Genomic DNA, 446,299 nt, shown 5'->3' on the forward strand with positions numbered 1-446,299 from the left:
GGCAGCTTTGGCAAGGTTGTGGTCACCCCACAGGTGCGGATCTCCCCATCGAGGGCCTGGGCCTGTCAGGACCGGCTCAGGTCCGGCGGGATCGCGGGGCTGTCGATGGTGGCCCGCCATTGGCTTTATCGCGCTTGGCGTAGGCCTCCACCACCCGTTGCACGAGGGGGTGGCGCACCACATCGGCCGAGGTGAGCTTGCAGACCGCTACACCTTCCACACCCTCCAGCACCTGGGCAGCCTCCACCAATCCGCTCAGTTGACCGGCCGGTAGATCCACCTGGGTGATGTCGCCTGTCACCACCATGCGAGAGCGCTCGCCCAGGCGGGTGAGCACCATGCGCATCTGCGCTGGAGTGGTGTTCACCCCAAAGCCATCGATGCACTCAAGCGGCTGAATCGCCCTTACATGGTTGCCCTGCCCCTGGTGTTCCAAACCACCCAGGAATGGGAGGACAGTGATCTGGGCTTGCACCCTGTTCAGGTGGCTCTGCAGATCGCCATTCCTGAGCTGGATGGCGCCATCGAACCCATCGTGCTGTCTGGTCGCGACGATGCCACCGGCAAAGCCCACACCCTGCAGGACCGGGTGGATGCCATTGCTGAGCGTGCAATCCGCTGGTCGTCGCTGCGCATTAAACCCCGGAAAGACAAAAAGCTCGCCATAACGGTGTTCAGCTTCCCCCCCGACAAAGGCAATGTCGGTACCGCTGCCTACCTCGATGTTTTTGGCTCCATCCACCGTGTTTTGGAAGAGATGAAGGCCAAGGGGTACGACGTGCAGAACCTGCCGCGTGACCCCAAAACCTTGATGGAAGCGGTGATCAACGATCCCGAAGCCATGCAGGGAGCACCCGAGCTCTCAATTGCTCACCGGATGAGTGTCGAAGAGTACGAGCGCCTGACCCCTTACTCCGAGCGGCTCGAAGAGAACTGGGGCAAGCCCCCCGGCAACCTCAACAGCGACGGGCAGAATCTGCTGGTTTATGGCCGCCACTTCGGCAACGTGTTCGTCGGCGTACAGCCCACCTTTGGCTACGAAGGTGATCCCATGCGTCTGCTCTATTCCCGCAGCGCCAGCCCTCACCACGGATTCGCTGCTTACTACACCTATCTCGAGAAGATCTGGAAAGCTGACGCGGTGCTCCACTTCGGAACCCACGGCTCTCTTGAGTTCATGCCTGGTAAGCAGATGGGCATGAGCGAAACCTGCTACCCCGATTCACTGATCGGTGCGCTTCCCAACCTCTATTACTACGCAGCCAACAACCCCTCTGAGGCCACCATCGCCAAGCGCCGCGGATATGCCTCAACCATCAGCTATCTCACGCCTCCTGCTGAAAATGCTGGCCTCTACAAGGGCCTCAAAGAGCTCGGGGAGCTTGTTGGTTCGTACCAACAACTACGCGAGGGCGGCCGTGGCGTTCAGATCGTCAACACGATTGTTGAGACAGCCCGTCAGTGCAACCTCGATAAAGACGTCGACCTGCCTGATGACGATTCCTCCAGCCTTGATCTGGAAGGACGTGATGCCCTGGTGGGTGCGGTTTATCGCCAACTGATGGAGATCGAAAGCCGGCTCCTCCCTTGTGGCCTGCACACCATTGGCAAACCTCCCACTGCCGAGGAAGCGATTGCCACGTTGGTGAATATTGCCGCGCTTGAGCGTGAAGAAGATGGTCTGCGCTCCCTCCCCGGTCTGCTGGCTGAAGCCATGGGCCGCACGATCGAAGACATCTACAAAGGCAACGACGAAGGCGTCCTCGCCGATGTCGAACTGAATCGCACGATTACCGAAACCAGCCGTGCCGCGATCGGCTCGATGGTGCGTTCCCTCACTGGCCTGGATGGCCGGGTCAACCTTCGCGGGAATTTCGGTTGGCTGATGGATCTGCTCACCAAGTTCGGCTTCAAGCTGCCCACACCCTGGTTGCGCGCTTGTTGCAACGCTGGTTTCACCAGCATCGACTCCGTTGAGCTGGACAAACTCTTTGCCTATCTGCGGTTCTGCCTCGAGCAGGTCTGCGCCGACATGGAGATGGAAAGCCTGCTTCGGGCTTTGGATGGTGAGTATGTGCTTCCTGGCCCCGGTGGTGATCCCATCCGTAACCCTGGCGTGTTGCCCAGTGGGAAAAACATTCACGCCCTTGATCCTCAGGCCATCCCGACACGGGCAGCTGTGGCCGCCGCCAAGGGTGTGGTCGACAAATTGATTGAGCGCCAGAAGGAAGAGCAAGGCACTTGGCCTGAAACCATTGCCTGCGTTCTGTGGGGCACCGACAACATCAAGACCTACGGCGAATCACTGGCGCAGATTCTGTGGTTTATAGGAGTGCGCCCTGTGCCCGATTCCCTGGGCCGAGTCAACAAGCTCGAACTGATTCCCCTTGCGGAACTGGGTCGCCCCCGCATCGACGTGGTTGTGAACTGCTCCGGTGTGTTCCGTGATCTGTTCATCAATCAGATGGCCCTGATCGACCAAGGCGTGAAAATGGCCGCCGAAGCTGAGGAACCGCTCGAACAGAACTTCGTACGCAAGCACTCCCTTGAGCAGGCCGAGAAGGACGGCACCAGCCTTCGCGATGCTGCCTGCCGTGTGTTCTCCAACGCCAGTGGGAGCTACAGCTCGAACGTGAACCTTGCGGTAGAGAACAGCACCTGGGAAGAGGAAGGTGAGCTGCAGGAGATGTATCTCTCCCGCAAGACCTTCGCCTTCAATGCCGACAACCCCGGCGAAATGAATCAGAAGCGCGAAGTGTTCGAGTCGGCGATGAAGACCGCCGATGTCACCTTCCAGAACCTCGACTCAGCGGAAATCTCCCTGACCGATGTGAGTCACTACTTCGATAGTGATCCCACCAACCTGATCAAAGGCCTCAGAGATGACGGCAAAGCTCCGACGAGCTACATCGCTGACACCACCACTGCCAATGCTCAGGTTCGTTCGTTGAGTGAGACGATCCGCCTCGACTCCCGCACCAAGCTGCTCAATCCCAAGTGGTACGAGGGCATGCTGGATTCTGGATATGAAGGTGTGCGCGAGGTTGCCAAGCGACTCAACTTCACCTTGGGCTGGAGTGCCACCAGTGGCGCCGTTGACAACTTCGTCTACGAAGAAGCCAACGAGACGTTCATCAACGACCCAGAGATGCGCAAGCGTCTCCTGGAACTTAATCCCCACAGCTTCCGCCGCATCGTTGGCACTCTGCTGGAAGTCAACGGTCGTGGGTACTGGGAAACCTCCGACGAAAACATCCAACAGCTGCAGGAGCTCTATCAAGAGGTGGAAGACAAGATCGAAGGCGTCGCCTGAGTTCAACCCTGGCAACGGATACGTTGACCAGGGTTCCAATGCTTGTCTCGCTTGAGGCCTGCTCCCCTTGGAGCAGGCTTTTTTATTCGGAGCCGAGCTGGCACCGATCGCTGCAGAGGGTGTCGAGATCAGCGCGGCCAGTCCATTGCAAACGCTTGGCAGCCCAAAGGACGTAAAGACGATTCACCAGGGGCCGCACGACAGGCCATGTGGTGGGGAGGTACAGCCAACCAAGACCGATCAGCCGATACGCCTCTCGAAACACGGCCACGTTGATCAACACAGTTCCATCTCGGCGGATGGCATGAATGCGAGCCATCGCCTGGCGATAACTGATGCCGGCCCAAGCCTCAGGCTCGTAGTCGGCGGCATCGACATCGACAAACGCGAGACGTTTGTCTTGATCTCGACGACGCAGAAAGGAGACTTCGCGAAGGCAGAGCGGGCAGCCCCCGTCGTAAAGCACGGTCAATTCCGCCTGAGAAGTGGTCACAGCAGACCAAAAAACGATTGAACGGTTCTAGCCAATGGGCCAGAGCGCCGAGGCCATCTGGGTGATCTGAACAATCGGAGCCACATCGTGCACACGCAGCACAGCCACGCCTGCACCCACAGCCCGCGTACAAACCGCCGCTGTTCCCCACAAGCGCGCCTTCGCACGGGGTTCATCCAGCACCGCTCCGATAAATCGCTTGCGAGAAGGGCCCAACAGCAGGGGGACTCCTGGTTGCAGCAACCGCTCCAACTCCTGCAGCAGCTGCAAATTCTGCTCGGTGGTTTTGGCGAACCCAAGCCCTGGATCCCAGATCAGTTGATCGCGCTGGACACCAGCAAGTTCCGCACAATCACTGGCCTCTTCCAAGGCCTGCAACACCGACTTCACCACATCCGTCCCGTAGTCCGTCAGGCCATCCATGGTCTTGCTGTTGCCACGGCTGTGCATCAACACGAAAGGGCAACCAGCTTCCGCGATCAAAGGAAGCATTGCGGGATCACGGCGACCTCCGCTCACATCGTTGATCCAATTGGCTCCAGCCTCCAAAGCGGCCTCCGCCACTGGAGCCAAAAAAGTGTCAACTGAGAGCACTGCCTGAGGATGGGCAGCACGAATCTGTTGCAAGGCAGGGATTAAGCGACGGATCTCTTCGGCCGCCCCTACTTCCTCCGCTCCAGGGCGGGTGCTCTGAGCACCGAGATCGAGCACAGTGGCTCCTGCCTTGAGCTGCTTTGAAGCCTGGCGCAGTGCCCGCTCAGGCGTGTTGAACAACCCACCATCGCTGAAGGAATCGGGAGTGAGATTGATCACCCCCATCACCGCCGTTGTCTTACCCCATCCTTGTGGCCAGGCACTCAACGGCGGAACAGTCACAACCTTCAGCCGGCCTGATAGTTGGCAATACGAGCAAAGCTCTCAGCCTCGAGAGACGCACCACCGACTAGCACACCATCGATGTCGCTCATCGACATCAGCTCATCAATGTTGCCGGGTTTGACCGACCCGCCGTACTGAATGATCAGGTCAGGCGAACCCACCCAGCTGCGGATCAGACCACAAATGCGATTCGCTTCACTGCTCTCGCAGGTTTTACCCGTCCCGATCGCCCAGATGGGCTCATAAGCCACGATCAGCTTGGCGGGATCAAGTCCTTCCAGCCCCTGCTCAACCTGACGCCGGATCACCCGTTCTGCCTCTCCGCGGGTGCGCTGCTCATCGCTTTCGCCCACACAAACAATCGGAATCAAGCCGTTGGTCTGCGCTGAACGGGCCCGGTGATTGATTTGCTCGTCGCTCTCGCTGAAGTATTTACGGGGCTCGCTGTGACCAACAATGGCGTAGCCAACCCCATGTTCAAGCAGCATGGAGGGGGCGATTTCGGCGGTGTAGGCACCGTGCCCCTCCCAGTGAACGTTCTGGCTTGAGAGCTCGACGCTGGAGCCTTTGGCGAGCTCAGCCATGGTGGAGATGGCTGTGAACGGTGGAGCCACCACCAGATGACGGTCGTTTGGGGTGGCGCTGATCAGAGGCAGAAACGCGGCCATCCATTCCCTGGCCTGGGCACAGGTCATGTGCATCTTCCAGTTGCCAGCGATCACCGGTTTGCGCACGCTTGAGACCTCGCACAGTCAGCAGCAGCCAACTTACGTTCTGGCGCGTGTGGTTTGGCGTTAAAGCTCTGTGACCTCGGCCTGATCGCTGCCCAACGTCACACGATCGGCCAGTTGCAACTGGCGGCCACGGCGGGTTTCCACTGAACCGTTGACCTCCACTTCACCTGCTTGGATCCGCATCTTGGCTTCACCTCCAGTGGCCACCCAGCCTTGCCACTTCAGGAATTGATCAAGCCGCATGGGCGACAAAGCGTGAGAAAGACCATTGATAGTGTGACGCCATGCTGAAACAGTCCGAAGCAGGCTTCCGCAGACTGCTGCCGCTGCTGCGTCCCCATCTGCGCCAGTTGAGCCTGGGGCTTGTCTGCATGCTGGTTTATGTGGGCAGCTTCCTACTGCTGCTCAATCTTGCGGGTGATCTGTTTCCCGCCCTGGGATCGAAAGACCTCAGCCGCGTCCTTGCCCTGATCGGCCAAGGCGTCTTGATTTTTGCTGTGCAGAAACTGGCCCAATTTGGGCAGGATTCCCTCCTGGCTGGACCAGCGCTGCAAGTGAGCAAAACGCTGCGAAGCGATTTGTTCAGCCGTCTCCAAACCGTGGAACTGGGAGCCCTGGAAAAACTGTCGGCCGGTGACCTCACCTACCGACTGACGGAAGACGCGGATCGTGTCAGCGAAGTTCTCTACAAGTCCGTTCATGACACCCTTCCCAGTGTTCTTCAGCTGATCGCCGTCCTCGGCTACATGCTTTGGCTCGATTGGAAGCTGACAGCGTCGATCTTGCTGTTGGCACCGCTGATCATCTGGCTGATCAGCCTGTTCGGAGCCAAGGTGATGGCCGCCACCGAACGCAGCCAGACAAAGGTGAGCGAATTGGCAGGCCTACTTGGAGAAGCAATCGAAGGATTGCCTCTGGTGCGTGCCTTTGCCGCTGAACCCTGGCTGCAAGGTCGATTTGAAGACGAAATCGATCAACACCGCAAGGCGCGCCACCGCACTTACAGCCTCGTCGCCCTGCAGCATCCCGTGGTCGGGATGATTGAGGTGGTCGGCCTTTTTTCAGTGCTTGGACTTGCCGCATGGCGGATCCAAAGCAATGACCTCAGCATCGCTGGCCTCAGCAGCTACCTCACAGGCCTGGTGGTGCTGATCGACCCCATTGCCCACGTCACCAACAATTTCAACGAGTTTCAACAGGGACAAGCGTCCCTGCGCAGATTGCGGCAGATCGAGAGGGAGCCCCAAGAAGCCTCTGATCCATCGCCATCGATCCCCATTGGCCGTCCCCAAGGACACCTTCAGCTGCAACAAGTCAATTTCGCCTACGACAACGGCAAGCCTGTTCTCCACAACATCGATCTCTCCATCGCTGCAGGACAAGTGGTGGCTCTGGTGGGTCCATCCGGTGCAGGCAAAAGCACCTTGTTCTCCTTGCTACTGCGCTTCAACACCGCCCAATCCGGCGAAATTCTTCTCGATGGAAACAATCTGTCTCAGGTGAAGGCCAGGGAACTACGCCAACAAATGGCGCTCGTTCCCCAACGCACCACTGTTTTTTCAGGCAGCATCGCCGAGGCCATCCGCTTTGGACGACCCGCCAGTCAAAGCCAGCTGATGGAGGCCGCCCGTCTGGCCAATGCCCATGACTTCATCATGGGGCTGCCAAAGGGGTATGACACCCAGCTGGAGGAACGCGGCACCAACGTGTCCGGCGGTCAGCTCCAACGCATCGCCATCGCCCGCGCTGTGTTGGGAAATCCTGCGGTGCTTCTTCTCGATGAAGCGACCAGCGCCCTCGATGCTGAGGCCGAGGCTGCAGTCCAGGTCGGCCTAAGACAAGCCATGCAAGGACGCACGGTATTGGTGATTGCCCATCGTCTTGCGACTGTGCAGGAAGCCGATCTGATTGTGGTGCTCGATAAGGGCAGGATCAGCGAACAGGGCAGCCACGATCAACTGATGACCAGCAATGGGCGCTACCGCGAACTGTGTGAGCGACAACTGATCCGCATGAATGCTCCAACGAACGTCTAATGGAGACTCCAAACGAGCTCAACCCCGTTGCGGCGAAAACGCCATCAACCACGCCTCAACAGCGCTGGGAATACAGGGTGGTGCACATCAACATCAACAACGATTCGCCACCTCAACCATCGACACCGGAGGCAGCCAGCAAAAAGCTGCAAGGGTCTCTCAGTCCGGAATTCATTAAGCGTGAATTTCCGCAGATGTATCAGAAACAATCAGCGCAGCAGAAGCACCCTGCCGCACAACTGCAGCATTTTCTCAATCTGCTGGGCAACGAAGGTTGGGAACTGGTGGAGACCAGTCAGGTGGGCGGGTTGTTGATGTTCTTCTTCAAACGACTACTGGTTGTTCAACCCGACTCCTCAACCGACCAGCCCAACGCTGACGATGGAGATAACGCCGGTAAGATCTCCCAGTCAGACAAGGAATCATGACCAGCTCCGTGCCTTCCCAGGAACAGAACCCTGTGCTCACCTTTGAGGGCAAGCGCTATGACCTCAATGCATTGCCTGAGGAGCTCAAGGAGTTAGTGCGGGGCATGCAAGTGGCTGATGCCCAGCTGCGCATGCACGAAGACACCCTCAAGGTGCTGGCTGTTGGTCGTCAGTCGATGGCGATGCAGCTGAACGAACGGCTTAAGGATGTCACACCTCTGGGTGATGCCGCCTGAGATCTAACCCCCTGAGCAAGCAAAAGCCCCCTGCAATGCAGGGGGCTTTTTGATGGGGCAGTGCTCTGAACGTTGGTCACTTGTGATCAAGTTGAACAAAATTGAGGCGAATTACATGCGTTATCGGGCCATCTCAAGGTTCCTGCACGCTCTGACGCGCTGCTGAGAAATCGTAGGAACGGGTCAACTGGAAGACCACGGGAGAGAGCATCAGCACGCCAATCAAGTTAGGGAGCACCATTAGGGCATTGAGAATCTCTGCAATAGTCCAAACGATTCCGCCTGAGGCAACAGCACCGAACACCACCACAGCAACCCAAACAAGCCGGAAGGGTCGAATCGCTTTCACGCCGGCGAGGTACTCAAGGCAACGTTCGCTGTAGTAGCCCCATCCAAGAATGGTCGTCAGCGTGAAGAAAACGGTACCGAACACAACCACCCAGTTGAAACCAGGGATCCCAGCTCCAAAAGCATCAACAGTCAAAGAAACTGTTTTTGCACCAGCCACATACTCCGGCTGAGAATACAAGCCACTGATGAGAATCACCAGGGCGGTCATCGAACATATGATGATCGTATCGATGAAGGTACCAATCATGGCAACAGAACCCTGCAGCACAGGGTCACCCGGCTTAGCCGCAGCTTGAGCAATGGGTGCAGTGCCCAAACCTGATTCATTCGAAAACACACCCCGGGCTATACCGCGCTGAATAACCGCTCCGAGAGTGCCGCCAGCAGCAGCCTGACCGGTGAACGCATTGGAAAAAATCAACCCAAATGCGCCTGGAACCTGATCGATATGAGCGATCAAGATCACCAACGCCCCAATCACATAGACCAGAGCCATCACAGGCACCACCACCTGGGTGACGCGGCCGATCCTCTCAATACCACCGATCAACACCGCAAACGTGATCACTGCAACGACCACGCCTGTGACGAGGGGAGGAACACCAAAGGAGCTCTGAAGCGCTTCGGCCATGGCATTCGCTTGCACACCATTACCGATACCGAAGCCGGCTAACGCTCCAAAAAACGCAAAAACGCCACCCAACCATGCCCAGTTGGAGCCAAGACCATTGCGAATGAAATACATGGGGCCGCCAACGTGCTCACCCAGCTCATCCACTTCGCGGTAATGAACGGCTAACAACGACTCCGCGTATTTGGTCGCCATGCCCACGAGGGCAATCAACCACATCCAAAAAATCGATCCAGGACCACCGACGGCAATTGCCCCGGCCACACCGGCAACATTGCCGGTGCCGATGGTGGCCGCCAAGGCAGTCGTGAGGCTCTTGAAAGCACTCACATCACCTTCACCCCGACTGTCGCGGATCGAGGCGAACGCTTGACGAAAACCAAAACCAATTCTGAGTAGGGGCTGAAACTTCAGCCCCACCATCAGATAAACACCCGTTAATCCAATCAGCCAAAGAGTGGGTTGTCCCCACAGGAAGTCATTGACATCAGTGAGCAGTTTGTCCAACGGAGTTCCAACACTTCGGAAAGTATGCCGAAAGCGCTCAGGGGATTAACCCAGGGGCTGTAAGTCTTCAAACAGAAACGTCTGCTCGGAAGCTTCAGAACCAGCGGAAGCTTCGGTCCTTACGCGCCGAGACGACAACACCCAAGGACCACCCTCACCCAGCGGGGAGAATTGATCCTCAAAGGAGCTGGCACCACCCTTGGCCTCACCTGAGGCGGGATCGGAATACTGACTGGAGTAGGTCTTGCTGAGGTAGCCGGCTCCGGTATCGGTGGTGGAACCAGTGTGAATGGTCACCACTGTGCCGTGGATATGACGGTGAACCATCGTGACCACATCGTTCTTGATGCGGTAGCGGTCACCTGCGCCTTTACCGCCAATGATCACCTCGAGACCTTCGTCCGTGGTTTCGCCGGCCGTAAAGGTGTTCTCGCCGTGGACCTGATCAAAACTGCGACGCACGCGATGAATGGCGACCTCCCAAAGCTGAGAGGCAATGGCTTTCTCCACCTCGGGGTCATCAATACCGGCGACTGAAGCCTTCAGATCCGAGCCCACGGTGAAGGTGCCTTCGACGCGACGGTCGCCCTGGATCCAGACACAGCGCCCCTGGTAACCACTGAAGCCGGGATCCCAGGTGTAGCGGTTTTCGTAAGCAGCTCGGAATGCGGCACGACAATCGGTACCGGGAGCAGTTGCGGTGCTGAGGGCCTGGGTCACAACAAAAGCGAACAGATGTTCCTGTCGACCTTAATGGCTAACGCCATGCCGATGAACGTCCTGCAACGCGTGGATGGTGAGACTTTCGGCCTGAAGCGCCGCGATTGCCTCGACTGCAGCACAGGCACCGGCCAGGGTCGTGACCGTCGGAACGGAGTAATCGAGGGCAGCGCGCCGGATGTAGCGATCGTCGTGAGCGGCTTGACGCCCGATCGGGGTGTTAATCGCCAACTGGATCCCTCCAGAGCGAATTAAATCCTCGATGTTTGGACGTCCTTCATGCACCTTCAGCACAGAACTGACCTCCAGACCTGCCTCAGTCAGCACTGCTGCGGTGCCGGACGTGGCCGTGAGTTCAAATCCCAGTTCGATTAAACGGCGCGCAACCGGCACGAGGGCCTGCTTGTCGCGGTCATGGGTGGACAGGAACACCCGTCCGGAGGTGGGTAGTGCATCGCCCGCAGCCAACTCGGCTTTGGCGTAAGCCATGCCGAAATCTTGGGCAGATCCCATCACCTCCCCGGTCGATCGCATCTCGGGGCCGAGCACGGAGTCAGCACCAGGGAAGCGGCGGAACGGAAGCACCGCCTCTTTCACCGCTTGAAGTGGAGGCTTGGGCTCGTCGGTGAGGCCAACCTCCGCCAGGGTTTCTCCTGTCATCAAACGTGTGGCGATGCGCGCCAGGGGAACTCCGGTCGCCTTGGCCACAAACGGCACCGTGCGAGACGCACGGGGGTTCGCTTCGATGATGTAGACGATCTCTTCTCCAGAAGCATCGCGCTGAACAGCGAACTGGAGGTTGATCAAACCCTGCACTTTCAAGGCCACCGCCAGGGCCTCAGTCCAACGACGGATCAGCCCGAGAGCTTGCTCGCCCAGAGACACGGCAGGCAAACAACAGGCCGAATCACCCGAATGGATACCGGCAGGTTCGATGTGTTCCATCAAACCGCCCACAAGAACTGTGTTTTCGCGATCACACAGGGCATCAACATCAACCTCGACGGCGTTCTCGAGATATTGATCAATCAGCACCGGATGATCGGGTTCCACTTGAACCGCTTCAACCATGTAGCGATTCAATTCCTGTTCGTCGAACACCACTTCCATCGCGCGTCCACCGAGCACATAGGAGGGACGCACCACGACCGGATAGCCCACGCGTTCGGCCACTGATCGCGCTTCTTCCTCGCTACGGGCTAAGCCGTTGCGCGGTTGACGAATCTCGAGTTCCCGCAGGATCGCCTCAAACTGCTCGCGGTCTTCAGCCCGGTCGATGGATTCCGGAGAGGTGCCCAGAATCCGCGTTCCGGTGCTGCGCCCTGCATCGCTGCTGAGCCAATCCAACAAGGGCAAGGCAAGCTTCAGCGGGGTTTGCCCACCGAACTGCACGATCACCCCTTCCGGACGCTCCGCTTCAATCACATTGAGCACATCCTCGAGCGTGAGGGGTTCGAAATAGAGACGATCGCTGGTGTCGTAGTCAGTCGAGACCGTTTCTGGATTGCTGTTGACCATCACGGTGGCGTAACCGCCGTCCTGAGCCGAGAACGAGGCATGGCAACAGCAATAGTCGAACTCGATACCCTGACCGATACGGTTGGGCCCACCTCCCAAAATCATCACCTTGCGGCGATCTTCCGGCTGCACTTCGGACGCCATAGGGAGAGCCTCCAGAGCGCCTGCGCCAGTGAGCCTGCGGACCGGACGCTCATAGGTCGAATAGTGATAGGGCGTGGTGGAAGCAAACTCCGCAGCACAGGTGTCGACGGTTTTGAACACCGGTGCAATTCCCTGCTGCTGGCGATGCTGCCGCACGCTCAGCTCATCACTGCCAGTCGCCCAGGCGATCTGACGGTCGGAATAGCCCAGCTGCTTGAGCTGCAGCAAGACATCGGCATCAAGCTGCTCCAGGCTGCGGCCCTTCAGCAGCGAAGCCTCGGCGTTGATCAAGGTGCGGAGCTTGGCGAGGAACCAGGGGTCGATGCGACTGAGGGCATGAATCTCCGCATCGGTACGGCCTTCGACCATGGCGGCCCGCACCGCCAGGATCCGGTCAGGGGAAGGAGTGCGAAGACTGCGCTCCAACTCAGCTGCTGGCATTGAAACGTCAGGCCGATCGCAGCCCCATCCGGACAGACCGGTTTCAAGAGAGCGCAACGCCTTTTGGAATGACTCTTCAAAGCAACGACCAATGGCCATCGCTTCACCCACCGATTTCATGGCGGTGGTCAGCACAGCCGGGGATCCCCGGAACTTTTCAAAGGCGAAGCGAGGAATCTTCGTGACCACGTAATCGATCGTGGGCTCGAAGCAGGCCGGAGTCTTGCCTGTGATGTCGTTGAGAATTTCGTCGAGGGTATAGCCAACGGCAAGCCTTGCGGCGATTTTGGCGATTGGAAAACCGGTGGCTTTACTGGCCAGGGCCGATGAGCGGCTGACCCGGGGATTCATTTCGATCACCACCACATCGCCATCGTCCGGATTGATGGCGAATTGGATGTTGCTGCCGCCCGTCGCCACGCCGATCTCACGGATGATGGCGATCGATTGATCACGCAGGCGCTGATATTCCCTGTCTGTGAGGGTCTGAGCAGGGGCCACGGTGATCGAATCACCGGTGTGGACACCCATCGGGTCAAGGTTCTCGATGCTGCAGACGATCACGACGTTGTCGACCTGATCGCGCATCACCTCCAGTTCAAATTCCTTCCAGCCCAGTAACGACTGTTCGATCAGAATCTGGGAGACGGGGCTGGCCTCGAGCCCGCTTTTGCAGATCGCCGCGTATTCCTCAGGGTTGTAAGCGATACCACCCCCGCTCCCGCCAAGGGTGAAGGCAGGTCGAATGATGCGAGGGAAGGTGCCAATCGCGGCACCAACGGCTTCCGCTTCTTCCATGCTGGAGGCGATTCCGGAAGGGCAGACCTTGACCCCGATCCGCTCCATCGCCTGTTTAAACAGCTGGCGGTCTTCCGCCTTCTGAATCGCCGGCAGATCAGCACCGATCAGCTCAACGCCGTACCGTTCGAGCGTGCCGTTTTCCGCAAGCGCCACAGCCAAGTTCAGCGCTGTCTGCCCCCCCATCGTCGGCAACAGCGCGTCGGGGCGCTCCTGTTCGATCACCCGCGTCACAACCTCTGGGGTGAGGGGCTCGATGTAGGTGCGATCCGCCAATTCCGGATCCGTCATGATCGAAGCCGGGTTGGAATTCACCAACACAACCTCGAAACCATCGGCACGAAGCGCTTTGCAGGCCTGCGTTCCCGAATAATCAAATTCGCAGGCCTGACCAATCACGATCGGACCTGAACCCAGCAGAAGGATGCGACGAAGATCAGACCGCCGGGGCATGGGCTTCGAGATTCAGCCAAACCTGACCAGCCTCCCATGCGGCAGGCCTCTCACCGTTCTCTCCGGGGCCGTCACTCGCTAGCTTTAGGCGATCTGGAAGCAAGTCAGAGGACTATGAGCGAGCTCCAGCGCCTAAAGGGGCTGCTGCCACCGGAAATGCAGAGCTGGGTGTTCGTGGAGGCTGCAGCTGCGGTGGAACCACCTCTGATCACCCTGGAAGAGATTGGCCGAGATGAGGTGGAGATTCAGGTGGATCTCGACCAATGGGACAGCCTCGCGCTTGATCACCGCAACCTGCTCTTCTGGCACGAGGTGGGCCGGGTCCAGAACGACACCATTCCCCGCGATGGCTGGGAAATGGCAGCCCTGGCCATTGGCCTCGGAGGCGCCATCGGCGAACTCTGGGTTCAAGACGGCTTGCTGCTGATGATGGCCCTTGGTTTGTCAGGCTTCGCCGGTTATCGGCTGTACCTCAAAAACAACTCCGAGAAACGGTTGCAGGACGCCATCGCCGCTGACGAGCGGGCCATTGATCTGGCTTGTCGCTTCGGCTACAGCGTTCCCAACGCTTACAAAAGCCTGGGTGGTGCCTTGAAGGAGCTGGTCGAACAGACCCGAAAGAAGAAGAAACGGAGCTTCTACGAAGATCGTTTGGAAGCGCTGCGCAAGAGCGCCAACAAAGCCAGGGCTGAAATGGCCCAACAGCAGGGATCACGAGAGTCCGTCACCAGCGAGAACGTTTATGGCTGAGGCCCAGTTTCAAGATCTCGACAGTCAGAAGCTGGCGGAACTCGCCGCAGACGCCTGCGACGACCGCAAAGCCACCGGCATTGAGCTGATTCGCGTCGACGAAGTCTCGAGCCTGGCGGATTGGATGGTGATTGCCGGCGGTCACACCGACGTTCAGGTGCGTGCCATCGCCCGTTCCGTCGAAGATCGACTCGAGGAGGTCACAGGCCGTCTTCCTCTGCGCAAGGAGGGTGTTAACGAAGGATGCTGGGCCCTGCTGGATTACGGCGAGGTCATCGTGCACATCCTTCAGCCCAGCGAACGCAGCTACTACGACCTCGAGGCGTTCTGGGGTCACGGTGAACGTCGAACCTTCGTAGCGTCGGAGCTTGATCAGGGACTCTGAACTGCGTTGATGGCCAGCATGAGCCCCTGCCCCGTCCCTCCTGAACAACGTCCTCAGGAGGAATTTCAGCAGCTCTGTACGTCGTGGTTTTTCACCTGGCCCACTGAATCCCAACAGGGCCTGGATAAAGCCCTCCTGATCAGCTGGTTCGGCATTCTTCCTCTCACCGTGCTAGTCGCCAGTGGGAGCTGGACGTTGCGCAACGATCCGCCGCGACTTCTTGCGGCAGGAGCAGTGGCGGCTTTTGTGCTCCCCATGTTGTTGCTGGTGCGCCAGTGGTTGGGGTGGAGTTACGTGCACAAGCGCTTGTTGGCCGAACAAGTGGAATACGAGGAATCCGGTTGGTACGACGGCCAGGTGTGGGAAAAGCCCTTGGCATGGCGTGAGCGAGACATGTTGATGGCCCGCCACGAGGTGCGTCCGATCCTTGGCCGACTCGCGCGGGCGATGGCCTGGACCGCCGGCCTGATGCTGGTGGGGGGCAGCCTCTGTCAGGCTCTTTGAGCATCACAGCGGATCCCGACCCATGGCCCTCCCCTCCAGCCTCGGTGGTGGTTCCTCAACAGCCCTTCCCCCGTTAGAGGTCCGGCTCAAACGCAGTGGATGCGTCGAATCAGTCCATCGCGTGCATGCGGTCGTCTGTGACCAGCGCGGACGCATCCTGATGCGGGCCGGTCAGGCCAACTACGAGACCTTCATTCGTTCAGCGCTGAAGCCCTTTCAAGCGCTTCCCTTTCTCAGCAGTGGGGCGGCAGCCAAGGTTGATTGCGGCGATCGTGGCATCGCCATCAGCTGTGCCTCCCATGCAGGCACCCCTGGCCATGCCCGCGAGGCCTTCAAGATCCTCTGGAACGCCGAACTGGAGGCGGATCAACTGCAATGCCCAGTACCAGCAGGCGCCAGCAGCCCTCTGGAGCACAACTGCTCGGGAAAGCACGCCGCCTTCCTTGCCACCTGCAAAAAAATGGCCTGGCCAACGGACACCTACCTGCAGGGGGATCACCCCGTTCAGCAGGAAGTGAATCGCCGGGTTGCCGAACTGCTGGGCCTGCCTGCCGACGAACTCATTGCCGCACGCGATGACTGCGGTGCGCCAACCCTGCGTCTTCAGTTGGCCCAGATGGCTTTGCTCTATGCCCATCTCGGGGCCTCGACCCAGGCCGAACTCGAGCAGATCAGTCGGGCCATGCTGGCTCACCCCCACCTGGTCGCAGGCGAAGGAAAATTCGACACCGAGCTGATGCGACGAGCCCATGGCCAGGTGCTCAGCAAAGGCGGCGCGGAAGGCATTCAATGCCTCAGCAGGATCGGAGATGGCTTGGGGGTCGCGATCAAGGTTGAGGACGGCTCCCGCCGTGCCAAACAGGCCGTGGCTCTGCACCTGCTCCGTCAACTCGACTGGCTCACCCCATCTGGCCTCGAAGAATTGGAGGAACAGGTGCTCCTGCTCAACCCGGGCGTGCAGCTGGAGGTGCATGGAGCGCTGCGCGATTGAAGCTCTGTAATCAGGGACACCGCTGTGTATGATTTGGGGGTCGCAAGCGCGGCGTCACGCCGCGGGGTAGAGCAGTCTGGTAGCTCGTCGGGCTCATAACCCGAAGGTCGGGAGTTCAAATCTCCCCCCCGCCACCACTTCAAAAGCCCCTGGAGCCATCGCTCTAGGGGCTTTTTGATTGGAGCATCTCCAGTCGCCCCCGGAGGGCGCGGGATGCATGCCACGCACAATGGCCTTCAACAGCAGCATCAGCGTGAACCAACGTCCCTTCGAGGCGATCGTGGTTGGGTCGGGGGCCACCGGAGGGACTGCCGCTCTGACCCTCGCAGAAGCGGGCATCCGAGTGCTGGTGCTGGAGGCTGGACCACAACTGAGCGTTGGTCAAGCCCTAGGAAACGAGCCGGGCAACACGATCCGCAGACTGCAAGGTCTGATCGCTGGCACCCATCGTCAACAGGCGCAACACCCCGGCTACTGGAAGCAAAATCCAGCGCTCTACATCAATGAACAACAGCATCCCTACAGCCACCCACCCAGTCGGCCGTTTCTTTGGACCAGGGGCCATCAAGTTGGGGGACGAAGTCTGACCTGGGGGGGCATCACTCTGCGTCTGTCGGATCGGGACTTCAAGGCCGCTGAATCCGACGGCCATGGACCGGTTTGGCCCATCGCCCACCAGGATCTCGATCCCCACTACACAGTCCTCGAACAACAGCTAGCGGTGCATGGCCAGCGAGACGGGCTGCTCCAGGTGCCTGACGGATGGGCTACCAAGGCGCTCGCATCAACGCCTGAGGAACTGCACTTCGCCACAGCGGTTCAACAGAAGCTGAACCACCCCTGGATGCCATCGCGGGGATTTGAACTTCCCGCCGTTTCCCCGGATAGTCCCTGGCCCCGATCCAGCAGTCCGGGAAGCACACTCCACGGTGCGTTGGCGACCGGACGCGTTGAACTGTGCAGCGGACAGATGGTCGAACGGCTGCTGCTGGATCCGGGCCAGGAGCAAGCCACCGGTTTAATCAGCGTCAACCTCAGGGATGGAAGCCGCACCAGGTTTGAAGCGCCCCTGATCGTGCTCTGCGCCTCCACCATTCAAAGCCTGCGCATCCTGCTGAATTCGGAGGAACAAACCAGCGCAGGGGGATTCAAAGACCCCTCCGGACAACTGGGTCATCGCTTGATGGACCATGTATCAAGCTGCCGGTTCTTCTGCGTGCCAGAGCGATCGACGCAGGCCAACCCCGCCCCCCTCTCCGGTGCAGGCAGCTTTTTTCTTCCCTTTGGATCCTGTCTGGAGACGGCTGAACCCGTCAATTTCATGCGCGGATACGGTCTCTGGGGAGGCATCAACCGCTTTGATCCTCCGGCAGCAATGCAGCGCCAGTCGGGATGTCGCCTCGGCTTTCTGATCGGCCATGGCGAAGTGTTGGCCAACGACCGTAACCACGTCAGCCTCTCCGACCGCACCGATGCCTGGGACGTGCCGATTCCCCACATTGATTGCCAATGGGGACCCAATGAATTGGCCATGGTGAAGCACATGCAATCCACCATGGAAACTGCCATCACCGCCGCTGGCGGCCTGGTCAAACCACTGCAAGACCTACTGCACATGCCCCTGGTGGAGCCGTTTGTGGCGTCCAGCGCAGCGGTTGGCGATCAAGCTCCGCCTCCTGGTTACTACATCCACGAAGTCGGGGGTGCAGCCATGGGAGAAAGCGAAACCACAAGCGTTGTCGACAGCTGGAATCGTCTCTGGCGCTGTCGCAACGTCTTAGTGACAGATGGGGCCTGTTGGCCCACCTCTGCCTGGCAGAGCCCAACGCTGACCATGATGGCGATCACCCGCAGAGCCTGCCTGAAGGCGGTCAGGCGCTCGGGCGACTGAACAGGTCGTTGAGATAGCGCTCGGTCACGGCACGGTCACTGGAACCGTTCTGAAACAGAAAATTGGCGAGAGCCGAACTCATCACCCTGTACTGATCCCAGGCGGGATGCGTACCGATGAACTCCTTCATGCCGCGATAGAGGACCTCGGGGATCTCGGCCTCGAGGCTCACGTAGGACGTGGCAGGGCTGGATTCCCCACAAACCTCTTCGGCTTCAGGGGCATCAACACAACTTTCGAGGTGATTTCGGTCCACGCAGCGCCTCGGGCGATCGGTCGTCTTCCCCTCAAATATCCACATCAGAGGGGCCTGAGTCAAAGGGTGAGTCGCACCGCCCAACCGAATCAATCGCAAACGAGACTCATTGCCCTGCAAACAGTCTCTGAATCAACGCCCTCCAACCAGCAGAGGAAGGAAGCAGCGCAGAGTCCTGTCAAGTACCGATCGCTACTAAGCCGGACCAACGACACATTCCCCACATCCCAGCCTTGTCGGAGAGAACCCGTGGAAAAAAGCTGAAGTCCTGTGGAAAACACCTGGATTCAGACCGGCGAAGCGAACTTGATAAGCCCTGCTTATCATGACCAGTCTCGCTGGACCAGGTCGAGACTGAGACTTTTGAGGTGTTCATAACCCCAGGTTTCCTTCAGCTTTCTGTGTCATTAGCTTCACGTTGTTTCGTGGTTTTGCGAAGCGTGTCTGGCCCCAACGGGTGATCCGCATGCGGATAGGGGTGATGGCCATGGTCGTGGCTGTGGTCATGGGTATGGCCATGGTCATGACCATGCGAGTGGTCGTGGGAGGAACCGTGATGGTGTCCGCCCCCGAGAGGAATGGGGATGCCATCCGGCTGACAAGCACCGGTGCACTCGCGCTCGCACAGGTCACAACCATCCGTCAGGCCCTCCACATGGTGATGGTGGCTTTCCTGCGCAAGCCCAACCTCATCCTCAAAGCCGAGCACCTGGGCTCTGTACTTACAGAGGGAGCAATTCATGGCCGTTTCACCGCCCAGCACCTCTTCAACGCGCTCGACAAAGGTGTCGAGTACCAGGGGGTGATCGCCGAGATAGGAGGCCGACACGAAATCCACATCGGGATGATCGGCAGCCACCAAATCCGTGTGCTGGCGGATGCGACTCACCAACACACCTGAAAAAAGGAAGTAGGGGAACACCACGATCCGGCGGAATCCAAGGCGCACCACATGACGAAGCCCCGGCTCGACCAACGGAAAAGTCACACCGGAATAAACGGTTTCACCCCAACCGAACCCAAAGCCTTCGACGAGCATGCGGGTGACCTTGGCCACATTGGAGTTGGCGTCCGGATCCGACGAACCGCGCCCCACCACGACAAGCAGGGTTTCCTCCAAGGGCACATCGCTTGGCGACTGATCCAAGGCTTCACGAATCCGAGCACCAGCCGCGCCGATCATCAGCCGATCAACGCCCAGCTCGCGGCCGTAGTCGATGGTTAGCCCCGTTTCAGCGCTGTAGGTGTTCAGCACTGAAGGAATGTCGTTTTTGGCATGCCCTGCCGCAAAGAGCATGGCGGGCACAGCCAGAACCCGTTTTACTCCTTCCTCACGAAGACGATCGAGCGAGTCCCGCAGGATCGGCTTGGCGAATTCCAGGTAACCGTGTTCCACCGGCAAGCCCCCCATTCGAGGCCTCAGCCCTTCAGCGAGTCGAGCGAATTCTTCAACAGCAAGGCGGTTGCGACTGCCATGACCGCAAATCAGGACGCCCACCTCAGCGGGATTGAGTTCAGAGAGGTCCGCGGCCACGGCTTGATCACATGTCAAGCGACCCTATCGCCAGCGCTGACGCCATGATTGGAGGGTTCCTGCCCTTGGCCGGTGGCCCCCGTTCGCAATCCCCAGGCCGCTGCCGCCACACCGTCCGGAATTCTCACCCCCTCGTCCTCTGAGGTCGCATCGCTGCTCAACAGCAACTCCCACCACAGACCCCTGAAGATCTGTGGTGGAGGGACCACCAGTCGTTGTGCGGCAGAGGCCCACTGGACCGTGGATCTGAGTCCAAAGCTGCGGCAATTGACGGTCGATCAGCAAACCCATCGTGTGCGCTTCGGAAGCGGCTGGACCATGGGAGAGCTGCAAGGTGAGCTCGCCCAATGGGGCTGCATGGTGACCACGGGCCTATCGGGATTGCCTGGGGTTGGATTTGTGCTCACTGGCGGCATGGGTCCCCTCAGCCGCAGCCTCGGACTGGCCATTGATCACGTCCAATCGCTCTCTGGCATTTGGGGTAACGGACAACCCTTTGCACTGAAGCGAGCCGAACTCAGCGAAGCCTCGGCCAAGCACTCCATTCAGCAATGGACCGCTTTGCTCGGCGCGGCCCCATTCCTTGGGGTTGTGCAGGAGATCGAACTGCGAACCCTGCACCTACTGCCTCTGACTGTGGTTCAGGGCTGTGTCGATCCCAACCGCCTGGCTGAGCTGATCACCGCGGCAGAGCACTTTCCGCGTGGACTCAGCCTTCAATGGTGCTGGGGCGAAGCCATTGAAGTGATGTTGGTGGCGCGCTGCGATGACCCCAAGGCCGTGGAGACGTTGTCGGACCTGACCAGAACGATCCCGCTCAACGATCAACGACAGACCACTGCGGCTGGCCTGCATCAACTTCCAGCCTTCGGCAGCCGTGCCTTCCCGTCAACCCAAGACCTCGTCGTTCACCAGGAGGTGATTGGATTGCTCGGACCAGGCTGGGGCAAGGCGACTCCCGCACTGCTGCAGGCCTTGAACGCGGCGATGGCCAATCGCCCACATCCGCGCTGCAGTCTGTCGAACCAGCAACTGGGCGGAGCGGTGGCCGATTGCAGCAGCCAGGTCACTGCCTTTCGCCATCGCGACGCAGAATGGAAACCTTGGATCACCGCCAGCTGGCCGCCAGATGATCACAACGCACGGCAGGCAGCCCTGAACTGGTTGGTACGGGTCTGGGAGGAACTGAGTCCCTATTGCCCTGGAATCCATCTGGCCCAGCTGCATGACCACCTGCCCTGGCATGGCCGCGAGCTCGAAGCAGCCTTCGGTCCCTGGCTGACGCCATTGCGCCAGCTCAAACAACAGCTGGATCCGGAAGCTGTGCTGCCCCCGCTCTAGGGAAAAGACCCTGTGAGATACGGTCGGCCGATGACGACCCTTGGTCCCATGCGGCAGTGGTTCAGCAATCCAGCCAGGGAAATGCTCTCCGGGCTGGTGGTTGCATTCGCAATGATCCCGGAGGCCATTGCCTTCTCCGGCATCGCAGGGGTGGACCCTCAGGTGGGTCTGTTCGGAGCGTTTTGTCTCTCCATCACGATTGCCTTCGTGGGTGGACGCACGGCGATGATCACGTCGGCCACAGGCTCCACGGCCCTGCTGATGACCAGCCTGGTGGCCAGTGGGAATGCCCGCGGCCTTGAGCTTGGTGTGCAAGGCCTTGGCCTGCAATATCTACTTGTGGCAGGCATTCTCACCGGTGTGCTCCAAATTCTCTGGGGCTATCTGCGCCTGGCCCACCAGATGCGTTTTGTCCCCCAGGGTGTGCTCAGTGGCTTCGTGAATGCCCTAGCCCTGCTGATTTTTCAGGCACAGCTTCCTCAGCTGGGAATCAATCTGCAATTCGGAGAGCACGGAGACCATGGTGGTCAGTCAGTGCTGGCTGCAGCACAAATTCCGACGGTTGGATTGCTGGTGGTCCTGGGCTTAGTGATCATCTACGGACTCCCCAGGCTGACCCGGCTTATCCCCTCCCAGCTGGTGGCAATCGTTGCGCTGACCTTTATCAGCATCAACCTCCAGAGGATCTTCCCTGAAGCCCAGAATCTGGATATCCCCACGGTCAAAAGCTTGGGGCAACTACCTGGCAATCTGCCGATTCCCAGTCTTCCTTTCGGGGCCTTATCGGATGGCAAGGTTCCCTTCAGTCTGGCGACATTTAGCATCGTCTTGCCCACAGCCCTGTCGATCTCTCTCGTCGGCCTGATGGAGACCTTCCTGACCCAGGACATTCTCGACGACAAAACCGACAGCAACTCCAACAAAAACACCGAAGCCCGCGGACAAGGCATTGCCAACCTGGTGTCATCACTGTTCGGCGGCATGGCCGGCTGTGCCCTGGTCGGCCAGTCGGTGATGAACATCGACAACGGTGGCCGCGCTCGCCTGTCGACCCTCTTCTCGGGCGTGAGCCTGATGGCGATGATTCTGCTGGCTCGGGGCTGGGTGCAACAGATCCCGATGGCTGCTCTGGTGGCCGTGATGATCAGCATCGCTGTCAGCACAGCCGATATTGCCGGACTTCGCGCCATCCGTCGCATCCCGAAGAGCGATACCGCTGTGATGCTGATGACCTTCGCGGTCACGATGCTCACCACTCCGCACAACCTGGCCCTGGGGGTGCTGGCCGGTGTGGCCCTTGCCGCCTTGTTGTTCAGCCGCAAAGTGGCCAAGGTGATTCGCGTTGAGGCTGAAGACATCGCTGCAGATCACCGCCGTTATCGCGTCACCGGTCAGCTGTTTTTCGTGAGCAAGGTCTATTTCCTCCAAGGGTTCGACGTGCATGACCACCCCGCTCAGATCACCATTGATCTGAGTGCAGTGCACATCTGGGACCAGACCGGTGTCTCCGCCCTGAATCAACTCACGCGAAAACTGGAGCGGGGTGGTTCCAAGGTGACGGTTGAAGGACTCAACACCGAGAGCCTGAATCTTTTGGAGCGCATCGGCACGCAACCCGAAGGGGCTCACGGTTGAGCGTCGCGCAGCAGCCACTCAGTTGCTGCTCTTCGTTCCCTGCTGACAGGTGTTGAGATCGGCCTGCATGCGTTGACGCCGCTGGCGCAATCCTCCGGCGTCAGCGGCCTGATCCAGATATCGGTCGGTGACATCCAAACCGATGCCCAGGATCAGACAAAGCGTCTGCAGATCTCCAACCTGCACAGCCCGTTGGCGCGCTCCTTCTCGTAGCACCCCGATCAGGGTCATCTTGTTGTTGTAGGTGCTCCGGGCCTCATCCTCTGTCGCCAACGTCAATGGCATCGATCCGAAGCTGATGGCAACGGTGATGAGAACGGCCTGCCAGCTGCGAGTCGCCATGAACAGGTCCCCGAGGCCCTTAAGTCCAGCCTCAAGATGAACGCCATTCAGCATCAACGCCAGGCCTAACAACAGATCTGAGACACTTGGGGTTGAGGTCAAATTGAGCATGCATTTCCGCACCCTCTCAGGACTGCTGGCGGGTGTTCTGATGCTTCAAGGATGCGCGACCCTCGGAGAGGGAGGGGCATCCCGTCTGGGTCTGATTCAGCAACGCAAAAGCTTGCGCTGTGGTGTCAGCGGGAAAATTCCTGGATTCAGTTTTCTGCGGCCCAATGGCAGTTACTCCGGCCTTGACGTGGATCTCTGCAAAGCCTTTGCCGCTGCCTTCGTTGGCGATGCCACCGCAGTGGAGTACCGGCCTCTGACAGCCCCCGAACGATTTACGGCATTGCGAACCGGTGAGATCGATCTGCTCTCCCGCAACACCACCTTCAACCTCAGCCGTGACGCCGCAGGGGGCAATGGCGTCAGCTTTGCTCCCGTGGTCTTTCACGACGGCCAGGGGTTGATCGTCAAAAAGACAAGCGGAATCCGTCAACTCACTGACCTACGCAACCAGAGCATCTGCGTGGGCTCAGGGACCACAACCGAGCAAAACCTCAACGACGCCTTGGAAGCACAGGGCATCGCTTACACACCGATCAAATATCAGGACCTCAATCAGGTGGTGGCTGGTTACCTCCAGGACCGCTGCAGTGCCATGACCTCCGACCGATCCCAGCTAGCAGCGGCCCGTTCCGGCTTCGCCAACCCCCAAGAGCACGTCATCCTCAACGCGGTGCTCAGCAAAGAGCCCTTGGCCCCGCTCTCGGTGGGCGGAGACCAGAGGCTCGGAGATGCCATGCGCTGGGTGGTCTACGCCCTGATCACCGCCGAAGAGCTGGGCCTCACGCAGGCGAATGTGCAGGAACGTCTGGCCAAGGCGCAAAACAACCCACAGATGACCCAACTGCGTCGCTTCCTTGGCGTGGATGGTGAACTTGGAACGAAACTGGGCCTCGCTCCTGACTTTGTGGTGCGGGTGATCGAAGCCACCGGCAATTACGGCGAGATCTACAACCGCCACCTCGGCCCCGACAGTGCGGTGCCCATTCCCCGTGGCCTCAACCAGCTGCATCGCGATGGCGGTGCCATGACCGCTCCACCGTTCCAGTGATGCTCAAACGCTCGCATCGATGGTTGCTGCAGCTGGGCATCGTGGTGGTGCTGCTCACCCTCACCGGTGTGCTGATCAACAACCTCGCAGTGAACTTGATTCGCACGGGCTTGGGATTGAGCTTTGAGTGGCTCAGCCGCCCCGCCGGTTTTGCACTTGCCGAACACCCTCTGCCCTATCGGTCCTCGGACCCCTACGCATGGGCTTTGCTGGTGGGTTGGCTGAACAGCCTCAAGGTGATCCTGGCTGGGTTGGTGACTGCCACCGTTCTCGGGGTTCTGGCAGGCGCCGCGCGCCGCAGCATTAACCCTCTGCTGCGGCAGCTTGCCGCGCTGTACGTGGGATTGATTCGCCAGGTCCCTCTGCTGCTGCAGTTGTTGTTCTGGTATTTCGTTGCCCTGCTCGGACTGCCCCGCACCAATCCTTCACCTCTGGGATCCCTTCTGACGCTTACCAATCAGGGCATTTCTGTGCTGGGGGTGCACCTGAGTGTGGAATTCACCGCAGTGCTTCTGGGACTGAGCGTGTTCACCGGTGCATCGATTGCTGAGGTGGTCCGTGGTGGACTCGATTCAGTGCCTCGTGGGCAATGGGAAGCCTTCCGAAGCCTTGGCCTTTCTGAAGCGATGGGGTTGCGCAGGGTGGTGCTCCCCCAAGCATTGCCAGCCATCCTTCCAGGCCTCACCAGCCAGTACCTGAATCTCGCCAAGAACAGCACGCTGGCTATCGCTGTCGGCTATGCCGATCTCTACGCAGTCAGCGACACCACCATCACTCAGACCGGTCGAGCAATCGAAGGATTTCTGCTGCTGCTATTCAGTTTTCTGCTGCTCAATCTGATCATCAACGCCGCCATGCAGCTCTTGAACCGAGCGGTGATCAGCCGTAGGCAGCACTCCTAAGCTGCGCCCGAACCCGTCAGCATCCGATGCTCTCGAAGCCGAAAGTCGCAGCGATCCTGCTCACCGTTGCGGCCGTCGCAGCGATGCTGCTTCCGTTTGTGTCTGCAACCCTGCTCACAGTTGGGCTCGGTGGCATTGCTTTCGCTGCAGGACTTGGCCAGTTTCTACGCCTCAACGACGCCGAAGGGACTGCTGCAAAGCTGTTCCTAGCCCTTTCAGGCCTGCTGTATTGCGGCGCTGCCATCTGGGTGCTGATTGACCCGATCGACAGTGAAATCAGCCTCACCTTGTTCGCTGGCGTTTTGCTGCTGGTGAATGGAGTCATGGAACTCGCCGCAGGTGCCAGTGGAGCCGGCCCAGCGAAAGGATTGGTGGTGATCGACGGACTGATCACATCCCTGCTTGGCCTCTTTCTGGTGCTCGAGTGGCCCAGCGACAGCCTTTGGGCCCTGGGAACCCTCTTCAGCGTGGGGTTGTTCATGACTGCACTCAATCTGTTCCGTGCCGAGCAGGCAACACCTCCGGCAGCCTGATGCAGGACTGGAAAGCCCTCTGGCGTCACGGACGCCGCCATCCGATCGAGACAGTGATCAGCCTGCTGGTGATTGCCTTGATCTCTTGGGCGATCTGGGCCAGTGGCAGTTGGGTTGTTCAAGCCGCCGACTGGAGCGTGGTGGGCAGCAACCTGCCCCTGTATCTGAGCGGCAGCTATCCGGAGAGTGAGCGCTGGCGGCCATGGCTATGGGTTTCTCTGCTGACGGTGCTCACCCTGGTCACGTTGTTGCGACCCACCAAAGGCGGCAGGCTCCGCTGGCTTGAGCTTGCTCTCCCTTGGTGCTGGATTGGCATGATTCCCCTCGGCTTGGGGTTGCTGGGAGGAGGAATCGCCCTGAGCGCCGTGCCGAGCCGAGACTGGGGAGGCCTCAGCCTCACCCTTCTCTTGACGGCCTGCAGTGCAGCATTGGCCCTCCCCATCGGTGTGCTGCTCGCGCTTGGGCGCAACAGTGATCTTCCAGTTCTACGGCTCAGCAGTCGCCTTTACATCGATCTGATGCGCGCTGTGCCATTGATCGCAGTGCTGTTTTTCGGGCAGCTGTTAATCCCTCTCTTTCTGCCCATGCAACTGGAGATCAACCGCGTGTTGAGAGCCGTCGTGGCGTTCGCCTTATTCGCGGCTGCCTATGTCGCTGAAGACGTGCGCGGCGGCCTCCAGTCCATCCCCTCCACCCAGACCGAAGCGGCTGCGGCCCTTGGCCTCTCACCGATCCAATCGCTTCGGCTTGTGGTTCTGCCCCAGGCTCTGCGCATTGCCATTCCGGCGCTGACCAATCAAGCCATCGGCCTGCTTCAGAACACCAGCTTGATGGCGCTGCTTGGACTGGTGGAATTGTTAGGCATTGGCCGGAGCCTGCTGGCCAACCCCGCCTTCATCGGCCGACATCTCGAGGTCTATGTGTGGCTGGGCGGCCTCTATTGGATGTTTTGCACCGCCATGGCACTCCTGGCCCGGAGAATCGAACGCGACAGCCCACCTCTCGGCGGCCACACCGCCTGAACTCCTTCTTCGTTGATGACGCCCACCATGACGGCTGCGATCACGGCGCACTCAATCTGCAAAAGCTTTGGCACAGGTCATCGCGCCCTTGATGACGTGAGCCTCGAGGTGGCCCGAGGAGAGGTGTTGGTGGTGATGGGTCCGTCCGGATCGGGGAAAAGCACCCTGATTCGCACCTTCAATGGCCTGGAATCCATCGATGACGGTGAGATCGACGTACTGGGGCTACGCCTCAACAGCGACAGCGATCCCCGTCAAATCCAGCGAATCCGCAAACGGGTGGGAATGGTGTTTCAGCAGTTCAATCTGTTCCCCCATCTCACCATCCTCGACAACATCACCCTGGCCCCGATGCGGGTGCAGAAGCAGGCCCGCGCTGCCGCCCAAGAAAAGGCGATGCTGCTGCTGGAGCAGATGGGCATTGCAGAACAAGCCAGCAAATATCCAGCTCAACTGAGCGGCGGACAACAGCAGCGTGTGGCCATTGCCCGAGCCCTGGCCTTGCAACCAGAGGTGATGCTGTTCGATGAACCCACCAGCGCCCTCGATCCTGAGCGCGTCAAGGAGGTGCTCGATGCCATGCGCTTACTGGCCGACCAGGGGATGACCATGGTGGTCGTGACCCATGAGATTGGGTTTGCACGCGAAGTGGCCGATCGCGTGCTGTTTATGGATGCCGGTCGGGTGGTGGAAAGCTCCGATCCAGAACGCTTTTTCACCCAGGCGAAAGAGGAACGCACCCGCCGCTTCCTTCGCCAGATTCACTGATAAAAAAAGGGCAGGAGACCTGCCCGAGAAACGGAATCAAAAGCGAGGTGACGCTCAGTCTTCACCTTCAACAGCACCTTCGGGGATCAAGCGAATCACTTTGCGGCCCAGCTTGATCTCAAAGTTGTCACCAGGCTTGAGGTCGAGCATCGCTGTATAGGCCTTGCCGATCAACAGGTTGCCATTGCCCTGCACTTTGGCGATGTAGGAAAGCTTGCGACCACCTTTACCAATACCCGCAGTCCCGGTTCCCAACTCAATCCCTTTGGCATTGAGAAGAGCCTCGTAGAAAGCGGTGAAATTCACTCGATCAGAGCCATCCTTTTTCTTGGAGACATATCCGCAGGCCGTCGCGAGCTCAGTCTTGGAGACATCACCCAGATCTTTGACTTTTGCGAGCAATTCGGCGCCGGTCAGCATTGAAGATTGATGCAACCGGCTGGTTATAGCGCCGGGCCACCCTTGTGCAAGAGGTTGTTGTCAATCAAGGGGCAATCTGCGCCTTCAACGCTACGGAGAGGCCAAAATGCCAAAATTCAGCGTTCACCAGCACCAAGGGTCTGCAGGGCATGCTCAGCAGCCACAAGTTCGCGCTCAGTGTGGATCCAGGCCTCATTCCCCAGCGGCAACGTTTCGATCTGATGCGCCAACTTGTGGCGCAGTTGTTCAAGGCGCCGCCGCAGTGATGCGCGGAGATGAACGATCCGCAAAGGGATCGAACAACAAGGTCCTGGTGCGCAAGCCAAGCCGAACCCCTGTCAATGGACAGTAGCCACTTTGGCACAAGCGTCAAGGTGGACTCACTAGGGTTTTTTCAAGTCGCACGGGATGGCCATCGTCAGCCTGTTTGTCGAACTGATCCCCAGCCTGGGGCTTGGTCTATGGATCGGTTGGCTGAAGCCTGGATGGACAAGGCCCGTGGCCATGCCTCTGGTGCGTTTCGGCGTGCCCATCAGCTTGATGGGACTCCTGCTCAAGGGCGGCATCCACTGGTCGATGGCCATGAATGCCCTGATCGCCGCATTGGCGATTGGCCTTTGGATGCTGGGGCTGCAAGGACTGCCGAGTGAGGCCAAACCAGTTGATAGCCCAGCCCTGCAGATCGGCTCCGCGGTGGGCAACACCGCCTATTTCGGCATCCCCGTCGCCCTCGCTTTGCTGCCGAGTCAAGCCCTGCCGATCAGCATCGGCTACGACCTCGGCGCCACCCTTCTTGCCTGGAGCCTGGGCCCCTTCTGGCTGAAGCAGGAGGCAGGGGGATGGCGCGAACTGATGCGCCACGTGATGAGCAGCCCAGCCACTCGGGGATTGCTGGCGGCCTTAATCGTGAAGGCGACTCCCTGGAGCAACGCCATTGCCTCCGCACTGTGGCTGCCCTCCCGCATGGTGATTGTGCTGGCCTTGGTGGTCGTGGGAATGCGGCTCGGATCGATTCAATCTGCTCGTGCCAACGCACCTCATCCGGCAACCCAGCTGGCAAGCCGGTCAGGCAACCAACAACTCCATGCGGCCCTGGCCTGCAAGCTGCTGCTGTTCCCCGCCTGGATGTGGCTTCTGTGCAGCCTCCTGTCCCTGGAGCCACTGACCTGTCAAGCCCTGGTCCTCCAGGGAGCCGCACCGGCCTCCATTTCCATGTTGTTGATGGCGGAGCAAGCCGGTCGGGATGCCGAGCAGGCAGCGTCGCTGCTCCTGCGCAGCACGCTTCTCGCCCTGGTCAGCGTCCCCCTTTGGTGGCTGGTGCTGATGCAGACCCTTGGAACACCCGGAAGGTGAGATTGATCCGAGCGGTCTGCACCCGCTTGCGCACGGGCAAGGAATGCACCCAATGCTCTTGGCATGGCGGCTTCATCACCAACAGATCACCATCGGCCAGATCAAAGGCATGGCGCTCGGTGCCCTGCCTTCGCCGCAACTGAAAATTTCGTGTCGCCCCCAACGACAGCGAAGCGATCGGCTGGGAAGGATCAATCTCCGGTTCATCGTCGGCATGCCAGCCCATGCGGTCATGACCGTCGCGATAGCAATTGAACAGACAACCGTTGAAACGGGTGCCGCAGTGTTCATTCACCCTTTGCAAGAGCGGCAGAAACCATTGGGGCCATCCCTGGCCGTGATGGATCACACCGCTGTAGCGGTATGACACGCCAAAGTCCGCCAAAAAAGCAGCGAGCCGAGGGGTGGAGTGGCGCTTGCCGTACACAAGCACCTTTGGTTGATCCCAATGCAGCCGCTGCTCCAGCAGAGTCTGCCAATGCCGTGCATCACCGGCAGACAACCAACCGCTGTGCAACGTCCAAGGCAGGCCCGTCATCGGGGAAGCGCAGAACAACAGCCACCACGCACAACAACAGTCACCATGCTGAAGCCAGACGCGTGCACCCTGTGGCCCCTGCCAGCGAGCAGCACCCCGCCATGATCGAGGCTCTGCTGAAACCGGAGGCCTACCCCCATCCGGTGAGCAGGGTGCAACTGATCGAAACCCACATTTCCTGGGTTCTGCTCACCGGCCGCTTCGCCTACAAAATCAAAAAGCCGGTTGAGCTGGGGTTTGTACAAACCGGCACGCTTAAACAACGTCTGCATTGCTGCCACGAAGAACTGCGCCTCAACCGTCGGATGGCGGCGGATCTTTACTGCGCTGTCGTTCCGGTGCTTGGTCCGGCCCGTCGAGCCCGCATCGGCATCACACCGCTTGACCCCACAGCCACACCCAACGAATCACTGCTGGATGCCGCTGTGCAGATGGTTCAGTTCGAACCCCAGGCTCTGCTGAGCCGCGCGCTGACGAACGGATCCGTCACTCGAGCCATGCTCACAGATCTGGCATGGACGCTTGGTCTGTTCCATCTGAGAGCCGAAATGGCAGACCCGGACAGTTCCTTCGGGACTCCCGCAGCGGTCTGTGAACCGGTCATCACGAATCTGAGCGTGCTGGCGCCACTGACGACCCAAGCGGATCAACACGCCGTGCTCTCCCAGCATCGCCAGTGGATCGACCAACAACAGCAACGACTCCTCCCCCGCTTCACCCAGCGAAAAGAACGCGGAGCAATTCGTGAATGCCATGGCGATCTGCACTGCGCCAACATCCGGCGAGACCGCAACGGACGCCTGGAGGTGTTCGATGCCATCGATTTCAATGCCGGCCTGCGCTGGATCGACCCGATCAGCGAAATGGCATTTCTGGTGATGGATCTCAAGATGCGAGGAGATCCCGGCCGAGGGCTGGAGGTGCTGAACACCTGGCTGGAATGCACCGGGGCCTACGACGGACTCGATCTCTGGCCCTGGTATTCGGCCTATCGCGCCATGGTGCGAGCCAAGGTCAGCGCGCTGCAAGCCAAAGCCTGCAGGGAACCCGAGCAGCGCCAACAGCTGCTGGGTGAGCTCGACAGCTATCTGCACACTGCATCCTGCTGGGAACAACCTCCACAGGCTGGATTGGTGCTGATGCATGGTCTCAGCGGCAGCGGCAAATCGAGCCTGAGTGGTCAGCTGATTCGTCCGCTCCAAGCCGTGCGCATCCGCTCGGATCGCGAGCGCTTAAGGGCCTTCAGCGCCTCTGAGGGACAACCAGCCCGATTCAGCGGTGATCGATACGCGGCAGAGGTGACCCGGTGGTTGTTCCACGATCAGATCCCCTTCTTGGTGAAGCGTTCTTTGCAGAGCGGATATGCCGTGATCGTGGATGCCACATTCCTGCGCCGCCAGGAGCGCCGCCTGATGACGGACCTCGCCGAAGCGATGGGACGTGCCTGGGCAATCGTGCATTGCAGGTGCACGGACACCACAGCACGCCAGCGGCTTGAACAACGGCAACGTGAAGGGCTTGATCCATCAGAAGCAGATCAGATCGTGCGCGACCGCCAGCGGCAGTGGCTCGAACCACTGGATGACCGGGAACAACGCAGAACCGTGGTAGCTGATGAATTCAGCACGCTGGCAACGGTGCGTGCCGCACTGGCAACCCTGCTCAATCCGCCAGATCGCCGGTAACAAGCCATAACGCCACTGCCTCGAATGCGCAGAACAACCCATAGATTTCGCTTATGGGAGCGCGTATCACCAAAGAGCTGTTTCTCGAACGTGCCCTTCAGCGGTTTGGGGATCGATTCGATTACACCGGCATTCATTACCGCAGCTACAAGAGCCCGATCAAGATCCGCTGCCGTAAACACCCGGTGCAGCTGATCTGCATCACGCCTGAAAAGCATCTCCAAACCACCGGTGGATGCCGGCATTGCCTGAGAGAAAAACGGATCGAATCGCTCGAGCGCGAGCTCAACCGTGACGTCGCCAAAGACCACCCGACAAACGAGAACGTCGTAGCTACCAAAAAGTCAGAATCCATCCGGATCCGGACGTGAGTCTCTTCTCCAACTTCAACGCCAAGATCCTGCTCAGTGTGGGGGCTTTGGTGAGTGGCGCAATCGTCTTGAGCCCCGTGCAGGCGCAGGCGGGAAGCGTCACCTCAGAGTCGATCTGGGACGAAAACAACGCGCTTCAAAGAGCCCAGAGTCAGGTGCCGACAGGGCACAGGATCACCAGCGAACGCTGCACTGAAATTGAGGTGCGGGAGAGTTCCCGCTATCGCTGCACAGTCACCTACGAATGACAGGGCAGCCCATCCTGTTCAGCAGTTCAAGCTGACGCGCTGATAGCAGAACCACACCCACTGCTGGAACAGCAGGTTGCGATGTGAACGCCAGAGGGTCTGGGGATGATCTGCATCGAAGTTTTCCGGCGGGGGCACATCACCACGGGCTTTGTCGCGCTCCATCTCCGCCAGGATCCGACCGGCGTTGTACTCGGGATGGCCCAAGTGCATCAGCTGACGCTGATCGGTGGTTTCAAAAATGGTGTAGCCCACCTGCTCCCCATGGGCGAGTAAACGCAAACGCCCTTGGCGCTGCGCGGCCTCCATCGCGGCATCGTCGAGGCCAGCGTGGCGACTCTGGGGGCAGAGGAAAACGTCGTCCTGCGTGCCCATCAAGGCATGACCGGGCACCAGGCTGCGCAACGGATAAACCCCAAACAGCTTCTGCTCAAAGGCGACCTTGTCGACACCAGCCAGATAGGCCAACGCAAACCCAGCCCAACAGAGTCCGAGAGTGCTGGCGCAGTTGCGCCGTGCATCGGCGATCAGTTCAACCAGTTCCGGCCAGTAGTTGACCTGTTCAAACCGCAAATGCTCAACCGGAGCGCCGGTGATGATCAAGCCATCGAGGGGGGCATCCGCTGTGGCCTCCTCCCAGGTCACATACAGCTGATCGAGATGGCTGTTGTCCCAGGTTTTGTAGGAGTGGGTGGTTAAGCGGATCCAAATCGGCTCGATTTGAAGCGGGGACAACCCAAGGGGATGCAGCAGGTTGAACTCGTACTGCTTCCCCAACGGCATGATGTTGAGGATGCCAATCCGCAACGGCCGGATGTCCTGGCGTTTCGCCAGCTCAGGTTCGATCCAGGAAATCCGGTTGCGTTCAACCGCGGCGATCTTGTGATAGCTGCGCGGAAGGATCAGAGCCATAGGAAATCAGTCTCAGCCAATCCCTGCCAAGGCCTGATCGAAATCTGCCTTGATGTCGTCAATGTGCTCAAGCCCAACGGACACCCGCACCATGGTGGGGGTGACACCCGCGGATGCCTGCTCATCAGCGGAAAGCTGCTGATGGGTGGTCGATGCCGGATGAATCACCAAAGTCTTGGCGTCGCCCACATTGGCCAGATGGCTCGCCAACTTAAGGCTGTCGATGAAACGCACGGCATCGTCGTATCCGCCCTTGAGTGACAACATCAACATGCAGCCCATGCCCCGGCCTGTGAGGTATTTCTTGGCAGCCGCGTGATGCGGATCGCCAGGCAGACCTGGATAACGCACCGACTCCACGGCCGGATGCTGTTGCAGCCACGTGGCGAGAGCCATGGCGTTTTCGGTGTGGCGCTCGACCCGCAGGCTGAGGGTCTCGAGACCCTGCAGCAACAGGAAGCTGTTGAAGGGGCTGACAGCAGGGCCCCAGTCCCGCAAGCCTTCCACCCTGGCGCGCAGGGCAAAGGCGATATTGCGGTCGTCCGGCAACCCAAGCATCTTGCAGATGTCACTGCCGAAACCGAAGGCATCCCAGTGCACAAGCCCGTGATAGGCAGCACTGGGCTGACTCATCAACGGAAACTTGCCGTTGCCCCAATCAAAAGTGCCGGCGTCCACGATCACGCCGCCCAAACTGGTGCCATGGCCACCGATCCACTTGGTGGCACTTTCGACCACCACGTCGGCGCCATGCTCGATGGGTCGCAGCAAAGCACCACAGGCACCCAGGGTGTTGTCCACGATCAGGGGAATCTGGTGCTGCTTGGCGAGCGCAGAGAGGGCTTCAAAATCGGGAATATTGAAGCGGGGATTGCCCATCGCTTCGACATAGATCGCCTTGGTGTTGGCATCGATCTGAGCGGCGAAGCTCTCCACCGCATCGCCCTCAGCGAATTTCACCTGAATGCCCAGGCGAGGGAACTGCACCTTGAACTGGTTGTAGGTGCCTCCGTAGAGATACGACGTCGAGACAAAGTTGTCTCCCGCCTGCATGCAATTGGTGATCGCCAGGAACTGGGCTGACTGACCGGACGCCGTGGCCAGGGCAGCCACACCACCTTCGAGGGCGGCAACCCGCTTCTCGAACACGTCCGTCGTGGGATTCATCAGACGGGTGTAGATGTTGCCGAATTCCTTGAGGCCAAACAGGTTGGCCCCATGCTCCGCATCGTTGAAGACGTAAGAGCTGGTTTGGTAAATCGGCACCGCCCGAGCGTTCGTGGCGGGGTCAGGGGACTGACCGGCGTGCAGCTGCAGCGTCTCGAAACGGTGCGTAGTCAAGGCTGATCGAGCAATCTTGATCCAGTTCTAGCTGTCAGCCACCGCAGGGCGACTCCAATCATCGGAGGGTTCTGGCTTGTCGGTATCAGCGAGAGAGGGCATGGTTTCACGCACCAGGGGAGTAAAGCGCGCACGCACCTGGGCCCGGAATGTTGATGCGGTCGCCGACTCGAGCACGGGATAGGGCTGCGCGCCTTCCTGCTCGAGCAAATGGCGCCAACGGTTGTTGTCCTGGGCTTTGCGCTCGGTCAACGCTGCCTTGAAGTCGTAGTTGTGCATCGAGCCACCATCGGCAGCCAGTGACACGGCATCAGCCGCAAGCTCTGCACGAACGGCATCAAAACCCTTGGCTTTGAGGGTGTCGGGAAGCCCCAGCACAGGTTGGTAATAGTCGAGCAGACGCAATTCCTCTTCCAACAGGATGGGCCAAGCTCCGCGTGCCCCCTGCGTCAGGGCAAAACCCTGCTCAGCAGCAGTCATCGCATCCAGATGGAACTGAAGCCAGAGGTAATACGACTTCTCGTTGATGCTCTTCTTTGCCGCAGCCTTACCGGTCACAATCGCGGGAAGCGCCGCTTCAGCCTTGCGCAGGAACAGACGATCCTCACGCTCAAGGTTCATCGCGCCCCAGCGCTGGCGGTAATCCCAGAGCTCGGCGTAACGGGCCACATCTTCTGCCGACCAACCAAGGGCCTGCAGTTCATCGGCGCGATGGGTCAGTTCCTTGGCCACTCAGCTCTGTGTGTTTGTGCTCATGGCAGCGTAGATGGCGGTTTGCTGTGGGGAAACTCACGCGTGTGCTGATGGGCTGATTCCGGTTTGGTGCGGGCATAGCCCTCCTCCAGCCACAGGTCACCAGCGGCAGAGGCGTAGTGGATCTGCCAGTGATACAAACCGCGATACGCCAACGGATCACGGTCCAGCAGGGCCGCATAGCGCAGCACAGCTTCGCCGTAATGGTCGCTGTTGTTGTAACCCCAGAGCCCGCGGCGGATGTCCTTCAAACCACCGCGACGCACCAGATAGCGACCCGCCGCATGGATGGCATCCCAAGGATTGCGGATATCGCCCCCCTGACCAATCCCCGGCTCTGCCCAAGTGGACGGAAGAAATTGCATGGGCCCCTGAGCGTTCGCGACAGAGACCCCATCGATGCGACCCATGCCCGTTTCCACCAGATTGACCGCCGCCAGGACAGTCCAGGGAATGCCAGTGGCCTTGGCTGAACTGCGGTAAGCACGCAACAGCTGCTCCTGCGGTGCCGGCTGTTGGATGCGCCAGGCTGGCACCCGAGACGTTGCTGGCCCCCGATGCATGGCCAGAAACTCCCGACGCGCCGCAATGTGTTGGTCAAACACCCAGCGCCAACGGGGCGCCAACGCGGTTCGCACTGCAGCAGCGCGCTGAGGATCACGGGATAGAACCCGATAAATCACTTGCTGCTGGTGAGCGAGGGGAGGAATGCGATCCACCGGTACAGCAGGGTCACGAATTGCCGCCTCGAGGGCACCGAGCAGTGCCGCGGTGGCCTGGGGATCTTTCTGCAGCAGGGGGTAATGACGCCCTTGGGCCGTACGAGGCAGGGACGGATGACTGGGCAGCTGGGGAACCGCAACAACAACGTCAGCCGGCTCCTGTTCGGCCTGCAAAGCAATTCGGTGATGCACCACCAACAGCAGAGGGAGAGCCCCAACCGCGGCCAACACAACACACCAACGGCGCACAGCAGTCATGGCACAAGCACGCGTTAAAGGGTCAGGAAACTGCGGCGATCATGAAAATCGGCCTGTTCACCAGGATGGGACAACGCCCAGTAGCTCAAAGGTCCATCGCGTTGCTCCAAAACCGTGGTCAAAGCAATCTCCGGAACCAGTGATGAAGGCCAGAACCCACTCGGGTCCAGTTCAATCGTGCACCGCAATCCACGGGCCACACGCTGAAGCGAGACCGATGGTGCTACTGCATTGGGCTCAGGCTCTCCCCCCTGGCGGTAGCCACTGAAGCGATACAGATTCCAGTCTCCGGATGGGGACACATTCAGTTCCCAATAGACCTGCTGACCAGGAAGCGCCAAAAAGGCCTCGAAGCAGGTGTGCTGCCAGAGCTGATCACGGCGAGACCCAACGTTGCGTGGCTGATCCCAGGGCCCAGACAGCTGATCACTCAGGGAACGACGATCGAACGATGGATCAGGCAATAGGCCGTAGCTGAGGATGAAAGGTCCTTGTTCGCGCCAAATCAGTTCCGCACTGATGAACAGAGAGGGACCGGTCGCACCGGGGAAGGGCCGTAAACGGCAGACCTGGCAGACCAGCGTGGAGTGGCGTGCCATCGAGGGGTTCTGTCAGAGGTGGTCAGGTGAGCTGCTGCACGAGGGATTCAATGGCCTCGTACTGGTCCTCAATGGACCGCATCAGAGAGAACTGCACAAGGGCACGATCGAGATTCTGACCACGCGCCTCAACTTTGAAATAACGATCCCCATCGAGATGGTCGGTGAGAAAGCGGAGACCCAGCTCAAACGGAATCAACCGGATGCAGGCCGGTAGGTAAGCCACATCGGCAGGGGAGAGAAAGGAACTTGCAACGGAGAGATATCCCTCGAGAATCGACCGACAGAGATCAAGATCAAAGCGAACCTTCGTGAGATCGGTGACGTCCTCCCCCACAGGATTGCAGCAGGATCGCAGGCAATCCCCGATGTCGTAGTGCACCAAACCAGGCTTAACGGTATCGAGGTCAATCAGCCCCACTGCTTGACCACTGCCTGCATCGATCATCACGTTGTTGATCTTGGGGTCACCATGAATCGGCCGGCGCTGAAGCTCACCGCGCTGACAAGCCGCCTCGAGCACATCAGCCCCATCACGCCCATCGGCCACGAACGCCAAAGCTGAAACCAAGCGCGATTCAGTGACTTCACGGGGCTCAGCGCGGTCCAACCAACGATCAAGCACGCAATCGTAACGGTCTAGATACGCAGGCGTAACGTGGAAGTCCTCAAGCGTGTCAGCGAGCTGGGAAACCGGCAGATCACTGATCAAGTGATGGAACATCCCAAGCCCATAACCGACCTCTCGCGCATGCTCTGCATCGCAAACGACGTCATGGGCAATCGCGGCATCGATGTAGGAAATCGAACGCCAGAACTGGCCCTCGTGCTCCACCCAATGCCCTTGATCGCTATGCGCAGGGATCACACGAGGTACCTCCCAGCGGCGACCCTGCAGCTCAGGCAGGCCTGTCGCAATCCGCGCCTCAACATGACTGCCAAGAGCCATCAAATTGCCCATAACAAGGTCTGGGCGGCTGAACACATCGGTGTTCAGCCGCTGCATCACAAACGCTTCCGATCCTTCTGCGGTTGCGACCGCGAGCCGCACCAAAAACGTGTCATTGACGTTGCCGGAGCCGATCGGGTGAATCGCGTCGATTTGCTCAGGCGGATGAAAGCGACCCGCAATGACCTCAAGGTTGCGTCCGGTGCTGGAGGCGGCCAGGGTCACAACGAATCGCATGCGTCTCAGAACGCAACACTGCCGCGGTTGCTACGCGGCTGGGCTGATCAGTGTGCAGATCGTCAGCCGCTCCGCGTCATTCCTTGGCCCAGCGCTGGTTGCAGCGGCTGCTGCATTTCATCTCGCCATCGGGATAGTCGAAGCCGGCACGGCGAGCATTCTTCTCAACCTCAGCGGGGTTGGAACCGCTGAAAGTGCGCGTCGTTCTGGCCTCAACTGGGACCAGCAGCACGGAACTCGCGACTGAAGCCAAGGCAAAGGCTTGGACTCCACGGGACAAGACAGATCGCATCGCCATGGCATCACCTTTCAAAAGACCAAACCCATCATCACCCTGATTCGCCAGGTCCGTTCGCACAAGGCACCATGGAACGACCCTTGACGCCCTGACGACCGCCGTGCCTCGTCTGCTCCACACCGCTGACTGGCAAATCGGTAAGCCCTATCGCTGGATCGACGACCCCGAACGGCGCAGTCGACTGCAGCGAGCACGCATGGAGGCCGTCGAACGCATCATCGAGCTTGTTGACGAACGCGCGATTGATGCGGTGCTCGTGGCTGGAGACTTATTCGACAGCAGCACCGTGGATGGTGCCCTGGTGATGGAAATTCTGGAGCTGCTCGGCTCCATCGACACCCCTGTACTGGTGATTCCTGGCAATCACGACCATGGCGGTGCTGGCGGTGTCTGGCGCCGTGCGGATGTGCAACAGGAGATGCACCAAAGAGCCAACAATCTCCAGTTGCTGCTCAAGCCTGAACCCGTTGGGATCGCCGGGATCACGGTGCTGCCCTGTCCACTCAGGCGTCAACACGAGACGTTGAGTCCTGGCGCCTGGCTGGACAATCTTGACTGGGACACCCTTGCGCCTGATCAGGCCCGGGTGGTGCTGGCCCATGGCTCCATTCAGGGCTTTTCCGCCATTGACTACGACACCGACACACGCGCAGGAACCAATCAATTGCAACCATCCCGCTGGGACAGCGGGGCCTACGACTACCTCGCCTTAGGCGACTGGCATGCCCTCAAGGCCGTGCCACCGAAGGGTTGGTACCCCGGCACCCCTGAACCAGACCGGTTCCCCTCGAGTGCTGACGATCAGCGCGGCCAAGTGCTGATCGCTGAAGTGGAGCGGGGCCAAACACCCGAAGTCGAAGTGGTCAGCACCGCAAGCATGCAGTGGCACAACGAACGAATCCAGTTGCGGGGACGCAACGACCTCGAGCGCTTGCAGCAGCAGATCACAACACTCACCAAACGACGGGTGGGACGTGACCTGCTGCGGCTCGAAATCGACGGACAGCTTGGGCTGGACGATCACCAACAACTCGAACAAACCCTCAGCCAATTGCGCACCCGCCTGCTTCACCTGCGCGTTCGAGGCCAATGCCACAGGCGACCGGAAGCCGCTGAACTCAGCACACTTCTGGATCGCTCCGATGCCCCATTGATGGGCAGCATTGCCCGGCAACTGCAGCAAACCCTCGATCAGACGTCCCAAGACCAACGCGACCAAGTCGCGCTGCTGGAGACAGCGTTATGTGAACTGCATCGCCTCACCGTTGATGCCCAGACGCCTTGTGACAAGGAGATAGCGGCGTGAAACTACTCAGCTGCAGCCTCAACAGCGTTCGCCGCCATGCCGCGCTGAAGCTGGACTTCCATCCAGGTCTGACCCTGATCACAGGCGCCAACGAAAGCGGCAAAAGCTCTTTGGTGGAGGCCCTGCACCGGACCCTCTTTCTGCGCGGTAACGCCACGGGAGCTCCCTTGCAGCAGCTGCGTTCTCTGCAACACAGTGGGCATCCCCAGGTGACCCTCACCTTCGAGGCCAAAGGCCGCAGCTGGGTGCTTCAAAAACGGTTCAGCGGCCAGAGCGGTACGACGAGCTTGAGCGGTGCGGGCGAGCCGGCCCGTCTGGGCAGTGAAGCCGAAGAACAGCTGGCATCGTTATTGGGTGTCGACGAAATCATCGGCAGTCGCCAGGCGGGACGGGTGCTGCCCACCCGCTGGGCCCACCTCTGGGTGATGCAGGGAGAAGGAGGTCGCGATCTGCTCAAGCTCGGTGGCGAGCACTACGACCTGCGCAGCCTGATCGACCAACTCGAGCAAGGAGCCGATGCCGCTCTGCAATCTCCTCTGGATCAACAGCTGCACGACCAGCTGGAGCAATTGGTGTCGGCAAGCCTGACCACGCGAGGGACTCGCCATCAGAGCATTCTTTGGCAACGCGAACAGGCTTTAAAAGCCAGTGAGGAGCGCCTTGCCTCCGCCATGGCTGAGCTGCACGACTACGAGCAAGCAAGCACCAGCCTCGATGCCCTCGACGATGAACAGCGCCAGCTGGAGCAAACGTGCAAACCGCAGCTGGAGCACGAACAAAACCAGCTCATGGAGGAGCAGCGGCAAGTGGCTCAGGCCAAGGCCGCACGCCAGTCACTCGAACAGCAGCTCACGCCTCTCAACCAGCGACAACAGCAACTGCACCTGCAACTGCGCCGGCTCCAGGAGACCGAAACGACGTTGGCGAACCAACAGCAGCAGAACGTGCGCGTCACCGCAGAACTGGAGCTCCTGCAACGCCTGCTGGTGGAGCAAAGCGAAACCGTGAAGCGGTTGATGCTTGATCGCGATCAACTCGAGCAGAAGCGCAGCGGCCTGGAACGACGTGGTCAGCAGCTGCGTCGCCTGGAGGAGCGCTTGCAGCTGGAACAACGCCTCACGCAGCTGGCACGCCAGCAGCAACAGTTGCTGAGCTGGAAACGCCAGCAGAAGGAGATCAGCGAGGCTCTCAGCAGCCTCCGCGCTCCAGAGCCTGAGGCCCTCGTCAAGCTGCAAAAGCAGACACGCCAACTCGAAGCCCTGGCAATCCGAAGTGATGCCATGGCCTCGGTGGTCACGCTCGAGTGCAGTGATCAACAGGTACGCCTCGATGACGCCCCGATGGAGCCAGGAGAGTCGCAGCGACGCATTAGCACCTTCTCCCTGAGCGTGGGGAAAGGCGTCAAACTGCGGATCGCCCCTGGGGGCGGAGACGGACTGGAGACGATCCATCGCGAGCATCAGACGCTCACACAAACCATCCAAGCGAGCCTCAGCCACTGGCAGGCCACCAGCGTTGCCGAACTGGAGACCCGTGGCCGGCAACGCATGGAGCTAATGACCCGTCAATCACTGCTCCAGCAGCAAACGCCTGAAATCGATGATCCCAAGATCATCCAAGCCGAAGAGGCATCGGCACGCGAACGCCTCGAAAACCTGGAGCAGGAGCTCAAGGATGGCGCTCAGGCAGCGCGTGAAGGGCTTTCGATTCAGGATGCAGAGGCCATCCAACAAGCCCTGATCACCTGCCGTCAGCACTACCGCACGACGAACGAACAAAGCCAATCCCTCCACAAGCAACTTGAACAACAGGAGACGTTGCTCAAGGGGCAACAACAGCAGCAACAGACTCTGCAATTGCAACGCGAAGCTCTGACGGCAGAAATTCGCAGCCTTGATCAACAGCGCCTCGCGTTAATTCGCGATCACGGCGATTCGGAACGGATCGCCGCCGACCTCCGTCAGTTGGAGGAACAGATCAGCAACTTGCAGACGCAACTCAACGCGTTGCCCAAGGCTGATCGCGCCAACAATGGGCCAGAAGCTGCGATCGAACGCCGGCTGAAAGCTGCGCAACAACAGCTCCAGCAACTGCAGGAACGCCTGCAGAGCCTGAGTTCGGAACGGGGCGCCCTGCGCGAGCGTTGCAACAGCCTGGGTCGCCGGGATCCCTACGCCCATGCAGAGGAAGCTCGCACCCAGCTGGAGCAGGCACGACAGGCCCACAGCACCGAAGCGCTGCAGGTGAAGGCACACCAACATCTCCTGCACTTGTTCAACACCGCACGAAGCGACTTGTCGCAGCGCTACACCGCGCCACTCAGCCGCAGCATTGCCCACTACCTCAGGCCACTGCTAACCCAGCCCGATGCCCTGTGCAGCCTCAGTTATGACGCCAAGAACGGGCTAGGGGACTTACGTCTCCAACGGGATGGACTCACCCTGCCCTTTGCCAACCTCAGCGGGGGGATGAGGGAGCAACTGAACGCGGCGCTGCGCCTGGCCCTGGCCGACACGTTGCGCACGGGCCACGACGGTTGTCTACCGGTGCTGTTCGACGATGCATTCAGCAATACCGACCCAGCCCGTTTACAAGCGGTGTTGTCGATGTTGCGCCAGGCCGCAGACGACGGACTGCAGGTGGTCGTGCTCAGCTGCGATGGAACCCCTTATCGCGCTGTTGCCGATGCCGTGGTCGAACTGAGCTGACTCAGTCGAGGGCGGTTTCAATCACATTCATGGCACGCAAATAAGCCGGTGGTTGCGCACTGTCTTGGCTATCGTCGAGTGCGAGATCGTCGCGGATCGACTTGCGGGCGTTATCGGCGATGACGGCATTGATCAAAAGATCCATCGCCTCCGGCTGATGCAAATTCTGAAGCGCTTCGGCATAACGACGGCTGTGGGTCGGACGCACTGATTCCTGGCAATAGGCCGACAGTTCGCGGCTGTCGGTCATCACAGCAAAGGCCACGTCCTTTGTGGATGGCTTGCCGTAGATCGCCATGTAAAGGAGGTTGACCATCGAGGCGTCATGCACCGGGATCGCATATTTGCGCACGATCTGAGGCCAGTAGCGCAAGGCCTTAAGACCCTCCAATCCCCCTTTACGCAAGCCCTCAGCTTCGCACCACTCCTCCAGTTCCTCCATCGACACCGGACAGCGCTGGAGCGCGAGCATGCGTGACGCCAACACCTGACCGGCCTGGAAATTGCGGGTTGGCTTTCCGGACACCGGCAGCATCATGCTGCCCCGAACATCAGCCACCATCGCCGTGAGCTGGGCGAAGGTGTGATCACGAACCTTCTCCATGTCACCACCGCGCACCAGTGCAGCTTCAATCCGCTGCACGCCATAGCCCAGTTCGGTCAAGGGAAAGGGCTGACGGTTGTAGAGCCGTTGACGATCGCGGCGAGCCATCGACACCGTGGCCGCTTGGTCGAGGCACTGGTCAAGAAGAAGAGTCAGAAGCGTGGGTAAAACCCCTGGATTGTCTTGGTGGTAGGCGTACCCGAACCCTGCAAACACCGACGACATGTTTTTGGCCGCCTTGATGTACTGCCCCTCAACGTTGTGAACTCCTGGCGAGACCTGGATATTGGGAGACAGACGATCCAACAGGCGCGCCCCCAACAGCGCAGTGAGTGCATTGGGGTGGCAGAAATTAGCCGTGAAGCTGTCGAGAGGATTGCGCAGGGCCCCATGACGGTGGAAGCCGGAGAAGAAGGCCAGATTCGGCTCCCGCTCGCACAGCACATACGAGTCGTTGCTGATCGGGTCATGGGTGAATGAACCGGCCAGACAGGCCAGCACCACATGGTCACGGCCCAAGTCGCGCCGCAGCTGGCAAGCGAGCTGTAGATCCTCCTCAATGTGATTGCTGTTGGCCGCCAAGACCACCAGCTCGCAATCACGGATGAGGTCGCTCAGGGTGTTTGGGACCCGCTGGCCAGCCTCGCTGTGAGAGGCCATCTGCTCCAAAACAGCCACATGGTCAGCATCCATACCTTCGCGAGCGGCATCCGGGAAAGCTCCGAGCAGAGCCCGCCCCGGTCGAGGCGCCAGCATCAGGATGTCGACTGACGCCTGCTGCATCGCGCAGTTGTAGGCGAGGGATGCCGGATACAGGCCCACGCTGTAAAAGCCGACGCGCCCATGTTCCAAATCCAGGATGCGCTGCTTGATGCAATCGGCATCGAGGCTGCGGGAAAAAAACGCATTGCTGTGGAGCCCGTCCTCAAGCGACATCCGTCCGCTGCACGCCCTGGCGCGATGATCCTTTCCACACCCTAGTCAGCGGGTCCGATGAGCCTCACCCTCTACGGCGGTCAACGCACCAGAGCATCAATGCCCCGTTGGTTTCTGGAGGAGAAAGGCATCACGTACAACCTGGTGGAACTCGACCTCCAGGCCAAGCAACACCGGGAACCTGACTATCTAGCCATCAACCCCTTCGGCAAGCTGCCCGCGTTGGTGGACGACAGCCTGGTGGGCCCGGATGGAGGCCCACTCACCCTGTTCGAAAGCGGCGCAATTCTCCAGCACCTCGCGGATTGCCACAGCGATGACATCCAAACGGCCAGTGAACGGGCGCTGACATCGCAATGGCTGCTTTTCGCCAATGCCACCCTGGCCATTGCCCTGTTCGTTCCCAGCAATCGCGAACGGGAATTCCCTCGGCTGATGGCCGAACTCAATCAACAGCTGGACCCTGCCAAGCCCTTGGTGGGCAGGTCATGGGGTGCCGCCGATTGCGCCGTACAGGCCTATCTGGCCTATTTACCAATCTTCTTTCCGGATCTGGACCTCAGCCCATACCCGACGATCCAAGCGGTGATTGCTTCAGTGCAGCAGAGACCGGCTTACCGCAAAGCAATGGGCATGCAGAGCTGATCCAAACGCGACGCAAGATCAACTAGGCCACTTTGCTTATGGCACACCCGATAGCAGGGCTCTATGACGTAATGACCAGCAGCAACGTCTCAGCTTTATCGTCATTGATCACGCAACGTCTATGCAGAGTTCGTCCTCATCCAGCCGATCCTCGGCCACCAGCCCGCAGTTCTGGTCTATCGACCGATCTGGCCGCAGTGCCGAGGCCTTCAGTCGCGGGTGTCAGACAAGGTCACTGCAGCAATTGATGTTGAACCAGGATGCTCGCCTGCTCCATCGCTGCAGCAATGTGGCCAGCTGAGATCACTCGACGGCCTCTCCTTCGACAGTGATTTCAAACTCAATGCCAAAGCGGTGCGCTGTTGCCCTGAAACGACGCGCCAGCTCCACAAAGAGCTTCTTCACCAAGGCATCGTCGAACTCATAGATCTCGAGATTGGCTGTTTTGGCCACCGCTTGAAGATCTTCGATCAGTTTCTCCACCCGCGGTGCAAACACCTTGCCGAAGCGGGCCCGTTTCTCTTCCGAACTGTTGAAATCAGGCAGGCCAGCCATCGTCGTGCGGTGAAGACCTCCAGTGTGCCAGCGGTCTGCAGAAGAAATAGAGGAGACTGACCCAACCCTGCTGGTCGCCAGGGTTGATCGAACCCTGTCTTCAACGTTGTGTCGCCCCTTACCCCTGAGCAGCTGCTGGCCGAAATTCAAGGTGCCGCCAACCCCCTGATCGTTCAAGACCTGGATGGGGTGTGCATGGATCTGGTGAAGGACCCCCTCACCAGATCCCTGGATCGCCGTTATGTGGAGGCAGCGGCGCAGATGCACGGTCGTTTTGTCGTGCTGACCAATGGCGAACACGAAGGCAAACGGGGGGTGAATCGACTGGTGGAAGCCGCCCTAGGCGACGTTGACCAAGCAAAGCGTGAAGGCCTCTATCTTCCCGGTCTCGCGGCGGGTGGCGTCCAACTGCAGGATCACCATGGAGCCCTGTCCCACCCAGGGGTCAGCGATGCGGAAATGGACTTCCTGGCAGCGCTGCCGGCTCGCATGGAAGCAGAACTTGAGGCCCGCCTTCCAGCCCTGATGCCGCAGCTCAGCCCAGCGCAATTGCAAAGCGAGATTCAACAGGCAGTGCTCGACACCCAGGTCTCACCCACCATCAATCTCAACGGCCTGTTTGGCTGTTGCGGCGATGACGTACAACTACAACGTCAGCTGCAGCTGATGCTGCAGGAGCTGATGGATGCCCTGCTGAACCTGGCCGAGCAGGCTGGCCTCGGCAGCTCCTTTTTTCTCCACGTTGCCCCCAATCTGGGCCGGGATGCGGAGGGCCGCGAGCGGCTCAAACCGGCAGAGCCTGGTGATGTGGGCTCGACCGATATCCAGTTCATGCTCCGAGGCGCGATTAAAGAAGCGGGATTACTGGTGTTGATCAACCAACACATCGCTGCACGCTCGGGGCATGCGCCCTTGGGTGACGATTTCAACGTGCGCAACGCCCCCCGAGACCACCAAGCATTGCTGAACCTCTGCATTGACGCGATCCCAGCCGACCAGATGCCGGCGCTGATCGGCGTTGGCGACACCGTTACCTCAACCGCCAGTGCAGATGGTCGAGGTTGGCTCCGGGGAGGGAGCGATCGGGGATTTCTCACCTTGCTCCAGGAGCTCGGAGAGCGCTACGGCACATCCAACCGGGTGGTTCTGATCGACAGCAGTGGAGGTGAAGTGGATCGTCCAAGCATGGCGGATGGCAGCTTGACAGGGATCACTGACCCTGAGGATCCCCTGCGCTTCGACGTGGTGATGCCAGGAGGACCGAAGCAATACGTCGCGTGGTTCCAACAGCTGGCCAAGACAGCCAACTAAAGCTGGGAACGGGCCACGACCCGCAACATGAAGGGCAATGCGGTGATCGACGGTTTGCCGCCGCTCACCCAAACCGCCTGATCCTCACTCCAAAGACGCTGGCCGGGAACGATCAGACGGGACTTGGACGCATGGTCGGGAAGGAAAGCAGCGACAAATCCCTTGGCCTCAACGAAGCGACGAAGATCTGGAAAGAACACCCCGTCGGCCGTTTCCAGCACCTCAAGGCGACCATCGTCCCGAAGTCCATACACAATCCTCACATCGGCCATGGTCATCGGCCCATAGACGCCCTTGTACCCGGGAGGCGTGCTGTCGAGAGGAAGCACAAACGCGTGCAAACCACCGATGAACAGGCGGTAGTCCTGATCGGCTTGCTCGGTTAAGGATCCAAAACCGAAATCCAAAACGCCGTCATGGCGAATCGCAATAAAGGCACGCCCTTCCGCTGCCGCGCGGTTGCCAGCCCGAACTGTTTGGTCACTCAGTTTGAGATCACCATGGATCACCATGCCCAGGGGTTCCTGAGGGTGGCCCTTCTCAAAGGTGGGGCCGGTGAAAAACAGCAAAGCCTCGCCATCCTCATTGGCTTCAAACTCCCGGCTCCACCCCCCGAAGAACTGCAGATCGATCCATCGAGGGTCAAGGATGACGCTGGAATAAGCGATGGTGCGCGTCGTGCCGTTGTCCTCCTCGAGCACCACCGACTGGTCAGACACAAACACCGCAATTTCAGCTCGCGGAGGGGGCAGCACCGGTGCGGGTGATTCCTTCCTGGGGCCCAGGCCCGGAAAGGATGCTGACGTCGAGTCCAACCTCGAAGTGGCAACAAGAGCCGCCAGCACGCCGAAAGCACCGGAGGTCACTGCGATCAGAACCCAGCGAACCCGCGACACCGACAGCACGACGCCCATCCCATTGGAGTCAATGTCGAACTTGGCTTTCGCGCTGTCAACAGCCAATAGGTCTTCATCACCCAGAATGGCGACAGCCCCGGACTGTGACCTGAGCCCATCTCACGCCAGCTCCACCAGTCAACGCAAGCAAGGATTTCCTGCGCTGTTCCGAAGTCAGCTGCAGACCTTGCAGGTCAACCTTGGCTACCGCTGCAATCAGAGCTGCAGCCATTGCCACGTGGATGCAGGGCCATGGCGCACCGAAATGATGGCAGCGGATCAGGTGGCTCTGATTCCCCAAGTTCTCCAGCACCTGAAGCTCAAGGTGCTGGACTTGACTGGTGGAGCTCCGGAACTGCATCCACAATTCCGTGACTTGGTCGCCGCGGCTCGCACCATGGGCGTCGAGGTCATTGATCGCTGCAACCTCACGATCCTGAACGAACCCGAACAGGAGGACTTAGCTGACTTTCTTGCCCAGCAGAAGGTGCGGGTGGTGGCCTCGCTTCCTTGCACCGAAGAAGCTCGCGTTGACCGCCAACGGGGACGTGGCGTTTTTGAACGCAGCATCGAAGGACTCAAGCAGCTCAATGCTCTTGGCTACGGGGATCCAGACGGTGATCTTTGTCTGGATCTGGTTTACAACCCCGCTGGTGCCAACCTTCCGCCAGCCCAAGCCCAACTTGAGCAGCACTACCGCCACGCACTTCTCAACGATCACGGCCTTCGCTTCAACCATCTGCTCACGATCACCAACATGGCGATCGAGCGCTTTGCCAAGGATCTAGAGCGCCAGGGGCAATTGGAGAGCTACCAACAACTGCTGCGGGACGCCTTTCGCAACGAGAACGTGTCGGCGGTGATGTGCAGGTCATTGATCAGTGTCAACTGGCTTGGTCAGCTGTTCGATTGCGACTTCAACCAGCAGTTGGGACTGGGCTGCCCAGGCAGCGTGAAAACCCTTCAAGATTTGCTTCAGGCCACGCCTGACGGACTGGCGGGGCAAACCATTGCGATCGGTGAGCACTGCTTTGGTTGCACCGCAGGAAACGGTTCGAGCTGCAGTGGAGCCCTCAACTAGGGTCAGGCGGATGCGCAGCCAGGTTGGATGAGCACTCCCACAGAGTCAGGACCCGCCCACTGCGGCAGCAAACCCAAGCGCTTCGCTGTTGGCATTGCACCTCTCGGCACGATCTCGATCGGCATCGTGCCAATGGGAGTTATCTGCATTGGTGTCGTGCCCATGGGGGTGGTGTCCATCGGCGTCGTGGCGATGGGCTTGATCAACTTTTGCGTCGTGGGCATGGGGGTTTTAGCCGTCGGGGTCAACACCATGGGGGTATGGACCGCTGGGCCCGTCAGCATGGGATTGGTGCAGCTCGGTGGCCGCTCGTCATCAGGTGGTCATGACCACCACGGTCACCATGGATCACCTGGAGAGCAGGCACGTGAAGAACTCATGGCCTACCCAACAAGAGAAGAGGCTGAGGAAGCAGCCAAACGCGTTGGGTGCGAGGGCGTTCATGCCATGGGCAAGCTCTGGATGCCTTGCGAGCATCACCCCGAAACGCATTGAAGCTGAAGAATCAACGACAGGCAGGGCAAATCCCACGCACGTTGAGCGTTGACTCGATCAGCTGGAAACCGTACTGATTGGCAGCCGTCTCGCCGGCATGGATCACCGGCGCACTCTCAAATTCCTCGGTACGACCGCAGCGAATGCAGACCAGGTGATGGTGATCGCGGTGGTCACCGGAGAGAAGCTCAAAACGCCGGCCGGCCTCGCTCAACTCCAGCTCTTGGAGAAACCCCATCTCCACCAGCAGGCGCAGGGTGCGGTAGATGGTGGCGAGGGAAACCTTCGACTCCTCATCGAGAAGCTGCTGATGCACGTCTTCAGCACTGAGATGGCGCCCTGCACCCATCCGCTCGAACAGTTCCAGGATGCGCAGCCGCTGTGGAGTCAGCCGACGACCGTCCTGATGAAGGCCGCGTTGCAAAGGTTCTTGTGCCGGTGTCGAAGACGCCCCAGTTGCCATCGACAGCAAATTCGACCTTCTCAATAGTAATCACTAATGAGAGCCGATGCCCGAATTCGACACTCCTTCACCCTTGACCGAACCACGGGAGGACACCCTATGGTGCTGTGTCTTTTTTGATTAGCCCTTGCTGAAAAGTCTGAGCGGATCATGGGACGTACTGATGCGCTGCTTGGCCAGTGCGTTGTTTTTGCTAGCCCATGGACTGCTCGTACTGGAGCATGTGGCCATGGGGACAGCCCTGCATGGCGTGGCTGAACTGTTTCTTGCGCCTTGGGCCCTGCGGCACCGCGCTTGGGACATCATCGTAATTGGCGTGATCTTCTGCGTGTTTGACCTTTGGGGCACGGTGCGGCTCACTGCACTCTTTGGCTGATCAGGACACATCACTCCGAAACAGACAGGGTCTCCACCCACCAGCGCTTCACCACGCCTCCCAACTGATTGGAGTTCTGCGATCGATCGATCGATGGGGTCGTCACCACCGACAGCTGACGACCATTGCGGTGGTAATCGAAGCGGCAATAACCCTGGCCCGTGCCTGAACATGCCGAAAGGCTGGTCAGTGGGACGCCTGCACGCTGCTGATCCAAATCAAGGGGATGGTGCTGCGGGGATGGGCGCCAACCTGATCCAAGCAACACCGCATCAGCTTCCAGGATCGGCTGACCAGCACTGAGGGGAACAGCACCACGAGGTTGGGCAACGACGGCACCACCACCGATCACACCGAGCAGTGCCAGCGAAAGCGCGAAAAATTTTGAGGCCATATCAGTGCCGGCAGGTGCCAACCACTCAATAGCTATGGCCTCGACAAGGTGACCACGGCGAGAATCAGCCCTTAACGGCAGAGATCCTGGTGAAGAACGCGTAACACACGTGTTGCTAAACCCCGGGAGAGCCGACGCGAGACAAGCAGGGAACAGACCCACTCGAACAGGGGTGGATTGGCAGGATCCTTCGCCAACTGGTCCCTGAGGTGCAGAAACTGCTGCGTTTCCTCACACCCCCGCAGAACATCGATCAGCTTGTCCTCCGAAACGGGGGACGGTGAGGGAGCAGCGACGGTCATGGCAGAAGACCTCTTGAGTTTCAAGCTATGCCAACAAGCACCTGAAAAACCAGTGCCGATGACCAGAAACCATGGTCATCATCGGCCTCCTTAGGGCAGGTAAAGGATGTCGTCCCGGCAGCGCTGCAAGGCCTCAAGGACGACAACAACATCCTGAGGAGTGCCCGCGTAGGCCAGTCCTTCAGGGGTGACGAGTTGACCAACAGCACTGAGGTGAATGTTGGCTCCAAACCAGGATCCACCTGAGGGGATGAATGCACGGCATTGCGGCTGACCGGAGGCCGAGATCTTGCGCTCGATCACCCAGCTGCCAACTTGGTCCAACTTGGTGAAGGTCTCCAGGCCAGCCAGGCATGGGGACGGAAACACCATGCCAGCGAACATCAGCGAAAAAAGACGGAGCATCCACGTCCCTGCAGACACGTGCAGTCAATCTTCGGCACAGTGCCTTCCAAAGAGAATGGGTCGAAGCGCAATTCTGTGACCTAGCCCCACGGCCCTCCACAGCGATGTGGGGCATGAGTCACGAGAAGAAATTATCGAAAAAAAATCCCAGACGGGACCAACCGCCCAGGAGAAACGACTTCGATGTGGGTAAGTTAAACCTTCGCAAAGCTCCTTAACAATGAGTAAATCTGCTTAGGGCTCCAAGTCACAAAGGCAAAAGAGGCAGGGGAGCTCATGCGACTACAGCCCTCCGTAGGCAGGTCGAGACGCCGGAGGTATTGCCGAAGCGAGCAAAGCCTCAGCCAGCTAAGTATTTATGCTTATCTCGGGACAAATCGGCTTGCGGCTCGCGCTGGGCACATCGGGCTCCCTAGAAGCGATCCGGAAGGCTTCCGTCTTCCTTGCGTCGAGCGGGAGGTAGGCCGAGAGGCCTAGCTCCTTTTTTTGGAATCAACCTCAAACAGACAATCCACTTCTCTGCCCGGCCCTGACGAGAGAGTCCACTCGGGTCCCATTTCTAGAGACACATTGATTGCTGGAGATCGCAGAGGTCGACAGACGCGAGCAAGCATCAATCCCTCAGCCTGCCTGGAGGTTTAGCAATCAGAGTTTCTCGGGCTACCCGTCTATCCATGCTGTCCTAACCGCTGGAGCAGCAATGACGAGCAACGCTGGATGCCCAACTTTTAAGGGGGAACTCATCTGAAGATTCCACCGAGACTGAAGCATTCATGCACATCGCCTGTGCAGGAGCACCATGATGAAGATCAGCCGCAATAAATTGAGCCCACATTCGCTCCTCCTCACCGTCAAATCGGGCCAGCATCGGGGTTGAGTTCAGAAGCGAAACCGTCAGCAGTGATGCGAAAGCCCCCGCTGCTGCTGCTTGCAGATTCATTGCGCCTTAGACACCTGCATTGATCATTGCCTGAGCACCTTGCATCTCACCACGTGACCAACAGGTGGATCGACTGAGAGTCTGCTGAGCCGGAAAGGAAGGATTGAAACCCAGTCAGTTAAAGTCAATTAGTGGACAATCTCGTGAAAGCCAGATGAGTAGGGGTAGCCAAACCCCAGCTCAATCGTTCTCACGACCTCTTCAGCTTGATAGAGACTGTGCACATGATGGCACTGATGATCAGGATCACAAACCTGATATCCACCACTGGGCAGCCTATAAATCGAGGACCCTCTTGGGGTTAAAGCAATGAGTTCGTGTTGCAAAGCCATCGTTCTAGACAAGACCCTCTACTTCATGGCCTCGGTCAAGCCAAAGATGAGGTATCGGTCATTACGAAAACAGACATTCATTCCTCATTTCCCCAGAACTCAGGACATGAATTGAAATCCATCTATCGAGCAAGAGACAACTAGCGGAACAAAAGGCCAATGCCAGTAAGCATTAATACCTGCTTCACGATGTCCAAAATTCAGATCTGAGCATTAATACCTTTTGAAAGTTTTGTGTGCCTGATGGCACAAAACCGCTGAATCACCCTATTAAGGTTAAGCAAACACGGAGATTAGGCATGAAGCTCACTCTTCCGGCAGTCCTAATAGGAGCAGCTCTGTACACCTGTTTTCACTTTTTACTAGACGGATTATTCGGCTAAGACGGGTTCAATCCTTGTCTAGTCGTGCCCAGCTCGTCTCCCTGAACGTTCTTCTTGAGTCAGATAATCTGTGATCAATGGAGATTGATCACCACGTTCAACAGCTAAGATTTCACGCTCAATATTGTCGATGAAAAGTGTGTTGCCATTACGCTTGGCAACCTCTAGCACTCTTTTGAGGCGCTCAAGCTCTGCGGCAGCAGGGTTTGATTCGCTTTCGTTCAGCATCGGGCAAGACGGAAGTGGATGGTGTTCTAGCGAATGAACCAGTTGGCAGTCAAAATGACCACGACAAGACTTCACGCAAAATTTGGCTAACGATCGATTGACCACGACAACAGAAGATCCGAGCTCAAGTTCGACCCTGTTGACATGGGCTTCGTCGTTTAGCCGCCGCACTCCAAGCCTGTCGCTCACGCGATCTCCATAGTTCGCTCTTTCGCACAGAAGGCCTCAGACTCGCCAACCCGTTTCCTGTGCGATCAGCGCCTCAAGCTCTTGAAACAGTGTTAATCGACGCCAATTCGTCGCCGCCCATGCAGACGTAACGAAAAACAACCCTGAGGAGAGGCGGCATAAAACAAACCCACGACTGACTTTTGATTGAAGCCAGGGCAAAGGGATATGAACCCCGGCATCCTGCTCCCAAGCAACATCACCACATCAGTGCAACACTGGTGTTCCTCGAGACGAAAATGGATCTGAGCGATTGCTGGGTGTGACAGACAGACAGCCCGAGAGGAACGATCAGATGGTCAGCAGCAGCTATCAAGCAATGGCGAGCTCAAAGCCGCCAAGACCTTCAGCAAGCGGACAGAAGCAAAGCAGCAGAAATGGAGAGCGACTCCGAACGCTTGAGGAGCCTTGGCACTGGAATCGATCAATGCGAGACCACAGCATCGACTGATACCAGAGAGCAACACGCCACACCGCATCGATTGATTGTGTCCTCGGCTGCAACAAGCCCTAACTGAGCTCAGCAATCCACGGCAACAGAAACACCTAGAACTGCGTGTCGATGCCCCTGAAGATCAACAAGCGAAAAACGTTGCCAAAAATTGAGAACCATTCACAGAGCGTGCATCAATTGCAAACGCTGCTATAAATAAATATCACTTTTTACTTGGAATGACTTTTTCTGACGCATATCCAAAAGCCTATATATGCCCTAAGTGCGGCAACCAAGCCTACGAAAGCGGACAGATTCGAGTCTCTGGTGGTTTCTGGTCCAGCTTTTTCGATGTCGGCAACAAACGCTTTAACTCTGTCTCGTGCACTCAGTGCGGTTACACGGAGTTCTATAAAAGGACTGTTTCTGGGATTCAAAAGGTATTCGACTTCCTTGGTTCAGGCTGAGTTTATGCGTTTGAAAATTAACCCAAATAGTCGACAATTATTTACAAGTATCCGCCATGACCGTGAACCAGCTGGTTTGTACCGGGCTAGCCATCGCTTCTGCAATTGGTGCACCAGCCTTAGCCTGGGAGCCTGGGGAACCGTTCCCGAAGGGTCAATGCGGGCCACAACCTGCAACCATTGGACCGGATGTAACCGTCTGCCAGGCCAAAGACAGTGCAGGCAATCAATATTTAAGTGTGAGGTGGTCACACGAGACACCTCCAACATTCGCGGCTGGGCCTTGCTCAAAAGAAAGCAAGCTGCCTACAACAAGTTCGAGTCTTAGTCAAAAGGGAGCGCGTATGTGGGTCGAGTTTTACTGCAATTGGGTTGATTGGGATTGACTGGAAAGTGAGTCCTCAATCAAGGTTGGCTCTTGATCCTTTCTAGATACTTCCAGCTTTCTTCCTCGAAAATCTCATCTGCTTGCTTCTGAAAAAAGTCGGCCTGCATACGGATTGAACACGGGGACAAGAAAGCAACCATCAGTAGTCAGAACCCAAGCAGTTGAAAATACCAGGGACGGTAGAAGAGCAACAGTATTGCAGCGGCTTGAGGTGCACCTAACTGTAATTGAATGACTGGATAATCAATAAAAAGTTCCCCAGCCAAACCTCAACCAAAGATCGAAAGAAACCACATACAATTGGCGATCGTGTCAATTCCGCCCAAGCAGACTACCGAGACTCAGTCTTCTTGGGGCGTCATGGTCCGCTGATCACTTCTTACCTTTCTTGGCAGGAGCTTGCAATCATGCACGGAGGCCATCTGTACAAGCTGGTACGTGGCTTAAAGCTGGTTACCAAACCCGTTTCGCAACATACTTGCGTTCCTTTTGTTTCTCGAATTATTACAAAGCCAGTAAAACGGAAATGAGCAGACAATGAAGAGGAGAAGAAATAGCCCGTAAAAGTTAAAAACAACAAACACCAAGATTGCAAAATATAAGCCCAGCAATCAATTTCATGCGACATTCATGATCATCTCCTTTGTTTCTATTCCCACAGCCATTCTCGCCTGAATCACACCGACCAACCCTCAGCATGGTTCAGCGAGCGCTGATGGTGGATTCGACTTAAAGCTCAACCTGCTTCAGGAGCTTGTCCAACCTCCATCTTCCTTGTTAACGACAACTGCCTACAGACCAGACACTCGCTCGTGGCGGAGCTGGGGGCTGATTGTCGGTGCATGGATCATTAATATGGGGCAGGTCCTCCCGCTGCCCATGTGATGATCCGGACGGAAATACAATAGATTCAGCCGCCACTCGATCGAAACTGCCCTCTTCGACGAGTTCCAATTGATCATCAGTCAGTTCGATGATTGGGGCTTGGGTGTTGAGTTCAGACATGGTTTTGAAGTGAGGTAGGTGATTGATGTGTGGGGTGTTTGTTGCCGCCACGACTCCTTCAAGGTCCCAACCCTTCTGGTGATCCCGAGTGCATGGTTGTGGTGTGGATGCGGGCAAGATCTGGTGAGGTTCTGGTGAACGGCTCAAAACCCAGTCACAGCCGTGTTTATGGGTCCCTCCCACCTGCAGGTAAGCAATAAAAGGCCCCACCATGGGCGGGGCAGTGATCTGATTTGTTGTGCCGGGGGATGGATCAGCCACATTCATCGAGGACCGCCCTGCTTTCCCACTCGTTGGTGTTGTATTGCTTTCAGCTCATCGCGTGAGCATCAGGCTCCCCGGCAGTTCTGTCCAGACAATTAAGCCAATTACATTTCAACTGTATGGCCATTAGTAAACAGCAGATCGTCGAGAGTCACCCCGGCGATAAAGGCTGCCTGATCCATATTTTCTGTGTCAACAATTGCCACACCATTCACAAATTGCTCGACAACCCAATCTCCCCACTGTGCCAGTTGACCGTTGTGCGTAAGAGTCAGCTTGTCACCACTCTCGAAGTCCATAATTCTGTCTCTGTCCTGGGCATTGCCTGTTAGAGCAACTATGAAGTTGTCGGCATGCATGCCACCGTACAGGTCATTCTTCCCACCACCACCGGTCAAGACATCTGTACCTTCTCCTCCTTCAAGAATGTCATCGTCCTCTCCTCCATCGAGAAAATCATTTCCCCAGAGGCCAATTAAACGATCATCTCCTTTGTTGCCAATAACCCAGTCATCACCTGCTCCAAGGACAACCCAGTCGTTCATGACAGATCCATACACCTTGTCATCTCCTCCACCAGTCGAAGTCTTGGTATTGAATTCAGTGAATCCATTCCATAATCCTTCCCCTTCGTGATCTGAATTGAGGTATACAACATCATCTCCACCATATGTGTTGATATAGCTATTTCCAGATGAGGTAGAAACAAACATATTGGCGTCCTGGCATGTTTGTGGATTCACGAATTTCTTATGCCCAAAGAAGTACTTAACTCCAGTAACAACTACATCTGCATCCTGCATTTCCTGCTGTTGATTAAGACTTTTGGTATCAACTGCCTCTATTGAGTTTTTGTTGCTGTGTTCACCCATGAGTGTCTCCAGCGATGGCTGATGACGATTGGAGCGGTTGGCTTGGAGAGCAAGGCCGAACAAAGAGCGTTTCATGATTGGAGTTGTGTGATGAATGTCGTGGGATCTCTCCCTCCGATGCACTCACCATCGCCGTGATCGCCACCCGCTTCATTGACCTGGCTCAACGCCAGCTGTGATCTTGCTCACAGGTACTTAGAAGTCAGTCACCACCTGGGCTGACAGCGCTTCCAGCCTGTCTTCTGGATGTGGGTCCAGACCTCGATGGCGTTGTGGAGCAGCATCCGCCTGACGACTGGCGCCTTGCTGCCACGCATTGGTCTGGTTTCCAGCTCGATCCACCTGGCATGAGCTGAAGGGAGCGTCTTGCGGACGCAGGCCCACAGCTGCTTCTGTTCATTCAGCGACCAGCCTTCCCCGTTCTTCTGCGGGTGACGATCAACAAGGGCCGATCATTCTTGTGCATGGCGGCGTGATTCACCGAATCCTGAACGCCACTGCAGGGGCGGCTGATGGTTTTGATTGACCCATGAAAGGGGACGAGTTTTCAGCCACAATGGGACAAGCAGCTCTAGTTGGATGAAGCGCCTACTCGCATTCGGCACCGTTGCTCTGGCATTGGCAGCATGTAGCCCTAACCAAAAACCCGTAACGTCGTCTGCTTCAACAAAACCTGTAATCCAAGAGGTCTTCACTAGTTCTGAGACTTTGAACGGAACTACTCTGAAATACCCAGCAGGCAAACCAGAGTTGCGCCTTTACCGAGTTGAAATCCCAGCCGGAGGAAAGATTCCTCTCCACACCCATCCAGCTCCAATGATGGTTTACGTGCAAGGTGTGAACTCTGGTTCCCTACTGAATACTCGTATACAACCTGATGGGAGTGAAATCAAGACTGTTTTCGAGCCTGGCGAGGCATTTGTCGAAGGCGCGAATGAGCCTCATTTCGTCGAAAATGTTGGCAAGAAACCAACAATTATTTGGGTTACAGTTGCTTCAGCCAAAGGCATGCCGACAACAGAATTTATTGGCGAATGAATCTATCAGCGCCGAAATCATCCTCCTTCCGACTCTTGAATGACCCAACAAGCTGGGTAGGACAAGAATCACTTAGCACTTTGTGGATCACCGCACGGGTAGCCAAAAGGAGGATCACGCTCCCTCCTTTAGCTTCAACCCTACTGAACGAGAGGCCTTTTTGAAGCACTGAATCAGTAGCGTCGACCCGCATTAGCTCTCACCGCATAGGAGGCGGGTTGCGCCTCCTATAACTTTTAGATCCTGCTGTAACCAAGCTTGGTCGAGAAAAGTTTAAGCGGCAGCCCAAAAGACTCCATAAGTTTTCTGCAATCACCGCCGACAGTTCCATAGACCTCAACACTGAAGCCATCACCAAGCTCGGCATGTTTCTGCAAATACTCCTGCACAGGAGGGTTGGCGACATGGGCACTAAAGGCCTCGTCATTTGCATAGACCTCTGACCACACGAAAGCTTGGGGATCATCTGGATCCTGATCAAACGTGTGATGGATCATCCCTGGCTCGGACGCCTGCACGGCTTCGTCCGTCACTCGGGCAAGCTCCAGATACTCGTCAACACAACCTGGCTTGACGTGGATTCGCGCAAGCAACATGAAGGGCGTGGACTTGTCGAAACTGGCCATTGGCACTCAATCGATGGTGTGATTTTTTCATGGATCTAGGTAAATGTCAGCTCATCTGACAAGCGGTTAATGCCGCCAGCACGTCATCACTGGTGCAGGCACTAAAAAACCCCACTCGTGGCGGGGCTTTTTGCCTCTTCTCTTCGATCAGAAGGTGGTCGTCATTCAACCAACAACGTAATCACCAATGGTGGGACCACCCGCTCGTTGCATCGTGCGGTTTACGGGGCCAGCAGGCGTGAAGTCAGCGACACCATTGACGAGATCCTTCAAGAATCCGCCGCCTTGCACGGCCTCCAGGTCGTCTTCGTTGATGGTTTGAGCGTCGAAAGTTTGAGTGGTCATGGTTTTGAAGTGAGTTGAGTGAGTGATGTGTGGGGTGTTGCCCCCTCGACTCCTTCAAGGTCACAGCCCTTCTGGTGATCCCCAGTGCATGGATGTGGTGTGGATGCAGGCAAGATCTGGTGAGGTGCTGGTGAACGGCCCAGAACCCAGGCACAGCCTTGTTTATGGGTCTCCTCCTCCTGCAGATAAGCAATAAAAAACCGCTCGTGTGGCGGGGCGGTGACAAAGGTTTTTTTAATTACATCCAGTTTTATCTGCCTCAGATTAATAGCACTCAATCAACCCAGGAATTGGAGGGAGGCTTGTGAGATTCTTGGCGATAAATAAAACCAGCTCAGGATAAGTAGTCACGCTTGGGAAGGCATATTCCGACTGACCAGCCATATGACTTGCTTAGATATTTTGATTTTTAATGTGTGCCTATATGAGGTAGCAACCTGCATAAAACCCATTCCCTGGTTTTTTGCTGCAAAACCACTCTTTGTTAAAGTTATCATATTCAATCTTTGCCTTCCCTCCAAGGGCGTCCACGCAGTCACCCCATTGGTGTAAAAATCCCATGGGCATCCATTCGTATGCCCAGCCTGGAGGGCAAGCATCATGCACGCGCACATCTCTGTTGCTTGGCGTTGATGTCAGAGCATTAATCACAGGTAGTTCCTGAACTGCTTTGCGTTGCTCCGTTGTACTTGCACCACCAAAGCGAACTTTTAGGTCTGCTGAAACTCTTGTGTCGAATGCTTCATCATGAGAGATGTTCACTCCAGCAGTTAAACCATTGCTGATCTCATAAGCCAGACGTCCGAGCACGCCTGAACCATCAGCAGTTCCAAGATCACCATGTTGGTAGTAGTAACCAACAGAAGCATTCAGCTCAGGGGTGATGAAATAACCAATATCAAGCCCGTAGGTATTGAGTGCACCTCCCTTATAAAACCAGTTCAGAAGTTGCTCAGTATCACCAACTGGAAGCAAGGCATAAGTATCAAAGTTCCAATTATTGGAGACGGCTTCTGCATTGACTGTGACCTGCTGGAAGAATGCACTCTTCTCTGTGCCGCTAACAACGATGCCTGTATCGGTCCCGCCTGTATTCATTGGGCGGCTGTCATAACCAGCATTCAGCCCGTACATCCAAGAGCGATCGCCGTTCAGCCAGCGATAACCAAGACGGGTAGACGTGCTGATGCTGGCTCCAGCCACATCTGTGTTGATGATGCTGCTATAGCCCTCACGATCAGCGAAATTGACGTTGGCGAGCGCGTCGAGGAACCAAACGCTGTTGTCGTTGACCTTCAAGGGCAAGAACCCACCGATGCCTGCTTGATTAGGCGTGCCAGCACCCTGCAGTGCTCCTTGGACGCCAACCCGTGGTTTGACGATGTCCTTGAGCTGAATGCTCATCACGCCAAGGTCTTCTGCGCTGCCGTCCTGTGCTTTCAGCGGGAGTGGGGAGATGCCAACAGCGGAGGCAAGAAGCCCAATGGACAGTCGGCGGAGCATGGATCAGGCGTCACTCCGCGCATGATGCCGAGCTTTGATTAATTGCGCTTGCAGCAGTCATCACCACCTGGGCTGACAGCGCTTCCAGCCTGTCTTCTGGATGTGGGTCCAGACCTCGATGGCGTTGTGGAGCAGCATCCGCCTGACGACTGGCGCCTTGCTGCCACGCATTGGTCTGGTTTCCAGCTCGATCGACTTGGCGTGAGCTAAGGGCATCGCATTCCGATAGCAGACGATCAGCTGCTCCTGCTCCTTCAGCAACCAGCCCTCCCCGTTCTTCTGGGGGTGACGATCAACAAGGGGCCAGTCTTCATTGGGCATGGCGCCATGGTCGGAGTGAACCCCGGGCACCGTTTCCAACAAAGAGTTCTGACCGCCTGCTGCAAACCTATCGCTGACGGATCCCAGGTCGATGGCTATGCCGTAATCAGCTCTCTAGCTGCTCGATGGATCTCTCGCACATGTCAGGTTTCGTCCTGATCGTGATTGGTGCAGTGGTATTCGTGACTGCGGTAATGCTTACCGCCTTCTGGGTGAGCGAGGCGGCTTTAGAGGCGATTAAGCAACGTGTCCAGGGCAAGCTGAACAACATGAGGCAGTCATTGCCGCGCATCTCGGTTCATCGCCGCAAAGCGGCATAGTTGCAACCCTTGCTCAGTCTTCGTTGCAGGCGACGGCAAGCGCCAAGTCGAGATAGAGGCGTTGCGCGATGGCCAAGAACTCATGCCTGTCTTTCACCTCGATGGTTCTCACTCGGGGCAATAAAACCGCTGCCTCCAGAGAAGCACAAGCTGCGCCCCAGCACCACGATCAGCGTCTGGTGATGTCCCCATGGCGGGGGACAGCGTGCAGCTAATCAGTAGGCCCGCTTCTTTTTGATGATATCTCTTGCGACATCTTCTGGTAGCTGGGGTTCATGGATTTGAACCCCTTGGTTTTCCTGCAACAGGCGAACGTAACGCCGTTGTTTGCGGTCACTCAAGCCTGCTGCAGTGATCACTACCAGTGGTCTTGTGCTCTCACCACACCGTGACCACACACGCCTTTGCGAGCAATAAAAAACCGCCCTGGGAGAGGCGGCCGAGAAGCCAGTTAGTTACTGGCTTTTGAAGGAGTCGGGGTAGAGGGATTTGAACCCCCGGCATCCTGCTCCCAAAGCAGGCGCGCTACCAAACTGCGCTATACCCCGGAACCCCAACTCTAGCGGTCGATGGGCTGCCAAGACCAAGGCATCTCCCTAGCCTTGCAATGAATGAGAGCAATGGATGGCCAGCGCCTGGAGCCCCGGAGCCGTTGCCGCACTGCGAGAGAGGCATGACCTTCCCTTCGTGCGCACTGATGCCGAGGGGCTTGTAGTGGAGTTCAATCGCCGGTTCAGGGAGATCTATGGCTGGGACGATGCGCTGATTGGCCAATCGATCGGCGCCATCCTGCCCAAAGAGTTCAGAGATCAGCACCACAGCGGCTTCTCCCGCTTCAAGCTCACGGAAACCTCGAAACTGATTAGTCACCCACTAGAGCTGGCCACCATCTGCAGCGATGGCACCAGTGTGCGCAGTGAGCACTACATCGTCGCTGAAAAATCTGCAGCCAGCTCCTGGAGCTTTGCCGCCACCCTGCGCCCGCTGGAAGGGCCCCATGCCTGCTGAACAGAACCCTGGACGGAGCCCTGGGGATCAGGAACTCCTAGCTCAATTACGTCAGTCGCTTGGGTTATTGCGCGTGGCCTTCGACAGCACCGATGAGGTGATGGTGATTGCAGATCACAACATGCGTATTCGTTGGGCCAACCAAAAAGCAGCTGATTGCTTTGGTGAAGGAATCACCGCTCTGCTTGTTGGTCAAACAATCGATCAATGCATTCAATGGCAACCGTGGATTGAGCACAGACGGCCATCTGATGACAACAGCCCTGCCCAAAAACCATTCCATGAACTCATTCTTGAGCAATCAGAAGGTGAGCACAAGCTACGGATCGGTCGCAAAAATCAACAGATCGAAGAAGGAGCGTTCTTTCCAGGACGATTGACATGGCGACAGATCACCAGCATGTCAGAGGCGTTTCACTTGATCATCATCAGAGATCTAGACCCCATCGAACAAAGTCTTGATCGCCAAAGAAGCTTCATTCAATCGTTGGCCCATGAACTGCGCACCCCTCTCGCCTTACTCACCGGTAACCTGAAGCGTTTAGACCGGTTGTTAGAGACATCCAGCAGAGCACAAACAAAGCTTGAATCAGCACAGCAGGAAACCGATCGTGTTAAACGACTTGTCGATAAACTGATGTTGCTGTCGGACCTCGAGACAGGTCGCTATCCCTGGAACTGGGAGGTTCTGCCCTTACAGACAGCATTGAAAGACTGGCAACAATCGCTCTCTAAAAAAAAGCAAACACATTTACACATTCGTGTGAATTCTCAAAACGCACTGATTCGCATTGATCGTCAAGCATTTCATCTCGTCTTGGATCAACTATTTGAAAACAGCCTGCAATTCAGCGATGGGCAAGCCACTGTGTCAATCGAAGCAGAAGTCACAAAGGATGCGATCAAACTGCTGTACCAAGACTCAGGCCCCGGACTTCGAGATACCGATCAGGATCAAATCGCCACCATTTTTGACCGCTTTCAACGACTGGAACAACACCGCAAAGCCCACCGCGCAGAAGGAGGTGGTTTGGGTCTCGCGCTGGCCAAGGAACTGATGGAAGGAATGGCAGGCACTCTCCAGCTCGCGAGCCCCCCGCACCAGTCAGAGCGACCTTGCGAAGGGACACAATTCTCCATTGGGTTTCAAAGGCAAATCTCCCGTCATCAGGCTGAACCCGACGATCGAGGCTGCTCCCCCGTCACATAGCGCGTGAGCAGGCGGGGTAAACGCTCAAACAATTGAGGCTTCAGGACGTAATCACTCGCTCCGGCATCGAGCACGCGCTGGCGGTAACTCGAATCACCATGCGCTGTCACGACCACCACAGGAATCGAGGATCGCTGCTCTCGCAGAGCATCCAGGCATGCAAAGCCGTCCATGACCGGCATCATCAGATCCAAAAGGATCAAGGCCACAGGCCGCTGTTGAAGGAGCGCCATCAGCTCGGCACCGTTGTCACAAAGCACAGGGTCGACACCGAGATCCTTTAGTTCTTCCTCCAGAAGAGTCCTGAGTCTTGGATCGTCGTCCACGACAGCGACGGAGACCGTGCGGTTCAGCGTGGTGCGATCCTCCACAACACGGAACACCAGTGCACTTTCATCTTGACCCAAGGTCAAAGACGGCGCAGTTAAAAAAATGGGTCGCCTGAGATTCGAACTCAGGACCAGCCGGTTAAAAGCCGGATGCTCTACCGCTGAGCTAGCGACCCTTCCAGAACCTTGGCGTTACGCCTGGGATCAGGAGTGCTCTTGGCACCAAGGAAACGTATCACCCGGTGCCACCCTCTTCCAAGCAGTGTTCACGGCTGAGAAGCGCAACAATCCATGCCAAGGCCCTCTGCCGTCATGAAGATGCACGATGACTCACCCCATTCCTGGCCAGAGCCTCAGATTTCACCCAATGCATGGGTGGCTTCCAGCGCGGTGGTGATCGGCGATGTGCAAATGGCTGACGGCAGCAGTCTCTGGCCAACAGCCGTCGCCCGCGCGGATCTAGCCAGCATCACGATTGGCGAAGGCAGCAACGTGCAAGACGGCGCTGTCTTGCATGGCGATCCAGGGGAACCCGTCACGATTGGGCGACACGTAACCATCGGACACCGGGCCGTGGTTCATGGGGCGACCCTGAAAGAGGGTTGCCTGATCGGCATCGGTGCCATCGTCCTAAATGGGGTGACCGTGGGAGAAGGAGCCCTAGTTGCCGCAGGCGCTGTGGTCACCAAAGACGTCCCACCCCGCACCTTGGTGGCCGGCATCCCGGCCCAGGTGAAGCGGGAATTCAGCGAAGAATTGGCGCAAAAGCAGATTCAGCACGCCATTCGCTATCGCGAATTGGCACAGGTGCATGCCACCCGAGTGCAGCCTGAAATGCTGCAAAACCAAACGAGCTGAAGCAACGATTCCGCTGAAGGCTGCGTGGTCTTTAAGATCGTTGGGATTTTTTGATGCACCCATGGACCTCCGGCTCGTCCTCGTGGCTTCCCCGATCCTTCTGGCACTGAGCTGGGCAGGGTTCAACATCGGCCGCGCTGCCGTTGGTCAGCTCCAGCTGATGATCAAGCGCAGCCGCGCCTGATCCACCGCTCCTTAAGGTTGAGGCTCAGCGATTGCCTCGACCTTGAGCACAGCACCAACCGTTGTCGTGATCGGTGCTGGCCTCGCCGGCACCGAAGCGGCGTGGCAGATCGCCAATGCGGGCGTCAAGGTTCGCCTTATCGAAATGCGGCCGATGAAACGCTCACCGGCCCACCACAGTAGTGAGTTTGCTGAGCTTGTCTGCAGCAACAGCTTTGGAGCTCTGAGCAGTGATCGTGCAGCTGGCCTCCTGCAGGAAGAGTTAAGGCGCCTGGGCTCTCTGGTCATCCGCACCGCCGACACCCACGCTGTGCCCGCCGGTGGTGCACTCGCTGTTGATCGTGGTCGTTACAGCGCAGCCCTGACAGCCGCCCTGGAAGAGCACCCCTTGGTGACGATCGAGCGGCGTGAGCAGCTTTCACTGCCTGCGAATGATCAAATCACTGTGTTGGCCACAGGGCCACTCACCAGCGAAGCCCTCGCGGAAGATCTGCGTGGCTTCACCGGACGTGAAGACTGCCACTTTTTTGATGCAGCCAGCCCCATCGTGGAAGGGGAAAGCATCGACATGGACAAGGCCTTTCGAGCCAGCCGTTATGACAAGGGTGATGCTGATTACATCAACTGCCCGATGAATCAGGAGCAGTACCTCGCGTTTCGTGAGGCACTCCTGGAAGCAGAACAGGCGGAGCTCAAGGACTTCGAGAAAGACAGTGCCACCTTTTTCGAGGGATGCCTTCCCATCGAAGAACTGGCTCGGCGTGGTGAAGACACCATGCGCTACGGCCCCCTCAAACCGATTGGTCTCTGGGATCCCCGGTGGGGCGATGTCAATGATCGCGACGTGCGCCGCGCTAAACGGGCCTATGCCGTGGTGCAACTACGCCAAGAAGACAAGGACGGTCGACTCTGGAACTTGGTGGGATTTCAGACCAATCTCAAGTGGGGAGAGCAGAAACGTGTTCTGCGGCTGATTCCCGGTCTAGAGGAGGCGGAATTTGTGCGCTTTGGGGTGATGCACCGCAACACCTTTCTGGAAGCACCTGAGCTACTTGAGCCAACACTGCAATTCAGACGCCGCGAGCGGCTACTGGCCGCAGGGCAAATCACGGGGACGGAGGGCTATGCCGCTGCAGTGGCAGGCGGGTGGTTGGCGGGCACCAATGCTGCACGTCTGGCCAAGGGTCAGGCCCCAATGACATTGCCCCCCACCTGCATGATTGGCGCCCTTACCCACTTCATCAGTGAGGCTCCCTCAGGCAAGTTTCAGCCGATGCCACCCAATTTCGGACTGCTCCCTGAACTGCCCGAGCGAATCCGTGACAAGCGCCGCCGCTACGGCGCCTACCGAGACAGAGCCCTCAACGATTTGGCCACCGCAACGATGGTGCCAGCAGCGGCATAAGGCTGCACATGTAGTCCCGCTGCTACCAAAAGGGAAACGGGCTACGCCTCCATGGCATCTGCTGACGTTTCTGGGGAGCATCCAATACGCACTGATCACCATCGTCTGATCGAACAACGCTCGTTGCGCATTGGTGTGATTGCCAGTGCCCTCATGGCGGTGGCCGGACTCTGGGTGCACGTGCTGTCCGGGTCCTATGCGTTGCTCCTCGATGGGCTGTATTCCGCAGTCATGGTGGGATCAGGTCTGGTGGCAGCCAGGATCAGTCGCAATGTGGTGCGTCCCCCTGACCGGGCTTACCCCTATGGCTACGACGGCCAGGAAGCGCTCTATGTGTTGTTTCGGTCTCTTGTGCTGATCGGCGTGTTGACCTTTGCAGCGGCAGCCGGTCTAGCCACGGTGATTGATTACGCCAAAGGGCAAACCATCCCGGAAGTAGTGCTGGGTCCGGTCGCCCTTTATTCCGTCGGGATGGTGGTGATTTGCTGGGGACTGGCCTGGTGCCACGACCGGGACTGGCGCAGAACGGGAGCGCAATCGCAATTGCTGCTCACCGAAGCGCGTGCCGCTCGCGTGGATGGACTGATCAGTGGGCTAACGGGCCTTGCCCTACTGAGCACTCCTTTGCTTCGAGAGACCCCTTTGGCTGTTCTGACGCCCATTACCGATTCCCTGCTGGTGCTGGTGGTGAGTGCCGTAGTGCTGCGCGAACCCCTGCAGGCGTTCCTCACCGCCCTGAGCCAAACCGCCGGTGCCTCAGCCGAAAGTGACACGGTGCGATCCACGCGTGCCGCCCTGGAAGACCTCCTCGCTGGCCTGTCCTGCTGGCTGCTAGACCTCACGGTGATGCAGGTGGGACGCACGGCGTTTGTGGTCGTCTATCTCAACCCCAGCCAACCCATGGATGGGGCCGCCATTGACCTGCTGCGGTTACGCATTGAGGAACGCTGCCGGCAGTTGATGACCCGCCCGGTGCGCTCCGAAGTGATCCTCACAGCAACCCCGCCGTTTCCCGTTCACTGACCAATCACCGCAGTCTTGCCAGCACCTAGGGTTCACACCTTGAGACGACTGCCGCTGTGAGCCAACCCGCCTGGGACGTGATCGTGATCGGCTCCGGAATCGGCGGTCTGGTCACAGCCTCCCAGCTGGCAGCCAAGGGGGCCAAAACCCTTGTGCTGGAAAGGTATTTGATCCCCGGTGGGTCTGGGGGCAGCTTCCACAGAAAGGGCTACACCTTCGACGTGGGTGCATCGATGATCTTCGGGTTCGGGGAGAACGGTCACACCAACCTGCTCACCCGCGCTCTGGCGGATGTCGGTCAACGCTGCGAGACCGTGCCCGATCCTGTGCAGCTGGAATATCACCTTCCTGGTGGTCTGACCATGGCTGTCGACCGCGACTACGACAACTTCATTGCTCGCATGAGCGCCCGCTTCCCCCACGAGGCGAAAGGAATCCAAGCGTTCTATGACACCTGTTGGCAGGTGTTCCGCTGTCTGGATGCGATGCCCCTGCTATCGCTCGAGGACCCCGCTTACCTCGCCAAGGTGTTCTTCCGAGCTCCCTTAGCCTGTTTGGGACTGGCACGCTGGCTGCCCTTCAACGTTGGAGACGTCGCCCGCAAACACATCCGTGATCAGGAGTTGCTGCGCCTGATCGACATGGAGTGCTTCTGCTGGTCGGTGATGCCTGCCGATCGCACCCCAATGATCAATGCCGGCATGGTGTTCTCAGACCGTCATGCCGGCGGGATCAATTACCCCAAAGGCGGGGTGGGCGTGATCGCTGAAAAACTGGTGGCAGGGTTGGAAGCCCATGGTGGGAGCATCCGCTACAAGGCTCGCGTCTCCCAGGTGCTGGTGGAGAACGGAACTGCTGTTGGAGTGCGCCTGGCCGATGGCGAGGAGATCAGAGCGCGGCGCGTGGTCAGCAATGCCACCCGTTGGGACACCTTCGCAGGCGAAGGCTCATCCAGGTCAACCCTGGTGGATGCCGAGCACACTCCTTCTGGGGAATCCACCTGGCGGCGCCGCTATCAACCCTCCAGCTCGTTTCTCTCCCTCCATCTCGGCGTGAAAGCCGAGGTGATTCCCGACGGACTGCATTGCCACCACCTGCTGCTGGAGGACTGGCGCGCAATGGAAGCGGAACAGGGAGTGATTTTCGTCTCAATCCCGACCTTGCTGGATCCGTCTTTGGCGCCCGATGGTCACCACATCGTGCACACCTTCACGATGAGCGACATGCGGCACTGGAAAGGGTTAGCTCCCAAGGCCTATGCAGCGAAGAAAGAAGGTGATGCTGCGCGACTGATCGAGCGCCTGGAAGCGCTTCTCCCTGGGCTCTCGAAGGCGATCGACGTGCAGGAAATCGGCACGCCGCGAACCCATCGTCGCTTCCTGGGCCGGATGGGAGGGACCTATGGCCCCATCCCCCTAGGCCGTTTACCTGGCCTGCTGCCGATGCCCTTCAATCGCACCGGTCTTGAACACCTGTATTGCGTTGGTGATTCCTGCTTCCCGGGACAAGGCCTGAATGCGGTCGCCTTCAGTGGTTACGCCTGCAGCCACCGAATCGGAGCTGATCTCGGATTGAATGCGTGGGCATTGCCAGCTTGATCTGGCACGCACGAACGTGCCAGTCGCTTCCTAGGCTCGATGCCGTGGCGAAAGTCTGATTTGAATCGCCCTGAGCAGCCGGGAGCCCACGAGCTGGCCCAATATCTCGAAAGCCGCGGTGAGCTCAGCAAACCGTGGAATTTGCAGTTATTGCGGCTGGCCAAACTCAAGGAATCCCGCAATCAATTGAGCCAGGAAGAGTACCTTTCTGCCATCAAAGATGCACACGCTGATTTGATGCGTCTGGGCGAGTTCTGGAAAGGACGTGAAGCCGAGGTGTTTGGTGGTGAATACATCCCTCCTGAAATCATCGAACCACTGCCCGGTTCAGCCGACGACCGCTAACCCCTAGCCACACCTTCCGCATGACCATCGCGCGTCGTTTCCAGCTCTCGCCACTGATCCGCTTCACTCTTCTTGCTGTATATCTGGCGTTAGTGGTCCCCTTACCCCTGCTCGCTCCTGTGGGACTGCGGCCTTGGCTTCTTATCGCATCCATCACAGGGCTGGGATTGGTTGTCGCCCTGCTTTCAGAACAGGTCACTGTCAACGCCACAGGCTTGAACGTCGGCTATCCCAGCTGGTGCAACTGGTTGTTGCGGCGAGGTTGGTGCCTCAATTGGGACGAAATCCGCGGCTTGGTTCCTGTGGGGACAAGCCAGGGGGGAACGGTGTATTACTTCACCACCCACGACCAGCGTCATCAACTGCTTCCCCAGAGGCTGGAATCATTCCAAGACTTTCTTGGCCTTGTGGAACAACACACCAACCTTGACACCTCAACAATCGGTCGACTCACCCCTCCGTGGACCTATCAACTGTTAGCGGGACTTGCTGTCTCCATGTTGATTGGCGAAGCAACCCTTGGCTTAGCCATCGGTCAGGGGTGGCTAATCATGCCGGCAACTGTTTCAAGCTGAAGGTCGGCTTGAAGCGCTAGGCGCTTCCCTACGACACGACGCTGCGTCAAAGATCAATGGATGTGAAAAACATCTAAAGACCATTGAATCGCATCCGAGGAAATGAGACCCTGATCATGTGATGTCGAAAAAGCATGAATCAGATTCTCAAACTTGTTGATTACCGGGGAGAGCTAGGGCGACTGGCTTACTTCTCAAGAAGTATCTACAGAATCCCACTCATGATCGCAGTGATTGCGATCAACTTCGGCCTCAAACTGTTGCTCGGCTATCCCCCCAGCGTTGAACTTTTTCAGACATCCCTGACGGATCCACTGGTGACGGTGATGTCACTTGTATTCTTTCTTCCCCTCACCATCCGCAGAGCAAACGATGCGGGTATCAGCTTTTGGTGGGTCATCTTTTTCGAGATTCTTTATCTTGTACCAGAGCCTTCAGAAGACATGGCGTCTTACGGCATTTATACGTTATTGGTCTCAATTCCATACTTAGTCTGGTGTCTGATCATCGTGTTCAAGCCCGGCAAAGCCCTGAGAGGACACCGTCGCTCCAATGCAACTTAAGAGGGGAGAAAAAGTGAACTCTGCGAACGCATCCAAGTTCCCTGGTCATTTCACAACTGGCAAAAGCAATTGAGATAAGTTCCCCGCTTTTGAAACTAACCGACTCAATGGATCAGGGCTACGTCATGCTGGTACGTGATCCAAACTGAAGCGATAGCCCTGCTGACGGACTGTCGTAATCCCACCTCCATCACCAAGCCCTGCCTGCTCCAATTTGCGACGAAGCGTCAGAATCTGAGTATCCACTGATCGAGGCCCACCACTGAAGGGAGGCCAGGCCATCCTCAGAAGGTCCTGACGACTACGCACCACGCCAGGTGGCATCAACAGTGCACAGAGCAGTGCAAACTCACGCGGACTGAGCTCAACAGGCTTTTCGCGCAAAGTGACCTGACGAAGCAGCAAATGCACTTCCAGTGGGCCCACGGTGACCCGCTCTTGCAGACCGGAGCGCCCACGCTTGAGCAGGGTGCGACAGCGAGCAGCCAGTTCTTCCAGACCAAATGGCTTGCGCAACACATCGTCAGCCCCTTCATCCAAAAGGCCCACCACAGGCTCAGCCCCGCCGCGGGCGGTCAGCACGATCACAGGGCAGCGCAAATGCTGAGCAAGGCGCAAGGCAGAACTGCGCTCGAGCAGCTCTGCACTCACAAGCAGATCAGGAGATTGCTCCTGACAAACCTCCAGAGCTTCTGCGGCAGTGCCAACCGCAGCCGTGAGGTGCCCGTCCTGACGCAAACGCTGCACCAACACAGTGCGGAGCGTGGGATGAGGCTCAACGATGAGCACCCGCGATGGCTCCCTGGGGAGGGTGGCTGCAGGCACAGGAGCAGTCGCCGGCGACTGCAAGACACCTACTGGCATCAGATCGCGGGATGAGGAGGTCACATCAGTTGACAGTGCGCACTTACGCTAAGCCCAATTCAATGGCACGCTGGTAGCAGAGGCTGCCGTCCTCACAGGTCATGACATCCCTGCAACATCCACAAGCGATCCGACACTTCCAGTCGCTTTGTGATGCCTGCCAGGAGCTGACGCACCGCTATCACAGCCCATCCGAGCTTCGCCTGTATGCAGACGGGTATCTCCACGCCCTACGACGCAGTGAGTGCCTTGAGTCACGCGAGCTCGCCAAGCTCGAGATGCTGATCGACCGTTGGATCCTTGATCCATCCAGCTTCATCGGCCCGGATGGCGACATGGGCACCTTGTATCGCCAACCTGAGCTGAACTGATCCAAACCCCTCCCAGGCTTTGCGATCGTTGGGTTTCGACCGACACGCCCAATCGAGTTCTGCGCGCACCGCACGAATTGAGAAGCGCGTGGACGACTGCAATAGAGGAAATCCTGGCTGAGGATTCACAAAAGAAGGCCCATGAAAAACATCCCCAACAAAACAAAATAAGTCGTGGAGATCATCGTTCCACAAAACGCAGTGATGCGTTCTCTGGATGATTGCGACAGCCCGAGAAGGCCGAGGCTAAAGGCGACAGCCTCCAACAACAGACCAAAAAGAACAATAAATGGGACAAACAACCATCCTGTTTGCACAGGAGCCGAGGCGACATAAAGAGCCAACAGCGCGAATGGCACGATGGAAAGCACTGCAGAGCCAATGCCAACACGAGAAAAACCGGCTCGTTGCATTGAACTCGAACGCCTTGACACGACTATCGCACATCGATTTTGGCGATCTGCCCGTTCGCCAAGAGACCAGCAATAATGGTGTAAGGAATGATCGATGCAGATGAACTCCTTAAGGCTGCTCACAATCGCTTCCGCCGCTTGTTTCGCTTCACTCTCCATTCCCGTTAATGCTGGCGAGTATCAGGGAACCTGCTTTTTCAATGCCAAGAAGATGGCCTGCTCTGTCAGTCAAAACCCATACACAATGACCATGCGATGGGATGACGGAGTGACTGAGACCTACAGCCATCAAGGCAACGGCGTTTTTATTGATGAGCGCGGAGGGGTTTGGCAAAGCAACCCAAATGCACCCAAGGGTATTTGGCTTGAGCACGCCAATGGCAACTCAATTGGTTTTGTAGAAGATTAATCGCAAGTCGTCGGCAATCTGCTTCATTCCAAGGCAAGAACGCGGGGATCAAACAACCTCGCAAACAAAGAACGCACTGGAATGACAAATCCAGACCAGCGAATCAGCAACAGCTAACCGACTAGCAGCTGACGGATCAAGCAGAGATTCGGTTTTTCTGCGTCAATCGCAGCACGCATCTCTTGCGGCAGCCTGGCCTCCAGAACGGACTGCTTTTTCATCTCAGCAGCAAGGCGCTCACGAAAGTCCCCGAAAGCAGCGAGATAGAGCTCTGCCATCTCTTGCGACAGAGGGATCACTTCCAGAGCCTGCTTGAAATGGAAATAGGTGGACGTCCAGGCGATCAACTCATCCAGGCTGTTAACACCCAGCTCATTGTCAGCAATCAACATCGCTTGAATCAATCGAACGTTCGACTTCGGTCGGCTAAGACCCAATAAAAAGGAGCCCCCTGGAAGGGCTCCTAAAGATCCAGAATGCAGCTGAACGCTCAGCTGGCCAGAGCAATCTCCAGCTTCTCCTTGAGCTCCCCGGAGTTATACATCTCAATCAGGATGTCAGATCCGCCGATGAATTCGCCCTTCACATAGACCTGAGGAATGGTCGGCCACTCTGAGAACTCCTTAATGCCCTGACGAATCTCCATATCCGACAGCACATCAAAAGTCTCAAACGCCATGCCCATCGCGTTGAGGATTTGAACAACGTTGTTGGAGAAGCCACACTGAGGCATCAGCTTCGTGCCCTTCATGAACACAAAGATGGGGCTGGTTTGGATCAGGGCTTCAATGCGTTCCTTGGTCTGGCTGTCCATCGGAAAGAGAAAAGAGAAGGGACGAGGAAAAGAGAAGGGACGAGGAGTGGAAGTGAGGAGTCAGTCCGGTGTGGACGTGTTGAGAGCCAGAGCGTGAATGGCCTCGCTGGCCAGCTGATCACGGAGGGCCCCATACACCAGCTGGTGCTGCTTGATCCGAGACAGACCACTGAATCCAGAGGAGACAACCGTCACCTGGAGGTGATCTCCTCCTCCCGTGAGGTCCTCAATGTCGACCTTGGCATCAGGCAGGGCCTGGCGGATCGCCGCGGCCACTGCATCGGGTTGAACCATGGTTAAGGGGAGTCCTGAAGGGTGATGCTGCCAGATCGCTCAAAGCGTGAATGGCTTAGTTGCCGCCCACCTTCGCAGCTGAGAAGGGAGTCTCCACAAACCCCAGTTCCAGCAGGCTCTGATAAGCCTTCTGACCTTGCGGGTTGGAAGGCGTCATCAAACGCACCACCTCAACGAGAACCGGCACAGCGACTTCGGGTTGATTCTGACGACGGAACAAGGCTGCCAAGCGCAGGTTGGATTCCGCCAGCAAACCCAGCGCTGCACGCCCCTTGGTGTCCATCTCTCTGGGGATACGGGCATCCAATCCCCGGAACGCTCCGCTGAGATCGCGATAGAACGCCAGAAGCTGCTTTGAAGCAGCACGGGCTGTGTCGTAGTCCTTACGAGCTTGTTCGAGGTTCCCGGACGCAACCGCAGCGTCACCACGGTTGAGGAGGGACTGAACTGCAGCAGTGTTGAAGCCAGCACCTTCAGAAGCCAGCACTTTGGTGGCTTCGGCAGAGCCTTGCTCACCGGACTGCGCCAACGCTGAACAGGGAGCACCCGCAAGGCCGGCGACCAATGCGAGAGCTGTCAGGGAAAGGCGGGAACGCATGAACAATGCACAACGTTTGCGCGGACTTTAAGGGGAGAGCAAGGGGCGTCCCACCGCAGCACGGGCCGCTTGTTCAGCTGATTGCATGCGTTCCGACAACAACGCGTTGAAGGCCTTGGTGGCCTCGCGACCACTGGCATCAGCCTTCAACGGCTCTGCGAAGCAAATGGCCGAAGTGCCGCGGAAGCGGGGGCGCACTTCGCTGTAAGCCAGGCCCACCGGGACCACCTGCACCGGCACCCCCTGACGGGTGGCGAGTTGTGACAGACGTGCCAGACCCTGCTGAAGACGAATCGGTTCATCCGTTCGGTTGATTCGCCCCTCGGGAAACACCACCAGCTGCTGGCCCGCTGCCAGGAGATCAATGGCAAACCGAAGCGTGGTCATCGACGGCTTTCCCTGGTCAACCGCGAAACAACCGAGGCGGTGCAGGAACCACCCCTGAAGGCCCTCCATTTCCGTCCGGGTGACCATGAAACGGCAGTCGCGGTCAGTGACCCGACGACCCGCTGCCATCGGCAGCATCAGCGCATCCCATCGCGCGCGGTGGGTGGGAGCCAGCAGAACGGGACCTTGCTGCGGTAGGTGCTCCGCACCCAACACGATGCGCTCGCGGAAATAACCCTTAAGGGCCACATCCTGAGTCAGCAACATCGCCAGAGGAGCCCAAAAAGGATCAATCCCCGAGCTGAGAGCTTGTTCGCGAGTCGCCAGGCTCGAGGTCACCGCGAAGGCTCAACCAAATCAATACCGACAGAAATTACGCGCAGGAAAGGCCTTTGCGGCTGCATGCAGGGCAGTTGATCCTTCGGCCTGTCCCCGCCGCATCAGAACGCTCTGCATAGAGTCGTTTCACCAGCAGTTCGACCTGTGGCAAGCCTCGGCGTCAACATCGATCACATTGCCAATGTTCGTCAGGCCCGACAGACCGTTGAACCCGATCCGGTGACGATGTGTCTGCTTGCTGAACTCGGAGGCGCAGACGGCATCACCGTTCACCTGCGCGAAGACCGTCGACACATCCAAGATCGCGACGTGGAACTGCTGCGTCAGACCGTTCGCAGCCGCCTGAACCTGGAAATGGCAGCCACCGGGGAGATGCAAACCATCGCCCTTCGGATCAAACCCGACATGGTCACCCTGGTGCCCGAACGTCGAGAAGAAGTGACCACGGAGGGCGGGCTCGATGTGGCCGGTCAGATCCCCAGCCTGACCTCCATGGTGCAAACCCTTCAGGGTTCGGGGATTCCCGTGAGTCTGTTTGTGGATCCTGAGCTGGGCCAACTCAAGGCCTGTCAAGCGACGGGAGCGCGATGGGTTGAACTGCACACCGGCACGTACGCCGAAGCCTCCTGGGATGAGCAGCCAGCGGAACTGGCAAGGCTCACAGAAGCCACAGCCCAGGCTCGGGCACTGGGATTAAGAGTGAATGCTGGCCACGGACTCACCTACCAAAACGTTGAACCTGTGGCTGCCATCGAAGGGATGGAGGAACTCAACATCGGCCACACGATCGTGGCGCGCGCCCTTGCCGTGGGATTGCAGGCCGCTGTTCAAGAGATGCGGACTCTGGTCCAGAATCCCCGCCGTGACCCCCTGTTCGGACGTCTGAACTGATGACCACCTACCACTTCGTTGCCGCCAGCGAACGCTTCCTCACCGAGGAAGAGCCCCTGGAGGAAGTGCTGAAGGAACGCCGACGTCACTACGCCGAACAGGGAAAGGAGATTGATTTCTGGTTGGTGCGCCGCCCAGCATTCCTCCAGGCACCTGAAATGGCATCTGTGGCCGCCGAAGTGCCGCAGCCAGCGGCCGCCGTGGTGTCCACCGACCCCACCTTCATCACCTTCATGAAGTTGCGCCTGGAGTTTGTGCGTGAGGGTCGTTTTGAAGCACCGACCGCCACCATCAGCGATGCTCTGGCCCAGGCCTAAGCATCCCGTCTGAACAACGATCAATGACAAGGGCCCGTGCAGATCACCGCTCGCCCCGGGGATCGATTAACACGGGCTTCGCCATAGAAAGGGAGTGATGCAGGCCAACAAACTCCCCGTGCCTCAACAAATTGGGCTCCTGGTCAAGGCCCTGGATGGAGCCAAGCGCACCAATGAAGCCCTGGCCAAATGCGCCAACGGGGACGAAATGATCGAAATTCTTCTGGGGGCGTCCGCAAAACTGGGACTGTCGCTGACCCGACGCGACCTGATGGAGACGCCACCCATCCGAGACTGGATCTGGTTCCGCAACAACGATCCTCTGTTCACCGTGGGGGATAGCAAACCCCGCTACCAACAGAACATCGACCGCCCTGAACCCAGCGAACGCAAAAAGTTTCTCGGCCTGTTCTGAGCGCTCCCTAATCAGTCAGAATGAACCGATCTGCAAGTCATCTTGACCGGTGTCTGGAACGATGACTCGCCACTGGGTGATCAGTGACGTTCACGGCTGCCACAGCGCCCTCGAACGGTTGCTTGGGTTACTGCCCGAGTCCGATCACCTGGTGTTCTGCGGTGATGTGGTCGGCAGGGGCGCCGACGTTGTTGGTACGGCTGAGCGGGTGTGGACGTTGGTCTGCAGTGGCCGCGCCACCTGGCTTCAGGGCAATCACGAGCAGCGTTTAAGCCAGGATCCAGCGCTCCAGCGCGCACTCTGGCCGTCAAGACCTGAGGTCGCCCTGCAGTGGGTGGAGCGCTTGCAGGCCCTTCCTTTGGTCTTTCATGGCATCGGCTGGGTGGCGACCCATGCCGGTTTCGACAGCAACGGTTGCCCAGATCTGGAGATCCGTGAGCCGTTCTGGCAGAGCTACGACGGCCGCTTCGGACGCGTGGTGGTGGCCCATACCCCTGGTCTGGATGTGCGTCGTCATGGCCAGATCGTGCTGATCGATACCGGAGCCGTCTACGGCGGACGACTCACTGCGTTCTGCCCGGAAACCGATGCGGTGGTGCAGGTGCAAGGAGAGGACCACACTGGCGCTGGTCTACGGGCCAGGGGAATGACCAAAGAGCTGCACCAAGCGCAGCCAACCCTGGTCAACACCTGCCCTTGCTGACCCTCTACCGCAGCAACCGGTCGGAAGTGTTGGCGGATGTGTTGGCCGCCAACCTCAGCCTGCATCCACCCGGTGTGTTGGAAGAGGCCCAGGTGGTGGTGAACACCTGGCCCACAAGCCGATGGCTGGGAGAGCAGCTCGCACTTGCCAATCCTTCTGGCATCACCGCCAATCTGCGCTTTCCCTTCCCGACAAGCCTGCTGCGACACACGGTGGATGGGCTTCTGGAACAGCAAAGCTCAGGAGGCGGAGCCGACCCTTGGCGGGCACAAAACCTGGTCTGGCCGCTCTTGGAGCTGTTACCCGAGCTTTTGGACCATCCAGCCAGTGCCCCGTTGCAGCACTGGTTGAACACCCGTAAGAGCGCAGCGCTTGAAGTGCTCGACCCACCGCTGTGGCAACTGGCCCGCGCCATTGCTGATGCCATCGACGATTACAGCCTGTATCGGCCCGCCATGCTCGAGGCCTGGCTGAAGGGACAAGCCACGGATGCCCGCGGAACGCCCCTCTCCCCAACCATGCTGTGGCAGCAGCAACTGATGCAGCAACTGCACAGCCGGCTCGGCTGCCTTCCCTTCGGCATGCGCGCCCGGCAACTGATTCGGCGGTTGCAGGAGGGATGGCGTCCGGAACGTCCCCCCCAACCACCTCTGCGCTTGTTTGGCCTCAGCAGCCTGGCGCCGGTGCAGGTGGAACTGCTTCAGGCCCTGTCCTGTTTGCGCAGCATCGAGCTGTACCTGCTGACCCCCTGCCCCGAGCTCTGGCAGCGGCAGAGCAGCATTGAATCTCAGGCACCCCTTGATGAGGAGTGGCTTCTGACCGTTCCCAGCGTTGAAGCGCGGTTCGGACGACTCGGCGCTGAATTCCAGCAACTCTTGGAGGGCAGTGGTGAAACCCAGCTCGGCAGCTGGCGAGCTCTGGATCCATTTTTCTTCCCTGCCACCACTGCCAGTTCACAAGGGAAGGAGCCCACGCTGCTGGAGCAACTCCAGGAGCACCTGGTTCATGGCACGCCAACCGATCTCCTGCCACGAACAGAGGACGATCAATCGCTCCAATTTCATGCCTGCCCAGGACGTTTGCGTCAGTTGCAGGTGCTCCGGGACCAGATCCTCCAACTGCTGGCCAACGATGACAGCCTGGAACCCCGCGACATCCTGGTGATGACACCCCAGGTGGAAGCGTTTGCTCCCCTGGTGAGCGCGGTCTTTGGTGACAACGACGCCACTGGCGTACGCCTCCCCTGGCGTCTCACAGACCGCAGTCAGCAGAGTGAAGCCGGGATCAGCCAGGGGGTCCTGCAACTGCTAGCCCTTGGCGGGGAGCGACTCACGGCCTCCGCCCTGGAAACAGTGCTGGCGAATGCCCCGCTCCTGCGCGCCCATCAACTGGAGCCCGACGAGGCAGAAGACATCACCCAGTCGCTCCAACAGGCCGGCTTCCGTTGGGGCCTCGACAGCCGTGATCGAGGTGGCGATCCCACCCACAGTCTGGCTTGGGCCATCGACCGACTGGTGCTCGGGGTGGTGTACCCGGAGACACCTGGTCTAGCCCTCGAGAACACGGCCCCCATGGCTCTGCCTGGGAGCCTGGAACAACAAGGCCGCTGGCTGGGACTGCTGCGCCAACTCCAGCGCAGCCTTCAGTGGCTCAGCCACAGCCGATCGGTTCAGGCCTGGGTGGAAGGCCTACGCCCACAGCTGATGGCGCTGTTTGCTGATGGTGGTGACTGGGCTTGGGAACTGCAGACCATCCATTCCGTACTAACGGACTGGGGTGAGGTGGCAGGGAACAGCAGCCTGGAGCTCTCTGCACCGGTGGTGGGAGAGGTGCTGGCAGAACGCCTCAGTGAAGGCAGTGGTCGTTTTGGGCATCGCTCCGGGGCCCTCACCATCAGTGCCTTGGAACCGATGCGGGCGATTCCCCACAAGGTGCTGGTGCTGATGGGACTGGATGCGGGCGCCTTCCCGCGCCAACGCCAGCGCCCCGGATTCCACTTGATGGAACAGCAACGGCTGCTGGGAGATCCCAGCAGTGGAGACCAGGATCGCTATGTGCTGCTTGAGGCCCTGCTTTCCGCTCGCCAACACCTGCTGGTGAGCTGGAGCTGCCGTGACGAACGCACCGGCGAACCACTGGAAGCCTCCACACCGGTACGCCAGTGGATCGACCTGCTCCCCCAAGTGCCGGTGCGTGAGCATGCCGCCAATGCCCTTGAGCGCAGCAATTTTCTGCCTTCTGAGGCCTGGCCCCCCGCCAGTTGTGATCAACGTCTGCTGCAGGTGAGGCAGCACCTCGATGCAGGCACCATTGGGGGAACTGCTGGCCTGGCGTTCAGCATCACCCCACACAAAAGTCCGGACGGTCCGGCCTTACCGCTCAGCGCCTGGGATGACCTGATCTCCTGGGTTACCGCTCCCCAAAAGCAGTGGTTGGAGCAACTGGGACTGCGGCCACGCGAACACGAGAACGCCGTTCTCGACCTGGAAGACCTCAGCCTCGATGAACGCCAGCGGTCAGCACTGCTGCGCCAGGAACTGGGCCGTGACCAGGAGGAAAATGCGGAGCCCGACTGGCTCGCTCTTGACCGCGGACGAGGACAGCTCCCCCCTCATTCTGCTGGTGCCTTAGAGGCCCACCAGCTGGAGCAGCGCTGGACCAGCCTCAGCACCTGCCTGTCGTCACTCGGGGAGGAGCGACGCGACGCCGTGAGCATGGGTCCATGGCAAGCGGAGCTGTCGTTGCGCGATGACCAACTGGTGCTGGTGCACACTGCTCGGCCCCGTAGTCCACAGCGGCAGCAGCTGTGGCTCGAGCTACTCCTGGCCACGGCCGCAGGCAGCAAGCTCCGCTCCGCTGTGTTGGTCGGTCGGGATGGTCATCGCTTCCGGGTGCTCGAGCGCATTAGCCCCCCCACCCGCGACCAATGCACTGCTCTGCTTGACCAGCACCAAGCCTGGCGCGAGCAGTACCAGCAGCGATGCTGGCCCCTGCCTCCGGAAACAGGCTGGGCCTTCGCCGTAGGGGAGGCGAAGGGCAAGGGGTGGAGCAAAGCCCGCGACGCCTGGGAAGGCAATGCCGTTTTGGCAGGGGAGCGACTCGACGCCGTGCAGCAACTCTGTTTCGGCTCCGATCTACCCCTGGGTGATCTGCTCACAGACGACGCCCAGGCCTTGGCACTCACACTTCATGGACCACTGCTGGAGCGGCGGCAGGAGGTGAAGGGTTGAATCACCCCCGCTTCGAACCAAACCAGTTCCCACTGGAGCCGGGACTGCGTCTGCTGGAGGCCAGCGCTGGCACAGGCAAAACCTTCGCGCTCGCCCATCTGGTCCTGCGACTCCTGAGTGAAGGCCCCAACCCGCTGCAGGTGGAGCAACTGCTGGTGGTCACCTTCACCGAAGCGGCAGCGGCAGAACTGAGGGATCGCATCGCCCGCCGCTTGCAACAGGCCCTAGCCCTGCTGCAAGGAGCAGACGCTGACGCCATGGATCGCCCGCTGCAGGAATGGATCACAGCCCAGAGCCAGACCCTGCATCGGACCATGGAAGGCCGCTTGCTTCTGGCCCTCGAACGGCTCGATCGTGCCGACATCACCACAATCCATGGCTTCTGCAGGCGCACCCTTCAACGCCAAGCCCTCGAAGCCGGTCTGGGGCCTGCAGTGAGCCTGGAAAGCCAGGGCCATGACCGGCGTGAACAACTGGTGCACGACTACTGGCAGCAGCATGTCCTTCTCTTGTCGCCGCAACTCCTGGCTGGACTGCAGCAGCGTGGCATCCACCCTGATGGCCTGATCAGCGTGCTGGCCAACCTTGATGGCGACCCAGCCCTCCAGCTGGATGCGCTGCCAGACGCACAGGACTCTGACCTACCTCTTGCTGCACAACTCGAGGATGCATGGACCTCACGTTGGCAACGCTTTCTGACGCTGTGGGAGAGCAGTGCAGATGCTCTTGAACACGACCTAGCCGCGGCCGCAGCCGAGCTCAAAAGCCTGGCGTTGCCCTACAGCCCCTACCGCCTCAAACCCAAACCGGATCGACTGCAAAAAGTGCAGAGCTGGATCGACAGCCTTGAGGGGCGGACACCCGGGTACGACGCTGTTCTGGCCCAGGCCGAACTGCAGAAATATTTCCACCCCGGGCCCTTCACCAAGGTGGCGGCTGCAGCCCATGGCGACCGGGTGTCGTTGCCTCAGGCGGAGCTGCTGAGAGCGATCGCAGACCTGGTGGATGGACCCGCTGAAGCGATGCTGCTCCATTTCGGCCATTGGGGCCGCCAAGAACTCACGCGTCGCCGCGAGCGCAGCGGACAGATGAGCTTCGGTCAACTGCTCGAACAACTGGACCCAGGTGCGGGTGACGACGGTGCGACCAGTCCGCTGCTCCAGGCCATCGGCCAGCGCTACCGCGCCGCCCTGATCGATGAATTTCAAGACACCGACCCAATCCAGTGGCGCATCCTTGAACGAGCCTTCACCGGGGATCCACCCCAACACTTGCTGGTGATGGTGGGAGACCCCAAACAGGCGATCTACCGGTTCCGCGGCGGCGAACTCGCCACCTATCGCTTAGCTGCGAGCAAAACAGAGCAGTGCTACGGGCTTTACGAGAACCGTCGGTCAAGCGAGCCCCTGGTGCGGGCCCTGAACGCCCTGATGCAACCAGGACTGCAGCGGTCTGAGCTGCCAGTCCCACCCGTGGAGCCCATGGCCGACAAAGGCGAGCTAGCCATGCCGGATGGGCAATCCCCCCTTCAACTGCTGAACCTCGATCCCCATCACCTCGACAGCCAAGTGGCGACCTTCTGCCAACAGCTTCTGCAGGAGCAATGGCCACTGCGCTCGGAGCGAGGCAGCCGCGTTCTGGAACCGGGGGATCTGTGCCTGCTCGTGAGCCAGCATTCCCAGGCGGAAGCGTTGCGATCCGCCCTGGAACGCCACCATCTCCCCAGTCGTCTGGTGAGCAAGGGCGATGTATTTGAAAGTCTTGGGGCTGCAGCTCTGCAACGCTTTCTTGATGCTCTTGCGCTGCCAGGCCACAACGGTCGCCAGCGTCTGCTGGCTGGATCACCACTGCTCGGCTGGTCAGCAGCAGACATCCAGAACGCCCAGCCGCAGGACTGGGATCAGCTCGCCGCGGCGCTGAGCAATCTGGCGGAGCGCTTGCCCCACCAGGGACTGACCGCCGTGCTGGCGCAACTGCAGGGCAGCGAAGGGTTAGCCCGTCTCTCCCTTCGAGGACGAACGCTGGCGGACTTGCAACAGGCCGCTGAACTGGTGCAGGAACAGATGCACAAGTTGGGGCTCGGGACACTCCAGGCAGCCGACTGGCTGCGGCGCCAGCGCCTCCAGGACCACGGCGAAAGTCCTGAGGCCCATTTGTGCCGCAGCGATGCAGCCGAATCAGCCATCGCCGTGGTGACCGTGCACCGCAGCAAGGGGCTGGAATATCCCGTGGTGATCTGCCCCTTTCTCTGGAAAGGCAGCAAAGCGATCAAGGCCGGTGCCCGCCAACTCGGCCGGCGTTGGATGCGATCGCCTGAGGCTGACCCCCACCTGGATCTTCACCTCAATCCCCACTGGGGGCAAGGACGGCTAGCAGCCCAGCAGGATCAACGGGCACAGGCTGCGGAAGCCGAACGTCTGGCCTATGTGGCCTGCACCCGCGCCCGTCACCTGCTGGTGCTCGGCTGGCCTGGAGTGGACCTGGCTGAGCCTGCCAACCCCCTGAGCCCCTGGCTGGTGGAGGGCGGCCTGGAACGGGACTTGCCCCTACATCGATGCGAGACGCGGGCAAGCAACACCATCAAACCCTGGCAGCCAGAGCCCCCCCAGGGATCCCTTGCGCTCGGTCCAACACCGTCCCGCCCCCTCGACAGTCGCTGGGGACGGGCGAGCTATTCCGCCTGGGCCCACTCCCAAGTGGCTGTGCCGCCGGAGATGCGTGAGGACGGACGCGACACCGACGCCATCAACCTGGAGCCCGCACTGGAGCACACAGCATCGATCCCAAATGACGGCATCACACCCCTATCCGAAAAGCAGACGTCGTGGCCTGAGCTCGGTCCTCTTGCCGAATTCCCCCGGGGAGCCGGCCCGGGGGATGCACTGCACCGCATCTTGGAGCGCATCGATTACGGCACGCTCGCCGCAGGAGATGACGCCCAGGCCCGTGTCGTAGTGGCCGAAGAGCTTCCGCGCGCTGGCCTGAGCCTCGAATGGGCCGACACCTTGATGTCTGGCTTGTCCCAGTTGATGCACACGCCGATGGGCGGCGCACTGGGGGCCTGCCGGCTGGGTGACCTGCGCAAGGGCGACTGGCTCAATGAGATGAATTTCGACCTGCCACTAGCCCACACCCAACCGGACCATCTGGTGCGAAGCAGTGGACTCGCCAAAGTCTTCAACGCCCACCCTGGCGGTTTGTTTAACGAGGGCTATGGCCAACAGCTCAACCTGTTGGATGTGGCCAGCCGGGGGTTTCTCACCGGCTCCATCGACCTGGTCTTCTGCTGGGAGGGGACATGGTGGGTCGCTGACTGGAAAAGCAACTGGCTCGGCCAACGGGACGGCCAGGGAACGGTGCAGCAATGCGGCCCTGCCAACTACACCCAGGAAGCAATGGCGGAGCTGATGGTGAGCAACCATTACCCGCTCCAGGCGCACCTTTATCTGGTTGCCCTGCACCGTTATCTCCACTGGCGCCTGCCTGGCTATACGCCGGAATTGCACTTGGGGGGGTACGCCTACGTCTTCCTCCGAGGCGTTCCTGGGGCCCTGGCGCAGGATCGCCCGAAGCACAAAACAGCAACACCCGGCGTTTTGGTCGATCAACCCAGCCTCGAGCGGGTGTTGGCCTTGGATGCGTTGCTCCGGGAGGGACAGCGTTGAGCAGCGCCCTCGGCCTGGCCCTGACTGACAGCCTCACCCGGCTTGTGCCGCCACGCCTGGGCGCCACAGAACAATCCACGGCGGAAGCAAAAGCGATCAGGGAAACAGCTGTGATGGCTCTCGCCGAAGCCCTCGAACGGGGCGAACTGGGGCTCGATCTCAACGGGCCAGCGCCTGATGGGCTGGAGGCGAACGCATGGCCCAATGGGATGGTCACTGCCCTAGAGGAGTGCGGCTGGCTGGTGAGCGCGGGTGTGCTCAACGCGGCACCGGAGGCTCCGTTCGTGCTGGACGGCCACTGGTTGCGCTGGCGGCGCTGGCATCTGCATCTTCACCACTGCCTCGAGCAGCTGCTCGAACTCGGCCGCACGGCCTTGCCAGGCGCCCTTTCAGAAGACGAAATCAATGCCGCCCGCACCGCAGCCCGGCAGGCGGGTCTTGATACGCAACAGACCCAGGCGGTGCTCGCGCTGTTGCAGCATCGTCTGGTGCTGCTCACCGGCGGGCCCGGCACCGGCAAAACCTCAACGGTGGTGCAAATGCTGGCTGCGGCACTGACCTGCAATCCCGCGATCCAGATTCAGCTTGCTGCCCCGACCGGGAAGGCCGCAGCACGGCTGCAGCAGGCCGTCAGCTCGGGAAGCAACGCACTGGGTTCCGATGCAATGCATCACCTGAGCAGTCTCCCGAGCAGCACGCTGCATCGCTTACTGGAGGCCCAGGGGAAGAACCGCTACCGCCGCAACCGCAGCCTGCCGCTGGTGGTCGATCTGGTCGTGGTGGATGAAGTCTCCATGGTGGATCTTCCCTTGATGGAAGCCCTGCTTGAGGCTCTCCCGGATCATGCCCAGTTGCTGCTGGTGGGTGATCCCGATCAGCTCCCGCCCGTTGGCCCTGGGGCGGTGCTTCAAGAATTGAGTCAACCCCAGCGACGCCACGAGCTTGGACCAGCTGCCGTGGAACTGCAGACGACCTACCGCAACAACGGTGCCATCGCAGCGCTAGCTGATCAATTGCGTCAGAGCAGTTCAGGGTTCAGCAAGGCGCAGCTCAGCCAACTGCTACCCGACGACAATGTGCAATGGCTGGAGGTCAAACGCCAGGGGCTGCCAACACGTCTGTTGAACGATCTACGCGCCCATCAAGAACGCCTCAGCGCTCTGGCCAAGGCCCTGCGCTGGCACGACGGTCAACCCCATCCTGACGATGCTGCAGCACTGCTGGAGCAACTCGAAGCTTGGGTTGCCCTCAGCCCCGTCCGCCAGGGCCCCTGGGGAGTAGACACTCTCAATCGCGCCGTCCTCGGAGATCGCAGTCGACGCTCAGTGCAGCACTGGCCCGCCGGCACTCCGGTGCTCAACCGTCACAACCGCGCCGACCAGGGGCTGGCCAACGGCGACATCGGTGTGGTGGTGATGCATGAGCAAGAGACCCGCGTGCTGCTGCCGGGACAACGACTGCTACACCCTGCTCAGCTGACAGGAGCCGAGCCGGCCTTCGCTCTAACGGTGCATAAATCCCAGGGGAGTCAGTATTCCGAGGTCGCACTGCTGCTTCCCCCCGTCCGTCATCAAGATCCCCGCCTGGCCTACACAGGGCTCACGCGAGCCCGACACAACGTGCTGCTGATCACGTCTGAAGACTGATGTCGCTGGCCAGCAAGCGCCAACCTCGCCATGCTTAAAACCCTGCAGGGTTGCGGTGAGCGAAACAAACACACGGGTGTTGCGCCCCTGGGGCTGGTATGAGGATCTTCTCGAAGGTCCTGAATACAAGCTCAAACGCCTGTGGCTCAAACCAGGACAACGTCTGAGCCTGCAACGACATCAGCATCGCAGCGAAAACTGGACGGTTGCAGAAGGTGAGGGCACTCTGCTCTGTGACGACACTTGGAGCGAGGCGAGCGCAGGGACAACCCTGCACATCCCCTGCGGAGCAATCCATCGTGCGAAAGCTGGTGATCAGGGTCTACTGCTGATCGAAGTCCAACACGGCGCATTTCTGCGAGAGGAGGATATCGAGCGCCTGGAAGATGACTTCGGCCGAGTGTTACATTGATTCATCAACCTTGAAGGGAAGGGCAAGCAATCAGATCGGCTTCGGCCGTGTAGGACGTTGCCGGCCTGACTTGAAGGGATCAATCAGGCCACTGCCTTTTCAACATGACTCAGAGTGCATCGCACGGTGAATTCGCGTGCTCGGTGGATCTCAGCGCCGCAGATCTAAAAGCCGCTGAAGCCAAATCCACTGAAGAGACTGCGACGCACGGTGAGGCGGCCGAGAGCAACGAGGTGTTCACCACCGTGATCGACGCCAAGGAGGAACCCTCGGGATTCGCTGGCTTTGGCTTCAGTGAAGCGCTCGTCAAAACCCTGACCGAAAAGGGCTACAAGGAACCTTCACCGATCCAGGCTGCAGCGTTCCCCGAGCTGATGCTGGGCCGCGACTTGGTCGGCCAAGCCCAAACCGGCACCGGCAAAACTGCAGCCTTCGCCCTCCCCCTGCTCGAGAGGCTTCAGAAGGACGCCACCAAACCGCAGGCTCTGGTGCTGGCTCCCACCCGGGAATTGGCGATGCAGGTGGCGGAATCGTTCAAGGCCTATTCCGCAGGCCATCCCCACCTCAATGTGCTCGCCATCTACGGCGGCTCGGATTTCCGTTCACAGATCCATGCCCTGAAACGTGGTGTGGATGTGGTGGTGGGCACCCCTGGGCGGGTGATGGACCACATGCGCCAGGGGACACTGGACACCACAGGTCTCCGCAGCCTGGTGCTTGATGAAGCCGATGAAATGCTGCGCATGGGCTTCATCGACGATGTCGAATGGATCCTTGATCAGTTGCCAGAAGAGCGCCAAGTCGTGCTCTTCTCCGCGACGATGCCGTCGGAGATTCGCCGGCTGTCCAAGCGCTACTTGCGTGAGCCGGCAGAAATCACGATCAAAACCAAAGAGAAAGAAGCTCGCCGGATTCGCCAGCGCTGTATCACACTTCAAAACAGTCACAAACTCGAAGCACTCAATCGCGTTCTTGAGGCCGTCACTGGTGAAGGTGTCATCATCTTCGCCCGCACCAAGGCCATCACCTTGAACGTGTCGGAATCCCTGGAAGCCGCCGGTCATGACGTGGCTGTGCTCAACGGCGATGTGCCGCAAAACCAACGGGAGCGCACCGTCGAGCGCCTGCGCAAAGGGACTGTGAACATCCTCGTGGCCACCGATGTGGCGGCACGAGGACTCGATGTGGACCGCATCGGGCTCGTGATCAACTACGACATGCCCTTCGACAGCGAGGCTTATGTGCACCGCATTGGTCGCACAGGCCGTGCTGGTCGAAGCGGTGAGGCCATCCTGTTTGTCACTCCGCGTGAGCGCCGGTTCGTCAACAATCTGGAGCGTGCGGTCGGCCAGGAGATTGAGCCGATGGCGATCCCCAGCAACGCCGAAATCAACCAGTCGCGCCTGGACAAACTGCGTCAACGCCTCACCGACGCCGCCACCGGTGAACCCAACCAATCCGATGAAGCCGTCCTGCTGCAGGAGCTGCTTCAGCGCGTGGGTCAGGAGCACGACCTGGATCCTTCACGCCTCGCCCTTGCGGCCCTGACCTTGGCCGTGGGCGATGGACCACTGCTGGTGCAAGGCGATGAAAGCTGGATTCAGAACAGTGGCCGCCAACGTTTCGATCGCCGCGATGGCCGCGATGGACGGGACGGGCGCTTTGGTGACCGCCGCAGATCTGAGCGGGCCTCGCGCCCTCCGGAAGACAACATGCAGCGCTACCGCGTTGAAGTGGGACATCGCGACCGGGTGAAACCCGGCAACCTGGTCGGGGCGATCGCCAATGAATCCGGTCTGCAGGGTCGGATGATCGGACGCATCCAGATTTTCGAATCCCACAGTTTTGTGGACCTGCCCAAAGGCATGCCGCAGGATGTTTTCAGCTCCCTGCAACGCCTCAAGGTGATGAACAGGGAACTGCAGATCAGCCCCGCCTCCTGAACCTGATGGCACCACGGATTGCGACCGTCTTCTCAACAAGCCTGGTGTCACTCAGCCTGTCATTGGCAGCTTCAATCCTCCCAGCGTCTGTGCGCGCTGCTGGTGACGAAGGCCTGATCACCAAATTCTGTCTGGCCAGTTTCAATGCAGCGATGGCCCATGCCGGCAAAACGCCCCCTCCCGGCATGGGGACCTACACCTGCAATTGCTTTCTTGACGAGGTCAACAAAGGCGCGTCCATCGAAGGGGCCCAAAGCACCTGCAAAGCCAAGGCGGCATCCCAATACAAAATCTGAGATTCATTCGACTCGCAGAATCAGTCGGGTCTGAATTGCCATAAAAGCCCTAAACCCTTCACCTGGGGCTGTAGCTTGGTGAGGCATCAGCTTCAGCGTTCGGCTCTGATCGGCTCGCTCCCCCCGGCTTCAGCTCACCAGCTTCAGCATCAAGGACTTCCTTTCCGGACCACGACTTCACTGATCACTCACGTCCAACGGTCCCCACAGGAATGACCATCTACATCGGCAACCTCTCCTTCCAGGCAGAGCAGGAAGACCTGCTTGACCTGTTCAGCCAGTACGGCGAAGTGAAGAGCGCCAGCCTCCCCCTCGACCGCGAGACCGGCCGTAAGCGCGGATTCGGCTTCGTGGAAATGTCCAGCGATGCTGATGAGCAGAAAGCCATCGACGATCTCCAGAACGTCGAATGGATGGGTCGCATGATTCGCGTCAACAAAGCCACTCCCCGTGAGCGCACTGGTGGTGGCGGCGGCGGCCGTGGTGGCTACGGCGGTGGCGGCTACGGCGGTGGTGGCGGTGGCAACCGCTGGTGAGTTGAGCCCTCACTTCATTGATTGTTCAGGCCACCTGCGAAAGCGGTGGCCTTTTTTTTGATCCGCTTAAGCCAGCCAGATCAGCGATCAGGCCTCATCCAGTGATGCCAGGTCGGCTTTTAGGTCAGCCTCAGCACATCGGCTCATCAGTCGGTTCGACACATCCAACTGCTCTTCGACCTCCAAACGATCAGGGCGAAGATGGGGAAGCACAGCGCGCAATTCCCGGCGACGTTTGCGGGCGACAAAACGATGGAAGCGGTTGATCGAACGTGAACGGGTCATTGACACCTCATCGATCTCTGCCACAGGTCTAGAACTGTTAGTCAGGAAAAACAGTTCATCCGCAACACAACGCTTGAAACCGTCCAGCTCCACCCTGCAACGACTGCTGGGGCACCTGCATCCCCACCGGCGCTTGGTCGCCTGGGCAGCCTTTTGTTCGGTTGTGAACAAGATCTTTGATCTGGCACCACCGGTGCTGATCGCGCTTGCTGTGGATGTGCTCGCCGCCAGCAAGTTGGATCAGCAACAAACAGCCTGGCTCGCACGGCTTGGAGCCAGCGATGTCCCCAGCCAACTGATGGTGCTGGCGGTGCTGTCGTTTCTGGTCTGGAGTGCGGAGTCGCTGTTCGAATACCTCTATGGCGTGCTGTGGCGCAATCTCGCCCAAACCACGCAGCACAGCATCCGTCTTGAAGCCTATGGCCATCTTCAGAACCTGGAGATGGCGTTTTTCGAGCACGACAGCAGCGGCAGGCTCCTGACCGTGCTGAACGATGACATCAACCAACTGGAGCGTTTTCTCGACCGTGGCGCCAACGAGATCCTGCAGCTGATCACCACCGTGGTGTTGGTGGGTGGTGCGATGGCACTGATCGCTCCTGGAGTCGCCGTATTTGCCTATCTGCCGATCCCGGTCATCCTCTGGGGTTCGCTGCAGTTCCAACGCCGCCTTGCCCCCCGCTATCGCGAGGTGCGAGACCAGGCGGGGAACCTTGGCTCACGGCTTGCGAACAATCTGAGCGGGATGCTCACGATCAAAAGTTTCACGGCAGAAGCCTGGGAACTGAACCAGCTGCGTGAAGACAGCGATGCCTATCGCCTGAGCAACCGTCGGGCCATTCGCCTCTCTGCAGCCTTCATCCCGCTGATCCGATTCGCGATCCTGTTCGCCTTTGTTGCCATCCTGCTGATCGGTGGTCTCCAAACCTGGCGCGGAGAGTTGTCGATCGGCTCCTACAGCTTTCTGGTCTTCATCACCCAGCGTCTGCTCTGGCCCCTCACCACCCTGGGGCGCACCCTGGATGACTACCAGCGTTCCATGGCCTCCACACGTCGCGTTCTGGATCTGATCGACACACCGATTCAAATCCGGAGTGGTGAACGTCGCCTCGCACCAGCGCAGGTGCAGGGGGCCATCCACTACGACCAAGTCGACTTCCATTACCGCGATCGCGACCTCCTGCTGAAGGACTTCTCGTTGCACGTGGAAGCGGGTCAGACCATCGGCATCGTTGGTGCCACAGGCTCGGGCAAAAGCACACTTGTGAAGTTGCTCTTGCGCCTCTACCCGATCAGTGGAGGACGCATCTATCTGGATGAGGTTCCAATCGACAGCCTCGACCTCGGAGATCTCAGACGCAGCATCGCGCTGGTGAGCCAAGACGTGTACCTCTTCCACGGCAGTGTGGCTGCAAACATTGCCTATGGCTGCCCGCAGGCGACGCGCGCTGCCGTGATGGATGCAGCGGTGCTGGCTGAAGCCCATGCATTCATCGCCACCCTGCCGGAGGGCTACGACACCGTGGTCGGCGAACGGGGGCAACGTCTGTCAGGCGGACAGCGTCAGCGCATTGCCCTGGCGAGAGCCATCCTCAAAGATGCCCCAGTCCTGGTGCTTGACGAAGCCACCGCTGCCGTCGACAACGAAACCGAGGCAGCGATTCAACGCTCGTTGATGCAGATCACGGCCAATCGCACCACACTTGTGATTGCTCACCGCCTCAGCACCGTGCGGCACGCTGATCGAATCGTTGTTCTCGAGCAGGGTCGGATCGTGCAGCAGGGGCAACATGACGCCCTGCTGCGCCAAGGCGGTGCCTACGCAGATCTGTGGCGAGTGCAAGCAGGTTTGCGCCCAGAAGAAGCCTTGGTGCTGTGATCGCAGTTACCGCACCAGGTGGGGGAGCAGGGCTTTCCCACCTGATGCACAACCCAGTTGGCATCTTTGCCTTGCTGGTGGCCATCACGGTGATGGTGCCGCCCCTGTTCCGAAAACTGGGGTTGCCCGATCTGGTGGGTCTATTGCTGGCGGGGGTTTTGGTCGGCCCGCATGTGTTGGGCTGGCTCCAACCCGAAGGGGAAACGATCAGCCTCCTCTCCGACATCGGTGCGATCTATCTGCTGTTCACGGTGGGGCTGGAAATCGACCTGGAGGAATTCAAACGGGTCAAAAATCGCTCGATGCTGTTCGGCACAGCCACCTTCGTGCTTGGCGCAGCAACAGGCATCGCCATCGGTTTGCTGTTCAGTTTCCCGCTCGTGCCTTGCCTGTTGATGGGAGCACTGATGGCCTCCCATACACCGTTGGGCTACCCAATCGTGCGCAGCTATGGAGCCCAGCGGGATGAGTCGGTAATCCTGAGCGTCGGCAGCACGATCCTCACCGACATTGCCGCGCTCATGCTCCTGGCCGTTGGTCTTGGGATGGGCAAAGGCAACCTCACACCGGTTGGTTTCACGGGTCTGCTGATCAGCATCAGCCTGTTCGCGGTGGCTGCTGTGGTGGGAATCCGGAGCATTGGTCGTCGGCTCTGGATGCGCAGTGTCACGGATGAGAACAGGGTCTTCCTCGCGGTGATCCTGTCCCTGTTCATCGCTTCCCTCGGCGCTGAACTGGCCGGTGTAGAACCAATCGTCGGGGCCTTTCTGGCGGGTTTGGCCGTGAACTCCGTGCTGCCGGAAGGCAAGGCCAAGGAGCTGGTGATTTTCGTCGGCGGGGCCCTGTTCATCCCGATCTTCTTTATCGACCTGGGGCTGCTGCTGGATCTCAACAGCATCGGCGCCAGCCTCAGCAACTTCAAGTTCACCGGGCTGATGCTGGTGGGCGCATTGGGATGCAAGGGGGGGGCAGCACTGCTGGCGGGCCGCTGGTTCCACTACGGCAAGCACCAGGTCCTGATGATCTGGTCGCTCACCATGCCGAAAGTGGCGGCCACGTTGGCCACCGCATTCATCGGCTATCAGGCAGAACTCCTTCCTTCAATCGTGCTCAACAGCGTGCTGGTGCTGATGGTGGTGACAGCCACCCTCGGGCCCATGCTGACGGCCCGCTCTGTGACCCGTCTGGTAGAGCCGAAAGAGGTGGATCCCGGACCGGCGCAGTCGCTCGAACAGACCGTCATCACCGGACAGGGGCCCGGTGAAGTGGTGCGTCGCCCCTTGCGCATCGTGGTGCCCGTCGCCAACCCCGCCACAGAGCGAGGACTGCTGAGCCTGGCGTCACGACTGATCAGCGGAAGTGGTGGCAACGAAGGCCAGGTTCTCCCCCTCGCTCTGGTCTCCCCAAGCGTGGAGGACGCCAGAGGGGGGCTGAATCAAGCCATTGCGGCGGCACGCTCACGCTTGCATCAAGCCGAACGGATTGGCCGCGATCTTCAGGTCTCAACCCACACTTTGCTGCGGCTGGATGAAGACATCGCTGGAGGGATGAGCCGCAGTGCCCTTGAGCAAGGCGCGGATCTCCTGCTGATGGGAGCCGGGCGCCCCGACAAGCTCCGCAACTGGCTATTCGGAAATCTGGTGGACAGCGTCTGCCGCAGCGCCCACTGCCCGGTGGTGGTGACGAACCTTGGAGAGCGGCCCACGGAGGAACTCAGCCGCATTCTTGTTCCAATCAAGGATTTCTCCGCCAGTGCCAGGGAGCAGTTCGAACTGGCGTTACGGCTCATGGCTTCCGCCGCTAACGCGACGACCACGCGGATCACGCTCCTACACATTCATGACCCCCGCTACAGCCGCCACGATCGCGGCTGGATGAAGCAAGAACTCTCCCAATGGCAACCCCTAGGAGTCCCCGGCTCCCGCATCAAGATTGAGCTGCTGCAAGGGCCTGGTATCGACAGCAAAATCCAAAGGAGTGCTGTCAACCATGACCTGGTGATTCTTCGATCGCAGCGCCGACGGGTGGGTGGACTTCCCATCCCTGCCAGTGATCGCACGAGCAGCCTTGTGATCCAATTGCCATGTCCGTCGATAGTGATCAGCGAACCGCTGCTCTGAATCAAAAGCAGTTCTAGAGTTTTTGAATGACACAAACTCGGCCCGTCAGGGGCCAACCGAGGATTCGCTCGTTGGCCATTGCCATCGTGCTTGGACTCGGTTCCGGTCTGGTCCTGGCCATTCCCCTCAGCACGGTGCTGTTGCCGGAGCAAAGCCGCAACACCCTATTTGGGCTGCCCCTCGAGAACCCCTTTTCCTCCTGGGTAGGGATCGGAGATCGGGAAGTCGTTGTGATGGGAATGGATGCCGGTGGAGGCAACACCGACACGATCTTCACGATCCGGATCGACAACGGCCAGACCCAAATCACCCAAATTCCTCGTGATAGCTACATCAACTCGGCCCGCTTCGGGCCACTGAAAGCCAATGCCCTCTACGCCTATGGCGGCAGCGATGAGGTCAAGAAGGAACTCTCTCGATTAATGGGTCGTCCGATCCAGCACCACCTGCTGGTCAATCTCGAGGGGATCCGTTCCATCAGTGATCTGATGGGAGGTGTGACAGTCAATGTGCCCAAACGGCTCTATTACGTCGACCGCGCCCAAGGGCTCTACATCGATCTGCAACCCGGCCCACAATTGCTCAAAGGACGGGAGCTCGAGGGGTTCCTGCGCTGGCGCCATGACGAACTGGGGGATTTCGGTCGTCTTCAACGCCAGCAGCTGGTGATCAAAAGTTTGTTCGGGTCGCTGACCAAACCGGAAAACGTGGTGCGCCTGCCAGCTCTGATCACAGCCGCAGGACGGAATCTGAAAACCGATCTTGGCCCCATGGAGTTGGGTGGTCTGATCACCGCCATGGGCACCACCGAATTGAAAACCGATCGGCTTGAAGCAACGCCGTTTGAGAAGGACGGCATCAGTTATCTCGACACCCAGTGGCCGGCCCAAAGCGAAAACGGCACATCCTTTGAAGACTCCTCGTCGCCCAACCGCAACGGATGGCGATCCAGGCCACTCTTCTGAGTTGAGCCGCGGCAGCAGCAGGCTGCCTGTCCTCAGAAAGGACAACTTGGGAAGCCCTGCCAAGGCGAGACGTTACCCGCACAATGGCAACGGCAGCGACGACGTGGGTGGACAGCAACCTGGTGCGACAGAGCCTGAAGCTGGGCCTGAGCGTTCTGATCACCTGCGCCATGGCCCATCACTTCCAGCGAGTCATTTTTCTCTGGTATCCGCTGCTCGCAGTGATCTTTGTAGTCGACGAAGAAGACGAAAACACTCTCCAAGCGGCACGAGGACGAATCCTGGGCACCGTGGCTGGTGGACTGGTCGCCTTCATCGTGCACACAATCCTGACCGGTTGGATGGGAATCCTGGTGAGCTTGCTGATCAGCATTCCCCTGCTCCGCCGTCTGGGCTGGACCAGTGGTCTGTCGACCGCTGCCGTGATCACGATTCTGTTTCTGGGCATCCCCGACTACGCCAGGCTCAACTGGGATTACGTGTTCAACCGCAGCGTCGACACTGTGATCGGCATTGTCGTGGCCCTGGTGATGAGCCGCTTGCTGTGGCCGAAAAACCGCTTAGCCCGTCTCACCGAACTGGATGCTCTACAAAAAAAACTCCTCCAACAACGTCTCAACGTTCATCAACAAGCCCTCAAACAGGGTGAACCAGCTGAACGGGTAAATGCCGGGCCCCTGACCCACACCCTGCTGGAAATGGAACGGCTGGTGTCAACCAGCAGCAACCTGCCGAGCAGCACCCAGCGGGCCATGACCCAACAACGCTGGCGTCAACGCATGCTGCTCTGGCACGCGCTCCACACCCGCCTGTTTCTGATGGAACGGCTAATGGAACGCTATTACCGCCAGCACGACCAACCCAGCCCCCAGCTCAGTCGCCAGTTTGATCGCACCCCACCCCTGCACTGGGAGCGACTGCAACTGACAGAACTCAACGATCACCTGCCGGCACTGCGCATCGCCCTGGAAGGACAAATCACTGAGTTGCGCTGGTTGATGCGCAGCCAGGCACGACTCGAACAGGCGATCACGCCATGACCAGGCCAAAAGCTCCCTTGTTCATGCGTCAGGACCTGCGTCTGGCCATCGTCACAGGTCTTTCTGCCGGACTTGGTCTGCTGAGTCCGATCCCCTACGGCTACTACTTGCCGTTGACGACAGCAGCGGTGTTGACGAGCAGTTACGGCTCGTCAATCCGTCTGGGGGGTCAACGCCTGCTTGGTTCAGTGATGGGCGTGCTGGTGCTGTTCCTGTTTTCCAAGGGCCTGACCTTGCCTCTTCCCATCGCCATCGGTCTTGCACTCGGGTTCACCCGACTGTTGGGCGGACTACTGGGCCTGAAGGTGGGGTACAAGGTGGCAGGCAACATCATCGTGATGGGGTGGATTGTCCACGGCGACAGCGAGACGAGCTGGGGCACCTTGCGGTTGATGTGGACCGCCTTGGGAATCGTGATTTCGCTGTGGGCCAGCCGCTGGATCTGGCCTAGCCCCACCATCGCCAATCTCCATCAACTCCAAGCCGGTCTCCTCAAGGCCATTGCCGACGGTCTGAAGCAAGAGGCTTGGATGCTCACCGCAGCTTCAAACGATCCAGCTCACGTCCGAACAACCGGCAACCACCATCGGACACGGCTCCAGCAGCTGACTGTGATCCGTCAGAAACGCCAAGAAGCTCAGATGGAACTGGGTCTGAATCCTGAACGCCACCCCTTAGGGCAACTCTGGAGTCAGCTGGATTGGTTGTGTTCTCAAGGGGTCACGGTGTCCATTGGCCTGGCCAACCTGCCGATGGTGAAGGCGACCCATGAACCGATCAAGCGGCTGTATCAACAACAAGCCCATGTGATCCAAAGCATGGTGGAGCTTCTGGACAAGCTCGAGCAGGAATTGGCAAACCTTGGCAGCGGAAATCACCACGATTTCCGAGCCGATGGACTTCGTCCCGCGATCCAAAACCTGCAAAGGGAAGGGACGCGGTTGGATCCGTTGTTGACCGGTCTCTCCACACCATCAGGACAGGATCTGGCCCCCAGTGCCTTGCGCCAGGTGATTCTTCGCAATGCCCTGATCGAGCAACTGATCGTCATCGGGGATGGATTGGCCACCCTGACCAGCTCCTCGCCTGGCACAGAACGCACCCGAGGTCTGGCATCACGGGCAAAGTCAGGACCTAGATAACAACAGGACGACTGAACTGTGAGAGGGCCTTGGCGACTGGCGCTGATCACCGCGGCAACGCTTGCAGGGTCAGCTAGCCATGGCCAGCCCATCCCACAACCACAGCCTCTCATTGCCCCCCTCAACGAAGGCGGCACGCCTAAACAGCTGGAACGCAGCTGGCAACGGCTGAACGGCCAGATGGATGCGTTGGACCAGATGCTGGGACCTGCTCCAGCTCTCGACTTCACTGATGACCTGCGCAGCGAACCTCTACCCGAGGCATTGCTCAAGGCCAACTCGCAGGACAACACCCAAGCCATGGGACTCAATGAGGCCCTCACCCTGGCCTTCCGCAACAATCCAAACCTCGCAATGCAGCGGTTGGCCATTGCCGCACAGGGAGCGCGGGTTGCCTCTGCTTCAGGGCTTTACTGGCCAACGCTCAGGGTCGTCGCTGCAGGGGAGGGATTCCAGAGCAATGCCACCATGCGCTCGCCTTACGCCAATGACGGCTATGGCTTAGGGCCCGCCTTCAACCCAGGCGGCGACGACAACACCTTCCTGATCACCACCAACGGCAGCACAAAGCCAAAGGACTTTCAAAGCAACAGCGGCCCCTTCTACATACCAGCTGGTGGTGCCTTCTCTTCAGTGAGCAATGGATTGGTCGGCGACATCAGCCTGCGCATCGATTACGACCTGCTGGACTTCGGACGCACACCGACGGTTCGAGCCGCCCGGGCTCATCTGGATCAATTGGAAAACAGCTACGCCAACGCCCTTCGCGTGCTCCAGCTCGACGTCAGTGAGGCCTATTTCCGACTGCAGCGAGATGAGCAATTGGCGCGGATCTACGACGCGATGGTGCGCACTGACCTGGTGGTCCTGGATGACACCCTTGGGCTGAAGCAGGCGGGAATCGTGCCTCGCGTCGACCTGCTGCGCCGCAGTGCCATGCTCGCGCGCAATCAGGAGAAATTGATCCAGACCCTGGCGGATCGTGCCGTGGCTCGGCGTCGCCTATGGATGCTGCTCAACCTTCCAGCAACCGTCACCCCCAGCGCATCCGACCCGATCAACCTCAGTCCCCGTTGGCCCCTGACTCTGGAAGACAGCCTGCTGGCGGCCTATCGCGACAACCCCGAATTGGAAGCCATTACCGCCACCCGAAGAGCCCTTGCCTTGCAAAAGGATGCGACCGCCGCTGCTCTGCTGCCGCGACTCCGCCTTTTCGCAGCAGCAGGGGCAGCCGCCTCCGTGGAACGCACCTTCAATTTGGCCCTCAGTGGAGGCGGTTGTTGCGGCAGCACGGTGGTCCCCCTCGCCCAGAGCACCAGTAACGACTGGTCCCTGGGCCTGAGTTTGGATTGGCTGGTGTTCGATGCCGGCACCACCAGCAATGCCGTGGAAGCGCTGAAACAAGACGACGATGCCGCTGCCCAGCACTACATCAACCAACGCAACGGCATCCGTTTACGCCTGGAACAGGCCTTTTTCAACCATGAAGCAAGTCTTGCCAAGCTGCTATCAGCCCGGCGAGCCCTCGGCGCCAGCAAAGAGGCCTTCCGCGATGCCTCACTCCGCTACCAGACAGGTCTCACCAATGAAGTGGAGCTATCGATCACCCAGGAACAACTGGTTGATGCCTTGGTGCGACGTCTGATCGCCAACATCGACGTGAACATCACCTACGCCCAACTGTTGCGGGAACTGCTGCCCATGCCGCGGGATCCATCCAAGCCTGTTCCTACCCGCCTAACGTTGCCGACAGAACCTCAAAAGCCCTGATCAGGCTCAAGACCGCGACGCCCACCAGCGCTCGATCCGGTACAAGAAAATCATCAGGAACACGACGAGCCAGAACCACAGCTCAGGCGGATTGGCGTTCATCAGCACCACCAGCAGCACCACTTCTGACAGGAGCCAAGGCAGCTCTTGACGCAGCAACGAACGACGGGCCATCAGGGAGGAGTACCGGGCTGACGCAGGAAGGGCAAATCCCAGAGACGATCCATGCGAATGGATCGATAACCACCGGTCAGCGAACGCAATCCAGGAATGATGTAAGTGATTGGCGAACGCCATTCGACATAGGCGAAGGTGTCGACAGTGAGCCCATCACGAATCGGGAAGACCCCACTGCCCTGGGAAAGGGTCCAGCGATAGCCATCCTCCGATCGTGAATCACGATCCAGAGCGATCTCAGCGCGCATCACAGGACCATCTTTGAGCAAGTCTTGCGCCAGCTGCGGGTTCCCGATCGTGGTGGCGATGTCGTCCTGCGTCGCCGGCAGGCTAAGCACACTGCGGATCGTTCCCTCAATACCACCGAACCGGCCCCTCTGGCGCCAGAGGGGCACGACCTCGACAGGCAATCCCAACGGCAAGCGACGCGCGTCTTCAGGAGCGAAGTAAGCCACGGCCATCAGATCATCAACCGGTTGCTGACGGTTTTTGGAATGAAGCGCGGCTCGACCAATCGTGCCGAGGCGATCACCAATTTTGATGGTCTGGCCAGCGATCACCTGCAGATCGAGCACATCACCATCTCGCCCTGCACTGACATCACCGTCGTAGGCGATCCGGGCTTCCGTCACTGCGATTTCTCGGTTCAGATCGTCAATGGCGAATTGACGGTCCAACTGTTCAGTTTCGATCGCGAGTTCGATCTGTTGAAAGGCGGTGATTGCCTGCTTGCGCTGGATCTTGATGTCGTCCAGCTGCACGCTGGTGCCGGTCAGACCCTCCTCAGCAGAGACCACCGCCGAGGAAAGCGGCGCTACCACCGCCCGCCGCGACAACCAGTTGAGATTACTGACCTTGGCGGAGTAGGTCGCTTGCAGCTGCGCAAGACGCTGTTCGTCATCGCCGAGCTTGGCCAGGGTGGTGTCGAGGGCAGCCTGAGCCGTCGACAAGCGGCGAACATCCCTGGCATTGAGCTCTTCGTTCTGCCGACGGAGCTGAGCCAGGTTGCCGCGTTGCTGCTCAAGCTGACGTTCCAGCACAGGGAGATACAGGCGCATCAACACCTGACCCTTCCGGACCCGGTCCCCCACCTTCACTGCCACGTCAACCACTTGACCACCCGCCCGGGCATTGAGGATCCCAGCGTTGTTGGGGTAGATCAGGATGCCCTTCCCTTTGACTTGGGTGGGAACAGGCCAAAACAAAAGCCAGACACCAAACAACCCGCCCACACCACAGAGGGCAACCCCCACCTGCTGATGATCACTGAGACCATGCCAGCGATCACGCAGATTGGTCAGCCAGGGTTGGAGGGAACGGGGGGCCAGCCTCATGCATGCAAGCTTGGCGGGTTTACGACGAGCTGTCTTCCCCGAGGGTTCAAATCAGCAGAGTGAACGACTCCACCACCTCTTTGAACAGCCCCTTGACCTTGGGCCAGCGGCTCTCATTGGTGCTGGTGGCCAGGGTGTAGAGACGGCCGCGATCCACCACCACGGTTGCCAGTTCGTGGCGATCACGATCCTGCAGATGAACGGCGAACTCGAGGTCGTAGAAGGTGTGGCCCGACACCTCACGTTCGTTGGCCTCCACCAGTTCGGCATCCCGGCCGCTGCCAGATGGCGCAATCACATCACGGCGAAGTCGCTCACCGACTGCGACGGCACTGCCCAGCTGCTGAAGCTCATCGTCGGTATCTACATCCGACACCACCAGGCTGACGGTTTCATCGCTGTTGATCAGGTCGTGAAACACAACCTGGGGACCACCGCTGACGGCGACACGGCTCCAGCCCGTGGGGTACAAGAAGGCATAACGCCCGTCAGGGCTCTGGAACGAGTTCAGACCAGCTCCGGCGCCACTGCAAGCCGTGAGCATCACAACGCAGAGCAACGTCATCAACAGACGCAGCGGAGATTGCAACAACGAACGCATCAACCCGAAACCTGACCTGGCGCCATTCTGCCCTGGACAGCGTGCCTAGATTTCCGGCACTTGCGGTAGACCCCTGAGCGGCTTCACACGACCGCTGGCCCGGTTAATCGATCAATTCGAGCGCCTGCCGGGCATTGGTCCCCGCACCGCCCAACGGCTGGCCCTGCACTTGTTACGGCAGCCAGAAGAGCAAATCCAAAGCTTTGCGGAGGCCCTGCTGGCCGCCCGCAGCCAAGTGGGCCAGTGCCAGACCTGCTTCCACCTCAGCGCTGAACCCACCTGTGAGATCTGCCGCAACCCGGAGCGCAGCACCGGCATGATTTGTGTGGTGGCCGACTCCCGCGACCTGCTGGCCCTGGAGCGCACCCGTGAATACAGCGGTCGCTATCACGTGCTTGGCGGCTTGATCTCACCGATGGATGGCATCGGCCCGGACATGTTGCAGATCACCAGCCTCGTCAGACGGGTGGAACAAGAAGGCGTGCAAGAGGTGATTCTGGCCCTCACCCCCAGCGTGGAAGGCGACACCACCAGCCTGTATCTGGCCCGATTGCTCAAACCCTTCACGGTTGTCAGTCGCATCGCCTACGGCTTGCCGGTGGGCAGCGAATTGGAATACGCCGACGATGTCACCCTTACCCGCGCCCTCGAAGGGCGGCGGGCCGTTGAATGACCCAAGGATCAGGTCTCTGATGAGCAAGCCCACCCGCTACAGCCAGATCCGCCCCCAAGAACGCCTGCCGGAGTGGTTGAGGAGACCTGTGGGCACGGTCTCCCAACTGGAGACCGTTCAGGGGTTGGTGAAAGACCGCGGACTGCACACCATCTGCGAGGAGGGGCGCTGCCCGAACCGCGCTGAGTGCTATGCCGCAGGCACCGCCACCTTCCTCCTTGGAGGATCGATCTGCACCCGCAGCTGCGCCTTCTGCCAAGTGGAGAAAGGCAAAGCACCGATGACTGTCGACCCTGCCGAAGCGGAGCGCGTGGCTGATGCAGTAGCGCAGATGGGCCTGCGCTACGTGGTGCTGACCGCCGTAGCCCGCGATGATCTGGCCGACCACGGCGCCGGACTGTTCACGGCTGCGATGGCCGCAATCCGGGCCCGCAATCCGCTGGTGGCAATCGAGGTGCTCACGCCCGATTTCTGGGGCGGTCATGCCGACCTCAACACGGGTCTCGAGGCGCAGCGCTCACGCCTGAAAACGGTGCTCGATGCACAGCCAGTGTGCTTCAACCACAACCTGGAAACCGTCCAACGCCTCCAGGGAGAGGTGCGTCGCGGCGCCACCTATGAACGGTCTCTTGGTCTGCTCGCAGCGGCCCGCGAGCTTGCGCCGATGATTCCCACCAAGAGTGGTTTGATGCTGGGCTTAGGCGAAACCGCAGACGAAGTGGTGGAGGCCATGCATGATCTGCGCGCCGCGGGTTGTGAACGGCTCACGCTTGGCCAATACCTCCGTCCGTCGCTCGCCCATCTGCCCGTGCAGCGCTACTGGCATCCCGATGAATTCGACCGCTTGGGGCAGACCGCTACGCAGTTGGGGTTCAGCCACGTGCGCAGCGGCCCCCTGGTACGCAGCAGCTATCACGCCGAAGTGCCCTGAGGCGATGAAGCGCAAGAGCGCTGCCAACGCTGCACAACCCGGTCAAGCAAAGGCTCGCACTCACCCACCATCAGCTGCCCTGCTCCGCCCCAGATCAGACGCAAAGGCAGATCGGCTGGGGCACCCCCTAAGGCCCGGGTGGAACGGAATCCCAATCCCTTGAAATAACGCACCAGACGGCGATGCTGCTGAGGGTCATCGTCAATGGCCAGCAAGCGGGCCTGACGGCAGGGTGTTTCCTCCAGAGCCCAGGCCAGGGTTGCCGCCCACACGAGAGCGCCCACGCCCGCCGGTGCGTTGGGCTGCACCCGCATCGTGTCGAGTTGCAAGCCTTTTGCTCCGCCGTAGGCCCAACCCTTCATCTCCCCCAGCAACTGGGCCCGTCCTTCACCTGCGGGTTGCGCCACCACCAAACGCAACGTCCACAACCCCAGCGGGCGGCTCACCTGCAAGCGCAGCACCAATCCCCGCTGCCGCGCCTGTTGCTCCAACTGCGCAAGCGTGGTTTGTGCCATCACGTCTTAATCGGGGGATAGGAGCCAACATCGGTGACGGCGTGCACCGGCAAGGGGCCGTAGAGATGGGGGAAGGTCTCCCCGTTGGGAACGGGATCAGCCCGCAACGGCACGGCGATCTGACTTGGATCGATCGTGAGCTGAAGCACGTCTGCGACATCGCTGTAGAAGCGGGCATAGGTGGCCGCCAATTGCTCCGCACGGGAGGCGTGAATGAAACCCACCTGCGCCAGCGATAACCCACGGGTCGAGACTTCATAGCTCCCCGACTTCAAGGCCTGCTGCCAATCCGCAGCAAGAGCCAGATGAAACAACGGTGCCTCGAGCGGCACAGGGCGCGCATCCGCGGGGAAAAACACCGGTTCATCCTCCTGCTGCCAAGGATCACGACGCACCATGAGGCGTTCGAAGTCCGGGCTGCTTAGAAAGCGCTCCAACCAGGCAGCCAGCGGCACCAGATCGGAGCAGTGGTCCACCACGTTCGGGTCAGCAATCCACCACTGGCGGACAAACGGCCAAAGGGCAACGTCCGCAAGGGTGCAGCGATCGCCAACCAACCACTCACTGGCGTCAAGCCGCTGCGACCAACCCCGCAAAATGGCAAGACCCTCCTGCTGATGCACATCCCGAACGGCACCGGGATAGCGGTCGGTGTATTTGAACCGGTCGAGATGGTGCTTGAACGGCCCATCGTTCTGCGCGATCAACGCCTGGATCGTCTCGCGCTCCTGAGCCGTCAACAACAAACCACGCCAGTCGCAAGGATCAGCCTGATCCAGTGCCCAGCCCATCACAGCAAGGCTCTCATCAATCACCTGTCCCTCAGAGGTGATCAGGACTGGAACGGTGCCTTTCGGGGAGCGCTCCAATAGCGCGGCAGGTTTACTGCGCAAGGCGACTTCCCGCCATTCGACAAGCAGGCCGCTATGCAACAAAACCCAGCGCGCTCGCATCGCATAGGGACAACGACGGAAGCTGTATAGAACAGGCCGTGTCATGGACTCTCCACAGAGGCTTTGGCCTGATCCAGCTGACGCTGACGCTCTGCGAACCGCTGCCGATCGGCATCCGTAAACCGGTCGATGCAATGGAGACACTGCACACCACGGATGTAACTCTCCAATGCACGCTGCTCAGGGGTCAGCGGCAGTCCGCAGGCATGACACAAACGATGCACGCCCTGCTCAAGGCGGTGGTTGAGAGCCACCCGCTGATCGAAGACGAAGCACTCTCCCGACCAACGGCTATCGGCTTCAGGCACCTCCTCCAGATATTTGAGAATGCCGCCCCTGAGGTGATGCACCTCGCCAAACCCCTGCTGCTGCAGATAACTGGTCGCCTTCTCGCAACGAATTCCACCCGTGCAAAACATGGCAATGCGCTTTGGGGCATCACGCTCCACGCGCGGACGCAATGTGCGTTCTGCCCAGGCGGGGAATTCCCGAAAACTCTCGGTGCCGGGATCAAGCGCTCCTTCAAAACTGCCAATCGCCACCTCGTAGCTGTTACGCGTGTCGATCACCAGCGTGTCGGGATCATCGATCAGTGCATTCCACTGCTCCGGTTCCACGTAGGTGCCAACCGTGCGGATCGGACTGACGTCCGGACATCCCATGGTGACGATCTCTTTTTTGCGACGCGCTTTGAAACGACGGAAGGCCTGCCGCTCGCACCAACTGCGCTTGACCTCGAGCCGAGCAAAGTGCTCATCACCCAGGGTGAGCTGCTGCCGCAACAGGTCGAGCACTGCCTCAACAGCTGGAGCAGGCCCGCTGATCGTGCCATTCACCCCTTCAAGGGCCACCAGCACCGACCCGCGCACATCACCGGTCTCAGCGAGTCCCGGGAGAACCTCAAGCAAGTCGGCCCTGGTGTCCTCCGTGAGCGGAGTAAAGGCGTAAAACGCCGCCACCAACAGGGGGTTGGGCGCTGCGGTGCTCATGCCGCTGGGCAGTCTTGCCAGCTGGCCTGCACACCAGCAGCAGCCAAGAGGGCACGATCGGCTTCCACTTCAGGATTTCCCGTGGTGAGCAGGGTCTCGCCATAGAAGATCGAATCTGCACCAGCCTGAAGACACAGGATCTGCGCCTCCTGGCTCAACGTCTCGCGGCCCGCGCTGAGGCGCACCCGGCTGTGGGGCATCAGGATCCGCGCCGTTGCCACCATGCGCACCAACTCCAAAGGGTCGACCGGTGTTTGCTCTTCGAGGGGCGTGCCTTCCACGGCCACGAGGGCATTGATGGGGACACTTTCCGGGTGGGGTTGCATCGTGGCCAGCACCTGGAGCATCGATGCCCGATCACGGTGGGTTTCCCCCATCCCGATAATCCCGCCACAGCAGAGGGTGACCCCTGCATTACGCACCCGCTGCAGCGTCTCCAGACGCTCCTGGTACGAGCGGGTGGTAATGATCCGGTCGTAGTGCTCGGGGCTGGTGTCGAGGTTGTGGTTGTAAGCCGTCAGGCCTGCATCCGCCAGGCGCGTGGCCTGATCATCGGTGAGCATGCCAGCGGTCACGCAGGCTTCAAGCCCCAGCTCCCGGACACCACGCACCATCGAAAGCATCGCTTCAAACGGGGCGCCATCACGGATTTCCCGCCAGGCCCAGCCCATGCAGAAGCGATCAGCACCGGCGTCCTTGGCTGCACGAGCACGAGCCAACACAGGCTCCACATCCAACTCGGGCTGGCCGGTGACATCACTGCTGTGATGCATCGACTGGGGGCAATAAGCACAGTCTTCCTCACAGCCTCCGGTTTTAACGCTCAGCAACGAGGCCAACTGCACGCGATAACCCGGATTCGCCGCCCGGTGCACTGCCTGGGCACGCCAAAGCAGCTCCATCAGCGGGGCATCAAGGATCTCCTGGATCTCCTCCACGCTCCAGTCGTGGCGCAAGGCAACCGAGTCCGTCATCAAGGCCGTACCGCTGTTGTTCAGGATCCCAGAGCGCCGGCCCTCAGGTCATCCAGACCACCAAAACGGCGGCGGCGGCCCTGGTAATCAAGCAGCGCTTCCAGAAGGGCCTCCCGATTGAAATCGGGCCAGAACACGTCTGTGACATGAATCTCGGCGTAGGCGAGTTGCCAGAGGAGGAAATTGCTGATGCGCCGTTCGCCGCTGGTGCGAATCAGCAGATCTGGATCCTGTTCGCCGGCAGTGAACAACTCAGCAGCCAGGGTGTTCTCGTCGATGCTGGAGGGCTCCAGCTCACCCCGCGCAGCTCGCGTCGCCAGGGCCTGGGCCGCCAGCACCAGTTCCCGACGTCCTCCGTAATTGGTGCAAACGTTGAAATGAATCCCGGTGTTGTTCGCAGTCCGCGCAGTGGCATCTGCAATCAGTGCCTGCAGTTTCTCCGGGAGAGCATCGAGATCACCTAGAAAACGAATGCGCACCTGTTCGGCTTCCAAGGCCTGCAGCTCGCGCTGCAACACCCTTTCAAACAGGGTCATCAGAAAATTGACCTCATCTCCCGGACGAGACCAGTTCTCCGTCGAGAAGGCGTAGGCCGTCAGCGCTTTGACTCCCCAATCGCTGCAGAGCCGCAGGGTGGCCTTCAGAGCTTCCACGCCAGCGCGATGCCCCATCACCCTGGGAAGGCCACGGGCCTGAGCCCAGCGGCCATTGCCATCCATGATCACGGCGACGTGTGCGGGCACACGGACGGGATCAAGTTCTGCTGGGCAGAGCTTGGCTCGGGCATCGTTGGAGGTGGCAGCCAAACGATGGCTCACGAAACGGTGTCCTGATTGGCAACGGCCACGCTACGTCCAGAGCTGACAGGAGCTGAAGCAGATGAAACGGAAGCCGCAGGTGTGACGCCCATCAGTTCGGTGAGCAGGTCCTGAAGACGACTGCTGGTGATCGGTCGTTCAAGGCGACCGTGATTGGCCAAGGACAGGGTTCCGGTTTCTTCAGACACCACAACGCAGATGCAGCGATCAAAACGCTCAGTGATTCCTAAGGCAGCCAGGTGACGGGTTCCGTAGCGACTGTGGCCCTGGCGCGAGAGGGGAAGAATCACACCAGCGGCCACGATGCGATTGCCCTTCACTACCACCGCACCATCGTGGAGAGGGGTGTCGGAAGCAAACAGGTTGAGGATCAACTCACTGCTGAGTTGGGCATCAATCGTGATGCCGGAATTGAGAAAATCTTCCGGACGAAGATCGCTTCCGAGATCCACAACGATCAGAGCGCCACGTCGACTCTGTGACAAACGCCCGGCAGCATCGGTGAGCTGAGCAACAGTGCCGGCTTTGACACGAAGTTTGCTGGCCGGATTCGCCAGCAGAACGTCAAGCCTCCAGGTGCCCAGCAGTTCCATCAAACGCCGCAGCTCTCCCTGCCAGAGGATGGCCAAGGACAAGGAACACGCCAGCACCAGGGCTTCAATAAGTGCCGCTGTGAGCGGCAGCAACTTGATGCGGTTGAACAGCCAAGCAAGGGCCACCAACAACAGGTAACCCCGCAACAACCACAGCGAGCGTTGCTCGCTAATGCGCGAGAAGAGAAGAAAGCCGAGGGCAGAGGCAAGAAGGACGTCAAGCAGGCGCGCGTCAAACCACCCCGGCCAGCTCACTCCTTAACCCCAAAGTTGTCCTCAGCCTACCGGCACTCCTGGAGCCAGGCGAGTGGGCAGGGTGTCGTAGCGAAGCAGATCTTCAGATGATTCACGGCGTTGAATCACCTCGGCCATGCCGTCGTGCACGAGCACCGCAGCGGGACGAGGGATGCGGTTGTAATTGGAACTCATCGATGCGTTGTAGGCACCGGTCGCCAGCACCACCAACACATCACCGCTGACGCTGGGCGGCAGAGCCAAATCATTGAGCAACACATCACCTGATTCGCAGTGCTTGCCCGCAAGCGTGATGGACTCGGTCGCTTCGGCTTGGGGGCGATCGGCCAGCAAGGCTGTGTAGAGCGATTGGTACGTGATCGGCCGGGGGTTGTCACTCATCCCGCCATCCACAGACAGATAGGTGCGAACACCCGGAACCTCCTTGCGGGAGCCAATCGAGTAGAGGGTCACCCCCGAGCTGGCGACCAGAGAGCGACCGGGCTCGCAGAGGAGTCGAGGCAAGTCAAGGCTGCGCTCGCGACAAGCCGCTACCACCGCTTCGGCCACAACTTGAACCCAGGCATCGATCGACGGCGGATCATCCGACTCCACGTAGCGAATCCCAAGACCACCACCCACATTGAGATCAGTGACTGGATGACCGAGACCACGCGCCAGCTTCAGTGCATCAGCCATCACAGCCGCGAGATCGCGGTGGGGATTGAGCTCAAAGATCTGAGAACCGATGTGGGCGTGGAGACCCGTCACCTTGGCCCACCCGCAAGTGGCGAGATGGCGGAGCACAGGCTCGAGCTGATCAGGGTCAAAACCGAACTTGCTGTCGAGGTGACCGGTGCGGATGTACTCGTGGGTGTGACATTCAATCCCCGGGGTGAAGCGGAGCATCAAACGGGCGGGACGCTCGCCCGCAGGAACCAACACCGCCAGGCGGTCGAGGTCGTGCTGGTTATCAGCAACGATCATCACGTCGTTGCGATAAGCAAGCAGGAGCTCTTCATCGGATTTGTTGTTGCCGTGAAGCACGATCCGCTCCGCGGGCATTCCCCCTTTCAAAGCGGTGAGCAGCTCACCTGCCGACACCGCATCCAGCCCCAAACCCTCGGATGCCGCAATCGCCGATAGCGCCAACGAGCTGTTGGCCTTCGAGGCATACACCGCGAGTGATGGGCCGGGATAGTGACACTCGAGGGCAGTGCGGTAAGCCCGGCAAGCAGCTCGAATGCCGGCTTCATCCAGAACATATAAAGGTGTGCCGTAACGCTCGGCCAGATCGCTCAGGCGACAATCACCGACGGTCATGCGTCCCTGGTCATCCAACCCAGCCGTGACCGGAGCCAGATTGCGATTCGGACTGAGCGGATCACAGCCGGTCTCGAAAGCTTGGGGCATGGAGATGATGCAGGGGCGCCGTGGAGGCCAATGTAGGAAGCGATGTGTTCTGGCCCAACCGATCCATGCCTGAAGGCCAGAACGGTGCCCTCTCCTGCAGACCCCCTGTTGCGCTGAACGGCAGTGACCTCAAGGCCTGCCTTCTGCTGGACCAAAAGGCCCTGAACGGACTCTGGAGCCCTGAGCAGTGGCGCAGCGAACTCCGTGACAGCGCGCGGTTGTGCCGAGGGCTGAAGGCAGGAGGTGAGCTGGTGGCCATGGCCAGCGGCTGGCTGGTGGTGGATGAGCTGCAGATCACGGTGGTGGCGGTGGATCCCATCCATCGCCAACAGGGTCTTGGGGTGGCCGTGCTGAAGGCACTACTGCGCGATGCCCGCCAAGCAGGGGCCCAACGGGCAACCCTTGAAGTGGCGAGCTGCAACCAAGCCGCCCTCTCTCTCTACCGACGCTGTGGCTTCATCACCCAAGGAATGCGTCGCGGCTACTACAGCGACGGACGGGATGCACTGATTCAGTGGGTGGAATTGAACTAGAGCGCCCGAATCAAGAGCGACTTGATTTTCGGTGCGGATAACCGTCATAAACGACACAAATACTCTTCAATTTGCGCTGCCTGATTAACACTTTTCCAGCGAGCAAGCCCCCTGCTGGTCAGGGATGTGGACAACCGAACAGAGTTGCCACATTTCGGCTACGCCCCTGATAAGTTGGTTCTATCTGCATCCGGCCTAGACGATGTTCGAGCGGTTTACCGAGAAGGCCATCAAGGTGATCATGCTGGCCCAGGAAGAGGCTCGACGCCTGGGGCACAACTTTGTGGGCACCGAGCAGATCCTCTTGGGTCTGATCGGCGAAGGGACTGGCGTTGCCGCCAAGGTCCTCAAATCAATGGGCGTCAATCTCAAGGATGCTCGCGTTGAGGTCGAAAAGATCATCGGCCGCGGATCAGGTTTTGTGGCCGTGGAGATTCCCTTCACGCCGCGGGCCAAACGTGTCCTTGAGCTCTCTCTCGAAGAGGCTCGACAACTCGGTCATAACTACATCGGTACAGAGCACCTCCTCCTCGGCTTAATTCGCGAAGGCGAGGGCGTCGCTGCACGCGTTTTGGAAAATCTCGGCGTCGACCTTGCCAAGGTCCGCACCCAAGTGATCCGCATGCTCGGCGAAACCGCCGAGGTGGGTGCCGGCAGCAGTGGTGGTGGCGCCAAAGGATCGACCAAGACCCCAACGCTGGATGAATTCGGCAGCAACCTCACGCAGCTCGCCGGTGAGGGCAAGCTCGACCCGGTGGTAGGACGCCAGCACGAAATCGACCGTGTCATCCAAATCCTTGGCCGACGCACCAAGAACAATCCAGTTCTGATTGGCGAACCTGGCGTCGGCAAAACTGCCATTGCCGAAGGCTTGGCCCAGCGCATTCAGACCGGTGATATCCCCGACATCCTCGAGGACAAACGCGTGCTGACCCTCGACATCGGTCTTTTGGTGGCAGGCACCAAATACCGGGGCGAGTTCGAGGAACGCCTGAAGAAGATCATGGAGGAGATCAAGGCGGCAGGCAATGTGATCCTCGTCATCGACGAGGTGCACACCCTGATCGGCGCTGGTGCTGCGGAAGGCGCAATTGATGCAGCCAACATCCTCAAGCCAGCGCTGGCTCGGGGAGAACTGCAGTGCATCGGCGCCACCACCCTGGACGAGTACCGCAAACACATTGAGCGGGATGCGGCGCTAGAGCGTCGTTTCCAGCCCGTGAATGTGGGCGAGCCTTCCATCCCCGACACCATTGAAATCTTGCGTGGCTTGCGTGAGCGCTATGAACAGCACCACCGCCTGAAGATCACCGACGAGGCCCTCGAAGCCGCTGCAACCCTCGGGGACCGCTACATCTCCGATCGCTTCCTTCCTGATAAGGCCATCGATTTGATCGATGAAGCTGGCAGCCGCGTGCGCCTGCTCAACTCCAAGCTTCCCCCTGCTGCCAAGGAGGTGGACAAAGAACTGCGCAGTGTGCAGAAAGAGAAGGAAGAAGCCGTTCGCGAGCAGGACTTCACCAAGGCCGGTGAATTACGCGATAAGGAAGTGGAGCTGCGTGAACAGATCCGCAGCTTGCTTCAGAACAGCCGCGATGGATTGGAAGCCCCAGCCGCTGACGCTGATTCAGCCCCAGCGGGCGAATCAACCGTCACTTCTGTCAGCGCCGACGCCCCATCCGGCGAGTCCGCCACGCTCACCACTCCTGTAGTGGACGAAGAAGACATCGCCCAGATCGTGGCCTCCTGGACGGGTGTGCCCGTCCAGAAGCTCACCGAAAGCGAGTCGGTGAAGCTGCTGAATATGGAGGAGACCCTCCACAAACGCTTGATCGGCCAGGATGAAGCTGTGAAGGCCGTGTCCAAAGCCATCCGTCGTGCACGTGTTGGACTCAAGAACCCCAACCGTCCGATCGCCAGCTTCATCTTCTCCGGCCCCACCGGTGTGGGTAAGACAGAGCTCACCAAGGCACTGGCCACCTACTTCTTCGGCAGCGAAGAAGCCATGATCCGCCTCGACATGTCGGAATTCATGGAGCGCCACACGGTCAGCAAGCTGATCGGCTCCCCTCCGGGCTACGTGGGCTTCAACGAAGGTGGTCAGCTCACCGAAGCCGTGCGTCGTCGGCCCTACACCGTGGTGCTGTTCGATGAGATCGAGAAGGCCCACCCCGATGTCTTCAACCTGCTCCTTCAGCTCCTGGAAGATGGTCGGCTGACCGATTCCAAGGGTCGCACCGTCGACTTCAAGAACACCCTTGTGATCATGACGTCGAACATCGGTTCGAAGGTGATTGAGAAAGGCGGTGGCGGCCTGGGCTTTGAATTCTCTGGCGAAAACGCCGAAGAGAACCAGTACAACCGCATCCGTTCGTTGGTGAATGAGGAGCTGAAGCAATACTTCCGCCCAGAATTTCTCAACCGACTCGACGAAATCATCGTCTTCCGTCAGCTCAATCGCGACGAGGTCAAACAGATCGCAGACATCATGCTGCGGGAAGTATTCTCTCGTATTGGGGAGAAGGGGATCACGCTCACCGTTTCGGAAGCCTTCAAGGAACGGCTTGTGGAGGAAGGGTTTAACCCCGCCTATGGCGCTCGCCCACTGCGTCGTGCCGTGATGCGTCTTCTCGAAGACAGCCTCGCTGAAGAGGTCCTCTCCGGACGCATCAAAGATGGCGACAGCGTTGTCGTGGATGTGGATGCCGACAAGAAGGTGGTGGTGCGTCATGGCAACACCGCTGTACCGGCCACGCCTGAGCTCGCCAGCGCTGGTCTCTGACGGCAGCCATGCAGTCGTCGTCCTCAAGCTGCGCCACCCACGCCATCGCTCCCTCCCGGGTCGTCCGGGGGGAGAGGGCCTGGAGAGAAAGCTTGAAACTGATCCCTGCACTGACCCGCAGGCCTGCCCTTCTGGGACGCAGTCAGGCAACAGCAGATCTTCGGGACCAGCTGGAATCTGACTTGCACACCGTCGGAGTGGATTCAGTTCAGGTCGAGCTCGAATACGACTGTTGCGAGCACGATCTCCAGCGACTGCAGGACACGTTGAACAGCCATGGCTGTGACGGGGTGATTGCTGCCGGCGGTGGCAAGGTGCTGGATGCGGGCAAGCTGCTAGCCGATCGTCTCCAGCTCAATTGCATCACCGTGCCTCTCAGCGCAGCCACCTGCGCGGGCTGGACAGCCTTGTCGAACATCTATTCAACCGATGGAGCCTTCGAAGGAGACGTCGCGCTCCAACGGTGCCCAGATCTGCTGATCTTTGATCATTCCTTTGCTCGCCTGGCGCCCGCAAGAACATTGGCCAGCGGCATCGCCGATGCCCTCGCCAAGTGGTACGAAGCCTCCGTCAGCAGCGGAGCCAGCAACGACGGGATCATTCAGCAGGCCGTGCAGATGGCACGCGTGCTTCGCGACCAATTGCTGCTGGATGCCAAGGAGGCCCTGGAGAATCCCAAAAGTGAAGCCTGGGTTCGCGTGGCTGAAGCCTGCGGACTCACCGCTGGTGTGATCGGCGGATTGGGGGGAGCGCAGTGCCGCACGGTGGCTGCCCATGCCGTTCACAACGGGCTCACCCAGCTACCGGCCTGCCATCAGGTTTTGCATGGTGAAAAAGTCGGCTTCGGAATCCTGGTGCAACTTCGCCTTGAAGAACGTCTGGGTGGAAGCCAGCTTGCAGCGCAAGCACGCCGCCAGCTCTTCCCTCTCCTTCACGACATGGGTGTACCCGTGACCCTGGAGGACCTCGGTCTCGGTCAGGCGGGCTTGCATGAACTCCGGCAAGCGTGTCAATTCGCCTGTCGAGCTGGATCAGACCTTCATCACCTTCCCTTCCCTGTGAGTGAAACGGAGCTCCTTGAAGCGCTCGTCAGCACCCAGAGTGGAGTGGCAGCACCAACACGGCAGGCCAACAGGAGCGGCAGTTGAGCAATCGGCAGCAGCTTGAGCACGCGGCCTCCACACTGATCGATCCTCAGGCCCGTGAGCTCGCAGCCCATGTGTGCTGGGAACGCCTCGACGTTCCCGTGGCTGACGATTATCCCGTCGTGCGGAAGGGGACTGGCCCCCTCGTGTTGATGCTCCATGGCTTTGACAGCTGCCATCTGGAGTTCCGCCGCCTTGCACCCCTTCTGATCGCCGACCACAGCCTGGTGATTCCGGATCTCTATGGGTTTGGATTCAGTCCTCGCCATCCAGGAGCAAACGAAGGACCCGAGGCAGTGATGATCCATCTGGCCGCACTGTTGGCCAACCTGCCGCAAGACCAACCGATTGGTGTGATCGGAGCATCCATGGGGGGTGCGGTGGCCATGGAGTTGGCCCGGCGCCACCCCACCCGCATCGACCGATTGCTGTTGCTCTCACCGGCAGGGCTGGATGGAAAACCGATGCCTGTGCCTCCCTTACTGGATCAATTGGGTGTGTGGTTTCTCGGTCGACCCGGGGTGCGTCGTGGTTTATGCCGTCAAGCCTTCGCAGATCCTGATACCAGTGTCGGTCCGGCAGAACTGGAGATTGCATCCCTTCCACTTCAGGTGCCGGGGTGGGGGCCGTCCTTGGCGGCCTTTGCCCGCAGCGGGGGATTTGCCGCATGTGGAGCACCGCTGCCCAGCCAAACCCTGCAGGTGCTTTGGGGCAATCAAGACCGAATTCTGCGGGCTCCCCAGAAGCGCGCAGCCCAGGAACTGCTCGGTTCCCGCCTGAAATTCGTTGATCAATGTGGACATCTGCCCCATCTCGATCAAGCTGAGCTGGTGGCCCAACGCTGGAGGGCCTTGGAGGCATGCTGATGAGCGAACCCATCACCAGTTCAGGGCCGATCCTGCAGCTGTTGGCCAACGGCCTCAATCTCTGGATCCGCCGCCAATGCGACGAGGTCGACGATCTCAATCTGGTGCTCAACGGCTCAGCACTGCAATTGCTGCGTGGCCATCTCAAGGGAGTGCAACTGGAAGGGCGGCTGGTCACCTTTCAAGGCCTTCCCATTCACCGCGCCTCGTTGCAAAGCGGTGCCCTGCACCTCAATCTCAAACCCAGCCAACCGGGGCAGATCCTGCAACTGCAGGAGCCCTTCCAACTGAATGGTTCCGTGACGATGCGCGGCAACGATCTGAACCGTGCCTTGCTGACCGAGCGCTGGCGCTGGCTGGGAGACTGGCTAGCCGAGCAACTGATGGGGTTGACCACTCTGGGCAACCTCGCCATCGACAACGACAGCCTTGTATTGACGGCTCCGGTGATCAATGAGGCTGAGGTGGTGAGCAAGCGGTTCAAGCTTGATGCGGCAGGAGGCACCGTGCGAATCCTGAGGATGGAAGGCGACGGTGAAGTTCGCTTACCCATGGACCCGAACATCAAGATCGAAGAAGCCCATCTCAAGGCTGGCCATCTGCATCTCAAGGGCCAAGCGGCCGTGACGCCCTGATCAACGCTGTCGCGACTAGCCCGAGAGTTGGGGCAACAACAGTGTCACGGCGTAATACACAACAGCAGGCGTAAACAGATAACTATCGATGCGATCCAAAATTCCGCCATGCCCGGGCAATGCATCTCCGGAATCCTTCAAACCGGCATCCCGTTTCATCATCGATTCGGTGAGATCTCCCACTAGGGCAAACAAGGCCACCAACGCGCCGAGGACCCCGCCGCTCAAGAGAGCCCAAGGCCATTGCATCCAGAAGGCAAAAGTCACGCCAACAGCTACGGACGCGACTAGACCTCCGAGAGCCCCTTCAATCGTTTTTCCCGGCGAAATCGGGGATAGGGGAAGCCGCCCAAAGCGACGCCCCACCAGATAAGAGCCGATATCGCTAGCCACGATCATCAAACAGGCCATCAAGGTGATCACCAACCCCGCAGAGAGCCACTGGGGACCGGAAGGGAGCAGTTGGGGATCACTCAACTGGCGCAGGCGCAACCAATGACTGGGCAAAAAACCGAGATAAAACAGACCAAAAATCGACGAGGCGATATCAGCGATCGAGCCTGTGACGGGCTGCAGCAAAAGCCAGCCACAGATGGCTGCACCGGAGAGTGGCAACACGGCGGAGGCCAGATGGGACGGCAGTCCACCGGTGAGATCCCACTGGGTGCTGATGAGCAGCAGTTGAACCACCACCAAGGTGGTTTTGGCGGCGGGGCGAATGCCGGTGCACTGCGCCATGCGGAAAAACTCCAACAGGCCGAGGTGCACAATCACGCCCAAAGCCACGGTGAACCACCAACCACCTAGGCCCACCACCACGAGCCCAAACAGGCCGGCACCAAGACCACTGACCAAGCGCTGCCGAGAGACGCTCTGCATCGCCGAGCCTCAGGCCACAATCCTTACCCTACCGCTGATCTGATCAGGCCAAAACTGGCGCAGCTGTTCAATCCACGCCACTCGCGCCTGGTCAAGACGTTCTCCAGGGACGATCAAGGGAATACCCGGGGGGTAGGGACACACCAGCTGGGCTGCAATCCCGCCCAAGGCATCGGCCCACGGCACCGCGCGACTGGGCGCACGCCAAGCCTCTCCACACTCCATCGCCGGGGAGGTGATCAGGGGAATGGGAGGAGCCGTGAAGGGAGGCAAAGGCCGAGCCTGCCCGAGGTGTTGCAGCAGACCATGCCAGTGGCGAACCATGGAGCGCTGCAAGCCAGGCCTAGTCGCCATGCCTAAGCAGAACGTGAGACAACCCGGTTCCGGCAGTTCGCCGACAAGGCCCCTGGCCATCAGCCATTCATCGGCATCCAGTCCACTAATGCCCACTGCAGCGGTGTGCCAGATCAGCCGGAGGGGATCGGCGGTGTCCAGCAAGGGAAGCTGTCGGTCCCGCAGCTGATCAGCCAACGCACGGGCCTGCGCAAGACGCCGAGACAGACGACGCAAACCGGCGCGGGTGGTCCAATCCTCAAGCGAGGCCTCACACGAGGCCAGCAGCAGAGCACTGGGACTGGTGGTCTGCAGCCAACCGAGACTGCGAGCAACAGCGTCTGGATCCACCCGCTGCCCCTGGTGCCACAACACAGCCGTTTGGCCAAGCCCTGTGGAGGACTTGTGCAGGGAATGCACCACCAAGTCGGCACCGACACGCAGAGCAGACGCTGGAAGGCTGGGGTCCACTCCTGGCAGGAAATGGCTGCCATGGGCCTCATCCACCAGCACCGGCAGGCCTCGCTGATGCAGACGCTCGATCAAGGGCGCGGGATCCACCGCATAGCCGTTGTAGGTGGGCTGCACCAACACGGCACCCACGGGTTGGTGGCTCTGGAGTGCGGACGATGTGAGCACACGCTCCAGCCAGCTGTGGTCAACTGCCGCCACGTGACCACGGTCAGGCAAAAAGGGCAGGTCAAACAGCAGGGGGTGAATGCCACCAAGAGCGCAGGCCTGAAGCAAGCTGCGGTGGCTGTTACGCGGCAACAACAACGACTGCCCAGGCTTGGCCATCGCCAAGAGGGCGGCTTGGAGCATGCCGGTGGCACCGTTGACGCCATACCAGCAGTGATCGGCACCAAACGCGGCGGCCGCTGCACGCTGACTCTCAACAACAGCCCCATCGGCTTCTAACGGGCCGCCGATTTCTGGCAATTCAGGAAGATCCCAGTGCCCGGGCCGCAAGCGAAGCACAGCGCGTAATCCCGGAGCCAGCCCAGAGCCGCCACCGTGGGCAGGCAGGTGCAAACGCGAACCGCGACGAGTCCGCAACAAGGGGAGCAGGGGCGTGTCCACTGGCAGGGCACGGCATGCACTGCATCATCCGTCAGCACGCCCGCCACCAAGTCATCTTCCTAAAGTCAACCCTTCGTGAAGGGGATTGGGCATGGCTGCCAGAGCAGAGAAGGCCAACGAAGCCAGCCCTGATCTGCGCTACCAACCAGGACGCGACGCCCGCTGGCTGCTGCTGCGTCCGTGGATCGTGATTCCGCGCTTGATCCAGATCCTCTGGGCCTTGCTGGGCTTGGTTGTGAGCGTGGTGCTCCGCGGTGGCAGCAAGGATCCAGAGGTGCAGCGGAAACTGGCACGAACGCTTCTCAAAACCCTGACCAACCTGGGGCCTTGTTTCATCAAGGTGGGGCAAGCGCTCTCCACGCGACCGGATTTGATCCGAAGAGACTGGCTCGACGAGCTCACCCGCCTTCAGGACGACCTACCTGCCTTTGATCACGGGATCGCCCTCGCCACAATTCAGGAAGAGCTGGGTGCCCCTGTCGACCAGCTGTTTGAAGAGTTCCCAAGCCAACCGGTAGCGGCGGCAAGTCTCGGCCAGGTCTACCGAGCCCGTCTGCATGGGCAGCACTGGGTGGCCGTGAAGGTGCAGCGCCCCAATCTCGCCTTCATCCTGCGCCGCGACATGGTGCTGATCCGCAGCCTCGGAGTGCTGGTGGCACCACTGCTGCCGTTGAACCTTGGCTTTGGCCTCGGCGAAATCATCGATGAATTCGGTCGCAGCCTGTTCGAAGAAATCGATTACGAACGGGAAGCCGACAACGCCGATCGATTTTCTGCCTTGTTCGCGGACAATCCAGCTGTGACCATTCCGCGGGTCGAACGCCTGCTCACCGCAAGGCGGGTGCTCACCACCAGCTGGATCCATGGCACCAAACTTCGCGACCGGCAGGAATTGCGTGCGCAGCGCCTCGATCCCAGTGCACTGATCCGAACAGGCGTGATCAGTGGTTTGCAGCAATTGCTCGAGTTTGGTTATTTCCACGCCGATCCCCACCCCGGAAATCTGTTTGCCCTCAGTGGCCGAACGGGGGAGCTGGGCCATGTGGCCTATGTGGATTTCGGGATGATGGATTCGATCAGCGACAGCGACCGCCTCACCCTGACTGGTGCCGTTGTGCACCTGATCAATCGCGACTTCGAAGCGCTGGCAGGGGATTTCCAACAATTGGGATTTCTGGCCCCCAACGCGGATCTGGCCCCAATCATTCCAGCGTTAGAGGAGGTGCTGGGGGGCAGCCTTGGAGACGCCGTTGGGTCGTTCAACTTCAAAGCGATCACCGACCGCTTTTCGGAACTGATGTACGACTACCCGTTTCGGGTCCCGGCACGGTTTGCCCTGATCATCCGAGCCGTCGTCAGCCAGGAAGGCTTAGCGCTTCGGCTGGATCCAGAGTTCAAGATCATTGCAGTGGCCTATCCCTACGTGGCCAAACGACTGCTGGCGGGTGACACCCGCGAGATGCGCGAAAAGTTGATGGAGGTGATCTTCGATCGCGAAGGGCAGCTGCGTATTGAACGGCTGGAAAGCCTGCTTCAGGTGGTCGGCGAAAGCGGATCAGGTCCGGGACTGGAACTGATCCCCGTCGCCGGAGCAGGGATCAAGCTCTTGCTCGGAAAAGACGGTGGTGATTTGCGCCGTCGCTTATTGCTGACCTTGATCAAAGACGACCGTCTCAGCACGGCAGACCTACGCGCTCTTGGATCAATGCTTGGGCGGACCTTCGCCCCAGGCCGAATGGCCGGCACGATGCTGCAAAAACTGAATCCGCTTGCGGCGGCCTGAGTCCTTTAAGGTCGAACGCTGTTTCGCTGGTCGCGCCAGCCTTCGACGCCATGGCACTTGCGCCGGATTTCGCGCCCGTTGACCTGCAGCAAGCTGATATCGACAGTTATGCAGGCTTGTTCGGCGACCTCAACGCCGACGAAATCCTGTTGGAGTACGCGTTCATCAGTCAGCCTCCCTACCTGTTGGCCGGACTGGGTCTTGCCATTGGGGTGGTGTGCGGCCTGACCTTTGCCCAACTGGTCAAAGACCGGCTCCAGGGGTGGAAAGACGATCGACTGCCCCTTCTGCCTCTGGGTCGCGTTGAAACCACGATGAGCTACAGCGGCATCATCCTGGGTGTCACCTTGTTTATCGGTGGATCACTTCAGGTGTTCGGGTTTGCTTCCGGGGCAGCATTGCTGGTGGCTTTCCTGCTCTCATTGCTCACGGGAGGGGCACTGTGGACACAGCTGGAAAGACTGATGACCCAGGTGGAGACTGGGAAGTTCAAAGCTGTTGACTTCGATAACTTCGACGAGTTTTTCTAGAAGAAAGCGTCAAATCGCGACATAAGCCTCAAGCTGGGAGTCACCATTGCGGAGCATCTCGAGACCTTCCCGTTCCAGGCGACGGGTGCGATCGCGACTCATCTTTAAGGTCTTGGCAATGCCTGTGAGGCTCATCGGATCCTCGCCATTCATCCCATAACGCATCCGCAACACCTTCCGCTGCAGCTCCGGCAGCTGCTCCAGCAGATCCCGCAGGTCGCCCTTCAGGCACTCACTTTCCACCTGCTCGCTCGGCAGCTCACCATCACCCGACAGCAGCTCCAGCAGTTCGGTGTCATCCCCATCGCCCACCTTCATCTCCAGGCTCACCGGCTGACGGGCCCGGCACATCAGGTCTTTCACCTCCTCTTCCGGCAGCTCCACAAATTCCGCCAGCTCTGTGACCGTGGGGGTCCGCCCCAGTTCCTGGCTCAGCTCACGCTGCCCTTTCTTCAGCTTGTTCAGCATCTCGGTGATGTGAATCGGCAGCCGGATCGTGCGGCTCTTCTCCGCAATCGCCCGCGTGATCCCCTGACGGATCCACCAATACGCATAGGTGCTGAACTTGTAGCCGCGGGTGGGGTCGAACTTCTCCACACCCCGCACCAGGCCGATCGTTCCCTCCTGGATCAGATCCAGCAGTTCCATGTTCCGCTTGGTGTATTTCTTCGCGACGCTCACGACCAGGCGCAGGTTGGCGGCCACCATCCGCTCCTTGGCACGACGCCCTGCCTGCAGCTTCCGCTTCAGCTGCACACCACTTAATCCAGCCTTCTTCGCCAGGGCTTCGGGTGCCACCACATCCTCGCCGCTTTCGCTCTTCAGCTCTGACTCCAGAGCCTCCAGTTCCATCAGGTCCTGCACCTGACGACCCAGCGTGATCTCCTGCTGGTGACTCAGCAGCGGCACACGACCGATATCCCGCAGATACGAACGCACCAGATCTGCATCAGGGAGCAGGGACAGGGGCGCCATCGATCAATTACGAAACCGAGTGGTTTCGAAATTTACCATCGTTTACAGGGTTTTCTGGCACTTCAACTCAGAAGAACAGCCATTCGTCAGAATGGATACAAAGGCTGCATGAGCCAGGTGACAAGCACCGCTTCTATTGCCCCAGTCGGAACAGCCCGCCTACTTGTGGTCGAAGACGATGACTCCATTCGGGAGACCGTTGATGAAGCACTGCAGGCCGAGGGTTTCTCAGTGCGCTCCTGCAGCAATGGCGCCGAGGCCCTGGCCAACCTCACAATGGGCAACCAAGAGCCGGTCGATCTGATCGTGCTCGACCTGATGCTGCCGGGCCTTGGGGGACTCGACGTTTGTCGCCAGCTACGGGGCAACAACATCACCACTCCAATCCTGGTGATTAGCGCCCGCGACAGCGAAACCGACCGCGTGCTCGGGCTCGAAGTCGGAGCTGACGACTATCTGGTCAAACCGTTCGGCATGCGCGAACTGGTGGCCCGGTGCCGCGCACTATTGCGCCGCACGCAGCAGAAGCCCCAACAGGATGAGCAGCGCTCCAATGTGCTGTCTCACGACAACCTCTGTCTTTACCCGGAGGAGTGTCGCGTCACCCGCGACGGTCAAGAGCTGACGCTTTCACCGAAGGAATACAAGATCCTCGAATTGTTTATGCAACACCCAAAACGGGTGTGGAGCCGCGACCAGCTGCTCGAAAAGGTGTGGGGGATTGATTTCGTTGGTGACACCAAGACAGTGGATGTCCATATCCGTTGGCTGCGCGAAAAGATCGAGTCGGAACCCTCCTCTCCCAAACACATCCGAACCGTGCGTGGCTTCGGGTATCGCTTCGGCTAGAGGCAATGTCTGCAAGCCTGGGACTGGGGCTGCTGTGCGGTGCTGCACTGGGCAGCGCACTCACCGCCGTCCTTCACCGCCGCGAGCAACAGGCACAACAGCGCTCCGCCCATCGCCTGCGGGATCACCAGCCAATTAACACCGGGCAATTGCTGGCCTGGATTGATGACGCCACCCAGGGTTGGTTGGTGCTCAAACCCGATCTGAGCATCGCCTACATCAACGGCAAAGCCGAACGGCTGCTTCGCATTCCTCGCCACACCCTGATTCGCGGTCAGCAACTTGAGGATGTTCTGAAGGTGGATCGCATTCACGAGGCCATCGTGAGCGTCCGCCATCAGCAGCGACCGCAACGCATCGAATGGGACATGCGAGGTGATCCGCTCGAAACCGTGGTGCTGCCAGGTTCCGAGGAATGGATCCTGCTGCTGATTCAGAGCCGGCAGTCGCTCGAAGCCCAGCAACAACAACAGGAGCGCTGGGTCAGTGATGTGGCCCATGAGCTCAAAACACCGCTCACAGCTCTCATGCTGGTGAGCGATCGCTTGGAAACCGCCGTCCAAGACAGCGACCTTGTGCTGGTGCAACGTCTGCAGAAGGAATTGCGTCGCCTGCAACTACTTGTTGAAGATCTGCTCGAGCTGTCCCGGCTCGAAAACAGTCTGCCGATCGATAGCAGCGCCTACAGCCCTCTTGTGCTCAGCGAACTCGTCGGAAGCGCTTGGAGCAGCGTCCGCCCCTTGGCGGAACAACGGAACATCAGCTTGACGATCCAAGGCGAAGCGACGGCCCTGTTGCGGGGAGATCAGCCCAAACTGCATCGCGCCATCCTCAACCTGCTCGACAACGCCCTGCGCTATTCACCAGAAGGGGGGCAGGTGGAGGTGGACATTCAACCCAGCGGGGGTTGGTGGCTTCTAGCCGTCCGCGACCACGGCCAAGGTTTAAGTGAGCCCGATCTCGAGCAGATGTTCCATCGCTTTTACCGGGGAGACCCCTCGCGAGCCCGCTCCAACCGCAGCGGCAGCGGTCTGGGCCTGGCGATCGTGCAACAGATTGCCGTGAACCATGGTGGTCGCGTGCAGGCACGCAACCATCCCGAAGGAGGAGCCAGCATGGAACTGTTGCTTCCCCGATATGCGGCGAGCCGTTAACCGTGGCGGAGCGAACCGGAGGGGAGACGGTCAAGGCAGAGCGCCTGCAAAAACTGATCGCCGCTGCGGGGGTCTGCTCAAGGCGCCATGCCGAAGAGTTGCTCCGAGCAGGGCGCGTGAAGGTCAATGACCGCATGGCCCAGCTGGGCGACCGTGCTGAGCCCGGCCTTGACCGCATCACCATCGACGGCACCCCCTTGCCGGCCAACGATCCACCGCGCCTGCTGCTGCTGAACAAACCGCGTGGGGTGATCAGCAGCTGCCAAGACCCCCAAGGACGGCCGATCGTGCTGGATCTGGTGCCCAAGCACCTGCGCCGCGGCCTGCATCCTGTCGGACGGCTTGATGCCGAAAGCCGGGGAGCCCTGCTGCTCACCAACCAGGGTGAGCTCACTCTTCAACTCACGCATCCCCGTTACTCCCATGCCAAGACCTATCGGGTCTGGGTCCAAGGACGTCCATCCCATGGGGCCCTCGAGCACTGGCGCCGCGGCCTGCGTCTGGATCAACGACTCACCCAACCCGCGGAGGTGCGCGAGCTCCACCACAACGCCAACCGCACCCTGCTGGAGGTGGTGCTTCGTGAGGGACGCAACCGCCAGATCCGCCGTGTGGCCGAATTGCTCGGCCATCCAGTGCTCGATCTGCAACGCACGGCGATCGCAACCGTCGTTCTCGGTTCGCTGCAAGAGGGTCGCTGGCGCGAGCTGACCGAGGGAGAATGGCGTGCATTGACCCGCCCGTCTCGATGAGATTTCCCAGGCTTTGGCCGCGGCGTGGTACGTCTTCATCCAGCAGCGGACTGGCCCCTGAAACCGGCGACCCGATCAGTCCCCTCCAGCACGCGGGCCAGTTGCTCAAGGAACGGCGCGAGCAGCGCGGGCTGAGCATGCGCGAACTCTCCCGCGAGATCCGCATCACAACTCCAGTGCTGGAAGCCCTCGAACGGGGCTGGAGCGACCGTCTGCCAGAAGCGGCCTATCTGGGCACGATGCTGACCCAACTCGAGACCCATCTGGAGCTTGAGCCCGGCAGTCTCCATGGCGCCTTGCCCGCCGGCAAAGCGAGCCGAATGCAAGGTCAGACCAGCGGAAACCGCCGCTTCACCCTGGGAAGTATCGACATCCTCAGCACCTGGCAGGGAAGCGTGGTCTACGCCGCGGTGATCCTCGGCACGCTGATGGCGCTCAACCAACAGCAGCGCTATCTGGCGCTGCGCAACAGTGAGCAACTGGAGCCGATTCCCCCCAGCGCTGAAGACCTGCAAATCAGCAGCCCTCAGAGCGCCCTCAACCCTGGGATTGCTGGCTTGCGCCCCCTTGAAGACTCCCGGCGCAAACCCCTGAAGCACTGGCTGCCGGCAGCGGCTGATGGCAACGCTGCATCAGCGTCACCGGTTCCAGCGATCGGACTGCTGCAGCTGAGGCTCAGCCAACCGAGCACGATCACCCTGAGCAGTGCCGGTGGGGATCGCAGCGAGCTCACCGGAAGCACAGGTGAGCTCACCCTTCAGCTCCAGAGCCCAGTCAGATTGAAGGTGACCCCGCCCCCCAAAGAGGAGGACCAAGTGCTTTGGGATGGCCTCCCGCAGACAGCCCTCAACGGTCAAGCAGGCAGCTACCGCCTGCCCCAGAGAGAGCCCCGTTCGCCGTAGCCGCGAAGCGCATCATCAAGACGCTGATCCAAGCCAGGCAACCGCCAGCTCCAATTGCGCTCCCCCACGGTGCCGGGGGTGTTGAAGCGTGCTGAATCGTCGAGGTGGAGCAAATCCTGCACCGGCGTGATCACCAACCCGGAACTACTCGCCAACCCCAGCTCCAGCAATTGCCAACCCGGGGCATGGATCTCGCCCCCGACAACGGCCATCACCCGCTCCCTGGCCGGGGCATCCAGATCACGCCACCAGCCGATGGTGGTGGGGTTGTCATGGGTGCCGGTGTAGACGACCCAACGATCCCCATGAATGTTGGCGGGAAGATAGGGATTCTCCGGATTGCCATCGAAGGCGAACTGCAGGATCTTCATGCCCGGCAGCCCAAAGTGATCGCGTAAGGCCTCTACATCCGCGGTCACCACGCCCAAATCTTCCGCCACCATCGGCAATCGGCCTCCCGCATCCGCCTTGAGCTTGCGCAAGAGCGACTGGCCGGGAGACGGCGTCCACACCCCCCGCGCTGCGGTGTCGTCGCCACCAGGCACCGCCCAATAGGCAGCCAAAGCACGGAAATGATCCAGCCGCAAGAGATCAAAAAGCTGCCACTGGCGCCGCAAGCGGGCACGCCACCAACGAAAACGCGTCAACCGATGGCGCCACCAGCGGTAGACCGGGGTGCCCCACAGCTGTCCGGTGGCGGAAAAGTAATCCGGCGGCACACCGCTCTGGGTTGTCAGCGTTCCGTCTCTCTGGATGGAGAACAGGCTGCGATGACTCCAGACATCGGCGCTGTCCCGCGCGACATAGAAGGGAAGATCACCAAAGATGCGCACACCCAGCTGATCCGCCATGGCGCGCAGAGCCTGCCACTGCTGATCCAAATGCCACTGCACCAGCCGCTGGGCTTCGAGAGCCTGCTGATGGCGTGCCGCCCAGCGGCGTAACGCAGCGCGTCGATGCCGCGCCAACCCCAACGGCCACTGCCACCAGGGCTGCCCCTGATGCTGACGACGCAGCTCCATGAACATCACGTGGTCCTCAAGCCAGCTGGCCTGAGCGGAACACCATCGGGCAAAAGCAGCATGGCGCTCCGCGGACTGCAAGGGCCATGCCAACTGCAAAGCAACCGCCAACGCATCGGCCCGTTGTTCCGCCAACGCGCAATCCAAGCCTGCATCCCCTGCGGTCTGGTCTTGACCAGGTAGGGCGCCCATCGCCTCACACGGCAAAAAGCCCTGATCGACAAGATCCTGGGCATCCAGCAGCCAGGGGTTGATCGCAAAACTGGACGGGGAGCTGTAAGGGGATCCGGTGCCATCCGTGGGCGCCACGGGCAACACCTGCCACACCGAGATGCCGTGACGCGCCAAAGAGGTCAGCCAGGCTCTTGCCACAGCCCCGAATCCACCGCAAACCGGACTGTCCGGCAATGCGGTGGGATGCAACAGGACACCAATCCCTCGCTGCGAGGCAGCTTCGACCGATGACGAACGGGACGCAGACAGCATCAGATGGCCTCAGGCCTGGGGAAGTTTGTAGCGCTCAACAATCTTGCGCGCGAAAGCGGGCAGATGTCGGGTGTATTGGTCGGAGTGATTGCGGCGCACCCAGAGCGCGTTGCGCGTGAAATGGGAATCGATCGAAAAGCGGCCGTATTCCAACCCCTTGGGGCCGATGCGCTGCACCACCCAGCCCACCGCTTCAGCCACCCACATCGGCAGTTTCAAGGCTTTGTCGTAGGCATCAATGCCCTGCTGAACAGCGGCCCGTCGATCGCCACGACTGGTGACAGAGGCCGTGTCGAGATCAGCCTCAACCAACTTGAGCAATTGCGCCCCACGGGCGTTGCGCACCACCAGCCACTGACGTCCGAATTCAGCCCCCATGTAGCCCACCACCAGATCAGCACCGGCGTTGGTGTAGTCGAAACAGCTCAAACAACTGGGAGCGAACACGTCCTTGAGCTTGGGGGTATCAAGCCCAAAGAACGGCACCGTTTCCTCACGGCCATCACGGTGGCGGAAGTGAATGCGGAAGTCCTGCATGAACTCGTAGTGCACCACCGTGTCAGGGGAATCACTGGCGCTGTTTAGAAAGGTGTTGAGCCCTTCACGGGACACGTTGTCCACACAGGGAAGACCGAGCACGTAGAGCTCATCAAGTGGAAGGGTGTCCTGCACCGACCGCAGCGCCTGGATCTGACACCCCACACCAATGGCCAGCAGTCGCTTGATCCCACTGCCGGGCAGCTGCTCAAGCACTGACAAGTTGTTGGACAGGGTGGGCTTGTTGACCCGTGCCGCCATCACCTCCTCAGGTGTCCGCGCCAGCACAGGCATGGGAGTGAAGCGATCGTCCGGGCTCTGCTGCACACAGAGAACGGCATCCACGAGCCCCGTTTTGAGGGCCTGAACCCCCAAGTGGCTCACGATGCCCGTCCATTGCGCTCCCTCGATGGGCTGACGCAGGCGCGCGGTGAGCATGCGCTGCTGCACACCGAAATAGAGCTCGTCCTCGTTGTCGAGATCACGGCTACGGCCGTGATAACGCCGCTCCATGCCCTCGAAATCTTGGTGGAGGAACGCGCAGGCCTGGCGCACGTAGGCCACCCAGCGGGAATCGCAGAGGCCGCAATCACTGCAGAGATCCTTGGCGGGACGCACGACATCCCTTGGAATCGGCCGGGCCCGTTCATGGGGAGCCGGAGAAGCGGGAGCTTGCGTCACAGATCGGGAGGGCCTGGAAGCTCCCAACGCTAAACAGCGGAAGTTGAGCAAGACTGGGCATCCTTGGAAATCAGCACGGCTGATGGCGGCCCAAGCACCAGACGGCGACAGCAAGCAGAGCGACAAGCGCCCATGGCTTGGTCCCAAACCCCTACGCACCGTGCTGAGGATCGGCGCTGCTGTGGGCAGCGTCTGGATCGTGGGAGCTGCGCTGACGGCCATCTGGCCTGTCGCCGATCGCGTTGCACCCGCACTGCCGTCGTCGGATGAGCCCGACAGCCTGGCGCCCTATCCCAACCAACCGGTGACGGTGATGGTGGTGGGTGTTGACGCCAATGGCATCGGCGACCCAATCAATCGAGCGGCACCTTCAGGACCTGCCAATGCCGACAGCGTGATGCTGATTCGGGTTGAAGCCCTCAAACCCCTGCAGATTCTGCAGATGCCGACAGAACTCGGGGTCAACCTCCCAGGCATCAAAACCATGCAACCGTTGGCCAGCAGTTACCGCCAAGGAGGCGTGGCCCTAACCGCCGATGTGGTGGCGGACGTGGTGGGACTTCCCGAAGGCGAACCATCTCGGTTTGTGGTGATGCCGCGCAAGGCCCTGCGCCATCTGGTGAATGGCCTAGGGGATGTGGACGTGCGGCTCGATCAGACCCTCACGCACCAAGACAAGCGTCAGAACTACAGCGTCAATCTCCAGGCCGGCCGTCAAAGCCTCAATGGGGCCCAGGCTGAACAGCTGGTCCGTTTCCGCCCTGACCCACTCAACAACCACGAGCGCCGCCTGCGCCAGCAATGGCTGATGGCAGCGATCCACGATCAACTGCAGCAGCCCAACGCCATCCTGGTCTTACCTGGACTGGTCAACGAACTCTCCACCCAAGTGGAGACCGACCTGAACCAACAGGAATGGCTGAGCCTGGCGGCAGCAGCCTTGAGCAGCGATCAACCGCCTGTTGTCTCCACCCTGCCCCTGGCTCCTAGGGCAGGGGAACAACCGCTGCGTCAACTCAAGGCTGATGCGTCAGCGCCTCTGTGGCCGAAGCAGAACTAAAGCGATTGTGGCGCTGCTTCAGCAGCGTGATCAGAGCCTCGCGCGCAGCGCTCGTGTTCGGATCCTGCGACTCCCCCAACCAGCCACACCAGGGCAGACCGTCCTGACGACGCTGGTGGGGACTCCAGGACCCTCCCAACTGCGCCAGGCCGAGAACAGGAACGCGACGGCTCTCACACAGCGCCAGAAACGCTGGCACGACACCGGGGATACTGCCGTCCGCCAGAGGAGCCCCCAGAAGCAGCGTTGGCAGTCGCCACGCACCCAGGGCATCAAGCCAACTTTGACCGTCAGGACCCAGCCGCCCTGGATCCCCCGACAAACGCAGCAAACAGGGCGCCTCGGACGCAAGCGACAGCAAAGCCGCGTCGGGGGAGGCACCAACGGGAAGGGTGCTTAAGGGCAATGCCAAGCCGTCTGCGAGGGACGCAGCGCCACGCCGCATCGCCAGCTCAGGGAGAGGCCCTGCGCCGATCACCACCAAGGATTGAACCTGCATCCACGGACCCTAACGAGCCAATTGAGCAGAACCTGGGTTGGGAGCGGGCCCGGCTCGGCACTACCATCGGTGCACAGCTGTTCTCGTTTCGGGCGTCGTGACCAGTTTTCTCACTGCAGCCCGTGCCGAGCAGGAGAAGATCCACCAGGACAACCGTCGATTGCGCCTGTTCAGTGGAACGGCCAACGCGGCGCTTTCCCAGGAGATTTCGGCCTATCTGGGCGTCCCTGATGGTCCACGGGTTTGCAAGCGCTTCGCCGATGGCGAGCTTTATGTGCAGATTCAGGAATCCATCCGCGGCTGCGACGTCTTTCTGATCCAACCCACCTGCGCTCCGGTGAACGACCACCTGATGGAGCTGCTGATCATGGTGGATGCCTGCAGACGGGCCTCAGCCCGTCAAATCACCGCTGTGGTGCCCTACTACGGCTATGCCCGCGCCGACCGCAAAACCGCTGGACGGGAATCGATCACGGCCAAGCTGACCGCCAATCTGCTGGCCAAATCAGGGGTGGACCGGGTGCTGGCGATGGATCTCCACTCCGCCCAGATCCAGGGTTATTTCGATATCCCCTGTGATCACATCTATGGCTCACCGGTGTTGGTGGACTACCTCTCTGCCCAGGAACTGGGAGAGGTGGTAGTGGTTTCCCCTGATGTCGGAGGCGTCGCCCGGGCGCGTGCCTTCGCCAAACAAATGAATGACGCGCCTCTGGCGATCATCGACAAGCGCCGCACGGGTCACAACAAAGCGGAGAGCCTGACGGTGATCGGGGATGTGGAGGGCAAGACGGCCATCTTGATCGACGACATGATCGACACAGGCGGCACGATCTGCTCTGGAGCTCGCCTGTTGCGTCAGCAAGGCGCGAAACGGGTGATCGCCTGCGCCACCCATGCCGTTTTCTCTCCACCAGCTTGCGAACGCCTCTCCTCAGAAGGATTGTTTGAACAAGTGGTAGTCACCAACAGTATTCCCATCCCAGCTGATCGCACCTTCCCCCAGCTGAAGGTGTTGTCTGTCGCCAACATGCTCGGAGAAGCGATCTGGCGCATTCACGAAGAAAGCTCCGTGAGCTCGATGTTCCGCTGATCCCATGGGGTCAACGCCCATCCGCCACCGATCAACGGGAACAACCGGATGGTGGTGCGGAGGGTTGGTCACAGCTTTAACCCTCTGGGCAGGTTCGGCCGCATTGGCAGCCCCGCAAAGGCCCCTTGGTGTGTGGATCACCAACAGCCCAAGCCTGGTGTATTACGACCACGGCCTGATCAGGAAAACCGTGGAGGAACTGGATCAGGCCGGATTCACGACGATTTACCCGAATGTATGGAGCCGCGGCACCACGTTTCACCGCAGCCGTTTTGCACCGGTGGAGCCCAGCCTGGTCAAAGCCGGCATCGACCTCGACCCGATCTGTACGTTCAACACCGAAGCGCGCAAGCGGGGGATGAAGGTCATCCCCTGGTTTGAATATGGGCTGATGGAGCCAGCGGATTCTCCTGTGGTGGAGGACCATCCGGAATGGGTACTGGCAAAAGCAGATGGCAATCCAATCGTGCGCCTTCATGGCAAGGACATGGTGTGGCTCAATCCAGCTCACCCAGAGGTTCGCGAACGCTTCATCGGGCTGGTGGTGGAAGTGATGCAGCGCTGCCCCATGGATGGATTGCAGCTGGATGACCACTTCGCCTGGCCCGTGGAACTCGGCTACGACCCTTACACCGTGGCCTTGTATGCGCGTGAAACCGGTTTCAAACCACCCAAGGATCACACCAACCGGATGTGGATGACCTGGCGACGGCGCAAGCTGACGGGCTTGTTGCGAGAGTTACGGGAGCGGCTGGAACTGGAGGCTTTACCGAAACGGATTTCCTTGTCACCGGGGCCGTTCCGCTTTGCCTACAACCACTGGCTTCAAGACTGGGAGCTGTGGGCAGTGGGCGAGCTGATTGACGACCTTGTTGTGCAGAACTACGCCTACTCCTTGGAGGGATTTGCAAAAGATTTGGACCAGCCAGCCTTGCGCAAGGCTCGGCAATGGGGAATCCCCGTTCAAATCGGAATTCTGGCTGGATTTGGCAAACGGACGACAACGATGCCCGTGTTAACTGAAAAAATGCGCCTGAGCCATGAACGGGGTTACGGCGTGATTTTCTTCTACTGGGAAGGTCTCTGGGGCGCCCACTCCGGTAAGGAGGGCGCAAGCTTCCGTCGCGAGGCATTCCGCCAACTGGGAGGCACAAAAAAGCCCCGCTAATGCGGGGCAACGAATCAACTAGTGAAAGAGGAATCACTCCTCACCGTCGTCCATGGCAGCACTACCGCTATGCGCTGCAGCCGCGCCGGTGGGAATCAGGCGAATGGCCTTCTTCCCAAGCTTGATTTCAAACTCATCACCAGGCTCAAGGTTGAGCATGGCGGTGTATGCCTTGCCGATCAACAGGTTGCCGTTGCCCTGAACGGTTGCCACATAAGAGAGCTTGCGACCACCTTTACCAATGCCCTTCGTGCCAGTTCCCAGATCAATGCCCTTGGCATTGAGCAGAGCTTCATAGAAGGCGGTGAAGTTGACCCGCTGACCACCGTCTTTTTTATCGGAAACGTACCCACAGGCCGTGGCCAGATCTGTTTTGGACACATCACCCAAATCTTTGACCTTGGCCAGCAGTTCAGAACCGGTGAGCATTACCGTCGAGAGGAATAACTGACTCAAAAGATACACATCAAAGCATCAGTTATGCAAGACATGCATCGAAAACCTCAGTCGATGCATGCAAAAAACCAACGCAAAGCTTGGTAACAACAATCAAATGCACGCTTTCGAGCTCCAAGCCGCCTGTGGAAAAGCAGGGTGCGCCTTACCCGCAGCTTCCCCACAAAACGACCAGAACACGGTAAGCTGTGGAAATCACCATCACCCGGCCGGTCTCTTGACCGGCTTTTTTGTGGAAAAACGCAGCCATAAGGGCCGGCGTGATCGTTTTGGGGAAAACGGAGTGATCAGGCCAGGATCATGGCCACCACCTCTCGGGTGTTGGTCGATAGATCGGCAGCCTCCAACAAGCCGAGCGCATGCTTCACCTGATGTTGACGCGTTTCGCTGTAGAAGCGCCAACGGCTAAACACCTTGGCGAGTCGCGACGCCGTGATCGCATTGCGCTGATCCACAGCGATGATCTGCTCCGCCATGAAGCGATACCCCTCGCCATCGGCCGCATGAAAGACCACTGGGTTTCCTGCCAGGCCACCCAAAACGGCACGTACCGCATTGGGTGCCATCGGGTCAAAACGGGGATGATTGAGCAGGGCGTGGACCTTGGCCAATCCATCCGCTCGCGGCGTTGACGCCTCAAGCCCAAACCAGCTATCAAAAATCACAGGCCGTTCTTGCCAGCGGTCGTGGAAACAACCCAAGGCCAGCTCACGTTCCTGGCAGTCATGGGGCTGAAGCGCACGAAGGGCATAACGGGCCATGGTCATCGAGGGACCAGAGACTGCGTCGAGTGCCTGCTGACGGACAGCTTGATCGCCAGCCGCAGACAGCCAACTCCAGATCAAGCCCGTGAGCTGACGCTCTCCCTGCCCCGCTGGCCATGGCTGGGCCAAATGGGGCTGAAGCTGTTCCAAACGGCGCTGCAACGGCTTCGCCAGTGCAGTACCGAACTGCTCACGCAGGGCGCAACCTGCCAGATAGAGGGCCAGAGGATCCGCAACGCTCTGCAAGGACTCCAATTCCGGGCTGCCAGGAAAACTGAGAAGCGTGGCCAACACGGCTGGATCCGGCTCACCGTCATCTGCCAGCAATGCCGCAAGAGCATCCTGCATCTGATGGTCCAGAGCTGCATCGGCAGCACCAGCGGCCCGAGCCAGCAGCAATCGCTGCCAAAGCTGCTGACCGGCATCCCAACGGGCAAAGGAATCGTTGTCATAGGCAAAAAGATGGAACAACTCCTCAGAGGATTGTTCGACTTGCCACCGGACCGGTGCTGAGAACTGACGGAACAACGACAGTGCAGGAGGCTGGGGCTGGGTCGGAAGGCCATCGACAACAACCGTCTGCTCCGACTGTTCGAGCACCAGCAAACGCTCCTCGCCGGTCACACCAGCGGAATCGACAACAGCCCACAGCAGGGGGATCACCAAGGGTTGCTTGTCAGGCTGCCCAGGGGTCGGCGCCGTGTTCTGCGCAAAGCGCAACGTCAAGCGCCCGATCTCTGGTTCCCATTGCCGTTGCACCCGCACCGTTGGTGTTCCAGCCTGGAGATACCAATGCTCAAACTGAGCCGGGTCAAAACCGAGAGGCTGGCCATCCTGCTGAGCCCCTTCAACGATGGCGCTGACAAAATCATTGGTGGTGGCCGCTTCGCCGTCGTGACGGCTGAAATACAGCGCCATTCCGCGCATGAACCGCTGCTCACCCAGCAAGGTGCGCAGCATGCGAATTAGCTCCGCACCTTTCTCATAGATCGTCGTTGTATAGAAATTGTCAATCGCCTGGTAGGCGTCTGGTTTCACCGGGTGGGCCGTCGGGCCGGCGTCTTCGCGGAACTGGGTATTGCGCAGCATCGCGGCATCGTCGATGCGCTTGAGAGCTGCCGAGTGCAGATCAGCTGTGAAGCACTGATCCCGAAACACGGTGAGGCCTTCTTTGAGTGAAAGCTGAAACCAGTCACGGCAGGTGATGCGATTGCCTGACCAGTTGTGAAAATACTCGTGGGCAACCACGCTTTCGATGCGTTCCAGCTCACCATCGGTGGCTGTTTCCGCGTCAGCCAGCACCAGCTTGGAGTTGAAGATATTGAGACTCTTGTTCTCCATTGCGCCCATGTTGAAGTGGCGCACAGCAACGGTATTGAACTCTTCGAGGTCGTACTCGAGGCCGTAGACCTGCTCATCCCAAAGCATCGACCGCTTCAACGACTCCATGGCATGCGCCGTGAACGGTTCATCGCCTGGCTCGACATGCAGACGCAAGTCCACCTCTCTGCCGGAAGCTGTGGTGAAGCGGTCTCGCACCTCGCGCAAATCACCGGCCACCAGCGCAAAGAGATAGGAAGGCTTCGGGAACGGGTCATCCCAGACCGCTTCATGGCGTGAAGGCTGAGCGTCCACAGGCCCCGCACTGATCAAATTGCCGTTGGAGAGCAGCACCGGATAACGCTCTCGTTCGGCCTCAATGCGCACGCGGTAGCGACTGAGCACATCCGGCCGATCGGGATGGAAGGTGATGCGGCGAAAACCTTCCGCCTCGCATTGGGTTGTCAACATTCCCCCGCTCGCATACAGCCCCTCCAGGGAGGCATTGGCGAAGGGATCGAGCCGACAGATCGTCGTCAGACAAAAAACCTGAGCCGGAGGGTGATGCACCACCAAACCTTCGGCATCACAGCTGTAGTCAGAAGGGGAGAGCGACTGATCATCGAGACGAATCTCGATGAGCTCAAGGTCGACCCCACGCAACACAAGGGGCTGAGACGCCCCAGCCTGCAGCTGCGGCTCCATGGTCATCCGGCAGGTCACCTGAACCAACCGCTCTTGCACCACCACATCCAGGGCCACATTCGGGACCACAAACGGAAAGGGCTTGTAATCCGAAAGGCGAACGGTGGAAGCAGCAGCCATGGCGCTCATGCAGTGCTCCGATCCTGGCGTGCCCGGGCCTCCATCGGCAGCGGCTCAACAGCAAAAAACCCCACCGATGCTTGGGGCAACGGTGGGGTTTGAAAATCAAACGGCCATGACGGGTCGTTCAGTCAATCAATCGCGATCACTGACCCGCTTTGGCGTTTTGCTTCTTCACGGCCTCTTCGACCTTGGCCTTCACATCAGCAGGCACCTCATCGGGGCAGTACTGAAGAGCGCCAGTGATGATCTGGAACTCGGCACCAGCCAGCAGTTGCTCGTTGGTGAGTTTCTGCTGACCCACCGATTGAACCTTGCCGCCATGGCGACCATTCAGCACCTGCACGTAGGTGGCAGCTGCGATTCCCACAGCCTTCGGGAACTCGACTTTGGCGGCTCGTGCATTACAGACATAGGAGGAACCCATGCCGCGATAGAGAAAAATGTCTTCTTGCGCAGCGGGCTTGGAGGCGGCAGCTTGTTGTGCCTGAGCGGAAGCTGACTCCAGAGTCAGGGGAGCCAAAGCCGCGGTAGCAGACAGAAGCAGGCGAATGGCGCGGGACGACTTAAACAACTGACGGAGTCAAATCTCTGAACCATGGTGCCGCATCTCAGCGGTTCGTCACCAGTCAATCGATGACTAAATCTGATCTGGTCCCCACAACCGCTTCACAGAGGCTTCTGTTCGTTCAGGCAGCAATCGGTTCAGCAGCATCTTCAAGACGGGTTTCATGGTGATGCTCAACGATCGCCAACTCACCGTTTTGCCAGCTGTAGATCGCCCGTGAGCGATAACGATCCTGATCAATCAGTCGGGTGTGCTCAAGGACGTGCCAGTCGGCGTAATGCGACTCAAACACCACTTCATGCTCATCAACCTGGCGGATCTGCGTGCGCACCGGCATGTCTTCCAGATAGGCACGATCCCGTTGCAACTGATGGCCCATCAAGGTGGCTTCCATCACGCCTTCGCGGCGATAAAGCAGTTTGCGGTCAAAAAACTCAGTCTCTTTCTCGGGCCACCAGGTGAAGCGGTAACGCGGGGCTCCCAGGGCGGTTTCAGCAAAGATCTCGACACGAATCACCATGTCGAGATACATCACTTCATCCTGTTGAAAGATGTATTGACGCCGAGAGCGCCAAATGCCGAGGTTGCGCGCAAACCAACGGCGAAGGTTGCTGTCGAGGTTGAACCGCTCCCCTGGGGGAGGTCCTTCCGGGGGCTGCTGGGCGCCCCGTCTCTCAAGAGGGAGTAACGGCATGGCAACACCCGAAGGGCAACAGTCTGTTCAACTTCGTCATAGCGAATCTGTCCAGCGCTGCAAAAACCCATAAGGTGAACGTCAACTTTGGCAATCACCGTCCAGTGGATGGGGAAGCTTCCGATCAGCGACAGCATCTGAAGCTTTTGCTGGTGGCAGGCAGGCATCACTTGTCCAGTGGAGACCTGCGGTCGCTGATTCAATTCCTGGAAAGCGACGACTGCGGCTTTGAAGTGGCCCTGCAAGTCGCAGACCCCATCACCCATCCGGAACTGCTTGAGCTGCACAGGCTGGTGGTCACCCCGGCACTGATCAAGCTCCAACCGGCACCAAAGCAGGTGTTCGCCGGAAGCAGCATTAACCAGCAGCTACGGGGCTGGATGCCGCGCTGGCAAGAAGACGAGGTGGTGAGTGATCTGGCCATCAGCCTCAAGCCCACCGATCTCGATGGGAGCCGAACGCAACGGGAGTTGCAACTGGAGGATCAACTGCTGGTCTTGCGTCAGGAAAACGAGACCCTGATCGACCGTCTCGAAGCGCAGGAACGGTTGTTGCGCATGGTGGCCCATGAACTGCGCACGCCTCTGACGGCAGCAACCCTGGCGCTGCAGAGTCAGCAACTGGGGCAGATCGACCACAACCGATTTCAGGACGTGCTCAAGCGCCGCCTGGAGGAAATTGCGCTGCTGTCAAAGGATCTGCTCGAAGTCGGCAGCACACGATGGGAGGCCATGTTCAATCCCCAGCGCCTCAACCTGGCCACTGTGGCGGCCGAAGCGATCCTGGAACTGGAGAAGCAATGGCTCGGCCGGGACGTCACGGTCCAGACCGATATCCCCACCGACCTGCCGAAGGTCTATGCCGACCAACGGCGCATGCGTCAGGTGCTCCTCAACCTGTTGGAAAACGCCCTCAAATTCACACAGGACGGCGGCCAAGTGAGCTTGACCATGCTGCACCGCACCAGCCAGTGGTTACAAGTGAGTGTGTGTGACAGCGGGCCAGGCATCCCGACCCAGGAACAGGAGCGAATCTTTCTCGACCGTGTGCGGCTCCCTCAGACCTCAAGTGAAACGTCCGGTTTTGGGGTGGGTCTCTCGGTCTGCAGACGCATCGTTGAAGTGCACGGCGGCAAGATCTGGGTGGTGTCGGAACCAGGCGAAGGAGCGTGCTTCTTCTTCACTGTTCCCGTCTGGCAGGGACAGGACCAAAGCAAGCCAGAGCAGGATGCGACCAGTGTCTTGACGGAGGGTCAGTCGGACCCGTAATTTCAACTGGTGGTCGGGAACACATCGCCCCGAACACGGCCTCGCCCCCATCGTCTAGAGGCCTAGGACACCTCCCTTTCACGGAGGCGACAGGGGTTCGAATCCCCTTGGGGGTATAACAAAAGCCTTGATTCACCCAAGGCAATCGAATTGAAGGCATCCACATATGGGTGCTTTTTTGTTGCAGGACAGTACCTATTTGTCACAACAATGCGTTGTTGCAGGTCCTTCAACCTGACCCACAAAACATGGATTGAATCGCAATCAATTCAGCAGAGGAGTGTTATTGAGGCCCTTGACGGCGCAAGGCTTCCTGCTCAACTGCCAACAAATTGTCCGATAGATCACTGCGCAGACGCTGCTCAATCAAACCCACCGGCATCCCCATGCATCCCTGAACCGTCAGGTCGTAGAGCAAGGACGTTCCATCGGGCAGGGCCTGCAGACGCCAGGACCCTTCGAAACGCCGGAAATCACCTTTGATCATTCGAAACCGCAGCAAACCCTCAGGCCGATGCTCGGTGAGCTCCAGTTCAACTTGAGCAGAAAATTTCAGTCCCAACAATTGCTGACTACCAACCTGAACGAGGTGAACGCAGTTGTTCTTGCGCGAAACAACAGAGCTGCTACTGAGGTTGGGTATGAAGCTGCTGAGCTGGTCGTAATCAGTCAGAACTTTCCACAGCAGCTCGAGACCAAGGGGAGTTCGCAACTGGACTGCTAAACGGCGCGTGCCCTGCGGCAAACGCTCCATGGTCTGCTCGATGGTCTGTCGGCGCACACCGAATCCAGGCAGCCCCTTGAACAGAGGCCTGGATTGAACGGCAGTGGGCTCAGAGGACGCCAATGGAAGGTCGCAGTGAGAACTGGGAGATATTTACTCGGACTTTAAGGTCGCTCTGCACAAATTGGCCTCCACGTCTGTGTCTCGCATTGCAGCTCACGACAAAGAAAGGGGCTACAAAACCGCATCACGCCTATGATCGCGCCGTTTAGTGATTGAACACACCCCATGCGCGTCAGCACTGCTGGTTCTGGTGGATCCGATGAGCGGATGTTCACGGTCATCAGCCAGGTACCCCAAGCAGATCGCCAACGCAAAACCGAGCGTTCCTATTTCGTCCCCTACAGCCGTTTAGAGGCGACTCTGCGCTTCATCACCTCCAGCGGTGGTCAAGTGCTTTCGGTCACTCCAGCATCGGAGTCGCCCGCAGCATCCGATCAACCCAAGCCGACTCCTGCAAAGGCTGTCCCCTCCAAAGCCTCTTCGAAGAAAGCCCCAGTGACGAAAAAACCCGCCCACCAGGCTGTTCCGGTCAATCTCTACAAGCCGAAAACGCCCTTCATCGGCACCGTCACCGAGAACTACAGCCTCCTGCAGGAGGGTGCCATCGGTCGCGTGAATCACATCACCTTCGACCTGAGCGGTGGAGAGCCCCATCTCCATTACGTCGAGGGCCAGTCGATCGGCATCATTCCCGATGGCGAAGACGCCAAGGGCAAGCCGCACAAGCTCCGCCTCTATTCGATCGCCAGCACACGCCATGGTGATGACATGGCGGACAACACCGTCTCGCTCTGCGTGCGTCAGCTGCAATACGAAAAGGATGGTGAAACCATTAACGGTGTCTGCTCCACCTTCCTCTGCGACATCGAACCTGGCGCCAAGGTGAAGATCACTGGCCCCGTGGGCAAAGAAATGCTTCTTCCTGACGATGAAGAAGCCAACGTGATCATGTTTGCCACCGGCACCGGCATCGCACCGATGCGGACCTATCTGCGCCGCATGTTCGAATCGTCTGAGCGCGAGAAGAACGGCTGGAACTTCCGTGGCAAGGCCTGGCTGTTCATGGGTGCTCCCAAAACGCCAAACCTGCTCTACGACGACGACTTCAACAGATATGAGAGCGAGTACCCCGAGAACTTCCGCTACACCAAGGCCATCAGCCGCGAGCAGCAGAACACCAAGGGCGGTCGCATGTACATCCAGGACCGCGTTCTGGAGCATGCCGATGAGATCTTCGCGATGATCGAAGATCCCAAGACCCACGTCTATATGTGCGGTCTGCGCGGCATGGAACCCGGCATCGACGAAGCCATGTCGGCAGCAGCAGCAGCCAAGGGGCTCGATTGGAGCGTCCTGCGTCCCCAGCTGAAAAAAGCCGAGCGCTGGCACGTCGAAACCTATTGATCCTCTGGTCGATCGCTTCAGCGCAGCCCGCCACCAAGGCGGGCTTTTTTATTGGGCGCTTGATGTGGAGTCAGCGACAAAACATGGCAGGGAAGCTGAAGGTTGCTGTCTGTTACACGAATCCTGGTTAAACCTGCGTCAGAGCCTGGTGATCCATGAGCGCCACGATGACGACGAACCCCTTGCGGGTTGGCCTCCGTCAGGAACGGGTGATTGCACCGCAGTGCCTGGTGATTTTTGGCGCCAGCGGCGATCTCACCCACCGCAAGCTGGTGCCCGCCCTGTTCGAACTGTTCCTACAGCGACGACTCCCCAGCGAATTTGCCGTGCTGGGCTGTGCTCGGCGCCCCTGGAGCGATGAAGAATTCCGCTCCAAGATGGCCGCCGCCATGGGCGACAAGGTCAGCGAAAATCCGCAGGCCTGGGAGCAGTTCTCCGCAGGCATGTTCTACGAACCGGTGGATCTGCAGCAAACCCAGGATGTGGTGAGGCTCGGCACCCGCCTCGATGCCATTGACCGGCTCAGAGCCACACGCAACAACCGCACCTTCTACCTCTCGGTGTCGCCCAAGTTTTACGGAAGTGGTTGCCGTGCCTTGGCGGATGCAGGCCTACTGCGCGACCCAGAACGCAGCCGTGTCGTGATCGAGAAGCCGTTCGGCCGTGATTACAGCAGCGCCCAGGCTCTGAACAAAGTGGTGCAATCCTGCGGCCAGGAAAATCAGATTTTCCGGATCGACCACTACCTGGGCAAAGAAACAGTCCAGAACATCATGGTGTTGCGGTTTGCCAACACGATTTTCGAACCGATCTGGAACCGCAACTACATCTCCAGCGTGCAGATCACCGCAGCGGAGACCGTCGGGGTCGAGGAACGCGCTGGTTACTACGAAGGCTCAGGAGCCCTGCGCGACATGGTGCAGAACCATCTCACGCAGATGTTGGCGATCACCGCCATGGAAACCCCAGGCCGGTTCGACCCGGAGGCAATCCGAAGCGAAAAGGCCAAGGTGCTGCAAGCGGCGCGATTGGCCGATGAGCTGGAGCCCTGGAATTGCTGCATTCGTGGTCAATACGGCCCAGGAGGCAGCCAGGCCGCTCCGCTGAAGGGGTATCGCGAAGAGCCTGGCGTGGACCCCAACAGCACCACCGAAACCTATGTGGCGATGAAACTGTTCATCGACAATTGGCGCTGGCAAGGGGTGCCCTTCTACGTGCGCACCGGCAAGCGTCTCGCCAAACGACTGAGTGAAGTGGTGCTGACCTTCAGGGAAGCACCCGTGCATCTTTTCGATGCCGCCGGAGGCAGCCCCACGGCCAACCAGCTCATCCTGCGCATCCAGCCCGACGAAGGAGCCGAATTCCGCTTTGAAGTCAAGTCTCCTGGGTCAGGCATGCGTAGCCGACCTGTGGAAATGGAGTTCTCCTACGACGAATCCTTCGGTGAGCCGTCCGATGAGGGCTATGTGCGCCTCCTGGCCGACGCCATGCTCAGTGATCCCACCCTGTTCACCCGGAGTGATGAGGTGGAGGCCGCCTGGCGCCTGTACACGCCGCTACTGGAACTGATCGAAGACAGCCCCTGGCGGCTGCCGATCCACCCCTACGAATCCCGCACCTGGGGCCCCGCCGCTGCCGATTCGATGTTGGCCCGCGATGGGCTGCTTTGGCGACGCCCCTGAGGCGGTCTTCAACAGTTCGACGATCACTGACTTCCCTTCGCCTCCAGCCCTCTCGCCTCGCGCTCCTATGTCACCCCAGCTCACCCTTCAGACCCCCCTGGAGCTCCCCCCCTCGGAGGTACCCGGTTACCTCGAGCAGCTGTGGACGAAGGACCAACCCGGCTCCCAAGGCGCCCACACGTTCTGTTTGCTCGTGTGGCAACCGGCCTGGGTGGAGCAGCAGCTGCTCCGCACCGGTCGGATCAATGGCCCCATCACAGGTGTGCAACAGGAGAACGTGATTGCCGCGGCCCGACAAGTGGTGAGCGACAGCGATCTCCCCCTGAACACGCCGCCCTTGAGCGCTGAGGTGAGTGAGGCCCTGGCCAAGATGAGCGGCGACGGTCGAGGCGATGACCTGCGTGGGCAACACGTCGATGCCGCGGTGAGCGCGCTGCGTCCGCGCCGATTGATCACCCTGGCCCCGAGCCTCGACAGCACCCAAGGGCTGGAGACCCTGGTTGCGGCCTACTGCCCACTCCCCGAAGAAGGTGGGGGGACAGCCGCCTGCGGCGACGTGGTGGTGCTGCGGGGTGGCCATACAGCCCTCAAACAAGGCCTCACGATCCTGCAACCGTTACTTCCAGAGGACCTTCCCTCCTGGGTGTGGTGGAACGGCAGCCTGGATGAAGCCCCAGAACTCCTTCAACAGTTGGCCGTACGCCCCCGCCGGCTGATTCTGGACTCCGCTGTCGGGGAGCCGGTGCACGGTCTGGATCTCCTGCGCAAGCGAATCGAAGCGGGGCAGTCGGTGAATGACCTCAACTGGCTGAGGTTGCGGAGCTGGCGCGAGACCCTGGCCATGGTCTTCGACCCTCCTCAGCGCCGGAATGCCCTTGGCCACGTGGTGCAGCTGGATATCGATGTGGAAGGCGAGCATCCGGTGCAAGGTCTGCTGCTGGCCGCCTGGATCGCCGATCGCCTCGGCTGGACGTTGAACAGCCGCCACGACGAGCCCGACCACAGCATCACGGCCATCTTCAGCCGTGCCGATGGCGCGACCGTAAAGTTCCGGCTCGCGGCGGTGCCCATGGGGCAACCGAGCATCCACCCCGGTCAGATCGTGGGGCTGCGCTTGATCTGTCAGCCGGAGAACCAGCCCGCCGCCTGTGTGATTCTGTGCGCGGAATCCGGCGGTTGCATGCGCCTGGAAGCAGGCGGGATGGCCAGCATGGAACTGATTGAGGAAGTGGTGCCTGTGCAGCACAGCCCGGTTGAAGCCGATGTGGCTCGCTTGCTGGAAGGCGGACACGACACCACCAATCCCTTGCTGGCGGCAGCGGCGCCCCTGGCTGCGAAGCTGATCCACTGATCCACTGATCCGCCTCGGGCGGCACACCCTTCACCGCCCACGTCGACCATGGCCTGCCTGATCGCTGCACCGGCCAGTGGCAGCGGCAAAACCCTGCTGAGTTTGAGTTTGATCGCCTGGGCCCGCAGCCGTGGGCTCAGTGTTCAGCCGTTCAAGGTGGGGCCCGACTACCTCGATCCCCAACTGCTTGGTGCCGCAGCAGGTCTGCCCTGCCGCAACCTCGACCTCCCCCTGTGTGGTGAAGCCTGGGTCCGAGACAGCTTCCACGGCCATGGCGGCCGCACAGAGCTGTGTCTGGTAGAGGGCGTGATGGGGCTGTTTGACGGCATCGGCCCCACCAGCGAAGGCAGCAGCGCTGCAGTGGCTCGCCTGCTGGGGCTGCCCGTGGTGCTGGTGGTCGATGCAGGCGGTCAGGCCCAATCCCTGGCTGCCCTGGTGCGGGGGTTTCAGCTCCATGACCCTGCCCTGAACCTGGCGGGAGTCGTACTGAATCGAGTGAGCACGCCACGCCATCGGCAACTGATGCAGGAGGTGCTGGATGGCATTGGCGTGCCCCTGCTGGGCTGCCTGCCTCGCACCGTTGATCTGGAACTCCCCAGTCGCCACCTGGGGCTGGCGCCAGCCCATGAAATCGAGGCCTTCCGCCAACGGCTTGATGCCTGGGCGCGATTGGCCGATGAGCACCTTGAGATGGAGGTGCTGCGACCGCTGCTGGAGGCCCCTGCCATCGGCCCCGACCCGGTGCAACAACAGTGCAGCCGACAACCGGTTGAAACTCCCCAGTCGCCACTCCCAGTGGCCGTGGCCAGGGATGAGGCCTTTCATTTCCGCTACCCGGAGATGCAGGACTGGCTGGATGCCCTCGCGATGCCGGTGATTCCCTGGCAGCCCCTGGCTGATGAACCGCTACCGGACGAGGCTTGCGGCCTGATCCTGCCGGGGGGGTTCCCTGAGCTGCATGCCGCCGAGCTCAGTCAATGCGAACGCAGCCTCTCCAGCCTGCGCGGTTGGTTTGGCCAGCGCCCGATCTACGCCGAATGCGGCGGCATGTTGTTGCTGGGGCAGAGCATCACCGATGGGAGCGGGCAATCCCACGCCATGGCGGGAGTGCTCCCTTTTCATGCCACAAAGGGGCGACTGCAGGTGGGCTACCGGCGGCTTGAAGCGGAGCAAGACGGCCTCCTGCTCCGCCGCGGCGAGACGCTGACAGGCCATGAATTCCATCGCTGGGAACTGAGTGCGGAAACTCCATCGGCTGACTCAGTTGGCAAGTTGCGGCCCCTTTGGCAGGTTGAAGGGTGGCAGGTTCCCCGTCGGAGGGAAGGATGGAATCACCCAAGTCTTCACGCCAGCTGGGTCCACCTCCACTGGGGCGGATGCTGGACGATCTCATGCCGATGGCGCGCCGCAGTCGAAGCCGCAACGGGCAAGACCGCGGTCGTTTCGTCACCCGACAGAAACCCAAGACGGTTCAGCTGAACGAACGCTGGAGACTGATGGTGGAAGGGGAGGTGCAAGGGGTCGGCTTTCGCAGCACCTGCTGCCGGCGTGCCACCGAACTGGGGTTGAGCGGCTGGGTGCGCAACCTCAACGATGGACGGGTGGAAGTTCAGATTGAAGGCCCCAGCCTGCAGCTGAACGAATTGCGTCTGTGGTGCGAACGGGGGCCGAGCAGCGCCACTGTGAGGAAGGTGCGCCTAAGCCATCTACCGGTCACCGGAGATGACTGGTTCGAAATCAAGCCCTGAGCCGATCGTCGATGAACACCCGACAGCTCTGGCTACTGCGTCATGGGGCCACGGAATGGGCCCTCAACGGACGCCACACCGGCTCCACCGACCTGCCCCTGTTGCCGGAAGGAGAAACCGAGGCACGGGGGTTGGCTCCTGTGCTCAGCCAGCACTCCTTCGCTGCGGTGTTCAGTTCCCCGCTGCAACGGGCCAGGCGCACCTGTGAGCTCGGCGGCCTGGGTGACCAGGTTGTGGTGTTGGAGGCCCTACAGGAGTGGAGCTACGGCGATTACGAAGGCATCACCACGGCCGAGATTCAACGCGAGGTGCCCGACTGGTCGATCTGGACCCATGGATGCCCGAACGGGGAAGACGCAGCAGCGGTTCAACAACGCTGCCAACAGGTGATCGACCGCGCCATGGCCGTGACCGAGCCAGGGGATGTGGCCCTCTTTGCCCACGGCCATCTGCTGCGGGCCCTCACCGGCACCTGGCTCGGCCTGGGCGCGCAGGGAGGAGGGCTGTTCAAGCTGAGCACCGGTTCGATTTGCGTGCTGGGCCATGAACACGGTCAGCGGGCCGTGAGCCGTTGGAATGCACCCACCTCGGGTGCCTTCTGAGTTGTGACTGCGGCAACATCAACGAAAGCACCGCAGGATGCGCTGGGATGAGCGACACCACCCTCTGGGCAGAACTGCTGGCCTACGGCGCTGGCATCAGCCTTTCGCCCATTCACATTGCCGTGTTGTTGCTGCTGCTGCTGGGCCCCAATCCCGTGGCTCGCGGAGGCTGGTTTGTGGCCGGCTGGGTGATCACCACCCTGGCGACGGTGAGCCTGCTGCTCACCGTGGGGCACACCCTGGTGCTCGACATGACCCAAGGCTCCGACCACCGCACCGGACTGGATCTTCTGGCAGGTGGCGCCCTGATCGCCATTGGTGTCAAAGAACTGCTGAGGGCGTTTGCCGATGGCGACAACCCACCCAGCTGGACCCGAAGCATTGACCGGTTTGTGGCCATGCCCTTGCCTTTGCTGGTGGGATTGGGAGCCATCACCGAGGTCGCCAGCCCCGACGACCTGTTCTTGTTCGCCAAATCCGCGGCCGTGGTGTTGGCCGCTGGGTTGCCCACCTGGCAGGAGCTGGTGGGCCTGCTGGCCTTCACCACCGGTGCCAGCCTGTTGCTGATGCTGCCGTTGGGCGCTGTGCTGATTGGGCGGGAGAAGGTGCTGCCGCTGCTGGAGAAAGGCAAGCAGGTGTTGTTCGCCCGCGGGGAGCTGGTGGTCAGCGGCGTCAGCCTTGCCCTTGGTGGCTATCTGGGCTGGCAGGGGATCAGCGGCCTGATGCTCACCTGAACAGGCCCTAAGCCAGGGCGTCCTGCCAGCGCTGGCTCAGGGCCGATGGAGCCTGACGACCGACCAACCAAACGGCGTGGCGGGCCCGGCTCACCGCCACATAAACCAACTGACGGCGCAGGGCCAGATCCTGGGGCCAGAAGACGTCATCGGCCACAAACACCTCCCCGAAACTGCTGCCCTGACTGCGGTGCACGGTCAGCACGGCTGCAGGCCCGAGAGAGGCGAAGGCATCGCGAATCAGAAAAAAGCGGCGCCACAGCGGGCGGCCATTGCGCTTGCCCGCATCACGGGCCTGGGTGCGCAGGCGCTGCAACACCCTGTCGAGCTGCTGGCGTGCCTCACTCCCCACCGGTGGCTGCAGCCGCAGCGTGAGCTCCAACTCACCACAACGCACCCGGGCATTGAGGGTGTCAATCACCGGTGTGCCCAGGCCACCCAGTGACAGCTGGCCGCCGCCATTGAGGTCGGCATCACTGAGGCCGAATTGGCTGAGGTCACAACGCTCTGGTGTGACGTCTTCCACCACCAGTTCCCGGTTCGAGCCCAGCACCAGATCGGGTTCCTCCCCGGTTTCTGCCCCATCCCTGGAGGCGGGTGCCATCACCGCAGTGCGGGTGATCAGCACCTCACCAGGCAACACCGGCATCTGGTCGGCCATCTCACCATGAATCGCCCGGCGGGCATGGGGAACCAACTGCTCCAGACTGCGATTGGTCCAGCAAAGAATGCGGGCCGCATCGGGGTTATCGCAGACCGAAGCCTGTTTGAGCGCCTCCTGAGCACGCACGAGCCAGGCGGAGCGATCGAGACTGGCCACACTTCCCTGCGGCGTGGAGCACAGCGGCAGCAACGGCGGACGCTCACAGGCCAGGCTGCCTTCCCGCAGACAACTCGCCAGCTGCAGAACAGGCCCCTGATGTCGCACCACCTGCTGCAAACAGGCGGCGTTGGCGCGCTCCATTGCGAACACCGGACTGTCCGCCTCTCCAACAGGCGGAAGCTGCGCCGGATCCCCCACAAACACCAGACGGGTGCGGAAAGGGTGAGCGCATTGCAGAGCCACCTGCAAAAGGGAGCTGTCGACCATCGACGCTTCATCGATCAGCACCAGCCCCAGATGCTCCAGGGCCATGGCTGTCTGCTCGGTGGGCTCACACAACTCACGGTCGCCCTGGCGCTTGAGCTTGAGGCGCAGCAGGCGGTGAATCGTGGAGGGATACCAGGTGGGCTGCAAGCCTTCGAGATTGAGGGCCTGGCGCAAAACACCGACTGCTTTATGGGTGGGCGCCACCACGGTCCAGCACAGCCCGGTGGCCTCCACCATGCGCAACAGGCGCATCGACAGGAAGGTTTTGCCACTGCCGGCAAACCCGCTGAGCACAAAAGGGACCCCAGGGGAGCTGCTCTTCAGCCAGGCAGCGAAGGCATCGGCCGCCTCCCGCTGATCATCCGTGAGGTCTGCGGTGAGATCCCCGGGGAAGGGGGCTTCGGCGTCACTCACCCGATTGCCTGACCGATGCGATGCGCCAGCTCCAGTGGAGATCCTGCCCAGGCCAGTCCGGGCAAAGCAATGGCTGGGCCCAGCAGGCTGCCCACCAGCACCTCAAGACGCGAGTGACCAAGAGTTTCCTTCAGGGGCTTGGCCGGGGTCTCCTCCCAAGCACTGTCGGGGAGGGCGTTGACGCGGGCTGCGGTGAAACCGGCAGCGCGGCGAATGCCGCTGGCGTCGTACATCACCACAAAGGCCACAGTGGCGGCCAAGGCAAACAACGGATCATTGAATCCGCATTGCCAGCCCACCCCTGCGGCTGTGCCGGTCACAAGGGCGGAATGGCTCGATGGCATCCCACCGGTTTCGATCAGAACGGCAGGCCGCCAGCGGCGATGCAGCACTAGTTCAATCAGCAGCTTGGACAACTGGGCCAAGCCGCAGGCGACCAAGCCCCAGGCGAGAACCCCGTTATCCAGAAGCTGAGCGGCTGGAGAAAGGCTGGAGAACAAGACAGCGTGCATGGTCAGCAATCACGCCCGATCACGTAATCCGCCAGGGCCAGGAGCGGTGCGGCCTGCACCGAACCACCTCCAACTGGCTTGAAAGCATCCAACGAGGTCTTGGCCTCCTGAATCAAGCCCTTGGCCCGCAGACGGGATTCCTCAAGACCCAGCAATTTGGGATAGGTGGTTTTGTCAGCGATCAAATCCTTACCGGCGGTTTTACCGAGCACATCGCTGCTGGCCGTGACATCAAGGATGTCGTCAACAATCTGGAAGGCCAAGCCGATCCCGCGGGCATAGGTGCGCAAGGAATCCAGTTGGGCCTCATCGGCACCGCCGATCAGGGCACCGGTGATCACGCAGGCCTTGAGCAGCGCACCGGTTTTGTGCAGGTGGATGTATTCGAGGGTGTCGAGATCGACATCCTTGCCCTCGCATTCCAGGTCGACCACCTGGCCGCCCACCAAGCCGGGGGCTCCCGCCACCAGCGACAGCTCGGCCACCACCTTGAGCAAACGCTCGGCAGGCACCCCTGGGCTGCGCAGCGACACCATCTCAAAGGCGCGGGTGAGCAGGGCATCGCCCGCCAGGATCGCCACAGCGTCGCCGTACACCTTGTGATTGGTGGGACGACCACGGCGCAGGTCGTCGTTGTCCATGGCCGGCAGATCATCGTGGATCAGCGACATGGTGTGGATCATCTCCAGAGCCACAGCGGTGGGCATGGCCAGAGCTGGATCCCCACCCGCCAGTTCACAGGCCGCCAGGCAGAGGATCGGTCGCAGTCGCTTGCCCCCTGCCAGCAGGGAGTAGCGCATCGCTTCTCGCAAGGACTCCGGACGCTCGGGACCAAGGGAGTCGTCTAACGCGGCCTCGACCAGCTGCTTCTGAGAGCCCAGGTAGGCCTTGAAATCAAAGGCTTGCTGATCACCCCCTGACCGGGCGCTCTCGGAACTGGTCGCCGCGGCGGTCATGGGGTGAGATCATGCTGGCGGGATTCTCTCAGGCCAAGGGGCCACTCAGCAGAGCTGGATACAGCTGGACATAGACCCTGCACCACCGCCACGACACTCAAACCACCAGATCCGCAAGACCGTGATCGATGCCATGGCGGCGGGACCAGGCCACCACTGTGTTCACCAGCAGCATGGTCACGGTCATCGGACCCACCCCACCAGGCACGGGTGACAAGGCTAAGGCGATTTCACTGAGCTCCTCAGAGCGCACATCACCGCAGAGTTTGGCTTTGGTGCCCTCCGGAGCGTCGGCAGGAGGCGGCAGCCGATGGATACCCACATCCACCACCACCGCGCCAGGCGAGACGTGCTCGGCCCCGATCATGCGTGGTTTGCCCGCCGCCACCACCAACACATCCGCCTGTCGCGTAACGGCCGCCAGGTCGGTAGTGCGGGAATGGGCAACCGTCACCGTGGCATTGGCGGCCTGAAGCATCAACGCCATCGGCTGACCCACCAAGATGCTGCGACCCACCACCACAGCACGTTTGCCTTCCAACGAAAGCTGATGACGAGCAAGTAAGGCCATCACCCCCGCTGGTGTGCAACTGCGAGGGCCGGGCTCACCTTTGAGCAGGCGACCCAAGTTGAGGGTATGGAGACCGTCGGCATCCTTGTCCGGATCAATCGCTGCCAGCAACGGACCCTCGTCGAGACCAGCCGGCAGGGGAAGCTGCAGCAGGATCCCATCCACACGGGAATCGGCATTGAGCGCCGCGATTGCATCGAGCACCTCCTGCTGGGTGCTGTCTTGGGGCAGATGGGATCCATAGCTGGCCACGCCGATGCGGGCGCAGGCCTTCTCTTTATTGGCCACGTACACACCACTGGCGGGGTCATCACCGACCCGCAGCACCGCAAGGCCGGGCGGACGGCCTGCCTGCGCCGTTCCGGCCGCAATCTCCTTGCTCAAACGCTCTTCCAGCTCTGCGGCGAGCTGTTTGCCATCCAGCCTCAAAGCCATTGCGTGCGACATCGCTCTCTCCAGCATGCCCGTCCGGTAGAGCTAGCGTTTGTGTTCAACGTCCGCCGCTGTGATTCGCTTCCAACGCCTACGCCGGCTTTGGCACAGCTGGCTTCGCAACGAATCGCCCCGACGGCCTGTGCTGCGCTGGCCGCCGGTGCTCAAAGCCGGCCTGCTGGTGGTCTGCCTGCTGGTGGCCCTGGTTTCGAGTTGGCCATGGCTAGCGGAGCCCAATCTCAGACCCGGCGTTCCAGCCCCCTTTGATGCGGTCGCCCCGAAGGACGCTCTGGTGGTGGACAGCGAAGCCCTCGAGCAGCGGCGCAGCAGCCTGGTGCCACGCACCTTTGTGCAGGTGATCGACCGCCAAGAAAGCCAGCGGCTGCGGGAGCGCCTCGAGCGGCAGCTATTGGAACTGCAACGGGTCGCCCGCAGCGATGCAGCGGATCGGGTGGGACCCGTGAATCTCAGCCCTGAAGAACAACAGTGGCTGGCCCAACAAACGCCCCAGGCCACCACGGAGTGGCAGGCCGCGATCCGTGATGCGGCCAACCGCATGCTGAGCCAGGGGCTGGTGAACACCCTGGCGCTCGCCCAGCTTCGCGATGCGGCCTCCCTGCAACTCGACAACCTTGGGGATCCAGGAGACCCGGCCCGCAGCCTGGGCAGCAAGTTGCTGGCCAGCACGTTTCAAGGAACGAGCAACCTGCGCACCGATCCCGTGCTCAGTCAGCGCAAGATCGAGACGCTGATCACCAAACAGGGCATTCCCACCATTGAGGTGACCAAGGGCAGCCTGATCACCCGCAAAGGGGAACCGATCAGCCCCCAGGAATACGACGTGCTCGATTACTTCGGGCTTGTGAGCCGCAGCCCTCGGCTGGGCATCTGGGCCGCGCGTTTCACCGAAGCCTTAGCCGGTTGCGGGGTGCTGCTGCTGTTGATGCGCAGGGAACGGCCCTCCCTTGAGGCGTCCCATGGCTTACTCGCCCTGGGACTGTTGCTGCTGGTGCAGGGCAGCAAGATCTGGTTTGGCGCTGCCGTCAGCCCCCTGGCCGTGCTGGTGCCGCCAACACTGCTCTTGGCCCAGGGCTTGGGCACCAGCTGTGGCCTGGCTTGGCTCGCCATTGCCAGCCTGCTGTGGCCTCTACCGGTGAACGGTCTTGGCGAAGGACGGCTGATGATCGCTGCGGCCATTGCGGTGGTGGCCGCCCTCCAGGCGGGCCGAGTGCGCAGTCGCGCCCAGTTGCTTCAGCTCACCGTGCTGCTGCCGCTCGGCGCCTTGCTGGCGGAGTGGTTGCTGCTGCGCAGCCAGATCAATGCCGGCAACAGCGCCTGGACACGCCTGGCCCCGGATGCGGGCGAGCTCGCCTCAGAAGCCCTGGTGATGGGGATTCTGCTGATGGTGGCGATCCTGTTGTTGCCGATCTTGGAGGGGTCGTTTGGCCTGCTGACCCGAGCCCGGTTGATGGAACTCGCCGATCAGGAACGTCCCCTGCTGCGGCGGCTGTCGTCCGAGGCGCCCGGCACCTTTGAACACACCCTGATGATCTGCAGCCTGGCGGAAGAGGGAGCCCGGGCGATCGGCGCAGATATCGATCTGATTCGCACCGGCTCGCTCTACCACGATGTGGGCAAACTCCATGCACCGGAATGGTTCATCGAGAATCAGGTGGGGGATATCGAGAATCCGCATGACCGTCTGAATGACCCGTTCGCCAGTGCCGGCGTGCTCCAAGCCCACGTGGATGAGGGGCTGAAACTGGCCCGCCGCTATCGCCTGCCGCGTCCCCTGGCCGACTTCATCCCTGAGCACCAGGGCACCTTGAAGATGGGGTACTTCCTGCACAAGGCACGAGAAGCGGATCCCTCGATCGCCGAGAAGCGATTCCGCTACAAGGGTCCCCGCCCCCGCTGCAGGGAAACCGCAATCCTGATGTTGGCGGATGGCTGCGAAGCCGCCCTGCGCTCGCTGCCACCCGACACCAGCGATGCCCAGGCCAAACAGACAGTGCGGCGCATTGTGGAGGCCCGCCAGCGAGACGGGCAGCTGCGCTTGAGCAGCCTGAGCCGAACCGAAGTGGAGCTGGTGATCCGCGCCTTCGTGCGGGTGTGGAGGCGGATGCGCCACCGCCGCATTCCTTACCCCATTCAGGCTTACAAGAAAGGATTCCCGGCCTAGAAGGGCATGGCACTGCGGCAGCGCAAACGCTCCCCGGTGAACGGATGACGGAGGCTTAAGGCTGTGGCATGGAGATGCATGCGCCCTGTGGCCGACCGGCCTTGATCGGCGGCATAAATGGGATCCCCGAGGATTGGACAACCAAGCGACGCCAGATGGGCCCGGAGCTGGTGAGAGCGGCCCGTGAGCGGTTGCAACCAAATCCGCCGTGACGATGCATCCCGCCCGGACAGACGCCAGCGGGTGCGGCAGGCACGGCCATCCGGATCGGCGCCGTAGCGAGGAGGGTGGCGCTGCAGGCGGGCCAGGGGTACGTCGATGCAACCACCAAGGCCAGGGGGAGGCGCGCAGACATCGGCGCCATAGAGCTTGTGCACCCGGCGGGCAGCAAACAGGGCGCTCAAAGCCCGCAGGGACTCAGGCGTACGGGCCAGCAGCAACACACCTGAGGTGTCTCGGTCGAGGCGATGCACCAGGGCAAGACCCGGCTCCTGCCGCTGCAGACGGGTAATCAGAGAATCCCTCAGTTCAGGTCCCAGGCCGGGCTGACTGAGGAGCCCTGCGGGCTTGTCCACCACCAGCAGCCAAGGATCTTGATGCAACAGGGGCGGTGCATCGGAAGCCCGCATTTAGAGAGGACCACCGCGGCGCAACTGGGGGCGACACCAGAACAGCAAGGCCAACAGGTTGAGAAGGGCCAACAGCATCGACAGCCAGCCCATGGCAATGGCATCAGCACCCACCGCATGCAACGCAAAGCGGACGATCCCGTAGGGCAATGACGATGCCAGGGCCATCGAGAGGGCCACGATCGCCACAATGCCACCCCAACGACGCTCCGCCAGCAAGCCCGCCGCCGCCACGATCCCGACCACAGCAGCAGGCCAGGCCAGGGCAAAGGCCAGGCTGATGTTGGCCACCCGCAGGCTGGGCGTGAGGAAGGCAAACCACCCGATCACGGGAAGAGCCACCACATTGCCGATCAATCCCAGCCAGGTCATCACCCAGTAGCCGCGCACGCTGGAATTCATCGACAGCCGTCATGCATGAACCTGCTCACCGTAAGGGCGCAGCGCAGCTGCATTAGGTCTGCTCGGCGTTGTCGTCGTCTTTCTCCTCAAGCAGGGTTTCCAACGTGGCCAGCAACAGGGTCAGCGCTTCCTCGTTGTTGAGAGGTGAAGCCTGCACGATGTCGAGCCAGCGGCGGCAATCGGCTTCGATCTGCTCAAACACCCCCCCGGCCTGCTGCAGCACCTCGATCACCTGAGCCGCTTCCTGCTCATCCAACTCAGCCCCCTCATCCACCACATAGCGGCGGCCATCCACGCCCATATACGTGAGGCGACCATCGGCATCGAAGACAGGGCCTGTGAGTGGCGTGATCGGCTGCTGTTCCTCCATGCCTCCGCCTCCTAGGACGACTCAGCGCCGCTCAGGCGCTTGCCACAGAACCGCTGGAACAAGGCCTCCACCTGAGCCGGAGGAAGTGTCTGCACCAGCCGGGCTTCCACTTCATCGCGCTGCTGACTGCTGTGATACAGCCTCAGCTCCTTGAACAGGCGCGGAGCCCGCTGCCGCACCCGGGCGATGGCGCGATCCATCTCACTGTCAATCAACAGCGGACCACCCCGGCAGTGCTGCATCACATGGGCTGCCTCGTGGGCCAGAACCCCCCAAACCTCAGCGGGATCATTGGGCAGGTTGTTGGCACAGATCAGAACGGCGTTGCGTTCGGAGTGGAATGCCCCGAGCAACGAACTGGGGCAATCACGGGCCACCAGCGTTGTCGTACCGGCGCGGCGCAGCACAGCCGCAAACGTGCCGATGCGATCCCAGGTTTCTGCCTTCAGGCCCGAGCCCGTCCCGGTCGCGGCGTCCGTCGCTGCAATCAAACCTGCGATGAGGGCAGAGACCAGAACGCGAACCCGCACAGGATCCAAATCGCAGACCTAGTCCAATTGGACTCAGGCCAGGTCTTGTGGGTTCGTTTTGCACAGAAGTTCTCCGGTTTTCGCCGGTCGTTCTCTCGCCGGTCTCAGCCAGCAGCACCATCCGAGCCTGCGGCCCGAACGCTGGCCACCTTGTCGCGGAAGCTCTGCTGACGATCGGTGCGGGTGTTCACCTTGAGGGTCGTGTAGACCCGCGGCGCCCCCAGCGCATGCACCGCTGCATGGCAGGCCTGCACGCAAGCGAAGACCGCGTCCCACTCACCCTCAATGGCCGTGCCATTGGGTCCAAGCTCATGGTCCAACCCAGCCGCCTCAATCTGCTGCTGGCAGGCCGCCACGTAGGGAGCCAAAGACACCCCCACGCCAAGGGGCACCACGCAGAGATCAACACTCACCCACATCGCCGTTCATGCCACACAGCCACGGTCTAGCGGGTTAGCAGACCACTGAACGGCGATCGAGGGGTTCGCCAAAGCCTCGGCCAGAAGCCCACAATGCGGGATGCTCTATTGCGTTGCATCGCGGCGTTACTGGCGCCAAAACGATGCTCAACACACACAACGCCCAGAACAATGGCCCACGCCAGGCTCCAGCAGGCCTTTGAACACTTGATGCAACGGGCCCCCTCCGCCCTATTCAAGAAAGCCCGCGCCCTCTATCTCTGCAAATACCCCCTCGATGGCCGCGATTGCAGCTCACCCCTGCGTCTATTCATCACAGAAGAGGCAGTCAAGGAAGACATCGTGACCGGCGGCAGCGAGGGTGAACGGCTGGCCACCGTGTCGATCAGACCCGTGGAGATGGCCCTGGTGCATTGGCAACAAGCGCAACCTGCCACCGAGGAGCAGATCAAGACGTACTTCCAAGAGCAATGGGATCTGGAGGTGCCAACCCTGACCCCTTTGCAGCAGAGCTGGTTTCGCGAGGGCGGACACCAGAGCCGCTTCGCAGCTCCTGATGGACTGATCTGGCTGCGCAGTTCACCCATGCCGGAAGGAAGTCACCAAGCGTGATTGCAGCCTGAAGGAAAACAAACGATCTGAAAGAGCGTTGCAAGTGCTGTCGCTATCGAAAGAGTGAACCTGCTTTCCGACGGTGATGCGGATGACGACAAATTCCCGCGAACGGTTTGTACTCCGTTGCCCGCGCGCCGGCACTTACCTGTGCATCACTGGGCAGGACGAACGCATTGATTCAGTCAATTCCGCCGATCATGCCTGGGCTTTTCACAGCCATGAAGGGGCTTTGACCCACGCCCTGTGGATCGGTCAGATCATGGGGGAAATCCCGGATGTAGTGATGTTGCGCTGAGCGCAAAGGGCTGCAATCAGCGCAGCCCCAGCAACTCATCCCAAGCCAGAAAATGATCCGCTTCGATCAGATCCTGGCTGTCATCACAGCGCAGCGGCAGATGCAAAGCATGGTCTGAGGAAGGAGTTGATCCCTCAAGACTGATGTGTTCCAGAGCGCAATCAACAGAAGCCAAGTTGATGCCTTTCAATCACCACTTCATGGTGACGCGAGCCTGGCGATTGAGGCGGTGTCGGTGAACACCAGACGCTCAGCCGTGAATGAAATGGCGCAGGCGACGAGACTCCTGGGCTGCTTGTTGCTGCAACTGACTGGCTGGCGTCGTGGATTGCTCCCGTTGCTGCGCAGCGAACACATCAGCCTCCGTGATTTGAAGGCCTCGCTCAGCTGCCAGGACGATTAACTCCTCCAGCTCCAGGGGCCCAGCCATCCGCTTAGCCAAATCGGGATCTTCGCCACGCATCGCCAGCAGCTGATCGAGATCGGCAAGAGCCATCCACAACTCACATTGCGCAACCATTGTGCCGTTGCCCTGCTACACCTGACGCAATCAGGGCAACCGGCAGCGATGGAGTGGAAACGAGCAGCCTGGACACTGGTCCCCGTGGCAGGCATGAGCATGTTGAGCGTGCTGTTCTTGGTGCTTTGGCAAGCCCTCGGCCACCAAACCAGCAGCATCAATGAACTGCAGCAACGCCTGAGCGAACTGGAACAACTGCTGCAGGAGAGACCCTCAGCCAACGATGCACTGCTGGATCAGCAACTCCAACAGCTGCAGAAGAATCAGCGGGAACTGGAAGACCGGATCAGCAGAACCGCCCTACAACAAACCGAGCTCCTCGAGCTTGAGCAACAAGTGCGGCGTCTGTCAGAGCTCCAGCAGAGCCAAACGCGGGATCGCTTGTTGCCCGATCCATTCAGCGCAACGCCTTAACCCTTCACCGCATCGCTGCTGGCGCTGGGCAGGATGAAACGCTGCAACAGCACGAACAGCACAAGCACAGGAAGAATGGAGACCACGGCCCCAGCGGCCACAACGCGCCAATCCAACGAAAAGCTGCTGGCCAGCTGCTGCAATCCCAGGGGCAAGGTGTAGAGACCAGGGTCATCGAGGATCACCAGAGGCCAGAGGAAATCGCTCCAGGTGCCGATGAACACAAACATCGCCAGGGTGATCAAATCCGCCCGGGCCGCTGGAATCATCACGTTCCACCATTCACCAAGCTTGCTGCAGCCATCGATGCGCGCCGCCTCCTCCAGCTCCACGGGGACCGCCAGAAAGCTCTGCCGAAGCAAATAGAGGCCAAACGCCGTTGCAGCCTGGGGAATCACCAAGGCCATCAGGGTGTTGCGCAACCCCAGCTGCACCATGAGCAGATAGAGAGGAATCATCACCACCTGAAAGGGGATCAGGATCGTGGCCACCACCAAGGCCAGCACCAGACCACGGCCTGCAAATCGCATGCGGGCCAGGGGATAGGCCGCCAGGGAGCAAAACAACAAATTGGCGACCACGGCCAACACACTCACGATGGTGCTGTTGAGCAGGTAGGTCCCCAGAGGGTTTTGGCGGAACAAACGGCCATAGGCCTCAAGACTGGGCTGGGCCGGCAATAACGCTGGAGGTGACGTGAAGATGTCTTCGGCAGGCCCCTTCAACGACGTGCTCACCAACCAGAGCAGGGGAACCAGCACCACCAGGGCCAACAGGATCAGCACCAGCAGCTGAAGCACAGCGCCAGCGCGGGAGCGCGCAGAAGCAGGCATCGACTCAGAGGCTCGGGCGGGCGGACACCTCAGCGGTGTCTCGCTGCGGGTGGATGGGCTGATGGTGCTGCCCGGCAACGAGCCGGTTGAGGGCATTCACAAACGCCTGAGCTGCCGCCACCACCACATCGGTGTCGGCCGAATGACCGGAGAAAAGTTGGCCATCGCGGCGAAGGCGAATGGTCACCTCACCCATGGCATCAATGCCTTCGGTGACGGACTTCACCGAAAACTCCACCAACTCATTGGGAACGCCTGCCAGGGCATTCAGGGCCCTACACACCGCATCCACCGGACCGGTGCCGATGGAAGCAGCGGTCTGCTCCTGCCCCTCTTCATCGGCCAGGGTGACCGTGGCCGTGGGCTGAAGGCTGCTGCCGCAGCTCACCTGCACGAGCTTCAGCTGATAACGGGCTTCAGGTTGCTGCACCTGCTCGCTCACGATCGCTTCTAGATCACGATCGGTGATTTCACGCTTGCGATCAGCCAGATCTTTGAAACGGGCAAACGCTTCATCGAGATCATCGCGGCTGAGGTCGTAGCCGAGCTCTTCCAAGCGAGCGCGCACAGCACTGCGGCCACTGAGCTTGCCCAGGGAAATGCGGTTGTCGCTGAGGCCAACGGTCTGGGCATCAACGATTTCGTAGGTGAGCCGGTTCTTCAGCACCCCGTCTTGATGGATACCCGACTCGTGGGCAAAGGCGTTGGCCCCCACGATCGCCTTGTTGGGCTGCACCACCATGCCGGTGAGATTCGACACCAGGCGGGAAGTTTTGGTGATTTCCTCCGTGCGCACCGCCGTGAGCGGCGTAGGTGAATCCTCTGCTCGACCGAAGAAGGGGTTGTAGTAGCGGCGACGCACGTGCAACGCCATCACCAGTTCTTCCAGCGCAGCGTTACCGGCCCGTTCACCGATGCCGTTGATGGTGCACTCCAACTGGCGTGCTCCGTTTTTCACCGCCTCGAGGAAATTGGCGACTGCCAGGCCGAGATCGTTGTGGCCGTGCACCGACAACACCGCTTCATCGATGTTGGGCACGTGGGTGTTGATGCCACCAATCAGGGCACCAAATTCCGACGGGGTGGTGTACCCGACCGTGTCGGGAATGTTGATGGTGCTGGCGCCGGCAGCGATGGCGGCCTCGATCACCTCGTAAAGAAACTCGGGATCGCTGCGGCCTGCGTCTTCGCAGGAGAACTCCACGTCATCCACCAGAGAGCGGGCATAGGCCACCATCTCCGGCACGATCGCCAGCACCTCCTTGCGGCTCTTGCGCAATTTGTGTTCGAGGTGGATGTCGCTGGTGGCGATGAAGGTGTGAATGCGACGGCGAGGCGCCGGCGCTACAGCATCAGCACAGGCCTTGATATCAGCGCGGGAGGCGCGCGCCAGGCCGCAGATGATCGGACCGTTTTCGCCGCCCACCTGCTGGGCAATGCGCTGCACGGCCGAGAAATCCCCGGGGCTGGCAAAGGGGAACCCCGCCTCGATCACGTCGACGCCCAGGCGCGCCAGCTGCTGGGCAATGGCCAGCTTCTCTTCAAGATTGAGGCTGGCGCCAGGAGATTGCTCACCATCCCGCAGGGTGGTGTCGAAGATCAAAACGCGGCCGGGGTCCTTGGCCATGGCAACCTCGCGTGGGGGCGCTAGTCGGAATGACTATGAGTTAGCCCAGTCTAAGCGAGCGGGCGTGTCGAAACCTGCTGAAGCCAGGGCAATTACCGGTACATTCAGGCGACTGTTGGGGAGGGAGCGTGGAAAGCGGAGCACTGGCTCTTGTTCTCCACGCCCACCTTCCCTATGTGCGGGCGACGGCGCCCAATTCCCTGGAAGAAGACTGGTTCTTTCAGGCCCTGATCGAGTGCTACCTACCGCTGCTGGAGACCCTGGAGGCAGCCGCAGCTGATCCACAGCAGCAACCTCAGCTGACCATGGGCACCTCGCCCACGCTGCTCTCGCTGCTGGCTGACCCCACCCTGCAGCGGCGATTCCCTCAGTGGATCAAGGCACGGCTGGGATTGCTTCACGAAGCACCTGCCGATCGACGGGAAGCAGCAGTTCACCTTCAGGCCACGATCGAACGCCATCTCGCCAGCTGGCATGCCTGCAATGGCGATCTGATCAGCCGCTTTGCAGCCCTGCAGCGCCAAGGCGTGGTGGATCTGCTCACCTGCGGCGCCACTCACGGCTACCTCCCTCTGCTGCGTGAGCACCCTGAAGCGGTGCGCGCCCAGCTGCGCACGGCGGTGCGCGAACACCAGCGTCTGCTGGGTGAACGCCCCCTGGGCATCTGGCTGCCGGAGTGCGCCTACTACGAAGGCCTCGACGTTTGGATGCGTGATGCCGGCCTCCGCTACGCCGTTCTCGACGGCCATGGCCTGCTGCACGCCAAACCGCGGCCCCGCTATGGGGTCTACGCCCCGATTTGCAGCCGCAATGGGGTGGCTTTCTTCGGGCGTGACAGCGACGCCACCCTGCCGGTGTGGTCTGCCAAAGATGGCTACCCCGGCGATCCCGCTTACCGCGAGTTCCACCGCGACCTGGGCTGGGATCTTCCCCCGGAGCGCATCGCCGCCCATGGCCTTCCCGGCCAGCGCCCCCTTGGGCTGAAGCTGCATCGCGTCAGCAACCAAAGCGCTCCGCTGGATGCCAAGCAGCCCTACCAACCGGTGCAGGCGCAAGCCCGCACCCGCGAACACGCGCAGCACTTTCTCCAAGGCCGCCGCGACCAACTCGCCAACCTTCAGGCAGGGATGGGCACCGCACCGCTACTTGTGGCGCCCTTTGACGCCGAGCTCTTTGGCCACTGGTGGTTTGAAGGGCCCCAGTTCCTGGCCGAATTGTTCCGCCAAGGACCTGAGCAGGGCGTGCGCTTCAGCAGCCTGCGGGCTGCGTTGGGCGGAACACCCAACCTGCAGGTGTGTGACCCCTGCCCATCGAGCTGGGGCCGCGGTGGCTTCCACGACTACTGGCTGAACGAGACCAACGCCTGGATCGTGCCCGAGTGGAGCAAAGCCGGCCAAACGATGGTGGACCGCTGCAGCCGGGGTGTGGGAAGCGAGGCTGATTTACGCCTGTTGAACCAGGCTGGCCGCGAATTACTACTGGCCCAATCCAGCGACTGGAGCTTCATCCTGCGCTCAGGAACCACCACCGAACTGGCCAAAGAACGGGTGGAACGCCACCTGGGGCGCTTCTGGCGCTTGATGGCCGCCATCGACCACCGCGAAGAACTGCCCGAAGGCTGGCTGGTGGACGTGGAAACGGAAGATGCCCTGTTCCCACTGATCCAGCCCGCAGACTGGGCACGGCTCCACAACACCACCGCAATCCCTTAGATGAGGGAGTTCAACGCCAAGCCGTCTCCCTCAACTGAGGGAGAAATCCTCAAAACCGCGGAGCTTGATCCTGCGCCGCCCCTAATACAAGCCCTCGCCGCAACTCCCATGGGGATAGGGCGAACAAGCGCAGCATCACCCCCATCAAGCGTGGCAATGGCAAGGTGTTGGTGAGGAAGCCAAACCACTCCTCCCTCGGCAACGAGAAAAAGGTGGCGAAATGGGTGCGCAACAACGCTTCGTTGAAGCCCATCAATCGGCCCAAGCCGAACTGATAGAGCTGATGGCGCAACACCAACTCCATCGGCCAGAGCGCTTGCCATCCCCGTTGCGCCAACGCTGCTGAGCCAAGGCTTTGATTGGCGATGGCTTCGGCCAAGGCCTGAGCCAAGGCTGGTCCGCGCCGCAGCAGCGCACCCACCATGTAGCCCGAGGCAGGATGCACCATGCTTGCCGCACCCCCAAAGGCCAGCACCGGTTGGTTGCGATCCGGCAGCGGCAGGTTCATCGGGAAGAGGCAGAACTCTTCATGGATCACCTCAGTGATCTCAACGCCGCGCAGATCCAAACGCTGCTGCAACCGTTGCTTGAGCACGTCGTAGGGAACACCCGGTGCCAAGGCGAGCGAGGTTTCTTCCACGAAGAACACCCCATCGCCCAGATCCATCGCATACAGAAACGTTGGCGGTTCGCTGCGCTGCTCCTCTCTGAGGTGATCACAGCGATAGTCCATCAACACAAACCGTCCCGGATCAATCGGCGGTTGGGAGAAACGCGCCACCACCCCGTAGGCCGCCTGGCCCGCCACCGGCCCCTGATCCGGCCTGCGAATGTGGGGCGTGCGCGAACCAGAAGCATCAATCACCAGGCGCGCCTGCAAGCTGGTGCCCGATGCACAGCTGACGCTGGTGGTTGCACCCTTCACCTCCACTCGCTGGGCTGTGCCTTGATGCCACACCACACCGTCGGCGCGATCCAACCAGTAGCGCTGCAGCGCTGCCCGATCAAACAAGCCGTAGTCGATCCCGTGGGCATGGCTCTGATCCTGAGCCGTTGATCCGCCTTCGCCGAAATAACTGACGGTGTCGCTCCAGCGGTGCTCCAGCAGGTGCTCGAGACCCACCGCCTTCAGTTCATCCGCCCAGATGCCGTAGGTGTTCGGCCAGGGACCATCAACCGCATCCGGGGCAATGCAGCCCACAGCAACGCCCCGTTGATTCAGTTCTGAGGCAATGCAGAGGGCAGCAGGTCCGCCCCCCAGCACCAACACATCGAGGTGATCAGCACCAGCCAAGTTGTCCGGCAAGATCAGCTGTCCTGCTCTGCGCTGGTTTCGGGCACTTCAGCGGCTTCCGTATCAGGCGCAGTGGCGTCAGCGTCATCCTCATCGGATTCCGCTTGCGGCGGCACCAGCACCACCTTGAGCAGGCTGTCGCCCTTGTCGAGCTTCTGCAGACGCACACCTGTAGCAGCACGCGATTGCTGAGGAATGGCATCGGCACTGGTGCGCACGATCACCCCCTTCTCGCTCACCAACAGCAGCTCTTCGCCGGCGCCAAGCACCCGCAAGGCCACCAGCTCATCGCCCTGATTGCGGAACTTCATGCCGCGCAAACCCATGCCGGCCCGTTTCTGCAGGCGGAACTGGGTCACAGGAACTCGTTTGCCCAGGCCGCTCGCGGACGCCACAAGCACCCACGGGCCTTCGCTAGCTGCAGATCCCTCGTCGTCGTCTGCCGCGTCGTCGCTGCTCTGGGCCACCTTGTCGGCCAGCTCGACCGGCAGCACATCCATGCTCACCAGGGCATCTCCGTCGCGGAGATTCATGGAGCGCACGCCACGGGCGGTGCGTCCAAGAGGGCGAAGCTCCTCATCGCTCAGGCGGAAGTGGATGGTCATGCCGGCCCTGGTGCCGATCAGCACGCTGTCGCCCGGCACCGCCTGACGCACCCAAGTGAGAGCATCGCCCTCCTCAAGGTTGATGGCAATCAAACCGTTGGAACGGATGTTGCTGAAGGCCGACAGGCGGGTGCGCTTGATGAACCCACCACTGGTGAGCATCAACAAATCACTGTCATCGCTGAATTCCGACACCGCCAGCAGCGTGGTGATCGCTTCTTCCCGGGGAATTGGCAGCAGCTGAACCACCGGGGTGCCCTTGGCGGTGCGGCTGCACTGGGGCACGCGATAGGCCGGCAGCGCATACGACACACCCCGATCGCTGAACAGCAACAACGTGTCGTGGTCGTTGCAGCTGATGAACAGCTTCACCGCCTCTTCACCCTGACTGCGGGTGCCCGCCTTTCCACGGGTGCCGCGGCTGGTGGCCTCAAACTCGCTCACCGGCATGCGCTTGAGGTAGCCGGTTTCGGTCAGCAACACCACCGAACGCTCATTGGCGATCAGGTCGATGTCTTCCAGACCGGCGGCGATGTTGAGGATTTCAGTGCGGCGCTCGATCGGGTAGCGATCGCGCAGCTGGGTCAGCTCCTCCTGGATGATCCCGAACACCCGCTCGCGGCGGCCGAGAATGTCTTTGTAATCGGCAATCTTGGCGACCAGGTCCTCGTGTTCGAGACGGATCTTGTCGGCTTCCAGTGCCGTGAGCCGGCGCAGCTGCATCTGCAGGATGGCGTCTGCCTGGATGTCAGTAAGCCCATGGCGCTCCTGCAGCTGCTGGCGAGCAGTGGCCGTGTCAGAGGCAGCGCGGATCAGGGCAATGATCGGATCGAGCTGGTCGAGGGCCAACAGCAGGCCCAGCAGGATGTGATCCCGCTCTTCCGCTTTGCGCAGCAGATAACGGGTGCGGCGCTCGATCGTCTCGACCCGGAAGTCGATGAACACCTGCAGCATCCGGCGCAGGGTGAGCAGGATCGGCTCACCATTCACCAGCGCCAGCATGTGGGCGCTGAAGTTGCTCTGCAGCGGCGTGAGCTTGAACAGGTTGTTGAGCACCACCTGCGGGTAGGCATCACGTCGCAACTCGACAACGATGCGCATGCCGTCGCGATCGCTTTCGTCACGGATGTCTGAGATGCCTTCGAGCTTCTTGTCGTTCACCATCTCGGCAATGCGCTCAATCAGCGCCGCCTTGTTGGTTTGGTAAGGAAGCTCGGTGATGATCACGGCATCACGATCGGGCCGGCCTGGAGCTTCGATCGTTTCGATCGCCGCCACGCCGCGCATGGTCACAGAACCGCGTCCGGTGAGGTAGGTCTCGCGAATGCCGGCGCGCCCAAGAATCTGACCACCAGTCGGAAAGTCGGGGCCAGGAATGATGCGGAGGAGCTCTTCTTCCTCGAGCTCGGGGTTCTCAATCAGCGCCAGCAGACCATTGATCAGCTCCCCCAGGTTGTGGGGAGGGATGTTGGTGGCCATCCCCACCGCAATGCCCGCCGAACCATTGAGCAGCAGCTGGGGAATGCGAGCCGGCAGCACCGTGGGCTCCTGCTGTGAGCCGTCGAAGTTGTCGGCAAAATCAACGGTTTCCGCCTCGATGTCTTCGAGGAGGCTGTCGGTGGTGAGTGCCCGCAGCCGCGATTCGGTGTATCGCATGGCGGCCGGAGGGTCATTGTCCACCGAACCGAAGTTGCCGTGCCCGTCGATCAGGGGCATCGACATCGAGAAGTCCTGGGCCATGCGCACCAGGGCGTCGTAAACCGCCGTATCTCCGTGGGGGTGGTACTTGCCCAGCACCTCACCCACCACACGGGCGCACTTTCTGTAAGGCCGATCGCTGGTCAGACCCAGCTCATACATCGCGTAGAGGATGCGGCGATGCACGGGCTTCAAGCCGTCGCGGGCGTCAGGCAAAGCACGCCCGACGATCACGCTCATCGCGTACTCCAGATAGGAGCGCGACATCTCGTTACGCAGATCCGTCTGGATGATCCGGTCGTCGGACTCGCCGGGACCGCCGTTGCCGGGCCCCACTGGATCCGCCATACAAGACCTAAAAGCCTTTGCGAGTTTATCGCGGCAGTGCCCGGCTCACCAGGTATTGCAATCAACACCAATAACGAAGGCAAACGGAATAAATCCGGCGATCGCCCTTAAGGTGCGCGCGATCGTGCTTGCCCCGGCGATGAGCTCCGACATCAATATTTCTGGCCTATCCATTAGTGGCCCTAGCTCCACCCCGATCAGAACTTCGGCGGAGATGGTCAGCAGCAGTTCTCCGGAGTCATCCAGCGAGGCCAGCAACATCAGCGATCAAGCCGATGCCTCCACTCCTGCTGTGGAGAGCGCAACTGTTGAAGCCGCAGTGGCAAGCAGTGCCGTCGCCGACGAGCCAGCAGCGACCGCCACACCTGCAGTGAACGAGACGTCTGCCGTTCAAGACGAGCCCGCAGCGCCCACAGAGGCCGAGCTGCCATCCCTGACCGAGCAGCCCTCTGCACCTGAGCAGCCATCTGCGAGTGAACAGCGATCTGCGAGTGAACAGCCATCTGCCATCGAACCGCCCACTGCCACCGCCCAACCCGTCACCACTCCGCAGCCCGCTGCTGTGGCACAACCAGAGGCCCCGAAACAGGCCGTTGCAGCGCCAGAGCCTCCCACTCCCCCAAACGATCCGGTTATCGCCGAGCGGATCACCATCCCAGCCAATCCCAGCAGTGACGACAGCGCCCCTGAAGGTGGCGAATGGGCCCTGCTCACCACCAAGGTGAAGACCTGGTGGGAGAGCAATGACATCGGCGAGCAGGTCTCCCAACTGCGCCAGCCCCTCCGTATCGCGGCCTATCTGATCGGTGCCCTCCTGGTGCTGCGGGTGTACGCCGGCCTTCTCGCGGCAATCGACAACATTCCTCTGGCCTCAGGTCTGCTGGAACTGGTGGGCGTCTGCTGGGTGCTGCGCTTCTCCGCCACACGCCTGGTGCGCAGCCAAGACCGCTCCGAAGTCCTCCAGGGTCTCCGCCAGCGCTGGACCTCTTTCGCCGGCAAGAAATAAGACCAAATCCACAACCGAATCGTTCAGGTCAGGGGAAACCGAGGGGCTTAGGCCGCTTGGTAGCTTGACCTGATCTTTCAATAGCTTGCGGTGAACATTCAGCTTGGTCGCTCCAAAGTTGTCCGCCGGGCTTATGGCATCGACGAAATTGCCCTGGTGCCAGGCGGTCGCACCGTTGACCCCGAAGTCACCGACACCCGTTGGACCCTGGGTGGAATCGAGCGAGAGATTCCAATCATCGCTAGCGCCATGGATGGCGTGGTGGATGTGGGAATGGCGGTCAAGCTCTCCCAGCTGGGGGCGCTGGGGGTGATCAACCTCGAGGGTGTTCAGACCCGCTATGAGGACCCCAATGCAGTTCTCGATCGGATTGCGTCGGTGGGCAAGGACGAGTTCGTCCCCCTGATGCAGGAGATCTACAGCCAGCCGGTGCAGGAAAGCCTGATCCGCAAGCGCATCCAAGACATCAAAGCCCAGGGCGGCATTGCAGCGGTGAGCGGCACCCCTGTGGCCGCGATGCGCTTCGGCAAAGCGATTGCGGAAGCTGGGGCTGATCTGTTCTTCGTGCAAGCGACGGTCGTCTCGACCAATCACATCGGACCTGAGGGCCAAGAGACCCTCGACCTGGCCGCGCTCTGCCGCGACATGGGCGTGCCTGTGGTGATCGGCAACTGCGTCACCTATGACGTCGCCCTCGAACTGATGCGGGCCGGCGCGGCTGGCGTGATGGTGGGCATTGGCCCCGGTGCCGCCTGCACCTCCCGCGGCGTCCTGGGTGTCGGAATCCCCCAGGCAACCGCCGTGGCCGACTGCGCCGCAGCACGCGATGACTACGCCAAGGAAAGCGGTCGTTATGTGCCGATCGTGGCCGACGGCGGCATCGTCACGGGCGGCGACATCTGCAAATGCATTGCCTGTGGCGCTGATGCCGTGATGATCGGGTCTCCGATCGCCCGGGCCGAAGAAGCTCCCGGCCGTGGGTTCCACTGGGGCATGGCCACCCCCAGCCCTGTGTTGCCCCGGGGCACCCGCATCAACGTGGGCAGCACCGGCAGCCTCGAGCGCATCCTGCGCGGCCCCGCCAAACTCGATGACGGCACCCACAATCTGCTGGGCTGTCTCAAGACCTCGATGGGCACCCTTGGTGCACGCACCATCAAAGAAATGCAGCAGGTGGAAGTGGTCGTCGCCCCCTCCCTGCTGACCGAGGGCAAGGTCTACCAAAAGGCCCAGCAACTGGGCATGGGCAAGTAGGCCTGAGCCCTCAGCTCGGCAGCTGAGACGCCCAAGACAAGCGGTAAGGTTCTGGCGTGCGGGCCTCTGCTCGCACACTCCTCACACCCCCCGGCCCGGCGCGATCGGGCTTTTTGTCTTTGGGGAGATCCGGGCAGATCACAGTTCCCGTCAAAACGGAGCTCGAGCCCGGGTTTTCCTGACAACCGTTGCTAAATTCGCCCTTAATACCTCGTATAAGAGAATGTCCAGCGCTGCTGCCGTGACCGACGCCTCCTTCGAACAGGACGTGCTCCAGAGCGACGTGCCTGTGCTGGTGGACTTCTGGGCACCCTGGTGTGGCCCTTGCCGCATGGTGGCGCCGATCGTGGATGAGATCTCCAAGGAATTCGAGGGCAAAATCAAGGTGTTCAAGCTGAACACCGACGAGAATCCCAACGTCGCCAGCCAATACGGCATCCGCAGCATCCCTACCTTGATGGTGTTCAAAGGCGGCCAGAAGGTTGACACCGTCGTTGGCGCCGTTCCCAAGGCCACCCTCTCTGGCACGATCTCCAAGTACCTCTGATTGCAGTCGTCAACTTGACGATCGGTCTTATTGATTACGGCATGGGCAATCTGCACTCAGTGCAGATTGCCTTTCGTCGTTTTGGGGTGGAACTTCACCCTGTTCACAACCCGGGCGACCTGGACGCCTGCACGGCCCTGATCCTGCCGGGAGTGGGGTCCTTCGATCCGGCAATGGAACGATTGGCTGCCACTGGCCTGGTACCTGACCTGCAGCGCTGGCATGCCGAATCCAAGCCGCTCTTAGGCATCTGCCTTGGGCTACAGCTGCTGTTTGAAGCCAGCGATGAAGGCAGCACTCCCGGCCTGGGCCTGCTGGGTGGGCACGTGAAGCGGCTGCCCACAGGCGAAGGGGAACGCATTCCCCACATGGGCTGGGCCCAACTGAAGCCCAACCATCCCTCCCCGCTGCTGAGCGCCAATGACACGGAGGAGTGGATGTATTTCGTGCACTCCTATGCAGCCCACCCCAGCGACTCCACCGTGCTGGCAGCCACAGCTCCCTTTGGGAAAGGAGAAGCCACGGCCATGGTGTGGCAGCGACGCCTGGGCGCCTGTCAGTTCCATCCGGAGAAGTCAGGAGATGCCGGTCAGCGACTGATCAAGCGCTGGCTCGCCTGGCTGGATCAAGGGGCTCCACTGGCACCGTGAGCAGCGCAGGCCAGGGGCAGCTGCGGCTCACCGGTGGCCGCAAACTGCGCAGCCCCCGCGGCAACGGCACCCGTCCCACCACCGCCCGGGTCCGCGAAGCCGTGATGAACATCCTCGCGCCCCAGCTGCATGGAGCCCATTGGCTCGACCTTTGCAGCGGCAGCGGCGTGATGGGCTGTGAGGCCCTTCAACGGGGGGCCAAGCGGGTGGTGGCGCTCGAGCAAGACCGCCCGACGGCAGCCATCTGCCGCAACAACCTGGAAGCCACTGCCGCGGGCCAGAGGGCCATGCCCACGGTGATGGTGGTGCAGCGAGACCTGATCAGCTGGCTTCAGCGAGGAAAGCCCAACGATGACCCTGGCTTTGATCTGGTCTATTTCGATCCGCCCTATGCCTCAGGGCTTTACAGCCGCGGCCTGGACGCCTTGATCGATGGTGAATGGCTGCAGCCCAATGCACTTGTGCTGTGTGAGCACGCCAAACACCAAAAACCCGCCACCCCAGACGGATGGCGGGAAGAGGATTGCCGTTCCTACGGCAGCAGTGCGGTGCTGTTTCTCAGCCCCCCAGAGCGCTGCCCCGGCGGTACTGGTTCCATGCGGCGACAAACAGACCCAGAAGGGTGACAGGGATCAGACCCAGGACGATGCCGCAGAGCAGGGGTTCGATCATGTTGTCGCGCCCAATGGAAAACTTGATCACAATTGTTCCATGGCTTGGACGCAATCGTGACCTCCCCGTCATCAACTGCTGCAGCCCCCAGCCCTAAGCGGCGGGGACTGATCGCGGGTTTGGTCACCGTGGCGGCGATCACCTGCATCGTCTTGGTGGCCTGGGTGATGACCAGCACCAATCGGGATCCCTACGTGGTGGCCACCCGGTCGCTGGATGGTGATGCCCAGCACGGTGGATTGCTGTTTCGCATCAATTGCGCCGGTTGCCATGGCATTGCCGGTCAGGGCCTGGTGGGGCCGAGTCTCCAAGGCGTCAGCACACGCCTGAGCGACCCGCAGATCATCCAGCAAGTGGTGAGCGGCCAGACCCCTCCCATGCCGCGATTCGAGATTGAACCCCAGGGAATGGCTGACCTACTGGCCCATCTCCACAGCTTCAGCGACGCCGAATGACAGGACCCGCACCTCTGTGTGTGGTGCTAGTGGAGCCAGCAGGCCCTCTGAATGTGGGCAGCGTTGCCCGACTCTGCGCCAATTTCGCCGTCCATGATCTGCGACTGGTGACACCCCGCTGTGACCCCAGCGATCCGGATGCACTGCGGATGGCGGTCCATGGCCGCTCTGTGCTGACCTCAGCGCGGATCTACCCCACCCTGCTGGCAGCTGTCAGTGACTGCAGCAGGGTGGTGGCCACCGCCGGTCGCCTCGACCACGGCACCATCCCCCTGGGTCCACCGGAGGCGGTCCTGCCCTGGGCGATCAGCGGCAGTGGTCAACAGCCCATCGCTCTGGTGTTCGGCCGTGAAGACCACGGTCTCACCAATGCCGAACTGCTGCTCAGCCAACGGGTGATCACGCTGCACAGCAGCGACACCTACCCGTCGCTCAACCTGTCCCACGCTGTGGCCGTGGTGCTGCACGACATCGCGCGTCTGCAGACAGGCCCGAGTCCCCATGCCGAACCCGTGCTCGTCAGCCCAGAGACACCGGAGACCGAACCCGCAGGGCCCAAAGCGCTGGAAGCCTGCCTCGATGATGCTGAAGAGCTGCTGCTGGAAGTGGGCTTCCTGATGAAGCACACCGCTCGGGCGCGGATGGCCAAGGTGCGCGGTCTGTTGCAACGCGGCCTGATCCGTGCGGATGAGGTGGCCTTGCTGCGGGGAATGGTGCGGCAAATGCGTTGGGCGGTTCGGCATCACCGCCTCTAATCTCTGGCAGCACTTGTTCGGTCCCGGGTGAGCAGCAGTCGTTCCAAGCGCAACCAACCCGGCTGGGCCAAACCGATGCGCCTGTTGCTGCGGCTGATGCTGATGGGCATCGGCTTGGGTGTGGTGACCGGATCGGCCCTGAGACTGCTGGCGCCTCAGGTGCAGAAAGGCCAGTTGAGCCTCCCCTCTTGGGTGGTGATGCCCAACAGTGGGCCAGCACCCAAACCCCTGGGAACCTCAAGCAGCCGCCGCAACGACCGGTCTGCCAATCAGCCTTGGGGCAACAACCTCGGACGCTTTGAAACCAAGCGCGAGGTCACCACCTTGAGCCAACGCTGGCGCGACCTCGCCGCCCAGCAAGCGGATCTCAAAGTGAGCGCCTTCATGCTGGTGCTGGATGACGGCCGATATGCCGAGCTGGGGGCCGATACCGCCTTGCCAGCCGCCAGTTCGATCAAGACGCCGATCCTGCTGGCGGCCTTGGAACGACTGGATGCTGGCGATCTGCATTGGAACGAACCCCTCACCATGACCAAACCCCTGGTGGGCGGTGGTGCGGGCTGGATGGCCAACAAACCGGTGGGCACCCGCTTTCCCACGTATGAGGTGGCCACCGAAATGATTCGGATTAGCGACAACACCGCCACCAACCTGATGATCGAGCGGGCGGGCGGCAAACAGGCCGTGAACATCCGCTTCAACACCCTGGGATTGAGTGCCACCAAGATCAACAACTGGCTGCCTGATCTGAAAGGCACGAACACCACCAGCGCCCGCGATCTAGCAAGGGCCATCGCCTTGGTAGACACCGGCGAAGTGCTGAGCACCCGCAGCCGTGATTTGTTCCGCGAAGTGATGAGCACCTCGCGCACCAATCGACTCCTCCCCGGCGGTTTGCTCAAGGGCCTCGGCGGCGAGCAAGGGGAGCCCGACAGCAGCCTGATGCTGAAGGGGTACAGGGTCTACAACAAAACAGGCGACATCGGCATCGCCTACGCCGACGCAGGTCTGATCGAACTTCCTGATGGCAGCAGAGCTGTAGCGGCCTTCCTGGTGAAAGGCCCCTTCAATGACCCCCGCTCCACGGAGCTGATCCGCGACATGGCCGCGGCCATGGCACCGGTGTTGAAAGCCAAGCCAGCGCCACCGCGCGGCCAGTAATTCACGCGCCATCACTGGTACGCCCTGCTCACTGCCCGCTCTGCTGCTCACCCCATGACCCGCATGACCAAGGCTCCACTGCTGCAACCCTGTCGCGCCGCCCTCGGCCTCACCGTTGCGATGCTCCAGCTCGCCGGCATCCCACTGGGGGCCACCTTGGTGCTGGGCCCGGGGGCTCGCGCTGCTGAGCCGGCGGCCGCCAAGGCCGCCCCCGAGTCAATCGCCCGTCAGCAGCAGATTCAGCCTCTGCCTGGCCATCTCGATCACGTGTTGGTGGTCAATGACAACAACCCCGAGCTGATCACTGGCGACGGCATCCTGCTCTCCACGTTTCCCAACGCCCCAGGGCTCAATCAAGCGCTCAGTGGTCGCTTTGACCTCTTCAGTCACCACGTCTACGCAGGCACCCCTGAGGAGCTCGACTCCACCCTGTGGATCGCCGTCGTCGCTCAGCCCGTGGGCCCGGGTCCAGTCACCCTGGATCTGATGGGCGGCAGCACGTCCCTCTCCCAGGCCACCCAACCGGGTCAGACAGCAGCTCCGTTCCTGCCGCTGCCGTCGCGCATGGATGAAACCAGCGAACCGATCGCCTCAGGCCCCGGCAGTCGCGTGGCGGGTGACCTGCTGAGGGGAAGCCGCGCCCCGGAAGTTCCCAAGCAATGGACCCTCACGGCCGGTGCTCCCAGCACGCTGTTGGTGCTGCCGATTCCAGTGGCAGGGCTCGACCCCTTGCTCAACGGCCGCAACATTCAGCTGCGTCTGCGCAGTTCGGCACCGGTGTACCTGGCCACCCTGGCGGCCCGGGGCAACAAGAAGAACCCGCCATCCCTGAAGCGTTGGCAGGAGCTCCTGCACTCCGGTCGCCTGAGCCCCAAAGAGCATCAACCCACCCCCAGAGGAAGCCGCGGAAAAATCATTTACTCCCGCGTCAGTGGCATCCAAACCGGCAGCCGCTGGAGCGCCAGGATTACCGATCCCGGGCAGACCACCCTGGCACTGCCCGACCAAGCGGTGGGATGGCCGATCAGCAGCCTCGAACGCGGAGACCTGGGCACTGGACAGGTGCAAACCGCTGAACTGAAGACCTTCAGCCCTGGAACAGCATGGGCTGCCCATGGCAATTACGGCGTCGAATACGACATCAGCCTGCCGCTTCAAAACACCAGCGCGCACCCCCGCACAGTGGCCCTGGCCCTTGAATCTCCGATCAAGGACGGGAGCGGCCCGAACCACCTACGCTTTCAATCCCCGCCCCGCACATCAGTGATGTATCGCGGTCCGGTAGAGGTCCGCGGAATTGACGGCGCTGAAGGCCAGCCCAGGGGCCGCCACTTGGTGCATTTGGTGTTGCGCCAGGGTCAGGAAGGTCCCCGTCTGGGGCACGTGACGCTCCAGCCCGGTGAGCAGCGATTGGTGCGAGTCAGGCTGATTTATCCCGCCGATGCCACCCCGCCACAGGTGCTGACCCTCCTGCCTGTGAAACAATCCACACCATCAGTGAGTGTCAGCCCGTGAGTGCACCCCGGAAGCGCAGGGTTTTCCCCTTCACCGCCGTGATCGGTCAGGAGGAAATGAAGCTGGCCCTGCTGCTCAACGTGATTGATCCCCGCATCGGCGGGGTGATGATCATGGGTGACCGCGGCACCGGCAAATCCACCACCATTCGTGCCCTGGCCGACCTACTGCCTGGCATCGAAGTGGTCGCCGGCGATCCCTACAACAGCTCCCCCAACGACCCGGATCTGCAAAGCAGTGATGTGCGCGAGCGGCTCGAAAAGGGTGAAAGCCTGGGCACCGAGGAGCGCCAGGTCCCGATGGTGGACCTCCCCCTGGGTGCAACCGAAGACCGCCTCTGCGGCACCATCGATATCGAAAAAGCCCTCAGCGAGGGTGTGCGAGCCTTCGAACCCGGCCTGCTGGCCAAGGCCAACCGTGGTCTGCTCTACGTGGATGAGGTCAACCTGCTGGATGACCACCTGGTGGACGTGCTGCTCGACTCCGCAGCCTCCGGCTGGAACACCGTGGAGCGGGAAGGCGTCTCCGTGCGTCACCCAGCTCGCTTCGTCTTGATCGGCTCCGGCAACCCTGAAGAAGGCGAACTGCGCCCCCAGCTGCTCGACCGCTTCGGGATGAGCGTGGAAGTGCGCACCGTGCGCGATCCGGAACTGCGGGTGCAGGTGGTGGATCAGCGCACCGCGTTTGACTCCGATCCCGATGGCTTCAGCAGCAGCGTCGAGGCCGGCCAGCAAGCCCTCCAGCAGCGCGTGGTGGAAGCCCAGCAGCGCCTTGAGCAGGTGCGCATCGACGACGACCTGCGCCTGCGCATCTCCGCTGTCTGCGGCGAGCTTGATGTCGATGGTCTGCGGGGGGACATCGTCACCAACCGTGCCGCCCGGGCCCTGGCCGCATTTGAAGGTCGCACCGAAGTTACGGAAGACGACGTCGCGCGCGTTGCCTCCTGCTGCCTGCGTCATCGACTGCGCAAGGATCCTCTGGAGCAGGTGGACTCCGGCGACCGGGTGGTGAAGGTGTTCTGCAAGGTGTTTGAGCGCAGCGAAAGCAGCGACCGCGCCGACTTCGAACTGGCCCTGGCCGCCTGATCCAGAGCGCGACCTCATGCGCATCCTCGGCATCGATCCAGGCCTGGCCCGCGTGGGTTACGGGGTGATCGATGTCGACCCCTCAGCGGGTCGAGGCACGGAAGGTCAGACCATGCTCGACTGCGGCATCATCCGCACCGACCCTGGGCGCAGCGAGGGGCAACGAATGGTGGAAATTGCCGGCGACTTGCGCCAGCTGATTCGCCTCTGGAAACCCGACATGGCATCGGTGGAGAAGTTTTTCTTCTACCGCTCCAGCAACACGATCGCTGTGGTGCAGGCCCGCGGTGTGGTGATCATGACCCTGACCCGCTTTGGCCTGCCGATCGTCGAGTTTCCGCCGATGCAGATCAAACAGGCACTCACGGGCAACGGGCACGCTGACAAAGACGAGGTGCTGGAGTCGGTGATGCGGGAGTTGAACCTTGATTCACCCCCCAGGCCAGATGATGCGGCCGATGCGCTTGCTGTAGCCCTCACTGGATGGTTCCAGCGGTAGGCCACAGTCCTTGGGACACAGCACCGGGGATCAGTTCAGGTCGAGATACAGACCAGGACCCCGTTGACCGCCGAAGAGGCTGAACACGGGCCTAACAGGAGCAACCCGTTCGGTTTCGATCACGCGATACCTCGGCAGAGAGCGTTGGCGATAGGCCGGCGCGATCAGCTCGCGGCGCAGGGCACGGTTCCGGTTGCGAAGATTCCGGATCTGGCGTTCCTGATGCCTGAGTTGTTGGCGCAGATCAGATTTGCTCGCAGCCTGAACCGGCGCTGGTTGCAAGACCGTGGCGGACGTGGCGACGACCAGACCGGCGGCAGCGACTGCGGCGAAGGATTTGGTGAACATGGTTCGTGTGGGTTAAGGGAGTTCGGAGGCGAAACCTCTGATGACCACACCCTCACCAAGGGTTTGGTGGAACCCAGTGCACAACGCTGGTGAAGAAGGGGTGAAAACAGCCACAATCTCTGCATCAGCCGAGAGATGCCGATGCTGCGTCCCGTGCGGGAAGGATGAGCACCAGTCCGAACCACGGCTGGTTTGATGCGGTGGCCACGGCCTATCAGAGCTGCCGGCCGCGCTACCCCGACAGCCTGTTCCGATGGCTGGCTGAACAAGCACCAGCCCGCCATTGCTGCTGGGATGTGGCCTGCGGCAGCGGCCAGGCCAGCGAGGGGCTGGCGCTCTGGTTTAACCGGGTGGAGGCCAGCGATCTCAGTCCGGCCCAGATCGCCGCAGCCCCAAGCCATCCCCGCATCCACTACCGGGTGGCTGCCGCTGAGCACAGTGGTCTGGAGGATGGGAGCGTTGATGCCGTTGTGGTGGCTGCCGCCATTCACTGGTTGGACGTGCCCCAGTTCAACCAAGAGGTGAGGCGAGTCCTGCGCCCCGGTGGGCTGCTGGCCTGGTTGGGCTACGACCCCATCCAAGGTGCGCCCCCCGCGCTGCAACGCTGGCTGGATGACCTCTACCACCAGCGTCTGAACCCTTGGTGGCCCGCTGAACGCGCGCACGTGGATCGGCGCTACCAGGATCTCCCCTTCCCCACCCACAGCCAGGCCATCCCTGGAGCGTTGCAGATCGACCTGCACTGGAGCTGCAATGAACTGCTGGGATTCATCAGCACATGGTCGGCATTACGACGCGCTGGCGGCCAGGCACCAGCGCTGCTTCACGACTTTCGCGCCGAACTGCTGGAGCTCTGGCCTGCCGACACACCTCAGCTAAAGCTGCATCTGCCCCTGATGGGGCGATGGGGACGGCTGTCATGACTGACAAACAGGCGCTCCGCCGGCAGTTCCGCGCCCTGCGGGAGCAGCGCGACGACCAGGCCATCCGCAACGCCGTCGCGGCCTTGTTGAAGCACGCCCCTGCAACAGGTCACTTGGGGCTCTACTGGCCCTTGAAGGGTGAAACCGATCTGCGGCCGTTACTGCCAGCACTGCGGGGCCGCAACCTGGCACTGCCCTGGAGTGAAGGGGGCCACGACAACCCTTCAGGAACCAACGGGGGCAGGCTCAGCTATCACGCCTGGGATCAAGGTCCACTGCAACCCGACGGTTGCGGCATCCCCGCCCCGATCGATCAACCCACCCTAGAGCCGGATCAGCTGCAGTTGCTCCTAGTTCCTGCCTTGGCTGTGGATGCCAGCGGCATCCGCCTTGGCTACGGCGGTGGCTACTACGACCGCCTGCGCGCCATCACCAGCTGGCGGCACGTCACCGCTTTGGCTGTCGTTCCCCAGAGCTGCATCAGCACCACCCCGTTGCCTCGCGATCCTTGGGATCAACCCTTCGATGGCTGGGTGTGCGAGACGGGGGTGCACTGGTGCAGCAGTTCCGCCCACGTCGAAGCGTTCCGTTCTCACCCTTCCCAAGAGGGCATGGGGCCCGCAGGATGGGCTGAAGTCTGAACGTGGCAACGATGGCGTTTCTGTGGCGCAGCCTGATGGTGGGGACGGCGAGCTGTGCACTCGCTGTTGGTCTCCCCACGGCTGGTCATGCCCACGCGATCGAAAGCACCATCAACTACCTGGATGGGGAGCTCCAGCTGCACAGCAACTTTTCCACCGGGGATGCCGCAGCAGGCGCGACTGTTCGGCTGCTGCAGGCCGATGGCAGCCCCGGCGAGGAGCTGGGCCAAATGGATGCCAACGGCGTCCTGACCCTGACCCTGCCCGCCCTGCAACAAGGCGTCCTTGATGTTCAGATCGATGGCGGCCCTGGACACCGCGACTATCTCTCCTTGCCCATGCGTGAAGGCGTGGTGCAGATCGATGCCGTCAGCCAGGGCGAACACGCAAGTACTGGATGGCTGGCGCTCCTTGGCGGCGCGGGAGCCGGAGCCGGGCTCTACGGCGGGACCGTCCTGGTCGGTAGGGTCAGGCGCTCACGCATGGGCTGACACGCCATGGATTCATCCGCCAGCGCTGGCAGCCGCTATGGCAGCGCCGCCCTCGACAAACTGGCGGACAAACTCAGCAGCACGCCAGACGCACGAAAACGTTACGAGTACGTTCTTTGGCTAGCCAAAAAGCTGCCTCCCATGGACGAAGAACTGCAGACCGAGGCCCGCAAGGTGCAGGGCTGTGTCTCCCAGGTGTTCGTGGATGCCCGCCTCGAAGACGGTCGCCTGCACTGGCAAGGCGCTTCTGACGCCCTCATCACCAAGGGACTGCTGGCCCTACTGATTCAAGGCCTGGACGGGCTGACCCCCGGCGAGGCGATGGCCGTCGATCCCGCCTTCATCGCCGCCACCGGCCTGCAGGCAAGCCTCACCCCTTCCCGGGCCAATGGCTTCCTCAACATCCTGCGCATGATGCAGTCCCAGGCCTCCCAGCTCAACACCAACACCGGGACCACCGCTGAATAAAGTCGTTGCACTGACGACGCGGACGGACACTGCACATGGCCACTCGGATCGGCATCGGCCTGCTGGGACTTGGCACCGTCGGAGCCGGCGTCGCCTCCATCCTCAGCAGCCCGGAAGGTCGCCATCCCCTGATTGCTGATCTTCAGATCGCCAAGGTGGCGGTTCGCGATCTCAACCGACCGCGACCGATTGAACTGGACCCCTCCCTGCTCACCACCGACCCACAGGCGGTGGTCGATGACCCCAACGTGCAGGTTGTGGTGGAAGTGATGGGCGGCATCGAACCGGCCCGCACCTTGATCATGCGCGCCATCGGCGCCGGCAAATCCGTGGTGACGGCCAACAAAGCCGTGATTGCCCGCCATGGGGAAGAAATCGCCGCTGCTGCCGCCGCTGCTGGGGTCTACGTGCTGATTGAGGCCGCGGTCGGCGGCGGCATTCCGATCATCGAGCCGCTCAAACAATCCCTGGGCGGCAACCGCATTCAACGGGTGACCGGAATCATCAACGGCACCACCAATTACATCCTCACGCGCATGGCCCAGGAAGGGGCCAACTACAACGCCGTGCTCAAGGATGCCCAGGATCTCGGCTACGCCGAAGCCGATCCAGCCGCAGACGTTGACGGCCTCGATGCCGCCGACAAGATCGCCATCCTTTCCGGCCTGGCCTTCGGGGGACCGATCGACCGCAGCGCCATTCCCACTGCAGGCATCAGCGCACTGCAGAGCCGGGATGTCGACTACGCCACCCAACTGGACTACGGAGTCAAGCTGCTGGCTACAGCCGAGCGCGTCGACAGCCCCAACACCAGCACTGCAGACAGCAGCACCTCGCAGCCCCTGGCGGTGAGCGTTCAGCCCACGCTGGTGCCCACAGACCACCCCCTCGCCGGGGTGAACGGCGTCAACAACGCCATCCTGGTGGAGGGTGATCCAATCGGCCGCGTGATGTTCTACGGCCCTGGCGCCGGCGCAGGCCCCACCGCATCAGCCGTGGTGGCCGACATCCTCAACATCGCCGGCATCCGCCAGCTCAATGACAACGACGGCAATCTCGACCCCCTGCTGGCGGCCAGCAGCTGGCGCGCTTGCCACCTGGTCGAGAGCAACGCCATCCGCCAACGCAACTATGTGCGTTTCAACACCGACGACGCCCCCGGCGTGATCGGCCGCATCGGCTCCTGCTTTGGCGACCAGGGCGTGTCGATCCAGTCGATCGTGCAGTTCGATGCCAGCGATGCAGGCGCCGAAATCGTTGTGATCACCCATGAAGTGAGCAATGGCGCCATGCAGGCCGCCCTCTCAGCGATTACCGCCTTGCCTGAGGTACGCGGCGTTGCCGCCCATCTCGGCTGCCTCTGAGCGAGCATCCAGGGGGAAGTCGCGCCGTCAACGCACTGGCATTCGCCCCCTGAGATAGGGCAGAGTTATTACAAATCTCCGCTGCATCGATCCGCATCCGCTGATCTGTGCTTGCGACAGTTCATGCCGAACGACTTGATCCGTCCCACTGGTCAACGCTGCTTGCAGCCAACGTCAGCCTTGACCATGGATCTGCACCAGGGCGACTGCGTTCAGCTGATCGACAGCAACGAGTTGTTCCAGGTGATTGGAATCGACGATTGCCACGACCGCTGCTGGGTGAGGCGTTGGCCGCTTCAAGCCTCAGGCGGTTCCCACGTGTTCGAAATCTCCCTCGGGCAAATCGATCAGACAGACGCTTCAGATCACCACGCCCCCGCCCCAGGAACAACCAATCGCCCTTGAATGGGCGCAGCCAAGACGAATCCCCCGGTGCAACAGCAGCGACATTCAGGTTCAGGAGCAGTCCTGGCCGCCCTGCTGCTTGGCCTCAGTCTCAGCCAACTCGCCTGTCAACCCCATCGCCGCAGTGATCGCCTGACGGTGGCCAGCGCAGGCCGGATCGCGTCCCTTGACCCTGCCCAAGCCAGCACCTACGGGACCCTGCAGCTGTTGACCGCGCTCGGCGACACCCTGTACAGCCGAGAACGTGACGGCAGCCTCAAGCCCCAGCTCGCGTCTCGCCAGCCCCAGATCAGTGACGGAGGCCGCACCATCTCCATTCCGCTGCGGCGCGACGTGCTGTTCCACGACGGCACCCGCTTTGATGCAGCGGCCATGGCCTTCAGCTTGCGCCGGTTCCTACGGATCGGGACCCAGAGCTACGTGGTGGGCGACCGGATTCAGGCGATTGAAACGCCTGCGGTTGATGTGTTGCGACTGCGCCTCAGTCGTCCATCCAGCTCACTGGAAAGCCTGCTCACGTCCCCCTACCTCACCCCAGTCTCTCCGACTGCCTACGCCAACCATCAAGACAGCTTCCTCAACGACCGTTTCATTGGGACCGGCCCTTATCGATTGGCGAGTTTCCGGGCCACCCAGCAGAGGCTGGTGCCGTTCAAGGACTACTGGGGCGAACCGCCCCGCAACGCTGGACTCGATCTGATCAACCTGAGCAACTCCACCGCCCTTTTCGGTGCCCTGCGAAGTGGCGAAGTGGATGTGCTGATGTCGGAATCGATTGATGAAGACCAACGGCTGGCTCTCGACCGCCGCGCCGAAGCAGGCCTGTTGTTGCAGAGCTCCGGCCCAGCCCTGCAGATCGGTTACGTGACCCTGCTCAGCAATGCACCGCCCTTGCAATCGCAGCAGGTGCGCCAAGCCCTGGCCTACAGCCTCGATCGCCCCCTCATCAGTGAACGAGTGAGCCACCACCAGCGCCGGCCGCTGCGGTCCTTGATCCCCCCCAGCCTGCGGGGCGGCAAGCCGGAACCCTGGCCGCACTTCAACCCCACCAAGGCCCGCACCCTGTTCAAGCAAGCCGGCTACTGCCAGGGCAAAACCCTGCAGCTGCCTTTCACCTACCGCTCCAACGTGCCCTCCGACCGCCTGATGGCTCTGACCTGGCAGGCCCAGCTGCGCCGCGATCTCGATGATTGCGTGCAGCTCAGCCTCGAGGGCGTTGAGTCGACCACCGTTTACCGTCAGCTCGGTGAAGGGGCCTTCAAGGCAGTGATGCTCGACTGGGGCGGCTCCTATCCCGATCCAGAGGCCTATCTCGCGCCGCTGCTGAGCTGCACTGAATCCAGCGGCGAGGTGTGCGAAGCCGGTGAAGCCGTGATCAGTGGCAGCTTCTGGACCAAGCCCGGCCTGGAGGCTGCCCTGCGCCGCAGTGATGCGATCAAAGGACAGCCGCGGCTGCAGCAACTGCTCAAGCTTGATGCCATGGCCGCGGAGGGCGCCGCCTACCTGCCGGTGTGGCTGGTGACCCCCAAAGCCTGGGCCCAGACGGATCTTGCGCCACCAGAATTCAATGGCAGCGGGCAGTTGCAGCTGGCCCGATTGCAGGAGCGGCGCTGATGGCACGAAGTCGTGAACTGCTGCGCTACTGCGCCACGCGCCTGGCCCTGGCGCCAGTGATGCTCTGGCTGATTGCCACGCTGGTGTTTCTGCTTCTGCGTGTTGCCCCTGGCGACCCTGTGGATGCCGTGCTCGGCAGCCGGGCACCAGCCGCTGCCAAAGCCCTGCTGCGACAACGCCTTGGGCTGGACATGCCACTGGGTCATCAATACCTCGACTTCCTCAAGGGCCTGCTGCATGGAGATCTGGGCTCAGCGCTGATCAACCAGGAGCCGGTGCGCGAGATCATTGCCCAGGCACTGCCCGCCAGCCTGGAATTGAGCATCACCGCGTTGGCGCTGGCCGCGCTCGTGGGCCTGAGCATCGGCTTCAGTGGCATCGCACGGCCGGAGGGCAAGCTCGATCTGGCAGGGCGGTTTTATGGCATTGGCACCTACGCCTTGCCTCCCTTCTGGGTGGCGATGCTGTTGCAGCTGCTGTTCGCCGTGATCCTGGGGTGGTTGCCGGTTGGTGGCCGCTTCCCACCCAGTCTGGTGGCACCCTCCGGCAGTGGCTTCCTGCTCTTCGACAGCCTGCGCAGCGGTGACTGGGACGCCTTCAACGGAGCGGTGCGTCACCTGGTGCTGCCGGCTTGCACCCTGGGCCTGCTGCTCAGCGGCGTGTTCACTAATGCGCTGAGGCTCAACCTGCGCCGGGCCCTGCGCTCTGACTACGTGGAAGCAGCCCGCAGCCGTGGGCTCAATGAACGCCAGGTGGTACTGCGACACGCCCTACCCAACGCCATGCTGCCGGTGCTCACGATCGCAGGGATCACCGTGGCCTCCTTGATTGGCGGAGCCCTGTTGATCGAGGTGACCTTCTCCTGGCCAGGGATCGCCCTGCGCCTGCAGGAGAGCATCAATCAACGCGACTACCCCGTCGTGCAGGGGATCGTGGTGGTGGTGGCAGCCCTGGTGGTGATGGTGAGCGTGGTGGTGGATCTGTTGGTCGCCCTGCTCGATCCCCGGGTGCGGTACTAAGACTCGTTCAACAGCTGAATGGCCCCCTCTGCATTGATTCGGTGCAGGTGCAGGCTGCCGGCTTGGCGATGAATCAAGGCGGGGCCCCCTTGTGACGCTGAACCCTGGCGGCCCGGCGTGAGCTGCTCCAAGAACGTGATGATCTCCTCACCGAGCAACGCCTGCACCTGAAGCGGCTGCACCCCCACCAGTTCCTCACCCAGTTGGAACAGGTCGTTGTCCTTTGACTCGGTCAGCTGGGCCTCCACCCGGATCGGCGAAAAATGGCTGGCACCTTCCACCAGCACCGCCCGGCTGCGGGGATCTGGAGCTGTGGCCAACAGCAACTCAAGCTGCTCGTTCAGCGGAGGGGTGATCAAATCGAGGGTGCCGCCGGTGAACAAGGCAGGAACCGGAATCCGCACCGGCCGGTTTCGGGGCCAGAGCAGGCTGCCGAAACTGTTCATCCCCACAATCCCCACCAGCTGGGCTGGCGCTTTGGTGGGGGGAAGATCGACCGCATTGAGCTGACACTGCAGCAATCGCGAGAGATTGCTCAGGGGCAAATCATCCAGAGCTTCACGGCATCGCCACTCCAGACCGGGCTGCGGGCGCACACCGGTCGCCAACAAGGCGGTGAGCGCTCCCATGGAATGGCCGACCAGCACCACCCGCTCGCCGCGGACCGGAAGGGTGCCATCGGCCTGGGCTTTGAGCACAGCATCCAGGTCTTGAAGGCGATCGGGCAGCACTTCAGCGCCGGGAGGGCGACGATTGCCCTGAAGCCAGGCCCCCACAGCTTCGGAATCACTGCCGGGGTGTTCCAACACCACCACAGGCCAGCCCTGATGGCTGAGCAGCCGGCCCAGCCAACGGAAATGGTCGGGGGTCCCCCCCAGCCCCGGCATCAGCACCACCCAAGGTCGATCCGAGGCCTGGCTGGGCCGGCGAGCATCCTTGGGCTGCCAGAGCTGTAGCTCCAGCGGCTCGGTGCGATGCGGGACTTGCAACGCCTGGATGGTCGGGAGGCTGAGCGTCTCCACCGCCGGCTCGGCGGGAGGAAACACCGCTTGCAAGGGGATGCGATCCAGCCGAGCCACCAGCGCCTGCTGACGTTGGAGCTGCTCTCGCCAATGGGCGGCCACCTGCACCAGGCCATCAAGGTCGAGACGCACCCTCTCGGCTGGCAGTGCTTCCAGCAAATCCAGGCTGGTGACCTGGGGCTTCTCCTGGAGTAAGCGCTCAAGGGTGCTGAGCACGGTGACACCGACCGTGTCGTCATCAACACGCACCAAATCGGCGACTTCATCCAGAAGACGGCGCCCGGCCCAGCTGTCGAGCATCTGACGGGCCATGCTCCGATCCGTGATCAACGGGGCCCGCAGCAACTCCAGCATTCCTTGGCGACTGGCGGGCTCCAGCAGATCCAGCCAAATACTCAGTTCGGCATCCGACACACCGCCAGACCGGCCCCAAGCGACCAGATCCTTGATGGCGACAGGAATAACGACACCATCGAACTGCACCTCCAGCTGCTCGGCTGCCCGCAATGGGCACGGAGACACCAAGGCGACCACCAGACTGAAGTTGAATCCAATCTCCGCCCACCATCGCGTGGGTCGTCCTGTTGAACGTCGTCCTTGCAAGACCCAGGCCCTTGAACTGGTGGAACCAGTTTCCCGCAGCCCTGCAAGAACTGGCATGGATCCGGCTGCTCGCGTCCATCGGGGCCGGCGGTGTCATTTACATGACACCGATCATTTTTCATCAGGTTGACCTCTCTGCCAGCCAGGTGGGCCAAGGACTCGCAGCCGCAGCGCTGATCGGCACCGTGGTGCGCCTTCTCTGCGGTGTGCTCCTGGATCGAGGCCTCAGTTGCTCCTGGCCAGTGCGGGGGGCGGCCCTTCTGGCCCTCATGGCCGATCTGGTGCTGCTGCCCTCGACCGACTTTCGCGGCTATCTCAGTGGCCAGATGCTGATCGGCATCGCGGCGGGTCTGTACTTCCCTGCGATCGAATTGGCTGTGCCGCTGAGCAGCGCCAACTTCCCATCCAGTCGGGGGTATGCCCTGGCGCGCACTGCAGATGCCTGCGGGGTGGCCCTTGGCGCCCTGGGTGGAGCCGTTCTGGCAGCCCTCGGCGTGATCCGAGCGGTCTATTGGGTAGAAGCCATTGCCGTGCTCACCATGTTGGTGGTGCTCGGTTGGCGCCCCCTGCCCGACGGCCGCCTCGCACAACTGCAAACGGAGCTGAACGCTCCAGACGAAGACGGCAGCCACGCCAGCCCTGCAGAAGCACCCTCACGCTTTCACTGGTTGCTACCGCTCATACCGGTGCTGCTGGTGAGCATCGTGGCCACCGGCATGGTGGCGCTGCTGCAGAGCGCCTTGCCTCTGGATCTGGTGCGAGGCGGCATCCAGCGACCTCCCCTCAGCGACGCCTGGAGTGGACTGGTGATTGCACTGGAGCTGGGATGGCTGGTGCTGTTGCAATGGCCCGTGGGCAATTGGGTCGCCAAGCGCAGCCTCCGTTTCGGGCTCGGGATTGGTCTGTGCAGCTTTTCCATTGGTTGTCTTCTGCTGGCCTGCTCCACGCTCTGGAGTGATGGCCTGGTGCTGATCGCCATGGCCGTGATGCCGATGGCCTTTGGCAAAGCGGCCTTCCTGCCCACGGCCGCCGAAGCCATGATCGAGGAAACCCCTTTGGAGCATCGGGGCCTGGCCATGGCGCTCTTCTCCCAGTGCTTCGCCATCAGCGCCACTGGCGCACCGCTGATCGCCGGCGCCCTGTTGGATACCCAGGGCCATGGCCTCGTGCTCTGGCTCTTCATGGCCGCCCTCTGCCTCTTCAGCCTGCCTCTGCTCAACGGCGTGCGCCCGCGCTATACAGCGGGGTTAGGAGCTTTTCCGCTGGAGATTGAGCCCGATGAGCAAAGCCAGGGAACTTCTGCGCTCCGTGAAGAATCTGGGCATCCTGCGGGAGCTGGCCAAGAGCGGTGGGGGGCTCGACAGCGTCGCTGATCTGGTCGACAACTTCATCGACAGTGATGCCATGGGCGTCTGCGTTGAGCGCTTCCGTGCCCTCCCTGGCGGAGCCGAGCTGCTTGAGGAGCGTTACCCACCGTTTCAACCCGACGTTGACCAGCTGGAGCAACTCCCGCAAGGCAGCCTGGGCCATGCCTACGCCGGCATGATCCGCAAGCTGAACTACGACCCCGATTTCTTCCGGCCACGCGACACCAGCACCGATGCCCTGTGGCTGACCCAGCGCATCGCCACGACCCACGACATCCACCACGTGATTGGCGGTTTCAACACCCAACCAGCGGGTGAATCAGGAGTGCTAGCGATCACTGCCACGCAGATCGGCTTCCCGGCCTACGTGCTGCTCAACCTGCTGGCCAGCTTCAAGGCGGTACGCCTCAAGCCCACGGAACTGGAAGCCATCAGCCATGGCATCGCCCATGGCAACCGCATTGGACTGCAAGCCACGCCACTGGTGACGCAGAAGTGGGAAGAGGGTTGGGAGAAGCCCCTTCATCAATGGAGGCAGGAGCTGGGGGTGATTGTGGCCAACCATCCTGAGATCAGCGCCGACTACAGCTGACGCAACCCAAACAACCATGGCAGGATCCGAAACGGTTTCAGCTGTGACGGCCATGCGGCTCTACCCCCAAGGAACCGGAGCGGGCATCTCGCTGGTGGTGTTGGTGGTGATCGGGGTGGTGGGCGTTGCCCAGTTCGATGCCGCCAAACGGGCTTCGTTTGAGGAGGGCTTCCGTTGCGCCAGCGACGAGAGCACTCCTGTGGTGCATTCGTCGTACACCTGCAAAACGTTCCGTCAACAGCAAGCCAGCCAGGCAAGACCCTGACGACTGCAATCTGCACGCAACTGACAACTCTTCCCCATGACAACAACTCCCTCCTTCGCCTTCTTCTTCAGCATGGGGACTGGAGAGGAGCTGAAGTGCGTCAAAGGGGTCGAGAGATTCACCATCCCCACCGAGAAAAGCGACAGCACAACCGTGTGCTACGCCGCCTTAATTCAAACCGACAATTTCATTGTTCCCTACAAAATTTCTGTTGATAGCTACGTACTAGCCGAACTGAATGCGAACACGGACGAGGCGGGTGATATCTACTACGAGCTCGACAGCGAGCAAATCCAATTACTGCAGCAGGAGCAGAAACTACCCAATCCAACGCCGACCCATGAGATCGGAATGGACACCTATCTACCTGCGATCGGATTAATTGCGCTTGTGGTGGCCTGGCTGGTGTGGCAGATCAAAGCAGCCAAAACTGCCGTCCAAAACAGCCAACCCCCATCCCAAACAACCACCAACTCAGATGATATGGCGGAGCTTGAACGCCTCAATCTGGAAACTGATCAAAGCCTCAGCAATGCTCAAAGCGAGAACGACAACACGCACAACGACAGCCCACGCTGCGACAGCGCAGACAGTGAGCACAGCTCGAATTCCAGCAGCGATGACTCCTGCTCAAACGACTAACAATCGCGAAGCCTGACGAAGATCAACGGCATGACCCATGGGAGGCCCGTGACACAGATCACGCCAAACAATGATCCAAATCAACAAGACCCGTGAGCCTTCAACCGTCCCCTATAAGCAAAAAGGGGCATAAAGCAATCGAAGTGATAACATTTCAGGGAATCTGATTACAACATGAAGCGCATCCTTTTTTATGCAGCTTTTGCATTTTCTGTGACTGGTTGCGCTGCCATCACCAACCTCACTGGACCTGGCATTGACCCTGACTTCAGTACGGACTGGAAAAAGGTAGACCCAAAAACGCTTGAAGATTACAAAGAATCGGGCGGAAAGTATAGCTTGTTCACCAAGATGAATGAAGTCGGCACATGGTCTTCAGGGACCAAAGCCGTATTTATCCAGCCATCAGACTGCAATTGGTTTGTGTATAACAATGGCGCCACTTCTTTGACATGCAATTTTATGGCTGAGTTAAAGGACATTCGTGGTACTCGGCATTGCATTGGAGTAGAAGGCCGCAAAGATACCGATGGTGATCTTACTTATAAGATGGGCTCTGCAAGCTGTCGCTGGAAGGACGAAATCAACACCTGACCAAATCAATCTACAAGACCATTACACCAAAGCCCTAAACAACAAATTTTGATGAAAAAATCAAAGCTTTTATCAGTACCCATTACGCTTTTTGCTCTTCTTGCTGGCTCGCCCTTGTCAGCGAGTGAGTACTTCAAAGAACCAAAAGGAAGTAAATTTTGGATGGGTGTTGCTATCGGGGCAGCAGGAGCCGCTTGTGGGAACTATGACGAAGGGAATTTGTCGGAAGAAGGCTTTATCAGAACACTCGAAGAGCTAAAGAAAGTGAAAGAAATAACCCCATCAATGATAGAAGAGGCAACGGACATTGTCAAAAAAGGTAAGCCCAAATGTCAGAATTTACTTCATAAAAAAGGCCTTAAGTACTAGAGAGATAACTTTTAAATTGTCACGAGAGCGTGACAATAGAATAATAAGCATATCGATTAATTTTTAGCAACATCACTTACAAGGGTGCGGGAACGTCTCCTTGTGCTTCTTCTTGCCATCAACAACTGCTTCATCATTGCAGGCACGACTTGATGAAGTTCTACCGCCTGCGTAAACCAGCAGACAAAGCAGTAGACAACAACTCAGCAGACAACCCAGATAAGGCTTCCCGACTAGTTTCTTACACGTTGAATAGGAACTCCATCACGTCGCCTTCGTCCACCACATACTCCTTTCCTTCACTGCGCAGCCAACCCTTGTTGCGGGCTTCCGCCAAGGATCCAGCTTCGAGCAGCTTCTCCCAACCGATAGTCTGCGCACGGATAAAACCACGTTCGAAGTCGGTGTGGATCACTCCGGCCGTCTGGGGAGCAGTCATGCCGGCCTTGAACGTCCAAGCGCGGGTTTCTTTCTCACCCGTAGTGAAGTAAGTGCGAAGACCAAGCAGGCGATAAGTGGCGCGGATCAAGCTCTGCAGGCCACCTTCACTCACACCGAGACCTTCGAGGTAATCGGCGCGTTCTTCATCCCCCAATTCGATCAGTTCGGCTTCCACCTGGGCAGAAATGCGAACGGTTTCGGCGCCTTCCTTCGCTGCCAGTGCTACCACTTCCTCACAGAAGCGGTTTCCACCGGCGAGATCGTCTTCGCTCACGTTGGTGGCGTAGATGATCGGCTTTGCCGTTAGCAGGCCCAAAGGCTTGATCATCGCGGCTTCGTCGTCGCTCAGAGCCACGCTGCGGGCTGAACCGCCCTTCTCGAGCACCTCCTGGATGCGCTCGAGCGCGGCATCTTCCACCTGCGCTTCTTTGCTGGTGCGCATCTGCTTCTTCAGGCGCTCCCGGCGCTTCTCGATCTGGGACAGATCGGCCAGGCCCAACTCGAGGTTGATCACCTCCGCATCCCGGGCCGGTCCCACAGAGCCAGACACGTGAATCACGTCATCGTCTTCAAAACATCGAACGACGTGAACAATGGCGTCCACTTCGCGGATGTTGGCCAGGAACTTATTGCCCAAGCCCTCTCCCTGACTTGCCCCCTTCACCAGACCGGCGATATCGACAAACTCCATCCGGGTGGGGATCGTCTCCTTGCTGGAGCTCAGATCCGACAGCTTCTGCAGACGGTCATCAGGGACTGCCACGGTGCCCACGTTGGGCTCGATCGTGCAGAAGGGGAAATTGGCAGCCTGGGCCTGGGCATTGGCCACGAGCGCGTTGAAGAGGGTCGACTTCCCAACGTTGGGCAGTCCGACAATTCCGGCTTTAAGCATCGACGGAATCTACCTGGGGTCCTCTTTCCAGGTACTGCTATCCGCATCACCGCTCAGACGGCTGACACGCGACACTTGTTGAGAACCATGAAGGGACCAGGGCCATGGCCACACCCACCCGCCAGAGCCCATCCCCAGCTGCGGACCAAGCGTTGGCTCCTCTCACCAGATTGTCGGGTCTGAAGCGGTTACGCCGCAGACGAACCGTGGCCCTGATCGCCGGAGGCCTGTTGCTGCTCGGGGGCGGAGCCTGGAGCCTCGGCCCTGGCCGCAATGGAAACCGTGATCTCAGTGACTACACGGTGAGTGCCGAACGGGGGACCTTGCCCGGCGTGGTGACCGCAAGCGGTGAACTGGAAGCCGTGCGACGGGTCAATGTGAGCCCCAAGCGCCAGGGTGTGCTTAACGCCCTGCTGGTGGAGGAAGGGGATGTGGTGCGCAAGGGCCAAGTGTTGGCCCGCATGGATCCCGGTGACTTACGCGATCGGCTGGATGAGCTCAAGGCCCTGGAACGCCAAGCGCAAGCCGACTACGACGCGCGCCAAGCCGATTTTCGGCGTCGTGACATCCTCTTCCAGCGCGGGGCCATCAGTGCTGCCGATCTCGACGATTTCCGCGCCCGCTATCTCACCAGCCAGGCGGCTCTGGCGGCTGCACAGGAGCGCATTGAGCAGCGGAGTGTGGAAAGCGATGACCTCCTGATCCGTGCCCCGTTTGATGGCGTGATCACACAACGGTTCGCTGAACCTGGTGCCTTTGTCACCCCGACCACCACGGCCTCGGCCACCGCTGGCGCCACCAGCTCTTCGATCGTGGAGCTCTCCCAGGGGCTCGAAGTGGCGGCCAAGGTGCCCGAGAGCGACATCGGCCGCATTCGCGTGGGGCAAAGCGCGAGCGTGCGCGTCGATGCCTACCCAGACCAGCGCTTTGAAGCCCGGGTGCGCGAGATTGCTCCCCGGGCCGTCAAGACCGACAACGTCACCTCCTTTGAGGTGGAGCTCGATCTGATTGGACCAGCACCCGATCTGCGCATCGGCATGACCGTGGACGTGGACTTCCAGACCGGTCGCACCAATGCCAGCACCCTGGTGCCGACCGTGGCGATCGTGACCGAAGAGGGCAAGCCCGGTGTGCTGCTGGTGGGCAAGCAAGATCAGCCCCGCTTCCAGGCGGTGGAACTGGGGGCCAGCAGCGGCAGTCAGACGGCGATTCTCAACGGGGTCAAGCCCGGCACCAAGGTGTTCATCGACCTTCCGCCCTGGGCGAAAAACCGCGACTAAGTCACGGCCCACAGCCCCTGAACTGAGAGGCTGCCCTCAGGCGCCCACAGTCAGACAACAGCGCCCCCACTGCTGCCGCCCCCGATCAATCCAGCAATGAGCCCTTCCCAGGACAAACCCCTGCTGCTGCTGGTGGACGGCCACTCCCTGGCCTTCCGCAGCTTCTATGCCTTCAGCAAAGGGGGCGAGGGGGGCCTGGCCACCAAGGACGGCGTGCCCACCAGCGTCACCTACGGATTCCTCAAAGCGCTGCTGGACAACTGCAAGTCGCTCACACCGCAAGGTGTGGCCATCGCCTTCGACACGGCAGAACCCACATTCCGGCACAAGGCGGATCCCAACTACAAGGCCCACCGCGACACAGCACCGGAGGTGTTCTTCCAGGACCTCAACCAGCTTCAGGAGATCCTGCGCCAGCAGCTGCAACTGCCTCTCTGCATGGCCCCCGGCTTTGAAGCCGATGACGTGCTGGGCACCCTGGCCAACCGGGCAGCGAATGCTGGCTGGCGCGTGCGCATCCTCAGCGGTGACCGCGACCTCTTCCAGCTGGTGGATGACAGCCGCGATATCGCTGTGATGTACATGGGCGGTGGCCCCTATGCCCGCAGCAGCGGCCCAATGCTGATCAACGAAGAGGGGGTGGTGGCCAAGTTGGGGGTGGTGCCCACCTCGGTGGTGGACCTCAAGGCCCTCACAGGTGACAGCTCCGACAACATCCCCGGCGTCAAAGGGGTGGGACCCAAAACCGCCATCAACCTGCTCAAGGAAAACGGCGATCTGGACGCGGTCTATCGCGTGTTGGCCGAGGTGGAAGCGGAAGGCCCGAAAGCCAGCCGCGGCGCGATCAAAGGCGCCCTGAAAGGCAAGCTCAGCAACGATCGCGACAACGCCTACCTGTCCCGGCAGCTGGCGGAGATCCTGGTGGATATTCCCCTTCCTGAAGAGCCCGCTCTGGAGCTGGGACCTGTCGATGGCGAAGGCCTTCAACAGCAGCTGGAGATGCTCGAACTCAACAGCCTGGTGCGTCAGGTGCCGGCCTTCGTCGCCACCTTCTCCACGGGGGGACTCGCAGCCAATCGCCACCTGGTCGAGAGCGCCAAAACCAGCAGCAGCAAAACCAAAGCATCGGCCTCATCCAGCACCAGTGACCCGGATCAAGCGGCGGCGAACGACCCATCAACCAGCCCTGAGAGCAGCGCGTCCCTGCCGGACCTGCAGCCTGAGTTGATCACCACCCCTGCCCAGCTCACGGGCCTGGTGGAGCGTTTGATGGCCTGCCGGGATCCTCTGGCCCCTGTGGCGGTCGACACGGAAACCAGCGATCTCAACCCGTTCAAAGCCCAGCTCGTGGGTGTCGGGGTGTGCTGGGGGGCAGACCTCAAGGATCTGGCCTACATCCCGGTTGGCCATATGGCTCCTGCCGCACCAGACGGGGAAGACGCGGCGGGTGAGCCAGAGCAACTGGCTCTCGATGCCGTACTCCAGGCTCTGGCTCCCTGGTTGGCCAGCAGCGACCACCCCAAAGCTCTTCAGAACGCCAAATACGACCGTCTGATCCTGCTGCGTCACGGCCTGACGCTGGGGGGAGTCGTGATGGACACCCTGCTGGCGGACTACCTCCGCGATGCCGCGGCCAAGCATGGCCTCGACCTGATGGCCCAGCGGGACTACGGCATCACCCCCACGCTGTTCACCGATCTGGTGGGCAAGGCCAAGGACGGGAAAGCCAGCAGTTTTGCGGCAGTGCCGGTGGACCAGGCCGCGCTCTACTGCGCCATGGATGTGCATCTCACTCGGCGCCTAGCGCTCGACCTGCGCCAGCAACTCACGAGCATGGGCGAACAGCTGCCGGCCCTGCTCGAGCAAGTGGAATTGCCGCTCGAACCGGTGCTGGCCCTGATGGAAGCCACCGGCATCCGCATTGATGTGCCTTACCTCCAGGAGCTCTCCGCCGAACTGGGCGCCACCCTCGAGCGGCTGGAAACGGAAGCCCAGGACGTGGTCGGCACCAGTTTCAACCTTGCCTCTCCCAAGCAGCTTGGGGAACTGCTGTTCGACACCCTCGGACTCAACCGCAAAAAATCCCGCCGCACCAAAACCGGCTGGAGCACGGATGCCACCGTGCTGGAAAAACTGGAGGGCGACCACCCGGTGGTGCCGCTGCTGTTGGAACACCGGGTGCTGAGCAAGCTCAAGAGCACCTATGTCGAAGCACTCCCCCAACTGGTGGAAGCGGAAACAGGTCGGGTGCACACCGACTTCAACCAGGCCGTCACCGCCACAGGGCGGCTCAGCAGCAGCAACCCCAATCTGCAGAACATCCCGGTGCGCACGGAGTTTTCGCGCCGCATCCGCAAGGCCTTTCTTCCCCAGGAGGGCTGGCAGCTGCTCAGTGCCGACTACTCCCAGATCGAGCTGCGTATCCTGACCCACCTCTCTGGCGAGGAGGTGCTGCAGCAGGCCTACCGCGACGGCGATGACGTGCATGCGCTGACCGCTCGGTTGCTGCTGGAGAAAGACGAGGTGAGTGCCGATGAGCGCCGCTTGGGCAAAACCATCAACTTTGGTGTGATCTACGGCATGGGTGCCCAGCGTTTCGCCCGCGAAACCGGCGTCAGCCAGGTAGTGGCCAAAGACTTTCTGGCCAAATACAAACAGCGCTATCCGAAGGTGTTTGCCTTTCTCGAACTGCAGGAGCGCCTGGCCCTCAGCCGTGGGTACGTGGAAACGATCCTGGGCCGCCGCCGCCCCTTCCACTTCGATCGCAACGGACTCGGCCGCCTACTGGGCAAAGACCCGCTGGAGATCGATCTTGATGTGGCCCGCCGCGGCGGCATGGAAGCCCAGCAACTGCGGGCTGCCGCCAATGCCCCCATTCAGGGGTCGAGCGCCGACATCATCAAGCTGGCCATGGTGCAGCTCCAAACCGCGCTCCAGCAACAGGGCTTGCCAGCCCAGCTTCTGCTGCAGGTGCACGATGAACTGGTGCTCGAGGTGGAGCCAGCTGCTCTGGACACGGTGCGTCAGTTGGTGGTGCAGACCATGGAAAACGCCATGACCTTGAGCGTGCCCCTGGTGGTGGAAACGGGCAGCGGCGCCAACTGGATGGAGGCGAAATAGGGGGCTTCGCCGTAACCTCGCCAGAAGCATTTAATCGTTCCTGTGCCCCTGCGCTTCACGAACAGCCTCACCAGCCGCACCGAAGCGTTCGAGCCCCTCGAGGCCGGCAAAGCCACGATCTATTGCTGCGGCGTTACGGTCTACGACCTTTGCCACTTGGGCCACGCCCGCAGCTACATCAACTGGGATGTGCTGCGCCGCTACTTGATCTGGCGCGGCTACGACGTCACCTACGTCCAGAATTACACCGATATCGACGACAAGATCCTCAACCGCGCCAATGAGGAAGGCAGCTCAATGGAGGCTGTCAGCGAACGGAATATCGAAGCCTTTGAAATCGATATGGGGCGGCTCAATATCTTGCCGGCCGATCGCATGCCAAGGGCCACAGGCTGCATCGATGGCATCCAAAAACTGATCAGCGAACTCGAAGCCAAGGGCGCGGCCTACAGCTCAGATGGCGATGTCTATTTCGACATCTCCAAAGCCAAGGATTACGGCAAGCTGAGCGGCCGCGATCCCAACGAGCAGCAGCAAGGAGCGAGCGGCCGCACAGCCGATGGGGAAGAGAGCCGCAAGCGCCACCCCTTCGATTTTGCGCTTTGGAAGGGTGTCAAAGAAGGAGAACCCAGCTGGGATTCACCTTGGGGGCCTGGGCGACCGGGCTGGCACATCGAGTGCTCGGCCATGGTTCGTCAGGAGCTGGGAACCACCATCGACATTCACCTGGGCGGTGGCGATTTGACGTTCCCACACCATGAAAACGAAATCGCCCAATCGGAAACCGCCAATGGCACGACCCTGGCGAATTTGTGGATGCATAACGGCATGGTCAATGTCGGCGGCACCAAGATGTCGAAATCACTCGGCAACTTCACAACGATCCGGGCGTTGCTCGACAGCGGCGTCTCACCAATGACGATGCGCCTGTTTGTCCTCCAGGCCCACTACCGCAAACCCCTGGATTTCACCGCCGAGGCGCTCGAAGCCGCGACCACCGGCTGGAAAGGACTCAACGCCGCCCTTGGGCTGGGACGGGTCCATGCCCAGAGCCTGGGCTGGCCTGTGGCCGCAGTGCAAGATCAGGGTGCACAACTGGCAGGCGACGCCGTCGATGGAGACCTGGCCGTCATGAAGGAGCGGTTTGTGGCGGCCATGGACGACGACCTCAACAGCTCAGGTGCTCTGGCCGTGCTGTTCGACCTGGCCCGCCCCCTGCGCGGCCTTGCCAACCGCCTCGTCAGGGGCGATCAGCCCGAACAAGCCCCCGCCGACCTGGAACTGTTGCAGAAGCGCTGGCAATTGCTGAGGGAACTGGCCGCGGTGGTCGGTCTGCGCGAAGAGCAGCAACAGACAGAAGCAGCCGGAGACGGCGCCGATGATGCCGCGATTGATGCGGCGATCGCTGCCCGCAAAGCGGCCAAGGCCGCCAAGAACTTCGCCGAAGCGGACCGCATCCGAGACGCACTGACCGCCCAGGGCATTGAACTGATCGACAAGCCGGGCGGCATCACCGAATGGCGACGGAACTGATGGGCCGTCAGCGCGGCAAGCGCTCTGGTTATCAAGAAACGACGGCGCGTAACAACCCAACACCCTCACATCTTCACTGGTGAGAAACACGCGGATGCCTAGAAGGAATAACCACGTATCAAGCAAAATCTAGCCAACAAGAGTAAAAGCTTCAGCCAGGGTGTAATCGAGACAACTCCCCATTCGGCTTTCAGAGTTGGGCAACACTGACATCGCAAACATGACACAACTGCACCTCAGTTCTATCTGTGATCAAAATCACAGCGCGCAGTGACCTTGATCATCTTCTTCCTGAAGCACTCAGGCCATCCTTAAAGAGTCCAACACAGGACAAGCAACAAGTATCTAACTCAAAACCATGAAAAACCTCAACCACGAACTGACCGAAAAAGAACTGCAATCCATCGCAGGTGGCTTTCGTGCACTGAGCTTCTCGCGCCGCTCTTCCAAGCTTCAAGCACCACGACTCCTTCAGTCCACCAAGCTCAAGGTCGCCCCTAAGGCAAGCATTTGGCAAGACATGATGAATTGATCGAGACAAGCCTGTCTCACGCATCTGATACGGAAGGGGTTGGTCACCACAGGTGACCGACCCCTTTCTTTTGCGCATCCATAGTGCGTTGACTCATGCACAACGTTGCCCAACCAACTTCAGGTCGACTTTCAGTCAGGCCGCAACTCAGACATCTCCCTATTGGGCTTTCAGAGTTGGGCAACACAGACATCGCAAACATGACACAACTGCACCTCAGTTCTATCTGTGATCAGAATCACAGTGCTCAGTGACCTTGATCATCTTCTTCCTGAAGCACTCAAGCCATCCTTAAAGAGTCCAACACAGGACAAGCAACAAGTATCTAACTCAAAACCATGAAAAACCTCAACCACGAACTGACCGAAAAAGAACTGCAATCCATCGCAGGTGGCTTTCGTGCACTGAGCTTCTCGCGCCGCTCTTCCAAGCTTCAAGCACCACGACTCCTTCAGTCCACCAAGCTCAAGGTCGCCCCTAAGGCAAGCATTTGGCAAGACATGATGAATTGATCGAGACAAGCCTGTCTCACGCATCTGATACGGAAGGGGTTGGTCACCACAGGTGACCGACCCCTTTCTTTTGCGCATCCATAGTGCGTTGACTCATGCACAACGTTGCCCAACCAGGTTCAGGTCGACTTTCAGTCAGGCCGCAACTCAGACATCTCCCCATTCGGCTTTCAGAGTTGGGCAACACAGACATCACAAACATGACACAACTGCAGCTCAGTTCTATCTGTGATCAAAATCACAGTGTTCAGTGAGCTTGATCATCTTCTTCCTGAAGCACTCAAGCCATCCTTAAAGAGTCCAACACAGGACAAGCAACAAGTATCTAACTCAAAACCATGAAAAACCTCAACCACGAACTGACCGAAAAAGAACTGCAATCCATCGCAGGTGGCTTTCGTGCACTGAGCTTCTCGCGCCGCTCTTCCAAGCTTCAAGCACCACGACTCCTTCAGTCCACCAAGCTCAAGGTCGCCCCCAAAGCAAGCATTTGGCAAGACATGATGAATTGATCGAGACAAGCCTGTCTCACGCATCTGATACGGAAGGGGTTGGTCACCACAGGTGACCGACCCCTTTCTTTTGCGCATCCATAGTGCGTTGACTCATGCACAACGTTGCCCAACCAACTTCAGGTCGACTTTCAGTCAGGCCGCAACTCAGACATCTCCCCATTGGGCTTTCAGAGTTGGGCAACACAGACATCGCAAACATGACACAACTGCAGCTCAGTTCTATCTGTGATCAAAATCACAGCGCGCAGTGACCTTGATCATCTTCTTCCTTAAGCATTCAGGCGATTCTCAAAGAGCCCAAGGGAACAACAGCAAACATGCCAAAGTTCACATTAAGGCTTCCAAGTAATCCAGCGAAGCCGACTAAACTCTAAGAAACAATCAAGCATCATTCCCCTCTGAACTTCATTCACATAAAAGAGACACCCAGATGGATAAAATTCAAATCAAACGCTCGATTTCGATTCAACTCTCCCCATCCGGGAAGATACAGTTTTGGATGGCACCACCTCGGGCATTTACTCTCGAAGAACCACCAGAATTTCTCGCGGATCTATGCAGAATTCTCAACAGCCCTGTAAGCCTAGAAGATCTTTGCTCGCGCCTCAAAAACACCAAATCAGACGCCTCAGTCGAAAACATTATTCAATGCATCAAAGAGCTATATGACTATGGAGTCATCGAAGAAGTAGAAAGCAGCCACACAACCTCACGCTACGATCGCCACGAACTATATTATGATATCTTCGGAAAGTCAAAAGAAGATTATTCAGGCCTTAAGAACAAGAAAGTTGGATTAATTGGTGCTGGTGGCATAGGGTCTTCTGTTTCGATGCTTTTAGCAGCAGCCGGGGTTGGCACCATCAAGTTGATGGATGATGACCTACTCGAAGAGACAAACCTACCTAGAGTTGTATTGCTAGAAGAAGCCGATGTCGGGCTTCCAAAGGTACAACAAATTCAAAAGCGATTAATGGATAGAAATAGCTCCTGCAAAATAGCATTTCAAGAAAGTAAGATTAAAAGTCATGAAGAGATCGCAGAGTTTTTGGGAGACTGCGATGCATGGGTCCTGTCTGCAGACAGCCCACCAAAAACAATATGTTCGTGGACCAATCAGGCAGCCTTAAAGTGCAACGTTCCTTTTATCACTGCAGGCTACGCAGAGATCAATGGTCTCATTGGCCCATTCATCATTCCTGGCAAAACAGCCTGTCATTTTTGCAGACTCGAAGAAGACAAGACAACTGACAGAATCCAGCTGAATTCACGGCTTCAAGCCACGTCATATGGCCCACTCAATACCATTGTAGCCTCAATGGCAGTCAACGAAGTAATCCGCTTTCTCCTAGGACTTGAGGTAGCAACTGCAGGAAAACAATTCATATTAGACTCATCAAGCTACAAGATGATCGAAAAATCAATAGCGATCCACCCTGAATGTGAGTGCCAACAACAACCATGAAACTAATTTTTCCGCCGAAGCTAAATCATGGAGATACTGTGTCTGTAATCTCGCCATCAAAATGTATTCAAATAATTGGCAAAGGAAAAACAGGCCAGTATACGCTTGACAAAGCACGTGAAAATATCACCAATATGGGGCTGAAAGTTGTCGTTTCAACTGAAACACAGGAAGTAGATATCTTTGGGTGTTTACCCCTAAGCAAGCGGCTTGATGAGATTCATTCAGCCTTTAGCAACTCATCCATAAAATGTATCTTGACCGCGATCGGAGGCTTTCATGCTAATCAGCTCATCCCACATCTAGATTATGAATTAATCAGGAATAATCCCAAGGTTTTTTGCGGTTATTCGGATATAACATTGCTCTCTGCGGCGATCCTTAAAAAAAGTGGCTTAGTGACTTACAGTGGCCCACATTATTCTACTTTTGGGATGAAAAAGGGCCTAACATACACAATTCAGGAGTTCCAAAAATGTCTATTTAATAAGGATCCATGGACAATTAAAGCTAGCAGTCACTGGAGCGAAGATGAATGGTTTATAAATCAAGAAGATCGTATATTTAAACTCAATGAACCTATGAAGTGTATCCAAGAGGGGAGTGCTGAAGGACTTATTGTTGCGGGCAATCTAACCACTCTCCATCTTCTGCAAGGAACCGAATACATGCCAGAAATGAATGACATTATCTTGATACTTGAGGATCTACGCAGTGCCGACGAAATAACAAGAACATTAATATCGCTCCTTCACTCAAAGGATATAGGGAACATCAAAGGGCTAATCTTTGGCAGAAGCCCTTCGAGTTCAAAATTAGACGCTAATACAATAAGGCACGTCTTGGAAATAGTGCAACTTAAAGACATACCAATCGCTTTTGGTATTGATATTGGCCATACAACCCCACACACAACAATTCCATTTGGCGGCTATGGAAAATTAATTTGTAATCAAAATAGTGTTGAATTAACAATCACAAAACATTAGACCGGAAGGCCAAAGATGTTGAACGAAGTAATAATAAGTCCGCCCTGTATTTGCAATTACTCATCAAGTAACAGATAAAGGTTGAATAATCTTCGCGATTTAGAATACCCCAGATCTGCCTGAGATTTCAAGAATCAGAGCAGGAAAGAAAATCCATAAATGCCAAAAAGATATCCCAATAAACACATAAGTGGTCATATGAAATAAAAATCCAGATACTGACAAATACAAAAACCCATTAGGCAGAAGTAATAATGCCGGTGCAAGCAACTCAAAGACAATTGTTCCTGTTCCTGCTATTCGCCGGGACAATGAATGCGAAAAGATTGACTTACCCAAAGAAGAACCACGCATTAAAAGTATTAAATGCAAAGACTCTGCATTCTGAGCCCAGGCAGCACCACCATGTATTAGCTTTGAAAGGCCAGAAAAGAAATATATGAGGCTAATTTGTATAAATATAACCCAATAAACTGTAGTGAAGACTTCTGGGCCCGCAGGCATTTCTGATAACTGAAAAATTCTAAGAATTTCCAGAAAAATGCAGCATATTCCTATAAAATGAAGATGAAAAAAGTTGGGCCATATTTCAGGTGTTAGATTTGCAAAATAATAGTCCAGGAAAAGAAATGCTATCACTAATAAAGTAACAGTGAATATGGGATAAATTCCTATGAACACCAAAATACAATTAGCTATTAAAAAAGCTCTTGCAATAGGATATATTTGAGCAAATGAATATGTTTTAGCCTCTTTTTTCAAGGAAGAATTTGCCGATATTATATGCTCTATGCTCGGCAAGAAACCTCCATATTCTCTTGATGATACTAAAACTAAAATAGTGAGGGCTAAGGCCTTGCTAATTAAATTTGATTGGAAAAGCATTTGAGAAGAAAGCGCAGAGCAATGGATATTGAGATCTAAAGCTGATACTCACAAAATAAGTGGGTTTTAGAAATTACATCCTCAATTGTGGAGTTTCTTGTAAGCCTTTTTTCTCTCGCCAGATCAAGTTCAGCTATGTATATTTTAAAAGCTGTGAACTTGTTATTCTCAGGGCTTGCGGCAGATTTATTGATTTCATCAAACTTGGGCCATGGCTGGTAATTTAATCGATGCAATAGATCTCTAGAGAATCGCTCAATATCTTCGTGATCAGCTTGGCCGGTGTAAATATTAAGTAATACTCTTTGCGCTCTAAAGAATGCAACGGGAATCACATCTCCTGGCAAAACAAGGCACTTGTTGCCATTTTCACGGTGAAGCACAATTACCATTCTTTTAATTAATCCTCTGTACTTATGAGCAAACATATTCTGAGCAACGAAGGGCCACTTATTAACATTGTTGACTACGCAATAGAGCTGGATCAACACAGAGATGCACAATGCCGTCACCAGAACACTTGAAATATGCATAGCCCCCTTAATATCGTATCCAAAATAACTCTGCCAAAATTTTGTGATGCTCGACTGAAATTCCCGATTTCTTTCAGCCTCCTCTAAAGATATCTTCATAAAATATATATTGTGACTTCATCAATAGAAAGTCTGATAATAAGCTAAAAAATCGAATTTGCTTCGCCCACCCCCTCCATACAGCATGAACGGGCAAGCATTAATGAATAATGATGGACTTGATCCGATTCGCAAAATGAATTTGCAGCAAATGCCCTAGTCCACCAACTACAGTACGTTAGCCCTGAACTCCAAGATTATCAGGACATCCCTTACTGAAATCCCTGAGACAACAATTTAACCAATGTGTCAACAATATGAATTGAGCACAGCGTAAGGCCAAGAGCAATCTGCTCACTCAATAGCATTTGCTCATGAAGCAGTTAGCCAATAGCCATCAGACAAGATTTGCCTAATGAAAAATTATTCCTCAAGCGACAAGCGAACTAATGTTTTATTTCTGCATTGAGGGATCTCAAACCAGAGAAAGCGTGAAGCAGCAGAGCCTCGACTTTGCCCACTTGCAGAGCTCCAAGAGCGACAAATTCAGCGCATAACCACCTATGAGGTAATACAGAGCCTTGCCAACCGCCGCGACAGGGGCGATCAACCCGAACAAGCCCCCGCCGACCTGGAACTGTTGCAGCAGCGCTGGCAATTGCTGAGGGAACTGGCCGCGGTGGTCGGTCTGCGCGAAGAGCAGCAACAGCCAGAAGCATCCGGAAACGGCGCCGATGATGCCGCGATTGATGCGGCGATCGCTGCCCGCAAAGCGGCCAAGGTCGCCAAAAACTTCGCCGAAGCCGACCGCATCCGCAACGAACTGACTGCCCAGGGCATTGAACTAATCGACAAGCCGGGCGGCATCACCGAATGGCGACGCAACTGATGGGCCGTCAGCGCGGCTGATCCTTCATCATCGCCTCGATTTTGCGGATGCGGCCAAGGGTCGTCGTCCACACCTCCAAACGAAAGCGGTCGTCACCCGGATCAGTGGCACTGCCGCTGTCGACCCGCTGCCGCAGGGCCTCCACCAGCGCTTCGAGATCTTCTCGCCGCTCAAAGGCTTCCCAGAGCTCCCGCTCGAGCTTGGCCCGTTCGATGAAGTTCCAACGCTTGAGCCAGAGCATGAACAACTTTGCTGCGATCGCACCCTGTCTACCTGACTCCGCTAGACAGCGTCCCTAGGGTTCAGATCTGTCAGCAACTGTGCTGTGACGCTGCAGCCCGAGAGCCTCTCCAAGGCGATACAGCTCTCGGTTGCGCCTGTGTTTCTGCTGGCCGGCATCGGAGCACTGATGAATGTGCTCTACGGCCGCTTAGTGCGCATCGTCGACACTGCCAAACAGCTGCGTGCCACCCGTGAGGTGACGGGGAGCATGGATGAACGCACCCGCAGGATCTACCGCCAGCGGATGCAGCTCACGATGCGGGCGATTGCGCTGCTGACCGCCACCACCCTGCTGATCTCCGCTGTGGTGGCGGCCATGTTCCTGAGTGTCGTCTTTCAGCTCAACCTCACCGCAGTGGTGGTGCCCCTGTTCATCAGCGCCATGGTGCTTTTGATGCTGGCGTCACTGTGCTTTCTGAGGGAAGTGCAACTGGCGGCCAAGCTGCTGCAGAACCTGATCTGAGCCCGGCCCAACGATTCTTTAAGCCGCACCGAGCCAACCGCGAACCAGATCCACAAGGCTGACGACAAGACCAACGGCAATCACCAGGGGTGCAACCCAGCGCAAGCTGAACAGCAACAATCTGCGCTGACCCACCGGCGTGCCGGATTGAGCAAGGTCCTCTCGAAAACGATCGGGAGCGCTCCATCCGATCAAGAGGCAAATCAGCAGGCCGCCCAGCACCAGCAACACGCCTCCAAACACCGATGCCATCCACCACAAAACGGGGGTGGATGTTGCAGCCGGTAAGCCAAGAATAAAAATCAACGTCGCCGAGACGCAGACAGCTTGCGTTCGACTCCAGCCAAGTGAATCCATCAATGAGGCGACAGGAACTTCCAGCAATGACACCGCTGAAGTAATGCCGGCGATAAAGGCCAGAGCAAAAAAGATCACCGCAACAGCAAGTCCTGTGCCCTGTAGTGAGGACAGTCCCGTAGGCAATGCAATAAAGATGGCACCTAAGGGTCGAGATCCCACAAGATCAGACAAGTCAAAACTCATCACGATTGGGAACGTGACCATGCCGGCCAGCAAGCCGACTGCAGTGTCCATGCCCACGATGGCGACTGCTTCCTTAGGCAAACGAGCCTTGCGATCGAGATATGCCGAGTAACAAAGAATGCAACCAATGCCAGTTCCAATCGAGAAGAATGCCTGCTCGAATGCATGGCGAATGGTAGTTAAGTCAACCAAGTAGGAGGCATCCCAACGAAGCAAAAAGGTGTTGTAACCGCTCAGAGCATCTGGCAGATTTCCAGACCAGATCACCAAACCGATCAACATGGCAAAGAGCAAAGGCAGCCCCCAGCGCGAGAGCCGTTCGATCCCCCCTTTCACCCCAGCAGCGACAACAACTGCTGTGAGAAGCAAACTGATCCCCTGACCTAAAAGAGCAGAACGACCACCACTCAGTCCGTCGTAAAACGCAGTGGCTTCGGCCTCATTTTTGGGAAGACCATCCATCAGCGCATGGACCAGGGTGGTCAGCGTCCAACCCATCAACACGGCGTAAAACGCAAGGATTCCGCACGCAGCCGTGATAAAAAGCCACCCCATCGGTTGCCAGCGGCGACCAGCAGCAGTGACAGGTGCCAGCAGAGGACTGTGACCGGTGCTACGGCCCAAAGCCATCTCAGCCACCAGCACCGGCAGGCAGACCACCAACACAATCAGCAGGTACAGCAGCAGAAACGCGCCACCACCCCCCTGGGAAGCCCTGTAGGCAAACCCCCAGAGGTTTCCAAGGCCAACCGCACTGCCAGCGGCCGCCAGCACAAATCCCAACCTTGAGCCCCAGTGCTCCTTCACCGCCATCGGCCTAAGGACTCCATCGATCTGGACGAAGTTTGCCAGGGTCTGGCATGGGAAACTGATCCCAATTGCTTGATCGACGTGAAAGCCATCAGCGTGCTGGGCTCCACGGGCTCGATCGGCACCCAAACCCTCGACATCGCCAGGGACTTTCCCGATCAGTACAAAGTGGTGGCGCTCACCGCCGGGCGCAACCTGGCCCTGCTGGTGGAGCAGATCCAGGAATATCGCCCAGAAGTGGTGGCCCTGGCCGACACGGCCCTGCTCCCGGAACTGCAGAAGCGCCTCAAGGCTGCAGGTGTTGATGAGGCAGCGACACCCCAATTGGTGGGTGGCCCTGATGGATTGAATGTGGCGGCCTCCTGGGAGAGCGCCGATCTGGTGGTCACCGGGATCGTGGGCTGCGCCGGTCTTCTGCCGACCCTGGCCGCAATCCGTGCCGGAAAGGATCTGGCCCTAGCCAACAAGGAAACCCTGATCGCCGCCGGACCGGTGGTGCTGCCAGAGCTGAAGAAGAGCGGCAGCCGTCTGCTGCCCGCCGACTCGGAGCATTCCGCCATCTTCCAGTGCCTGCAGGGGACCCCCTGGGCTGACAATGCCCGCCTCTCCACGGGTGTGCCCACACCGGGCCTGCGCCGCATTCAGCTCACTGCTTCCGGTGGTGCCTTCCGCGACTGGGATGCCCGTGATCTCGAAAAGGCCACGGTGGCCGACGCCACCTCACACCCCAACTGGAGCATGGGACGCAAGATCACCGTTGACTCCGCCTCCTTGATGAACAAGGGGCTCGAGGTGATCGAAGCCCACTACCTCTTCGGCCTCGATTACGACCACATCGAGATCGTGATCCATCCCCAATCGATCATCCACTCGATGATTGAGCTGGCAGATTCCTCTGTGCTGGCCCAATTGGGCTGGCCCGACATGAAGCTGCCGATCCTCTACTGCTTGAGCTGGCCGGAACGCCAGGAAACCCCTTGGCGGCGCCTCGATCTCACCGAAGTTGGCCAGCTAAGCTTCCGCAAACCCGATCCAGCCAAATATCCCTGCATGGAGCTGGCCTATGCCGCAGGCCGGGCCGGAGGAACCATGCCGGCGGTGATGAATGCCGCCAACGAAGAGGCTGTGGCTCAGTTCCTCGAGGAGAAGATCCACTTCCTCGATATCCCTGTGGTGATCGAAGCGGCCTGCGAACGCCACAAAACCGACTTAATCGATCATCCTCAGCTCGATGACGTGCTGGCCGTGGACCAATGGGCCCGTCAGGCCGTACGCGAACAGGTCAGCCGCGGCACACGCCGCATGCCGGCAGTCCTCGCGGCGTGACACGCTCAGCGACGGCACAACCGTTGATCAGTCACCACCTGCTGCTCTGCGCCACCCCGACCAAGGGGAAATGCTGTGATCCCGTCGATGGCAGCGCCAGCTGGGATGCCCTCAAGCGACTGGTGCGGGAGCTTGATCTCGAGAATCCGGCTCGCGCACAAGGCATCGTGCTGCGCTCAAAAGTCGACTGCCTGCGGGTGTGCGAGCAAGGACCCGTGCTGCTGATCTGGCCCGATGGAATCTGGTACGGCGGTGTCTCGCCAGAGCGGATGGACATCATCCTGCGGGAACACGTGCTGGAGGGCAGACCCTGCCAGCAGTGGATCCTGAAGCAGACCCCCTTGCAACCATCGCTGCTCGGCAACGAGGCCGTGGAAGCAAGCACTCAGGGCCGCTGTTCGAGCTGATCCTGCTCCAGCGCCTCCAGCTCGGTTTCCATCAACGTGAGGAGCAACTCGGCCGACTGGCGGCGCCCCCGCTTCAGCAGCACATCCGCAAAGGCCAGGACGGCTTCGGCTTGTTGTTGGGTCATGGGGGAGTGGAATCACCGGGCTCAGACTCCTCGAAATCCGCTCAGCACCCTCTGATGGGGCGCATCACCGCTCTTGATCCAGCACACAGCGCTGATTGAGCCAGGCACAGGCAACCCGATCGGACCAGCAGCCCGTCAGCAGGCGATCTCCTGGGCCATGGAAACCGTTGTGACCACCGCGCGCCGTGAGCAGCACCTCCAGGGGCTGGGCTGAAGCCGCGCCGACTCCGATGCTCGGCGCCAGCGAGGCCTGCAGCTGCTCAGCGGAGACTGCAGGCACCCAGGGGTCATCCATTGCCTGCAGCAACAAGGTGGGGGGCAAGCGATCGGGCTGCTCCAGCAGTTGCGGAAGCGGCGAGGCGCCACGGTAATAAGCGTCAACCGACGCAAACCCCCAACGGGGGGCTGTGACAGCGGCATCGAAGGCCCGAATGGAGCGGGGCGGGGAACTGCCCAACTGCTCGGCTTCTTGGGCACTGACGCCAAAGGGATCGGCAAGGGTCTGACGCACCAGGCGCTGCAGCAGCCAGCGTTGATAGATGCGATTGCGGGGGCGCTCAATCGAGGCGCTGCAGGCCGCCAGATCGAGCGGGCTACTGGCGCAGAACAAACCATCCAGCACCCCTGGCGACGTCAGACAGGCATTGAGCAGCATCGTCCCCCCAAGGGAGATGCCAGCGCCATAGAGAGGCAGGGGCTCTGCAGCCGCGGCCTCGCTCGCCAACTGTGATGTCAGCTGTCGTGCCCGTTCCAGCACCGGCAGCAGGTCGCTGTTGCAGGAAGCGGCATAGGTGCCACCGGCAAGATGACGGCCTGGGTCAGCACCGCGCAGGTTCAAACGCAGCACGGCAAAACCAGCCCCCTGCAGGCTGAGCCCAAGGCGGCGCAAACCTTCCCGGCGACTGGATCCCCCTAGGCCATGCAGGACCACCACGAGGCCTTTCGGGGCTGGATCTGGGGATCCGTCGCGGCCGAGAGGCCGATCGAGATAGGCCAGCAGATGGCCGGCATCAGCTGCACCACTCGCCAAGGCCGGCACCGCAATCTGAATCGGCGTGCCGTGGTCTTGGGGAAGTGCAACGGGCCGCAAAGTGTCGCGGAGGGTTTGCAAGTCCCCTCCCAGCCAAGGCCAGCGCTGTCGATAGACAGAAACCCCCAGCTGCTTCAGCAACCGGGGGTCGTCGATCACGCTGGACGCGTGCAGATTCACTGAACGAGGCTCACTTCTTGCCGACGCCGAGCTCCTTGAGCTCGACCAGCAGATCACCCAGCACCTTCTTGGCGTCCCCGAAGACCATCGAGGTGTTGCCCAGCTCAAACAGGTCGTTTTTGATGCCGGAGTAACCGGCGCTCATGCCGCGCTTCACCACAAACACGGTGCGGGCCTGCTGCACATCCAGCACAGGCATGCCGTAGAGGGGCGACTGGGGATCGTTCTTGGCCTGAGGGTTGACCACGTCGTTGGCGCCAAGCACCAGCACCACATCGGTGGCGGGGAACTCAGGGTTGATCACATCCATCTCTTTGAGCTGCTCGTAAGGCACATCGGCCTCAGCCAGCAGCACGTTCATGTGGCCTGGCATGCGCCCGGCCACGGGGTGGATCGCATAAGCCACCTCGATGCCCGCAGCTTCCAGAGACCGGGTGACTTCCCGCAGGGTGTGCTGAGCCTGAGCTACAGCAAGGCCGTAACCCGGAACGATCACCACACGCTCAGCAGCTTCAAGGGTGAGGGCACATTCCTCGACGCTGCAGCTGGTGATGTTGGTGTACTCACCACCACCGCCGCCGGAGGAAGCAGAGGCACCGAGTGCACCACCGAAGAGCACCGACACAAGCGAACGGTTCATGCCATTGCACATCACCTGGGTGAGGATCAGGCCGGCAGCACCAACCATGGCGCCAGCAACGATCAACAACTGGCTACCGACCACGAAACCCGCGGCCGCAGCGGCCACACCGGAATAGCTGTTGAGCAGCGAAATCACCACAGGCATGTCGGCCCCGCCGATCGGCAGGGTGACGCCAATGCCCAACACGCTGGAGGCAATCACCAGCAGCCAAAGGCCCTGAACACTGGAGCCGTTGTTGGCAATCAGCTCAATGGCGCCCACAAGGCAAGCCACGGCCAAGGCGATGTTGACGAAATGACGCGCCTTGCTCTGCATCCAAACAGGGGTGGAGAGCCATCCCTGCAACTTGGCCATGGCGACGATTGATCCGGTGAAGGTGATCGCACCGACAAACACGGAGATCACGATCGACACCACGGCCACCATGCCGCTGGCTTCAAGAGCGCTGGGGAAGAAGGCTGCAGCCAGCGCAACCAGCAGCGAGGACATGCCACCGCAGCCGTTGAACAGGGCGACGGTCTCCGGCATGGAGGTCATCGGCACCCGCTGGGCCATGACCGCGCCGAGCACACCACCGACGACAGTGCCACCGATGATCCAGGTCCAAGCCTGGGCATTGAAGGATGGTTCGCCGGCGTAGCTGATCAGCAAACCCAGAACAGCCAAGGCCATGGCGATGGCCGCGACTTGATTGGCGCCCCGGGCAGAACGCACCTTGGAGAGCCCCTTGATGCCAAGCGCCAGAAGCAGAACGGCAACAAGGTCGATTGCGTAAGTGAGGAACTCCATCAGCGGTTCTCCTTGCGGGCGGGCTTACGGCTGAACATGGCGAGCATGCGGTCAGTGACCAGGAAGCCACCGATCACGTTGAAGAGGGCAAAGCCCAGAGAGACAGAACCCAGCACCAGCAGCGGAACGCTGCCATCGGCCTTGATGATTGCGGTGAGGGCGGCCAAGACCGTGATCCCTGAGATCGCATTGGCGCCACTCATCAACGGCGTGTGCAGGGTGGGGGGCACCTTGCCGATCAGCTCAAGACCCAGAAGGCTGCCCAACAGCAAGACCCAGAGGGCGTTCACCAACGGGGGAGTTTGCGGGGCGCTGGCCGCCCCCAGAAGAATCAGAGAATCCATCAGTTGGCTCCGGGGGTGAGAACGTCGCCGCGACGGATGCTGCCGTCTTGAGCGATCAGACAACCGGCGATCAGTTCATCGTCGGGATCAAGGCTGAGCTGGCCGTCCTTGAGGGTGGGCTCCAGCAGTGCCAGCAGATTGCGGGCATACAGGGCACTGGCGTGGTTGGGCACCGTGCAGGGCAGGTCATTGGCACCGACCAGCTTCACGCCCTTGCGATCCACAGTCTGGGAAGGCTTGGTGTCCGCGCAGTTGCCGCCCTGAGCCACCGCCAGATCAACCACAACAGAACCGGGGCGCATGCGATCCAGCATGTCTTCGCTGATCAGGCGAGGAGCTTGGCGGCCAGGCACCTGGGCGGTACAGATCGCCACATCCGCTTCAGCCAGCTGATCCGACAGCTGTTGACGCTGGGCGGCCAGAAAGGCTTCAGAGGCTTGCTTGGCGTAGCCACCCGATTCAGAAGGCTTGTCCTCGAGCTCGGGAGGCTCGATGAAGCGGGCCCCGAGGGATTCCACCTGCTCCTTCACGGCGGGGCGGATGTCGCTGACGAACACCACGGCCCCAAGACGACGGGCGGTAGCCACTGCCTGCAGACCCGCCACACCGGCACCCAGGATCACCACCTTGGCGGGTTGCACCGTGCCCGCCGCTGTCATCAGCATCGGGAAATAACGGTCGAGTGCAGCAGATGCCAGCAGCACCGACTTGTAGCCAGCGATGTTGGCTTGCGAGGAGAGGGCATCGGCTGATTGGGCCCGGCTGATGCGGGGCAACAGCTCGAGGGCCATGGCCGACAGACCACCGCTTTGAAGGGAGGAGGCGAGCGCCTGGTTGCTGTAAGGGGAAAGCAATCCCACCACCAGGGCACCATGGCGCAAGCGGGCCAGGTTTTGTGCCGCAGGGGTTTGAACACACAGGAGGAGGTCTGCCTGACCCCAGGCCTGAGCGTCCGCAACGCTCACGAGCTCGGCACCGGCTTCGGTGTAAGCAGAATCAACGAAACCAGCAGAAGCACCGGCTCCGCGTTCGATGGCCACCGAACAGCCCAGACCGATGAATTTCTTGACTGTTTCTGGCGATGCAGCAACACGGGTCTCCGCCGTTGCTGTCTCTACAGGGATTAAGAGTCTGGGCAAGATCATGACGCCGCCGACCCAAGCGAGATTACGGGGTCGCCCTTTCCCTTACCGCAGCTTTCCTGAAGATTGCGTGGTGATCCGGACCTACTGGCTAAGCCGGAGAGATCCCCACAGGAATCCCATGGGCCTCTCGGCGATCGAATGTCCTGACGGCGTCTGCCACAGCCATCACGGTGGGCATGCGGTGCAACGCGATGCGATGCAAAGCGTGCTCAGGGATCACGGACGGGCCTGGTGCGAGCGCCTGGCCGAGCGCATTTATGAGATGTCCGTGGACACCTTCACCCAAACGGTGATGCCGAGCTTGCATGCCGCCGGTTGGCAGCGCCGCCATCTCGATTGGGAGTTCAAGCTGGCGGAACAGGGTTCTGAACCCGATCGGACCCTGGTGGACGGGATCATCAACGCCACAGAGAGCTTCCTGCGCAGCAGTGAGGTGCACCGGCTGTTCATCCAGGAACTGGTGGAGGGCACATTTGAGGAAGCCAGTGATCAACATCTGCAGCGCCAAGCGGTGCAACATCTGATCGAGCAGGAACTGCTCACGCTGCTGAGTGAGCAGAAAGACGATCTTCTGGATCGCTGCTCTGCTCAGCTTTTAGGGGACGCTGAAGGCAATTTCGAGCTGGCCCGAACTGCCGCTGGCGAGGGATTGGAAGAGGTGGAACGGCTGCTGGCCAATCACGCCGAGGCGATTTAGCCCGCAACAGCTTTGGGTCGCAACAACGTCCTGTCTCAGAACAGAGGGGTGACCTCCTGCTCCAGCCCCAGGGCCAGCAGGCGGCGCCCCTGATGGCGGAGGAGCCGCGCCCGCAGGATCAGGGGATCGATGTCGCAATCCTCCTGCCAGCAGTTCTCCAGCAGCTGCCGCTGCTGAGGGTTTGATCCAGGGGTGCGGTAACAACGAGCCATGACGTGAATGGATCAATTTCATGGGCTGATGGCCGGAAGTTAGGGATGCCTGACCGGTTTGGAATGGTTAGAAAGACTCATCTTGCAAATGGGTCCCATCGCCAGCACGTCCTTTGATCTGGGTTCTGCTGCGGAGCAGGGGCGCATTCGGCCACGGGTTTGGCAACAGCAGCTGATACAGCTGCTGCGGCGACGCCTGGCACCTTCCTGCGCCAGTGGCCGCGACGTGCTGGTGCATGCCGGCCCTGGAGCAGGCAAAACCCTGGGTGCCCTGCTGGGATTTCAGGCGATGCAGCAGGAAGGACAGCTGCGGCGATTTGTGGTCTTCTGCCATCGCACCTCGATTCTGCGGCAGTGGAGTGCCGCCGCGTCTCGCTTGGGGCTGCGCCTCGAAGACTGGTCGGCCTCCCCAAGCGACCCAGAAGCCCTCAAGTCAGCCGATGGCTGGCTGCTCACCTACCAGGCCGCAGGGCGCCAGTTGGAGCCCCTGCAACTGGCGCTGAGCGCTTGGGGAGGACAGGAGTGGCTGGCGATCGCCGATGAAGCCCATCACCTGGGGGTGGATCCCGATGAACCGGACGGTCCGATCTGGGGCCGCACCTTTCTGGATCTCAGCCATGGCTGCCGCTTGCGCCTGGGGCTCACGGGCACCCCATTTCGCGCCGACAACCTGGCCTTCTGCGCTGCACGGCGCGTGCGGGTGGAGCAACAAGGGGAGCTGGTGGAGCAGATCAGCCCGGACCTGTGCGTGGAACCCCGGGAGTTAATCGCCGCTGGCGACGTGCGTCCCCTGGAATTTCGTTTCCAGGACGGGTGGGTGGAGCACAGCCGTGAGGGGAATCCCGACCGGGATGTGTCGCCACTGTCGGCCGAACAACGGGAAAGCTGGCGGGCCCGCAATCTGCGTCGCGCCATCCGCCTGTCTGACTCCAGCAGCATCGCTTTGCAACTGCTGCTTCGTGCCCGCCGACAACTGGAGACGGTGCGCCAGTCGCACCCCCGCGCCGGCGGCCTGGTGATCGCCCGCGACATCGATCACGCCACAGCCATCGGACGATTGCTGGAGGAGGAAGGTGACCGCGTGGATCTGGTGCATTCCCAGGATCCCGAGGCCGCCCGACGTCTCAGCCAGTTTCAAGACGGCCCTGCCGACTGGCTGGTGAGCATCGACATGTGCGCCGAAGGCTTCGATGCTCCCCGTCTGCGGGTGGTGGCCTATCTCACCACCGTCGTGACCCGGAGCCGGTTCGTGCAAGGCATCACCCGTGCGGTGCGCATGGGAAGCGACCGCGCCGCCGTCGAGGCGATCCCTCGGGACTCCTCCTACATCTTTGCTCCCGCTGATCCACTGCTGATGGGTTATGCGCGCAGCTGGTCGTTCTCGGAGCCCTACCGCATCCGCAGCGAACAAGCGGTGGCTGAGAGTGAGGATGCTGGCGCAGGCAACTGGCGCGGTCCGAGCTTGCCCCTGGAAGCGGTGAACGATGGTGCTGGCGCAATGATCCGCTTGCGCACACCAGAATTACCCCAATTTTTGCAGCGATAACGACATCAGTCTGCGTAGATAAATGCGAACTTTGTCGCAAATCAGGCTGAAATGGCCCCTCCGCCTAGCAGCCTGGACTCATCTGGGAGCAGATCATGGACGCAGCCCGCGAACGTCGAGTCAGCGTTGCGACCTGCTGGGCAAGCACCAGGATCGCTGTGCTCGACAGCACTGAGCGCTATGAAGACAGTTATGCCATCAGCCAGGAATTCTGCGAGTGGATCACCTGCATTGGTGAAGATGAGGAGATGCTCGAGCAATCCGTGCTGATGGCACCACGGATGCCCAGCAAGCGCCCGCTGATTGACCGCGACACCAGCGACAATCCACTGGAAATCTGAAGAAACTATTAACCGCTTATTAATTCGTTCTTTGCTTCAGAAGTGATTATTGAAGCAACATCCTGTGGTCCCCAAGGGAGCAGGCAAGATCCTAGGCTCAACTCATAGCCAATCCGCTTAAGCCATGACCGCTGCTGGGCAGCTCGGGACCTCCTCTACCCCTGGCGATGGGGTGGAAAACCTTGTGATCATTGGTTCAGGGCCTGCCGGCTACACCGCTGCGATCTATGCAGCCCGCGCCAACCTGAGCCCGATCTTGATTACGGGCTTCCAGCGCGGCGGAATCCCCGGTGGTCAGCTGATGACCACGACCCATGTGGAGAACTTCCCTGGCTTCCCCGACGGGGTCCTGGGACCAGATCTGATGGACCTGATGAAGGCCCAGGCGGAACGGTGGGGTACCCGTCTTGTGGAGGCTGACGCCGATGGAATTGATCTCAGCTCGCGTCCATTCCAGATCAAAACCGAAGGCCGCATCATTCGCGCCCAAGCGGTGATCCTGGCCACGGGTGCCAGCGCCAACCGTCTGGGGCTGCCAAACGAAGACCAGTTCTGGAGCAGCGGCATCAGTGCCTGCGCGATCTGTGATGGCGCCACACCCCAATTTCGCAATGCGGAACTCGCAGTGGTGGGAGGCGGAGACTCCGCCTGTGAAGAAGCGGTGTATCTCACCAAATACGGCAGTCATGTGCACCTGCTGGTGCGCTCCGATCAGCTGAGAGCCAGTGCCGCCATGGCCGATCGGGTGCAGGCCAACCCGCAGATCACCGTTCACTGGAACACCGAGGTGGTGGATGCCAACGGCGCTGACTGGCTCCACTCCTTAACCCTGCGCAACCGCGGCAATGGTGAGCAGTCCGAGCTGCCCGTGCGCGGATTGTTTTATGCCATCGGCCACACCCCAAACACCGAACTGGTGCACGACCAGCTCCGATGCGATGGCAAGGGATACTTGATCACCGAGCCCGGCAGACCGGAAACCTCCCTGGAAGGGGTGTATGCCGCCGGTGATGTGGCCGATGCCGAATGGCGGCAGGGCATTACCGCCGCAGGTAGCGGTTGCCAAGCCGCTCTGGCAGCGGAACGCTGGCTGAGCCATCACAACCTGGCCCAACTGGTCAGCCGCGAGTCGGTGGAACCTAAACAGGCCGAAACCCCCCAGGTGTCTGAGGCGGTCGACGAGACCACCTACGACCCCCATGCCCTCTGGCAGAAAGGCAGCTATGCCCTGCGCAAGCTGTACCACGACAGCGACAGGCCACTGCTGGTGGTGTATTCCTCCCCCAGCTGCGGCCCATGCCACGTGCTCAAACCCCAGCTCAAACGGGTCCTCAAGGAACTCGAGGGCGGGGCGCAAGGCATCGAAATCGACATCGAGGCCGAGCAGGCCATCGCTGAGCAGGCAGGGGTAAACGGAACACCCACCGTGCAGCTCTTCCACGCCAAAGAACTCAAACAACAGTGGCGTGGCGTCAAGCAACGCAGTGAGTTCAAGGCAGCGATCGAACAGCTACTGGTGAAAGCCTGAGCACAAAAAACCGGCATCCCATTGCGGAATGCCGGACAGCGCTGCGTTTGAACTTGATCAGCGGCGGCGAGGACCACCGGGGCGGTTACCGCCTGGACGTCCACCCGGAGCTCCGGCGTTGCGCTCGCGGTAGGTGATGCGTCCGCGGGTCAGGTCGTAAGGGCTGATCTCCACCAACACCTTGTCACCGGCCAGCAACTTGATGCGGAACTTGGTGAGCTTGCCAGCAGCACGGCAAAGGCACTGGTGACCTGCGGGCTGTTCGAGGGTCACCAGGTAAAACCCATTGCCCTGTTCTTTCTCGATGACACCCGAGGTTTCGATCATGCGGGGCTGCTTTCAATCTCTCTAATGAAGCCAGTTTAGGTGGCCACCTGCACTCCCAGGTTGTGGCGGTTTGCTTCTAACGTCTCTGTCGCTGTAGCGCGCTTCATGATCCTGCCTCCGCTCACGCTCGACCTGGGCTTGCTGCTGATCTCGATTGGGGTGGTGAATCTGTGGCGCGCTCGCCAAAGCTCTATCTAGTCTTCGGGCTCTGCGTTGTTTCAGATCCGTGTCTGAATCCGCCCTGACCGCCTTTTCATCCCTGGTGCAATCCGATTCGCAGCTGCGTGAACAGGTGCGCCAGGCCCCAAGTCCTCAACATGTGGTGGATTTGGCTTCAAGCCAGGGTCACACCTTCACCCAAGCGACGTTGATGAAGATGCAGGCCGACAAGATCAAGCATCTTCATGACGACCATCTCAATGGGGCCACCAGTTGGGGAGAAGCCCTGCTGCTCTGCTTTGGCGCCCACGGTTAAAACGTCGCCCTCCAATCGGTGAGCAACCCGAATCGTGGTTCGCAAACCCTCCTGCTGAACAAGCCCTATGGCGTGCTCAGTCAATTCACCCGGGAACAAGGAAGCCGCTGGGGATGCCTAGCTGATTGGGTCTCCGTTCCTGAGGTTTATGCGGCCGGACGCCTTGATGCCGACAGCGAGGGGTTGCTGCTGCTCACCAGCAATGGCCGGCTCCAGCAACGCCTGACCGATCCCCGCTTCGGCCACTGGCGCACCTATTGGGCCCAAGTGGAAGGAGAAGCAACCGCCAGCCAGCTGACCCAGCTGGAACAGGGGGTGCCGATCCAGGGAAAGCTCACCCTGCCCGCTCGAGCCCAGCCACTCGCCTCACAACTGAGCGATGCGCTGCCGCCTCGCGACCCCCCCATTCGCACCAGGGCCACCATTCCCACCAGCTGGATCACGCTTTCTCTGCGTGAAGGCCGCAACCGTCAGGTCAGGCGCATGACCGCTGCCGTGGGGCTGCCCACCCTGCGACTAATTCGCACCACGATTGATCTGATGGATGGGGAAGCCCCCCTCAGCCTTGAAGGGCTAAGCGCTGGCGAGTGGCGCCCCGCCAGCACTGCGGAAGAGCAACGGCTGATGCGTCTCCTCAGCAGCAGGAGGGTGCAGCAGCGGGAGACGCCGTCGTCGCGAGGCCGCCGGGGAGGGCGCCCACGAGGGTGACGGCCCGAAACTCAATGCCCTCCACCACTTTCCAGGGCTGCTCCGAGCGGTCGGCATAGGCGACATCCTCGAAACCGAGAGTTGCGAAATCATCGAGAAAAGCCTGCTCTTCCCAGGCACCACTAATGCAGCCACTCCAGAGCTCGGGGTCCTGCTGAAGCGCGAGGGGAACGGGTCGATCGCAAACGATGTCGCTGATGGCCACACGGCCACCCGGGCGCAACACCCGGCGAATGTTGGCCAGCAAGCGCACACGCGCTGAAGGGTTGACCAGATTGAGCACACAATTACTGAGCACCAGATCGACGCTGGCATCGGCAATCAGGGGCGCACCATCAGGACCCGAAGCGTCAAGCGTTTCAATCGCACCCTCAACAAAGCGCACGTTGCTGTACCCAATGCGCTCAGCAACCACAGGAGCCGCTCCACGGGAGAGGGCCAACATGTCGGCATTGCGATCGACACCGATCACGGCACCTTCGGCGCCCACCACTTGGGCACAGATGAATGCATTTTTGCCGCTGCCGCTTCCCAAATCCAACACGGTGTCCCCGGATTCAACCCAACGGGTGGGATCACCACAGCCGTAATCCCTCTCCACCACTTCAGACGGGATCACTTCCAGCCATTGGGGATTGAACGCCACAGGAGTGCAAAGACATGCCTCTTGCTCCAATGCCGCAGCGCCATAGCGGTCATCAACGGCCTGGGTTTGGTCGAGAGGTGCCGAGGGGCCGCAACAGCTACTCATCAATCCCATTTGATCGAATCTTCGACCATCCAAGCAGGCAACTCCAGGCCCGAAGCGATCCCCCCTCCCCAAGACGGCCTGAAGGCACCGCCTGACCGACGACTGTTAATCCAAGTCAGCGCAGCGAGGGAAACCATCAAATCCCCGCTCAAGGCGGGGCTGATGGGATTGGCATTGCTCATACAAGAGCAAGTTGATTCGTGCTCTGGCCAGGATCAACAGTGGGGACCAACACCTGATCGCCCGTGGCGCAGTCGGCATTGTCTTGCCCTGGACAATGCGGAAACTCACCACCAATGAAATTACTGGGCTCAATAGAAATCAAGAAGTGCGAGCCAGGCGCAGCCTCACCTGCACGAGAGGACCAAACGGCAGACGGTCCAGCATGAGAACCAACGTCATGCCCCAAAGAGGAATCGTTTCCATGGACGTAGGAATCAGCCGGCAAACCTGAAGGCCCAAAAGAATTTGGCGCAAATCCATGGCTGACCTCGCGTTGATCAGAAGCCCTACCAATCAAAGGGTCAGCAGTGGACAGATCATGGCCGCCAGCAGGGAGACCAGCATCGCCAACATCGAGATAGCCATCCATGATTCCATCATCATGGTGCATTGGAAACCAGTCGTAGTCACTTGCATCAGCACTTACGTCTTGCTTTTGCGACTCTCGCTGCACAATGAAATCCGTATAGCAGGGCTCATCAATCTCTTCAGCCTTAACTGAATCAAAATAAGGGAATGGTGGGCGGGTGCCGTGATGGCCAACAGCATGATCATCATCGAAAGAGGCATACTCCTTAGCCGCCTCTTTCAGTTCGGCATCCCTCTCCTCTTTGGGCAACTGACTCCATCGATCCCAAGGATATGTAGTTGTATTGGTCTGAGTGTTGCTGGCCATGAGTTTTGAAGGTGATGGGAATTGCTTCCCGGACACCCTCAAGGTCACCGCCCTCGTGGTGAAGACGCATGCAAGGACCTGGTACGGAATCAAAGAGGCCTTGGTGAAAACACGGTGAACGCGTCAGAGCCCCGTTAATCCCATGACTTTGACGGCCACTGACCCCACCGAGCGGCAGGGTGTTGCCACTGCAATCACCGAAAACGCCCCGCGGCATCCTTCAGCTGGTCCAGTCACAGCTCCTGGCTTTCGATATTTTTGACATCAACCAAAGCCTCGGGCGCGTTGGATCCAGTGATCGCAGTGACTTCATTGTGATGAGCAGTGCTGGCCGCTGGACCCAACAGTCAGCGCTCAAAAAGGAACGCTGTCTGTACAGCCACCTTCGCCTTCCTTGACCTGAGTTGAATTGTCCGGGCAGTTCGCATCGGGATGATTGCCATGTTGATGGGAAGAACCCGATTGGCAAATAATGCCCTTTTCAACAACATCTTTGGCACTTTGCTTTTTGCCACCACATTTATCCCAAAATATAGCAATCAAGAGGCCAATCCCTCCATTGAGATTTTCCAATTCTTGAAGAGAAAGCTCTTGGTCGTCAGTTCCAGCAACAAAAGAAGTCGTCATCGGTGTGTACTTGGGTGATGTGAAGTGGAGGTCTCCCCCCGATGAACACACCATCGCCGTGATCGCCACCCGCTTCATTGATCTGGATCAATGGCAGCTGTGATCTTGGTCACAGGTGAGCACAGGCAATAAAAAACCCCACTCGTGGCGGGAAATTTCATGTGGTCTTCACATGCACCAGTTGTTTGAGTCAGAGAGAGACTTCAATGCTCGGTCCACCGAGCCACTGAGAGATTGTGTTGGTTGGACCGTTGATGATAGGAACTAGAGGGGCCATGGTTTTGACATCTTCATAGCGACCGCAGCCTGAGACGAGTTCCAGTTGGTCGTCAGTCAGCTCTTGATCGAGTAGTTCAGTGTTGTTGTAGTCAGTGCTGAATTCGGACATGGTTTTGAAGTGAGTTGAGTAAGTGATGTGTGGGGTGTTCTCCCCTTATTCTCCCCTCGACTCCTTCAAGGTCACAGCCCTTCTGGCGACTCTCAGTGCATGGATCTGGTGTGGATGTAGGCAAGTTCTGGTGATCAGCTCAGCCCCCCCCTGCTGTCACTGGGTATCACCCGAAAAACTCCTCTCATTGCGGGGCCAGCCGTTGAAGCGGTCATTGACGTTTCCCTGTCGCTTCTCTGTGTTGGAGCCACGCCGAGATGCCAGTCAACTGTCCCCAAAAACGTCTGATCTCGGCAAGTCCAACATTCAAGAGGGCTTTTGCTGACAGCAGCGCTGCGTTCAATATCCTGAGACCATTGGAGCTGGAGTCATGCAAACAAAACTTGAAGCTGGTGAAGCGATTATTCGAAAATCGCCGGCCAATCACCAGCGCGGTATCGAGGCGGTTGGAGGCAAGCTTTACCTCACTCAGCAGCGTTTGATTTTTGAGGCACATGCCTTCAATGTTCAGACAGGGGCTACGGTTGTTCCCTTGCCCAGTATTACTGCCTTAAGGAAAGACTGGACGCTTCTGTTTGGCGCCATCCCTGTATTCCCCAATTGTCTTGTGGTGTCATCCCAAGCAGGAGAAGACAATCGGTTTACTCTGTACCGGCGCACACCTTGGATCGAAGAAATTCAAAAGCTAAGAGGGATGACATAGGTTTGATTTGAATTTGTCCCGCTCTTTATTGCTCTGCTTTTTCGAATTCTTCGTTGCTCAAGGTGAGCCCTTCTGGTGAACCCCAGTGCATCGTTGTGGGAGCGACGCAGGCAAGTGCTGGCAAACAGCTCAGAACCCAGTCACAGCCTTGTTTACAGGCCCCTCCCTCCTGCAGATAGGCAATAAAAAACCCCGCTCGTGGCGGGGCTCAAAAATATTCACACATGAGGCCGGCAATGTGCCTCAGTTTTTGTTGTACGCCTTGTGCATAGTCGGCCCAAACTCTCTTTCATATTTTTCCTTGATTATGTATTTTAATTCTTTATGTATTTTACTGGGATTCTTCCTGCCACAGCCTTTTTGTGTCGCCCGAGTGTTCTTTCCACCCGAGACATTTGCCAACAATTCTAGTGGAATTTCGGCATCAAAATCCTGATGATTCAGACTCAGCGCTTGGTCTTCAGTGTTCTTGGGGTCAGCCATTGGGATAGGTGCGTTGGGTCATTGATATCAGTAGTTCACCGAAGGGGGGTCAGACTAAAGCTCGGTGTAGTCCAGCACATAATTACGCGTTAATTGAAGACCCGAGGCTTTCAAGGTTTTCGTTTTTAATTGTGAATCGAAGTCAATACATTTCATTGAACCTTGGGTTCCAGCATCGTTGATGTATTTGCTGCCACCAGAAATAGCTTGCAGTTGGTCGAGGGTGAGTTCGGTGTTGGTCATTGTTCTGTGTCTGTCAGGTGTGGTGGAGGTCTCCCTCCGATGCACACACCTTCGCCGTGATCGCCACCCGCTTCATTGATCTGGCTTATTGCCGGCTGTGATCTTGGTCACAGGTGAGCACAGGCAATAAAAAACCCCGCTTGTGTTGCGGGGCTGTGAGTGAGCTGATTGTCGGGCCAGGGCTCATTGCCAGGGGTACCGTCCACCGGCAATCCATTCGCCGATTCGAACTGCGGGAGAGACAGTCCGGACGCCTTCATAGATAGCCCTACCTGCACCGCCCCCTTCGACGTGTTCCAGTTGGTCGTCAGTCAGCTCGATGATTTGAGCTTGATTGTTGAGTTCAGTCATGGTTTTGAAGTGAGTTGAGTGATTGAGGTTTGGGGTGTTGCCCCCTCGACTCCTTCAAGGTCACAGCCTTTCTGGTGACCCCCAGTGCATGGTTGTGGTGGGGATGCAGGAAAGTTCTGGTGATGTTCTGGTGAACGGCTCGGGAACCAGTCGCAGCCTTGTTTATGGGACCACTCCTCCTGCAGGCAGGCAATAAAAAACCCCGCTCATGGCGGGGCTGGTGATCTGATTGTTGTGCCGGGGGATGGATCAGCCTCGCTTCGTGACCGCCCTGCTTTCCCACTCGTTGGTGTTGTATTGCTTTCAGCTCATTACATGAGCATCAGGCTCCCCGGCAGCATCTCAGTCCTAGCTAGATAGTCATCGCTGAGTCTCCCCCTTGAACAAGCTGAATAACAGAATTGTTTACAGCAATAAGCTGGTCAGCATTGCTCCAGTCTGACGAAGGATCTGAACTGGCAGTAACTGAGGCTGCTATCTCGCCAGTGGCTGCATTTACGATATTGAAGCACTGCAGGCCATTGATGTCATCAAACATTCCAGGGGGGATATCTTGGTATGAAGACTGAAAGTCAGTAACTTGATCAACCTGCAAAAACCAATCCGAGCCCGCCAACGCATTGCCATCACCATTCTTGACAAGAATTTTGTCGCCAATATCTCTAAAGTCTACAATCCAATCCTTACCTGAGTCCTCTAGATCTACAACAAATACATCTGCATCGATTCCCCCCGTCAACTTGTCGCTTCCATCTTGACCGTCCAAAAAGTCTTCGCCAATACAGCCATAGAGAGCATCAAATCCATTGCCTCCAAACATCACATCATTACCAGCCTGACCGGCTCCAACATCACCTCCTCCTCTCCCAAAATAAATATCATCGCCGGCGCCGAGCAAAGCTGCGTCTTCGCCTGTTGATCCAACAACATAGTCGTCTCCACCACCCGTAGAGGCTGAAACATAATATTTGTTGTCACCTAGATAAACAACATCATCACCATCTCCGGTACATACGCAATCATGGCCGCCCTTTGTATCAACAAATAAATCCGCGGGCTTGCCTGTGATCGGATCAATAATGTTATCTAAATTTTGGAATCTTTCTCCGTCTTTCAAATAAGTTCCTTCGTAAACAATGTCAGCATTCTGTTTCTGCTGCTCTTTGAAAGATAGAAGCTCTCTCATCTCTGAGTTCTGACTAAAGCGGAGGCGATGGTTCGCTCCTTCGAAAATGTCTAGGTTGCGACTGCGTGAATAGTTATGGGAGTCAAGGCCCAAGCCAAACAGTGGACGTTTCATTGTTTTAGAAGCGAGGTTGTGTATATCGAGGGATCTCTCCCTCCGATGCACACACCATCGCCGTGATCGCCACCCGCTTCATTGACCTGGCTCAACGCCAGCTGTGATCTTGCTCACAGTTGCTCAGCAGCCAGTCACCACCTGGGCTGACAGCGCTTCCAGCCGGTCTTCTGCATGTGGGTCCAAGCTTCGATCGCGTTGTTTCTGAGCATTCGCCTGGCGATCGGCTGCCCACTGCCTCGCATGGGTCTGGTTTCCAGCTCGATCCACTTGGCGTGAGCTGAGGGCAGTGCATTGCGGAAGCAGACGATCAGCTGCTCCTGTTCGTTCAGCAACCAGCCTTCCCCGTTCTTTTGGGGGTGACGATCAATAAGGGGGCGGTCCTTTTTGGGCATGGCGCCAAGGATGGCGAGGCGGGCGGACGGTCGCTGTGTGCTTCGCGAAACCAATGCGCTTGTGAGGCTCTTGCTGGGCGACCCAATAGTTGATTGCCGTTAGCCCAGTCTGTTCATCCTTGGTCAGGCCTCGGCAACCCACTTGATGACCATCCCGTAAAGGGGAATTGAGACGACAAGGATCACGCCGACGGTTAGAGGATCCATCGCTTGCTCCATTCAGCCCCTCAACCATGGCCTTGGGTTCATGTGCTGGAGGGTGGCTAAAGACCCAGCGCTTGGTGAGAGTTCACTGAGGCTCAAGCGATCACAGCTGCTCCACCCAGCGAATGACTTTGCTGTAAGCCCAGAAACCGGCTGCGATTGCGGCGATTCAGAGAGGTTTCATTTCGCTTCTTCTGAGGACCCCTTCACCCTCGCTCCTTTGGGTCTGTCGTTGCCTCCCCCAACTGAGGGGTCTTTTGCCACTGCTTTCTCCCTCAAGTGAGAGATCAACCGACTGCCTCCAATGCAGCCAGTCGAACAAAAGTGGTCCCGCCCTCAAAAACGGGACCACTTTCACCCCTTTAGGGGGCGCCCTTGCCCGCCCTCAACCGCCCAGACGGCAGTCATATCTTGAAAACCCTTACCACTACAGGTTTTTTTCTGCCTTCTAAGCAGCCGGTCGTTGGTTCGAATCCAACAGGGGGCGTTCAGTTACCGCAAGGCTTTTCAGGGCCGACCTGGAACACCTGCTGACCACCATCACCGTGGCGATGGGGGGCAATGCTGTTTCAGACGTTGCATCGCCTGCGGGAGGCATTGGCAACGCAGGTGAAGCAATCGCCTGATGCCCATGCACCCGTGACGCTCACGGCCATGGATGCGGTGTTGCTGTCGCGGTTGCTGTTGAGGAGATTGGGCTGATGGCACGTCACCGGAAACCACCACGGGCGCAGGCTGAAGATGAAGCGCTTCGTGGTCGCTGGGCAGGGCTGCGCGAACAGGACGCCCTGCAATCCAAGTTCCATTCACCAGCAGAGAACCACCGTGCACGGCGTCGCTGCCGGCAGTTCCTTGAGGGCGGTGCTGATGCCGTCGACTGAAGCGAGGTGCTGGGGGAGCGATGAGCGATCGCTACATGCAGCTTTGGCGTCAGTGGCTTGAGGTTTCTTGGCGCACCGATGAGGAGCTTCGGGAGCTGGCGGCGTCGACGTTCGCGGCGTATCGGTTGCGGGAAGTGGGCAAGGAAAGGGCGAGCATCCTTGGCAAGCTGTGGGCGGTGATCGCTGAGGAGATCCGCTGACTCATCAGTTGTGCAGGCAATAAAAAACCCCGCCATTGCTGACGGGGTAAAGCGTATTGCGCATCTATAGCCTTCTCGATGCTGACTTAGCCACGCAAACTCAATTTCAAAAATTGTGGCGGAAGGATCCTTTTTGAGCAGAGACGTCTGCTTTCGCTGAAGAAAACTTGGGAAGAGCTAATTTTGGAAAGCCAATTGAGGGATTTTCAAAATTAAATTCTTCCAATATTGACTTCACAGCATCAAAAATAATAAAACCTGCGACACCTACCATCACAACTGCAAATAAAATTGTGTTGAGCTCCATGAGGAATTTGCTAGAGGTGCAATTAAAGCCTCAATAACCCGAAACAGAGCGCGTGTAAAACTTAGCAACTGATCACAAAATTTAATAGGTATTTACGCTTATTCACTTACCGCTTCCCTGGCATGCGAAAACCCCGCCTTGCGACGGGGTGAATGTTCTATCGGGAGATCGATAGCGACAACTCAACGCCCCCCTGCTTTCCCCGTAGTTGGGTCTTGTATAGCTTTCAGCCCTCAGCCCTCAGGCCTCAGGCTTCCCGACTGCATGTGCTAGCTGCAAGAAATTGAATTTCCAATGGTTTGACACCAGGTAGTTGCTTTTCCTTGGTCTGGTGTTATCACGAAAGTAGAGCCAATAATGAGAGCAGAGCGTGCAGTGAAGAGTTTCATTTGAGGTTTGAAGTTGTGGAGGTCATTCCCTCCTAGACCTCTTCACCATCTCCCTGGCAGCCTTGTTTCCACCTCCCCTAAGCGAGGGGTTTGCGATGACTATTCCTCCCCCGGCTGGGGGGTATTCCTGGTTCAGGCAATAAAAAACCCCGCTCGTGGCGGGGCTAATGGCTGATTTGCAAATCAGTTCTCTGCGTCGCCAATAGTGCTCAAAGGCACGATCGGGAAGATCGGGAGAATTGGGCCAAATGGTGGTGGCAGCAGCAAACCAGCAGAAACGCTTTCCAAGTCCTGATCGGTCAAGGATTCAAATGCTTGGTTGTCCTGTTTTTGAGCGTTGAATTCAGTCATGGTTTTAAAAGTGAATTGAGTGAGTGATGTGTGGGGTGTTGCCCCCTCGACTCCTTCAAGGTCACAGCCTTTCTGGTGATCCCCAGTGCATGGTTGTGGTGGGGATGCAAGCAAGATCTGGTGATGCTCTGGTGAACGGCACAGAACCCAGTTCAGCCTTGTTTGCAGGCCCCTCCGCCTGCAGCAGGCACTCAAAAAGCCCACCGTGTGGCGAGGCTGGTGATCGGGTTGACAGCGGGTGATCAGATGTCGTCACCACGAGGATCTGGGCTACCGAAGACGTTGCTCTTTGGGGAAGTTGACCTTTTATCACCAGTCTTTGGGTCAACCGTGAGGGTCTCTGCCTCAGGTATGTGGCACCTGCAGCCTCAGCCCTGATACCACCAGCAGCGTCGATCAGCTGATCCAGACTCAGCTCTTGATCTTCGGTGTTCTTGAGTCAGCTATTGGGATAGGTGTATGGAATCAATTAAGTCCACTCAACTTCGGTGTAACCGTCTCCCTTCCGATTAATGGAGGCACCTTTACCGGGGTTGTATTTGGATGAGCTTTTGTCTAGCTCGCTAGAGCCGTCGTTAACGCTGGTGATAATGACATCCTTAAGTTTATCCCCAGCTCCACCGAGGCGATCACGGTATTGGGGGTGAACGATTCCACCAGCTGCATCCTTCAGTTGATCCAAGTTCAGTTCTTGGTCTTCGTTGTTCCTGGGGTCAGTCATTGGTCTAGCTGCGTTGTGTAAGTGATAGCAGAGGTCTCCCTCCGATGCACACACCATCGCCGTGATCGCCACCCGCTTCATTGACCTGACTCAAAGACAGCTGTGATCTTGGTCACAGCCAATAAAGCTACAGATAACGAGACTTACCACCTAAACGGCCTAATTTTCTCGGGATCATCTGTCCCATTCTTGTTCTTGATCCCAGCTCCTTCTGCAGAGGGTTTTAATTCAAGTGAAAGATTGTCCTCGGCTCCAGCCGCTAATGGCTCAGCCAAAAACACCACGTCAGACATGCCACCGCCCCTGCTGCTTGACGTATAAACGAGAGAAGGACTTACCACAAGATCATTTGAATCATGATCAACCCCATTTGAGCTAGATCCCTTTAAACCACCTACGACTTTTTTCATTTCATCAAGGCTTAACTCATTTGCGTCGCCTTGATTGATCTTGCCGGAATTCATGGAAAGTCCTATTTGACTCTGTTCTAACACGCTCAATCTTTTGCGCCACTTATTGTTAGGCCTTCAAGCCAATAGTGCAACTAAAAAGTGAGTCTTCTTTTTAACTGAACAATAAAAACCCCGTTTGTCGCGGGGCTTGGCGCAACGCCTTGCAAACGCCTTATACCGAATGATCGGCATGGTTCTGGGCAAGATTTGCCTATTGGCTGACGTCATCAGGGCCAGGGAAGAAAGGGCCTAGAGGACCGCCGTTGCGCATGACACCTTTCAAGGTCAGCCGGATTTGCCGAGATGGCTTCAGCCCAAAGCATCCTGGAGCTCACGCACCGTTTGCCACTGCCCGTAGTAGTAATTCGCCGTGGCCCTGCGACTGGCGTCCTCGAGACTGTCGAACGCATCAAAACCAAGAGTGCGCCACAACTCATGGCCACAGGCCTTGGTGAGCTCAGCCTCCGCTTCACGATTGAGGTTGTCGAGGCGACGCTGAAGATTTTTGACTTGCGCGACAGACATCTCAGCCGACCCTTAAAAACACAGGCAACACCCTAACCGGGCGCCAGTACATCTGCACTACAAGAGGGGGCTGGTTAAAAGGGGAGCTTCTTCTTGGCGTCTTTATCGAGATCCGCCTCCATGTCACGCAGGCGCTTGAGGATCGTGTCGTAGTACTCGCGGATGTACGACTCGAGCGTGGTGGTTTCGGATTCTTCGAGACCGAAGGCGCTGTAGCTCTCTTCCATGGGAGCGGTCAAGCCGGTGGAACCACCCGTGACTTCAGCGAATGCCAGGCGTTCGGCCACGTTCACGGCAGGTTCAAAGAAGTTGCAGACACCCTGCATCGCCTGCATCAGTGCAGGCGGAACACGGAAGACCCGAGCCGTTTTGTCGCTGTAGAGCTCACAAAGCTGCACCACTTCACCCGTATTCCAGGCCTTCGGGCCAACCACGGGGAAGCTGCGACGCACTGTTTCAGGGCGAGTCAGGGCCGCAACCGCAAAGCGAGCCACATCCTGAGTGTTCATATAAGAGATGGCCGAGGGGCTTCCACTTACCCAAACGGTCTGGCTCTCAAGCACAGGAATGGCGAACTGACCGATCACGCCCTGCATGAAGGCTGCCCCTTGGAGGATCGTGTAATCCAGGTCAGACCCTTCAAGCAGCGTTTCACTGCAGTGTTTGATATCCATCAACGGCACCTGACGGTGCTTCTCCGCCGCCAGCAGAGACATGAAGATGAATCGCTTCACCCCTGCTGATTCGCAGGCACGAAACAGGTTGAGCTTGCCGTCCCAATCCGTTTGGTAGACGCTGCGGGGATCATCCGGGCGGCTTGTGGCGGCATCGATCACCGCATCCACGCCTTCAAGGGCGTAATCGAGGCTGGCGGGCTCGAGCAAGTCACCACGTGTCAGCTCACATCCCCACTCCTGCAGGAATGAAGCTTTCCGTGGGGTCCGCACCATGCAACGCACCTGATGGCCGGCGTCTAGGGCTTGGCGGGCAATTTGCCGGCCAAGCGTGCCGGTTGCTCCAACCACCAGAACCTGCATGGGGTCCGAACTCACAAGGGAAGGAGCCTAGTTGGAGGCCTGGCCGATCGCGGTAGGCCGGGCGATCAGTTGTCGCCTTGGAGCTTGAGCAGCAGAGCGCCACCCGCCAGACCCACAGGGATCAGAACCCAAAAGATTGCAGCAGTTCCAAAAATCTCCGCGGCCATGGTGAGGACAAATCGTTCGCCACCCATTTAACGATCCTTACCGCCCAGATTGCGGCAACTCTGCAACAAGCTGTCGAGAGGAGCATCGGTGCGGACCTGTCCGGCCATCACACCGCTGGCGCAGGCCTGATGCCCTGATGCGCGCAAAGCATCCACGAGTTCCGTCAAACCTGGAGGCCCAGGCAACTGCAATCGCCGGGCCAACTCCGCAGTTGACCAGCAGCTCACCGGCAGGCCTGGATCGTGCTGCAGACGCTGAAGCAAACGGCGGCCGGCAGGGGCCAGGGTGGCCTCCATGCGATCGGTAAGAGCCAAGAGCTGCCCGATCACGAGTGGTGACTGCAAAGGCCCGAGCCAGAGGGGCCCACTCACAGCCCAGCGCCCCTGCCCGAGACCGCAGCCACAGGCAGGCCAGCCCTGGAGCTTCAACAACGACTGCTGGGCCTGATCACCGCAAACCTCACAGCGGGCCACCAGTCCCAACTGCCGCTCCTCATGGGGTGCAGCGCGCTGAGTCAACCGCACCGCCAAACGAAAGGTGCGGCCATCGCTGAAACAAACCAAGGGCTCAAGCCCCCGACCCAGCATCCAGGCCTCTCTGGCCAGCGCGGCCAGTTGCAAGCGCAGAGCGAGTTCCCAGCTGGCGGGGTGCGCCCTGGCTGAAGCCCCAAATCGGCGCACGGCCGCAGGGCGGTCGTGGCCTGTGGGCGAACGGCCATCGGTGCTGGCAAGCAGAAGCACTCCGCCAAAGGCAAGGGCCTGCAATGCCGCTTGCAACAGCGCATTGGGGCAGCCAAAAGCATCGAGATCGATCAGATCGAAATGTTGCTTCTCGAGGTAGGCACGGCGAAGCAAGACCTCCGCCGGCTGCTGCTGCAATTGCACAGCCAGGGTCGTGCCTTCGAGAGCCGCGAGGTTGCGCCGCAGCAGGTCATCCCGGCCTTCATCGGCATCATTCACCGTGAGCGTGACGGGCCCGGCAGAAGCCCCTGCAGTGCTCAGGGCTTCAAGCCCCCAACGCAGAGAACGAATGCCGCACCCCGCCATCAGATCCAACCAACGGCAGGGGCGTTCCCCCCGTTGCTGTAGCTGCCAGGCAGCAAGCAACACCGACAGGTCACGGGAGGGACGGGAATCCGGCCGAAAAAACCCGTTCCCCAGCTCCAGCTGCGCTGCACCTTCGCGATAGTGAGTGATGTTCTGGCTCAGACGTCCGTGGATGCAACCGCTCTCCAGACTGCCGCGCAGGCAGATGGGCGGCTGAGCGATTGGGGAGACGCTGCCCTCTGGCAATGGCAGGGACTGCAGAGTCACTGGCGGGTGCTTGGCCCCAGCGATGGCAGGCCCCTCGTACTGCTGCACGGATTTGGCGCCAGCAGCGACCATTGGCGCCACAACGCAGCACCGCTGGCGGCGGCTGGTTTCCAGGTGTATGGCCTCGATCTCATTGGCTTCGGGCGCTCGGAGCAACCGGGTCACCAGCGACAGCGGCCGATCGACAATCGCCTTTGGGCCCGTCAGCTCACGGCATTTCTGGAGCAGGTGGTGCAAGCCAGCGCCCAGCAGCCCGCCGTGCTGGTGGGCAACTCGCTCGGAGGCCTCACCGCCCTGACCGCCGCTGTGCTGCGCCCTGAGTTGGTGGCGGCAGTGGCCGCCGCGCCCTTGCCGGATCCAGCCCTGATGCAACCACTGCCCCTGCGACGCCCTCGGTTCTGGCGTCGCCTACGCCGCCCGTTCGTGGTGGCCGCCATGCGCCTACTACCCTTAGGCCTTCTGGTGCCGGTAATCAGCCGCACTGCGCTGATTCGCCTGGGGCTTCAAGGGGCCTACCACCGCTCGATCCGCCACGACCGCGAACTGCATCAATTAATTGCAGCCCCTGCGCGCCGGCCCACCGCTGCACGAGCCCTGCGGGCGATGAGCATCGGCATGGCACTGCGGCCCAGGGGCGCCACGGCTCCTGCCCTGCTGGAACGGCTCGCAGCTCTGCCCCAAGCAATGCCCCTACTGCTGTTGTGGGGTCGCCAAGATCGCTTTGTGCCGCTACTGATCGGAGAACGGCTGCAGCAACAACATGCCTGGCTGGAGCTTCAGGTGATCGAGGAGAGCGGCCATTGCCCCCACGACGAAACACCCGAGGCCTTTCATCAGGTCCTACTGAGCTGGCTGGACCGTAACTTGGATGCACACATCCGCTGCTAACGAAACGAGGGGCATGAAGCACACCCTGTCCGTGCTGGTGGAGGATGAATCCGGCGCTCTCAGCCGCATTGCTGGCCTGTTTGCCCGCCGTGGTTTCAACATCGACAGCCTGGCGGTCGGCCCGGCGGAAGCCGATGGACGCTCCCGCCTGACGATGGTGGTGGAGGGCGATGAGCACACCCTCCAGCAGATGACCAAACAGCTCGACAAGCTGGTGAACGTGCTGCAGGTGCTGGATCTGTCTCAGATTCCAGCGGTGGAGCGCGAACTGATGTTGCTCAAGGTGGCCGCACCGGCAGAGCAGCGCAGCGCCATCCTTGAACTGGTGCAAGTGTTCCGCGCCAAGGTGGTGGACGTGGCTGACGATGCGCTCACCCTCGAAGTGGTGGGCGATCCCGGCAAGCTGGTGGCGCTTGAGCGCCTGATGGCGCCCTACGGGATTCTTGAAATTGCCCGCACCGGAAAAGTGGCGCTTGAGCGATCCTCAGGCGTGAACACTGAGCTGCTCAAGGCGGCCATCACAGGCGGGCGGGTGCCCGCCTGATGAATCAAGGGGCCGGAGTGAGCACTTCGGCTTTGGAAATGCGGTCGTCGGCCTGAATGGCATCAACCACCTCCATTCCTTTCACTACACGACCGAACACGGCGTAGCGCCCATCGAGTTCGGGTAGGGGCTTGAGGGCGATATAAAACTGCGCGCTGGCGGAATCTGGAGCCTGGGAGCGGGCCATGGCCAGAGCACCCCGCTCGTGGGACAGCTGAATCTTCAGCAGATCGCTGGGATTGCTGGTGACACGGCTGTAACGGGGTTCTGGTTCATTGCTGAACTTGACTTCCAATGGAATCATCCGGGCCTGACCATTGGCAGGGTCGATGAAGCTGCCGTTGCCGTAGGCCGACTTCGGGGTGCTCGGATCCTTCGATGCAGGGTCGCCACCCTGCACCACAAAAGGCACGGGCTCGCGCACGACCCGATGAAACGCCGTGCCGTCGTAAACGCCACGGCGAACCAGGTCGAGGAAATTCCCTGCCGTGACAGGAGCTGCATCGCCATCCAGCTCAAGGGTCACGTCGCCACGACTCGTGGTCATCAGCACGGTGGCTTTGCCTTGAAGACAAGGGCTGGAAACCTGGTCACAACCCTTGGCAACCGATGCCTGATTCGGCCCAGAACAAGCAATCAAGAGGGGCAGGCAAAGGACAGCTGCCAGACAGCTCTTCCAGAAGGAACGACGCAGCATGGTGATCAAAGACCTTCGAGGTTGACGCCGAGGAAACGGGCCAGTTCGGCGCCGTCCTGCTCGAGTTGGGCCAGAGGAAGGGGTTCACCCACACGGGTGAGGGGCATGTCGCGGCGACCCTGCACGCGCAGGGAAATGCGACGGCGGGTGTTGAGGCCATCACGCACTTCCACCTTCACAGCCTTCACATCCTTCAAGGGAATTTCCACGTTGATGGGCTTGCGAAAGCCACGTCGTGAAATGGTCACCAACCCGGCAGAGCGGTCGAAACGGTTGGTGCCAGCACCTACATCCACGGCGATGACCCACCACAGATACGTGGCCAGGAGGGCTGCAGCGAGGCTGTACAAACCCATCACCAAACCCTGAGGCACAAAGATCAGAGCGGCAGGATGGCCAAGGGGCAGGAGATCACGCCCGAGATAGCTGGACAGCGATGCCAGCAAAAAACCGAGGCCGCCGATGCTCACCATCAGAGCCACCAGCACGTTGGAGAGGCGGCGGGAGCCGAGAACCGGCTGTTCAAGCAGATCGGCAGACATGGAAGGCTCTTGGAAGCGCCCATTGTGACCCGCTGGGGGCTAAACCTGCCGACGACTGAGGAGCTGAGAAAAACAGCAGCTAAAAAACGAAAGAAACTCGAAAAAAGCGTTTCGATACAACGGATTTCAGCTGACGCGAAACACCCCCGCGCAGCCCACGGAAATTGTTAAGGTCGCCGGGTATCCCACAGCCTGCGGGTAACCGCACCGTTCTCTCTCATGACGATCGCTGTAGGACGCGCGCCACAGCGGGGATGGTTCGACGTCCTCGATGACTGGCTCAAGCGCGACCGCTTCGTTTTTGTCGGCTGGTCCGGCATCCTTCTCTTTCCAACGGCCTATCTGGCCATCGGTGGCTGGCTCACCGGCACCACCTTCGTCACCTCCTGGTACACCCACGGCATTGCCTCCTCGTACCTGGAAGGTTGCAACTTCCTGACCGCAGCTGTGTCCACCCCCGCTGATGCGATGGGTCACAGCCTTCTGCTGCTCTGGGGCCCTGAGGCCCAGGGCGACTTCGTGCGCTGGTGTCAGCTCGGCGGCCTTTGGGCCTTCGTGGCCCTACATGGTGCCTTCGCGCTGATCGGCTTCATGCTCCGTCAGTTCGAGATCGCTCGTCTGGTGGGCATCCGCCCCTACAACGCCATCGCCTTCTCCGGCCCGATCGCGGTGTTCGTCAGCGTCTTCCTGATGTACCCCCTCGGTCAGAGCAGCTGGTTCTTCGCGCCCTCCTTCGGTGTGGCTGCGATCTTCCGCTTCCTCCTCTTCCTTCAGGGCTTCCACAACTGGACCCTGAACCCCTTCCACATGATGGGCGTGGCCGGCATCCTCGGCGGCGCACTGCTCTGCGCCATTCACGGCGCCACCGTGGAAAACACCCTGTTTGAGGACGGCGAGCAGTCCAACACCTTCAAGGCCTTCGAGCCCACCCAGGAAGAAGAGACCTATTCCATGGTCACCGCCAACCGCTTCTGGAGCCAAATCTTCGGAATTGCGTTCTCCAACAAGCGCTGGCTGCACTTCTTCATGCTGTTCGTGCCTGTGATGGGCCTGTGGACCAGCTCCATCGGCATCATCGGTCTGGCTCTCAACCTGCGCGCCTATGACTTCGTGTCTCAGGAAATCCGCGCTGCAGAAGATCCCGAATTCGAGACCTTCTACACCAAGAACGTCCTTCTGAATGAAGGTCTGCGTGCCTGGATGGCACCGGCTGACCAGCCGCACGAAAACTTCGTCTTCCCTGAAGAGGTTCTGCCCCGTGGAAACGCCCTTTAATGCTGGTCTTGTCGCCACTGGCGGCAAAGACCTCGACTCCACTGGCTATGCCTGGTGGTCTGGTAATGCTCGTCTGATCAACCTGTCCGGCCGTCTGCTTGGTGCCCACGTGGCCCATGCTGGCCTGATGGTGTTCTGGGCCGGCGCCATGATGCTGTTCGAGGTGAGCCACTTCACCTTCGACAAGCCCATGTATGAACAGGGCCTGATCCTGTTCCCCCACGTCGCCACCCTGGGCTATGGCGTGGGACCCGGCGGTGAGGTCACTGATCTCTTCCCCTTTTTCGTGGTCGGTGTTCTGCACCTGATCAGCTCCGCCGTGCTCGGCCTCGGCGGCCTCTATCACGCCCTGCGAGGTCCGGAGATCCTGGAGAACTACTCCACCTTCTTCTCTCAGGACTGGCGTGACAAGAACCAGATGACCAACATCATTGGTTATCACTTGATTCTTCTCGGCGTTGGATGCCTGCTACTGGTCTTCAAGGCCATGTTCTTCGGTGGCGTCTACGACACTTGGGCCCCCGGTGGTGGTGATGTTCGTCTAATCACCAACCCCACCCTGAATCCCGGTGTGATCTTCGGTTATCTGTTCCGCGCACCCTTCGGTGGCGAGGGCTGGATCATCGGTGTGAACTCCATGGAGGACATCATCGGCGGCCACATCTGGTTGGGTCTGACCCTGATCTTCGGTGGCATCTGGCACGTGATCACCAAGCCTTTCGGCTGGGTGCGTCGTGCCTTCATTTGGAACGGTGAGGCCTACCTGAGCTACAGCCTTGGAGCCCTGAGCTTCATGAGCTTCATCTGCTCTGCTTTCATCTGGTTCAACAACACCGCTTATCCCTCCGAGTTCTACGGCCCTACCAACGCCGAGTCCTCCCAGGCACAGAGCTTCACCTTCCTGGTGCGTGACCAACGCCTGGGCGCCAACATCGGTTCGGCCATGGGCCCCACCGGCCTTGGTAAATATCTGATGCGCTCCCCAACCGGTGAGATCATCTTCGGTGGTGAAACCATGCGTTTCTGGGACTTCCGTGGTCCCTGGCTGGAGCCCCTGCGTGGCCCCAATGGCCTGAGCCTCGACAAGCTGCAAAACGACATCCAGCCTTGGCAGGTGCGTCGTGCAGCTGAGTACATGACTCACGCTCCCAACGCTTCCCTCAACTCTGTGGGCGGCATCATCACCGAGCCCAACTCGGTGAACTTCGTGAACATCCGCCAGTGGCTGGCTGCGACTCAGTTCGTGCTTGCCTTCTTCTTCCTGGTGGGTCACCTCTGGCACGCCGGCCGCGCACGCGCTGCTGCTGCTGGTTTCGAAAAAGGCATCGACCGTCAGGCCGAGCCCACCTTGGCCATGCCCGACCTCGACTGATCCTCACGATCACTCGAACGGCATCACGCCAACAACGATCGTCATTTCACCCTCGCCTGCGGGCGGGGGTTTTTTATAGGCAACACAAAACCACCGAAAACCAAAAAGCCAAAAGCTTCAAAAGTCAAATCGAGACAGATCCCCGCATCTCAAAAAAGCCTTCCCAACAGAAGCATTCGAATTACGTAACACCACCAAAGCTATCATTCAGAAATCTCAGAACTCTTCAAACAAAACAACTACACCAATCAGCACATCAACAATAAAAGTAGGCTTAATTCATTCTAACTACCGCCATTTGCATAACAGCTAGTTGACGACCTCCGGCCAGAACCTAAAATTATCATGATCGCTTTACTGGCTTGAAAAAGCACATACTGCTCACACTGGCTGCGCTTACAGGAATATTTCCAGCACCCGCAAGTGCACAACAAACGCCACTCCCCTACCTTTGCGGCGGAGAGATCCTGAACATCAGCAATAATGCATACAAGAAAAAAATAGACCAATCATTTAAAGCCTATACAGACAAAGGCGGGTCGCTCAGCAAACCCATCAATACGCTGATCTATCCATCTCGGATTTTTTCTACTGTAGATCCTTACTACTCAGCCCTTTCAATCAAACTTCCCCCCAAAGGATTTTCATTTGATCCATCCAGCCAAGGACGTGTCGACGGCTGGGTACTCGAAAAAAGATCTTTTTTATGTCCAGACGCTGGTGTCAGCACATCACGCGCAGACGTCATCAGAATTTTAAATGCGGATCGGTCCATAACCGATACCAGCCAATCGTCTACAAGCGACAGGGTTGGCTTTCCAAGCTCTTTCTCCATCACAGGCAATGGTGGAATCGTTATTGACACCCCTGGCAACACCGTTGAGATCCACAATGCCTCCTACACAGGAGGGACCGAAGTGATTCGCGGCACCCTTAGCATTCCAGCAGGAGGAGCACTGAACGGAACAGCCAATATCATCCTTGGGAGAGGATCGAATACAGCACACTTAATCAATTACGGCTCCATCAATTCAGGAGAACTCAGAATTTACAATAATTCCACCGCAAACAACCATGGCACACTAGAAATCAACAAAGCCTCCTCTTACATCACTAACTATGGAATGCTGTTCAACCAGGCATCCGCCTCAATCAATATCACAGACACAAAAACCACTAGCGGAAAAACACTCGACTACGGCCCCTTCAATTATGGCTACATGTACAACAATGGTTCAATAGAAGCACGCCACTTCTTCAATAGCGACAGACCAATAAAAGACCCATTAAGCTATAAACTTTCGTACTACAAAAAATATCTAAAGAATGGCGGCCAACTTCCCGCCATCGTACACAACAGCACTCAAGGCATAATAACAACTAGAGGCAATTTTGAAAACAAGGGATTAGTCATCAACGAAGGTCTCATTCAGGCAAACGAGTTATCCAACAATAAAGATGCCATTGTCTCAATAAGCGGGGCGAAAGCAAGGATTAAGTCTGATATTTTGAACAATGGCTTAATTACCGGTACAGGCACTGTCCAAGGAGACCTCTACAACGAAGGAACAACAGCCCCTGGCAACTCCATCGGCACCCTCACCGTTGACGGCAATTACATCCAAGGGCTAACAAATTCAAACGCAAATCTAAACATCGAAGTCGACGGATCCACCAGTGATCTGCTCAAAATCACCGGTGACAATCGAACCATCCTGCTTGGCGGCAATCTCAACATCGCCAGCTACAACAATGCCGCTGTCTCACCAGGTCACATCTACACCGCGATTGATGTCACTGGTGACAACGCTGCAGGTGGTGAACTCGGCCTGACAACCAAGCTCAATGTTGTTGGATCCTCAGGCATGAAATTCGTGCGTGAAACAGACCGCGAGTTCCGTTTACTTGATCCGGCCTATTACGCCACCTGCACCAGCAACGATCCAGCGGTGCAAGTCGGTTGCACCAAACTCCAGTTCGCTTGGTTAAAAGTTCACCCAGACACGGGTGTGGCCGTCAATCCCGATCGTCACAAGACCCCAGGTCAATCCACCATCAAGGCGATCAAACAAACAGGTGGTGCACTCACCACCGCCTCCTCTGGCAACTCCTCCACCAACACCAACACCTGCATCGCCAACGGCGGCAGCGCAGCGTCCTGTCAGCAGCAGAACAAAACAGGGTCGGGCTCTGGTGCTCACAATGCCAATTCCACCAACGCCGCCAAAACACTCGATGCCGGTTGGGCATCCCTTGGCGCGGCTGTCTCCTCCGGCGTCACCGGCGGCTCCGCCATTGGCACCACCGGCTACACCACCAACCAAACCTCAGCGGCCTTGGTCACCCCAGATTTTGCCAATGTGATCGCCGCCTTCTTCTCCATCCCCACCCGCATCGAACTCAACCAGGCGCTTCACTCCATCACCGCTGAGCCCTACGCCTCCATGCAGTCGGTTGCCCTTGAGGCCATGGAGCAGTTCGGCAAAAACTCCCTCGCCCTCACCGACCGCGCCGTTCCCCTCACCCACACCCAGACCTTCTGCAAAACCGACGACGGCAGCCTCGTTCCCGCCGATTCACCCGAACGCCCTGACACCTGCGACGCGCGCGAAAAAACCGTTGGCTCGCGCTGGAGCCTTCTCCTCGATGGCTCCAACACCGAGGCCAGCCTCAATGGCACCAGTGAGCTTGCTTCCCTCGATTACAACGTATTCTCCACCATCTACGGCCTCCAATACGCCTTCTCCCCCGAGTGGAGTGCTGGTGCTGCCTTTGGCTATGGCCAAGCCAATCTCTACAACTACGAGTACGCCAATGCCCACATCAATGCCGACACCTACGGCGGCAGCATCTGGGGCATCTACAGGCCTTCAGCCGAGTTGAAGATCTCAGGCCTCCTGGGCTACATGAATCTCCAATACGACTCCACACGCCAGATGGCCTTTGGCGGTCTCAACCGCACCGCGAACGCCAACTGGGATGGCAACGGCTTCACCACAGCCTTGGAAGCGCAATACAACTGGGCACTCAATGGCGACAGCAGTGATCCCGACGCCATTCGCCTCAAGCCCCAAACCTTCCTCGCCTACGCGGTTCACAACCAAGACTCCTTCTCAGAATCCGGCGCCCAATCCCTCAACCTCGCCATCGACTCCCACACTGCCGATTCCGTTCTCTGGGGACTTGGCTTCACGCTCGAAACACCGATTCGACTCTCCTCCAGCAACCGCATCATTCCGCGGTTCACGGTCGGCTACGAGCACGACTTCATGGGCAGTGCCGATGAGGAGCATCAGCTCACCTCCTCCTTCTCCGAGCTGCCAGCCCTCGGATCCATCGACGTGCTCGGGCAAAACCGCGGTGCCGATGCGCTCGATCTCGGTCTTTCCATCGAAATCGAAACCTCCGATTCCGTCTCCCTTTATGCCTCCGTCAACGGCGGTTTCTGGAGCAATGGAACGGAAGTCTCCTACGGCGGTGGTCTCAAATATGCCTGGTAGTTGCTAACCCCATCGCACGACAGCAGAAGGGGCCCCAGCAACGACGAAGAAACCACTGGGCCCCTTCAACCTCCAGGCAATTCCGTCAGTCCTGGATAGTTGCCTCTCATCTCTCCCTTGGCGTCATACGTCACGACCTGGAGGGAATCGGAGTCATCCAAGGGCCTCGCCAGTTGGATCACGGCAACGCCGGTGTTGCAGGGTCGCGGTTGAAGCGTGAGCCTGACAACCGCATACACCAGGTCGCTCGGTTGGCTGGGCGGAACCAACTGATCAGGAAAGCGACCATTACGGCCCCAGGGCAACTGTTCAACGCTGTAGTCGCTGTCGCAGATGCCATTGGCGGCATTCCCCCAGCGCACACGCTTGGGGGCCACTGTGAGCACCTCCAACACCGCGCGGCCTGCCGTGCTGTTGCCTTGCCAACGGCCGAGGAAGATGTTGTCGCTGTCCCACCCCTTCGGTTTTGAAGTCGCCGAGGCACGTTCAACAGGCTTCGCGGATGGGGTTTCAGTTGTTTCCATGGAGTGGCTGCTGCAAGCACTCAGCACCAAAGCAGCAGCGACACAAAGCAATGGTTTTGTCATGTGATTCACCCTGATGCCCAGGCTCATGTTGAACATCTAAAACACGATCCAGGCAACTTTTGAGATCGCTTTTATTGTTGAACTCTTCAAAGAAGTGGCGATCGCAAGGGTGGTGGCAAGCCTGGCCAAACTTCCAACATCGCTGCTGATCGCAGAGCGTGATGGTGAACGCTGCGCCGGGCCTGTGTTGATTGCCGGCATGGCCGTTGGTGTTGGCGTGATTCAACTCAGCACCCAAGGGCTCAAGCAATCAAGCCATCTCAGCCTTAATTTGCTCAGCCTGCTGGTGCTTGAACTGATCGGCCCGATCTTGGTCAGTGTGCTGGGAATGGCTCTGCTCCTGCCCCGTTGGATCGAACGCGTTGACCATGCCGGAACGCGGCACTGGCGCCGTTCCGTTCTCAGTGCAGCACTGGTGGGTGCCTTGCTGATGTTGATGTTTTTCAGTGCATCGCTGCTCTCAGGAATTCTGATTACCCCACGCAGCGAGATGGTCAGCGAACTGTTCGAACTGATCGGTGCAATTCGCTTGTGGGATGTCGTGCAATCGCTCGTGCGCTGCGCTGGTTTTCTCGCGGCATTGTGTGCGTGGTGCCAATGGCGATCGCACAACGCCCTGCGCATGGGTCATGCCAAGACCTTCATCATGAGCAACCTGCTGGTGGAGGGATTGATGATCGGGCTCTCCCTCAAGGTGCTCTGGTCGTTGATGGCCCAGGTCCTCCCATTCCAGGAGGCATGGGCATGAGCAACACGCCTTCAGAAAGTGGTCAACGACGTGAACGCTTTCTGTTTCTTGGTTCTGGACTGTTGCTTCTAACAGTCGTGCTATTGGGCTTTGCCAAAGCCCAACGTTGGGGCACCTCGTTTGTTGACGTCTACATCAAGGCCCGCGACGTCAATGGGATCACGCGCGGAGAAGACATCCGTATCGCGGGACTCCCTGTTGGCCAGGTGGGAGACCTACGCCTCAACAAAAAAGGGAAAGTGCATGTGCAGCTGCGCATCGAAACAGACAAGGCCTATCTGATTGGCCCCCGCAGCAAGGCGCATTTGGCACAGGAAGGGTTGATGGGAGATCCCTTCGTGGTGATCAGCGCAGATCCCCGACCTGAAGAGCAGTCTGCTGCGATCAATGGCAGCACGATCCCCTTTCAAGAGCCCGTGAGTGTTGACACCCTCATGAAACAACTGCAGCGCACGCAGAAAGAACTGCACGCCACCTTGCGCAACACCACGGCACTCACCGCCAGCAATGGCAGTCTCAAGGCAACCCTGGATGCCACCCATCAGTTGGCCCAAACCATGAACAGCCAGGTGAGTGCCACAGCCCCCGTAATGCGCGAGGCGATGGGAAGCGTGGCAGCAGACGTGCATGCCGTGAGTGAATCCACCGAAGCCGTGGAAAAGGAAACGCTGTCTCTGATTCGTGAAACGCGCCCTCTGGTGGAGCAAACCATCAAAGACACCGACGAGCTGACCCGCTCCAGCAAGCAGGTGATCGACCTGTTGCACAACGTGCTGGGCCCCTGGCTGGAACCTGCGGATGGTCGCCAGCCAGAGCCGCACTGAAACCTGATGCCAATCAGAAACTGAGATCGAGGAGGGAATGACCCTGGGGAACACGGCCTTTTTCACCGGGGGCTGCCGGTGCTGCCGACGAGGTGCTGGTTTGGCCGAGGCGGGTGGTGGAGCCACTGAAATGGGCCTGCTCGGAGCTCAGATCCAAGCCAGAGCTGGTCGTGGCAACGGCTGGACTGTTGGACTGAGAGCGCTGCAGGGGCTCCATCGCCGAGACCGGCGCGATCAACGCTGCAGTGGCAAGCAAGGAGAGGGCACAACCAAACAGACGAATCATCGACCGGAGTGCAGAGGGGTTGTCTTCGACTTAGCTACGGCAAGAGAAAAAAGACAACAGCCACTCAAGCCAGCCAGACGCGCAACAACGGCAGGCTGAGGCCGATCACATTGGAGTAGCAGCCATCCAGTCGCTCCACGCAGCTGCCACCCCGCCCTTCCAGCGCAAAGCCACCAGCGCACTGCAACGGCTCTCCAGTGGAGACGTAGGCCTCAAGCTCGGCGTCGGTGAGCTCGGCGAACAACACGCGTGTGGTGACGGCGATGCAGCGATCTGTCGCTTCAGGCCCTGCAGCAGGGCCCGCCAGCAGGCAGTGCCCGGTGTGCAGCTCCCCCCAGCGGCCGCGCATGCGTTGCCAACGGGCGATGGCCTCAGCCGCATCGGCGGGTTTGCCAAACACCTCCCCGTCAAAGGCCAGCACGGAATCGCAGCCGAGTACAGCGGTGACTGAAGCGTCGTCCCCACCAGCCCCGAGGCGTTCGCGCACTGCCGACGCTTTCGCCTGGGCCAGCTTCTGCACCAACTCTCTGGGATCGTCGGCATGGATGCCATCTTCATCCACACCACTGACCATCACACGATGGGGGATGCCGGCCTGCTCCAGCAGACGGCGCCGGGCGGGGGAAGCAGAGGCCAGAAGCAGCACAGGAGGAGTCCAGCTGCGGGGAGTCTGCCAAGCCCGGAGTGCTCCAGCAGGGTGATTCAACGGAGCCGCGCCTGAACGCCGAGAATGCAGGCCGAACCACCCCCAGCTTTGACCGCTTCCGCCCAGTGCCTTCTGACTGAACGTTCGCTGCAACGGGCGCGACAGGCCATGCGCTGTCTGCCCTTCTCGCGCGAGTTCTATACCGTTCTGGAACAAGGAGCCCTGAGCAGCGGTGAGCTTTCAAGCCGCACGGACTGGGGTGAGCTCTGCCGCAGCCGGCTGAACCGCTCCCGCACAGAAGACGAACTGATCTGGCTGATCCAGCTAGGGGTGCTGCGCCGTGAGGTGGATGGCCAAGGACTGACTGAACGGGTCCGACTCACCCCCATGGGCCGTGACCTGCTGCACGCCTGGCCCGGAGCCATTCCTGCAGCCGCTCTGCCCCAGCGTCTTCAGCACTGGTTGCGCCGCCGCCGGCCCAGGCTGTGAGCCAGATCACCGACGCCGGTCATTGAGGTCCGGAACTTCACCGGCAAGTCAAGAACACTCATGGGCACGGAAGCGGTTCTGCGCTTCACCCACCTGCACCAAGGACCCATGACCCTGTTCTCCTCCGCATTGAAAGCCACCCTGTTGGCCGCCATGACCCTGCCGGCTGCCGCCCTCACGGCACCTGACATGGTCGAAGCCAAAACCCCCTTCGCGTCTCGCATTCCCAACAACATTCCCAACAGACTTCCCAAGCCGATCAAACCGGAGCTGCGAGATCCGCGGCCCGTCAACCTGGCGATCTGCGATTGGCGCGTGGACTGGCAAATCAGCAGGCCTGGCGACCACATGCGCAGCTATGTGGCCAAAGCCAGGGGACACAGCAGCTACGTGGCTCCCGGCCGGTATGCCTCAGGTGAATACATCCGCACCAAACCGATCCTCACCAACGTCGGCAGGGGCAACTGCAAGCCAATGCTGCTGACCACAACGATGGGAATGAAGGTTGACGGCACTGTGGGCGGCCCCCGCAGCCGCCGCGATTCCAATTCATCGGTGTGCCTTGGCGGCGGACCCAATCGGGAGATCTTGCCTGGCGGGACCTGTCATGGAGCCATTTCTGTGATTCCGGCCCCATGCCCCATTGGTGGTGGCTACACCTACGCCAAGATCTCCTGGAGGCCTTACCAGAACAGCTGGACAATGCGTCGCAATGATCCCGACGGCATGGCCACCAATCGGAATCACATCACGCAAGTGAAATTCACGACCTATCGGTCCGCGGGAGACAGCTGCCGCTGAACGCTCTCTGATCGCAACGGACAACCGTCCACAGGCCTGCTGGCCTGTGGACGGCTTTTGCGGTTCACCGCGTTCAGAGACAATCGAAAGCACCAACAGCAAATGAACGGTTGCATCGCCCCTTGATGGTGTTGGGCACCAGCAGCGGTGCCGGCAAATCGCTGATGACGGCCGCGCTCTGCCGGGTGCTGAAACATCGCGGTGAGACGCCGCTGCCCTTCAAGGGGCAGAACATGAGCAACAACGCCTGGGTTGACCAGAGCGGTGGCGAGATGGCCTACTCCCAGGCGCTTCAGGCCTGGGCCGCCGGCCTCGAACCGCAATGCGCCATGAATCCGGTGCTGCTCAAACCCCAGGGCGATTCCACCAGTGAACTGATACACCTCGGCCAATCGGTAGGGCGCGCTCGCGCCGAGACGTATTACGAAGAGTGGTTCCGCCCAGGCTGGGCCGCAGTGCGCCAAGGGCTCCAGAATCTCCAGGCCGATTACCCCGAGGGACGTCTGGTATTGGAGGGGGCCGGCAGCCCGGTGGAGGTGAACCTGCAACGCCGCGACCTCACCAACCTGCGTCTGGCGCAATACCTGCGCGCCAATTGCCTGTTGGTGGCCGACATCGAGCGGGGAGGGGTGTTCGCGCAGATCGTCGGCACCCTCAACCTGCTGAGGCCGGTGGAACGCCCTCTGATCAAAGGCATCCTGATCAACCGCTTCCGGGGGCGGCAATCGCTGTTTGATGAAGGTCGCCGCTGGCTTGAAGCCCACACCGGCGTACCGGTGGTTGGGGTGATGCCCTGGCTGGATGAGCTGTTTCCGCCGGAAGACTCCCTCGACCTGCTGGAGCGAAGGGGCCGTAAACGCGGCGCCGAGCTGGAGATTGCGGTGCTGCGGCTGCCGTCGCTCAGCAACTTCTCTGACCTCGACCCCCTGGAAGCCGAGCCCACGGTCCAGTTGCGTTGGCTCTCACCTGGCGAGGAGCTCGGTCAGCCCGATGCAGTAATCGTGCCAGGCAGCAAACAAACGCTGCGGGATCTGGCCAGCCTGCGCAACAGCGGGTTGGATCAAAGCCTGCTCCGTTATGTGCAGACAGGCGGCCAGCTGGTGGGCATCTGCGGAGGCATGCAACTGCTGGGGCGCGAACTCCACGACCCCGATGGTCGCGAAGGCGGAGCAATCGACAGCACCTGTCCGGGCCTGGATCTGCTGCCGCTGCGCACCAGCTTCACAGCCACCAAAGCGCTGAGGCAACGCCGCAGCCAGGCCCACTGGCCTGCTTCTCCAGACCATGAAGCGCTGATGCTGGAGGGGTTCGAATTGCACCGCGGGAGCACCACCGCGCTGGAGAGCTGCGCACCGCTGTGCTCCGATCCAGAACTCGGTTGGATCAGCGGCGACCAGGCTCAAGGAGGCGTGGTGATAGGCACCTACCTCCACGGCGTGTTTGAAAGCGGCCCCTGGCGGCGGCGCTGGCTCAACCTGCTGCGACAGCGCAAAGGACTTGCCCCCCTGAGCGAAAACCAACCCCACCACAGCCGGCAGCGGGACGCGCTGCTGGAACGGCTTGCCGATGCGTTCGAAGCCCATGTGAATCTGGGGCCGTTACTGGAAGGGCCATGAGCACGGTGCGCATCCAATGGCCCGATGGGCGCAACAGCGAGCACGCAGTCGGTCTGGATTGGTTGGCGGCCGCCAAAGCGGCAGGCGTCTCGATTCCCACCGGCTGCATGGGTGGAAGCTGCGGCGCCTGCGAGATCGAGGTGAATGGCACCATCGTGCGGGCCTGCATCAGCACCGTGCCAGGGAGCCCTAGCGGTGAGCTGCAGGTGGAATTTTCCAGCGATCCTTATTGGTAGGTCGGTTCAGCGCTCGTTTCTAAACTGACCTCTCACCAAAACAAAAGCATGGGCAGATTCACGCGGTGGCTGGTTGTTCTAGGAGGCTCATCGCTCATTGCCGGATGCTCACTACCGACACAATTCAAGCCCAACCAACTGAATCTGCCGCAGTCGTTCAACCTGCCCAACAGCCCGCAGGTCAAACGGGTTTACTGCTCGATTAAATCGATCGGCATTGATCTGCACTTCAACAGTAAAACTGGCCAGCTCTATACGTTCAACGAATCCAATCAATCCCTCGAGCCCTTCAGCCTCGAGAAAGAAATCCCATTTACCGAGTTTTTCCCCGAAGGCGCCCTGAGCATGGGGTTGATGGGCATTGGCGGCCCAGAGGGTCGTTTGGAAGATGGAAATTTGGCGATCAAAGTGTTCGACAAGACCGATCCCAAAAACTCAGTCAAACTCCTGATCAACCTGGACACCCTTCAAGCCAAGCTCGATCTGAGCAACATTGGCACCGGGTACAACGCACCCAGCCAACAGGATGCCAATGCAGCGAAAGCGTTCGTGAGCAAGTCTTTGACCTGCGAATACATCAACCCACAAACCACAAAACTCTCGTAACGCAGAGCCATGGTGGGAATCCTTGCTGGTCTCGTCGCAGCTCTGGCTTGGACTGTGGCCAGCAGCCTCTGGCGGGGATTAAGTACCTCGCTCACGGCTCTGCAGCTGAACGGGCTGAAAAATGCGATCGCCTGTGTGGTGCTGTTGCCAGTGCTCATCGCCATTCCCTGGGGAGATCAGCCCCAGGTCTGGCTGCTGTTGTTGCTCAGTGGCGTGGTCGGGATCGCCCTAGGGGACAGCTTTTACTTGGCAGCTCTGCGCCGTCTCGGCACCCGGCGCGCCCTCACCGTTGAAGCCCTCGCGCCCCTCGTCGCTGCCATCAGCGGCTTGGTGTGGATGGGAGAAGCGGTCAGTGCTGCCACCTGGGCAGGCGCAAGCTTGGTGAGTGCCTCAGTGCTGATCGTGGCGCGGCAACGACCGCCGGAGCACACCTCAGCATCCGACCGACAGGGCGCCAATCAACTGCTGGGAATCGGTTTGGCCCTCTTGGCGGTCGTTTGCGGTGTGGGCGGGGCCGCCCTGTCTCGCAGCATGCTGCTCAGCGCAACCGTGCCCCCGCTGCAAAGCGCTGCCGTGAGGCTGCTGGGGGGATTGCTCGCCCTGTTGCCCTGGCTGACCTGGCGCTGGCAACCACCCTGGACCAAGACACGACAAGCCGGGCCTCAACCCCGACAACAACGGGCGCTGACGGTGATCACCGCCACCGTGCTGGGCACCAATCTCGGCATCCTTCTGCAGCAAACCGCACTGCAACAGCTGCCCCTCGCCGTCGCCATCACGCTGCTGAGCACAGCCCCAGTGATGGCGTTGCTCGTGGCAAAGAGCGAAGGCGACAAACCCCAAGTCGCAGGCTTCACCGCGTCCTTACTGGCGGTGGGCGGCGTGGCCCTGGCCATGCTGAACTGACGCAGCTCCTGTAGAGCCATGACTGCTCGCCGCTTGTTCTTGCTGTTCGGTGCTATCGCCGGCCTGATCGCCATGGTGGCCTGGATCGGTGAGATTGATCTCGGAATCGAAGACTCCGTCGCTCCACCAACCGATCAGCCGACCAACCCGCCAGGATCGACGCCCACGACGTCCAAGCCATGAGCCCGGCCTCGACAGCCACGTATTTCGGATCCAACAGCTGGCTGCTGGAACTCGCTGGGCTGCGGGTGCTCGTGGATCCCTGGTTGGTGGATGCCCTGGTGTTTCCCCCTGGCCCATGGTTGCTAAAGGGAGAACTCCCCGAGCCATGGCCCATCCCTGAACCGATCGATCTGTTGTTGCTCACCCAAGGGTTGGCCGATCACGCCCATCCCGCCACCCTGGCGCTACTGCCCAAGGAGTTGCCCGTGGTGGGTTCACCTGCAGCCGCCAAGGTGGCCGAAGGCCTGGGCTTCAGCGATGTTGTCGCTTTGCGGCCGGGCGACACCCACGCCCATCACCAGCTCAACATCCAGGCCACCGCTGGCGCCCGCGTGCCCCTGGTGGAAAACGGATACCTGCTGGATTGGGCGGATGGGTCCCTTTATCTCGAGCCCCATGGGGTGTTGGATCCAGCCCTCGCCAAACGGCCTGTGAACACCGTGATCACTCCAGTGATCGACCTCGGGCTGCCCCTGGCCGGCAACTTCATCACCGGTGCCAGTGTGCTGCCGAAATTGATCGAGCAATTTGAGCCGCAGCAGGTGCTGGCCAGCACCACAGGAGGGGATGTGCGTTTTTCCGGGTTGATTAGCCGCTTTCTAAGCGCCGATGGTGGAGAAGCGACGAACGATCAGCACGATCAACGGGTCACCATCCCTGTGCCAGGGCAACCCGTCGTGCTGTCTCAGGCGCAGTGTTGAAACCTTGAGCTCGCAATGAAACAGGTTCTGCACCAACTGGTGATTGCCACACCGGGGGCGGGGTTCACCCGATTGAACGAACAGCTGAACAGCTGGATTCGCAGCAGCGACATTCAATTAGGGGTGCTGCACCTCACCTGTCTGCACACCAGCGCCAGCCTCACGATCAACGAAAATGCTGATCCCCGTGTACTGGACGACCTCAGCGCCTGGATGGATGCCGTGGTGCCGCAGGACGGCAAAGGACCGCTGAACGGCCAAGGCCAGCGCCGTCACTACAAGCATGACGACGAAGGGAACGACGACATGCCCGCGCACATCCGCACCGCACTCACCAGCCAGACCATGACCTTGAGCGTGGAGGACGGACGGTTGTTGTTGGGGATGTGGCAGGCCGTCTATCTGTGGGAGCATCGGGCCATGCCGCACAGGAGACGCGTGGCCTGTCACCTGATCGGGGAATGCGACGCGACTGCAGCTGCACCGCAGGAGACAGGCACAACTGCAGCAGCGTCAGCACAAACCCTGATGAACCTCCGCAGTGGAGAACGCATCAACCGCGCCGTTCAGGAACGCTTTGACCCCACGGCCTGGGAGCGGGATGGCGGCATTGACACCGACATGGATCTGCTGATCGACCGGCTTCATGAGATCAGTGACACGCCGTCAAATCCCGAATGAACCGTCGGCGAAGAGTCACCGCTTAATCGAGCCGGCGCTGCACACGCTCATCAGGTTCCACAAGCTCAATCGGTGGCAATGGCGATTGACGTCGCACCACCACCGTGCCCCCATGGCGGCCGCGGTACGCATAGTCACGCTCAAGCCCGAGAGGCGGCAATCGCCGCCTGGCATAGAGGGTGGCATTCAGCCAGATCAACAACAGGATGACCCCAAAGGCAATCCCGACCACAGAAGGTGAGCTCATTGATCAAGGCCCAGCGAGCACTTCCAGACAATGCCGGGGATCGCGGCTAAAACGCAACCAATGTGCCGCGGGTGTGAATGGAACGAGCTGACGCAAACGACAACACCGTCGAACTGAGCCCCGAACTGGTCAAAGTGCTGGATCAGCGCCAACGCGACTGGGGCGCACGCAGCAGGGGCGAGGTGGTGGAAATGCTGCTGGGCTGGATGAAAAAGAAATCCGCTTAACCAACGGCAGAAGTCTTCAAGCCCCTACTTGGGTCGCTTGAAGGTGTAACAACCACCGTGATAGCCAGTGAACGGTTGGGCATAGGTCATCAGCTCCCAGCCCTGGTCTCCCAGCTCATTCATCAAACCCACCAGAGTCACCCCATTCTGGGGATGGCTACGGGAAATCAGCTGCCGGTCATCAAGCCAGAGTTCTTCGATTTCGCCCGTCCAGCTCTTACCCCTGGGGACAAAGCGAAGCTGAGTGTATTCCCACTTCATCAAGGGGCAGAACCGAGTTGGAGCGTGACTTTAACCGCCCCATAGCCCCCCAAGCACAGGCCTGTAATCAGGCTGCTTGCTCGTCGTCAGCAGCTGGAACTTCCTCCTCGGAACGGAGGAAGCGTTTGCGCTGAGCTGATTCGTATCCAGAGAGCTCAGTCTTGGAAAGCTTTTTCGCCTCAACTTGGTTGCACTTCATCAATGAAGGATGCATTCCTCGTCTGCTCATCTTCGCCACCGCTGTTACAAAAACGCGTCTAGGGCTTCAGGCCCTTCACCCCCTAAGGGTCCCACGAGTGGCCAGAGCACAACAGCCCCAAGCCTGAAGAATGCCTTAAGAGTGGCCAGCAAACTGGCGGCCAGCGCTTACCCGCATGAAAAACCCACCCACGCCACGTAGATCCCAAGCCATCTGGCCAAGCAGGACCGACCAAGCTTGCGGTGAGAATGGGGGGATCCATTCCGATGGCAATGAGCGATAGCAGCAAAGACCGGAACTACTGGATCGATGAGATTGCTTTTCTTGAGGCTCGCCTGAACGGGAGCCAAGGGGACATCGACAACGATGATCGGGCAGCATGCGAAGAGGCCCTGAAGGCCGCGAAAGCCAATCTCGCCGCCAGTCGATGAGCCAACTCCGACGCCAGACGAGGCGTCGGCCCAATGGAACCTGCGCTCACCCGCCATCCCCTGCAGCGGCCACCGCAGCTTTTAAAACGTCCAGCGACTGGCCATTCAAGAGTTCGGCAACGGCGTCCTCGTCGAAAACAAAGCCAGACTCCTGAGCCAAAGCAACAACGCAGCTTTCACACTTGGCGTCTTGAAATCGGGCCTGGATCGCAGCATCACCTCTGACCTTCTCCAGAAACGCCTGCAAAATCTCTTGGCTCATCGCCGAAACTCAAACATGAACGGACTCAACGAAAGCTAGATACAGCAGGCCCACCTCGCTTTGAAGACGGAACAGCGCACGCCCTCGAGACAACAAAAGGGAACCAACCCTTGGAGTGAGCTGATTAAGATGGTTGGCTACACCTTTGGTTGCAATCGATGGACTTCACCGTGGTCATCCTTAACGAGCATGTGCCTGCATATGCGGGGATCACCTGGAGTGAATGGAAAGACAGCAATCGCAAACAAATGAGAAGCGAAGGCGATAATTGGTCAAAAGCCACACTCGCAGGAAACGATATTTGGGACTGTCTTGACAAGAACAAGATCAATCGACTTCATCTCGTGCAATGGAAACCTGAGGCCGACACGCTTTACAAAGTGAGCCTGCCGGATCGGTAGAGACCAGCTCTACTGCGACATCGATCTGACATTGCCGTAATCCAGAGACCAACAACTTCAATCCATGAAATTCTGTTTAGCCACAGCCGCTGTGCTTCTATCGACCACTCCCGCGCTGAGTGCAGATTTTATTTATTTGGAGTGCACAACTGAGATGACCGTTGAATCCACTGGAATCAGCGCAGGCAAACCAGTGAAAAAGACCGAGAAAAAATCCGACACCGCGTTTTTTAAAATTGACACAAATGGCAATCGATTCGCGTCCTATAACTCTTCCTCAACACAAGACGAGCTGAAGTGGGACGAAGCAACCATTACTGAAGACGAACTCAGCGCGAACATGTCAGAAAAGAATGAGCTAATGGAAGCCAGCGGCGTGCTGAATATTGAACTCCAACCACCAGGTCAATTGACCTCCCAGATGTCGGCCGTTGCTTTTGGAATGATGACAACCGACATCGACGTCACTGGAGATTGTGAGGCCATCGACGAGTCTGCATTTGAAGAAGGCTTGAAAAAGCCCTCAAGCTGATCGATACATCAGCTTGACCTCGACCAAGCTTATCCCTGCGCGACCAATCAACCCGTCAAGATCCAAACGCGCGACACATGCAACGGACAAGCCCCGGCCTTGGCGGGGCTTGTAATTGGCCCATTTCTGTGGGCCTGAACATCGCTATAACGATGTGACAAGTGGCGTGCCGCATGAAACGCCTTTCCTTCGCTCTAGGTTCAACCATTGCCTTAACAATCGCCGCGAGCTGGGTTGAGATGGCTGTGCCTGCCCAAGCATCCAAAGGCATTGCATGGCAAGACTCTCTGATTCAGTCAAACGACAAGAAGACGCAAATTTGGCTCAGAGACTTTCAAATCGGAGCCGTGCTTGGGACGCCGTATTACCGCAAGGGGGCTCCTCGCTACCTGACCAGTTTGACGTCATAGCAGCAACCAACAAACAATTTGTAAAAGAATTTGCCTTTCGTGCCGATCAAATTGTGAAAACAAGACTGAAAACCGGCCTCCCAACTCTGATTGGAATGGTCTATATCTATGAATCAATAAAACGAATCTGCCCAGAAGTGGACCGCTTTCATTGGCTCAAGCAAACGACAAAATAGCCGAAGAAAAAGAGATCAGGCCTGCCTAGCTCGCTGCTTAAATGCCAGCCCTGATGGCCTTGATCACAGCTTGGGTGCGATCCTTCACGCCCATTTTCCCGATAATCGTACTCACATGACTTTTGACAGTTTCAGAACTAATACAGAGTGACTCGCTGATTTCTTTGTTACTCATACCACTGGAAAGCACTTTCAGCACCTCCATCTCCCGATCCGTGAGGTCTGGCAAGACTTCGAACGCCTCATAGCCAGCAACCGCCTTCACTTCTTTTGGGTAATAGTTCCCACCGTCTGCAATCGCCGCCAGCGATCGGATGAAATCACCGTCGACTCCCTTAGCAAGGGAGCTGACAAACATCACACCTTCGACAAAGGCTTCCAGCGCCTCACGCACAACCGCTTGGGATTCCCGATGCAAAAAAACGAGTGTTCGCGTCTTAGGGCTGAACTCCTTGACATGGCGGGCAAGGCTTAATCCATAGCCTTGCTCCAAATGCTCAGTCACAAACAGAAGATCTGGGCTGTTGTGCTGACAGGCTGCCGCTGCCTCTGATTGGGTGGTGTAGGCACCAATCAAGGAGTCACTGATCAGCGGAACAAGGCTGAACGACGCGAGCGTCAGCAAGTCACCCATGCAGGCAATCGTGCGCTGACCAGACAGCAGTGGCTTGCCAACCTCCAACGCGGCCTGCATCTGGGCGGAACGAAGCGGAAACTCCATACCTTCACGAGCATGTCCCCCATTGTGTTCAGGGAGTCGTGTTCAGAACAGAACGCACGAGGGAGGTGGCGATCAGGGTACCGAAGGGATGGTGGAAAGGTCTCGAATCAACACGACGTGATGCACCCTCACCCCTCAAGAACGTACCTCTACAAACGCGTGAAGCTGGCTCACGAACCTGGGCGAAAACGACGCGGAACAAGCACTGTTTACCGATCGACAGGCAAGGCAACTTCAAGACGCCACACCGAATCGTCATCCTTCCGTTCCCAAGGAAGCCGCCTTTCGATCAAGGACACGGGCAGAGTCAAGGCATGGCAAACCTGAAACGCCGGGATCTCAAATCCAGGCGTGCCTTTGATCACACACCAACTGAGCAAGGTCGCCAACATGGCCCCATGCCAAAGAAGCACAAAAAACAGGCCTCAATACGCTCAAAACCTAGTGTTTACTGGACTTTGCTCAGAATCAAGCGGTACCATTTGGTCAATATCTGGTACGGCCTATGCTAGCCCAGTTCACCGATAAGCTCCGAGAGGACTACGGCGATCAGGTCGGGGGCATTCGGCTGCGACGCGCCAAGCGCAGTGGGAAAGAGGTCTTCTCGATCCTGTGGAACGACGGAACCAAGGCACGCTCACAGCAGGTCAAGGCCACTAACGAGCTGGAGGCCTACGAGGCTGCCAAGCAATTTCTAAAAGAGGTGACGGGCGAGGTAAAGCCCACAGGGGACGCGGTTCCACCGTCTGGCTTGATGCGTAGAACGCTGATCGCTGCACTCCGCGCCAATGAAGGTAAGGGCATACGGCAGCAAACAGAAGATTCAAACGCCAGAGCACTGCATCGGGTAGCTGGATACATCTCGGAGCGTGGCTTACTGCTCAATAAGGAGTCATTACTGGAAGCCATCAAAGCGACGGATATCACCAAGCGTGAAAGGCGGTCGGCGATACAAGCAGCGAAGGCATTAGCAGAAGCAGGTCAGATCGCCCTGGTCGTTCCAAAGGCCCTTTACTTCGAATCGCCAGAACCTCTCAAGAGGGAGCTACGCCTTCATGAGCGTGCAGTGATCAACAAAACACTGCGGGAGGATATCGAGACGCTGCCACCGTATGCGCGATGGATGTTCCGCGTGGTTGCCTGCACAGGAGTCAGGGCCAATGCCTGCTTCTCGATGGAAATTCCCAATCATGAGCTGACAGCAGGAGCCTCCCTCTATTACGTGGATTCCAAGCGGTCTAAAAAGAATGCTCTGGTCAAAGCTGAGACAACTCCAAGCCTGGTTTGGGATGACCAGTCCATGTGGAACGTGTGGCGGTTATGGGAGATCCCAGAGGAAATCAAAGAGCTTCAGGTTTTTGGGAGGCGGCCCACTAACGAGGAATTGGTTAAGCAGAACAACATGACCTCAGATGCACAGCGTGCTTTAAGGCGGAAGCTGCCTGAAGCGAAGGGACTGGTAACCATGCGGATGCTGAGGCACCTCACTGTAATGAGACTGTTTAAGCATCCAAAGATCGGGAGCGACAAGGATTATCTAATCGCTAAGATTGTTTCCACTAGCGTCGACCAGCTACGGAAAACATATAGCCAGCTTTATACAAACCAAGCGACCAGTATTGTCGGAGATGCTTTTGACTTCACGATCAGAAGCTCAGAGGATGACGTTCGCAGAGCCCTGGAGAACCTGTAACCTACTTCAGGCCAAATAGCTCATCCCAGGAGATCAAGTCCCCATCCGAACTCTTCGATGATTGCATCACAACTTGCTGGTCTGCGTTCGCGGCAGTGTTGCATGGCTGTATCGAAGATCGCCCTGGCCTGGTCGGGCGGGATTGACGATGGGAGCGTGAAGCACCGCTCAAGGTGTCGCTTATCGTTGACCATGATTTGATATCGCGTGATGATTGATTATGCATAGGTTCAGGATTCCATTTCGCTGGCAAAACTTGTAATCTCAAGCGGCAGTACAGGGAACTCTTCCAGCTGTTCTGCTGTGACTGTTTGAATTTCACCTTTAGGGATTGGCCGCAATCTTTCGTCGTCCATCTCAACGTCTAATGCGATCAGGACATTCGCGATTCCTGGCGTAGTTAGTATAATTTCCGTTGGAAAGAGATGAATGGTGTCTTTGGGAAATTCGATGCTGTATTCCTTGTATCGGCGATCGTAAGCTCCCAGGTCAATATTGTCGTTGAATAGGCAGCCGCTGCTAAAGACTAATGCGCTTTGTGGTGTGCTTCGCGACCACTTGATCTTCGCGCCATAGCTCCACTTTGTGCCTTCAATGCGCCATGTGGTTTTGTGTTCCTTCCTTGCCTTCATCCGTTTCCAGATTGTTTGCCGTGCCATTGGGCTCATTTATTCACTGGCCTAGTATTCCGTTGGCCTAATTCCTGCTGCTCGAGAAACCTTTTAGGCACACTATTTTCAGTTAATGGGTGCTGAGATGGCGTCGAATTCTGATTTGTTCCTGCAGGCCTGGGCGGGTAAGACTAATGCTCAGAAAGAAGCTGAATTGGGCAAAGCTTTAACACCTGACCAGCGCACAGATACTTTCTTGGCGGCATTTGCGACGCCTGCTGAGGCCAAACTTCCTACTCCAATTGTTGGCCAGAACTGGAGATGGGACATGGTAAAGCTCGCCAAGCTGAGTCCAACTGAGCAATATATGCTCACTCAATATGAAGGCTGCAAGTATAGAGATTTGCCTTCATGGATCCAGGACGGGGGTTACGTCAAGATCAGCGATTCTGAAAAGAAGTATCAGCGCGAAATGCTGAAGGAAACTGGCTTAACGCAGTCCGAAAGAAACGAAGTAGTTGATCATGCCGCCATTCATATCGGTGCACTAGGAGACATGCTGCAGCGGGAAGTGTTGAAAGGTAGCAAGGCTCTTGAAAGCGAAATTGATCGTTGCATTGAGCGCTTTGGCAACGATCTTGTTATGACCATGCTCGAGGAGATCGATCCTGCTGGCGCCGCTGAACTAATCAAGGTGCAACAGATACGGGCCACTACTGCTGCAGCCAAGGATGAGCTGGAGCTGGTAAGCAACCAGGAAGCACAGGTACGCGCTGAGATCAAAGAGGCTCAGGCCGCAATTGAAGCCATGAATGCTGACTCTGCCTAAGCGATATCTCTACGGAAGCCATGCAGGCGGAACTTACCCGTCGTGCATCGATGGCTACTCACCAAGCCGCAGAGGCAGGTGAATGAGCCCTTACAACACCAAGATTGGGGAGGTCTACGTCAACAAATACGGCCTCAGGGAGGTGCTCAGGACCACCACTAGATCCAGGACTAAGCCATCGGCAATCGACAAGTTAGACAGGATTTGGCTCTCGCACCCGCATGGTGCATTGCTGCCCAGTGTAGATACAACCCATGTTCGTATTACCTGCGATCGGGTCGAGCCACACGGCTGCTGGGTTATTACTTTAGGGTCAGACATAGTAGAAATCGACAACTCCTATGCAGGGCAGCGGTTCGACTACGTGATTCCGCTGATCGAGGGTGCTGCGATCACCACAACGTTGAACGGTATGCAGCGTGAGAATGCAGCTGAGATCTACATCCAGGAGTTAATTATCGAGGACGGTTGATGGGTACGAATACCAGGCATTTTAAGATCGACAGCTCAACGCCGCTCCGCAAACAGGAGGGGGAGAGAGAATCTGCCTATCGCCTATTTCTGCGATGGAAGGAACTGGAGTGGTGCAGCGATGAAGAATTAGCGGCCGACAATGGCAAGGTGTCTTGGGAGACAGTTCGCCGATACAGGGTTGGTTTCAAATGGGCTGAACGAAGGGGTCTCTATTTAGCCCGACAGCAACAACCAGTCCACGAGCGGATGTACCCGCTGCCAGAGAAAGAAGCACCAGTCAGGGCAAAGAAGCGCCGCAGATCAGACGCAACCGTCACCAACAACGGCGACACCCTGTTGCCTCCACCGCCACGGCTGGAGATGGGGCTCCACGAATTTGCCCTCCGTTACGCAAGGGTGGTCTGTACAAAATTCACCATGGACAAGGTGATGAATCTCCTGCTGACAGAGCTGGAGAAATGGGTGGAGGGAGAGACCGAGTTCCTGATGCTTGTGCCTAGCCCACGAGCTGGAAAGACGACTGCTGCAATTTGCGCAATGGTCTACAGCTACCTTCGCTACCCCACTAGGCCACAGATCCTGGTGAGCGCTTCTGGCCGCCTAAGTGCCATCTCTTGCCAGAACATGAAAACCCTTTTCGAGGTGGCCTGTCCGCCTGGATATGGACTCAGCTCATCGGACAAAAGCAAGCTGCAATGGCGTGGGAACTGGGAAGGCGCGGGACTGCAATACGCCGCCAGTAGAGGGGGTGCTCTCCTCGGCCTCTCCTCCGTGAGGACGCTGATTGATGACCCGCTGAGCAGTGTCACGGAGACCGAATCAACAGAGATCATGGCCACCACCATGAGGCAGGTCACCACTGACGTTCTCAGCCGTAGAACACCCTGCAGCTATGACCGCAGCTCGGGCATTTGCCTGGTGAGTCAGCGCTTGGCTGCCACCGACATCGTGGCCGAACTTGCCTCCCGCGATCACAACAACGAACGCGATGGACTGCCCACGACACCATGGAAAGTGGTGGTCTCTCCATTCGTTAGCCCCACCAAGGAAGAGCAGGCCAAGATCGTTGGCAACCTGCCCGCCTCGTGGCAGATCCTGCAGCCTGAATACGGAGAGCCAGGCACACCAGTGTCAGAGCGATTCGATAAAGACTTTGCCCGCGTGCTCCAAGCACAGATGAGCCAACGTGATTATCGGGCTCTGTATATGTGCGACGTCAGCTCCGATAACGAATGGTCCGCCTGGAAAGATCGCTACCTACAGGAGGTGGAGGCCGAAGACGTCCGCGTGACCGCCACGTTTGCTGCCCTGGACATGGCGCTGATTGGCGGGGATGGAAGGGACTCCTCAGCCCTGGTTGTCGGTGGCGTTCATGAGGATGGAGTGATCATTGTTGGCATTCATGAGCTAAAGGGAGAGGTTGATCAGCAACTGGGGCAGATCGTTGAGCTAGCCGAGCGGTATCGGTTCCACACGTTGGGTGTTGAGCAGGCGGCCTCGGGAAGCTGGGTGATGAAGTCTCTGAACAACAGCATCCAAGGGAAAAGCTTCAATGTCGTTCCTCTCAGCCACCAGGGAAAGAACAAGGGCGCCCGACTCAACGACATCCTGGGTCCTGCTGCCAGTGGCAAGTTCTATATCCAGAAGGGGTTAGAGCTCACGCCTGTCCTGCAGCAACAACTCAGACTGATTGCCCGCACGAATGGCCGCACAAAGAAGCACGATGATATTGGTGATGCCGCCTGTTACTGCCTGTCCTGGATCTGGGGGCATTGGTGCAAAGCAGGATGGTCGCCCACTGCTGTGTCATGGCAATCGGGACCTGGTAGCCAGCCTGGAATTACAGAGGTCACCTGGGGAAGGGGCGTAGCCAGTAAGAGGCGCGGGCTGGATGGGGTTGAGCGTTATCAGATTTGGTAGCGAGGAAACCTATGGGGTAACTCTTCAAAATCACCATGAGTACTCCAAGAAGCCAATCCCAGGGAATCTTCCCAAGCCGCGCCAGTACAGACGACGATGCGGGACTCTTGACCACCAGCTTTCAACCCATCGTTGGATTGCAGTCGGCAAAGACCGCGCAAATTAATGCCGTCGCTACCTTTGCGGCCGACACCGATGAGGTGATTATTCAGGTCCAGAAAAATGGGGTAACCAAGAATCTGACCTTTGGCTGGAACGATTTCAAAGATCTGAACCAGACCAGCTTCCTGTCAGGTGAATACCGCTTGGTGGCTTACGTTCGCGGCTACGGCATCACAGCGGCCCGCGTGGGACTGTCTTCGACTGCCACCAACATCCGTGCTGATTTCAGCGCTGTTTGCTGATCGGGAACCTAGGTGGGACAGCCAGTTGAGGGCCTCGTTTCGGCGGGGCCTTTTTTATTGACCGCTGCTATGACTGCTGGAGAGACCGTTGCCAGCTATGTCCAAGGAGCAAGACAAGAAGGAGTTGTCGGGGGACGAGCTAGAAGGCTCAAGCAGACAGGTCGAAATTTCAGAAGAGGCGCTGGAAGGCGTGTCAGGTCGGGGCGCAGCGGCGATGAAAGGCCCACTGCGGAAACTATCTACCGTGGTAGATGCAACTGGCGACCTCCCAGGCGACCTCCCCTAATTGGTCTGAAACCCATAGCCACAGTTGAGGGCCTCGTTTCGGCGGGGCCTTTTTATTGACCGCTGCTATCACTGGTGAAGAGACCTAGACACCTATGTCTGAAGAGCAACTCAAAGCGTTCCTGGAGAAGGTCAAAGCAGACACCAGCGTTCAGGAGAAGCTGAAAGCTGCTTCGGATGCTGATGCAGTAGTTGCGATTGCAAAGGCTGCAGGGTTCACGATCACCACAGAAGACCTAAACTCACATAGACAAAATCTGACTGAGGATGAGCTTGAGGGTGTGGCTGGGGGAGGGTGTAAGCTTGGCTCTTTTGTGACATATACATTAATGTGTCGCTGGGCGACTCATTGTGTGGGCTTGGGTTGCTGAGGTAGCCTACACACTCACAAAACCCCTGCAAACGCAGGGGCTTTTTATTTCTTCAATCACCCCAAAAGACCATCAATCAGCCTCCAATACCTGGCACCATCGCCCGCATTTAGCGGGCTTTTTTATTGTCTACCGACAAAGCTGCCGACCGTTGCTAAGACTGGTAAAGCGACCAAGCCAGCGATGTCAGAAGAGCAACTCAAAGCCTTCCTAGAAAAGGTCAAAGGCGACACCAGCCTTCAGGAGAAGCTGAAAGCGGCTGCTGATTCCGATGCAGTTCTTGCGATTGCAAAGGCTGCAGGGTTCACGATCACCACAGAAGACCTAAACTCTCATAGACAAAATCTGACTGAGGATGAGCTTGAGGGTGTGGCTGGGGGCGGCAATAATCACCTCAGCCATGGACCAGTCCCAGTCCCCTGTACCTATATCGGTGGATGTTAGGTTTGAGTTAAACGGTTGCTGAGATAGCCTACACACTCAAAACCTCTGCAACTGCAGGGGTTTTTTTATTGCTTCAATCACCCCAAAAAGACCATCAATCAGCCTCCAATACCTGGCACCATCGCCCGCATTTAGTGGTTTTTATTAGAAGCCAGCCAGGAACTCGTCAGCGGCGGCCTTCAGATCAGAGGAAGGTTGTTGGCGGATATCCTCCAGTTGGCTTTCGAGGGCTTCAACGCGGGCCAATAGCTTCTGTAAAGCCTCGCGTGCCTGGACATCCACAGAGGCGGTCACAGAGGCTTGCGGGGACGATACAGGGGCATCATTGATCATGCGGTCGATCGCCAACCTGATGCACGCCGTGCGGTCCAGTGCCCCGTGCTCTTTGCCCCATTTATCAAGTGCAGCCAACTGCTCATGGGAGAGCCTGAGGCCGACCTGAATCGTGTCTGGGGACCGTGGAGCCATGGGTATACGAACGCTAGCTTGAAGCTAATATAGCCCCACCAGTTAGATCAAGCCTCAGCGACCCACTTGATAAGCCAGCCGTAGAGGGGAATCGAGATCGCCAGGATGACGCCAGCTGTGACAGGATCCATCGATCACTCCATTCAGTACACCAACCATGGCCTTGGGGACCTGGGCTGAAGGGTGCGAGAAATCACAGCACTTGGTGAGTTTCGTCTGAGTCTGGGGTCCCTGTGGATGTGAGAGGGGAGTGCCTAGCCCAGCTACACCTTGCCCTGTCGGGGTAGGGGGGTTTGTTACACCGACCGCCTCCAATCCTTCCTAGGTGGTAACAGGAACTGTACACTGAGTTGCTGTTAGCTTGTGATGCTACTTAGTGGCCGCAAGTATAACTAACTAGTTCGGGTGCGAATGAAATAATACATAAAACTTGGGTGATACTTTAGCTGGCAGATTGAAGAAATTCGCAAATAATAACTCGCTGGCTGCTGTGTGGACATATTCAACGCTAATCCTGATTGCACATTGTCACTAATAGACAGTAGCTCAATACATTCAAAATATTCCTCAGCCAACTCTAAGGCTTGATATACCCCTTGGCTATACCCATGGGCTATACTGAAGGAGTCAAAGGGAGAGCACCAGCCGCCGCTACCACCAGCCACGCCAAACGGATCAGAGCTCGGAGTCAGTACGGCCGCCAGTCCCCTCTCCTTTTGTTAGTACCAACATTCGCAATTAGGAGCATTGATGATGCAAACCAAATGCCAGCACGAAACACGGCTATTAAAAATTGCAGTCGATCACATTACCTGGATGGAAAAATTTCAATTTGATTGTTCACAGCACTTCCGCGATCTAAAACGTGAAATGTTGCACAACCTCATGAACAGAGACTATCAACCACTCTACTGATTACAGCCAACACGCCAACACCAGGAATTGTAAACTATGAGGACTTCTATTCTTATTCTACTTGGCATTAACCTGCTGGCTACATCTATGGTAGTAGCTAAAGTCGATGGCCCAAAATATTGCACCACCAACATTGAACATATGATCGTATTAGGTCAAGCTCGCAGTGAAGATCCTGCAAGTTATTGGGAATGCAAGGATGGTATTAACGTCCTAGTTCAACCAGGTTTGTGATTGACGCCTAATGAATAGAGGCTAACGGCAGAACTTCTGATTAGTTAATTGCGCATTCTTGATATCGGATTTATAATGGCAAAGTGACGCTAAGTCTTACTCCATCCTGAAATCATTATGCATAAAGTTCTAGCAGCGGCATTTCTTCCATTGCTAATTGGAACCAGCGCTCATGCATATAGTTATCACTCTGCTGGTAAACCTGGAGACTATGTTGTGGTTGACCGCGGAGAAACGTATGTTATCAATTGCCGTAATGATACGCTGATTCGTGTCGCTAATCCAAAGAGAGTTCCGCGTGCATTTAAAACTCCTCTTGGCAGGAAATTCTGCACAGATATGGCGAACTGGTAGCAATATGAACGCTTAGTAATCACCACATAATCTAATTGCCCTGGTATGGTTATATCGGGGTATTTTCCTGGTATATTGAAGTATAGCCACCAATCTGATTGCGCGTTATTAGTAATTGGCAAGGCTGAAATATATTTAGGGGACCCTGCGGCCTGAACTCGGAAAGTTCACTATCAACCACTATCACGAACTCTCTATAAAATTTTCAGGGGGCTTGATTCTGCCCGCCACTTGTGCTACACAGAAGGCCTAGAAGGCAGTCAGGCACTGGGAAGTGGCACTGCAGACGGTACCTCCAGGCCACCAGCTAAGTAATAACTTGCTTGTCTGATGCGGGTGGTGCATGGGGCAAGGATTACGCTGCCAATGTGCTGCGTAGTGTGGCCGATTGATTAGCAGTTCTGATATTGCAAACCCGCAATCTGTTATTGAGAAAACTTGACAGCTATTGAGAGTCGGCGCATTCCACCCCATCACCATTCACCCAATACCAAGTCATACTGCAGCTTAATGCGGTCCCCTGCCAGCCGTAATCTCGACCACTGCATAACATCCTCATGGAATATATAGATGCATCGACTCTCTGAGGGCCCTGTAATCGCCTCTAACGGCTCTCAACCAGTCTCTACGATCTACCTGCCACAAATACAGCTAACGGGGCTTAGGACGCCTGCTGGAGATCAACCAGGGAAAAAATCGTAGAAATAAAAAATTGAGAAGTGGGTCTTGGCTAACATAAAAAAGATCCAATGAGACCAGCCACCATGAGAATCCATCCTCTGGGAATCATCGGGGGTTTAGCTATAGCTGCAATCGGAACCCCAGCCCTCGCCTGGGAGCCAGGAGACCCTTTTCCAACGTCGCAGTGTGGACCCCAGCCTGCCACGATCGGACCAGATGTAACCGTCTGCCAAGCCAAAGACAGCAATGGCAATAAGCACATCTCTGTTAAGTGGCCTGAAGAATCATCGGGAACGTATGTGGTCGGGCCCTGTGTAGAAGGTGTGTCACCAACAAAGGGCGACCTCAGTCAGAAGGGCGCTCGGATGTGGATCAAGTTCTACTGCAACTACGTTGATTGGTAGAAGTAATCGGAACCAATTACTGATCCCAGATACAACAAAAGGGCTAACGGGGGATGAACCGCTAACCCTTCGTGTCTGCCACCAGGACAGTGTGAAGTTCGCCAAAACGTTCACTCAACCATTTTACCGATCGCTGGCTGTTGGGCTGTTAGAGCGAAGCGATCTGATTCAATCCGATCCCATATGTTTAATAGATTTATATAGAGGGTTTAATAGATTTATATTAGTAGTTATCTATATATAATGTTGGGGGGATTTACCCCCCGCCTGGTGGGTGGAGTTACCCCCCACCCAAATACTGACTGGGGGGAGTTACCCCCCACCCGTATCTGAATTTGTTGTGCTTCAGCTGTATACAGGTTGTATCGCTTGGGGGGGAGATTCCCGCCACCTAGAAATTAGTGGGGGGAGATTCCCACCACCACACTCGGTAAACTGGGGTTAGCCAAAACGTTTAACAGTGACGAGAATTATCAACCACCCACGCCGAGAGGGTGATCCATCGTGGTCTCCTCAGTACGATGCAATTCTTGCAATTCAGTACTCCAAGGGTGAGAAGGTAACCGACGCCGACAAGACCACCTACCTGATGCTGTCGGCACTGTGCAATAACCACGACAACAACCACTTCAACTACAGGAATCGCCAAGAACTCGCTAAACAGCTAGGCCTAAGCGACTCAGCGATGAAGGACAGGCTTGCGAGACTACGGAAGATTGGCTGGGCAGGAAGTGGGCAATGGAGGTGGGAACTAACACCCGTACAGGACATCCTTTCGTTCTCAACGACCACAGCAACCCATGCGCGGTTCGGCGCCGTTCCTCAGCAGGTGGAGCCAGTGCAGGCTGCCGACGTGGTGACAGAGAAGCCCACGCTGGACAAAGCGATCAAGAAGCAGGCCACAGTAGAAATTGCTCATAACGAGCAGCCGAAGCAAGCATTGCCTGTCAGCACCCTTGAGGTGTTCGTTACCGATACTGAGCCCGCTCCTGTTGAGCAGATGGTGGAGGTGAGCACAGCCACGATCGTGCCCGAGCAGAAGGCCATCGATGAGAGCTCACTCGATCCCGAGTATCTCGACTACACGCAGAGGGCCGAGGCTGCTGGTTGCAACGTCTCGCACTACCTCACCTGGAGCTACGGCAAGGAGCACCTCATGGCCAACCTCCAAAAAGTTGAGGCCAGGGTCAGAGCAAACATCGCCGCCCAAAAGACTTCGGCTACTGAGTCGACCGAAAAAATCGCATCCAATCCTCCACTGGAATCAAGCTTCGAGGCTTACGAGCGCAAGCGCCAGGAAGAGATCGCGCAATGGGCTGCTGGGAACTGGGACGATCAAACCGCGAGCAGTGAGGACGACGAACTCTTTTGATCAACTTCTGCCATCAGCACGGGGGACAATCTCCCTTAGGTAGCGCTTCGCAGCACGCTGGCCCTGGGTATCTTCGGGGATCAAGCCATTGGCCACGTTCTGCACCAGTGGATAGAGGATCGAGATCTGCTGCGAAGCACTGGGAGAGGACCAATACCCCGCCAAGACAATCGACCCAGGGCTGCTGAATTGATTGCGATTTTGGGATCCCTCAGTTGAGGGAGAAACTCCGTTCAAATATCACTCATTTGGGGGAGGCTTAATGTCGTATTTAGAATTAGCTTCAATATGCATATAGACATTCATCCGCCTAGAAAGAATGCATCCATCTGATCAAAGTCTTGCTGTGGGAAGGCTTACTCTTGTTGAAGACCTTGGGATGCACTTTCCTAGGCCAACTTCTAAGCAGAAAGCAAGGTATGGCCTCTTTAAATGCGCCTGTGGTAACCCAGACTTGCTTCGCATTCAAGTCCGTAATGTCAAAAAGGGCAATACAACCTCATGTGGAAAATGCCGTTTCTATGAAGATCCAGATAATTATGGAGAGGTGATAACCAAGTGCGAAACCTGTGGGGCCCCCATCAAAACCAGTAAAAACAGGATAAGAGCTGGTAGAGGCAGGTTTTGCTCGCAACAGTGCATGTTTGATATGAGAGAAATAGAGGCCAATAAGCGTAATATTGGCTTTAAGCATCCTAATGGATTCTTGACGGTATTGTCCTTTTCGCGTCATCCGACAAGAAGAAGCAATAAAGGCAAAACCCCAGTTGTAATTGCCTTATGCAAGTGTGACTGCGGCAGAATCCACAGTACGGATTGGATTAGCATCCAGCATGGAAGATGCCTCAGATGTGAAGTATGCAATAGGGAGAATCATTCAAGGAATAGCTCAAAATTTGAACAGTTGCAGGACAAGCGGTTTGGAAGGTTGGTTGTTGTCGGATACAAATATATTCCTGGAAACAATGGTGCCGATAGCCACTACCTATGCGATTGTGACTGCGGCACCAAGGGACACCCTGTGAAGAGTGCTTATGCACTTGAAAGCGGTCATACCACTTCTTGTGGCTGCTGGGAGGGTAGTGGTAGAGATACATATCAGGGATTCAAGGGAAGTAGGGCGCATAGAGAATCGGCCTGTGAGTTCTACTTTGTTGAGGTAGCTGGTGGCCCTCTTCAGAAGTTCGGAATATCGGTAGATACTGTCAAGATAAGAGGAATTAAAAGCTATGGAAACTATACGAAGTACTACCGTCTTGCCAAGGGCCTAAACAGGGCAAAGTGTTGGGTTATCGAGCAGGTAATGCTTTACGAGACCCTTGAAAATTTTCCTACAAAGAACGATATTGATGCGGCTGGCATTGGCGAGGGTTGGCTTGGCGGTACAGAGCTACGAATAGGCCTCGATATTGATCAATGCTGCAAGCGAATTGATTTCCTCGTAGAACAGGCATGTTTGAAAAGCTGGCGTGGTCTTTATGAGCAGTTTGTTACTGGCCATCAGAGGGATCTTCGTAAGCAGCAGCTGAGAAAAGCGATAGCGGCAGGTTTATTGGAAGATCATTCGAAGATGCAAATTGAATGATCATATCCCCTTCTTTGCTGCACTAGTGGCTTAGGCGCCGCAATTTTTCATGCTGCTCTTGGAACCCTAAAACCTGCAGCATGAGATACGGCTTTGGAACCAATCTTTTTACTGGTTGGATACTTCGCGCTCACTTTTTTAGTCAGCTTCTGTGTATCGCGGAGCCTGGCGAAATGACTGACTATTCAACTGTTAGCGCAATCCTTTTAGGCGATCGCTGGATACAGGTATCAGAGGGTACTGAGCCTTGCGGTGGTGAGGTCTCGTTCCGCACGGCCCCATACACCAGATTGATCGTTCGTCAGGCTGCGATCGACGCAGTGAAGGTCATCGAGCGGCCAGATACCTCAAGGCCCCCGATCCACACGCCTTGGGAGGAGAAATGAGCCGCCGCATTCTTAGCCGACCACGTCCGCTGTGTCTGTCGGCCACTTGCACTAAAGATTCTGATCGCGAGTTGATCCGCAACTTTCGAGCAATGGCTGCAGTACGAGGCCTCTCAGTGCAACAGGCGCTACTCCAAGCCGCCCGTGAATGGTTAGGAGCAAGCCAGTGAGACCACTCACAGAGGAAGAGAAGGCCTACATAGCGTTGAGGCGTGAGATACAGCGCCAAGATCAGGAAGAGGCCGATCAGTGCAGCTCTGGAGGGATTGCCAGGCAGAGAACTGGTGTGCCGACGCCGCCCGCGCACTTGCTGAAGTCAATGGTGTTAGAACCGCCCGCGAAGCCCAGGATCAGTCCCGATGGCAGGGCCGCGTTGCCAAGGCAGTCGCAGACACCATCATTGAGCTGGATCCAGACGACTGATGTAGTTGGTACTGGTACCACCACAAGCGGTACTCAAGTGGTACAACCCCCTCAGCTCTCCAGTATTTACAAGGGATTCTGATGCCAAAGAAGAATCAGCCACTTGTTGACCGTCACCCGCAGAAAGAAGGGGAAGGCTGGCTGCTGAACGAGCAGGAACAACTGATGGTCTGCTTCCGCAACACGCTGCCATCAGCGCATGGCAAGTGGGTTGAGGTCGAGACACGCCCTCTTCGCGGTGGTGGCCAAGCGGTCGTCAGACGAATGCTGCGTCACAACGCCATCGAGGCCTGGATCAACCTGCAAAAAACAGGCTGGGTGCGCTGTCAGCCAAGGTGCTGACGACTTGAGATCGGGAACATCACCAAGTGAAGAAACTCTTGATTCAGCAAAAACCAGATTGTGTATCTGGCTGAACGACACAGGAGTTGGCACTGCTCCTATAAAAGAGATGTAGCAACCACTACCAACAACGTTCACCTCCCTTTGCCGGGAGGCGCAGTTCGATTCAGGCCATGGAACGGGGACCTGAACTTGCTTCGAGGAACCTCAAATGACTCTGACCTATCGCGGCCAGCAGTACGCACAGCACAACGCTCCAGCCGCTGGAACCGTGACGCTCACCTATCGCGGCAAGCACTACGGACAGCACAAGGGTGTGGTCACCAACACCCATCGTGTTGGGACTTATCGCGGTGCTCGCTTCGAGAAGTGATCAAAACTGGATCAAGCCATCTTCACCCCGCCACCGGCGGGGTTTTTTATTGCCTGCGATCCCGCTAGGAACGTGGCCGGACTCTTGAGCAAGAGTGAGACACAAAAAAGCCATCCCTCCCCCCAGGGATGGCTCAGCTCTGTCTGTGCTTTCTCAAGGCTGTGACGCCGTATCACTCCCGCTAATGGACTCCTTTGTTATGGCTCAAGTGTTCAGGAGGATACATGAGTGATTAAGCGCATTGACTCAGTTCCTGGTGAACAGTTGCGCACGGGTTCATGCCTGCGAGAAAGGTCACAACCCGGCTGAGCCAGGCCAATGAAGCCGCTGACGAACAAGGCAGTTGGATGCAGAGTGGGTCCCTAACGGCGTTCATTGAGCGGGCCTCTCTCTGCTCGACGAGGGCGGCTCCACTCATAGACCTTGGTGTATTGCTGAGGGAATCAGCGCGAAATCTCGTGATTCGGTGGCGGCGGTGGCGTGTGGCGGATGGTGAGTTGATTTTGTTTCCGACCTTGGTATCGGAGGATTCGATAGATCACATAAATACCAGCTGCAATTGCCGTTGCTGCGAAAATGATTTCTCCAAGTGCTCCAACTTGGGCGAATGCAACAACGAAAATCCCGACATTGATCAGGATGATCGTGCGCGCTATTTTTCTGACCCCAGGCTTGACCGTTCTGCTGGTTGGTCCTCCGTAATAGGGATATGGATCCATTGCAAGGCGGTTGCGTTGACCATTACAAGACAGTCTGCCAAAAGCGAAGGTGGTGAAACAGCCACCTATCCAGGTATCTCGAAATAGCCAAAGCTAGCTTGCTGCCGCTTTTTCGATGGCAGCAGTCAGGACCTGCTTTTGCTCTGAAGCCCAGACACAAAAAACCAGTCAGTGATTGGGCTGTTGTTTAATAGAGCTAAAGGGAGTCGAACTCCTGCCCCCTGCATGCAATGCAGACTTAACAATCCCTAAGAATCATTGCTGCAACTAGAACCCAACGGTGCCTACAAACCGCTGCAGTAGCAAAGGCGGTAACAAAACTGATCACCCACGCCAATGAAGCTCTGATCTGAACTTGTCTCGCTGAATCTGCCCGCTACCACCCGCCAGATGGAACCATCACACCTGCAGGAGCTCTCCTACCAACGAGAAGGGATCTAGGCTGAACAGCAGCTCAATGCAACCAAAAGGGAAATGAGAATCAGAGCTTTTATCATTGCTAACGTCTTAGCGATCTTGCCGAACGCTTGCCCCAAAAGCGCCGAAGCAGACGATTACGACTTCAATTACGGATATGCCAAAGGAGGGCTAGCTGCTTTATGTGCCTTATACCAAGGTGAATACATCACCGCCGACATGGTGGGGGAAGTCTCCATGGTTTTCATGACAAAGAAAGACGATGAGGGCAAAAACAAAGCCTTAGAAGCTGCATTCGCATCAATTAGTGGAGCCACCACATTCGAAGCCTGCCCATTAAGGCGCCCATAAAAATTCCCGACTGCATGAACTTTTCCTCGCGATACGCTAAATAAGTGCGGCGAACACTGTCTGGAGCTTCACGCCTTGACCTCCTTCATTCACTAAAGGGATTAGGAAGTGATTCATTACTGCAATTTTTTACGGGCAATTCCTGATCAGGACTTGTTCTCTCGGTCGTATTTCTTGGAGCCAAGCAGGCTGCGCAATGTTCTGCAGGCGTTCTCGCCCCCTGCATCGCAAGCCATGTTCAAAACGGGCGCAGTGCTTAATTGAAGTTCGAACGATTCAGTGGGAGGATGTTGTCGGCAGGCAATAAAAACCCCGCTCGTGACGGGGGCTGATGATCGTTTTGGCAGCAGGTGATCAGATGTCGTCACCACCAGAACTAGCGCTGCTGATGAAGTCCTCCTTCACCGATCAGGACTATCCCCTGTGATGTCATTATTGCGAACGTTGGCATTTTCTCTGATGACAATATTCTGATTCTTTTCAGTAGGGAGACTAGTGCTCTGGACACTACCGCCTCGCGCCATAGCAATCAACGCACCGATAAGACCGTACTCGGTACCTGTGGATCCCCCAGAAGCATCCTTCAGCTGATCCAGGCTCAGCTCTTGGTCTTCAGTGCTTGGGGTCAGTCATCAGCTTGAAGTGGGTAGAGGGGGTAAAGCAGGTGATCTCAGATGTCGTCAACACCAGGATCAGCGCTGCCGAGGATGTTGTCCACTGGCTTACGAAAGCGAGGTGGCACCTTGCATTCAATGCTGACTTGATCCTTGGGCAGAAGGGTCTCCAGGTGTATTCCAGTGTTAGCAGCTATTTCGCAGGAAACCCGGAACCATCTGGCGAGTCCATAGCCCAAGGGACACCTTGAGTGGTGACGAACTTCCGTCCACTGCCATCTAAAGGTGCTTGCTTCTTTCCTGGTTGGACATCAGGGTCGCATTCTGCTCCAGCACTAATTCCTCCACTGACCTTTTTTAATTCATCAAAAGAAAGCTCTTTGTCCTTGCCTTGCTCTTGGGACATAGCTAGCAACGGTCGCTTCAACAGTAATAGCAGCGGTCGGCAGCGTTGTCAGTTGGCAATAAAAAGCCCCACCGTGTGGCGAGGCTGGTCACATTATTCCCATCCTTCAAGCGCAACATCAAAAGTTGTATGCATGACTTCAATGCATGTGTCTGGATCTGAAGCGCAGAACTGTCCAAGTGGTCCAACAAATGGAACCTCAGTAAACTTTTTATAATTCTTGAGCCATTGGTTTTTAAGGCCTGCTTCTTCAAGAAGGTTATTAGCGCAAACCCAGTTGCCGTCAGATGCACATTTAAAAGCCATAATTTCGTACCCGACCATTTTGACCCATTCCCCACCTGTATGAACACCCCCCACAAGTGGAGAAATTATATGATGCTTGCCCCAGCCTTCAGCTTTGCAAAGGAAAGCATCCCAATGATGGCAGTCATGCACTCGAACGATTCGATTGTCGATGAAGTCGCTTACTGCGAATTGAACAGCACTATCGATTGACAGAGGAGCTTTTTTGCTTTGGGGAGTTCCTACTCTCAAAAATCCCAGCAAGCGACCCTCAAAAGCAGGGTCGTAAGTATATTCAACGCCCATCGAAAATGAGCCTGCAGGGTTTATCGCAATCGTGCTTTTTAGTCCTGAGCCATTGGCATATGTCAAGTCACCTTGCTGGTAGTAATAGCCAATTGATGCCGTAAGAAGTTCGTCAAAGCTGTGTTCAATATCAATTCCATATGTATCTAATGCGCCACCACTGTAAAATAAATTCAGAACATCTTCTGTTTTTCCAACGGGAACCAAGGCATAAGGCTTGATAGCAATATTGTTGGTGACCAACTCAGCTCCAAAGGCTATTTGCTGGAAAAAGACATCTTGTGGCTGCAGAAGACTTCTCGGAGCCCAGGAATATCTAGACGGAATGCCAGTGGAGATGGGCCTGCTGTCATAGCCAGCATTAACCCCAAACAAGATGTCACCATTGTCATTAAGCCAGCGATATCCAATTCGCGATGATGTGCTAAAGGTTGTCCCTTCAACAGGAGTATTGACAATGCTGGAGGTGCTAAGAGCATCGCCAAAGTCAGCCGTTGCCAATGCATCCAGAAAGAATATAGATTTTCTTGTTGTGGAGATTGGGATAAAAACTTGTCCACCTGCTTGGTTGGGTGTTCCTGCGCCCTGAGACTTGGAAAATACATTCCATCTGAATTTAGTAGTTTTGCGAATATCTATCGGCTCAGGTTCAGAGGCAGGTGTCGAAGTCAAATGATCATCAGGAAGCGCATCTTGCTTCAGGTCTCCTGCAAGCACTGGAGTCGATAACAGTGATGCAAAGGAAAAGAAGCAGCCAAATAGTAAATGCTTTTGCATGCTAATCTGCCTTCGCTTAAAGACTGGCGACTTTCATCGCAGAGTCAACAATTGAGTTGTGTTCTGAAACGTTGTATCTCCTGATGTAGGAAGACCCACAGCTTCTGTTTGGATATAGCTGGATGGGTTGTTTCGATAGTCACAACAGCGATCGGAGTCAGATTGCATTTTTACGAAAATAGACTGAGGGAAAGGGAGGATTTATGGCTAAGTCATCGAAGCGCAAACCAGTTAAGTCGCGTGCAATCGTCAAGTTGACTGGCAATCTTGAAGTTGCAGCAAAGAGCCCTGAGCAGAAGCTGCGTGACGCTGAGAAACGTGCTTTTGAGAAGGCACGGAAACATGCCCGTATTGCCGCCGCCAAGAAAGCTGGTTTCGAAGCAGGGTTGAAGGACGCCAAGAAAGGCAAGAAGTAATGCCTTGCAAAGCCTGCGAGCAGCGCCGCCAGAAAGCGCTTGAGACGCGCCGCAAGTTCAGAGATGAAAAGGTTGCCCGTCTGACCAAGGGCTGTGATGAAGGGGATGCAGACGCCTGTCGAACCCTGCGCAGCCTGCTTGGCAGTGAGAAATACGACCGAGAGAACAGGTTCAGGTCAGAGCTGCACTGGCGCGCCTAATCAGACTTGCTACCGCTTTTACTACCGCAAGGCTGAGCGAGCGATTTCGCGGCTGAACCCAGATACAAGAAAACCCAGTCAGCGACTGGGCTTCAAAGAATGGAGCCAAGGAGACTCGAACTCCTGACCCCCTGCATGCCATGCAGGTGCTCTACCAGCTGAGCTATGGCCCCATGATCGTCGGCAGAGCGCTCAGGCTTGGCCTTCGACGTGAGGAAGCTTACACCGGCACGGGCAGCACGCTCCTAGATCCTCAGACCTGGCGCCAGACCGCCACCAGCTTGCCCTGCACTTGCACCTGATCCACAGGCAACACAATCGGCTCATAGGCGGGATTAGCAGCCTCTAGGCGGATCGTGCCCTTACTGCGATGGAAGTGCTTGAGGGTGGTGCCACTCCCGGGCACCAGAGCACTCACGATGGTGCCCTCCCGCAAACGGGAGGCCTCCAACACGGGCTCCATCAACACCACATCGCCATCGGCGATATGGGCATCGACCATCGAATCACCATTCACGGTGAGGGCGAAAAGCCCCTGAGTCTCCAAAACTGGTGCCAGGTCCAGGCGTTCCTGGACATCATCAAAGGTCTCCACAAGGCCACCAGCAGCGACAGCACCGAGCACGGGAATGCCGGACGCCAGCCCTCCCAGCAGCTGCAACGTGCGCGCCTGGCCTTCCTGCCAGGTGATCCACCCTTTCTGCTGAAGATGGCGCAAACGGCTCTGCACCGGCGCAGGAGAGCGCAGGCCCATGGCCTGCATCATCTGCCGGATCGACGGACTGTGGTGATTGGCACCGATGTAATCCGAGAGCCAGTCGTACAGCTCCTGTTGTGCGGGCGTGAGGGGCTCAGGGGTTCCAGCAGACACCTGCGAAGGCTCAATCGTCAATACATTTGTACCTGTGAGCCGGTGTGATGGCAAGGCCTAATCAGGTTTGATTCAGCCCAAGCGACTGAAGAAAGGCCAGGCTCTGCTCACACACCAGAGGCCATTCCGCATCAGCCGTGAGACCATGGCTGCTGCGCTCAAGCCACACCAGCTGTTTCGTGGCCGAGGCCACCCGGCGGATCAACAGGCGCACGCCACGCTCAGTCACCACGTTGTCGCGCCGACTCGCCATCACCAACAGGGGTTGGCTGACCTCCGCCAACTGGCTGCGCACCCTGGCGATCATCTGCAACACCAAACTGCTGCAGACCACTGGATAACGGTCGTAGGACCACAACCGATCGGCAGTCGCAGGGTCGACATAACCACTGGGGGGCTTAGGTACGGACGTGACCAAGCGAGTCAGCACGGGCGCAAAGAAACGACGCCAGTCGCGGCTTCCGATCGGCGGAGAAAACAGAAGCAAACCTCGGATCTGAGGCCAGCGCACAGCGGCCTGGAGCGCCAGGATCGAGCCCATCGACAATCCACCAAGCACCACCTGCTGCCCACGGGTGAGCTCCTGCTCGATCAGCGCATCCAACTGATCAATCCACTGCTGGGGGCGCATGGGCACCAAATCGTCCAGCCGGGTGCCATGGCCCTCCAGCAGAGGCACCTCAACGCTGTAGCCGTGGGCATGGAGCGCCTCAGCCAGCAGCGTCATCTCAGCGGGCGAGCCGGTGAAACCATGCACCAGCACCACCGTGACCGGACCACCGACCATCGAGAGGGGAGCAGGGCTGGCAAGTCGACCGATCCCCATCGCTCTGTTCCCTGCCGATCAGAGGCCGCCCATCAATGCAGCCAGCAGGGCCTGCTGCGCATGGAGGCGATTTTCTGCCTGATCAAAGATGCGGCTTGCTGGGCCTTCCATCACCCCGGCACTGATCTCCTCGCCGCGGTGGGCCGGCAGGCAGTGCAGCACGATCGCGCGGGAATCAGCCTCCGCCAGCAGGTCTTCGTTCAGGCAGAAGCCCTGGAAGGCCCTTTCCCGCTCAGCCTGCTCCTGCTCCTGGCCCATGGAAGCCCACACATCGGTGTACAGCGCCTGGGCTCCTCGCACAGCCGCCACTGGATCGCTGGTGACGGTGATCTGAGCACCACCCACAGCCAATGCGCGTGCTTGGTCGAGCACCCCCGGCAAGGGCTCAAACCCATCCGGGCAGCCAATGCGCACATTCACCCCAAGCAGAGCGCCGCAGATCATCAGCGAGTGGGCCACGTTGTTGCCATCTCCCACGTAGGCCAGGGTCTGGCCCTGCAGATCGCCAAAGGCTTCCTGCATGGTGAGGAAATCGGCCAGGGCTTGGCAGGGGTGCTCCAGATCAGTGAGGGCATTGATCACCGGAATCGAGGCCCAATGGGCATAATCCACCAGCTCTTGCTGCGCGAAGGTGCGGATCGCCAGGGCATCACAGAACCGACTCAGCACCCGAGCGGTGTCTTCCAAGGGCTCGCCGCGGCCCAGTTGGGTGACCTGAGGGTTGAGATCCACGGTCTGACCACCCAGCCGTGCCATCGCCACCTGAAAGCTGACCCGGGTGCGGGTGGAGGCCTTGGTGAAGATCAGCCCCAGCACCCGATTGCCCAGGTCAATGCGCCGGTCCCCTGATTTCAGCTGGGCGGCCAGGGTCAACAGCGCCGCGGTCTGCTCAGCATTCGCATCCTCTGATGAGAGGAAATCCCTGCCGCTCAGAGGGGAGAGAACAGAAGCAACACCCTGAGAGGCGCTGACCATGGCGAGGCTTTCAAAGGAGCTTTATCGGGGATCAGCCCCCTTGCCGTCAAGGGGTTTGGTTCAACCAGAGACGAATCAGACGCCGCGGCCTGTGCGGATCGTCCTCGTAGGCCTCCCTGTCATGCACCAATTTGTGGTTGTCAATCAGCAGGATGTCGCCCTCCTGCAGCTGGAAGCTGTGGCAGAAACGGGGGTGATTGAGGGCGGCATCGAGGGCATCAAAAGCGCGCAGGTCGTTCGCGTCGAGGGGCTGCCCCAGGCGCTGATGCCCCTTCTCAATCCAGTAGCGCATGTAGCGCAGGGTGGGGCCATCCGTGTCTGTGCTGAACACGGGGAAGCGGTTGTGGGCGATCAGAGCCAAAGGGTCCACGGCGCCGGGCGTGACCACATCACGGGCAAAGCTGCGCTGCAAGCGCTCCAGGCTTCTGGGGTCGCTCGCCTTGAGGTGGTTATGCACCGCCAGCGCCGACGCCAGACGGGACCCACCCCCCACCGGCGCCTGCTGCACGCAGGCCAAACCAACCCAGCGGGGGTGCGTTTCGAGCCGAGAGCTATCGGTGTGCATCGAGGTGGCAGCCCGCGTCTGGGAGACGGGGATGGCCTTGGTGAGATACGACTGGCCACTGTCGGTGACGTCGTAGAGCTCGCCGTAGGTGCCATCGGGAGTGCCAAGACACCGACCTAAAGCGAGATAAAGGCGACGGAACGTCGACTCCGGTTGCGGCGACAACCCACGAATCAACACCACGCCGTAGCCGTGCAACAGCTGATCCCGGGCCGGTGCGAACCAGGCCTGCAAGGCCTCGGTTGACAGCAAAGCCAGCTCTGGATCCGCCGCCACGATCCACTGCTGCGACTCCGCCAGATCAGCGGCAAGCCAGGGCTTCAACGGGGTGTTGCTCGCAGATGCACAGTTCATCGCTTCAGCTCAAAGAGCAGATGAAGCGGCATCCCTTTCAACGGCCCGAAGAAAGCGGGATCAAGCGCCAGGTGCTCTGCGGTCACCCCCAGCTCATCGAGATAGGGAAGGCTGGTCCAGCCCGCCTCTGCCACGGCCCGCAGGTAGTCGGCCATGGTTTTGTGCACGCACCGCACTGGCGTAGAACCCCCATCACGCCGCCAGATGCGCCCCTCCAACAATTGATCACTAGCCTCCAGATAGGTGTGGTCGGCCGGATCGAAAAAGAAGGGTGGCTGCTGCGGCCTCAGATAGGCCAGCGAGGGATGGGGAACGGTGAACAGGAAGCGACCTCCCGGCCGCAAGCTCTGGTGCACGTGGCGCAGCACCGCTGTCGTGGCAGACAGGGAGAGGTAATTGAACAGAAACACCGCAATCGCCAGATCGCATGGCCCGGAGGGCAACTGATCCACCTGGGACAGATCCCCAACCCTGTAGCGCAGCGGGCCGCCCTGATCCTCTCCGCCCGCTCCGGCCTGACGCCGCGCCGCCTCCACCATCTCCCGTGACAGATCGATCCCCTCCACACCAGCGGGACGCTGAGGCAGCAGCTGGCGGCCCATGAACCCTTCACCGCAGCCCAGGTCCCAGATGTGCAAGCCAGCCACAGAACCCAAGCGCTCCAGCACCCGAGGGCGAGCTGTGTAGTCACTCAGCAGTACCGGCTCCTGGCGATTCCAGGTGCTGGCATGGCGGTCGTAGAGCTGCTCAGTCGACGCAGGCTTGGTCATAACCCGGTGGTAGCAGCAAGGCCACGGGTGCGGTCTGGATCAAGGGCCCGTTGATGCAGCCAATTCCAGAAGGCATCCCGGAGGCTGAGGGCTTTCACCATGCCTTTGGCCAGATCAGCACGCCCCTGGGGATCCACGGCATAGGCGGCTGCCACCTGCTTCAGCGTGGCCTGGTGGTGGTCGTCGACGGCGGTGTGCAACGGGAAGAACACGGCATCGCGCGCTTCTATCGCACCAAGGCCATTGATCGCCGTCACGAACGGTTGGTACAGGGTTTGCACAATCGTTTCTGTGCCCAACCCCAGCGCCCCCACCGCCTCTGCCGGTGAGCCATTGGTGAGGATCGCCAGAAACATCTCCCGCCAGCACAACACCTCAATGTGGTCGTCTTGCACCGCGGTATTGGCGACCCCCAAAGCCCGACGGAAACGTTGAAACAACTCCGGGTGCGGAATCCCCACGATCCATTCGGGCTGAATCCCGATCGCTGCTAATTCGTCGAGTTCCTCCTGCTCATACACACCACTTTCCTCAGTGAGATTCTCAAGCAGAGCCTGGCGGTGGTCCGGATCCTCCAGGCAGGAAATCAAAGCCGTGAGGTAACGGGGGAAGTGGGCGGAATAGCCGTAGTAATGGCGCGCAAAATCCTCCAGCGCAAAACGCAGGTCGGGCAAGTGGCCGGCGGCCAGAGCCTGCAGGTAGGGATGACGCACCGCCCGATGCTGAAGCGCCGCTTCAGAGAGGTCGTCGACCAGCTGGGTGCTGCTGCGCTGATCCGTTTCCGCATCACGCTGGAGGCGGTGACGCTGCAGCGAACTGAGCGCACTGATCAATTCGTTCAGCAGCAGAGGCTGATCACTGAAGGCTTGGAAACAGGGCTCCCGGTCGATGGCACGCAAGCGCACCGGTCCAGACGCCACGACCGTCGCCGTGCGCGGGCGGTTGTCGAGAAACGCCATCTCACCCACCACTTCACCGCTGGCAACAGGCACCGATGCATCACGGGTCTGAGCCAGCAGTTCTCCTTCCTCCACCACATACAGCTGGGTGGTCACCTCTCCGCGAGCCATCACCTGATCGCCATCGGCGAACTGCTGCGTTGTTCCGATCGCGCGCAACCGCTGTTGAAGCGGCTGAGACAGGGAATCCACAAACGTTGACGGGCTCACGCGACGTCCTCCCCGTTGTGGCGCAGCCGAGTGCGCGCGTCGTAATCACCAAGAACCGTGCTGGTCAGCCCGAAATCGGTGATGGCCAGCAGCATCAACGGCTGCTGCTCAGATGGGTTGCAGGTTTGATGCACCACCCAGCGGGGCACAAAGGCCACCGCGCCACGCTCCAGCCGATGGGTCTGATCACCGATCTGGATCTCTGCCGAACCCGAAAGCACCACAAACAGTGATTCATGGGCATGGCGATGCTTCTCGTTGCAGGCACCGGGGGCAATGCGCACCACGCGCGGATCGAGCACCTCAGCAGCAAAGGGGTTGTCTTCGACGCAGAAATCGATCCCCCGCTTCGCGTCGCGATTGGCATAACGCAGCTGACCCTCACCAGGCTCCGCACCCGGTCGCCACAGACAAACGCTGGCCTCCGGTTGGGCCGGCTGGTGGGGAGCCATCCGCTGGAGCAGCGGTCCGAGAGCATCCGGCAGCGACGGGCATGGTCGTGACGGCGATTGCACAGACGGCAGTGGCCCTGACGGCAGTGGTGGTGTGGAGGTGAGATCAGGCATGGCGATGGGACATGAAGCTTGGGGTCTGCCTCGATGACACTCACTGTGGTGCCATTCCCCACAACCGGCATTGACCAGGATCAACAGTTGCTGTGATCGAGCTCACACCACGGAGCCAGCCCACAAAAAGGCGGCCCCTTGCGGGACCGCTTGTGCCACGCCCCGCAGGGAATGAAAGGAAGCGCTTGGAGATCAGCCGGGCATCACGCTGGCGGAGAGCATCTCCTTGAGCTCATCACCCTCGATCACCTCTTTCTCGAGGATCTTCTGGGAGATGGTTTCCAGCAGGGCCATGTTGTGGCGCAGGATGCCGAGGGCCTGCTCATGGGCCCGGTCCACCAGACCACGCACCTCGCTATCGATCGCCTGGGCCGTGGCGTCACTCACCGTGCGGCGAGGGTTGTTGTTGCCCCCCAGGAAACGACCACCGCCCTGCTTGTCGTAAGCGAGGGGGCCAAGGGTTTCACTCATGCCGTAAGTGCCCACCATCTGCTCAGCGATGTCTGTCGCCCGCTGAAGGTCGTTGGCGGCACCCGTGGTGATCTTCCCGAACACGATTTCCTCAGCGGAGCGGCCCCCAAGCAGGGTGGCGATCTGTCCTTCGAGGTCTTCGCGGGAGTTGAGGAAACGCTCTTCGGTGGGCAGCTGCAGGGTGTACCCCAGGGCACTCATGCCGCGGGGCACGATCGAAATCTTGGCCACCTTGCTGCCGCCGGGCATCAGGTGTCCCACGATCGCGTGGCCCACTTCGTGGTAGGCCACCACCTTCTTCTCGTCGTCTTGGAGCACACGGCTCTTCTTCTCCAGACCCGCAACCACCCGTTCGATCGCTTCGCCGAGATCCTGCTGCTCCACCTTGGTGCGCTTGGCACGGGCGGCAAGCAGTGCTGCTTCATTCACCAGGTTGGCCAGATCGGCACCGGCGAAGCCACTGGTGGCCTGGGCGATGCGGTCGAGATCAACGCCTTCGGCCAGCTTCACCTTCTTGGCGTAGATGTCGAGGATGGTCTTGCGGCCCGACAGGTCGGGGCGGTCCACCAACACCTGGCGATCGAAGCGACCCGGACGCAGCAGAGCGGCATCCAACACTTCAGGTTGGTTGGTGGCAGCAAGCACGATCACCGGCTTGTCTTTGGAGGCAAAGCCATCCATTTCGGTGAGCAGCTGGTTAAGGGTCTGCTCACGCTCATCGTTGCCGCCGACCACACCCATGGAGCCGGAACGGCTCTTGCCGATGGCATCAAGTTCGTCGATGAAGATGATGCAGGGAGCGTTCTTCTTGGCCTGCTCGAACAGGTCGCGCACCCGGGCCGCACCTGCACCGACAAACAGCTCGACGAATTCCGAGCCGCTGATGATGAAGAAGGGAACGCCTGCTTCACCAGCAACAGCTTTAGAAAGCAGGGTCTTACCAGTGCCGGGGGGGCCCACCAGCAACACACCCTTGGGAATGCGGGCGCCGATCTCGGTGTAACGCTCGGATGACTTGAGGAAATCGACGATCTCCGTGAGTTCGTCTTTGGCCTCATCCACTCCGGCCACATCGGCAAAGGTGATGCGCGACTGCTCATCAGGCACGTAGACCTTGGCCTTGCTCTTGGTGAAGTTCAAGGCACCCTGAGCACCGCCGGCGCCCATGGAGCGGCGGGCAAAGAACTGCAGCACCAGGATGAAGATCAGCGGGGGGACAACCCAGCTGAGGATGGTGGTGAAAATATTGGGCTTCTTGGGAGGAGCGGCCGCAAATTCAACGCCTTTGGCTTCCAGGCGCTGCGGCAGATCCATATCGAAAATCGGCGTGGTGGCCAGCACCGACGGCGCCCCTTCTTCGGGAGCATTGAGCTCGTAACGGATCTGATCCTGGGTGATGAAGGCGCGCTTCACAGCCCCGTCATTGACCTGATCAATGAATAAGGAATAGGGCACCCGAGGCACCTGCTGCATCCCCTGATTCGGCAGGAAGCTGCTGATCAGCAGCAACACCCCGAAACCGATCAATACCAGGTTGATGATGCCGAATCGCCTGTTCGGCTGATTGTCATCCTCGCGAATCGCCATGGCGTCAGATCGGAGTTGAACGACCAAACTAAAGCGAGCTTTTGATGGTGGGGGTTGGCGCGAGAGGGGGGAGAACCGAACGTTCGCGGGCCATTGCTCCAGCTCCGCACCCACTGGCGCAGCCGCTGGGGCATCACCGCCTGGCGCCACCGCAAGGGAATCTGGACGAGCCGCCGCCTGCGCAAGGGCCATGGCCCTTTGGCGCAAGGGCACTACCAACGGCTGCGATGGGCGCAGATGCTCAGGGCGTTGATGCGGGACAAGCCGCTGAAGCGGCTCGATGTGCGCACCGCATTGGCCTTCATTGCCGGCCCACTGCTGTTTGCCCTCGGAGCGGGGCTGTCGTTGCGGCCCAGTGGGGCAACACCCTTCACCGCTGGCCTGCTGGCGATCGGCTCGGTGCTGTTCACCGCCGGAGGTGGCTGGCAACTGCAGCAAGCGCAACAGGCGGTCCGGCACCTGCCAGACGATGCCAGCCCCTGGCAGTGGTGCGGCTGGCGTTGTGCCCTCACCCAAAGCCTGGGCACGGTGCTGTTCAACATCAACACCTTCTTCTGCTGGGGATGGCCCCACCCATCGGATGCCACCTGGCTGGGATTGGCGGTGCTCCCCAACCTGCTGGGCTCAATTCTGTTTCTGATCTCCGCCGCCGATGGGCTGCTGGAGGTAGGTCATGGCCGCCTGCTGGTGTTTGAACCCCAGCACCTGGGCTGGTGGATCGCGATGGTTAATGCCCTGGGCTGCCTCTGGTTCATGCAATCGGCGCTGGCGGCCCTGCCCAATGCCTGGCCGCAGCAAACGGTGTTCAACGCTGTGATGGCGAATCAAACCACCCTGCTGGGGTCGCTTGCCTTCGCAATCGTTGGCATCCTCTGTCTGGCGGAATGCTCGGAAGATGAGGTCACTGCGCAGCCGAATCCGTAACACCTCCCGCGAAGGGGTGTACGAGCTGCTGTTGGGCCTCTGCCTGATGGTGCTGATCAGCTTTGCGTTTCCCTCCTTCACCTGGATGGGGTCGATCGGCTATTCCCTAATCGCTTTGGTGCTCACCCAACTGGTGGTGCTGCACGCGCAACGCAAAACCTGGCGCGATCACCTCTACCAAGTGCTCGGGGTGGCGGCCCTGGTGAGCCAGGTGATCTGGACGCTGACCCCCGTGCGGCTGACCAGCAGCGGCGTGCCGTTGGTGCTGAGCTGGAGTGTGTTGGTCTCCTGGAGCGTGGTGCGGCTGGTGGAAAGCCTGGCCAACGAGCGCAAGGTGAACAGCTCGATGCTGATGGGGGCGGCAGCGGGCTACCTGCTGATCGGCCTGGCCGCTGGGCTGGTGATGAGTGCAGTGGAGACGATTCAACCCAACAGTTTTGAACCCCTCGATCTGCCCCTTCAAAGCCTGAGTGGTCACTACAGCACCGTGCTGGAAACGGCACCGGTGTTTTCCCGCATCAACTACTTCGCCTTTGTCTGCCTCACCACCGTTGGATTTGGGGACATCACCCCCAACCTGCCGTTAGCGCGGATGATTTCGGTGTGCACCTCGATTGCAGGGCCGCTGTATCTGGCGGTGGTGATGGGGGTGTTGATCAGCCGCTACACCGGAGATGTGGAAGAAGAAGATGCGGCAACTGCCGACCGGGAACGGACCGGTCGGCGATCGGGTCGCAGCACTAAGCGCAACAGCCGTGATCGCGGCAGCCGGACTCGCCCTGGCCGTGATCGCGGCAGGCGGCCCTAGCCGTTGAGCCCGCCAGCACCGTCGGCCGCATCGTTCACCGCCTGCGGGAGATCAGGCGTTGATCCACCCGACTGGGTGATGCGCAGGCCGGTGCTGTCTTGCAGTTGCCGCAACAAGGTGGCGATCGACAGGTTCATCTGCCCCTCCCGTTCCCCAATCAAGGCGACTTCTTCCACCTCGATGGGCTGCACGGTGTCGCTGAGCATGGTGAGCAACGGCTCCAGCTTCTGCAGCAGGAAGAGGCGCTTGGCATCCGAGCCGGAACGCTTCAAGGACGTGACCAGATCCTGGAGACCTTCGGCCTGGGAGCGGCCCTGCTCCACGATCGTGGCGGCGGCACCTTTGGCCTCAGCCATCATCGTTTGGCACTCGGATTCAGCCGGTGCGATCACATCGGCTTCCAGCTGTTGGGTCACCTGTTTGATGCGCTCCTCCTGCACCGGCAGTTCAGCCTCAGCCCGAGCCAACTCGGCACCGATTTCCGCCTCTACCTCAGCCACAAGGGCCTCACGGCGCGTAAGGGCATCCTTAATTCGTTTCTGGGCGTTGGCCGTCGCAACCGCTAGGTCCTTGTCGAGCCGCCGCAGGGAAGTGATGCGGGCGTTCTCGGCCTGTTTCACAGCTGATTGCGACGTGGCCTCGGCTTCAGCAATGCGCGAATCCCGCTTCAGCTCCACCAGCTGCTTGCGGCCGATCGAATCGAGATAGCGCACGTCATCGGAGATGTTCTGGATCTGCAGGGTGTCGAGCACCAGCCCCAGCTTCTGCAGATCGTCTTCCGCCTCCTCCAGCAAGGTACGGGCAAAGGTGATCTTGTCTTCATTGAGCTGCTCGGGGGTGAGGCTGGCCATCACGCCGCGCAGGTTGCCCTCAAGGGTTTCTTTGGCGATGTGGCGGATGTCGTCTTGGCTTTTGCCGATCAGGCGTTCGATCGCGTTGTGGATCCCCGGCTCATCGCCGGAGATCTTGATGTTGGCCACACCCGCCACATTCAGAGGGATGCCTCCCTTGGAGTAGGCGTTCTCCACCCGCAGCTCGATGATCATGTTGCTGAGGTCGAGACGCATCACGTCTTCCAGCACAGGGATGCGCAAGGCACTGCCACCGCGCACGGTGCGGTAGCCCACCTTGCGGCCATCACCCGTGGTGCGACTGAGACCCGCAAAGATCAGCACTTCACTGGGCTGGCAGATGAAATACAGCTGCCTGAGCATCACCACAAAGGCCCAGAGTCCGGCAGCACCGGTGATTCCAACAGCAAAAAACATCAGTTCACTCCGGTTGACGACAAGGTGCCGAGCAGGTCGACGCCAAGGATCTCCTTGACCTGCTCAAAGAACTGGCGCACCACCTTGTGGTTCACAGCCACAAGGCTGGCGAGGCTGGAGGCATCGTCGCCATCAAGGGCGGTGATGCGCTTGAGCTGCAGTTGGCCGGGCAAACGGGTGGCCTGCGCGAGCACCATCTCGATCTGCTGCAACAGGAACACCAACTCCGCGGTGCTGCCGGCGTCTTCCCACACCTGGGTAAGCAAATCGTTGACGAGCGCGCTGGCTTTCACATCTTCAGCAGTGGCGGCTGCACGGCCACGGGCCCGCAATTCCTGGGCTTTTTGCTGCGCCTGAGAGGGCAGCACCGCTTCTGCGCGAAGACGCAGGCGCTCGAGCTCAGCGCGCACCTTCTGAAGCTGTTGTTCGGCCTTGGCACGGGCTTCCAGTTCGGCTGCCTCCGTGCGTTCCTCCTCAGAACGAGCCTCCTTCTCCATCTGCGCCACCTTGGTGCGCACGTCGTTGTCTTTCTCCAGCACCACGGTTTCAGCCTCGGTGCGCACCACCTCAGCCACTTCTTCCATTTCCGCCTCGATGCGCTCGGCCTGGCCAATCGCCTCGGCTTCGGCAATTTCGGCATCACGCACAATCTGGGCGACACGCCGGCGGCTGATCGAATTGAGGTAGTCGACGTCGTCGAACACGCTCTGAATCTTGAGGGTGTCGAGCTGGAGCCCCAGGCGACGCAAATCTTCCCCCACCTCATCGGCGATCTGCTCGGCAAAGCGCAGCCGATCTTCATTCACCTGCTCTGGGGTGAGCTGGGCCAGCACACTGCGCAGGTTGCCCTCGAGATTTTCCTTCGCCACCTGCACGATCTCTTGGGTGTCGCGCCCGAGGAAACGCTCAATGGCGTTGTTGCGCACGGCCGGGTCAGTGCTCACCTTCACATTGGCGATCGCCTGGATGTTGAGGGGCGTGCCGCCTTTGGAGTAGGCGTTGCTCACCTCCACGAGCACCGGCAGCAGGGTCACATCCATGCGCCGGGCCGTTTCCAGAATCGGCTTCACAAAGGTGAAGCCCCCGTTGGCCACCACCCGGTAGCCCTTCACCCCCTGGCCACCCTGGTTGGATTTCGATCCGGTCACCACCAACATTTCGTTGGGCCGGCAGATGCGAATCATCCAGCGGCTGATCAGGGTGAGTGCCACGATCACCACAAACACCGTGGCGCCAATCGACACCACCGCTCCAGCAGGGTTGTTGTTGGGTTGGCGCTGAGCGAGAAGCGGCAACGGTTCCGTTGCCAGGCTGCGTTGCATGCCTGCTGCAAGCGACTTCCCTTCCCTTAGCCAGGGTGCCGTCAGTCGGCCATGTCGAGTGGATCGACGATCAGCGTGGGGCCATCGGAGCGGAGAATCACCACCCGCTCACCCCGCTGCAGCGGCCTGGAACCACTGCGGGCAGCCCGGCGCAACAAGCTGCCGCGCACCGACAGCTCCACAAAGCCGCGCTCATCCACCGACAAGGGCAAGGTGACTGTGGCTTCGCTGCCGATCAGATCATCGGATCGCACCACCGTGTTGGCATCACGGCGGGCCAGCACCCGTAGGGCGAGGGCAGCGCCCCAGCCCATCAGCAGACCCAGCAACAGAGCCAAGGGCAACGTGAACGGTGAGGAGACAGATCCCTGAAACAGCTGCAACAGCAGACCGCAGAGACCAAAGGCCGCCAAGCCAAACGACCAGAACGACGTGCTGAACAGCACCGCCGGGTTTCCGCCCTCAGTGATGCCGCCACCATCACCGTTCAAACCGTCCACGTTCAAATTGGCATCGGCATCACTGGCGATCGACAGGGTGATCAACACCCCACCGGCGATCAGGCAGAAGAGATAGGTCCACGTCATTGGCGTGTCCCGCGAGTGACTCCATCCTGAATCGGCATCGCACCGACGACGCCCTGCAGCAACAAATCGCGGCCCAAGTTCTGGGCTGCAGCCAGGCTCACCGGCACCACCTGATCCATGGCGGTGAACCCCAGATCCCCCAGGGGAGTGCGCGCCAGCTCACCGCCCATCACTTTGGGAGCAATCACCACCGCCAGCTCCTGCACGCAGCCCTGATGCAGAGCAGCGGCGGCCAGCGACGGGCCGCATTCCCACAGCACTCGGTTGCAACCGCGGCTGGCGAGCTCAGGAAACAGGGCCTCAGGCTCACAGCGATCGAGTTGCTGAACAGCAACGCCATGGCCCTGCAATGCCGCCAATCGAACAGACGCTGGTGCCTCATCAGCCGCCGCAGCGACGGCCACAGGGCCATGGGCCACCAGGGTGGGCGCAACCGTTTGATCCCATAGCTGGGCGGACTGGGGCAGATCAAGGCTGCGGCTGAGCACCACCCGCAATGGCTCCGAAGCGCAGCGACCGCGACTGGTGAGCAGGGGGTCATCCGCACGAACGGTGCCACCGCCCACGATCACCGCATCACAGCCAGCCCGCAGTTGATGCACCCACGCCCGTGCCGGCGGACCGCTGATCCACTGGCTGGCGCCATTGCTCAAGGCCGTGCGCCCATCGAGGCCCATCGCCCACTTGAGAACGCCCCAGGGGCGGCCCGTCTGCACCCGGTGCACAAAGGCCCGGTTCTGGTAAGCCGCCTCCGCTTCGAGGACACCGCTGATCACCTCAAGGCCGGCATCCCGCAGACGCTGAAGACCACCTCCCGCCACCCGGGGATCGGGATCGGTGAGGGCGACCACCACCCGCTGGATGCCTGCGGCGATCACGGCATCCGCGCAGGGAGGCGTGCGGCCGTGGTGACAACAGGGCTCAAGGGTGACGACGATCGTGCCGCCGCGGGCCGCATCCCCGGCCTGGGCCAGAGCACCCACCTCGGCATGGGGCTCTCCGGCGCGGGCATGAAACCCTTCGCCCACGAGCTGCCCAGCAGCATCAAGCACCACCGCACCCACCAACGGGTTGGGGCTGGTGTGGCCATCAGCGAGGGCCGCCAGCTGCAATGCCCGGCGCATCCAGGGAATCCAGCGCTGCTCGGCAGCAGACATGGGCTCAAGCAAACGGAGAGTCCATCATCGTCATCCCAAAGCGTGACCTTGTTTAGGCCAAAGCCTGATCGACAAACAGCAGAACTCGCAGCCATGCCTCCCGCCGTGCCGTCATGCCTTCGCCAGACACAACGCATCCTTAGCGATGGCGCTCCAGTAGAGATCGCCTCCACCTTGGCGCTGCTCCCATTCATCAAGCGTGAGAGGCAAGGCATCGTCAGCCAGGCCTTGTGACAAGACTCGCTCGGCCAAATCCACAGCCAGTGGTCGTTCGGGCGCAACAGCCAAGACATCCACATCGGAAAAAGCATCCCAATCGCCTCTGGCGAGGGAACCAAACAACCACAGGCTGCAGCCCGGGTACTGCGCCAATAGGCGTTGAGCGTGCACGCGCAAACCATGGATTCGTTGGGCCTGCTTGCGGCCACGAATCTCTGCCACGGTGGCCGATGGCGTTGCGATGGGGATGGATGAACCCATGACCAAACCCTATGGCTGCCTTAAACCCGATGCAACCTGCCTCGATGACGGGAGAGCCTCGAAATCATGGTTCCCCAACTGAGAGATCAAGGCGAGAGGCCAGGCCGTGACGCCATCATCCCAGGGGCGCCTTCTGCACCTGGCGCCATTCACCCACCACAAAGGGAGGCACCGGCAGCTCATTGAGCACGCCATCGAGATACAGGCGCAAGGGGCGGTTGTTCTGAAGGTCGTTGAGCAGCGGATCCAGGGCAAATTCAGCAGCTGCATCACGGCTGTCGCTGGCCAGAGCTTTGTTCTCCAGGGTGATGTCAGGCAAGGTCCACTCCTTCACCCCGGCCTGCACCACCAGGTCGGTGGGGTGCTCAAGGCGCACCTTGCCGGGATACCCAACAATGCGCAGCACCACAGGGTTGCCGGGCTTACCGGTGCGATAAGCCACCGCCTGCCAGCTCTGATAGTCGAGGTCGCGCAGGCTCTCAAGGCTGCGCACCATCGGTGCACCGTTTTCATCCTGGTGCTCATGCACCTGGGCGACTGCAATCCCCGGAGTGACCAGCAGCAGCAACACGGCAGCAAGCACAGACAACAACAAGCGGCGCAGCAGACCCATCAAGTGCATTAAAGAAGTACACCCATCATCGGTGCTGCAGCTCCCTCAAGTGAGGGATCCCAAAGCAAAGGCTTCTCCCTCAACTGAGGGATGGGGCTTGTTCTGCCTAGACAGCCATCAGAACTGCCACTCAAAACCACCGGATGCCCGGTAGTCAGTGCCCCTGGCTCCACCCCAGGCTTCGATGCCACCACGGAAATACACCTTGTAGGAGCTGCTGTTGACGTTGGCGATGGTGTAATCCAGACCGCCTTCAACCAACACCCCATTGGTGTCCTCATTGGCGGACTTGATGTTGGCCTCCTTGTTGGTGAAGCGATACCCCAGGGTTTGATCACTGAGGTTGCCGCTCCAGTCACCCAACCAACCCACACGCAGTGAGGGAACCAGTTGAGAAGTCTCTCCTGTGTTGATGGGATAGGAGAACTTCATCGCCAGGTCGGTCTGCACATAGGTGGTCGAACGCTCCTTGTAGGTGAGGTTCAGCTGACCAGCACCACTCTCCGTGAACTGGTGCTCGTTGTTGAAGCTCCAGGTGGTAGTGAACTGGGGTTCGAGAACGAACTTGCCTGCCTCAAAGGGAGCACCGAGACGGAAGGCCAAGCCGTAGCTGGTGGCACTCTTGTCGCCTGAAGCAGTGTCATCACCCAGCTGATCCGTGATCTCAATGATCTCCCGCTTCTGGTTGCCGCTGAATCCAGTGGCACTGAACAGACCCTGGACATAGAAGTTGTCGGTCCAGTAGTCAGCCTTTACGCCACCACCCCAACCATCGGAGTTCCAGGACCCACCACCAGCAAGGGTGTTCTGCTGAATCAGGTTGATGTTGCCGTAGTTGGCAAAGGCACCAATCTGGAAGTTGTCAGTGACTGAGACATCAACACCCAGCACTCCACCACCAGCATTGACGTAATAGGGGTTGTAGAAGTTGTCGTTGTAGCTGTCGTGGTCATCACCACCAAAGCCACGGAACCAAGCCCTCACCCCATCACGGCGTGCGTATTGAGCGGTCAGTGAGGTGTCTTCAATGAAACCAGAAGCTTCAAGTGACTCAATCGTGGTTTCACCGGTGACCTCTGCCTGAGCAATGGCTTGGTCCAGGGCCTGTTGTGCCTGCTGATCAGACACCTCACCACTCTTGTTCCAAAGACCACGGACTGGAGGTGCTGATTCTTCAATCACCTCCTCCTGCTCCACCACAGTCTTCTCAACAACCACGGGATCGAACTGACGCAGAGGCAGACGTTCAAACACAACATCTGTCAGCAGGTTGTTGTAGGTGGCCATCCCACGACCAGCACCATCGATGTTGCGAGGACCAAAACCTGAGACAAACAACTTGCCCAGGGTGCCGTAGCTGATGATTGGCAACTCAATGTTTTCAATCACATCAGGCAGAAGGCTGTCGATCAGGTCAGCCCCTGGACCTCCATCCTGAATAATCTCAACTAGCTCCTGCTCATCATCATCCAGACCCAGGTCAGGATCTGAAGGATCAATATTGTTCAGGTCTTTATCAATTTCTGGTGCTGACTTGGCATCAACCTGAACGTTCAAACTTCCTTCTACCATGTAGACATCGAAGTTGGCAGTTCCCTCAATGCCATTCTCCTCTCCAATACCAGAGAACTCGCCAACTTCATCGTCATAAATCAACGTTGAATTTGCAGCCAGCTCATTCATTTCGCTCTGACTAGTCTCAGGCACATCAAGGATTACATAGGTCCCTTCTGGATCAGTCGTAGATCCTGCCTGAACAATCAGCTGAGGCGGCATCTTTGCATTAGATGGTTTGTATTCAAACGAATCAGCCGTCAGAGGAGCGCTGGTCTTATCTGAAATGTCGGCAAGGATTGTGCCACCAGTCATCACAACATCCTCAAATATGCTGGCATCAGAGTCAGTGAGGTGCATCGTTCCTCCACTGATAGTTATTGTTTTAACGCCAGCAGTTTTATAATCGCCGTCATAGTCCCAGGTTCCATCAACCTGTTCTGCACTCTCAAAGTTCTTAATTGTGGAAGCACTGAACGATGCTGAACCTGTGGTAGCAAACTTGATGATGTCATCACCATCACCACCATCAATAAAGGCACCTTTATCAGTGCTACTGATATTGGCGTTGGTCAAAAGGATGTCATTTCCAGCACCCATATCAATTCCACCAGTAAGTCTGATGGAACCTGCATTAGCCCAAATATTGTCGTTGCCATAGTTGGTGGACCCAACAAGGTTTTTAGCTATAACTGTTCCTGAATTAACAAGATTATTGATAACAGCATCTTTCAGACCCCTTCCTTCACCTTGATATCCTCTCTGAAATGTGCCCCCTTCCTCAATAACGATATTTTTGAAGTTAGTATTTGAGTCTGAGTTTAAAGCACGCACAATAGTTCGTGCGCCAACTTGAAGAACACCACCGGTGAGATCTGATAGATCATCTATCTGGTCAGTATCAATCTTTAAATCGTACCAAGTTATTCTTGAGGCATCTTCGCCAGTGTAAGTATTCAAAAAGGCAATATTTCCACTACTCAATTTCTTTGGAGTGATAGCAACTGTGGCAAACGTTGGTTTGCCTTCACCCTCTGTGAAATTCCTAAAGTTAAAGACAAAATTACCAGAACCACTATCAACCTCGGCAGGAGTAGCGAGAACATGAAATTCTCCAGATAATCTGGATGCTGATCCAAAATTGCCATCACCAATTAAAAAATTACCTTTCCCTTGAGCAGCAAATGTAATATTTTTACCTATTTCTGAAGTTTGGATATCACCATTACCAACAAGTCTTATCTCTCCTGTTCCAACCCTCTTCAAATCTCCCAAAACTCTCAAGTCTGTTAAACCATTATTATTCACGGCAAGGGTCTCACCACCACTGAATACAACCTTTTTGGTTCCAAGGTTTCCATCATTGGTTCCATCACCCAGCTGCAGGATCGAACCGGAACCACCACTCAGAGTCAGAGAACCCGAATACCTGTTGTTCGTTGAAGCAAGTGTCCAAGTTCCCTCACCAGTTTTAACCACATCCCAAGCACCAGTGATCGGAGCACTCAACAAGCCATCTTTCCCATTTGCAGTCGACAGGGTCAGCTTGTTCCCCATTCCAACAGCACCACTATTAATGGCACCCGTAATGTCAGAACCTCCGTAGAGAGTCACATCAGCTTTAATTCCAGATTTAATCTGGATAGCTTGTTGACCACTCAGCGTTCCATAGTTGCTGATAGCAACAGAAACCTTGTCTCTGGTTGCATTCTTAGAGATTTTGATCGCATTACCACCCGCAGACGTAATCGATCCATAGTTCAAAATATAAGCATTTGACTGAGCTGAAACATCACCCAAACCTTGGGTGGTAATCATCAATCCATTACCCTCACCTGCAGTTGACTCAACAACAGCACCTTCTGGGATTTCGACGAGTGTGGTCTCAGGATTCACACCACCACTAGCATCTAGAGGTGCGGTTTCACTGGTATTCACCAGCTTGATAGCTGCAAAATTGTCAGTGGAATCTGGGTTGGTGTAGGTAACTCTTGTGTTGTCTTCGATCAGGAGAGCTTCCAAGTCACCTTGGAGGTCAACAGAGTCTCCTGTCGTCCCAGGTACATATTGGATTGCACCCATACTGTTGATCGACCCACCAGTCGTTTCAAGGGTGATATCCCCATCTGTGTAAATGATGGCACATTTATCATTGACAGGACTTTGATCACTACTGGGAATATAATACTTTCCACACGTTTCTGCAGCTCCTACAGCCTCCTCTTGAGTGAGAGCAAAGGTTCCGTTAATTGCAGAAAAGAATCCAAAAGGGAAAAAATCCTCACCATAATTATTGTAATAGTCAGTAGTAACGACAACAGAATAAATCTGTCCAGCAGTCCATTCAACTTCGCCGTAATTTATCCAAGGACATTTGTAATTTTTCCCTCCACACAATCCTCCATCTGGCTGATTACGGTATGCATTACCACTTGTGAACCAACCGACATCATTAATCTGCTCTTGAGTTATATCTCCTCCCTCAAATGGCCCATCGTTCAGCCAAAGGTTCGTGCTGGTAGGAGAGCTGTCAACGCCGAAATATGCACTACCACTCTCAGATGGAACCCAGAAAAAATTGATGAACCTAAAGGGGTATGAATACCTCTCTGGAGGCTTTAGACTGGAAGCCCTTTCAATTTTATTAAAATAATTATTAAATGTGCCTGATTTGACGCCAGTATCCTCGTCAATTGTATAACAATTCCATGTTGCATAACTCAGACCAGAACCAGATCCTGTGCACTTATTAGACTCGACAGCTATGGATTCTGATCCGGACAACAGAGCTGCAGCACCTACCAGGAAGGACGCAGCGAGAACTCGCTTCATTTGACATTTGTCACTTCTCGGACGCTAGAGATCCCTCATCAGACCTGCTCTGAATTGAAACAAGCACCGGCGAACATGCACTATCGGGATCTTTCAAAAAATGAGAATCATTATCAACCCCTCCCAATAAACCCATAACCACTGAAGGCTTCCTTCAAGAATTATCAAAACTAGTATTCATTTATTCCTAAACGCAAGAGTAAAGACAATAGCAATGTAGATAGAGTAAAACAATAAGAAAGGCATATCTTCAATCACTATTACAAGAAGGTGAGTTCATTCACATAACAGGGGGGTTGTCTCCCAGTACCAGTGAGAGCACACACAAGCAGGTAAGGGCGAACCCATAGAGTCCAAGTGAAAGGGAACTCTGAAGGGGTCGCCTTTGCATCAACAGCTCCCTCAGTTGAGTGAGGGAGTCCAAAGCAAAGCCCCCTCCCTCAACTGAGGCAGAGAGCTTGCTGACAGCGATCAGAACTGCCACTCAAAACCACCAGACGCCCGATAGTCAGTGCCCCTGGCCCCTCCCCAGGCTTCGATACCACCACGGAGATACACCTTGTAGGAGCTGCTGTTGACGTTGGCGATGGTGTAATCCAGACCGCCTTCAACCAACACCCCATTGGTGTCCTCGTTGGCGGACTTGATGTTGGCCTCCTTGTTGGTGAAGCGATACCCCAGGGTTTGATCACTGAGGTTGCCGCTCCAGTCACCCAACCAACCCACACGCAGTGAAGGCACCAGCTGAGAGGTCTCTCCTGTGTTGATCGGATAGGAGAACTTCATCGCCAGGTCGGTCTGCACATAGGTGGTCGAACGCTCCTTGTAGGTGAGGTTCAGCTGACCAGCACCGCTCTCCGTGAACTGGTGCTCGTTGTTGAAGCTCCAGGTGGTGGTGAACTGCGGTTCGAGCACGAACTTGCCTGCCTCAAAAGGAGCACCAAGACGGAAGGCCAAGCCGTAACTGGTGGCACTCTTGTCGCCAGAAGCAGTCTCATCACCCAGCTGATCGGTGATCTCGATGATCTCCCGCTTCTGGTTGCCGCTGAATCCAGTGGCACTGAACAGACCCTGCACATAGAAGTTGTCGGTCCAGTAGTCAGCCTTCACGCCACCACCCCAACCATCGGAGTTCCAAGACCCACCACCAGCAAGGGTGTTCTGCTGAATCAGGTTGATGTTGCCGTAGTTGGCAAAGGCACCAATCTGGAAGTTGTCAGTGACTGAGACATCAACACCCAGCACTCCACCACCAGCATTGACGTAATAGGGGTTGTAGAAGTTGTCGTTGTAGCTGTCGTGGTCATCACCACCAAAGCCACGGAACCAAGCCCTCACCCCATCACGGCGTGCGTATTGAGCAGTCAGTGAGGTGTCTTCAATGAAACCAGAGGCTTCTAAGGACTCGATTGTTGTTTCGCCAGTGACCTCTGCCTGGGCAATGGCTTGGTCCAGGGCCTGTTGTGCCTGCTGATCAGACACCTCACCGCTCTTGTTCCACAGGCCACGCACTGGAGGCGCTGATTCTTCAATCACCTCCTCCTGTTCCACCACAGTCTCCTCCACAACCACTGGATCGAACTGACGCAGAGGCAGACGTTCAAACACAACATCTGTCAGCAGGTTGTTGTAGGTGGCCATCCCACGACCAGCACCATCGATGTTGCGAGGAGCCAATCCTGAAATAATTAGCCTGGCAAAGGTGCCATAACCAATGATAGGAAGATCAATTTCGTCAAGAATGTCATCCAAAATCGCATCGATTATTTCAGCACCAGGGCTTCCAGGCTCTGTGATTTCCTCAACAATATCTTTTTCATCAGACGGAATGTCTTTATCACACCCCTCATCATCTAGGCAGTCTATAATCTCACCTGAAGACTTCTGGCTAACCACCAACTGCAAGCTTCCCTCCTTCAGATAGACATCATAAATTGCACTATTACCAATCCCATTGCTTTCGCCTATTCCAGTAAATTGACCAACATTGCTTCCATACTGAAGCTCTGTATTGGCAGCCAATTGATTCATCTCCGCTTGACTTTCTGACTTGATAATTGTGTAGACACCTTCTGGATCATTCTGCTGAGCAGCATTGATAACAAGCGAGCCTGCTTGATAATCAAACGTATCAGAGACCAATGGAGCTGAGTTCTTATTTTCAAGACTTGCGTAGATCTCACCCCCATTCAATACAAAATGCTCAAAGGTGGCTTGCTCAGAATCCAAAACAAGAAATCGCCCACCCTTAACTGACATCACACTGATACCTGCTGCTTTATAATCTCCGTCATAATCCCACTGCCCAGAAACCTGGTTCGCAATTTCGAAATTTCTAACTTTGCCAACCTTAAATTGATGGATAGCAGAATCTGAAGCTCTAAAGGTAATCGTATCAACATCACCCTCTCCGCTACCCCCATCGATATACCCAGGCCCCTCAATATTAGAGTTTGTTGTAACAACGTCACTTCCAGTCCCCATCAGTATATTTCCAGAAAGGACTAATCCATCTTTTTGAGCTTCACCCGGAAGCTTAACTACACCATCATTTATGAAATTGTCGGCACCAGGACCAAAATTGATATCACCGTAAACACTGACAGCCCCAGATTCTTTAACAATGAAGCTGTCATCATTAGCTCCCAACTCAACTTTACCCCATATCTGAGCAGGTGAATCTCTTTTTTGTCCACCAACAGCAATTGTGTCATTACCTAAGCTACCAGTAATGGCCGGGTACTGATAACCAGCACCTTCACTGCCAACACTCCCCCAACGACATCCATAACCACCATTTTTATCTTTCTTTGTGCCGCATTGGTCAGAACCAAAACCAAGTGAATTCCTGAAAGAAATAATCGCCCTTCCCTGCAGGAGAACATTATTTCTCTCGTCTACATCTCCTGTATCAACATCTTTAGAAAGGGCAAGTGAAACAGTATCATCAATTACACCACTACCGATCCAGTCATTGTTTTGAATGATGCCAAGGGTGTCACTACCATGACCAAGAACAATGCTGCCGCGTATGCCACCAGACGTCTCAACACTGTCATTACCATTACCCATATTAATGGCTCCACGAATATAACCTGAGTTACTCAAAGTGTCATCACCATTTGCGAACACTAAATTAACATTATAATTACGATTTAGCTCATTTTTCGCGCCGTCAGGCAATTGATCGTTCACAAGTTGATCAGCCTGAGAGCAAGTATTTTGACCAACATATCCATTCCATCCACCGGGATCAGCCGCAGACGTCAAGCATCCCAGATAACCACTGTTTTCAACAACATCATCACCACCACCAAGAGCAACCTCTAAGAAATTTCCGGTACTAGCTTCACCAGGCCCTATAAGAACACCCTCATTAATCAATTTATCATTTCCTGCATCAAAAGCAATTTGTGGAACCGCTTTATAGCAGGTAGCTTGATCCTGGTCAGCCTGGCAATTGGTCTTGTACTTAGAGTATTGAGAAGGAAGAAAATCGACATAGCTAACTACCGCCAGACTATTTGATTCAATTCCAAACTTATCATCCCCTGCATTGAAACTGATGACCGGAGAGCGGTGAGCGACAACAGCTGCTTTATCAGAAGGCTGACCAGGTAATCGCGGGCCGCTATCATCGTCTAAATCATTGCCGGTAACTTGTAGAACACCCTTTTGCATAATGGTAAGGGTATTATTACTCTTACCATCTTTGATATTTTTGCCATCCAAGAACATCAAAGGTGTTGAAATCAAATCACTACTACTAGAGGTTATGCTTAATTGACTGCTTGCAGCAACATCTAAATTTCCATAGAGGCGCACCTGATTATTCAAGTATGTAATCCCATCTCCTTTAAACAACAAGTTTCCATAAACGTCTTGTCCTTCAGGATCGACAGGAGTAAAGATTCCATTGAAGCTCAATGAACTACCTTCATTACTTATTGTGCCTACAATAGTATTAACATTTTCGCTTTCATATTTTACATACCAATACTTGTTGCCCAAAACAGGCATATCTTCGGCAAAGTCAAGGATGCCACCAGTAAAAACAGGGGCATAACGTGAACTTAATTGATCACCCTCCCATTCGCAATAGCCAGATTCCACTATTTGGGAAGAGATGACTTTAATAGGTTCGCCATTTTGGCTCTTGGATATTGTATTGGCCTCACAACCGCCATAAGCCTGAATGCGACCCTGCCCTTTATTTCCACCTTTTGTATGGTAAAGCGTTCCATTGTAATAATAAATCAAACCTTCAGAGCTCCCATCAGGGTTCAAGGGCCTTTGCTTGGACGTTGGCTCTTTGGTTCTCCAAGAATTATAAATAAATCCACCACCATTGCTATATGAATACAATTCTAAGTCGCCCCGATTGTTTAACAACTCACCTCTATTCTTCTCTAGAAACACCTTAGACTCAGCAGAAAGTTTTCTTGAAAGATCTTCTGCATCTTTTGCATCTGAAGCCCACGGGAAGAACTTGCCGGTTACCTCATCGCTATACCATTGCCCTAAAGAGACACCAGGAAGAGAGAGAATATTTCCTTTATCGGGTGTCGAATACAAAGAGTATTCAATTGCGAAGATTCTTTTATCATCAATCAGCAAGATTTGCTTATAGTCTTCAGGTAATTCATACACACTTACCTGGCCACTTTTCACTACTAAATCATTTTCACTCGGCCCTGCTGGCGTGGTATCAACCATGATCTGCGCATTGGCGACACTGGTAGACGCAATCGCAGCGAACGCCAAAAAAAGAAATGCATTCAAGTAATTTTTCATGAACACTTGGCGTCTTATTTTTAGATTAAGCGGGTATTGCTAGAGGGTGATCCCAAAAGTGCATGTCTAGTGATACTCAATCAAGACTCAACACAAGTATCTTCGACGTGCTTCAAGCAGCACAAAAGCTTGAAGCTACTTCTCTACCCTTTGTGAGCACCAGGGATCCGCTGCCAATCCGTGTGGGTGGCCCACAAGCCCCAGATCGCCATCGCCCGCAGGTAATGGCAGGCTCGGAAGGTATTTACTGCCGTAATTGCCTCGGGCGTACGGAACTGCAAACCACCGGCATACACCTGGTTCACCACCGCTGAGCAGATCGCTTCAGCGGTTTGGCCTTCCCCCATCAAGCGGTAATAGCTGGCAATGCCGAAGTTGATGCCCGTCCACACCTCCAAGGGGTGGGTGCCGTTGGGATCCAGAGGTGTGCCGTCCCGGCGCAGGCCATTGGCCACACCCAGCTTGCCGCCATCAAATTTTTCAAAGCAGGCCTCTCTCACCGCCTTGAGGGTGCTGCGGCTGTTGGCCTCACTCACCACCGGCTCCAAGCCCAGCAGGCGGGCATAAAAATCACCGCAAAGCTGATCGGCCATCACCACCGGCGTGCCGCTCTCGGCATCGATGTCGTAGTACTCGCCGTTCCAAAGCAGGCGATCAAAGTTGCCGCGGGATTGCTCCAGCCAGCCGCTGAATTCCCGTTGCTCAGCCGAGGTGTCGAGTCCGGTTTTGAGCTGCAGGGTTTGTGCGATCGCCAAGGCCGCCTCAAGCGCCGCAATCCAGAGGGCACCGCAATAGGCACTCACCCCTTTGAGCGGCCAGTCGTCGAAAGTTTGATCCGGTGCGCCGCCGTTATCCGGCAAGCCATCGTCGTTCACATCAAAGGTCTTCAAATAGCGGAGCGCTTCCACCGCGGATGGCCAGCAATCCGCCAGGAAGCGCACGTCTTCCCCACTGGGAGAGAGCTTGAAGGTGCGCCACACCTGCAGCACGTAATCGCTGCCGAGATCCTTCCAGAGGTTGCAATCCTGATAGGCCGTGTAATTAGTGGCATCCCAGGGCAGCTCATTGGGTGCCCCCAGATCGTGAGGCGTCGCCCCTTTCACCTTGCGGTCGGCCTCCACACGGCCCTTGCCCTGGGTGAAATACCAGCCGATCGGCCGCTGGGTGGCATCCGCAGCAGGAATGGCCCGGGCAAAGCTGCGCAGCACCGCCTTATCCAGCTCCGGCCACAACTGCAGCAGGGCCAAAGAGCCGTAGAGGCGCACATCGAGGCTTTCGTACCAGGCGTAGTCGAGGCACTCCAAGACCCCGAAGCGTCCGTGGGGATCCTCGGGTGATGCCGCGCTCCAGAGGCTGCCGCCGCTGCAGAGGTCGTAGAGCTCATTGAACAGGGCCATGCGCAGCGGCTCAGGCAGCTCGCTGCGCTGCAGCACTGGCTGCTGCCAGGCGCCAATCTGCTCTCTCCATTGCTTCCAATCGCGCAGGGCCTCTGCCGCAATTGCCGCGGCCTGATCGCCTCCAGTGCCAAAGAAATCGGTGTAACGGCGCAAGGCCTGGCTGCCTGTGGCAAACGCCGTCACCGGTAGATCCCAACTGATCATCACCGGAATCTCCAGGCTCTGGCCCGGCGCCAACTGGCACTGCACCGCCAACGCCGCACTGAGCGGATCATTGGCACCGCTGGTGCGGTCGTTGTTGCTCTCGGGAATGGAGCCATCGGCACTGAAGCTGTTCCACAGCTCACTGCCATCACCACTGGGATTCCAGCGACTGCAGCGCTGAATGCTCACCCCCGGCTGCTCGGTGGTGGCGATGCACCACTGCCCTTCGCCTTCGGCGACAGGGTTGGAGACGTTGCCCTCCAGCACCACACCCTTGAGGTTGCCATCGTCAACCCAGCGGTTGCGTTGGCCCACTGTCTTGCCGATGGCGGGGGCGTAGTTGTGCTCGGGGCTGCCGTCGTCGCGGAAGTGCACCTCCGCGGAGGCATCGGTGTTGGTGAACCAGCCGGTGGTGTTGCGCCAGCTCAGCAGCAGCGAGAGATCCAGGGGCTGGTCGGTGGGATTGTGCAGGGTCCACACGAACACCGCCACCGGGTAGCTGGTGCGCTGGTAGTCGCCCGGCAGGATCGGGCTGAAGGCCTCGCAGCGCACCTCGGCGTCATAGACGCCTTCGTAGCTCGTCCAGCTGAGGGGATAGCGGGCGGCATAGGTGCCGGTGCTGCGCTCCGCCGTACTGGCGGGGTACCAATCCCAGGCCGGGAGTGGTTCGCCGGACTCCGGACGGGAGGCATCAGCACTCGGCTTCACCGCCAGGGCATGGGCACGTTTGCCGCTGCCGTTGCTCTCAAACAGGGCGAACTGGCAATCGGGCAGCACCCCAAACCAGTGCTCGCCGCCATCGAGATGCCAAAGATTGATGTTGCCGTCGGGTGCCCTGCCGATACACCCAGCCCCGAAGCCCCCCAAGGGCATGCCGTGGTTGGGACCATCATCGAGGTTGCTGGCGTAGCGCACCGTGTAGGGCTTGTCCCAGCCCAGCCCGAAGGGCCGGCTCCAGCACGCCTCCGGTGGCTGCCAGCGTTTGGCTTGCTTGCCGCGGCCCAGCAGGGATTTCAGAGCAGACAAACCGAGCGGAGCCATGCAGGGGCCGAGAGTCTGCCCAGATTGCCAGAGCTGAGCGGAAGCACCAGAGGGGCAACAAAAAGCCCCCACCGGCAAGCAGCTAGCGGGGGCGATCCAACGCACACCTTGAAGCCAAGAGCACGGCATGCGTCGGCGATGGGCTGGCGCTGATCAGGCCAGGTTGGTGAAATCGCTCAGGTTGAACTGGCCATCACCGCCGATCACCTGATCGAAGGATTCAGCCCGCGCCGCGATCGCCTCCAGAGATTCCCCACCCAACAGGCCATCAAAGGCGGCATCCACCAGGCTCTGATCCCCCTCGGCGTCGTTGGACAACGCCCAGAACATCAAGCCGCCCAGCCCCGCCTCCTGCACATAGGCCGCTTTACCGGCCACGGTGGCTGCGGTTTCGATCGAGCTCCACAAACCACTCACAGAGTCGTAAACAAACGCCGCTTTGGCGGTGTCGTCCCAGAACAGCTGCAGGTCGCCGTTCTCCACCCCGGTGAGCAGATCCTTCACGTCGTAGCTGCCGGCTTCAAACGACCCGGCGGCCTGCGAGGAATCCCCTGCCTGCTGGTAGCCGTAGGTACCCCCGTCTTGCACGCCACCCCAGGCGCGTGTGTAAGCCGGAGCACCCAGCACCACCTTGCTGAGATCCACATCCGCCTGGCGGAACTGATCGATGGCAGTGAGCACGTCGTAGCCCCCCGCATCGCCGGTCATGGCCGCCTGGTGACCGGTCTGCGACTCCCACCCGCCGTGGAAGTCGTAGGTCATCACGTTGTAGAAGTCGACGTAGGGGTCGATCCCCTCAAGGTTGAGGTTGGCCAGCTTGTCGGCGCCACCGGCGGTGGCGATGGAGATCTCCACCTCGCGGCCGGTCTGCTGCCAGAAGGTGTCCAGCTTCTGGTCGAGCAATTGCAGGGTGAGGGCGAAATTGGCGCCGTCCTGATCGCTCACCGCATTGCTGCCCAATCCACCACCACCCGGGTACTCCCAGTCGAAATCGACGGTGTTGAAGAAGTCGTAGCGGTTGAGGGTGTCGATCACGCTGTCGGTGAAGCTCTCCCGGCCCGCGGCATCATCGAAGGCCAGGCTGAAGTCACCGGAAAGGGTCCACCCCCCCAGGGCAAAGCCCAAGTTGAGGTGAGGATTGAGCTGCTTGAGCAGATCCAGCTGACGCAGGTTGCCAGCCTCGGCACTGGAGTCCTCCCAACCGACCGGAAGGCCAGTGAGGGTGACGGACCCATCCGCTGCGGTGGTGCGGGAGAAATCACCGCCATTCACCAGGCCATCGCGATAGGCGGCATCAAGGCCACTCCATTCGCTGGCGGAGAAGGTGCGGCTCACCTGCTGATCCGCAGTGAAGCGTTTGTCGGTAGCCGCCCAGGCGTCATGGATGAACAGGTCGCCGCTTTCATCCACCCCGAAGAAGCTGTAGTTGAGATGGGTGAGCTTGCTGGCATCCACATCGGCGACGCGGAAGTCGCGGCCATAAATGCCCCACTCTTCGAAATAACCCACCACCCGCAGGCCATTGCTGGAAGGGGATGGATCGCTGGAGGGCGTTGGGTCGATTGGATCAACAGGATCGATCGGGACCACTGGATCCGTGGGTTCAACAGGCTCCGTGGAGGCATCGGGCTCTGTTGTGCCTTCAGCATTTGTTGAGGATTCGGGATCGGTCGGTTCAACCGGCTCGGCTGTTTCCCCAGGATCGGTGGTCTCACCAGGGTCTTTGGTCTCATCAACCTCTGTGGGAGGTACCGGCTCTGCAGGCGTCGTCGCATCGCCCGTGTCGAAGCTCAGTGATGTTTGGCCACTGAGATCACCGCTGCCTTGGTAGTAGGAACTGAGGCTGCTGCCGGCCGCCAAGGCCTGACCCGCAGACCAGCTCGGTGCCGAGAGGGTGACGCGGTAGCGGCCGTCGCTTTGCTGCTCCTGGCTGAGACTGAAATTGCTGACCTGCTTCAAGGCGTAATCACTCAGGAAGCTCACCGACCAACCGGCATCCAGGTCCTGCGAACCCGCATTGGTGACGGTGAGATTGCCAGCGAAGGTGCCGCTCCAACGGTCGTTGACCGTGGCCGCAACCCGCACAGCTGCCGGTTGCGGCTGGGGAACCGGCTCAGGGGCAGGTTCGGGTTGAGGCGCAGGCGCAGGTGCCGGTTCAGGCTCGGGCTCGGGCTCGGGCTCGGGCTCGGGCTCGGGCTCGGGCATTGGAGCCGGTTCTGGTTCGGGTGCAGGTATGGGTTCGGGTTCCGGAGCAAGCTCTGGTTCAACAGGGCTGCTGCCGGCAAAAAACAGTGCATCGGTGAGGCTGCCGCTATTAGGCAGCCCGACGCTGTCGGCGTTGAAATCAAGGCTGATGCTGCCGCCGGCAGCAATCGACGCATTCCAATCAACAGGTTGAAGCGTCACCAGCACCGTGCCATCGCCCTGATCCACTGCGGTGGCGTTGGCCGACCAGAAGCGCACATTGCTCTGACTGGTTAGAAAACTCACCTGCCAGCCATCGATGGCATTTGCCGAGGTGTTCTCGAGAGTGAGCACGCCACTCATGCCACCCCAGTAGAGGCTACCGCTCACGCTCAGCTGAATCGCACCCGTAGACGGTGCTGCAGGCGTTTCAGCAGCAGACTCAGTGCCCGTGTCGCCATCTGCCATGCCGTGATCGTGCATGGAGTGGTCATGGGTGGAGTGATCGTGCATGGAGTGATCGCTGCTGGCACCGTCAGCCACCAACGCATCAGGGTGCACCCATTCCCCGGCCCGTTCCTGGAAACCGTCGGTGCTGTCGCCCACCGGTGCCGCAGGTGTCAACAACCCCTCGCGGCTCACCAGGGTGACCTGATCGGCGGTGAACCCAAACGGCACCTCGAGGTTGTCTTCCACCACTTGATCGTGGTGAAACTCGAGATTGGCACCAATCAAATCGCTGCGCTGGATGCCCACCAGCAAGAGGCTCTGGCCTGAAGGCTCGAATTGAATCAGCAGCCCCTCGGCCGTATCAGTGACCGACAGGCGCTCTCGGGTGCCCACATAAAGAAAACTCAGTTTCTGGGTGGTGGGATCGAAGTTTTCAATCACCTCATGCACCCCGTATTCATGGGAGCGCAGATCAATCGTTTTGGGATCACGATCACCAATCCCCTGCTCCCACGACAACACGGCACCGATGTCTTGCCGTAGGTGCTCGTTCCCCACGATGCCGAAATTGTCGAGCGAAAGGTCTGCCCAGCTCAACCCAGTGAGTGCCTGAAACTGAGGAGGATCACCCCAGGGATTGACGATGGCTGCCGTGCCATCAGGCAGTGTGCCAAGAATCAGTCCATGCACTGAGATGTCACCGAAATCCAGCACATCACGGAGCGGATCAAAACCACTGATGTCGGCATCAGCAGGATTGACGGAATAGATGGTTCCGCCGCCAAGAAATTCAGTCATGAAACCTGTCTAGAAGAACAAACAACCCGCAAAACTGAAATCCGACTGAGAACAGAATTGGAAGCTAAATAGCCCACCAACGAACAACAATTATCAGCGAAGAATCAGCACAAATGCGTCTCATTCACGATCAACCAATGACCAAGTCTTTCCATCCCCCATCCAGGTGATCTTTGGTCATAGGGCACTCCCCCAGCGAGGGACGTTCTGGTCGCCAACGCCCCAGGCACGGGCGTTGGCGTTGGATGGACAAGCGCGATGCACCGTGATGGGCCGCTCCAGTTCACCCCCCACTGGCATCTCGCCCCTGGCCGTGCCCTATCTGGGCCTGCTGGCGGGCCTGCAGCTGATCGATCCCAGCGTGGCCAACATCGCTTTGGTGAACGCCAGCGCCAACCTGACGATGGAAGGGCCAACGCTGGCGCTCGCGGCCAGCGTGTCCACCCTGGCGCAAGCCGCCACGGTGCTGGTGATGGGCTTCCTTGGGGATCGCTACGGCAGGCGCAGGATCCTGGCGGCTTCGCTGCTGCTGGCGATTGCGGGCAACCTGCTCTCCATGCTGGCCCCGACAGCGGGCGCGTTTCTAGTCGGCAGAGCGCTCACCGGGATCGCCCTGGGCTCAGTGCTCACCAGCACCTTTGCAAGCGTGCGGGCCGTGAGCCGGCCCGATCAGCTCAGTGCTGCACTGGGACTCTGGAATTTGCTGATCGTGGTGGCCTTCATCGTGGGCTCCCTGCTCGGGGGCTGGATGGCCAGCTTGCACTGGCGCGTGGCCATGGGCCTGGTGCCCCTGATCTGCGTGATCAGCCTGCCGATCCTTCCCGTGCTGCTGCCCTCGATTCCGGCCAATCGGCGCCTGCGGCCCGATGGACCGGGCCTCGTCACGATCGCCGCTGCAGTGGTGCTGTTTCTCTATGGCATCAACCATGCCGCTACGGGATTGCAAAGCCCGGCGTTCTGGCTTCCCTGCGGCCTGGGGCTCCTGCTTTACGGCCTTCACATCGCCTGGGAACGCCGCTGCAGCACCCCGATCTTTCCCCCCCGGCTTTACCTCAGAGGCTTTTTCGCCGCTGCGGTGGTGAACGGCCTCGGCTGGAACGTGGCGCAAGCCGTGCTCCAGCTGCAAACCAGCAACTTCTGGCAACTGGTGCAGGGCTACAGCACCAGCGCCGTGGCGTTTGGTCAACTGCCGTTTCTGCTCTGCTTTGGCGTTGCCGGCATCCTGGCGGGGCGCTGGATGGCACCGGGACGGCGCACGTTGACGCTGATGGGCTGGGGCAGCCTGGCGCTCACCCTCGGGCTGGCACTGGTCGCGATCGTGCAGGTGCACACCCCGTACTGGCAGTTGTTACCGGCACTGGTGCTGTCGGGAGTCGGCCTGGCCTTTGTGGCTGTGCCCCAATCCGCCCTGTTCGTGCAGGAAGCACCAGCTGATTGCTTTGGCTCCGTGCTGGCCTTCCGCACCACCAGCGGCCAACTGGGGTTTGCCTTTGGTCTGGCCATCAGCGGCACGATGATTCGCGGCTTGGGCTTCGACGATCTACAAGCGCGTTTGCAGCTGGCAGGCCTCGGGGGTGGTGAGCAGGCCCTCCAGCTCGACCAGCTGGTGCATGCGTTTCTGCGCAACAGTCCGATCGCCTTACCAGCGGGAGAGCTCGAGCCGATGCTGGCGGTGCTGCGGGGGGCCTACAGCGAAGGGCTCGCCGGCACCATGCTGGCGATGGCAGGTCTCACCGGATTGCTGCTGGCCCTCAGCCTGCTGCTGCTGATCATTGGTCGTCAACAGCAGCTGCTGGTTCAGCAAGACACCTGAGCTCAGGCGCCTTCAAGAAACACTTGGGCCACCGTGCTCTCCAACACGTGACCTGATGAGGCAATCAAGTCAGCGTTGTCGGCGATGAAGGCCTCCATCACTCCGCTTTCAGCTTTCATCACCGCACACACCTTGGTGGGATCGTCTTTGCTGACCCCGCGGAAGAGGCTGGTAATGCCAGCCATCTTTTGCAGTGGCTGGGACGCGTCGTAGGTCTTCACCCACTCATCGAAGGGTTTGCTGATGGTGAACGTCAGCACGTGGGTTTCGACCATGTCACGAGGCCCGTTTTGGGGACCTTAATGGAGTTTTTCGCCATTAAGTCACCTCTTTACCAGGAGCCTCTTCCGCATCCACCAAAGCGTCCAACGTCACAGCCGTGCGCACGAGCGATTGATAGCGATGGAGCACACGGCGATTGCGCTCCAACCAACGGGCGGGATCAGCAGGGCCCTCGCTGGATCCGCCCATGCTGAAACCTGCAGGCCCCTCGGAATCCATCAACTCCAAATCGTCCTGCTGGGCGATCAAGGCCAACAGCAACTCATGCAACCGATCCCGGCGACTCTTGATCCCGTCCGTGCACATGTGCTGACGCTGATGGGGGCTATGGCCATCTTGCGAGAACGAGGGGTTTCGGCCCTCACCTCTGGATGGATGCACCACCCATGACCACACCGCAACGGTGCCGGTTGCTGCTGGGTCTGCTCACCTTGGGCAGCTTGTGGCACGCTCCGGCCCTTCAAGCAGAGGAGCTCTACCAGCTCAACACCACCTGCAGCACACCGACCGCCCGCTTTTCCTGTCAGGTCACGGCGGTGAATGTGGATGACACCACCGAATACCGCCACAGGTTTGGAACGCGAACGGTGGCCTATCGCGTGATCGACGAGCCCTACGTGCGCATCGAAGGCCAGAAAAATGCCGGTGCCCCCTGGGAGACGGTGAAGAACGCCATGATCGATTTCAAAGCGCAGGAGCTTTGCTTCAACAACCGGGCGTTCTGCGTTAACAACCCCACCTTCCTCGCCGACGTGCTGATCAACAGCGGCGATGCCATGCAGGGACGCACCAAGGCAGGCATGGCCTTTGGAAGCAACGGTCGTGTGGACGTGGCCTGCTTTGACAACGGCTGCAATCGACTGCTGGAGGCGATCAAGCAATGAACAACAAAACCAAAACATCCATCGCCGGCTTCATCAGCCTGGTGCTGAGCCTGCAACCCACCGCCGGCCTGGCGGTGATGGGGTCTTCAATGGCCTCATCAACCGCCGAGACAGCCACCGGTTCCACCTCCAACATCGAACTCGCGCAGCGGCGCGGCGGTGGCGGCGGGGGATCACGTGGAGGCGGATCACGCAGTTCTGGCTCGCGTAGCAGTGGCTCTCGCAGTTCTGGATCACGCAGTCGGAGTAGCTCCAGCTCCCGCAGTTCTGGATCACGCAGCAGAAGTAGCTCCCGCGGTAGCAGCGGTGGCCGCACCGGCTTCAGCTCCTACAGCGGCAGTGGCTCCCGCAGTTCTGGGTCACGCAGAAGTGGTTCCAGTGGATCCACCCGCCAGAGCACACGCCAAAGCACCCGCAACACGCGCCAAACCAATCGCCAGGGCACGAGCGCCAATCGCCAAAGCACCCGCAACACAAGGCAGAGCACGCGCCAGTCGAATCAAGGCACCCGCCAGACCAACCGGCAAACCAATCAGAGCAACCGGCAGGGAACGCGGGACACCAGACAGACCAACCGCCAAGGCACCCGCAACACGCGGCAAACCGATCGCAACAACGCGATCAACAGCCGCCAGAACGGGCGCACCAACCGCACCGACATCCGCCAGGACGGTCGCAACAACCGGGTCAACAACCGCAACGACACCTACCGGAAAGCGGTCAACAACTGGGATCGCTACGGCAAGGGCTGGTACAGCAACAATGGTTGGTACAACAACCGCCCCTGGAACTCCGGCTGGTATGGCGGCTCCTATTGGAACAACTGGGGCTGGTATCCAGGGCAAGCAGCAGCCTGGGGCCTCGCCAGCATGGCCACTTTCGGCGTGATCAACAGCCTGGTGAACTCGGCCCAGAGCAATGAGGTGAGCTACATCGTGGTGCCTAGCTCCAACTATTCGCTCTATTACCCAAGCGTCACCGCCAGCGGTGATGTGGTCACCTTCGAGGCCGACGACGGGTACGGGACGACGCGCTTCAGCGCCAACTGCAAACAGGGCACTCTCAACGGCGGCGCACCCCGCAATGCCGATGAGGCCCAACTGCTCAATGCGGCCTGTCAGGTGGCGTTTGGCCAGTAGCAGCCAAAGCGCCTGCAGGAGTCATCAGCTCCTGCAGGCGTGCCTCAGCTGCCAGGCTCAACTGCACCGGTTGAGCCTGGTAGCTCTGGGCCATTGCAGCCCTCTGGGCAATGGCAGGCTGAGCCAGATGCCAACCGGAAAGGTTCAACTCGCGGTAAATCCGCTCGGTGGCGGCCAGCGGGTCGGCGATGAGATCCCCATAGGCAACTTCCACGAGTTGACCAGGAGGGATCAGCGAGCGTGAGCGTTCGAAGGCATGCATCAATGCGCGATGAGCAGCTGTGGTTTCCTCCACCTGCGCGACCTCATCAAGGGGCGCCTGCAGCCCCACCAAGTGGGCTAACGACTGCTTCACCTGCACCAACGAGCGAATCGAAGCGATTGGCTCCCGCTTCAGCAGCACAAACCGTGCCTTGGGAAACATCCGCAGCAACAAGGCCACCCGCGCTGTGTGGGCTGAGTTCTTGATGAGCAGCCGCGTCTTCCCGGCACCGTCATGCAACCAGGTGAGCCGGGTGAAGTGCAGCAACTGCTGCTGAAAGTCTGCAGTGGACGCCAGCACGCAGCGCCGAAAATGATGCGGGTAGTGCTGCGGAAACGCCACACCCGCCATGTTGGTATCAGGCGTTAGCCGGGCCAGGCCGATCTCGTCTTCCTGTGGATCGAGGGCAGACCAAGGCACCGCATCGATCGGCCGAGTGCGGCTCATCCATCGCTGCAACACCGGTGCGAGCCAGGGCTTGAGCAGCACCGCCACCTGGGGCGCCACGGTGAAACTGTTGCGTGCCGTCGCCGTTTGCGGATCCACCGATAGCAACTGATGCAGGAAGGTCGTTCCGCTGCGCCAATGCCCCACGATCACAATCGGGTCATCAGGGACCTGCAAAGCCCGCAGTCGAGTACGAAGGATCAAGACCTGAAGCCATGCCAAGGGCTCCAGCACCACTCCCGGCAACACCAACTGCAAGCCAACCAACCAACGGGACGGCTGCATCGCTCCCAGCATCAGGCTTCTAACAGCGACAGCAGGCCTTAAACCACCACCGGCAACGAGACGATCAACGCTGTTACAAGGCGAACTCAAATCAGATGAAACGGTGACTTTTTAATTGCAGGAGCAAAATTTATCCATAAATTGCATGGAACGACTCACTTGCCTGGGCATCGGGAGAACTGTTCGATGGCCAACCACCTGTTCTCTTCGCTACCCCAACTGAGTCCTAAAGGCTGTTTTCAGCTACCTGAACGACTCACCAGCTGCCCCAATTGGGACACATCCTTTTTCAGCGCCTGCGAGCTAGCGCAATGCTTCGCAAAGATTGGCAAAGCGTTTACAGCCGTGCAGCTCAGCCCTGGCCCCCTGGCGGGTCGCTTCAGCATGGTGCACCTCGGAAACCTCAGCGTGCTGATGATCAGCACCAACCAGGTGTTGCTGCTCAATGGCGAGCGGGGTCATCACTGCATCGGTTTCAGCCTGGAGGTGACAGGCAACACCACCGATCAACGCGTGCAGTGCCAGACCTTTCATCCCCATGCCCTGTATGGGTTCAACCAGAACCTGCAGGAATGCCATTTCCAGCTCAGTGCAGGCTCCATCAGCATCATCACGGTCACCACATCGGATTTCTTCAATGCGTTTCTCACACGCACGGGTTACCCCCATCTGATCGAGCCCTTGCTCACAAGCAATTGCCTCAACCTGGATCAAGCCACGCATCGTCGCCTCGCCAATCAGCTCGGCGAGGTGCTGCGCCATCCGCCCACCAGCCAGCGCGCATGCCGACAGCGAACCCAAGAACTGCTGACGTCATTTCTGGACTGCTTACAGAGCCCAACCGGTGAACTCGAGCCGTTTGATCTGACATCCCGCCAACAATTGGTGCAGGAGTTCGTGCGCTGGGGGATCAGCAACGCCAAAACCTCTCTCACCTTGGATGAGATCTGCCAGCAGCTCTACACCTCGCGGCGCACGCTCATCCTGGGCACCAAAGAAAACTTTCACTGTGGCCCCATGGAGTTGTTGCGCACGATCAGGCTGCAGCAGGTGCATGCCCTGCTGCGCTCACCAGCCGAACGCGATCGCGAGGGGTTAAGCCAAGTGAGTGAAGTGGCCGCATTCTGTGGATTCAGAAGCCGAGGCCACTTCGCGAAGGCTTATCAAGAGCATTTCGCCGAATCGCCACGCACCACCTTGCTGCGATCCGCCTGAACCCTGCTCCCGGCAAGCGGGGTCAGCCCCGCTTCGGGAACAGGAACTGCACCTGGGCACGGAAGGTCCAATCGCCCATCAACGTTTGCCCCGCCACCTCGGGCTTCACCAGGTTGTAGTAGGCACTCAACGACGCATTGATGGGCTGGCGGCCGATCACAAACACCCGTCCAAACCCAGCACCAACAGGAACGGTCCAGCCTTTGTTATCAGGATGATTCCAATTGGCCGTAATGATCGGAGAACTGGTGAGATACCAACCCTTCGGCAGGTTGTAGTTCAAGAAGGGTTGGATCAGCATTTTGTTCACATCGCTGCCACCATCTCCGGAGAATGACCAAATATTGTTGATCAATCCACCGGCAACGACGCGCCCTTTCGTGTACACCAAAACCCCAGTCGGGCCTGCACTCCATCGCTTCGAGCTCAAACGCTGATCCGTTGCGGTGGGCATGACAAGGGTCGGCCCGAGACCCACCGTGAAGTTCCCCTTGAGGGTCGGAACAAAAAACACCGAGGGGTTGATATCACCGAGCGACTGAATCGAGGAGCCGTTGCGCCAGGGCTGCGAAATAAACGGCACGATTGTGCGGGTGACCAAGGTGAGCGACTTGCTCACAGGGAAGGGAATCACCGGCTGAACGTTGACCACATTTTGGGTCTGGTTCGGCTTCGCTTTGACGTATTGCGTGGGACTGGTCAGCGGGATCGGTAGGTTCGGAGCCCACTGGGTGGATGGCGTGGAATTCCACTGAATCGGCAGACTGCTCATGCTGGCGATGGGGTTCTGCGCCGCCTTGGCCAGACTTCCGTCCTCCTTCGCCTTGCTCTCTCCCTCAGTCACCGTGACGGGAACATTGTCAGTGCCCGGCTCGGGAGCTGCCTGGGCAACCTGTAAATCCTTCAGGGTGAGGGGAGCAAAGTCAAAAGCAGTCGCACCCTGCAGAGAATCAACTGCAACGGTCGTGTCAGCTTTGGCTGCTGGAGACAGCAGCAATGGCGCCAACCCAGCAGACACTGCTGCGCAAAGAGCTAAGGAAAACGATTTTTTTGCCACTGAATCCAACTTGAGCTGGGACCTTAGTAGGGGGCGCAAGCTTGACCGTCAGCCAATGGTCAACAAAATTCGCCCGATTGGGATCAAAAACCTTGAAACACTGCCGGCAAACGCCAGACGTTGAGTGGCGAAGCAAAGCGGTCATGATCCCCAAAATGCCGTTTCAAGGCAGCCATCCCGTCACCTGAGCAAACCATGGCTACCAAACCAATGGTGACCTTCAACGAGGGCTGTCTTCTTTTATGGGCAACACTCCACACATCGACGGATCAATCCTGCCGTTTCCAGCCAAGCCATCCGGCAGTCACGCTGGTACCTCCATGCAGGAGTCGACTTACAACCCCCTGCCGGAACCGCAAAGGCTTCCCGATGACGCACCCAACATTCTTGTGGTGCTAATCGACGATGCGGGCCCAGCATTACCTGATTGCCTCGGGGGTGATGTGCACACACCCGCTCTCGAGTCTGTGAAAAACGGAGGGGTGGGCTTCAACCGTTTTCACACCACAGCAATGTGTTCGCCAACGCGCTCATCATTGCTAACGGGTCGCAACCACACCTTCGTTGGCAACGGACAAATCTGTGAATTCGCCAACGACTGGGATGGCTACTCGGGAAGGATTCCTGAAAGCTGTGCCTTGCAGGCGGATGTGCTGCGCAACTACGGCTATGCCACCGCAGCTTTTGGCAAATGGCACAACACACCGAGCACGGAAATCACTGCTGCGGGGCCATTTCACAACTGGCCAACAGGGCTTGGCTTTGAATACTTCTACGGCTTCCTGGCCGGTGAAGCATCGCAATATGAACCGCATCTGGTGCGTAACACCACGGTGGTCAAACCTCCCTGTTCACCTGAGGAGGGTTATCACCTCAGCGAAGACCTTGCCGACGATGCGATCAACTGGTTGCAGACCCACAAAGCACTGCGACCCGACAAGCCCTTCTACATGTACTGGGCGTCCGGAGCCCTCCATGGTCCGCACCATGTGAATAAGGAATGGGCGGATAAATACAAAGGAAAATTTGATGATGGCTGGGACGCCTACCGCGAACGCGCCTTCCTCAATGCCAAAGCCAAAGGTTGGATTCCTGAGAATGCCCAACTGACTCCACGCCACCCGAAGATGGCGGGATGGGATTCCATTCCCGATCATCAAAAACCCTTCCAATCACGCCTGATGGAAGTGCTTGCAGGCTTTGCCGAGCACACAGATCATCAGGTGGGTCGCATCCTCTCTGAACTGGATCGACTGGGTTACGAAGAAAACACCCTGGTGGTTTACATCTGGGGCGACAACGGCTCCTCAGGCGAAGGGCAAGACGGCACGATTTCCGAGCTCTTGGCTCAGAACTCAATCGCCACAGAGGTGGATGAACACATCCAGGTGCTGGATGAACTCGGCGGATTGGATGCCCTGGGCTCACCGCTGGTCGACAACATGTATCACGCAGGTTGGGCCTGGGCAGGCAGCACTCCTTATCAGGGCTTGAAGCTGATGGGTTCCTACCTCGGCGGAACCCGTAATCCCATGGCCTTGAAGTGGCCGAAGAAAATCAAGCCCGACCCGAGGCCTCGACAACAGTTCCACCACGTGAACGACCTGGTTCCCACGATTTATGAATTGGTCGGCATTACCCCTCCCACGGAAGTGAATGGGGTGAAGCAGGATCCGATTCACGGCACCAGCTTTGCCTATGCCTTTAATGCTCCTGAAGAACCTGGAAGGCTTCGCACCCAGTTCTTCGACATCATGGGTTCACGATCGATCTATCACGATGGATGGATCGCCGGTGCACCTGGCCCCCGCTTGCCTTGGGTCAAAGGTGTTGACCCCAACATTCTGAGCTGGTCACCTGACAGCGACGAATGGGAGCTTTACAACCTCGATGAGGATTGGAGCCAAAGCAGAAACATCGCAGATCAGCATCCAGAGAAACTGCAGATGCTCAAAAATCTGTTCCTGGTGGAGTCGGCCAAGTACAAAAACATGCCGATCGGCGGTGGCCTCTGGACCATCATCTTCCACCCCGAACTGAAGGTGGCACCAGAGGCGACTACATGGTCACTCCCTGGCACCATCACACGCATCCCAGAAACCTGCGCACCTCGACTCGGCGCTCTGGACAACCGCGTTGTGATGGATCTGGAACTCCCGGAGCGGGCCAGCGGTGTTCTCTACAAACTTGGTGCGAATTCGGGTGGATTGACCGTGTTCATGGATCAGGGAACACTCACCTATGAGTACAACCTGTTTCTGGTTGAGCGAACCAAACTGCGCTCCGAGCAGCCCCTACCGGCTGGACGTCATCGCCTGGAAATCGTGACGAGGCACACGAATCAAGACCCAAGGGGTCCTCTTTCGATTCAGGCTTTTCTCGACGACCACACGCTGTTTACGGGCATCGTTCCACGGCCAGCGGCGGTGCTGTTTACAGCCAATGACTGCCTGGATGTCGGACAGGCTCTGGGATCTCCAGTATCCATGGAGTATCGCGATCGCGCTCCCTTCCCATTCAATGGCACGATCCACTCGATGCAAGTCGAGTACCTCAATGTGGAGACGCCTCAAAGCGCCGAACTCAGCGAAGCTCCGAGCGTGAGGCATCACCAAACGGTCTGAGCAAAGAGCCCAAACCCATCACATCAAGAGCAAGCTTCCTAGGAGGCTTGCTCTTTTTCTTTGAGTTCCAACGACAAAAAGTAATTCAAAAAGGTACGCACAAGCGCGACTGCTCCCAGCTGAATCAATGCAGAAGCTTCACGGCTGATGGTGGTCTGAACCACATCGGCACCCAGTTGAAACTCGAGAGCAAGGGCAATCCACCCTCCCAAGGTCAACCGCGCTGATGACAAAGGCCCTCGCTGGAGCAATCGAGGCGGGATCGCTCGTAAACGCAACGGACCTTGTGGACTAAAAACAGCAACAAGCCCAACAGCAACAGAAAGAATTGACAGTCCTTCCAGCAGCAAGCGCAACCAACCCGCCATACCGGAAAGCAGATGCTCTGCAAATTCCATAATCCCAACAAACATGCAAGTGATGCCTATGAAGCTAATGAACAAAAGCGGCAAAAACAATAAATAAATATTGCAAAAACAAGGTCGATTCTGCTTGAGGGCACTGCCATGTCATCGAACTATTTCTACCTTGAAAAAAGAGAAGGGGAGACGATCACGCTTGAGCGACATCAACACCGAGCTAGCAAAAGCACGCAACAGAGCTGCTGCTGATCGCACAACCCTGGCTTGGATACGCACATCTCTCGCCCTGATCAGCTTTGGCTTTGGCCTCGACCAGGTAATTAATGCGATTCACAACGTGAATGCCAACAGCAGTGCCAACGAAAGTGGTGTTCACCTGGTATCAATTGCATTCATTGTCGTTGGCATCTTTACTCTCGCTGTTGCCGCCAAACAACACAAATTTGAATTATCACGTCTCAACAACAGCTATTACACCTACCGAGAGCAACTGTCACTCCCAATCGCCACAGCGATTGCCAGCCTGATCATCGGAGGCATCACGCTTTCCATTCTTCTGTACAGCCTCTAAAAACACTTCACACTCAAATCTCAATCACCAAAGAGCATGAAACTTCTCATCTCCATTGCATTATTTCTGATCATGATGTCACTGGGGCTGAACCTGCCACCAGTGCGATTCGGAATCCTCAAACAGCGACCGTTTTTTCTGGCTCGCGTTCTGATCACCACCTGCATCGCTATTCCCATCGCAGCGGTGCTACTGCTTCAATCTCCGATTGGGCAGACGCTGGCAACACCGATTGCAACGGGCCTGATGCTGATGGCGATCTGCCCAAGTGCGCCAATGATCACTCTTAAGAGCAGCAAATTAGCAGCAACATCGGATATCGCCATCAAACTGCAATTTTGGTCGGCATGCGCTGCAATCATTAGCGTGCCGCTATGGATCGGGCTCCTCGCAAGCAAAGGTGGGAGCAACATCTGGAACATCTCCTCTCAAGAGGTGGCAGCACAAGTGTTCACAGTGCAACTGATCCCCCTACTAATCGGAGTGAGCCTGCGGAAATGGTGCAGCGAATGGGCTGAACGCTGGAACCCTTGGATTCAGAAAATTGCAACGCTGCTGCTTGTCGGGCTTCTGATCTTGATCTTGGCGACAGCGGTACCAACCGGAACTACAGCCCTGCTCGGGAATGCACAAGGAGCCTTGGCCATGCTGCTACTCACATGGATTGGCTTGGCCGCGGGATATGTGATTGCTGGCAAAGATGCAAGCGAGAAAAGCACGGTTCCCCTGGTGATCTCAATGCGAAACCCAGGTCTTGCGCTTCTGTTGGTGCAAGACATGGCCCCTGATGCCAGCAACATCAAAGCAGCAGTCGCAGGTTATGTGCTGATGACCGTGATTGGCACCGCACCTTTCATGAAGTGGAGAAAGGCACTTCATTCCAGCCACACAACCACGGCAGCTTCGTAAACAGCAGCGATGACCTTCCAGCCCAACCAACAAGACCTTCTGCATACCAAGCCACAACGGGGTGCAGAAGTCGCAGTGCTGATTAGCACTGCTTGTTTTGGCTACGCCATGCATCTGGTCATACCGACCATCATTACTGCAACCATCAGCTGCGCTCTTCTGATCCTGTTGAGCAGTCAACGCAATCCTCTGCAGCACCGAATGCGGTGGTGGCGAAACATTGGCCTGTGCTCGGGTTGCTTTCTCGGCACAGCATCCTCAATGGTGAATGAAATCAACCAAGGCGGGGAAGCTCATTCGCCCTGGGAACGGCTCACCGTGGTAGCGATCCTAGGGATCACCGGATTCCTCTCAGGTCATCGAATCGGATTCACCACCCACCAAGCGGAAGTTCGCTCGATCGGAGACTCGCTGCGCTCCTTAAGCGGAACATTCACAGGCATCTTCGGAGTGCTAGTAGCCATTCACTTTGTGCTCCATGGCCTCGACGAAGCAAGAACCCTGGCCAGCAGACTCAGCACATCACTCACTGTGATCGTGTTATCCGTCGCTGGACCAGGCTGGATCACCTATCACCTAAAGAAACCGCAACGAGAACAAAAGTAGAACGCATAAAAAAGCATGGATCACCAGGTGACCCATGCCAAAAGATTCAATCAATTAACTTAGTTGGATGACTTTCCATCTGACGGCTTGGGGTAGATCTGAATCGTCACCTTGTCGATCTGACCGCCATAGGCGCTGTAACGGCGAGGACCAATGGTTTTCACCGTGACGGCTGAGCCACGATCAAGACCGACATCAGCACCTTCATCAATGGAGAAACGCGACGCAATCGTCTTCTCCATGCGGCCTTGAGCGACCACCTCACCATTCAATTTCAAGCGAAGATCAGCTCCTTTACCAGTTCCACCACCGTCGTAGTCGAGCTCAAAGCGAATTTCGGACTTACCAGCAGGCAATGGCTTGTTGCTGGTGAGCGTGACCAGCTCTCCCATGTAGTTGTAGGTGTAGGAAGGCCTGTTGTTTTCAACGTAAAGCGACCAACCACCAAAGCGACCGCCCTGGGAGAAGATCACGCCGTCTTCATCAGCTCCCTTGACATCCACAAAGGCCGTCACGCTGTTGGAGACGTTCTTCACGTTGAGAATCGAGTCTTCAACGAGGTTCCAGGCATAGGGATACAGATCCATGGAGGTTCGGTCACCCAACAGAGTCGGCCGACCTGCGACAGACGGCACCAAGCGCTCGAGCAGACGATCGTCCAAGGGCAACACCTGGTTCTCAATCGCCTGTTCCATGAACTTCGCCTTCAGGGCCTTGAGCCGATCGGGGTATTGCGCCGCAAGATCATTGGAAAGGCTGAAATCAACGGTGGTGTCATACAGCTCCCAACCATCATCGGCTGCAACCGTATTCATCCGTTGTGGCGCCATCCAGGGATACATGATCGTTGTTCGCGCCATCCAGCCATTGTGATAAATACCGCGGTTGCCAATGATCTCGAAATACTGAGTATTGTGCCGCTCTTTCGCACCTGGATTATCAAAGGTGTACATCAGGCTGGTTCCTTGCATCGGAATCTGCGGGATGCCATTGATTGAGCTGGGCATCGGCAGATTGGCCGCCTCAAGGATCGTGGGAGCCACATCATTCACATGGGAGAACTGCGTGCGAATGCCACCACCCTTCCGGATCCGCTCAGGCCAGTGAATCACCGTTCCATTGCGCGTTCCGCCAAAATCTCCGGCCACCTGCTTGGACAGTGCAAACGGTGAGTTGAAAGCGATCGCCCAGGCCATGTGATACATGGGATAGGTCGTAGGCCCACCCCATTCATCCATTTTGGCCTCCTGCTCATCCGGCGTTTCGCCAACGCCATTGAGATAGTGATTCCAATTCCAGTGGCCTGTCCGATCCCCCTCAACACTGGCACCGTTATCACCAGTGATATAAATCACCAAGGTGTTATCCAGCTCACCCAGATCATCAATCGCTTGAATTAAACGACCTGCTTCGTGATCAGAATGCTCTGTGAAAGCAGCAAACACTTCTGCCTGCCGGGCATAGATGCGTTGCTGCTGAGGCGTAAGGCTATCCCATTTGGGAATACTGTCAGGTGCTTTTGCTAACTGCGTGCCTGGAGGAACAATCCCTGCCTTGATCTGGTTCTCAAGATTGCGCGCCCGCAGAACATCCCAGCCTTCATCAAACTTGCCGCGGTATTTGGCGATCCATTCCTTACCCACATGGTGTGGGGAGTGGGCACCGGCTGAGGAGTAATAAATGAAGAAGGGCTTATCGGGCTTGATGGCTTTCTGTTGGCGAACCCAACCGATCGCCTGGTCGGTCATGTCTTCGGTGAAGTGATACCGATCTTTCTTCGGTGCATCCACGATGGTGACTCCGTCATGGATGGTGGGTTCCCACATGTTGTCTTCAGCACCCACGAAGCCATAGAACTTCTCGAAGCCTTGGCGCGTTGGCCAACGGGTCTGAGGGCCAGCAGCCGTGGTCTCACGACCCGGGGTCTCATGCCACTTGCCAAAAGCAGCTGTGTTGTAGCCGTTCAGCCGGAGGATTTCTGCAACCGGAATGGCGTAATCAGGCACCACGGTGGAATTACCCGCATAACCGGTAGCAACCTCCGGGATCGACCCGGTGTTGACCTTGTGGTGATTGCGTCCAGATTTCAACGCCGCCCGCGTCGGCGCACACAACGCCGTGGTGTGGAATCGGTTGTAGCGGAGGCCATCTTGGGCGAGCCTTTCTGCGGTGGGCATGTTCACCACCCCGCCAAATGCGGACGGTGCCGCATAACCGACATCATCGAGAAGGATGATCACCACATTGGGGGCACCTGCTGGTGCCGTCACTTCCCACTGCGGGGGCAAAGGCACCTCAGAGGGGAGCACCTTGGTGACCTTCTCTGGCCTGGGCTCCGCAATCGGGAGTTTCGTCCGATCGAATTCACGAGCCTGGGCGTGCCCTTGCGTGATACCGGCAATCGACACACTGGTCGCAAGGAATAGACCACTCCCCACAACCAGGCGGCGGAGCAGGCGAGACGCTTTGATCGGATGTGGCATGGCAGACGTCGGTGAGGCAACGAGGCCTTAGGACTTCTTCCTGCTTAGCCAGGGGGTTGACGTTTGAGATGCCAACGTCGACCAACTGTGCACCATTCGGATCAAGCGGGAGCTGTTCTGCGGCGAAACATGTTCTGCAGCTAAACAACGACCAAACCGTTCATGCACCACAGCGATGACTCCTCGACGCAGTCTTTATCGAATCGCCACCGCTGTTGAGCTCATCACCGGCATCACGCTGCTGTGCTTGCCAGCCGTGATGGTCCGGCTTCTGTTTCAAACCGATGCGACTGGAGCGGAGCTTCATCTGGCTCAGCTCTATGGGCTCGCCCTTGTTGGCCTCGGAGTGTCTTGCGCAAGCGAGCCCTATCCACGATCGGCGCAACGAGGACTGTTGATTTACAACAGCTTCGCGGCAGTGCTCTTGTTCGCTCTGATTGCCAAGGCAATCTCCGGGGGCTTGGTGGTGTGGGCAGCCGCTTGCCTCCACCTCATGTTGGGCATGTTGATGATCATCGACCAACTGCAAGCGCGATCACACTGAATCCGAAGCACAGCGAAACCCCATATGGCAGGTGGCAGTATCCGTCGTCTGCCCCATCAGTGCAGCCGGACGGAACCGGTGGCAGTAGTTTTCCGCGCAGAGAAATGACCCGCCCTTGATGATCCGTCGTTCCTGCTCACCTTTGGGAACTGGGAACAACGTCGATGTCCATTCCCAGACGTTCCCACACATGTCGACCAATCCATAGCCATTGGCAGGAAAGCTGCCGACAGGCGACGTCCAAAACCAACCATCAGTCTGCTCATTACGCCAAGGAAACGGCCCTTGCCAAACATTGGCCAACCACCGTCCTCCCGGGGTCATCTCTGAGCCCCAGGCATAGTCCTGCCCCACAAGACCACCGCGTGCTGCCACTTCCCATTCATCGGCAGTGGGCAGTCGCTTGCCCGCCCAGTCGGCATAGGCCAACGCATCGTCATAGGCGACATGCACCACCGGATGGTCCGGGAGATCGTCAATCTGTGTCGACGGTCCCTGCGGATGTCGCCAATCAGCACCTTCAACCAAGGCCCACCAGGAGAGGGGCTGACTGCGATCAACGGTGGGCGGAGGCGGGATAAACACTGCTGACTCAGGGCACTGCTCCTCAGGCGCCAAGTTGGGATACAGCTCAGGATCAGGAGGCTTTTCAGACACTGTGACGTAGCCCGTATCAGCAACAAATCGTGCAAAGTCAGCATTCGTCACCGGAGCCACATCAAGGGAAAAAGCCCTCACTTGAATGGAGCGAACGGGCGACTCTTCTGGATAAAACGACTCGGAACCAAGGCAATACTCACCGGCAGGAATCTGCACCATCCCTTGGCGAGAATCAGCCATTCTCAAAACGCTCTAAAAAGAATCCACCGAGTTCAACACAAAATCACCACCGCCAAAGCAATGCTTAAACAACAGACATGTGGAGACCACACATCTCTCCTTTGAGCAGTCCATGCAGGGGTGCATCGAAGTTAACGCAAGTGTGCACGAATGGGATCGGATCGGAATGCAGGGAATGTGTCTCGCCCCTAGTGTTCGCGCAATTCAATTTCCGCTGAGATGCGAGCGTTATCCCTGGCTCTTCTTGCAACCTTGAGCAGCCTGAGCGTCGAAGCCGCAGCCAAACCGCAAGACAGCACCAAGGGTGAAGGTGCGATTCCAGCTGAGTTCACGACGCCACTGGTGCTCACCCAGGCCGAAGACGTCGCAAGTGAAGCCGACACCCCAGAAGACGAGGAAGACGCATGGCGGACTTATCTCGATCTTTACGCTTTTATCGTTCCCACGACTTACTCGACCACAGAAATCAACGGCAACAGAACCGAGTCTGCGCTTCCCCTCTCCGATGTGATCAACACAATCGATGAAGCACTCACCTTCAAAGCCCAGGTGGAGTACGGCCGGATCGGATTCATGGCCGGTGTGTATCACGGCAAGCTATCCGACAGCCAGTCCGCATCGGTTTATAAGGAGACCAAGAACCCCCTGCGGAACAAGCTCGGCGTTCCTGCTTTTCTGCGCGACCGAACCCTGCGCGTGAAAGGGGATCTGGATCTCGACGTCGACGCCAATCAAACCGTGGTTGATCTGGCCATGCGCTATCGGGCAGGAGCGATTCAGAAGCCACGCATGGAGAAAGGCAGCAGCAGCGTCGTCGGCCTGATGGGAGCTCGGATTATCGATGCCCACATCCACACCAGCTGGACGTTGGAAAGCGAAGCCTCACTCACCGTGGAAGGTCAACGCGTCAGCAAGAAATACACCCGTGAACTGGAGAAGTCTTCAGGTGAAAGCTATGGCAACACCTGGGTGCAACCGTTGATCGGGATCTTCGGCACCTATGCCATCAGTGAAGACTGGCAAGCTTTTGCCTACCTCGATGCAGGCGGATTCGGACTGAACGGAGAGCAGGATCTAAGTGGAACCGCCCAGGCAGGCATTGCCTACGCCCTGGGCAACTCGGCTCAGCTCTCACTCTCCTACAAGTATTTCGGCCTTGATTACGCCGGAGGAGGAGGGAACTCCTACAGCGTTGATCAAAGCGGCGTGAACTTAGGCCTTCGCTGGCTGTTTGACTGACGCCACCGGTGTGCCGGCAGTCTGAGAGCTCAGGCTGTCGGCCACCGTCACAGCCGTTCGGGAGCCACTGGCAATGGCGCCTTCAATAAATCCGCGCCAGCCCTGGGCATGATCTCCGGATGCAAAGAACACGTGGCCTTCCTGACGCGGTAATTCGTCACTGAAGCGGGCCACAGTTCCAGGTCTGTAGGTCGCCCAGCTCCCTTGCGAGAGGCTGTCAGCACCCCAGTCATGACCAAAGGTCGACAACAGCTTCACGCCGGGAATGAATTCCTCGAGCACGGTTTGCCACTCCTCCACTGATTTGTCGAGAGCCCCGGGTTCAAGACTGAAACCCGCCAGCACGGAATGCTGCTCACCACGTTTGTAGGTGAAGCTGCCGATCAGCGGTGAATCGGTGGAACGCGACAAGGTCATCACGGCACCGGGATCACCCTCCACTTCAAAAAACACTTTGTATCCCCCGCCGACATGTTTGAGGCGGGAGGCTTCCAGCTTCACGCTGGACAGAGGCGGCTCAAAGTCAACGCTGTGCAGCACGTTCAATGGAACGGTCACCACCGCGCGTTTAGCAATCACCAGCTCACCTGACTCGGTGGTAACACAAACGCCATCGCTGGATTGCTGAACAGCGCGCACCGATGTGTTCAGAGAAACCTCAAAACCACCGTCGCTGGCCATCGCCTCCACCAAGGCACCGGTGCCATGGGTGAACTTGTAGCGGGCTGCGGTGTCATTGAAGAGCTCATAGTTCCAACCGGTGAGCGACCAGCAGCGCATCATCTCCACATAGGAGGCGTTCTGCGGTTGGTTCATGCTGAGGATCTCGAGAAATCCTCCGATGCTGGTGCGCTGCAAGGGCGTGAGCTCGAGGGCGTTGAGACGGTCAGCGACGGTTAGGCCGTCGCGTTCACACACCGCATCCCAGCAGTGGTGCATGTCATAGGGACGCTCCCAAACACCCTTCGACTCGGCAAAAAAGTGCTCAAAACCCTCCACGAATTCACCCAGCTGCGACTCCTGCAACTCCTGAACCTGACCGTCGATTTTGATCGCCACCCGCTCGGCGACACAGCCCGGTGTCTCCTGAACCTCGAGTCCATAACGCTCCTTCTCGGCCCACACAAAGGGTTGCGTCCAATGCACCCAAGTGCCGCCCAATTCCACGTGAAAGCCGTTGCGATCCTCACTCCAGGTGCGTCCACCTAGCCGATCACGGGCTTCGAGAACAAGCACGTCGTAGCCCCGCTTTTGTAGGTCACGGGCTGCTGTGATGCCGGCAAAACCACCGCCAATCACAACCACATCAACAGATCGAGCCATCAGAAGTTCAGTGCAAAAAGGACGAAAGAGTCAGGTCATAGGTGTGGCGTCAGAGCAGAGCCATCTCAGCCCCTAACTCAAAGTTGTTCAATCGCTCCCAGCTTCCAAGTGCGGTCAAACCACTCTTGGCCTGGGCCGTAAAGACGGAAGATGCCGAACCAGCCCTTGCCTGGAACCGTCTTCACCCAGTTGGCTTCTTTGCCTGCAGGGGGTTCCGGACCGAAGTACAGATCAATGCTGCCATCGGCGTTCTTGGCCATCTCCGGATTGCGCTTGTTGTTCTTGCTGGGGTAAGGCATCTCCTTGCTCTGCAGCATTGAGCGGGTTTGCGGGTCGTAGACCACAAACGACCAGAAACGCTGGGCGGGAGGATTGGCGGGAATGTTGAGTTTGTAGGTTTTCGAGCCATCCAGATAGGCACCGCCACTGTCCCGAGAAGTGAAGGCGTACTGGGAACCAACACCAGGCAGTTCCAGCACCATCGCCGGCGTGTTCACCGTGGCGAGGTAGAAGAACAGGGTGCGGCCATCCATGTCGCGCCCACCCTTGCCACCATCGACGACATACTCGTGGTTGCCACCTGGGAATCCGGTTTGCCAGTAGCCCGCTTTGCCCGGATAGATGTATGCCTTGGGATCCTTCGGGGCAAACAGAATCGAGCGCGCCGTGGCATTACCAATGGCAACGGCCTCGGTCAGCAAAGCTTTTTGGTCGCTTGAAGGGTTGAACGGCTTGCCTTTTTGAATGCCAATGGCCGAGGCCATGCCGAGGAGTTCAGGGGAGAACATCGCGGAGGGCTCACGCTGAATCACGTCATTGAGTTCTTCGTAGAACTTGAAGTCATTGGCGTGAATCGTGTTCACATCGGATCCGGTGAGGTTGGTAAACGTGTTGGCAGGTGGATTGGCCCTTTGCGCAAACGGATACACCTTGAGGCCAGTCTTGAAGGCCGACTTGGCCGTATCGGGCTTGCCTTGCTCATCGAGGAAACCGCGAAGAATCAACCAATTGATCTTGCTGGGCGTGGTCGCAACGAAATAGCCGTCGGTATTGGCGGGTGCTTGATGGCCAGGGCCAAGAATCAGATACTTCCCTCCCTTACCTTTGTCTGGACCAGGGCCGCCCATGTCGACCACAAAACGGAAAAAGGCGTCATTGACGGTGCCAGGGCCGGTGCCCTCCGGCACTTCGACGACGACAGGACCATCACTGAGATCGAGAAACGCTGAGGCATAGACCGTATCGGTATTACCCGTAAGCCAGAGCGATTCGGAGCTCATCAGCTCCTCAAACAAGCCGATATCACGATTTGACTTCAAGCCATACCCATCCCGGTGGCCGACATAAAGCATCTCGATGGATGCCGCCGGCATGAAGTTCAAGAAGGTCTGCACACCACGCCCAAGGTCGACCTGACGGCGTGCCTTTCGCATGGTTTCATCATCGGGGAAACCATCGAAATACTTAAACGTGCCGATTCGTGTTCTAACCGTATCGGGGGTCAACACATCAACGGGGATTGGCGTGTTGTACCCCTTGGGCTTCACATCGCCAGCATGAAGGGCAGTCGCGCTACATGCCAAAAACAACGCGGAAAGGGCAGTGGACGAGAGGTGCTTAAGAACAGTCATGGTTGAGCGTGAAACGTAGGAAGGGGCGATTGAGATCTCAACCAAGCGGCTGAATATCGTTGAGTTGCCAGGTTTTGTCGAACCAGGGCTGCAGCGGGCCATACAGACGGAACACAGCGAACCAGCCCTTACCCGGAACGGTCTGAATCCAATTCGCTTCCTGACCTGCCGGGGCTGTGGGTCCGAAATACAGATCAATCGTGCCGTCTGCATTCACGACCATGTCTTGGTTGCGCTTGCTGTTCTTACTGGGAAGCAGCTGATCGGTTTGCAGTTCAGAACGGGTCTGCGGGTCGTAGGCCACCATCGACCAGAAATCCTTGGCGGGAACATCGGCATCCACGGTGAATTTGTAGGTTTTACTGCCATCGAGATAGGCACCATTGGCATCCGTAGCGACAACCCCGTACTGGGAACCAACGCCAACCATCTTCAACACCATGGCCGGTGTGTTAACGGTGTAACCCCAGAAGAAATTATTGCGGGCATCGAGATTCCGACCACCCTTACCACCATCAATCAGCCATTCGTGGCTGCCACCACCAAAAGGCGTAAACCACTGCTTGCCCTCATAGAAATAGACATCGGAATTGCGAGGCTTGCCCATATCGGCACGCACATAGGCAACACCGACCTGCACCGCCTCTTCAAGCAGTGCGCGATCTTCGTCACTGGGCGCAAAAGGCTTCCCTTTTTCCAGGCCAATCGCAGAAGCTAAACCTCTTAATTCAGGGTCAAGCAGACTGATTGGCTCCCTCTGAATGACCGTATTCAGCTCTTCGAAGAAATGGAAGTTATTCGCATGGACCGTATTAAAGATACCCTCTCCTCCCTGAATAAAGGTCATCGCTGGTGGGTTATCTTTCAGAGACAGCGGGTAGAGCCTGAGACCTTCCTTGTAGTTTGCAACGGCTTGATCAGGCTGACCCTCATCATCGAGGAAAGCTCTCAGAATCAACCAGTTAGAATAACTGGGAGAGCGGAACACAAAGTAGCCGTCGGTGTTCGCAGGCTCTGCATCGTCGGGTCCCAAAATCAGGTATTTACCGCCCTTTCCTCGGTCGGGACCTGGCGCTCCAGTATCCGCAACAAAGCGGAAAAAGGCATCATTGATGGTTCCAGGCCCGAGACCAGCAGGGATCTCGATCACCATCGGGCCGGTTTCCTTCAGATTGAAGAAAGTCGAGCCATACACCGTGTCGGTATTACCGGTGAGAAACAACGGGTTGGAATTCAGCGGTGCCAACAACATGACTTTGTTGTAAGCATCCACCCCCATCCCAGCATGACCAGCACGCAGCATTTCAATACTGGCCGCAGGCATCAATGTGAGAAAGGTTTCGTAAGCCCGGATGAACTTCAGATTGTCAAAGCTGGTATCAACCGTGGCGGCATCGGGCATGCCATCGAAGAAGTTGAACGTGCCAACCGATGTGCGAACCGTGTCTGGCGTGAGCAATTCGGATGGGATCGGCGTGGTGTAACCGCGGGGGACAGCACCGCCAGCCGTTTGCGCCCGTAATGGCAGACCCAACAAAACTCCCGAAAGGGCCAAGAGAGAAAATCCCTTTGACGCTCCCTTCACCCATGCTGTGGTCACCATTCACCAGAATCGCTGTTATTCAAAAGCTAGACATGCCGACAAAATATGACCATGCGCAATGATCCCAAAAGGGCAAAACTCAGAAGCAACAAAAAGCGTGAGCACACATCAAAAGCTCGCAACGATGTTGTATCGCTGCGAACCCGAGCTCCATTCCAGAAATGCAGCCGAAGAACTGAAAAGTACGCCGCGCTTACTTCAATCGAAGCTCAGGCCGCACCCATGAACCATCAAAATAAGCAGGTTTCGGGTTGTAAATCCGCAGCGTGGCATTCCAACCCGGATAAATCTCCAGATAATTCTCTTGATCGCTATTTCCACCCAGGTTGATCACCACATCACCATCCGGATTAGCCTTAGCGAAGGCGCTGTTGAGATTGAAATTGTCCCCACTTGGGAAACCATCCTTGTCATACACCGTTAGAGACCAAAAGGCATTGTCCCCATTGGGAACATCCTGCAGGGTGAGAGTCTGAGGATCCGTGGAAGTTGGTGTATAGAACAAATACACAGCACCTTCCTTCGGCAAACCTCCGATGCCGACGGCCACACCCATATTGTTCTGCTCGGGGGTGATCTCACCGGGACGACCAAAGAGCGATTCCGATTTCACACCCTTGTCGTTGCGCTCCTGGTTGTAAGCAGCACGGAGTGCCAGCATCTGCTCCAAGTTCCATTGATTGGGTTGAACAAACTCACCTGTTTTGGCCTGCTTTACCGACAATTTGGCCTGCAGTGCCTGGGCCTGGGCCACGTCATCGGGATCCTGAATGTTCACGCCAGTGCGGAACGCCACCAGGGCAATCCGACTACCCACCTCATCCTGCGTGAGGGTGTAATTGCCAGGCTCCTTCTCCACATACACATACCCCTGCCCATTCAGCACCATGGCGCTCTGATAGCGACCATCGGTTTCTGGAAGTGTGAACGTGGCCGGCGTGCTCAGGTCAAGAATCAACCAGGAATACAAGGTGTCGAAGTTGATGCGAATCACCGTTCGGTCTTTGGGGTCCGCTGTTTTGCCATCGTTCCAGATGACACCCATGCCCGAGCTGCATGTTTCGGCAGCAACTTTGGCAACATATTTCACCAGCGCCGTCTGCGTTTCAGCATCGGCGAAATTTGCCTTGGTAACAGGTACCACCGCATCACTCTCGAGAGTAATGGCAGGCTTGGGGCATTCCGCCGCAAGGGCTGAGGGGGCTGAGAGCACAGTGAATGGCAAAAAGCCCATTGCTGCCAAACCACCAGCCATGCAGGTTTTCGCACCAGCAAAGAACGAAGAACGCAACATCAGTTCAACAGACAGACAAACAACACAGAACAATCAACGCCATTCATGCAAGGGGCCCGCATTGCGCAGGCCCAGCCCAAGCTCACTGTGCAGACTCAAACTGAGGGGGAGTCCAACTGCCATTGAAATAGGCCTCAGTCGGTGAATAAATGCGCACCGCAGCATTCCACCCGGGGTAGATGTCCATGTAATTGTCTTGGCTTGGATCACCACCCAGGTGAATCACGTATTCACCCTGATCATTCGCTTTCGCAAAAGCACTGTTGACGTTGTAGCTCTTGCCGACGGCAAAGCCTTCCTTGTCGTAGACCGTCACCGACCAGAATGCCCGAGGGTCTATGGGCACATCTTTCAGCACCAACACCTGAGGCTCAGTGGAGTTCACCACCTTGGGGAAGGGATACACAGCTCCCTGCTTGGGCAGCCCACCCCAACCAATGGCAACGCCGAAATTGCGCATTTCTTCGCTCAGTTCACCTTTCTTTCCAAAGGCCATTTCTGACGTCACACCTTCAGGCTCCCGGCGTGCGTTGTAGTCAGCACGCAAAGCGAGAATATCCTGCATCTCATAGCGATTGGGCGACACGAAGTTGCCCTTTTCGGCTTGCTGCAACACGATCTGATCCTGCGCAGCCCCTGCTGCTTTCACGTCAGCGGGATCCTGCACATTCACCTGAGTGCGCACAAAGGCAAAGGCATAGCGACTTCCCACCGACTCCTTGGTGAGGGTGTAACGACCTGGTTTGTCGCTGATCAAGGGAATCCAGTGGTCTTCATCGATCACTTCGAGGATCTGGTAGCGATCCGTTTCAGGCAGAACCACAGTGGCGGGACTCTCAAGATCGAGAACCGCAAAGGAGTACAGCGTGTCGAAATTGGGGCGCAGGATCGTGCGCTCTTTGGGATCCATCGCTGCGCGCTGGTGCAGGAAGACTCCGACCCCCTTACTGCACGTTCCTTTGGCGATCTTGCGCACGTAATCAGCAAGGATCACTTCCGTTTCAGCGCTCGCGTAATTCGCCTTGGTGACCGGCGTCACCGATGTTGCTGTTTGCACCACACCAGGCTTCGGGCATGCGGCTCCTGAGGCTTGGGCCATGGCCATCGGCGATGCGGACGCCAAGAGTCCCCCTGCTCCCAGGGCAGACGCCAACAGCACAGAGACATGACGCAACGAACGACGAGGCGCAGTCATTGCCAAAACGAGCATGTATCGACGTCTTAGCCACGTCGATCTGAGCCGTCAGGCGAGACGGCGTTGGGTAGCCGGACTTCGCACCATCGGGATCAGCCAAGGCCGCAATGCCTTCGATCGCCAGGCCAGCACAATGGCCTCATGATCGACGTGATCGGCACCGACGCTGGCGCCCCTGGCACGCTTCCACCAGCGGGTCAGCTGCTGGTGGAACAGGCCCAGCTTGTGGCTGCTCCCAAACGGATGCTCAGTGCGCTGCAGCAGTGGCCAGGCGTCCCAGCCAAGCTGCGCCTGATCGCCAGCGACGACCCGATTGCCCTCAGCGAGGCACTGCTGGCCCTGGAGCCCGATCAGTCAGCAGTGGTCTTGGCCAGCGGTGATCCGCTTTGGTTTGGCATCGGCAGGATCCTGATCGAACGGGTCGGTCGCAGCCGCCTGCGCTTCCATCCAGGGCCCAGTTCCCTGCAGCTGGCCTTCGCACGCCTGGGCCAGCCCTGGCAGAACGCCGAGTGGATCAGCCTCCACGGCCGCGATCCCCTCGCGCTCAACCGCTGCCTGCAACAACGCCCCCGATCGCTGGCGGTGCTCACCGACCCCAGCAGGGGAGGGGTGAATGAGGTGCGTCAGATCTTGCGCTCCAGCGGATTGGAAGCCGCCTACGCCCTATGGCTTTGCGAAGCCCTCGGCCACACGGATGAGCGCGTGCAGCAACTGCAGCCCACTGATCCCACGCCAAGCGATCTCAACGCCCTGCATTTGGTGGTGCTGCTCGCGCAACCCGCGCCTGATCCCACACCCGACTCTTTGCCCCTGTTTGGCCTCGATGACGGCCTGTTTCTGCAACACGACGACCGGCCCGGCCTGATGACCAAACGGGAGATGCGCATCCAGCTCCTGGCCGAACTGAACCTGCCGGCCCGTGGCGTGTTGTGGGATCTGGGGGCCGGCACCGGCAGCGTTGGGCTGGAGGCCCTTCGCCTGAGACCAGAACTGCAACTGCTCGCGGTTGAAAAGCGGGGTGGAGGTGCCCGCTTGATCACAGCCAATGCGCAACGCCTGGGGGTGCAACCTGCCGCCGTGCTGGAGGGCGATGCGCTCAAGCTGCTTGAGGCCGATGCTCATCCAACCGCTGACCCTTCCATTCCAGCCGCTCTTGCGCGGGCCGACCGGGTGCTGATCGGGGGTGGCGGCAAGCAGCGCGCTGCCCTGCTCAAGGCAGTGCTGCAACGGCTGAACCCAGGCGGCGTGGTGGTGATCCCCCTGGCCACCGTCGAGGCCTTGGCCGAGCTGCGCCCCCTGCTGGAGCACTGCGGCTGTGCCGTGAGTGTCAGCCAACACCAGGCCTGGCGCGGACAACCCCTCAGTGATGGCACCCGCCTGGCCCCGATGAACCCGGTGCTTCTGCTCAAAGGCACCGCCCGCTGCAGTGAGCCGTCAGACTCAGGCCAACCCAACCCTGAACAGCCATGCCCCTGAAGCAGAGTGACCAGCAGGTGTCTCCTTTGCGCCTGAAAATCACCCTGTTGGTCGCTGGCTTCGGGCCCTTGGTGGCAATTGCGCTGTTTCTGCAGTCGAAGGGCTTCTTCAATTCGCCCGGCTGAAGTGCTGCTGCCGAGGACTACTCGGCAACCTCGGTCGCTCCCTCCGTCTCCTTAATGTCCAAGGCCTCGCGGCAGCTTCGGGGAAACTCGTAGTCGGGATCTTCAGCCCGCCAACCCTCACACACCTGGGCCCATTGGGAGCGAGTCATACAAGCCGGCAATAACGCCATGCAGACAGGGCCGGTGTGGTCCTCCGGCAAGAAGCGAATCGGCGGATCCGGCTCCGTCTTCTCCACGATCTCTGATCCCTCCAGAACGTCGTGACAGCCCTTGGGGAACCAACCCAGGGGCGACGGCAAGAGCGCGTGATTTCGGCAGAAACGCGCCCATTGACTTGGAGTCATGCAGTCTCGGGACAGGGCTCGACAGACAGGAGAGAGGGGCAGTTGAAGCTCAAACTTGGTTTGGCTGGCCTCCGCCAGCACAGCCGGTGCCTGCAGCAGTAGGGCCTGCAGTGGAATCAGTAGCCAGGCGCCATGTCGAAGCATCAGCAAACAGTCGTTCTGACACCAGCCTGATCAAGGCCCAGCGCTACCGCCGTGGGCCAGATCAAGGGCGGCTGTGATCAAGCGCAAAGGGTTGAGTCGAGGGCCAGACAGGCCAAATCGCCCTAGCTAGCGTCCGAGATGCGTGTGCTGGCCTGCAATGACGGCGGTGGACTGGCTCTGGATCCTGCATCCGTTCATGGCGGTGGTGCTGATCTATCCACTGATCGGCATGGTGCTGAGGCTCGGTGTTCAAACCCGGGCCCGGCGTCAGAAAACGAATCCCAAGCTGCCTCCCAGCGTGGGACGCAGCCATAGCGATCTCGGCCGCTGGCTGGCCGCCGGCGTGGTGGGGATTGTGCTGGTAGCCCTCACCGTGAGCATTGCCACCAAAGCGCCCCTAGCCGACTTCAACGGTGGTGCCGCCCGCGGTGCCCAGCTGCTGCTGGTGCTGCTCGGCACAGCCTTGAGCCTGGTGGCGCTCTGGCGAAGCAAGGCGCCAGGGCTACGCCTGGCCTTTGCCCTGATCACCTGGGTGGGAGTGCTGAGCCTGGGGGCCCAGCCTGAAGTGTGGCGCCTCTCCGACAACCCCCTCTCATCCGCCTTTTGGCAATCGCATTACTGGGCCGGAGTCGGGGTGACCGGCCTGATGCTGTTTTCGCTGGGGGCCCAACCCGAGATCGTGCGCGATCTTCGTCTGCGCCGCCTGCACATCACAGCCAGCGTGCTGGCGGCGGTGTTGTTTGCACTCCAGGGCCTCACCGGCACGCGGGATCTGCTGGAAATCCCCCTCAGTTGGCAAAAACCAGCGATTTACGCCTGCGATTTCCAAGCCCGCACCTGCCCCAAGGCTCCCCCCGCAGCACCAACGCAAAGCTGAGCACTCCCATCAACCTTTTCCACCGATCAGGGTGCGCGTTGGGAACGGCATCGAGGCGCCATGGGCCTGCACCACATCACCGATCAACAGCAGCAATTGGTGCTGCAGGTGCCAAGCCGCGATCCGATCGCCGCTCTGGCTGCAGCACACCAGGCGGCAATCGAGGCTGGAAGCGCCATAGCCCGTGAACAACACCCAGAGCTCCATCGCAGGGTTCACATCAGGCAGGACTTTTAAGCGCTCAGCAAGTTCACTGCAAATCGGCTCAATTCGGGCACGATCGTCGTAAGTGACTGAGAAATCGATCCGCAGCCGGCGATTATCGATCTGGCTGATGTTCATCACCGATTGGGCCCCAAAAATGGCATTAGGGATGAACACCGGTTGGCCGTCGAGGGTGCGCAACTGGGTGTAAAACCAGCCGATTTTCTCCACAGTTCCATGGAGACCCTCCGATGGAATTTCGATCAGATCTCCGACCACAAAAGGTTTGTTGATGTAGAGAGAGAAACCGGTCAGCGAGTTCGACACCACGCTCTGGGCACCGAAGGCCACAGCCGCAGCACCCAGGCCTCCAGCAGTGGCCAGCACCGTGACGGGCACGCCCATGATGCCCAGCACCGCCAGCACCCACAGCACCAACACGCTGGTGCCCAGCAGCTTGTCGAGAATGTCTGCGAGAAACAGCTTTTCGCGACTGGCCAAGCTGCCCGGCAGCTGATCGGTGAACAGCGCTCGGCGGTGGCGGAAGCAGCGCCGCCAGCGCCGGAACGTCCAGGCAGCCCCGCCGGTGAGCAGAAAGGTGTGCAAACTGCCCGTGCTCAGGATCGACAACCGGGCCTGTGGGGGAACCAACCCCAGCAGCCAGCTGGTCAGCCCAATCGCCAGCACCGTGCTGCAAATGCTGAGGCTGGAGGTCTGGGCAAGATCCCGCCAGGGCTGACGACGAAGCAGCGTGCGCGCCAGCAGTTGCAACAGCAACCAGACCAGGGCAGCGGCCAGCAGGGCCACAAGGCCCCGCTCCAGCCGGAAAGGCATCACCGGGAGCAGCAGATCGAGCACAGCCATCAACCTTTGCTCTCAGATTGGCGTCAGAGAGAACGCCTTGCCCATGCGCGTCCCATCGCACTCGTCCCCCAGGGCAGTCATGGCCGTGGAGGGAGTGCACACCGGTGGACGGCGTCAGCGAGTGCTCCAGGACTCCGAGGCACGAGAGGGTCGCTGATACACCCACACCAAACGGCCATCAACCAGTGGGCGCTTCACCCGCTCGTACACCTGCGGGGCCTCCTCCCAGGCATCCAACGCCGGCCACTGGGAGGGATCGACGCGATACACCTCCCCGTTCACGTCACCAACGCCGGCTGTAAGCATGGGGTAGCCGGCATGGTCGATCAGTTCGCTGGCTGCCAACACCCCATCACTGAGGCGATGGCAGCCATCGAGCAGGTGATGGGCAGTGCATCCCTGCCGCAGGCTGCCGTAAACGAACAGCAGCTCCAAACCCGGTGAGCTCAGAGCACCTGCACCACTTCGCTCACTTCGGGGATGGCTTCGCGCATCTTGCGCTCGATGCCCATCTTCAGCGTCATGGTGCTGCTGGGGCAGCTGCCGCAAGCACCCTGGAGACGCACCTTCACCACGGGGCCATCAATTTCCACCACTTCCACGTTGCCGCCATCGGCCATCAGGAAGGGACGCAGCTCATCCAGCACCTTCTCAACGTTTTCGCTGGTGAGGGGCAGCGTTTCAGTGCTCATGACGCGGTGGGTCCATTGGAATGGCCCAACCCTAGAAAGGCGCCGCACCGGTCGACCCATAGCCTTAGCTCAGCTACAGCTCCGCCTTGAACCGCTACGACGTCGTGCTGGTGGGTGCGGGGATCATGAGCGCCACCCTGGCGACCCTGCTGCACGAGCTGGATCCCGATCTGCGTCTGCTGCTGGTGGAACGGCTGGAGGGTGCAGCCCTGGAGAGCAGCGCCGCGGTCAACAACGCCGGCACAGGCCATGCCGCCAACTGCGAGCTGAATTACACCCCCGCCCAGGCCGACGGCAGCGTCAGCACCGTCAAGGCCCTGGCGATCAATGCCTCGTTTGAACGCAGCCTGGAACTGTGGGCCTCCCTAACCGAGCAGGGGCGGCTTGATCCGGCCGCCTTTCTGCATCAGGTGCCCCATCTGAGTGCGGTGTGGGGCGACGACGACATCACTTTTCTGCGCCAGCGCCACCACCAACTCAGTGCGCTGCCGGCATTCGCCGCCATGGAGTGGAGTGAAGATCCAGGCGAACTAGCCGCCTGGATGCCTTTGGTGATGGCGGGCCGTCAGGCCAAAGACGGGGTGGCGGCCACCCGGATCAACCGGGGCACCGACGTGGACTTCGGCACCCTGACCCGGGCTTATCTGGCCCCACTTCAGGCCAGCGGTGCTCTGGAGGTGCTCCATGGCACCCAGGTGAGCGATCTCGAACGCCGCCGAGCCGCAGACATGAGCGAAGGCGACTGGCTGGTGGAGCTGCGCGGCCCCTCAGGGAAGCGGCAGGTGGAGGCACCGTTTGTGTTTCTTGGCGCTGGCGGTGGTGCCCTGCCGCTGCTGCAACGGTCCGGCATCCCTGAAGCGGCGGATTACGGCGGCTTCCCGGTGAGCGGCCAGTGGTTGGTGTGCAATGACCCGGAGTTGGCCAAGCATCACCACGCGAAGGTGTACGGGAAAGCCAAGGTGGGGGCGCCACCGATGTCGGTGCCCCATCTCGACACCCGCTGGATCGATGGCAAGCGGTCGCTCCTATTTGGGCCCTATGCCGGCTTCAGCAGCAAGTTCCTCAAGCAGGGCTCCTTGCTCGATCTGCCTAACTCGGTGCGGGTCGGGAACCTGCTGCCGATGCTGCAGGTGGGCGTGAACAACTTCGACCTGGTCACCTATTTGGTCAATCAGTTGCGCCAGAGTGCTGGCGATCGCCTCGAAGCCCTCAAGGCGTTTCTGCCCACGGCCCGGGCCGACGACTGGAGCCTGTCGGTCGCAGGCCAACGGGTGCAGATCATCAAACGCACCAAAGAGGGCGGCAAGCTGCAGATGGGCACGGAAGTGGTGGCCGCTGCCGACGGCTCCCTCGCCGCTCTGCTGGGGGCTTCTCCTGGTGCCAGCACGGCGGTGTCGATCATGCTCGAGGTGATGGAGCGCTGCTTCCCGCAGCAACTGGCGAGCGCCGCCTGGCAATCGCGGTTGCAGCAGTTACTGCCCAGCTATGGGCAAGACCTCAATGCCAACGCCGAGCTGCTCAACAGCAGCCGCAGCCGCAGTAATGCGCTGTTGGGCCTTACCCCTTGATCTGACCGCCCAGATTGACGGTGATCACGCCTGCTGTGATCAAACCGATGCCCACCAGCTGCGCTGGGGTGGGCACCTGGCGATAGGCAAGCACCCCCACCACCACGATCGCCACGATGCCGATGCCGCTCCAGAGGGCATAAGTGATTCCCAGGGGGATGGTGTCCACCACCTTCGACAACAGCAGAAATGCGACCGCATAGGCACCCAGCACCAGCACGGTGGGCCAGGGGCGGCTGAAGCCCTGGGTGAGCTTGAGGCAAGAGGTGCCCACGATTTCGGCGCTCACCGCCAGCAGCAAGAGCAACCAAGGATTGGCAGAAGGCACAGGGGGCTGGTGGCTGCTCCCTAGGATCGCTTGACTGAGTCGAAACGCCCGAGCCGGGACCCCGCCAATCGCATGACCGACGCCCCCGTCTCACGGATCCGCAATTTCTGCATCATTGCCCACATCGACCACGGCAAGTCGACCCTGGCGGACCGGCTTCTGCAGGACACGGGCACGGTGGCGAACCGCGACATGCAGGACCAGTTTCTGGACAACATGGATCTGGAACGGGAGCGGGGGATCACCATCAAGCTCCAGGCCGCCCGGATGAATTACAAGGCGGCGGATGGTGAGGAGTACGTCCTCAACCTGATCGACACTCCCGGCCACGTCGACTTTTCCTATGAGGTGAGCCGGTCGCTGCAGGCCTGCGAAGGCGCCCTGCTGGTGGTGGATGCCAGCCAAGGGGTTGAGGCCCAAACCCTGGCCAACGTGTATCTGGCGCTGGAGAACGATCTCGAGATCATTCCGGTGCTCAACAAGATCGATCTGCCGGGCGCCGATCCCGATCGGATCAAGGAAGAAGTGGAGGCGATCATCGGCCTCGACTGCAGCAACGCCATCCCCTGCTCGGCCAAGACCGGTTTAGGGGTGCCCGAAATTCTCCAGGCTGTGGTGGACCGGGTGCCGCCCCCGGCGGACACGGTGAAGGAGCCCACCAAGGCCCTGATCTTCGACTCCTATTACGACCCCTACCGGGGCGTGATTGTCTATTTCCGGGTGATGAGCGGCAGCATCAGCTGCAAAGACAAGGTCTTGCTGATGGCCAGCAAGAAGACCTATGAACTCGATGAGATCGGGATCATGGCGCCCGATCAGAAAAAGGTGGATGAGCTCCACGCCGGCGAGGTGGGCTACCTGGCGGCGTCAATCAAGGCGGTGGCCGACGCTCGTGTGGGCGACACCATCACCCTGTTCAACGCACCGGCGGAAGAGCCGTTGCCGGGTTACACCGAGGCCAAGCCGATGGTGTTCTGCGGCTTGTTCCCCACCGAAGCCGATCAATATCCCGATCTGCGTGAAGCGCTTGACAAACTGCAGCTCTCCGATGCAGCGCTGCAGTTTGAGCCGGAAACCAGTAGTGCCATGGGCTTTGGTTTCCGCTGCGGCTTCCTGGGCCTGCTGCACATGGAAATCGTGCAGGAGCGCCTGGAGCGGGAGTACGACCTCGATCTGATCGTCACCGCCCCGTCGGTGATTTACAAGGTGAACATGATCGACGGCAGCGAGATCATGGTGGATAACCCCGCCACGCTCCCGGATCCACAGAAGCGCGAATCAATCGAAGAGCCCTACGTGAAAATGGAGATCTACACGCCGAACGATTACAACGGCGCATTGATGGGGCTCTGCCAAGAACGGCGCGGTGAGTACATCGACATGAAGTACATCACAACCGATCGGGTGACCCTGATTTATGAATTGCCGCTGGCGGAAGTGGTGACGGACTTCTTCGATCAGATGAAGACCCGCACCCAGGGCTATGCCTCCATGGAATATCAGTTGATTGGCTACCGCAAGAATCAACTGGTGCGCCTCGATGTGTTGATCAACGGTGAGCGTGCCGATGCCCTCACCACGATCGTGCACCAAGACAAGGCCTACAACGTGGGTAAAGCTCTAGTAGAGAAACTGAAGGAACTGATTCCACGCCAGCAGTTCAAGATTCCCATCCAGGCCTCAATCGGCAGCCGCATCATTGCCTCCACCAGCATCAGCGCCATGCGTAAAGACGTGCTGGCCAAGTGTTACGGCGGTGACATCTCCCGGAAGAAGAAACTGCTCAAGAAACAGGCCAAAGGCAAGAAGCGCATGAAGGCGATGGGCAAGGTGGATGTGCCTCAGGAAGCTTTCATGGCGGTGTTGAAGTTAAACGACTAGAGGCAACGAGAACAGCCCAGCAGGCAAGTGCTCTGGATCAACTGTTCTCATCTTGACCCTCTTGGAGTGAATCCTTATCGATCTGGTTGTAATAGCCCTGGGTGAGCCCAGACAGTTTTTCCAACCAGGGCGACTCCAGGCCAAAAGACGTTGTATTCACAATCAGCGCACGGTCTTTTCCGTCGTACTGACGATCGTCGTTTTCACCTGCGTAATAGTCAGCAGTAGATTGATGGTCCCAACTTGACCAATTACCACCGTTACGATCTCGATTGGGCCGACCATCCGACATCAAATACAGCGTATCGGCTTCTGTGTCGTCAAAGGCTTTTTGAATGGCATTCCATGGATCAGTGCCGCCCCATTGAGTCACCCTTTCGTTATCCAGCGAATTAACAAACTCGATCGCTGAGTCTCGCTTGCCATCATCACCCAAACGCACTAAACCGTCCTGGGATTCACTCCACTCTTTGTGATTGCCATAGCCACGAGAGCTGAAGGAGGTGAGTCCTACCTTTGTGTTATTTGGCAACTGATCGAGGATCATCGTCATTTCACTAATCAGCGCCTCCATACGAGTCAAGGCACAAATTCTCCTTGTATCGCGATAACGACCTTCATTTGGATCATAGAAAGTGCGCCATGATCCATAGCCATCACCCCACATCACACAGGCACTCATCGAACCTGATCCATCGATCACAAAGCGCACATTGCTGCTGGTGATGTTCTGAAAGAAAGCACCGCTAAGAGGGCCACCTTGCCCCTCTTCTCCAAAATTGTCGACTCGTTTATCAGCACGAGCAAAAGCCGTGAAATAGAGAGGCTGGTAAGTAACCCGTCTGTCGCCAACCCCCAATTTATTGATGAAGCTTTCGGTGATGGCATCTTCATCCTCGCCCTCTTCTGCAGCAGTGGGATCAATGAACTTGACCAATTTGTAGTTGGTGTCCGTTTGAATCCGTAGTGCGGGTTGACGCTCAGTTCGGCTTGGTGTTTGTCCAGCAGTGAAGGCAAAGTCAGTGGTGCTCAGAATCTCAGCCTTGCTAGGACCCTCTTCTTCACAAACGGTGGAAAGACTTTCACCTTCTTTAAGCTCACTTTCTTTGCGGCAAGGGATAGCACCAATACCTTCCAGAACGCGCGAAAGAAACACCTTTGACGTCTCATTGTATTTCCCATCTGGATCCAGCGGGGCACCACAGCGTTCGATAGTGAATCCACCTGACCCCATACTCATGCCATAGAGAACAGGTTGGTTCAACTCAATCATTTTGACACCGAACAATGGCTTAAAAAGACGAGTTCCTGCCAAAGCCCTACAGTTAGCAACCATGGATGTGTAGCGACTATCACTTAGATTGATATGAGCCTGATCCTCCGGGAAAGAATTGGATTGGTTCAGCACAAGATGCATGCTGCGCTCAACCTCAGAACGCATAAGCCGCAAACCATTTGTGGAATTCTGACGAAGCGTTGTTTTGTCCTCAGACTGCTTAATTAGCGTCCCAGTCGATTGCAGCGCGACACCAGAAGCCATAATCAAGAGTGTCCCAACACCGGCCGCAATCACCAACTCGCTCATCCCTGCGAAGCCATTGATTTCCGGCTTGCGACGAATACAGGAAAGCAAGGCTTTGGAATTCATGATCCATTCGCAGCTTCATCCTTATATTGTCGCCAATTGATATGCCGAAGCCCTGAGCAAGTAATAGAAATAAGATGAGGAACGAATGAGACTTTCACTTCACACAGCTGCTAGTCAAGGAGTTCCAACTGGCACGAAGAACAGTGCCAGTTCCGGATATCTTGAGGCAACGGGTCCGCAATCGTTGCTCCTGGCTACTGGAAGATCGAATCAGAAATAAAAGATCCTCTGACATCGTGCTGGTGCCAGGAGGGGTGAGCTCATAGGTCGCCAAATTCACACTCACTTCAACCAACTTTGATTCCGGGGTGCCCTCGCGATTGAGCAGCCGTAGCGAACGATCGCGAATGATTTTATCTCTTTCCATGCCACTGGAGTCTCCCGCCAACAACACACCAATTTCGGGTCCATAGGCACAACCACTGGATTGACCGGCAGCTTCGATATCGCTGTTACAACATTCAATTCGCGATGGATAATTTGTCATCTCCACCAGATCGGCGGGAGGCACAAAGTTATTAAGACCACTAGAATCAAACTGCAATGTGCAACTGGTTTTCTGCTGACCAAGCTTGGCACGCAAGCCAAAAAACCCAGCCTCCAATTGCTGCGTATATCGATCAACCTCTCCCTGGCGCATGTTACGCACATAAGACGGTATAGCCGCTGAAAGGCCAATCGTGACAATCACCATGCCAACTAAAAGCTCAAGCAGCGAAAAACCAGACGAATTAAGTTTCATCGTGTTGAATAGCATTTGGCCGCAAAATTTGGAGTCATCTCAATGATTCGCCGTTCTGCCTTGACTTGCTGCTCTGGACCTTCAAAGCTGTAAACAATGCGGAGAATCCCTGGAACCGAAGTAATGTCAAAGGTGCGTGTGACGTCTTCGTGCCGAGGCTCTGGTGCAACTATTTGCAGATGATTACTCAGTGCTTCCGGAGGGTTACTGCATGCACTGTCTAGGGCCTCTTGGCCACCATCATCAATAATCCATGCATCAGTGTAGTAGGAGTCTTCCTTCTGCATAGATTGAATGTTGTCATTAATAGCCGCTTCAATTCGGACACGATCCGACAGACTTGCACTTCCACTTAAGGCCGCCACAGACATGCGACTGACTGCTGCCAAAGCAGAAGCGAGGAGAATCCCTGCGATCAGCACCTCGACCATCGAAAACCCGTTGACTGGTTTCCTTGATCGCTTCTGGCGTCGATAGCGATTCCTGCTTTTCACCCTATGGAGCCACTCGATACTTATTCAATAGTTCTACTTAATTGTTCTAATTGATTCTCCGTGCTTGCATATGAGGAGTGGATGAGAATTAAATTACCAACGCCGGAACGTATCGAGACCTGTGCCGCGGATTCCACGAGTCACCATCTGGCCGTAACCAGGGAAGTTTTTGCTTTCCCAGTCCCACTGTTCATTGAGATCACGAACGACAGAGCTATCGCCACTGGTACCAGTGATTAAGTCAAAGGAGCCTGCATCAGTGCAAATAGCATCGGCCCAAATCAGCCCATTCAAGCTGGTAGTGCTGCTCCCTGTTTTCACAATACCGGGAATTAAATGCACACTTGCAGCAGGGAGGCTATCGCCATCAAAGGCGAGTACGTACTTATCAGTTGAGGGCAAGGCCGCGCAGCTGCGTACACCGGCTGGTGTTGGTGCAGCAGACAAAATAATCAGTTGTTCAGGCTTGCCATTGCAGCTATTACTACCCTTATTGACCCCACAGAGTTGAGCACCACTTCCAAGGTTGATACTCCCTGTAATTCCGGGCTCTAATGAGTCTGCAGTTGAGCTGTTGGGATATTCCAAATGCAATACAACAGGCCGGTCAGCACTGGTCTCGATCAGCAGTCGCGTACTCGTGAGATTGATGTGTTCGATATAAACATGGCAATCATCTCCGGTTCCCTGGCAGAGCTCGCTCGCGTTCAGACGAATGACAGAGCCATCACTTTCTTCTAAGTCATCACGTTCTTCGACATCTACTGAGTCGGAATCACGGCTACACGCAATGGCATTGCAGTTGATCAATGATTCAGTATCATCAAAACTCCAAATCCGGACCTTATCAGACTCACTGGCTTTGTCTTGCGTCAGTCCAAGGTTCCACAAACTACTCGTGGGTAATCCCTTCTCAAGGATGGGGACAATCCTATTCTCAAGATTGGTATTCGCGATACTTGCTCCAACATCAGCAAGCAGGTTAGAAGGCAAGCATCCATTGGCAGTAAGGTAGCGATTTGCTGCGTTAACATTCAGCAGCACTTTACCGGCGCCAGAACCTCCATTTCTATCAAGAATTTCGGTATTTCCCAGCGAGAGTGTCTGGCCGGCAATCACCGCCCAATCACCTTCACCGGCAACAATTGAGTTCACATAGAGCGAACGCAGAAGAAGGGTTCGAGCGAGGTATCCCTTGCCTGGATCATCTCCATCGCGCACCACAAGGCCCTCAATCTGAAAGCGTCCTTCACCTGCTCCGTTGTTGCCGGCTGTTGCAGTGGTGGTGTATCCCCGTAAGCGGTAGAGCAATTGAATATTCGCTTTTCCATCGTCTCGTTGGCTCGATTTGCTCTCCGTGAGCGCCACATGCGGAGGCTCGCCTGTACTGCTACTCGCTGGCACGGCCTCAGGCAATTGACTGCGGTTGGTGCAAAGCTCTTTCAAGGGAAAATCTGCTTGGTTAGAGGCATTCCAACCCCATTTCTCACTCCCAGAACGATCAATATCTCCGCCATGATGATCAAGGGTAAAAAGATAGCCCATGTAGGCCGAATAATCATCATTGTTAAGTTCGCCGAGAATCCGATTAAAACCATTTAACGCAGCAGTTTCTGCCATTTGCTGATAGCTTTCTGCAGCACCCAGCTTGCGACCCATCAGCTGCCGAAGTAGCAATCCGGTGACTCCAGCCATAAGCACCATTCCCATCATCAAAGCGATTAACATCGAAAGCCCTTGCTCTTGCTTGGGAACCTTTCGAGCTGATTGCTGTTTGCGAGGAGAATTTGGGAATTTCATTTATCCGCAGTTAGGAGCTGATGCAGCGGCATCTTTTGTGCCTTTATTGATGCCACTAGCACCGTTGGTGAGATTCACACAAGCAACAATATTGAGATTGGGCGTTTCTTCACGTGTGGCTGTAATGGTGAACAGGTTGCTGGCATTGCTTATGACGACGTCGTAATAACCACCAGCAAGAGTGATTGCTTGAAAGTTGGTCGCAGTTGCAGGACCATCGTCCGTCATCACTGCACTAGTTGCGTTGAGATCAGACCAACTAGCAGGCAAAACACCAAATTCGTCTGCATAAGATGCGATTGTGGCTTGGATTTGAGAGATTGTTGAGGCAGCTTCATTCTGGCGTGATCGGTTGACTTGGTTGAGGTAGTTGGGCAGAGCGATGGATGAGAGTATTCCGACAATTACGATTGTGATCATGACCTCACTAAGCGTGAAGCCGTTTGGCCTATTAGGTTTTTTATGCGTGATATTCAAGGCTTGAGTGATTGTTTTTTTTAATCATGGCGCCTTTTGAGATGGCTTGCCTTTGAGTATGTGTATTTTTTCGTGAGAATTCGCTTTGCTAAAGTCCTGAATACCAAAAAGTCCGCGCAAGGCGGACTTTTGTCTTTGAATTTACTTAGATAATGTGCATAACTCTACTGATTTTTTCCCGTTTGACTTTGTTGAATTATTACAGGCAAGTGGGCGGGGTCACGTCCAGTTGAGTATTGATGTCTACTTTGCCTGTTTTAAAGTTGACGCATCCACTAAGTACCTTGTCTTCCAATTCGGCGTCATTGTCATTCCCTGTTGCGGTCATTGGGAGGACGGCTGAAGTGCCTGTCAAAGTTCCTGTAATTGCATAATCGAAATTTCCTGCTGAGTTAGCGGTTGTAATAGAACTAGCCATAACCGTCTGTACCGCGGTTGGGTCGCTCTTGTATTGGTATTCCGCGTGCCCCTCTTTGAGTAGCCCGCTGAGTTTGGCAGAGGCTTCAGAAACCTTGGCTTTTGTGGTTTGGCTCAGGAAGTTAGGAAGTGCAACCGCCGAAAGAATCCCAACAATCACGATCACGATCATTAGCTCCACCAGTGTGAAGCCCTTCTCGATCAGATTCTTGCCTTTTTTGCGGTTAAGCAGCGCCAGCTGAAAGCGCGAATTCAGAGGAGTCATATCTGAAAAGTTGTGAGTGCACCTTCGGTGCGAACCCTTTCATCATTTCCTCGGCTTGATGTCATTAGGCAGAAGGCTGGCTAAAGCATCCCTAAGAAGGCTCTTAGGTTGTTTCTCAGACTCCAGGTGTTGCGCACGCTTCCCTCACTACGCCTGTGGTTGCTCTCGACCAGCGTGTTGTCGGTGATTGCCGGCTACAGCTTGCTGCTGGGCATTAATGGCCTACTTGCCTCAAGGCAGCGCCATGCCAGCCATCAGTTCTTGGTCACTGCCCTGGTGGAACAACACCAAACCCCTAAGGGCTTGGAAGTATTGACCCTCCCCCTACTAGGGATTGAGTTCTCCGTGCAACCCTCCGGCTCCAAGCAACTGCCTTGGATCGATCAGGGCAATGGCCAGACAACCTGGATGGTCAGTGCCACCCCTGTTGAGAACTTCAACGGGGAAGAGGAGCTGCTGGTGGTGCGGCAAGACGTGTCGGCCTCCCTGGCCTATGAGCGCAACTTGCAACTGCTGCTGGTCGCAGCAGCTGGCGTTTCAACACTGCTCACCGCAGGGCTATTGCGGTTGGTGCTCTGGCGAGGACTGGTGCGGCCCCTGGATGATCTCAGCGAACAGTTGGATGCACTTCAAGCCGATGGTCTGGGGGAGCAGCTGATCGACTTAAACCAGCAACCCCTCGAGCTCCAAGCGATTGCCACGGCCTTCAATGGCCTGCAACAGCGGCTCGCCGCGGCTTGGCAAAGGGAACGCCGCTTCGTGGATGGGGTGGCCCATGAACTGCGCACACCGATCACCCTGATTTCCGGCCGTTCCCAGCGGCTCCTGCGCAAACCCCACCCCCCGGAGCAGCAACAACCTCTGGCACAAATTGCCGCGGAAGCCAGCCGCATGGCCGCCCTAATCACTGCCTTGCTGGAGCTGGCGCGGAGTGACTCCGGACGGCTGCAGCTGGACTTGCAGCCCTGGGATCCAGAGCAGCTGCTTGTGGAGGTCTACGAGCGGGTGGAACCGCTGGCCCCCAGCCGCATGCAATTGGCCGCCTCCAGTCCAGAGGCCTTCCCTTTGATCCAGGTCGATGCCGAACGGCTACAGCAGTGCGTGCTCGCCCTGGTGGACAACGCCCTGACTTACAGCCAGGAGAAGGTGTTGCTCAGCGTCAGCTGCGGCAGTGATTCAGTCGGGCATTGGGTGAGCCTGCATGTGCTCGATCGCGGCCCTGGCATCCCCGCCGAGGAACGGCCCAAGGTGCTTGAGCGGTTTGTGCGCGGTAGTCATTCCGTGGGTCATCGCGGCAGTGGAATTGGGCTTTCGGTGGTGCACGAGCTCAGCAAGGCCATGGGCGCTGAGCTGGTGATCAGCGATCGCACCGGGGGCGGCGCCGATGTGCAACTGCGCTTCAGGGTTTGATCTCTCCGACCCGCGCCATGAACCCCACTCCCCGGGTGGTGTGCAGCAATTGCGGCAGTCCCGACTGCTCAAGCTTGCGGCGCAGGTAGCCCATGTAGACATCCAAAGCATTGGGATCTCCCACAAAGGGATGGCCCCAGACCGTCTCCAAAATCTGCTGGCGGGGCAGCACCGTTCCGGCCTCCTGCACCAGGCATACCAACAGATCAAACTCCCGCTGCGACAGGTTGATCGCGGACTCACCGCGCTTCACCTCCCGGCGGATCAAATCGATGCTCAGATCGCCAAGCTCCAGGTTGCTGGTGGCATCCCGTTGGGCTGCATAACCCTGGCGGCGCAACTGGGCCCGCACCCGGGCATGCAGTTCCTCGAGCTCAAAGGGCTTGGTGAGGAAGTCATCGGCACCCGCATCCAAGGCCGCCACCCTTTCATCGAGGGCATCGTGAGCGGTGAGCATCAGCACCGGTGTGGTGTCACCACTGCTGCGCAGACGCCGGCAGATCTCGATGCCATTGAAATCCGGCAGTCCCCAATCGAGCACCACGAGGGCAAAGGCCTGCTGGCGCAACTGCAGCAAGGCGTCTTGGCCTGAAGCCACGGCGATGCAGCCATGGCCAGCCCCTTCCAGTTCCTCGCGCAGGAACTGCAGCAGTTCCGGGTCGTCGTCGACCAACAGCAGCTGGGCAGTGGCGTCGCTCACCCTGACTCCGAGGATGTTGGCAGCGTATCGACGGTGTGCGGGGAATGCTCCCGGCAGTTGCGTCATCGCTCATGCGCCGCGGCCCATTGATGCTCCCCCAACCCAGGCATGCCGAAAAGGGCTTTGTGTTGCCCCTCGCCATCGGCACCTCCTTGGTGCTGCTGCTTGGCAGTGCATCCGTGCACAGCCTGGCGCTCCATTCCCATTTGCGGGCGCGCAGCTCCTGGCAAGACCAGGAACGGCAGGATCAGCTGCGGTCCGCCGCCATGGCCTTTCTGGGGCAGACGAACACGCCCGCGCAGCGATGCCTGATGGAATGGCCGTTGGCGCAATGGCCCAGCCAAGCGGCCCATTGCGGTGCCAACGACGCTTCCAAGCTGAACCAAGGGCAAGCCGGTTCCCATCGCTGGGAGCTGCTGGATTGGCAGCCATCGGCCCAAGGCGCTGAACTGCAGCTCCGCCTTGGTGGAAGCGAGTCGGTGAGCTCACTGTCGCTGAGCCGCGCCCCCGATGGCTTTCAACTGCGGGACGGCCTGCAGGCGGTGCAGCCATGACCCTGGCAGAACTACTGATCGCAGGAGCGATCGCTGGCTCCAGCTGCTGCGCCTCGGTGCAGGTGTGGGGACAAGCAGCGCAAACCGCCCGCTCTGCCAGCGATCTCACAGACGCCAGTGCCCTGCTGGAACGCCACTGGTTAGCAAGCCGACGTTGGTTGGCCGCTGCCCCCATGACCGAGATCTGCGCCCTTGAGGCGGAGAGCCTTGATGAGGCTTTACAGCAGTCGCTGCCGCTGGCGGCTGGCCTGAAGCGATCGCTGCAAGCCAACGACGACAACCCCGGCCTGTGGCTGGTGCTGGAACACCCAGTCTCGGGGCTAAAACGGCGCCAATTGATGACAGCCGCCGGACTCGGTGGGTGCACCGACAACGCAGAACCACGCAAGCCAGAGCCAAGCAACGCACAACACCGATCCGCATTAACCCTGGAGCTGCTGCCGTGATGCACCGACCAACGCACTCAGAAGGGTTTTCGCTGGTGGAGCTGCTCTGCGCCATGGCCGTGCTGGCTCTGCTCAGCAGCGTGGCCCTGGTCAATGCCCGGCCCCAGCACGATCGCCAGAAACTGGAGGCTGCCGGCCAACGCTTTCAGCTGGCCATCGACCGGGCACGGCTGAAAGCGCGGCGCGATCAGCAGCCCTGCGGTCTGGGCCTCAGGCAGGAAGGCGAAGCCAGCCAAGGATTGCCGAGCTGTGCCTCCAGCGGCCACCCCCTGCCGGCGGCAGATGCCAACTCGGGCGTTCAGGTGCACACCAACATGCCCAGCCAGCTGCGCTTTACCACCAACGGCTTGATGCTGGATGGCGGACTGGTGGTGTTCAGCCATCCAGGCACCCATTCGCGCCTATGTGTGGTGGTGAGCCTGCCCCTGGGGGTGACCCGCCGGGGGCACTACGGCGCCGATCCCGCCCTGGAGCTCAGGAGCAAGCACTGCAGGCCGGCCTCATGAACGCCCCATCCCGGTACAAATGGCAGCAGCCTGGAGCGGGATTCACCCTGGTGGAGCTGCTGCTCGCCGCGGCCCTCGGCACCCTGGTCTGCGGTGGTCTGTTGCACCTGCTCCTCGGCGATCTGCGGCTGAGCGCGGCCATGGCCCAGAAGCTTCAAGCGCGGCGGCAACAACAGCAAGTGCTCACGCTGATCCGCGCTGAACGCGACCGGGGATACGGCGTGATTGCCAACCCCGACCCCTCGCAGACCTGGCCTTGCGCCCTGGCAGGCCGGCGAGCCGTGCTGGCCATTGCCCTCTCGCCCGCTGATCCAAACGCCCGCCATCAGGCCATCGTCTACAGCGTGGGAGCTGCGCCTTCACCAATCTGGCGCGGCCAGGTGCTGATGCGCTGTGGCCCGGCCTACGGGCTGGATGGACGGATGGCCCTTGAAAGCCAATTCCAGAACCGCGTGGTGCTGGACGCCCTGCCGAGCGGCGGCCAGCAAGGGCTCAGAGCAACGGCCGATGCCCAGTTGCCGGTGATCGATCTGCAGCTGGAACAAGAGTTGCCCCAAGGATCAGGGCAACGCACCAACCCACCGAAACGACTGAGCAGTTCAGCCACCCTCTGAACTACCACAGGCCGATCAGGAGTCGCTGGCTGGGAGGCCTTCAAAAGGTGCTGTCGCCCTCTCCTCCAGGAGGTAGTAGGCCTCCACGCTCGCAGCCGCTAACGCCAAAAAGAGATGGTCGATCCAGCCAAACTCCACCCCCATCCCCTGAACCGCGATGGTGACATTCACCACCACCATCACCAACAGAAAAATGGCCAACAGCAACGCAACAACGGGTTGAATCACACGGCGGTCGCACCAGAGCGACACCAGCAACGGCAGCAGCACCAGCACCGAAACGCTGTGCAGGATGCGCATCGACAAATCGGTGTGCGTATGGGCGTTGATCGCCGCCCAGATGTTCACGGGAATCAACAGTGACGTGAACAGCAGATAAAAGATCATTCCGATGCAGCAGATGATCGGGCGCCAACTCCATCGTTGCTGAGGGGCAAACGCACACTGAAGGTGCTGCCCTGGCCCAGCTGGCTGGTCACTCCCACCGTGCCTCCCATGGCCTCCACGAGCAACTGAACAATCGACAAACCCAAGCCGCTGCCACTGCTCACGGTGGCGTTGGCCGCGCGATGGAAGCGGTCGAACACTTTGGGGAGATCCTCCGGGGGAATGCCGATGCCCTGATCCACCACCTCCACCACGGCCATGGCCTCGGCTTGCGCTAAGCGCACCGTCACAGGGGTGCCATCCGGCGAATACTTGTGGGCGTTTTCGATCAGATCCAGCAGCACCTGCCGCAGCCGGTCGGGATCGGCCAGGGCCACCAGCATGCCGCTGGCATCAAGTTGGGCGGGCAGCTGCAGCTCCACCTCCCGTTCAAGGCTGCTGCGGGCCAGATCCACCGCTTCACGCACCGCCATCGCCATCTCGACGGCTTCGCTGTTCAGGCGCAGCTGGCCACTATCACTGCGGGAGAGATCGAGCAGATCATCAAGCAGGTGGCGCATGCGCAAGCTCTCCTCTTCCGCCGTGCTCAACCCTTTGCGCTGCCCATCCGTGAGGTTGTCGCCGCGCTTGAGGGTGCGATGCAGATAGCCCTGCACGATCGTGAGCGGCGTGCGCAGCTCATGGCTCACCGCACTCACAAAACGGCGCTGATCACTCCATGACTTGGCCAGGCGGGCCCGCAGATCGTTGTAGGTGTTGGCCAGCTGGGTCACCTCCAGCGGCGCCCCCTCGATCTGCAACGCCGAGCTGTTGAGGGTGTCGGCGGTCAGCGCGGAGGACGCCTCACTGAGTTGGCGCAATGGCCGAATGATTCGCCGCACCAGGCGATTCACCACCGCCAGCGACAGCACCAGACAACCGCCCCAAATCACGATCATCCAATTGAGGAAGGCACTCTGCGCCTGGTTGATGCGGGTGACTTCAGCACTGCTCCACACCTTCTGCCCAGAGGGGTAAACGCGATTGAGGATGGCGATGTAATCCATCCCATCGACGCTGAAGCGGCGGGTGACGCCGGGTTGGTCACCGCTGCCGCTCGCCACCTCGGCCACCACAGAATCAACAGGCAGATGCCCATCCGCTGGCAGCAACAACTCCCCATTGGGCTGCTCAATCCAAAGGGTGTGGCGGTTGGTGGAATGCCAGCGCAGTTCCTGTCGGATGGCCTGCTGACGCCTGGCCCGGGCAGCGCCTGTTTCGCCAGCAGGGATCTCCAACAGGCGCTCGGCCAGCAGACAGGTTTCGAGAGAGCGGGCACTGGCCCGCAGGTCGGCATCGCCCGACACAAGCTGGTTGCGCTGGGTCAGCCACAACCCAGCGATGCTCGCGCCACTGAACCCCAGGAACACCGCCAGGTAGGTGGCCAGCTGCAACTGTCCCGAAAGACTGCCGAGCAGGCGTTGGCGCCAGCGCGATGAGGTAGCCATCCCTCCATCTTCATCGCCCTAACGGAGATCTGCAGCGAGAATGCCGCCAGAGCGCGTGAATCGATCCGGCGTTGAGCTTTGGTTTCTCACCCCTGGGCCTGTCCCGCCCCAGCCTTTCGGCCCGCATGGCCCGCTGGGGGCTGGTGATCGTGGCCATCTACGGCCTGATCGCTGTGGTCACACCCTTGCTGTTGGCCGCGGGCCTGCTGCCAGACCCCAACGCCGGACTCGACAATCCCATCTATGCAGCTCCCTCCTGGCAGCACTGGTGCGGCACCGACCGCCTTGGCCGCGATGTATGCGTGCGCACCCTCCAGGGAAGTGGTGTCGCCCTCCAGGTGGTGCTGCTAGCGGTGGCTCTCGCCCTGGTTATCGGCGTGCCGCTGGGCATGGTCAGCGGTTATCTCGGCGGAGCGGTGGACCGTGTGCTCGTGCTGCTGATGGACACGCTGTACACACTTCCCGTGCTGTTGTTGTCGGTGGTGCTGGCCTTCCTGCTCGGTCGGGGCATCCCCAATGCTGCAGCGGCTCTGTGTGTGGTGTACGTCCCCCAGTACTTCCGCGTCGTGCGCAATCAAACCGCCCAGGTGAAGGCGGAACTGTTTGTGGAGGCCGCGCGCTCCCTCGGTGCCGGACCGGTGTGGATTCTGCGCCGCTATCTGCTGCGCAACGTGATCACCTCCGTGCCGGTGCTGGTCACCCTCAACTCCGCCGATGCGGTGCTGGTGCTCGGGGGGTTGGGTTTCCTCGGCCTTGGGCTGCCGGAAACAGTGCCGGAATGGGGCAGTGACCTCAACCTGGCGCTGGCGGCAGTGCCCACCGGCATCTGGTGGACGGCGCTGTTCCCAGGACTGGCGATGTTCGTGCTGGTGCTGGGGCTCTCCTTCCTAGGCGAGGGCCTTGAAGCCTGGGTGAGCGGAGGGGAAGCGTCCCGCAGCTGACACACCCGTTTCACTCCGGGCGAATTGTGGTCAGACTGCAGACATCTGCACGAGACCGATGCCCTGGTGGACGACTCTGGTGCTGATGGCTCTGGGCACGTACCTGTGGTTATCAGGACGCTCCAACCCCGATGACGTGATCGGCCTGCTGGAGCAGATGCTGGCGATCGCGCTCGCTTTGGTGGTGCTGTTTGTGGGCCACAACCTGCTGATCGAAACGCTGGCGCTCGTGGTCGCACTGCGCCTGCCAGCCGCCCGCCGCAATCACCCAGTCACCGAACGATCCAAAGCCGGCAAAGACGTTTTGATTCCGTTCTGAACTGAAAGGCTCCTGGCACTTACGGCCAAAGCCCAAACGCCACGAGGAATCCCATAACCGTAAGGATCGCGTATTCGGTGAAACTGACGATCCCCAGAGGTGTTTTGGAGTTGCCTCCCACGCAGGCGCAATTGAGCGCCAATTTGTCGACATACACGGCCTTCAGCACGGACGCCATCCCCGGCACCCCCAACACAAGGGCAACCCAGCCGGCCAGGGGCACAGGGGGAGCGGCCAAGAACCCCAGCCCGATCAGCAGCTCCACTCCGGGGTAGACCCGTCCCCACAACGGAATGCGCTGGGTGATCAGGTCATATTTCGCAAAGCTAACGGCAAACGACTGCACGTCCATCAGCTTCAGCATCGCCAAGGCACACACCGAGAAGCCCATGAAGCGCTGCATCACCGCATCCCCCAGCACCAGGGCCATCAGCAACGCGGTGCCGAACACAGCCACCACCGGTGTGTAGGAGTAGTGAGCCTTTTCAGCGCGTTCGCCCAGCAAAGCCGCCAGGTCGGTGTAACCACCGATGCGACGGCCTTCGGCAAACAGCTGGGGCGTGGTCGAAACACCCTGCTGTTGTTTGAACGCAGCCACCTGCTCAGAGGTGGTGAGCTTGTGGTCTTGAAAACGGATGCCGTGCCGGGTCAACAGACCAATGGCCTTGAGTCCCCAAGGGCATTCATGCTCGGCAGTCGACATCCGGTAGAGATGCACATCCTGCAATTCGGCTGCGGTGGTCAAAACAATCCGCATGGCTGGCCCGGACCGTAGCCATGAAGTCCGAGGCCGACCTCAGCAGCGCAGCTTGAGGGTGCGCGGCAGAGATTCCAGGATCTCCCCCTCGTCGCTCAGTGCTGGATAGGGGCGGCCCTCACGCCGACACCAATCAGCCACCTGCGGGTAGGCCCATTCGAACAACCGCTGCGCGTACAGCGGCCCAGGTAAACCTTCGCCCTGACTGGGCAGCACCCCGGCAGCACGCCGCTGACGCACCGCTTCAAACAGCAAGGTGGCCGCCGCCACCGACACATTCAAGGACTGCACCATGCCGGTCATGGGGATGAAGACCGCCTCATCCATCAGATCGCGGGCCGTGTCGCTGAGACCCCACTTTTCAGCCCCAAGCACAAACGCGGTGGGTCCAGTGAAATCACAATCGCGGTAATCCTTGGCATTCACCCCCAGATGGGTGCCATACAGCTTGAAACCCTTCGCCTTCAGCTGCTGCACTGCGTCTTCGGTGCTGGGGTGGTCATAGAGAGGCACCCACTTCTGACTGCCCTGGGCCGTGCTGTTGAAGGTGCGGGGTCTGCCTTGGAGGCTCACCGCATGGGCTTCCAGCGCTCCCACCGCATCACAACTGCGCAGGATCGCCGAAAGGTTGTGGGGCTTCTCCACGTGCTCAAGCAGCACCGTGAGATTGGCCATGCGGCCATCCAACACAGCCTTCAGACGTTCAAAGCGGCGAGGGAGCAGAGGCATGCCGGTTTAGGTGCGGACCAACTGAATCAGCACCAACAACGCAGCTGCCCCAAGGATCCAGTACAGCCAAACCCACTGAGTGATCAGCGCGAGCACCACTCCAATGGCAAAAAAAACCAAAAACCGCAGCAGGGTCATCGCAGCAATCAGCGAGCAGCGGAGCGCTTGCGCACGGCACGGGGTGCGCTGCGGGATGCATCGCTGCTGGCAGCTGCAGTGTCGGGAGCGGAATCCGCCTCCTTGGTCTCGCCTGCAGGCTCATCGTCAGGTTCCTGATCCGCGATGATTCCGAGGATCATGCCGGCCTGCAGTTGGTCCTGCAGATCACCAATGGTCATCAGCGCTTTGAGCACCAACTGGGAGCGCACGATCTTGGGCAGGCCCGGACGGAGCTTCTTGGTGGTGTCCCAAAGCTCCTGAGCCACCTCTTTGATCAGCTCCTTGTCCGCCGTCATTGTGTTTTGTCTTTAGGTCCGAGCACACCAGCATCCCACCACGCCGTTCCTGGCTTCGACCAAAGGGTGCAGGCGGTGGTGGCCCAAATTCCCAAGGGGCGATTGGCGACCTATGGCCAGGTGGCCGACTGGATCGGGGCCTACGGCTGTGCCCGCCAGGTGGGCTGGGCTCTACGGCGCCTGGCACTGCACTCCCCCCTGCCCTGGCACCGGGTCGTAAATGCCCGCGGTTGCATCGCCATGAGCCCCAGCCGCGAAGGCACCGATTGGATTCAGCGGGAGCTGTTGCTGGCGGAGGGAATTCCAGTGGATGCCGAAGGCCGGCTGCCCCTGAAGCAATTCCTCTGGACGCCGCAGCCCGCTCCCGGCCCTGCCGCAACGCAGGATGAGAAAGACCCGCCAGCGCATCGTGCGTGATCGCCCCTCCCAGAGCCCCGCTGCGGCCGTTGGCGTGCTGCCACGCCGATTGGCCTGGGAGGTACTGGAAGCCGTTGCAGCTGGGGCCTATGCCGACGTTGCCCTGGAACGGGCACTGCGCGGCCAGCAGCTTTCCGGCCCTGACAGGGGCCTGGTGACTGAACTCGCCTATGGCGCGATCCGCCAACGGCGCTGGCTGGATGGCTGGCTCGATCGCCTCGGCAAGGTGCCCGCCCGCAAGCAGCCGCCCAGGCTGCGCTGGTTGCTGCACGTGGGGCTGTATCAGCTGCTGTGCATGGAGCGCATCCCGGCAGCAGCAGCGGTGAACACCAGCGTGGAGCTAGCGAAACGCCATGGGCTCAACCGCCTGGCACCGGTAGTCAACGGCCTGCTGCGCGGAGCATTGCGTGCCCAGGAAGCGGGCGAGCAGCTCACCCTTCCCGATGACCCGGCACTGCGGCTGGCACTGCAACAGTCGCTCCCCGACTGGTTCTGCCAACAGCTGCAGCAATGGTGCGGACCTGAACAGGCCGAACGGGTCGCCCAAGCCTGCAATCAAGTGCCCAGCCTCGACCTGCGGGTCAACCGGTTGCGCAGCACGCCAGAAGCAGTGAAGGCCGCCCTGGAAGACGCAGGCCTCACGGTGGTGGCGATCCCGGAGTGCCCCGATGGCCTGCAGGTGCTGAGCCATGGCGGAGATCTACGCCAGTGGCCCGGCTACGACGATGGTCACTGGTGCGTGCAAGACCGGGCCGCCCAGTGGGTGGCCCCCCTGCTGGCCCCTCAGCCAGGAGACCGCGTGTTGGATGCGTGTGCCGCCCCAGGGGGCAAGGCCACCCACCTGGCGGAGCTGATGGGTGATCAAGGGGAGGTGTGGGCGATCGATCGATCCGCCGGCCGCCTGCAGCGCGTGGCCGCCAATGCCGCCCGTCTCGGCACCAACTGCCTGCAGGCGATGGCCGCTGATGCCGCCGACCTGCTCACCCTGAAACCGGAGTGGAAGGGTTCGTTTCAGCGCATCCTGCTCGATGCACCCTGCTCAGGTCTTGGCACCCTCGCCCGCCACGCCGATGCCCGCTGGCGGGTGAGTGCCAAAAGTGTGGCTGAACTGGTGCCACTGCAGGCCCGGCTGCTGGAAGGAATGCTGCCGCTGCTCAGCCCCGGCGGCTCGCTCGTCTACGCCACCTGCACCATTCATCCGGCTGAAAACACAGAACGGATTGAAGCCTTCCTCCAGGCCCACCCCCAGCTCAGCCTTCAGCATCAAGAGCAGCGCTGGCCCGACCCAGAGGGCGGAGACGGCTTTTATGCCGCCGTGATCAAGACGCCGACTAGTTGACCGGCAGAGGCCTGAAGAACTCATCCACCGGCGGACCGCCCGGAGGCACCACGTTGCGCTTGGGGGGCTCGGGTTGGGCCGGTGTGCTGGTGTCCCAACTGGTGTCGGGCTGATTGGGATCATCGGGCTTCTTCGCTGGATCATTGCCCCGGTAGGGAACAGAACGATTACCGCCGCGGGGATCCCTGAACACCCTTGTCAGCACGGGCTTGGGAGGGAATTTCTGCACCGGGAAATTGCCCTTGATCGTGGTCATGTATTTGTTCCAAGCCCAGGCGGCCTGACCGCTGCTGCTGCCGGTGTCGCGGTTGTTGTCGTAACCGAACCAAACAGCCGTGGTCAGCTGGGGAATCGAACCGATGAACCAGAGATCACGGGCTCCCTCTGAAGTGCCGGTTTTACCGGCCACCGGACGGTCATTGAGCTTGGCGGCGGCACCGGTGCCGCCGGTGACCACCCGCTGGAGCATCCAGTTCATCGTGTCGGCCACATCGCTGTCCAGGGCACGCTTGCCTTTAGGACCATCACTGCGGCGACTCCAGAGCAGGTCACCACCAGGGCCACGGATCTCTTCAAAGGCGGTGGGCTTCACGTACACACCGCGGTTGGTCACGGCCGCATAGGCCGCTGTCATGTCGAGGATGGTCTGCTCATAGGCGCCAATGGCCATGGGGTAGTACTTGCCCAGAGGTCGGGTCGTGCCAATGCCCAGGTTGTTGGCTGTTGTGATGATGGCGTCGAATCCCACCTTGTCCTGCAACTGCACCGCCACAGTGTTCAGAGAGTTCTGCAGCGCATCGGCAAGAGAGATACGGCCGAAGTATTTATTGCCGAAATTTTTCGGGCAGTAGCCGCGCCAGCATTTCGGGGAGTCAATGAAGATGTCTTCCGGCTTGACGCCAGCACTGACGGCTGCGGCGTAGGGGAACAGCTTGAAGGTGGAACCCGGCGAGCGAAGGGCCTGGGTGGTGCGGTTGAACTGACTGGAGCGGAAGTTTTTGCCACCCACCATGGTGCGGACCAAACCGGTGCCGGGTTCGATCGAAACGATTGCGCCTTCGGCATTGCCAGGGGCAAACTCGCGCACCACCTGCTGAGCACGCTTCTGCCAGTTGAGATTGAGGCTGGTGCGGATCTTCAGTCCGCCCACCTCCAGTTGCTCGGGGGTGAGCATTTGGGGCAGCTGTTGTGCCACCCAGCTGGTGAAGTAGGGAGCGGCGCTGTTGAAGTATTTCGGGGTCGCCGGCTTGAGATTGAGCGGGCTGGTGCGGGCCTGCTCGGCTTCGCTCGCTGTGATGAAACCGGCCTGTTGCATTCGCTCCAGCACGATTGAGCGACGCTCCGTCGCCACCTCTTCATCCACCAGAGGGGAATAGACCGAAGGAGCAGGCGGCAAGCCTGCAATCAGAGCCGCCTCCGGAAGGGTGAGCTGATCAGGTGTTTTGGAGAAATAGACCCAGGCCGCATCGGCCACGCCGTAAGCCCCTGACCCCAGATACACGTAGTTGAGGTACTGCTCAAGGATCTGCTCCTTGCTGAGCTGACGCTCCAGCTTGTAAGCCAGTGCCGCTTCCCGCAGTTTGCGGGTGATGGTGCGGTCTTGACTCAGGAAGACCGTGCGGGCCAGCTGCTGGGTGATCGTGCTGGCGCCTTCCCGCACCGAGCGCTGCTTGATGTTGGTAAACAGCGCACGGCTGATGCCCCATAGGTCAACACCGTCGTGCTCGTAAAAACGACGATCTTCAGCGGCGACAAAAGCTTGCTTGACCAGCTCCGGCATCTCACCGGGGTTCAGCTTTTCGCGGGTGGCAGGCCCGAGCTTTTGGATCACCTGTCCGTCACTGGACAGCAACGTGATCGTGCCCGGACGGTTGAAGCTGGCGATGCCCCGGGCATCCGGCAGGGTTGAATCGATCGCTTCAGTCAGCGCTGTCTGGCCAAGAGCAACTCCACAACCGATGGCGGCAGCCGAGCCGGCAAGAAGAACCCAATGACGGCGGGTGCGCTTCACATCAGTTGGGTGAGAGGGCTATGGCCGACGGCCAGGGCGGTGACCAGCATCCCCAAGACCAGGAAGGGCTGGGCACTGGCCTGATACTTGACATCAAATTCCACAGGGTCGCGCAGCAGCCAGATGTCCTGAAAGGTGATCTGAGGCACCACGAGAAGCACAAGCAGAACCGCAGCAAAATGCTGTCCGATTGCGATCAAAACGGCAACCATCAGCAATTGGAAGACATCAATCATTCCGGCGCTGATCCAGCTGGCCCGCTTGATGCCAAACACCACTGGGAGTGACTGGAGACCCAAGGCCTTATCGCCCTCCACGCTCTTGAAGTCGTTGACCACTGCAATGCCGAGGCCCGCAAGGCTGTAGGCCAGCGTCAAGATGGCAGTTGCCCAGGTGAGTTGGCCAAACAGGGCCTGACCGGCCCACCAAGGCAGGGCGATGTAGCTGGCCCCCAAGGCGTAGTTCCCCAACCAACCGTTTTGCTTGAGCTTCAGCGGAGGGGCTGAATAGATGTAACTGACAAAAGAGCCACCCAAAGCCAGCAGAAACACCACAGGCGTGGTGTGACCTGCCCAAACATCAAGGCCGTAGGCAACGCCCAGACCAGCGAGCAACAGAATCCAGATCTGAAGCTTCACCTGGAGCAGAGGAATCGCTCCGCTGGGGATCGGCCGGTAAGGCTCATTGATCGCGTCAATCTCGCGGTCGTAGTAATCGTTGATCGTCTGCGTGAAGCCGGCAAGCAACGGCCCACTCATCACCATGCAGGCGACGGCTGCCGCGAAATGATCGAGGCGCCACTCGTAGTGGCCACTGGCAGCAGCACCACAGACCACACCCCAGATCAATGGAATCCAGGTGACGGGTTTCATTAGCTGCAGACGCAGCTTCCAGATGTTGGAGGTGCCACTGGCACCTTTCATGCCAAGCAGTTGACGAGCGTCACTCACAGGCTGGAGCCTCAGGCAGCGGCGATTTCGTCTTCGAAGAACCAACTGGTGGAGCCGTCGCTCAGCTTCACCACCACGCCGATTCCCTTGCCATCAACGGTGCGGAACTCTTCCACCGTGCCGGTTGCATCCTTTTTCAGGAGCTCCACCAGAGCATTGGGAATACGGTCGCGAACACGCGTCACCCGCACCTTGGAGCCGATGTTGATCGTCGCCTGAGACATGGCCTGCAAGGCTTGGAAAGTGGGCGTCACCCTAACAGCCGCGCCCCGAGATCTCCTTCGTTCGTCATGGTCGCCCTTCGCCTGATCCCCTGCCTCGACGTGGCCGATGGCCGTGTGGTGAAGGGTGTGAATTTTGTTGGCCTGCGCGATGCCGGAGACCCGGTGGAGTTGGCCTGCCGATACAGCCAGGCGGGCGCAGATGAACTGGTCTTTCTCGACATCGCAGCCAGTCATCAAGGACGGGCCACCCTGGTCGACATGGTGCGGCGCACCGCCGAGGAGGTGACCATTCCCTTCACCGTGGGGGGAGGCATCTCCTCCGTGGAAGGCATCACCGAGCTGCTTCGCGCTGGAGCCGACAAGGTGAGCCTGAACTCTTCAGCAGTACGAGATCCGGAGCTGGTGGCACGGGGAGCGGAGCGCTTTGGCTGCCAATGCATCGTGGTTGCCATCGACGCCCGGCGACGGACAGCGGGAGACCCCGGCTGGGACGTGTTTGTCAAAGGTGGCCGGGAGAACACCGGTCTGGATGTGGTCACCTGGGCCAGCCGGGTAGCGGAGCTGGGAGCCGGTGAAATCCTGCTCACCTCCATGGATGGCGACGGCACCCAAGCCGGCTACGACCTGGAGCTAACCCGGGCGGTCGCCCAGGCGGTTCCAGTGCCGGTGATCGCTTCGGGCGGCGCGGGATGCCTGGATCACATCGCCGCGGCCCTGGATCAGGGGCCCCAAGGAGGCCAGGCCTCAGCGGCGCTGCTGGCGTCCCTGCTGCACGACGGGGTGCTGACGGTGCAACAGATCAAAGGTGATCTGCTCAATCGGCAAATGCCGATTCGCCCCCCAGGGGCCTGACCACCGTCACTAAAGTTTTTGTAGTTCTTTGAACAGTCTGTCGCCTTCTAATGGCCGGCCTACCGCTGATTGATCAATCCTGGGTGCTACCGCTCGGCCTCAGCATTTCAGCGGTCGTGATCGGCCTGGTGGCCTGGGCTCTTTCGCTGATGCAATCGGCGATCGAGGAGCAAGAGTTTTCACTGATGCTCGCTGGTTGTCTGGTTTGCTCTGCCGCAGTGGGCCTCACCCTGGTGATGGTGATGACTCTGGGCGGGATGACCGCCTGAATCCAAGGCTGCATCCAACCAAAAGCTGTTTTGATCTGATGGCTGATTTGATCTGATGGCTGTGCAACCCGGCGATCCTGCTGCCGTTGAACAATTGTTCAACGATGTCGCTCCCCGCTACGACCGCCTGAACGATCTGCTCAGCCTTGGCCTTCACCGTCAGTGGAAGCGCCAATTGCTGGCCTGGCTTCAACCCCAACGGGGAGAACGCTGGCTGGATCTGTGTTGCGGCACCGGCGACCTGGCCCTGGCCCTGGCACGCACCGTACGTCCATCAGGGCATGTGACTGGCCTGGACGCCGCCGCAGCCCCTCTGCAACTCGCCGAAGAGCGCCGGCAGCAGGAGCCCTGGCTTGACGTGGAGTGGGTGCAGGGCGATGCCACCGCATCCCAGCTGCCTTCAGCCCACTTTGATGGGGTCGTGATGGCCTATGGCCTGCGCAATCTGGCCGACCCAGCCGCAGGTATCCAGGAAATGCGCCGGGTGCTGAAACCGGGAGGCCGGGCCGGAGTTCTGGATTTCAATCGCCTGCCAGACGCGAGCTGGTCAGCTGCATTCCAGCGCCAGTACCTGCGCCGTGTTGTGGTGCCGGCTGCAGCGTTCGCAGGACTGGAACCGCAATACGCCTATCTCGAAGCCAGCCTGAAGCGGTTTGCGACTGGCGCAGAACAGGAATCCATGGCCCGAAAGGCCGGCTTTCGCTCAGCCAAACATCGCGCGGTGATGGCCGGACAGATGGGGATGCTGCTGCTCAACACCTGACCACGTCTCACACTGTGTCGCTTGCGACAAGGGTGCTTGGGAGATTAGAAAGAAATCCTTAAGACGCGGGTTCGCGCCATGGCCTTCCCTCTCCCTTCTCTGCTGGCCTCCATCGAGGACCTGCTCCTTGAGGTGCAGTGGCTGGACGGAATGATCCTGGTCACCGATTCCCAGCGCGCCACCTTCGTGTCCTTCTCCCAGGTGGACCCCGTGCTGCGACGACTACGCGCCAGACCCAAGGGCATGGAAGTCGCGGAAAAACTCTGCATGTCACTGCTGGAATCCCACGGAAAAGCAGCCTCAAAACCCGTTCTGGTCTTTCAAGGAGATGGCAGCTTCTGGCTGGGAATGATGAGCCCAAGCCGCAGCAATCCCCACCGCCATCACGCCATCGCCCACCTGCACCGCTGCCTGGCCCAAAGCGACTGAGTCACCCCTGACGGGAGAATGGTTGCCAACCAATCCCCAGCGGATGCATTTCCAGGACATCATCAGCACCCTCAACCGCTTCTGGGCGGACCAGGGGTGCCTGCTGCTGCAGCCCTACGACACCGAAAAGGGCGCAGGCACGATGAGCCCTCACACCGTGTTGCGGGCGATTGGTCCGGAGCCTTGGGCTGTGGCCTATCCCGAGCCCTGTCGCCGGCCCACCGATGGGCGCTATGGCGACAACCCCAACCGGGCTCAGCACTATTTCCAATACCAGGTGCTGATCAAACCCTCCCCGGATGGGATCCAGGAGACCTATCTCGCCTCGCTGGAAGCACTGGGCATCAAAGCGTCTGACCACGACATCCGCTTTGTGGAAGACAACTGGGAATCCCCCACTCTCGGCGCCTGGGGCGTTGGTTGGGAGGTTTGGCTCGACGGCATGGAGGTGACCCAATTCACCTACTTCCAGCAGTGCGGCGGCATTGATTGCCGGCCCGTCTCGATCGAAATCACCTACGGCCTCGAGCGCCTGGCCATGTATCTCCAAGACGTGGAGAGCATCTGGGATCTGAGCTGGAATGCGGAACGCAAATACGGCGACATCTGGCTGCCCTTTGAAAAGGGTCAGTGCCACTACAACTTCGAAGCCTCCAATCCAGAACGGCTCAAGCAGTTGTTTGCCATCTATGAAGCCGAGGCTGCTGATCTGATCGAGAGACAGCTACCGGCCCCGGCCCTTGACTTCGTGCTCAAGTGCTCCCACACCTTCAACCTGCTGGAAGCCCGCGGGGTGATCTCTGTGACTGAGCGGACGGCCACCATCGCCCGCATCCGCAATCTGGCCCGAAAGGTGGCCGAAACCTGGCTGGCAGAGCGGGAAGCTCTGGGCTTCCCACTGCTGAAACAGCAACCCGTCACTGCCGGCTGACCCACCGCTGCACTCCCGCGGAATCCTGCCCAACGAGGGGAATGCTCTGAGCAGTGAGCTTGAGCATCCATGCCCGCCGCCGTGGCCGTCGCAACGCTGATGCTGCTCAGCCTCTGCGGCGCGGCCATCGCTAAAGGGGGGCTCCAGTGGGGATTGCTGGTGATCAGCCTGGGGAGTGGCACCACGCTTCTGGTTCAGCAGCGGCGCTGGAGAAGCCAGCAGGCCCTGCTGCTGAGCCTGATGTTGCTGTTATGCGCCTTACGCGGAAGCCATGCAGCCCACATCGGTCCAGGCCCCCTGGATCCCGTGCATCACCTAGCGCAGGCAGGGGAACTCCAGCAGCTGGAGGGCCGCTGGCAGCAGGATTCCAGCCCAAAAGACGGGCAGTGCAGAGGGTTGGTGCTGGTACGGCGCCTGGATGGCCAACGCGTTGACGGCCTCACGGAAGTGCTGCTGAATCCCTGCAGCCAGGCCCTTCGCGCAGGGGCCTTGGTGGAGACCCGAGGACAGCTGCGTAAGCCCAGCTTGAGCCACCATCCGCTGTTGCCATCGCCCGCCCAACGCCTGGCCAGGCACAACAGCTGGAGCCAGTTCAAGACAGCGGAGCTGAAGGTGGTCGGCCAACGCTGGAGCCCTCTGGCCGATGCCAGACGCCGAATCGAAGAGCAATTCAGGGCCGTGCTGGGTGCAGAGCAGGGCCCAGTGCTCGCCGCCCTGGTGCTGGGGGGAGCCCAGGTGGAGTTACCAGAGGAGCTGCGTCAAGCCTTTCGCGTCGCCGGGTTGTCCCATGCCCTGGCCGCGTCTGGATTTCACCTTTCGGTCTTACTCGGCAGCGTGTTGGTGGTGACGCGCTCCTGGCCAAGGTGGGGACGACTGTTTGCTGGCATCGGCGCGATGCTGGTGTTCCTGGCCCTCGCCGGCGCCCAGGCCTCCGTGGTGCGCGCAGTGCTGATGGGACTGGCGGGCCTGCTGATCCAGCAAAGCGGAGGGAAAAGCCGGCCCCTCGGTGTGCTGCTGGCCACCCTGGTGCTGATGCTGTGGCTTCACCCCGCCTGGGCCAGGAGCATTGGCTTTCAATTCAGCGCAGCCGCCACCGCTGGCCTGGTGCTGACCGCTCCAGGGCTTGAAGCCCGCCTGAAGCCTCACTTGCCCTCGAAGGCGCAAGGTCTGGCGGGGGCCTTGGCCGTGCCACTCGCCGCTATGGCGTGGACCCTGCCCCTGCAATGGCTGCACTTCGGGGCCATGCCCCTCTACGCCCTGGTGGCCAACCTGTTGGCGTCCCCCCTGCTGATGGCGCTCACCTTGTTGTCGATGGGGCTCGCGCTCGTGGTGCTTCTCCTGCCTGGAGGATTGGTATCTCTGATCGCACCGCTGATCACCCTGCCGATGCAGGCCCTGGCCTTCCTCTTGCTTCGGGTGGTCACCGCCATCAGTCACTGGCCCTGGGCCCAGGTGCTGACCGGACGACCGCAATGGTGGATGGTGCTCGTGGTGGTGCTGACCGTGGTCTCCTGCTGCACCCGAACGACACGCGGACGCAAGGCGCCTGTCGTCCTGTTGCCGCTATCCCTACTCGCCCTTGGCCTGCATGGAGCGGAGCTGATGGCCGATGCCGTCGTGCATGTGGAGCAATGGGGCCGGCAATGGGTCCTGCTACGCCATCAGGGCCGAGCCGCCTTGATCAGCAGCTCCGGCGACGCGCTCAGCTGCCGCGTGGCCCGGCAACTTGGCCATGGCTCCGGCCATGGCCGTTTTGATTGGGTGGCCGTTCTGGACCCCGTCGCGAGCGATGCCCACCGCTGCTGGACCGATCAAGCCCACACCCTGGTGGCTGAGCCATGGGGACTCAATCCGCTGCAGAGGGGACAGCGATTGACATCCCCAGGGCTGGAACTGAAACCACTGACCTCCCAAGGGCGGCACTTTGCCCTCCAGGCCGGCCAACGCAGGGTGCGCCTGCAACGCCACGGGCTGCGCCTGTCAGCAACAGGCGGCCCTGGGGCAGGCAGTTAAAGTGTGGCTGCGTCATTTGACGCTTGGAGAGGTGGCAGAGCCCGGTTGAATGCGCACGACTCGAAATCGTGTAGGGGTAACACCCTCGTGGGTTCGAATCCCACCCTCTCCGTTCACACGCAAGCCGCCATCGAACAGCCTGGGACTTGAGTTCAGGCGTCGTGATGGTTCGCCACAACCCGCCTTGTCCATGAAAGGACCGGAGAATGGCTCCAACCGGTGCCCCAGCCATGGCCTTTCAGCTGCAGGATTTCTTCGAGCCCTGGCTGAACAGCACCCCTGAGCGCCGTCAGCAGTTTCTGGACAATCCACGCCAAGCCATGGAGGAGATCGTTGGCGTGCCCTCCGACATTCCCATCCGCGTTGAGATCACCGGCGACCAAATCTGGTTTCAAGCCTCGATTCCCAAGTTGCCCGATGCGACCGACGGCAGCACGTCGCTACTGGCCATGCGGCAAAGCAATGAACGGATCAATCGCTGCCCTGTGTTGAGGGTGTCAGGCCGGGAATTCATTGCCAACCATGTGCAAATCCTGGCGGAGTATGGAATTCGTGTTCCTGAGGATGTGATCGTCACGATCGATCCAAAACCCAAGGGGTATCTTCACTTCCGTGTGCGTCTCGACACTCTTTATCCGCTTAGGAATGAAAGAGCAACACCAAACCTTGAGTGACTTGGTGAAATTCCTTTTCCTCACGACTTAAATCCAACCCCACCTGCAAACCTTCCTTAATGGCATCCTCAAAGGGAGGCGTGGAGGGCGATTGGGCACTACTCCACAGAGCCGCAATTCCCACGGGCGTTGCATGCCAACGAAAACGATCGGTGATGCCGATCTCAGGTTCCTTGAGGGAATCCTCCAGCAACGCGTTGATCGGTTGGGTTTGATTCGCCATGACAATCAGCATCGGGATTTGTCCCTAGACCTGCAATCAGCTGAGAGACTTCTTGATGTAGATGCCGAAGCCTGGGATGAGTGTCGAGCGGTCCCTTGACCTGCCGCAGCGCATCGCCCTCGTGCATGAGTGGTTTACCCCCCGCTCAGTCGGCGGCGCCGAGCAGGTGGTAGACACGATCGACCAGTGGCTCACCACCCTGGGGCGCAAACCTGACCTGGCCGCTCTTGTGGATGGCGAAAGCCGCCTCCCCCACAGCCGCTGGGCCGGTCGCCGCATCCTCACCAGCCCGATCCAGAAGCTGCCGTGGGGCATCAGTCATGTGCAGCAGTATCTGCCGCTGCTTCCCCTGGCGATCGAGCAGATCGATCTCGGTGACTATCCGCTGGTGATCAGCAGCAACCATCTGGTGGCCAAAGGCGTGTTGACCTCACCCGAGCAACTGCACATCAGCTACGTCCACACCCCGGTGCGTTACGCCTGGGATCAGATGCATGCCTATCTGCGGCGTTCAGCCCTGGCACGGCGTGGCCTGGGACCCTGGATCCGCTGGCAACTGCATGCCCTGCGCCAATGGGATCAACTCAGTGCGGCCCGTGTGGATGTACTGGTGGCCAACTCCCGCTTCACCGCAGGGCGCATTCGTCAATATTGGCGGCGAGATGCGCACGTGCTGCATCCGCCGGTGCAAGTGGAGCGCTTCCGCTGGGATCAGCCACGGGATGACAGCTACCTCTGCCTCTGTCGGTTGGTGCCCTACAAGCGGGTGGATGTGGTGGTGGAAGCCTTCAATCGCCTGCGTCTGCCGTTGAGAGTGGTGGGTGATGGCCCTGAACGTGCTCGCCTCGAGCAGCTGGCGGGCCCCACCGTGCAAATCCTGGGGCGCCAAAGCCAGGAGCAAGTGGAAACCCTGCTGGCCCGTTGCCGGGCCTTTGTCTACGCGGGGTTGGAGGACTTCGGCATCGCTCCCGTGGAGGCCATGGCCTCTGGAGCACCCGTGATCGGCCTGGGGCGGGGCGGCCTGCTCGACAGCGTCCGCTGTGCGGCCGCGGGCTCCGCTGAGCCCACCGGCGTGCTGTTTCCCGAGCAGACCCCCGCTTCAGTGGCGCAAGCTGTGGATTGGTTTGAACAACGGCGGCTCTGGCGGGAGCTGCCACCCGAGCAGCTGCGTCACTGGGCTGAGCGCTTCAGGCCAGACGCCTTTGTGTCGCGCTTTGAGACACTGGTGCAACGCAGTTGGGAAACCCATCAGCAATCCTGTGCCGTTGCCGCGAGTGACCCCGCCGGGCTACCGGAATTGAGCCGTTGCGATTGAGTAGATTGAGACGCATGGGAGACAGGATGGTCAAGGCCCCGCGTCGCCTCGTGTTCCCCGCCAGTGGGGCAACGCTGAGACGCCAGGCCAGCCGCCGCCATCTCGCCCTTCTGGCTGCACCACCCTCCACGCTGACGGCTCGGGCCTTGGTGCGCCAGCAAAGCACCACCGGCCGGAGCCTGAAGCGCACCGGGGATGTGTTGTTCTCCCTGGCTGTGCTTGGCCTGGGCTCCCCGGTTTTCCTGCTCCTGGCACTGCTGGTGAAAGTGAGTTCCCCGGGGCCGGTGTTCTATGTGCAGCGCCGAGTCGGCAGGGGCTACCGCCATTTCGGCTGCATCAAATTCCGGACCATGCGTCCGGATGCAGACCGGGTGCTGGCCAGCGTGCTCGCGGAATCACCGGAGATGCGCGAGGAATTCGAGCGCGATTTCAAACTGAAAGACGATCCGCGCATCACCCCGATCGGCCGATTCCTGCGGCGATCCAGCCTGGATGAATTGCCCCAGTTCCTCAACGTCCTCCGCGGTGAGATGAGTGTGGTGGGACCACGCCCCATCGTCGACAAGGAAATCGAGCGCTATGGCGCCTACATGGACGAAGTACTGGCCGTTCGCCCAGGACTAACGGGTCTGTGGCAAGTGAGCGGTCGCAACAATCTCAGCTACGCCAAACGGGTGCGTCTCGATGTGGCCTATGCCCGCGGACGGTCGTTCATGTTGGATTTCGCGATCATCCTGCGCACCTTTGGCGTGCTGCTCCTGCCCATGGACCGCGGCGCTTACTGAGGCTCGGGCCGGTCATCGATCAGGCAGCCAAGGAGCCCATCAGCAACAGAAGCGGCAGCAACAACCAGAGGGCCTCCAGTCGCCGGCTGCAGGCCAGGATGCGCAGAATTGCAGCAGTGTCAGCAGCCGGTTGCTGACAGGCCAGCAACGGTTTCTCCACCCAGCGATCGCCATAGCGATTGCGGCCGCCAAGGCAAACACCCGCGCAATGGGCATAGATCGCTTCAGCGCGGCCGGCATTGGGTGAAGGATCGGGGGCACCATCGCGCTCTGCGGCCTTCACCAGCCCCCACCAGGCTGACCAAGGCCGACTCACCAGTGGCAGCGTCAGCATCACAAGCCGGCAAGGGACCCACACCAACAGATCATCGAGGCGGGCCCCGGCGGTGCCCAGCCAACGCAAGGTCCCGCGGCGATAGCCGAGCATCGAATCGAGGGTGCTGGCAGCCTTAAAACCCCAGGCCAGAGCCAAGGGCCCCGGCCAGCTGGACTCCACCTGCCACACCACCAGCCCCACAACCATCCAGAACAGCGGCGCAAACAGACCATCCACACTGTTTTCCGCTGCGGTTTCCGCAGCAGCACGCTGGATCTCCGCCGCATTCAAGCTGGCGGTATCCCGGCCCACGATCCACTGAAGGCGCTGCCGTGCCTTGGGCAGATCATTGGCCTGCAATGGCGTCACAACCGCCATCACCGCCTGCTCCAAACTGCGGCCGGCCAGGGCACTGGCCAGCCCCACCACCAGCAGCAAGAAACCAAGAACCCTCACGGCAGGCTCACCCGCCATCCAACGACCGAGAGCACACTGCTCGAGCCACCAACCGCTGAACCCACTGCCCAGCACCAACAACAGCGTGATCAGCCCCCCGGTCCAACGCAGGCGCCAGGGTGATTCCCCGGCCACCCCCGCCAACCCTTGGTGCAGCTGGTTGATCCACCAGCCCATCACCACCACCGGATGGGGCCAACCCATCGGATCACCGATCAGGCGATCCCACAGCGCCGCCAGCAACACAGCGATGGCGGCCAGCCCCCCAGCACTGACCGTGATCACGACTGAGTCACAGGCGCTCGCAGCTGCGTGATCGCCAACAGCAGAAATCCAGCGACCACCAGGGGCAAGGCGATGGAGAGCGTCAGAAGTTGACAGATCACACCCAGGCCGATGCTGCCCACCACCCCGCCAATGGCGCCGGATCGCAGCATCACCTGCCAGCGCAAAGGAGCATCACCAAGACGTTCGAGCTGCGCGACCAACGCTGCATCCGTACTGGGCGCCAGAGCGCCAATGGGCAGGAACAACAGAACGGCCAGCCAAGCTGGCACCCCCGCCTGACTGATCACCAGCAGAATGGCCATCAGGAGATAGCCCAGCGACCGGTGCCAAGCCGGGATCAGGCCCACACCGATGCGGCCCAGTCCATAAGCCGCCAGCACCATGGCGAAATCGAAGCATTTGCCCCCATCCACCTGCCGAACCCAGAGCGCCAGAAGGGCAAACAAACCTCCCATCACCAGACCCTGCAGCATGCAGCGCGCGTCAAAGGGAATGTGATGCTCGCCTGAGGGCGGCTCTCCTGAGGGTTGCTCCGAGGTGGAGCCTTGGATCGTGGGGGACGCCGCCACACCGGCAAGGGGCAACAGCAGCAGCAAAGCAGGCACGAACTGACGAATGGCCGGGAACAGCAGGGCGGCCAGCAGATTGCCGATCAGGGCGCCCACATCCTGACCACGGCGCAGCCGCAGCATCGAACAACTGTTTCGATGCAGCAGGCGTCGCTGGAGCGGCAGCGACGACATCTCCTGCCCAACACCAAACAAGAGAACGGCCACAAAAGAGCCCATCAGTAGAGGCGTTGGATCGAGGTTCTCGATGCCAACAGCAAGACTGAGACCGATCAACACCACCACCGCCAACAGCTGCAGGCCATAACCCTTTGGGGTACGCCTGAGCTGCACCAGCAGGGGCAAGGCCCCCAGAGCAGGCACGAGACTGTTGAGCAGAGGTGAAGCGGTCAAGCCACTCACCATCCAGGCCGTCGAAGCCAGAGTCAGGCTCGCCCCGGCCTGGGAGGCCCCCAATAGAACAGGTGGGGAGGAGCGGCTTCGGTCAGTCATTCAGAGTCTCCAGGTGGGACGCATTGGCCAGCACGCATCAGCACCAGCGCCTCGCCACAAACCGCCCTGATGCAATGGAGTCGGTCCCAGCATGGCTGAGACTTCAAGTCGGTGCTCGCAACCGACCTGACATCGAAGTTGGTGGGGCAGGACCTAATCGGCCCACCCCCACCAACAAGGGGTGATCAGGAGGCTTTCAGCCAGCTGAACATGGACCGCAGGCCCTTGCCCACCTTCTCGATCTGATGCTCGGCATCACGATCGCGGATCTTCTGCATCTCGGGCTTGCCGGCGTTGCACTCGGCTACGAAGTTCTTGGCGAAGGTGCCGTCTTGGATGTCGGCCAGAACGCGCTTCATCTCCGCTTTGGTGTCGGCGGTGATCAGACGGGGGCCGCTGACGTAATCACCGTATTCAGCGGTGTTGGAGATGGAATCGCGCATGGAGCTGAGGCCGCCTTTGACCATCAGGTCAACGATCAGCTTCACCTCGTGCAGGCATTCGAAGTAAGCCAGCTCGGGCTGATAACCGGCTTCCACCAGGGTCTCGAAACCGGCCTTCACCAGCTCGGACAGACCACCGCAGAGCACGGCCTGCTCACCGAACAAATCGGTTTCGGTTTCTTCCTTGAAGTTGGTTTCCAGGATGCCGGCGCGGGTGCCGCCGATGCCCTTGGCATAGGCCATCGCCAGACCACGGGCATGGCCGGAGGCGTCCTGCTCGATCGCGAACAGGGCAGGCACGCCCTGGCCGTTCTGGTACTCCCAGCGCACGGTGTGACCAGGGCCCTTGGGGGCGATCATCACCACATCCACATCAGCGGGGGGCTTGATCAGCTCGAAGCGGATGTTGAAACCGTGAGCGAAGCTCAGCACCTTGCCAGCGCTGAGGTGGGGAGCGATTTCCTTCTCGTAGACGTCCTTCTGGAATTCATCGGGCAGCAGCACCATGATCCAGTCGGCCTTGGCGGATGCATCGGCCACGCTCAGCACTTCCAGGCCGTCGGCCTTGGCTTTTTCCGCAGAGCGGCTGCCCTCGTACAGGCCCACCACCACGTTGACGCCACTGTCCTTGAGGTTCAGCGCATGGGCATGGCCCTGGGAGCCATAACCAATGATCGCGACGGTCTTGCCGTTGAGCAGACCGAGATCGGCGTCGGAATCGTAAAAGAGCTGGGCCATCCGGGCTGGATCGTTGAGCTGGGGTAACGATCGAGCTTACGCAAACGGTGGTGAACCACTGATTTCACACTCCACCGACGCCGGTTTCAGCCCACGGGTGTCAGCCCCGTGACTGAAAACAAGCCATCGTCGTGATCGTGGTCTCCGCCCTGGAAAAGATCTTCAAACGCGAAGGCTTTCATCCCCTCCACAGAGAAATGGGCGTAGTTGAAGCTGCTGCGGGCATTGGGAAGAATGGTCTGACCAGCCTCGGTCATCACCAAGGGCATGTAGATCCTTCCACCATCCAGCTGAAGACTTCCCTTCAGAGTGGAACGATCAACGGCATTCACAATCGGATCATTCGCATTGATGCGCTGCGCCAAGGCCGCACCCAGATAGCCAGAGTCTCCAGGGCGTAGGGCTCCCACAGTCCCCGTCACATCGTCAACGACGTAGAAAAACAGTTGATTGGTGTAAGCCGCATCCCGGCGATAGCTGTAAGAGAGAGTCCAGTTCGTTCCTTCCAGGGCACCATCGGCCCAACGCAGATCCAAGAGCGCACCGACTGCATCCGCATCGAAGCGATCCGTCTTCGCAAAGGGATCAACACTGGTGGTGCCAAGACGCTCCTCAAGCAGGGCAATCCCTGCCTGATCAAGGTCCTCCCACAGAGCAATCCGATGTAAGGACGTGCGTTCGATCGCAGGCGGAAGATATTGCTGATCACCGGAGGATGCCAACACCGTGGTCTCATCAGCCCAAGTCGGCTCGTAATACCGGGCCATCACCTGGAAGTTGTAGGCATCACCCACGTATCCCTCATTGGGAGTGGGCAACCAATTGCTGAGCGCTGTGCGGGGTTGGTTGGCACGCAGTTGCAACACAATCTCGCCGTCGGCATTGGTTTCCAAGTCATCGAGTTGGGCCGACCCCAGCTGGGCAACCGGCTGAATCCAGCCGAAGCGAACCGTGGTCCCGCGGCTGCCAGAGAGGGAGACGGATGTCCCTGGAGACCCCTCGCCGCCGACAGGCACCCCTGCGGTTCCACTGCGACCAAGCCAGTTGTAGTCCGGCGTGTAAGTGTCAGACAGCTTGATCAACAAGCGCCTGTCATCGAGAGGGTCGGTTTTGCTGTCCGACACGTAATACGTCGTGGATGCAGACAATCCACTGGTCCCCACATCCGCACCAGTGACCAGTGCTGTCCCCAGAGCTGTGCCGTCGTTCCAATTGCCGGGCTTGCGAGTACTCAACCAACCATCACCCCTGAGGGTGGCCGAGGCATCAATGCGCGTGAAGTGCTGATTACTGATGGCGTTCTCAATCAGGAACGGTTGGTAGGCATTCCCCGGGTCCGGTTGATAAATCGTGTATGACCAGAAACCATTGGCAGGCGCATACACCGTTTCGCCATCAATCCGAGTCAGTGGCGGCAATGTAATGGTGTAGTTGTAAGTAGAGCGGAGAGTATTGCCTTCGTGATCCTTCTGACTGGTTGGATAAACACCATCATTGGGAATATTGGCAGCCCCGCCATCAATCGCGACACCCGTGCGCACCAACCAGTTTTCCCAGGCATTGGGATAGACGCCAATATTGAGATTGCTGATGTGCCAATAATTCGTGTTCTTATCACCTGAGGCGATCGCATTGGTGGCCTCACTCAAAAGCGCCTGACTGAAGGCATAAGCCTTCTGGAACACCAGGACATCCCGTGCACTCCAGTCCGTGGGCATGCTGAAGCCAGAGCTGAGATCAAGACCGATCGGAGCAAAACGCGCATTCAGCCTGGTGAGCCGTTCATCCGTCAGTGCCGATCCAGGTTGGTAGTCACTCTCAGGGATGTGATCCGTGCCGCCAACCGCCTGCTGCACCTTGTTCTGGTTACCGAGCCAAACCGCACGATCAGGGATGGGGCGATCCACTGCGCTCGTGCGCAGGGATGGGATCGGGTTATCGAGAAGAGACTGGCCGAGCTGTTCAAAGAACACCCGCGCCAAGGTGGGAACAGAACCGTAGCGATCCTCCATGCGCTGATCGCTCTGGCTTTGCGTCACCGGAGCGGTGTAGTCGACGCTGCCCGACTTTTGAAAATCACGAAGGCTGCCGAGCTGAAAGCCACTGCCTTCTTGCGCCGGATTTCCGTTAATAAACCGCCTGGTTTCCTCCAACGCAGCCGCGCTCAGGGTGTTGGTCGCAAAACGCGCCGTCATCCAGGCATAGGGCGTATCCACCTTGATGATCCGCACCGACGTCTCGCCATCCGCGGTCTTGATGGTGGTGGTCCAATCCGCACTGGTGTAGTGGGGACTGGATGGACCGCACAACAGGTAATAGGCGCCATCGTCCCGCTCACGTTCCGTCTGCGTGCGAGGACCAATCGAACCAACGGTGTTGATGTTGCTATCGAGAATCGCCCAGACGTAATAGTGATCCGAGGCATTACTGGGCGTGTGCAGAACCTGCTCCTCGGCAAGGTCCAGCCAACCCGTGACATACAGAACGGAAGAATCGGGAGCCGGTGACGAACTTTTGTTCAACCAGTTCGCCGCATAACTGGGTTTGAAAAGGGTGTTGATCGGCGCCTGAAGTGCTGTGTTCAACACACGCAAGCGGTAGGTCTCCTCGAGCGGATACCCCCAGATCACCGCGTGCAAACAGGCATCAACAAGCTGGAGCTCTTCTGCGGACAGCCCCGACAGCACGGAGGAGCCCAGCAGATCGGAGGCGTGATCGCGAAGTAAGGCGGCTGTATCGAATCCCTGATCGTCAGGGAGCAGGTAGGGGGCGAACCAAGTGGTGAGGTCCATACCACCAACACAGTGTCTGCGACTGTTTAGCCGCTTTCACCACCGGTTTCAGCGAAACGTTGCCGATCAGGCTTCGTTGGGATGGGCAATCACGCGATCGATCAAGCCGTAGTTTTTGGCATCTTCCGCACTGAGGAAATAGTCGCGGTCGGTGTCTTTTTCGATTTTCTCGAAGCTCTGACCGGTCATGTCGGCCATGGAGCGGTTGAGCATCTCTTTGATGCGCAGGATCTCCCGGGCTTCGATCTCAATGTCGCTGGCCTGGCGCTGGGCGGTGCCCCCCAGGGGCTGGTGAATCATGATCCGGCTGTGGGGCAGGGCCAATCGCTTGCCTTTGGTGCCGGCGCCCAACAGAAAGGCTCCCATCGAGGCGGCCAGACCCACGCAGATGGTCACCACGTCGCTCTTGACGTACTGCATGGTGTCGTAGATCGCCAAGCCTGCCGTGACCGAACCCCCTGGGGAGTTGATGTAGAGGTAGATCGGCTTGCTGCTGTCTTCGGAATCGAGATACAGCATCTGGGCCACCAGGCTGTTGGCCACGGCATCATTCACCTCGGAACCGAGGAACAGGATCCGCTCAACGCCCAGACGGGTGTAGATGTCGACCCAGCGCTCCATCTGGCTGCCAGGCAGGCGGTAGGGAACGCTGGGAGTACCGATCGGCATGGGTTCGGTGGGGTGAGAAGGAGGAAACGGTGAACGAAAAGAGGGTGGCGGCGTTCAGCCAGCGAATCAGACGGCCTGGCTGGGCAGATCTTTACGGCTGCTGAGCACGCGGTCAATCAAGCCGTACTCCACGGCTTGCTGGGGGTTGAGATAGCTCATCCGATCGGAATCCTGGGAGAGCTGCTCAACGGTGCGACCTGTATTGGCCGAAAGGATCTCGAGCATGGAGCGCTTGTTCTGAAGCACCTCCTTGGCACGGATCTGAATGTCTGTGGCCTGGCCGCGGGCTCCGCTGCGGGGCTGATGCAGCACGATCGAGGAATGGGGCAATGCAGCCCTCTGCCCTTTGGTGCCTGCGGAAAGGATGACCGCAGCAGTGCCCATCGCCTGACCGATGCAGATGGTGTGCACCGGCGGCTTGATGTAGCTGATGGTGTCGCAGATGGCGAAGGCTTCCGTTTCAAAGCCAATGGCATCACCGGTGTGCCAGCTGGTGCCCGTGGAATTGATATAGAAGTAAATCGGCTTCTCCGGGTTGTCGAACTCCAGATAGAGAAGCTGGGCAATGATCAATTCCGTGACGTCGAGACCAAGCTGACGCTTGGTGTCATCGTCGGAGAACAGGGGCAGGCCGAGATAAACGATCCGCTCCTTGAGCATCAAGGAGGGAAGGTCCGGCGGTGGGGTCCGCAGAACGGTGGAGTCTCCGTAGTAAGGAGCTGAGGTGGTCATCCGAGGCGCATCCCCTGGCGTGGCAGGAGCCTAGCGGGGGTCTGCGCTTGCGCGCCCATCCTTTTGGTTCGGTTTGGACGGTTTCGACTTGTTGTTGCGGATGGCTTTGCCGTTTTTGCCGGCTTTGGTCTGCTTTCCGTCATCCAGACGGGCGAACACCATGCGGCCGGTGGGGGTCTGCAGGGCACCGGTGACCACCACTGGATGGCGGCTGCCAATCAGGGGGCGGGCATCATCGACCACCACCATCGTGCCGTCCTCCAGGTAGCCAACCCCCTGGCTCTCCTCTTTGCCTTCACGCACAATCTTGAGCTTGAGCTCATCACCCGGTTGCACTTCAGGGCGTAGGGCGATCACCAACTCACTCAGGTTCATCACCTTGAGATCCTTCACCTGAGCCACCTGGGCCAGGTTGAAATCAGCGGTCACCAAGGTGCCGCCGGTGTCTTCGGTGAGCTGCAGAAGGCGATCGTCGGTGCCTGCACCGTCGTAGCGGGTGGTGTTGATCACCAATCGCCGGTCGTACTGTTCCCGCAGCTCAGTGAGCAACTTGAGACCGCGACGGCCCTTGCCGCGCTTTTCCAGGTTGGTGGAGTCGGCCAGTTGCTGCATCTCATCGATCACCGTCTGGGCGACGATCACCTTGCCCTCCAGCAAGCCACAGGCGAGCATCCCGCGGATGCGCCCATCAATGATCACGCTGGTGTCGAGAATCTTGGCGGTGGCCGGTGTGAGCACGCCATCGGCCACCAGCAAGGCTTCGGTGGAGGTGGGGTTGAACAGCCGTAGAAGGGTGCGTCCATGCACCTCCGCGAGGTTGTAACCCAGCACCCCGAAGAACACATTGCTGACCACGGCCGCCAGCGGCTTCACCAAAGCCGAGCCACCCGCAAGGGGCAGCAACAGGATCGGGGCCAGCAGCAAATTGGCCACCAGCAGGCCGAGGATCAGACCAACGGCGCGGCTCACCAACAGATCGGTGGGCATGGTGCGCACCTGACGCATCAGCTGCTGGCGCAGCCGTCGAAACACCAGACCAGCTACTCCACCGACCACCGCCCCCCCGGCGGTGAGCCCCCAGCGCACGAGTTCCACATCCGTGCCTTCATCCAGCAGTTCCTGGGGCAGCAGATGAACTCCCATCCATCCAGTGGCGGCACCGGAGATCAGGAACAGAATCAGGATGAGCGGTTCAACCATGGTTCGGCTTTTGGCAGCTCATTCCAGCTGCAGGCAGCATGCACCATCCTCCGACGGATGGCCTGGGCAGATGTCCGCACCGCGCAGCGCCTATGTGCACATTCCCTTCTGCCATCGGCGTTGCTTCTACTGCGATTTCGCCGTTGTCCCCCTGGGGGATCACGCCGGCACCCCATCCGGAACCGGCAGTGGGTCAATCCGCACCTATCTCAGCCAGCTGCACAAGGAAATCGCCCTTGCCCCCAAGGGTCCCCCCCTTGCCACGCTCTACATCGGGGGCGGAACGCCCTCACTGCTGACACCAATCCAGATCCGGGACCTGCTGGAAGCCCTACGCCGCCAATTCGGCTTTCAAGCCGGCGCGGAAATCACCCTGGAAATGGATCCAGCCAGCTTTGACCTCAGCGATCTGCAGGCCTTGATCAAGGCTGGGGTGAACCGGGTCAGCCTGGGGGGCCAAAGCTTCGATGATCGGGTGTTGGAAGGACTCGGTCGTCGCCATCGCCGCGGCGACCTGCAGAAGTGCTGCCGTTGGCTCCGGGACGGCTTACGCGATGGCGCCCTGCGGAGTTGGAGCCTGGACCTGATCCGCAACCTGCCTGAACAAACCCTGGAGGCCTGGAGCGCTCAGCTGGAACTGGCGCTGACCACCGGTGCCCCCCATCTGTCGATCTACGACCTGGCCGTGGAACCCGGCACGGTGTTCGCCTGGCGCCAGCAGCGCGGTGAACTACCTCTGCCCGACGATGACCTGGCGGTGGCGTTGATGACCAGCACCAGTGACCGACTGGGAAGGGCTGGCTTCTGCCGCTACGAGATCTCCAATTACGCCCAGCCCGGGCACGCCTCCCGCCACAACCGCGTGTATTGGAGTGGTGCGGGCTGGTGGGGTTTCGGCATGGGCGCCACCAGTGCCCCCTGGGGAGAGCGACTGGCCCGGCCCCGCACCCGGGAGGGTTATGCCAGCTGGCTCGAGGAGCAGCAGCGGGGGTTGCACCCCTCACTGCAGCACTCCATGGCCGCAGCGTTGCCCCTGGATGACCGGCTGCTGGTGGGGTTACGCCGGCGTGAAGGGGTGCAGCTCCGACAGCAAGCACGGAGCTGTGGGTGGAGTGATGCGTGCTGCGATCAGCACCTGCCCACTCTGGAAGCGCGCTGGCAGGAGGCCCTCAACCGAGGCCTTCTGATCCATGCGTCAGGGCGCTGGAGACTGAGTGACCCTGAAGGCATGGCGCTCAGCAACCAGGTGCTGGTGGAGCTGGTGTGTTGGTGGGAGGAACTGCCGACGGAGCTGCAAGGTGCGGCGCCTGCTGCTGGCTCACCCAACCTTTGAGGGCCTCCACGCAGAGCTGCCGGCCCTGGATCAAGGCAGGGCTAAATGGTGGTTGCTGGGGAGTAAGCCCCAGCAGATCAGCCGTCACGCGCACCTGGCCGTCACAACCGGCACCGGCACCAATCCCGATCACCGGAATCGTCAACTGGGCGCGCAGGTCGGCCGCCAACTCCGCGGGGATGTGCTCCAACACCAGGGCAAAACATCCAGCCGCCTCAAGGTCGAGCGCCTGACGCTTCAGTTTCTCCTGGCTGCGGGGATCCTGGGCCTGGCGGCGGTACCCGAGGCGATGCACCGCCTGGGGGGTGAGGCCGAGATGACCCATCACCGGAATTCCCATGCGCACCAGCCGATCGATCACAGCCACCACCTCCGGCTCGGCCCCTTCCAGCTTGACGGCCGCGGCACCTGAGTCCTTGAGCAGCAAACCCGCCGCGGCCACCGCTCGCTCGGGTCCGCACTGGTAGCTGAGGAACGGCAGATCGGCCACCACAAGGGGCTGGGCATGGAGCGCCCCCTGGAATCCCCGACAAACCGCCTGGGTGTGCGAAAGCATCTGCTCGAGGGTGACCGGCAGGGTGGTGGCATGGCCCAGCACGACCATCGCCAGGGAATCACCCACCAGCACCACGTCGGCCCCCGCCTCCTGCACCAGAGAGGCCGACAGGCTGTCCCAGGCGGTCAACACCGTGATCGCGCGACCGGACTGCTTGAAACGGATCAGTTCAGCAGGGCGCATCCGCCTCTCCAGGCCTGCGGGGGTCCATTGCTAGCATTGCGTCCGACTCGGACCCATGCGGTCCAGACGCCCAAACCTGGTCAGGACCGGAAGGGAGCAGCCACACGGGATGCTCTGGGCAGGCGTGGACTCCGGGTCACCCAATTGAGACGTCAACAGCCAAGTGTTGCGTCAAAAAAAAGCCCGGTCGATGACCGGGCTTTTTTTTGATTGCGGCCACACTCGCTCAGTTATCGCTGGCATCGGCACGCATCTGGCGCTGACGCAGAAACTCAGGGATCCGAGCACCGCTCTCATTGGTCTCGGGAGCCGCGAACGGCAATCCACTCGGCCGGCTGGCGGAGCGGTCCGTGCGATAGGGCTGACCATTTTCAAAGCCGGTGGCAATCACCGTCACGTGGATTTCACCCTCGAGGCGCTCATCCACCACGGCACCAACAATGATGTTGGCCTCCGGATCCACCACGTCGTAGATCACTTCAGAAGCGGTGGTCATGTCCTCCAGGGTCATGTCGCGCCCGCCGCTGATGTTGATCACACAACCCTTGGCTCCATCAATGCGTGCAGCTTCTAGCAAGGGGCTGTTGATCGCGGTCTGCGCCGCCTCAACGGCCCGGGAGCGACCGGAGCCCACACCAATGCCCAGCAGGGCCGTGCCGGCTTCGGTCATCACCGAGCGCACATCGGCGAAGTCAACATTCACCAATCCGGGGCAGGTGATGATGTCACTGATCCCTTTGACCCCCATCCGCAGCACGTCATCGGCACTGCGGAAGGCCTCTTGAAGCGGAGCACCGCCAATGGCATCGCGCAGGCGGTCGTTGGGGATCACAATCAGAGTGTCAACATGCTCTGCCAGACGGGCAATGCCCTCATCGGCCTGACGCATGCGACGGCGTCCTTCAAAACTGAAGGGCTTGGTGACGATGCCCACGGTGAGTGCACCGCTTTCCTTCGCCACCTCAGCCACCACAGGAGCAGCACCAGTTCCGGTGCCACCGCCCATACCTGCGGCAATGAACACGAGATCGGTGCCCTGCAGAGCCTGCTGAAGGTCGGCCCTGGATTCCTCCGCGGCCTTCTGGCCGATGCTGGGATTTCCTCCTGCCCCAAGACCACGAGTGAGGGTCTGACCCAGCTGCACTCGATTGGTCGACGCCGACTGGAGCAGCGCCTGAGCATCAGTGTTGAGAACGCTGTAACCCACACCCTCCAGATCGCTCTGGATCATGCGGTTCACGGCATTACTGCCGCCGCCGCCCACGCCGATCACCTCAATGCGCGCTGACTGACTGGGAAGGATGCCACTGGCCTCAGAAGCCGTTGATTGCTGGGGGGGCATCATCTCCATCGTTGAGGCCTTGCCGTTGAGCTGTGGCTGCATTATGTCGTTGCGGGAGACTTCCGCCGTTCAGTTTGGTCAGCGTTGGCGATTCGACTTGGTTCCGCAACACAGCGTCAGCGTTCGCTTGTTTTTGCAGGAGGGGTTGTGTCCGCCTTGGGTTGAATCGGCATCTGCAATTCAGGTTTGCTGGGATCACTGAGATCGAGGCTGGTGCCGGAGCGACGTCGCAACTCATCGGGAAGACTGCGGCTTAGTTGCCTGAGGGTGATGAGCTGCTGGTCAAGCAGACGGGGGTCCGTGCCCAGTTGCACCAGTCCCAACCCAGCCGTGCGCACACTCAATGATCCGTCCGCAGCGATCTCGATCGTTTGCAATGCACTGCCCAACTGATCCCGCTGCTTCAGCAGGATCTCAAGGGGCTGGCGCTGGGCCGGGGTCCAGCCGATCACCTGAATACCGGTCTCCGGTTCTTCGCCGTGAGCCGCATCGGTGCGGGCCATCCAGTGGCCGCGGCTGTCGACCATGCCCTGCTCCACACCCGTGCTGCCCTGACGACGCGCCGCCGCGACGGGCCGACGATCCTCCAACTGCACAGTCAGCCCTGGAGGCAACAGACGCCGTTGGACCACAGCGGCCTGCACCGGCAGGGTCTTCACCAAGCGGTTTTCCATTTCGCTGGGCTGCAGGCTCAGCAACGACAGGGGAAAGCTCAGCTGCGCCGCCTCAACCACGGCCTCCGTGCCAAGCCGCTCACTGCCGCTCACCTGCACCTGCTCTGTGCTGCGCAACGTCCAGCCCTGGGTGATCAGCAACCAACCCAAAGCCGTGGCCGTGGACCCAAACACGGTGAGCCGCCAGAGCTGGATCATCCGGTCGCGGCGGCGCTCCTGGCGCAAACGACGTCGTCTCTCCACCCCCGGGGGCAAGGTTCCCGTCTTGACGTCGCTGGTTGTGCGGCTCACAGGTCGCAACGGGCAGTGGTCATGAGCTGGTCAATCCAGCCACGGGCGCGATCGGCATCGGAAAAGGGCACATCCATCTGACGCCCTTCACCGATCAGCCGCAAGCGGCAATGGCCCTGAGATTCGCTGGCCAGAGGCGCTTCTCCGGAGGAGAGGGCCATCAGTTCGACCATCTCCAGGGTCTTGATCACAAACTCGCCCTGCTGCTCGAATTTTCCGGCCGAAAATCTGCTCCAGGTGAGCAGACCGTCCTTCACCTGCGCCGCACCACAGCCATCCAGCTTGGCCAGCTCAGCCCCCTCAGACCAGGCACGGAACAAGGTCTGACGGCGGCGTTCCAGCCAACCCAATGCGGCCAGCAGCACAAACACCAGAAGCAGGGGAAACCAGAGCAGTCCGTGAAGCATGGATTGGGCTGAGCGAGCCGGCCAAAGGGCTCCTCATTCTCGCGCGCTCTCCACCAACTGCGCCACCAGTTGCTCGAGCCCAATGCCGCTGGCGTTCCAGAGCATTGGGTACATGCTCAGCGACGTGAAACCCGGCAGCGTGTTGATTTCGTTGATCCAAAGATCACCGGTGCGGTCGTCGTAGAAAAAGTCGACTCTGGCCATGCCCTCCACACAGAGAGCGCGGCAGGACGCGAGGGCCATGGTGCGTACCTGGTCCTGAAGCGACTCCGGAATCGGGGCTGGGATCAACGTGGTGCTCAAACCATCGCTGTATTTGGTGGTGTAGTCGTACCAATCGGCATCAAAACGAATCTCGCCAACGACAGAGGCTTTGAGTTGGCGCTTGCCCAGCACCGCACACTCCAACTCCCGTGCATCAACGCCCTGCTCCACCACGATGCGGGGGTCAAGGGACGCCGCTTCGTCGAGACCGCTGAGCAGTTGGCTGCGATCGCGCGCCTTGGTGATCCCCACCGATGAGCCCAGATTCGCTGGTTTGACAAAACAGGGATAGCCCAGCTCCTGTTCAATGCGCGCCACAACGGCATCGCGGCGCTCAGGCTCCTGAAGATCGGCGGCATTCAGACCGACATAAGGAACCTGGGCCAGACCGGCGGCGGCAAAAGCTGCTTTCATCGCCAGTTTGTCCATGGCCACGGATGAGCCGAGCACGCCGGCACCTACGAAAGGCTTCCCCATCAAAGTGAATAACCCCTGAACGGTGCCGTCTTCTCCATTGGGGCCATGCAGCACCGGGTACCAGACCTCGACGGCATCAGCCCCAGCAGGCAGGTTCAAGAACCCAGGCGATGGCAGCGGCTGGGGGAGATCCTCCGGCGCAGCGGGCTGACCACTGGCGAGCACCGCGCGCGCCACCTCTTCAGCCCACCAGCGCCCCTGGCAGTCGATGTAGAAGGCGGAAACCGAAAAACGCTCGCGATTTTGTCCCTGTTCAAGGGCCGCAATCACCGTGTTAGCGGAGCGGATGGAGACCGCGTGCTCACCGGACGCACCGCCGAAGACAAGGCCGATGCGTACAGGGGATGGAGCCATGAACAAGGAGCCTGCGGCCTGGCGTGAGCGCCAAAGGTATCAGCCGTTCACCGGCGTGCCACTCAAGGAAAAAGAACGCACAGCATCAATGCGGACCTGCACCAGGTCACCGGGCTTGAAGCTGCAGCCGTCCGCCCCTTGGGCACTGAAGAAGGTGAGCCGGTTGGTGCGCGTGCGACCCATCAGCTGGCTGGGGTCTTTGGGATTGATGCCTTCTGCCAAAACTTCTTCGATGCGGCCGTCGTAGCGGGCGTTGCGTTCGCGGGCGCAACGTTCGACCAGCGCATTGATCTCCTGCAGGCGCGCCACCTTCACCTCCTCAGGCAATTGGTTGTCCCAATCGGCGGCAGGGGTGTTCGGGCGTGGGGAGTAGGCCGCCGTGTTCACCTGGTCAAAACCGATCTCCTCAATCAAATCAAGGGTGCGGCGGTACTGGGCATCGGTCTCGCCAGGGAAGGCCACGATCACGTCGGCGCTCAAGGATGCATCGGGCATGCGCTCACGGATGCGATCGATGATCCGGCGGTAGCGCTCCACCGTGTAGCCCCGCGCCATCGAGCGCAGCACATCGTTGTCGCCGCTTTGAAAGGGAATGTGGAAGTGCTCGCACAGCTTGGGCAAATCGGCACAGGCGTCGATCAAGCGCTCCGTGAAGTAGCGCGGATGGCTAGTGGCAAAGCGGATCCGTTCCACCCCATCCACGTCATGCACGAAATGCAGCAGATCGGTCAGGGTGTGCTGGCGGCGTCCCTCGGGGGTGATGCCCGGCAGGTCTCGGCCGTAGGCGTCGATGTTCTGCCCCAGGAGGGTGATCTCCTTGAAGCCCTGAGCAGCGAGGCCTTCCATCTCCAGCTTGATCGCTTCCGGCATCCGCGATTGCTCTTTGCCCCGCACTGAAGGCACCACGCAATAGGTGCAGCGCTCATTGCAGCCGTAGATCACATTCACCCAGGCGCAAATTGCACTGTCGCGGCGGGCTGTGGTGAGGTCTTCGAGGATGTGGTGCTCCTCAGTGGCCACCACCTGCTGGCCGGCTTCCACCTGGGTGAGCAGGGTCTCGAGCCGGTTGGCATGCTGCGGCCCCATCACCAGATCGAGTTCAGGCACCCTGCGCAGCAGCGATTCCCCCTCTTGCTGGGCGACGCAACCAGCCACCACGAGCGTGAGATTGGGATTGCTGCGTTTGCGCTGCGCCTGGCGCCCCAGATAGCTGTAGACCTTTTGCTCTGCGTTGTCGCGGATCGTGCAGGTGTTGTAGAGCACCAGGTCGGCATCGAGCTCTGCAGTGGCCTCGCAGTAGCCCATGGATTCCAGGATCCCGGCCATTCGCTCGGAATCGGCCTTGTTCATCTGGCAACCGAAGGTCGTGATCCAGTAGCTGCCACGGCCAGAGCTGCCGACCGCATCACTGGCGCTGCGATCCGAGGGAGCGGCTTGAGAGGGCGAGGCGGAAACGACCAAAGCTGTCAGGGGTGCGGGAGGCCCGAGAAAGAAGTGCTGTCTTCAGTGTCGGTCACGACGGGCCTATGCCAGTTTGAAGATTGACGTTGCAATGGCATGGCCTGGAGCCTGCGCCGGTTCCCCCTCACCAAGGCGGTGCCCCTGGCCATCAGCCGTGGCACCACGTCAGTGGTGGAGCATCTTGAGCTGCGGCTCGAGCACGATGGCGTGATTGGCCGAGGCGAAGCCGGGGGCCTCGACACCGGTCATCGGCACTTCAGCACCGATGCGATCGAGACGGAACTCCAGACCCTGCTCCCCCACCTGGAGGGACTAAATCCAGCCAACCGACAAGGACTTGAGCCCTTCCTGGCCCCCCTCTCTCCCCCGGCGCGCTGCGCCGTGGACCTGGCCGTCTGGGACTGGCACGGTCGCCGCCAGCAAACACCGATCTGGCAGCTCTGGGGCTTGGATGGCCAACGGCAGGTGGCCACCAGCGTCACCCTCGGACTGGGCTCCGTGGAGCAGGTGCTGACACGGCTTGAGCGCTGGTGGAGCCAACTTCCAGCCCACCGCATCAAGCTCAAACTGGGCAGCCCTGATGGCCTCGACCATGACAGCCAGCTGCTGACCGCGGTGGCGGCAGCCCTTGAGCAGCGTCAACAAACCGAAGGCCAGTCCCTGGAACTTCAGGTGGATGCCAATGGAGGCTGGTCTGTGGATCAGACGCGACGGATGCTGCCGGCCCTCGAGCAACAGGGCGTCGTATTGCTGGAACAACCCTTGGCTGCACAGCAAGATCCCGACCTCGACCTGGCTGGATTTGCGGCCCTTCATGGCGACTGCCCCCTGCCTCTGGTGGCGGATGAAAGCTGTTGGGGCCTGGAGGATCTCCTCCGTCTCGCACCCCACGTGGATGGGGTCAACCTGAAGCTGCTGAAGACAGGGGGCCTAAGCGAGGCCTGGTTAATGGCCGGCGTGGCCCGGCGTCTCGAGCTGGATTTGATGGTGGGCTGTTATTCCGACAGCACCCTGCTCAACGGGGCAGCAGCCCAGTTGCTGCCCTGGATCCGCTGGCCCGACCTCGATAGCCACCTCAACCTGGTGGATGACCCATTCCAAGGGTTGCCGATGGAGGGCGACCGGCAATGGGCTCCACCTGATGCAGGCCTGGGCATCAGCTTGCGGGAGCCCCCCCCATGCTGAGCAGCGACGATCCCGTGGTTCTGCTGCAGCACGGGGGGCTGGATTCGCTCACGGGCAAAACGGGACTGGCCATGCTGCGGCACCGGCGCGGACCGATCGTGGCCGTGATCGACCCTGACCATGCGGGCGGATCCCTCGAAACCATCACCGGCATTCCCAGAGATGTGCCTGTGGTCGCTGATCTCAAGGAAGCCCTGGGACACGGCCCAGAGGTGGCCGTGGTGGGCCTGGCGCCCTCCGGCGGACGCCTGCCGGAACCGCTGCGCCTGGATGCATTGGCCGCACTGAACTCCGGCCTCTCGCTGGCCAGTGGACTGCACACCCGATTGGGAGAGGATCCAGCGTTTGCCGCGGCCTGCCAGCCAGGGCGCTGGATCTGGGATCTGCGCCAAGAACCGTGCGACCTGGTGGTGGCCCAGGGGAGGGCGACGACGCTGCGCTGCCAACGGCTCCTCGCCGTGGGCACCGACATGGCTGTGGGCAAGATGAGCGCCTGCCTGGCCCTGCGCGATGCCGCCATGGGGCAAGGCCTGCCCTGTCGTTTTGTCGGCACAGGCCAGGCTGGAATCCTGATTAGTGGCACTGGCGTTCCCCTGGACGCGGTGCGGGTGGATTACGCCGCAGGCGCTGTGGAAGCCGCCGTCCTTCAGGCCGCCGAAGGCCTGTCCCCTGATGGCTTGGTGGTGGTGGAAGGGCAAGGCTCCCTCTGCCACCCCGGATCCACCGCCACGCTGCCCTTGATGCGCGGCAGCCAGCCCACGGATCTGCTGCTGGTCCACCGCGCCGGACAGACCACGATTGATCGCCTACCGAACGTGCCGCTACCGCCGCTCTCCGAGCTGATCCAGCTTTGCGAAGGTCTGGCAGCCATCGGTCGCCCCGCCTCTGCCGGGCCTGCTCCCCGGGTGCGCGCTATTGCACTCAATACGGCCCGGCTGGACGCCCATGGCGCCCAACGGGCCTTGAGCACAACAGAAGATGAACTGCAGATGCCGTGCGTGGACCCAATCAGACAGGGAGCTGATCGAATTCTGAAAAGTGTGAGATCGAAGCTGTGAAGCTCGATCTGGAGAAAAAGGGCGAGCGAGGGGATTCGAACCCCCGAATAGCGGCGCCACAAGCCGCTGCCTTAACCACTTGGCGACGCCCGCCGCGTCGACCAGAATCTACCAACTCGCCCCCAGCCCCCTGCGATCGGCCTTCCCCATTGCCAGGCATCTGTCGGCTGCCCCGCTGACCATGGGGGTTGCGCTGATGGGCACTGCAGCGGCTCTGGCGATCACAAACCCAACCTTGAAGGACTACCAAACGCATGCCGGCGAGCAGCTGGTGGAGCTGGCCACGGACGAGGTGTGTGGCCAACGCGGTCTTCCAATGCTGATGAGGGTCTGGCTGAAGGATTGCCCGGCAGTGATTGCCAGCCAGCAAACCAGCCTCGCGGCCCTAGCTGGTCAAGTCAGCTCACGCCTCGACCTTGGCCTGCTGAGCGTGTTCACGACGGAAGTGGGCGGTCAGCGTCTGCTGCCTGGGCTGCGACTCCCGCGCTACACCATCACCACCGTTGGGGTGGCCGGCCAGTTCATTACCGTCAACACCCACTCTGATCAGTTCTAGGGAGAGTGAACACATCTGCCGTCAGCCACATTCAGGGCTGGGCTCCCCGCTGCCTGATCGTTCCCGATGGCGTCGACACGCCGACATCGGCGACCGTGCCACCACGGGCCGATGGTCTGACTCCGGTGGAGCTGCGTTGGAAGGACGAGCGACTGATCTCCGTTCGCCTGTTGCAAGACAGCAGCGGTGTGCCAGAGCATCTGCTGCTGCCCCGGCTGGTGGAACCCCACGCCCACCTCGACAAAGCCTTCACCTGGGGGCAAGCCCCCAATCTCGAGGGCACCTACAGCGGTGCTTTGACCGCCAACCTGGCCGAGCATCAGACCCGCACCACCGCCCAGGTGCGAGACAGGGCAGAACGGGCTCTGCAGCAAGCCTTTCGCCATGGCCTGCGAGCCATGCGCAGCCATATCGACAGCCTGGGGCCTGGTGCCGACTGCAGCTGGGAGGCCCTACTGGACGCCCAGAGCAGCTGGAGAGAGCGCATCGCACTTCAGCTGGTGGCCCTGCTGCCGATCGAGCACTGGACCACCACCGCCGGGCAAGCCCTGGCGCAGCAGGTTGCCGCCAGCGGTGGACTGCTCGGTGGCGTGCTGGTTCCCCCATGCCGGGGTCGCAGCCCCCGCCGGGCTTTGACGCACATGCTGAGGCTGGCAGAGCAACTTGGCTGCGGCATTGATCTGCACATCGATGAAGCGCAGACCAGACCTGGCGAAGGACTACTGCAGCTGCTGCATGTGCTCGACCGGAATCCGGTGCAGGTCCCGATCACCTGCAGCCACGCCAGCAGTCTGGCCCTGTTGCCGCCGCGGCGGCTGAAACGCGTGATCGCCCGAATGGCAGCCCACAACCTCCAGGTGGTGGCCCTACCGCTCACCAACGGCTGGCTACTGGGCAGGCAGGCGGGATGCTCCCCGCTGGTGAGACCGCTGGCGCCGATCCTTCAACTGCAGCAGGGGGGCGTACGGGTGGCCGTGGGTGGCGACAACGTGCAGGATCCGTGGTTTCCAGGCGGAAACTTTGATCCGCTGGCCCTGATGAGCCAGAGCCTGCCGCTCGCGCAGCTGGCGCCATGGGACCGTCTGGGTTTGATGCCGTTCACGACAGAAGCTGCTCGAGTGCTGGAGCTTCCCTGGGATGGCACCTTGCAGCGGGGCGCTCCGGCCGATCTCTTGATCCTGAAGGCATCGACCTGGTCCGAGACCTTCAGCCAAACGCCAAGCCGCCAACTCGTGGTGAGGGGTGCTTTCCAGCCAGACTGACTCCAGCACCTTGCATCTGCCATGGAACACGCCCCGAAGGCAGTGCAAACACTGCAGAGCGCTCTTGAAGCGGTTGACGAGCTCGATCTGCTCAGCACAACGGCCGATCTCGATCGCTTCTCCCGCGACGCCTACGACTATTCCCCTGTGCTTGAGGAGCAGTTCGGCTCCTGCCGTGCCCAGCTGGTGGTGCGCCCCCACACCGTCGCCGCGGTGATGGCCGTCGCCAGCGCCTGTGCCCAGGCCTCAGTGCCCCTCACCCTTCGGGGTGCCGGCACAGGCAACTACGGCCAGTGCGTCCCCCTCCAGGGAGGGGTGGTGATGCTGATGGGAGAGCTTCGCGCCGTGCGGGCTTTGGATCCCACGACGGGTGTAGTGGAGGTGGAATGCGGCTGCCTGCTCAAGGATCTGGACCGTGAACTCGCCTCGCAAGGCCGCCAACTGCGACTGATGCCCAGCACCTGGCGCAGCGCCAGCGTGGGTGGTTTCATCGCTGGCGGCTCCGGTGGCATCGGCTCCGTGCGCTGGGGCTTCCTGCGAGATCCCGGGCACCTGCTGGGGCTGGAAATGGTGACCCTGGAGCCCAAACCACGACTGCTCCAATTGGATGCCAGCGACGCCGAAGCCCTGAACCATGCCTACGGCACGAACGGCATCATCACCGCCTTAACCCTGAGCAGCGCTCCCCGGGTCGATTGGCAGGAGGTCTGCGTTGACTGCAGCGACTGGAGGACAGCCGTGACCCTGATGCAGCGCTGTCAGCAGGCTGCTGTCGAGCTGTTCCTCTGCACCCTGCTGGATCAAGCGATTGTGGCAGGCCTGCCCCCATGGAGCGGCCCGGCGACAGCAACCCATCGGCTCCTGCTGCTGGTCAGTCCCGATGGGGTCAGCACCGTGGAACGCCTGGCGTCGACGGTCGGCGGGACCATGCGCTGCCTGGGAGCCGAAACCTCACGGCAAGGCAATGGTCTACGGGAATTGAGCTGGAACCACACCACCCTGCACATGCGCCAGCAGGACTCTGCGTGGACCTATCTGCAAATGTTGCTCCCCCAGCCGGAACAACCTGTTCTGGAGGCCCTTTCCAAGGACTGGGGAGACGACCTGCTGTGGCATCTCGAAGGAGTCCGTCATGCCGGTGCAGCACGCCTGGCGGCCATCCCCCTGGTGCGCTGGCGAAGCCAGGACGCCCTCGAGCGCTTGATCAACCAGTGCCGCTCCCTCGGGGCCGTGATCTTCAATCCCCACGTGATCACCGTCGAGGACGGGGGGCTTGGAATCATCGATGGTGATCAGGTGGCCGCGAAACAGCGCCATGATCCAGGCGGCTTATTGAATCCCGGCAAGCTCAAAGGCTGGACAAGTTGAACGATCCTCAGCAACCCAGGCTGTCGCGGGTGGCCATGCCGGTGATGGGATTCACCCCCTCCGCGTCGCGACACAGCCGCACCACATCATCCCGATCGAGCAGAGCATCGCTGAAATCCGCCCCTTCAATGCTGGCTCCAGCAAAACTGCTGCCGGAGGCAATCACCCCATTTAGAAGAGCATTGGTGAGATTGGTGCCGCTGAAATCTGCTCGATCCATCAAGGAGTCAGAGAGATCTGCATCGCTGAAATCTGCCTCAGCAAAGGCCCCTTGCGTGAAGATCGCCCCGTGCAGATCGGCACCCGAGAAGTCAGCCCCCCGGCCCACAGCCCCGGCGAAGGAGGTGTTGGTCAGCACTTGACCATGAAAGTCGCCATCGCTCTGGTTCGTGAGCGTGTAGTCCACCCGTTCCTGAAACAGAGCGCGGTCCTGCAAACCAACACCCGCTGAAGTGTCCAAGGCCACCACAGGAGCCGCCAGACACCAACTGCCCAACAGCAGAGCGCACACTGCTGAAGCCCACCATGGGGACGCAAGAACAACCTGCGGAGAACGGGACGCCATGGCGACGGAGACTCGACTGCCCTTACTTTGGCGGGCCCTGGGATTGGATGGCGCGGATTAGGAACTGGCCCAAGCGATGAAGGGGCAATTCCCCGGCCTGGCTAATTTTTTCTTGTGAGGAGTTGAACTCCTCTGTGGAGTGGAAACAAGGCAACACGTCCACACGAGTTCACGAAAAGCCCTGCCTTCGGCGGGGCTTTTTTGTTGGCATCAATTCCTCCCGACCCACAAAAAAGGGGCCTAGCGAGGCCCCTCGGGTGGTGTGAGGAGATCAACTTCGTGTGAGGAGAGTTGATCCACCCCAGTGCTAGCGCGGCCGCTCGACCTTTGGGGCAGCATTCACATCGAGTCATCAAGGCGATGGCTGCAGACAGCCGCTCGCCAACAGGTCACCAAGCAGATACAACGATCCGGCAATCACTGGCGTCGCAGCGGGCCAGCCTTGACGCTCCAGCTGCTCCAACACCCGAATGACGGGCAGACCAGCGTCATCATCCGCTGTTGCGGGCAGCTCAAACAGCTGCTTGGCCCAAGCAAGATTCTCGTTCAAGAGCATGGCCCTGGTCCAGCTGTGGTGACCGGGCACGGGAACAATCCAAGCCTGATCCTGGGGCTCTAGCAGGGTCTGCAGCATGGCTGGCGCCTGCTTGTGAGCCTGAATCGCCAAGATCCAAGTGAGCCCCTGTGCTGCATGGGGCCAATGGCTGCGCTCTTGCCGGAGGGCCTCAGCAGCAGGGGGGTTGTGGGCACCATCGAGCAACACGGTGTGTTGCTGCCACTTCATGCGCTGCAAGCGTCCTGGCCAATGCGTGGAGGCCAAACCGGCACGGATGCTGCCGCCATCGACCGGCCAACCCATGGCCTGAATCCGCTCCAGCACAGCTTTCGCCACGGCTGCATTGCTGCGTTGACAAACGCCTTCGAGGCCCAAAACCCAATCGCTGCTGAGCGGCTCGACCCAACACAATTCAGCCTCCATCGCAGCCGCACGCTCCGCAAGCACGGCCGCCACCTCAGGGGCCTGAGGGGCACTGATCACTACAGCACCTGGTTGGATCGCCGCAGCCTTCTCACCAGCCACCGCGGCCAAAGTGCCACCCAGATGTTCACAGTGATCGAGGCCAATCGAGGCCACGGCCAGCAAGGGCCTGCAGGGGTGGGCGGTCGTGGCATCGAGACGCCCGCCGAGGCCGGCCTCCAGCACCAGCCACTCCACTTGTTCAGCAGCACAGTGCACCAGTGCTGCCGTGATCAGCAGCTCGAACGGCGTGAGTCGCTCGCGAAGCGCCAACGGCTGAAGCGCCTCGAGCCGCTCCCGCAACGCGTCCGAAGAAATCGCGCAGTGATCAACCCGAATCCGTTCGGTCCAGTCCACCAGATGAGGGGAGGTGGTCAGTCCGGCACGGATTCCTGAAGCCACAAGGCCACTGTGAATGAAGCTCGCGATCGAACCCTTGCCATTGGTGCCCACCACCTGCACAGCAGGCACCGAGCCACAGGGATGCCTGAGGGCATCCAGGGCCCGAATCATCCGATCGAGAGAGAGATCCATGCCCCGTTGGTCAAACGGGGGCAGCAGATCACTGAAGCTCACGTGCTGAGCGACTTGAGGGTGGCATCAAGTCGAGACAACAGGGTGTTGATTTCACGTTTGCTGATCACCAGTGGAGGCACCATGCGCACCACCTGGGGGCCAGCAGGCACAAGCAGTAAGCGTTGCGCGATCGCCGCCTTCACCACATCGATGGCGGCATGACCGCAGCCCTCCTGCATCACCAATCCCTGGAGCAAGCCCCAACCACGGGTGCCCTGCAGTAGCTGAGGAAAGCGCTCCACCAAGGCGTTTAAACCCTGCTGAAGCTGGTCCCCGCGTTGCTGCACATTGCTGATCAGATCACGACGCTGAAGCTCGCGCGCCACTGTGAGCCCAGCCCGGCAAGCGAAAGGATTGCCGCCGAAGGTGCTGGCGTGATCGCCTGGCACGAAATGGTCAGCGTGCTGTTTGACCAACAACGCTCCAATGGCATGGCCACCTCCGAGGCCTTTGGCCAGGGTGAAGGCATCGGGCTCCACGCCGAGACGCTCGTAACCCCAGAGGGTGCCGCAACGCCCCATCCCCACCTGCACCTCATCAAAGATGAGCAGGATGTTGCGCGCGTCACAGTGCTCCCGAATCGCTCGGAACACGGCTGGGTCACCTGGGTTGACGCCGCCCTCTCCTTGCAGAGGCTCGATCAGCACCGCTGCCACCTTGGGGCCGTGCATTTCGAGCCGGCTCAAGAGGCTTTCGAATGACGCCAGATCGTTGTAGATGAAGTTCTCGAAGCCCTCCACCATGGGCTCAAAACCCTGGTGATAGCGGGGTTGGCCCGTGGCGCTCACCGCAGCCAGCGTGCGGCCATGGAAGCTGGCCTGGGCCGTCATGATCACGGGGCGGTCAATGCCCCGCAGCGTGTGGCCGTGCTTGCGCGCCAACTTGATGGCCGCTTCGTTGGCTTCGGCGCCGGAATTGCAGAAGAACACGCTGTCTGCACAGCTGTGGTGCACCAGCCAGCTGGCCAATTCGATCTGCTCGGGAATCTCATAGAGATTCGACACATGCTGCAGACGCCGAAGCTGGCGGGACAGGGCATGGCGCATCGCCCGATCGCTGTGGCCGAGCGTGCAGGTCGCGATGCCTGCGACAGCATCGAGATAGCGATGGCCCTGCTCATCCTCCACCCAGCAGCCTTTGCCACGGGTGAGGGTGAGAGGGAAGCGCCCGTAGGTGCCCATCACAGCGGAGGGATGGGAGCCGGGGGACTTGAACCCCCAAGACCAGTGGCCGGCTGATTTTGAGTCAGCTGCGTCTACCAATTCCGCCAGGCTCCCTTGGCACCGATGTTATGCGACGCCCTCCGGCGCTCGAGGTTCAGGGATTCCAGCGCTGCAGCTGGGCACCACTGGCGGTGAGCTTCGCCTCAATCGCGTCGTACCCCCGATCGAGATGATTGAGGCCTGACACCTTGCTGGTGCCTCTGGCAGTCAGAGCCGCCAGCACCATCGCGGCAGCGGCACGGAGGTCACTGCCCGTGACCGGAGCAGCGCTCAACTGAGACACACCCTCAATCACAGCGGTGTTGCCCTGCAGACGAATGGAAGCTCCCATGCGCTGCAGCTCTGCTACGTGCTGCATGCGGTTTTCGTAAATCTTCTCGGTGATCACACTGGTGCCCTTGGCCGTGGTGAGCAGGGCCATAAAGGGAGCCTGAAGATCCGTGGGGAAGCCGGGGAAAGGCTGGGTGGTGATGTCGACGCCACAGATCTCACCGGGCGTAATCGTGATGCCGCCGTTCTCGATTTCGAGCTCGCAGCCACAATCACGCAGCTTCTGCAGCACGGCACTGAGATGCTCGGGCACCACTGGAGCCACCCGCATGCGCGAGCGGGTGATCGCCGCAGCCAGAAGGAAGGTGCCCGCCTCAATCCGGTCGGGGATCACCGCATAAGTGCAGCTGTGCAGCGTCTCGACACCTTCGATCGTGATCGTGGGGCCACCCGCACCAGTGATACGAGCACCCATGGCATTGAGCAGGTTGGCCAGGTCTTGAACTTCAGGCTCCTGTGCCGCGTTTTCAATCACGCTGGTGCCTTCCGCCAGCACGGCAGCCATCAGGATCGTTTCTGTGGCGCCAACACTGGGGCAGTCGAGCACGATCGAAGCACCAGTGAGCCGGGTGCGGCGGCCAGGCACCGCTGCCGAGACCACACCATGCTCAACATTGACAACCGCACCGAGAGCTTTCAGGCCTCGGATGTGCTCCACCACCGGCCTGGCACCGATGCGACAACCCCCAGGCAGGGGCACTCTGGCCCGCCCCAAACGACCCAAAAGCGGGCCAATGGCGAAGAAACTGGCTCGCAAGCCATTAACCAATTCATAAGGCGGCTCCCCGTGGCGCAGACCGCTGGCATCAAGCTGAACGGTCTCGTGACTGCGCTTCACATCCACACCGAGAGCAGTGAGGATGTCGGCCATGCCATCGATATCGGTGAGCTGAGGCACGTTGGTGAGCGTCAGCGACTCATCGCTCAACAAGGCCGCCGTCATCAGCACGAGGGCTGAATTCTTGGCTCCGCTCACTCTCAGCTCACCACACAAGGAATTACCGCCTGAAACCTCCAGATGCGGCGCGAGAATCTCCTGAGACGCTGGCGCCACAGCCGGCATAGCAGTTGAGTTTGGGAATCCCCACCATCCTGACAAGGGTTTTTGAGACCGTCTAGACGGCCGGCATGCAAAGTGGATCGCTGGCCTGCCACCCAGTCAGATCCGGGAAGGCGATGCCGTATGTTCGTGGGGTCGCCACGGGCGACTCGCCAGCGGATGTGGCGGAATTGGTAGACGCGCTAGTTTCAGGTACTAGTGGCAGCAATGTCGTGGGAGTTCAAGTCTCCCCATCCGCATACCAAATGATTAGGGCCTCTGATTACATCAGGGGTTTTTTCATGTCTGCTCATAGTGAGTAGGTGGTGTCTTATTGAGAATGAAAGGTGTGTACTTATCTAGTGAATGAGACAGCATGATGGATAAGGTGAGCTAATCAATTAGATAAGCTGAGCTAATAAAAAACGAGAACAGGCGAGCGAACAAATGAAGATGCAAGTACGCATGTACTACGCACGCATTTGTTACGTATCCGCGCTGAACCCCAGCAGTAGTAGGAACAAATAGTCTCTGCAACTACAGAGACCCCAGTCGCACCAACGAGTCTTGGCGGCGGAGGCGACTTAATGCCACCGCCACCCCCTAATTCTTTGAGCCGAGACCCCCACGAGGAGGAAGTGGTCGCCCCTGGATATACGGATAGGGCACGAAAATTTCGGTCATTTTCCTCTGGGAATGTTCTCCCCGAGCCAAAGACCAATGAGGAGAAGCCCCAAGAAAAAGGCCAGGCAACCACCCCTGGCCCATCGTCTTCAACTGCCTACCCGTGTTCAGAGCAAGCCCGAAGACAATGCCGTCCTGCAAAAAGACAAGCTGTCGCCAGTAGCACCAAACAAATAAGAAGAGGAACGTCAGCGCCTGCCCTTCAATTGCTTCTTCTGACGCTCTGTGAGCGGCTTTAGAGAGGCGTGGCTCTCATCTCATCAGCACGTCTCTGCGCCTCTGAGGGCGGCCTGGAGCACTTCATGGTCGGAGGCTGTCCCTTCATGTCACGACTGGGATAAAGCTTGGGAGCCTTGACGCGAGAAGGAGGGCGAATGCCATGCACAACGCTCAACCCTTCAGACCTACGCCGGGATTCAAAGCCTTGAGACTCAGCAGGGCGAATCTTGTCTCCATTGAAAGAGCTACGTCGATCCTTTGGATGCTTGAGATCCTGAGCACTCTTCTTAGGTGGAGTCTTCATGGAGCCCACCCCCAGAGAGCACCCTCAGGCTTCTCGTCGTAGTCCGCAATCCATCAGCATCGGCGTTCACTGGGATTGATTCCCAACACCGATACCGATCAGGTCGGCCTTAACGCCATCAATAGCGATGCAGTAGAGGGCCTTAGAGCAGGGTCCAGCCGTACCACCAAAGGCAGCACGGACATAGAGATCACCACCATTCCAGGGAGCAGTGGCATCAACGACATGAGGTGGATACCTGTAGTCAGTCATTGGCACCCTCCGTCTGCCGCCGATGACTCAGGAGGAGGTCAATACGACGGGCGTACTTAAGAGCACCACGGGTATCCCCAGAGTCCTGAGCATCCTTGAGCTCGAGACCGTTGATCAGGGTCTTGCAATCGATCACCTGTTCTACTAGTTCATTTTGCATCAACAGGCACGCTTCTTAAGCTATTCCTAATCTTTAGTGTGTCGCACGGAACGTTGATAAACACTTTTGGTTAGGTAAAAAAGATTTACCCCCCTCCCTCACCTCTCCAATGCAACTCTCCTATTTGGGCAATAAATACGAGCCCAGCAATGAACGTCCTGTGGTTAAGCCACATGCCCAATTAAAGTACATGGGAAAGGCTTACTACTCACAGTGGGCAGATGAAGCCAAAGCTGAAGCCTCTCTTACCTATCGCGGCATTGCTTATTCCCGCTGAATGCTTTCCTGTCAACAATTTGTTGAATGAATAATTCATGCCTGCCTATCTAGGCAGGCTTTTTACTGCTTGAATGAATCTTGCAGTTGTTTCTTGAGAGCTTTCACCTCCCTGTCCAGCTTTCGAATCAACCTGTCCTGCGCACCGAGACGTTGATCGAGAGAGGCGGGAGCAAGTGCAGCCTTCTGTTCAACAGCTGCAGCAGCTCCCTCTAGGTCCTTCTTCCGCCGAGCCTCAGCACGCTTACGCGTCTTAGCCAGCTCGGTGTCTAACCAGGGGTCAGACTTCGGAAAATCTGTGCTTCCTGAGCAACGATTCCATAGAGGCCCTGAGGGGTATCAGCCTTCAGATCCTTAAAGGAGTCAGTGACGTTGCAGTAGAAGCAGGTCTTCGGGTCACGGATGATCTAGGAGCCACTGTTAGTTGCGTCTCTGCCATTAGGGACACGGGCGACTGTTGAGCAACACCAGACGAAGATCTCGTAGTACTCACGGAGAGCAGCGAGGAACTGGAAGGGCTCATCACACTCGGTCCAGAACTTGCGATTCACAGCCGGGTACTCAGCCTCATCCTTCAGCTTGGTCACCATCTCTAGTTCCCAGGCCATACGGCCTTCCATGCTGGGCTTGTCGGTCTTAACCGCAGGTGTCTCGATAGCTGCAGCGTTAGCCAGCGTGATCAGCAGATCCTTCTGCACCTCACGGATGTTCTCCTCAGTCACCTGAACACTGTTGGCGAAGTGGAGGAGAGCCTTCTGATAGTCGCTGCCCTGGGGGTTGAGCGTGTCACACATGTAGGACATGCGGAGGCGGCTATCGAAGTAGGTCGGCAGATCGCAGTGATCGATGGGCCGGAACCGGGCGGCCATCATCAGCACTCGTAACGGTGTCACCCGCTCACGGTCTGCAACCTCTCGGTTCTCGTGCCATGCCCTCAGCTTCTTGATTGCGGCTCTGTACTCCGGGGTTTCGTTTTTGCCATCAGGCATCCAACGGTTGTCCCAGACCGCAGGGTCGATCAGAGGCTTGTGAAGATCGTCCCAAGAATCTTTTTCGAAGGTGGTGCACTTCCCGATCTCAAAGCACGGCTACGTTACGTAAACGGCACGCTAACGTTGCAGCCCTGATGTCTTGACGTTCGAGCTTTCAGGCAAAACAAGGCTTTTCCGCTGAATCGCGCCTTATTTTCTAAAGATCACAACAAGCCCTTGCTTCCCCATGATCGTTTTGAAGATCTCCAATTCCTCGGAGGTTGTCGCGTCCAAGGTTGGCAAGTTTCTGGAATTTCTCACTCCTGATTCCATGGACCATGCCGCTGTTGAAGATCAGGTGATCAAGAAGCTGGTGGAAAACCTCGCCGCTGAAGGCATCAAAGGTGAGATCGCAGCGGTGAAGGGGTTGAACCTCGAAGGCCAGGAAATCAGCCTTCACGACGGCATGAAGGTGCGGAAACACGAAACCTTCTGATCCCATGCAGCCGCTGATCACCAGTCGGCGAAATCCCCTGGTGCGGCGACTGCGTGCTCTAGCGGCGCGCCAGGGCAGGGAAGAGGAGGGCCTGCTTCTGCTGGAAGGCACCCACCTGCTGCAGGAGCTCGTGCCATTGCTCCGCCAGCACCCGCAGTCCCTGGAGCTGGTGGCCACCCCCACCTGGCTTCAGGGGCACCAAGCCCTTTTGGCCCGCCTTCATCCAGCACCAAAACTGCAACTGGTCAGCGAAGAGGTGCTGCAGGCCTCTCTCACCACCGTCAACCCTGATGGCGTGGCAGCCCTGCTGCCCCTCGCCCTGCTCCCCCAGAAGCCAGCGTCCCCAGCGTTTGTCCTGGCCCTCGATCGCATCCAGGACCCCGGGAACCTTGGGACCCTGCTGCGCACAGCCATGGCCGCCGATGTGGAGATGGTTTGGCAAGGCTCGGGGGCTGATCCTCTGAACCCCAAGGTGGTGCGCAGCTCCACCGGAGCAGTTCTGAAGCTCCCCCTGCACCGTTTCGGCCCTGCAGAAGCCGCCGGAATCACAGAACTGAAACAGACCCTGCATCAAGCCCGCGATCGCGGACTGCAGGTCGTGGCCACCCTGGTGCCCGGAGCTGGAGGCCCCTTAAGCGTTGTCCCCTACTGGGAGCTCGACTGGCGCCTTCCCACCGTGCTGGTGCTCGGCAATGAAGGGCGCGGGCTGCACCCCGAGCTGTTGGACTGCTGCACCCATGGCGTCACCCTGCCCCATAGCCCCGCGGTGGAGTCGCTGAATGTGGCATCTGCCGCGGTGCCTCTCCTCTTGGAACGGCGACGGGCGACAATGACCGCTCCCTCGCAGCAGTCCGGGTGAGCGACGCCAGTTTCGACTTCGATGTGATCGTGATCGGTGCCGGCTATGGCGGCTTTGATGCCGCCAAGCATGCAGCCGACCATGGTCTGAAAGTGGCGATTCTTGAATCCCGCGACATGGGCGGCACCTGCGTCAACCGCGGTTGCGTTCCATCCAAGGCTCTGCTGGCAGCAAGCGGCAGGGTGCGGGAATTGGCCGATGCCGACCACCTTCAGGGCTTTGGCATCCACTCCGCCCCCGTGCGGTTTGAACGCCAGAAACTGGCCGATCACGCCAATCAACTGGTGGCGACGATCCGCTCCAACCTCACCAAAACCCTGGAGCGCGCTGGGGTCACCATCATCCGTGGCAAAGGCCGCCTCGAGGGTCCTCAGAAAGTTGGGGTCCGAGAGATCAGCGGTGTCGATCGGGTGCTCAGCGCCCGTGACGTGATCATCGCCACTGGATCAGACCCCTTCGTGCCTCCTGGGATCGAGACCGATGGCCGCAGCGTTTTCACCAGTGATGAGGCGGTGAACCTGGAGTGGTTGCCTCGCTGGATCGCCATCATCGGCAGCGGTTACATCGGCCTTGAATTTGCTGACGTCTACACCGCCCTGGGCTGTGAAGTGACGATGATCGAGGCGCTCGATCGCGTAATGCCCACCTTCGATCCCGACATCGCCAAGCTGGCGGCTCGCAAGTTGATCGACGGACGCGATATCGATGCTCGCTCCGGTGTGTTGGCCAAGTCGATCAAACCGGGAGCTCCGGTGCAGATCGAACTCGTTGACATGCAGACCCGTGAGCCGGTTGAGACCCTGGAAGTGGATGCGGTGCTGGTGGCCACCGGCCGGGTCCCCAGCAGCAAGGACCTCAATCTCGAGGCCCAAGGCATCGAAACCAACCGGGGCTTCGTGCCAATCGACGACAGCATGCGGGTGCTGGTGAATGGCCAACCCGTGCCCCATCTCTGGGCCGTGGGCGATGTCACCGGAAAACTGATGCTGGCCCATACCGCTGCAGCCCAAGGCACCGTGGCCGTTGACAACATCCTCGGCAAGAGCCGTGAGATCGATTACCGCAGCATCCCTGCCGCCACCTTCACCCACCCAGAAATCAGCTCCGTCGGCCTCAGCGAGGCGGATGCCAAGCAACTCGCCACCGACAAGGGCTTTGAACTGGGCGTTGTACGCAGCTACTTCAAGGCCAACTCCAAGGCCCTCGCGGAGCTGGAAAGCGATGGTCTGATGAAGCTGCTGTTCAACAAAACCAGTGGTGAAGTGCTCGGAGCCCACATCTATGGCCTGCACGCTGCCGACCTGATTCAGGAGGTGGCCAATGCGGTGGCCCGCCGCCAGAGCGTGCGTCAGCTCGCCACAGAGGTGCACACCCATCCGACCCTGAGTGAAGTGGTGGAGGTTGCCTACAAGCAAGCCGCCCACGCCCTTGCCGCCTGAGGACCGATCGATGAACATTCGCCGCAGACCCCCGAACCCCTCAGTGCAGGTGGCGCACCTCGAGTACGGCATCCCCCACGAGGATGCTGAGCCCCGTCACATCCTCGAGAAGATCGTCTGGGAGAAAGACCGCGAGGTCGCCACGGCGCGGGAGCGCATGCCCCTCCACCAACTCAAGTCGAAGGTGGCCCAACTGCCCGCCCCACGCGACTTCCTCGCTGCGCTGCGCCAGGCCGCGATCAAACCGGCAGTGATCGCCGAGGTGAAGAAAGCCAGCCCCAGCAAGGGGGTGATCCGCGAGAACTTTGACCCCGTTGCCATTGCCAAGGCCTATGCCGCAGGCGGTGCCAGCTGTTTGTCGGTTCTCACCGACAAACAGTTCTTCCAGGGCGGCTTTGACGTGCTGGTGGATGTGCGTGATGCCGTCGACTTACCGCTGCTGTGCAAGGACTTCATCCTCACCCCTTATCAGCTGTACCAGGCTCGCGCGGCTGGGGCAGACGCAGCTCTGCTGATCGCTGCAATCCTCACCGATCAAGATCTGCGCTACCTCGCAAAAGTGGCGGCCACGCTGGGGTTGACCGTTCTGGTGGAAGTGCATGACAGCGAAGAACTGGAGAGAATTTTGAGCCTGGGAGGCTTCCCGTTGATCGGCATCAACAATCGCGATCTCACCAGTTTCGAAACCGATCTGGCCACCACAGAAACGCTCACCGCTCAATTTGGCGCTCGCCTCCAGGACCAAGGTGCCCTGCTGGTCAGTGAGTCCGGCCTGTTCCTGCGCAGCGACCTCGACCGTGTGCAACGGGCTGGTGCCGGAGCGGTGCTGGTGGGTGAAGCCCTGATGCGTCAGGACGACGTGGAAGCGGGTCTGCACACCTTGATTGCTGGCTAGGTGCCACAGGCGACTGACTGGCGTTCACCAAGCCACAAAAAAGCCCCCGCGAGAACGGGGGCTTTCGTTTGCCTTTCAACAATCAGGCAGCGGCCAGGTTGGCGGCAACGAAGTCCCAGTTGACCAGCTTTTCGAGGTAAGTGGTCATGTAGTCGGGACGACGGTTCTGATAGTCGAGGTAGTAGGCGTGCTCCCACACATCCATGGTGAGCAAGGCCTTCTGACCGTGGGCCAGGGGAAGATCGGCGTTCGCGGTCTTGGTGATCTTCAGGGTGCCGTTGTCGAGCACCAGCCAGGCCCAGCCACTGCCGAACTGGGTGGCACCGGCGGTCTTGAACTGCTCAACAAAAGCGTCGTAGCTGCCGAAGTCAGCATTGATCTTCTCGAGCAGAGCGCCGCTGGGCTGGCCACCGCCACCGGGCTTCATGCACTGCCAGTAGAAGCTGTGGTTCCAGACCTGAGCAGCGTTGTTGAACACACCGGCCTTGCTGGCATCACCGGCGACTGCGGCGATCACATCTTCCAGGCTCTTGCCGTCGAGCTCAGTGCCTTCAATCGCCTTGTTCAGGTTGGTGACGTAGGCGTTGTGGTGCTTGCCGTGGTGGAACTCCAGGGTGGAGCGGGAGATGTGAGGCTCCAGCGCATCCAGGGAGTAAGGCAGCTGGGGGAGGGTATGGGCCATGAAGAGGGCGTTCAGCGGCGGGATCCTAACGAGAGCTCCGCCGCCTTAGCCCCACAACACAAGATCAGCCCTTCACTTCGAGCAGTTCGACCTCGAAGATCAAGGTGGCGTTGGGAGGAATCACGCCGCCAGCACCACGGGCGCCGTAGCCCAGGTCAGGAGGAATCACCAGCTTGCGCTTGCCGCCCACCTTCATGCCTTGAACGCCTTCATCCCAGCCCTTGATCACGCGACCGGCACCAAGGGGGAAGCTGAAGGGAGTGCCGCGGTCGTAGCTGGCGTCGAACTGACTGCCATCTTCGAGGGTGCCGCGGTAGTGAACGACAACCGTCTGACCAGCGCTGGCCTCAGCACCGCTACCCACCTCAAGGTCAGTAATGCGCAGGCCGCTGGCCGTGACCTGGGGTTTCTCCACGTCGATCGGTCCGCCAAGGGCGGATGCATCGGCCTGGTTGGAATCGGCTGCCATTGCAAAAAGAGTGGGGTTGGGGTCCTCAGGATCCAGCTCCATCGGAGCGGACTGGGCGGTCTGGGGCGCAGTGCTGCTGGTCGCCACAGCCTGAACGGCAGGGGTGCTGGCAGCAGGTTGGGCGGCCACCACAGTGGATGGAGCCACGATCTGGCTGACCAGAGCCACTACCAGGCAGGCCAAGCAGACCGCAGAACTGATCAAAATGTCGCGCACGGTGCTCTGCAGTTCGAGACCGAGGAATTCTGGCAGGTTTAGTCCTGACGGTCCCGCTGACGCAATTGCTGCTCCAGACGGTCAATGCGACCGCGCAATTCATCCAGCTCCCTCTGACTGGCGAGGCCAAGATCCTGGAGGAGGATGTCGCGGTTGCGTTCCAGGTTGCGCCCCATCTGCTGCTCAAGCTCCGGGGTGTCGCCGCGCAGGGCCTTGAGCACGTCATCCACCAATGCGGACGCATGACTGGGGTCGAGGCGACCGCTGCTGACCCATTCCTGAGTGACATTACGAAGACGATCGCCCACGAGAGTGGTGGTGCCGAGGCCCCGCAGAAGCAACTGCTGCAGTGGGTTGGCGCTCTCCATGGCCGCTCTCTGATCGCTGTTGGCTTCAGGATGACTCCACGACCCACCTCTGACCATGGGCAATGACCGATCCCTGGCATCCCTGCAGGGCGTTGCCGGTGGCGCCCTGGCTGGACTTGCGCTGAGCGCTCCCGATTGGTGTCCTTCAGGGCCGTGGTTAATGCTGCCGGCCTTGGCCCTGCTCTGGTCGTCAGCCCGTCGCCCTGGCGCAGCCGGACTCTGGGGCGGTGTGGCCGTCTTGGTGAGTCATCGCTGGCTGCTGGGGCTGCATCCGCTGATGTGGATCGGGGTCCCTGCTCCCTTGAGCCTGCCGCTGGCCATGGCCGTTTGGCTGACCTGTGCCACTGCGGCGGCAGCACTGGTGGCCGGCTGGGCCCAACTCGCGCGTTGGTGCCAGCCGTTGCGCTGGAGCACCGCCTTACTCATGGCCTGCCTATGGGGCTTGGGCGAAGTGGTGTTGGCCCAAGGGCCGTTGTTCTGGATCGGCGTGGGAGGCAGCGTGATCCCCGCCGATCCACTGCTGGCCGGGTTGGCCCGCTGGGTTGGTGCGGGAGGACTGGCCGCGCTTCAGCTCCTGGGGGGATGGTGGCTCTGGCAGCTGACCCGTCAACCACCGCTACAGCGGAAAGGCTGGATCAGCCTCGGTGTCGGAGCAGTAGTGCTGGCGCACGCCTGGGGTTGGTGGAGTCTCCGCCCGACGGAGGCACCAGCAACGGCAGCCCCAACGCTGATCCGCATGGGCTTGTGGCAACCAGCCCTGCCGACGCGCGAAAAGTTCAACGCTGCACAACAGCAACGCTTGCCTGGACGGCTGCAGGATGCCCTGGACAAGGCGGCTGAAAATGGGGCCGACGGATTGGTGGCACCGGAAGGCACCCTGCCTTTGCAAGGTGAACTGCTCGAACCAGCACCTTTGCCCTTGCTCACCGGTGGATTCCGCTGGCAGCGCGGACATCAGCGCAGTGCGTTGCTCCTGGTGGACGCCGGTGAACGGCGGCCTTCACTCGGCATCGACAAACACCGACTGGTGCCCCTTGGGGAATGGATTCCCTCGTGGTTCGGCTCCGCCGCGGGGCTCTCCGCCGTGGGCGGGATTGAACCGGGAGACGCCTCACGCCTCTGGCCGGGTACTGGCCCCAAGCCAGCCGTCGCGATTTGCTACGAGCTCAGTGATGGGGCAGCGTTGGCGCAAGCCGTTGCTGGCGGAGCCGAGTGGCTGCTCACAATCGCCAATCTGGATCCCTACCCAGAGCTGCTGCAACGACAGTTTTTGGCGCTGGCGCAGCTCCGGTCTGTGGAGACGGCCCGTCCGTTGCTAAGCGCAGCCAACACCGGCCCGACGGGCATGGTGTCTGCGGAGGGAAAGGTGCTGCAGCATCTAGCTCCCATGCAGCCTGGATTGCTGATCAGCGCGCTGGAGCCCCAACAGCAATTGACGCCCTACGTGCGCTGGGGTGAGCGCCCGCTGTGGCTGCTGCTGATGGCGACGGTGATCGTTCGCGTCAAGCAACGGGCGGTTGGATCAGGCCGCCCCCCAACACCCGCTCCCCGTCGTAAAACACGGCCGCCTGGCCCGGAGTAATCGAAAACTGGGGCTCATCAAACTGAAGCTGGCAGCGATGGGGGCGCCCACCCGCCGCGTCGGCGTCCGTGGCAGGCACCACCTCCAACCAGGCCCCCACCGGTTGACTGCGGTAACGCACCTGCACCTCCACCCGATAACGCGCCCCCTGCGCAGGTGGAGCCATCGACACCCAGTTCACCGCCCCCACCACGCAACGGTCCGTGCCGGCTTCGGCGCGGGTGGCCACCACCACCCGATTCATGGCTGCATCCAGGCGCACCACATGCAATGGCTCGCTCCAGGCCACCCCAAGACCTTTGCGCTGACCGATCGTGAAGTGCTCGATGCCGTCGTGCTGACCGACGACAGTGCCATCCAGCAGAACAATTTCGCCCTCACGCGGAGGCAGATAGGTGTCGAGGAAGGCCCGCATGGAGCCGTGATGATCCGCGAGGCACAGGTCCTGACTTTCCGGTTTCTTGGCGGTGCGCAAGCCGAAGCGTTCGGCCTCAAGGCGGGTGTCTGGCTTGGTCAGTTCCCCGAGCGGGAACACCAGCCGCCCCAACGCCTCCTGGGGAAGGTCGTAGAGGAAATAACTCTGATCCTTGCGCTGATCCAGACCGCGCAGGAGCTGATGACGGCCGTTGTCGCTTTGATCGCCGTGGCGAACCCTGGCGTAATGGCCGGTCGCGATGCGGTCGATCGAGCGTTCGCGTTCCGCCCAGGCCAGCATCGGACCGAATTTCACCTCGCGGTTGCAACGTGAACAGGGCAACGGCGTGACCCCTTCGGCGTAGCCATCCACCAAAAACTGGACGATCTGTTCCTTGAAGTGCTCGCGGAAATCCACCACATGGTGGGGCACGCCCAGCTGCTCACAAATTCCCGCAGCATCCACCAGGCCTTCAGCGCAACAGGCGCCCTTGCCGCTCATCAGCCAGAGGGTGAGACCCTCCACCTCCCAACCGGCTTCCACCAGCAGCGCTGCAGTGAGTGAACTGTCAACGCCACCCGAGAGACCCACGGCCACCCGGTGCTCGCCCGGCCACTGGCGCAGACGGTCCAGCGCCTGCGCACCGGCAGGGGTGGCTGGGTTGGAGGTCCTGACCGATGGGGCAGACATGGTGGGTTCGGGCGGCATGGGCGGCACCGCTGGATCTCTCCATAGTGAGGTCCCGGCTGTCTGAGCGTGTCCTGGCCTTGCATTGATGCCGATCACTGCCTGGTGAGCACGGCCGAGATGGTGGCGCTGGAGCAGGAGTGGCTGGACAGCGGTCTGCCGGTGCCGGCCCTGATGGAGAAGGTGGGGCTGGCAATGACGGCCTGGTGTTTGGCACGGCCGGAGCTGCTGACCAACGGGGTGCTGGTGCTGGTGGGTCCTGGCCACAACGGCGGAGATGGGCTGGTGGTGGCGCGGGAGCTGTCCCAGGCCGGGATCGCGGTACGGATCTGGTGCCCCCTGCCCCTGCGCCAACCCCTCACGCAGGAGCATCACCGCCACCTGCGCTGGCTGAACAGTCCCGAACTGCAGTGCAGTCCCGATCCCAGCGATCCAGCGCTGTGGATTGAGGCACTGTTTGGACTGGGGCAAACACGCGCCCTGCCCCAAGAGCTGGCTGAACTCCTGAAGGAGCGCCAACGGCATCAGCCCGGCCGGCTGATCAGCCTCGATCTCCCGGCCGGACTGGATGGCGACAGCGGCAGGCCCCTGGACGGCACCGCCGCGGTGGCCCAAGCGACGCTCACGGTGGGATTGGTGAAACGCGGACTGGTGCAGGACGCCGCCCTGGACCATGTCGGCCAAGTGCATCGCATCGATGCCGGCGTACCCCAGCGCCTTCTGGATCGCTTCCAGGCCCAACCGGTGCTGCAGGTGCATGACGCCGATCTGCGCTCACTGCCGCACCCGAAACATCCGCGGGCTGCCATGAAATACCAACGGGGCCGCGTGCTGGTGGTGGCAGGAAGCGAGCGCTATCGCGGCGCCGCCCTGCTCGCTCTGGAAGGGGCGCAAGCCAGTGGAGCCGGCAGTGTGCAAGCGGCCGTGCCGGAATCGCTGGCCTCCGGCCTGTGGCAGCCGCTCCCAGAGCTGGTGCTGGCAGCAGCGTTGCCCAGTGATCCATCGGGGGGGCTGATCTGGGGTGACTGGCTGAACAACGCTGATCTTCAGCGACTGGATGCCGTGCTGCTGGGGCCTGGGCTGGGGAGCAACCAGACCCCCTGGGAGCATCAAGCCGAGGGATTAAAGGCGTTTCCGGGATTGCTGGTGCTGGATGCCGATGGGCTGAATCAACTGGCAGCGTCAGGCACGGGATGGCACTGGATCAGCCAGCGGGAAGGCCCCACCTGGATCACCCCCCATGCCGGCGAATTCAAACGCCTCTTCCCCACCATCCCACTGGATTACCCCCTGGAGGCAGCCCGCTCAGCCGCACGCTGCTCAGGCGCGACGGTGCTGCTGAAAGGCGCCCACAGCGTCGTCGCCACACCCACTGGGATGGTTCACCAACTGATCAGTGGCGATCCGGCCACGGCTCGCACAGGCCTGGGCGATGTGCTCGCTGGTTTCGCCGCAGGCTGGGGGGCCCGCGCCATCGCCGCTCAACTGTCCAACCAGGAGCTCCCGACCATGCTCACCGGCGCGGCTTTGTTGCACGGCGAAGCAGCACGCCGCTGCCAAGGCTCCACTACGGCTCGAAGCGTGGCAACACAACTGGCTGAGCTACTGCGCGAACAGGAGTGTTGCAACAACACTGAGGCCTGATCAACAGTCAGGAAAAGCTCATTTGTTTCAGCAGATCACAGGAGTTTTGTGTCGTTTTGAAAGCACGAATCTGAAGGGTTGCTGAAAACACATCGGAGCTATGGAAATCCATAGGACAGTTCTGCCATCGATTTTCCGTCGGAGATCACCATGGCCTCTCTCGCAGCCGGTCTTGCTGACTCTCAGCGCCGCCGAAGTAGTGATCCGATCAGTTGGTACCTCGCCACGATCGGACGCATTCCTCTGCTCACTCCGGCGGAAGAAATTGAACTGGGGAATCAAGTTCAACAATTGATGGCCCTCACGCAAGACGGCACCATCCCCATCGATAGCGATCAATTCAGCTCGAAAGATCGCCGCATCATTCGCGTCGGTCGGCGTGCAAAGGAACGAATGATGAAGGCGAATCTTCGCCTGGTGGTGAGTGTCGCCAAGAAATATCAAGGCAAAGGTCTTGAATTGCTCGACCTGGTTCAAGAGGGATCCCTGGGCCTTGAGCGCGCAGTAGAAAAGTTTGATCCCACCCGTGGTTACAAATTCTCCACCTACGCGTTTTGGTGGATCCGCCAAAGCATGACCCGGGCGATTGCCTGTCAGTCACGCACCATTCGTCTTCCCGTTCACCTCAGTGAACGTCTCACCACGATTCGGAAGGTGAGCCTTGATCTGGCCCACAAACTCGGTGCCATGCCGTCCCGGCTGGAGATCGCCGAAGCGATGGACATGCCCCTCGAGGAACTGGATTCTCTGCTGCGTCAGGCCCTCACCACCAGCAGCCTCGATGCTCCTGTGAATGGCGAGGAAGGGCGCAGCTTCCTCGGCGATCTGATCGCCGACAACTCCAGCGACGAGCCTCTGGCCAAGGTGGAGCAGAGCATCCACCATGAGCAATTGGGACGCTGGCTGAGCCATCTCAGCGACCAGGAACAGCATGTGCTCAACCTGCGCTTCGGGCTGAACGGCAATGAACGCCACACACTGGCCGAAATTGGCCGCTTGCTTGAAGTGTCGCGGGAGCGGATCCGGCAAGTGGAGCTGAAGGCCCTACGCAAATTGCGCAACCTCACCCGCAGGGTGCCGCCCCAGTTCTGATCAACCCGCAGATCAGCACCACGGTTCAAACCTTTTGGTCTGAACCGTGGTGCTGATCACTTTTCAGTCTTCCGCCCAGATGTAGCGGGTGAGCTCAGAACCGTCGGGTTCTGGAGCGCTCAGAGCGAAGTCAACGCTGTCTTGCACTTCAGCATCGATTTCTTTTTCGATCGTGCGCAGATCATCAGCGGTGGCCAGACCAGCAGACACCAGATCACGCTCGAGGGCCTTGATCGGATCCCGCTGAGCCCAGAACTGCTTTTCCTCCTCGGCACGCAGTTCATCCGGGTCGGCCAGGGAGTGGCCGCGGAAGCGATAGGTGAGGCACTCCAGCAGGGTGGGGCCTTCGCCAGCGCGGGCGCGGGCCACGGCGCGCTCGGTGGCAGCGCGCACAGCCAGCACATCCATGCCATCCACTTCCTCTCCGGCCATGCCGAAGGACCCGGCTTTGCGCCAGATCTCCGGCTCACTGGTGGCACGGTTGTGGTCCATGCCGATGGCCCACTTGTTGTTTTCCACCACGAAAATGATCGGCAGCTTCCACAGCTGCGCCATGTTCAGGCACTCATAAAACTGACCGATATTGCAGGTGCCATCACCAAAGAATGCAGCGGTGACTGCATCACTGCCCGCCTCACCGAGCGCATCACGCTTGTAGCGGCTGGTGAAGGCAGCACCAAGGGCGACGGGAATGCCTTCACCAATAAAGGCGTAACCGCCGAGCAGATGGTGCTCTTTGGAGAACAGGTGCATGGAGCCACCACGGCCTTTGCTGCAACCGGTTTCCTTCCCGAAAAGCTCACTCATCACCTCGCGGGCGGGCACCCCTGCACTAAGGGCATGCACGTGATCGCGATACGTGCTGCAAAACCAGTCGTGCTGGCGCTTCATCGCACCGATCACACCAGTGCTAACCGCTTCCTGACCGTTGTAGAGGTGCACGAAGCCAAACATCTTGCCCCGGTAATACATCTCGGCGCACTTGTCTTCGAAGCGCCGACCCAGGGTCATGTCGCGATACAGCGCTAAACCGGTGTCCCGATCAATCGAGGCGCGGCTGGCGGTCACCAGGCTGGAAAGACGCTCCGCATGGGCACCCGTGAGGCCTCCACCTGCTGCCATCTGCTGGGTTTCCATCGCGATGTCCTGGCCCATGACACGCCACTCATTGACATCCGACTGTAAGGGTCAACGGACGATCAATGGGCAAAAACCCTTGTTCTGCCTACAGTCTGCTGCCAATAGACCGACCGCGAATTCAGGTGGAATTGCCGATCGATCATTTCCGACTGCTGGGCGTCAGCCCCTCTGCCGAGGCGGAAACGATGCTGCGCACGCTGCAGCTGCGCATCGATCGGCCACCCAGCCAGGGCTTCACCCATGAAGCCCTGCAGCAGCGGGCTGAATTGCTGCGACTCTCAGCCGACTTACTCACCGATCCAGCGCGGCGGCGGGATTACGAGGCAGCCCTCCTAGATCTCGGCCAGGAGCATCCGGGCGAAACCGCCGGCCTCGACCTCTCATTCACCCGTGAACTTGCCGGGCTGATTCTGCTGTGGGAAGCGAGTGCACCGCACGAAGCATTCCAGCTGGCGCGCCAAGCGCTGCAGCCCCCTCAAGCACCCGCACTGGGGAGCAACCGTGAAGCTGATCTGGCCCTGCTCGCGGCCCTGGCCTGCCGCGATGCATCCCGCCAAGACCAGGAAAGCCGTCGATACGAATCCGCAGCCGGCCTGCTCACCGAAGGCATGCAACTGCTGCAGCGGGTCGGGAAGCTGGCCGATCAACGCCAGGCCATGGAACAGGAGCTCCAGCAACTGAGCCCCTACCGGGTGCTGGATCTGCTCAGCCGCGACCTCGCCGAGCAAGTGGCACGTCAACAGGGGCTCGAAATGCTCGATCAGCTGGTGACCGAGCGGGGCGGCCTTGAGGGCACCGCCTTCAGTGAGGACAGCGGTGGCTTGAGCCAAGGGGAATTTGAGCTGTTCTTCCAACAGATCCGTCGTTTCCTGACAGCCCAGGAGCAACTCGATCTCTATAAACGCTGGCAGCGCAGCGGTTCCAGCGATGCCGCGTTCCTTCAGGTGATGGCTCTCACCGCTGCAGGTTTCTCCCGGCGCAAACCTGAACGGCTGGACGAAGCCCGTCAGCAACTCAGCCAGCTCACCATCGACGGACTGGACCTGCTCCCCCTGCAGGGTTGCCTCGATCTGCTGCTGGGTGATGTGGACCGCGCCCAGAACCGCATGCTGGCGTCCGCGGACAACGATCTGCAGCAGTGGCTGCTCAAGCATCCGGGTGACGACCTAGCCGCCCTTTGCGACTACTGCAAGGCCTGGCTGAAACGGGATGTGCTGCCGGGCTTCCGCGATGTGGATGCGGAAGCGGTGGATCTCGAAGCCTGGTTCGCTGACCGCGATGTGCAGGCGTTCGTCGAGCGGCTGGAACGGATCGAAGGCCGTCAGCTGAGTCAATCCACCGACACAAGCCCGACCTCGGCCATGGGCGACGCACCGCTCCCGGCCTTCCCTCTCGATCCGAACGGCACCTTGCCACTACCGCTCACCGATGCTGCCCTTGGCTTTGCTGCAGACGGGACCACGGGGCCGGCACAACCAACCGAGGCCACAGACGACGATCACGACGCCGATGTGTCGCTGGGTTGGCGCGATCAGTTCGCCCGCCTGCCCCGGCCGCAGTGGTCCATGCCGGCGTTGACGCTGCCGCGCCTCGAGCCCGCCAACAAACCACTGATGGTGGGATCGGCCGTGTTCGCCGGTGTGGTGGTGCTAGTGGGCGCATTCAGCCTGGTGGGGCTGAAAGATGAGTCGCAATCCACAGCCGAACAAAGCGACAAGACCGAGCAGCCACAGACAACGCCCCAAACCTCCGCAACCCTGCAGCCTCCCCAAGCCACGCTGCAGCCGGAACACAACGACCGCCCAGACCGCTATGGGCTCAAGGTCACCGAACCGAGTTCCGCCCAACTTCAAGGCTTGTTGCAAACCTGGCTCAACCGAAAAGCTGCCGTACTGAGCGGGGGATCCCTCGCCAATGCCCGACTGGCCGATGTCGCCCGCTCAGGCCTTCTGGATCAAGTGGAGAACGAACGCACCCGTGATGCAGCCGCCGGCACCACGCAAAAGGTCGAAGCCTCCATCACCTCCATGGCTGTGGTGAGCAGCACGCCCGCACGCATCGAGCTCAGGGCCCAGGTGGCTTACCGCGACGAACGACTGAATGAGGCTGGCAAGGTGATCGAACGCACCGCAGCCACCACCTATCCGATCACCTATGTGCTCGGACGGGATGCCGATCAATGGCGGCTCGCGGCCTACTGGCGCACCAAGGACTAACGCCTGAAAGCGGTATCGACGATCATGGCTTTTACGATCGTCGTTTCACCATCCGCGGATCGTTTCCATGTTCGACGAGCTGTCAGCCCGCTTTGAAGATGCGGTCAAAGGGCTGAAGGGTCAGGACAAGATCTCCGAAACCAACGTGGATGGCGCTCTGAAAGAAGTGCGCCGGGCCCTACTGGAGGCCGACGTCAGCCTTCCGGTGGTCAAGGACTTTGTCGCCGAGGTGCGCGAGAAAGCCGTAGGCGCGGAAGTGGTGCGGGGAGTCAGCCCGGATCAGAAGTTCATCCAGGTGGTGCACGAGCAACTGGTGGAGGTAATGGGGGGAGGCAACGCGCCTCTCGCCAAGGCCGACCAGGCCCCGACTGTGGTGCTGATGGCAGGCCTTCAGGGTGCGGGTAAGACCACGGCCACCGCCAAGCTGGGCCTCCACCTCAAAGATCAGGGCCGCCGAGCGCTGATGGTGGGTGCTGACGTCTACCGCCCTGCCGCCATCGAGCAGCTGCGCACCCTGGGCGAGCAGATCGACGTGGAGGTGTTCAGCCTCGGCGCTGAAGCTAAACCGGAAGACATCGCCGCAGCGGGTCTGGCCAAAGCCAAGGAGGAAGGCTTCGACACCCTGCTGGTGGACACCGCCGGTCGCCTGCAGATCGACACCTCAATGATGGAGGAGATGGTGCGAATCCGCACCGCTGTGCAGCCCGATGAAGTGCTGCTGGTGGTGGATTCGATGATCGGCCAGGAAGCAGCCGAACTCACCCGAGCCTTCCACGAACAGGTGGGCATCACCGGCGCTGTGCTCACGAAGCTCGACGGCGACTCCCGCGGTGGCGCTGCCCTTTCAATTCGCAAGGTGAGCGGTCAGCCGATCAAGTTCATGGGCACCGGCGAAAAGGTGGAAGCCCTGCAGCCGTTCCATCCCGAGCGAATGGCCAGCCGCATCCTCGGCATGGGCGACGTGCTCACCCTGGTGGAGAAGGCCCAGAAGGAGGTCGAACTCGCCGACGTCGAGAAGATGCAGAAAAAACTGCAGGAGGCCTCGTTTGACTTCTCCGACTTCCTGCAGCAGATGCGCCTGATCAAGCGCATGGGATCGCTGGGCGGGCTGATGAAAATGATCCCGGGCATGAACAAGCTCGACGACGGCATGCTCAAGCAGGGCGAGCAGCAGCTCAAAAAGATTGAAGCGATGATCGGCTCGATGACGGCAGCCGAACGCACCCAGCCCGAACTGCTGGCGGCCCAACCGTCCCGTCGTCGTCGCATCGCCGCCGGTTGCGGCTACCAGCCTGCCGATGTGGACAAGGTGCTGGCTGATTTCCAGAAGATGCGCGGCTTCATGCAGCAGATGACCCAGGGCGGTGGGATGCCGGGCATGCCCGGCATGGGCGGCTTCCCAGGCATGGGTGGTGGCATGCCCGGAATGGGGGGCGGCATGCCAGGCATGGGAATGCCCGGGATGGGGATGCCAGGCATGGGCGGCGGCGGCCGACCTGGCCGCGGTGGTGGGGCCCCTCGCCGTCAGCGCCCGGTCAAGAAGAAGAAGGGTTTCGGGGAGCTGTAACCCCCGCAAGGTAAGCTGGTTGTTTGGCGCGAGATTTCGGTCCGCGTCGAGTTCCACTCACACGCAGCGCCACGATGATCAAGCTCCGCCTGAAGCGGTTCGGTAAGAAGCGGGAAGCGAGCTTCCGCCTCGTGGCCTGCAACAGCACGTCGCGTCGCGATGGACGCCCCCTGCAGGAGCTGGGCTTCTACAACCCCCGCACCAAAGAAACCCGACTGGACGCAGAAGGCCTGCGTGAGCGCCTGAGCCAGGGTGCTCAGCCCACCGATGCCGTGCGCTCCCTGCTCGAAAAGGGTGGTCTGCTCGAGAAAACCATCCGCCCCGCCGAGACCATCGGCAAGGCCAAGCAAGCTGCAGCGCGCGAAGCCGCCGTGAAGCAGGCCGCCAAGGAAGCTGCTGAAGCGAAGGCTGCTGCTGAAGCTGAAGCCAAGGCCGCTGCCGAGGCTCCCGCGGAAGACGGCGACTCCGCTGAGGCCTGATCAACGTGATGGCCGAGGCCAACGCTTCCGGCCGTTTCGTTTTCGATCTTCCCACCCCAGAATCGGCCCTCGCACTTGCGGGGCCCTCTGAACAGACCCTGCGTCAACTGGAAGCTCTCACGGGAACTTCGTTGGTGATGCGGGGTCTTCAACTGGAAATCAGTGGTCGACCGAGCCAGCTGGAACGCACAGCAGCCGTTGTCGAGCTGCTCCGATCGCTCTGGCAGGAAGGAGAAACGGTCTCGCCAGTGGATCTGCAGGCAGCCCTCCAAGCTCTCGACACAGGCCGCAACCAGGACCATGCGGCGATGGGGCAGCAGGTGCTGGCCCGCAGTCAGCGCGGCAATCTGCTGCGCCCGCGCACCCTGCGCCAGAAAACCTATGTGGAGGCCATGGAACGCCATGACCTCACCTTTGCGCTCGGCCCTGCCGGGACAGGGAAAACCTTCCTGGCCACCGTGCTGGCGGTGCGCATGCTCACCGAACGCAAGGTGGAACGGCTGATTCTCACGCGGCCAGCCGTGGAAGCAGGCGAGCGACTTGGCTTTCTCCCCGGCGATTTGCAGCAAAAAGTGGATCCCTACCTGCGGCCGCTCTACGACGCACTACACAGCCTGCTGGGTCCGGAAAAAACCAGTGCCCTGTTGGAAAAAGGGGTAATCGAAGTGGCACCGCTGGCCTACATGCGGGGGCGCACCCTTTCGGAAGCGTTTGTGATCCTCGATGAAGCTCAGAACACCACTCCAGCGCAGATGCGCATGGTGCTCACCCGCCTGGGCGAGCGCTCTCGCATGGTGGTGACAGGCGACATCACCCAGGTGGATCTACCGGCCGGTCAACTGAGCGGATTGGTGGAGGCTGCCCAGGTGCTGGAGGGTGTGGAAGGTGTAGCGGTCTGCAAGCTCACCTCGGCCGATGTGGTGCGCCACCCCCTCGTGCAACGGGTGGTGGAGGCCTACGCCAAGCGCGATAAAGCCAATGGCGGGCCACCATCGACAGCCCCGCGATCCCGCCGGACCTGAGCCGGTCCTGACAGGCCCAGGCCCTCGATGGGGAGATCCGCACCTGTGGGGTGACCACAACCTTGCCAAGGCTGCCAGAGTGCACCCAGTGATCTGGGGCGACATGCCAGCCAGCAGCAATTTCCAAGAGGCCATCCGCGAGGCGCAATCCAGCGCGCTTGTGGGGCCCAACGTGGTCAACAAAGCCCTGCCCTACGTGGGTGGCGGCATGGTTCTGACGGCCGCCGGCGTGCTGGGCGGTATGGAGACCATGGCCTCGATCGGCTATTCCACCTTCAAAGGCCTGTCCCTGGTCGCGATCATTCCCTGGTTCATCCTGTTTTTTGTTGCCCAAAACGCGGCCAACAAGGCCAACAACGGCACTGCACTGCCGCTGATGGCCACGTTCAGCCTGCTCACTGGCTTCACCCTGACTGGGCTGGTGGTTCAGGCCATCGCCGTTGCCGGCGCTGCGTCGATCGGCATCGCGGCCCTGGCGACGGGCCTCACCTTCGCGGTGGCCTCCGTGTTTGGTCGCCGCATGAGCGACAGCGTCGGACAGGCGCTCACCTCCGTCGTCAGCCTTGGTCTGATGGGCCTGATGCTGGCCATGGTTGGCATCTTCATCGGCAGCTTCTTCATTCCCGATCTCTACCAAGGCACCAACCTGTTCATCGCCGGCTTCGGCACCGTGTTGTTCGTGGGCATGGCATTCGTGGACTTCTACACGATGCCCCGCATGTATCGGGATGATCAGTACCTGGCAGGCGCCCTTGGCATGTACCTGACCTACATCAACCTGTTCGTCTTCGTGTTGCGTCTGATCATTGCCCTTCAGGGCGGTGGCCGCCGCGACTGATCGCGACGGTTCCTATTCGATCCATCGTTTTCACCCCGGCGAAAGCCGGGGTTTTTTGTGGCTGACCAACCGGATCGGATCCGGGCGATCAATCAGCCACCGCTTCAATCGCCGCGTGGATTGCCGCTTTCTGATCAGCGTTGTAGCCCCAACGCTCCAGGAAACTCACATCCTCTCCACGGTTGTGGGCAGCCGCCTCCAACAGGGTCTCGAGGCGCTCCTTGACGCGTTGGGATTCAAGCTGGCGCAGCAGTTCAGTGCACCGCGTATTAACCCGCTCTGAGCCAGAGGCCTGGTCTTCATCACCATTGGCGCGGTGATGCACGGTCATGGCTGCACTCATGGCCAGGTTGCGAGCGGTCAGATCCACCACCTCTTCACCAGCCTCCTGCAGTTTGTGGATCAGCGCCTCCGGCAGCCGATCCATCAAGGCGCTGTCGCCGGCCAGGCTGACCACGAAAAAGCCCCGGGCTCCATCACGACTGGCTACCAGTTCTCCCACCCGATCGGCCATGACTTCATCGCTGATCTCCTCGTCATCCCATTGCTTCAGCCATCCGGCCGCGATCTCCATCGCCTGCTGGAAACTGGGCTCAAGCATGGTCATCGGTCATTGCGGGCAGGGGGGTCTCAAGCCTATGGGCTGATGAGCTGAGAGGCTGGAGAGCATGCACGGCGGCGGTGGGATGGTTGCAACGAAAGCCGATCAAGGCAGCACGTTCCGGTCGGGCTTCGTGGCGTTGATCGGCAGACCCAACGTCGGCAAATCAACCTTGGTCAACCAACTGGTGGGCGACAAGGTCGCGATCACTTCACCGGTGGCCCAAACCACCCGTAATCGCCTGCGGGCCATCCTCACCACGGAAACAGCTCAGTTGATCCTGGTGGATACCCCAGGGATCCACAAACCGCATCACTTACTCGGGGAGCGCCTGGTGCAAAGCGCCCGAGCGGCGATCGGGGAAGTGGATCAAGTGCTGCTGCTGTTGGAGGGGTGTGAGCAGCCAGGCAAGGGTGACGCCTTCATCGTCAACCTGCTTCAGCAGCAGCGCCTGCCGGTGCAAGTCGTGCTGAACAAGTGGGATCGGGTGCCTGTGGAGACGCGGCCCGAAGCGGATGCGGCTTACCGGGAACTTCTCAGCACAACCAATTGGCCGCTGCACCACTGCAGCGCGCTCAGCGGCGAGGGCTGCCCAGATCTGGTGGAGGCCATCAGTGCCCAGATGCCCGAAGGGCCGCAGCTCTATCCACCCGACATGGTGAGCGATCAGCCCGAACGGTTGCTGATGGCAGAGCTCATCCGAGAGCAGGTGCTGACCCACACCCGCGAGGAAGTGCCCCACAGCGTGGCGGTGCAGATCGAACGGGTGGAAGACATGCCCGCCAAAGGACAAGGCAAGAGCCGCACGGCCGTGCTGGCCACGGTGCTGGTGGAACGCAAAAGCCAGAAGGGAATCCTGATCGGCAAAGGCGGCGCCATGCTCAAAACCATCGGCCAGGGGGCCCGCCTGCAGATGCAGACCCTGATCGATGGACCGGTGTATCTAGAGCTGTTCGTCAAGGTGGTGCCCAACTGGCGCACCAGCGCCGCCAAGCTGAATGAGCTGGGCTACAGCGACGATCGAATGTGATGAAGGGTCCTGCAGCATCAGCGCTGATTGCACTGTTGGCCTGGGGAATCGTCACCCCCAAGGCTGGCCATGGGCAGGCCAAAGTCAGCGGCTGTGTGTTTGCGCTGGCCCGCGCTGGCGAGCAGATCCAAGCCACAGGAGCTGTGGTCTCCAACGTGAGGCGCGGTGAGGAGGCGTCCACCAACAACCCCTTCCCCTTCAAGGGGGATGTGGCCTTCACCCTGGGCTCCCGCGGCGCCGCAGAAGCCGCCAACCAGAAGTCCAATGCAGTGATGACCAGTCCTCAATTGCAATCAGCGATTGCAGGCCAGATTTTCAAAGCCTGTTCCGATGTGGTCACAGTGCGCTTCAACTTCAGCGGCACCGATTGGCAAACAGTGCTGTTTCGAGGGGCCGATGGGCGCGTGATTCGTGGCACCTGTGTGGATGCCGTGCGCGGAAGCGGCTGGCCGCTCTGGGGGTATTACCGCTGCCTTTAATCCGGCGGTGAAACGGCCAACTCCATGGCCAACACCTGCAGGCTTTCGAGCCGTTCCAACGTTTGTTGTGCCTGCGTGAGCATGGCCCGGCCGTGAGGTGCACAGGCAGCCACCAGCGATGCCCCTTCTGAGGCTTCGATTCGCACCCGCTCGATGCACTGCACAATCCGTTCCCTTGGATTGGTCTGCCAAGGCTCAGTGGCCTGGGCGAGGGCAGGGTTGACCACGGCCTTCAGCAACACGGTCAATGCCTGATCCACTCGTTCGGCCGTCATTGATGCCAACACCAGCCCGCGACACCTGCGCAGTCTGGCGAAGCCCACTTGCTGTTTCGGCGTTACGTTGCAATCAGCGGCGGCCGGGCGATGCAACGATCAGAGCTGCGCCAAACCCTGCGCCAACTTCCGGCCAGGGTGGAGCAGAGCCTGCCAACGACTCGCAAGTTCTACATCCTGATTGCAGTGGCATTCGGGTGTGTGGGCTATCTGGCCGGCGTTTCCTTGCTGGGCCGCTTCAGCCCTGCTCCGATCAACCTGGAAGAACCGGTGCTGCCCCCAGTGGAAGGGGGCGCCAACCCGGTGCTACCGGACACCCGTCCCACCCAGGTGCCAACGGATTCAGGCATCAAACCGGAGACACCCCCAGCACCAGACCAGCCCGCACCAGAGCTTCAACCCTCGGCCGTGCCGGATCGATCAGCCTTCACCGCAGCTGAAAACTGCCGAATCTGGAAACGCACCTTCCCAGAAGCCGCGGCCAAACTGAAGCCAGGGGATGCCTGTTATTGAGTCACTGCCAGGGGACCTGGGATGCCCCCTCCTGAAGCGTGGATCATCCATGGGGTCATGGGTTGTGCGTCCCAATTCCGCAAGCACAGCCCCGTGATGACGGAGAGGCTGAGAGAATCCCTCCCATGACCGACGCCTCCACCACCGCCTCCGCCAACCCGGTGACTGAGTTGCCCTTTCCGCCCTCAAGCCTGCAGGAGTTTCTGCAGCTCTGCGATGGCCGCTGGATGAGCCTGCGCAGCACCTTTGCGCTGGATGGCTCCGACGACTGGCACAACAGCACGCGGGGTGAGGTGACGATGCAGCATCAGTCCTGCGCCGCAGGATCCGAGCAATTGGTGGTCGGCGATGGCCAAGGCAAGACCCTGAGCAGCCTTAGCTTCGCCGCTGATGGCGGGCTGCAGCGCCAAGGCGAAGGCTCACAGGCAGGGGCGGATGGCCGTTGGGAGCTGCGGGAGGGCGGCTGCCTGGAACTGAGCATCCCCAGCGGCGATGGTGCCGTGGTGCTGGAGCGCATCTGGTTCACCAAGGCGAATCTGCGCCTGCGCAGCACCACCCTGGTGGACCGCGATGGCACACCGCAGCAGGCCAATTTCTGCTCCGAAATCCGCCGGGTCTCCGCCCCCAGCACCTGAGGCCCCATGGCGCCATTTCGACTGGATGTGCTCAGCCTGGCGCCCCAGGCTTTTGCTCCCTTGCTGGAGCTTGGGGTGATCGGCCGTGCCTTTGCCGCCGGCATCGCGGAGCTGCACGTGCACAACCCGCGCGACTTCGCCACAGACAAATACCGCAAGGTGGATGACATCCCCTACGGAGGGGGGGCGGGCATGGTGCTCAAACCGGAGCCTGTGTATGCAGCCTTCGAAGCAGTGCCCGTGCTGCCGCGCCGCCGGGTGCTGCTGATGAGCCCCCAGGGCCAGCCGCTCAAGCAGGCCGATCTGCAGCGCTGGGCCGACAGCTGCGATCAGCTGGTGATGCTCTGCGGCCACTACGAGGGGTTTGATGAGCGCATCAGACCCCTCGCTGATGAAGAGGTGTCGCTCGGTGACTTCGTGCTCACGGGCGGGGAACTGCCGGCCATGACGATCATCAACGGGGTGGTGCGATTACTGCCGGGCACTGTCGGAACAGCGGCCTCTCTGGTGGAGGAAAGCCATAGCGATCTCCTGCTGGAGCACCCTCACTACACCCGCCCTGCTGAGTTCCGGGGCATGACCGTGCCAGAGGTGCTGCGCAGCGGGGATCACGCCGCCATCGAGGCCTGGCGTCAGGCTCAGCGAGAAGAGCGCACCCAGGCACGTCGCCCCGATCTGCATCAACGCTGGCAGGAGCAGGAAGAGCATCGTTGAGAATGCCTCCAAGCAACTGAGGCATTGATGCAGCTCCGCATCGGTAATGGCTACGACATGCATCGTTTGGTGCCGGGCCGGCCACTGATCTTGGGGGGCCAGCAGCTGGAGCACCCCGCCGGCCTGGGCCTCGATGGCCACAGCGATGCCGATGTCTTGGTGCACGCGATCATGGATGCCCTGCTGGGGGCCCTATCTCTCGGGGATATCGGCAAATACTTCCCCCCCGATGATCCCCAGTGGAAGGGGGCTGACAGTTTGGTGCTGCTAGAGCAGGTGGTGGCTTTGGTGGCGAAACGGGGCTGGCAAGTCGTGAATGTGGATTCGGTGGTGATCGCTGAACGCCCCAAGCTCAAGCCCCACATCGAAGCAATGCGATCGGCGATTGCCGACCGCATCGGCATCGAACCCGAGCGGGTGGGAGTGAAAGCCACCACCAATGAAAAGCTGGGGGCCGAAGGTCGGGAAGAGGGCATCTCCTGCCAGGCCGTCGCTCTGCTGCAAGCGGAATGAACAGAGTGCTGCCTATGGTCAGCTGGCTGATGGCAGCCTTGCTGTGGTTCTGTCCGCCAGCTTTTGCACCAGCAGCCTTTGCACGAACAGCCTTCCCATCCTCAACGTTCTCGTCAACAGCATTCTCGTTAACAGCCTTGCCCTCCAGCACCTTCGCCACAACGACTACGCGGTCCGCGTCTGAGGTGACCGTTGTGGAGCATCTGCGCATCAAAGTGCCAGCAAACGCCCTCAGCGTGTGGCACAAGGCTGAAGAAGGCAGTTGGGAACCTTGGCTGGCCAAGCAAGAGGGATTTATCGGACGCGACCTGCTTTGGGATCCCGAAACAGAAGAGGGCACCCTGCTGATCCGCTGGGCATCCCGAGAGCAGTGGAAAGCCATTCCTGCCGCTGATGTCGCCCAAGTGCAGGAGCAATTTGAACGGATCGCCCGCGATGGCATGGGCCAGACCAGTGGCAATCCCTTTCCTCTCGTGTTCGAAGGCGAGCTCCTTCCCCAGTGAGTGAACGTGCCGATGTGCGTTTCGACTGGGAGCGCGAAACCCGGATTGGCCTGTGCGAAGCGATCTGGGGTGAACACAAAACCGCCGAGCAGATCGCGGCAATCCTGCAGCAATCAGCCGAGCGTCAACAGCGGGCCCTCGTGACCCGCGTCACTGAGGCCAAAGCAACAACAGTGCAGGCGCTGCTTCGGCAACAACAGCTGGAGACGCCGCTGCAGTGGCATGAGCACGCCCATGGCCTCAGCTATGGAGTCTTGCCAGAGGCCAGACCAGAGCTCGGAGAGGTGATGGTGCTGGGAGGCGGCACCAGTGATCGCACCGTCGCCTCTGAAGCGCAGCTCGCTTTGCGCTTCCACGGCGTCACTGCCGAACTGATGCTGGATGTGGGCGTGGCCGGGCTGCATCGCCTGTTGGGGCAATTGCCTCGGATCAAGCCCTGCCGGGTGCTGATCGCCTGCGCCGGCATGGAAGGGGCTCTACCGACCGTGCTGGCCGGGTTGGTGCCCCAACCGGTGATCGGCGTGCCGGTCGCGGTGGGCTACGGCGTGAGCGCCGGCGGACGCACCGCCCTCGAGGGGATGCTGGCCAGCTGTGCCCCTGGGTTGACGGTGGTCAATATCGACAACGGCTACGGCGCTGCCATGGCGGCTCTGCGCATCCTCCAGATTCAATCGGTCCGCACCACATGAGGTTGGGGCAGCAACGCACCAGGTTTTGGCTCACCATCCAGCTCCAGCAGCTGCTCCACCCACAACCGCATCGAACGGGGAAGACGTCCTTCCTGGTAGCGGATCAGGGCCTCGAACATCACGGTGGAGTTGATCCACTGAGGGGAGCGCCGAACCATGACCTTGGGCGGTTGCGCGCAGGATGCTGCAACCAACCTTCAGGAGCAACACCCAAAGGCTTGAATCAATCGGAGGATTCCTGAGCGCCTCCCAGGCGCTGCAGTTCCTGGCCGTGACCGCAGCTCTCCAAAGCCTGCAACCGGCTCACCAAGGCAGCTAGATCGGCAGGATCGAGGTCACCATCCTCCTGCCATTGCATCGAACGGGGATCAGGACAGGAGGCAGCCACCAGCGAAGGACAAGACACCACAATCCTGAAAAACTAGGCAGGTTCCAGAGTGTTGTCTGGAGCGAAATCTTTAGTCAGTAAAAAGAATTCGCCCTGTACAACAGAGCAGGCTCAACACACTCAGAGGTGCTGAAGATTGGGATAGGCCGTCACCAACTCCTCAGCACTCAGCACCTCACCAGCTCCATCGGGTTGCCAGATCACCTCAAGCGCCATCAAATCGGTGGACGAGGTGGAGCCAAGAATGCGCAACGATTCGCGCAGCCCCTCACTGGAGCCGATGGCCTTGAGCGTCACGGGGCGACGACTTGCCACCAGCACAGTGACGGCAATGAACTCATTGGTGGCATCGGCATCGCCAACACCCCGGGCGCTTGCAGTGGCTGTGCTGCGTTGACCGCCCACGTTGGTGGTGAGCTCCTCCCGCAGCTTGCTGCGCTCGGTCATCGACAGACGGTTGAAGGTGGATTCAGCGGCCGCGAAGGGAACGTTGCCGTTTTCCAGGTTGGCGTAGACCCAAAGATCCGGTTGGCGCAGAAGCGCGAGGGTGGTTTCCTGCAAAACCCGTTGCAAACCCGTTGAGGAACTGGTGTCGGCACTGGCCGCCAATTGACGCAGATCCTGCTGAAGAGCCTTGGCACTGGCCAGCAGGCCGATCTGGAGCTGCACCAAGGACACGGGGCCACCGCTGATGGCCTCAGGGCGCTCATAGCCACCCATGGACGGGGCACCGCCGCCATTGCCGCGGAATGCATTGGCGATCACACCCACGATCGCCATCAGAGCGAACAGCCCCAGCAGCCCGCCCATGCTGCCGAACCCGAAGAAAGGAACGATGAAGGGGACGCCGATGCCGCCACCGCCGTAGCCGCGGCTGTAGCCACCCCCGTAGCTGCGGCTGTAGCCACCACTGCGGGGCATCGACGGAGCTCGGAAGCTGCCACCACCGATGCGACCACCGGAGGCGGCATGACTGGGTTCTGGTTGGCTCAACAGCAAACCAGCCAACAACATGGGCACCAGCAGCGCCGACAGTCCCCGCCGGACCATCCGGTGGATCGAGCTGGTGGGAGGGGTCATCGACGGGCGCTTCAACAGAGCGGAGCGAGTGAGACGACTTTAGGAACCACCACCGACGATGGTGACGATCTCCAGGTTGTCCCCGGTCTGCACCTCCTGACCCGCCCAGCGCTCTGGGGTGAGGATCAGCCCGTTGTATTCCACCACCACCAATTTGGGGTGATGGCCCAGGGTCTCCACCACGACTGCGAGTGTGGCGGACTCAACCTCGAGCGTGCGCTGCTCGCCATTCACCTGCAATGTGAGGGTTGCCATCGAGGGGTGCTCCGTCAATGAGTGCTCAATCGATGCCGTTGCGAACCAAGGTTCAGCCCAGAGCCGCCAGCAGTGATCCACTGGCTGCACCGGGATCGGCAGCGGCCATGATCGCGCCCACAACCGCCACCCGGCTCACCCCGGCCTCACCAAGCTCCGGAAGCCGATCGGCGTTGATCCCCCCAATCGCAAACCAGGGCAGGGTGGCGTGCTCACTGGCCTGGCGAGCCCACAACAACCCTTGCGGCACTTTGTCGGGCTTGGTGCCGGTGGCATAGATGGGGCCCACGCCGAGGTAATCACAATCCTCCTGTTGCGCCGCCTGCAACTGCTCAAGGTTGTGGGTGCTGCGGCCTAGCAACAGGCCACCACCGATTAACTGGCGGGCGGCATCGGTCGGGAGGTCGTCCTGGCCGAGATGAACACCGTCAGCGTCGACGAGCAGGGCCAGATCGATGCGGTCGTTGACGATGAACAATGCGCCATGGCTGCGGCACAGTTCAGCCAATGCCCCTGCAGCGGCAAGCCGTTCCCGGTCATTGCCCTCTTTGGCGCGGTATTGCACCAGGCTGACGCCCGCCTTCAGCGCCGCCTCCACCCGCGGGATCAGATCTGCAGTCGGACTCGTAATCAAACAGAGACGGCTTTGCGCCAGCCGTTGCCGTCGCACCGCCCGATGTCCGGCCTGGAGGATCGTGACTTCCAGGTCATAGAGCCCGTAGCGGATCGATGCTGCCGTGCTCGCCAAACGGGGATCCTGATCCCGACCGAATTCCTCGAGCACCCGCAGCGCTTCCTGCACCCGAGCGCAATTCGCAGCCACGATCTGGCTGGGCTGAGGACGCTGCTGCTGCGCAGGGTGGGCAAGACCGGCAGCGATGTCGGTGGCGGTGGAGCGGGCCTGTTTGTAGTGCTCGCGATGGCACTGACCCAGTTGCTGTCGCCAGTCCTTGAGGGGTTTGACGAGATCGAGGCGATCGAGACCGAAACGGCACCAGTCTTCGATCACCCGCAGACCTTCACGGGCCCGATCGAGGTTGGCATCGATCAACCGCGCCACACACGGCTCGCTGTGGGGGGCGACAACCATCACTTTCATGGCAGTCTTGGCACAATCGCATGCTCGACTGCGGCCATGGATAACGGCGGATCTGACAGCCCGATGAAGGTGCTGATTTGGGGAGTTCTGCTGCTGGGAAGCATCGGCGTGTTCATCGTCTGGGGCCTCACCAACGCCTATCCCGGCTCGGTGATCTGAATTCGGCCTAGGCCCTGAGGGTGGTGCGCGCCATTTGGGCATCACGGCCGATCTGGGCGCTGAGCTCCTCCAATCCGGAGAAACGCTGCTGACCCCGCAGCCGTTGCACCGGCTCCACCGTCAGTCGTTGGCCCACCAGCTCCCGGTTGGTGTCCAGCAGATGCACCTCCACCGCCGACGGTGAATTGGGGTCAACCGTTGGCTGGGGCCCCAGATTCATCACGGCCGGTAGGTGAACGTCCTCGTCCCCTACCTGGGCCCAGGCGGCATAGACGCCAAGCCCGGGGAGAAACTTGCGGCCATCCACCTGCAGGTTGGCGGTTGGCCAGCCAATGGTGTGTCCAAGCCCCCGCCCCTGCACCACCGTGCCGCTGAAGCGATAAGGCCGGCCCAGGAGTTGCTGCGCCATTGCCAGATCACCTTCAGAGAGGGCCGCACGGATCCGGCTGCTGCTCATGGCACCACTGGCATCCTCAAGAATCGGCAACACTGTCACCTGCGCGCCGGACTGGCGGCAGAGGGTTTGCAGGGTTTCTGTGGTGCCCAGACGACCTCGGCCAAAGCGAAAGTTGGCTCCCACGGCAATGTGACGCGCCTGAAGGGTCTCGAGCAGCATCGTGCGCACGAACTCTTCCGCACTGAGCCGGGCCAGATCCTGATCAAAGGGCACCAGCACCAGCTGTTCAATGCCGAGCGGTTGCAGCAGAGAGAGCTTCTCCTCCGGCAGATCCAGGCGCAGCCGGGCCTCACCGTGCAGCACTTCCCGGGGATGGGGCCAGAAACTCACCACCGTGGGCACACCGCCATGGGGCTCCTGGCACACCGCGTCGATCACACGTCGGTGGCCGGCGTGGAGGCCGTCAAAGCTGCCAAGGGCCAGCGCCGAGGGCGTGCGGGCCTGCTGTGGTGAGCAGAGGGGAATCAAGAGAGCCGTGCATCCGGCGGGTGTTGATGGCAAGTTTGGACGACTGCCGTTCATTCGCGCATGGCCGACCGTCTCGACCTTCAGTTGCTGTCCCTCGGGCTGAAGCGCATGGCCTGGATCCGCTTCTGGATTCAGACCGCCCTGGGCATCGTGGTGATGGGCGTGCTGGCTTTCAACAACGTCGGTGGGAGCCTCAGCCGCAATGCCGATCGGGCCCTGGGGCTGAGCCCAGGGCTCTCGCTCACCACCCTGTCCTTTCTGGTGCTGTTGTTCAGCCTCTGGCAAGGCTGGTTGGTGGTGCGTCTTGGGCGGGCTCTCGGCAGCAACGCAAAACCCAGTCGGGGAGAGGCTGCCCGCACGATCAAGCGGGGGTTGATCGCTGATCTCCTGGGGTTGGTGTTTGCCGCTGTCGGCTACCAGTCGTTGGCTGGAGCCCTGTTCGTGCAGGCCTCACAACAGACGCCGGGCATCGCGATCGGAGGGTCAGGGATGCGGGAAAACCTGGCGATCACATCACTGGAAATGCTCTCGGTTCTGAGCAACACCCAAGTGCTGTTTGCCCATCTGATCGGCCTGTTGTTCTCGCTCTGGTTCTTGCAGAGGATCTACCGGGCGAAATGATTTGACGCCTTCAGCTTTAGTTGGCCTTCAACCAGTGCCCTAAGTTCCAGCGCCATTGCTCATTTTGACCTGGAATTAGAGGCGTCACGCCAACAGAAGATGATTGAGCTCGATCGGGGCCTATAAATCTGGCCACGAACAAAATTCTGGCCCCGAGAGAATCAGACGAATCTCGAGCCATTTCATCGAAGGATCAAGAGCCCTGCATACAAGACACCCAACGATCAATTCAACCCCTATAAACGGGGCGACAAAATTCCCCCGCCCACCTTCAGGAAAATAAATATATCTAATTATAGCGTAGTTAAATTTTTTTTGCCTGGAAAAAAAATCGCAATTGTTCAACTAGCTTGAATACGCGCTACAAAGCAGTTGCCTTTACAGCAAGATTTCGCACTCGCAACTGTTTTCGAGCGTTTCTAGCAATCCCGCTTTAAATGAACGCTTCTCTCTCCCCCAAGTTCAGATTCGGCGCTGAGTCCAAAGCAGTCGATGTCAGCTTTTCTTCGCCGCAGAATCCCGTTGGGAAGAGGCAAGCTGCTCTAACGAATGCAGAGTATCTGAGGCAATCCTGCTCCCAGATGCAAATACCCGTCGGGCCTCGAGAGCATACTGAATGTCCTCATCGAGTGACGTTTGATCGCTTTGCGCCATCCGACAGCGAAGCCCTGCGTGAGTGCATCAATGCTGCATACCGACAGGTTCTAGGCAATGCACATGTCATGGATCATGAGCGCCTTGATTCGCTTGAGGCAGAATTTACCGATGGGCGCCTTTGTACACGTGAATTGATTCGTGGCCTTGCAAAAAGCGAATTATACAAAGCTCGTTATTTCTTCAAAGTCTCGGCGTATCGCGGTATTGAGCTGAATTTCAAGCATTTGCTAGGCCGACCGCCGCTTGATCAGCAAGAAATTGCAAGTGCGGCTTCAATCCAATCCTCAAAAGGCTTCGACGCATTAATCGACTCAATAATCGATTCGGCAGAATACGCTGAGGTTTTTGGGGATCATGGCGTTCCATATGTCCGCTCATTCACATCAGCCAGCGGAATGTCCATGCTCAACTTTGTTCGGATCGCAGCACTTGAGCAAAATTTTGCTAGCAGTGACCGGTCGAAAGGAAACGACAGTTTGCTCCGTGCGAACCTCGCCTCCGGCGCACCCATGGCAATTGATGTGCCAACGGCATACGACTATGCAGAAATGTCTATGGCATGGGCAGGAGGCAAGCCACCCGCAAATTACGAGAAGCTATGGCGTGGTCTTGCCCTCGTGGGTGGCGCTCACCTCGCTGGGATGTTGGTCAATGTGACATCGCAAATGCTTGGAATCCACGGGTTGGACCGTATTCCTGCCATGTTCCTCGGCCTCTGACCTGGTCGATGTAGCGAATGTTCGGTACAAGCCATCAGCATGGCTTGTACCGAGGCAAATGTAAGGGCCAAGGCTATTCACTCCTGTTTCGCCACTACGGCTGCATTTAAAGCGTTGAACTCCCCACCAGCTGCAGCTTTCAACGAAAGCTAAGAGACTCTCTGATGTGAACTCATTGAAAAACATCATTACTTTGAGGAGTCGTCAATCTCCCTTTTCAAAGCATTCATTTCGACGGAGATGATTAGCGCACCAACTGATCGTTAAGTTTGAGTTGAGGGAGTCCACTCAGTGGCCCCCGCCAGAACAATTCCGGCTGAATCGGTGTGAGCGACGGAGCATTGGTCTCGATCTGGGCCACATCGGTGGGCCAGTCCCGAGGTCCATCGCCTCCTGATTCCAAATCCACCACGGCCTCACCCGCGAGCCAGTAGTAGGTGCGGCCGCGGGGGTCCTGGCGAGGGCTGAACTGTTCGTCGTAGCGACGAACCGACAAGCGCGTCCAACGCAGCGGCCCCATGGTGTCGGGCTTGCAGGGGGGCAGGTTGAGATTGAGCAGCAGGTTCTCCGGCCAACCGTCACGCAGCGCTGATTCGGCCACATCCAGAGCCAATTCACCAGCACCTTCGAACTGTCGCCACTGAAAACAGGCGCTACTCACCGCCATGGCAGGGAGTCCCTCCAATGTTCCCTCCATCGCCGCGGCCACCGTGCCCGAGCAGAACACATCCGTGCCGAGATTGGGACCATGATTGATGCCCGAGAGCACCAGATCAGGTGGAGTCTCCATCAGCTCGAACAGGGCCAGCTTCATGCAATCGGCTGGCGTGCCGCTGCAGGCCCAGGCCGTCACCCCCTGGCCAAACAACTGATCCGCCCGTTCAGCCCGAATCGGTTGCTGCAGGGTGAGGCCATGGCCGGTGGCGGAGCGTTCCTGATCCGGGCAGACAACGGACACCTGATGGCCGCGAGCAGCCGCTGCCAGGGCCAAAGCTTTGATGCCATCGGCAAACACGCCGTCGTCATTGCTAATCAGGATCCGCAGCGGGGCCATGGCATGCCGGAGGGGTCTGCAGGGAACCTAAGCGTCACGGCTGCCTACAGTCAGTCGCTGTGATCCCGAAGCCGTGAGCGCCACCGTGTCACTTCAGCAGCTCACCGAGCAGTTGGAGGCCCTGGAAAAAGAGGCTGCAGCTGAAATTGCCGCTGCTGCTGATGCTGAAGCCCTTGAACAACTTCGGGTCAGCCTGCTGGGTAAAAAAGGGCGTTTGTCCGCTGTGCTCGGAGCCATGGGCAAACTGCCTGGCAATGAGCGCCCGGTGGTGGGTCAACGGGCCAACGTACTTAAAACCCAGGTGCAGGCCCTACTGAGTGAGCGCCTGCAGGCGGTGAAAGCGGCGGCTCTCGACGCCAAGATTGCTCGCGAAACCCTGGATGTGACGGCGGCGGCGTCCGGAGTGCCGGTCGGTCACCGGCATCCATTAATTACCACCACCGAAGAAATCGTCGATCTGTTCTGCGGCCTGGGTTATCGGGTGGTGGAAGGGCCTGAAGTGGAAACCGACCACTACAACTTCACGGCCCTCAACATCCCGCCCGATCACCCGGCAAGGGACATGCAGGACACCTTCTACCTGAAGGACAACCTGCTGCTGCGTACACACACCTCTCCGGTGCAGATTCGTCAGCTGGAGCAGACCCCACCCCCGGTGCGCATCGTGGCTCCCGGTCGCGTGTATCGCCGCGATGCAGTCGATGCCACCCATTCACCGGTGTTTCACCAAGTGGAGGTGCTGGCGATTGATGAGGGGCTCGATTTCAGTCACCTGCGCGGCACGGTGATGGCCTTCCTCAAGGCCTTCTTCGGCGATCTACCTGTTCGCTTCCGGGCAAGCTATTTCCCCTTTACCGAGCCATCGGCCGAAGTCGATGTGCAATGGCGGGGACGCTGGCTAGAAGTGATGGGTTGCGGCATGGTCGACCCCGCCGTGCTGGAGGGCATGGGGCTGGATCCTGAGCGTTACAGCGGCTTTGCTGCAGGCCTTGGAGTCGAACGGTTCTGCATGGTGCGCCACGGGATTGATGACATCCGCCGTCTCTACACAAGCGATCTACGCTTCCTCGAGCAGTTCTGAGCGGCATTCGCTGTTCACCCCTTGATGCCATTCACACCTCGCGGAGATTCAGCCGATCTTTGTTGGCAAATCTAGGCAGTTTGCTTAAACAGGAGATTTAAGTGAATGTCGATGGCACGTCTTGGATGGCGACTGACGGCCTTGGCGACCCTCGTGATTTTGGCGGGTCTCGGGGTTCATTTTGGGGTCTCCGGTTGGACGTCGACGTCAGTCAAAGCAGGAATCGATGCCACTGGCCGTAGCTCGCTGGCTCTTTTTTCGATTGCTTTTGTCGCTTCCAGTGTGCATCGTCTCTGGCCTTCATCGCTCAGCCAATGGATGCTTCAAAACAGACGTTGGATTGGGTTGAGTTTTGCCTCTTCACACGCGATTCATCTAGTGCTCATCATTGCAATGTCGTTCGACTTCCCTGATCCGTTCTTGAGTGGGCAGCCCGCCGGGAAGTGGCTGTTGGGTGGTATTGGGTACCTCTTTGTGGCCCTGATGGCGATGACCTCATCCAATGCCGCCCAACATTGGATGGGCATGAAGCACTGGAAGCGCTTGCATTTGATTGGTTCTTATTGGCTTTGGGCTCAATTTTTTCTCACCTATGTGAGCCATATCAAGAAAGGACCTGCTGACTTTTACGCCCCTTTCCTTATCTTCACAATGGCTCTATTAGTAATCCGCTGGGCTGGTCACGTCAGGCCCAAGAGGCCCTTGAGCCCTGTTGGCTGATCCGCTTCCAAGGGGGCAACGATCAGCAACGCAGCCAGCTCTGGTGCAGTGAGATGCGCTCATCAGTCCAACAATCAGCGGAATCCCATCAAGACATTCTTGATTGAGGCCGACCATTAGAACTTTGGCTTGCGCACTGGACCCATCAAGGGGTTTTGAACCGGTCCGGCAACGCCATAGGTCACAACGAATCCTTGGCCCCCTCCAAAGGTGGAGGTGCGTCCCTGATAGGTGGGGTTGATGACCACTTCACCATTGAACCAGTTGTTGGCGCTCCAAAGGTTCCCAGCGTCATCAACGATCACATCGGTGGTCATTTGAATAACGCCACTTTGGTAGTTGTGAATAACATCCCCGGTGGTTTTTCCTGCGGGGCAATTGGCGGGCTTGACGCCACAGATGTGAGTCAAGCTTTGACCATAGAGATTGCCAACCCAGACATTGTCATTGCCGTCGATTGTCACACCCCAGGGGATATAAGCGGTGCCTTTGGAGATGTCTTGCTTGACAACTTTCATCTCGGGTGAAATCAGCCCCACCATGCCAGTTTGCGTGATACTGGGGTTAGCTAGAAGGTATTCGGCACCGGCCTCAAACTCCTCCATGATGGTTTTGGGTTGCGGTGCATTGGCGGGGATGTTGGGCGGCATTTTCGCACCGGGAGGCAGTGCCCCTTGAGGAGAATTGGATTGCTGGGCAATCCATACATGCCCTGTTGAGTCAACGGCAACACCGCGTCCCCCAAGGTTCACTTCGATCGTTTTGGCCTGATCCGGAGCGTCCCCAGGAAACACGGTGAGTCTGTTGTTGTAACTGCTGGTAACCCACACTCTGTTCTGTGCATCAACGGCGACACCGAAAGGTGCTTGGAGGCCATCAATTGTGATTCGTTTCCCTTGGGTGTAATCACCACCGGGGAAATGAATCATGTGGTTAGCCGTGTTGTCGGCAATCCAAACGTCTCCGTTGGCGGCTGTGGCGACGCCCTGAAGCTGTCCCACTTCTCCATCAATGGTGGCTGGCCCGAGGGCTTTGCCGTCGTTGAGGTCGAACACCCCGACCATGTTGTTGAACGCACCAACCCAGGCGTATTTCTCTGAGACGCCGGTTCCCCAGCCCACACCGTTGATGCCTTGGCCGTTGTAACCGCTAATTGCTGGTGAGAGGGGTGTGCCACCGGGGCTGAAGTGGGTCACGCCTCCGCCGATGTTGTTCACCACACCGGATTGCGAGCCCGGCATCCAGTTGGTTCCACTCCACATGCTTCCTTTTCCGTCAAACATCAACTTCCCGAGCCCTAAAGCACCGCCACCGTTAAAAACCAGGGAAAGTGAAAAGCTTTTGGGTTGAAACAGCAGATAGGGGGCAGTTGCAGTTGTGCGCAGCTGTGTTGCTTTGTTGATCGGGTAGGAGCTTTGGAACAGTTGATAGAGCGCGCCGGCGTTCTTCCAGGGTTGACGGGCAATGGACGTCATTGCCGAGAGTGTGTTCTCTGAACCTGTTAGGGAAAGCAGCTGATCGCACGCTTGAGATTGCTGCGGTTGCCCGCACAAAGCAATCAGGTCTGAGAGCACATTCATCCGAGCTGCAGTCTCGGAATTCAGCAGGTTGGTGCTCTTCAGCAACGTTGCTCCAAAGCGGCCCGTGCTCTGGTCCACCAGGTTTTCCACTTGGCTCGAACCGATCGTTAAGGCGCTTTGGCTTCCTTCCAACGCGGTGCCTTCAAGCAGCTGAGCATTGGGCCAAACCGAACCAACGGTTGTGAGCTCGTTGATGGCCACCTGCTGATGCTCATCCCCGCCGAGCACTGTGAGCATGGTGAGTTGGTCGGCGCTGGATCCGCCGATGTCGCCCCCCTCGGCCACGAGGTAGTGGATGACCCCTGGCGTGGCTCGAACCTTGACGCTGAACGCCCCGCTTTTGTTCGAGCGCTGGGTGCTCAGTTGTTTGGGGAATTGCCCCGCCTGGGTTTGCCAGAGGGTGATGGATGAGCCGCTCACCGGCTGGCCCTTCAGGGAGATCTGGCCGTTCAATATTGAGTGCCCTCGGGCTTCGACAGACCCTGTTGCTGTCCCAACAGCCAATGCACTCAGGGCGAGGGCTTGTCCAAGCGTTTTGAAGGCGTTCATGGACGTTGGTGCTTTTTTGCTTTCTAGGCAGACATAAAAATTTGGTCAGTACTTCGATTGAGATCACGGACCTTTGGAGTCAGGCCAAGCCCCATCAGCTGACTTGGTCGGTGGTTGTCTGCGATCAATGCCCCAGATCGGATGATTTGCCCCTCTCCGGTTCGCTTTAAGGGTCGGAAAGCTGACGTTTGCCGCAGCTGTGGTGACCATCGGAGTGGTCACCATTCCATGGAACGCGGCATGTCTGTGCTCTCGGTGTTTGACGGCTCCGCGCGGGCTTTGGAGATCGTCAAAATCGTGTCGCGGCACGAATGGTCGTTTCTGAGTCAGCTGCTGGGGCGGGGCGACAGCACGGAAACCCGGCTGCCGTTGCCGTCGGTGCTTTGCAACCTGCTCACCGACCTGGGGCCGGTGTACGTGAAGCTCGGGCAACTGCTGAGCACCCGTCCTGATCTGCTGTCGGACGACTACATCAGCGCACTCAGTCGCTTGCAGGCGGATGTGCCCCCGGTGGCCTGGAAGGAGGTGAAGCCCTACCTGAGGCGGGAGCTCGGCAAGCCGATCGATCAGTGTTTTGCCCACTTCCAGAGCAAGCCGATTGCGGCCGGCAGCGTGGGGCAGGTGTACGGCGCCACCTTGCCCCAAGGCTTGAAGGTGGCGGTGAAGGTGCTGCGGCCTGGGATCGAAGACCAGGTCAAGGAAGATGGCCGTTTGCTGCGCAAGATTGCGGCGCTCGCAGCCTCCACATCCCTCGGCAGCCAAGTGGATTTTGTGGGGCTGGCGGATCAGGTGTTGGCGGCTTTGGAGCGGGAATTGGATTTCCGCATTGAGGCGGAGAACACCAAGCGCTTGCAACGCTGTTTGGAGCAATCAGCGTTTGTGCCCTCGGGTCAATTGCGGCTGCCCCATGTGGTCGACAACCTCTCGGGGCAGCGGGTGCTGGTGCTGGAGTGGATTGAGGGGGAACCCATCCTCACGCCTGCGGCACGAACGGCCTTGAAGAACGGCCCTGGAGTGGAGGCCACCACCAAGGCGTTGTTGGGAGCGTTTGTGGAGCAGTATTTCGTGGAGGGTTTCTTCCACGCTGATCCCCATCCCGGCAATCTCAAGGTGCTGAGCGACGGCAGTGTGATCCTTCTCGATGCCGGCATGGTGGGCGTGTTCGATCCCCGCACCCGCGCCAATTTGCTCGACCTGGTGCTGGCCCTGATCAATCAGGATGCGGCCCGTGCCACCGATCTCCTGGAGCAGATCGCGCCGCCGGCTCAAGCTGTGAAGGTCGATCGGCAACATCTCCAGCGTCAACTGGATCAGCTGATTGCCAGCAACTTCTCCAAGCCCTTGGAAGAACTCAATTTCGCCCTCTTCCTGGCGAACTTGCTGCAATTGGCGAACCGCGCAGGTTTGCGGGTTCCAGGAACGATGGGTTTGTTTGTGAAGTCGGTCACCAATTTGGAGGGGGTGGGTTGCACTCTCAATCCCGCCTTCAGCTTCACCGGTGAGATGCAGCCTCTGGTGGCCCAGTTGCTGGCTCGTTCCGTGATGCTCCCTCAGGAGCGTTTGATGCAGTTCGGTCTTGATCTGCGCAACCTGTCGCTGGATTCGCCCCGTCAGCTCAGCCAGCTGTTGCGGCGTTTCAGCAGTGACGACCTCACCTTTGCCCTGCAGTTGGAGGGGTTGGAATCACTGCGCAAAACCCTGGATCGCCTGTCGCAGCGCGTTTCTCTAGCGATTTTAGTGGCGGCCCTGTTGCTCAGTGCCACATTGATGGCATCCCTGGCCCAGCAGGACCTGCTTCGTGACGTGAGCGAAGGGCTATTCATCGGAGCCAACCTGTTTGGTTTGTGGTTGCTGGTGTCGTTGTTGCGCTCCAATCGCCGATGACTCCCGTTGGCCGGTGTTCAGACAGCACTGAGGGTCTCTCATAAACTGCCTGAGATGCGTTCAGGTCTCGATCGGTGCCCAAAGTTGGACTGATCGTGAATGACGGCAAGCCACTGGCCGTGGAAACGGCCAAGCTGATTCAGGACCGTCTGGAAACCGGCGGACACAGCGTGGTTCGCGCCAGCAGTTCGGGGGGCATGGTGGGGTTTGCCAACCCCGACCAGCACCTGCGCATGCTCGGCTACAACGCCTGCGTGCCCGAAGGGTTTGATCCCGCCATGGCCCTCGCGATCGTGCTGGGGGGAGATGGCACGGTGCTGTCTGCGGCCCGGCAAACCGCTCCGGTAGGGGTGCCGATTCTCACGATCAACACGGGCCACCTGGGTTTTCTGGCCGAGGCCTACCTCGACAATCTCGACCAAGCCCTCGAGCAGATCCTCAACGAGCAGTGGACGATCGAAGAACGCGCCAACCTGGTGGTGAGCGTGATGCGCGGTGACCAGCGGCGATGGGAAGCACTCTGTCTGAACGAGATGGCCCTGCACCGGGAGCCGCTCACAAGCATGTGCCACTTCGAGATCGCCATTGGCCGCCACGCACCAGTGGACATCTCCGCCGATGGCGTGATTCTTTCAACCCCCACAGGCTCCACCGCCTATGCACTGAGTGCGGGCGGGCCAGTGATCACGCCCGAGTGTCCCGTGCTGCAACTGACGCCGATCGCCCCCCACTCCCTGGCCTCAAGAGCGCTGGTGTTCAGCGACCTGGAGCCGGTGACGGTGTTTCCCGCGACCCCCGAGCGGCTGATCATGGTGGTGGATGGCAGCGCCGGTTGTTACGTCTGGCCGGAAGACCGTGTGCTGATTCGCCGCAGTGACCATCCGGTGCGCTTCGTCCGTCTTGCGGATCATGAGTTCTTCCAGGTGCTGCGCAACAAGCTGGGATGGGGTTTACCCCATGTGGCCAAACCGGATGCCCCGAAGTCGGAGCCATGAATACCCCTGTGAATGCCGTGCTGCTGGTGGGGGCCCAGGCGGTTGAGCTGGCACCCAGGCTCGAGGCCTCCGGCTACCACCCCCTCGACTGGAGTGCGGGGGCAGCAGCGTGCAGTCCGGTGCCGGGGGCTGGCCCGTCTGTGGCGATCGTGGCCGCCGACCAAGCGGAGTTAATCCCCGGACTTCGCGCCCAGTTCGGATCCTTTCCCATCCTTCTGGACGTGAAGACGGACACGGTGGAGGGCCGTGAACTGTGCCTGAACGCCGGTGCCAATGATTTCTGGCTCTCGAGCCTGGGCATCAGCGATCTGCTGCAGCGGTTGCGGCTCCACATGAGCATTCAGCAGACCAGCGGTCGCGCCCGAAGCCTGCTGCAAGTCGCTGATCTTTGCGTTGACCCCAGCTGCCGGCAGGTCCGCCGCGGAAGACGTCCGGTGGCTTTGACCGCCCGTGAATACGCGTTGCTGATGCTGCTGTTCAGCCGCGTCGGCCAGGTGGTCGCGAGAGATCAAATCCTGTCTGAGGTCTGGAACGACGACCAGGGCATGTCGAGCAACGTGATTGAGGTGTATGTGCGTTACCTGCGCCAAAAACTCGAGCAGGGCGGTGAAAAACGCCTGATTCACACCATTCGTGGTCGCGGTTACAGCCTGAGTGATGGCATCCCCTCTCTCACCCCATGAGCACGGCTGAGCTCTCCAGACACCACGGCATCCCTGCCCAACTGGTGACAACGGTCTTGGCTGGGCTGTGCTTTGTCGCGCCGCGCATAGGTCACGCCGAAACACTGCTGACCCAGGCCCCCACCCCCCAGATGCTGCCGATCGAAGCGCGGTGGTGCCTGGACTCCAGCACCACCCATCAGGCGCCCGTTTGCATTGCCCTGGAGGTGGCCGACAACCACAACAAACGCAGACTCGGATTAATGCATCGGCCGCCGCTGCCACCCCAACGCGGCATGTGGTTTGACTTCCAAAAGGCCGCCCCGATCAGCATGTGGATGCTGAACACACCGGCCTCGCTCGACATGGTGTTCGTCCGCGACGGTGCCGTCGTGGCCGTGGAAGCACGATGCCCACCCTGTCGGGCGATTCCCTGCCCCAGCTACTTCGCCGACCGCGATCGCGACGGTAGCCCCGATCCTGTGGATGGGGTGATCGAACTGGGTGCTGGAGAGGCCGCCCGGCTCGGGATTGACGTGGGCGATGGGGTGTCGATTGAACGGCTTCAGCGATCACGCATGAAGCGGCACCCTGAACGCCCTGGGCAGACGCAGCCCGATTACTCCTTGCGGCAATAACCGCCTCCGATGTCGCCCCAACCCGACGGACAACGACCGCCTTTTGATGGTTGAACCGTGTAGGTCATGAGGCCAAGGGTGCTGCAGGTGTCCTTGGCAGTGTCGACGTAACCCATGGGGCAATCGGCCTGGCGCTTGGGAACCACGCGCTGGGCCAAGGCATGGGAGAGATCACCAGCGACGTCGAAAGCAGCGATGAGACAGGCACCGGCCATGACTTTCATCATTGGGCGCCTGCACTGGAGCACTGCAACTTCAACGAATCGATGACGTTACGTTAGGCAGACCAAGCCATCCAAACTGCATCCAAGCTGCGACAAAACATGGCTGCGACTCTGCTAAGCACCAAAGACATCGAGGCCCTCAACCAGAGACTGCCCAACTGGAGCGTGGTGGATGGCCACTTGGAGCGCTCCTGGAGCTTCCCCAATTTCGTGCAGGCCTGGGGATTCATGAATCAGGTGGCCCTGATCGCCCAGGCCATGGATCACCACCCCAACTGGAGCAACGTCTACGGGTCCGTCACCATCCGCCTGAACACGCACGACCTGGGAGGGCTCTCCAACCTCGACGTCACCCTGGCCGAACGCATCGACCAACTGGACTAAAGCCTGCCAGCATGGTGGGCTGGAACCGCGCCCGTGGCGGCGCCGTCGTCACCCCTCCACACCCATGACCGCTTCCCCCAGCACCGCTGCGATACCGACCAGCGGCGTGCCGGTGACGATCCTCACTGGTTTTCTTGGCGCAGGCAAAACCACCCTTCTCAATCACATCCTCACCAACCAGAACGGGATGAAAACCGCGGTGCTGGTGAATGAGTTCGGCGAGATCGGCATCGACAACGACCTAATCATCAGCACCAGCGATGACATGGTCGAACTAAGCAACGGCTGCATCTGCTGCTCCATCAATGACGAGCTGCTGGAAGCGGTGGATCGGATTCTTGAGCGCCCCGACCCCATCGACTATCTCGTGGTGGAAACCACAGGCCTGGCGGATCCCCTGCCCGTGGCGATGACCTTCCTGGGCAGTGAGCTTCGCGATCAGACCCGGCTTGATTCGATCGTCACCATGATCGATGCGGAGAACTTCGACGACCAGCTGCTGGAGAGCGAGGTGGGCCGCTCGCAAGTGATCTACGGCGACATCATGCTGCTGAACAAGACCGACCTGGTTAACGAGGAGCGGCTCGAGGCGATCGAAGGGCGACTCAAGGACGTGAAAAAAGATGCCCGCATCCTGCGGTCGGTCAAAGGAGACGTGCCTCTGCCCCTGCTTCTCAGCGTGGGACTGTTTGAAAGCGATCGGGTCGTCAGTGCCGCGAACGATCCAACCCTGGATCACAGCGACTGCGATCACGACCATGGCCACTGCAGCCATGACCATGACCACGGGGACCATGCCCACAGCCACGACAGTCCTGGGCACAGTCAAAACAACAGCCATCACGATCACAGCCATCACCACAACCACAGTCATGGCGATCACAGTCATGCCGACCACCTAGCCATTGAGGGGTACACCTCGCTGTCCTTCCGCAGTGATGGACCTTTTTCCCTGCGCAAATTCCAGAACTTCCTCGACAATCAGCTGCCAGCCTCCGTCTTCCGGGCCAAAGGCATTCTCTGGTTCAACGAAAGTGAACGCCGGCATGTGTTCCACCTGGCAGGCAAGCGCTTCTCGATCGATGACAGTGACTGGCCCGGTGAACGCAAGAACCAGCTGGTGATCATTGGCCGCGACTTGGATCACGGCCTCCTGCGCAAACAACTCGAAAACTGCGTCGCGGCGAAAGATTCAGGCAAAGGGTTCCTCTGAAGTAAACAGCAGCAACCACGACAAGCAGGAACTGGACAAGGTGTTTAAGGTGACAAGACTTCAGGGGACGGCAAGGTGGAACTCCTCAGCGCGACACTCGCCCTAACTGCCATTGGCGTTGCTGTCTGGATGCTGGTCGACTCCGATGACGACAACAGCGGCGGCGGCCTGATGGAGCCCACCTTGGTTCCGATCCCCGTGCGGCATACCCGCCGCTGATCACCTTCACTCACACCCCTTGATCCCCGCCCGCGAGCGGGGATTTTTTTTGCTCGCTACACGCCAGCTGAAAACGCTATTGCGTATCATTCGCATCTTCCCAATAAGAGCTAATGCGGATCACTCTCAATAAGCGGCCATTGCTGAGAACCGCTTCCGCTGCCCTGCTGGCGGCGACCGCATCCCTGCTCCAAGCCTGCGGAGGACAGCAGGAGAAAAGCATTGGGGTGTATTCCGGACGGCACTACAACACCGATCAAAAGCTCTACGAGCGCTTCACCGAAGAAACCGGCATCCGCGTCAAGCTGCTGGAAGCCAAGGACGATGCCCTGATCCAACGGCTGGGCTCCGAAGGCGAGAGCTCACCGGCCGATGTGCTGATCCTGGCCGACGCAGCCCGGCTGGATCGTGCTGCTGGGCTGGGACTCTTCCAGGAGGTGGAGTCTCCAGCTCTCGAGGCAGCAATCCCTGCCAACCTTCGGGACCCGGACAATCGCTGGTTCGGCCTCACCCGACGCATGCGGGTGCCGATGTTGAATCCAGACAAGGTTCAGAGCGGGCAGGTGAACCGCTACAGCAAGCTGGCGGACAAAGGACTGGCAGGCAAACTCTGCCTCCGCAACCGCAAAAGCGTTTACAACCAGTCACTGGTGGCCTTCATGCTGGATCGCACTGGCGAAGCAGCAACCGCAAGCTGGATTCGAGGCATGGTCGCCAACCTCGCCCAGCCGGTCTTCAGCAGTGACACCCCGATGATTCGTGCTGTGGCCCAGGGCCAATGCGGCGTGGCTCTTGCCAACACCTATTACCTCGGAAGGCTGCAGGCCGGCGACAAGGGTGCTGCCGACAAGGCCCTGAGCAAGAGCGTGGAGGTGGCTTGGCCAGATCCCGTTCATGTCAACATCACCGGCGCCGGTGTCACCGCCACCAGCAAACAGCCGGCGGAGGCACAACAATTCCTGGAATTCCTGGCCTCGAACCAAGCACAGGGCGGCTACGCCGCAGCCAACCATGAATATCCAATCCAAGGCTTCGGGGACGATCCTGTTCTTGCCGCTTGGGGCACCTTCCAACAAGCCGACGTCTCCGCAGCAAAACTGGGAGAACTGAATCGCAAAGCTCTGGAACTGATGACTGCGAACGGCTGGCAATGATCCCGGCATCGCCAGCCCTCTCCAGCCCCCAGGCTCCCCTGCTGCGACCGGGCCGCCGCCTGCTCAGCGGCCTGGCGGTACTGCTGGCCCTCCTGGCCCTCCTCCCCCTTGCCGGCTTGTTCGGTGCGGGGGTGCAGGGGCTCGGGAATGGCTCGGCCAGCCTGGGTGCTGATGGCCTGTTGCAAATCGGAGGAACCATCAGCCTTCTGATTGGCACCACCTGTCTTGGATCCTTGTTGGGCACGGCAAACGGCTGGCTGCTCGCGAATTGCCGCTTTCCTGGGCGACGCCTGTTGCGCGTCGCCCAACTCCTGCCCCTGGCCACTCCCTCCTATTTGTTGGCCGCCACCCTGGTGGACCTCGGGAGCCGCCAGGGTTGGCGCATTCACGGCCTCGGCTGGGGTGTGGTGGTGATGGCTCTAAGCACCTATCCCTATGTGTTCCTGCTGAGCACGGAAAGCTTCACGATCTGCGGTCGGCGTCAATTGGAAGCCTGTCGCTGTCTGGGTGTGGGCCCCTGGAATAGTTTCCGGCGCATCGCCCTACCGATGGCGCTTCCTTCCATTGGCGCAGGCATTGCCCTAATGGGCATGGAGGTGGTGAACGAGCTCGGTGCTGTGCAGCTACTGGGAATCCCCAGTTTGTCGGGAGGCATCCTCCAGGCCTGGCAGGCGGAAGGCAATCCAGCCGGGGCCGTGGGGCTGGCACTGATCACCCTCTGCATCGTGATGGTGTTGCTGGTGGGTGAACGGCGCCTGCGCCGTCGCAGCCGCCGCTGGTCAGAAGGGGTTGCAGGCGGCGAGTCTCCGGCTTGGCAACTACAGGGGAGCCGGGCCCTGATCGCCCAGATTCTCGGGGCGGTGCCACCCCTACTGAGCCTTGGCACACCTCTGCTGTGGGCCAGCCGCAACCTTGACCAACTCAATCAAGGCATCTCGAGCGAACTGGTGATGCTGACCGGCCGCAGTCTTGGCCTTGCCCTCGCAGCCGCTGCCCTGGCAGTGATGACAGCCCTGGTGCTATCGATTGCCAAGCGCTGGAGTCAAGCCCGCTGGCTACGGGGCCTCACCTTTCTGGCAGGGATGGGCTACGCCATCCCCGGCGCGGTCCTCGCCCTGGCCCTGCAGTTGTTGGGCGGCCCCTGGCAGATAGCACCTTTGTTGTTGCTGCTTTGGGGCTACTGCGACCGGTTTCTGGCGGTCGCCAAAGGGGGACTGGATGCAGCGCTCGAACGCTTGTCACCGAGCCTTGATGAGGCGGCAACCGGCTTGGGCTGCCGCTGGCCGGATGTGCTCAAACGTGTCCACCTGCCTCTCTTGCGCGGGCCGCTCGCGGTCGGGGGGTTGTTGGTGTTCGTCGACACCGTGAAGGAACTGCCGCTCACGTTTGCACTCCGTCCTTTTGACTTCGACACCCTTTCGGTGCGGGTGTTTCAGTACGCCAGCGATGAACGGCTGGCCGCAGCCCTCTGGCCCACGTTGATGATCCTTGCCCTGGGGTTGATGGCCTCCCTCGCCCTGGTGCCGGGCCTGGACCACCGCCCCGAGGATCAGCGCCCCTTGAACGGCTAACCATCCATTCACGCGCACTTGCCGCGCAACGCATTGACCGTCAGTCACTCAACACCTCAGCAGGAATGCACTGCTGGGGCCGCGCAGACGGATCAGCGAGCGGCGGCACCTGACGGGGAGCCAAGACCGCGACCCAGTTGCGCTGAAGCGGATTGAAGTTGTCATCGCTCACCGCGACAAGCGTGCGGCGACCATCCGGCAGCCGAGGCCCCCAGGCCAGCCCTTCCCAGTTATCGCTGGGGAGCCCAAGGGCCAGCAGATCCCAACCGGTTAACGGTTTCAGTTGGGGTGGAGCCGAATGGAGGCTGAGACGTGCCGTCCACTGCCCAGTGGCGGGAAAACTGCGATGCAAGGCCAGCACTCCGGAAGGACCGTCGAGTGCCAGCAATTCCGTCAGTCCCTGGAATCGGGCGGCTGCACCCCCAGCCGGGCCAATGGCGAGATGACCGAGGGCTGTCCAGCTCTGCTGGGGAGTCAAGGCCGCCACCGGCACACGAGCGACACCTCCATGGGCTTGGTGTTGACGCAGAGGTGCTTCTGCCGCCGTCAACAGGGAGGCATCGCTCTGAAGCGTGAGGGATTCAGGGCCTTGATTCCGTGCCAGACCGGTCGTTGCCGTTGAACGCCAGGAGGCCGGCAAACCCTGCCGTTGCAGCAAACGGCCGTCTCGCAACGACACGCGCAGCAATTGCGCGGGCCGATCGCGGGGACCCCGCGCTTCACTGACGATCCAGGCTTGATCACCTTGCACCACGAGGCCTTCACCATCCATCGAGGCAGGCAAGGGCGTCCCATCCGTGCCCCGCAGTACCAACCGCCGGCCAATCCGTGCTGGAACACCACGACGAATCCAAGGCTTCAGGCCAAGGACCGGCAGCAGGTAAGCCTGTGGAGCATCACTCAACAACCACAGCCGGTCGTCGCCTGCGCTGTAAGCCGCTGCGGAGAAACCACCCAACGGTCGGCCATCCATTCCTTCGCGCGGAAGCGCCTGCTGACGCACCAGCTCCCATCCTGCCGACCAAGGACAGGGCAGCGCTTCGGACCAAGACGGCAGATCGATGGCTGTCATCAAGCCCATGATGAAGACAGCGCACTGGCGTGTCTGCGCCTAACCGGCTGAGGATGGATCTGCTGCGGTGTCTCCAGCTCTTGACCAACGTTGATCCAACTGAACAGCTCCAGCCGCCAACACATCCGCCAGGGTGACCACCAAGCGGTAGGAGAGGGCAACCGCCAGCAGGGGAGCCTCGCCCACAAGACCGCCAAGACGGAGAAGCAACACAGCTTCAAACACCCCCAACCCGCCAGGAGCCGCTGGCACCACCAGACCCACAGTCCAAGCCAGAGCAAAACCCGCCAGCCAGATCCAAGGGGAATGCACAGCGCCGAGGTCAAACGTCTGCACACAGCACCAGAACCCGGCGAAGCGGCAGAGCACAAAGCCCATGTCCAGGCCCAGAGCCCCCCAGGGATACCCACCGCGGCCACTGCCCAGATGGTCCACATCAAGAGAGGCCAAGTCCTGGGGATTCGCCCGCTGCAGTTGCTTCCACTTCGCCCGCTCCAGCCGCGCCAACAGGGGTTCACGCCATCGCGGCACCAGCACGAGCGCCGGCAAGACAGCCAGCACGGCCAACCCCGATTGCCAACCACCGAACGGCACCCAGAGCAAGGCCGCCACCGCCATCACCAGGGGCTCAAGCAGCACCGACACCAGCGCACGGTTGGTCCCGAGACGAGGCTGCAACGTGCGCAGCCGATCCACGAAATGCCAAATCCCACCGGGGAGATACTTGAGCAGATTGGTGCGCAGATGCAACGGCACCAGCGCCAGCCCTTCGGTGCCATGGCCGAGCCAGTTGACCAACACGCGCCAGGCCAGCGCATTTACCACCAGGCTCAACCAACTCAAACCGAGCCCCAGCAGCAGCCACCACCAGCCGCGGGCCGAAATGGAGAGGTCTTGCAATCCAGCCACGTGACCCGCCAGGGCCCAGGCCACAAAGCCAAGACTCGCCAGCGTGACCCAGAGGCGCAAACCACCCGGCAGATTCCGCTTCACAACGTCCAATCCCCCAGCGGCTGGAACCGCTCTGCCTGGGTCAAGACTGCCATCCTTACTTGCTCGATTGAAACGTTGGCCTGGAGGCTGACGCGGCGCAATTCGTCGTGCTCCACCTTGAGGGAGAGACTCCCACCCGGCCTGCGGACCTGTTTGACGCGTAACTCCCCCCAGGGCGACGGGCAGACGCCCGTGCGGCGCCACAACACCCAACGTCCCTGACGGCGTTCGCGCACACCCAGGCTGGTGCCAGCACCGAGCCACACCTCCCGAACAGCGGCCACCTGCTCTGGCAGGACGAGGGCCGTCATCGCCATCCCGGGCCGACCTTTCTGCATCAACACCTGAGCTGTGGCCACCTCCAGGGCACCGGCTTGACGCAGCTGGTCAGCCAGAGCGGCCAGATCCTCCGCCGAGGCATCGTCGATCCAGGCCTCCTGCACCACCAGCTCCTGCCAAGTGGCCATCGGCTCAGCAGCTCCAGGGTCGAGGCGCTGAAATTCCTGAACCTGCAGCAACCGCAGCAAATTCGGACGATCGAGCTGACGATGCCCCAGGCCGATGCCAACGCCCTCCACCACCAGATCACCGGGTTCTTCAAAACCATCGGCCAACACAGCCATCAGGGCCAATCCCGTGGGCGTGGTCAGTTCGCCACTGGGTAGATCCGGACCCGACCGCAGGGGTACTCGATAACGCCGTGCCAATTCCAAAACGGCAGGAGCGGGCACAGGGAGGCAACCATGCGCTGTCTGCACCGTGCCGCGACCGGCTGGCGGAACGCGACAGAGAAGGCGATCCGGTGCCAGGGCCGTGATGGCCGCACACACCCCGACCACATCCACCAGGCTGTCGAGCGCGCCCACCTCATGGAAGTGCACCTGGTCAGGGGATGTGCCGTGCACAGCCGCCTCCGCCTCCGCGAGGGCTGAAAACACAGCCAGCACCCGTTGTTTGACCACGGCATCAATCGGTGCCTGATCAATTTGGCCACGCAGGTCGCGCCAATGCCGATGCTCCGTTTGTGGAGCCACCGCTTCCACATCGAGTTGCAATCCACGCAGGCCCCCGTTGCGGCCCTCTTCCACCACCAGGCGATAGGCACCGTCGAGGCCCAGGGCAGAAAGGGGCTGCTCAACACAGCTCCGCGACACCCCCAAATCCAGACAGGCCGCCAACAACATGTCGCCCGCCAGCCCGGTGGGGCAATCAACCACCAGGGAGCCCATCAGTCCGCTGAAGCCTGCGGGGATGGCCTCACCAGCGGGGCGCGCAGCAACTCATCAGCCAGTTGCTCCAAAGGCTGCTGCTGCGCGCGCAACCACTGATCCACTTCACGGCGGGCACGGCGCTGTTCCCGTTGGGCGGTGTCCACATCGTGACCCGACAGTCCCCAAAGTCGCCCCAGCAGGGCACGATCGTCAGCGCCACCGCGTGCTGCTCCGTAAATCAAGGTCTCCGCAGCGATTCCAGCCTGCAAGACCCGGCTCCAACGACGTAGGTCCTCGAGCGGCATGCGCACGCTGGTGGGAATAGCAAATTCCGTGGCGCCATTGCTCCGCACCCCGGCTTGCAAACAAGCACGGGTCCCCACAAGCACCCGCTCAACGGGCAGATCGTTTTCCCGTGCCAGCAACAGATGCCCCGCTTCATGGCAGGCAATCCGGCGCAACCGGGCGCGACCCCCAGGCAAAGATTCGGCCAACAGATGGCCGCCCAGTCCGTCCCATTGGGAGGCATCCACCGTCAGCCCGACTAGCAGACCGCCTAAACCGACGGCAATCCAAGCCGGAGAGATGCCCACGAGCGGGCCGAAGACTGCCAGCAAGGTGGCACCTGCCACAGCAGCACCTGCAGTGCCACTCGACACTGAGCCTCGCGACTCACCGCCGCTGCTGCGCGGAGGGGAGGGCTCCATCAGGCCTGAGCCTGCCTGCTGCGCCCCTTTCCACCACGGCCTTTGCCCCCGCGGGTGGGCATGGGCGCAATGGCCTCAAAGCTCTCGACCTGCAGATCCTGACCCTGTCGACGCACCTCAAGGTTGACGAAGTGGCGCAGCTGCTCGATCGGGATTTCTCCCTTGAGCTGAAGCTTGAAGGGGAGGGGGCGACTGCCATCAGCGCGCGGTTGCTGACGCACTTTCACCACCAGCTCACCGCTTTCGGGGCGCGTGAAGATCAATTCACCGCGAATGGAGAAATAGTCATCTCCCTCCGGCAGGGTGTCGTGCACCGGCTCCCCATCCCCAGCTGGAGGTTCGGAGCGATCGAGGGTGCTGGGTTCCCAGATGCCGGCAATCTGCAGATGCAGATGCCCGCCTTCACGAGAACGGGGATAAACCACCCAAAGATGGGGATGGTCCATGGCCAGGTGACGGCGCATCAGCGTGAGCATGCGGCCTAGCACCACCGCCTCCACTTCTTGGCCTTGGTCATCCACCAAGACCCCACGGGTGAGCTGGTCGTCGGACTCAGGCTTGTAGGTGCCGCGGACAACGCCGATGGCCCGGTATTGCAGCGGTTCGGTGACCGGGGAAATCGGATGGTCGCGCATGAATCGAGAAGGGCATGCAGTAGCCCGCAACAAACTCTAGCCAGCACTGGCGATGCACCTCAGACTGCGCGGGTCCAGTGGTGATCAACAGCAAGCGGTGGCAGGACGCAAGCGATGGTGGCTTGGTGGTGGTTTGGTGGTCGCCCTGGGGGTGGGATGGCTGCTGAGCGAATTGATGCATGGCCAGTCCAGTGCCTCTCCCAGTCGGATTGAAGTCGACCGCCAGGTGAGCGATTTGCTCAACCGCCGAGAGCAAGGGCCCCTCAGCGCGGTCGATGAACGCCGGCTTCTGGAACGGCTCCTTGCCCTGGGCAGGCTGCCGGAAAGCATCGTGTTGGTCGAGGATCAACTGGCAGCCCAGCCCAAGGCCTGGCGGTGGCGCCTGCTGCTCAGCCAGCTGGAACTGCGCAATGGCAACAGCCGCGGTGCCGAGGTGCATCTGCAACAACTCTCACGGCTGCACCCCACCAATCCCGATGTGCTTCAGGCCCTGGCCCTGCTCCGCCTCCAGCAGGGGCGTCCTCAGCTCGCCATCAACACAGTGCAGACAGCACTGAAAACAACCGAACCCAGCAAGCGGGTGTCCTTGGGGTTGCTGCTGGCGGATCTTCAACGTCAAAGCGGTTCAGGTACCGCCGCAGTCACCACCTACCAACAGCTCATCAAAGACTCCCCTGACGATGCCCGCCCGCTGATGGCAAAAGCACTGTTGATGCAAGAGCAGGGACAACGGGATCAAGCCCTGGCTCTGCTCGAGTCAGCCCGGCAGAAGCAGGTCGCCGTCAACGCCGACACACAAGCAATCGATGCCTTGGCAGCCCGCTGGGGCCTGGTAACCAACCGTGCCAAAACAAGCACTGCCGTGGAGAGTCAAAGCCTCAAGGAGCAGGCGTCTGAGATTCCCAACCCTTGAGGGCCGCATCAATGGCATCAACCGGATCCGTGGCATCGCTCATGGATGTGGCCTGACGCAGGCGGTTGAGCAAGTCCATCGGATTCGTAGCGTCCAAGACAGACCCCTTGGGCTTGCCGGGTTCCGTGTTGTAGATCTCCTGCTCGGCCGGCGTTTGGTAACCGGTCATCGGTGCCTGGGATTGGGCCAAGCCTGGGGCTCCAGCTCCGCAGGTCACGACCACTGCACCCGCGGCCATGAGTCGTTGGATCGAAGGCATCGTCTGACTCCAGGGGAAGCAATGCTAAGGGTCTCGAAGGCTTGAAGGAACCCTGTGCTGATTGCCAGCTGGAACGTGAACTCCGTCCGCACCCGTCTGGACCATGTGCTGGCCTGGCTGCAGAGCCACCAACCTGATCTGCTTTGCCTGCAGGAAACCAAGGTGGCTGACCCGCTGTTCCCGCAAACAGCCTTCGAAAGCATTGGCTATCGCGTCAGCTTTCACGGCCAGAAGTCCTACAACGGTGTGGCGCTGATCAGCCGCACCCCGCTGGACGACGTGCGCTGCGGCTTCATTGGCGAATTACCTGGCGACCTGGAGGCCGGCGAGCTGGGAGAACAAAAACGGGTGATCAGCGCCCTTCTGGATGGGGTGCGGGTCGTGAATCTCTATGTGCCGAATGGCTCTTCGCTGACGTCCGACAAATACCCCTACAAGTTGAAGTGGCTGAACTGCTTGAAGCGTTATCGAGAAGCGGCGCAGGAAAGGGATGAACCCCTTTGCATCGTGGGTGACTTCAACATCGGCATGGAAGCCCGTGACATCCATGACCCCGAGCGCTTAACGGGGGGAATCATGGCGAGCGATGCCGAACGCACAGCCTTAAACGAAGCCCTAGGTGAAGGCATGGTGGATGTATTCCGAGCCTTCGAACCGGATGCAGGCCACTGGAGCTGGTGGGACTACCGCAGTGGAGCCTGGAACCGCGACAGCGGCTGGCGGATCGACCACATCTATCTCTCTGAGGATCTGCTCGACCTGGCGCGCAGCTGCGTGATCCACAAGCAGGAACGCGGCAAGGAACAACCCAGCGACCATGCACCGGTGGTGGTTGATCTGTGCTGGCCACCCGAAGATGACGAGGACGACTGGGGCGACGCATAACCGCTACCAACCCTGCCCGGTTCAGAAGGCCGTGACGGAGGGATCGGAACGCAACGTCACCGCTCTGCGGGACGACTCAGCACAGGTCGTCGGGGTTGGAAAGATCTTCCCCGGGTTGGCCAGCCCCTCCGGATCAAACGCCAACCGCAGCCTCCGCATCGTGGCCAGATCCTCTGGGCTGAACATCCAATCGAGATAGCAACGCTTGTCGGCGCCGACGCCGTGCTCTCCGGTGATGCTTCCACCCACCGCCAAGCACTCTCGCAGGATCGCTGCCCCCAGCTCCTTGACCCGCTGGTCCACCCCCGGATCATCCCGGCGATACAGGATCAAGGGGTGGAGATTGCCATCACCAGCGTGGAACACATTGGCCACGGGCAAGCCATGGTCCCGACTAAGCGCCTCGATCGCCGAAAGCACTTGGGGAAGGCTGCTGCGCGGCACCACTCCGTCCTGGACGTAATACGTCGGTGAGATCTGTCCGACCGCAGCAAACGCGGACTTGCGTCCTTTCCACAACAACGCGCGATCCGCTGCTTCATCCGCTCGACGCACAGCACGCGCGCCAGCCTCAACACAAAGGTCAGCAGCCCGATCGGAGGCCACAGCCACTTCCGCCGCCTGGCCGTCCAATTCGATCAACAACACTGCTGCGGCATCACGGGGGTACTCGTCGCGGCCGAACAGATCGTTGACGGCATTGATCATGAAGTTGTCCATGATTTCCATCCCCGCCGGCAAAACGCCGGCAGCCGTGACCCGACGAACGGCGTCACCTGCAGCTTCCATCGTGGGGAAATCCGCCAGCAGCACACTGACCTTTTCCGGAGCCCGCAACAGGCGAAGGGTGATGGCCGTGGCGATGCCGAGGGTGCCTTCACTGCCGATAAATGCACCGCGCAAATCGAGGTCCGGACTCTCGACCAGGTCGGAGCCCAGGGTCGTGACATTGCCATCGGGCAACACCACTTCCATGCCCAAAACATGGTTGCTGGTCACCCCATATTTCAGGCAGTGCACCCCACCGGAGTTCTCGGCGACATTGCCGCCGATGCTGCACACAACCTGACTGGACGGATCCGGGGCGTAATAGAAGCCATCTCCCGCGACCGCCCGCGTGACCCAACTGTTGATCACCCCGGGCTGCACGGTGATCGTCTGGTTGGGGAGATCAACCTTCAGGATTTCACGCATGCGGCTGGTGACGATCAGCAGGGCTTCCTGCTCCGTCACCGCACCGCCTGAGAGTCCAGTTCCACTGCCACGGGCCACAAAAGGAACGCCATGGGAATGGCAACAGCGCACGGTCTCAGCCACTTCTTCCGTGGTGCGAGGCAGCACAGCGAGGGGCGGCTGGTGACGGTCAATTGTCAAACCATCACAGTCGTAAGCAAGCAATTCCTGGCGCTTGCGCACCACAGCACCTGCAGGGAGCCGTCGGCTGAGATCTCTGTCCAGAGCTGCCCAGTCGTGAATCAAGGCTCTGCCATCTACCTCGGGCAACTGTGGCAGAACTGGCGTCTCTGGAGTAGCGCTTCAGTCACACTTCAGTCGCAGGTGACCGTTTTGGGTCAGGATGTTCCACGGTTTGCATCTGCCCCTTGGCATCCGTCCCCGTGACAGCTCCCACCCTGAACACCAGCCACTCCCAGGCCATCTTCAGTGCTGCCCAGAGCCTGATGCCTGGCGGCGTGAGCTCGCCGGTGCGAGCGTTCAAGTCGGTGGGCGGACAGCCGATCGTGTTCGATCGGGTGAAAGGTCCCTACGCATGGGATGTCGACGGCAATAAATACATCGATTACATCGGCAGCTGGGGGCCCGCCATCTGCGGCCATGCCCATCCCGAAGTGATCAGCGCTCTCCAGGAAGCGATCGAGAAGGGCACCAGCTTTGGGGCACCCTGCGCCTTGGAGAACACCCTCGCCGAAATGGTGATCGACGCTGTGCCCAGCGTGGAGATGGTGCGCTTCGTCAACAGCGGCACCGAGGCTTGTATGGCGGTGTTGCGCCTGATTCGCGCTTACACCGGTCGCGACAAGGTGATCAAGTTTGAGGGCTGCTACCACGGCCACGCCGACATGTTCCTGGTGAAGGCGGGATCCGGCGTTGCCACGCTCGGCTTGCCCGACTCCCCCGGGGTGCCCCGCAGCACCACGGCCAACACCCTCACCGCCCCTTACAACGACCTCGAAGCGGTCAAGCAGCTCTTCGCGGAGAACCCCGACGCCATCGCTGGCGTCATCCTCGAACCGATCGTCGGCAACGCCGGCTTCATCACTCCCGAGCCCGGTTTCCTCGAAGGTCTTCGTGAAATCACCAAAGAGCATGGCGCTCTCCTGGTGTTTGACGAAGTGATGACTGGCTTCCGCATCAGCTACGGCGGTGCCCAGGCCCACTTCGGCGTCACCCCTGATCTCACCACGATGGGCAAAGTAATCGGCGGTGGACTTCCTGTGGGTGCCTACGGTGGCCGCCGCGACATCATGGAAATGGTGGCTCCAGCAGGCCCCATGTACCAAGCGGGAACCCTGAGCGGTAACCCCCTTGCGATGACCGCAGGCATCAAAACGCTCGAGCTGCTCAAGCAACCCGGCAGCTACGACAAACTCACCGCCTCCACCGAGCGGCTGATCAATGGGGTGATGGCAGCGGCGCGCGAAGCCGGCCTGCCGATCACCGGAGGCAGCGTCAGCGCCATGTTCGGCTTCTTCCTCTGCGAAGGCCCGGTGCGCAATTTCGAAGAAGCCAAAGCCACCGATTCAGAGCGCTTTGGCAAACTGCATCGTGCCATGCTCGAGCGTGGTGTTTATCTGGCCCCAAGCGCCTTCGAGGCTGGTTTCACCTCGCTGGCCCACTCCGACGCTGACATCGACGCCACGATCCAAGCGTTCCGCGAAAGTTTCGCCGAGATTGCCTGAATCAATCAGCAAAACTTCTAGCCCTTCGAGGACAAAGCCTCGGAGGGTTTTTTAATGAAAACTTCACCGAAGACAACCACACAACAACAGAATTGGACTCAGTCAATGCAAGACATCATCAAACCCTTTATTGCATTGGCGTCCATTGGTCTGATGGCACCGCAAGCCCAAGCCCAAGCTTCCATTTCGCTCACCCTGCGTAATGGCGATTCCCTTAAAGGGATCAAGGTCGCAGAAGAGAGCGACGAAAAGATAATTGTTTTAATTCATCCTGATCTTGGGCGCCTTAGGATTCCGCGCTCAGCCTTGAAACCAAAGCGCACCACGCCTTGGAGTGGGAGTTTCGCGGCAGGAGTCAACGCATCCAATGCCGACAGTGACCTATCAGCTGGTGGCAACATCACAGCGACAGCCCAGTACAAGCAACCTCCCAACCTCTGGGAGGTGAAAGGTCAAGCGCAATATGCCATCTCCAAAGACAATGGAGACCTCGGAACAAGCGTCGACACCAATCAGGGGAGCGCTGATGTGCGATATTCCCGAGCTCTCAACAACACCATCAGTTTTTATGCCTCCAGCACGTTCAACTACAACGCTCTCAACAGCGTCGGAACAGAGACCCTGACAAGCTCAGTTGGCCTTGGCATCGACATCGTGAAGACTCCCACGACAATTTTGAATATCTCCTTTGGCCCCGCACTGCAAAACATCTGGGGAGGCAATGGGTGCGACAGCGATTCAAATTGCGGCATCATTTACCCAGCCAGCACTGCCCGCGGCGCACTGGAATGGTCGCCCCAAAAATCAATCAAGTTCAATCTCAGCAATCAGTTCACAGGAGGGTACGTGAACGGTTTTTCACCCAGCAATATCCTGTCTGGATCAATCAAGATTTTCCCTCTAGCCAATAAAAGCTTTTTTCTATCCCTAAACGGGCAGACGATCTACAACACTCTCCAAACCCCAAATATCGACAACTCAGCATCCTTCCAAATCGGAACCGAACTGAACTAAAAATCAGAGGCAAAACAGAACAATCACTTCTTCTTGCCATCTAGCAAGTCAATCAGCTGCTGCAACTTTTCAATTGACTCACGCACTGATGCAGCTTCAGGCATGGTGCCCTCTTCCATGACCGCCAAGTGCATTTCTTTGCACATGTTGCGGAGCTGCTGAATTCTCTGCTTCACATCAGCTTTCTTTTCAGCAGCAGTCGGCATCGCATTCCAAGCAATTTTGGCAGCTTACCATTTGCCATCAACGCCGAGTGTGGTTCGCCTGCAGAGCGCAGAACCCCCATCTCCAATCTCTCTCGCCCCCACAGGCTCGCTATGACACGAGACATCCCGGCCCAGGAGCAGGTCCGCAAGTGGTTTCGCAGCCACCTCCTCGGACGAGAACTGGAACTGCAGGAACTGTATGAACTACCTCCCGGCGATCTGGATCTCTTAATGGCCGAAACTGCCGAGATCCGCTCCGACACCGACAACAAAGCCCGCAGCCATGGCCGCTGGTGCACAGCCGGTTATGTGCTCGAACTCGCGCGGATCATCGATGCCCGCCGCAGCGCTGAAGACAGACCACTGCCGTGAGCCCTTCCCTCGCCGATCAACTCCTGGGCAAGGGGATGAATGAACTCGACATCAGCCTGGTGCTGGCGCGCCTGCAAGACGAGCACTACCAACTGGACACCACCGAGTTCCTCGCAGACGTACTGGCACCCAATCGCATCCAGGCGATCGAAACCTTCATCTGGGTGCACCTCAAGGCGAGCTTTGTGGGAAAAGCCTTCGCGCTCGATCCCAGCTTTCTCAAGGCCCATGTGGACTGGGCCAGCGCTTGGCGCCAATTACGTCAGCACCATGGCATCGGCTGCGTCCAACTCCCGAAAGAACCCGACCAGACACTGGTGCAGTTTGTTTTTGTGGCTGGGCCCAATGCCCTCTGCCCTGACAAACCAGCATTGAATCGAGACCAGGGCGACTCCACCTGCACCGACCAGCTCATCTGGGAACCATGATTCAGCAATGACGCGACATCTTGCCCTCCTGATCGCAGGACTGCTCCAGTCGACACCTGTGCTGGCCGAATGCAGCCGCGAGACCAAACGCGACCTTGCCAACAACGCTGTGGTGATTGGCGGACTGGTGGCGCTTTGCGGGCTACACGCAGACGGCCTGATCGCCACAACAGCTTTAGCGAGTTACCTGCAACGCGATGCGCAACGCATCCAAGAAGAGCCCGAAAACCTCAAAATGGTGCGTGCGGCAGAACAGAAATTCAAACGCGACTTCCCTGATTGCCCCATCCCCGGGATTTACTTCGGGCCCTAAATCAACAGGGGACAAACAGTCGAGCAAAGGCTGCAAGAACGCACAAAAAAAGGCAGCTTGACGCTGCCTTGATGGGTGTTCATTCGCCTGAAGCCAGGTCGCTTAGCGACCCTGCTTGTCACCAAAGCCCACGCACAGGCTCAGCAGCAGGAGCTTCCTCAGGAACAGCCGTGTAGGCCTGAATGCAGGCGGGCGTGTTCATATACCAGCTGAGCAGAGAGGTTTCCTGCTGCTCATTACTGAGGTTGTTGGTGTCGCAGACTTTCATGGGGCCCTGCAGCCGCTGATCCACAGGCAGGCGAGCCATCATGCCGTAGCTCGACAGCTTGCCATCTGCAGCATCGAGAATGATTGCGCTGCGAACAGATTGAACGCTGTTGGCCTGACTGTAATAAGGCGTGTAGTTGTTTTCCTGAATGCTCTCAGACAGGAATTGAACGCCCTTGTCGGAATAGAGGAAATTAGCGACAGCAGTCACATCAACGTCATATTCCTGCTGAAGCCCAGTCTCCAACTCCTCCTGAGTCCAACCGGACAGATCAGACAAATCGGGGGGGACAGGATTATCGATGGGCTTTTTGCCACCGATCGGCAGCAGCACATTGCTACGCACAAAACCATCGGTCACGGTACGAGCCGTCAGCTTTGGGCCTGCAAGCGCAGGAAGCGACGCTGCCGCCAAAAGAACAGCAGCACCGGCGAAGGGGAGAGCCTTACGCATGGAGAACATCGAGAGGTTCATCCACTGAGGTAGCCAGAGCCCTCAAAGCCCTGACCACAAGAGCATTCTTTTTTCAGTTTTGGAGCGCTTATCCAAAACCAAGCAAGATCATAATCAAGGAGCGAGTCCCACGCGTCGTATCTTAAGATTTGCGCCACATTCCTGTGGAGTCCTGTTGCTCGAGCTCGCCGCCAGCCTGCTGACCCCCGTGGCAGGCGCCATCACCTATCCCATCACCGACGACCATCCCGCCATCGACATTGCTTGCCGCAACGGAGCAGAGGTGCGCGCAGCCCATGACGGCGTCGGGCGATCCTCCTGGGATCGACGCATGGGGTGGACCTTCAAGTTGGCCGGTGGTTCAGGCTTGAAATCCAGCTACAGCCACCTCAAAACAACAGCCAAGCAGGGGAACTACAAACGCGGTGACGTGATCGGCCTCTGCGGCAACACCGGCACCTGGTCGACCGGGACACACCTCCATTTCGCCATGGAGCCCGTCAGCAAGTTGCGGCAATTCCATGCGTTTGCCCCACCAATACCGGATCAAGCGCCCCCCTCACCGAGCCGGCCCAGCCTGCTCGCCGCCATTGAAGATCTTGGGATCAAGGTCGATCGACTGGAGCGCTGTGGTGCCGCCAACCAACTCGCCGTCTACCACCGAGGAGCGCAACGCCTGTGCATCGCCAAAGCGCTCGATTCCAACCCAAAACTTCTGGAGAAGGTGGTGACCCATGAAGCCGTCCACATCACCCAGGACTGTCTGACAGGTCTGCACACCCCCACATCAGCCTCCCTGGCCAACCACTTGAAACAACACGGAGGCTTCAGTGACGCCACCATCAGCAAATTCTTTCAAAAGAACATCAACAACACGCGCCAAGTCGACGTTGCCACGGCATCGCTGAGTCCAGAAGAATCACAAATGGAGCTGGAGGCCTACGCCCTGCAAAACCAGGGTCCACTGGTCGCTGCCCTGCTGAACAGCCGCTGCAGCAAACCCCAGGGTTAACCAACCCTGCCAAGTCAACCCAGCCAGTCAGCCAAAAATGATCATGCGATCGGCAAGAGGCTGCACCACGCGGCCTGCCTGACCGGCTGGAGGAAACCCTCAGCGGTAGTTTTCAAACTGAAGGGGCACATCCAACTCCTCTTCCTTGGTTTTGAGCAACTGAATGGCTTGCTGAAGGTCATCCTTGCTTTTACCTGTGATGCGCAGGCTTTCACCCTGGATCGCCACAGTCACCTTCTTGAGGTCATCGCGCACACTTTTGCTCAACTTTTTAGCGATCTCCTGACTAAGACCCTTACGCAGTTTCACCACCTGCTTCACCCGGTTACCGCCCACCGCTTCAGCAGGCTGAAAGTCAAAGATCTTGAGCGAGAGATTGCGCTTGGTGGCCTTGGTGCGCAACACATCCTCCACCGCTTGCAGCGTCATATCGCTGGCGGTGGTGATCACCACTTCCGTCTCCTCGAGCTCGATCTCCGTGCCGGAATCCTTGAGGTCGTAGCGGTTTCCCACATCCCGACGCACCTGATCAAGCGTGTTCACCAGCTCCTGACGGTCGAAATCCGACACCACATCGAAGGAGTAGGTGCTGGCCATGGGAACTGATCAAACACAAGCTCTTCCACCCTATCGGTGGTAACGCCAGCTGCCCTTCACACTCTCACCGCACCACCGCCATTCCTTTCAATGGGTTGGATCAACCCACATCCGATGGATCTTTCCGCCCTGTTCACCGCCAACGCCGCGGCCCCCTATGCCTGGTCTCTCGTGCTGGCAGGAGCAGTCGTCGTGGCCAGCATCATCCCCCTTGGTGCAGCGCGTTCTCAGGCCGACTTCACGATGGCCGACATGGGAGCCCCGCGGGCCATGTTTGACCGTCTACCGGCCTGGGGGAAGCGGGCGAGCTGGGCCCATCAGAACAGTTTTGAAGCCTTCAGCCTGCATGCCCCAGCCGCGCTGTTGGCGCTCGTGGCGGCCCTCCAAACCGGCGCCCTACCAGGACTCGCCGCCGCCGCTGCGCTGCTGCAGCCCGCCCTGCGGTTGGTCTACATCGGGGCTTACGTCGGCAATGTGCCTCCCCTGAGAGGTCTGTGTTGGGCATCCGCCCTGCTTTGCACAGGCGTGTTGTACCTGGAAGGGCTCAGGTCTCTTCTATCCGCCGTGTGACTGCGCCCATTGGGCCAATGCTTTCGACGAATCACCGATCGAAGCAATCGACGCGTGCATGTAGGCCTCCCAGCCCTGCTCAGGCAGGCCTGCAAAGGCCATCAAATTGAGGGGATAGTGATCGGAATCGGTGCAGCGACGGAAGTCATCCCGGAATAGAAAGACGGGCTTTCCCAAGGCAAAGGCCACCCCCAGCTCCACCATCACCCCCTCATCAGGGGGGGTGCCGTTCACAATCGCGAACAGTCCATCAGCCTCTCGCACATCCTGCAGGCACTGCTGTGCAACTCCGTAGGCCCAACCCGGTTGGTTGAGATCAACGTCGCTGTTGCGCTGAAAGGGCTCCCAAACCGTGAGCCCAAGCTGCTCGAGTTCCCGCACGAAGGGGGGAAGCAGTCGTTCTCGACTGATCGCTGAGAAACCAAGCGGCGACGCCAGATAAATCGTCTTCCCCCCCATCACCAATCAATCCTGGCTTCCTTGAAACTTCTTCAACGCTGCCACCAAAGCAGCAGGTGACTGGGGATCCACCATCAACACGCTTCCGCCAGGCGCCTCCGCCAACTGCTCACCCATCACCATCCAATCCTTGGCCAGCATCAAACGCATCGCTTCAGCGGTCTTGGGATTGGCCTGCAAAGCATCCGCCATCACCAAGCCAGCCTTCGCCTTGGCCTCGGCAAGCACTTCCTGCTGCTTGGACTGCGCTTCTGCCTCCAACAACAGCGCCTCTTTCTGCGCTTTGGCATCGAGCACCAGGGCCTCGGCGCGACCGCGTGCTTCGTTGAGCTGCGCCTCCTTCTCTCCCTCAGAGCGGA

475 protein-coding genes, 10 tRNA genes, 1 other RNA gene and 6 pseudogenes (1 of these 492 running past the window's edge) are annotated in these 446,299 nt (G+C 59.4%); 262 read left to right on the top strand and 230 right to left on the bottom strand.

What is annotated here, in order from left to right:
• Positions 1–76 precede the first annotated feature (76 nt).
• Positions 77–364, bottom strand: a pseudogene (locus tag RS9916_RS04530) (PhoH family protein); the annotation flags it as partial.
• Between RS9916_RS04530 and RS9916_RS04535 the strand changes: the two are divergent.
• A pseudogene (locus tag RS9916_RS04535) lies at positions 365–3,313 on the top strand (magnesium chelatase subunit H); the annotation flags it as partial.
• An 82-nt stretch (positions 3,314–3,395) separates the two neighbouring features.
• On the opposite strand, the gene RS9916_RS04540 reads toward RS9916_RS04535, so the two are convergent.
• The 4 genes from RS9916_RS04540 to RS9916_RS04555 form a co-directional block, all read right to left on the bottom strand.
• Positions 3,396–3,806 (bottom strand): thiol-disulfide oxidoreductase DCC family protein, encoded by a 411-nt coding sequence (locus tag RS9916_RS04540; RefSeq protein ID WP_007098082.1) that lies wholly within the window; start codon positions 3,804–3,806, stop codon positions 3,396–3,398.
• A 27-nt stretch (positions 3,807–3,833) separates the two neighbouring features.
• Positions 3,834–4,625 (bottom strand): dihydropteroate synthase, encoded by a 792-nt coding sequence (folP, locus tag RS9916_RS04545; RefSeq protein ID WP_007098083.1) that lies wholly within the window; start codon positions 4,623–4,625, stop codon positions 3,834–3,836.
• Between the two features lie 62 nt (positions 4,626–4,687).
• Positions 4,688–5,419 carry a triose-phosphate isomerase gene (gene tpiA / locus RS9916_RS04550; protein ID WP_007098084.1) on the bottom strand — a complete coding sequence of 244 codons (732 nt, stop codon included), beginning with the start codon at positions 5,417–5,419 and terminating at the stop codon, positions 4,688–4,690.
• A 60-nt stretch (positions 5,420–5,479) separates the two neighbouring features.
• The gene (locus RS9916_RS04555; RefSeq protein WP_007098085.1) at positions 5,480–5,662 is read right to left on the bottom strand and encodes an RNA-binding S4 domain-containing protein; all 183 of its coding nucleotides are present in this window, start codon (positions 5,660–5,662) and stop codon (positions 5,480–5,482) included.
• A 41-nt stretch (positions 5,663–5,703) separates the two neighbouring features.
• Here RS9916_RS04555 and RS9916_RS04560 point away from each other — a divergent pair, with 41 nt between their 5' ends.
• The 3 genes from RS9916_RS04560 to RS9916_RS04570 are packed head-to-tail and all read left to right on the top strand — an operon-like array spanning position 5,704 to position 8,119.
• Positions 5,704–7,455: an ABC transporter ATP-binding protein gene (locus RS9916_RS04560; RefSeq protein ID WP_007098086.1), complete on the top strand. Its 1,752-nt coding sequence runs from the start codon at positions 5,704–5,706 to the stop codon at positions 7,453–7,455.
• On the top strand, positions 7,455–7,883 hold the full coding sequence (locus tag RS9916_RS15095) for a hypothetical protein (protein ID WP_007098087.1): 429 nt from the start codon (positions 7,455–7,457) through the stop codon (positions 7,881–7,883). Before RS9916_RS04560 ends, RS9916_RS15095 begins: the two co-directional genes overlap by 1 nt.
• Positions 7,880–8,119 (top strand): DUF6447 family protein, encoded by a 240-nt coding sequence (locus RS9916_RS04570; protein ID WP_007098088.1) that lies wholly within the window; start codon positions 7,880–7,882, stop codon positions 8,117–8,119. The genes RS9916_RS15095 and RS9916_RS04570 overlap by 4 nt, the downstream gene beginning before the upstream one ends.
• Positions 8,120–8,252: 133 nt before the next feature.
• Here RS9916_RS04570 and RS9916_RS04575 read toward each other — a convergent pair whose 3' ends face one another.
• From RS9916_RS04575 to carB, 3 genes are read right to left on the bottom strand one after another with little or no spacing between them, the layout of a single operon-like run.
• Positions 8,253–9,608, bottom strand: a complete 1,356-nt coding sequence (locus RS9916_RS04575) for a sodium:alanine symporter family protein (RefSeq protein ID WP_007098089.1) — start codon at positions 9,606–9,608, stop codon at positions 8,253–8,255.
• 45 nt (positions 9,609–9,653) lie between these two features.
• On the bottom strand, positions 9,654–10,328 hold the full coding sequence (locus tag RS9916_RS04580) for a DUF3386 domain-containing protein (protein WP_007098090.1): 675 nt from the start codon (positions 10,326–10,328) through the stop codon (positions 9,654–9,656).
• A 30-nt stretch (positions 10,329–10,358) separates the two neighbouring features.
• Positions 10,359–13,682 (bottom strand): carbamoyl-phosphate synthase large subunit, encoded by a 3,324-nt coding sequence (carB, locus tag RS9916_RS04585; RefSeq protein WP_007098091.1) that lies wholly within the window; start codon positions 13,680–13,682, stop codon positions 10,359–10,361.
• A 114-nt stretch (positions 13,683–13,796) separates the two neighbouring features.
• On the opposite strand from carB, the gene RS9916_RS04590 reads away from it, so the two are divergent.
• The 6 genes from RS9916_RS04590 (at position 13,797) to RS9916_RS04615 (ending at position 18,203) form a co-directional block, all read left to right on the top strand.
• Positions 13,797–14,432 (top strand): DUF3318 domain-containing protein, encoded by a 636-nt coding sequence (locus RS9916_RS04590; protein ID WP_007098092.1) that lies wholly within the window; start codon positions 13,797–13,799, stop codon positions 14,430–14,432.
• Positions 14,425–14,817: a ribosome silencing factor gene (gene rsfS, locus RS9916_RS04595; protein ID WP_007098093.1), complete on the top strand. Its 393-nt coding sequence runs from the start codon at positions 14,425–14,427 to the stop codon at positions 14,815–14,817. Before RS9916_RS04590 ends, rsfS begins: the two co-directional genes overlap by 8 nt.
• 9 nt (positions 14,818–14,826) lie before the next feature.
• Positions 14,827–15,321 carry a CGLD27 family protein gene (locus RS9916_RS04600; protein WP_007098094.1) on the top strand — a complete coding sequence of 165 codons (495 nt, stop codon included), beginning with the start codon at positions 14,827–14,829 and terminating at the stop codon, positions 15,319–15,321.
• A 22-nt stretch (positions 15,322–15,343) separates the two neighbouring features.
• Positions 15,344–16,312, top strand: a complete 969-nt coding sequence (locus RS9916_RS04605; protein WP_007098095.1) for an asparaginase — start codon at positions 15,344–15,346, stop codon at positions 16,310–16,312.
• A 60-nt stretch (positions 16,313–16,372) separates the two neighbouring features.
• Positions 16,373–16,449, top strand: a tRNA-Met gene (locus tag RS9916_RS04610).
• 80 nt (positions 16,450–16,529) lie between these two features.
• Positions 16,530–18,203, top strand: a complete 1,674-nt coding sequence (locus RS9916_RS04615; RefSeq protein WP_007098097.1) for a GMC oxidoreductase — start codon at positions 16,530–16,532, stop codon at positions 18,201–18,203.
• On the opposite strand, the gene RS9916_RS04620 is transcribed toward RS9916_RS04615, so the two are convergent.
• Positions 18,184–18,459 (bottom strand): DUF2811 domain-containing protein, encoded by a 276-nt coding sequence (locus RS9916_RS04620; protein ID WP_038023278.1) that lies wholly within the window; start codon positions 18,457–18,459, stop codon positions 18,184–18,186. The genes RS9916_RS04615 and RS9916_RS04620 overlap by 20 nt on opposite strands.
• 391 nt (positions 18,460–18,850) lie before the next feature.
• Positions 18,851–19,993, bottom strand: a complete 1,143-nt coding sequence (locus tag RS9916_RS04625) for a sirohydrochlorin chelatase (RefSeq protein WP_007098099.1) — start codon at positions 19,991–19,993, stop codon at positions 18,851–18,853.
• Positions 19,994–20,065: 72 nt separating this feature from the next.
• On the opposite strand from RS9916_RS04625, the gene RS9916_RS04630 reads away from it, so the two are divergent.
• Positions 20,066–21,334, top strand: a complete 1,269-nt coding sequence (locus tag RS9916_RS04630) for an FAD-binding protein (RefSeq protein ID WP_038024181.1) — start codon at positions 20,066–20,068, stop codon at positions 21,332–21,334.
• A 30-nt stretch (positions 21,335–21,364) separates the two neighbouring features.
• Entirely contained in the window at positions 21,365–22,969 is a 1,605-nt protein-coding gene (locus RS9916_RS04635) for a SulP family inorganic anion transporter (RefSeq protein WP_007098102.1), read from the top strand.
• An 18-nt stretch (positions 22,970–22,987) separates the two neighbouring features.
• On the opposite strand, the gene RS9916_RS04640 is transcribed toward RS9916_RS04635, so the two are convergent.
• Positions 22,988–23,311 carry a hypothetical protein gene (locus RS9916_RS04640; protein WP_071961595.1) on the bottom strand — a complete coding sequence of 108 codons (324 nt, stop codon included), beginning with the start codon at positions 23,309–23,311 and terminating at the stop codon, positions 22,988–22,990.
• 109 nt (positions 23,312–23,420) lie between these two features.
• On the opposite strand from RS9916_RS04640, the gene RS9916_RS04645 reads away from it, so the two are divergent.
• Genes RS9916_RS04645 through RS9916_RS04665 form a run of 5 tightly spaced genes read left to right on the top strand, consistent with a single transcriptional unit; the run spans position 23,421 to position 27,695 of the window.
• Entirely contained in the window at positions 23,421–24,470 is a 1,050-nt protein-coding gene (locus tag RS9916_RS04645) for an amino acid ABC transporter substrate-binding protein (RefSeq protein WP_007098104.1), read from the top strand.
• Positions 24,470–25,372 (top strand): ABC transporter permease subunit, encoded by a 903-nt coding sequence (locus RS9916_RS04650; RefSeq protein ID WP_007098105.1) that lies wholly within the window; start codon positions 24,470–24,472, stop codon positions 25,370–25,372. Before RS9916_RS04645 ends, RS9916_RS04650 begins: the two co-directional genes overlap by 1 nt.
• A gap of 26 nt (positions 25,373–25,398) precedes the next feature.
• On the top strand, positions 25,399–25,905 hold the full coding sequence (locus RS9916_RS04655; protein WP_007098106.1) for a DUF308 domain-containing protein: 507 nt from the start codon (positions 25,399–25,401) through the stop codon (positions 25,903–25,905).
• Positions 25,905–26,927, top strand: a complete 1,023-nt coding sequence (locus RS9916_RS04660; protein WP_007098107.1) for an amino acid ABC transporter permease — start codon at positions 25,905–25,907, stop codon at positions 26,925–26,927. The genes RS9916_RS04655 and RS9916_RS04660 overlap by 1 nt, the downstream gene beginning before the upstream one ends.
• Before the next feature lie 27 nt (positions 26,928–26,954).
• Positions 26,955–27,695, top strand: coding sequence for an amino acid ABC transporter ATP-binding protein (locus RS9916_RS04665; RefSeq protein ID WP_007098109.1), 741 nt, complete (start codon positions 26,955–26,957; stop codon positions 27,693–27,695).
• Between the two features lie 54 nt (positions 27,696–27,749).
• Here the strand turns inward: RS9916_RS04665 and RS9916_RS04670 are convergent, their stop codons facing one another.
• Both RS9916_RS04670 and RS9916_RS14325 read right to left on the bottom strand, forming a co-directional pair.
• Positions 27,750–28,115 carry an AbrB family transcriptional regulator gene (locus RS9916_RS04670; protein ID WP_007098110.1) on the bottom strand — a complete coding sequence of 122 codons (366 nt, stop codon included), beginning with the start codon at positions 28,113–28,115 and terminating at the stop codon, positions 27,750–27,752.
• Between the two features lie 116 nt (positions 28,116–28,231).
• Positions 28,232–28,405 (bottom strand): hypothetical protein, encoded by a 174-nt coding sequence (locus RS9916_RS14325; protein WP_007098111.1) that lies wholly within the window; start codon positions 28,403–28,405, stop codon positions 28,232–28,234.
• Between the two features lie 118 nt (positions 28,406–28,523).
• On the opposite strand from RS9916_RS14325, the gene RS9916_RS04675 reads away from it, so the two are divergent.
• Entirely contained in the window at positions 28,524–29,468 is a 945-nt protein-coding gene (locus RS9916_RS04675; RefSeq protein ID WP_007098112.1) for an AEC family transporter, read from the top strand.
• On the opposite strand, the gene RS9916_RS04680 is transcribed toward RS9916_RS04675, so the two are convergent.
• Positions 29,410–30,006: an alpha-ketoglutarate-dependent dioxygenase AlkB gene (locus RS9916_RS04680; protein ID WP_007098113.1), complete on the bottom strand. Its 597-nt coding sequence runs from the start codon at positions 30,004–30,006 to the stop codon at positions 29,410–29,412. The two genes, RS9916_RS04675 and RS9916_RS04680, sit on opposite strands and share 59 nt — an antisense overlap.
• A 71-nt stretch (positions 30,007–30,077) precedes the next feature.
• On the opposite strand from RS9916_RS04680, the gene RS9916_RS04685 reads away from it, so the two are divergent.
• The 3 genes from RS9916_RS04685 to RS9916_RS04695 are packed head-to-tail and all read left to right on the top strand — an operon-like array spanning position 30,078 to position 32,310.
• The gene (locus RS9916_RS04685) at positions 30,078–31,691 is read left to right on the top strand and encodes a bifunctional aminoglycoside phosphotransferase/ATP-binding protein (RefSeq protein ID WP_156777469.1); all 1,614 of its coding nucleotides are present in this window, start codon (positions 30,078–30,080) and stop codon (positions 31,689–31,691) included.
• 53 nt (positions 31,692–31,744) lie between these two features.
• On the top strand, positions 31,745–32,062 hold the full coding sequence (locus RS9916_RS04690) for a hypothetical protein (protein ID WP_007098115.1): 318 nt from the start codon (positions 31,745–31,747) through the stop codon (positions 32,060–32,062).
• On the top strand, positions 32,059–32,310 hold the full coding sequence (locus tag RS9916_RS04695) for a hypothetical protein (protein ID WP_007098116.1): 252 nt from the start codon (positions 32,059–32,061) through the stop codon (positions 32,308–32,310). Before RS9916_RS04690 ends, RS9916_RS04695 begins: the two co-directional genes overlap by 4 nt.
• A gap of 18 nt (positions 32,311–32,328) precedes the next feature.
• Here RS9916_RS04695 and RS9916_RS04700 read toward each other — a convergent pair whose 3' ends face one another.
• The 6 genes from RS9916_RS04700 to RS9916_RS04725 are packed head-to-tail and all read right to left on the bottom strand — an operon-like array spanning position 32,329 to position 38,081.
• Positions 32,329–33,222: a homoserine O-succinyltransferase gene (locus RS9916_RS04700; RefSeq protein ID WP_007098117.1), complete on the bottom strand. Its 894-nt coding sequence runs from the start codon at positions 33,220–33,222 to the stop codon at positions 32,329–32,331.
• A 12-nt stretch (positions 33,223–33,234) separates the two neighbouring features.
• On the bottom strand, positions 33,235–34,563 hold the full coding sequence (locus tag RS9916_RS04705; protein ID WP_007098118.1) for an O-acetylhomoserine aminocarboxypropyltransferase/cysteine synthase family protein: 1,329 nt from the start codon (positions 34,561–34,563) through the stop codon (positions 33,235–33,237).
• A 27-nt stretch (positions 34,564–34,590) separates the two neighbouring features.
• Entirely contained in the window at positions 34,591–35,295 is a 705-nt protein-coding gene (locus RS9916_RS04710) for a hypothetical protein (protein ID WP_007098119.1), read from the bottom strand.
• A 20-nt stretch (positions 35,296–35,315) separates the two neighbouring features.
• A complete protein-coding gene (locus RS9916_RS04715) occupies positions 35,316–36,296 on the bottom strand; it encodes a lytic transglycosylase domain-containing protein (RefSeq protein ID WP_007098120.1) in 981 nt (326 codons plus the stop codon).
• 14 nt (positions 36,297–36,310) lie between these two features.
• A complete protein-coding gene (locus RS9916_RS04720) occupies positions 36,311–36,895 on the bottom strand; it encodes a DOMON-like domain-containing protein (protein WP_007098121.1) in 585 nt (194 codons plus the stop codon).
• Between the two features lie 22 nt (positions 36,896–36,917).
• Positions 36,918–38,081, bottom strand: coding sequence for a phosphotransferase enzyme family protein (locus tag RS9916_RS04725; protein ID WP_007098122.1), 1,164 nt, complete (start codon positions 38,079–38,081; stop codon positions 36,918–36,920).
• Here RS9916_RS04725 and RS9916_RS15100 point away from each other — a divergent pair.
• The 3 genes from RS9916_RS15100 (at position 38,080) to RS9916_RS04740 (ending at position 42,393) form a co-directional block, all read left to right on the top strand.
• Positions 38,080–38,328, top strand: coding sequence for a hypothetical protein (locus tag RS9916_RS15100; RefSeq protein ID WP_156777470.1), 249 nt, complete (start codon positions 38,080–38,082; stop codon positions 38,326–38,328). The two genes, RS9916_RS04725 and RS9916_RS15100, sit on opposite strands and share 2 nt — an antisense overlap.
• Positions 38,329–38,479: 151 nt before the next feature.
• Positions 38,480–39,685 (top strand): metallophosphoesterase, encoded by a 1,206-nt coding sequence (locus tag RS9916_RS04735; protein WP_007098123.1) that lies wholly within the window; start codon positions 38,480–38,482, stop codon positions 39,683–39,685.
• Complete coding sequence (locus tag RS9916_RS04740) at positions 39,682–42,393, top strand: AAA family ATPase (protein WP_007098124.1); 2,712 nt, start codon at positions 39,682–39,684, stop codon at positions 42,391–42,393. Before RS9916_RS04735 ends, RS9916_RS04740 begins: the two co-directional genes overlap by 4 nt.
• Before the next feature lies 1 nt (position 42,394).
• On the opposite strand, the gene RS9916_RS04745 is transcribed toward RS9916_RS04740, so the two are convergent.
• Entirely contained in the window at positions 42,395–43,933 is a 1,539-nt protein-coding gene (locus tag RS9916_RS04745; protein ID WP_007098125.1) for a hypothetical protein, read from the bottom strand.
• A 57-nt stretch (positions 43,934–43,990) separates the two neighbouring features.
• Here RS9916_RS04745 and RS9916_RS04750 point away from each other — a divergent pair, with 57 nt between their 5' ends.
• Entirely contained in the window at positions 43,991–44,578 is a 588-nt protein-coding gene (locus RS9916_RS04750) for a glutathione S-transferase family protein (protein WP_007098126.1), read from the top strand.
• Positions 44,579–44,881: 303 nt separating this feature from the next.
• Here the strand turns inward: RS9916_RS04750 and RS9916_RS04760 are convergent, their stop codons facing one another.
• Positions 44,882–45,133 (bottom strand): hypothetical protein, encoded by a 252-nt coding sequence (locus RS9916_RS04760; protein ID WP_007098128.1) that lies wholly within the window; start codon positions 45,131–45,133, stop codon positions 44,882–44,884.
• 108 nt (positions 45,134–45,241) lie between these two features.
• On the opposite strand from RS9916_RS04760, the gene stpA reads away from it, so the two are divergent.
• Complete coding sequence (gene stpA, locus RS9916_RS04765; RefSeq protein WP_007098129.1) at positions 45,242–46,444, top strand: glucosylglycerol 3-phosphatase; 1,203 nt, start codon at positions 45,242–45,244, stop codon at positions 46,442–46,444.
• On the opposite strand, the gene RS9916_RS04770 is transcribed toward stpA, so the two are convergent.
• Entirely contained in the window at positions 46,441–47,406 is a 966-nt protein-coding gene (locus RS9916_RS04770; protein WP_007098130.1) for a hypothetical protein, read from the bottom strand. The genes stpA and RS9916_RS04770 overlap by 4 nt on opposite strands.
• A 19-nt stretch (positions 47,407–47,425) precedes the next feature.
• Here RS9916_RS04770 and arsS point away from each other — a divergent pair, with 19 nt between their 5' ends.
• Together arsS and RS9916_RS04780 are read left to right on the top strand one after the other, a co-directional pair.
• Positions 47,426–48,421, top strand: coding sequence for an arsenosugar biosynthesis radical SAM (seleno)protein ArsS (gene arsS / locus RS9916_RS04775; RefSeq protein ID WP_007098131.1), 996 nt, complete (start codon positions 47,426–47,428; stop codon positions 48,419–48,421).
• Between the two features lie 27 nt (positions 48,422–48,448).
• Positions 48,449–48,916: a hypothetical protein gene (locus RS9916_RS04780; RefSeq protein ID WP_007098132.1), complete on the top strand. Its 468-nt coding sequence runs from the start codon at positions 48,449–48,451 to the stop codon at positions 48,914–48,916.
• A 10-nt stretch (positions 48,917–48,926) separates the two neighbouring features.
• Here RS9916_RS04780 and RS9916_RS04785 read toward each other — a convergent pair whose 3' ends face one another.
• On the bottom strand, positions 48,927–49,379 hold the full coding sequence (locus tag RS9916_RS04785) for a Fur family transcriptional regulator (RefSeq protein WP_038023285.1): 453 nt from the start codon (positions 49,377–49,379) through the stop codon (positions 48,927–48,929).
• 163 nt (positions 49,380–49,542) lie between these two features.
• On the opposite strand from RS9916_RS04785, the gene RS9916_RS04790 reads away from it, so the two are divergent.
• Positions 49,543–49,755 carry a hypothetical protein gene (locus RS9916_RS04790; RefSeq protein WP_007098134.1) on the top strand — a complete coding sequence of 71 codons (213 nt, stop codon included), beginning with the start codon at positions 49,543–49,545 and terminating at the stop codon, positions 49,753–49,755.
• A 10-nt stretch (positions 49,756–49,765) separates the two neighbouring features.
• Here RS9916_RS04790 and RS9916_RS04795 read toward each other — a convergent pair whose 3' ends face one another.
• The 4 genes from RS9916_RS04795 to RS9916_RS04815 form a co-directional block, all read right to left on the bottom strand.
• Positions 49,766–50,149: a hypothetical protein gene (locus tag RS9916_RS04795; protein ID WP_038023288.1), complete on the bottom strand. Its 384-nt coding sequence runs from the start codon at positions 50,147–50,149 to the stop codon at positions 49,766–49,768.
• 392 nt (positions 50,150–50,541) lie between these two features.
• Positions 50,542–50,856, bottom strand: coding sequence for a hypothetical protein (locus RS9916_RS04805; RefSeq protein WP_038023289.1), 315 nt, complete (start codon positions 50,854–50,856; stop codon positions 50,542–50,544).
• A 682-nt stretch (positions 50,857–51,538) separates the two neighbouring features.
• Positions 51,539–51,796, bottom strand: a complete 258-nt coding sequence (locus tag RS9916_RS14805) for a hypothetical protein (protein WP_038023291.1) — start codon at positions 51,794–51,796, stop codon at positions 51,539–51,541.
• Positions 51,797–52,529: 733 nt separating this feature from the next.
• Positions 52,530–52,739 carry a hypothetical protein gene (locus tag RS9916_RS04815; RefSeq protein WP_038023295.1) on the bottom strand — a complete coding sequence of 70 codons (210 nt, stop codon included), beginning with the start codon at positions 52,737–52,739 and terminating at the stop codon, positions 52,530–52,532.
• A gap of 900 nt (positions 52,740–53,639) precedes the next feature.
• Here RS9916_RS04815 and RS9916_RS13780 point away from each other — a divergent pair.
• Positions 53,640–53,867 (top strand): zinc ribbon domain-containing protein, encoded by a 228-nt coding sequence (locus RS9916_RS13780; protein ID WP_007098140.1) that lies wholly within the window; start codon positions 53,640–53,642, stop codon positions 53,865–53,867.
• Positions 53,868–55,628: 1,761 nt separating this feature from the next.
• On the opposite strand, the gene RS9916_RS13510 is transcribed toward RS9916_RS13780, so the two are convergent.
• Both RS9916_RS13510 and RS9916_RS04825 read right to left on the bottom strand, forming a co-directional pair.
• Complete coding sequence (locus RS9916_RS13510) at positions 55,629–56,471, bottom strand: calcium-binding protein (protein ID WP_007098142.1); 843 nt, start codon at positions 56,469–56,471, stop codon at positions 55,629–55,631.
• A 120-nt stretch (positions 56,472–56,591) separates the two neighbouring features.
• Positions 56,592–56,780 carry a hypothetical protein gene (locus tag RS9916_RS04825; protein WP_007098144.1) on the bottom strand — a complete coding sequence of 63 codons (189 nt, stop codon included), beginning with the start codon at positions 56,778–56,780 and terminating at the stop codon, positions 56,592–56,594.
• Between the two features lie 195 nt (positions 56,781–56,975).
• On the opposite strand from RS9916_RS04825, the gene RS9916_RS13790 reads away from it, so the two are divergent.
• Positions 56,976–57,434, top strand: a complete 459-nt coding sequence (locus RS9916_RS13790) for a cupin domain-containing protein (protein WP_007098145.1) — start codon at positions 56,976–56,978, stop codon at positions 57,432–57,434.
• Between the two features lie 236 nt (positions 57,435–57,670).
• Here RS9916_RS13790 and RS9916_RS04830 read toward each other — a convergent pair whose 3' ends face one another.
• The 4 genes from RS9916_RS04830 to RS9916_RS04845 all read right to left on the bottom strand — a co-directional run bounded on the left by RS9916_RS04830 (position 57,671) and on the right by RS9916_RS04845 (position 60,259).
• Positions 57,671–58,060 (bottom strand): putative quinol monooxygenase, encoded by a 390-nt coding sequence (locus RS9916_RS04830; RefSeq protein ID WP_007098146.1) that lies wholly within the window; start codon positions 58,058–58,060, stop codon positions 57,671–57,673.
• A gap of 165 nt (positions 58,061–58,225) precedes the next feature.
• Entirely contained in the window at positions 58,226–58,405 is a 180-nt protein-coding gene (locus RS9916_RS04835; RefSeq protein ID WP_007098147.1) for a hypothetical protein, read from the bottom strand.
• 420 nt (positions 58,406–58,825) lie between these two features.
• Positions 58,826–59,908, bottom strand: a complete 1,083-nt coding sequence (locus RS9916_RS04840; protein ID WP_007098149.1) for a hypothetical protein — start codon at positions 59,906–59,908, stop codon at positions 58,826–58,828.
• A 60-nt stretch (positions 59,909–59,968) separates the two neighbouring features.
• Positions 59,969–60,259 (bottom strand): DUF1651 domain-containing protein, encoded by a 291-nt coding sequence (locus RS9916_RS04845; protein WP_232199616.1) that lies wholly within the window; start codon positions 60,257–60,259, stop codon positions 59,969–59,971.
• A 95-nt stretch (positions 60,260–60,354) separates the two neighbouring features.
• Here RS9916_RS04845 and RS9916_RS04850 point away from each other — a divergent pair, with 95 nt between their 5' ends.
• A complete protein-coding gene (locus RS9916_RS04850; protein ID WP_007098151.1) occupies positions 60,355–60,549 on the top strand; it encodes a hypothetical protein in 195 nt (64 codons plus the stop codon).
• A 474-nt stretch (positions 60,550–61,023) separates the two neighbouring features.
• Here RS9916_RS04850 and RS9916_RS04855 read toward each other — a convergent pair.
• Positions 61,024–61,097, bottom strand: a tRNA-Pro gene (locus RS9916_RS04855).
• A gap of 76 nt (positions 61,098–61,173) precedes the next feature.
• Between RS9916_RS04855 and RS9916_RS04860 the strand changes: the two genes are divergently transcribed.
• The gene (locus RS9916_RS04860; RefSeq protein ID WP_007098153.1) at positions 61,174–61,557 is read left to right on the top strand and encodes a PAS domain-containing protein; all 384 of its coding nucleotides are present in this window, start codon (positions 61,174–61,176) and stop codon (positions 61,555–61,557) included.
• Entirely contained in the window at positions 61,547–62,767 is a 1,221-nt protein-coding gene (locus tag RS9916_RS13515; protein WP_198003399.1) for a PAS domain-containing sensor histidine kinase, read from the top strand. Before RS9916_RS04860 ends, RS9916_RS13515 begins: the two co-directional genes overlap by 11 nt.
• Here RS9916_RS13515 and RS9916_RS04870 read toward each other — a convergent pair.
• Both RS9916_RS04870 and RS9916_RS04875 read right to left on the bottom strand, forming a co-directional pair.
• Positions 62,725–63,150 carry a response regulator gene (locus tag RS9916_RS04870; RefSeq protein WP_232199527.1) on the bottom strand — a complete coding sequence of 142 codons (426 nt, stop codon included), beginning with the start codon at positions 63,148–63,150 and terminating at the stop codon, positions 62,725–62,727. The two genes, RS9916_RS13515 and RS9916_RS04870, sit on opposite strands and share 43 nt — an antisense overlap.
• Before the next feature lie 50 nt (positions 63,151–63,200).
• Positions 63,201–63,272: transfer RNA gene (locus RS9916_RS04875), tRNA-Lys, on the bottom strand.
• A gap of 136 nt (positions 63,273–63,408) precedes the next feature.
• Here RS9916_RS04875 and RS9916_RS04880 point away from each other — a divergent pair.
• From RS9916_RS04880 to RS9916_RS04915, 8 genes are all read left to right on the top strand, one after another.
• A complete protein-coding gene (locus RS9916_RS04880) occupies positions 63,409–63,954 on the top strand; it encodes a gamma carbonic anhydrase family protein (protein WP_007098157.1) in 546 nt (181 codons plus the stop codon).
• A gap of 61 nt (positions 63,955–64,015) precedes the next feature.
• Positions 64,016–64,138, top strand: a complete 123-nt coding sequence (locus tag RS9916_RS04885) for a photosystem II protein Y (protein ID WP_007098158.1) — start codon at positions 64,016–64,018, stop codon at positions 64,136–64,138.
• A gap of 42 nt (positions 64,139–64,180) precedes the next feature.
• Positions 64,181–65,542, top strand: coding sequence for an FADH(2)-oxidizing methylenetetrahydrofolate--tRNA-(uracil(54)-C(5))-methyltransferase TrmFO (gene trmFO, locus RS9916_RS04890; RefSeq protein WP_007098159.1), 1,362 nt, complete (start codon positions 64,181–64,183; stop codon positions 65,540–65,542).
• 51 nt (positions 65,543–65,593) lie between these two features.
• Positions 65,594–66,565, top strand: a complete 972-nt coding sequence (locus RS9916_RS04895) for a cation transporter (protein WP_007098160.1) — start codon at positions 65,594–65,596, stop codon at positions 66,563–66,565.
• Between the two features lie 56 nt (positions 66,566–66,621).
• Positions 66,622–68,163, top strand: a complete 1,542-nt coding sequence (crtH, locus tag RS9916_RS04900) for a carotenoid isomerase (protein WP_007098161.1) — start codon at positions 66,622–66,624, stop codon at positions 68,161–68,163.
• Positions 68,164–68,202: 39 nt separating this feature from the next.
• The gene (locus RS9916_RS04905; RefSeq protein WP_038023298.1) at positions 68,203–68,508 is read left to right on the top strand and encodes a hypothetical protein; all 306 of its coding nucleotides are present in this window, start codon (positions 68,203–68,205) and stop codon (positions 68,506–68,508) included.
• Between the two features lie 20 nt (positions 68,509–68,528).
• Positions 68,529–69,083 (top strand): hypothetical protein, encoded by a 555-nt coding sequence (locus RS9916_RS04910; protein WP_007098163.1) that lies wholly within the window; start codon positions 68,529–68,531, stop codon positions 69,081–69,083.
• A gap of 134 nt (positions 69,084–69,217) precedes the next feature.
• The gene (locus RS9916_RS04915) at positions 69,218–69,646 is read left to right on the top strand and encodes a DUF805 domain-containing protein (RefSeq protein ID WP_007098164.1); all 429 of its coding nucleotides are present in this window, start codon (positions 69,218–69,220) and stop codon (positions 69,644–69,646) included.
• Between the two features lie 123 nt (positions 69,647–69,769).
• On the opposite strand, the gene RS9916_RS04920 is transcribed toward RS9916_RS04915, so the two are convergent.
• On the bottom strand, positions 69,770–70,510 hold the full coding sequence (locus RS9916_RS04920; protein WP_050752301.1) for a response regulator transcription factor: 741 nt from the start codon (positions 70,508–70,510) through the stop codon (positions 69,770–69,772).
• A gap of 101 nt (positions 70,511–70,611) precedes the next feature.
• On the opposite strand from RS9916_RS04920, the gene RS9916_RS04925 reads away from it, so the two are divergent.
• Positions 70,612–70,881, top strand: coding sequence for a DUF6761 family protein (locus tag RS9916_RS04925; RefSeq protein ID WP_007098166.1), 270 nt, complete (start codon positions 70,612–70,614; stop codon positions 70,879–70,881).
• 125 nt (positions 70,882–71,006) lie between these two features.
• On the opposite strand, the gene RS9916_RS04930 is transcribed toward RS9916_RS04925, so the two are convergent.
• Positions 71,007–71,294 (bottom strand): hypothetical protein, encoded by a 288-nt coding sequence (locus tag RS9916_RS04930; protein WP_038023300.1) that lies wholly within the window; start codon positions 71,292–71,294, stop codon positions 71,007–71,009.
• Between the two features lie 94 nt (positions 71,295–71,388).
• Here RS9916_RS04930 and RS9916_RS04935 point away from each other — a divergent pair, with 94 nt between their 5' ends.
• Positions 71,389–71,703, top strand: a complete 315-nt coding sequence (locus RS9916_RS04935; RefSeq protein ID WP_007098169.1) for a hypothetical protein — start codon at positions 71,389–71,391, stop codon at positions 71,701–71,703.
• A 113-nt stretch (positions 71,704–71,816) separates the two neighbouring features.
• Here the strand turns inward: RS9916_RS04935 and RS9916_RS04940 are convergent, their stop codons facing one another.
• The 5 genes from RS9916_RS04940 to RS9916_RS04960 form a co-directional block, all read right to left on the bottom strand.
• Positions 71,817–72,095, bottom strand: coding sequence for a hypothetical protein (locus RS9916_RS04940; RefSeq protein ID WP_038023303.1), 279 nt, complete (start codon positions 72,093–72,095; stop codon positions 71,817–71,819).
• Between the two features lie 98 nt (positions 72,096–72,193).
• Positions 72,194–72,517 carry a Grx4 family monothiol glutaredoxin gene (gene grxD / locus RS9916_RS04945; protein ID WP_007098171.1) on the bottom strand — a complete coding sequence of 108 codons (324 nt, stop codon included), beginning with the start codon at positions 72,515–72,517 and terminating at the stop codon, positions 72,194–72,196.
• A 60-nt stretch (positions 72,518–72,577) separates the two neighbouring features.
• A complete protein-coding gene (locus RS9916_RS04950; protein WP_007098172.1) occupies positions 72,578–72,811 on the bottom strand; it encodes a BolA family protein in 234 nt (77 codons plus the stop codon).
• 55 nt (positions 72,812–72,866) lie between these two features.
• Positions 72,867–73,409 (bottom strand): hypothetical protein, encoded by a 543-nt coding sequence (locus RS9916_RS04955; RefSeq protein ID WP_007098173.1) that lies wholly within the window; start codon positions 73,407–73,409, stop codon positions 72,867–72,869.
• Between the two features lie 27 nt (positions 73,410–73,436).
• Positions 73,437–74,135 carry a 1-acyl-sn-glycerol-3-phosphate acyltransferase gene (locus RS9916_RS04960; protein ID WP_007098174.1) on the bottom strand — a complete coding sequence of 233 codons (699 nt, stop codon included), beginning with the start codon at positions 74,133–74,135 and terminating at the stop codon, positions 73,437–73,439.
• Between the two features lie 144 nt (positions 74,136–74,279).
• Between RS9916_RS04960 and RS9916_RS04965 the strand changes: the two genes are divergently transcribed.
• From RS9916_RS04965 to RS9916_RS05015, 11 genes are all read left to right on the top strand, one after another.
• The gene (locus RS9916_RS04965) at positions 74,280–75,026 is read left to right on the top strand and encodes a pyridoxine 5'-phosphate synthase (RefSeq protein ID WP_007098175.1); all 747 of its coding nucleotides are present in this window, start codon (positions 74,280–74,282) and stop codon (positions 75,024–75,026) included.
• Complete coding sequence (locus tag RS9916_RS04970) at positions 75,026–75,343, top strand: MgPME-cyclase complex family protein (RefSeq protein WP_007098176.1); 318 nt, start codon at positions 75,026–75,028, stop codon at positions 75,341–75,343. Before RS9916_RS04965 ends, RS9916_RS04970 begins: the two co-directional genes overlap by 1 nt.
• A 97-nt stretch (positions 75,344–75,440) precedes the next feature.
• Positions 75,441–75,758, top strand: a complete 318-nt coding sequence (locus RS9916_RS04975; RefSeq protein ID WP_007098177.1) for a hypothetical protein — start codon at positions 75,441–75,443, stop codon at positions 75,756–75,758.
• A 61-nt stretch (positions 75,759–75,819) separates the two neighbouring features.
• Positions 75,820–76,461, top strand: a complete 642-nt coding sequence (locus tag RS9916_RS04980; RefSeq protein WP_007098178.1) for a metallophosphoesterase — start codon at positions 75,820–75,822, stop codon at positions 76,459–76,461.
• Entirely contained in the window at positions 76,455–79,691 is a 3,237-nt protein-coding gene (locus tag RS9916_RS04985; protein WP_007098179.1) for an exodeoxyribonuclease V subunit gamma, read from the top strand. Before RS9916_RS04980 ends, RS9916_RS04985 begins: the two co-directional genes overlap by 7 nt.
• Positions 79,688–83,356 carry a UvrD-helicase domain-containing protein gene (locus tag RS9916_RS04990; RefSeq protein ID WP_007098180.1) on the top strand — a complete coding sequence of 1,223 codons (3,669 nt, stop codon included), beginning with the start codon at positions 79,688–79,690 and terminating at the stop codon, positions 83,354–83,356. Before RS9916_RS04985 ends, RS9916_RS04990 begins: the two co-directional genes overlap by 4 nt.
• Complete coding sequence (locus RS9916_RS04995) at positions 83,353–85,002, top strand: ATP-dependent RecD-like DNA helicase (protein ID WP_007098181.1); 1,650 nt, start codon at positions 83,353–83,355, stop codon at positions 85,000–85,002. The genes RS9916_RS04990 and RS9916_RS04995 overlap by 4 nt, the downstream gene beginning before the upstream one ends.
• A gap of 55 nt (positions 85,003–85,057) precedes the next feature.
• Positions 85,058–85,414, top strand: coding sequence for a phosphomannose isomerase type II C-terminal cupin domain (locus RS9916_RS05000; protein WP_007098182.1), 357 nt, complete (start codon positions 85,058–85,060; stop codon positions 85,412–85,414).
• A 143-nt stretch (positions 85,415–85,557) separates the two neighbouring features.
• Positions 85,558–87,357 (top strand): DEAD/DEAH box helicase, encoded by a 1,800-nt coding sequence (locus tag RS9916_RS05005; RefSeq protein WP_007098183.1) that lies wholly within the window; start codon positions 85,558–85,560, stop codon positions 87,355–87,357.
• 5 nt (positions 87,358–87,362) lie between these two features.
• Positions 87,363–87,653 carry a hypothetical protein gene (locus tag RS9916_RS05010; RefSeq protein WP_007098184.1) on the top strand — a complete coding sequence of 97 codons (291 nt, stop codon included), beginning with the start codon at positions 87,363–87,365 and terminating at the stop codon, positions 87,651–87,653.
• Positions 87,654–87,865: 212 nt separating this feature from the next.
• Positions 87,866–88,189 carry an RNA-binding protein gene (locus RS9916_RS05015; protein ID WP_007098185.1) on the top strand — a complete coding sequence of 108 codons (324 nt, stop codon included), beginning with the start codon at positions 87,866–87,868 and terminating at the stop codon, positions 88,187–88,189.
• 87 nt (positions 88,190–88,276) lie between these two features.
• On the opposite strand, the gene RS9916_RS05020 is transcribed toward RS9916_RS05015, so the two are convergent.
• On the bottom strand, positions 88,277–88,474 hold the full coding sequence (locus RS9916_RS05020) for a hypothetical protein (protein ID WP_038024201.1): 198 nt from the start codon (positions 88,472–88,474) through the stop codon (positions 88,277–88,279).
• Between the two features lie 73 nt (positions 88,475–88,547).
• On the opposite strand from RS9916_RS05020, the gene RS9916_RS05025 reads away from it, so the two are divergent.
• The 6 genes from RS9916_RS05025 (at position 88,548) to RS9916_RS05050 (ending at position 97,390) form a co-directional block, all read left to right on the top strand.
• Positions 88,548–90,353: an ABC transporter ATP-binding protein gene (locus RS9916_RS05025; protein WP_007098188.1), complete on the top strand. Its 1,806-nt coding sequence runs from the start codon at positions 88,548–88,550 to the stop codon at positions 90,351–90,353.
• Positions 90,354–90,397: 44 nt separating this feature from the next.
• The gene (locus RS9916_RS05030; RefSeq protein ID WP_007098189.1) at positions 90,398–92,473 is read left to right on the top strand and encodes a cation:proton antiporter; all 2,076 of its coding nucleotides are present in this window, start codon (positions 90,398–90,400) and stop codon (positions 92,471–92,473) included.
• Between the two features lie 26 nt (positions 92,474–92,499).
• On the top strand, positions 92,500–93,438 hold the full coding sequence (locus tag RS9916_RS05035) for an LCP family protein (RefSeq protein WP_050752245.1): 939 nt from the start codon (positions 92,500–92,502) through the stop codon (positions 93,436–93,438).
• 107 nt (positions 93,439–93,545) lie between these two features.
• The gene (locus tag RS9916_RS05040) at positions 93,546–94,478 is read left to right on the top strand and encodes an aromatic acid exporter family protein (protein WP_232199528.1); all 933 of its coding nucleotides are present in this window, start codon (positions 93,546–93,548) and stop codon (positions 94,476–94,478) included.
• Complete coding sequence (locus tag RS9916_RS05045; RefSeq protein WP_007098192.1) at positions 94,475–95,620, top strand: FUSC family protein; 1,146 nt, start codon at positions 94,475–94,477, stop codon at positions 95,618–95,620. Before RS9916_RS05040 ends, RS9916_RS05045 begins: the two co-directional genes overlap by 4 nt.
• An 18-nt stretch (positions 95,621–95,638) precedes the next feature.
• Entirely contained in the window at positions 95,639–97,390 is a 1,752-nt protein-coding gene (locus tag RS9916_RS05050; RefSeq protein ID WP_007098193.1) for a TolC family protein, read from the top strand.
• Between the two features lie 6 nt (positions 97,391–97,396).
• On the opposite strand, the gene RS9916_RS14810 is transcribed toward RS9916_RS05050, so the two are convergent.
• Genes RS9916_RS14810 through psbP form a run of 3 tightly spaced genes read right to left on the bottom strand, consistent with a single transcriptional unit; the run spans position 97,397 to position 99,502 of the window.
• Entirely contained in the window at positions 97,397–97,564 is a 168-nt protein-coding gene (locus RS9916_RS14810) for a hypothetical protein (RefSeq protein WP_007098194.1), read from the bottom strand.
• The gene (locus RS9916_RS05055; RefSeq protein ID WP_007098195.1) at positions 97,564–98,901 is read right to left on the bottom strand and encodes an NHLP bacteriocin system secretion protein; all 1,338 of its coding nucleotides are present in this window, start codon (positions 98,899–98,901) and stop codon (positions 97,564–97,566) included. Before RS9916_RS05055 ends, RS9916_RS14810 begins: the two co-directional genes overlap by 1 nt.
• A 46-nt stretch (positions 98,902–98,947) precedes the next feature.
• Positions 98,948–99,502, bottom strand: coding sequence for a photosystem II reaction center PsbP (gene psbP / locus RS9916_RS05060; protein WP_007098196.1), 555 nt, complete (start codon positions 99,500–99,502; stop codon positions 98,948–98,950).
• A 94-nt stretch (positions 99,503–99,596) separates the two neighbouring features.
• Between psbP and recR the strand changes: the two genes are divergently transcribed.
• Positions 99,597–100,175 carry a recombination mediator RecR gene (gene recR, locus RS9916_RS05065; protein ID WP_038023308.1) on the top strand — a complete coding sequence of 193 codons (579 nt, stop codon included), beginning with the start codon at positions 99,597–99,599 and terminating at the stop codon, positions 100,173–100,175.
• A gap of 19 nt (positions 100,176–100,194) precedes the next feature.
• Entirely contained in the window at positions 100,195–101,106 is a 912-nt protein-coding gene (gene lipA / locus RS9916_RS05070; protein WP_007098199.1) for a lipoyl synthase, read from the top strand.
• On the opposite strand, the gene RS9916_RS05075 is transcribed toward lipA, so the two are convergent.
• Genes RS9916_RS05075 through lysA form a run of 7 tightly spaced genes read right to left on the bottom strand, consistent with a single transcriptional unit; the run spans position 101,088 to position 107,595 of the window.
• The gene (locus RS9916_RS05075) at positions 101,088–101,621 is read right to left on the bottom strand and encodes a hypothetical protein (RefSeq protein WP_007098200.1); all 534 of its coding nucleotides are present in this window, start codon (positions 101,619–101,621) and stop codon (positions 101,088–101,090) included. The genes lipA and RS9916_RS05075 overlap by 19 nt on opposite strands.
• Entirely contained in the window at positions 101,621–102,619 is a 999-nt protein-coding gene (locus RS9916_RS05080) for a DUF952 domain-containing protein (protein ID WP_038023312.1), read from the bottom strand. The genes RS9916_RS05075 and RS9916_RS05080 overlap by 1 nt, the downstream gene beginning before the upstream one ends.
• Positions 102,616–103,563: a rhodanese-related sulfurtransferase gene (locus RS9916_RS05085; protein WP_007098202.1), complete on the bottom strand. Its 948-nt coding sequence runs from the start codon at positions 103,561–103,563 to the stop codon at positions 102,616–102,618. The genes RS9916_RS05080 and RS9916_RS05085 overlap by 4 nt, the downstream gene beginning before the upstream one ends.
• The gene (gene bioB / locus RS9916_RS05090; protein WP_007098203.1) at positions 103,560–104,537 is read right to left on the bottom strand and encodes a biotin synthase BioB; all 978 of its coding nucleotides are present in this window, start codon (positions 104,535–104,537) and stop codon (positions 103,560–103,562) included. Before bioB ends, RS9916_RS05085 begins: the two co-directional genes overlap by 4 nt.
• 20 nt (positions 104,538–104,557) lie before the next feature.
• Positions 104,558–105,355, bottom strand: coding sequence for an isoprenyl transferase (locus RS9916_RS05095; RefSeq protein ID WP_007098204.1), 798 nt, complete (start codon positions 105,353–105,355; stop codon positions 104,558–104,560).
• Entirely contained in the window at positions 105,352–106,203 is an 852-nt protein-coding gene (gene cdaA, locus RS9916_RS05100; protein ID WP_007098205.1) for a diadenylate cyclase CdaA, read from the bottom strand. The genes RS9916_RS05095 and cdaA overlap by 4 nt, the downstream gene beginning before the upstream one ends.
• A gap of 21 nt (positions 106,204–106,224) precedes the next feature.
• Positions 106,225–107,595 carry a diaminopimelate decarboxylase gene (gene lysA / locus RS9916_RS05105; protein WP_007098206.1) on the bottom strand — a complete coding sequence of 457 codons (1,371 nt, stop codon included), beginning with the start codon at positions 107,593–107,595 and terminating at the stop codon, positions 106,225–106,227.
• Positions 107,596–107,615: 20 nt separating this feature from the next.
• Between lysA and RS9916_RS05110 the strand changes: the two genes are divergently transcribed.
• From RS9916_RS05110 to RS9916_RS05130, 5 genes are all read left to right on the top strand, one after another.
• Positions 107,616–108,128, top strand: a complete 513-nt coding sequence (locus RS9916_RS05110) for a GNAT family N-acetyltransferase (RefSeq protein WP_007098207.1) — start codon at positions 107,616–107,618, stop codon at positions 108,126–108,128.
• Positions 108,129–108,330: 202 nt separating this feature from the next.
• A complete protein-coding gene (locus tag RS9916_RS05115; RefSeq protein ID WP_007098208.1) occupies positions 108,331–110,910 on the top strand; it encodes an ATP-dependent Clp protease ATP-binding subunit in 2,580 nt (859 codons plus the stop codon).
• 8 nt (positions 110,911–110,918) lie between these two features.
• Positions 110,919–112,058, top strand: a complete 1,140-nt coding sequence (locus RS9916_RS05120) for an iron-containing alcohol dehydrogenase family protein (protein ID WP_038023315.1) — start codon at positions 110,919–110,921, stop codon at positions 112,056–112,058.
• The gene (locus tag RS9916_RS05125) at positions 112,055–112,921 is read left to right on the top strand and encodes an alpha/beta fold hydrolase (RefSeq protein WP_007098210.1); all 867 of its coding nucleotides are present in this window, start codon (positions 112,055–112,057) and stop codon (positions 112,919–112,921) included. Before RS9916_RS05120 ends, RS9916_RS05125 begins: the two co-directional genes overlap by 4 nt.
• The gene (locus tag RS9916_RS05130; protein WP_007098211.1) at positions 112,915–113,556 is read left to right on the top strand and encodes a DUF2993 domain-containing protein; all 642 of its coding nucleotides are present in this window, start codon (positions 112,915–112,917) and stop codon (positions 113,554–113,556) included. Before RS9916_RS05125 ends, RS9916_RS05130 begins: the two co-directional genes overlap by 7 nt.
• A 15-nt stretch (positions 113,557–113,571) precedes the next feature.
• Here RS9916_RS05130 and RS9916_RS05135 read toward each other — a convergent pair whose 3' ends face one another.
• Together RS9916_RS05135 and RS9916_RS15340 are read right to left on the bottom strand one after the other, a co-directional pair.
• Entirely contained in the window at positions 113,572–114,435 is an 864-nt protein-coding gene (locus tag RS9916_RS05135; RefSeq protein ID WP_007098212.1) for a phosphatidate cytidylyltransferase, read from the bottom strand.
• Between the two features lie 9 nt (positions 114,436–114,444).
• Positions 114,445–115,848: a lysine decarboxylase gene (locus RS9916_RS15340; RefSeq protein WP_007098213.1), complete on the bottom strand. Its 1,404-nt coding sequence runs from the start codon at positions 115,846–115,848 to the stop codon at positions 114,445–114,447.
• Between the two features lie 91 nt (positions 115,849–115,939).
• On the opposite strand from RS9916_RS15340, the gene RS9916_RS05145 reads away from it, so the two are divergent.
• Both RS9916_RS05145 and RS9916_RS05150 read left to right on the top strand, forming a co-directional pair.
• Positions 115,940–117,631 carry an AarF/ABC1/UbiB kinase family protein gene (locus RS9916_RS05145; RefSeq protein ID WP_007098214.1) on the top strand — a complete coding sequence of 564 codons (1,692 nt, stop codon included), beginning with the start codon at positions 115,940–115,942 and terminating at the stop codon, positions 117,629–117,631.
• 50 nt (positions 117,632–117,681) lie between these two features.
• Positions 117,682–118,161, top strand: a complete 480-nt coding sequence (locus RS9916_RS05150) for a hypothetical protein (RefSeq protein WP_007098215.1) — start codon at positions 117,682–117,684, stop codon at positions 118,159–118,161.
• A gap of 9 nt (positions 118,162–118,170) precedes the next feature.
• Here the strand turns inward: RS9916_RS05150 and RS9916_RS05155 are convergent, their stop codons facing one another.
• Positions 118,171–119,136 carry an RpoD/SigA family RNA polymerase sigma factor gene (locus RS9916_RS05155; protein WP_007098216.1) on the bottom strand — a complete coding sequence of 322 codons (966 nt, stop codon included), beginning with the start codon at positions 119,134–119,136 and terminating at the stop codon, positions 118,171–118,173.
• A 108-nt stretch (positions 119,137–119,244) separates the two neighbouring features.
• Between RS9916_RS05155 and RS9916_RS05160 the strand changes: the two genes are divergently transcribed.
• From RS9916_RS05160 to RS9916_RS05175, 4 genes are read left to right on the top strand one after another with little or no spacing between them, the layout of a single operon-like run.
• The gene (locus RS9916_RS05160) at positions 119,245–119,985 is read left to right on the top strand and encodes a response regulator transcription factor (protein ID WP_007098217.1); all 741 of its coding nucleotides are present in this window, start codon (positions 119,245–119,247) and stop codon (positions 119,983–119,985) included.
• Positions 119,986–119,990: 5 nt separating this feature from the next.
• A complete protein-coding gene (locus tag RS9916_RS05165) occupies positions 119,991–121,139 on the top strand; it encodes a cell wall metabolism sensor histidine kinase WalK (protein WP_007098218.1) in 1,149 nt (382 codons plus the stop codon).
• 2 nt (positions 121,140–121,141) lie between these two features.
• Complete coding sequence (locus tag RS9916_RS05170; RefSeq protein WP_007098219.1) at positions 121,142–121,891, top strand: pseudouridine synthase; 750 nt, start codon at positions 121,142–121,144, stop codon at positions 121,889–121,891.
• Positions 121,888–122,793 (top strand): helix-turn-helix transcriptional regulator, encoded by a 906-nt coding sequence (locus RS9916_RS05175; RefSeq protein ID WP_007098220.1) that lies wholly within the window; start codon positions 121,888–121,890, stop codon positions 122,791–122,793. Before RS9916_RS05170 ends, RS9916_RS05175 begins: the two co-directional genes overlap by 4 nt.
• Here RS9916_RS05175 and malQ read toward each other — a convergent pair.
• Together malQ and RS9916_RS05185 are read right to left on the bottom strand one after the other, a co-directional pair.
• Complete coding sequence (gene malQ / locus RS9916_RS05180; RefSeq protein ID WP_007098221.1) at positions 122,757–124,301, bottom strand: 4-alpha-glucanotransferase; 1,545 nt, start codon at positions 124,299–124,301, stop codon at positions 122,757–122,759. The two genes, RS9916_RS05175 and malQ, sit on opposite strands and share 37 nt — an antisense overlap.
• 9 nt (positions 124,302–124,310) lie before the next feature.
• Positions 124,311–125,519 carry a Coenzyme F420 hydrogenase/dehydrogenase, beta subunit C-terminal domain gene (locus RS9916_RS05185; RefSeq protein ID WP_038023317.1) on the bottom strand — a complete coding sequence of 403 codons (1,209 nt, stop codon included), beginning with the start codon at positions 125,517–125,519 and terminating at the stop codon, positions 124,311–124,313.
• 82 nt (positions 125,520–125,601) lie between these two features.
• Here RS9916_RS05185 and RS9916_RS05190 point away from each other — a divergent pair, with 82 nt between their 5' ends.
• Complete coding sequence (locus tag RS9916_RS05190; protein WP_038023319.1) at positions 125,602–126,579, top strand: LCP family protein; 978 nt, start codon at positions 125,602–125,604, stop codon at positions 126,577–126,579.
• On the opposite strand, the gene RS9916_RS05195 is transcribed toward RS9916_RS05190, so the two are convergent.
• Positions 126,536–127,078 carry a hypothetical protein gene (locus RS9916_RS05195; protein ID WP_007098224.1) on the bottom strand — a complete coding sequence of 181 codons (543 nt, stop codon included), beginning with the start codon at positions 127,076–127,078 and terminating at the stop codon, positions 126,536–126,538. The two genes, RS9916_RS05190 and RS9916_RS05195, sit on opposite strands and share 44 nt — an antisense overlap.
• 97 nt (positions 127,079–127,175) lie before the next feature.
• Here RS9916_RS05195 and RS9916_RS05200 point away from each other — a divergent pair, with 97 nt between their 5' ends.
• Positions 127,176–128,171: a ribose-phosphate pyrophosphokinase gene (locus RS9916_RS05200; RefSeq protein WP_007098225.1), complete on the top strand. Its 996-nt coding sequence runs from the start codon at positions 127,176–127,178 to the stop codon at positions 128,169–128,171.
• A 4-nt stretch (positions 128,172–128,175) separates the two neighbouring features.
• Positions 128,176–129,339 carry a glycoside hydrolase family 10 protein gene (locus RS9916_RS05205; RefSeq protein ID WP_083773035.1) on the top strand — a complete coding sequence of 388 codons (1,164 nt, stop codon included), beginning with the start codon at positions 128,176–128,178 and terminating at the stop codon, positions 129,337–129,339.
• A gap of 33 nt (positions 129,340–129,372) precedes the next feature.
• Here the strand turns inward: RS9916_RS05205 and RS9916_RS05210 are convergent, their stop codons facing one another.
• The 4 genes from RS9916_RS05210 to RS9916_RS05225 all read right to left on the bottom strand — a co-directional run bounded on the left by RS9916_RS05210 (position 129,373) and on the right by RS9916_RS05225 (position 133,966).
• Entirely contained in the window at positions 129,373–129,768 is a 396-nt protein-coding gene (locus tag RS9916_RS05210) for an AbrB family transcriptional regulator (protein WP_007098227.1), read from the bottom strand.
• A 314-nt stretch (positions 129,769–130,082) separates the two neighbouring features.
• A complete protein-coding gene (pepN, locus tag RS9916_RS05215) occupies positions 130,083–132,704 on the bottom strand; it encodes an aminopeptidase N (protein WP_038024210.1) in 2,622 nt (873 codons plus the stop codon).
• 145 nt (positions 132,705–132,849) lie between these two features.
• Complete coding sequence (locus RS9916_RS05220; protein WP_007098229.1) at positions 132,850–133,278, bottom strand: hypothetical protein; 429 nt, start codon at positions 133,276–133,278, stop codon at positions 132,850–132,852.
• Between the two features lie 115 nt (positions 133,279–133,393).
• The gene (locus RS9916_RS05225) at positions 133,394–133,966 is read right to left on the bottom strand and encodes a hypothetical protein (RefSeq protein ID WP_007098230.1); all 573 of its coding nucleotides are present in this window, start codon (positions 133,964–133,966) and stop codon (positions 133,394–133,396) included.
• 74 nt (positions 133,967–134,040) lie between these two features.
• Between RS9916_RS05225 and RS9916_RS05230 the strand changes: the two genes are divergently transcribed.
• Both RS9916_RS05230 and RS9916_RS05235 read left to right on the top strand, forming a co-directional pair.
• Positions 134,041–135,234, top strand: coding sequence for a histidine kinase (locus tag RS9916_RS05230; protein ID WP_007098231.1), 1,194 nt, complete (start codon positions 134,041–134,043; stop codon positions 135,232–135,234).
• 43 nt (positions 135,235–135,277) lie between these two features.
• Positions 135,278–135,350, top strand: a tRNA-Glu gene (locus RS9916_RS05235).
• A gap of 167 nt (positions 135,351–135,517) precedes the next feature.
• Here the strand turns inward: RS9916_RS05235 and RS9916_RS05240 are convergent.
• On the bottom strand, positions 135,518–135,988 hold the full coding sequence (locus RS9916_RS05240) for an SRPBCC family protein (RefSeq protein WP_156777615.1): 471 nt from the start codon (positions 135,986–135,988) through the stop codon (positions 135,518–135,520).
• Positions 135,989–136,246: 258 nt separating this feature from the next.
• Between RS9916_RS05240 and RS9916_RS05245 the strand changes: the two genes are divergently transcribed.
• From RS9916_RS05245 to RS9916_RS05275, 7 genes are all read left to right on the top strand, one after another.
• A complete protein-coding gene (locus tag RS9916_RS05245) occupies positions 136,247–137,425 on the top strand; it encodes a phycobilisome linker polypeptide (protein ID WP_007098233.1) in 1,179 nt (392 codons plus the stop codon).
• A gap of 155 nt (positions 137,426–137,580) precedes the next feature.
• The gene (zwf, locus tag RS9916_RS05250) at positions 137,581–139,107 is read left to right on the top strand and encodes a glucose-6-phosphate dehydrogenase (RefSeq protein WP_007098234.1); all 1,527 of its coding nucleotides are present in this window, start codon (positions 137,581–137,583) and stop codon (positions 139,105–139,107) included.
• Between the two features lie 67 nt (positions 139,108–139,174).
• Entirely contained in the window at positions 139,175–140,458 is a 1,284-nt protein-coding gene (locus RS9916_RS05255) for a glucose-6-phosphate dehydrogenase assembly protein OpcA (protein WP_038023321.1), read from the top strand.
• 48 nt (positions 140,459–140,506) lie between these two features.
• Positions 140,507–141,937, top strand: coding sequence for a cobyrinate a,c-diamide synthase (locus RS9916_RS05260; RefSeq protein WP_007098236.1), 1,431 nt, complete (start codon positions 140,507–140,509; stop codon positions 141,935–141,937).
• Between the two features lie 17 nt (positions 141,938–141,954).
• Positions 141,955–142,206, top strand: a complete 252-nt coding sequence (locus tag RS9916_RS05265) for an acylphosphatase (protein WP_007098237.1) — start codon at positions 141,955–141,957, stop codon at positions 142,204–142,206.
• 11 nt (positions 142,207–142,217) lie between these two features.
• Entirely contained in the window at positions 142,218–142,808 is a 591-nt protein-coding gene (locus tag RS9916_RS05270; protein ID WP_007098238.1) for a histidine phosphatase family protein, read from the top strand.
• 47 nt (positions 142,809–142,855) lie between these two features.
• Entirely contained in the window at positions 142,856–143,542 is a 687-nt protein-coding gene (locus RS9916_RS05275) for a GAP family protein (protein ID WP_038023324.1), read from the top strand.
• Positions 143,543–143,549: 7 nt separating this feature from the next.
• Here RS9916_RS05275 and RS9916_RS05280 read toward each other — a convergent pair whose 3' ends face one another.
• The 4 genes from RS9916_RS05280 to folD all read right to left on the bottom strand — a co-directional run bounded on the left by RS9916_RS05280 (position 143,550) and on the right by folD (position 147,520).
• On the bottom strand, positions 143,550–145,046 hold the full coding sequence (locus tag RS9916_RS05280; RefSeq protein ID WP_007098240.1) for an AAA family ATPase: 1,497 nt from the start codon (positions 145,044–145,046) through the stop codon (positions 143,550–143,552).
• Entirely contained in the window at positions 145,043–145,558 is a 516-nt protein-coding gene (locus RS9916_RS05285) for a divergent PAP2 family protein (RefSeq protein ID WP_038023327.1), read from the bottom strand. The genes RS9916_RS05280 and RS9916_RS05285 overlap by 4 nt, the downstream gene beginning before the upstream one ends.
• Positions 145,559–145,560: 2 nt before the next feature.
• Positions 145,561–146,514 (bottom strand): geranylgeranyl diphosphate synthase CrtE, encoded by a 954-nt coding sequence (gene crtE, locus RS9916_RS05290; protein ID WP_007098242.1) that lies wholly within the window; start codon positions 146,512–146,514, stop codon positions 145,561–145,563.
• 97 nt (positions 146,515–146,611) lie between these two features.
• On the bottom strand, positions 146,612–147,520 hold the full coding sequence (gene folD / locus RS9916_RS05295) for a bifunctional methylenetetrahydrofolate dehydrogenase/methenyltetrahydrofolate cyclohydrolase FolD (protein WP_007098243.1): 909 nt from the start codon (positions 147,518–147,520) through the stop codon (positions 146,612–146,614).
• Positions 147,521–147,590: 70 nt separating this feature from the next.
• Here folD and RS9916_RS05300 point away from each other — a divergent pair, with 70 nt between their 5' ends.
• The gene (locus tag RS9916_RS05300; protein WP_007098244.1) at positions 147,591–149,699 is read left to right on the top strand and encodes an HDIG domain-containing metalloprotein; all 2,109 of its coding nucleotides are present in this window, start codon (positions 147,591–147,593) and stop codon (positions 149,697–149,699) included.
• On the opposite strand, the gene RS9916_RS05305 is transcribed toward RS9916_RS05300, so the two are convergent.
• The 5 genes from RS9916_RS05305 to RS9916_RS05325 all read right to left on the bottom strand — a co-directional run bounded on the left by RS9916_RS05305 (position 149,696) and on the right by RS9916_RS05325 (position 152,049).
• On the bottom strand, positions 149,696–150,328 hold the full coding sequence (locus tag RS9916_RS05305) for an RluA family pseudouridine synthase (RefSeq protein ID WP_007098245.1): 633 nt from the start codon (positions 150,326–150,328) through the stop codon (positions 149,696–149,698). The two genes, RS9916_RS05300 and RS9916_RS05305, sit on opposite strands and share 4 nt — an antisense overlap.
• The gene (locus RS9916_RS05310) at positions 150,329–150,730 is read right to left on the bottom strand and encodes a hypothetical protein (RefSeq protein ID WP_007098246.1); all 402 of its coding nucleotides are present in this window, start codon (positions 150,728–150,730) and stop codon (positions 150,329–150,331) included.
• A 52-nt stretch (positions 150,731–150,782) separates the two neighbouring features.
• A complete protein-coding gene (locus RS9916_RS05315) occupies positions 150,783–151,100 on the bottom strand; it encodes a hypothetical protein (RefSeq protein ID WP_007098247.1) in 318 nt (105 codons plus the stop codon).
• An 11-nt stretch (positions 151,101–151,111) separates the two neighbouring features.
• A complete protein-coding gene (locus RS9916_RS05320; protein ID WP_198003400.1) occupies positions 151,112–151,630 on the bottom strand; it encodes a hypothetical protein in 519 nt (172 codons plus the stop codon).
• Between the two features lie 104 nt (positions 151,631–151,734).
• On the bottom strand, positions 151,735–152,049 hold the full coding sequence (locus RS9916_RS05325) for an MTH1187 family thiamine-binding protein (RefSeq protein ID WP_007098249.1): 315 nt from the start codon (positions 152,047–152,049) through the stop codon (positions 151,735–151,737).
• Positions 152,050–152,220: 171 nt separating this feature from the next.
• On the opposite strand from RS9916_RS05325, the gene RS9916_RS05330 reads away from it, so the two are divergent.
• A complete protein-coding gene (locus RS9916_RS05330) occupies positions 152,221–152,661 on the top strand; it encodes a hypothetical protein (protein ID WP_007098250.1) in 441 nt (146 codons plus the stop codon).
• Positions 152,662–152,752: 91 nt separating this feature from the next.
• Positions 152,753–152,959 carry a hypothetical protein gene (locus RS9916_RS05335; protein WP_038023331.1) on the top strand — a complete coding sequence of 69 codons (207 nt, stop codon included), beginning with the start codon at positions 152,753–152,755 and terminating at the stop codon, positions 152,957–152,959.
• Positions 152,960–152,975: 16 nt separating this feature from the next.
• Here RS9916_RS05335 and RS9916_RS14335 read toward each other — a convergent pair whose 3' ends face one another.
• Positions 152,976–153,134 (bottom strand): hypothetical protein, encoded by a 159-nt coding sequence (locus RS9916_RS14335; protein WP_156777471.1) that lies wholly within the window; start codon positions 153,132–153,134, stop codon positions 152,976–152,978.
• A 75-nt stretch (positions 153,135–153,209) separates the two neighbouring features.
• Entirely contained in the window at positions 153,210–153,455 is a 246-nt protein-coding gene (locus RS9916_RS05340) for a Nif11-like leader peptide family natural product precursor (protein ID WP_038023335.1), read from the bottom strand.
• Positions 153,456–153,572: 117 nt separating this feature from the next.
• Between RS9916_RS05340 and RS9916_RS05345 the strand changes: the two genes are divergently transcribed.
• Complete coding sequence (locus tag RS9916_RS05345; RefSeq protein WP_198003401.1) at positions 153,573–153,893, top strand: hypothetical protein; 321 nt, start codon at positions 153,573–153,575, stop codon at positions 153,891–153,893.
• On the opposite strand, the gene RS9916_RS05350 is transcribed toward RS9916_RS05345, so the two are convergent.
• Positions 153,890–154,726 (bottom strand): carbohydrate ABC transporter permease, encoded by an 837-nt coding sequence (locus RS9916_RS05350; protein ID WP_007098256.1) that lies wholly within the window; start codon positions 154,724–154,726, stop codon positions 153,890–153,892. The genes RS9916_RS05345 and RS9916_RS05350 overlap by 4 nt on opposite strands.
• Before the next feature lie 4 nt (positions 154,727–154,730).
• Entirely contained in the window at positions 154,731–156,353 is a 1,623-nt protein-coding gene (locus RS9916_RS05355) for a 2-isopropylmalate synthase (RefSeq protein WP_007098257.1), read from the bottom strand.
• Between the two features lie 128 nt (positions 156,354–156,481).
• On the opposite strand from RS9916_RS05355, the gene RS9916_RS05360 reads away from it, so the two are divergent.
• A complete protein-coding gene (locus RS9916_RS05360) occupies positions 156,482–158,065 on the top strand; it encodes a glycoside hydrolase family 57 protein (RefSeq protein WP_007098258.1) in 1,584 nt (527 codons plus the stop codon).
• 49 nt (positions 158,066–158,114) lie between these two features.
• Here RS9916_RS05360 and crtL read toward each other — a convergent pair whose 3' ends face one another.
• Together crtL and gyrA are read right to left on the bottom strand one after the other, a co-directional pair.
• Positions 158,115–159,359 carry a lycopene beta cyclase gene (gene crtL, locus RS9916_RS05365; protein WP_007098259.1) on the bottom strand — a complete coding sequence of 415 codons (1,245 nt, stop codon included), beginning with the start codon at positions 159,357–159,359 and terminating at the stop codon, positions 158,115–158,117.
• A gap of 14 nt (positions 159,360–159,373) precedes the next feature.
• A complete protein-coding gene (gyrA, locus tag RS9916_RS05370) occupies positions 159,374–162,010 on the bottom strand; it encodes a DNA gyrase subunit A (protein WP_007098260.1) in 2,637 nt (878 codons plus the stop codon).
• Positions 162,011–162,122: 112 nt separating this feature from the next.
• Between gyrA and RS9916_RS14095 the strand changes: the two genes are divergently transcribed.
• From RS9916_RS14095 to rsmD, 5 genes and pseudogenes are all read left to right on the top strand, one after another.
• Positions 162,123–163,016: a CAAD domain-containing protein gene (locus tag RS9916_RS14095; protein WP_198003402.1), complete on the top strand. Its 894-nt coding sequence runs from the start codon at positions 162,123–162,125 to the stop codon at positions 163,014–163,016.
• 90 nt (positions 163,017–163,106) lie between these two features.
• Positions 163,107–164,270 carry a GuaB3 family IMP dehydrogenase-related protein gene (locus RS9916_RS05380; RefSeq protein ID WP_007098262.1) on the top strand — a complete coding sequence of 388 codons (1,164 nt, stop codon included), beginning with the start codon at positions 163,107–163,109 and terminating at the stop codon, positions 164,268–164,270.
• 223 nt (positions 164,271–164,493) lie between these two features.
• A complete protein-coding gene (trxA, locus tag RS9916_RS05385) occupies positions 164,494–164,817 on the top strand; it encodes a thioredoxin (RefSeq protein ID WP_007098263.1) in 324 nt (107 codons plus the stop codon).
• A 14-nt stretch (positions 164,818–164,831) separates the two neighbouring features.
• Complete coding sequence (hisH, locus tag RS9916_RS05390) at positions 164,832–165,467, top strand: imidazole glycerol phosphate synthase subunit HisH (protein ID WP_071961553.1); 636 nt, start codon at positions 164,832–164,834, stop codon at positions 165,465–165,467.
• Positions 165,464–166,015 (top strand): annotated as a pseudogene (gene rsmD / locus RS9916_RS05395) (16S rRNA (guanine(966)-N(2))-methyltransferase RsmD); the annotation flags it as partial. The gene hisH and the pseudogene rsmD, both read left to right, overlap by 4 nt.
• Positions 166,016–166,025: 10 nt before the next feature.
• Here rsmD and petG read toward each other — a convergent pair.
• On the bottom strand, positions 166,026–166,139 hold the full coding sequence (gene petG, locus RS9916_RS15105; RefSeq protein ID WP_006041770.1) for a cytochrome b6-f complex subunit V: 114 nt from the start codon (positions 166,137–166,139) through the stop codon (positions 166,026–166,028).
• Between the two features lie 56 nt (positions 166,140–166,195).
• On the opposite strand from petG, the gene RS9916_RS05400 reads away from it, so the two are divergent.
• Genes RS9916_RS05400 through ruvC form a run of 6 tightly spaced genes read left to right on the top strand, consistent with a single transcriptional unit; the run spans position 166,196 to position 171,609 of the window.
• Complete coding sequence (locus RS9916_RS05400; protein ID WP_038024220.1) at positions 166,196–166,594, top strand: c-type cytochrome; 399 nt, start codon at positions 166,196–166,198, stop codon at positions 166,592–166,594.
• Entirely contained in the window at positions 166,591–167,349 is a 759-nt protein-coding gene (locus tag RS9916_RS05405; RefSeq protein ID WP_038023342.1) for an RNA methyltransferase, read from the top strand. The genes RS9916_RS05400 and RS9916_RS05405 overlap by 4 nt, the downstream gene beginning before the upstream one ends.
• 27 nt (positions 167,350–167,376) lie before the next feature.
• Positions 167,377–168,510 carry a serine hydrolase gene (locus tag RS9916_RS05410; protein WP_007098269.1) on the top strand — a complete coding sequence of 378 codons (1,134 nt, stop codon included), beginning with the start codon at positions 167,377–167,379 and terminating at the stop codon, positions 168,508–168,510.
• 54 nt (positions 168,511–168,564) lie between these two features.
• Entirely contained in the window at positions 168,565–170,025 is a 1,461-nt protein-coding gene (locus RS9916_RS05415; protein ID WP_007098270.1) for a DUF3370 domain-containing protein, read from the top strand.
• Positions 170,022–171,110, top strand: a complete 1,089-nt coding sequence (bchI, locus tag RS9916_RS05420) for a magnesium chelatase ATPase subunit I (RefSeq protein ID WP_007098271.1) — start codon at positions 170,022–170,024, stop codon at positions 171,108–171,110. Before RS9916_RS05415 ends, bchI begins: the two co-directional genes overlap by 4 nt.
• Before the next feature lie 16 nt (positions 171,111–171,126).
• A complete protein-coding gene (gene ruvC, locus RS9916_RS05425) occupies positions 171,127–171,609 on the top strand; it encodes a crossover junction endodeoxyribonuclease RuvC (RefSeq protein WP_007098272.1) in 483 nt (160 codons plus the stop codon).
• A gap of 30 nt (positions 171,610–171,639) precedes the next feature.
• Here ruvC and RS9916_RS05430 read toward each other — a convergent pair whose 3' ends face one another.
• The gene (locus tag RS9916_RS05430) at positions 171,640–171,957 is read right to left on the bottom strand and encodes a hypothetical protein (protein ID WP_038023345.1); all 318 of its coding nucleotides are present in this window, start codon (positions 171,955–171,957) and stop codon (positions 171,640–171,642) included.
• Between the two features lie 164 nt (positions 171,958–172,121).
• Here RS9916_RS05430 and RS9916_RS05435 point away from each other — a divergent pair, with 164 nt between their 5' ends.
• From RS9916_RS05435 to RS9916_RS05470, 8 genes are all read left to right on the top strand, one after another.
• Positions 172,122–172,880, top strand: coding sequence for a class I SAM-dependent methyltransferase (locus tag RS9916_RS05435; RefSeq protein WP_007098274.1), 759 nt, complete (start codon positions 172,122–172,124; stop codon positions 172,878–172,880).
• The gene (locus RS9916_RS05440) at positions 172,877–173,521 is read left to right on the top strand and encodes a 5-formyltetrahydrofolate cyclo-ligase (protein ID WP_007098275.1); all 645 of its coding nucleotides are present in this window, start codon (positions 172,877–172,879) and stop codon (positions 173,519–173,521) included. Before RS9916_RS05435 ends, RS9916_RS05440 begins: the two co-directional genes overlap by 4 nt.
• Before the next feature lie 11 nt (positions 173,522–173,532).
• A complete protein-coding gene (locus RS9916_RS05445; protein WP_050752248.1) occupies positions 173,533–174,012 on the top strand; it encodes a hypothetical protein in 480 nt (159 codons plus the stop codon).
• 6 nt (positions 174,013–174,018) lie between these two features.
• Positions 174,019–174,480: a SufE family protein gene (locus RS9916_RS05450; protein WP_007098277.1), complete on the top strand. Its 462-nt coding sequence runs from the start codon at positions 174,019–174,021 to the stop codon at positions 174,478–174,480.
• A 35-nt stretch (positions 174,481–174,515) separates the two neighbouring features.
• A complete protein-coding gene (locus RS9916_RS05455) occupies positions 174,516–175,844 on the top strand; it encodes a homoserine dehydrogenase (RefSeq protein WP_007098278.1) in 1,329 nt (442 codons plus the stop codon).
• A gap of 186 nt (positions 175,845–176,030) precedes the next feature.
• Positions 176,031–176,249 carry a hypothetical protein gene (locus tag RS9916_RS05460; protein WP_156777618.1) on the top strand — a complete coding sequence of 73 codons (219 nt, stop codon included), beginning with the start codon at positions 176,031–176,033 and terminating at the stop codon, positions 176,247–176,249.
• Entirely contained in the window at positions 176,250–177,863 is a 1,614-nt protein-coding gene (locus tag RS9916_RS05465; protein ID WP_007098280.1) for an ABC transporter substrate-binding protein, read from the top strand. It begins immediately after the preceding gene.
• Positions 177,863–178,882, top strand: a complete 1,020-nt coding sequence (locus RS9916_RS05470) for an ABC transporter permease (protein WP_007098281.1) — start codon at positions 177,863–177,865, stop codon at positions 178,880–178,882. Before RS9916_RS05465 ends, RS9916_RS05470 begins: the two co-directional genes overlap by 1 nt.
• On the opposite strand, the gene RS9916_RS05475 is transcribed toward RS9916_RS05470, so the two are convergent.
• Positions 178,879–180,564 (bottom strand): alpha/beta hydrolase, encoded by a 1,686-nt coding sequence (locus tag RS9916_RS05475; RefSeq protein ID WP_083773036.1) that lies wholly within the window; start codon positions 180,562–180,564, stop codon positions 178,879–178,881. The two genes, RS9916_RS05470 and RS9916_RS05475, sit on opposite strands and share 4 nt — an antisense overlap.
• Between RS9916_RS05475 and RS9916_RS05480 the strand changes: the two genes are divergently transcribed.
• The 6 genes from RS9916_RS05480 (at position 180,519) to RS9916_RS05505 (ending at position 184,336) form a co-directional block, all read left to right on the top strand.
• Positions 180,519–181,880 (top strand): MFS transporter, encoded by a 1,362-nt coding sequence (locus RS9916_RS05480; RefSeq protein ID WP_007098283.1) that lies wholly within the window; start codon positions 180,519–180,521, stop codon positions 181,878–181,880. The two genes, RS9916_RS05475 and RS9916_RS05480, sit on opposite strands and share 46 nt — an antisense overlap.
• Positions 181,786–182,466 (top strand): Coq4 family protein, encoded by a 681-nt coding sequence (locus tag RS9916_RS05485; RefSeq protein WP_198003403.1) that lies wholly within the window; start codon positions 181,786–181,788, stop codon positions 182,464–182,466. Before RS9916_RS05480 ends, RS9916_RS05485 begins: the two co-directional genes overlap by 95 nt.
• Before the next feature lie 16 nt (positions 182,467–182,482).
• Entirely contained in the window at positions 182,483–182,731 is a 249-nt protein-coding gene (locus tag RS9916_RS05490; protein ID WP_007098285.1) for a hypothetical protein, read from the top strand.
• Between the two features lie 36 nt (positions 182,732–182,767).
• A complete protein-coding gene (locus RS9916_RS05495) occupies positions 182,768–183,373 on the top strand; it encodes a hypothetical protein (RefSeq protein ID WP_038023348.1) in 606 nt (201 codons plus the stop codon).
• Positions 183,374–183,547: 174 nt separating this feature from the next.
• Positions 183,548–183,967, top strand: coding sequence for a hypothetical protein (locus RS9916_RS05500; protein WP_007098287.1), 420 nt, complete (start codon positions 183,548–183,550; stop codon positions 183,965–183,967).
• Between the two features lie 51 nt (positions 183,968–184,018).
• Entirely contained in the window at positions 184,019–184,336 is a 318-nt protein-coding gene (locus RS9916_RS05505) for a hypothetical protein (RefSeq protein WP_007098288.1), read from the top strand.
• Between the two features lie 241 nt (positions 184,337–184,577).
• Here the strand turns inward: RS9916_RS05505 and ychF are convergent, their stop codons facing one another.
• A complete protein-coding gene (gene ychF, locus RS9916_RS05510; RefSeq protein WP_007098289.1) occupies positions 184,578–185,669 on the bottom strand; it encodes a redox-regulated ATPase YchF in 1,092 nt (363 codons plus the stop codon).
• Between the two features lie 104 nt (positions 185,670–185,773).
• Between ychF and RS9916_RS05515 the strand changes: the two genes are divergently transcribed.
• The 8 genes from RS9916_RS05515 to RS9916_RS13800 all read left to right on the top strand — a co-directional run bounded on the left by RS9916_RS05515 (position 185,774) and on the right by RS9916_RS13800 (position 195,615).
• Positions 185,774–186,949 (top strand): efflux RND transporter periplasmic adaptor subunit, encoded by a 1,176-nt coding sequence (locus tag RS9916_RS05515; RefSeq protein ID WP_007098290.1) that lies wholly within the window; start codon positions 185,774–185,776, stop codon positions 186,947–186,949.
• Between the two features lie 96 nt (positions 186,950–187,045).
• Positions 187,046–190,069, top strand: a complete 3,024-nt coding sequence (polA, locus tag RS9916_RS05520; RefSeq protein WP_007098291.1) for a DNA polymerase I — start codon at positions 187,046–187,048, stop codon at positions 190,067–190,069.
• 42 nt (positions 190,070–190,111) lie between these two features.
• Positions 190,112–191,602 (top strand): cysteine--tRNA ligase, encoded by a 1,491-nt coding sequence (cysS, locus tag RS9916_RS05525; protein WP_007098293.1) that lies wholly within the window; start codon positions 190,112–190,114, stop codon positions 191,600–191,602.
• A 358-nt stretch (positions 191,603–191,960) separates the two neighbouring features.
• Positions 191,961–192,134 (top strand): bacteriocin, encoded by a 174-nt coding sequence (locus tag RS9916_RS14100; protein WP_007098294.1) that lies wholly within the window; start codon positions 191,961–191,963, stop codon positions 192,132–192,134.
• 338 nt (positions 192,135–192,472) lie between these two features.
• A complete protein-coding gene (locus RS9916_RS14105) occupies positions 192,473–192,646 on the top strand; it encodes a bacteriocin (RefSeq protein WP_007098294.1) in 174 nt (57 codons plus the stop codon).
• A gap of 338 nt (positions 192,647–192,984) precedes the next feature.
• A complete protein-coding gene (locus RS9916_RS14110) occupies positions 192,985–193,158 on the top strand; it encodes a bacteriocin (RefSeq protein ID WP_007098294.1) in 174 nt (57 codons plus the stop codon).
• Between the two features lie 433 nt (positions 193,159–193,591).
• Positions 193,592–194,626, top strand: coding sequence for a ThiF family adenylyltransferase (locus tag RS9916_RS05530; protein ID WP_007098295.1), 1,035 nt, complete (start codon positions 193,592–193,594; stop codon positions 194,624–194,626).
• Positions 194,623–195,615, top strand: a complete 993-nt coding sequence (locus RS9916_RS13800) for a S66 peptidase family protein (protein WP_007098296.1) — start codon at positions 194,623–194,625, stop codon at positions 195,613–195,615. Before RS9916_RS05530 ends, RS9916_RS13800 begins: the two co-directional genes overlap by 4 nt.
• A gap of 99 nt (positions 195,616–195,714) precedes the next feature.
• Here the strand turns inward: RS9916_RS13800 and RS9916_RS14340 are convergent, their stop codons facing one another.
• Together RS9916_RS14340 and RS9916_RS05535 are read right to left on the bottom strand one after the other, a co-directional pair.
• Positions 195,715–196,500 (bottom strand): hypothetical protein, encoded by a 786-nt coding sequence (locus RS9916_RS14340; RefSeq protein ID WP_156777472.1) that lies wholly within the window; start codon positions 196,498–196,500, stop codon positions 195,715–195,717.
• A 35-nt stretch (positions 196,501–196,535) separates the two neighbouring features.
• Positions 196,536–197,132: a hypothetical protein gene (locus RS9916_RS05535; protein ID WP_007098297.1), complete on the bottom strand. Its 597-nt coding sequence runs from the start codon at positions 197,130–197,132 to the stop codon at positions 196,536–196,538.
• A 511-nt stretch (positions 197,133–197,643) separates the two neighbouring features.
• Here RS9916_RS05535 and RS9916_RS05545 point away from each other — a divergent pair.
• Positions 197,644–197,961 (top strand): annotated as a pseudogene (locus RS9916_RS05545) (cysteine--tRNA ligase); the annotation flags it as partial.
• Positions 197,962–197,968: 7 nt separating this feature from the next.
• Here the strand turns inward: RS9916_RS05545 and RS9916_RS05550 are convergent.
• On the bottom strand, positions 197,969–198,202 hold the full coding sequence (locus RS9916_RS05550) for a hypothetical protein (RefSeq protein WP_007098300.1): 234 nt from the start codon (positions 198,200–198,202) through the stop codon (positions 197,969–197,971).
• 90 nt (positions 198,203–198,292) lie between these two features.
• On the opposite strand from RS9916_RS05550, the gene RS9916_RS05555 reads away from it, so the two are divergent.
• A complete protein-coding gene (locus RS9916_RS05555; RefSeq protein WP_038024235.1) occupies positions 198,293–198,706 on the top strand; it encodes a DUF2721 domain-containing protein in 414 nt (137 codons plus the stop codon).
• An 18-nt stretch (positions 198,707–198,724) separates the two neighbouring features.
• Here the strand turns inward: RS9916_RS05555 and RS9916_RS05560 are convergent, their stop codons facing one another.
• Positions 198,725–200,062: a sodium-dependent transporter gene (locus RS9916_RS05560; protein ID WP_038023353.1), complete on the bottom strand. Its 1,338-nt coding sequence runs from the start codon at positions 200,060–200,062 to the stop codon at positions 198,725–198,727.
• Positions 200,063–200,140: 78 nt separating this feature from the next.
• On the opposite strand from RS9916_RS05560, the gene RS9916_RS05565 reads away from it, so the two are divergent.
• Both RS9916_RS05565 and RS9916_RS05570 read left to right on the top strand, forming a co-directional pair.
• Positions 200,141–201,385: a 1-deoxy-D-xylulose-5-phosphate reductoisomerase gene (locus RS9916_RS05565; RefSeq protein ID WP_038024236.1), complete on the top strand. Its 1,245-nt coding sequence runs from the start codon at positions 200,141–200,143 to the stop codon at positions 201,383–201,385.
• Positions 201,382–201,792: a ferredoxin gene (locus RS9916_RS05570; protein ID WP_007098304.1), complete on the top strand. Its 411-nt coding sequence runs from the start codon at positions 201,382–201,384 to the stop codon at positions 201,790–201,792. Before RS9916_RS05565 ends, RS9916_RS05570 begins: the two co-directional genes overlap by 4 nt.
• Here RS9916_RS05570 and RS9916_RS14345 read toward each other — a convergent pair.
• From RS9916_RS14345 to RS9916_RS05590, 5 genes are all read right to left on the bottom strand, one after another.
• Entirely contained in the window at positions 201,771–201,917 is a 147-nt protein-coding gene (locus tag RS9916_RS14345) for a hypothetical protein (protein ID WP_007098305.1), read from the bottom strand. The genes RS9916_RS05570 and RS9916_RS14345 overlap by 22 nt on opposite strands.
• Positions 201,918–201,981: 64 nt before the next feature.
• Positions 201,982–203,127: a YheT family hydrolase gene (locus RS9916_RS05575; RefSeq protein WP_007098307.1), complete on the bottom strand. Its 1,146-nt coding sequence runs from the start codon at positions 203,125–203,127 to the stop codon at positions 201,982–201,984.
• Between the two features lie 10 nt (positions 203,128–203,137).
• Positions 203,138–204,559: an NAD(P)(+) transhydrogenase (Re/Si-specific) subunit beta gene (locus RS9916_RS05580; RefSeq protein WP_007098308.1), complete on the bottom strand. Its 1,422-nt coding sequence runs from the start codon at positions 204,557–204,559 to the stop codon at positions 203,138–203,140.
• Complete coding sequence (locus RS9916_RS05585; RefSeq protein WP_007098309.1) at positions 204,559–204,903, bottom strand: NAD(P) transhydrogenase subunit alpha; 345 nt, start codon at positions 204,901–204,903, stop codon at positions 204,559–204,561. Before RS9916_RS05585 ends, RS9916_RS05580 begins: the two co-directional genes overlap by 1 nt.
• Positions 204,903–206,048: a Re/Si-specific NAD(P)(+) transhydrogenase subunit alpha gene (locus RS9916_RS05590; protein ID WP_007098310.1), complete on the bottom strand. Its 1,146-nt coding sequence runs from the start codon at positions 206,046–206,048 to the stop codon at positions 204,903–204,905. The genes RS9916_RS05585 and RS9916_RS05590 overlap by 1 nt, the downstream gene beginning before the upstream one ends.
• Positions 206,049–206,166: 118 nt before the next feature.
• Here RS9916_RS05590 and RS9916_RS05595 point away from each other — a divergent pair, with 118 nt between their 5' ends.
• A complete protein-coding gene (locus RS9916_RS05595; RefSeq protein ID WP_007098311.1) occupies positions 206,167–206,745 on the top strand; it encodes a hypothetical protein in 579 nt (192 codons plus the stop codon).
• A gap of 35 nt (positions 206,746–206,780) precedes the next feature.
• Here RS9916_RS05595 and RS9916_RS14815 read toward each other — a convergent pair whose 3' ends face one another.
• Positions 206,781–206,957 carry a hypothetical protein gene (locus tag RS9916_RS14815; RefSeq protein ID WP_007098312.1) on the bottom strand — a complete coding sequence of 59 codons (177 nt, stop codon included), beginning with the start codon at positions 206,955–206,957 and terminating at the stop codon, positions 206,781–206,783.
• An 88-nt stretch (positions 206,958–207,045) separates the two neighbouring features.
• On the opposite strand from RS9916_RS14815, the gene RS9916_RS05600 reads away from it, so the two are divergent.
• The 3 genes from RS9916_RS05600 (at position 207,046) to trxB (ending at position 210,372) form a co-directional block, all read left to right on the top strand.
• Positions 207,046–208,503 carry a DEAD/DEAH box helicase gene (locus RS9916_RS05600; RefSeq protein WP_007098313.1) on the top strand — a complete coding sequence of 486 codons (1,458 nt, stop codon included), beginning with the start codon at positions 207,046–207,048 and terminating at the stop codon, positions 208,501–208,503.
• A gap of 95 nt (positions 208,504–208,598) precedes the next feature.
• On the top strand, positions 208,599–208,844 hold the full coding sequence (locus RS9916_RS05605; protein WP_007098314.1) for a hypothetical protein: 246 nt from the start codon (positions 208,599–208,601) through the stop codon (positions 208,842–208,844).
• Between the two features lie 124 nt (positions 208,845–208,968).
• Entirely contained in the window at positions 208,969–210,372 is a 1,404-nt protein-coding gene (trxB, locus tag RS9916_RS05610) for a thioredoxin-disulfide reductase (protein ID WP_007098315.1), read from the top strand.
• 57 nt (positions 210,373–210,429) lie between these two features.
• On the opposite strand, the gene infA is transcribed toward trxB, so the two are convergent.
• Positions 210,430–210,699, bottom strand: a complete 270-nt coding sequence (infA, locus tag RS9916_RS05615; protein ID WP_006041809.1) for a translation initiation factor IF-1 — start codon at positions 210,697–210,699, stop codon at positions 210,430–210,432.
• A 226-nt stretch (positions 210,700–210,925) separates the two neighbouring features.
• Between infA and RS9916_RS05620 the strand changes: the two genes are divergently transcribed.
• Together RS9916_RS05620 and RS9916_RS05625 are read left to right on the top strand one after the other, a co-directional pair.
• Entirely contained in the window at positions 210,926–211,174 is a 249-nt protein-coding gene (locus RS9916_RS05620; protein WP_007098317.1) for a Nif11-like leader peptide family natural product precursor, read from the top strand.
• Positions 211,175–211,192: 18 nt separating this feature from the next.
• Entirely contained in the window at positions 211,193–211,882 is a 690-nt protein-coding gene (locus RS9916_RS05625; RefSeq protein ID WP_007098318.1) for a pseudouridine synthase, read from the top strand.
• Here the strand turns inward: RS9916_RS05625 and RS9916_RS05630 are convergent.
• The 4 genes from RS9916_RS05630 to RS9916_RS05650 all read right to left on the bottom strand — a co-directional run bounded on the left by RS9916_RS05630 (position 211,809) and on the right by RS9916_RS05650 (position 214,546).
• The gene (locus RS9916_RS05630) at positions 211,809–212,636 is read right to left on the bottom strand and encodes a methyltransferase domain-containing protein (protein ID WP_083773084.1); all 828 of its coding nucleotides are present in this window, start codon (positions 212,634–212,636) and stop codon (positions 211,809–211,811) included. The genes RS9916_RS05625 and RS9916_RS05630 overlap by 74 nt on opposite strands.
• A gap of 175 nt (positions 212,637–212,811) precedes the next feature.
• Entirely contained in the window at positions 212,812–213,531 is a 720-nt protein-coding gene (locus RS9916_RS14350) for a hypothetical protein (protein ID WP_156777474.1), read from the bottom strand.
• A gap of 354 nt (positions 213,532–213,885) precedes the next feature.
• A complete protein-coding gene (locus RS9916_RS14355) occupies positions 213,886–214,227 on the bottom strand; it encodes a hypothetical protein (protein ID WP_156777475.1) in 342 nt (113 codons plus the stop codon).
• Positions 214,228–214,348: 121 nt separating this feature from the next.
• On the bottom strand, positions 214,349–214,546 hold the full coding sequence (locus RS9916_RS05650) for a hypothetical protein (RefSeq protein ID WP_007098325.1): 198 nt from the start codon (positions 214,544–214,546) through the stop codon (positions 214,349–214,351).
• Positions 214,547–214,916: 370 nt separating this feature from the next.
• Here RS9916_RS05650 and RS9916_RS13805 point away from each other — a divergent pair, with 370 nt between their 5' ends.
• The gene (locus RS9916_RS13805; protein WP_007098326.1) at positions 214,917–215,249 is read left to right on the top strand and encodes a GRAM domain-containing protein; all 333 of its coding nucleotides are present in this window, start codon (positions 214,917–214,919) and stop codon (positions 215,247–215,249) included.
• Positions 215,250–215,492: 243 nt separating this feature from the next.
• Here the strand turns inward: RS9916_RS13805 and RS9916_RS05660 are convergent, their stop codons facing one another.
• The 5 genes from RS9916_RS05660 to RS9916_RS05675 form a co-directional block, all read right to left on the bottom strand.
• Entirely contained in the window at positions 215,493–215,732 is a 240-nt protein-coding gene (locus tag RS9916_RS05660) for a hypothetical protein (protein WP_007098327.1), read from the bottom strand.
• Between the two features lie 54 nt (positions 215,733–215,786).
• Positions 215,787–215,975: a CCRG-2 family RiPP gene (locus RS9916_RS05665; protein ID WP_007098328.1), complete on the bottom strand. Its 189-nt coding sequence runs from the start codon at positions 215,973–215,975 to the stop codon at positions 215,787–215,789.
• 183 nt (positions 215,976–216,158) lie between these two features.
• On the bottom strand, positions 216,159–216,326 hold the full coding sequence (locus RS9916_RS14820; protein WP_007098330.1) for a bacteriocin: 168 nt from the start codon (positions 216,324–216,326) through the stop codon (positions 216,159–216,161).
• 352 nt (positions 216,327–216,678) lie between these two features.
• Entirely contained in the window at positions 216,679–217,512 is an 834-nt protein-coding gene (locus tag RS9916_RS14365) for a calcium-binding protein (RefSeq protein WP_156777476.1), read from the bottom strand.
• A gap of 248 nt (positions 217,513–217,760) precedes the next feature.
• Complete coding sequence (locus RS9916_RS05675) at positions 217,761–218,021, bottom strand: DUF1651 domain-containing protein (RefSeq protein WP_038023361.1); 261 nt, start codon at positions 218,019–218,021, stop codon at positions 217,761–217,763.
• 573 nt (positions 218,022–218,594) lie between these two features.
• Between RS9916_RS05675 and RS9916_RS14370 the strand changes: the two genes are divergently transcribed.
• The 4 genes from RS9916_RS14370 to RS9916_RS05685 all read left to right on the top strand — a co-directional run bounded on the left by RS9916_RS14370 (position 218,595) and on the right by RS9916_RS05685 (position 219,306).
• A tRNA-Ser gene (locus RS9916_RS14370) sits at positions 218,595–218,712 on the top strand.
• Positions 218,713–218,786: 74 nt separating this feature from the next.
• Positions 218,787–218,927: a hypothetical protein gene (locus RS9916_RS14375; protein WP_156777477.1), complete on the top strand. Its 141-nt coding sequence runs from the start codon at positions 218,787–218,789 to the stop codon at positions 218,925–218,927.
• Positions 218,927–219,106, top strand: coding sequence for a hypothetical protein (locus RS9916_RS14380; RefSeq protein WP_156777478.1), 180 nt, complete (start codon positions 218,927–218,929; stop codon positions 219,104–219,106). The genes RS9916_RS14375 and RS9916_RS14380 overlap by 1 nt, the downstream gene beginning before the upstream one ends.
• Before the next feature lie 20 nt (positions 219,107–219,126).
• Positions 219,127–219,306 (top strand): hypothetical protein, encoded by a 180-nt coding sequence (locus RS9916_RS05685; protein ID WP_007098336.1) that lies wholly within the window; start codon positions 219,127–219,129, stop codon positions 219,304–219,306.
• Between the two features lie 106 nt (positions 219,307–219,412).
• Here RS9916_RS05685 and RS9916_RS14385 read toward each other — a convergent pair whose 3' ends face one another.
• The 8 genes from RS9916_RS14385 to RS9916_RS05715 all read right to left on the bottom strand — a co-directional run bounded on the left by RS9916_RS14385 (position 219,413) and on the right by RS9916_RS05715 (position 224,617).
• Positions 219,413–219,613, bottom strand: a complete 201-nt coding sequence (locus tag RS9916_RS14385; RefSeq protein WP_007098337.1) for a hypothetical protein — start codon at positions 219,611–219,613, stop codon at positions 219,413–219,415.
• A gap of 572 nt (positions 219,614–220,185) precedes the next feature.
• The gene (locus RS9916_RS14390; RefSeq protein WP_007098338.1) at positions 220,186–220,353 is read right to left on the bottom strand and encodes a hypothetical protein; all 168 of its coding nucleotides are present in this window, start codon (positions 220,351–220,353) and stop codon (positions 220,186–220,188) included.
• Between the two features lie 469 nt (positions 220,354–220,822).
• On the bottom strand, positions 220,823–221,146 hold the full coding sequence (locus RS9916_RS05695) for a hypothetical protein (protein ID WP_198003405.1): 324 nt from the start codon (positions 221,144–221,146) through the stop codon (positions 220,823–220,825).
• Between the two features lie 71 nt (positions 221,147–221,217).
• Entirely contained in the window at positions 221,218–221,538 is a 321-nt protein-coding gene (locus RS9916_RS14395; protein ID WP_007098340.1) for a hypothetical protein, read from the bottom strand.
• A 297-nt stretch (positions 221,539–221,835) separates the two neighbouring features.
• Complete coding sequence (locus RS9916_RS05700; protein WP_007098341.1) at positions 221,836–222,051, bottom strand: hypothetical protein; 216 nt, start codon at positions 222,049–222,051, stop codon at positions 221,836–221,838.
• Positions 222,052–222,125: 74 nt separating this feature from the next.
• A complete protein-coding gene (locus tag RS9916_RS05705) occupies positions 222,126–223,088 on the bottom strand; it encodes an NAD(P)H-binding protein (protein WP_007098342.1) in 963 nt (320 codons plus the stop codon).
• 65 nt (positions 223,089–223,153) lie between these two features.
• Positions 223,154–223,255: a cytochrome b6-f complex subunit PetM gene (petM, locus tag RS9916_RS05710; RefSeq protein WP_038024248.1), complete on the bottom strand. Its 102-nt coding sequence runs from the start codon at positions 223,253–223,255 to the stop codon at positions 223,154–223,156.
• Between the two features lie 27 nt (positions 223,256–223,282).
• A complete protein-coding gene (locus RS9916_RS05715) occupies positions 223,283–224,617 on the bottom strand; it encodes a N2,N2-dimethylguanosine tRNA methyltransferase (protein ID WP_007098344.1) in 1,335 nt (444 codons plus the stop codon).
• On the opposite strand from RS9916_RS05715, the gene RS9916_RS05720 reads away from it, so the two are divergent.
• Together RS9916_RS05720 and ilvN are read left to right on the top strand one after the other, a co-directional pair.
• Positions 224,576–225,457 carry an alpha/beta fold hydrolase gene (locus RS9916_RS05720; protein ID WP_007098345.1) on the top strand — a complete coding sequence of 294 codons (882 nt, stop codon included), beginning with the start codon at positions 224,576–224,578 and terminating at the stop codon, positions 225,455–225,457. The genes RS9916_RS05715 and RS9916_RS05720 overlap by 42 nt on opposite strands.
• Before the next feature lie 13 nt (positions 225,458–225,470).
• A complete protein-coding gene (ilvN, locus tag RS9916_RS05725) occupies positions 225,471–226,001 on the top strand; it encodes an acetolactate synthase small subunit (RefSeq protein WP_007098346.1) in 531 nt (176 codons plus the stop codon).
• A gap of 4 nt (positions 226,002–226,005) precedes the next feature.
• Here the strand turns inward: ilvN and RS9916_RS05730 are convergent, their stop codons facing one another.
• Together RS9916_RS05730 and RS9916_RS05735 are read right to left on the bottom strand one after the other, a co-directional pair.
• On the bottom strand, positions 226,006–226,698 hold the full coding sequence (locus RS9916_RS05730; protein ID WP_038024252.1) for a peptidylprolyl isomerase: 693 nt from the start codon (positions 226,696–226,698) through the stop codon (positions 226,006–226,008).
• 5 nt (positions 226,699–226,703) lie between these two features.
• Entirely contained in the window at positions 226,704–227,240 is a 537-nt protein-coding gene (locus tag RS9916_RS05735; RefSeq protein ID WP_007098348.1) for a photosystem I assembly protein Ycf4, read from the bottom strand.
• Between the two features lie 219 nt (positions 227,241–227,459).
• On the opposite strand from RS9916_RS05735, the gene psbD reads away from it, so the two are divergent.
• From psbD to RS9916_RS15110, 3 genes are all read left to right on the top strand, one after another.
• Positions 227,460–228,515 (top strand): photosystem II D2 protein (photosystem q(a) protein), encoded by a 1,056-nt coding sequence (psbD, locus tag RS9916_RS05740; protein ID WP_007098349.1) that lies wholly within the window; start codon positions 227,460–227,462, stop codon positions 228,513–228,515.
• Positions 228,499–229,887, top strand: a complete 1,389-nt coding sequence (gene psbC, locus RS9916_RS05745; protein ID WP_007098350.1) for a photosystem II reaction center protein CP43 — start codon at positions 228,499–228,501, stop codon at positions 229,885–229,887. The genes psbD and psbC overlap by 17 nt, the downstream gene beginning before the upstream one ends.
• Positions 229,888–231,395: 1,508 nt before the next feature.
• Positions 231,396–233,387: an autotransporter outer membrane beta-barrel domain-containing protein gene (locus RS9916_RS15110; RefSeq protein WP_007098351.1), complete on the top strand. Its 1,992-nt coding sequence runs from the start codon at positions 231,396–231,398 to the stop codon at positions 233,385–233,387.
• Between the two features lie 65 nt (positions 233,388–233,452).
• On the opposite strand, the gene RS9916_RS05755 is transcribed toward RS9916_RS15110, so the two are convergent.
• The gene (locus RS9916_RS05755; protein ID WP_156777480.1) at positions 233,453–233,974 is read right to left on the bottom strand and encodes a hypothetical protein; all 522 of its coding nucleotides are present in this window, start codon (positions 233,972–233,974) and stop codon (positions 233,453–233,455) included.
• 94 nt (positions 233,975–234,068) lie between these two features.
• Here RS9916_RS05755 and RS9916_RS05760 point away from each other — a divergent pair, with 94 nt between their 5' ends.
• The gene (locus RS9916_RS05760; protein WP_007098353.1) at positions 234,069–234,722 is read left to right on the top strand and encodes a hypothetical protein; all 654 of its coding nucleotides are present in this window, start codon (positions 234,069–234,071) and stop codon (positions 234,720–234,722) included.
• On the top strand, positions 234,719–235,546 hold the full coding sequence (locus RS9916_RS05765; RefSeq protein ID WP_038024255.1) for an MlaD family protein: 828 nt from the start codon (positions 234,719–234,721) through the stop codon (positions 235,544–235,546). The genes RS9916_RS05760 and RS9916_RS05765 overlap by 4 nt, the downstream gene beginning before the upstream one ends.
• 13 nt (positions 235,547–235,559) lie before the next feature.
• On the opposite strand, the gene RS9916_RS05770 is transcribed toward RS9916_RS05765, so the two are convergent.
• Positions 235,560–235,832: a hypothetical protein gene (locus RS9916_RS05770; protein WP_007098355.1), complete on the bottom strand. Its 273-nt coding sequence runs from the start codon at positions 235,830–235,832 to the stop codon at positions 235,560–235,562.
• 64 nt (positions 235,833–235,896) lie between these two features.
• The gene (locus RS9916_RS05775) at positions 235,897–236,478 is read right to left on the bottom strand and encodes a nucleoside triphosphate pyrophosphatase (protein ID WP_007098356.1); all 582 of its coding nucleotides are present in this window, start codon (positions 236,476–236,478) and stop codon (positions 235,897–235,899) included.
• Between the two features lie 84 nt (positions 236,479–236,562).
• Here RS9916_RS05775 and RS9916_RS05780 point away from each other — a divergent pair, with 84 nt between their 5' ends.
• The 9 genes from RS9916_RS05780 to RS9916_RS05815 all read left to right on the top strand — a co-directional run bounded on the left by RS9916_RS05780 (position 236,563) and on the right by RS9916_RS05815 (position 242,736).
• Positions 236,563–236,967, top strand: coding sequence for an Npun_F0494 family protein (locus RS9916_RS05780; protein ID WP_007098358.1), 405 nt, complete (start codon positions 236,563–236,565; stop codon positions 236,965–236,967).
• Between the two features lie 108 nt (positions 236,968–237,075).
• Positions 237,076–237,768 (top strand): hypothetical protein, encoded by a 693-nt coding sequence (locus RS9916_RS05785; RefSeq protein ID WP_156777481.1) that lies wholly within the window; start codon positions 237,076–237,078, stop codon positions 237,766–237,768.
• Positions 237,769–237,893: 125 nt separating this feature from the next.
• The gene (locus RS9916_RS05790) at positions 237,894–239,384 is read left to right on the top strand and encodes a cobyric acid synthase (protein WP_007098360.1); all 1,491 of its coding nucleotides are present in this window, start codon (positions 237,894–237,896) and stop codon (positions 239,382–239,384) included.
• Positions 239,381–239,620, top strand: coding sequence for a 2Fe-2S iron-sulfur cluster-binding protein (locus tag RS9916_RS05795; RefSeq protein WP_007098361.1), 240 nt, complete (start codon positions 239,381–239,383; stop codon positions 239,618–239,620). Before RS9916_RS05790 ends, RS9916_RS05795 begins: the two co-directional genes overlap by 4 nt.
• 48 nt (positions 239,621–239,668) lie before the next feature.
• Positions 239,669–240,226: a hypothetical protein gene (locus RS9916_RS05800; RefSeq protein ID WP_007098362.1), complete on the top strand. Its 558-nt coding sequence runs from the start codon at positions 239,669–239,671 to the stop codon at positions 240,224–240,226.
• A gap of 9 nt (positions 240,227–240,235) precedes the next feature.
• Positions 240,236–241,132, top strand: coding sequence for a DMT family transporter (locus RS9916_RS05805; protein ID WP_007098363.1), 897 nt, complete (start codon positions 240,236–240,238; stop codon positions 241,130–241,132).
• Positions 241,133–241,150: 18 nt separating this feature from the next.
• A complete protein-coding gene (locus RS9916_RS14830) occupies positions 241,151–241,315 on the top strand; it encodes a hypothetical protein (protein ID WP_007098364.1) in 165 nt (54 codons plus the stop codon).
• Positions 241,312–242,055, top strand: coding sequence for an MBL fold metallo-hydrolase (locus tag RS9916_RS05810; protein ID WP_007098365.1), 744 nt, complete (start codon positions 241,312–241,314; stop codon positions 242,053–242,055). Before RS9916_RS14830 ends, RS9916_RS05810 begins: the two co-directional genes overlap by 4 nt.
• A 15-nt stretch (positions 242,056–242,070) precedes the next feature.
• Positions 242,071–242,736, top strand: coding sequence for a secondary thiamine-phosphate synthase enzyme YjbQ (locus RS9916_RS05815; protein WP_007098367.1), 666 nt, complete (start codon positions 242,071–242,073; stop codon positions 242,734–242,736).
• 22 nt (positions 242,737–242,758) lie between these two features.
• Here RS9916_RS05815 and RS9916_RS05820 read toward each other — a convergent pair whose 3' ends face one another.
• On the bottom strand, positions 242,759–242,983 hold the full coding sequence (locus RS9916_RS05820; protein ID WP_038023367.1) for a hypothetical protein: 225 nt from the start codon (positions 242,981–242,983) through the stop codon (positions 242,759–242,761).
• Between the two features lie 77 nt (positions 242,984–243,060).
• Between RS9916_RS05820 and RS9916_RS14400 the strand changes: the two genes are divergently transcribed.
• Positions 243,061–243,210: a hypothetical protein gene (locus tag RS9916_RS14400; protein ID WP_007098369.1), complete on the top strand. Its 150-nt coding sequence runs from the start codon at positions 243,061–243,063 to the stop codon at positions 243,208–243,210.
• A gap of 24 nt (positions 243,211–243,234) precedes the next feature.
• On the opposite strand, the gene RS9916_RS05825 is transcribed toward RS9916_RS14400, so the two are convergent.
• Positions 243,235–243,471: a hypothetical protein gene (locus tag RS9916_RS05825; RefSeq protein ID WP_007098370.1), complete on the bottom strand. Its 237-nt coding sequence runs from the start codon at positions 243,469–243,471 to the stop codon at positions 243,235–243,237.
• Positions 243,472–243,942: 471 nt separating this feature from the next.
• Between RS9916_RS05825 and RS9916_RS05830 the strand changes: the two genes are divergently transcribed.
• Positions 243,943–244,101, top strand: coding sequence for a hypothetical protein (locus RS9916_RS05830; RefSeq protein ID WP_232199531.1), 159 nt, complete (start codon positions 243,943–243,945; stop codon positions 244,099–244,101).
• Positions 244,102–244,147: 46 nt separating this feature from the next.
• Here RS9916_RS05830 and RS9916_RS05835 read toward each other — a convergent pair whose 3' ends face one another.
• A complete protein-coding gene (locus RS9916_RS05835) occupies positions 244,148–244,363 on the bottom strand; it encodes a Nif11-like leader peptide family natural product precursor (protein ID WP_007098372.1) in 216 nt (71 codons plus the stop codon).
• A 158-nt stretch (positions 244,364–244,521) separates the two neighbouring features.
• On the opposite strand from RS9916_RS05835, the gene RS9916_RS05840 reads away from it, so the two are divergent.
• The 3 genes from RS9916_RS05840 (at position 244,522) to RS9916_RS14405 (ending at position 245,882) form a co-directional block, all read left to right on the top strand.
• The gene (locus RS9916_RS05840) at positions 244,522–244,764 is read left to right on the top strand and encodes a hypothetical protein (protein ID WP_007098373.1); all 243 of its coding nucleotides are present in this window, start codon (positions 244,522–244,524) and stop codon (positions 244,762–244,764) included.
• Between the two features lie 154 nt (positions 244,765–244,918).
• Positions 244,919–245,296 (top strand): hypothetical protein, encoded by a 378-nt coding sequence (locus RS9916_RS05845; RefSeq protein ID WP_156777482.1) that lies wholly within the window; start codon positions 244,919–244,921, stop codon positions 245,294–245,296.
• A 274-nt stretch (positions 245,297–245,570) separates the two neighbouring features.
• Entirely contained in the window at positions 245,571–245,882 is a 312-nt protein-coding gene (locus RS9916_RS14405; protein WP_156777483.1) for a hypothetical protein, read from the top strand.
• A 37-nt stretch (positions 245,883–245,919) separates the two neighbouring features.
• On the opposite strand, the gene RS9916_RS05855 is transcribed toward RS9916_RS14405, so the two are convergent.
• On the bottom strand, positions 245,920–246,576 hold the full coding sequence (locus tag RS9916_RS05855; RefSeq protein ID WP_232199532.1) for a response regulator transcription factor: 657 nt from the start codon (positions 246,574–246,576) through the stop codon (positions 245,920–245,922).
• Between the two features lie 532 nt (positions 246,577–247,108).
• Here RS9916_RS05855 and RS9916_RS05865 point away from each other — a divergent pair.
• Positions 247,109–248,296 (top strand): hypothetical protein, encoded by a 1,188-nt coding sequence (locus tag RS9916_RS05865; RefSeq protein ID WP_007098378.1) that lies wholly within the window; start codon positions 247,109–247,111, stop codon positions 248,294–248,296.
• 230 nt (positions 248,297–248,526) lie between these two features.
• On the opposite strand, the gene RS9916_RS05870 is transcribed toward RS9916_RS05865, so the two are convergent.
• Complete coding sequence (locus RS9916_RS05870) at positions 248,527–248,955, bottom strand: hypothetical protein (RefSeq protein WP_156777484.1); 429 nt, start codon at positions 248,953–248,955, stop codon at positions 248,527–248,529.
• An 85-nt stretch (positions 248,956–249,040) separates the two neighbouring features.
• Between RS9916_RS05870 and RS9916_RS05875 the strand changes: the two genes are divergently transcribed.
• The 6 genes from RS9916_RS05875 to RS9916_RS05905 all read left to right on the top strand — a co-directional run bounded on the left by RS9916_RS05875 (position 249,041) and on the right by RS9916_RS05905 (position 253,634).
• Positions 249,041–249,736, top strand: coding sequence for a hypothetical protein (locus tag RS9916_RS05875; protein ID WP_007098380.1), 696 nt, complete (start codon positions 249,041–249,043; stop codon positions 249,734–249,736).
• A gap of 82 nt (positions 249,737–249,818) precedes the next feature.
• Entirely contained in the window at positions 249,819–250,208 is a 390-nt protein-coding gene (locus RS9916_RS05880; protein ID WP_007098381.1) for a hypothetical protein, read from the top strand.
• A gap of 248 nt (positions 250,209–250,456) precedes the next feature.
• Positions 250,457–252,130 (top strand): hypothetical protein, encoded by a 1,674-nt coding sequence (locus RS9916_RS05885; RefSeq protein WP_007098382.1) that lies wholly within the window; start codon positions 250,457–250,459, stop codon positions 252,128–252,130.
• A 107-nt stretch (positions 252,131–252,237) separates the two neighbouring features.
• Positions 252,238–252,534 (top strand): hypothetical protein, encoded by a 297-nt coding sequence (locus RS9916_RS05890; RefSeq protein WP_007098383.1) that lies wholly within the window; start codon positions 252,238–252,240, stop codon positions 252,532–252,534.
• A 380-nt stretch (positions 252,535–252,914) separates the two neighbouring features.
• Positions 252,915–253,190 carry a Nif11-like leader peptide family natural product precursor gene (locus RS9916_RS05900; RefSeq protein WP_007098385.1) on the top strand — a complete coding sequence of 92 codons (276 nt, stop codon included), beginning with the start codon at positions 252,915–252,917 and terminating at the stop codon, positions 253,188–253,190.
• A 183-nt stretch (positions 253,191–253,373) separates the two neighbouring features.
• A complete protein-coding gene (locus RS9916_RS05905; protein WP_007098386.1) occupies positions 253,374–253,634 on the top strand; it encodes a Nif11-like leader peptide family natural product precursor in 261 nt (86 codons plus the stop codon).
• A 144-nt stretch (positions 253,635–253,778) separates the two neighbouring features.
• Here RS9916_RS05905 and RS9916_RS05910 read toward each other — a convergent pair whose 3' ends face one another.
• Positions 253,779–254,045 (bottom strand): hypothetical protein, encoded by a 267-nt coding sequence (locus tag RS9916_RS05910; RefSeq protein WP_156777485.1) that lies wholly within the window; start codon positions 254,043–254,045, stop codon positions 253,779–253,781.
• A gap of 3,105 nt (positions 254,046–257,150) precedes the next feature.
• Between RS9916_RS05910 and RS9916_RS05915 the strand changes: the two genes are divergently transcribed.
• From RS9916_RS05915 to RS9916_RS14120, 5 genes are all read left to right on the top strand, one after another.
• Positions 257,151–258,062, top strand: a complete 912-nt coding sequence (locus RS9916_RS05915) for a hypothetical protein (RefSeq protein ID WP_007098388.1) — start codon at positions 257,151–257,153, stop codon at positions 258,060–258,062.
• 319 nt (positions 258,063–258,381) lie between these two features.
• Positions 258,382–259,647, top strand: coding sequence for a hypothetical protein (locus tag RS9916_RS14410; RefSeq protein ID WP_156777486.1), 1,266 nt, complete (start codon positions 258,382–258,384; stop codon positions 259,645–259,647).
• Positions 259,648–260,282: 635 nt separating this feature from the next.
• The gene (locus RS9916_RS14415; protein ID WP_007098391.1) at positions 260,283–260,456 is read left to right on the top strand and encodes a hypothetical protein; all 174 of its coding nucleotides are present in this window, start codon (positions 260,283–260,285) and stop codon (positions 260,454–260,456) included.
• Between the two features lie 81 nt (positions 260,457–260,537).
• Positions 260,538–260,798, top strand: coding sequence for a DUF1651 domain-containing protein (locus RS9916_RS05935; RefSeq protein WP_007098392.1), 261 nt, complete (start codon positions 260,538–260,540; stop codon positions 260,796–260,798).
• Between the two features lie 211 nt (positions 260,799–261,009).
• Complete coding sequence (locus RS9916_RS14120) at positions 261,010–261,171, top strand: DUF4278 domain-containing protein (protein WP_007098393.1); 162 nt, start codon at positions 261,010–261,012, stop codon at positions 261,169–261,171.
• Between the two features lie 443 nt (positions 261,172–261,614).
• Here RS9916_RS14120 and RS9916_RS14420 read toward each other — a convergent pair whose 3' ends face one another.
• A complete protein-coding gene (locus tag RS9916_RS14420; protein WP_156777487.1) occupies positions 261,615–261,890 on the bottom strand; it encodes a hypothetical protein in 276 nt (91 codons plus the stop codon).
• Between the two features lie 474 nt (positions 261,891–262,364).
• Here RS9916_RS14420 and RS9916_RS15115 point away from each other — a divergent pair, with 474 nt between their 5' ends.
• The gene (locus RS9916_RS15115) at positions 262,365–262,658 is read left to right on the top strand and encodes a hypothetical protein (protein WP_007098395.1); all 294 of its coding nucleotides are present in this window, start codon (positions 262,365–262,367) and stop codon (positions 262,656–262,658) included.
• Positions 262,659–263,465: 807 nt separating this feature from the next.
• On the opposite strand, the gene RS9916_RS14425 is transcribed toward RS9916_RS15115, so the two are convergent.
• Both RS9916_RS14425 and RS9916_RS14430 read right to left on the bottom strand, forming a co-directional pair.
• The gene (locus tag RS9916_RS14425; protein ID WP_156777488.1) at positions 263,466–263,678 is read right to left on the bottom strand and encodes a hypothetical protein; all 213 of its coding nucleotides are present in this window, start codon (positions 263,676–263,678) and stop codon (positions 263,466–263,468) included.
• Between the two features lie 93 nt (positions 263,679–263,771).
• The gene (locus tag RS9916_RS14430) at positions 263,772–265,046 is read right to left on the bottom strand and encodes a hypothetical protein (RefSeq protein WP_156777489.1); all 1,275 of its coding nucleotides are present in this window, start codon (positions 265,044–265,046) and stop codon (positions 263,772–263,774) included.
• Between the two features lie 203 nt (positions 265,047–265,249).
• Here RS9916_RS14430 and RS9916_RS05955 point away from each other — a divergent pair, with 203 nt between their 5' ends.
• Positions 265,250–265,462 (top strand): hypothetical protein, encoded by a 213-nt coding sequence (locus tag RS9916_RS05955; RefSeq protein WP_007098398.1) that lies wholly within the window; start codon positions 265,250–265,252, stop codon positions 265,460–265,462.
• A gap of 300 nt (positions 265,463–265,762) precedes the next feature.
• Here the strand turns inward: RS9916_RS05955 and RS9916_RS05965 are convergent.
• The 9 genes from RS9916_RS05965 to ftsH form a co-directional block, all read right to left on the bottom strand.
• A tRNA-Ala gene (locus tag RS9916_RS05965) sits at positions 265,763–265,835 on the bottom strand.
• Positions 265,836–265,915: 80 nt separating this feature from the next.
• Entirely contained in the window at positions 265,916–266,533 is a 618-nt protein-coding gene (gene lexA / locus RS9916_RS05970; RefSeq protein WP_038024260.1) for a transcriptional repressor LexA, read from the bottom strand.
• A 61-nt stretch (positions 266,534–266,594) separates the two neighbouring features.
• A complete protein-coding gene (locus tag RS9916_RS05975; RefSeq protein ID WP_007098402.1) occupies positions 266,595–267,359 on the bottom strand; it encodes a carboxylesterase in 765 nt (254 codons plus the stop codon).
• Between the two features lie 18 nt (positions 267,360–267,377).
• Positions 267,378–268,334, bottom strand: coding sequence for an ornithine carbamoyltransferase (gene argF, locus RS9916_RS05980; RefSeq protein WP_007098403.1), 957 nt, complete (start codon positions 268,332–268,334; stop codon positions 267,378–267,380).
• A gap of 46 nt (positions 268,335–268,380) precedes the next feature.
• Positions 268,381–269,253: a TauD/TfdA family dioxygenase gene (locus RS9916_RS05985; protein WP_007098404.1), complete on the bottom strand. Its 873-nt coding sequence runs from the start codon at positions 269,251–269,253 to the stop codon at positions 268,381–268,383.
• Positions 269,250–270,023: a class I SAM-dependent methyltransferase gene (locus RS9916_RS05990; protein ID WP_007098405.1), complete on the bottom strand. Its 774-nt coding sequence runs from the start codon at positions 270,021–270,023 to the stop codon at positions 269,250–269,252. Before RS9916_RS05990 ends, RS9916_RS05985 begins: the two co-directional genes overlap by 4 nt.
• Complete coding sequence (locus RS9916_RS13520) at positions 270,020–271,174, bottom strand: iron-containing redox enzyme family protein (protein WP_050752250.1); 1,155 nt, start codon at positions 271,172–271,174, stop codon at positions 270,020–270,022. Before RS9916_RS13520 ends, RS9916_RS05990 begins: the two co-directional genes overlap by 4 nt.
• A gap of 14 nt (positions 271,175–271,188) precedes the next feature.
• On the bottom strand, positions 271,189–271,758 hold the full coding sequence (locus tag RS9916_RS13525) for a cupin domain-containing protein (RefSeq protein WP_007098407.1): 570 nt from the start codon (positions 271,756–271,758) through the stop codon (positions 271,189–271,191).
• A 192-nt stretch (positions 271,759–271,950) separates the two neighbouring features.
• A complete protein-coding gene (ftsH, locus tag RS9916_RS06005; protein WP_007098408.1) occupies positions 271,951–273,816 on the bottom strand; it encodes an ATP-dependent zinc metalloprotease FtsH in 1,866 nt (621 codons plus the stop codon).
• Positions 273,817–273,870: 54 nt separating this feature from the next.
• Here ftsH and RS9916_RS06010 point away from each other — a divergent pair, with 54 nt between their 5' ends.
• Complete coding sequence (locus tag RS9916_RS06010; RefSeq protein WP_232199533.1) at positions 273,871–274,740, top strand: hypothetical protein; 870 nt, start codon at positions 273,871–273,873, stop codon at positions 274,738–274,740.
• Positions 274,712–275,548, top strand: coding sequence for a potassium channel family protein (locus RS9916_RS06015; RefSeq protein ID WP_007098410.1), 837 nt, complete (start codon positions 274,712–274,714; stop codon positions 275,546–275,548). Before RS9916_RS06010 ends, RS9916_RS06015 begins: the two co-directional genes overlap by 29 nt.
• Here the strand turns inward: RS9916_RS06015 and RS9916_RS06020 are convergent.
• From RS9916_RS06020 to RS9916_RS06065, 10 genes are all read right to left on the bottom strand, one after another.
• Positions 275,545–276,816: a flotillin family protein gene (locus RS9916_RS06020; RefSeq protein WP_007098411.1), complete on the bottom strand. Its 1,272-nt coding sequence runs from the start codon at positions 276,814–276,816 to the stop codon at positions 275,545–275,547. The two genes, RS9916_RS06015 and RS9916_RS06020, sit on opposite strands and share 4 nt — an antisense overlap.
• Positions 276,816–278,138 (bottom strand): flotillin family protein, encoded by a 1,323-nt coding sequence (locus RS9916_RS06025; RefSeq protein WP_007098412.1) that lies wholly within the window; start codon positions 278,136–278,138, stop codon positions 276,816–276,818. The genes RS9916_RS06020 and RS9916_RS06025 overlap by 1 nt, the downstream gene beginning before the upstream one ends.
• 41 nt (positions 278,139–278,179) lie before the next feature.
• A complete protein-coding gene (locus tag RS9916_RS06030; RefSeq protein ID WP_007098413.1) occupies positions 278,180–278,725 on the bottom strand; it encodes an NfeD family protein in 546 nt (181 codons plus the stop codon).
• Positions 278,722–279,882 carry a bifunctional diaminohydroxyphosphoribosylaminopyrimidine deaminase/5-amino-6-(5-phosphoribosylamino)uracil reductase RibD gene (gene ribD / locus RS9916_RS06035; RefSeq protein ID WP_007098414.1) on the bottom strand — a complete coding sequence of 387 codons (1,161 nt, stop codon included), beginning with the start codon at positions 279,880–279,882 and terminating at the stop codon, positions 278,722–278,724. The genes RS9916_RS06030 and ribD overlap by 4 nt, the downstream gene beginning before the upstream one ends.
• Positions 279,883–279,993: 111 nt before the next feature.
• A complete protein-coding gene (locus RS9916_RS06040) occupies positions 279,994–280,362 on the bottom strand; it encodes a nucleotidyltransferase domain-containing protein (RefSeq protein WP_007098415.1) in 369 nt (122 codons plus the stop codon).
• Between the two features lie 115 nt (positions 280,363–280,477).
• The gene (locus tag RS9916_RS06045; protein ID WP_198003407.1) at positions 280,478–280,975 is read right to left on the bottom strand and encodes a DUF3122 domain-containing protein; all 498 of its coding nucleotides are present in this window, start codon (positions 280,973–280,975) and stop codon (positions 280,478–280,480) included.
• A 117-nt stretch (positions 280,976–281,092) separates the two neighbouring features.
• Complete coding sequence (locus RS9916_RS06050; protein WP_083773040.1) at positions 281,093–285,361, bottom strand: autotransporter outer membrane beta-barrel domain-containing protein; 4,269 nt, start codon at positions 285,359–285,361, stop codon at positions 281,093–281,095.
• A gap of 471 nt (positions 285,362–285,832) precedes the next feature.
• Positions 285,833–290,155, bottom strand: a complete 4,323-nt coding sequence (locus RS9916_RS14435; protein ID WP_007098419.1) for an autotransporter outer membrane beta-barrel domain-containing protein — start codon at positions 290,153–290,155, stop codon at positions 285,833–285,835.
• A gap of 143 nt (positions 290,156–290,298) precedes the next feature.
• Positions 290,299–292,797: a GH116 family glycosyl hydrolase gene (locus RS9916_RS06060; protein WP_007098420.1), complete on the bottom strand. Its 2,499-nt coding sequence runs from the start codon at positions 292,795–292,797 to the stop codon at positions 290,299–290,301.
• Positions 292,798–292,950: 153 nt separating this feature from the next.
• A complete protein-coding gene (locus tag RS9916_RS06065; RefSeq protein ID WP_007098421.1) occupies positions 292,951–296,229 on the bottom strand; it encodes a glycosyl hydrolase family 18 protein in 3,279 nt (1,092 codons plus the stop codon).
• 268 nt (positions 296,230–296,497) lie between these two features.
• Between RS9916_RS06065 and RS9916_RS06070 the strand changes: the two genes are divergently transcribed.
• Positions 296,498–298,042, top strand: coding sequence for an MFS transporter (locus RS9916_RS06070; RefSeq protein ID WP_050752307.1), 1,545 nt, complete (start codon positions 296,498–296,500; stop codon positions 298,040–298,042).
• A gap of 2 nt (positions 298,043–298,044) precedes the next feature.
• Here the strand turns inward: RS9916_RS06070 and RS9916_RS06075 are convergent, their stop codons facing one another.
• Together RS9916_RS06075 and RS9916_RS06080 are read right to left on the bottom strand one after the other, a co-directional pair.
• Positions 298,045–298,317 carry a DUF3764 family protein gene (locus tag RS9916_RS06075; RefSeq protein ID WP_007098423.1) on the bottom strand — a complete coding sequence of 91 codons (273 nt, stop codon included), beginning with the start codon at positions 298,315–298,317 and terminating at the stop codon, positions 298,045–298,047.
• 43 nt (positions 298,318–298,360) lie between these two features.
• On the bottom strand, positions 298,361–298,630 hold the full coding sequence (locus RS9916_RS06080; RefSeq protein WP_007098424.1) for a hypothetical protein: 270 nt from the start codon (positions 298,628–298,630) through the stop codon (positions 298,361–298,363).
• 80 nt (positions 298,631–298,710) lie between these two features.
• Here RS9916_RS06080 and RS9916_RS06085 point away from each other — a divergent pair, with 80 nt between their 5' ends.
• Together RS9916_RS06085 and RS9916_RS06090 are read left to right on the top strand one after the other, a co-directional pair.
• Positions 298,711–299,208: a hypothetical protein gene (locus tag RS9916_RS06085; protein WP_038023381.1), complete on the top strand. Its 498-nt coding sequence runs from the start codon at positions 298,711–298,713 to the stop codon at positions 299,206–299,208.
• On the top strand, positions 299,205–300,347 hold the full coding sequence (locus RS9916_RS06090) for a hypothetical protein (RefSeq protein WP_007098426.1): 1,143 nt from the start codon (positions 299,205–299,207) through the stop codon (positions 300,345–300,347). The genes RS9916_RS06085 and RS9916_RS06090 overlap by 4 nt, the downstream gene beginning before the upstream one ends.
• Here RS9916_RS06090 and RS9916_RS06095 read toward each other — a convergent pair.
• Positions 300,313–301,431: a sulfotransferase gene (locus RS9916_RS06095; protein ID WP_050752252.1), complete on the bottom strand. Its 1,119-nt coding sequence runs from the start codon at positions 301,429–301,431 to the stop codon at positions 300,313–300,315. The genes RS9916_RS06090 and RS9916_RS06095 overlap by 35 nt on opposite strands.
• Positions 301,432–301,686: 255 nt before the next feature.
• Between RS9916_RS06095 and RS9916_RS06100 the strand changes: the two genes are divergently transcribed.
• On the top strand, positions 301,687–302,556 hold the full coding sequence (locus RS9916_RS06100) for an AraC family transcriptional regulator (protein WP_198003408.1): 870 nt from the start codon (positions 301,687–301,689) through the stop codon (positions 302,554–302,556).
• 22 nt (positions 302,557–302,578) lie between these two features.
• Here the strand turns inward: RS9916_RS06100 and RS9916_RS06105 are convergent, their stop codons facing one another.
• Complete coding sequence (locus RS9916_RS06105) at positions 302,579–303,574, bottom strand: neuromedin U (protein ID WP_369791594.1); 996 nt, start codon at positions 303,572–303,574, stop codon at positions 302,579–302,581.
• Positions 303,575–303,855: 281 nt separating this feature from the next.
• On the opposite strand from RS9916_RS06105, the gene RS9916_RS06110 reads away from it, so the two are divergent.
• The gene (locus tag RS9916_RS06110; RefSeq protein WP_007098430.1) at positions 303,856–306,237 is read left to right on the top strand and encodes an arylsulfatase; all 2,382 of its coding nucleotides are present in this window, start codon (positions 303,856–303,858) and stop codon (positions 306,235–306,237) included.
• A 38-nt stretch (positions 306,238–306,275) separates the two neighbouring features.
• On the opposite strand, the gene RS9916_RS06115 is transcribed toward RS9916_RS06110, so the two are convergent.
• Positions 306,276–306,650 carry a DUF1622 domain-containing protein gene (locus RS9916_RS06115; RefSeq protein ID WP_232199534.1) on the bottom strand — a complete coding sequence of 125 codons (375 nt, stop codon included), beginning with the start codon at positions 306,648–306,650 and terminating at the stop codon, positions 306,276–306,278.
• Between the two features lie 115 nt (positions 306,651–306,765).
• Between RS9916_RS06115 and RS9916_RS06120 the strand changes: the two genes are divergently transcribed.
• The 3 genes and pseudogenes from RS9916_RS06120 to RS9916_RS06130 all read left to right on the top strand — a co-directional run bounded on the left by RS9916_RS06120 (position 306,766) and on the right by RS9916_RS06130 (position 308,685).
• Positions 306,766–307,170 (top strand): YidH family protein, encoded by a 405-nt coding sequence (locus RS9916_RS06120; RefSeq protein WP_232199535.1) that lies wholly within the window; start codon positions 306,766–306,768, stop codon positions 307,168–307,170.
• 33 nt (positions 307,171–307,203) lie between these two features.
• Positions 307,204–308,079 (top strand): annotated as a pseudogene (locus RS9916_RS06125) (bile acid:sodium symporter family protein); the annotation flags it as partial.
• 9 nt (positions 308,080–308,088) lie between these two features.
• Complete coding sequence (locus tag RS9916_RS06130) at positions 308,089–308,685, top strand: hypothetical protein (RefSeq protein ID WP_007098434.1); 597 nt, start codon at positions 308,089–308,091, stop codon at positions 308,683–308,685.
• Positions 308,686–308,744: 59 nt separating this feature from the next.
• Here the strand turns inward: RS9916_RS06130 and RS9916_RS06135 are convergent, their stop codons facing one another.
• A complete protein-coding gene (locus RS9916_RS06135; protein ID WP_007098435.1) occupies positions 308,745–311,168 on the bottom strand; it encodes an arylsulfatase in 2,424 nt (807 codons plus the stop codon).
• Between the two features lie 175 nt (positions 311,169–311,343).
• Between RS9916_RS06135 and RS9916_RS06140 the strand changes: the two genes are divergently transcribed.
• Positions 311,344–311,712, top strand: a complete 369-nt coding sequence (locus RS9916_RS06140) for a hypothetical protein (RefSeq protein ID WP_007098436.1) — start codon at positions 311,344–311,346, stop codon at positions 311,710–311,712.
• Here the strand turns inward: RS9916_RS06140 and RS9916_RS06145 are convergent.
• On the bottom strand, positions 311,704–312,552 hold the full coding sequence (locus RS9916_RS06145; protein WP_007098437.1) for a formylglycine-generating enzyme family protein: 849 nt from the start codon (positions 312,550–312,552) through the stop codon (positions 311,704–311,706). The two genes, RS9916_RS06140 and RS9916_RS06145, sit on opposite strands and share 9 nt — an antisense overlap.
• A gap of 252 nt (positions 312,553–312,804) precedes the next feature.
• Here RS9916_RS06145 and RS9916_RS06150 point away from each other — a divergent pair, with 252 nt between their 5' ends.
• Positions 312,805–313,791, top strand: a complete 987-nt coding sequence (locus RS9916_RS06150) for an outer membrane protein (RefSeq protein ID WP_232199536.1) — start codon at positions 312,805–312,807, stop codon at positions 313,789–313,791.
• Here RS9916_RS06150 and RS9916_RS06155 read toward each other — a convergent pair.
• From RS9916_RS06155 to RS9916_RS06175, 5 genes are all read right to left on the bottom strand, one after another.
• The gene (locus RS9916_RS06155) at positions 313,765–315,114 is read right to left on the bottom strand and encodes an NAD(P)/FAD-dependent oxidoreductase (RefSeq protein ID WP_007098439.1); all 1,350 of its coding nucleotides are present in this window, start codon (positions 315,112–315,114) and stop codon (positions 313,765–313,767) included. The two genes, RS9916_RS06150 and RS9916_RS06155, sit on opposite strands and share 27 nt — an antisense overlap.
• A 77-nt stretch (positions 315,115–315,191) precedes the next feature.
• Positions 315,192–316,745 (bottom strand): DUF1254 domain-containing protein, encoded by a 1,554-nt coding sequence (locus tag RS9916_RS06160; RefSeq protein WP_038023386.1) that lies wholly within the window; start codon positions 316,743–316,745, stop codon positions 315,192–315,194.
• A 37-nt stretch (positions 316,746–316,782) separates the two neighbouring features.
• Positions 316,783–318,348: a DUF1254 domain-containing protein gene (locus RS9916_RS06165; protein ID WP_083773041.1), complete on the bottom strand. Its 1,566-nt coding sequence runs from the start codon at positions 318,346–318,348 to the stop codon at positions 316,783–316,785.
• A gap of 193 nt (positions 318,349–318,541) precedes the next feature.
• Positions 318,542–319,642: a DUF1254 domain-containing protein gene (locus tag RS9916_RS06170; RefSeq protein WP_007098442.1), complete on the bottom strand. Its 1,101-nt coding sequence runs from the start codon at positions 319,640–319,642 to the stop codon at positions 318,542–318,544.
• A gap of 82 nt (positions 319,643–319,724) precedes the next feature.
• Positions 319,725–320,837 carry a DUF1254 domain-containing protein gene (locus RS9916_RS06175; protein WP_050752308.1) on the bottom strand — a complete coding sequence of 371 codons (1,113 nt, stop codon included), beginning with the start codon at positions 320,835–320,837 and terminating at the stop codon, positions 319,725–319,727.
• A 13-nt stretch (positions 320,838–320,850) separates the two neighbouring features.
• On the opposite strand from RS9916_RS06175, the gene RS9916_RS15260 reads away from it, so the two are divergent.
• Genes RS9916_RS15260 through RS9916_RS15265 form a run of 3 tightly spaced genes read left to right on the top strand, consistent with a single transcriptional unit; the run spans position 320,851 to position 322,438 of the window.
• Positions 320,851–320,982, top strand: coding sequence for a hypothetical protein (locus tag RS9916_RS15260; protein ID WP_255346326.1), 132 nt, complete (start codon positions 320,851–320,853; stop codon positions 320,980–320,982).
• Positions 320,979–322,313, top strand: a complete 1,335-nt coding sequence (locus RS9916_RS06180) for a bifunctional cobalt-precorrin-7 (C(5))-methyltransferase/cobalt-precorrin-6B (C(15))-methyltransferase (protein ID WP_007098444.1) — start codon at positions 320,979–320,981, stop codon at positions 322,311–322,313. The genes RS9916_RS15260 and RS9916_RS06180 overlap by 4 nt, the downstream gene beginning before the upstream one ends.
• Positions 322,304–322,438, top strand: coding sequence for a hypothetical protein (locus RS9916_RS15265; RefSeq protein WP_007098445.1), 135 nt, complete (start codon positions 322,304–322,306; stop codon positions 322,436–322,438). The genes RS9916_RS06180 and RS9916_RS15265 overlap by 10 nt, the downstream gene beginning before the upstream one ends.
• A 17-nt stretch (positions 322,439–322,455) precedes the next feature.
• On the opposite strand, the gene RS9916_RS06185 is transcribed toward RS9916_RS15265, so the two are convergent.
• Complete coding sequence (locus RS9916_RS06185) at positions 322,456–322,926, bottom strand: hypothetical protein (protein WP_038023387.1); 471 nt, start codon at positions 322,924–322,926, stop codon at positions 322,456–322,458.
• A gap of 157 nt (positions 322,927–323,083) precedes the next feature.
• Between RS9916_RS06185 and RS9916_RS06190 the strand changes: the two genes are divergently transcribed.
• Positions 323,084–323,803, top strand: coding sequence for a DUF4079 domain-containing protein (locus RS9916_RS06190; protein ID WP_007098447.1), 720 nt, complete (start codon positions 323,084–323,086; stop codon positions 323,801–323,803).
• Positions 323,804–323,812: 9 nt separating this feature from the next.
• Here RS9916_RS06190 and RS9916_RS06195 read toward each other — a convergent pair whose 3' ends face one another.
• The 3 genes from RS9916_RS06195 to RS9916_RS06205 form a co-directional block, all read right to left on the bottom strand.
• The gene (locus RS9916_RS06195; RefSeq protein ID WP_007098448.1) at positions 323,813–324,871 is read right to left on the bottom strand and encodes a mechanosensitive ion channel family protein; all 1,059 of its coding nucleotides are present in this window, start codon (positions 324,869–324,871) and stop codon (positions 323,813–323,815) included.
• A gap of 114 nt (positions 324,872–324,985) precedes the next feature.
• The gene (locus RS9916_RS06200) at positions 324,986–325,306 is read right to left on the bottom strand and encodes a gamma-glutamylcyclotransferase (protein ID WP_007098449.1); all 321 of its coding nucleotides are present in this window, start codon (positions 325,304–325,306) and stop codon (positions 324,986–324,988) included.
• A gap of 11 nt (positions 325,307–325,317) precedes the next feature.
• Positions 325,318–325,563: a NifU family protein gene (locus tag RS9916_RS06205; protein ID WP_007098450.1), complete on the bottom strand. Its 246-nt coding sequence runs from the start codon at positions 325,561–325,563 to the stop codon at positions 325,318–325,320.
• Positions 325,564–325,649: 86 nt separating this feature from the next.
• Between RS9916_RS06205 and RS9916_RS06210 the strand changes: the two genes are divergently transcribed.
• On the top strand, positions 325,650–327,131 hold the full coding sequence (locus RS9916_RS06210; protein ID WP_007098451.1) for a malate:quinone oxidoreductase: 1,482 nt from the start codon (positions 325,650–325,652) through the stop codon (positions 327,129–327,131).
• On the opposite strand, the gene RS9916_RS06215 is transcribed toward RS9916_RS06210, so the two are convergent.
• The gene (locus RS9916_RS06215; RefSeq protein WP_007098452.1) at positions 327,121–327,459 is read right to left on the bottom strand and encodes a multidrug efflux SMR transporter; all 339 of its coding nucleotides are present in this window, start codon (positions 327,457–327,459) and stop codon (positions 327,121–327,123) included. The genes RS9916_RS06210 and RS9916_RS06215 overlap by 11 nt on opposite strands.
• Positions 327,460–327,531: 72 nt before the next feature.
• Between RS9916_RS06215 and lepA the strand changes: the two genes are divergently transcribed.
• On the top strand, positions 327,532–329,340 hold the full coding sequence (gene lepA / locus RS9916_RS06220; protein ID WP_007098453.1) for a translation elongation factor 4: 1,809 nt from the start codon (positions 327,532–327,534) through the stop codon (positions 329,338–329,340).
• A gap of 37 nt (positions 329,341–329,377) precedes the next feature.
• Here lepA and RS9916_RS06225 read toward each other — a convergent pair whose 3' ends face one another.
• The 6 genes from RS9916_RS06225 to RS9916_RS15345 form a co-directional block, all read right to left on the bottom strand.
• Entirely contained in the window at positions 329,378–330,988 is a 1,611-nt protein-coding gene (locus tag RS9916_RS06225) for a vWA domain-containing protein (protein ID WP_038023389.1), read from the bottom strand.
• A 94-nt stretch (positions 330,989–331,082) separates the two neighbouring features.
• On the bottom strand, positions 331,083–331,745 hold the full coding sequence (locus tag RS9916_RS06230; protein ID WP_232199537.1) for a type II secretion system protein: 663 nt from the start codon (positions 331,743–331,745) through the stop codon (positions 331,083–331,085).
• Complete coding sequence (locus tag RS9916_RS06235) at positions 331,727–332,161, bottom strand: hypothetical protein (RefSeq protein ID WP_007098456.1); 435 nt, start codon at positions 332,159–332,161, stop codon at positions 331,727–331,729. The genes RS9916_RS06230 and RS9916_RS06235 overlap by 19 nt, the downstream gene beginning before the upstream one ends.
• A gap of 156 nt (positions 332,162–332,317) precedes the next feature.
• Positions 332,318–334,024, bottom strand: coding sequence for a hypothetical protein (locus RS9916_RS06240; RefSeq protein WP_007098457.1), 1,707 nt, complete (start codon positions 334,022–334,024; stop codon positions 332,318–332,320).
• The gene (locus RS9916_RS06245; protein WP_007098458.1) at positions 334,025–334,444 is read right to left on the bottom strand and encodes a type IV pilin protein; all 420 of its coding nucleotides are present in this window, start codon (positions 334,442–334,444) and stop codon (positions 334,025–334,027) included.
• A 256-nt stretch (positions 334,445–334,700) separates the two neighbouring features.
• Positions 334,701–335,183: a type IV pilin protein gene (locus RS9916_RS15345; RefSeq protein ID WP_007098459.1), complete on the bottom strand. Its 483-nt coding sequence runs from the start codon at positions 335,181–335,183 to the stop codon at positions 334,701–334,703.
• A gap of 108 nt (positions 335,184–335,291) precedes the next feature.
• On the opposite strand from RS9916_RS15345, the gene RS9916_RS06255 reads away from it, so the two are divergent.
• Complete coding sequence (locus RS9916_RS06255; protein ID WP_232199538.1) at positions 335,292–336,593, top strand: HAMP domain-containing sensor histidine kinase; 1,302 nt, start codon at positions 335,292–335,294, stop codon at positions 336,591–336,593.
• Here RS9916_RS06255 and RS9916_RS06260 read toward each other — a convergent pair.
• Positions 336,583–337,293 carry a response regulator transcription factor gene (locus tag RS9916_RS06260; RefSeq protein ID WP_007098461.1) on the bottom strand — a complete coding sequence of 237 codons (711 nt, stop codon included), beginning with the start codon at positions 337,291–337,293 and terminating at the stop codon, positions 336,583–336,585. The genes RS9916_RS06255 and RS9916_RS06260 overlap by 11 nt on opposite strands.
• Positions 337,294–337,364: 71 nt before the next feature.
• Here RS9916_RS06260 and RS9916_RS06265 point away from each other — a divergent pair, with 71 nt between their 5' ends.
• Genes RS9916_RS06265 through RS9916_RS06280 form a run of 4 tightly spaced genes read left to right on the top strand, consistent with a single transcriptional unit; the run spans position 337,365 to position 339,413 of the window.
• Positions 337,365–337,847: a hypothetical protein gene (locus tag RS9916_RS06265; RefSeq protein WP_050752253.1), complete on the top strand. Its 483-nt coding sequence runs from the start codon at positions 337,365–337,367 to the stop codon at positions 337,845–337,847.
• The gene (locus RS9916_RS06270; RefSeq protein WP_007098463.1) at positions 337,844–338,293 is read left to right on the top strand and encodes a hypothetical protein; all 450 of its coding nucleotides are present in this window, start codon (positions 337,844–337,846) and stop codon (positions 338,291–338,293) included. The genes RS9916_RS06265 and RS9916_RS06270 overlap by 4 nt, the downstream gene beginning before the upstream one ends.
• On the top strand, positions 338,293–338,799 hold the full coding sequence (locus RS9916_RS06275; protein ID WP_007098464.1) for a GspH/FimT family pseudopilin: 507 nt from the start codon (positions 338,293–338,295) through the stop codon (positions 338,797–338,799). The genes RS9916_RS06270 and RS9916_RS06275 overlap by 1 nt, the downstream gene beginning before the upstream one ends.
• Complete coding sequence (locus RS9916_RS06280; protein ID WP_007098465.1) at positions 338,796–339,413, top strand: hypothetical protein; 618 nt, start codon at positions 338,796–338,798, stop codon at positions 339,411–339,413. The genes RS9916_RS06275 and RS9916_RS06280 overlap by 4 nt, the downstream gene beginning before the upstream one ends.
• A gap of 15 nt (positions 339,414–339,428) precedes the next feature.
• Here the strand turns inward: RS9916_RS06280 and RS9916_RS06285 are convergent, their stop codons facing one another.
• Together RS9916_RS06285 and RS9916_RS06290 are read right to left on the bottom strand one after the other, a co-directional pair.
• Positions 339,429–339,800, bottom strand: a complete 372-nt coding sequence (locus tag RS9916_RS06285; protein WP_007098466.1) for a hypothetical protein — start codon at positions 339,798–339,800, stop codon at positions 339,429–339,431.
• Positions 339,797–341,287 carry a sensor histidine kinase gene (locus RS9916_RS06290; protein ID WP_007098467.1) on the bottom strand — a complete coding sequence of 497 codons (1,491 nt, stop codon included), beginning with the start codon at positions 341,285–341,287 and terminating at the stop codon, positions 339,797–339,799. Before RS9916_RS06290 ends, RS9916_RS06285 begins: the two co-directional genes overlap by 4 nt.
• A gap of 125 nt (positions 341,288–341,412) precedes the next feature.
• Here RS9916_RS06290 and RS9916_RS06295 point away from each other — a divergent pair, with 125 nt between their 5' ends.
• Together RS9916_RS06295 and RS9916_RS06300 are read left to right on the top strand one after the other, a co-directional pair.
• Complete coding sequence (locus tag RS9916_RS06295; RefSeq protein WP_083773085.1) at positions 341,413–342,228, top strand: ABC transporter permease; 816 nt, start codon at positions 341,413–341,415, stop codon at positions 342,226–342,228.
• A gap of 58 nt (positions 342,229–342,286) precedes the next feature.
• Complete coding sequence (locus RS9916_RS06300) at positions 342,287–342,547, top strand: hypothetical protein (protein WP_007098469.1); 261 nt, start codon at positions 342,287–342,289, stop codon at positions 342,545–342,547.
• A 19-nt stretch (positions 342,548–342,566) separates the two neighbouring features.
• On the opposite strand, the gene RS9916_RS06305 is transcribed toward RS9916_RS06300, so the two are convergent.
• Genes RS9916_RS06305 through RS9916_RS06315 form a run of 4 tightly spaced genes read right to left on the bottom strand, consistent with a single transcriptional unit; the run spans position 342,567 to position 344,488 of the window.
• Positions 342,567–343,304, bottom strand: a complete 738-nt coding sequence (locus RS9916_RS06305) for a MauE/DoxX family redox-associated membrane protein (RefSeq protein WP_007098470.1) — start codon at positions 343,302–343,304, stop codon at positions 342,567–342,569.
• Positions 343,305–343,343: 39 nt separating this feature from the next.
• The gene (gene trmH, locus RS9916_RS06310) at positions 343,344–344,033 is read right to left on the bottom strand and encodes a tRNA (guanosine(18)-2'-O)-methyltransferase TrmH (RefSeq protein WP_007098471.1); all 690 of its coding nucleotides are present in this window, start codon (positions 344,031–344,033) and stop codon (positions 343,344–343,346) included.
• Positions 344,034–344,039: 6 nt separating this feature from the next.
• A complete protein-coding gene (locus tag RS9916_RS15275) occupies positions 344,040–344,171 on the bottom strand; it encodes a hypothetical protein (RefSeq protein ID WP_007098472.1) in 132 nt (43 codons plus the stop codon).
• Positions 344,172–344,179: 8 nt separating this feature from the next.
• The gene (locus RS9916_RS06315; protein ID WP_007098473.1) at positions 344,180–344,488 is read right to left on the bottom strand and encodes a TIGR03894 family protein; all 309 of its coding nucleotides are present in this window, start codon (positions 344,486–344,488) and stop codon (positions 344,180–344,182) included.
• Between the two features lie 6 nt (positions 344,489–344,494).
• Here RS9916_RS06315 and RS9916_RS06320 point away from each other — a divergent pair, with 6 nt between their 5' ends.
• Positions 344,495–344,905, top strand: a complete 411-nt coding sequence (locus RS9916_RS06320) for an MGMT family protein (RefSeq protein WP_050752255.1) — start codon at positions 344,495–344,497, stop codon at positions 344,903–344,905.
• Entirely contained in the window at positions 344,874–346,244 is a 1,371-nt protein-coding gene (locus tag RS9916_RS06325) for a 16S rRNA (cytosine(967)-C(5))-methyltransferase (protein WP_007098475.1), read from the top strand. Before RS9916_RS06320 ends, RS9916_RS06325 begins: the two co-directional genes overlap by 32 nt.
• Here the strand turns inward: RS9916_RS06325 and RS9916_RS06330 are convergent.
• Genes RS9916_RS06330 through RS9916_RS06340 form a run of 3 tightly spaced genes read right to left on the bottom strand, consistent with a single transcriptional unit; the run spans position 346,237 to position 349,429 of the window.
• Positions 346,237–348,255: a transglycosylase domain-containing protein gene (locus RS9916_RS06330; protein WP_007098476.1), complete on the bottom strand. Its 2,019-nt coding sequence runs from the start codon at positions 348,253–348,255 to the stop codon at positions 346,237–346,239. The genes RS9916_RS06325 and RS9916_RS06330 overlap by 8 nt on opposite strands.
• The gene (gene chlG, locus RS9916_RS06335; protein ID WP_007098477.1) at positions 348,252–349,205 is read right to left on the bottom strand and encodes a chlorophyll synthase ChlG; all 954 of its coding nucleotides are present in this window, start codon (positions 349,203–349,205) and stop codon (positions 348,252–348,254) included. The genes RS9916_RS06330 and chlG overlap by 4 nt, the downstream gene beginning before the upstream one ends.
• A gap of 11 nt (positions 349,206–349,216) precedes the next feature.
• On the bottom strand, positions 349,217–349,429 hold the full coding sequence (locus tag RS9916_RS06340; protein ID WP_038024283.1) for a DUF2862 domain-containing protein: 213 nt from the start codon (positions 349,427–349,429) through the stop codon (positions 349,217–349,219).
• A 66-nt stretch (positions 349,430–349,495) separates the two neighbouring features.
• Between RS9916_RS06340 and hisF the strand changes: the two genes are divergently transcribed.
• From hisF to RS9916_RS06380, 8 genes are all read left to right on the top strand, one after another.
• Positions 349,496–350,281 carry an imidazole glycerol phosphate synthase subunit HisF gene (hisF, locus tag RS9916_RS06345; protein ID WP_007098479.1) on the top strand — a complete coding sequence of 262 codons (786 nt, stop codon included), beginning with the start codon at positions 349,496–349,498 and terminating at the stop codon, positions 350,279–350,281.
• 50 nt (positions 350,282–350,331) lie between these two features.
• Positions 350,332–350,550, top strand: coding sequence for a hypothetical protein (locus tag RS9916_RS06350; protein ID WP_007098480.1), 219 nt, complete (start codon positions 350,332–350,334; stop codon positions 350,548–350,550).
• Positions 350,551–350,611: 61 nt separating this feature from the next.
• On the top strand, positions 350,612–351,313 hold the full coding sequence (gene ubiE / locus RS9916_RS06355; protein ID WP_038024285.1) for a bifunctional demethylmenaquinone methyltransferase/2-methoxy-6-polyprenyl-1,4-benzoquinol methylase UbiE: 702 nt from the start codon (positions 350,612–350,614) through the stop codon (positions 351,311–351,313).
• Positions 351,314–351,391: 78 nt separating this feature from the next.
• A complete protein-coding gene (locus RS9916_RS06360) occupies positions 351,392–351,742 on the top strand; it encodes a hypothetical protein (protein WP_007098482.1) in 351 nt (116 codons plus the stop codon).
• 43 nt (positions 351,743–351,785) lie between these two features.
• Entirely contained in the window at positions 351,786–352,673 is an 888-nt protein-coding gene (gene glyQ, locus RS9916_RS06365) for a glycine--tRNA ligase subunit alpha (RefSeq protein WP_007098483.1), read from the top strand.
• Positions 352,674–352,742: 69 nt separating this feature from the next.
• A complete protein-coding gene (locus RS9916_RS06370; protein WP_007098484.1) occupies positions 352,743–354,686 on the top strand; it encodes a ComEC/Rec2 family competence protein in 1,944 nt (647 codons plus the stop codon).
• A gap of 25 nt (positions 354,687–354,711) precedes the next feature.
• A tRNA-Ser gene (locus RS9916_RS06375) sits at positions 354,712–354,798 on the top strand.
• A 118-nt stretch (positions 354,799–354,916) separates the two neighbouring features.
• Positions 354,917–355,360, top strand: coding sequence for a hypothetical protein (locus RS9916_RS06380; RefSeq protein WP_156777492.1), 444 nt, complete (start codon positions 354,917–354,919; stop codon positions 355,358–355,360).
• Here RS9916_RS06380 and RS9916_RS06385 read toward each other — a convergent pair.
• Positions 355,326–355,595, bottom strand: a complete 270-nt coding sequence (locus tag RS9916_RS06385) for a hypothetical protein (RefSeq protein WP_007098486.1) — start codon at positions 355,593–355,595, stop codon at positions 355,326–355,328. The two genes, RS9916_RS06380 and RS9916_RS06385, sit on opposite strands and share 35 nt — an antisense overlap.
• A gap of 49 nt (positions 355,596–355,644) precedes the next feature.
• Here RS9916_RS06385 and RS9916_RS06390 point away from each other — a divergent pair, with 49 nt between their 5' ends.
• Both RS9916_RS06390 and RS9916_RS06395 read left to right on the top strand, forming a co-directional pair.
• Positions 355,645–356,898 (top strand): glycosyltransferase, encoded by a 1,254-nt coding sequence (locus tag RS9916_RS06390; protein ID WP_232199539.1) that lies wholly within the window; start codon positions 355,645–355,647, stop codon positions 356,896–356,898.
• A 26-nt stretch (positions 356,899–356,924) separates the two neighbouring features.
• Positions 356,925–357,683: a sugar transferase gene (locus tag RS9916_RS06395; protein ID WP_007098488.1), complete on the top strand. Its 759-nt coding sequence runs from the start codon at positions 356,925–356,927 to the stop codon at positions 357,681–357,683.
• Between the two features lie 19 nt (positions 357,684–357,702).
• Here the strand turns inward: RS9916_RS06395 and cbiB are convergent, their stop codons facing one another.
• The 7 genes and pseudogenes from cbiB to RS9916_RS06430 all read right to left on the bottom strand — a co-directional run bounded on the left by cbiB (position 357,703) and on the right by RS9916_RS06430 (position 366,378).
• Complete coding sequence (gene cbiB / locus RS9916_RS06400) at positions 357,703–358,740, bottom strand: adenosylcobinamide-phosphate synthase CbiB (RefSeq protein WP_007098489.1); 1,038 nt, start codon at positions 358,738–358,740, stop codon at positions 357,703–357,705.
• Positions 358,737–359,714: a hypothetical protein gene (locus RS9916_RS06405; RefSeq protein ID WP_232199621.1), complete on the bottom strand. Its 978-nt coding sequence runs from the start codon at positions 359,712–359,714 to the stop codon at positions 358,737–358,739. Before RS9916_RS06405 ends, cbiB begins: the two co-directional genes overlap by 4 nt.
• A gap of 275 nt (positions 359,715–359,989) precedes the next feature.
• Positions 359,990–360,988: pseudogene (gene ilvC, locus RS9916_RS06410) on the bottom strand (ketol-acid reductoisomerase); the annotation flags it as partial.
• A gap of 83 nt (positions 360,989–361,071) precedes the next feature.
• On the bottom strand, positions 361,072–363,777 hold the full coding sequence (locus tag RS9916_RS06415) for a DUF1214 domain-containing protein (RefSeq protein WP_007098493.1): 2,706 nt from the start codon (positions 363,775–363,777) through the stop codon (positions 361,072–361,074).
• Between the two features lie 66 nt (positions 363,778–363,843).
• Positions 363,844–364,446, bottom strand: coding sequence for an ATP-dependent Clp protease proteolytic subunit (locus RS9916_RS06420; RefSeq protein ID WP_007098494.1), 603 nt, complete (start codon positions 364,444–364,446; stop codon positions 363,844–363,846).
• Positions 364,447–364,512: 66 nt separating this feature from the next.
• Entirely contained in the window at positions 364,513–365,178 is a 666-nt protein-coding gene (locus RS9916_RS06425; RefSeq protein WP_007098495.1) for an ATP-dependent Clp protease proteolytic subunit, read from the bottom strand.
• Positions 365,179–365,208: 30 nt separating this feature from the next.
• A complete protein-coding gene (locus RS9916_RS06430) occupies positions 365,209–366,378 on the bottom strand; it encodes a PIN/TRAM domain-containing protein (RefSeq protein ID WP_007098496.1) in 1,170 nt (389 codons plus the stop codon).
• Positions 366,379–366,448: 70 nt separating this feature from the next.
• Between RS9916_RS06430 and hemW the strand changes: the two genes are divergently transcribed.
• On the top strand, positions 366,449–367,711 hold the full coding sequence (gene hemW, locus RS9916_RS06435) for a radical SAM family heme chaperone HemW (protein WP_038023398.1): 1,263 nt from the start codon (positions 366,449–366,451) through the stop codon (positions 367,709–367,711).
• Here the strand turns inward: hemW and panB are convergent.
• Entirely contained in the window at positions 367,614–368,450 is an 837-nt protein-coding gene (gene panB, locus RS9916_RS13815) for a 3-methyl-2-oxobutanoate hydroxymethyltransferase (RefSeq protein WP_007098498.1), read from the bottom strand. The genes hemW and panB overlap by 98 nt on opposite strands.
• A gap of 44 nt (positions 368,451–368,494) precedes the next feature.
• Between panB and ffs the strand changes: the two genes are divergently transcribed.
• An RNA gene (ffs, locus tag RS9916_RS13820) (signal recognition particle sRNA small type) lies at positions 368,495–368,591 on the top strand.
• Between the two features lie 85 nt (positions 368,592–368,676).
• Here the strand turns inward: ffs and ftsZ are convergent.
• The 5 genes from ftsZ to miaB form a co-directional block, all read right to left on the bottom strand.
• The gene (ftsZ, locus tag RS9916_RS06450) at positions 368,677–369,834 is read right to left on the bottom strand and encodes a cell division protein FtsZ (protein ID WP_007098501.1); all 1,158 of its coding nucleotides are present in this window, start codon (positions 369,832–369,834) and stop codon (positions 368,677–368,679) included.
• 74 nt (positions 369,835–369,908) lie between these two features.
• Positions 369,909–370,757 carry an FtsQ-type POTRA domain-containing protein gene (locus tag RS9916_RS06455; RefSeq protein ID WP_007098502.1) on the bottom strand — a complete coding sequence of 283 codons (849 nt, stop codon included), beginning with the start codon at positions 370,755–370,757 and terminating at the stop codon, positions 369,909–369,911.
• On the bottom strand, positions 370,754–371,164 hold the full coding sequence (locus RS9916_RS06460; RefSeq protein ID WP_007098503.1) for a hypothetical protein: 411 nt from the start codon (positions 371,162–371,164) through the stop codon (positions 370,754–370,756). The genes RS9916_RS06455 and RS9916_RS06460 overlap by 4 nt, the downstream gene beginning before the upstream one ends.
• Before the next feature lie 33 nt (positions 371,165–371,197).
• Entirely contained in the window at positions 371,198–372,259 is a 1,062-nt protein-coding gene (locus RS9916_RS06465; protein ID WP_007098504.1) for a D-alanine--D-alanine ligase family protein, read from the bottom strand.
• A gap of 39 nt (positions 372,260–372,298) precedes the next feature.
• Positions 372,299–373,609, bottom strand: a complete 1,311-nt coding sequence (miaB, locus tag RS9916_RS06470; protein WP_232199622.1) for a tRNA (N6-isopentenyl adenosine(37)-C2)-methylthiotransferase MiaB — start codon at positions 373,607–373,609, stop codon at positions 372,299–372,301.
• A 207-nt stretch (positions 373,610–373,816) separates the two neighbouring features.
• On the opposite strand from miaB, the gene RS9916_RS06475 reads away from it, so the two are divergent.
• Positions 373,817–374,905, top strand: coding sequence for a dipeptide epimerase (locus tag RS9916_RS06475; RefSeq protein WP_007098506.1), 1,089 nt, complete (start codon positions 373,817–373,819; stop codon positions 374,903–374,905).
• Entirely contained in the window at positions 374,899–375,963 is a 1,065-nt protein-coding gene (locus tag RS9916_RS06480; protein WP_007098507.1) for a DUF1611 domain-containing protein, read from the top strand. Before RS9916_RS06475 ends, RS9916_RS06480 begins: the two co-directional genes overlap by 7 nt.
• A gap of 20 nt (positions 375,964–375,983) precedes the next feature.
• Here RS9916_RS06480 and RS9916_RS06485 read toward each other — a convergent pair.
• Positions 375,984–376,056, bottom strand: a tRNA-His gene (locus RS9916_RS06485).
• An 88-nt stretch (positions 376,057–376,144) separates the two neighbouring features.
• Here RS9916_RS06485 and RS9916_RS13825 point away from each other — a divergent pair.
• From RS9916_RS13825 to RS9916_RS06500, 3 genes are read left to right on the top strand one after another with little or no spacing between them, the layout of a single operon-like run.
• Positions 376,145–376,519, top strand: coding sequence for a DUF4359 domain-containing protein (locus RS9916_RS13825; protein WP_038024289.1), 375 nt, complete (start codon positions 376,145–376,147; stop codon positions 376,517–376,519).
• Positions 376,520–376,524: 5 nt separating this feature from the next.
• The gene (locus RS9916_RS06495) at positions 376,525–377,781 is read left to right on the top strand and encodes an amidohydrolase family protein (protein WP_007098509.1); all 1,257 of its coding nucleotides are present in this window, start codon (positions 376,525–376,527) and stop codon (positions 377,779–377,781) included.
• A gap of 21 nt (positions 377,782–377,802) precedes the next feature.
• Positions 377,803–379,149 carry an FAD-binding oxidoreductase gene (locus RS9916_RS06500; RefSeq protein ID WP_007098510.1) on the top strand — a complete coding sequence of 449 codons (1,347 nt, stop codon included), beginning with the start codon at positions 377,803–377,805 and terminating at the stop codon, positions 379,147–379,149.
• Positions 379,150–379,156: 7 nt separating this feature from the next.
• Here the strand turns inward: RS9916_RS06500 and RS9916_RS06505 are convergent, their stop codons facing one another.
• The 5 genes from RS9916_RS06505 to murA form a co-directional block, all read right to left on the bottom strand.
• Positions 379,157–379,714 carry a pentapeptide repeat-containing protein gene (locus RS9916_RS06505; protein WP_038023401.1) on the bottom strand — a complete coding sequence of 186 codons (558 nt, stop codon included), beginning with the start codon at positions 379,712–379,714 and terminating at the stop codon, positions 379,157–379,159.
• A 352-nt stretch (positions 379,715–380,066) separates the two neighbouring features.
• Complete coding sequence (locus RS9916_RS06510; protein WP_007098513.1) at positions 380,067–381,308, bottom strand: folylpolyglutamate synthase/dihydrofolate synthase family protein; 1,242 nt, start codon at positions 381,306–381,308, stop codon at positions 380,067–380,069.
• Positions 381,305–382,489 (bottom strand): aspartate aminotransferase family protein, encoded by a 1,185-nt coding sequence (locus tag RS9916_RS13830; RefSeq protein ID WP_007098514.1) that lies wholly within the window; start codon positions 382,487–382,489, stop codon positions 381,305–381,307. Before RS9916_RS13830 ends, RS9916_RS06510 begins: the two co-directional genes overlap by 4 nt.
• A 13-nt stretch (positions 382,490–382,502) precedes the next feature.
• Positions 382,503–382,585 (bottom strand) — tRNA-Leu (locus RS9916_RS06520).
• Positions 382,586–382,625: 40 nt separating this feature from the next.
• On the bottom strand, positions 382,626–383,924 hold the full coding sequence (gene murA / locus RS9916_RS06525; protein WP_007098515.1) for a UDP-N-acetylglucosamine 1-carboxyvinyltransferase: 1,299 nt from the start codon (positions 383,922–383,924) through the stop codon (positions 382,626–382,628).
• A gap of 152 nt (positions 383,925–384,076) precedes the next feature.
• Here murA and RS9916_RS06530 point away from each other — a divergent pair.
• Positions 384,077–384,160: transfer RNA gene (locus tag RS9916_RS06530), tRNA-Leu, on the top strand.
• A gap of 1,013 nt (positions 384,161–385,173) precedes the next feature.
• Here RS9916_RS06530 and RS9916_RS14440 read toward each other — a convergent pair.
• The gene (locus RS9916_RS14440; protein WP_156777494.1) at positions 385,174–385,359 is read right to left on the bottom strand and encodes a hypothetical protein; all 186 of its coding nucleotides are present in this window, start codon (positions 385,357–385,359) and stop codon (positions 385,174–385,176) included.
• Positions 385,352–385,519: a hypothetical protein gene (locus RS9916_RS14445; protein WP_007098517.1), complete on the bottom strand. Its 168-nt coding sequence runs from the start codon at positions 385,517–385,519 to the stop codon at positions 385,352–385,354. Before RS9916_RS14445 ends, RS9916_RS14440 begins: the two co-directional genes overlap by 8 nt.
• A gap of 109 nt (positions 385,520–385,628) precedes the next feature.
• Between RS9916_RS14445 and RS9916_RS13835 the strand changes: the two genes are divergently transcribed.
• On the top strand, positions 385,629–385,796 hold the full coding sequence (locus RS9916_RS13835; RefSeq protein ID WP_083773043.1) for a DUF4278 domain-containing protein: 168 nt from the start codon (positions 385,629–385,631) through the stop codon (positions 385,794–385,796).
• 406 nt (positions 385,797–386,202) lie between these two features.
• Here the strand turns inward: RS9916_RS13835 and RS9916_RS06535 are convergent, their stop codons facing one another.
• Positions 386,203–386,688 carry a DNA-directed RNA polymerase gene (locus RS9916_RS06535; protein ID WP_198003409.1) on the bottom strand — a complete coding sequence of 162 codons (486 nt, stop codon included), beginning with the start codon at positions 386,686–386,688 and terminating at the stop codon, positions 386,203–386,205.
• 325 nt (positions 386,689–387,013) lie between these two features.
• Between RS9916_RS06535 and RS9916_RS06540 the strand changes: the two genes are divergently transcribed.
• The 4 genes from RS9916_RS06540 to trpC are packed head-to-tail and all read left to right on the top strand — an operon-like array spanning position 387,014 to position 390,455.
• The gene (locus RS9916_RS06540; RefSeq protein ID WP_007098519.1) at positions 387,014–387,262 is read left to right on the top strand and encodes a hypothetical protein; all 249 of its coding nucleotides are present in this window, start codon (positions 387,014–387,016) and stop codon (positions 387,260–387,262) included.
• Between the two features lie 4 nt (positions 387,263–387,266).
• The gene (locus RS9916_RS06545; RefSeq protein ID WP_007098520.1) at positions 387,267–388,121 is read left to right on the top strand and encodes an RNA methyltransferase; all 855 of its coding nucleotides are present in this window, start codon (positions 387,267–387,269) and stop codon (positions 388,119–388,121) included.
• A complete protein-coding gene (lpdA, locus tag RS9916_RS06550; RefSeq protein ID WP_007098521.1) occupies positions 388,118–389,560 on the top strand; it encodes a dihydrolipoyl dehydrogenase in 1,443 nt (480 codons plus the stop codon). Before RS9916_RS06545 ends, lpdA begins: the two co-directional genes overlap by 4 nt.
• A gap of 10 nt (positions 389,561–389,570) precedes the next feature.
• Positions 389,571–390,455 (top strand): indole-3-glycerol phosphate synthase TrpC, encoded by an 885-nt coding sequence (gene trpC / locus RS9916_RS06555; RefSeq protein WP_038023408.1) that lies wholly within the window; start codon positions 389,571–389,573, stop codon positions 390,453–390,455.
• A gap of 82 nt (positions 390,456–390,537) precedes the next feature.
• Here the strand turns inward: trpC and RS9916_RS06560 are convergent, their stop codons facing one another.
• From RS9916_RS06560 to RS9916_RS06570, 3 genes are all read right to left on the bottom strand, one after another.
• Positions 390,538–391,137 (bottom strand): superoxide dismutase, encoded by a 600-nt coding sequence (locus tag RS9916_RS06560; protein WP_007098523.1) that lies wholly within the window; start codon positions 391,135–391,137, stop codon positions 390,538–390,540.
• A gap of 64 nt (positions 391,138–391,201) precedes the next feature.
• The gene (locus RS9916_RS06565; RefSeq protein WP_007098524.1) at positions 391,202–391,822 is read right to left on the bottom strand and encodes an FKBP-type peptidyl-prolyl cis-trans isomerase; all 621 of its coding nucleotides are present in this window, start codon (positions 391,820–391,822) and stop codon (positions 391,202–391,204) included.
• A gap of 38 nt (positions 391,823–391,860) precedes the next feature.
• Positions 391,861–392,190: a phasin family protein gene (locus RS9916_RS06570; RefSeq protein WP_038024291.1), complete on the bottom strand. Its 330-nt coding sequence runs from the start codon at positions 392,188–392,190 to the stop codon at positions 391,861–391,863.
• 55 nt (positions 392,191–392,245) lie between these two features.
• Between RS9916_RS06570 and RS9916_RS06575 the strand changes: the two genes are divergently transcribed.
• Positions 392,246–393,772: an apolipoprotein N-acyltransferase gene (locus RS9916_RS06575; protein ID WP_007098526.1), complete on the top strand. Its 1,527-nt coding sequence runs from the start codon at positions 392,246–392,248 to the stop codon at positions 393,770–393,772.
• Here the strand turns inward: RS9916_RS06575 and mnmA are convergent.
• Positions 393,693–394,877 (bottom strand): tRNA 2-thiouridine(34) synthase MnmA, encoded by a 1,185-nt coding sequence (gene mnmA, locus RS9916_RS06580; RefSeq protein WP_038024293.1) that lies wholly within the window; start codon positions 394,875–394,877, stop codon positions 393,693–393,695. The two genes, RS9916_RS06575 and mnmA, sit on opposite strands and share 80 nt — an antisense overlap.
• A 66-nt stretch (positions 394,878–394,943) precedes the next feature.
• Here mnmA and RS9916_RS06585 point away from each other — a divergent pair, with 66 nt between their 5' ends.
• Both RS9916_RS06585 and RS9916_RS06590 read left to right on the top strand, forming a co-directional pair.
• The gene (locus RS9916_RS06585) at positions 394,944–396,518 is read left to right on the top strand and encodes a bifunctional ADP-dependent NAD(P)H-hydrate dehydratase/NAD(P)H-hydrate epimerase (RefSeq protein WP_007098529.1); all 1,575 of its coding nucleotides are present in this window, start codon (positions 394,944–394,946) and stop codon (positions 396,516–396,518) included.
• A gap of 150 nt (positions 396,519–396,668) precedes the next feature.
• Entirely contained in the window at positions 396,669–397,610 is a 942-nt protein-coding gene (locus tag RS9916_RS06590; RefSeq protein ID WP_007098530.1) for an RpoD/SigA family RNA polymerase sigma factor, read from the top strand.
• Positions 397,611–397,673: 63 nt separating this feature from the next.
• On the opposite strand, the gene pdhA is transcribed toward RS9916_RS06590, so the two are convergent.
• Complete coding sequence (pdhA, locus tag RS9916_RS06595) at positions 397,674–398,765, bottom strand: pyruvate dehydrogenase (acetyl-transferring) E1 component subunit alpha (RefSeq protein WP_007098531.1); 1,092 nt, start codon at positions 398,763–398,765, stop codon at positions 397,674–397,676.
• 107 nt (positions 398,766–398,872) lie between these two features.
• Between pdhA and RS9916_RS06600 the strand changes: the two genes are divergently transcribed.
• From RS9916_RS06600 to RS9916_RS06620, 5 genes are all read left to right on the top strand, one after another.
• Positions 398,873–400,966 carry an IMS domain-containing protein gene (locus tag RS9916_RS06600; RefSeq protein ID WP_007098532.1) on the top strand — a complete coding sequence of 698 codons (2,094 nt, stop codon included), beginning with the start codon at positions 398,873–398,875 and terminating at the stop codon, positions 400,964–400,966.
• A gap of 67 nt (positions 400,967–401,033) precedes the next feature.
• A complete protein-coding gene (ffh, locus tag RS9916_RS06605) occupies positions 401,034–402,533 on the top strand; it encodes a signal recognition particle protein (RefSeq protein WP_007098533.1) in 1,500 nt (499 codons plus the stop codon).
• 74 nt (positions 402,534–402,607) lie between these two features.
• Positions 402,608–403,012: a 30S ribosomal protein S16 gene (gene rpsP / locus RS9916_RS06610; RefSeq protein ID WP_007098534.1), complete on the top strand. Its 405-nt coding sequence runs from the start codon at positions 402,608–402,610 to the stop codon at positions 403,010–403,012.
• An 8-nt stretch (positions 403,013–403,020) separates the two neighbouring features.
• Entirely contained in the window at positions 403,021–404,034 is a 1,014-nt protein-coding gene (locus RS9916_RS06615) for a PhoH family protein (protein WP_007098535.1), read from the top strand.
• A gap of 103 nt (positions 404,035–404,137) precedes the next feature.
• Positions 404,138–404,872: a Bax inhibitor-1 family protein gene (locus tag RS9916_RS06620; RefSeq protein WP_038024296.1), complete on the top strand. Its 735-nt coding sequence runs from the start codon at positions 404,138–404,140 to the stop codon at positions 404,870–404,872.
• 88 nt (positions 404,873–404,960) lie between these two features.
• Here the strand turns inward: RS9916_RS06620 and RS9916_RS06625 are convergent, their stop codons facing one another.
• Positions 404,961–405,479: a hypothetical protein gene (locus RS9916_RS06625; RefSeq protein WP_007098537.1), complete on the bottom strand. Its 519-nt coding sequence runs from the start codon at positions 405,477–405,479 to the stop codon at positions 404,961–404,963.
• Positions 405,480–405,558: 79 nt separating this feature from the next.
• Between RS9916_RS06625 and era the strand changes: the two genes are divergently transcribed.
• Together era and RS9916_RS06635 are read left to right on the top strand one after the other, a co-directional pair.
• Positions 405,559–406,503, top strand: a complete 945-nt coding sequence (era, locus tag RS9916_RS06630; RefSeq protein ID WP_038024297.1) for a GTPase Era — start codon at positions 405,559–405,561, stop codon at positions 406,501–406,503.
• Positions 406,503–406,982, top strand: a complete 480-nt coding sequence (locus tag RS9916_RS06635; RefSeq protein WP_007098540.1) for a hypothetical protein — start codon at positions 406,503–406,505, stop codon at positions 406,980–406,982. The genes era and RS9916_RS06635 overlap by 1 nt, the downstream gene beginning before the upstream one ends.
• Here RS9916_RS06635 and RS9916_RS06640 read toward each other — a convergent pair.
• Positions 406,979–407,257 carry a hypothetical protein gene (locus RS9916_RS06640; RefSeq protein WP_156777496.1) on the bottom strand — a complete coding sequence of 93 codons (279 nt, stop codon included), beginning with the start codon at positions 407,255–407,257 and terminating at the stop codon, positions 406,979–406,981. The genes RS9916_RS06635 and RS9916_RS06640 overlap by 4 nt on opposite strands.
• A gap of 90 nt (positions 407,258–407,347) precedes the next feature.
• On the opposite strand from RS9916_RS06640, the gene RS9916_RS06645 reads away from it, so the two are divergent.
• From RS9916_RS06645 to larB, 6 genes are all read left to right on the top strand, one after another.
• Positions 407,348–407,770, top strand: a complete 423-nt coding sequence (locus RS9916_RS06645; protein WP_156777497.1) for a hypothetical protein — start codon at positions 407,348–407,350, stop codon at positions 407,768–407,770.
• A gap of 125 nt (positions 407,771–407,895) precedes the next feature.
• Positions 407,896–408,405, top strand: coding sequence for a phycobiliprotein lyase (locus RS9916_RS06650; protein ID WP_007098543.1), 510 nt, complete (start codon positions 407,896–407,898; stop codon positions 408,403–408,405).
• 6 nt (positions 408,406–408,411) lie between these two features.
• Positions 408,412–409,119 (top strand): tRNA (guanosine(37)-N1)-methyltransferase TrmD, encoded by a 708-nt coding sequence (trmD, locus tag RS9916_RS06655; protein WP_007098544.1) that lies wholly within the window; start codon positions 408,412–408,414, stop codon positions 409,117–409,119.
• A gap of 27 nt (positions 409,120–409,146) precedes the next feature.
• Positions 409,147–409,632, top strand: a complete 486-nt coding sequence (gene ispF / locus RS9916_RS06660; RefSeq protein WP_007098545.1) for a 2-C-methyl-D-erythritol 2,4-cyclodiphosphate synthase — start codon at positions 409,147–409,149, stop codon at positions 409,630–409,632.
• Positions 409,633–409,769: 137 nt separating this feature from the next.
• A complete protein-coding gene (locus RS9916_RS06665; protein WP_050752310.1) occupies positions 409,770–410,135 on the top strand; it encodes a TIGR03792 family protein in 366 nt (121 codons plus the stop codon).
• Positions 410,132–410,824: a nickel pincer cofactor biosynthesis protein LarB gene (larB, locus tag RS9916_RS06670; protein WP_007098547.1), complete on the top strand. Its 693-nt coding sequence runs from the start codon at positions 410,132–410,134 to the stop codon at positions 410,822–410,824. The genes RS9916_RS06665 and larB overlap by 4 nt, the downstream gene beginning before the upstream one ends.
• Here larB and RS9916_RS06675 read toward each other — a convergent pair.
• The 6 genes from RS9916_RS06675 to RS9916_RS06705 form a co-directional block, all read right to left on the bottom strand.
• Positions 410,803–410,982, bottom strand: a complete 180-nt coding sequence (locus tag RS9916_RS06675) for a hypothetical protein (RefSeq protein ID WP_038023411.1) — start codon at positions 410,980–410,982, stop codon at positions 410,803–410,805. The genes larB and RS9916_RS06675 overlap by 22 nt on opposite strands.
• Before the next feature lie 65 nt (positions 410,983–411,047).
• The gene (locus RS9916_RS14450) at positions 411,048–411,212 is read right to left on the bottom strand and encodes a hypothetical protein (RefSeq protein ID WP_007098549.1); all 165 of its coding nucleotides are present in this window, start codon (positions 411,210–411,212) and stop codon (positions 411,048–411,050) included.
• Between the two features lie 120 nt (positions 411,213–411,332).
• Positions 411,333–412,292, bottom strand: a complete 960-nt coding sequence (locus RS9916_RS06685) for a DUF1517 domain-containing protein (protein WP_007098550.1) — start codon at positions 412,290–412,292, stop codon at positions 411,333–411,335.
• Positions 412,293–412,331: 39 nt separating this feature from the next.
• The gene (gene thiS, locus RS9916_RS06690; protein WP_007098551.1) at positions 412,332–412,547 is read right to left on the bottom strand and encodes a sulfur carrier protein ThiS; all 216 of its coding nucleotides are present in this window, start codon (positions 412,545–412,547) and stop codon (positions 412,332–412,334) included.
• Between the two features lie 52 nt (positions 412,548–412,599).
• Positions 412,600–413,646, bottom strand: a complete 1,047-nt coding sequence (locus RS9916_RS06695) for a thiamine phosphate synthase (protein ID WP_007098552.1) — start codon at positions 413,644–413,646, stop codon at positions 412,600–412,602.
• A gap of 166 nt (positions 413,647–413,812) precedes the next feature.
• Complete coding sequence (locus tag RS9916_RS06705) at positions 413,813–414,730, bottom strand: bifunctional riboflavin kinase/FAD synthetase (RefSeq protein WP_007098554.1); 918 nt, start codon at positions 414,728–414,730, stop codon at positions 413,813–413,815.
• Positions 414,731–414,790: 60 nt separating this feature from the next.
• On the opposite strand from RS9916_RS06705, the gene RS9916_RS06710 reads away from it, so the two are divergent.
• Complete coding sequence (locus RS9916_RS06710) at positions 414,791–415,351, top strand: DUF3611 family protein (RefSeq protein WP_007098555.1); 561 nt, start codon at positions 414,791–414,793, stop codon at positions 415,349–415,351.
• Between the two features lie 629 nt (positions 415,352–415,980).
• A complete protein-coding gene (locus tag RS9916_RS06715) occupies positions 415,981–416,727 on the top strand; it encodes a phycobilisome rod-core linker polypeptide (protein ID WP_232199540.1) in 747 nt (248 codons plus the stop codon).
• Positions 416,728–416,971: 244 nt separating this feature from the next.
• On the opposite strand, the gene surE is transcribed toward RS9916_RS06715, so the two are convergent.
• Entirely contained in the window at positions 416,972–417,781 is an 810-nt protein-coding gene (surE, locus tag RS9916_RS06720; RefSeq protein WP_007098557.1) for a 5'/3'-nucleotidase SurE, read from the bottom strand.
• A gap of 73 nt (positions 417,782–417,854) precedes the next feature.
• Here surE and pheS point away from each other — a divergent pair, with 73 nt between their 5' ends.
• Both pheS and RS9916_RS06730 read left to right on the top strand, forming a co-directional pair.
• Entirely contained in the window at positions 417,855–418,862 is a 1,008-nt protein-coding gene (pheS, locus tag RS9916_RS06725; protein ID WP_007098558.1) for a phenylalanine--tRNA ligase subunit alpha, read from the top strand.
• A 141-nt stretch (positions 418,863–419,003) separates the two neighbouring features.
• Entirely contained in the window at positions 419,004–419,582 is a 579-nt protein-coding gene (locus tag RS9916_RS06730; RefSeq protein ID WP_232199541.1) for a ferric reductase-like transmembrane domain-containing protein, read from the top strand.
• A gap of 116 nt (positions 419,583–419,698) precedes the next feature.
• Here the strand turns inward: RS9916_RS06730 and RS9916_RS06735 are convergent, their stop codons facing one another.
• Positions 419,699–421,582 (bottom strand): hypothetical protein, encoded by a 1,884-nt coding sequence (locus tag RS9916_RS06735; protein ID WP_232199542.1) that lies wholly within the window; start codon positions 421,580–421,582, stop codon positions 419,699–419,701.
• A gap of 369 nt (positions 421,583–421,951) precedes the next feature.
• On the opposite strand from RS9916_RS06735, the gene RS9916_RS06740 reads away from it, so the two are divergent.
• From RS9916_RS06740 to RS9916_RS06755, 4 genes are all read left to right on the top strand, one after another.
• On the top strand, positions 421,952–423,595 hold the full coding sequence (locus tag RS9916_RS06740) for an AarF/ABC1/UbiB kinase family protein (RefSeq protein WP_038024301.1): 1,644 nt from the start codon (positions 421,952–421,954) through the stop codon (positions 423,593–423,595).
• Positions 423,596–423,669: 74 nt separating this feature from the next.
• Complete coding sequence (locus tag RS9916_RS06745) at positions 423,670–424,590, top strand: NAD(+) kinase (RefSeq protein WP_007098562.1); 921 nt, start codon at positions 423,670–423,672, stop codon at positions 424,588–424,590.
• A complete protein-coding gene (locus RS9916_RS06750; protein WP_007098563.1) occupies positions 424,587–425,273 on the top strand; it encodes a winged helix family transcriptional regulator in 687 nt (228 codons plus the stop codon). The genes RS9916_RS06745 and RS9916_RS06750 overlap by 4 nt, the downstream gene beginning before the upstream one ends.
• Positions 425,270–425,890, top strand: a complete 621-nt coding sequence (locus tag RS9916_RS06755) for a DUF192 domain-containing protein (RefSeq protein ID WP_007098564.1) — start codon at positions 425,270–425,272, stop codon at positions 425,888–425,890. The genes RS9916_RS06750 and RS9916_RS06755 overlap by 4 nt, the downstream gene beginning before the upstream one ends.
• Here RS9916_RS06755 and RS9916_RS06760 read toward each other — a convergent pair.
• A complete protein-coding gene (locus RS9916_RS06760; protein WP_232199543.1) occupies positions 425,872–426,105 on the bottom strand; it encodes a hypothetical protein in 234 nt (77 codons plus the stop codon). The two genes, RS9916_RS06755 and RS9916_RS06760, sit on opposite strands and share 19 nt — an antisense overlap.
• A gap of 108 nt (positions 426,106–426,213) precedes the next feature.
• Between RS9916_RS06760 and RS9916_RS06765 the strand changes: the two genes are divergently transcribed.
• From RS9916_RS06765 to RS9916_RS06780, 5 genes are all read left to right on the top strand, one after another.
• Complete coding sequence (locus RS9916_RS06765; RefSeq protein WP_007098566.1) at positions 426,214–426,498, top strand: 4a-hydroxytetrahydrobiopterin dehydratase; 285 nt, start codon at positions 426,214–426,216, stop codon at positions 426,496–426,498.
• Positions 426,499–426,562: 64 nt separating this feature from the next.
• The gene (locus RS9916_RS06770; RefSeq protein ID WP_007098567.1) at positions 426,563–427,711 is read left to right on the top strand and encodes a GTP-binding protein; all 1,149 of its coding nucleotides are present in this window, start codon (positions 426,563–426,565) and stop codon (positions 427,709–427,711) included.
• A 75-nt stretch (positions 427,712–427,786) separates the two neighbouring features.
• Entirely contained in the window at positions 427,787–427,930 is a 144-nt protein-coding gene (locus RS9916_RS14840; protein ID WP_007098568.1) for a hypothetical protein, read from the top strand.
• 113 nt (positions 427,931–428,043) lie between these two features.
• A complete protein-coding gene (locus RS9916_RS06775) occupies positions 428,044–429,084 on the top strand; it encodes an extracellular solute-binding protein (protein ID WP_007098569.1) in 1,041 nt (346 codons plus the stop codon).
• Positions 429,081–430,655, top strand: coding sequence for an iron ABC transporter permease (locus tag RS9916_RS06780; RefSeq protein WP_007098570.1), 1,575 nt, complete (start codon positions 429,081–429,083; stop codon positions 430,653–430,655). The genes RS9916_RS06775 and RS9916_RS06780 overlap by 4 nt, the downstream gene beginning before the upstream one ends.
• Positions 430,656–430,695: 40 nt before the next feature.
• Here the strand turns inward: RS9916_RS06780 and RS9916_RS06785 are convergent, their stop codons facing one another.
• From RS9916_RS06785 to RS9916_RS06805, 5 genes are read right to left on the bottom strand one after another with little or no spacing between them, the layout of a single operon-like run.
• Positions 430,696–431,727 (bottom strand): esterase-like activity of phytase family protein, encoded by a 1,032-nt coding sequence (locus RS9916_RS06785; RefSeq protein WP_156777499.1) that lies wholly within the window; start codon positions 431,725–431,727, stop codon positions 430,696–430,698.
• A gap of 39 nt (positions 431,728–431,766) precedes the next feature.
• The gene (locus RS9916_RS06790; protein WP_007098572.1) at positions 431,767–432,720 is read right to left on the bottom strand and encodes a lysylphosphatidylglycerol synthase domain-containing protein; all 954 of its coding nucleotides are present in this window, start codon (positions 432,718–432,720) and stop codon (positions 431,767–431,769) included.
• Positions 432,717–433,949, bottom strand: a complete 1,233-nt coding sequence (gene larC, locus RS9916_RS06795) for a nickel pincer cofactor biosynthesis protein LarC (RefSeq protein ID WP_007098573.1) — start codon at positions 433,947–433,949, stop codon at positions 432,717–432,719. Before larC ends, RS9916_RS06790 begins: the two co-directional genes overlap by 4 nt.
• Positions 433,949–434,638, bottom strand: a complete 690-nt coding sequence (locus tag RS9916_RS06800; protein WP_007098574.1) for a hypothetical protein — start codon at positions 434,636–434,638, stop codon at positions 433,949–433,951. Before RS9916_RS06800 ends, larC begins: the two co-directional genes overlap by 1 nt.
• Positions 434,638–435,273, bottom strand: coding sequence for a hypothetical protein (locus tag RS9916_RS06805; RefSeq protein WP_007098575.1), 636 nt, complete (start codon positions 435,271–435,273; stop codon positions 434,638–434,640). The genes RS9916_RS06800 and RS9916_RS06805 overlap by 1 nt, the downstream gene beginning before the upstream one ends.
• A 52-nt stretch (positions 435,274–435,325) precedes the next feature.
• Between RS9916_RS06805 and RS9916_RS06810 the strand changes: the two genes are divergently transcribed.
• Positions 435,326–436,186, top strand: a complete 861-nt coding sequence (locus RS9916_RS06810; protein ID WP_007098576.1) for a M48 family metallopeptidase — start codon at positions 435,326–435,328, stop codon at positions 436,184–436,186.
• Here RS9916_RS06810 and RS9916_RS06815 read toward each other — a convergent pair.
• A complete protein-coding gene (locus RS9916_RS06815; RefSeq protein WP_038023416.1) occupies positions 436,152–436,445 on the bottom strand; it encodes a hypothetical protein in 294 nt (97 codons plus the stop codon). The two genes, RS9916_RS06810 and RS9916_RS06815, sit on opposite strands and share 35 nt — an antisense overlap.
• Before the next feature lie 54 nt (positions 436,446–436,499).
• Between RS9916_RS06815 and xth the strand changes: the two genes are divergently transcribed.
• Entirely contained in the window at positions 436,500–437,330 is an 831-nt protein-coding gene (gene xth / locus RS9916_RS06820; RefSeq protein ID WP_007098578.1) for an exodeoxyribonuclease III, read from the top strand.
• Positions 437,331–437,351: 21 nt separating this feature from the next.
• On the opposite strand, the gene RS9916_RS06825 is transcribed toward xth, so the two are convergent.
• On the bottom strand, positions 437,352–438,809 hold the full coding sequence (locus RS9916_RS06825) for an FAD-linked oxidase C-terminal domain-containing protein (RefSeq protein ID WP_038024309.1): 1,458 nt from the start codon (positions 438,807–438,809) through the stop codon (positions 437,352–437,354).
• Positions 438,810–438,946: 137 nt separating this feature from the next.
• Here RS9916_RS06825 and hemL point away from each other — a divergent pair, with 137 nt between their 5' ends.
• Positions 438,947–440,248, top strand: a complete 1,302-nt coding sequence (hemL, locus tag RS9916_RS06830) for a glutamate-1-semialdehyde 2,1-aminomutase (RefSeq protein WP_007098582.1) — start codon at positions 438,947–438,949, stop codon at positions 440,246–440,248.
• A gap of 54 nt (positions 440,249–440,302) precedes the next feature.
• Positions 440,303–441,262 (top strand): DUF481 domain-containing protein, encoded by a 960-nt coding sequence (locus tag RS9916_RS06835; protein ID WP_007098583.1) that lies wholly within the window; start codon positions 440,303–440,305, stop codon positions 441,260–441,262.
• A 23-nt stretch (positions 441,263–441,285) separates the two neighbouring features.
• Here the strand turns inward: RS9916_RS06835 and RS9916_RS06840 are convergent, their stop codons facing one another.
• Positions 441,286–441,468, bottom strand: a complete 183-nt coding sequence (locus tag RS9916_RS06840) for a hypothetical protein (protein WP_007098584.1) — start codon at positions 441,466–441,468, stop codon at positions 441,286–441,288.
• 111 nt (positions 441,469–441,579) lie between these two features.
• Between RS9916_RS06840 and RS9916_RS06845 the strand changes: the two genes are divergently transcribed.
• From RS9916_RS06845 to RS9916_RS06855, 3 genes are read left to right on the top strand one after another with little or no spacing between them, the layout of a single operon-like run.
• Complete coding sequence (locus RS9916_RS06845; protein ID WP_007098585.1) at positions 441,580–441,840, top strand: hypothetical protein; 261 nt, start codon at positions 441,580–441,582, stop codon at positions 441,838–441,840.
• The gene (locus tag RS9916_RS06850; RefSeq protein WP_007098586.1) at positions 441,837–442,268 is read left to right on the top strand and encodes a hypothetical protein; all 432 of its coding nucleotides are present in this window, start codon (positions 441,837–441,839) and stop codon (positions 442,266–442,268) included. Before RS9916_RS06845 ends, RS9916_RS06850 begins: the two co-directional genes overlap by 4 nt.
• 7 nt (positions 442,269–442,275) lie before the next feature.
• Entirely contained in the window at positions 442,276–442,581 is a 306-nt protein-coding gene (locus RS9916_RS06855) for a hypothetical protein (protein ID WP_007098587.1), read from the top strand.
• Positions 442,582–442,699: 118 nt separating this feature from the next.
• On the opposite strand, the gene RS9916_RS06860 is transcribed toward RS9916_RS06855, so the two are convergent.
• Positions 442,700–443,302 carry an alpha/beta hydrolase gene (locus RS9916_RS06860; protein WP_038024313.1) on the bottom strand — a complete coding sequence of 201 codons (603 nt, stop codon included), beginning with the start codon at positions 443,300–443,302 and terminating at the stop codon, positions 442,700–442,702.
• A gap of 175 nt (positions 443,303–443,477) precedes the next feature.
• Between RS9916_RS06860 and RS9916_RS14125 the strand changes: the two genes are divergently transcribed.
• On the top strand, positions 443,478–444,314 hold the full coding sequence (locus RS9916_RS14125; RefSeq protein WP_007098589.1) for a M23 family metallopeptidase: 837 nt from the start codon (positions 443,478–443,480) through the stop codon (positions 444,312–444,314).
• Between the two features lie 99 nt (positions 444,315–444,413).
• On the opposite strand, the gene RS9916_RS06875 is transcribed toward RS9916_RS14125, so the two are convergent.
• Entirely contained in the window at positions 444,414–444,911 is a 498-nt protein-coding gene (locus RS9916_RS06875) for a YajQ family cyclic di-GMP-binding protein (RefSeq protein WP_007098590.1), read from the bottom strand.
• Between the two features lie 114 nt (positions 444,912–445,025).
• Between RS9916_RS06875 and RS9916_RS06880 the strand changes: the two genes are divergently transcribed.
• The gene (locus RS9916_RS06880; RefSeq protein WP_038023419.1) at positions 445,026–445,481 is read left to right on the top strand and encodes an MAPEG family protein; all 456 of its coding nucleotides are present in this window, start codon (positions 445,026–445,028) and stop codon (positions 445,479–445,481) included.
• Here the strand turns inward: RS9916_RS06880 and RS9916_RS06885 are convergent.
• Positions 445,467–445,940 carry a nucleoside 2-deoxyribosyltransferase gene (locus tag RS9916_RS06885; RefSeq protein WP_038024319.1) on the bottom strand — a complete coding sequence of 158 codons (474 nt, stop codon included), beginning with the start codon at positions 445,938–445,940 and terminating at the stop codon, positions 445,467–445,469. The genes RS9916_RS06880 and RS9916_RS06885 overlap by 15 nt on opposite strands.
• Before the next feature lie 6 nt (positions 445,941–445,946).
• Positions 445,947–446,299, bottom strand: the 3' end of a protein-coding gene (locus tag RS9916_RS06890) for an SPFH domain-containing protein (RefSeq protein WP_007098593.1). Its footprint extends 562 nt past the window's final position; only the last 353 of its 915 coding nucleotides appear in the window; its start codon lies beyond the right edge, outside the window; the stop codon is at positions 445,947–445,949.

The sequence above is a fragment of the Synechococcus sp. RS9916 genome, assembly GCF_000153825.1.
Lineage (GTDB): Bacteria > Cyanobacteriota > Cyanobacteriia > PCC-6307 > Cyanobiaceae > Synechococcus_C.

What these genes read in the sequence shown, in the direction of transcription:
- RS9916_RS05730 (WP_038024252.1), bottom strand. Translation starts at nt 226,698, where the DNA reads ATGCTGCGTCGTTCCTTCTGGAAGAGCTGTCTGGCAGCTGTCCTTTGC.
- RS9916_RS04635 (WP_007098102.1), top strand. Translation starts at nt 21,365, where the DNA reads ATGACGACCCTTGGTCCCATGCGGCAGTGGTTCAGCAATCCAGCCAGG.
- ruvC (WP_007098272.1), top strand. Translation starts at nt 171,127, where the DNA reads ATGCGCATCCTCGGCATCGATCCAGGCCTGGCCCGCGTGGGTTACGGG.
- RS9916_RS06130 (WP_007098434.1), top strand. Translation starts at nt 308,089, where the DNA reads ATGACCTTCCAGCCCAACCAACAAGACCTTCTGCATACCAAGCCACAA.
- RS9916_RS05330 (WP_007098250.1), top strand. Translation starts at nt 152,221, where the DNA reads ATGGCCCACGCCAGGCTCCAGCAGGCCTTTGAACACTTGATGCAACGG.
- RS9916_RS06285 (WP_007098466.1), bottom strand. Translation starts at nt 339,800, where the DNA reads ATGATCTTTTATCTGCTGTTCACGTCACTGTTGATTCCCGTGAACATC.
- RS9916_RS06430 (WP_007098496.1), bottom strand. Translation starts at nt 366,378, where the DNA reads ATGGTTGAACCGCTCATCCTGATTCTGTTCCTGATCTCCGGTGCCGCC.
- RS9916_RS05175 (WP_007098220.1), top strand. Translation starts at nt 121,888, where the DNA reads ATGAGATTTCCCAGGCTTTGGCCGCGGCGTGGTACGTCTTCATCCAGC.
- hisF (WP_007098479.1), top strand. Translation starts at nt 349,496, where the DNA reads ATGGTCGCCCTTCGCCTGATCCCCTGCCTCGACGTGGCCGATGGCCGT.
- RS9916_RS05735 (WP_007098348.1), bottom strand. Translation starts at nt 227,240, where the DNA reads ATGTCTGCCGATCTGCTTGAACAGCCGGTTCTCGGCTCCCGCCGCCTC.
- era (WP_038024297.1), top strand. Translation starts at nt 405,559, where the DNA reads ATGGTTGCAACGAAAGCCGATCAAGGCAGCACGTTCCGGTCGGGCTTC.
- RS9916_RS05085 (WP_007098202.1), bottom strand. Translation starts at nt 103,563, where the DNA reads ATGAGCACCGCAGCGCCCAACCCCCTGTTGGTGGCGGCGTTTTACGCC.
- panB (WP_007098498.1), bottom strand. Translation starts at nt 368,450, where the DNA reads ATGCGCCCTGCTGAACTGATCCGTTTCAAGCAGTCCGGTCGCGCGATC.
- ribD (WP_007098414.1), bottom strand. Translation starts at nt 279,882, where the DNA reads ATGTCTGCTGCCGAGCAGCGCTGGATTCCCTGGATGCGCCGGGCATTG.
- RS9916_RS05880 (WP_007098381.1), top strand. Translation starts at nt 249,819, where the DNA reads ATGAGCCCTTACAACACCAAGATTGGGGAGGTCTACGTCAACAAATAC.
- ftsH (WP_007098408.1), bottom strand. Translation starts at nt 273,816, where the DNA reads ATGGCGATTCGCGAGGATGACAATCAGCCGAACAGGCGATTCGGCATC.
- RS9916_RS05875 (WP_007098380.1), top strand. Translation starts at nt 249,041, where the DNA reads ATGGGTGCTGAGATGGCGTCGAATTCTGATTTGTTCCTGCAGGCCTGG.
- RS9916_RS05815 (WP_007098367.1), top strand. Translation starts at nt 242,071, where the DNA reads ATGAAACAGGTTCTGCACCAACTGGTGATTGCCACACCGGGGGCGGGG.
- mnmA (WP_038024293.1), bottom strand. Translation starts at nt 394,877, where the DNA reads ATGTCTGCCCCATCGGTCAGGACCTCCAACCCAGCCACCCCTGCCGGT.
- RS9916_RS06860 (WP_038024313.1), bottom strand. Translation starts at nt 443,302, where the DNA reads ATGCGTAAGGCTCTCCCCTTCGCCGGTGCTGCTGTTCTTTTGGCGGCA.
- RS9916_RS06165 (WP_083773041.1), bottom strand. Translation starts at nt 318,348, where the DNA reads ATGGTGACCACAGCATGGGTGAAGGGAGCGTCAAAGGGATTTTCTCTC.
- RS9916_RS06030 (WP_007098413.1), bottom strand. Translation starts at nt 278,725, where the DNA reads ATGACGTGGACCTATCTCTTCTGCCTGATCGCCGGTGGGGTGTTGATC.
- RS9916_RS06225 (WP_038023389.1), bottom strand. Translation starts at nt 330,988, where the DNA reads ATGAATTCCAAAGCCTTGCTTTCCTGTATTCGTCGCAAGCCGGAAATC.
- RS9916_RS06085 (WP_038023381.1), top strand. Translation starts at nt 298,711, where the DNA reads ATGACCACACCGCAACGGTGCCGGTTGCTGCTGGGTCTGCTCACCTTG.
- RS9916_RS06625 (WP_007098537.1), bottom strand. Translation starts at nt 405,479, where the DNA reads ATGACCATGCTTGAGCCCAGTTTCCAGCAGGCGATGGAGATCGCGGCC.
- RS9916_RS04605 (WP_007098095.1), top strand. Translation starts at nt 15,344, where the DNA reads ATGGCCCTCCCCTCCAGCCTCGGTGGTGGTTCCTCAACAGCCCTTCCC.
- RS9916_RS06075 (WP_007098423.1), bottom strand. Translation starts at nt 298,317, where the DNA reads ATGGTCGAAACCCACGTGCTGACGTTCACCATCAGCAAACCCTTCGAT.
- RS9916_RS04560 (WP_007098086.1), top strand. Translation starts at nt 5,704, where the DNA reads ATGCTGAAACAGTCCGAAGCAGGCTTCCGCAGACTGCTGCCGCTGCTG.
- RS9916_RS06415 (WP_007098493.1), bottom strand. Translation starts at nt 363,777, where the DNA reads ATGGACCTCACCACTTGGTTCGCCCCCTACCTGCTCCCTGACGATCAG.
- lepA (WP_007098453.1), top strand. Translation starts at nt 327,532, where the DNA reads ATGACCGACGCCCCCGTCTCACGGATCCGCAATTTCTGCATCATTGCC.
- RS9916_RS06190 (WP_007098447.1), top strand. Translation starts at nt 323,084, where the DNA reads ATGACGGCGGTGGACTGGCTCTGGATCCTGCATCCGTTCATGGCGGTG.
- RS9916_RS05415 (WP_007098270.1), top strand. Translation starts at nt 168,565, where the DNA reads ATGACCCGCATGACCAAGGCTCCACTGCTGCAACCCTGTCGCGCCGCC.
- RS9916_RS06740 (WP_038024301.1), top strand. Translation starts at nt 421,952, where the DNA reads ATGTCTGTGCTCTCGGTGTTTGACGGCTCCGCGCGGGCTTTGGAGATC.
- RS9916_RS14830 (WP_007098364.1), top strand. Translation starts at nt 241,151, where the DNA reads ATGACTGCTCGCCGCTTGTTCTTGCTGTTCGGTGCTATCGCCGGCCTG.
- RS9916_RS14820 (WP_007098330.1), bottom strand. Translation starts at nt 216,326, where the DNA reads ATGACTGAACTCAACAATCAAGCTCAAATCATCGAGCTGACTGACGAC.
- RS9916_RS05350 (WP_007098256.1), bottom strand. Translation starts at nt 154,726, where the DNA reads ATGCCTGCTTCTGCGCGCTCCCGCGCTGGCGCTGTGCTTCAGCTGCTG.
- RS9916_RS05335 (WP_038023331.1), top strand. Translation starts at nt 152,753, where the DNA reads ATGACGACAAATTCCCGCGAACGGTTTGTACTCCGTTGCCCGCGCGCC.
- RS9916_RS05270 (WP_007098238.1), top strand. Translation starts at nt 142,218, where the DNA reads ATGAACACCCGACAGCTCTGGCTACTGCGTCATGGGGCCACGGAATGG.
- RS9916_RS06195 (WP_007098448.1), bottom strand. Translation starts at nt 324,871, where the DNA reads ATGGCTGTGCTCGATCTGCTGCTCCCGGTGATGCCTTTCCGGCTGGAG.
- RS9916_RS04745 (WP_007098125.1), bottom strand. Translation starts at nt 43,933, where the DNA reads ATGTCGCTTGAGGACGGGCTCCACAGCAATGCGTTTTTTTCCCGCAGC.
- RS9916_RS15345 (WP_007098459.1), bottom strand. Translation starts at nt 335,183, where the DNA reads ATGACTCCTCTGAATTCGCGCTTTCAGCTGGCGCTGCTTAACCGCAAA.
- RS9916_RS05195 (WP_007098224.1), bottom strand. Translation starts at nt 127,078, where the DNA reads ATGCAGGTTCAATCCTTGGTGGTGATCGGCGCAGGGCCTCTCCCTGAG.
- RS9916_RS06500 (WP_007098510.1), top strand. Translation starts at nt 377,803, where the DNA reads ATGGAACACGCCCCGAAGGCAGTGCAAACACTGCAGAGCGCTCTTGAA.
- RS9916_RS04555 (WP_007098085.1), bottom strand. Translation starts at nt 5,662, where the DNA reads ATGCGGCTTGATCAATTCCTGAAGTGGCAAGGCTGGGTGGCCACTGGA.
- RS9916_RS05205 (WP_083773035.1), top strand. Translation starts at nt 128,176, where the DNA reads ATGGGGTCAACGCCCATCCGCCACCGATCAACGGGAACAACCGGATGG.
- RS9916_RS14430 (WP_156777489.1), bottom strand. Translation starts at nt 265,046, where the DNA reads ATGCAAAAGCATTTACTATTTGGCTGCTTCTTTTCCTTTGCATCACTG.
- RS9916_RS06475 (WP_007098506.1), top strand. Translation starts at nt 373,817, where the DNA reads ATGGCCTGGAGCCTGCGCCGGTTCCCCCTCACCAAGGCGGTGCCCCTG.
- RS9916_RS05585 (WP_007098309.1), bottom strand. Translation starts at nt 204,903, where the DNA reads ATGGATTCTCTGATTCTTCTGGGGGCGGCCAGCGCCCCGCAAACTCCC.
- RS9916_RS06385 (WP_007098486.1), bottom strand. Translation starts at nt 355,595, where the DNA reads ATGCTGATTGTCATGGCGAATCAAACCCAACCGATCAACGCGTTGCTG.
- RS9916_RS06885 (WP_038024319.1), bottom strand. Translation starts at nt 445,940, where the DNA reads ATGGGGGGGAAGACGATTTATCTGGCGTCGCCGCTTGGTTTCTCAGCG.
- RS9916_RS05155 (WP_007098216.1), bottom strand. Translation starts at nt 119,136, where the DNA reads ATGGCGCCCCTGTCCCTGCTCCCTGATGCAGATCTGGTGCGTTCGTAT.
- RS9916_RS06390 (WP_232199539.1), top strand. Translation starts at nt 355,645, where the DNA reads ATGCCGAAGCCTGGGATGAGTGTCGAGCGGTCCCTTGACCTGCCGCAG.
- RS9916_RS05455 (WP_007098278.1), top strand. Translation starts at nt 174,516, where the DNA reads ATGGCCACTCGGATCGGCATCGGCCTGCTGGGACTTGGCACCGTCGGA.
- RS9916_RS15095 (WP_007098087.1), top strand. Translation starts at nt 7,455, where the DNA reads ATGGAGACTCCAAACGAGCTCAACCCCGTTGCGGCGAAAACGCCATCA.
- RS9916_RS06115 (WP_232199534.1), bottom strand. Translation starts at nt 306,650, where the DNA reads ATGTTTGTTGGGATTATGGAATTTGCAGAGCATCTGCTTTCCGGTATG.
- RS9916_RS04750 (WP_007098126.1), top strand. Translation starts at nt 43,991, where the DNA reads ATGAGCCTCACCCTCTACGGCGGTCAACGCACCAGAGCATCAATGCCC.
- RS9916_RS05650 (WP_007098325.1), bottom strand. Translation starts at nt 214,546, where the DNA reads ATGTCCGAATTCAGCACTGACTACAACAACACTGAACTACTCGATCAA.
- RS9916_RS14390 (WP_007098338.1), bottom strand. Translation starts at nt 220,353, where the DNA reads ATGACTGAATTCAACGCTCAAAAACAGGACAACCAAGCATTTGAATCC.
- RS9916_RS06060 (WP_007098420.1), bottom strand. Translation starts at nt 292,797, where the DNA reads ATGGCTCCGCTCGGTTTGTCTGCTCTGAAATCCCTGCTGGGCCGCGGC.
- RS9916_RS05790 (WP_007098360.1), top strand. Translation starts at nt 237,894, where the DNA reads ATGGTGTTGGGCACCAGCAGCGGTGCCGGCAAATCGCTGATGACGGCC.
- RS9916_RS04950 (WP_007098172.1), bottom strand. Translation starts at nt 72,811, where the DNA reads ATGGTTCAACCCGATGCAGTGGCCGCGGCGATCCGCCAGGCCCTGCCT.
- RS9916_RS05485 (WP_198003403.1), top strand. Translation starts at nt 181,786, where the DNA reads ATGAGCAAAGCCAGGGAACTTCTGCGCTCCGTGAAGAATCTGGGCATC.
- RS9916_RS05955 (WP_007098398.1), top strand. Translation starts at nt 265,250, where the DNA reads ATGGCTAAGTCATCGAAGCGCAAACCAGTTAAGTCGCGTGCAATCGTC.
- RS9916_RS06810 (WP_007098576.1), top strand. Translation starts at nt 435,326, where the DNA reads ATGCACCTCAGACTGCGCGGGTCCAGTGGTGATCAACAGCAAGCGGTG.
- RS9916_RS04690 (WP_007098115.1), top strand. Translation starts at nt 31,745, where the DNA reads ATGGGAGCGCGTATCACCAAAGAGCTGTTTCTCGAACGTGCCCTTCAG.
- RS9916_RS14440 (WP_156777494.1), bottom strand. Translation starts at nt 385,359, where the DNA reads ATGACTGACTACAGGTATCCACCTCATGTCGTTGATGCCACTGCTCCC.
- RS9916_RS06155 (WP_007098439.1), bottom strand. Translation starts at nt 315,114, where the DNA reads ATGGCTCGATCTGTTGATGTGGTTGTGATTGGCGGTGGTTTTGCCGGC.
- RS9916_RS04850 (WP_007098151.1), top strand. Translation starts at nt 60,355, where the DNA reads ATGGATCTCTCGCACATGTCAGGTTTCGTCCTGATCGTGATTGGTGCA.
- RS9916_RS06110 (WP_007098430.1), top strand. Translation starts at nt 303,856, where the DNA reads ATGGGCAACACTCCACACATCGACGGATCAATCCTGCCGTTTCCAGCC.
- RS9916_RS05240 (WP_156777615.1), bottom strand. Translation starts at nt 135,988, where the DNA reads ATGGAGCGTTTGCCGCAGGGCACGCGCCGTTTAGCAGTCCAGTTGCGA.
- RS9916_RS06570 (WP_038024291.1), bottom strand. Translation starts at nt 392,190, where the DNA reads ATGGAGAGCGCCAACCCACTGCAGCAGTTGCTTCTGCGGGGCCTCGGC.
- RS9916_RS06465 (WP_007098504.1), bottom strand. Translation starts at nt 372,259, where the DNA reads ATGGCTCCATCCCCTGTACGCATCGGCCTTGTCTTCGGCGGTGCGTCC.
- RS9916_RS06695 (WP_007098552.1), bottom strand. Translation starts at nt 413,646, where the DNA reads ATGAAAGTGATGGTTGTCGCCCCCCACAGCGAGCCGTGTGTGGCGCGG.
- RS9916_RS06590 (WP_007098530.1), top strand. Translation starts at nt 396,669, where the DNA reads ATGGCCTCTCTCGCAGCCGGTCTTGCTGACTCTCAGCGCCGCCGAAGT.
- RS9916_RS06620 (WP_038024296.1), top strand. Translation starts at nt 404,138, where the DNA reads ATGCCAGCCAGCAGCAATTTCCAAGAGGCCATCCGCGAGGCGCAATCC.
- RS9916_RS05120 (WP_038023315.1), top strand. Translation starts at nt 110,919, where the DNA reads ATGCAGTCGTCGTCCTCAAGCTGCGCCACCCACGCCATCGCTCCCTCC.
- RS9916_RS06245 (WP_007098458.1), bottom strand. Translation starts at nt 334,444, where the DNA reads ATGATCACAATCGTAATTGTCGGAATACTCTCATCCATCGCTCTGCCC.
- RS9916_RS06800 (WP_007098574.1), bottom strand. Translation starts at nt 434,638, where the DNA reads ATGGAGCCCTCCCCTCCGCGCAGCAGCGGCGGTGAGTCGCGAGGCTCA.
- RS9916_RS13790 (WP_007098145.1), top strand. Translation starts at nt 56,976, where the DNA reads ATGAAGCGCCTACTCGCATTCGGCACCGTTGCTCTGGCATTGGCAGCA.
- trmD (WP_007098544.1), top strand. Translation starts at nt 408,412, where the DNA reads ATGGCGCCATTTCGACTGGATGTGCTCAGCCTGGCGCCCCAGGCTTTT.
- RS9916_RS06290 (WP_007098467.1), bottom strand. Translation starts at nt 341,287, where the DNA reads ATGGCTACCTCATCGCGCTGGCGCCAACGCCTGCTCGGCAGTCTTTCG.
- RS9916_RS04815 (WP_038023295.1), bottom strand. Translation starts at nt 52,739, where the DNA reads ATGCTGAACGAAAGCGAATCAAACCCTGCTGCCGCAGAGCTTGAGCGC.
- RS9916_RS06835 (WP_007098583.1), top strand. Translation starts at nt 440,303, where the DNA reads ATGAAAACTTCACCGAAGACAACCACACAACAACAGAATTGGACTCAG.
- RS9916_RS05785 (WP_156777481.1), top strand. Translation starts at nt 237,076, where the DNA reads ATGACCCTGTTCTCCTCCGCATTGAAAGCCACCCTGTTGGCCGCCATG.
- RS9916_RS06845 (WP_007098585.1), top strand. Translation starts at nt 441,580, where the DNA reads ATGACACGAGACATCCCGGCCCAGGAGCAGGTCCGCAAGTGGTTTCGC.
- RS9916_RS13800 (WP_007098296.1), top strand. Translation starts at nt 194,623, where the DNA reads ATGAAACTAATTTTTCCGCCGAAGCTAAATCATGGAGATACTGTGTCT.
- RS9916_RS05755 (WP_156777480.1), bottom strand. Translation starts at nt 233,974, where the DNA reads ATGACAAAACCATTGCTTTGTGTCGCTGCTGCTTTGGTGCTGAGTGCT.
- folD (WP_007098243.1), bottom strand. Translation starts at nt 147,520, where the DNA reads ATGGCTTTGAGGCTGGATGGCAAACAGCTCGCCGCAGAGCTGGAAGAG.
- RS9916_RS05765 (WP_038024255.1), top strand. Translation starts at nt 234,719, where the DNA reads ATGAGCAACACGCCTTCAGAAAGTGGTCAACGACGTGAACGCTTTCTG.
- RS9916_RS05855 (WP_232199532.1), bottom strand. Translation starts at nt 246,576, where the DNA reads ATGCAGGCCGCGTTGGAGGTTGGCAAGCCACTGCTGTCTGGTCAGCGC.
- RS9916_RS04935 (WP_007098169.1), top strand. Translation starts at nt 71,389, where the DNA reads ATGCAGATGAACTCCTTAAGGCTGCTCACAATCGCTTCCGCCGCTTGT.
- psbD (WP_007098349.1), top strand. Translation starts at nt 227,460, where the DNA reads ATGACGATCGCTGTAGGACGCGCGCCACAGCGGGGATGGTTCGACGTC.
- RS9916_RS14375 (WP_156777477.1), top strand. Translation starts at nt 218,787, where the DNA reads ATGCTGTTTCAGACGTTGCATCGCCTGCGGGAGGCATTGGCAACGCAG.
- RS9916_RS14100 (WP_007098294.1), top strand. Translation starts at nt 191,961, where the DNA reads ATGAAAAACCTCAACCACGAACTGACCGAAAAAGAACTGCAATCCATC.
- RS9916_RS06265 (WP_050752253.1), top strand. Translation starts at nt 337,365, where the DNA reads ATGCGCCGCGGCCCATTGATGCTCCCCCAACCCAGGCATGCCGAAAAG.
- RS9916_RS05550 (WP_007098300.1), bottom strand. Translation starts at nt 198,202, where the DNA reads ATGCTCTGGCTCAAGCGTTGGAACTTCATCGAACGGGCCAAGCTCGAG.
- RS9916_RS06685 (WP_007098550.1), bottom strand. Translation starts at nt 412,292, where the DNA reads ATGACCCCTCCCACCAGCTCGATCCACCGGATGGTCCGGCGGGGACTG.
- RS9916_RS06480 (WP_007098507.1), top strand. Translation starts at nt 374,899, where the DNA reads ATGCTGAGCAGCGACGATCCCGTGGTTCTGCTGCAGCACGGGGGGCTG.
- RS9916_RS06080 (WP_007098424.1), bottom strand. Translation starts at nt 298,630, where the DNA reads ATGTGCACGGACGGGATCAAGAGTCGCCGGGATCGGTTGCATGAGTTG.
- RS9916_RS06240 (WP_007098457.1), bottom strand. Translation starts at nt 334,024, where the DNA reads ATGAAATTCCCAAATTCTCCTCGCAAACAGCAATCAGCTCGAAAGGTT.
- RS9916_RS05445 (WP_050752248.1), top strand. Translation starts at nt 173,533, where the DNA reads ATGGCGTTTCTGTGGCGCAGCCTGATGGTGGGGACGGCGAGCTGTGCA.
- RS9916_RS04715 (WP_007098120.1), bottom strand. Translation starts at nt 36,296, where the DNA reads ATGACTGCTGTGCGCCGTTGGTGTGTTGTGTTGGCCGCGGTTGGGGCT.
- pdhA (WP_007098531.1), bottom strand. Translation starts at nt 398,765, where the DNA reads ATGGGCCAGGACATCGCGATGGAAACCCAGCAGATGGCAGCAGGTGGA.
- ispF (WP_007098545.1), top strand. Translation starts at nt 409,147, where the DNA reads ATGCAGCTCCGCATCGGTAATGGCTACGACATGCATCGTTTGGTGCCG.
- RS9916_RS05770 (WP_007098355.1), bottom strand. Translation starts at nt 235,832, where the DNA reads ATGATTCGTCTGTTTGGTTGTGCCCTCTCCTTGCTTGCCACTGCAGCG.
- RS9916_RS13515 (WP_198003399.1), top strand. Translation starts at nt 61,547, where the DNA reads ATGCCTGCTGAACAGAACCCTGGACGGAGCCCTGGGGATCAGGAACTC.
- RS9916_RS04805 (WP_038023289.1), bottom strand. Translation starts at nt 50,856, where the DNA reads ATGCTCCGTCTTTTTTCGCTGATGTTCGCTGGCATGGTGTTTCCGTCC.
- trpC (WP_038023408.1), top strand. Translation starts at nt 389,571, where the DNA reads ATGAACATTCGCCGCAGACCCCCGAACCCCTCAGTGCAGGTGGCGCAC.
- RS9916_RS14395 (WP_007098340.1), bottom strand. Translation starts at nt 221,538, where the DNA reads ATGAATTCCGGCAAGATCAATCAAGGCGACGCAAATGAGTTAAGCCTT.
- RS9916_RS05055 (WP_007098195.1), bottom strand. Translation starts at nt 98,901, where the DNA reads ATGAGGCTGGCCCCCCGTTCCCTCCAACCCTGGCTGACCAATCTGCGT.
- RS9916_RS05345 (WP_198003401.1), top strand. Translation starts at nt 153,573, where the DNA reads ATGAGCATGTTGAGCGTGCTGTTCTTGGTGCTTTGGCAAGCCCTCGGC.
- RS9916_RS05265 (WP_007098237.1), top strand. Translation starts at nt 141,955, where the DNA reads ATGGTGGAAGGGGAGGTGCAAGGGGTCGGCTTTCGCAGCACCTGCTGC.
- RS9916_RS14805 (WP_038023291.1), bottom strand. Translation starts at nt 51,796, where the DNA reads ATGAATCTGCAAGCAGCAGCAGCGGGGGCTTTCGCATCACTGCTGACG.
- RS9916_RS06755 (WP_007098564.1), top strand. Translation starts at nt 425,270, where the DNA reads ATGAGCACGGCTGAGCTCTCCAGACACCACGGCATCCCTGCCCAACTG.
- pepN (WP_038024210.1), bottom strand. Translation starts at nt 132,704, where the DNA reads ATGGCTGCTGCTTCCACCGTTCGCCTTTCGGATTACAAGCCCTTTCCG.
- RS9916_RS05820 (WP_038023367.1), bottom strand. Translation starts at nt 242,983, where the DNA reads ATGAGCTCACCTTCTGTGGTCGGGATTGCCTTTGGGGTCATCCTGTTG.
- RS9916_RS05465 (WP_007098280.1), top strand. Translation starts at nt 176,250, where the DNA reads ATGGGCGCAGCCAAGACGAATCCCCCGGTGCAACAGCAGCGACATTCA.
- RS9916_RS04600 (WP_007098094.1), top strand. Translation starts at nt 14,827, where the DNA reads ATGGCCAGCATGAGCCCCTGCCCCGTCCCTCCTGAACAACGTCCTCAG.
- RS9916_RS05340 (WP_038023335.1), bottom strand. Translation starts at nt 153,455, where the DNA reads ATGGCTCTTGCCGATCTCGATCAGCTGCTGGCGATGCGTGGCGAAGAT.
- RS9916_RS06635 (WP_007098540.1), top strand. Translation starts at nt 406,503, where the DNA reads ATGAAGGGTCCTGCAGCATCAGCGCTGATTGCACTGTTGGCCTGGGGA.
- petG (WP_006041770.1), bottom strand. Translation starts at nt 166,139, where the DNA reads ATGATCGAACCCCTGCTCTGCGGCATCGTCCTGGGTCTGATCCCTGTC.
- malQ (WP_007098221.1), bottom strand. Translation starts at nt 124,301, where the DNA reads ATGCTGTCTGCGTCCCGTTCGTCATCGGTCGAAGCTGCCTCGCAGCGA.
- RS9916_RS04650 (WP_007098105.1), top strand. Translation starts at nt 24,470, where the DNA reads ATGCTCAAACGCTCGCATCGATGGTTGCTGCAGCTGGGCATCGTGGTG.
- RS9916_RS05475 (WP_083773036.1), bottom strand. Translation starts at nt 180,564, where the DNA reads ATGCCAGTTCTTGCAGGGCTGCGGGAAACTGGTTCCACCAGTTCAAGG.
- RS9916_RS06815 (WP_038023416.1), bottom strand. Translation starts at nt 436,445, where the DNA reads ATGCCTTCGATCCAACGACTCATGGCCGCGGGTGCAGTGGTCGTGACC.
- RS9916_RS06395 (WP_007098488.1), top strand. Translation starts at nt 356,925, where the DNA reads ATGGTCAAGGCCCCGCGTCGCCTCGTGTTCCCCGCCAGTGGGGCAACG.
- RS9916_RS14400 (WP_007098369.1), top strand. Translation starts at nt 243,061, where the DNA reads ATGGAACGAGCTGACGCAAACGACAACACCGTCGAACTGAGCCCCGAA.
- RS9916_RS06505 (WP_038023401.1), bottom strand. Translation starts at nt 379,714, where the DNA reads ATGGCGTCCCGTTCTCCGCAGGTTGTTCTTGCGTCCCCATGGTGGGCT.
- RS9916_RS05840 (WP_007098373.1), top strand. Translation starts at nt 244,522, where the DNA reads ATGGACTTCACCGTGGTCATCCTTAACGAGCATGTGCCTGCATATGCG.
- RS9916_RS04795 (WP_038023288.1), bottom strand. Translation starts at nt 50,149, where the DNA reads ATGGCCTCAAAATTTTTCGCGCTTTCGCTGGCACTGCTCGGTGTGATC.
- RS9916_RS05150 (WP_007098215.1), top strand. Translation starts at nt 117,682, where the DNA reads ATGGCACTTGCGCCGGATTTCGCGCCCGTTGACCTGCAGCAAGCTGAT.
- RS9916_RS14105 (WP_007098294.1), top strand. Translation starts at nt 192,473, where the DNA reads ATGAAAAACCTCAACCACGAACTGACCGAAAAAGAACTGCAATCCATC.
- RS9916_RS04980 (WP_007098178.1), top strand. Translation starts at nt 75,820, where the DNA reads ATGACTCGCCACTGGGTGATCAGTGACGTTCACGGCTGCCACAGCGCC.
- RS9916_RS14110 (WP_007098294.1), top strand. Translation starts at nt 192,985, where the DNA reads ATGAAAAACCTCAACCACGAACTGACCGAAAAAGAACTGCAATCCATC.
- RS9916_RS13525 (WP_007098407.1), bottom strand. Translation starts at nt 271,758, where the DNA reads ATGCCTGATCTCACCTCCACACCACCACTGCCGTCAGGGCCACTGCCG.
- RS9916_RS06300 (WP_007098469.1), top strand. Translation starts at nt 342,287, where the DNA reads ATGCCCTGGTGGACGACTCTGGTGCTGATGGCTCTGGGCACGTACCTG.
- RS9916_RS05800 (WP_007098362.1), top strand. Translation starts at nt 239,669, where the DNA reads ATGGGCAGATTCACGCGGTGGCTGGTTGTTCTAGGAGGCTCATCGCTC.
- RS9916_RS05405 (WP_038023342.1), top strand. Translation starts at nt 166,591, where the DNA reads ATGACAGGACCCGCACCTCTGTGTGTGGTGCTAGTGGAGCCAGCAGGC.
- murA (WP_007098515.1), bottom strand. Translation starts at nt 383,924, where the DNA reads ATGCCGGCTGTGGCGCCAGCGTCTCAGGAGATTCTCGCGCCGCATCTG.
- RS9916_RS05210 (WP_007098227.1), bottom strand. Translation starts at nt 129,768, where the DNA reads ATGCTCACCGGTTCTGAACTGCTGGCCAAGGTCAAAGATTTGGGTGAT.
- RS9916_RS15260 (WP_255346326.1), top strand. Translation starts at nt 320,851, where the DNA reads ATGTATCGACGTCTTAGCCACGTCGATCTGAGCCGTCAGGCGAGACGG.
- rpsP (WP_007098534.1), top strand. Translation starts at nt 402,608, where the DNA reads ATGATCAAGCTCCGCCTGAAGCGGTTCGGTAAGAAGCGGGAAGCGAGC.
- RS9916_RS06185 (WP_038023387.1), bottom strand. Translation starts at nt 322,926, where the DNA reads ATGCTTCGACATGGCGCCTGGCTACTGATTCCACTGCAGGCCCTACTG.
- argF (WP_007098403.1), bottom strand. Translation starts at nt 268,334, where the DNA reads ATGGTCAGCGCCTCTCAGGGTGTTGCTTCTGTTCTCTCCCCTCTGAGC.
- RS9916_RS05905 (WP_007098386.1), top strand. Translation starts at nt 253,374, where the DNA reads ATGTCAGAAGAGCAACTCAAAGCCTTCCTAGAAAAGGTCAAAGGCGAC.
- RS9916_RS14380 (WP_156777478.1), top strand. Translation starts at nt 218,927, where the DNA reads ATGGCACGTCACCGGAAACCACCACGGGCGCAGGCTGAAGATGAAGCG.
- RS9916_RS05805 (WP_007098363.1), top strand. Translation starts at nt 240,236, where the DNA reads ATGGTGGGAATCCTTGCTGGTCTCGTCGCAGCTCTGGCTTGGACTGTG.
- RS9916_RS06275 (WP_007098464.1), top strand. Translation starts at nt 338,293, where the DNA reads ATGCACCGACCAACGCACTCAGAAGGGTTTTCGCTGGTGGAGCTGCTC.
- arsS (WP_007098131.1), top strand. Translation starts at nt 47,426, where the DNA reads ATGGCGACAGCCCCGGACTGTGACCTGAGCCCATCTCACGCCAGCTCC.
- trxB (WP_007098315.1), top strand. Translation starts at nt 208,969, where the DNA reads ATGACCGCTGCTGGGCAGCTCGGGACCTCCTCTACCCCTGGCGATGGG.
- RS9916_RS05535 (WP_007098297.1), bottom strand. Translation starts at nt 197,132, where the DNA reads ATGAAGATATCTTTAGAGGAGGCTGAAAGAAATCGGGAATTTCAGTCG.
- RS9916_RS06015 (WP_007098410.1), top strand. Translation starts at nt 274,712, where the DNA reads ATGAGGTCACTGCGCAGCCGAATCCGTAACACCTCCCGCGAAGGGGTG.
- RS9916_RS06875 (WP_007098590.1), bottom strand. Translation starts at nt 444,911, where the DNA reads ATGGCCAGCACCTACTCCTTCGATGTGGTGTCGGATTTCGACCGTCAG.
- grxD (WP_007098171.1), bottom strand. Translation starts at nt 72,517, where the DNA reads ATGGACAGCCAGACCAAGGAACGCATTGAAGCCCTGATCCAAACCAGC.
- RS9916_RS06640 (WP_156777496.1), bottom strand. Translation starts at nt 407,257, where the DNA reads ATGACGGCCGAACGAGTGGATCAGGCATTGACCGTGTTGCTGAAGGCC.
- RS9916_RS04725 (WP_007098122.1), bottom strand. Translation starts at nt 38,081, where the DNA reads ATGCGATTCGTTGTGACCCTGGCCGCCTCCAGCACCGGACGCAACCTT.
- RS9916_RS06140 (WP_007098436.1), top strand. Translation starts at nt 311,344, where the DNA reads ATGACTCCTCGACGCAGTCTTTATCGAATCGCCACCGCTGTTGAGCTC.
- RS9916_RS05700 (WP_007098341.1), bottom strand. Translation starts at nt 222,051, where the DNA reads ATGTCTGTCGCGCAAGTCAAAAATCTTCAGCGTCGCCTCGACAACCTC.
- RS9916_RS15100 (WP_156777470.1), top strand. Translation starts at nt 38,080, where the DNA reads ATGCGTCTCAGAACGCAACACTGCCGCGGTTGCTACGCGGCTGGGCTG.
- RS9916_RS06350 (WP_007098480.1), top strand. Translation starts at nt 350,332, where the DNA reads ATGGCCGGCCTACCGCTGATTGATCAATCCTGGGTGCTACCGCTCGGC.
- RS9916_RS05595 (WP_007098311.1), top strand. Translation starts at nt 206,167, where the DNA reads ATGGGCCTCTCGGCGATCGAATGTCCTGACGGCGTCTGCCACAGCCAT.
- RS9916_RS05135 (WP_007098212.1), bottom strand. Translation starts at nt 114,435, where the DNA reads ATGCAGAGCGTCTCTCGGCAGCGCTTGGTCAGTGGTCTTGGTGCCGGC.
- RS9916_RS06855 (WP_007098587.1), top strand. Translation starts at nt 442,276, where the DNA reads ATGACGCGACATCTTGCCCTCCTGATCGCAGGACTGCTCCAGTCGACA.
- RS9916_RS04915 (WP_007098164.1), top strand. Translation starts at nt 69,218, where the DNA reads ATGAATCAGATTCTCAAACTTGTTGATTACCGGGGAGAGCTAGGGCGA.
- RS9916_RS06170 (WP_007098442.1), bottom strand. Translation starts at nt 319,642, where the DNA reads ATGTTGCGTTCTTCGTTCTTTGCTGGTGCGAAAACCTGCATGGCTGGT.
- RS9916_RS05275 (WP_038023324.1), top strand. Translation starts at nt 142,856, where the DNA reads ATGAGCGACACCACCCTCTGGGCAGAACTGCTGGCCTACGGCGCTGGC.
- RS9916_RS06770 (WP_007098567.1), top strand. Translation starts at nt 426,563, where the DNA reads ATGACCGCTTCCCCCAGCACCGCTGCGATACCGACCAGCGGCGTGCCG.
- RS9916_RS15275 (WP_007098472.1), bottom strand. Translation starts at nt 344,171, where the DNA reads ATGACCCTGCTGCGGTTTTTGGTTTTTTTTGCCATTGGAGTGGTGCTC.
- RS9916_RS04785 (WP_038023285.1), bottom strand. Translation starts at nt 49,379, where the DNA reads ATGGCAACTGGGGCGTCTTCGACACCGGCACAAGAACCTTTGCAACGC.
- RS9916_RS05600 (WP_007098313.1), top strand. Translation starts at nt 207,046, where the DNA reads ATGGGTCCCATCGCCAGCACGTCCTTTGATCTGGGTTCTGCTGCGGAG.
- RS9916_RS06675 (WP_038023411.1), bottom strand. Translation starts at nt 410,982, where the DNA reads ATGGTTCGGCGCTCCCCTCAGTGGATCAACTCCACCGTGATGTTCGAG.
- RS9916_RS05160 (WP_007098217.1), top strand. Translation starts at nt 119,245, where the DNA reads ATGAGCCAGGTGACAAGCACCGCTTCTATTGCCCCAGTCGGAACAGCC.
- infA (WP_006041809.1), bottom strand. Translation starts at nt 210,699, where the DNA reads ATGATCGAAACCTCGGGTGTCATCGAGAAAGAACAGGGCAATGGGTTT.
- RS9916_RS05020 (WP_038024201.1), bottom strand. Translation starts at nt 88,474, where the DNA reads ATGACCCGTTCACGTTCGATCAACCGCTTCCATCGTTTTGTCGCCCGC.
- RS9916_RS14385 (WP_007098337.1), bottom strand. Translation starts at nt 219,613, where the DNA reads ATGGAGCTCAACACAATTTTATTTGCAGTTGTGATGGTAGGTGTCGCA.
- RS9916_RS05845 (WP_156777482.1), top strand. Translation starts at nt 244,919, where the DNA reads ATGACCGTTGAATCCACTGGAATCAGCGCAGGCAAACCAGTGAAAAAG.
- RS9916_RS14345 (WP_007098305.1), bottom strand. Translation starts at nt 201,917, where the DNA reads ATGACCCAACAACAAGCCGAAGCCGTCCTGGCCTTTGCGGATGTGCTG.
- RS9916_RS13835 (WP_083773043.1), top strand. Translation starts at nt 385,629, where the DNA reads ATGCAACTCTCCTATTTGGGCAATAAATACGAGCCCAGCAATGAACGT.
- RS9916_RS06460 (WP_007098503.1), bottom strand. Translation starts at nt 371,164, where the DNA reads ATGCTTCACGGACTGCTCTGGTTTCCCCTGCTTCTGGTGTTTGTGCTG.
- RS9916_RS06025 (WP_007098412.1), bottom strand. Translation starts at nt 278,138, where the DNA reads ATGCAACGCAGCCTGGCAACGGAACCGTTGCCGCTTCTCGCTCAGCGC.
- RS9916_RS05305 (WP_007098245.1), bottom strand. Translation starts at nt 150,328, where the DNA reads ATGCGGGCTTCCGATGCACCGCCCCTGTTGCATCAAGATCCTTGGCTG.
- glyQ (WP_007098483.1), top strand. Translation starts at nt 351,786, where the DNA reads ATGCATTTCCAGGACATCATCAGCACCCTCAACCGCTTCTGGGCGGAC.
- RS9916_RS04840 (WP_007098149.1), bottom strand. Translation starts at nt 59,908, where the DNA reads ATGCTCCGCCGACTGTCCATTGGGCTTCTTGCCTCCGCTGTTGGCATC.
- bioB (WP_007098203.1), bottom strand. Translation starts at nt 104,537, where the DNA reads ATGACGGACTCGGTTGCCTTGCGCCACGACTGGAGCGTGGAGGAGATC.
- RS9916_RS05080 (WP_038023312.1), bottom strand. Translation starts at nt 102,619, where the DNA reads ATGACACGGCCTGTTCTATACAGCTTCCGTCGTTGTCCCTATGCGATG.
- RS9916_RS05225 (WP_007098230.1), bottom strand. Translation starts at nt 133,966, where the DNA reads ATGCCGTTACTCCCTCTTGAGAGACGGGGCGCCCAGCAGCCCCCGGAA.
- miaB (WP_232199622.1), bottom strand. Translation starts at nt 373,609, where the DNA reads ATGAACAAGGCCGATTCCGAGCGAATGGCCGGGATCCTGGAATCCATG.
- RS9916_RS05605 (WP_007098314.1), top strand. Translation starts at nt 208,599, where the DNA reads ATGGACGCAGCCCGCGAACGTCGAGTCAGCGTTGCGACCTGCTGGGCA.
- RS9916_RS06315 (WP_007098473.1), bottom strand. Translation starts at nt 344,488, where the DNA reads ATGACGGCGGACAAGGAGCTGATCAAAGAGGTGGCTCAGGAGCTTTGG.
- RS9916_RS06425 (WP_007098495.1), bottom strand. Translation starts at nt 365,178, where the DNA reads ATGACCACCTCAGCTCCTTACTACGGAGACTCCACCGTTCTGCGGACC.
- RS9916_RS06765 (WP_007098566.1), top strand. Translation starts at nt 426,214, where the DNA reads ATGGCTGCGACTCTGCTAAGCACCAAAGACATCGAGGCCCTCAACCAG.
- lysA (WP_007098206.1), bottom strand. Translation starts at nt 107,595, where the DNA reads ATGCCCCAAGCTTTCGAGACCGGCTGTGATCCGCTCAGTCCGAATCGC.
- RS9916_RS04660 (WP_007098107.1), top strand. Translation starts at nt 25,905, where the DNA reads ATGCAGGACTGGAAAGCCCTCTGGCGTCACGGACGCCGCCATCCGATC.
- polA (WP_007098291.1), top strand. Translation starts at nt 187,046, where the DNA reads ATGAGCCCTTCCCAGGACAAACCCCTGCTGCTGCTGGTGGACGGCCAC.
- RS9916_RS05145 (WP_007098214.1), top strand. Translation starts at nt 115,940, where the DNA reads ATGGCTGCCAGAGCAGAGAAGGCCAACGAAGCCAGCCCTGATCTGCGC.
- RS9916_RS05035 (WP_050752245.1), top strand. Translation starts at nt 92,500, where the DNA reads ATGACACAAACTCGGCCCGTCAGGGGCCAACCGAGGATTCGCTCGTTG.
- RS9916_RS13805 (WP_007098326.1), top strand. Translation starts at nt 214,917, where the DNA reads ATGCAAACAAAACTTGAAGCTGGTGAAGCGATTATTCGAAAATCGCCG.
- RS9916_RS14445 (WP_007098517.1), bottom strand. Translation starts at nt 385,519, where the DNA reads ATGCAAAATGAACTAGTAGAACAGGTGATCGATTGCAAGACCCTGATC.
- RS9916_RS04760 (WP_007098128.1), bottom strand. Translation starts at nt 45,133, where the DNA reads ATGGCTGGCCTGCCTGATTTCAACAGTTCGGAAGAGAAACGGGCCCGC.
- RS9916_RS05495 (WP_038023348.1), top strand. Translation starts at nt 182,768, where the DNA reads ATGACAACAACTCCCTCCTTCGCCTTCTTCTTCAGCATGGGGACTGGA.
- RS9916_RS05675 (WP_038023361.1), bottom strand. Translation starts at nt 218,021, where the DNA reads ATGCCCAAAAAGGACCGCCCCCTTATTGATCGTCACCCCCAAAAGAAC.
- RS9916_RS05255 (WP_038023321.1), top strand. Translation starts at nt 139,175, where the DNA reads ATGTCACCCCAGCTCACCCTTCAGACCCCCCTGGAGCTCCCCCCCTCG.
- RS9916_RS14420 (WP_156777487.1), bottom strand. Translation starts at nt 261,890, where the DNA reads ATGGATCCATATCCCTATTACGGAGGACCAACCAGCAGAACGGTCAAG.
- RS9916_RS06805 (WP_007098575.1), bottom strand. Translation starts at nt 435,273, where the DNA reads ATGCGCGACCATCCGATTTCCCCGGTCACCGAACCGCTGCAATACCGG.
- RS9916_RS04720 (WP_007098121.1), bottom strand. Translation starts at nt 36,895, where the DNA reads ATGGCACGCCACTCCACGCTGGTCTGCCAGGTCTGCCGTTTACGGCCC.
- RS9916_RS04615 (WP_007098097.1), top strand. Translation starts at nt 16,530, where the DNA reads ATGCCACGCACAATGGCCTTCAACAGCAGCATCAGCGTGAACCAACGT.
- RS9916_RS05130 (WP_007098211.1), top strand. Translation starts at nt 112,915, where the DNA reads ATGCTGATGAGCGAACCCATCACCAGTTCAGGGCCGATCCTGCAGCTG.
- RS9916_RS06840 (WP_007098584.1), bottom strand. Translation starts at nt 441,468, where the DNA reads ATGCCGACTGCTGCTGAAAAGAAAGCTGATGTGAAGCAGAGAATTCAG.
- RS9916_RS04860 (WP_007098153.1), top strand. Translation starts at nt 61,174, where the DNA reads ATGGCCAGCGCCTGGAGCCCCGGAGCCGTTGCCGCACTGCGAGAGAGG.
- RS9916_RS04640 (WP_071961595.1), bottom strand. Translation starts at nt 23,311, where the DNA reads ATGGCGACTCGCAGCTGGCAGGCCGTTCTCATCACCGTTGCCATCAGC.
- carB (WP_007098091.1), bottom strand. Translation starts at nt 13,682, where the DNA reads ATGCCCCGGCGGTCTGATCTTCGTCGCATCCTTCTGCTGGGTTCAGGT.
- RS9916_RS06710 (WP_007098555.1), top strand. Translation starts at nt 414,791, where the DNA reads ATGGCCGACCGTCTCGACCTTCAGTTGCTGTCCCTCGGGCTGAAGCGC.
- RS9916_RS05705 (WP_007098342.1), bottom strand. Translation starts at nt 223,088, where the DNA reads ATGCAGGTTCTGGTGGTTGGAGCAACCGGCACGCTTGGCCGGCAAATT.
- gyrA (WP_007098260.1), bottom strand. Translation starts at nt 162,010, where the DNA reads ATGGCGGATCCAGTGGGGCCCGGCAACGGCGGTCCCGGCGAGTCCGAC.
- RS9916_RS05505 (WP_007098288.1), top strand. Translation starts at nt 184,019, where the DNA reads ATGAAAAAATCAAAGCTTTTATCAGTACCCATTACGCTTTTTGCTCTT.
- RS9916_RS05430 (WP_038023345.1), bottom strand. Translation starts at nt 171,957, where the DNA reads ATGTTCACCAAATCCTTCGCCGCAGTCGCTGCCGCCGGTCTGGTCGTC.
- RS9916_RS04645 (WP_007098104.1), top strand. Translation starts at nt 23,421, where the DNA reads ATGCATTTCCGCACCCTCTCAGGACTGCTGGCGGGTGTTCTGATGCTT.
- RS9916_RS05285 (WP_038023327.1), bottom strand. Translation starts at nt 145,558, where the DNA reads ATGCACGCTGTCTTGTTCTCCAGCCTTTCTCCAGCCGCTCAGCTTCTG.
- RS9916_RS05825 (WP_007098370.1), bottom strand. Translation starts at nt 243,471, where the DNA reads ATGAAGTGGGAATACACTCAGCTTCGCTTTGTCCCCAGGGGTAAGAGC.
- RS9916_RS04665 (WP_007098109.1), top strand. Translation starts at nt 26,955, where the DNA reads ATGACGGCTGCGATCACGGCGCACTCAATCTGCAAAAGCTTTGGCACA.
- RS9916_RS06160 (WP_038023386.1), bottom strand. Translation starts at nt 316,745, where the DNA reads ATGACTGTTCTTAAGCACCTCTCGTCCACTGCCCTTTCCGCGTTGTTT.
- RS9916_RS06175 (WP_050752308.1), bottom strand. Translation starts at nt 320,837, where the DNA reads ATGACTGCGCCTCGTCGTTCGTTGCGTCATGTCTCTGTGCTGTTGGCG.
- RS9916_RS13825 (WP_038024289.1), top strand. Translation starts at nt 376,145, where the DNA reads ATGGGGGTTGCGCTGATGGGCACTGCAGCGGCTCTGGCGATCACAAAC.
- RS9916_RS05865 (WP_007098378.1), top strand. Translation starts at nt 247,109, where the DNA reads ATGCTAGCCCAGTTCACCGATAAGCTCCGAGAGGACTACGGCGATCAG.
- RS9916_RS06615 (WP_007098535.1), top strand. Translation starts at nt 403,021, where the DNA reads ATGGCCGAGGCCAACGCTTCCGGCCGTTTCGTTTTCGATCTTCCCACC.
- psbP (WP_007098196.1), bottom strand. Translation starts at nt 99,502, where the DNA reads ATGCGTTCGTTGTTGCAATCTCCGCTGCGTCTGTTGATGACGTTGCTC.
- ffh (WP_007098533.1), top strand. Translation starts at nt 401,034, where the DNA reads ATGTTCGACGAGCTGTCAGCCCGCTTTGAAGATGCGGTCAAAGGGCTG.
- RS9916_RS06645 (WP_156777497.1), top strand. Translation starts at nt 407,348, where the DNA reads ATGCAACGATCAGAGCTGCGCCAAACCCTGCGCCAACTTCCGGCCAGG.
- RS9916_RS05355 (WP_007098257.1), bottom strand. Translation starts at nt 156,353, where the DNA reads ATGGCCAAGGACCCCGGCCGCGTTTTGATCTTCGACACCACCCTGCGG.
- RS9916_RS06145 (WP_007098437.1), bottom strand. Translation starts at nt 312,552, where the DNA reads ATGGCTGATTCTCGCCAAGGGATGGTGCAGATTCCTGCCGGTGAGTAT.
- larC (WP_007098573.1), bottom strand. Translation starts at nt 433,949, where the DNA reads ATGGGCTCCCTGGTGGTTGATTGCCCCACCGGGCTGGCGGGCGACATG.
- RS9916_RS06775 (WP_007098569.1), top strand. Translation starts at nt 428,044, where the DNA reads ATGCGGATCACTCTCAATAAGCGGCCATTGCTGAGAACCGCTTCCGCT.
- RS9916_RS04680 (WP_007098113.1), bottom strand. Translation starts at nt 30,006, where the DNA reads ATGACGGGCCTGCCTTGGACGTTGCACAGCGGTTGGTTGTCTGCCGGT.
- RS9916_RS06340 (WP_038024283.1), bottom strand. Translation starts at nt 349,429, where the DNA reads ATGTCTCAGGCGACGATCAACATCGGCTCCAAGGTGCGGGTGACGCGT.
- ychF (WP_007098289.1), bottom strand. Translation starts at nt 185,669, where the DNA reads ATGCTTAAAGCCGGAATTGTCGGACTGCCCAACGTTGGGAAGTCGACC.
- RS9916_RS06295 (WP_083773085.1), top strand. Translation starts at nt 341,413, where the DNA reads ATGGCCCGCTGGGGGCTGGTGATCGTGGCCATCTACGGCCTGATCGCT.
- RS9916_RS05810 (WP_007098365.1), top strand. Translation starts at nt 241,312, where the DNA reads ATGAGCCCGGCCTCGACAGCCACGTATTTCGGATCCAACAGCTGGCTG.
- RS9916_RS14350 (WP_156777474.1), bottom strand. Translation starts at nt 213,531, where the DNA reads ATGGCCAGCAACACTCAGACCAATACAACTACATATCCTTGGGATCGA.
- RS9916_RS05435 (WP_007098274.1), top strand. Translation starts at nt 172,122, where the DNA reads ATGAGCACCAGTCCGAACCACGGCTGGTTTGATGCGGTGGCCACGGCC.
- RS9916_RS06305 (WP_007098470.1), bottom strand. Translation starts at nt 343,304, where the DNA reads ATGCGGATTGTTTTGACCACCGCAGCCGAATTGCAGGATGTGCATCTC.
- RS9916_RS14435 (WP_007098419.1), bottom strand. Translation starts at nt 290,155, where the DNA reads ATGAAAAATTACTTGAATGCATTTCTTTTTTTGGCGTTCGCTGCGATT.
- RS9916_RS04970 (WP_007098176.1), top strand. Translation starts at nt 75,026, where the DNA reads ATGACCACCTACCACTTCGTTGCCGCCAGCGAACGCTTCCTCACCGAG.
- RS9916_RS05975 (WP_007098402.1), bottom strand. Translation starts at nt 267,359, where the DNA reads ATGGGGATCGGTCGACTTGCCAGCCCTGCTCCCCTCTCGATGGTCGGT.
- RS9916_RS04790 (WP_007098134.1), top strand. Translation starts at nt 49,543, where the DNA reads ATGCGCTGCTTGGCCAGTGCGTTGTTTTTGCTAGCCCATGGACTGCTC.
- RS9916_RS04925 (WP_007098166.1), top strand. Translation starts at nt 70,612, where the DNA reads ATGACATCCCTGCAACATCCACAAGCGATCCGACACTTCCAGTCGCTT.
- RS9916_RS06880 (WP_038023419.1), top strand. Translation starts at nt 445,026, where the DNA reads ATGGATCTTTCCGCCCTGTTCACCGCCAACGCCGCGGCCCCCTATGCC.
- RS9916_RS15115 (WP_007098395.1), top strand. Translation starts at nt 262,365, where the DNA reads ATGAGAATCAGAGCTTTTATCATTGCTAACGTCTTAGCGATCTTGCCG.
- RS9916_RS05580 (WP_007098308.1), bottom strand. Translation starts at nt 204,559, where the DNA reads ATGGAGTTCCTCACTTACGCAATCGACCTTGTTGCCGTTCTGCTTCTG.
- RS9916_RS04955 (WP_007098173.1), bottom strand. Translation starts at nt 73,409, where the DNA reads ATGCGTTCCCGCCTTTCCCTGACAGCTCTCGCATTGGTCGCCGGCCTT.
- RS9916_RS06270 (WP_007098463.1), top strand. Translation starts at nt 337,844, where the DNA reads ATGACCCTGGCAGAACTACTGATCGCAGGAGCGATCGCTGGCTCCAGC.
- RS9916_RS06065 (WP_007098421.1), bottom strand. Translation starts at nt 296,229, where the DNA reads ATGACTGAATTTCTTGGCGGCGGAACCATCTATTCCGTCAATCCTGCT.
- RS9916_RS05030 (WP_007098189.1), top strand. Translation starts at nt 90,398, where the DNA reads ATGCACAACCCAGTTGGCATCTTTGCCTTGCTGGTGGCCATCACGGTG.
- RS9916_RS05450 (WP_007098277.1), top strand. Translation starts at nt 174,019, where the DNA reads ATGGATTCATCCGCCAGCGCTGGCAGCCGCTATGGCAGCGCCGCCCTC.
- RS9916_RS04905 (WP_038023298.1), top strand. Translation starts at nt 68,203, where the DNA reads ATGCCGTGGCGAAAGTCTGATTTGAATCGCCCTGAGCAGCCGGGAGCC.
- RS9916_RS05985 (WP_007098404.1), bottom strand. Translation starts at nt 269,253, where the DNA reads ATGAACTGTGCATCTGCGAGCAACACCCCGTTGAAGCCCTGGCTTGCC.
- RS9916_RS06380 (WP_156777492.1), top strand. Translation starts at nt 354,917, where the DNA reads ATGGCCTTTCAGCTGCAGGATTTCTTCGAGCCCTGGCTGAACAGCACC.
- RS9916_RS06750 (WP_007098563.1), top strand. Translation starts at nt 424,587, where the DNA reads ATGAATACCCCTGTGAATGCCGTGCTGCTGGTGGGGGCCCAGGCGGTT.
- trxA (WP_007098263.1), top strand. Translation starts at nt 164,494, where the DNA reads ATGTCCAGCGCTGCTGCCGTGACCGACGCCTCCTTCGAACAGGACGTG.
- RS9916_RS06230 (WP_232199537.1), bottom strand. Translation starts at nt 331,745, where the DNA reads ATGCTATTCAACACGATGAAACTTAATTCGTCTGGTTTTTCGCTGCTT.
- surE (WP_007098557.1), bottom strand. Translation starts at nt 417,781, where the DNA reads ATGGCCCCGCTGCGGATCCTGATTAGCAATGACGACGGCGTGTTTGCC.
- RS9916_RS05310 (WP_007098246.1), bottom strand. Translation starts at nt 150,730, where the DNA reads ATGAATTCCAGCGTGCGCGGCTACTGGGTGATGACCTGGCTGGGATTG.
- RS9916_RS06050 (WP_083773040.1), bottom strand. Translation starts at nt 285,361, where the DNA reads ATGAAGCGAGTTCTCGCTGCGTCCTTCCTGGTAGGTGCTGCAGCTCTG.
- RS9916_RS06135 (WP_007098435.1), bottom strand. Translation starts at nt 311,168, where the DNA reads ATGCCACATCCGATCAAAGCGTCTCGCCTGCTCCGCCGCCTGGTTGTG.
- RS9916_RS13510 (WP_007098142.1), bottom strand. Translation starts at nt 56,471, where the DNA reads ATGAAACGCTCTTTGTTCGGCCTTGCTCTCCAAGCCAACCGCTCCAAT.
- RS9916_RS04885 (WP_007098158.1), top strand. Translation starts at nt 64,016, where the DNA reads ATGGACCTCCGGCTCGTCCTCGTGGCTTCCCCGATCCTTCTGGCACTG.
- RS9916_RS04570 (WP_007098088.1), top strand. Translation starts at nt 7,880, where the DNA reads ATGACCAGCTCCGTGCCTTCCCAGGAACAGAACCCTGTGCTCACCTTT.
- RS9916_RS14810 (WP_007098194.1), bottom strand. Translation starts at nt 97,564, where the DNA reads ATGGCCCGTCGTTCGTTGCTGCGTCAAGAGCTGCCTTGGCTCCTGTCA.
- RS9916_RS05885 (WP_007098382.1), top strand. Translation starts at nt 250,457, where the DNA reads ATGTACCCGCTGCCAGAGAAAGAAGCACCAGTCAGGGCAAAGAAGCGC.
- RS9916_RS06205 (WP_007098450.1), bottom strand. Translation starts at nt 325,563, where the DNA reads ATGAGCACTGAAACGCTGCCCCTCACCAGCGAAAACGTTGAGAAGGTG.
- RS9916_RS05530 (WP_007098295.1), top strand. Translation starts at nt 193,592, where the DNA reads ATGGATAAAATTCAAATCAAACGCTCGATTTCGATTCAACTCTCCCCA.
- RS9916_RS05490 (WP_007098285.1), top strand. Translation starts at nt 182,483, where the DNA reads ATGGCAGGATCCGAAACGGTTTCAGCTGTGACGGCCATGCGGCTCTAC.
- RS9916_RS04830 (WP_007098146.1), bottom strand. Translation starts at nt 58,060, where the DNA reads ATGGCCAGTTTCGACAAGTCCACGCCCTTCATGTTGCTTGCGCGAATC.
- RS9916_RS06325 (WP_007098475.1), top strand. Translation starts at nt 344,874, where the DNA reads ATGAGAAAGACCCGCCAGCGCATCGTGCGTGATCGCCCCTCCCAGAGC.
- RS9916_RS14425 (WP_156777488.1), bottom strand. Translation starts at nt 263,678, where the DNA reads ATGTCCCAAGAGCAAGGCAAGGACAAAGAGCTTTCTTTTGATGAATTA.
- RS9916_RS06560 (WP_007098523.1), bottom strand. Translation starts at nt 391,137, where the DNA reads ATGGCCCATACCCTCCCCCAGCTGCCTTACTCCCTGGATGCGCTGGAG.
- RS9916_RS06045 (WP_198003407.1), bottom strand. Translation starts at nt 280,975, where the DNA reads ATGGGTCTGCTGCGCCGCTTGTTGTTGTCTGTGCTTGCTGCCGTGTTG.
- RS9916_RS14410 (WP_156777486.1), top strand. Translation starts at nt 258,382, where the DNA reads ATGCATCCATCTGATCAAAGTCTTGCTGTGGGAAGGCTTACTCTTGTT.
- RS9916_RS06360 (WP_007098482.1), top strand. Translation starts at nt 351,392, where the DNA reads ATGGCCTTCCCTCTCCCTTCTCTGCTGGCCTCCATCGAGGACCTGCTC.
- RS9916_RS05075 (WP_007098200.1), bottom strand. Translation starts at nt 101,621, where the DNA reads ATGGCACAAACCACGCTTGCGCAGTTGGAGCAACAGGCGCGGCAGCGG.
- RS9916_RS14815 (WP_007098312.1), bottom strand. Translation starts at nt 206,957, where the DNA reads ATGGCTCGTTGTTACCGCACCCCTGGATCAAACCCTCAGCAGCGGCAG.
- lipA (WP_007098199.1), top strand. Translation starts at nt 100,195, where the DNA reads ATGAGCAAGCCCACCCGCTACAGCCAGATCCGCCCCCAAGAACGCCTG.
- RS9916_RS05660 (WP_007098327.1), bottom strand. Translation starts at nt 215,732, where the DNA reads ATGGCTGACCCCAAGAACACTGAAGACCAAGCGCTGAGTCTGAATCAT.
- RS9916_RS05245 (WP_007098233.1), top strand. Translation starts at nt 136,247, where the DNA reads ATGCGCGTCAGCACTGCTGGTTCTGGTGGATCCGATGAGCGGATGTTC.
- RS9916_RS15265 (WP_007098445.1), top strand. Translation starts at nt 322,304, where the DNA reads ATGCCCCTGAAGCAGAGTGACCAGCAGGTGTCTCCTTTGCGCCTGAAA.
- RS9916_RS05515 (WP_007098290.1), top strand. Translation starts at nt 185,774, where the DNA reads ATGGCCACACCCACCCGCCAGAGCCCATCCCCAGCTGCGGACCAAGCG.
- RS9916_RS06180 (WP_007098444.1), top strand. Translation starts at nt 320,979, where the DNA reads ATGATCGACGTGATCGGCACCGACGCTGGCGCCCCTGGCACGCTTCCA.
- RS9916_RS05835 (WP_007098372.1), bottom strand. Translation starts at nt 244,363, where the DNA reads ATGAGCCAAGAGATTTTGCAGGCGTTTCTGGAGAAGGTCAGAGGTGAT.
- RS9916_RS04590 (WP_007098092.1), top strand. Translation starts at nt 13,797, where the DNA reads ATGAGCGAGCTCCAGCGCCTAAAGGGGCTGCTGCCACCGGAAATGCAG.
- RS9916_RS06090 (WP_007098426.1), top strand. Translation starts at nt 299,205, where the DNA reads ATGAACAACAAAACCAAAACATCCATCGCCGGCTTCATCAGCCTGGTG.
- folP (WP_007098083.1), bottom strand. Translation starts at nt 4,625, where the DNA reads ATGGGGGTGATCAATCTCACTCCCGATTCCTTCAGCGATGGTGGGTTG.
- RS9916_RS05260 (WP_007098236.1), top strand. Translation starts at nt 140,507, where the DNA reads ATGGCCTGCCTGATCGCTGCACCGGCCAGTGGCAGCGGCAAAACCCTG.
- RS9916_RS06545 (WP_007098520.1), top strand. Translation starts at nt 387,267, where the DNA reads ATGCAGCCGCTGATCACCAGTCGGCGAAATCCCCTGGTGCGGCGACTG.
- RS9916_RS06540 (WP_007098519.1), top strand. Translation starts at nt 387,014, where the DNA reads ATGATCGTTTTGAAGATCTCCAATTCCTCGGAGGTTGTCGCGTCCAAG.
- RS9916_RS06420 (WP_007098494.1), bottom strand. Translation starts at nt 364,446, where the DNA reads ATGCCGATCGGTACTCCCAGCGTTCCCTACCGCCTGCCTGGCAGCCAG.
- RS9916_RS05590 (WP_007098310.1), bottom strand. Translation starts at nt 206,048, where the DNA reads ATGATCTTGCCCAGACTCTTAATCCCTGTAGAGACAGCAACGGCGGAG.
- RS9916_RS05440 (WP_007098275.1), top strand. Translation starts at nt 172,877, where the DNA reads ATGACTGACAAACAGGCGCTCCGCCGGCAGTTCCGCGCCCTGCGGGAG.
- RS9916_RS13830 (WP_007098514.1), bottom strand. Translation starts at nt 382,489, where the DNA reads ATGGGCACCTACGGGCGCTTCCCTCTCACCCTCACCCGTGGCAAAGGC.
- RS9916_RS06785 (WP_156777499.1), bottom strand. Translation starts at nt 431,727, where the DNA reads ATGACAGCCATCGATCTGCCGTCTTGGTCCGAAGCGCTGCCCTGTCCT.
- crtE (WP_007098242.1), bottom strand. Translation starts at nt 146,514, where the DNA reads ATGACCGCCGCGGCGACCAGTTCCGAGAGCGCCCGGTCAGGGGGTGAT.
- RS9916_RS05870 (WP_156777484.1), bottom strand. Translation starts at nt 248,955, where the DNA reads ATGGCACGGCAAACAATCTGGAAACGGATGAAGGCAAGGAAGGAACAC.
- RS9916_RS06040 (WP_007098415.1), bottom strand. Translation starts at nt 280,362, where the DNA reads ATGGGTTCATCCATCCCCATCGCAACGCCATCGGCCACCGTGGCAGAG.
- RS9916_RS04700 (WP_007098117.1), bottom strand. Translation starts at nt 33,222, where the DNA reads ATGGCTCTGATCCTTCCGCGCAGCTATCACAAGATCGCCGCGGTTGAA.
- RS9916_RS06280 (WP_007098465.1), top strand. Translation starts at nt 338,796, where the DNA reads ATGAACGCCCCATCCCGGTACAAATGGCAGCAGCCTGGAGCGGGATTC.
- RS9916_RS05780 (WP_007098358.1), top strand. Translation starts at nt 236,563, where the DNA reads ATGCAGGCCGAACCACCCCCAGCTTTGACCGCTTCCGCCCAGTGCCTT.
- RS9916_RS14120 (WP_007098393.1), top strand. Translation starts at nt 261,010, where the DNA reads ATGACTCTGACCTATCGCGGCCAGCAGTACGCACAGCACAACGCTCCA.
- hemW (WP_038023398.1), top strand. Translation starts at nt 366,449, where the DNA reads ATGTCCGCACCGCGCAGCGCCTATGTGCACATTCCCTTCTGCCATCGG.
- RS9916_RS04895 (WP_007098160.1), top strand. Translation starts at nt 65,594, where the DNA reads ATGGCATCTGCTGACGTTTCTGGGGAGCATCCAATACGCACTGATCAC.
- RS9916_RS04655 (WP_007098106.1), top strand. Translation starts at nt 25,399, where the DNA reads ATGCTCTCGAAGCCGAAAGTCGCAGCGATCCTGCTCACCGTTGCGGCC.
- RS9916_RS05015 (WP_007098185.1), top strand. Translation starts at nt 87,866, where the DNA reads ATGACCATCTACATCGGCAACCTCTCCTTCCAGGCAGAGCAGGAAGAC.
- zwf (WP_007098234.1), top strand. Translation starts at nt 137,581, where the DNA reads ATGAGCGCCACGATGACGACGAACCCCTTGCGGGTTGGCCTCCGTCAG.
- RS9916_RS06235 (WP_007098456.1), bottom strand. Translation starts at nt 332,161, where the DNA reads ATGGTCGAGGTGCTGATCGCAGGGATTCTCCTCGCTTCTGCTTTGGCA.
- RS9916_RS05010 (WP_007098184.1), top strand. Translation starts at nt 87,363, where the DNA reads ATGGCACCACGGATTGCGACCGTCTTCTCAACAAGCCTGGTGTCACTC.
- RS9916_RS05500 (WP_007098287.1), top strand. Translation starts at nt 183,548, where the DNA reads ATGAAGCGCATCCTTTTTTATGCAGCTTTTGCATTTTCTGTGACTGGT.
- RS9916_RS14365 (WP_156777476.1), bottom strand. Translation starts at nt 217,512, where the DNA reads ATGAGAGAGCTTCTATCTTTCAAAGAGCAGCAGAAACAGAATGCTGAC.
- RS9916_RS05795 (WP_007098361.1), top strand. Translation starts at nt 239,381, where the DNA reads ATGAGCACGGTGCGCATCCAATGGCCCGATGGGCGCAACAGCGAGCAC.
- RS9916_RS05470 (WP_007098281.1), top strand. Translation starts at nt 177,863, where the DNA reads ATGGCACGAAGTCGTGAACTGCTGCGCTACTGCGCCACGCGCCTGGCC.
- RS9916_RS05315 (WP_007098247.1), bottom strand. Translation starts at nt 151,100, where the DNA reads ATGGAGGAACAGCAGCCGATCACGCCACTCACAGGCCCTGTCTTCGAT.
- RS9916_RS04835 (WP_007098147.1), bottom strand. Translation starts at nt 58,405, where the DNA reads ATGACCACTCAAACTTTCGACGCTCAAACCATCAACGAAGACGACCTG.
- RS9916_RS05900 (WP_007098385.1), top strand. Translation starts at nt 252,915, where the DNA reads ATGTCTGAAGAGCAACTCAAAGCGTTCCTGGAGAAGGTCAAAGCAGAC.
- RS9916_RS14405 (WP_156777483.1), top strand. Translation starts at nt 245,571, where the DNA reads ATGGCAAGACTCTCTGATTCAGTCAAACGACAAGAAGACGCAAATTTG.
- RS9916_RS14340 (WP_156777472.1), bottom strand. Translation starts at nt 196,500, where the DNA reads ATGCTTTTCCAATCAAATTTAATTAGCAAGGCCTTAGCCCTCACTATT.
- RS9916_RS05990 (WP_007098405.1), bottom strand. Translation starts at nt 270,023, where the DNA reads ATGACCAAGCCTGCGTCGACTGAGCAGCTCTACGACCGCCATGCCAGC.
- RS9916_RS06650 (WP_007098543.1), top strand. Translation starts at nt 407,896, where the DNA reads ATGACCGACGCCTCCACCACCGCCTCCGCCAACCCGGTGACTGAGTTG.
- RS9916_RS05665 (WP_007098328.1), bottom strand. Translation starts at nt 215,975, where the DNA reads ATGACCAACACCGAACTCACCCTCGACCAACTGCAAGCTATTTCTGGT.
- RS9916_RS05115 (WP_007098208.1), top strand. Translation starts at nt 108,331, where the DNA reads ATGTTCGAGCGGTTTACCGAGAAGGCCATCAAGGTGATCATGCTGGCC.
- RS9916_RS05190 (WP_038023319.1), top strand. Translation starts at nt 125,602, where the DNA reads ATGGCGGCCCAAGCACCAGACGGCGACAGCAAGCAGAGCGACAAGCGC.
- RS9916_RS04940 (WP_038023303.1), bottom strand. Translation starts at nt 72,095, where the DNA reads ATGTTGATTGCTGACAATGAGCTGGGTGTTAACAGCCTGGATGAGTTG.
- RS9916_RS04930 (WP_038023300.1), bottom strand. Translation starts at nt 71,294, where the DNA reads ATGCAACGAGCCGGTTTTTCTCGTGTTGGCATTGGCTCTGCAGTGCTT.
- RS9916_RS04975 (WP_007098177.1), top strand. Translation starts at nt 75,441, where the DNA reads ATGCAGGCCAACAAACTCCCCGTGCCTCAACAAATTGGGCTCCTGGTC.
- RS9916_RS05830 (WP_232199531.1), top strand. Translation starts at nt 243,943, where the DNA reads ATGAGCGATAGCAGCAAAGACCGGAACTACTGGATCGATGAGATTGCT.
- RS9916_RS05685 (WP_007098336.1), top strand. Translation starts at nt 219,127, where the DNA reads ATGAGCGATCGCTACATGCAGCTTTGGCGTCAGTGGCTTGAGGTTTCT.
- RS9916_RS05935 (WP_007098392.1), top strand. Translation starts at nt 260,538, where the DNA reads ATGCCAAAGAAGAATCAGCCACTTGTTGACCGTCACCCGCAGAAAGAA.
- thiS (WP_007098551.1), bottom strand. Translation starts at nt 412,547, where the DNA reads ATGGCAACCCTCACATTGCAGGTGAATGGCGAGCAGCGCACGCTCGAG.
- rsfS (WP_007098093.1), top strand. Translation starts at nt 14,425, where the DNA reads ATGGCTGAGGCCCAGTTTCAAGATCTCGACAGTCAGAAGCTGGCGGAA.
- RS9916_RS05460 (WP_156777618.1), top strand. Translation starts at nt 176,031, where the DNA reads ATGGATCTGCACCAGGGCGACTGCGTTCAGCTGATCGACAGCAACGAG.
- ilvN (WP_007098346.1), top strand. Translation starts at nt 225,471, where the DNA reads ATGAAGCACACCCTGTCCGTGCTGGTGGAGGATGAATCCGGCGCTCTC.
- RS9916_RS05045 (WP_007098192.1), top strand. Translation starts at nt 94,475, where the DNA reads ATGACCAGGCCAAAAGCTCCCTTGTTCATGCGTCAGGACCTGCGTCTG.
- RS9916_RS06760 (WP_232199543.1), bottom strand. Translation starts at nt 426,105, where the DNA reads ATGGCCGGTGCCTGTCTCATCGCTGCTTTCGACGTCGCTGGTGATCTC.
- RS9916_RS04780 (WP_007098132.1), top strand. Translation starts at nt 48,449, where the DNA reads ATGAGCACTCCCACAGAGTCAGGACCCGCCCACTGCGGCAGCAAACCC.
- RS9916_RS04910 (WP_007098163.1), top strand. Translation starts at nt 68,529, where the DNA reads ATGACCATCGCGCGTCGTTTCCAGCTCTCGCCACTGATCCGCTTCACT.
- RS9916_RS05560 (WP_038023353.1), bottom strand. Translation starts at nt 200,062, where the DNA reads ATGGCGGTGAAGGAGCACTGGGGCTCAAGGTTGGGATTTGTGCTGGCG.
- RS9916_RS04675 (WP_007098112.1), top strand. Translation starts at nt 28,524, where the DNA reads ATGGCCATCGTCAGCCTGTTTGTCGAACTGATCCCCAGCCTGGGGCTT.
- RS9916_RS06575 (WP_007098526.1), top strand. Translation starts at nt 392,246, where the DNA reads ATGGGCAATGACCGATCCCTGGCATCCCTGCAGGGCGTTGCCGGTGGC.
- RS9916_RS06370 (WP_007098484.1), top strand. Translation starts at nt 352,743, where the DNA reads ATGCCCGCCGCCGTGGCCGTCGCAACGCTGATGCTGCTCAGCCTCTGC.
- RS9916_RS04920 (WP_050752301.1), bottom strand. Translation starts at nt 70,510, where the DNA reads ATGCCAGTAGGTGTCTTGCAGTCGCCGGCGACTGCTCCTGTGCCTGCA.
- ftsZ (WP_007098501.1), bottom strand. Translation starts at nt 369,834, where the DNA reads ATGCAGCCACAGCTCAACGGCAAGGCCTCAACGATGGAGATGATGCCC.
- RS9916_RS04880 (WP_007098157.1), top strand. Translation starts at nt 63,409, where the DNA reads ATGAAGATGCACGATGACTCACCCCATTCCTGGCCAGAGCCTCAGATT.
- petM (WP_038024248.1), bottom strand. Translation starts at nt 223,255, where the DNA reads ATGGCCGCGGAGATTTTTGGAACTGCTGCAATCTTTTGGGTTCTGATC.
- RS9916_RS04670 (WP_007098110.1), bottom strand. Translation starts at nt 28,115, where the DNA reads ATGCTGACCGGCGCCGAATTGCTCGCAAAAGTCAAAGATCTGGGTGAT.
- RS9916_RS13780 (WP_007098140.1), top strand. Translation starts at nt 53,640, where the DNA reads ATGACTTTTTCTGACGCATATCCAAAAGCCTATATATGCCCTAAGTGC.
- RS9916_RS05165 (WP_007098218.1), top strand. Translation starts at nt 119,991, where the DNA reads ATGTCTGCAAGCCTGGGACTGGGGCTGCTGTGCGGTGCTGCACTGGGC.
- RS9916_RS06070 (WP_050752307.1), top strand. Translation starts at nt 296,498, where the DNA reads ATGGGCCGCTCCAGTTCACCCCCCACTGGCATCTCGCCCCTGGCCGTG.
- RS9916_RS06020 (WP_007098411.1), bottom strand. Translation starts at nt 276,816, where the DNA reads ATGTTTTTTGCTGTTGGAATCACCGGTGCTGCCGGACTCTGGGCCTTT.
- RS9916_RS05325 (WP_007098249.1), bottom strand. Translation starts at nt 152,049, where the DNA reads ATGTGGGTGAGTGTTGATCTCTGCGTGGTGCCCCTTGGCGTGGGGGTG.
- RS9916_RS06780 (WP_007098570.1), top strand. Translation starts at nt 429,081, where the DNA reads ATGATCCCGGCATCGCCAGCCCTCTCCAGCCCCCAGGCTCCCCTGCTG.
- trmH (WP_007098471.1), bottom strand. Translation starts at nt 344,033, where the DNA reads ATGCCTCTGCTCCCTCGCCGCTTTGAACGTCTGAAGGCTGTGTTGGAT.